This window comes from Amycolatopsis suaedae (genome assembly GCF_004214935.1).
Taxonomy (GTDB): Bacteria; Actinomycetota; Actinomycetes; order Mycobacteriales; family Pseudonocardiaceae; genus Amycolatopsis; species Amycolatopsis suaedae.
The window spans coordinates 1-404813 of sequence record NZ_SFCC01000007.1; the positions used below are offsets into that span (position 1 = coordinate 1).

At 71.6% G+C, this 404813-nt stretch carries 382 protein-coding genes, 2 pseudogenes and 1 riboswitch; of the genes and pseudogenes, 144 read left to right on the forward strand and 240 right to left on the reverse strand.

The window, feature by feature from the left end:
- Positions 1–357: 357 nt before the first annotated feature.
- The 4 genes from tyrS to EWH70_RS14510 are packed head-to-tail and all read right to left on the reverse strand — an operon-like array spanning position 358 to position 3897.
- A complete protein-coding gene (gene tyrS, locus EWH70_RS14495) occupies positions 358–1632 on the reverse strand; it encodes a tyrosine--tRNA ligase (protein ID WP_130475916.1) in 1275 nt (424 codons plus the stop codon).
- A gap of 42 nt (positions 1633–1674) precedes the next feature.
- The gene (locus EWH70_RS14500) at positions 1675–2295 is read right to left on the reverse strand and encodes a DNA-3-methyladenine glycosylase (RefSeq protein ID WP_130475917.1); all 621 of its coding nucleotides are present in this window, start codon (positions 2293–2295) and stop codon (positions 1675–1677) included.
- Positions 2292–2906, reverse strand: a complete 615-nt coding sequence (locus EWH70_RS14505; RefSeq protein WP_338078577.1) for a VOC family protein — start codon at positions 2904–2906, stop codon at positions 2292–2294. The genes EWH70_RS14500 and EWH70_RS14505 overlap by 4 nt, the downstream gene beginning before the upstream one ends.
- Before the next feature lie 13 nt (positions 2907–2919).
- The gene (locus EWH70_RS14510; RefSeq protein WP_130476249.1) at positions 2920–3897 is read right to left on the reverse strand and encodes an MsnO8 family LLM class oxidoreductase; all 978 of its coding nucleotides are present in this window, start codon (positions 3895–3897) and stop codon (positions 2920–2922) included.
- A gap of 80 nt (positions 3898–3977) precedes the next feature.
- Here EWH70_RS14510 and EWH70_RS14515 point away from each other — a divergent pair, with 80 nt between their 5' ends.
- Entirely contained in the window at positions 3978–4685 is a 708-nt protein-coding gene (locus tag EWH70_RS14515; protein WP_130475918.1) for a TetR/AcrR family transcriptional regulator, read from the forward strand.
- On the opposite strand, the gene argH is transcribed toward EWH70_RS14515, so the two are convergent.
- Genes argH through argC form a run of 8 tightly spaced genes read right to left on the reverse strand, consistent with a single transcriptional unit; the run spans position 4654 to position 13007 of the window.
- A complete protein-coding gene (gene argH, locus EWH70_RS14520) occupies positions 4654–6051 on the reverse strand; it encodes an argininosuccinate lyase (RefSeq protein ID WP_205669139.1) in 1398 nt (465 codons plus the stop codon). The genes EWH70_RS14515 and argH overlap by 32 nt on opposite strands.
- 33 nt (positions 6052–6084) lie before the next feature.
- Positions 6085–7287, reverse strand: a complete 1203-nt coding sequence (locus EWH70_RS14525) for an argininosuccinate synthase (RefSeq protein WP_130475920.1) — start codon at positions 7285–7287, stop codon at positions 6085–6087.
- The gene (locus tag EWH70_RS14530) at positions 7280–7801 is read right to left on the reverse strand and encodes an arginine repressor (RefSeq protein ID WP_130475921.1); all 522 of its coding nucleotides are present in this window, start codon (positions 7799–7801) and stop codon (positions 7280–7282) included. Before EWH70_RS14530 ends, EWH70_RS14525 begins: the two co-directional genes overlap by 8 nt.
- Entirely contained in the window at positions 7798–8727 is a 930-nt protein-coding gene (gene argF / locus EWH70_RS14535) for an ornithine carbamoyltransferase (protein ID WP_130475922.1), read from the reverse strand. The genes EWH70_RS14530 and argF overlap by 4 nt, the downstream gene beginning before the upstream one ends.
- Positions 8727–9923, reverse strand: a complete 1197-nt coding sequence (locus EWH70_RS14540; protein ID WP_130475923.1) for an acetylornithine transaminase — start codon at positions 9921–9923, stop codon at positions 8727–8729. The genes argF and EWH70_RS14540 overlap by 1 nt, the downstream gene beginning before the upstream one ends.
- Positions 9920–10840 carry an acetylglutamate kinase gene (gene argB, locus EWH70_RS14545; protein WP_130475924.1) on the reverse strand — a complete coding sequence of 307 codons (921 nt, stop codon included), beginning with the start codon at positions 10838–10840 and terminating at the stop codon, positions 9920–9922. Before argB ends, EWH70_RS14540 begins: the two co-directional genes overlap by 4 nt.
- Positions 10837–11988, reverse strand: a complete 1152-nt coding sequence (gene argJ / locus EWH70_RS14550; protein WP_130475925.1) for a bifunctional glutamate N-acetyltransferase/amino-acid acetyltransferase ArgJ — start codon at positions 11986–11988, stop codon at positions 10837–10839. The genes argB and argJ overlap by 4 nt, the downstream gene beginning before the upstream one ends.
- Positions 11985–13007, reverse strand: a complete 1023-nt coding sequence (gene argC / locus EWH70_RS14555; RefSeq protein WP_130475926.1) for an N-acetyl-gamma-glutamyl-phosphate reductase — start codon at positions 13005–13007, stop codon at positions 11985–11987. The genes argJ and argC overlap by 4 nt, the downstream gene beginning before the upstream one ends.
- 185 nt (positions 13008–13192) lie before the next feature.
- Between argC and EWH70_RS14560 the strand changes: the two genes are divergently transcribed.
- Positions 13193–13816, forward strand: coding sequence for a DUF4240 domain-containing protein (locus EWH70_RS14560; protein ID WP_130475927.1), 624 nt, complete (start codon positions 13193–13195; stop codon positions 13814–13816).
- On the opposite strand, the gene EWH70_RS14565 is transcribed toward EWH70_RS14560, so the two are convergent.
- The 4 genes from EWH70_RS14565 to EWH70_RS14580 are packed head-to-tail and all read right to left on the reverse strand — an operon-like array spanning position 13761 to position 17612.
- On the reverse strand, positions 13761–14600 hold the full coding sequence (locus tag EWH70_RS14565) for an ABC transporter ATP-binding protein (protein ID WP_240686986.1): 840 nt from the start codon (positions 14598–14600) through the stop codon (positions 13761–13763). The genes EWH70_RS14560 and EWH70_RS14565 overlap by 56 nt on opposite strands.
- Positions 14597–15628: a FecCD family ABC transporter permease gene (locus EWH70_RS14570; RefSeq protein WP_240686987.1), complete on the reverse strand. Its 1032-nt coding sequence runs from the start codon at positions 15626–15628 to the stop codon at positions 14597–14599. The genes EWH70_RS14565 and EWH70_RS14570 overlap by 4 nt, the downstream gene beginning before the upstream one ends.
- Before the next feature lie 8 nt (positions 15629–15636).
- Positions 15637–16620, reverse strand: a complete 984-nt coding sequence (locus EWH70_RS14575; RefSeq protein WP_130475929.1) for a FecCD family ABC transporter permease — start codon at positions 16618–16620, stop codon at positions 15637–15639.
- On the reverse strand, positions 16617–17612 hold the full coding sequence (locus tag EWH70_RS14580) for an ABC transporter substrate-binding protein (protein WP_240686988.1): 996 nt from the start codon (positions 17610–17612) through the stop codon (positions 16617–16619). The genes EWH70_RS14575 and EWH70_RS14580 overlap by 4 nt, the downstream gene beginning before the upstream one ends.
- A 104-nt stretch (positions 17613–17716) precedes the next feature.
- On the opposite strand from EWH70_RS14580, the gene EWH70_RS14585 reads away from it, so the two are divergent.
- Positions 17717–18415, forward strand: coding sequence for a DNA alkylation repair protein (locus EWH70_RS14585; RefSeq protein WP_130475930.1), 699 nt, complete (start codon positions 17717–17719; stop codon positions 18413–18415).
- Here EWH70_RS14585 and EWH70_RS14590 read toward each other — a convergent pair.
- From EWH70_RS14590 to infC, 7 genes are all read right to left on the reverse strand, one after another.
- Positions 18381–19697, reverse strand: coding sequence for an MFS transporter (locus EWH70_RS14590; RefSeq protein WP_240686989.1), 1317 nt, complete (start codon positions 19695–19697; stop codon positions 18381–18383). The two genes, EWH70_RS14585 and EWH70_RS14590, sit on opposite strands and share 35 nt — an antisense overlap.
- A gap of 148 nt (positions 19698–19845) precedes the next feature.
- Positions 19846–22356 (reverse strand): phenylalanine--tRNA ligase subunit beta, encoded by a 2511-nt coding sequence (gene pheT, locus EWH70_RS14595; protein ID WP_130475932.1) that lies wholly within the window; start codon positions 22354–22356, stop codon positions 19846–19848.
- Positions 22356–23423 carry a phenylalanine--tRNA ligase subunit alpha gene (gene pheS, locus EWH70_RS14600; RefSeq protein WP_130475933.1) on the reverse strand — a complete coding sequence of 356 codons (1068 nt, stop codon included), beginning with the start codon at positions 23421–23423 and terminating at the stop codon, positions 22356–22358. Before pheS ends, pheT begins: the two co-directional genes overlap by 1 nt.
- Positions 23424–23583: 160 nt before the next feature.
- On the reverse strand, positions 23584–24420 hold the full coding sequence (locus tag EWH70_RS14605; protein WP_205669140.1) for a TrmH family RNA methyltransferase: 837 nt from the start codon (positions 24418–24420) through the stop codon (positions 23584–23586).
- A complete protein-coding gene (gene rplT, locus EWH70_RS14610; protein ID WP_130475934.1) occupies positions 24417–24791 on the reverse strand; it encodes a 50S ribosomal protein L20 in 375 nt (124 codons plus the stop codon). The genes EWH70_RS14605 and rplT overlap by 4 nt, the downstream gene beginning before the upstream one ends.
- 64 nt (positions 24792–24855) lie before the next feature.
- Positions 24856–25050, reverse strand: a complete 195-nt coding sequence (gene rpmI / locus EWH70_RS14615; protein ID WP_130475935.1) for a 50S ribosomal protein L35 — start codon at positions 25048–25050, stop codon at positions 24856–24858.
- 75 nt (positions 25051–25125) lie between these two features.
- Positions 25126–25743, reverse strand: a complete 618-nt coding sequence (gene infC, locus EWH70_RS14620; protein WP_130475936.1) for a translation initiation factor IF-3 — start codon at positions 25741–25743, stop codon at positions 25126–25128.
- A gap of 217 nt (positions 25744–25960) precedes the next feature.
- Here infC and EWH70_RS14625 point away from each other — a divergent pair, with 217 nt between their 5' ends.
- Positions 25961–26320, forward strand: coding sequence for a DUF1844 domain-containing protein (locus tag EWH70_RS14625; RefSeq protein WP_130475937.1), 360 nt, complete (start codon positions 25961–25963; stop codon positions 26318–26320).
- Position 26321: 1 nt separating this feature from the next.
- On the opposite strand, the gene EWH70_RS14630 is transcribed toward EWH70_RS14625, so the two are convergent.
- Positions 26322–27596 (reverse strand): hydroxyacid-oxoacid transhydrogenase, encoded by a 1275-nt coding sequence (locus EWH70_RS14630; RefSeq protein ID WP_130475938.1) that lies wholly within the window; start codon positions 27594–27596, stop codon positions 26322–26324.
- A gap of 80 nt (positions 27597–27676) precedes the next feature.
- Between EWH70_RS14630 and EWH70_RS14635 the strand changes: the two genes are divergently transcribed.
- Positions 27677–28321: a GntR family transcriptional regulator gene (locus EWH70_RS14635; protein ID WP_420809060.1), complete on the forward strand. Its 645-nt coding sequence runs from the start codon at positions 27677–27679 to the stop codon at positions 28319–28321.
- 166 nt (positions 28322–28487) lie between these two features.
- Positions 28488–29483: a 1-aminocyclopropane-1-carboxylate deaminase gene (locus EWH70_RS14640; RefSeq protein WP_130475940.1), complete on the forward strand. Its 996-nt coding sequence runs from the start codon at positions 28488–28490 to the stop codon at positions 29481–29483.
- A gap of 364 nt (positions 29484–29847) precedes the next feature.
- Here the strand turns inward: EWH70_RS14640 and EWH70_RS14645 are convergent, their stop codons facing one another.
- Genes EWH70_RS14645 through EWH70_RS14655 form a run of 3 tightly spaced genes read right to left on the reverse strand, consistent with a single transcriptional unit; the run spans position 29848 to position 31972 of the window.
- Positions 29848–30228 (reverse strand): RidA family protein, encoded by a 381-nt coding sequence (locus EWH70_RS14645; protein ID WP_130475941.1) that lies wholly within the window; start codon positions 30226–30228, stop codon positions 29848–29850.
- 23 nt (positions 30229–30251) lie between these two features.
- Entirely contained in the window at positions 30252–31004 is a 753-nt protein-coding gene (locus EWH70_RS14650) for an IclR family transcriptional regulator (RefSeq protein ID WP_130475942.1), read from the reverse strand.
- Positions 31001–31972, reverse strand: a complete 972-nt coding sequence (locus EWH70_RS14655) for a sugar kinase (protein ID WP_205669146.1) — start codon at positions 31970–31972, stop codon at positions 31001–31003. Before EWH70_RS14655 ends, EWH70_RS14650 begins: the two co-directional genes overlap by 4 nt.
- 118 nt (positions 31973–32090) lie before the next feature.
- On the opposite strand from EWH70_RS14655, the gene EWH70_RS14660 reads away from it, so the two are divergent.
- The 8 genes from EWH70_RS14660 to EWH70_RS14695 all read left to right on the forward strand — a co-directional run bounded on the left by EWH70_RS14660 (position 32091) and on the right by EWH70_RS14695 (position 42330).
- Positions 32091–33407 carry an amino acid deaminase gene (locus EWH70_RS14660; protein ID WP_420809061.1) on the forward strand — a complete coding sequence of 439 codons (1317 nt, stop codon included), beginning with the start codon at positions 32091–32093 and terminating at the stop codon, positions 33405–33407.
- Positions 33408–33415: 8 nt separating this feature from the next.
- Positions 33416–35011, forward strand: coding sequence for an N-acyl-D-amino-acid deacylase family protein (locus tag EWH70_RS14665; RefSeq protein WP_130475945.1), 1596 nt, complete (start codon positions 33416–33418; stop codon positions 35009–35011).
- A complete protein-coding gene (locus EWH70_RS14670; protein WP_130475946.1) occupies positions 35008–36396 on the forward strand; it encodes a GntP family permease in 1389 nt (462 codons plus the stop codon). The genes EWH70_RS14665 and EWH70_RS14670 overlap by 4 nt, the downstream gene beginning before the upstream one ends.
- A 14-nt stretch (positions 36397–36410) precedes the next feature.
- A complete protein-coding gene (locus EWH70_RS14675) occupies positions 36411–37526 on the forward strand; it encodes a lactonase family protein (RefSeq protein WP_130475947.1) in 1116 nt (371 codons plus the stop codon).
- Positions 37527–37750: 224 nt separating this feature from the next.
- The gene (locus EWH70_RS14680) at positions 37751–39046 is read left to right on the forward strand and encodes an extracellular solute-binding protein (RefSeq protein WP_130475948.1); all 1296 of its coding nucleotides are present in this window, start codon (positions 37751–37753) and stop codon (positions 39044–39046) included.
- Positions 39047–39051: 5 nt separating this feature from the next.
- Positions 39052–40008, forward strand: coding sequence for a carbohydrate ABC transporter permease (locus EWH70_RS14685; protein WP_130475949.1), 957 nt, complete (start codon positions 39052–39054; stop codon positions 40006–40008).
- 38 nt (positions 40009–40046) lie between these two features.
- Entirely contained in the window at positions 40047–40916 is an 870-nt protein-coding gene (locus EWH70_RS14690; RefSeq protein ID WP_130476254.1) for a carbohydrate ABC transporter permease, read from the forward strand.
- 4 nt (positions 40917–40920) lie between these two features.
- Positions 40921–42330: a beta-N-acetylhexosaminidase gene (locus tag EWH70_RS14695; protein WP_130475950.1), complete on the forward strand. Its 1410-nt coding sequence runs from the start codon at positions 40921–40923 to the stop codon at positions 42328–42330.
- Here the strand turns inward: EWH70_RS14695 and EWH70_RS14700 are convergent.
- From EWH70_RS14700 to EWH70_RS14720, 5 genes are all read right to left on the reverse strand, one after another.
- Positions 42327–42560, reverse strand: a complete 234-nt coding sequence (locus EWH70_RS14700; RefSeq protein ID WP_130475951.1) for a hypothetical protein — start codon at positions 42558–42560, stop codon at positions 42327–42329. The genes EWH70_RS14695 and EWH70_RS14700 overlap by 4 nt on opposite strands.
- Positions 42561–42570: 10 nt before the next feature.
- Positions 42571–42939 carry a hypothetical protein gene (locus tag EWH70_RS14705; protein WP_130475952.1) on the reverse strand — a complete coding sequence of 123 codons (369 nt, stop codon included), beginning with the start codon at positions 42937–42939 and terminating at the stop codon, positions 42571–42573.
- Between the two features lie 35 nt (positions 42940–42974).
- Positions 42975–43139, reverse strand: a complete 165-nt coding sequence (locus tag EWH70_RS36705; protein ID WP_130476255.1) for a TetR family transcriptional regulator C-terminal domain-containing protein — start codon at positions 43137–43139, stop codon at positions 42975–42977.
- A 184-nt stretch (positions 43140–43323) separates the two neighbouring features.
- The gene (locus tag EWH70_RS14715) at positions 43324–43995 is read right to left on the reverse strand and encodes a response regulator (RefSeq protein ID WP_130475953.1); all 672 of its coding nucleotides are present in this window, start codon (positions 43993–43995) and stop codon (positions 43324–43326) included.
- Complete coding sequence (locus tag EWH70_RS14720; RefSeq protein ID WP_130475954.1) at positions 43992–45602, reverse strand: sensor histidine kinase; 1611 nt, start codon at positions 45600–45602, stop codon at positions 43992–43994. The genes EWH70_RS14715 and EWH70_RS14720 overlap by 4 nt, the downstream gene beginning before the upstream one ends.
- Positions 45603–45769: 167 nt before the next feature.
- On the opposite strand from EWH70_RS14720, the gene EWH70_RS14725 reads away from it, so the two are divergent.
- The gene (locus EWH70_RS14725; protein ID WP_130476256.1) at positions 45770–47080 is read left to right on the forward strand and encodes a cation:dicarboxylate symporter family transporter; all 1311 of its coding nucleotides are present in this window, start codon (positions 45770–45772) and stop codon (positions 47078–47080) included.
- 68 nt (positions 47081–47148) lie between these two features.
- Positions 47149–47481 carry a cupin domain-containing protein gene (locus EWH70_RS14730; protein ID WP_130475955.1) on the forward strand — a complete coding sequence of 111 codons (333 nt, stop codon included), beginning with the start codon at positions 47149–47151 and terminating at the stop codon, positions 47479–47481.
- Between the two features lies 1 nt (position 47482).
- Here EWH70_RS14730 and uvrA read toward each other — a convergent pair whose 3' ends face one another.
- Positions 47483–50338 carry an excinuclease ABC subunit UvrA gene (gene uvrA, locus EWH70_RS14735; RefSeq protein ID WP_130475956.1) on the reverse strand — a complete coding sequence of 952 codons (2856 nt, stop codon included), beginning with the start codon at positions 50336–50338 and terminating at the stop codon, positions 47483–47485.
- 185 nt (positions 50339–50523) lie between these two features.
- On the opposite strand from uvrA, the gene EWH70_RS14740 reads away from it, so the two are divergent.
- Positions 50524–51201 (forward strand): MBL fold metallo-hydrolase, encoded by a 678-nt coding sequence (locus EWH70_RS14740; protein WP_130475957.1) that lies wholly within the window; start codon positions 50524–50526, stop codon positions 51199–51201.
- Between the two features lie 68 nt (positions 51202–51269).
- Here the strand turns inward: EWH70_RS14740 and EWH70_RS14745 are convergent, their stop codons facing one another.
- From EWH70_RS14745 to EWH70_RS14755, 3 genes are read right to left on the reverse strand one after another with little or no spacing between them, the layout of a single operon-like run.
- A complete protein-coding gene (locus EWH70_RS14745; protein ID WP_130475958.1) occupies positions 51270–51686 on the reverse strand; it encodes a type II toxin-antitoxin system VapC family toxin in 417 nt (138 codons plus the stop codon).
- Positions 51679–51954: a type II toxin-antitoxin system Phd/YefM family antitoxin gene (locus EWH70_RS14750; protein WP_130475959.1), complete on the reverse strand. Its 276-nt coding sequence runs from the start codon at positions 51952–51954 to the stop codon at positions 51679–51681. Before EWH70_RS14750 ends, EWH70_RS14745 begins: the two co-directional genes overlap by 8 nt.
- Complete coding sequence (locus EWH70_RS14755) at positions 51932–53308, reverse strand: MFS transporter (RefSeq protein WP_130475960.1); 1377 nt, start codon at positions 53306–53308, stop codon at positions 51932–51934. Before EWH70_RS14755 ends, EWH70_RS14750 begins: the two co-directional genes overlap by 23 nt.
- Positions 53309–53430: 122 nt before the next feature.
- Here EWH70_RS14755 and EWH70_RS14760 point away from each other — a divergent pair, with 122 nt between their 5' ends.
- The 3 genes from EWH70_RS14760 (at position 53431) to EWH70_RS14770 (ending at position 55325) form a co-directional block, all read left to right on the forward strand.
- A complete protein-coding gene (locus EWH70_RS14760; RefSeq protein WP_240686990.1) occupies positions 53431–54207 on the forward strand; it encodes a helix-turn-helix transcriptional regulator in 777 nt (258 codons plus the stop codon).
- Positions 54208–54240: 33 nt separating this feature from the next.
- Positions 54241–54792, forward strand: a complete 552-nt coding sequence (locus EWH70_RS14765; RefSeq protein WP_130475962.1) for a TetR/AcrR family transcriptional regulator — start codon at positions 54241–54243, stop codon at positions 54790–54792.
- Positions 54793–54857: 65 nt separating this feature from the next.
- Positions 54858–55325: a nuclear transport factor 2 family protein gene (locus tag EWH70_RS14770; protein ID WP_130475963.1), complete on the forward strand. Its 468-nt coding sequence runs from the start codon at positions 54858–54860 to the stop codon at positions 55323–55325.
- 19 nt (positions 55326–55344) lie between these two features.
- Here EWH70_RS14770 and EWH70_RS14775 read toward each other — a convergent pair whose 3' ends face one another.
- The 5 genes from EWH70_RS14775 to EWH70_RS14795 are packed head-to-tail and all read right to left on the reverse strand — an operon-like array spanning position 55345 to position 61623.
- The gene (locus EWH70_RS14775) at positions 55345–57072 is read right to left on the reverse strand and encodes an ABC transporter ATP-binding protein (protein ID WP_130475964.1); all 1728 of its coding nucleotides are present in this window, start codon (positions 57070–57072) and stop codon (positions 55345–55347) included.
- Positions 57069–58796 carry an ABC transporter ATP-binding protein gene (locus EWH70_RS14780; RefSeq protein WP_130475965.1) on the reverse strand — a complete coding sequence of 576 codons (1728 nt, stop codon included), beginning with the start codon at positions 58794–58796 and terminating at the stop codon, positions 57069–57071. The genes EWH70_RS14775 and EWH70_RS14780 overlap by 4 nt, the downstream gene beginning before the upstream one ends.
- 20 nt (positions 58797–58816) lie before the next feature.
- Positions 58817–59644, reverse strand: coding sequence for a helix-turn-helix domain-containing protein (locus EWH70_RS14785; RefSeq protein WP_130475966.1), 828 nt, complete (start codon positions 59642–59644; stop codon positions 58817–58819).
- A gap of 15 nt (positions 59645–59659) precedes the next feature.
- A complete protein-coding gene (locus EWH70_RS14790; RefSeq protein ID WP_130475967.1) occupies positions 59660–60094 on the reverse strand; it encodes a VOC family protein in 435 nt (144 codons plus the stop codon).
- Between the two features lie 26 nt (positions 60095–60120).
- Entirely contained in the window at positions 60121–61623 is a 1503-nt protein-coding gene (locus tag EWH70_RS14795) for a PucR family transcriptional regulator (protein ID WP_165436278.1), read from the reverse strand.
- Between the two features lie 100 nt (positions 61624–61723).
- On the opposite strand from EWH70_RS14795, the gene EWH70_RS36175 reads away from it, so the two are divergent.
- The gene (locus tag EWH70_RS36175) at positions 61724–64615 is read left to right on the forward strand and encodes an MFS transporter (protein ID WP_130475969.1); all 2892 of its coding nucleotides are present in this window, start codon (positions 61724–61726) and stop codon (positions 64613–64615) included.
- Between the two features lie 499 nt (positions 64616–65114).
- Here EWH70_RS36175 and ligD read toward each other — a convergent pair whose 3' ends face one another.
- Together ligD and EWH70_RS14810 are read right to left on the reverse strand one after the other, a co-directional pair.
- Positions 65115–66065, reverse strand: coding sequence for a non-homologous end-joining DNA ligase (gene ligD / locus EWH70_RS14805; protein ID WP_130475970.1), 951 nt, complete (start codon positions 66063–66065; stop codon positions 65115–65117).
- A gap of 32 nt (positions 66066–66097) precedes the next feature.
- On the reverse strand, positions 66098–66712 hold the full coding sequence (locus tag EWH70_RS14810; protein WP_165436279.1) for a TMEM175 family protein: 615 nt from the start codon (positions 66710–66712) through the stop codon (positions 66098–66100).
- Between the two features lie 67 nt (positions 66713–66779).
- On the opposite strand from EWH70_RS14810, the gene rnhA reads away from it, so the two are divergent.
- The gene (rnhA, locus tag EWH70_RS14815; RefSeq protein ID WP_165436280.1) at positions 66780–67232 is read left to right on the forward strand and encodes a ribonuclease HI; all 453 of its coding nucleotides are present in this window, start codon (positions 66780–66782) and stop codon (positions 67230–67232) included.
- Here the strand turns inward: rnhA and EWH70_RS14820 are convergent.
- Positions 67150–68589, reverse strand: a complete 1440-nt coding sequence (locus EWH70_RS14820) for an MFS transporter (protein ID WP_130476258.1) — start codon at positions 68587–68589, stop codon at positions 67150–67152. The genes rnhA and EWH70_RS14820 overlap by 83 nt on opposite strands.
- A gap of 114 nt (positions 68590–68703) precedes the next feature.
- Between EWH70_RS14820 and EWH70_RS14825 the strand changes: the two genes are divergently transcribed.
- The 3 genes from EWH70_RS14825 (at position 68704) to EWH70_RS14835 (ending at position 71239) form a co-directional block, all read left to right on the forward strand.
- Positions 68704–69615, forward strand: coding sequence for a LysR family transcriptional regulator (locus EWH70_RS14825; RefSeq protein ID WP_130475972.1), 912 nt, complete (start codon positions 68704–68706; stop codon positions 69613–69615).
- Between the two features lie 75 nt (positions 69616–69690).
- On the forward strand, positions 69691–70569 hold the full coding sequence (locus EWH70_RS14830) for an NAD(P)-dependent oxidoreductase (protein ID WP_240686991.1): 879 nt from the start codon (positions 69691–69693) through the stop codon (positions 70567–70569).
- Positions 70570–70612: 43 nt separating this feature from the next.
- The gene (locus tag EWH70_RS14835) at positions 70613–71239 is read left to right on the forward strand and encodes a histidine phosphatase family protein (protein ID WP_130476259.1); all 627 of its coding nucleotides are present in this window, start codon (positions 70613–70615) and stop codon (positions 71237–71239) included.
- On the opposite strand, the gene EWH70_RS14840 is transcribed toward EWH70_RS14835, so the two are convergent.
- The 3 genes from EWH70_RS14840 to EWH70_RS14850 form a co-directional block, all read right to left on the reverse strand.
- Positions 71211–71969, reverse strand: a complete 759-nt coding sequence (locus EWH70_RS14840) for an ABC transporter permease (RefSeq protein WP_130475974.1) — start codon at positions 71967–71969, stop codon at positions 71211–71213. The genes EWH70_RS14835 and EWH70_RS14840 overlap by 29 nt on opposite strands.
- Positions 71970–72108: 139 nt before the next feature.
- Positions 72109–72612: an MmpS family transport accessory protein gene (locus EWH70_RS14845; protein WP_130475975.1), complete on the reverse strand. Its 504-nt coding sequence runs from the start codon at positions 72610–72612 to the stop codon at positions 72109–72111.
- A 125-nt stretch (positions 72613–72737) separates the two neighbouring features.
- Entirely contained in the window at positions 72738–73661 is a 924-nt protein-coding gene (locus tag EWH70_RS14850) for a threonine ammonia-lyase (protein WP_130475976.1), read from the reverse strand.
- 70 nt (positions 73662–73731) lie between these two features.
- On the opposite strand from EWH70_RS14850, the gene EWH70_RS14855 reads away from it, so the two are divergent.
- Together EWH70_RS14855 and EWH70_RS14860 are read left to right on the forward strand one after the other, a co-directional pair.
- Positions 73732–74193 carry an Lrp/AsnC family transcriptional regulator gene (locus EWH70_RS14855; protein WP_130475977.1) on the forward strand — a complete coding sequence of 154 codons (462 nt, stop codon included), beginning with the start codon at positions 73732–73734 and terminating at the stop codon, positions 74191–74193.
- A 71-nt stretch (positions 74194–74264) separates the two neighbouring features.
- Positions 74265–75071, forward strand: coding sequence for an ArsR/SmtB family transcription factor (locus EWH70_RS14860; protein ID WP_130475978.1), 807 nt, complete (start codon positions 74265–74267; stop codon positions 75069–75071).
- Here EWH70_RS14860 and EWH70_RS14865 read toward each other — a convergent pair.
- The gene (locus EWH70_RS14865) at positions 75068–75991 is read right to left on the reverse strand and encodes a threonine/serine dehydratase family protein (protein WP_130475979.1); all 924 of its coding nucleotides are present in this window, start codon (positions 75989–75991) and stop codon (positions 75068–75070) included. The genes EWH70_RS14860 and EWH70_RS14865 overlap by 4 nt on opposite strands.
- Positions 75992–76186: 195 nt before the next feature.
- Between EWH70_RS14865 and EWH70_RS14870 the strand changes: the two genes are divergently transcribed.
- From EWH70_RS14870 to EWH70_RS14880, 3 genes are all read left to right on the forward strand, one after another.
- Positions 76187–76618, forward strand: a complete 432-nt coding sequence (locus EWH70_RS14870) for a GNAT family N-acetyltransferase (protein ID WP_130475980.1) — start codon at positions 76187–76189, stop codon at positions 76616–76618.
- 164 nt (positions 76619–76782) lie between these two features.
- Complete coding sequence (locus EWH70_RS14875; protein ID WP_130475981.1) at positions 76783–77490, forward strand: helix-turn-helix transcriptional regulator; 708 nt, start codon at positions 76783–76785, stop codon at positions 77488–77490.
- Positions 77487–78371, forward strand: coding sequence for a hypothetical protein (locus EWH70_RS14880; protein WP_130475982.1), 885 nt, complete (start codon positions 77487–77489; stop codon positions 78369–78371). Before EWH70_RS14875 ends, EWH70_RS14880 begins: the two co-directional genes overlap by 4 nt.
- Before the next feature lie 15 nt (positions 78372–78386).
- Here the strand turns inward: EWH70_RS14880 and EWH70_RS14885 are convergent, their stop codons facing one another.
- From EWH70_RS14885 to EWH70_RS36490, 10 genes are all read right to left on the reverse strand, one after another.
- The gene (locus EWH70_RS14885; protein ID WP_240686992.1) at positions 78387–80258 is read right to left on the reverse strand and encodes an alpha/beta hydrolase family protein; all 1872 of its coding nucleotides are present in this window, start codon (positions 80256–80258) and stop codon (positions 78387–78389) included.
- Positions 80259–80286: 28 nt separating this feature from the next.
- Positions 80287–81480 carry a M16 family metallopeptidase gene (locus EWH70_RS14890; protein ID WP_130475984.1) on the reverse strand — a complete coding sequence of 398 codons (1194 nt, stop codon included), beginning with the start codon at positions 81478–81480 and terminating at the stop codon, positions 80287–80289.
- 14 nt (positions 81481–81494) lie between these two features.
- The gene (locus EWH70_RS14895; RefSeq protein ID WP_130475985.1) at positions 81495–82733 is read right to left on the reverse strand and encodes a M16 family metallopeptidase; all 1239 of its coding nucleotides are present in this window, start codon (positions 82731–82733) and stop codon (positions 81495–81497) included.
- The gene (locus EWH70_RS14900; RefSeq protein WP_130475986.1) at positions 82730–83746 is read right to left on the reverse strand and encodes an LLM class flavin-dependent oxidoreductase; all 1017 of its coding nucleotides are present in this window, start codon (positions 83744–83746) and stop codon (positions 82730–82732) included. Before EWH70_RS14900 ends, EWH70_RS14895 begins: the two co-directional genes overlap by 4 nt.
- 7 nt (positions 83747–83753) lie before the next feature.
- On the reverse strand, positions 83754–84518 hold the full coding sequence (locus EWH70_RS14905) for a class I SAM-dependent methyltransferase (RefSeq protein ID WP_130475987.1): 765 nt from the start codon (positions 84516–84518) through the stop codon (positions 83754–83756).
- Entirely contained in the window at positions 84515–85513 is a 999-nt protein-coding gene (locus EWH70_RS14910; RefSeq protein ID WP_130475988.1) for a T3SS effector HopA1 family protein, read from the reverse strand. The genes EWH70_RS14905 and EWH70_RS14910 overlap by 4 nt, the downstream gene beginning before the upstream one ends.
- Positions 85510–86676 carry a class V lanthionine synthetase subunit LxmK gene (lxmK, locus tag EWH70_RS14915; RefSeq protein WP_130475989.1) on the reverse strand — a complete coding sequence of 389 codons (1167 nt, stop codon included), beginning with the start codon at positions 86674–86676 and terminating at the stop codon, positions 85510–85512. Before lxmK ends, EWH70_RS14910 begins: the two co-directional genes overlap by 4 nt.
- On the reverse strand, positions 86673–87578 hold the full coding sequence (locus EWH70_RS14920; protein ID WP_130475990.1) for a protein kinase family protein: 906 nt from the start codon (positions 87576–87578) through the stop codon (positions 86673–86675). Before EWH70_RS14920 ends, lxmK begins: the two co-directional genes overlap by 4 nt.
- Positions 87575–88156 (reverse strand): flavoprotein, encoded by a 582-nt coding sequence (locus tag EWH70_RS14925; protein ID WP_130475991.1) that lies wholly within the window; start codon positions 88154–88156, stop codon positions 87575–87577. Before EWH70_RS14925 ends, EWH70_RS14920 begins: the two co-directional genes overlap by 4 nt.
- Before the next feature lie 150 nt (positions 88157–88306).
- On the reverse strand, positions 88307–88471 hold the full coding sequence (locus tag EWH70_RS36490; RefSeq protein ID WP_165436281.1) for an LxmA leader domain family RiPP: 165 nt from the start codon (positions 88469–88471) through the stop codon (positions 88307–88309).
- A gap of 490 nt (positions 88472–88961) precedes the next feature.
- Here EWH70_RS36490 and EWH70_RS14930 point away from each other — a divergent pair, with 490 nt between their 5' ends.
- Positions 88962–90755, forward strand: coding sequence for an ABC transporter ATP-binding protein (locus tag EWH70_RS14930; RefSeq protein ID WP_240686993.1), 1794 nt, complete (start codon positions 88962–88964; stop codon positions 90753–90755).
- On the opposite strand, the gene EWH70_RS14935 is transcribed toward EWH70_RS14930, so the two are convergent.
- Positions 90752–92251: an FGGY-family carbohydrate kinase gene (locus EWH70_RS14935; protein WP_130475993.1), complete on the reverse strand. Its 1500-nt coding sequence runs from the start codon at positions 92249–92251 to the stop codon at positions 90752–90754. The two genes, EWH70_RS14930 and EWH70_RS14935, sit on opposite strands and share 4 nt — an antisense overlap.
- Positions 92244–93659, reverse strand: coding sequence for an L-fucose/L-arabinose isomerase family protein (locus tag EWH70_RS14940; RefSeq protein ID WP_130475994.1), 1416 nt, complete (start codon positions 93657–93659; stop codon positions 92244–92246). The genes EWH70_RS14935 and EWH70_RS14940 overlap by 8 nt, the downstream gene beginning before the upstream one ends.
- 118 nt (positions 93660–93777) lie before the next feature.
- On the opposite strand from EWH70_RS14940, the gene EWH70_RS14945 reads away from it, so the two are divergent.
- Positions 93778–94764 (forward strand): LacI family DNA-binding transcriptional regulator, encoded by a 987-nt coding sequence (locus EWH70_RS14945; RefSeq protein WP_130476260.1) that lies wholly within the window; start codon positions 93778–93780, stop codon positions 94762–94764.
- 49 nt (positions 94765–94813) lie between these two features.
- Here the strand turns inward: EWH70_RS14945 and EWH70_RS14950 are convergent, their stop codons facing one another.
- From EWH70_RS14950 to EWH70_RS14965, 4 genes are all read right to left on the reverse strand, one after another.
- Positions 94814–95812 (reverse strand): substrate-binding domain-containing protein, encoded by a 999-nt coding sequence (locus tag EWH70_RS14950; RefSeq protein WP_130475995.1) that lies wholly within the window; start codon positions 95810–95812, stop codon positions 94814–94816.
- Between the two features lie 20 nt (positions 95813–95832).
- Complete coding sequence (locus EWH70_RS14955) at positions 95833–96882, reverse strand: ABC transporter permease (protein ID WP_420809062.1); 1050 nt, start codon at positions 96880–96882, stop codon at positions 95833–95835.
- Complete coding sequence (locus tag EWH70_RS14960) at positions 96879–98441, reverse strand: sugar ABC transporter ATP-binding protein (protein ID WP_130475996.1); 1563 nt, start codon at positions 98439–98441, stop codon at positions 96879–96881. Before EWH70_RS14960 ends, EWH70_RS14955 begins: the two co-directional genes overlap by 4 nt.
- Before the next feature lie 93 nt (positions 98442–98534).
- On the reverse strand, positions 98535–99095 hold the full coding sequence (locus tag EWH70_RS14965; RefSeq protein ID WP_130475997.1) for an ASCH domain-containing protein: 561 nt from the start codon (positions 99093–99095) through the stop codon (positions 98535–98537).
- 197 nt (positions 99096–99292) lie between these two features.
- Here EWH70_RS14965 and EWH70_RS14970 point away from each other — a divergent pair, with 197 nt between their 5' ends.
- Together EWH70_RS14970 and EWH70_RS14975 are read left to right on the forward strand one after the other, a co-directional pair.
- The gene (locus EWH70_RS14970; protein ID WP_130475998.1) at positions 99293–99880 is read left to right on the forward strand and encodes a DNA-binding protein; all 588 of its coding nucleotides are present in this window, start codon (positions 99293–99295) and stop codon (positions 99878–99880) included.
- Between the two features lie 40 nt (positions 99881–99920).
- Positions 99921–100577 carry an RES family NAD+ phosphorylase gene (locus EWH70_RS14975; protein ID WP_130475999.1) on the forward strand — a complete coding sequence of 219 codons (657 nt, stop codon included), beginning with the start codon at positions 99921–99923 and terminating at the stop codon, positions 100575–100577.
- A 475-nt stretch (positions 100578–101052) separates the two neighbouring features.
- Here the strand turns inward: EWH70_RS14975 and EWH70_RS14980 are convergent, their stop codons facing one another.
- Genes EWH70_RS14980 through EWH70_RS14990 form a run of 3 tightly spaced genes read right to left on the reverse strand, consistent with a single transcriptional unit; the run spans position 101053 to position 104492 of the window.
- Positions 101053–101397, reverse strand: a complete 345-nt coding sequence (locus EWH70_RS14980) for a hypothetical protein (protein ID WP_130476000.1) — start codon at positions 101395–101397, stop codon at positions 101053–101055.
- A gap of 41 nt (positions 101398–101438) precedes the next feature.
- On the reverse strand, positions 101439–103388 hold the full coding sequence (locus EWH70_RS14985; RefSeq protein ID WP_130476001.1) for a S9 family peptidase: 1950 nt from the start codon (positions 103386–103388) through the stop codon (positions 101439–101441).
- A 30-nt stretch (positions 103389–103418) separates the two neighbouring features.
- The gene (locus EWH70_RS14990; RefSeq protein WP_130476002.1) at positions 103419–104492 is read right to left on the reverse strand and encodes a TerC family protein; all 1074 of its coding nucleotides are present in this window, start codon (positions 104490–104492) and stop codon (positions 103419–103421) included.
- A gap of 308 nt (positions 104493–104800) precedes the next feature.
- Here EWH70_RS14990 and EWH70_RS14995 point away from each other — a divergent pair, with 308 nt between their 5' ends.
- Genes EWH70_RS14995 through EWH70_RS15005 form a run of 3 tightly spaced genes read left to right on the forward strand, consistent with a single transcriptional unit; the run spans position 104801 to position 110109 of the window.
- Complete coding sequence (locus EWH70_RS14995; RefSeq protein ID WP_130476003.1) at positions 104801–107710, forward strand: alpha/beta fold hydrolase; 2910 nt, start codon at positions 104801–104803, stop codon at positions 107708–107710.
- The gene (locus tag EWH70_RS15000; protein ID WP_130476004.1) at positions 107710–108672 is read left to right on the forward strand and encodes an ABC transporter permease; all 963 of its coding nucleotides are present in this window, start codon (positions 107710–107712) and stop codon (positions 108670–108672) included. Before EWH70_RS14995 ends, EWH70_RS15000 begins: the two co-directional genes overlap by 1 nt.
- A 42-nt stretch (positions 108673–108714) precedes the next feature.
- Positions 108715–110109 carry a S28 family serine protease gene (locus tag EWH70_RS15005; protein ID WP_130476005.1) on the forward strand — a complete coding sequence of 465 codons (1395 nt, stop codon included), beginning with the start codon at positions 108715–108717 and terminating at the stop codon, positions 110107–110109.
- 201 nt (positions 110110–110310) lie between these two features.
- On the opposite strand, the gene uvrB is transcribed toward EWH70_RS15005, so the two are convergent.
- Both uvrB and EWH70_RS15015 read right to left on the reverse strand, forming a co-directional pair.
- Positions 110311–112467 (reverse strand): excinuclease ABC subunit UvrB, encoded by a 2157-nt coding sequence (gene uvrB / locus EWH70_RS15010; protein WP_165436282.1) that lies wholly within the window; start codon positions 112465–112467, stop codon positions 110311–110313.
- A gap of 98 nt (positions 112468–112565) precedes the next feature.
- Positions 112566–113783, reverse strand: coding sequence for a DUF5685 family protein (locus EWH70_RS15015; RefSeq protein ID WP_130476007.1), 1218 nt, complete (start codon positions 113781–113783; stop codon positions 112566–112568).
- Between the two features lie 60 nt (positions 113784–113843).
- On the opposite strand from EWH70_RS15015, the gene EWH70_RS15020 reads away from it, so the two are divergent.
- The 6 genes from EWH70_RS15020 (at position 113844) to EWH70_RS15045 (ending at position 119546) form a co-directional block, all read left to right on the forward strand.
- Positions 113844–114362: a ribonuclease FAU-1 family protein gene (locus tag EWH70_RS15020; RefSeq protein ID WP_130476008.1), complete on the forward strand. Its 519-nt coding sequence runs from the start codon at positions 113844–113846 to the stop codon at positions 114360–114362.
- Positions 114363–114491: 129 nt separating this feature from the next.
- On the forward strand, positions 114492–115397 hold the full coding sequence (locus EWH70_RS15025) for an ABC transporter ATP-binding protein (protein ID WP_130476009.1): 906 nt from the start codon (positions 114492–114494) through the stop codon (positions 115395–115397).
- Between the two features lie 18 nt (positions 115398–115415).
- Positions 115416–116159: an ABC transporter permease gene (locus EWH70_RS15030; protein ID WP_240686994.1), complete on the forward strand. Its 744-nt coding sequence runs from the start codon at positions 115416–115418 to the stop codon at positions 116157–116159.
- Entirely contained in the window at positions 116156–117646 is a 1491-nt protein-coding gene (locus EWH70_RS15035; protein ID WP_240687014.1) for a glycosyltransferase family 39 protein, read from the forward strand. The genes EWH70_RS15030 and EWH70_RS15035 overlap by 4 nt, the downstream gene beginning before the upstream one ends.
- Positions 117647–117666: 20 nt before the next feature.
- On the forward strand, positions 117667–118923 hold the full coding sequence (locus EWH70_RS15040) for a sensor histidine kinase (protein WP_240686995.1): 1257 nt from the start codon (positions 117667–117669) through the stop codon (positions 118921–118923).
- Complete coding sequence (locus tag EWH70_RS15045) at positions 118920–119546, forward strand: response regulator (RefSeq protein ID WP_130476010.1); 627 nt, start codon at positions 118920–118922, stop codon at positions 119544–119546. Before EWH70_RS15040 ends, EWH70_RS15045 begins: the two co-directional genes overlap by 4 nt.
- Here the strand turns inward: EWH70_RS15045 and coaE are convergent.
- Positions 119543–120730 carry a dephospho-CoA kinase gene (coaE, locus tag EWH70_RS15050; protein ID WP_130476011.1) on the reverse strand — a complete coding sequence of 396 codons (1188 nt, stop codon included), beginning with the start codon at positions 120728–120730 and terminating at the stop codon, positions 119543–119545. The two genes, EWH70_RS15045 and coaE, sit on opposite strands and share 4 nt — an antisense overlap.
- Before the next feature lie 144 nt (positions 120731–120874).
- Here coaE and EWH70_RS15055 point away from each other — a divergent pair, with 144 nt between their 5' ends.
- Complete coding sequence (locus EWH70_RS15055) at positions 120875–121084, forward strand: hypothetical protein (RefSeq protein ID WP_130476012.1); 210 nt, start codon at positions 120875–120877, stop codon at positions 121082–121084.
- A gap of 553 nt (positions 121085–121637) precedes the next feature.
- Here the strand turns inward: EWH70_RS15055 and rpsA are convergent.
- Entirely contained in the window at positions 121638–123134 is a 1497-nt protein-coding gene (gene rpsA, locus EWH70_RS15060; RefSeq protein WP_130476013.1) for a 30S ribosomal protein S1, read from the reverse strand.
- A gap of 315 nt (positions 123135–123449) precedes the next feature.
- Here rpsA and EWH70_RS15065 point away from each other — a divergent pair, with 315 nt between their 5' ends.
- The 6 genes from EWH70_RS15065 to EWH70_RS15090 all read left to right on the forward strand — a co-directional run bounded on the left by EWH70_RS15065 (position 123450) and on the right by EWH70_RS15090 (position 129201).
- Positions 123450–124292: a class I SAM-dependent methyltransferase gene (locus EWH70_RS15065; protein ID WP_130476014.1), complete on the forward strand. Its 843-nt coding sequence runs from the start codon at positions 123450–123452 to the stop codon at positions 124290–124292.
- The gene (locus EWH70_RS15070) at positions 124289–125146 is read left to right on the forward strand and encodes a GNAT family N-acetyltransferase (RefSeq protein WP_240686996.1); all 858 of its coding nucleotides are present in this window, start codon (positions 124289–124291) and stop codon (positions 125144–125146) included. Before EWH70_RS15065 ends, EWH70_RS15070 begins: the two co-directional genes overlap by 4 nt.
- A complete protein-coding gene (locus EWH70_RS15075; protein WP_130476016.1) occupies positions 125143–126006 on the forward strand; it encodes a GNAT family N-acetyltransferase in 864 nt (287 codons plus the stop codon). The genes EWH70_RS15070 and EWH70_RS15075 overlap by 4 nt, the downstream gene beginning before the upstream one ends.
- Positions 126007–126095: 89 nt before the next feature.
- A complete protein-coding gene (locus EWH70_RS15080) occupies positions 126096–126749 on the forward strand; it encodes a P-loop NTPase family protein (RefSeq protein WP_130476017.1) in 654 nt (217 codons plus the stop codon).
- Positions 126746–128626 (forward strand): YhgE/Pip domain-containing protein, encoded by a 1881-nt coding sequence (locus EWH70_RS15085; protein ID WP_130476018.1) that lies wholly within the window; start codon positions 126746–126748, stop codon positions 128624–128626. Before EWH70_RS15080 ends, EWH70_RS15085 begins: the two co-directional genes overlap by 4 nt.
- Complete coding sequence (locus EWH70_RS15090) at positions 128623–129201, forward strand: TetR/AcrR family transcriptional regulator (protein ID WP_130476019.1); 579 nt, start codon at positions 128623–128625, stop codon at positions 129199–129201. The genes EWH70_RS15085 and EWH70_RS15090 overlap by 4 nt, the downstream gene beginning before the upstream one ends.
- A gap of 32 nt (positions 129202–129233) precedes the next feature.
- Here the strand turns inward: EWH70_RS15090 and EWH70_RS15095 are convergent, their stop codons facing one another.
- The 4 genes from EWH70_RS15095 to polA all read right to left on the reverse strand — a co-directional run bounded on the left by EWH70_RS15095 (position 129234) and on the right by polA (position 134463).
- Complete coding sequence (locus tag EWH70_RS15095) at positions 129234–129743, reverse strand: Rossmann-fold NAD(P)-binding domain-containing protein (RefSeq protein ID WP_130476020.1); 510 nt, start codon at positions 129741–129743, stop codon at positions 129234–129236.
- 69 nt (positions 129744–129812) lie between these two features.
- Positions 129813–130496: an SRPBCC family protein gene (locus tag EWH70_RS15100; protein ID WP_130476021.1), complete on the reverse strand. Its 684-nt coding sequence runs from the start codon at positions 130494–130496 to the stop codon at positions 129813–129815.
- On the reverse strand, positions 130493–131074 hold the full coding sequence (locus EWH70_RS15105; RefSeq protein ID WP_130476022.1) for a winged helix-turn-helix domain-containing protein: 582 nt from the start codon (positions 131072–131074) through the stop codon (positions 130493–130495). Before EWH70_RS15105 ends, EWH70_RS15100 begins: the two co-directional genes overlap by 4 nt.
- Before the next feature lie 671 nt (positions 131075–131745).
- Positions 131746–134463, reverse strand: a complete 2718-nt coding sequence (gene polA, locus EWH70_RS15110; RefSeq protein ID WP_130476023.1) for a DNA polymerase I — start codon at positions 134461–134463, stop codon at positions 131746–131748.
- Between the two features lie 70 nt (positions 134464–134533).
- Between polA and EWH70_RS15115 the strand changes: the two genes are divergently transcribed.
- On the forward strand, positions 134534–134974 hold the full coding sequence (locus tag EWH70_RS15115; RefSeq protein WP_130476024.1) for a PaaI family thioesterase: 441 nt from the start codon (positions 134534–134536) through the stop codon (positions 134972–134974).
- On the opposite strand, the gene EWH70_RS15120 is transcribed toward EWH70_RS15115, so the two are convergent.
- On the reverse strand, positions 134949–135644 hold the full coding sequence (locus EWH70_RS15120; protein ID WP_130476025.1) for an alpha/beta fold hydrolase: 696 nt from the start codon (positions 135642–135644) through the stop codon (positions 134949–134951). The two genes, EWH70_RS15115 and EWH70_RS15120, sit on opposite strands and share 26 nt — an antisense overlap.
- 68 nt (positions 135645–135712) lie before the next feature.
- Between EWH70_RS15120 and EWH70_RS15125 the strand changes: the two genes are divergently transcribed.
- On the forward strand, positions 135713–136321 hold the full coding sequence (locus tag EWH70_RS15125; RefSeq protein WP_240686997.1) for a TetR/AcrR family transcriptional regulator: 609 nt from the start codon (positions 135713–135715) through the stop codon (positions 136319–136321).
- Between the two features lie 61 nt (positions 136322–136382).
- On the opposite strand, the gene EWH70_RS15130 is transcribed toward EWH70_RS15125, so the two are convergent.
- The 6 genes from EWH70_RS15130 to EWH70_RS15155 form a co-directional block, all read right to left on the reverse strand.
- Positions 136383–137096, reverse strand: coding sequence for an ABC transporter ATP-binding protein (locus EWH70_RS15130; RefSeq protein ID WP_130476027.1), 714 nt, complete (start codon positions 137094–137096; stop codon positions 136383–136385).
- The gene (locus tag EWH70_RS15135; protein WP_130476265.1) at positions 137083–137940 is read right to left on the reverse strand and encodes an ABC transporter ATP-binding protein; all 858 of its coding nucleotides are present in this window, start codon (positions 137938–137940) and stop codon (positions 137083–137085) included. Before EWH70_RS15135 ends, EWH70_RS15130 begins: the two co-directional genes overlap by 14 nt.
- A gap of 86 nt (positions 137941–138026) precedes the next feature.
- Positions 138027–139154, reverse strand: a complete 1128-nt coding sequence (locus EWH70_RS15140) for a branched-chain amino acid ABC transporter permease (protein WP_130476028.1) — start codon at positions 139152–139154, stop codon at positions 138027–138029.
- Entirely contained in the window at positions 139151–140146 is a 996-nt protein-coding gene (locus EWH70_RS15145) for a branched-chain amino acid ABC transporter permease (protein ID WP_130476266.1), read from the reverse strand. Before EWH70_RS15145 ends, EWH70_RS15140 begins: the two co-directional genes overlap by 4 nt.
- Positions 140147–140259: 113 nt before the next feature.
- The gene (locus EWH70_RS15150; RefSeq protein ID WP_130476029.1) at positions 140260–141441 is read right to left on the reverse strand and encodes a branched-chain amino acid ABC transporter substrate-binding protein; all 1182 of its coding nucleotides are present in this window, start codon (positions 141439–141441) and stop codon (positions 140260–140262) included.
- Between the two features lie 255 nt (positions 141442–141696).
- A complete protein-coding gene (locus EWH70_RS15155) occupies positions 141697–142308 on the reverse strand; it encodes an ANTAR domain-containing response regulator (RefSeq protein WP_130476030.1) in 612 nt (203 codons plus the stop codon).
- 157 nt (positions 142309–142465) lie between these two features.
- Here EWH70_RS15155 and EWH70_RS15160 point away from each other — a divergent pair, with 157 nt between their 5' ends.
- From EWH70_RS15160 to EWH70_RS15170, 3 genes are all read left to right on the forward strand, one after another.
- Positions 142466–143710, forward strand: coding sequence for an FAD-dependent oxidoreductase (locus EWH70_RS15160; RefSeq protein ID WP_130476031.1), 1245 nt, complete (start codon positions 142466–142468; stop codon positions 143708–143710).
- The gene (locus EWH70_RS15165; RefSeq protein WP_165436283.1) at positions 143703–144143 is read left to right on the forward strand and encodes a MarR family winged helix-turn-helix transcriptional regulator; all 441 of its coding nucleotides are present in this window, start codon (positions 143703–143705) and stop codon (positions 144141–144143) included. The genes EWH70_RS15160 and EWH70_RS15165 overlap by 8 nt, the downstream gene beginning before the upstream one ends.
- Positions 144144–144264: 121 nt before the next feature.
- Positions 144265–145125 carry a hypothetical protein gene (locus EWH70_RS15170; RefSeq protein WP_130476033.1) on the forward strand — a complete coding sequence of 287 codons (861 nt, stop codon included), beginning with the start codon at positions 144265–144267 and terminating at the stop codon, positions 145123–145125.
- Here EWH70_RS15170 and EWH70_RS15175 read toward each other — a convergent pair.
- Genes EWH70_RS15175 through EWH70_RS15185 form a run of 3 tightly spaced genes read right to left on the reverse strand, consistent with a single transcriptional unit; the run spans position 145095 to position 147484 of the window.
- Positions 145095–146039 carry a GlxA family transcriptional regulator gene (locus tag EWH70_RS15175; protein WP_130476034.1) on the reverse strand — a complete coding sequence of 315 codons (945 nt, stop codon included), beginning with the start codon at positions 146037–146039 and terminating at the stop codon, positions 145095–145097. The two genes, EWH70_RS15170 and EWH70_RS15175, sit on opposite strands and share 31 nt — an antisense overlap.
- Positions 146040–146048: 9 nt before the next feature.
- Complete coding sequence (locus tag EWH70_RS15180; protein ID WP_130476035.1) at positions 146049–146318, reverse strand: hypothetical protein; 270 nt, start codon at positions 146316–146318, stop codon at positions 146049–146051.
- The gene (locus tag EWH70_RS15185) at positions 146315–147484 is read right to left on the reverse strand and encodes a low temperature requirement protein A (protein WP_130476036.1); all 1170 of its coding nucleotides are present in this window, start codon (positions 147482–147484) and stop codon (positions 146315–146317) included. Before EWH70_RS15185 ends, EWH70_RS15180 begins: the two co-directional genes overlap by 4 nt.
- Positions 147485–147641: 157 nt before the next feature.
- Here EWH70_RS15185 and EWH70_RS15190 point away from each other — a divergent pair, with 157 nt between their 5' ends.
- Entirely contained in the window at positions 147642–148391 is a 750-nt protein-coding gene (locus EWH70_RS15190; protein WP_130476037.1) for an SDR family oxidoreductase, read from the forward strand.
- A gap of 15 nt (positions 148392–148406) precedes the next feature.
- A complete protein-coding gene (locus EWH70_RS15195; protein ID WP_130476038.1) occupies positions 148407–149312 on the forward strand; it encodes a LysR family transcriptional regulator in 906 nt (301 codons plus the stop codon).
- Here the strand turns inward: EWH70_RS15195 and EWH70_RS15200 are convergent.
- Positions 149255–149848 (reverse strand): TetR/AcrR family transcriptional regulator, encoded by a 594-nt coding sequence (locus EWH70_RS15200; RefSeq protein ID WP_130476039.1) that lies wholly within the window; start codon positions 149846–149848, stop codon positions 149255–149257. The two genes, EWH70_RS15195 and EWH70_RS15200, sit on opposite strands and share 58 nt — an antisense overlap.
- Positions 149849–149930: 82 nt before the next feature.
- Between EWH70_RS15200 and EWH70_RS15205 the strand changes: the two genes are divergently transcribed.
- Entirely contained in the window at positions 149931–150845 is a 915-nt protein-coding gene (locus EWH70_RS15205) for an oxygenase MpaB family protein (RefSeq protein ID WP_130476040.1), read from the forward strand.
- Here EWH70_RS15205 and EWH70_RS15210 read toward each other — a convergent pair.
- Positions 150842–151906 carry an aldo/keto reductase gene (locus tag EWH70_RS15210; protein WP_240686998.1) on the reverse strand — a complete coding sequence of 355 codons (1065 nt, stop codon included), beginning with the start codon at positions 151904–151906 and terminating at the stop codon, positions 150842–150844. The two genes, EWH70_RS15205 and EWH70_RS15210, sit on opposite strands and share 4 nt — an antisense overlap.
- A gap of 110 nt (positions 151907–152016) precedes the next feature.
- On the opposite strand from EWH70_RS15210, the gene EWH70_RS15215 reads away from it, so the two are divergent.
- A complete protein-coding gene (locus EWH70_RS15215) occupies positions 152017–152892 on the forward strand; it encodes a helix-turn-helix domain-containing protein (RefSeq protein WP_130476041.1) in 876 nt (291 codons plus the stop codon).
- On the opposite strand, the gene EWH70_RS15220 is transcribed toward EWH70_RS15215, so the two are convergent.
- The 4 genes from EWH70_RS15220 to EWH70_RS15235 all read right to left on the reverse strand — a co-directional run bounded on the left by EWH70_RS15220 (position 152831) and on the right by EWH70_RS15235 (position 156562).
- Positions 152831–153700, reverse strand: a complete 870-nt coding sequence (locus EWH70_RS15220; RefSeq protein WP_130476042.1) for an alpha/beta fold hydrolase — start codon at positions 153698–153700, stop codon at positions 152831–152833. The genes EWH70_RS15215 and EWH70_RS15220 overlap by 62 nt on opposite strands.
- Positions 153701–154417: 717 nt before the next feature.
- Positions 154418–155059: a DUF998 domain-containing protein gene (locus tag EWH70_RS15225; RefSeq protein ID WP_130476043.1), complete on the reverse strand. Its 642-nt coding sequence runs from the start codon at positions 155057–155059 to the stop codon at positions 154418–154420.
- Positions 155060–155138: 79 nt separating this feature from the next.
- The gene (locus tag EWH70_RS15230; RefSeq protein ID WP_130476044.1) at positions 155139–156170 is read right to left on the reverse strand and encodes a DUF1648 domain-containing protein; all 1032 of its coding nucleotides are present in this window, start codon (positions 156168–156170) and stop codon (positions 155139–155141) included.
- A complete protein-coding gene (locus EWH70_RS15235; protein ID WP_130476045.1) occupies positions 156167–156562 on the reverse strand; it encodes a GntR family transcriptional regulator in 396 nt (131 codons plus the stop codon). The genes EWH70_RS15230 and EWH70_RS15235 overlap by 4 nt, the downstream gene beginning before the upstream one ends.
- Positions 156563–156610: 48 nt before the next feature.
- On the opposite strand from EWH70_RS15235, the gene EWH70_RS15240 reads away from it, so the two are divergent.
- Positions 156611–157321: an ABC transporter ATP-binding protein gene (locus EWH70_RS15240; protein WP_420809063.1), complete on the forward strand. Its 711-nt coding sequence runs from the start codon at positions 156611–156613 to the stop codon at positions 157319–157321.
- A complete protein-coding gene (locus EWH70_RS15245) occupies positions 157318–158091 on the forward strand; it encodes an ABC transporter permease (protein ID WP_130476047.1) in 774 nt (257 codons plus the stop codon). Before EWH70_RS15240 ends, EWH70_RS15245 begins: the two co-directional genes overlap by 4 nt.
- On the opposite strand, the gene EWH70_RS15250 is transcribed toward EWH70_RS15245, so the two are convergent.
- The 4 genes from EWH70_RS15250 to EWH70_RS15265 are packed head-to-tail and all read right to left on the reverse strand — an operon-like array spanning position 158084 to position 162956.
- Positions 158084–158446 (reverse strand): fluoride efflux transporter FluC, encoded by a 363-nt coding sequence (locus tag EWH70_RS15250; protein ID WP_130476048.1) that lies wholly within the window; start codon positions 158444–158446, stop codon positions 158084–158086. The two genes, EWH70_RS15245 and EWH70_RS15250, sit on opposite strands and share 8 nt — an antisense overlap.
- Positions 158443–158823, reverse strand: a complete 381-nt coding sequence (locus EWH70_RS15255) for a FluC/FEX family fluoride channel (protein WP_130476049.1) — start codon at positions 158821–158823, stop codon at positions 158443–158445. Before EWH70_RS15255 ends, EWH70_RS15250 begins: the two co-directional genes overlap by 4 nt.
- Positions 158820–159821 carry a TerC family protein gene (locus EWH70_RS15260; protein WP_130476050.1) on the reverse strand — a complete coding sequence of 334 codons (1002 nt, stop codon included), beginning with the start codon at positions 159819–159821 and terminating at the stop codon, positions 158820–158822. Before EWH70_RS15260 ends, EWH70_RS15255 begins: the two co-directional genes overlap by 4 nt.
- A gap of 9 nt (positions 159822–159830) precedes the next feature.
- Positions 159831–162956: an AfsR/SARP family transcriptional regulator gene (locus tag EWH70_RS15265; protein ID WP_130476051.1), complete on the reverse strand. Its 3126-nt coding sequence runs from the start codon at positions 162954–162956 to the stop codon at positions 159831–159833.
- A gap of 80 nt (positions 162957–163036) precedes the next feature.
- Between EWH70_RS15265 and EWH70_RS15270 the strand changes: the two genes are divergently transcribed.
- Together EWH70_RS15270 and EWH70_RS15275 are read left to right on the forward strand one after the other, a co-directional pair.
- Positions 163037–163633, forward strand: a complete 597-nt coding sequence (locus tag EWH70_RS15270) for an NADPH-dependent FMN reductase (protein WP_130476052.1) — start codon at positions 163037–163039, stop codon at positions 163631–163633.
- Entirely contained in the window at positions 163630–165138 is a 1509-nt protein-coding gene (locus EWH70_RS15275) for an MFS transporter (protein WP_130476053.1), read from the forward strand. Before EWH70_RS15270 ends, EWH70_RS15275 begins: the two co-directional genes overlap by 4 nt.
- Here the strand turns inward: EWH70_RS15275 and EWH70_RS15280 are convergent.
- The gene (locus EWH70_RS15280; RefSeq protein WP_130476054.1) at positions 165119–165535 is read right to left on the reverse strand and encodes an SAM-dependent methyltransferase; all 417 of its coding nucleotides are present in this window, start codon (positions 165533–165535) and stop codon (positions 165119–165121) included. The two genes, EWH70_RS15275 and EWH70_RS15280, sit on opposite strands and share 20 nt — an antisense overlap.
- A 9-nt stretch (positions 165536–165544) precedes the next feature.
- A complete protein-coding gene (locus EWH70_RS15285) occupies positions 165545–166006 on the reverse strand; it encodes a MarR family winged helix-turn-helix transcriptional regulator (protein ID WP_130476055.1) in 462 nt (153 codons plus the stop codon).
- 91 nt (positions 166007–166097) lie between these two features.
- On the opposite strand from EWH70_RS15285, the gene EWH70_RS15290 reads away from it, so the two are divergent.
- The gene (locus EWH70_RS15290) at positions 166098–167312 is read left to right on the forward strand and encodes a glycosyltransferase (protein ID WP_130476056.1); all 1215 of its coding nucleotides are present in this window, start codon (positions 166098–166100) and stop codon (positions 167310–167312) included.
- Here the strand turns inward: EWH70_RS15290 and EWH70_RS15295 are convergent.
- Both EWH70_RS15295 and EWH70_RS15300 read right to left on the reverse strand, forming a co-directional pair.
- Entirely contained in the window at positions 167288–168712 is a 1425-nt protein-coding gene (locus EWH70_RS15295) for a DHA2 family efflux MFS transporter permease subunit (RefSeq protein ID WP_130476057.1), read from the reverse strand. The genes EWH70_RS15290 and EWH70_RS15295 overlap by 25 nt on opposite strands.
- A gap of 243 nt (positions 168713–168955) precedes the next feature.
- Positions 168956–169375 carry a YciI family protein gene (locus tag EWH70_RS15300; protein WP_130476058.1) on the reverse strand — a complete coding sequence of 140 codons (420 nt, stop codon included), beginning with the start codon at positions 169373–169375 and terminating at the stop codon, positions 168956–168958.
- A gap of 202 nt (positions 169376–169577) precedes the next feature.
- Here EWH70_RS15300 and ilvA point away from each other — a divergent pair, with 202 nt between their 5' ends.
- Positions 169578–170810, forward strand: a complete 1233-nt coding sequence (gene ilvA / locus EWH70_RS15305) for a threonine ammonia-lyase IlvA (protein WP_205669132.1) — start codon at positions 169578–169580, stop codon at positions 170808–170810.
- Here ilvA and EWH70_RS15310 read toward each other — a convergent pair.
- Both EWH70_RS15310 and EWH70_RS15315 read right to left on the reverse strand, forming a co-directional pair.
- Positions 170794–171609, reverse strand: coding sequence for an NAD(P)H-binding protein (locus EWH70_RS15310; protein ID WP_130476060.1), 816 nt, complete (start codon positions 171607–171609; stop codon positions 170794–170796). The genes ilvA and EWH70_RS15310 overlap by 17 nt on opposite strands.
- Positions 171610–171622: 13 nt before the next feature.
- Complete coding sequence (locus EWH70_RS15315) at positions 171623–172216, reverse strand: NAD(P)-dependent oxidoreductase (RefSeq protein WP_130476061.1); 594 nt, start codon at positions 172214–172216, stop codon at positions 171623–171625.
- Positions 172217–172317: 101 nt separating this feature from the next.
- Between EWH70_RS15315 and EWH70_RS15320 the strand changes: the two genes are divergently transcribed.
- A complete protein-coding gene (locus EWH70_RS15320; RefSeq protein WP_205669133.1) occupies positions 172318–172722 on the forward strand; it encodes a winged helix-turn-helix transcriptional regulator in 405 nt (134 codons plus the stop codon).
- Between the two features lie 602 nt (positions 172723–173324).
- Here EWH70_RS15320 and dxs read toward each other — a convergent pair.
- On the reverse strand, positions 173325–175247 hold the full coding sequence (dxs, locus tag EWH70_RS15325) for a 1-deoxy-D-xylulose-5-phosphate synthase (RefSeq protein ID WP_130476063.1): 1923 nt from the start codon (positions 175245–175247) through the stop codon (positions 173325–173327).
- Positions 175248–175441: 194 nt separating this feature from the next.
- On the opposite strand from dxs, the gene EWH70_RS15330 reads away from it, so the two are divergent.
- From EWH70_RS15330 to EWH70_RS15340, 3 genes are read left to right on the forward strand one after another with little or no spacing between them, the layout of a single operon-like run.
- The gene (locus EWH70_RS15330; RefSeq protein WP_130476064.1) at positions 175442–176920 is read left to right on the forward strand and encodes an aldehyde dehydrogenase family protein; all 1479 of its coding nucleotides are present in this window, start codon (positions 175442–175444) and stop codon (positions 176918–176920) included.
- Positions 176921–176936: 16 nt separating this feature from the next.
- The gene (locus EWH70_RS15335; protein ID WP_130476065.1) at positions 176937–178448 is read left to right on the forward strand and encodes an APC family permease; all 1512 of its coding nucleotides are present in this window, start codon (positions 176937–176939) and stop codon (positions 178446–178448) included.
- Positions 178445–179992: a GMC family oxidoreductase gene (locus EWH70_RS15340; RefSeq protein ID WP_130476066.1), complete on the forward strand. Its 1548-nt coding sequence runs from the start codon at positions 178445–178447 to the stop codon at positions 179990–179992. The genes EWH70_RS15335 and EWH70_RS15340 overlap by 4 nt, the downstream gene beginning before the upstream one ends.
- 103 nt (positions 179993–180095) lie before the next feature.
- Here EWH70_RS15340 and EWH70_RS15345 read toward each other — a convergent pair whose 3' ends face one another.
- Positions 180096–181292: a class I SAM-dependent RNA methyltransferase gene (locus EWH70_RS15345; protein ID WP_130476067.1), complete on the reverse strand. Its 1197-nt coding sequence runs from the start codon at positions 181290–181292 to the stop codon at positions 180096–180098.
- Positions 181292–183310 (reverse strand): APC family permease, encoded by a 2019-nt coding sequence (locus tag EWH70_RS15350; RefSeq protein WP_130476068.1) that lies wholly within the window; start codon positions 183308–183310, stop codon positions 181292–181294. Before EWH70_RS15350 ends, EWH70_RS15345 begins: the two co-directional genes overlap by 1 nt.
- Positions 183311–183440: 130 nt before the next feature.
- On the opposite strand from EWH70_RS15350, the gene EWH70_RS15355 reads away from it, so the two are divergent.
- From EWH70_RS15355 to EWH70_RS15365, 3 genes are read left to right on the forward strand one after another with little or no spacing between them, the layout of a single operon-like run.
- On the forward strand, positions 183441–184106 hold the full coding sequence (locus EWH70_RS15355) for a potassium channel family protein (protein WP_130476069.1): 666 nt from the start codon (positions 183441–183443) through the stop codon (positions 184104–184106).
- Positions 184106–184762: a potassium channel family protein gene (locus EWH70_RS15360; RefSeq protein ID WP_130476070.1), complete on the forward strand. Its 657-nt coding sequence runs from the start codon at positions 184106–184108 to the stop codon at positions 184760–184762. The genes EWH70_RS15355 and EWH70_RS15360 overlap by 1 nt, the downstream gene beginning before the upstream one ends.
- Before the next feature lie 9 nt (positions 184763–184771).
- Positions 184772–185992 (forward strand): tetratricopeptide repeat protein, encoded by a 1221-nt coding sequence (locus tag EWH70_RS15365; RefSeq protein WP_130476071.1) that lies wholly within the window; start codon positions 184772–184774, stop codon positions 185990–185992.
- 1 nt (position 185993) lies between these two features.
- On the opposite strand, the gene EWH70_RS15370 is transcribed toward EWH70_RS15365, so the two are convergent.
- On the reverse strand, positions 185994–186725 hold the full coding sequence (locus EWH70_RS15370) for a DUF3159 domain-containing protein (RefSeq protein ID WP_240686999.1): 732 nt from the start codon (positions 186723–186725) through the stop codon (positions 185994–185996).
- Between the two features lie 24 nt (positions 186726–186749).
- Positions 186750–187124 (reverse strand): OB-fold nucleic acid binding domain-containing protein, encoded by a 375-nt coding sequence (locus EWH70_RS15375; protein ID WP_130476072.1) that lies wholly within the window; start codon positions 187122–187124, stop codon positions 186750–186752.
- Positions 187125–187227: 103 nt separating this feature from the next.
- On the opposite strand from EWH70_RS15375, the gene EWH70_RS15380 reads away from it, so the two are divergent.
- Positions 187228–187944 carry an alpha/beta fold hydrolase gene (locus EWH70_RS15380; RefSeq protein ID WP_130476073.1) on the forward strand — a complete coding sequence of 239 codons (717 nt, stop codon included), beginning with the start codon at positions 187228–187230 and terminating at the stop codon, positions 187942–187944.
- A 210-nt stretch (positions 187945–188154) separates the two neighbouring features.
- On the opposite strand, the gene EWH70_RS15385 is transcribed toward EWH70_RS15380, so the two are convergent.
- The 3 genes from EWH70_RS15385 to dut are packed head-to-tail and all read right to left on the reverse strand — an operon-like array spanning position 188155 to position 189985.
- Complete coding sequence (locus tag EWH70_RS15385; RefSeq protein WP_130476074.1) at positions 188155–188781, reverse strand: LysE family translocator; 627 nt, start codon at positions 188779–188781, stop codon at positions 188155–188157.
- 59 nt (positions 188782–188840) lie between these two features.
- Positions 188841–189506, reverse strand: coding sequence for a DUF3710 domain-containing protein (locus tag EWH70_RS15390; protein ID WP_130476075.1), 666 nt, complete (start codon positions 189504–189506; stop codon positions 188841–188843).
- Entirely contained in the window at positions 189506–189985 is a 480-nt protein-coding gene (gene dut / locus EWH70_RS15395; RefSeq protein ID WP_130476076.1) for a dUTP diphosphatase, read from the reverse strand. Before dut ends, EWH70_RS15390 begins: the two co-directional genes overlap by 1 nt.
- Positions 189986–190009: 24 nt before the next feature.
- On the opposite strand from dut, the gene EWH70_RS15400 reads away from it, so the two are divergent.
- The gene (locus tag EWH70_RS15400) at positions 190010–190480 is read left to right on the forward strand and encodes a DUF3093 domain-containing protein (protein WP_130476077.1); all 471 of its coding nucleotides are present in this window, start codon (positions 190010–190012) and stop codon (positions 190478–190480) included.
- An 80-nt stretch (positions 190481–190560) separates the two neighbouring features.
- Here EWH70_RS15400 and EWH70_RS15405 read toward each other — a convergent pair whose 3' ends face one another.
- Positions 190561–190869: a DUF4193 domain-containing protein gene (locus tag EWH70_RS15405; RefSeq protein ID WP_130476078.1), complete on the reverse strand. Its 309-nt coding sequence runs from the start codon at positions 190867–190869 to the stop codon at positions 190561–190563.
- Positions 190870–191336: 467 nt separating this feature from the next.
- On the opposite strand from EWH70_RS15405, the gene cei reads away from it, so the two are divergent.
- Positions 191337–192035 carry an envelope integrity protein Cei gene (gene cei, locus EWH70_RS15410; protein WP_165436284.1) on the forward strand — a complete coding sequence of 233 codons (699 nt, stop codon included), beginning with the start codon at positions 191337–191339 and terminating at the stop codon, positions 192033–192035.
- A complete protein-coding gene (locus EWH70_RS15415; protein ID WP_130476079.1) occupies positions 192029–192913 on the forward strand; it encodes a hypothetical protein in 885 nt (294 codons plus the stop codon). The genes cei and EWH70_RS15415 overlap by 7 nt, the downstream gene beginning before the upstream one ends.
- On the opposite strand, the gene EWH70_RS15420 is transcribed toward EWH70_RS15415, so the two are convergent.
- Positions 192885–193682 (reverse strand): inositol monophosphatase family protein, encoded by a 798-nt coding sequence (locus EWH70_RS15420; RefSeq protein WP_420809064.1) that lies wholly within the window; start codon positions 193680–193682, stop codon positions 192885–192887. The genes EWH70_RS15415 and EWH70_RS15420 overlap by 29 nt on opposite strands.
- A 93-nt stretch (positions 193683–193775) precedes the next feature.
- On the opposite strand from EWH70_RS15420, the gene ppgK reads away from it, so the two are divergent.
- The 3 genes from ppgK (at position 193776) to EWH70_RS15435 (ending at position 196868) form a co-directional block, all read left to right on the forward strand.
- Positions 193776–194537 (forward strand): polyphosphate--glucose phosphotransferase, encoded by a 762-nt coding sequence (ppgK, locus tag EWH70_RS15425; RefSeq protein ID WP_130476081.1) that lies wholly within the window; start codon positions 193776–193778, stop codon positions 194535–194537.
- Between the two features lie 336 nt (positions 194538–194873).
- Entirely contained in the window at positions 194874–196313 is a 1440-nt protein-coding gene (locus EWH70_RS15430; RefSeq protein WP_130476082.1) for an RNA polymerase sigma factor, read from the forward strand.
- Between the two features lie 117 nt (positions 196314–196430).
- Positions 196431–196868, forward strand: coding sequence for a nitroreductase/quinone reductase family protein (locus tag EWH70_RS15435; protein ID WP_130476083.1), 438 nt, complete (start codon positions 196431–196433; stop codon positions 196866–196868).
- 1 nt (position 196869) lies between these two features.
- Here EWH70_RS15435 and EWH70_RS15440 read toward each other — a convergent pair whose 3' ends face one another.
- On the reverse strand, positions 196870–197262 hold the full coding sequence (locus EWH70_RS15440; RefSeq protein ID WP_130476270.1) for a hypothetical protein: 393 nt from the start codon (positions 197260–197262) through the stop codon (positions 196870–196872).
- 74 nt (positions 197263–197336) lie between these two features.
- Here EWH70_RS15440 and EWH70_RS15445 point away from each other — a divergent pair, with 74 nt between their 5' ends.
- From EWH70_RS15445 to EWH70_RS15455, 3 genes are read left to right on the forward strand one after another with little or no spacing between them, the layout of a single operon-like run.
- Complete coding sequence (locus EWH70_RS15445) at positions 197337–198539, forward strand: sensor histidine kinase (protein ID WP_130476084.1); 1203 nt, start codon at positions 197337–197339, stop codon at positions 198537–198539.
- Complete coding sequence (locus tag EWH70_RS15450; RefSeq protein ID WP_130476085.1) at positions 198536–199183, forward strand: response regulator; 648 nt, start codon at positions 198536–198538, stop codon at positions 199181–199183. Before EWH70_RS15445 ends, EWH70_RS15450 begins: the two co-directional genes overlap by 4 nt.
- A gap of 9 nt (positions 199184–199192) precedes the next feature.
- A complete protein-coding gene (locus tag EWH70_RS15455) occupies positions 199193–200050 on the forward strand; it encodes an amidohydrolase family protein (RefSeq protein WP_130476086.1) in 858 nt (285 codons plus the stop codon).
- On the opposite strand, the gene EWH70_RS15460 is transcribed toward EWH70_RS15455, so the two are convergent.
- Both EWH70_RS15460 and EWH70_RS15465 read right to left on the reverse strand, forming a co-directional pair.
- Positions 200039–200878, reverse strand: coding sequence for a DUF6885 family protein (locus tag EWH70_RS15460; RefSeq protein WP_240687017.1), 840 nt, complete (start codon positions 200876–200878; stop codon positions 200039–200041). The genes EWH70_RS15455 and EWH70_RS15460 overlap by 12 nt on opposite strands.
- Entirely contained in the window at positions 200875–202230 is a 1356-nt protein-coding gene (locus EWH70_RS15465; RefSeq protein ID WP_130476087.1) for a type I glutamate--ammonia ligase, read from the reverse strand. The genes EWH70_RS15460 and EWH70_RS15465 overlap by 4 nt, the downstream gene beginning before the upstream one ends.
- 353 nt (positions 202231–202583) lie before the next feature.
- Here EWH70_RS15465 and EWH70_RS15470 point away from each other — a divergent pair, with 353 nt between their 5' ends.
- Together EWH70_RS15470 and EWH70_RS15475 are read left to right on the forward strand one after the other, a co-directional pair.
- Positions 202584–202766, forward strand: coding sequence for a DUF7455 domain-containing protein (locus tag EWH70_RS15470; protein WP_130476088.1), 183 nt, complete (start codon positions 202584–202586; stop codon positions 202764–202766).
- 147 nt (positions 202767–202913) lie between these two features.
- A complete protein-coding gene (locus EWH70_RS15475) occupies positions 202914–203210 on the forward strand; it encodes a hypothetical protein (RefSeq protein WP_130476089.1) in 297 nt (98 codons plus the stop codon).
- Between the two features lie 73 nt (positions 203211–203283).
- On the opposite strand, the gene EWH70_RS15480 is transcribed toward EWH70_RS15475, so the two are convergent.
- The 5 genes from EWH70_RS15480 to EWH70_RS15500 all read right to left on the reverse strand — a co-directional run bounded on the left by EWH70_RS15480 (position 203284) and on the right by EWH70_RS15500 (position 210361).
- A complete protein-coding gene (locus EWH70_RS15480) occupies positions 203284–204453 on the reverse strand; it encodes an ROK family transcriptional regulator (RefSeq protein ID WP_165436285.1) in 1170 nt (389 codons plus the stop codon).
- A gap of 25 nt (positions 204454–204478) precedes the next feature.
- Entirely contained in the window at positions 204479–205903 is a 1425-nt protein-coding gene (locus EWH70_RS15485; RefSeq protein WP_130476091.1) for a sugar ABC transporter permease, read from the reverse strand.
- A 181-nt stretch (positions 205904–206084) separates the two neighbouring features.
- Positions 206085–206858: an ATP-binding cassette domain-containing protein gene (locus EWH70_RS15490; RefSeq protein ID WP_130476092.1), complete on the reverse strand. Its 774-nt coding sequence runs from the start codon at positions 206856–206858 to the stop codon at positions 206085–206087.
- Between the two features lie 76 nt (positions 206859–206934).
- On the reverse strand, positions 206935–208068 hold the full coding sequence (locus EWH70_RS15495; RefSeq protein ID WP_130476093.1) for a sugar ABC transporter substrate-binding protein: 1134 nt from the start codon (positions 208066–208068) through the stop codon (positions 206935–206937).
- Between the two features lie 559 nt (positions 208069–208627).
- A complete protein-coding gene (locus EWH70_RS15500) occupies positions 208628–210361 on the reverse strand; it encodes a DEAD/DEAH box helicase (protein ID WP_130476094.1) in 1734 nt (577 codons plus the stop codon).
- A gap of 187 nt (positions 210362–210548) precedes the next feature.
- On the opposite strand from EWH70_RS15500, the gene EWH70_RS15505 reads away from it, so the two are divergent.
- Positions 210549–211664: a YihY/virulence factor BrkB family protein gene (locus EWH70_RS15505; protein WP_130476095.1), complete on the forward strand. Its 1116-nt coding sequence runs from the start codon at positions 210549–210551 to the stop codon at positions 211662–211664.
- Here EWH70_RS15505 and EWH70_RS15510 read toward each other — a convergent pair.
- Positions 211634–211879: a DUF3039 domain-containing protein gene (locus EWH70_RS15510; RefSeq protein ID WP_130476096.1), complete on the reverse strand. Its 246-nt coding sequence runs from the start codon at positions 211877–211879 to the stop codon at positions 211634–211636. The two genes, EWH70_RS15505 and EWH70_RS15510, sit on opposite strands and share 31 nt — an antisense overlap.
- A gap of 58 nt (positions 211880–211937) precedes the next feature.
- Here EWH70_RS15510 and EWH70_RS15515 point away from each other — a divergent pair, with 58 nt between their 5' ends.
- From EWH70_RS15515 to EWH70_RS15530, 4 genes are read left to right on the forward strand one after another with little or no spacing between them, the layout of a single operon-like run.
- Positions 211938–212741, forward strand: coding sequence for a sporulation protein (locus tag EWH70_RS15515; protein WP_130476097.1), 804 nt, complete (start codon positions 211938–211940; stop codon positions 212739–212741).
- 30 nt (positions 212742–212771) lie between these two features.
- On the forward strand, positions 212772–213695 hold the full coding sequence (locus EWH70_RS15520) for a pseudouridine-5'-phosphate glycosidase (protein WP_130476098.1): 924 nt from the start codon (positions 212772–212774) through the stop codon (positions 213693–213695).
- Positions 213692–214564, forward strand: coding sequence for a carbohydrate kinase family protein (locus EWH70_RS15525; protein WP_165436286.1), 873 nt, complete (start codon positions 213692–213694; stop codon positions 214562–214564). Before EWH70_RS15520 ends, EWH70_RS15525 begins: the two co-directional genes overlap by 4 nt.
- A 39-nt stretch (positions 214565–214603) precedes the next feature.
- Positions 214604–215305, forward strand: a complete 702-nt coding sequence (locus EWH70_RS15530) for a nitroreductase family protein (RefSeq protein WP_130476099.1) — start codon at positions 214604–214606, stop codon at positions 215303–215305.
- A 587-nt stretch (positions 215306–215892) separates the two neighbouring features.
- Here the strand turns inward: EWH70_RS15530 and EWH70_RS15535 are convergent.
- Together EWH70_RS15535 and EWH70_RS15540 are read right to left on the reverse strand one after the other, a co-directional pair.
- The gene (locus EWH70_RS15535; protein ID WP_205669135.1) at positions 215893–216228 is read right to left on the reverse strand and encodes a DUF3099 domain-containing protein; all 336 of its coding nucleotides are present in this window, start codon (positions 216226–216228) and stop codon (positions 215893–215895) included.
- A 42-nt stretch (positions 216229–216270) separates the two neighbouring features.
- Positions 216271–217530, reverse strand: coding sequence for an amidohydrolase (locus tag EWH70_RS15540; protein ID WP_130476100.1), 1260 nt, complete (start codon positions 217528–217530; stop codon positions 216271–216273).
- Positions 217531–217587: 57 nt separating this feature from the next.
- Here EWH70_RS15540 and EWH70_RS15545 point away from each other — a divergent pair, with 57 nt between their 5' ends.
- The 4 genes from EWH70_RS15545 (at position 217588) to EWH70_RS15560 (ending at position 222702) form a co-directional block, all read left to right on the forward strand.
- Positions 217588–219066 carry a N5-glutamine methyltransferase family protein gene (locus EWH70_RS15545; RefSeq protein WP_240687000.1) on the forward strand — a complete coding sequence of 493 codons (1479 nt, stop codon included), beginning with the start codon at positions 217588–217590 and terminating at the stop codon, positions 219064–219066.
- Positions 219063–219488, forward strand: coding sequence for a D-aminoacyl-tRNA deacylase (dtd, locus tag EWH70_RS15550; protein WP_130476101.1), 426 nt, complete (start codon positions 219063–219065; stop codon positions 219486–219488). Before EWH70_RS15545 ends, dtd begins: the two co-directional genes overlap by 4 nt.
- Positions 219489–219715: 227 nt before the next feature.
- Positions 219716–220744, forward strand: coding sequence for a sigma-70 family RNA polymerase sigma factor (locus EWH70_RS15555; protein WP_130476102.1), 1029 nt, complete (start codon positions 219716–219718; stop codon positions 220742–220744).
- Positions 220745–221040: 296 nt separating this feature from the next.
- Positions 221041–222702, forward strand: coding sequence for a fumarate hydratase (locus tag EWH70_RS15560; protein WP_130476103.1), 1662 nt, complete (start codon positions 221041–221043; stop codon positions 222700–222702).
- Between the two features lie 6 nt (positions 222703–222708).
- On the opposite strand, the gene EWH70_RS15565 is transcribed toward EWH70_RS15560, so the two are convergent.
- Complete coding sequence (locus EWH70_RS15565) at positions 222709–223389, reverse strand: RraA family protein (protein WP_130476104.1); 681 nt, start codon at positions 223387–223389, stop codon at positions 222709–222711.
- Positions 223386–224270 (reverse strand): bifunctional helix-turn-helix transcriptional regulator/GNAT family N-acetyltransferase, encoded by an 885-nt coding sequence (locus tag EWH70_RS15570; protein WP_130476105.1) that lies wholly within the window; start codon positions 224268–224270, stop codon positions 223386–223388. Before EWH70_RS15570 ends, EWH70_RS15565 begins: the two co-directional genes overlap by 4 nt.
- A 75-nt stretch (positions 224271–224345) precedes the next feature.
- Here EWH70_RS15570 and EWH70_RS15575 point away from each other — a divergent pair, with 75 nt between their 5' ends.
- Positions 224346–224948 carry a PadR family transcriptional regulator gene (locus tag EWH70_RS15575; RefSeq protein ID WP_130476106.1) on the forward strand — a complete coding sequence of 201 codons (603 nt, stop codon included), beginning with the start codon at positions 224346–224348 and terminating at the stop codon, positions 224946–224948.
- Positions 224945–226282: an FAD-dependent oxidoreductase gene (locus EWH70_RS15580; protein ID WP_130476107.1), complete on the forward strand. Its 1338-nt coding sequence runs from the start codon at positions 224945–224947 to the stop codon at positions 226280–226282. Before EWH70_RS15575 ends, EWH70_RS15580 begins: the two co-directional genes overlap by 4 nt.
- On the opposite strand, the gene EWH70_RS15585 is transcribed toward EWH70_RS15580, so the two are convergent.
- Positions 226279–227139, reverse strand: a complete 861-nt coding sequence (locus EWH70_RS15585; protein ID WP_130476108.1) for an NmrA family NAD(P)-binding protein — start codon at positions 227137–227139, stop codon at positions 226279–226281. The genes EWH70_RS15580 and EWH70_RS15585 overlap by 4 nt on opposite strands.
- Positions 227140–227248: 109 nt before the next feature.
- Here EWH70_RS15585 and EWH70_RS15590 point away from each other — a divergent pair, with 109 nt between their 5' ends.
- The gene (locus tag EWH70_RS15590) at positions 227249–227818 is read left to right on the forward strand and encodes a TetR/AcrR family transcriptional regulator (protein ID WP_130476109.1); all 570 of its coding nucleotides are present in this window, start codon (positions 227249–227251) and stop codon (positions 227816–227818) included.
- Here EWH70_RS15590 and EWH70_RS15595 read toward each other — a convergent pair.
- The 6 genes from EWH70_RS15595 to EWH70_RS15620 all read right to left on the reverse strand — a co-directional run bounded on the left by EWH70_RS15595 (position 227815) and on the right by EWH70_RS15620 (position 234360).
- Positions 227815–228252 carry an SRPBCC family protein gene (locus EWH70_RS15595; protein WP_130476110.1) on the reverse strand — a complete coding sequence of 146 codons (438 nt, stop codon included), beginning with the start codon at positions 228250–228252 and terminating at the stop codon, positions 227815–227817. The two genes, EWH70_RS15590 and EWH70_RS15595, sit on opposite strands and share 4 nt — an antisense overlap.
- A 52-nt stretch (positions 228253–228304) precedes the next feature.
- Complete coding sequence (locus tag EWH70_RS15600; protein WP_130476111.1) at positions 228305–228811, reverse strand: hypothetical protein; 507 nt, start codon at positions 228809–228811, stop codon at positions 228305–228307.
- Positions 228812–228853: 42 nt separating this feature from the next.
- On the reverse strand, positions 228854–229957 hold the full coding sequence (locus EWH70_RS15605; protein ID WP_130476112.1) for a TIGR03364 family FAD-dependent oxidoreductase: 1104 nt from the start codon (positions 229955–229957) through the stop codon (positions 228854–228856).
- A 924-nt stretch (positions 229958–230881) separates the two neighbouring features.
- Positions 230882–231634 carry a GntR family transcriptional regulator gene (locus EWH70_RS15610; protein WP_130476113.1) on the reverse strand — a complete coding sequence of 251 codons (753 nt, stop codon included), beginning with the start codon at positions 231632–231634 and terminating at the stop codon, positions 230882–230884.
- Positions 231635–231645: 11 nt separating this feature from the next.
- On the reverse strand, positions 231646–232752 hold the full coding sequence (locus EWH70_RS15615) for an NAD(P)H-dependent flavin oxidoreductase (protein WP_130476114.1): 1107 nt from the start codon (positions 232750–232752) through the stop codon (positions 231646–231648).
- A 3-nt stretch (positions 232753–232755) separates the two neighbouring features.
- Entirely contained in the window at positions 232756–234360 is a 1605-nt protein-coding gene (locus tag EWH70_RS15620) for an acyl-CoA synthetase (protein WP_130476115.1), read from the reverse strand.
- Positions 234361–234420: 60 nt separating this feature from the next.
- On the opposite strand from EWH70_RS15620, the gene EWH70_RS15625 reads away from it, so the two are divergent.
- Positions 234421–235203 carry a crotonase/enoyl-CoA hydratase family protein gene (locus EWH70_RS15625; protein ID WP_130476116.1) on the forward strand — a complete coding sequence of 261 codons (783 nt, stop codon included), beginning with the start codon at positions 234421–234423 and terminating at the stop codon, positions 235201–235203.
- A gap of 161 nt (positions 235204–235364) precedes the next feature.
- Here EWH70_RS15625 and EWH70_RS15630 read toward each other — a convergent pair whose 3' ends face one another.
- A complete protein-coding gene (locus tag EWH70_RS15630; protein ID WP_130476117.1) occupies positions 235365–236909 on the reverse strand; it encodes an acyl-CoA synthetase in 1545 nt (514 codons plus the stop codon).
- Between the two features lie 85 nt (positions 236910–236994).
- Here EWH70_RS15630 and EWH70_RS15635 point away from each other — a divergent pair, with 85 nt between their 5' ends.
- Genes EWH70_RS15635 through EWH70_RS15645 form a run of 3 tightly spaced genes read left to right on the forward strand, consistent with a single transcriptional unit; the run spans position 236995 to position 240210 of the window.
- Positions 236995–237981: a Zn-ribbon domain-containing OB-fold protein gene (locus EWH70_RS15635; RefSeq protein ID WP_130476275.1), complete on the forward strand. Its 987-nt coding sequence runs from the start codon at positions 236995–236997 to the stop codon at positions 237979–237981.
- A 10-nt stretch (positions 237982–237991) separates the two neighbouring features.
- Entirely contained in the window at positions 237992–239047 is a 1056-nt protein-coding gene (locus EWH70_RS15640; protein ID WP_130476118.1) for a thiolase domain-containing protein, read from the forward strand.
- Positions 239047–240210: a thiolase domain-containing protein gene (locus EWH70_RS15645; RefSeq protein WP_130476119.1), complete on the forward strand. Its 1164-nt coding sequence runs from the start codon at positions 239047–239049 to the stop codon at positions 240208–240210. Before EWH70_RS15640 ends, EWH70_RS15645 begins: the two co-directional genes overlap by 1 nt.
- Before the next feature lie 698 nt (positions 240211–240908).
- Here the strand turns inward: EWH70_RS15645 and EWH70_RS15650 are convergent.
- Positions 240909–242138 carry a cytochrome P450 gene (locus EWH70_RS15650; protein ID WP_165436288.1) on the reverse strand — a complete coding sequence of 410 codons (1230 nt, stop codon included), beginning with the start codon at positions 242136–242138 and terminating at the stop codon, positions 240909–240911.
- A gap of 236 nt (positions 242139–242374) precedes the next feature.
- Between EWH70_RS15650 and EWH70_RS15655 the strand changes: the two genes are divergently transcribed.
- On the forward strand, positions 242375–243520 hold the full coding sequence (locus EWH70_RS15655) for a steroid 3-ketoacyl-CoA thiolase (RefSeq protein ID WP_130476121.1): 1146 nt from the start codon (positions 242375–242377) through the stop codon (positions 243518–243520).
- On the opposite strand, the gene EWH70_RS15660 is transcribed toward EWH70_RS15655, so the two are convergent.
- A complete protein-coding gene (locus tag EWH70_RS15660; RefSeq protein WP_130476276.1) occupies positions 243515–244141 on the reverse strand; it encodes a GNAT family N-acetyltransferase in 627 nt (208 codons plus the stop codon). The two genes, EWH70_RS15655 and EWH70_RS15660, sit on opposite strands and share 6 nt — an antisense overlap.
- 34 nt (positions 244142–244175) lie before the next feature.
- Positions 244176–244511: a winged helix-turn-helix transcriptional regulator gene (locus EWH70_RS15665; RefSeq protein ID WP_205669137.1), complete on the reverse strand. Its 336-nt coding sequence runs from the start codon at positions 244509–244511 to the stop codon at positions 244176–244178.
- Positions 244512–244594: 83 nt separating this feature from the next.
- Between EWH70_RS15665 and EWH70_RS15670 the strand changes: the two genes are divergently transcribed.
- Both EWH70_RS15670 and EWH70_RS15675 read left to right on the forward strand, forming a co-directional pair.
- Complete coding sequence (locus tag EWH70_RS15670) at positions 244595–245458, forward strand: NAD(P)-dependent oxidoreductase (protein WP_130476123.1); 864 nt, start codon at positions 244595–244597, stop codon at positions 245456–245458.
- A gap of 47 nt (positions 245459–245505) precedes the next feature.
- Positions 245506–245742 (forward strand): annotated as a pseudogene (locus EWH70_RS15675) (response regulator); the annotation flags it as partial.
- A 168-nt stretch (positions 245743–245910) separates the two neighbouring features.
- Here EWH70_RS15675 and EWH70_RS15680 read toward each other — a convergent pair.
- From EWH70_RS15680 to EWH70_RS15690, 3 genes are read right to left on the reverse strand one after another with little or no spacing between them, the layout of a single operon-like run.
- Positions 245911–246402 carry a pyridoxamine 5'-phosphate oxidase family protein gene (locus EWH70_RS15680; protein ID WP_130476124.1) on the reverse strand — a complete coding sequence of 164 codons (492 nt, stop codon included), beginning with the start codon at positions 246400–246402 and terminating at the stop codon, positions 245911–245913.
- Positions 246403–246433: 31 nt separating this feature from the next.
- Positions 246434–247327, reverse strand: coding sequence for an SDR family oxidoreductase (locus EWH70_RS15685; protein ID WP_130476125.1), 894 nt, complete (start codon positions 247325–247327; stop codon positions 246434–246436).
- Entirely contained in the window at positions 247324–248085 is a 762-nt protein-coding gene (locus tag EWH70_RS15690) for an SDR family oxidoreductase (RefSeq protein WP_130476126.1), read from the reverse strand. Before EWH70_RS15690 ends, EWH70_RS15685 begins: the two co-directional genes overlap by 4 nt.
- 72 nt (positions 248086–248157) lie before the next feature.
- Here EWH70_RS15690 and EWH70_RS15695 point away from each other — a divergent pair, with 72 nt between their 5' ends.
- Genes EWH70_RS15695 through EWH70_RS15715 form a run of 5 tightly spaced genes read left to right on the forward strand, consistent with a single transcriptional unit; the run spans position 248158 to position 252349 of the window.
- Positions 248158–248910 (forward strand): enoyl-CoA hydratase family protein, encoded by a 753-nt coding sequence (locus EWH70_RS15695; RefSeq protein ID WP_130476127.1) that lies wholly within the window; start codon positions 248158–248160, stop codon positions 248908–248910.
- On the forward strand, positions 248900–249763 hold the full coding sequence (locus EWH70_RS15700) for a CoA transferase subunit A (RefSeq protein WP_130476128.1): 864 nt from the start codon (positions 248900–248902) through the stop codon (positions 249761–249763). Before EWH70_RS15695 ends, EWH70_RS15700 begins: the two co-directional genes overlap by 11 nt.
- A complete protein-coding gene (locus EWH70_RS15705; protein WP_130476129.1) occupies positions 249760–250485 on the forward strand; it encodes a CoA-transferase subunit beta in 726 nt (241 codons plus the stop codon). The genes EWH70_RS15700 and EWH70_RS15705 overlap by 4 nt, the downstream gene beginning before the upstream one ends.
- Positions 250482–251540, forward strand: coding sequence for an NAD(P)H-dependent flavin oxidoreductase (locus EWH70_RS15710; RefSeq protein ID WP_130476130.1), 1059 nt, complete (start codon positions 250482–250484; stop codon positions 251538–251540). The genes EWH70_RS15705 and EWH70_RS15710 overlap by 4 nt, the downstream gene beginning before the upstream one ends.
- 8 nt (positions 251541–251548) lie before the next feature.
- Positions 251549–252349, forward strand: coding sequence for an alpha/beta hydrolase (locus tag EWH70_RS15715; RefSeq protein ID WP_130476131.1), 801 nt, complete (start codon positions 251549–251551; stop codon positions 252347–252349).
- 606 nt (positions 252350–252955) lie between these two features.
- Here EWH70_RS15715 and EWH70_RS15720 read toward each other — a convergent pair.
- From EWH70_RS15720 to EWH70_RS15740, 5 genes are read right to left on the reverse strand one after another with little or no spacing between them, the layout of a single operon-like run.
- Positions 252956–253513: a sugar O-acetyltransferase gene (locus EWH70_RS15720; RefSeq protein WP_130476132.1), complete on the reverse strand. Its 558-nt coding sequence runs from the start codon at positions 253511–253513 to the stop codon at positions 252956–252958.
- Between the two features lies 1 nt (position 253514).
- Positions 253515–254669: an acetyl-CoA C-acetyltransferase gene (locus EWH70_RS15725; RefSeq protein WP_130476133.1), complete on the reverse strand. Its 1155-nt coding sequence runs from the start codon at positions 254667–254669 to the stop codon at positions 253515–253517.
- 3 nt (positions 254670–254672) lie between these two features.
- Positions 254673–255308: a TetR/AcrR family transcriptional regulator gene (locus EWH70_RS15730; protein ID WP_130476134.1), complete on the reverse strand. Its 636-nt coding sequence runs from the start codon at positions 255306–255308 to the stop codon at positions 254673–254675.
- Positions 255301–256068 (reverse strand): SDR family oxidoreductase, encoded by a 768-nt coding sequence (locus tag EWH70_RS15735; protein WP_130476135.1) that lies wholly within the window; start codon positions 256066–256068, stop codon positions 255301–255303. Before EWH70_RS15735 ends, EWH70_RS15730 begins: the two co-directional genes overlap by 8 nt.
- Positions 256065–257204, reverse strand: a complete 1140-nt coding sequence (locus EWH70_RS15740) for an acyl-CoA dehydrogenase family protein (RefSeq protein ID WP_130476136.1) — start codon at positions 257202–257204, stop codon at positions 256065–256067. Before EWH70_RS15740 ends, EWH70_RS15735 begins: the two co-directional genes overlap by 4 nt.
- A gap of 70 nt (positions 257205–257274) precedes the next feature.
- Between EWH70_RS15740 and EWH70_RS15745 the strand changes: the two genes are divergently transcribed.
- From EWH70_RS15745 to EWH70_RS15775, 7 genes are all read left to right on the forward strand, one after another.
- Positions 257275–258780: a FadD3 family acyl-CoA ligase gene (locus EWH70_RS15745; protein WP_130476137.1), complete on the forward strand. Its 1506-nt coding sequence runs from the start codon at positions 257275–257277 to the stop codon at positions 258778–258780.
- Positions 258777–259616: an enoyl-CoA hydratase gene (locus EWH70_RS15750; protein ID WP_130476138.1), complete on the forward strand. Its 840-nt coding sequence runs from the start codon at positions 258777–258779 to the stop codon at positions 259614–259616. Before EWH70_RS15745 ends, EWH70_RS15750 begins: the two co-directional genes overlap by 4 nt.
- Positions 259616–260740: an acyl-CoA dehydrogenase family protein gene (locus tag EWH70_RS15755; RefSeq protein WP_130476139.1), complete on the forward strand. Its 1125-nt coding sequence runs from the start codon at positions 259616–259618 to the stop codon at positions 260738–260740. The genes EWH70_RS15750 and EWH70_RS15755 overlap by 1 nt, the downstream gene beginning before the upstream one ends.
- On the forward strand, positions 260737–261570 hold the full coding sequence (locus tag EWH70_RS15760; protein ID WP_130476140.1) for an acyl-CoA dehydrogenase family protein: 834 nt from the start codon (positions 260737–260739) through the stop codon (positions 261568–261570). Before EWH70_RS15755 ends, EWH70_RS15760 begins: the two co-directional genes overlap by 4 nt.
- Positions 261567–262493: an acyl-CoA dehydrogenase family protein gene (locus tag EWH70_RS15765; protein WP_130476141.1), complete on the forward strand. Its 927-nt coding sequence runs from the start codon at positions 261567–261569 to the stop codon at positions 262491–262493. The genes EWH70_RS15760 and EWH70_RS15765 overlap by 4 nt, the downstream gene beginning before the upstream one ends.
- Before the next feature lie 9 nt (positions 262494–262502).
- A complete protein-coding gene (locus EWH70_RS15770) occupies positions 262503–263363 on the forward strand; it encodes an aminoglycoside 6-adenylyltransferase (protein WP_130476142.1) in 861 nt (286 codons plus the stop codon).
- A 343-nt stretch (positions 263364–263706) separates the two neighbouring features.
- On the forward strand, positions 263707–264879 hold the full coding sequence (locus tag EWH70_RS15775) for an MFS transporter (RefSeq protein WP_240687001.1): 1173 nt from the start codon (positions 263707–263709) through the stop codon (positions 264877–264879).
- Here EWH70_RS15775 and hsaB read toward each other — a convergent pair.
- From hsaB to EWH70_RS15800, 5 genes are read right to left on the reverse strand one after another with little or no spacing between them, the layout of a single operon-like run.
- Positions 264821–265357: a 3-hydroxy-9,10-secoandrosta-1,3,5(10)-triene-9,17-dione monooxygenase reductase subunit gene (gene hsaB, locus EWH70_RS15780; RefSeq protein ID WP_240687002.1), complete on the reverse strand. Its 537-nt coding sequence runs from the start codon at positions 265355–265357 to the stop codon at positions 264821–264823. The genes EWH70_RS15775 and hsaB overlap by 59 nt on opposite strands.
- Positions 265354–266256 carry an iron-dependent extradiol dioxygenase HsaC gene (hsaC, locus tag EWH70_RS15785; RefSeq protein ID WP_130476144.1) on the reverse strand — a complete coding sequence of 301 codons (903 nt, stop codon included), beginning with the start codon at positions 266254–266256 and terminating at the stop codon, positions 265354–265356. The genes hsaB and hsaC overlap by 4 nt, the downstream gene beginning before the upstream one ends.
- A 3-nt stretch (positions 266257–266259) precedes the next feature.
- Positions 266260–267093, reverse strand: a complete 834-nt coding sequence (gene hsaD, locus EWH70_RS15790) for a 4,5:9,10-diseco-3-hydroxy-5,9,17-trioxoandrosta-1(10),2-diene-4-oate hydrolase (protein ID WP_130476145.1) — start codon at positions 267091–267093, stop codon at positions 266260–266262.
- Positions 267090–268259 carry a 3-hydroxy-9,10-secoandrosta-1,3,5(10)-triene-9,17-dione monooxygenase oxygenase subunit gene (gene hsaA / locus EWH70_RS15795; protein WP_130476146.1) on the reverse strand — a complete coding sequence of 390 codons (1170 nt, stop codon included), beginning with the start codon at positions 268257–268259 and terminating at the stop codon, positions 267090–267092. Before hsaA ends, hsaD begins: the two co-directional genes overlap by 4 nt.
- 10 nt (positions 268260–268269) lie before the next feature.
- A complete protein-coding gene (locus EWH70_RS15800) occupies positions 268270–269877 on the reverse strand; it encodes an FAD-binding protein (RefSeq protein WP_130476147.1) in 1608 nt (535 codons plus the stop codon).
- Positions 269878–269977: 100 nt separating this feature from the next.
- Between EWH70_RS15800 and kstD the strand changes: the two genes are divergently transcribed.
- From kstD to EWH70_RS15825, 5 genes are read left to right on the forward strand one after another with little or no spacing between them, the layout of a single operon-like run.
- Complete coding sequence (gene kstD / locus EWH70_RS15805; protein ID WP_130476148.1) at positions 269978–271672, forward strand: 3-oxosteroid 1-dehydrogenase; 1695 nt, start codon at positions 269978–269980, stop codon at positions 271670–271672.
- Positions 271669–272811, forward strand: a complete 1143-nt coding sequence (locus EWH70_RS15810) for a 3-ketosteroid-9-alpha-monooxygenase, oxygenase component (RefSeq protein WP_130476149.1) — start codon at positions 271669–271671, stop codon at positions 272809–272811. The genes kstD and EWH70_RS15810 overlap by 4 nt, the downstream gene beginning before the upstream one ends.
- Positions 272808–273050, forward strand: a complete 243-nt coding sequence (locus EWH70_RS15815; protein WP_130476150.1) for a hypothetical protein — start codon at positions 272808–272810, stop codon at positions 273048–273050. Before EWH70_RS15810 ends, EWH70_RS15815 begins: the two co-directional genes overlap by 4 nt.
- Complete coding sequence (locus EWH70_RS15820; RefSeq protein WP_130476278.1) at positions 273043–274053, forward strand: ferredoxin--NADP reductase; 1011 nt, start codon at positions 273043–273045, stop codon at positions 274051–274053. The genes EWH70_RS15815 and EWH70_RS15820 overlap by 8 nt, the downstream gene beginning before the upstream one ends.
- 9 nt (positions 274054–274062) lie before the next feature.
- A complete protein-coding gene (locus EWH70_RS15825) occupies positions 274063–274920 on the forward strand; it encodes a MaoC/PaaZ C-terminal domain-containing protein (protein ID WP_130476151.1) in 858 nt (285 codons plus the stop codon).
- Positions 274921–275640: 720 nt separating this feature from the next.
- Here the strand turns inward: EWH70_RS15825 and EWH70_RS15830 are convergent.
- From EWH70_RS15830 to EWH70_RS15855, 6 genes are read right to left on the reverse strand one after another with little or no spacing between them, the layout of a single operon-like run.
- The gene (locus EWH70_RS15830; RefSeq protein ID WP_130476152.1) at positions 275641–276810 is read right to left on the reverse strand and encodes a lipid-transfer protein; all 1170 of its coding nucleotides are present in this window, start codon (positions 276808–276810) and stop codon (positions 275641–275643) included.
- The gene (locus tag EWH70_RS15835) at positions 276807–277178 is read right to left on the reverse strand and encodes a MaoC family dehydratase (protein ID WP_276320561.1); all 372 of its coding nucleotides are present in this window, start codon (positions 277176–277178) and stop codon (positions 276807–276809) included. The genes EWH70_RS15830 and EWH70_RS15835 overlap by 4 nt, the downstream gene beginning before the upstream one ends.
- On the reverse strand, positions 277175–278098 hold the full coding sequence (locus EWH70_RS15840) for a bifunctional MaoC family dehydratase N-terminal/OB-fold nucleic acid binding domain-containing protein (RefSeq protein WP_130476154.1): 924 nt from the start codon (positions 278096–278098) through the stop codon (positions 277175–277177). Before EWH70_RS15840 ends, EWH70_RS15835 begins: the two co-directional genes overlap by 4 nt.
- Positions 278095–279240, reverse strand: coding sequence for an acyl-CoA dehydrogenase family protein (locus EWH70_RS15845; RefSeq protein WP_130476155.1), 1146 nt, complete (start codon positions 279238–279240; stop codon positions 278095–278097). Before EWH70_RS15845 ends, EWH70_RS15840 begins: the two co-directional genes overlap by 4 nt.
- Position 279241: 1 nt before the next feature.
- Positions 279242–280249, reverse strand: a complete 1008-nt coding sequence (locus EWH70_RS15850) for an acyl-CoA dehydrogenase family protein (protein ID WP_130476156.1) — start codon at positions 280247–280249, stop codon at positions 279242–279244.
- A gap of 44 nt (positions 280250–280293) precedes the next feature.
- Entirely contained in the window at positions 280294–281670 is a 1377-nt protein-coding gene (locus EWH70_RS15855; protein WP_130476157.1) for a WS/DGAT/MGAT family O-acyltransferase, read from the reverse strand.
- A gap of 71 nt (positions 281671–281741) precedes the next feature.
- Here EWH70_RS15855 and EWH70_RS15860 point away from each other — a divergent pair, with 71 nt between their 5' ends.
- Positions 281742–282986, forward strand: a complete 1245-nt coding sequence (locus EWH70_RS15860) for an alpha/beta hydrolase (protein ID WP_130476158.1) — start codon at positions 281742–281744, stop codon at positions 282984–282986.
- Here the strand turns inward: EWH70_RS15860 and EWH70_RS15865 are convergent.
- A complete protein-coding gene (locus EWH70_RS15865; protein ID WP_130476159.1) occupies positions 282943–285066 on the reverse strand; it encodes an acyl-CoA dehydrogenase family protein in 2124 nt (707 codons plus the stop codon). The two genes, EWH70_RS15860 and EWH70_RS15865, sit on opposite strands and share 44 nt — an antisense overlap.
- Before the next feature lie 121 nt (positions 285067–285187).
- On the opposite strand from EWH70_RS15865, the gene kstR reads away from it, so the two are divergent.
- Complete coding sequence (gene kstR / locus EWH70_RS15870; protein ID WP_130476160.1) at positions 285188–285811, forward strand: cholesterol catabolism transcriptional regulator KstR; 624 nt, start codon at positions 285188–285190, stop codon at positions 285809–285811.
- Between the two features lie 20 nt (positions 285812–285831).
- Here the strand turns inward: kstR and EWH70_RS15875 are convergent, their stop codons facing one another.
- The 7 genes from EWH70_RS15875 to EWH70_RS15905 all read right to left on the reverse strand — a co-directional run bounded on the left by EWH70_RS15875 (position 285832) and on the right by EWH70_RS15905 (position 296862).
- On the reverse strand, positions 285832–286821 hold the full coding sequence (locus tag EWH70_RS15875; RefSeq protein WP_130476161.1) for a TIGR03557 family F420-dependent LLM class oxidoreductase: 990 nt from the start codon (positions 286819–286821) through the stop codon (positions 285832–285834).
- Positions 286822–287043: 222 nt separating this feature from the next.
- Positions 287044–287628 carry a DUF4383 domain-containing protein gene (locus tag EWH70_RS15880; RefSeq protein ID WP_130476162.1) on the reverse strand — a complete coding sequence of 195 codons (585 nt, stop codon included), beginning with the start codon at positions 287626–287628 and terminating at the stop codon, positions 287044–287046.
- Between the two features lie 207 nt (positions 287629–287835).
- A complete protein-coding gene (gene icmF / locus EWH70_RS15885) occupies positions 287836–291075 on the reverse strand; it encodes a fused isobutyryl-CoA mutase/GTPase IcmF (protein WP_130476163.1) in 3240 nt (1079 codons plus the stop codon).
- Between the two features lie 809 nt (positions 291076–291884).
- Positions 291885–292499, reverse strand: a complete 615-nt coding sequence (locus tag EWH70_RS15890) for a GTP-binding protein (RefSeq protein ID WP_165436289.1) — start codon at positions 292497–292499, stop codon at positions 291885–291887.
- Positions 292480–293139 carry a DUF742 domain-containing protein gene (locus EWH70_RS15895; protein WP_240687003.1) on the reverse strand — a complete coding sequence of 220 codons (660 nt, stop codon included), beginning with the start codon at positions 293137–293139 and terminating at the stop codon, positions 292480–292482. The genes EWH70_RS15890 and EWH70_RS15895 overlap by 20 nt, the downstream gene beginning before the upstream one ends.
- Positions 293140–293146: 7 nt before the next feature.
- On the reverse strand, positions 293147–293635 hold the full coding sequence (locus EWH70_RS15900; RefSeq protein ID WP_130476165.1) for a roadblock/LC7 domain-containing protein: 489 nt from the start codon (positions 293633–293635) through the stop codon (positions 293147–293149).
- On the reverse strand, positions 293632–296862 hold the full coding sequence (locus tag EWH70_RS15905) for a nitrate- and nitrite sensing domain-containing protein (RefSeq protein WP_130476280.1): 3231 nt from the start codon (positions 296860–296862) through the stop codon (positions 293632–293634). Before EWH70_RS15905 ends, EWH70_RS15900 begins: the two co-directional genes overlap by 4 nt.
- Positions 296863–297696: 834 nt before the next feature.
- Between EWH70_RS15905 and EWH70_RS15910 the strand changes: the two genes are divergently transcribed.
- From EWH70_RS15910 to EWH70_RS15925, 5 genes and pseudogenes are all read left to right on the forward strand, one after another.
- Positions 297697–298122 carry a DUF485 domain-containing protein gene (locus EWH70_RS15910; protein ID WP_130476166.1) on the forward strand — a complete coding sequence of 142 codons (426 nt, stop codon included), beginning with the start codon at positions 297697–297699 and terminating at the stop codon, positions 298120–298122.
- Positions 298115–299677, forward strand: a complete 1563-nt coding sequence (locus EWH70_RS15915; RefSeq protein WP_130476167.1) for a solute symporter family protein — start codon at positions 298115–298117, stop codon at positions 299675–299677. The genes EWH70_RS15910 and EWH70_RS15915 overlap by 8 nt, the downstream gene beginning before the upstream one ends.
- Positions 299678–299698: 21 nt before the next feature.
- Positions 299699–300838: pseudogene (locus EWH70_RS15920) on the forward strand (type III PLP-dependent enzyme); the annotation flags it as partial.
- Between the two features lie 18 nt (positions 300839–300856).
- A complete protein-coding gene (gene speD, locus EWH70_RS36185) occupies positions 300857–301216 on the forward strand; it encodes an adenosylmethionine decarboxylase (protein ID WP_240687018.1) in 360 nt (119 codons plus the stop codon).
- Positions 301213–302058: a spermidine synthase gene (locus EWH70_RS15925; protein ID WP_130476169.1), complete on the forward strand. Its 846-nt coding sequence runs from the start codon at positions 301213–301215 to the stop codon at positions 302056–302058. Before speD ends, EWH70_RS15925 begins: the two co-directional genes overlap by 4 nt.
- Here EWH70_RS15925 and EWH70_RS15930 read toward each other — a convergent pair.
- From EWH70_RS15930 to EWH70_RS15955, 7 genes are all read right to left on the reverse strand, one after another.
- Positions 302050–302397 carry a DUF3817 domain-containing protein gene (locus EWH70_RS15930; RefSeq protein WP_130476170.1) on the reverse strand — a complete coding sequence of 116 codons (348 nt, stop codon included), beginning with the start codon at positions 302395–302397 and terminating at the stop codon, positions 302050–302052. The genes EWH70_RS15925 and EWH70_RS15930 overlap by 9 nt on opposite strands.
- 11 nt (positions 302398–302408) lie before the next feature.
- Positions 302409–302780, reverse strand: a complete 372-nt coding sequence (locus EWH70_RS15935) for a hypothetical protein (protein ID WP_205669138.1) — start codon at positions 302778–302780, stop codon at positions 302409–302411.
- A gap of 187 nt (positions 302781–302967) precedes the next feature.
- Positions 302968–303798, reverse strand: coding sequence for a lytic murein transglycosylase (locus tag EWH70_RS15940; protein ID WP_420809065.1), 831 nt, complete (start codon positions 303796–303798; stop codon positions 302968–302970).
- Positions 303799–304005: 207 nt separating this feature from the next.
- Positions 304006–304497 carry a helix-turn-helix transcriptional regulator gene (locus tag EWH70_RS15945; protein WP_130476172.1) on the reverse strand — a complete coding sequence of 164 codons (492 nt, stop codon included), beginning with the start codon at positions 304495–304497 and terminating at the stop codon, positions 304006–304008.
- Between the two features lie 319 nt (positions 304498–304816).
- Positions 304817–304984 carry a hypothetical protein gene (locus EWH70_RS35480; protein WP_165436291.1) on the reverse strand — a complete coding sequence of 56 codons (168 nt, stop codon included), beginning with the start codon at positions 304982–304984 and terminating at the stop codon, positions 304817–304819.
- A 158-nt stretch (positions 304985–305142) separates the two neighbouring features.
- Positions 305143–306288, reverse strand: coding sequence for a CaiB/BaiF CoA transferase family protein (locus EWH70_RS15950; RefSeq protein ID WP_130476173.1), 1146 nt, complete (start codon positions 306286–306288; stop codon positions 305143–305145).
- A gap of 19 nt (positions 306289–306307) precedes the next feature.
- The gene (locus tag EWH70_RS15955; RefSeq protein WP_130476174.1) at positions 306308–307459 is read right to left on the reverse strand and encodes an acyl-CoA dehydrogenase family protein; all 1152 of its coding nucleotides are present in this window, start codon (positions 307457–307459) and stop codon (positions 306308–306310) included.
- A 97-nt stretch (positions 307460–307556) separates the two neighbouring features.
- Here EWH70_RS15955 and EWH70_RS15960 point away from each other — a divergent pair, with 97 nt between their 5' ends.
- The 3 genes from EWH70_RS15960 (at position 307557) to EWH70_RS15970 (ending at position 310459) form a co-directional block, all read left to right on the forward strand.
- A complete protein-coding gene (locus tag EWH70_RS15960; RefSeq protein ID WP_130476175.1) occupies positions 307557–308168 on the forward strand; it encodes a TetR/AcrR family transcriptional regulator in 612 nt (203 codons plus the stop codon).
- Positions 308169–308182: 14 nt separating this feature from the next.
- Positions 308183–308758 (forward strand): hypothetical protein, encoded by a 576-nt coding sequence (locus EWH70_RS15965; protein WP_130476176.1) that lies wholly within the window; start codon positions 308183–308185, stop codon positions 308756–308758.
- 87 nt (positions 308759–308845) lie between these two features.
- Positions 308846–310459 (forward strand): succinic semialdehyde dehydrogenase, encoded by a 1614-nt coding sequence (locus tag EWH70_RS15970; RefSeq protein WP_130476177.1) that lies wholly within the window; start codon positions 308846–308848, stop codon positions 310457–310459.
- On the opposite strand, the gene EWH70_RS15975 is transcribed toward EWH70_RS15970, so the two are convergent.
- The 8 genes from EWH70_RS15975 to EWH70_RS16005 all read right to left on the reverse strand — a co-directional run bounded on the left by EWH70_RS15975 (position 310456) and on the right by EWH70_RS16005 (position 320745).
- Positions 310456–313461 carry a helix-turn-helix transcriptional regulator gene (locus EWH70_RS15975; protein WP_130476178.1) on the reverse strand — a complete coding sequence of 1002 codons (3006 nt, stop codon included), beginning with the start codon at positions 313459–313461 and terminating at the stop codon, positions 310456–310458. The two genes, EWH70_RS15970 and EWH70_RS15975, sit on opposite strands and share 4 nt — an antisense overlap.
- 33 nt (positions 313462–313494) lie before the next feature.
- Complete coding sequence (locus EWH70_RS35485) at positions 313495–313656, reverse strand: hypothetical protein (protein WP_165436292.1); 162 nt, start codon at positions 313654–313656, stop codon at positions 313495–313497.
- Positions 313657–313811: 155 nt separating this feature from the next.
- Positions 313812–314015, reverse strand: coding sequence for a DUF397 domain-containing protein (locus tag EWH70_RS15980; protein WP_130476179.1), 204 nt, complete (start codon positions 314013–314015; stop codon positions 313812–313814).
- 12 nt (positions 314016–314027) lie between these two features.
- Positions 314028–314891, reverse strand: a complete 864-nt coding sequence (locus tag EWH70_RS15985) for a helix-turn-helix domain-containing protein (protein WP_130476180.1) — start codon at positions 314889–314891, stop codon at positions 314028–314030.
- Between the two features lie 1391 nt (positions 314892–316282).
- Positions 316283–317188 (reverse strand): acyl-CoA thioesterase II, encoded by a 906-nt coding sequence (gene tesB, locus EWH70_RS15990; protein WP_130476181.1) that lies wholly within the window; start codon positions 317186–317188, stop codon positions 316283–316285.
- A gap of 36 nt (positions 317189–317224) precedes the next feature.
- The gene (pyk, locus tag EWH70_RS15995) at positions 317225–318649 is read right to left on the reverse strand and encodes a pyruvate kinase (protein WP_130476182.1); all 1425 of its coding nucleotides are present in this window, start codon (positions 318647–318649) and stop codon (positions 317225–317227) included.
- Between the two features lie 99 nt (positions 318650–318748).
- A complete protein-coding gene (locus EWH70_RS16000) occupies positions 318749–319417 on the reverse strand; it encodes a DUF2461 domain-containing protein (protein WP_130476183.1) in 669 nt (222 codons plus the stop codon).
- A 92-nt stretch (positions 319418–319509) separates the two neighbouring features.
- Positions 319510–320745 carry a glycoside hydrolase family 18 protein gene (locus EWH70_RS16005; protein ID WP_130476184.1) on the reverse strand — a complete coding sequence of 412 codons (1236 nt, stop codon included), beginning with the start codon at positions 320743–320745 and terminating at the stop codon, positions 319510–319512.
- Between the two features lie 177 nt (positions 320746–320922).
- Between EWH70_RS16005 and EWH70_RS16010 the strand changes: the two genes are divergently transcribed.
- Complete coding sequence (locus EWH70_RS16010; RefSeq protein WP_130476185.1) at positions 320923–322362, forward strand: aromatic amino acid ammonia-lyase; 1440 nt, start codon at positions 320923–320925, stop codon at positions 322360–322362.
- A gap of 123 nt (positions 322363–322485) precedes the next feature.
- Here EWH70_RS16010 and EWH70_RS16015 read toward each other — a convergent pair whose 3' ends face one another.
- Positions 322486–323511 carry a 6-phosphofructokinase gene (locus EWH70_RS16015; RefSeq protein ID WP_130476186.1) on the reverse strand — a complete coding sequence of 342 codons (1026 nt, stop codon included), beginning with the start codon at positions 323509–323511 and terminating at the stop codon, positions 322486–322488.
- Between the two features lie 245 nt (positions 323512–323756).
- On the opposite strand from EWH70_RS16015, the gene EWH70_RS16020 reads away from it, so the two are divergent.
- Entirely contained in the window at positions 323757–324845 is a 1089-nt protein-coding gene (locus tag EWH70_RS16020; protein WP_130476187.1) for a 3-deoxy-7-phosphoheptulonate synthase, read from the forward strand.
- On the opposite strand, the gene EWH70_RS16025 is transcribed toward EWH70_RS16020, so the two are convergent.
- Both EWH70_RS16025 and EWH70_RS16030 read right to left on the reverse strand, forming a co-directional pair.
- Positions 324842–325345 carry a polyadenylate-specific 3'-exoribonuclease AS gene (locus EWH70_RS16025; protein WP_130476188.1) on the reverse strand — a complete coding sequence of 168 codons (504 nt, stop codon included), beginning with the start codon at positions 325343–325345 and terminating at the stop codon, positions 324842–324844. The two genes, EWH70_RS16020 and EWH70_RS16025, sit on opposite strands and share 4 nt — an antisense overlap.
- Positions 325346–325387: 42 nt before the next feature.
- Positions 325388–326143, reverse strand: a complete 756-nt coding sequence (locus EWH70_RS16030; RefSeq protein WP_130476189.1) for a lysophospholipid acyltransferase family protein — start codon at positions 326141–326143, stop codon at positions 325388–325390.
- Between the two features lie 218 nt (positions 326144–326361).
- Here EWH70_RS16030 and EWH70_RS16035 point away from each other — a divergent pair, with 218 nt between their 5' ends.
- Genes EWH70_RS16035 through EWH70_RS16045 form a run of 3 tightly spaced genes read left to right on the forward strand, consistent with a single transcriptional unit; the run spans position 326362 to position 328771 of the window.
- A complete protein-coding gene (locus tag EWH70_RS16035; RefSeq protein ID WP_130476190.1) occupies positions 326362–327126 on the forward strand; it encodes an alpha/beta hydrolase in 765 nt (254 codons plus the stop codon).
- Complete coding sequence (locus EWH70_RS16040) at positions 327123–327608, forward strand: hypothetical protein (protein ID WP_130476191.1); 486 nt, start codon at positions 327123–327125, stop codon at positions 327606–327608. Before EWH70_RS16035 ends, EWH70_RS16040 begins: the two co-directional genes overlap by 4 nt.
- A 23-nt stretch (positions 327609–327631) precedes the next feature.
- Entirely contained in the window at positions 327632–328771 is a 1140-nt protein-coding gene (locus EWH70_RS16045; protein ID WP_130476192.1) for a glutamate--cysteine ligase, read from the forward strand.
- A gap of 349 nt (positions 328772–329120) precedes the next feature.
- Here EWH70_RS16045 and EWH70_RS36495 read toward each other — a convergent pair whose 3' ends face one another.
- The 13 genes from EWH70_RS36495 to EWH70_RS16110 are packed head-to-tail and all read right to left on the reverse strand — an operon-like array spanning position 329121 to position 342041.
- Positions 329121–331901 (reverse strand): hypothetical protein, encoded by a 2781-nt coding sequence (locus EWH70_RS36495; RefSeq protein WP_130476193.1) that lies wholly within the window; start codon positions 331899–331901, stop codon positions 329121–329123.
- Positions 331898–333667 (reverse strand): HSP90 family protein, encoded by a 1770-nt coding sequence (locus EWH70_RS16055; RefSeq protein ID WP_130476194.1) that lies wholly within the window; start codon positions 333665–333667, stop codon positions 331898–331900. The genes EWH70_RS36495 and EWH70_RS16055 overlap by 4 nt, the downstream gene beginning before the upstream one ends.
- Before the next feature lie 42 nt (positions 333668–333709).
- Positions 333710–334105, reverse strand: a complete 396-nt coding sequence (locus EWH70_RS16060; RefSeq protein WP_130476195.1) for a PIN domain-containing protein — start codon at positions 334103–334105, stop codon at positions 333710–333712.
- Positions 334102–335034 (reverse strand): ROK family protein, encoded by a 933-nt coding sequence (locus EWH70_RS16065; RefSeq protein WP_130476282.1) that lies wholly within the window; start codon positions 335032–335034, stop codon positions 334102–334104. Before EWH70_RS16065 ends, EWH70_RS16060 begins: the two co-directional genes overlap by 4 nt.
- Positions 335035–335054: 20 nt before the next feature.
- Positions 335055–335468 (reverse strand): hypothetical protein, encoded by a 414-nt coding sequence (locus EWH70_RS16070; protein WP_130476196.1) that lies wholly within the window; start codon positions 335466–335468, stop codon positions 335055–335057.
- Entirely contained in the window at positions 335465–336613 is a 1149-nt protein-coding gene (locus EWH70_RS16075) for an ArsA family ATPase (RefSeq protein WP_130476197.1), read from the reverse strand. The genes EWH70_RS16070 and EWH70_RS16075 overlap by 4 nt, the downstream gene beginning before the upstream one ends.
- Position 336614: 1 nt before the next feature.
- Positions 336615–337052 carry an SRPBCC family protein gene (locus tag EWH70_RS16080; protein ID WP_130476198.1) on the reverse strand — a complete coding sequence of 146 codons (438 nt, stop codon included), beginning with the start codon at positions 337050–337052 and terminating at the stop codon, positions 336615–336617.
- Positions 337053–337072: 20 nt separating this feature from the next.
- Positions 337073–337864: a metallophosphoesterase family protein gene (locus EWH70_RS16085; RefSeq protein ID WP_130476199.1), complete on the reverse strand. Its 792-nt coding sequence runs from the start codon at positions 337862–337864 to the stop codon at positions 337073–337075.
- 27 nt (positions 337865–337891) lie between these two features.
- Positions 337892–338350, reverse strand: coding sequence for a hypothetical protein (locus tag EWH70_RS16090; protein WP_130476200.1), 459 nt, complete (start codon positions 338348–338350; stop codon positions 337892–337894).
- Between the two features lie 54 nt (positions 338351–338404).
- Complete coding sequence (locus EWH70_RS16095) at positions 338405–339967, reverse strand: cation:proton antiporter (RefSeq protein ID WP_130476201.1); 1563 nt, start codon at positions 339965–339967, stop codon at positions 338405–338407.
- A gap of 47 nt (positions 339968–340014) precedes the next feature.
- A complete protein-coding gene (locus tag EWH70_RS16100) occupies positions 340015–341217 on the reverse strand; it encodes an RNA polymerase sigma factor (RefSeq protein ID WP_130476202.1) in 1203 nt (400 codons plus the stop codon).
- Positions 341217–341576 (reverse strand): YciI family protein, encoded by a 360-nt coding sequence (locus EWH70_RS16105; RefSeq protein ID WP_130476203.1) that lies wholly within the window; start codon positions 341574–341576, stop codon positions 341217–341219. The genes EWH70_RS16100 and EWH70_RS16105 overlap by 1 nt, the downstream gene beginning before the upstream one ends.
- 21 nt (positions 341577–341597) lie before the next feature.
- Complete coding sequence (locus tag EWH70_RS16110; RefSeq protein WP_165436293.1) at positions 341598–342041, reverse strand: polyketide cyclase / dehydrase and lipid transport; 444 nt, start codon at positions 342039–342041, stop codon at positions 341598–341600.
- Positions 342042–342164: 123 nt separating this feature from the next.
- Here EWH70_RS16110 and EWH70_RS16115 point away from each other — a divergent pair, with 123 nt between their 5' ends.
- Positions 342165–343961 (forward strand): AMP-dependent synthetase/ligase, encoded by a 1797-nt coding sequence (locus EWH70_RS16115; RefSeq protein ID WP_130476204.1) that lies wholly within the window; start codon positions 342165–342167, stop codon positions 343959–343961.
- 5 nt (positions 343962–343966) lie between these two features.
- Here EWH70_RS16115 and EWH70_RS16120 read toward each other — a convergent pair whose 3' ends face one another.
- Positions 343967–344695, reverse strand: a complete 729-nt coding sequence (locus EWH70_RS16120) for a TetR/AcrR family transcriptional regulator (RefSeq protein WP_240687005.1) — start codon at positions 344693–344695, stop codon at positions 343967–343969.
- A gap of 107 nt (positions 344696–344802) precedes the next feature.
- Here EWH70_RS16120 and EWH70_RS16125 point away from each other — a divergent pair, with 107 nt between their 5' ends.
- Positions 344803–345768: an ATP-binding cassette domain-containing protein gene (locus EWH70_RS16125; RefSeq protein WP_130476205.1), complete on the forward strand. Its 966-nt coding sequence runs from the start codon at positions 344803–344805 to the stop codon at positions 345766–345768.
- On the forward strand, positions 345765–346592 hold the full coding sequence (locus EWH70_RS16130; RefSeq protein ID WP_130476206.1) for an ABC transporter permease: 828 nt from the start codon (positions 345765–345767) through the stop codon (positions 346590–346592). The genes EWH70_RS16125 and EWH70_RS16130 overlap by 4 nt, the downstream gene beginning before the upstream one ends.
- A gap of 55 nt (positions 346593–346647) precedes the next feature.
- Here EWH70_RS16130 and EWH70_RS16135 read toward each other — a convergent pair whose 3' ends face one another.
- Positions 346648–348264 carry a DUF885 domain-containing protein gene (locus EWH70_RS16135; RefSeq protein WP_130476285.1) on the reverse strand — a complete coding sequence of 539 codons (1617 nt, stop codon included), beginning with the start codon at positions 348262–348264 and terminating at the stop codon, positions 346648–346650.
- 175 nt (positions 348265–348439) lie between these two features.
- On the opposite strand from EWH70_RS16135, the gene EWH70_RS16140 reads away from it, so the two are divergent.
- The gene (locus EWH70_RS16140; protein WP_130476207.1) at positions 348440–349459 is read left to right on the forward strand and encodes a DUF4352 domain-containing protein; all 1020 of its coding nucleotides are present in this window, start codon (positions 348440–348442) and stop codon (positions 349457–349459) included.
- A 380-nt stretch (positions 349460–349839) separates the two neighbouring features.
- On the opposite strand, the gene EWH70_RS16145 is transcribed toward EWH70_RS16140, so the two are convergent.
- From EWH70_RS16145 to ileS, 8 genes are all read right to left on the reverse strand, one after another.
- Positions 349840–350763, reverse strand: a complete 924-nt coding sequence (locus tag EWH70_RS16145) for an RluA family pseudouridine synthase (RefSeq protein WP_130476208.1) — start codon at positions 350761–350763, stop codon at positions 349840–349842.
- Entirely contained in the window at positions 350760–351335 is a 576-nt protein-coding gene (gene lspA / locus EWH70_RS16150; RefSeq protein ID WP_130476209.1) for a signal peptidase II, read from the reverse strand. The genes EWH70_RS16145 and lspA overlap by 4 nt, the downstream gene beginning before the upstream one ends.
- A 4-nt stretch (positions 351336–351339) precedes the next feature.
- Positions 351340–352155, reverse strand: coding sequence for a hypothetical protein (locus tag EWH70_RS16155; protein WP_130476210.1), 816 nt, complete (start codon positions 352153–352155; stop codon positions 351340–351342).
- Between the two features lie 28 nt (positions 352156–352183).
- Positions 352184–353557 carry an aminotransferase class V-fold PLP-dependent enzyme gene (locus tag EWH70_RS16160; RefSeq protein ID WP_130476211.1) on the reverse strand — a complete coding sequence of 458 codons (1374 nt, stop codon included), beginning with the start codon at positions 353555–353557 and terminating at the stop codon, positions 352184–352186.
- A 32-nt stretch (positions 353558–353589) separates the two neighbouring features.
- Positions 353590–353704, reverse strand: a riboswitch (SAM riboswitch).
- Positions 353705–353770: 66 nt separating this feature from the next.
- Positions 353771–354457, reverse strand: a complete 687-nt coding sequence (locus EWH70_RS16165) for a M23 family metallopeptidase (RefSeq protein WP_240687006.1) — start codon at positions 354455–354457, stop codon at positions 353771–353773.
- Between the two features lie 131 nt (positions 354458–354588).
- Positions 354589–356067 (reverse strand): potassium/proton antiporter, encoded by a 1479-nt coding sequence (locus EWH70_RS16170; RefSeq protein ID WP_130476212.1) that lies wholly within the window; start codon positions 356065–356067, stop codon positions 354589–354591.
- Positions 356068–356157: 90 nt separating this feature from the next.
- Entirely contained in the window at positions 356158–357747 is a 1590-nt protein-coding gene (locus EWH70_RS16175; protein WP_130476213.1) for a penicillin-binding transpeptidase domain-containing protein, read from the reverse strand.
- Between the two features lie 10 nt (positions 357748–357757).
- Positions 357758–360940, reverse strand: coding sequence for an isoleucine--tRNA ligase (gene ileS, locus EWH70_RS16180; RefSeq protein WP_130476214.1), 3183 nt, complete (start codon positions 360938–360940; stop codon positions 357758–357760).
- A 304-nt stretch (positions 360941–361244) separates the two neighbouring features.
- On the opposite strand from ileS, the gene EWH70_RS16185 reads away from it, so the two are divergent.
- Entirely contained in the window at positions 361245–363062 is a 1818-nt protein-coding gene (locus EWH70_RS16185; RefSeq protein WP_130476287.1) for an FUSC family protein, read from the forward strand.
- A gap of 3 nt (positions 363063–363065) precedes the next feature.
- Here the strand turns inward: EWH70_RS16185 and EWH70_RS16190 are convergent, their stop codons facing one another.
- The 12 genes from EWH70_RS16190 to EWH70_RS16245 all read right to left on the reverse strand — a co-directional run bounded on the left by EWH70_RS16190 (position 363066) and on the right by EWH70_RS16245 (position 374100).
- The gene (locus EWH70_RS16190; RefSeq protein ID WP_130476215.1) at positions 363066–364934 is read right to left on the reverse strand and encodes a fibronectin type III domain-containing protein; all 1869 of its coding nucleotides are present in this window, start codon (positions 364932–364934) and stop codon (positions 363066–363068) included.
- A 54-nt stretch (positions 364935–364988) separates the two neighbouring features.
- Positions 364989–365621, reverse strand: coding sequence for a hypothetical protein (locus EWH70_RS16195; protein WP_130476216.1), 633 nt, complete (start codon positions 365619–365621; stop codon positions 364989–364991).
- A gap of 157 nt (positions 365622–365778) precedes the next feature.
- Entirely contained in the window at positions 365779–366633 is an 855-nt protein-coding gene (gene wag31 / locus EWH70_RS16200; protein WP_130476217.1) for a DivIVA-like cell division protein Wag31, read from the reverse strand.
- Between the two features lie 49 nt (positions 366634–366682).
- The gene (locus tag EWH70_RS16205; RefSeq protein ID WP_130476218.1) at positions 366683–366967 is read right to left on the reverse strand and encodes a YggT family protein; all 285 of its coding nucleotides are present in this window, start codon (positions 366965–366967) and stop codon (positions 366683–366685) included.
- 37 nt (positions 366968–367004) lie between these two features.
- On the reverse strand, positions 367005–367640 hold the full coding sequence (locus EWH70_RS16210) for a cell division protein SepF (RefSeq protein WP_130476219.1): 636 nt from the start codon (positions 367638–367640) through the stop codon (positions 367005–367007).
- 61 nt (positions 367641–367701) lie between these two features.
- On the reverse strand, positions 367702–368436 hold the full coding sequence (locus EWH70_RS16215; RefSeq protein WP_130476220.1) for a YggS family pyridoxal phosphate-dependent enzyme: 735 nt from the start codon (positions 368434–368436) through the stop codon (positions 367702–367704).
- Positions 368433–369137 carry a peptidoglycan editing factor PgeF gene (pgeF, locus tag EWH70_RS16220; protein ID WP_130476221.1) on the reverse strand — a complete coding sequence of 235 codons (705 nt, stop codon included), beginning with the start codon at positions 369135–369137 and terminating at the stop codon, positions 368433–368435. The genes EWH70_RS16215 and pgeF overlap by 4 nt, the downstream gene beginning before the upstream one ends.
- Before the next feature lie 47 nt (positions 369138–369184).
- Positions 369185–370519 carry a cell division protein FtsZ gene (gene ftsZ / locus EWH70_RS16225; RefSeq protein WP_130476222.1) on the reverse strand — a complete coding sequence of 445 codons (1335 nt, stop codon included), beginning with the start codon at positions 370517–370519 and terminating at the stop codon, positions 369185–369187.
- Between the two features lie 210 nt (positions 370520–370729).
- On the reverse strand, positions 370730–371503 hold the full coding sequence (locus EWH70_RS16230; RefSeq protein WP_240687007.1) for an anti-sigma factor: 774 nt from the start codon (positions 371501–371503) through the stop codon (positions 370730–370732).
- Positions 371500–372117 (reverse strand): ECF RNA polymerase sigma factor SigK, encoded by a 618-nt coding sequence (sigK, locus tag EWH70_RS16235; RefSeq protein ID WP_130476223.1) that lies wholly within the window; start codon positions 372115–372117, stop codon positions 371500–371502. The genes EWH70_RS16230 and sigK overlap by 4 nt, the downstream gene beginning before the upstream one ends.
- The gene (locus EWH70_RS16240; protein WP_130476289.1) at positions 372110–372835 is read right to left on the reverse strand and encodes a DUF1365 domain-containing protein; all 726 of its coding nucleotides are present in this window, start codon (positions 372833–372835) and stop codon (positions 372110–372112) included. Before EWH70_RS16240 ends, sigK begins: the two co-directional genes overlap by 8 nt.
- Positions 372829–374100: an NAD(P)/FAD-dependent oxidoreductase gene (locus EWH70_RS16245; protein WP_130476224.1), complete on the reverse strand. Its 1272-nt coding sequence runs from the start codon at positions 374098–374100 to the stop codon at positions 372829–372831. Before EWH70_RS16245 ends, EWH70_RS16240 begins: the two co-directional genes overlap by 7 nt.
- Before the next feature lie 72 nt (positions 374101–374172).
- Here EWH70_RS16245 and EWH70_RS16250 point away from each other — a divergent pair, with 72 nt between their 5' ends.
- Together EWH70_RS16250 and EWH70_RS16255 are read left to right on the forward strand one after the other, a co-directional pair.
- A complete protein-coding gene (locus tag EWH70_RS16250) occupies positions 374173–375378 on the forward strand; it encodes an SAM-dependent methyltransferase (RefSeq protein WP_130476225.1) in 1206 nt (401 codons plus the stop codon).
- On the forward strand, positions 375375–376169 hold the full coding sequence (locus EWH70_RS16255; RefSeq protein WP_165436294.1) for a DUF1295 domain-containing protein: 795 nt from the start codon (positions 375375–375377) through the stop codon (positions 376167–376169). Before EWH70_RS16250 ends, EWH70_RS16255 begins: the two co-directional genes overlap by 4 nt.
- Here the strand turns inward: EWH70_RS16255 and EWH70_RS16260 are convergent.
- From EWH70_RS16260 to EWH70_RS16375, 24 genes are all read right to left on the reverse strand, one after another.
- Complete coding sequence (locus EWH70_RS16260; protein ID WP_130476226.1) at positions 376144–376650, reverse strand: DinB family protein; 507 nt, start codon at positions 376648–376650, stop codon at positions 376144–376146. The two genes, EWH70_RS16255 and EWH70_RS16260, sit on opposite strands and share 26 nt — an antisense overlap.
- A gap of 276 nt (positions 376651–376926) precedes the next feature.
- Entirely contained in the window at positions 376927–377724 is a 798-nt protein-coding gene (locus tag EWH70_RS16265; RefSeq protein WP_130476227.1) for a cell division protein FtsQ/DivIB, read from the reverse strand.
- A gap of 2 nt (positions 377725–377726) precedes the next feature.
- On the reverse strand, positions 377727–379136 hold the full coding sequence (murC, locus tag EWH70_RS16270; RefSeq protein WP_130476228.1) for a UDP-N-acetylmuramate--L-alanine ligase: 1410 nt from the start codon (positions 379134–379136) through the stop codon (positions 377727–377729).
- Positions 379133–380257 (reverse strand): undecaprenyldiphospho-muramoylpentapeptide beta-N-acetylglucosaminyltransferase, encoded by a 1125-nt coding sequence (gene murG / locus EWH70_RS16275; RefSeq protein WP_130476229.1) that lies wholly within the window; start codon positions 380255–380257, stop codon positions 379133–379135. Before murG ends, murC begins: the two co-directional genes overlap by 4 nt.
- The gene (gene ftsW / locus EWH70_RS16280) at positions 380254–381756 is read right to left on the reverse strand and encodes a putative lipid II flippase FtsW (protein ID WP_420809066.1); all 1503 of its coding nucleotides are present in this window, start codon (positions 381754–381756) and stop codon (positions 380254–380256) included. Before ftsW ends, murG begins: the two co-directional genes overlap by 4 nt.
- The gene (gene murD, locus EWH70_RS16285) at positions 381753–383141 is read right to left on the reverse strand and encodes a UDP-N-acetylmuramoyl-L-alanine--D-glutamate ligase (RefSeq protein ID WP_130476230.1); all 1389 of its coding nucleotides are present in this window, start codon (positions 383139–383141) and stop codon (positions 381753–381755) included. The genes ftsW and murD overlap by 4 nt, the downstream gene beginning before the upstream one ends.
- Positions 383142–383145: 4 nt before the next feature.
- Complete coding sequence (gene mraY, locus EWH70_RS16290; protein ID WP_130476231.1) at positions 383146–384228, reverse strand: phospho-N-acetylmuramoyl-pentapeptide-transferase; 1083 nt, start codon at positions 384226–384228, stop codon at positions 383146–383148.
- A complete protein-coding gene (locus EWH70_RS16295) occupies positions 384225–385697 on the reverse strand; it encodes a UDP-N-acetylmuramoyl-tripeptide--D-alanyl-D-alanine ligase (protein ID WP_130476232.1) in 1473 nt (490 codons plus the stop codon). The genes mraY and EWH70_RS16295 overlap by 4 nt, the downstream gene beginning before the upstream one ends.
- Positions 385694–387211, reverse strand: a complete 1518-nt coding sequence (locus EWH70_RS16300) for a UDP-N-acetylmuramoyl-L-alanyl-D-glutamate--2,6-diaminopimelate ligase (RefSeq protein WP_165436296.1) — start codon at positions 387209–387211, stop codon at positions 385694–385696. Before EWH70_RS16300 ends, EWH70_RS16295 begins: the two co-directional genes overlap by 4 nt.
- A gap of 161 nt (positions 387212–387372) precedes the next feature.
- Positions 387373–387897 (reverse strand): hypothetical protein, encoded by a 525-nt coding sequence (locus EWH70_RS16305; RefSeq protein ID WP_240687008.1) that lies wholly within the window; start codon positions 387895–387897, stop codon positions 387373–387375.
- Positions 387894–388391, reverse strand: a complete 498-nt coding sequence (locus EWH70_RS16310) for a hypothetical protein (protein ID WP_240687009.1) — start codon at positions 388389–388391, stop codon at positions 387894–387896. The genes EWH70_RS16305 and EWH70_RS16310 overlap by 4 nt, the downstream gene beginning before the upstream one ends.
- On the reverse strand, positions 388388–389632 hold the full coding sequence (locus tag EWH70_RS16315) for an MCE family protein (protein WP_130476234.1): 1245 nt from the start codon (positions 389630–389632) through the stop codon (positions 388388–388390). Before EWH70_RS16315 ends, EWH70_RS16310 begins: the two co-directional genes overlap by 4 nt.
- On the reverse strand, positions 389632–390774 hold the full coding sequence (locus EWH70_RS16320; RefSeq protein WP_130476294.1) for an MCE family protein: 1143 nt from the start codon (positions 390772–390774) through the stop codon (positions 389632–389634). Before EWH70_RS16320 ends, EWH70_RS16315 begins: the two co-directional genes overlap by 1 nt.
- Positions 390774–391958, reverse strand: coding sequence for an MCE family protein (locus tag EWH70_RS16325; protein ID WP_130476235.1), 1185 nt, complete (start codon positions 391956–391958; stop codon positions 390774–390776). The genes EWH70_RS16320 and EWH70_RS16325 overlap by 1 nt, the downstream gene beginning before the upstream one ends.
- Positions 391958–392977 (reverse strand): MCE family protein, encoded by a 1020-nt coding sequence (locus tag EWH70_RS16330; protein WP_130476236.1) that lies wholly within the window; start codon positions 392975–392977, stop codon positions 391958–391960. The genes EWH70_RS16325 and EWH70_RS16330 overlap by 1 nt, the downstream gene beginning before the upstream one ends.
- A complete protein-coding gene (locus EWH70_RS16335) occupies positions 392974–394017 on the reverse strand; it encodes an MCE family protein (RefSeq protein ID WP_130476237.1) in 1044 nt (347 codons plus the stop codon). The genes EWH70_RS16330 and EWH70_RS16335 overlap by 4 nt, the downstream gene beginning before the upstream one ends.
- A complete protein-coding gene (locus EWH70_RS16340) occupies positions 394014–395321 on the reverse strand; it encodes an MCE family protein (RefSeq protein ID WP_130476238.1) in 1308 nt (435 codons plus the stop codon). The genes EWH70_RS16335 and EWH70_RS16340 overlap by 4 nt, the downstream gene beginning before the upstream one ends.
- Before the next feature lie 328 nt (positions 395322–395649).
- On the reverse strand, positions 395650–396495 hold the full coding sequence (locus tag EWH70_RS16345) for an MlaE family ABC transporter permease (RefSeq protein WP_130476239.1): 846 nt from the start codon (positions 396493–396495) through the stop codon (positions 395650–395652).
- Positions 396495–397289 carry an MlaE family ABC transporter permease gene (locus EWH70_RS16350; protein ID WP_130476240.1) on the reverse strand — a complete coding sequence of 265 codons (795 nt, stop codon included), beginning with the start codon at positions 397287–397289 and terminating at the stop codon, positions 396495–396497. The genes EWH70_RS16345 and EWH70_RS16350 overlap by 1 nt, the downstream gene beginning before the upstream one ends.
- Positions 397290–397311: 22 nt before the next feature.
- On the reverse strand, positions 397312–398070 hold the full coding sequence (locus EWH70_RS16355) for a glucose 1-dehydrogenase (RefSeq protein ID WP_130476241.1): 759 nt from the start codon (positions 398068–398070) through the stop codon (positions 397312–397314).
- Complete coding sequence (locus tag EWH70_RS16360) at positions 398067–399572, reverse strand: aldehyde dehydrogenase family protein (protein ID WP_130476242.1); 1506 nt, start codon at positions 399570–399572, stop codon at positions 398067–398069. The genes EWH70_RS16355 and EWH70_RS16360 overlap by 4 nt, the downstream gene beginning before the upstream one ends.
- Positions 399569–400477, reverse strand: a complete 909-nt coding sequence (locus tag EWH70_RS16365; protein ID WP_130476243.1) for a 3-oxoacyl-ACP reductase — start codon at positions 400475–400477, stop codon at positions 399569–399571. The genes EWH70_RS16360 and EWH70_RS16365 overlap by 4 nt, the downstream gene beginning before the upstream one ends.
- Complete coding sequence (locus EWH70_RS16370; protein ID WP_130476244.1) at positions 400474–401562, reverse strand: Zn-dependent alcohol dehydrogenase; 1089 nt, start codon at positions 401560–401562, stop codon at positions 400474–400476. Before EWH70_RS16370 ends, EWH70_RS16365 begins: the two co-directional genes overlap by 4 nt.
- Before the next feature lie 90 nt (positions 401563–401652).
- Positions 401653–401844, reverse strand: coding sequence for a ferredoxin (locus EWH70_RS16375; RefSeq protein WP_130476245.1), 192 nt, complete (start codon positions 401842–401844; stop codon positions 401653–401655).
- Between the two features lie 104 nt (positions 401845–401948).
- Here EWH70_RS16375 and EWH70_RS16380 point away from each other — a divergent pair, with 104 nt between their 5' ends.
- On the forward strand, positions 401949–403130 hold the full coding sequence (locus EWH70_RS16380; protein WP_130476246.1) for an acyl-CoA dehydrogenase family protein: 1182 nt from the start codon (positions 401949–401951) through the stop codon (positions 403128–403130).
- Positions 403131–403138: 8 nt separating this feature from the next.
- Positions 403139–404221, forward strand: coding sequence for an acyl-CoA dehydrogenase family protein (locus EWH70_RS16385; protein ID WP_130476247.1), 1083 nt, complete (start codon positions 403139–403141; stop codon positions 404219–404221).
- Here EWH70_RS16385 and EWH70_RS16390 read toward each other — a convergent pair.
- A complete protein-coding gene (locus tag EWH70_RS16390; RefSeq protein ID WP_130476248.1) occupies positions 404214–404528 on the reverse strand; it encodes a hypothetical protein in 315 nt (104 codons plus the stop codon). The two genes, EWH70_RS16385 and EWH70_RS16390, sit on opposite strands and share 8 nt — an antisense overlap.
- Positions 404529–404813 lie beyond the last annotated feature (285 nt).

Consider the following 404813-nt stretch of genomic DNA (forward strand, 5'->3'; position numbering starts at 1 on the left):
ACCCCTGACGAGGGGTTTCAACATAAAGCTCTACTGGCTTAGTTCACTAGCACACTGTTGAGTTCTCAAGCAACACGCGCCGACGCCAGCCGGTTAAGGCTCTTGTCGTTGCAGTTTCAGGTCTTCAAGCTTGGAACAGCGTACCCAACGTCGAACCACTCGGATTCAGTGGGGGTGACTTCTGTTCCGTTTGGGACTACCCACTCTACCACAACCGTGGGAGCTTGGTTCGTAGTCCCGGTGGCCGCCCGGTCTCCCTGGCGACGAAGAGAAGATTACACGCCTGGGATACGGCCCGAAACAGGGGGGTCCCTTAACGGCGAACCCGCAGGTCAGCCCCCTGTTTCGGGCCCTCGATCAGTGCAGCACCCGCACACCGGCCAGCGTGCGCTTGCCGCGCCGGACGACCAGCCAGCGCCCGTGCAGGGCGTCGGCCGCGGACGGCCGCCAGTCCTCGTCGGCGATCTTCGTGTTGTTCACGTAGGCGCCGCCCTCCTTCACCGTGCGGCGGGCCGCGCCCTTGCTGTCCACCACGCCTGCCGTCACCAGGAGGTCGACGATCGTCGGCTCCTCGGCGAGCTTCACCTCACCGGTCGGCGCCTCGGCCATCGCCGCGTCGAGCGTGGCGGCGTCGAGATCCGCCAGCTCTCCCCTGCCGAACAGGGCGTGGCTGGCCGCCACGACCTGACGGGTCTGCGCGGCACCGTGCACCAGCGTGGTGAACTCCTCGGCCAGCCGGCGCTGCGCGTTGCGCAGGTGCGGGCGTTGCTCGGTGTCCTCGGCCAGCGCGTCGATCTCCTCGGCGGGCAGGAACGTGAACATCCGCAGGTACCGCACGACGTCCGCGTCACCGGCGTTGACGAAGTACTGGTACCAGGCGTACGGCGAGGTCATCTCCGGATCCAGCCACAGGTTGCCGCCGCCGGTCGACTTGCCGAACTTGCGGCCCTCGGCGTCGGTCACCAGCGGTGCGGTCAGCGCGTGGACGCTCTCCCCGGTGACCCTGCGGATCAGGTCCACGCCGCCGACCAGGTTGCCCCACTGGTCCGAGCCGCCCACCTGCAGCCGGCACCCGTGCTCACGGAACAGGTGCAGGTAGTCCTGCGACTGCAGCAGCAGGTAGCTGAACTCGGTGTAGGACATGCCGTCGGTCTCCAGACGCCTGCGCACCGTCTCCCGGTTCAGCATGGTGTTGACCGGGAAGTGCTTGCCGACGTCGCGGAGGAACTCCAGCACCGACTGCTTGCCGGTCCAGTCGAGGTTGTTGGCGACGAGCGCGCCGGTCGGCGAGTCGTCGAACTCGACGAACCGTTCGAGCTGGCCACGGATGCGATCGGCCCACTCGGCGACAACATCGAGCGAGTTGAGCGTGCGCTCCCCGGTGTCCCGCGGGTCGCCGATCATGCCCGTCGCACCACCGGCCAGGACCACCGGCCGGTGCCCCGCCCGCTGGAACCGCGCCAGCAGCAGCAGCGGAACCAGGTTGCCCGCGTGCAGGCTGGGCGCGGTCGGGTCGAAACCGCAATAGAGGGTGAGCGGGCCGTTGTCCAGTTCGCGCCGCAGCGCGTCGAGGTCGGTGGAATGCGCGATCAGGCCGCGCCAGGACAGCTCGTCAAGGATGTGCTCACTCACCCTTCGATGGTCCCGCACCAGGTCAACCGACTATCCGCCGGGTCACCGTGGGCGGACCCTGCCGCCCCTCCGGTAGGTGGACACCGCTGGCGAGTCGTCCACCCAGAACCGCCACGGGGTGTCCATCGCCGCGGCCACCCCGACCCGCGGGCCGGTACGGATGCGTGCGGGCGGGACCCGCTCGCCGGTGAGCAGGCGTACCGGTGAGGCCGGGTCGAGCAGGTCGACGCCGTTGTGCGCCCGGTCCAGCCCGAGCGCGGAGGTCAGGATCGCGGGCCCCTTCAACGCCGTGACACTGCGGGCCGACGGCCTGCGGGCCCGCACGATGTCCGCGCCGTGGACCACCTCGGCGGCCCGCACCAGCACGGCACCGGGTTCGCCGTCGCCCGCGCACACCACGTTGGCGCAGAAGTGCATGCCGTAGACGAAGTAGACGTACAGGTGCCCGGCGGGTCCCCACATGACGTCGTTGCGCGGGGTACGGCCGCGGTAGCAGTGCGACGCCGGGTCGTCCTTGCCCCGGTAGGCCTCGACCTCGACCAGCCGCACGCGCACGGTCCCCGCCTCACCGGTGGACTCCAGCTCGCAGCCGAGCAGGAACGGGGCAGCCACCACCGGGTCGATCGCCAGTTCGTCGGCGGTGACCAGACGATCGGGCCTCACCGCAGGACTACCCGCCCCGCCGGCGTCGACAGCTCGGCGACCAGCCCGGGCTCCCCCGCCGTGACGGCCAGCTCGGCGCCGACGACCGCGAGCGCCGCGGACACCCCGCCCGGATCGGGATGGGTCGCACGCAGCGACTCCAGCCGGGTGCCGCCGGGCAGGCCGCCGGACGGGTGCGGCGCGTCGCCCCAGTCGATGAGCACCGGCGCCAGGCCGTCCCAATCGGTCACCGGGAAGGCGATCCGCCAGCTGATCAGGACACCGTCCGGTCGCCTGCGGGCCATCCCGAACGGAACGCCGGCGTCGTGGCCGGCGGCGCGGGCCCGCGCGACGGTGGTGTCGATGTCGGTGGTGGCGACCGCCCAGGTCACCAGCGTGGGCACGGTCAGCTCGTCGATCCGGAACGGGCGCGGCCGCGCCGGCGCCGGCTGGTCCGGGTCGGGGCCGACGACCTCCAGGTACGCCGAACCACCGAGCGGGCCGATGAAGTTGCGGGTACCGAGGCCGTCGTGCGGGCCGCCCGGCACCAGGTCCACGCCCCGCTCACGCAGCTCGTCCACGGTGCCTGCGAGGTCCGGGGTGGAGTACACCAGATGGTCGAGCACTGCCACCCCTCCCGCTTGATCACGTCCCGACGAGCGTAACCAACCGCCGGTACGAGTCGAGCAGGGCCTCGCGGTCGTAGCCTGCCGTCGTCACCAGGATCTCGTCGGCCGCGGTGGTGTGGACCAGCTTCTCCACGGCGTCGGCGACCTCGTCGCGGGTACCCGCGATCTGCCCGCGCAGCGCGGATTCCAGGTACTCGCGCTGCCGTTCGGTCTTGGGCAGCGCGCGAACCTCCGCCGGCGGCAGCAACGGCGGGAACTCCCCTCGGGTGCGGGAGTAGGCCGTCGACCACGCCTCGGACAGCAGCAGGTCCCGTGCCTCCTGGGCGGACCCGGCGACGGCGATCGTGGCCGCCACGACGACGTAGGGCCGCGCCGCCCAGTCCGACCGCGTGAACCGGCCGCGGTACCGCTCGACGACCTGCAGCATGCGGTCCTGCCCCGCCACGGCCGCGACCACCAGCGGCAGCCCGTGCTCGGCCGCCAGCTCGGCGCTGCCGTCGCCGGTGGCCAGCAGGAACGGCGGCACGCGCAGCCCCTCGGCGGGCCGGGCGTGCACCGGCTGCTCGCCGGTGAAGTAACCGAGCAGTTCGGTGAGCTGCTCGCCGTAGCGGTCGGCGTCCTCGCGGTCGTGGCCCAGCGCGCGGCGGACCGCGCCGGTGAAGCCGACGGACCGGCCGAGGCCCATGTCGATCCGGCCGGGGTACAGCGACTCCAGCACGCCGAACTGCTCGGCCACCACCAGCGGCTGGTGGTTGGGCAGCATCACGCCGCCGGTGCCGACGCGGATGCGGGAGGTCGCCGCGGCCACCGCGGCGGCGAGCACGGTCGGCGCGGACCCCGCGATGCCGGGAACCGCGTGGTGCTCGGACACCCAGAACCGGTGGTAGCCCAGTTCCTCGATCCGCTGGGCGAACCGGACGGTGTCCCGGAGCGCGTCGGCGTGGGTCTGCCCGCGCCGGACGGGCGAGCGGTGCAGCACGGACAGTCTCGGGATCACGCCGGGTACAACGCCCGCGGCTCCCGGCCCGATTCCCGCGCTATCGTCGTTATCGGAGGGTGGTTACCATCGGAAACGTGAACGAATCCACCCGCGACCGTATCCTCCGGGCCGCCGCGGACCTGCTGACCGAGGGCGGCCCCGAGGCGGTGTCGACCAGGGCCGTCAGCGCGGCCGCCGGTGTGCAGGCCCCGACGCTGTACCGGCTGTTCGGCGACAAGAGCGGCCTGCTCGACGCCGTCGCGTCCTACGGATTCGGCCAGTACCTGGCCCGCAAGCAGCAGCTCGGCGAGACCGGCGACCCGGTCGACGACCTGCGGCGCGGCTGGAACCTGCACATCGAGTTCGGGCAGTCACACCCGGAGTTCTACGCCCTGATGTACGGCGGTGCCCGCACCGGCGCGCCCACCCCGGCCATGCGCGAGTCGATGGCGATCCTGCACCGGATGGTGACCAGGGTCGCGCAGGCGGGCAGGCTGGCCACCACCGTCGGCAGGGGCGCGGACATCGTGCACTCGGCCAGCGTGGGCGTGGTGCTGTCGCAGAACGCGCTGCCGGCCGGTCAGCGGGACCCCGAGCTGCCCGCGCTGGTCAGGGAGATGGTGCTGGCCACCATCACCACCGACGCCGGCCTGCCCGAGTCCGCCGACGTGCCGGCCAGGGCGGTCGCGTTGCGCACCGCGCTGCAGGCCGAGGACGATCCCGGCCTGTCCCCCGGCGAGAACCTGCTGCTGTCCGAGTTGCTGGACCGCCTTACCCGGCGAGCCAGCCCCGGGCGTCGCTGACCCGCCGCTCCAGGCGTTCCCGCTGCTCGGTGACCCGCGCGGGCGCGGTGCCGCCGCGGGCGTCGCGGCAGGCGACCGAACCCGCCACGGTGAGCACCGAACGGACCTCCGGGGTCAGCGCCGGGTTGATGGCCGTCAGCTCCTCGTCGGTCAGCGCGTCCAGCGTCGTGCCCCGGCTCTCGGCGACGCGGACGCACTCCCCCGCCGCCTCGTGCGCGACCCGGAACGGAACGCCCTGCCGGACCAGCCACTCGGCGATGTCGGTAGCCAGGGTGAATCCGGCTGGCGCCAGCTCGGCCAGCCGGCCGGTGTGGAAGGTCAGCGTGGCGATCATGCCCGCGATCGCGGGGAACAGCAGTTCCAGCTGTTCCACCGAGTCGAACACCGGTTCCTTGTCCTCCTGCAGGTCCCGGTTGTACGCCAGTGGCTGTGCCTTCAGCGTGGCCAGCAATCCGGTGAGGTTACCGATGAGCCGTCCGGCCTTGCCCCTGGTCAGTTCGGCGACATCGGGGTTCTTCTTCTGCGGCATGATCGAGCTGCCGGTCGCCCAGGCGTCGTCGAGCGTCACGTAGCCGAACTCGGCGGTGTTCCAGATGATCACCTCTTCGGCGATCCGGGACAGGTTGACCGCCAGCATCGCCACGGCGAACGCGAACTCCGCGGCGAAGTCCCGCGACGCCGTGCCGTCGATGGAGTTGTCCACGCTCGCCGAGAAGCCCAGCTCGGCCGCGACGGCCTCCGGGTCCAGTCCGAGCGAGGACCCGGCCAGCGCGCCGGAGCCGTAGGGCGACTCGTCGGTGCGGGCGTCCCAGTCCCGCAGCCTGCCGACGTCCCGCAGCAGCGACTGCGCGTGGGCCTGCAGGTGGTGCGCCAGCAACACGGGCTGGGCGTGCTGCAGGTGGGTCCGGCCGGGCAGGACCGCCTCGGGATGCCTGCGGGACTGGGCCAGCAGCGCGTCGACGACGTCGAGCGTGCCGGCCACCACCCGGCGGGCGGCGTCCCGCAGCCACATCCGGAACAGGGTGGCCACCTGGTCGTTGCGCGAACGGCCCGCCCGCAGCTTGCCGCCGAGCTCGGTGCCGGCCCGCTCCAGCAGGCCGCGCTCCAGTGCCGTGTGGACGTCCTCGTCGGCCACCGTCGGGGTGAACGCACCGGACGCGACGTCGTCGGCCAGCACGTCCAGCGCCTTCAGCATGGCGTCCAGCTCGGCGTCGGTGAGCAGGCCGGCGGTGCGCAGTACCCGGGCGTGTGCCCGGGATCCCGCGATGTCGTAGGGCGCCAGCCGCCAGTCGAAGTGCGTGGACGCGCTCAGCGCCGCCATCGCCTCCGCCGGCCCGCTGGCGAACCGCCCGCCCCACAGAGCCACTTTCCCGGCCTGCTCACTCACTCGTCGATGCTCCTAGTTCTTCTTCAGGTCCCGCTTGGCGGCGATCTTGCTGGGCAGGCCCCACAGCTGGACGAAGCCCTTGGCCAGCGACTGGTCGAACGTGTCGCCCTCGTCGTAGGTCGCCAGGTTGAAGTCGTACAGCGAGTCCTCGCTGCGCCTGCCGTTGACCACGGCGTTGCCGCCGTGCAGCACCATCCGGATCTCGCCGGACACGTGCTCCTGGGTCTGCGCGATGAACGCGTCCAGCGCGTCCTTCAGCGGGGAGAACCACAGGCCGTCGTAGACCAGCTCGCCCCAGCGCTGCTCCACCTGCCGCTTGAACCGGGCCAGGTCCCGCTCGACCGTGACGTTCTCCAGCTCCTGGTGGGCGGTGATCAGCGCGATCGCGCCGGGGGCCTCGTAGACCTCGCGGCTCTTGATGCCGACCAGCCGGTCCTCGACCATGTCCAGCCTGCCGACGCCGTGCGCCCCGGCCCGCCGGTTGAGCTGCTGGATGGCCTCCAGCACGGTCACCGTCTCACCGTCGATGGCCACCGGCACGCCCTTGTCGAACGTGATGACGACCTCGTCCGGCGCCTGCCAGTTGACCGTGGGGTCCTCGGTGTAGGAGTAGACGTCCTTGGTCGGGGCGTTCCACAGGTCCTCCAGGAACCCGGTCTCCACCGCGCGGCCCCACACGTTCTGGTCGATGGAGAACGGCGACTTCTTGGTGACGTCGATGGGCAGGTTACGGTCCTCGGCCCAGGCGATGGCCTTCTCCCGGGTCCACGCGAAGTCGCGCACCGGCGCGATCACCTTCAGGTCCGGCACCAGCGCGCCGAGGCCGACCTCGAACCGCACCTGGTCGTTGCCCTTGCCGGTGCAGCCGTGTGCGACGGTGGTCGCACCGTGGTACTTGGCGGCCTCGGCCAGGTGCTTGACGATCACCGGGCGGGACAGCGCGGACACCAGCGGGTAGCGGTCCATGTAGAGCGCGTTGGCCTGCAGCGCGGGCAGGCAGTACTGCTCGGCGAACTCGTCGCGCGCGTCGGCGACGACGGCCTCGACGGCGCCGCAGTCCAGTGCGCGCTGCCGGATGGTCTCCAGGTCCTCGCCGCCCTGGCCGAGGTCGACGGCCACGGCCACGACCTCCGCGCCGGTCTCCTCGGCGATCCAGCCGATCCCCACCGAGGTGTCGAGCCCGCCCGAGTACGCGAGCACAACCCGCTCAGTCATCTTCGTTCTCCTTACCTTCAACGTCCACAGTAGACGAGCGGCGAGCCAGCGCCGCGAAGCGTTCCGCCAGGCCCTGTCCGGTCAGCGGCTCCCTGGCGATCACCGCGACCGTGTCGTCGCCGGCGATGGAGCCGACGACCTCCTCCAGCGCCGCCCTGTCGATGGCGCTGGCCAGGAACTGCGCCGCGCCCGGTGGCGTGCGCAGCACCATGAGGTTTCCCGAGGCGTCGACCGAGACCATCAGCTCGGCCAGCAGCCGGGACAGCCGGGACGTGCCGCCCTGGACGCCACGCACCGGGCTGCCGTCCTCGGGGATCACGTACACCGGCGCACCGGAGTCCGCGCCCCGCAGCTTGACCGCGCCGAGCTCGTCGAGGTCCCTGGACAGGGTGGCCTGGGTGACCTCGATCCCTTCGGCGGCCAGCAACTTGGCCAGCTCGGTCTGGCTGCGGATGGCCATGTTGGACACCAGCTCGATGATCCGAGCCTGGCGTCCGGCCCTGCTGGCGGTCATCGTCGCTCCGCCTGGTCGAGCAGCCAGACCAGCAGTGCCTTCTGGGCGTGCAGGCGGTTCTCCGCCTCGTCCCAGACCGCGCTGGCCGGGCCGTCGAGCACCTCGTCGGTGATCTCCCAGCCGCGGTGCGCCGGCAGGCAGTGCAGCACGATCGCCTCCGGCGCGGCGCGTTCCAGCAGCGCCGCGTTGACCTGCAGCTGCCGGAACGGCCCGACCCGGTCCAGGCCGTCGTTCTCCTGGCCCATCGAGGTCCAGGTGTCGGTGACGATCACGTCGGCGCCGTCGACGGCGGCGTGCGGGTCGGTGTGCACGACGGTGCTGCCGCCGGTCTCGGACGCCCGGTGCTTGGCGTCCAGCATGACCTGCTGGTCGGGCTGGAAGCCCTCCGGCGACACCACCCGCACGTGCATACCGGCCGTCGTTCCGCCGAGCAGCAGCGAGTGGGCCATGTTGTTGGCGCCGTCGCCGAGGTAGACCAGGTTCAGCCCGGCGAGCTTGCCCTTGCGTTCCCGGATGGTCTGCAGGTCGGCCAGCACCTGGCAGGGGTGGAACTCGTCGGTCAGCGCGTTGATCACCGGGACCGCGGACGCCGACGCCATCGCGTCCATCCGTTTCTGGGCGAACGTCCGCCACACCACGGCGTCGACGTAGCGGGACAGCACCCGCGAGGTGTCCTCGATGGTCTCCTCGCGGCCCAGCTGCATGGACCGCCCGTCGATGATGATCGGGTGACCGCCGAGCTGGGCGATGCCGACGTCGAACGACAGCCGGGTGCGGGTGGAGTTCTTCTCGAAGATCGCGGCGATCGACTTGCCCTGCAGGGCTTTCGAGCCCAGCGGGTCGGCCTTGAGCCGGTCGGCGAGGTCGAGGATCTCGGCCTGCTCGCCGGGGGTGAGGTCGTCGTCGCGCAGGAAGTGGCGGGGCATCAGGGGTTCTCCGTGGTGTCGAGCGCTCCGGGCAGCGCGGCCAGGAAACCCGCCACCTGCTCGGCGGTCAGGGTCAGCGGGGGCGCCAGCCGCAGCGTGTCCGGCTGGATGGGGTTGACGAGGTAACCGGCGCGCTGCGCGGCCGTGGCCACGGCGGGAGCGACCGGCTCGCGCAGGCCGATGCCGAGCAGCAGTCCCTGGCCGCGGACGCCCGCGACCAGCGGGTGGTCCAGCCGTTCGACGCCGGCGGCGATGTCCTTGCCGAGTGCGGCGACGTGGTCGTTCAGGCCGTCGGCCGCGATCGTGCGGAGCACGGCCAGCCCGGCGGCGCAGCACACCGGGTTGCCGCCGAACGTCGTGCCGTGCTGGCCGGGCCCGAGCAGGTCGCCAGCCGCGCCGACGCCGATGACCGCGCCCAGCGGCAGCCCGCCGCCCAGTCCCTTGGCCAGGGTGATGACGTCCGGGGTGATGCCGGCGTGCTGGTAGCCGAACCAGGTACCGGTGCGGCCGATACCGGTCTGCACCTCGTCGAGCACGAGCAGCGCGCCGGCCGCCTTGGTGACCTCCCGCGCGGCGTGCAGGTAGCCGTCCGGCGCGGGGACCACGCCGCCCTCGCCGAGGACCGGCTCCAGGAACACGGCGGCGGTCTCGCCGTCCACAGCGGACCGCAGCGCGTCGGTGTCGCCGTAGGGCACGTGCGTCACGCCGGGCACCAGCGGTTCGAAGCCCGCCCGCTTGCCGGGCTGGCCGGTCAGCGACAGCGCGCCCATCGTGCGGCCGTGGAACGCCCCCTCGCAGGCGACGATCTTCGTCCGCCCGGTCAGCCTGCTGATCTTCAGCGCCGCCTCGTTGGCCTCGGCACCGGAATTGACGAACAGCACCTTCGCCTCACCGGTGAGGCCCGCGACGTCGAGCAGCGTCTCGGCCAGCTCGACGGTGACCGGGTTGACGAACAGGTTGGAGGTGTGCCCCAGCAGGCCGATCTGCTCGGTGACCGCCGCGACGACGGCAGGGTGGCCGTGACCGAGGGCGTTGACCGCGATGCCGCCGTAGAGGTCGGTGTAGGCGTTGCCGTCGGCGTCCCACACGGTGGCACCCTCGCCACGGACCAGCGTCAGCGCGGGTGTGCCGTAGTTGTCCATCAGGGCGGAGCGCCAGCGTCGCTGGCCGTCCTCATTGGACTGGATGTGCGTCATTCCGGCTCTCCCTCCTGAAGTACCATCGTGCCGATTCCCTTGCTGGTGAACACTTCCAGCAGCACCGAGTGCGCGATCCTGCCGTCGATGACGTGTGCCCTGCGGACCCCGCCACGGATGGCGCGGACACACGCCTCCATCTTCGGGATCATGCCGCTGGCCAGACTGGGCAGCAGCTGCTCGAGCCGGTCCACCCGGATGCGGTCCACCAGCGAGGACCGGTCCGGCCAGTTGGCGTAGAGGCCCTCGACGTCGGTCAGCACCACCAGCTTCTGCGCCCCCAGCGCGGCGGCCAGCGCTCCGGCGGCGGTGTCGGCGTTGACGTTGTGCACTACGCCGTCGACGTCGGGCGCCACCGTGGACACCACCGGGATGCGCCCGGCGTTGACGATGTCGAGCACCGCGTCCGGGTTGACCGAGGCGACCTCGCCGACCAGTCCGATGTCGACCTTCGCACCGTCCACAGTGGCCTGCTTACGTTCCGCGGTGAACAGCCGGGCGTCCTCGCCGGAGATGCCGACGGCGTACGGGCCGTGTGCGTTGATCAGCCCGACCAGCTCACGGCTGACCTGGCCGACCAGCACCATCCGCACGACGTCCATGGTCTCCGGCGTGGTGACCCGCAGGCCGCCCTTGAACTCGCCCTCGATCCCCAGCCGGTTCAGCATGGCGCTGATCTGCGGGCCGCCGCCGTGCACCACGACCGGGCGCAGCCCGGCCAGCCGGAGGAACACCATGTCCTCGGCGAACGCGCGCTTGAGCTCGTCGTCGACCATGGCGTTGCCGCCGTACTTGACCACGACCGTCGCGCCGTGGAACCGCTGCAGCCAGGGCAGTGCCTCGACCAGGACCCCGGCCTTCTCCGCCGCGGTGGCCAGCCGCTCGTCCGCGCTGACCGTCGACTCGGGCGGGGTCACGTCGAGTACGCCGAGTTCTCGTGGACGTAGGCGTTGGTGAGGTCGTTGGTCCAGATGGTCGCCGACTCACCGCCCGCCTTGAGGTCGACGGTGACGCTGACGGCCCGGCCGGTCAGGTCGACCTTCTCCCTCGGCTCGCCGGGTTCGCCGCCGCGGCAGACCCAGACGCCGTTGAACGCGACGTCGAGCTCCCCCGGTTCGAACTCGGCGTTCGTGGTGCCCGCGGAGGCGAGGATGCGGCCCCAGTTGGGGTCCTTGCCGAAGACGGCGCACTTGAACAGGTTGCTGCGGGCGATGGCGCGGCCGACGTCGAGCGCGTCCTGCTCGGACGCGGCGTTGACGACCTCGATGGTGATGTCGTGGTCGGCGCCCTCGGCGTCGCCGAGCAGCTGCTGGGCCAGGTCGTGGCACAGGTCGCGCACCAGCTCGGTGAACGTGGCCTCGTCCGGCGTGACACCGGAGGCGCCGCTGCACATCAGCAGGACGGTGTCGTTGGTGGACATGCAGCCGTCGGAGTCGAGCCGGTCGAACGTGAGCCGGCACGCCTCGCGCAGCGCGCGGTCGGCGGTGTCCGCGTCGACGGCGGCGTCGGTGGTGAGCACGACCAGCATCGTGGCGAGCGCCGGGGCGAGCATGCCCGCGCCCTTGGCCATGCCGCCGAGCGTCCAGCCTTCTCCTGAGCGGACGGCCTGCTTGCTGCGGGTGTCGGTGGTCATGATGGCCTCGGCCGCGGCCGGGCCGCCGTCGGCGGACAGCCACTCGGCGGCGGCGGCGATGCCCGCGCTCAGCTTGTCCGACTCGAGCTGCTCGCCGATCAGGCCGGTGGAGCACACCACGACCTCACCCGCGCCGATCGTGAGCTTGTCCGCGACCAGTTCCGCCGAGGCGTGCGTCGTCTGGAACCCCTGCGGGCCGGTGTAGCAGTTGGCGCCGCCGGAGTTGAGCACGACCGCGCGGGCGCGGCGGCTCCGCATGACCTGTTCGCTCCACAGCACCGGGTTGGCCTTGCAGCGGTTCGTGGTGAACACGGCCGCGGCGACGTCGGACGGCCCGTCGTTGACGACGAGCGCGACGTCCGGCTTGCCGCTGGGCTTGAGCCCGGCGGTCACCCCGGAGGCCCGGAAGCCCTGGGGAGCGGTGACGGTCATGGCGCGACTCCGATCGTGGACAGCCCGGTGGTCTCCGGCAGTCCGAGTGCGAGGTTCATGGACTGCACCGCGGCGCCCGCGGTGCCCTTGGTGAGGTTGTCGATGGCGGCGACCACGACGAGGCGGCCCGCGTCGGCGTCCACCGCGACCTGGAGCTGGACGGCGTTGGAGCCGAGCGTCGCGGCCGTCGCGGGCCAGCTGCCCTCGGGCAGCAGGTGGACGAACGGTTCGCCGGCGTAGGCCTTCTCGTACGCGGCGCGGGCGTCGGCGATCCCGTCGGCCAGCGGGGCGCTGACGGTGGCGAGGATGCCGCGGGGCATCGGGGCCAGCACGGGGGTGAACGACACGGTGACCGGTTCACCGGCGATCGCGCTGAGGTTCTGCGTGAACTCCGGGGTGTGCCGGTGGGCGCCGCCGACACCGTAGGCCATGGCCGAGCCCATCACCTCCGAGCCGAGCAGGTGCGGCTTGAGGCTCTTGCCCGCGCCGGAGGTGCCGGTGACGGCGACGACCGTGACGTCCGGCTCGATCAGCTTCGCCGCCAGCGCGGGCGCGAGCGCGAGCGTGCCGACGGTCGGGAAGCAGCCGGGGACGGCGACACGGGTGGCCCCGCGCAGGGCGTCGCGCGCGCCGGGCAGTTCGGGCAGGCCGTAGGGCCAGGAACCGGCGTGCTCGCCGCCGTACCAGCGGTCCCACGCCGCGGAGTCGGTGAGCCGGTGGTCGGCACCGAGGTCGATGACCAGGGTCCGCGGGTCGAGCTGCGCGGCGAGTTCCGCGGATTTGCCGTGCGGCAGGGCCAGGAAGACGACGTCGTGACCGGCGAGGGTGTCGGCGGTCGTGTCGGCCAGTACCCGGTCGGCCAGGGGTAGCAGGTGGGGCTGGTGCTTGCCCAGCGGCGTACCGGCGTTGCTGGCCGCCGTGAGCGCGCCGATCTCCACGTCGGGATGTGTCAGCAGCAGGCGCAGCAGTTCGCCGCCCGCGTACCCGCTCGCTCCCGCCACCGCGATCCGCACCGTCATGCGAATGATTATGCACGCCCATGCAAATCCAATCAACGCCGGGTGCGACACCTCACCGGCGCACGAACGGGCACCTCGCGCACCCGGCGTCCGCGAACGGCCCATTGTGCCGCTGACCAGGTGAAACACGTCGTGCACCCGCCTATGGTCGGCAGCAGGACACCTCGACGACCCGGGAGGCCCCGATGAAAGACCACGAGTTCTGGCACACGATCTCCGACGCACGGCAGCGCTACCGGCGGCACTCGTCGCGCTGGGACGTGGTGCGAAGACAACTGCCCGGCAGCGCTGTCGAGACGGTGGCGGTGCTCAACTACCTCGGCGAGAGGCTCGACGGCAGGCGGACCACCGAGATCGCCGGGTTCCACCGGGCCCTGACCCGCGTGCACCGCCGGGCGTTCCGCTACGACGTCTGGACGGCGTTCGGGCTGCTGCTCGGCGACGTCGACTGTCACGAGTTCACCGACGCCATCAGCTGGCTGATCCTGCGGGGCAAGCGAACCTTCGCCCACACACTGGTCGACCCCGACCGCCTGGCCGGTCACCAGCTGTGCCGTAAGGACAACCGGCTGGCCGGCGCGCTGAACTTCCTCCCCGCGGCCACGCTCGTTCCCGACACGGTGGGCGAGGACACCGAGTTCCAGGCGGCGATGGCGGCCGATTCGCTCCTGCCGCCGGTGTCGTATCCAGAACCGCCACCGGGCCCTCCGCCGCGGCAGGACGCCTGCGAGCTGTACCGCCGCTTCCCCCGGCTCACCGCGAACGGTCCGCCAGCGCCGCGTCCGGTGGTGGTGACGGCGGTGGTGTGACCTGTGAACCGTCGACCGCGTCGTACACGCAGCAGGGGCGGCCGGTCAGCTCGTCTGTCCACACACGACCGTCCACAGCGAACACTTCACGCAGCAGCGCGGGTGTCACGGTCTCCCCCGGTGGGCCGTCGGCGTACAACGCGCCGCCACGCAGGGCGATCACCCGGTCGGCGTAGCGGGCCGCTTGGGACAGGTCGTGCAGGACCGAGACGACCGTGCGGCCGTGGTCGTCACGCAACCGGCGGACCAGGTCCAGCACTTCCAGCTGGTGATGGACGTCCAGGTAGGTGGTTGGCTCGTCCAGCAGTAGCACTGGTGCGTCCTGGACCAGGGCGAGTGCCAGCCGGGCGCGTTGCCGCTCACCGCCGGAGAGCCGGTCGACCGGGCTGTCGGCGAAGCCGGCGCAGCCGGTCGCGGCGAGGGCGGCGCTCACCCGCGAGTCGTCGCCCCCGCCGAGCATGCCGAGGGGGCCACGCACCGCGTACCGGCCCTGCCGCACCAGCTGCCGCACGGTGAGGCCGGCCACCTCGGGCATCGCCTGCGGCAGTACCGCAACCCGGCGCGCGATGTCACGGCGGGACAGGGAAAGGAGGGAATCACCGCCGATCCGCACGGTGCCGGAGTCGGCACGCAGCAGGCCGGCGAGGACACGTAGCAGCGTGGTCTTGCCGCAGCCGTTGCGGCCGACGAGGGCCACCCACTGCCTTTCCGGCACGGAAAGGGACACCCCGGCCAGGACGGTGCGGTTTCCGTACGACAGCCGCAGGTCACGGGCGTCGATCACGTCGGGCCTCCCCCGGTTGTGACGGCGACCGCGGCCGACCGTCGCTGTGCGATCCGGATCATCACGACGGCCCCGAGCAGCGCGGTGACGGCACCGGCGGGGACACCGGGACGCTGCCCGTCGACGGCGGGCAGCAGGGTCCCGGCCGCCTGGGCGAGGGTGTCGGCGAGCGCGACGGTCGCGGCCCCGGCGAGGCCGGCCACCGGCACGGCCAGCCGGTGGTCACCGCCGGCGATCGTCCGGGCCAGGTGCGGAGCGAGCAGTCCGACGAACACCAGCGCGCCGACACTGGCCACCGCGGCGGCAGTGGCCAGTACGGCGACCGCCAGCACGACCGGACGCCAGACAGGGAGGTGAACACCGAGAGCGAGAGCGTGGTCGTCGTCGACCCGGAGCAGGTCGACGACCGGGGAGATGACGACGGCCGCCGCGGCCGCGGCGAGCGCCACCGGCCAGAGTGCCGTCCAGTGCTCCCAGGTTCGCCCGCTCAGCGAGCCGACGAGCCAACGGGTCATCGACCCGGCGAGCTGGGGCTTGGCGGTCAGCAGGACGAGGGTGATCCCGGCGAGCACCGCCGAGACGAGCACGCCGAGAACGGTGGTCCGCACCGCGTCGCCACCTGCCCGGGCCGCGACGAGCCACAGCACGCCACCACCGGCCGTCCCACCGGCGACAGCGAGCAGCACCAGGGCCACCGGGTCCGACGCCGGGCCGCCGAGCACGGTGGCGACCACGGCGCCCAGCACCGCTCCGGAGCCCACCCCGGTGACCTCCGGTGAGGCCAGCGGGTTGCGCAACGTCGCCTGCAGCAGGCACCCGGCGACGCCGAGGCACGCTCCAGCGAGCAGGCCGACAGCGACCCGGGGCAGCCGCAGGTCGGTGAACACCGCCGCGGTGGTCGCGTCGGCCGTGCCGGTCACGGAGGCCAGCAGGTCGGCCGGCGACAGCGCCGAGCCGGTCAGCGCCTGCGCCCCGGCGAGCACCACGGTGAGCAGACCAAAACAGAGCAGCAGCAGAGGAGGTCTCATGACCGCTTTCATGCCAGGACCGTCCGGCGGCGGGAGGCGGCCAGTGCCGCGCCCGCGGCCACGGCCACCACCGCGGTGAGACCGCCGACGGGCAGTTCGACCGGGTAGAGCAGTGTCCGGGCGAGCGTGTCCGCGGCGAGTACCAGCACCGCGCCGAACGACGCCGACCAGGCCATGCCGAGCCGGAGGTCGCCACGCGGCACGACTGCCTGGGCGAGGTGCGGCGCGAGGAAGCCGACCCACGCCACCGGGCCGCAATGCGCCACGACCACGGCGACGAGCCCGCACGCCACCAGCAACACGGCAGGGCGGGCACGGTCGGCGCGGACGCCGATGCCGAGTGCGGTGTCGTCACCGAGCCGCAGGGCGCCGAGCACCGGGATGGTGAGCACCGCCAGTGGGAACGTCACCAGCAGTCCCACCGCGACGGCGCCCACGCCGGCCCAGCCCGTTCCGGTCAGCGAGCCGAGCAGGTAGCGGACCAGCACCCCCTGGTCGCGGGAGTCGGACATCGCGTGCGCGGCCAGCAGCACCGCCTGCAACGCGGCCGACACGGCTGCGCCGATGAGCAGCGTCGCGGCCGGGCCGACGGCGCGGCGCACGGCGAGCAGCGTCAGCACGCCACCGGCGACCGCGCCTGCCAGGGCGGGGATCGTCGGCGCGCCCGGCACGGTGATGCCGAACACGACGCACACGGTGACGGCCGCCGCCGCGCCGGTGGACACGCCCAGCAGCTCGGGGACCGCGAGCGGGTTACGCAGGCTCTCCCGCAGCAGCAGGCCGGCGACACCGAGGGCGGCACCGGCCGCCAGCGCCAGCACGACACGCGGCGCCCGCGCGTGGGCCACCACGACGTGCTCGATGCCGCCGTCCGCGGTCAGCGCCGGCAGCAGGCGGTTGACGCCCACGAACGGCTCGCCGAACATCAGAGCGGCCACCGCGAGGGCTGCCAGGACGGCCGCCAGGGCGAGCCCGCGGGCCGGAATCCTCATGGCCGGCCGACGGCCGCGAGCGCCTCACCGACGATGGCCCCCAGGCTCCGCGCACCGCGGCCGGTACCCCAGAGCTTGGCGTGCATTTCGTGCACCCGGCCGTCGCGCACAGCCGGGATCTGCGCCCACACCGGGTTGTCCGCGAGTTGCGCGCTGAGCGTGCGGTCGCTCGCGCCGAACAACAGGGAGTACACGAACACCGTGCGCGGTCCGCGGGCGAGCAGTTCCTCCAGGCTGTAGTTGCCCGCGGTCTCCGCATCGGTTCCCTTCGCGGGGAACGGGTAGTCGAAGAGCTGGTCGAGCAGGCCGCCCTTGAGCGAGTTCGCCGTGTCGACGCCGACCGAGTCGGCGCTGCCGTACAGCAGCACGACCGGGTGCGCGGCGTAACCGGCGGCGTGGGACCGGTCGACGGCGTCGGCGAGCGTGGCGCGGAACCGGGTCTCGGCCGCCACCGCCTCGGTGGTGCGACCGGTCAGCGCGCCGAGCGCGCGCAGGTAGCCCACCGATTCCTGCCACGTCACGGGCTCGGTCAGCCACAGCGGCGCGAACCGCTCGATGGCCGGGCGCAACGTCTCGTGCACCCCCTCCAGCCCGATGACCAGGTCGGGATCGAGCACCGCGATGCTCTCGACGTCCTCCGAACCGAAGCTGCCACCCACCACCGGTACCCCGGCGCCGCCCTCGCCCAGCAACGCCGGGTGCCGCAGCAGCGTGGGGTTGCTGGTGCCGGCGGGCACCAGGCCGAGGTCGGCGACGATGTCGTCGCACAACCCGCTCAAGCACACGATCCGCCGCGGCGGCGCCGGCAGGGTCAGCCGGGTGCCGTGCGGGTCGGTCACCGACAGGGCCGGTTGCAGGGGTTGCACGGCCCGGTCGACGACCGGCTTCTCCGCTCCGGCCCCACCCGGTGTCTCCTGTACCGGAGCCGCCGAGCACCCCGTGACCACCAGCAGGGCCAGCACGGCCAGCCCACCCACCGTCCGACGCCGCACGGTGCCTCCCTCGCAGATTCGATAATGACAACCGAATTCATCTTGGCGGAGAACACCACGATCTGGCTACCGGTTTCGTCGGTGGCGGGTCACACAATGGACCGGTGAACTCACTGGTACACGCGGCGCGGGACGGCCTGGCCGGCCTCGCCGACCCCGCCAAGGCGCCGGACATGCAGCGCTACATGAAGTCCGAGATGCCCTTCCGCGGCGTGCCCTCCCCCGCGCGCAAACGGCTGGCGGGGACGTTGTTCGCCGAGCACCCGCTGGACACGGTGGACGACCTGGTGGCCACCACCCGGGCACTGTGGCACGACGCCGGGTACCGGGAAGAGCGCTACCTGGCCATCGACCTCACCGGCTACCGCGCCTACCGGCGCTGGCAGGACCCCGGGCTGCTGCCGCTGTACCGCGAACTGGTGGTGACCGGTGCCTGGTGGGACTACGTCGACGAGGTCGCCATCCGCCGGGTCGGCCCGATCCTGCTCGGCTCCCCCGGCGACGTGACGCCGCTCGTCCGGGCCTGGGCGACCGACGACGACCTGTGGCTGCGGCGGACCGCGGTGATCTGCCAGGTCGGGGCCGGCGCCCGGGTCGACACGGACCTGCTGACCCACGCCGTCGAGGCCAACCTCGGCGACAGGAACTTCTTCCTGCGCAAGGGAATCGGCTGGGCGTTGCGCCAGCACGCCAGGGTCGATCCCGGCTGGGTCCGCCGGTTCGTCGACGACCACCCCGGGCTGTCCCCGCTGTCGGTCCGCGAGGCGCTCAAGCACCTCGCGGGGAACGCGCGAGGACGGTGAGCATCCCGGCGACCGCCACCGCCGCGGTGAGCAGGAACGCGCTCTGGAAGTCCGCCCGCTCCGGCGCCCGGCCGAGCACCACGGTGAGCACGGCCAGCGCGAGCGCACCGGCGAGGTACTGCGACGTGGTCAGCAACGCACCCGCGGTGCCGTGCCGCACGGCGGGTACCGCCCGCGTCCCCAGCGCGAACATGGAGGTGAACACGAGACCGTTGCCGAACCCGCTGAGGACCAGTCCGGGAAGCAGGTGCAGCAGGTACGAGTCGCCGGCCACGGTGAAGGCGAGCAGGGCCAGTCCCGGTGCCGAGATCCCGAAGCCGGTGGCGAGCGTCGCGGCGGCGCCCCACCGGCGTACGGCCGGGCCGCCAGCCGCGCTCCCGGCCGTCACCAGCAGCGCCAGCGGAAGAAAGGCAACGCCCGCCTGGACCGCGGTGTATCCCCACGCGTTCTGCATCAGCAGGGTGACCAGGTAGTACTCCGCTCCGACGCTGGCCATGAAGAAGGCGGTGGCGGCCGCACCGAGGCGGAGTGACGCGGATTGCCTGAGCACCGACTCGATCAGCACCGTCGTACCGCGGCGCTCGTGCGCGGCGAACGCCACCATCAGCACTCCCCCGGCGAGGACACAGCCCACGGCGGGCGCCGAGCCCCATCCCCACTCGCCGCCGAACGTGAGCCCGAGCGCCAGCACCAGCACACCCGCGGTCGCCAGCAGTGAGGCGAACACCGGGAACGGCCGCCGCGCCGGCCGCCCTCGCGGCAGGCCGGTCAGCGCCAGCGCTCCCAGCGCGCATGCCAGCGTGAGCGGAACGTTGAGCAGGAACACCAGTCGCCACGACGTCGCCGCCAGCATCCCGCCGAGGACCGCCCCGGCGGCGAGCCCCACCGCGCCGACCGAACTCCACACCGTCAGGGCGCGGTCGCGGGCGGCTCCCGCCGGAAAGCTCGTCCCGAGCAGGCCGAGCACCGCGGGCTGCAACAGCGCGATGCTGAGCCCCTGCGCCGCCCTCGCCACGATCAGCACACCGGCATCGCCTGCCAGCCCGGCCAGCGCACTGGCGGCTCCGAAGGCGACCATGGCGCAGACGAACTGGCGCCGGTAACCGACGCGGTCGGCCAGCCGGCCGCCCAGGACGAGGAAGCCCGCGAAGAGCACGGCGTAGGCGTTGACGACCCAGGCGACGAGCGCCGGGGACGCGGCGAGGTCCGCGCCGATGCTCGGCAGGGCGAGGTAGACGACCGAGAACTCCAGCGCGGTGGTGAACTGCGCGGCCGACGCCACCGCGAGAGCGATCGCGGAACTTCTCCGACTTCTCCGGGAACCGGCGCTGCCGCCGCTTCCCGGGACCATCAGGGCCTCACACCACCGGGAACGGCGGTGGCACGGGAGGCGATCACCCGGCGAGCCTACCTCCCCGGGCGGGCCGCTGTCAGGATCGCAGGGTCGCGCCGAAGCGTTCGGCGGCCGCCGCGACCGCGGCGTCGCGGGCCTCGGTGGCCTCCTCGACCGTGAGCGTGCGGTCGGGCGCACGCAGCCGCAGCTTGTAGGCCAGCGACCGCTTGCCCTCGCCCAGCTGCTCGCCGGTGAAGTCGTCGAACAACGTGACGTCCTCCAGCAGCGCGCCGCCGCCCTCGACGAGCGCGCCGGCGAGGTCGGCCGCGGGCACCGCCGCGTCGACGACCAGCGCCACGTCGAGCAGCACCGGCGGGTACGGCGAGATGACCGGCGCGGGCCGGTTCACCTCCAGCGGGATGGCGTCCAGGTCCAGCTCCATGGCGACGGTCCGCCGCGGCAGGCCGAGGGCCTCGACGACCTTCGGGTGCAGCTCACCGGCGTGGCCGACCGGCTGATCGCCGACGAGCAGCTGCGCGCACCGGCCGGGGTGCCACGGCATCAGGTCAGCCGCACGCACGGTCAGCGACACACCGGCCGCCGTCGCGACGGTCCGGGCCGCCTGCACGGCGTCGGCCCACGACGCCGCCTCGCCGGTACCCCACCAGCCCGCTCGCGTGCGGTCGCCCGCCAGCACCACGGCCACGTGCAGTGGCTGGGCGGGCACAGCCGCCTCCAGCGCGGCCAGGACGTCGTCGGCAGGCCTGGCTTGTACACCGACCTCCGGCATCTCGGCCGGCTCGGCCTGCGGCAGGACGACCTGCCCGACGTGGAACAGCGCCACGTCCCGGAAACCACGGGAAGTGTTGCGCTGCAACGTTTCCAGCAGACCGGGCAGCAGCGTCGTGGCGAGCTGGTGCTTGTCCGACTCCAGCGGGTTGAGCACGCTGGCCGCGCGGCGGCGGTCGTCGTCGGCCTCCAGGCCGAACGCGTCCCAGACCGACGGCGCGACGAACGGGAACGGCAGCACCTCGACGTAGCCCGCCTCGGCCAGTGCCCGCGCCACGGAACGGCGGCGCCGCTGGGCGTCGGTCAGGCCGCCACCGGCGGGAGCCGACGGCAGCACCGACGGGATACTGTCGTAGCCCTCCAGCCGCAGCACCTCCTCGACGAGGTCGGCGGGCTGGACCAGGTCGCCACGCCAGCTCGGCGGGAGCACGGTGACCGAGGCCGTCCCGTCGTCGCCGGTGCTGACCTGGACCTTGCAGCCGATCTGGGTCAGCCTGCGCACTGTGACGCCCCGGTCGTAGCGCACACCGGCGACCTGGTCGGGCAGGTTGATCGGCATGGTCACCGGCGTGACCGCGGGAACCTGACCCTCGTCGGTACGGCCCGGACGGATGGTGCCGTCGCCGTACTGCCGCAGCAGCCGGGCCGCCATCTCCACCGCCGCCGGGGGCAGCTGCGGGTCGGTGAACCGCTCGAACCGCTTGGCGGCCTCGGAGAACAGCTTGTGCCTGCGCGCCGTCCGGCTGATCGACGGCGGATCCCAGTGGGCCGCCTCGATGAGGACGTCGGTGCTGTCGTCGTTGATCTCCGTGCTGGCCCCGCCCATCGTCCCGGCCAGCGACACCACGCCGGTGTCGTCGGCGATGACGATGTCGTCCGGGTCCAGCTCACGGGACACGTCGTCGAGCGTGGTGAGCTTCTCGCCCGGCCGTGCCCGGCGGACCACCAGGTCGCCGCTCAGCGACGCGGCGTCCCATGCGTGCAGCGGGTGGCCCAGCTCCAGCATCACGTAGTTGGTGACGTCCACCGCGAGCGAGATCGACCGGATCCCGGCCAGCAGCAGCCTGCGGCGGATCCACCACGGCGTCGGCGCCCCGGCGTCCAGGCCGGTGACCCGGCGCAGCACGAACCGGGGGCAGGCCACCGGGTCCTCGATGCGCACCGGCCACACGTCCGACTCCGCCTGCGGGATCTCCAGCGCCGCCGGGTCGCCGAACGGGACATCCAGCGCGTTGGACAGCTCCCTGGCCAGCCCGCGGATCGACAGCGCGTAGCCGCGGTCGGGCGTGGGCGCCAGCTCGATGACGGTGTCCTCCAGGCCCAGCACCTCGGCGGCGTCGTCACCGGGGTCGGCCGTGCCGGGCGGCAGGACGAGGATGCCGGTGTGGTCGTCGCCCAGTCCCAGCTCCTTGGCCGAGCAGATCATGCCGTCGCTGACGTGCCCGTAGGTCTGCCGGGCCGTGATGGCGAACCCGCCGGGCAGCACAGCGCCGGGCAGCGCCACGGCGACCAGGTCGCCCTCGGCGAAGTTGGACGCGCCGCAGATGATGCCGCGGGTCTTGACCGCGGTCGGGTTGTCGGCGGTGGCCGAGGTCAGCTCGCCGACCTCCACCTGACAGAACCGGATCGGCTTCTTGAAGCCGGTGAGCTCCTCGATCTCCACGACCCGGCCCACGACGAGCGGGCCGGTGACCGGCTCGAGCTGGTGGACACCGTCCACCTCGATGCCGATGCGGACGAAGGCCTCGACCAGCTCCTGCGCGCCGACCGCTTCACCGAGACCGAGGTGCTCGGTCAGCCAGCTGACGGGGACTCGCACTACGCCTCCGTTCCGAAGGGCAGGGTGAACCGGACGTCACCCTCCACCATGTCGCGCATGTCGGGAATTCCGTTGCGGAACTGCAGGGTCCGCTCCAGGCCCATGCCGAAGGCAAACCCGGAGTAGATCTCGGGATCGACGCCGCAGGCCCGCAGGACGTTCGGGTTGACCATGCCGCAGCCACCCCACTCGACCCAGCCGGGGCCGCCCTTCTTCTCCGGGAACCACACGTCGACCTCGGCCGACGGCTCGGTGAACGGGAAGAAGTGCGGGCGCAGCCTGGTCTTCGAGCGCTCGCCGAACATCGCCTTGGCGAAGGCGTCCAGCGTGCCCTTCAGGTGAGCCATCGTGATGCCCTTGTCCACCGCGAGGCCTTCCACCTGGTGGAAGACCGGCGTGTGGGTGGCGTCCAGCTCGTCGGTGCGGAACGTCCGGCCCGGGCAGACGACGTAGACCGGCAGGTCACGGTGCAGCAGCGTGCGGGCCTGCACCGGCGAGGTGTGCGTGCGCAGCACCAGGCCGCTGCCCGCGGGCGCGACGTAGAACGTGTCCTGGAGCTGCCGCGCCGGGTGGTCCTTGGCGAAGTTCAGCGCGTCGAAGTTGAACCACTCGGCTTCCAGCTCGGGCCCGTCGGCGACCCGGTAGCCCATGCCCACGAACACGTCGGCGACCTGGTCGGCGATCGTGCTGATCGGGTGCCGCGCGCCCCGCGGGACCCGGTCCCAGGGCAGCGTGACGTCGACCGCCTCGTCGCGCAGCACGCGCTCGTCGCGCTCGGCCTGCAGCACGGCCCTGCGCGAGTCGAACGCCGACTGGATGGCCACCCTGGCCTCGTTGACCCGCTTGCCCGCGTCCGCCTTGTCCTTCTTCGGCAGCGCGCCGATGGCGCGGCGGGCGAGCATCAGGGGCGCGTTGTCGCCCAGGTGCGCCGGCTTGACCGCGGCCAGGGCGTCGAGGTCGGCGGCCGCGGCGAAGGCGGCGTCGGCGTTCTTGACGGCGGCCTGCAGGGCTTCCGGCGCGAGCGCACCCGACTGGCTCGGGTCCTGCGTGTCGTTGGCTTCGGGCATGACTCCTCGGCGTCCACGGGGAGGGTGGGCGGCCGGGTGGCCGACACCAGCGTGTTTTCCAAGGGCCGAGTTTAGGCGACCCACTGATGGTCCCCCTGCTCGGCATCGGTTTTCACCGGCTGTGCGGGATCACCACGCCCGGCATCCCCCGATGGTGGCGTCAGCCGCGATGGGCAGCCAGCGCGCTGGCGTAGAGGCAGACGGCGGCCGCGGTGGCGAGGTTGAGGCTCTCGGCGGCCCCGTAGAGCGGGACGCGGACACCCCGGTCGGCCAGCGCGAGCACGTCGGCGGGCAGGCCGTGTGCCTCGTTGCCGAACAGCCAGGCGGAGGGCTCGTGCAGGTCGGCCGCCGTGTCGAGGGCCGACTCGGCGTAGCCGTCGGCGGCCAGCACCCGCAGGCCCGCGGCACGGCAGGCGGCGATCGCCTCGGCGACGTCGCGGTGCCGGGCGACCGGGAGGTGGAACAGGCTGCCGGTGGAGGCACGCACGCACTTGCCGTTGTGCGGGTCGACGGTGCCGCCCGCGAACACCACGGCGTCCGCACCGGCCGCGTCGGCGACCCGCAGCACGGTGCCGGCGTTGCCCGGGTCGGCCACCCCGGCCAGGACCGCCACCAAGCGCGGGCTGCCCGCCAGCGCGGCGGACAGGCCGACGTCGACCGTGTCGCACACGGCGACCAGGCCCTGCGGGGTGACCGTGTCGGACAGCAGCTGCGCCGCGCGGTCGGTGACGAAGGTGACACGGACGCCGGACCCGGCGGCCCGCGTGAGCAGCTCGGGCTGCCTGCCGGCGGCGGCCTCGGTGACGAACAGCTCGTGCACCGTGCCGTGGGCCAGTGCCTCACGCACCGCCTGGACGCCCTCGGCGAGGAACCGCCCGGCCTCGGCGCGGCCGGCCCTGCTGGTCAGCTTGCGAGCAGCAGCGACCCGGGGGGTCCGGTGGCTCGCGGGAGCCTCCGGTCCTTCCCCGGGCCGGGCGCTGCGGTCGGTCGTGCTCAGGCCGACTTCTTCTCGGTGGTGATGTGCTGCTTGGCCACCTCGACCAGGCCGGTGAACGCGGCGGCGTCGTTGACCGCGAGGTCGGCGAGGATCTTGCGGTCGACCTCGACACCGGCGGCCTTCAGGCCCTGGATGAAGCGGTTGTAGGTCACGCCGTTCGCGCGGGCGGCCGCGTTGATGCGGGTGATCCACAGCTGGCGGAAGTCACCCTTGCGGGCGCGACGGTCCCGGTAGGCGTAGTTGAGGGAGTGAAGGGTCTGCTCCTTGGCCTTGCGGTACAGCCGGGAGCGCTGACCGCGGTAGCCGCTGGCCAGCTCGAGAGTGGAGCGACGCTTCTTCTTGGCGTTGACCGCCCGCTTGACGCGTGCCACGGGTCCATCCTGTCGATCTCGGGGGGCGGATCACGCCCCGGGTGTTCAGTTCACAGTGTTCGAGTCAGCGGCCGAGGAGGCGCTTGACCCGGGCGACGTCGTTCTTGGCCACCTCGGTGGTGCCCTCGAGACGGCGGGTCACCTTGCTGGCCTTCTTCTCCATCAGGTGACGGCGGCCGGCCTTCTGCCGGCGGAGCTTGCCGGTCCCGGTGACGCGGATCCGCTTGGACGTCCCGCTGTGCGTCTTCTGCTTCGGCATGGTTCTTCCTCTTCCGTGCGGCAGCACACCGGGCCGCGAGCGGCGCGGCGTGCTGCTGACTGTGTTGTGCCTGCCTCAGGACTCGGAGCCGTCTTCGGCTTCCTCCCTGGCCTTGGCCTTCGCCTTCGGCTTCAGGTTCTTGTGCGGCGCCAACACCATGATCATGTTGCGACCGTCCTGCTTGGGAGCCGACTCGACGAACCCGAGCTCGGTCACGTCGTCGGCCAGCTTCTGCAGGAGGCGGAACCCGAGTTCAGGCCTCGACTGCTCGCGGCCACGGAACATGATGGTCACCTTGACCTTGTTCCCGGCCGCGAGGAAGCGGGACACGTGGCCCTTCTTCGTCTCGTAGTCGTGCTGGTCGATCTTCGGCCGCAGCTTCTGTTCCTTGATGACCGTCAGCTGCTGGTTCCGCCGCGATTCCCTGGCCTTCTGCGCGCTCTCGTACTTGAACTTGCCGAAGTCCATCAGCCTCGCCACGGGCGGCTTCGCCTGTGGCGCGACCTCGACGAGGTCGAGGTCCGCTTCCTGGGCGAGCCGCAGGGCGTCCTCTATGCGGACGATCCCGACCTGCTCGCCGTTCGGTCCGACGAGGCGGACCTCGGGAACGCGAATGCGCTCGTTGATGCGCGTCTCAGAGCTAATGAGCCCTCCTTGGTCCGAGTTATGTTCTCTTCTCGACCTGGTGCCCACATGCTTCGGGCCCCGGCTCCGGCTGCTGCCGGACGGGGCCCGCTCCGATCGGCGGCACGACGGCCGCCACCGCGCACGGTCACCTCGGGAAACCCGAGGATCGAGTGTGCGAGACCGGACCCGGCCGCCTGGTGTAGCGGCGACGCGGGTGGGAGCGGGGCTCCACTTGCCGCCCCCGGTCGCCCGGGGGCTGGTCGCTCGTGGAAGGGTACCAGACGTGTCGCACAACGCTGCTGAGCAGCCCCAGAATTCCCCGGAGCCGCGCGAGCTCGGCGACATCCCGAGTGTCGAGGTGATCAGCAGGTCCGCGCTGATGCTGATGTCCGCCGCCGCCGAGCGGCTGGGGCTGGCCTCCCCTGATCCGGACACCAGCCCCCAGCGTGACCTGGACGAGGCGCGCAGGCTGATCACCGCCCTCGCCGGCCTGGTCACCGCGTCCGCCGAGTACCTCGGCGCGCACGCCGGCCCGTTGCGGGACGGCCTGCAGTCGCTGCAGAAGGCGTTCCGCGAGTCGTCGGCCGTACCGGACGCCCCGGGTCAGGGGCCCGGCGAGAAGTACACCGGGCCCGTGCACTGACTCACCAGTTCTCGAACGAGTCCAGGAAGATCGCCGCGAGGTCGTCCGCGCCGACCGGGCGGGGCGCGACCGCGAGCAGCCGCTGCTGCTTCATGGCGCCGTCCACCAGCCCGTCGATGTCGGACTTGCCGTAGCCCACCTCGCCGAGGCCGCTGGGGATGCCGATGTCACGCATCAGCGCCGCCAGCACGGACGGAAGCTGCTCGCGCGGGTCGTCGTGCGGTGTCGTGTCGGGCGCGAGCAGCCGCGCGGCGCGCTGGTGCCTGGCCGGGTCGGTGGGGAACGTGAACCGGAACGCGGCCGGCGCGGTCAGCGACACCGACTGTCCGTGTGGCACCAGCGGTGCGTCCGGATAGCCGGAGGGCACGTAGTCACGCACCATCCCGGCGATGGGATAGCCGCAGGCGTGCGGGATGTGCACGCCCGCGTTGCCGAAGCCCATGCCGGCGAACGTTGCGGCCATCATCATGTCGGTGCGTGCGGCGAGGTCGCCGCCGGTCAGCACGGCGCGCCGGAACGCCCCGCCGAGCAGGCTCATCGCCTTCTCCGCCCACAGGTCGGAGATGGGGTTGGACCCGCAGTAGGCCACCCGGGTCTCCGGCGTGTGCCGGGGGAACGCGTCGTAGGGCTTGGCCGTGTAGGACTCCAGCGCGTGACAGAGCACGTCCATGCCGCTGGCAGCCGTGACCTCGGGCGGCAGGCCGAGAGTGAGCAGCGGGTCGACCACCGCCAGCGAGGGCCGTAGCCGCGGGTGGCTGATGCCGGTCTTGACCTTGAGGCTCAGCATGTCCAGCACGCACACCGGCGTGCTCTCCGCGCCGGTGCCCGCCGTGGTCGGCACGGCGACCAGCGGCTTCAACGGCCCGGGCGGGGCCTTGCCCTCGCCGATCGGCTTGTTGAGGTAGTCGTGCAGCTCGCCGGGGTAGGTGGTGAGCAGGTTGATGGCCTTGGCCGTGTCGATCGACGAGCCGCCGCCGACGCCGATGAACCCGTCCCACTCGGACTGCCCGGCGAACTCGACGGCCTCGGCGAAGCTGGTGTCGGTCGGCTCCACGTGCACCCGGTCGTAGATCCCGACGGTGAGCCCCGCCGCGGTCGCCGCGTCCGCGACCCGCTGCGCGATCCCCGCCTCGGCGATGCCCGGATCGGTCACCACCAGCACCCGGTCCGCCCCCAGCTGACCGAGGTCGTGCCCGATCTCGTCGACGGCCCCCGCCCCGAACTTCAGCGGCACGCCGCCCCAGGTGAACACCGTCTCGTTGAGGTACTCCGTCACGCCCAACCTCCCTGTCGTCCGCCCCTCGAACACTGGCACGGGGTGGCCACGGCAGGCAATCGTCGACTAAAATGTTAGATGTGAGTACCTTACGACCGGTCGGCCGGACACTGCTGCGGGACGAGGTGTACGCGCGGCTGCGGACGGCCATCGTCACCGGCGAGCTGGCCGTCGGCCAGGATCTGCGGGATGCCGACCTGGCCGCCGAGCTGGGCCTGTCCCGCGCGCCCGTGCGGCAGGCGCTGACCCGGCTGGCGGCCGAGGGCCTGGTCGACTCGAAGCCGCAGAGCTACACGAGGGTCGCGCCGGTGCGTCCCGGGCAGGTCCGCGACGCACTGCACCTGGTGCGCGCACTGCACGAGTGGGCCGCCCGCGCCGCGTTCGACCGGATGGGCGACGGCGAGCTGTCCCGCATGCAGGAGGCCAACCTCCGGTTCACCGAGGCGGTCGGCAGCGGAGACGTCGACGGCGCCATCGCCGCCGACGACGAGTTCCACGACATCCCGGTCGTGGTCGCGGGCAACCAGGCCGTCCACGAGACGCTCGACCGCTACACCCCGCTGCTGCGCAGGCTGGAGCGGATGCGGTTCAGCGGCCTGCCCGCCCAGCGCTCGGTGCGGCGGCACGCCGAGCTGATCGCGGCCTACCGCACGGCCGACCTGCCCGCCGTCGAACGGATCACCTCGGCGATCTGGACCGAACTGGAAGACCTGTTGGAGGACTAGTGGTTACGACCGGAAGTTCGTTGGGGGTATTCGGTGGAGCCAGGTTTCCGCTGGGGGTGCGGCCGGGAGACCCTCGTACCGGTGTCGTACTCGGGTCTTCCGGCCGTGCGTCCAGCGGGAAGCTGGGCCGCCGAGACCCCCGACAGACTTCCGGTCGTGACCACTAGTGTCTTTGGACGACTTTCCGCGCCACCCGCTGCTGCTGGGGCCGTCGCCGGTGCACCCGCTCGACCGGCTGAGCGATCACCTCGGCGGTGCCCGGATCTGGGCCAAGCGCGAGGATCTCAACTCCGGGCTGGCCTACGGGGGCAACAAGACGCGCAAGCTCGAGTACCTGGTGGCCGACGCGCTGGCCGACGGTGTCGACACGCTGGTGTCGATCGGCGGCGTGCAGTCCAACCACACCAGGCAGGTCGCCGCCGCGGCCGCGCGGACCGGGCTGAAAGCCGTGCTGGTACAGGAAAGCTGGGTCGACTGGCCGGATCCCGGTTACGACCGGGTCGGCAACATCCAGCTGTCCCGGCTGCTGGGTGCCGACGTGCGGCTGGTGGAGTCCGGTTTCGACATCGGCGTGAAGGACAGCTGGCAGCGCGCCGTGGCCGAAGTCGCCGAGGCGGGCGGCAAGCCGTACGCCATCCCGGCGGGCGCGTCGGACCACCGGCTCGGCGGCCTCGGGTTCGCCGGCTGGATCGCCGAGCTGGAACGGCAGGAGGCCGAGCTGGGCGTCTTCTTCGACACCGTGGTCGTGTGCTCGGTGACCGGCAGCACGCAGGCCGGGATGCTGGCCGGCGTCGCCGCGTCCGGCCGGGCGCGGCGGATCGTCGGCATCGACGGCTCCGCCGCGCCGGAGCGGACCCGCGCGCAGGTGGCGCGGATCGCCGCGGCGACGGCGGAGCTGATCGGCGCGGGGCCGGTCGGCGAGGTGATCCTCGACGAACGGTTCGCCGGTGGCGTCTACGGCATTCCCGACGAGCCGTGCCTGGCGGCCATGCGCCTGGCGGCGAGCCTGGAGGGCATGGTGACCGACCCGGTGTACGAGGGGAAGTCGATGGCCGGGCTCATCGAACTGGTGTCCTCGGGCGAGATCGGCCGCGACTCGACGGTCCTGTTCGCACACCTGGGCGGCCAGCCAGCCCTCAGCGCCTACAGCTCGCTGTTCTGAAGCACGTGAAGGCCACCTTCACCACGTGAGACCTCGGCGCGGTCGGCGCTGAGTGGTCTCGTTCGGGGTGACCGCTGATGCCGCTGTGGCGCCCGGTGCGGCTGGGGCGTATGGGTTCGCGTGAAGGCCGAGTTCCTGTCGTCTCCTGTGATGAAGGTGGCCTTCATGTGGTTCGTGGCCCTTGGTGCCGTTGCCTCGGCAGTCGCAGTGGTCACAGCAGGCACAGCAGGCACGGCAGCCCCACCGGTCGCCACGAACGAGACCACCCCATGACCGGTGAAACTCCCCCAATGCCACATTGGGGGAGTTCAAGTACCCCAATGCCACATTGGGGTACTCGCCAAAGCCAACCGCACCGCGCGGGTCAGTCCAGCACCGCGAGGGCGTCGATCTCCACCAGGAGGGGAGCCGGCAGTCCCACGTAGACGGTGGTGCGGGCCGAGTACGGCTCGGTGATGATCTCGTTGTACACCTGGTTGAACTCCGCGAAGTGGTCGGTGTCGGTCAGGTAGGCCCGCACCATCACCAGGTCGTCGAAGCTCGCTCCGGCGGCCTCCAGGATGGACTTGATGTTCGCCATCGTCTGCCGGGTCTGCTCGGCCACGGTCTCCCCCACCACCTCACCGGTGACCGGGTGGAACGCGACCTGGCCGGCCACCTGCAGGATGTTGCCCTTGCGGACAGCCTGCGAGAAGTTGGCCACCGGCTTCGGCGCGTTCTCCGTGCTGATCGCGACCTTACCCATTGCTCATCACCTTTCCGCGTTCGTCAGGCATGCTCGCCTGTTCCTCCACTGTGGACGGAGGCTTGGTCGGCCGCGGCGACGAGGTCGGGCACCAGTGCCAGCAGACCGTCCAGGTCCAGCAGCACCTTGGGCACCGACAGCGACACCGCGGCGAGCACCGTACCGCTCTGGTCCCTGACCGGAGCGGCGATGCAGTGGATGAAGTCCTCGTGCTCGGCGTTGTCCACGGCGTAGCCGCGGGCGGCGACCCGGTCCAGCTCGGCCAGGAACTGTTCGGGGCCGGCGATCGTGTTGTCGGTGAGCCGCACGTAGTCGATGGCGCGGGCCACCTCCTCACGCTGCCCCGGGGGGAACGACGCCACCAGCACCTTGCCGACCGCCGTGCAGTGCAGCGGCGCCCGCTTGCCGACCCGCGAGTACATCCGGACCGAGTGCGTGCCCTCGTACTTGTCGATGTACACCACCTCGCCCTCGGCGTAGGCGGCCAGATGCACGGTGTGCCCGGTGGCGGCGTTGAGCGCGGCCAGCGCCGGCTGCGCGGCACGCCGCACGTCGTAGCCCTCCAGCGCCTGGTTGGCGAGGCTGAACAGGGCGCTGCCGAGCCGGTAGTACCGCGGGCCGTCGCGGCGCACGAAGTTGTGCGACTCCAGGGTGCGCAGCAGCCGCAGCACGGTGGTCTTGTGGACGCCGACCTCCTCGGCCAGCTGGTCGAGGGTCTTGGCCTCCTTCGCCAGCCGCGCCAGCAGGGTCAGCGCCCGGTCCAGGCTCTGGCTCACGCCGGCACCAGCCCGTCCGCGGTGAGCCGGGTGGCGGCCCAGTCGGCGTCGTCGGCACGCAGCAGCCGGGTGACGACGTCCGCCGGCAGCGGCGGTGCGACGTCGTCGTGGGTGAGCAGGGTCGCGGCGGCCTGCAGGTGCCCGGACCGCAGCCGGGTCCGCGGGTCGTCGCCACGCAAGGTCGCCGCGAGGAACCCGGCGGCGAACGCGTCGCCCGCGCCGACCGGCTCCACGACGTCGACGGCGAGCGCGGCGGCCGAGGTCGACGTCCCGTTCTCCAGCAGGGTGGCCCCGTGCTCGGCACGCTTGACCACCACGGCGGGCGGGTTGCCGAGCCGCTCGGCAAGCGCCGCCGGATCGCCGGTCCCCCACAGTGCCTCGGCCTCGTCGGCGCCGACGAGCACGACGTCGGCAAGCCCGGCCAGCTCGGCCAGCACCCTCGGGCCGTCGCCGTCCGGCCACAGTTTCGGCCGCCAGTTGACGTCGAACGACACGATCCGACCGTCCCTCGGCGCCCGCAGCAGCGCGGTCACGAGATCGTGGCAGCTACGCGACAACGCGGGGGTGATCCCGGACAGGTGCACCAGCCGGACGCCGGTCAGGTCCAGGCCGGCGAGCAGGTCCGGGCCCATCGCGGAGGCCGCCGAGCCGGTCCGGTAGTACCGGACGGTGCTGCCGGCCGCGTCGCCCTCCTTGAGGTACAGGCCGGTCTGCCGCTCCGGGTCGACCCGTACCGCGCCGACGTCCACACCCGCCCCGGCCAGCTCGTCGAGCAGCGCCGCGCCGAGCGGGTCGGCACCCACGGCACTCACCCAGCGACTGGGCACACCGAGCGCGACCAGATGACAGGCCACATTGGACTCCGCGCCACCGACCGTCCGGCGCCAGGTACGGACCTGCCGGGCCGGGCCCGGTTCGGCCGGCACGAACAACGCCATCGACTCGCCGACGCACACCGCCTGCGCCACCCCTGGGGTCCTCCCGCCTTCCGCGTCACGCCGTTGACCGGCGACACGCGGGATGCTACACCTACTGCACGCAAAATGCGCAACGGCCGTTGCAAAATACGCAATCAGAGGTGGTCTTGTGGGCGTTCCGGTGACGACTCCCTGCGTGATCGGGCGCGACGCGCTGCTGGCGGCCCGCGACGAGGTGCTGGACTGGCGATTCAAGTCGATCCCGGCCTCCCTGTGGGGCCGCCGGATCGGTGACATCACCGCCGAGGCACCGGCCGACCTGTTCGCCGACGGCTTCCTCGGCCCGCTGGTCGTGCTGGACGGCCCGGCGATGGAGCACAACCTCCGCACGCTCGCCGGCTGGTGCGCCGACCGCGGCGTGCTGCTCGCCCCGCACGGCAAGACCACCATGGCGCCGGAGCTGTTCGCCAGGCAGATCGAGCACGGCTCGTGGGGCATCACCGCGGCCAACGCCGGTCAGCTGCGGGTCTACCGCGCGTTCGGCGTGTCCCGGGTGCTGCTGGCCAACGAACTGCTCGACCCGGCTGCGCTGCGCTGGCTGGGCACGGAACTGGACCTCGATCCCGGTTTCGAGTTCACCTGCTGGGTCGACTCGGTCGCCGGGGTGGCGCTGATGACCGAGGCGCTGGGCCCCCGCGACCGGCCGGTCGACGTGCTGGTGGAGCTGGGCGGCGCGGGCGGCCGGACCGGCGTGCGCGACGTCGGCACCGCGGTGGCTGTCGCCGAGGCCGTCCGGGACAGCCCTGCGCTGCGGCTGGCGGGCGTCGCGGGCTACGAGGGCGCGCTGGCCCACGACTCCGGCCCCGAATCGCTGGCCACCATCGCGTCCTATCTGGACGGTCTGCGGGACCTGACCAGGGACATCGCCGCACGCGGGCTGTTCGGTACCGACCAGGTCATCGTCACCGCGGGCGGCAGCGCCTACTTCGACCAGGTCACCGCCGCGCTCACCGCGGACTGGGGCGAGCTGGCGGTGCTGCCGGTCCTGCGCAGTGGCGCCTACCTGACCCACGACGACGGCTTCTACCGCGGCATCTCGCCGCTGGGCGAGCACCCGCGGGTCGCGGGCGTCCCGCCACTGCGGTCGGCGCTGCGGGCCTGGGCCCAGGTGGTCTCCAAGCCCGAACCGGACCTCGCGCTGCTCACCATGGGCAAGCGCGATGCCTCGTTCGACGAGGGCCTGCCCACGCCCCGCCTGCTCCGCAGGCCCGGCGCCGAACCGGTGGAGCTGACCGGGCACACGGTCACCGCGCTCAACGACCAGCACACGTTCCTCTCGCTCGCGCCCGGGTCGCCGGTCGAGGTCGGCGACTGGATCGGCTTCGGCCTTTCCCACCCCTGCACGGTGTTCGACAAGTGGACCCTGCTGCCCGTCGTGGCGGCCGACGGGCACACGGTCACCGATCTCATCCGCACCTACTTCTAGGACGAGTCATGGAACTGGTCTTCCGCGGCGCCGAGGTCGCCGACGGCACCGGCAGCCCGCTCTACCAGGCCGACGTCGGCATCGACGGCGGCCGGATCGCCGAGATCGCCGACCCGGGCACGCTCACCGCGACCCGCGTCGTCGACGCGGAGAACCTGGTGCTGGCACCGGGTTTCATCGACATGCACTCGCACTCCGACATCCAGGTGCTGGCCAATCCCGACCACCTGGCCAAGGTGTCGCAGGGCGTCACCACCGAGGTGCTCGGTCAGGACGGGCTGTCCTACGCCCCGGTGAACGACGAGACGCTGGCGGCACTGCGTGCTCAGCTGGCCGGCTGGAACGACGACCCGCCGGGGTTCGACTGGAACTGGCGCTCGGTCGGCGAGTACCTGGACCGCCTCGACCGCGGCATCGCCGTCAATGCCGCCTACCTGATCCCGCAGGGTTCGGTGCGGATGCTGGCGGTCGGGTTCGACGACCGGCCGGCCACCGAGTCCGAACTGGACACCATGCGCGAGCTGCTGGTCACCGGCCTGCGTGAGGGTGCGATGGGCATGTCGTCCGGCCTGACCTACACGCCGGGTATGTACGCGAGCACCGAGGAACTGGTCGAGCTGTGCCGGGTGGTCGGCGAGCACGGCGGCTTCTACAGCCCGCATCACCGCAGCTACGGCGCCGGTGCGCTGGAGGCGTTCGCGGAGATGGTCGACGTGTCCAGGCGCTCGGGCTGCCCGCTGCACCTGGCACACGCGACGATGAACTTCTCGGTCAACAAGGGCCGCGCGCCGGAGCTGCTGGCACTGCTGGACGACGCGCTCGACGACGGCTGCGACATCTCCCTGGACACCTACCCCTACCTGCCCGGCGCGACCTACCTGTCGGCGCTGTTGCCGAGCTGGTCGTCCGAGGGCGGACTGGACACCACGCTCGCCCGGCTGTCCGATGTGGACACCCGCGAGCGCATCCGGGCGGAGATCGAGGAGACCGGTTCCGACGGTGCGCACGGCGTGCCGATCGACTGGAACGCCATCGAGATCAACGGCGTGCGCAACAGCGACAACGCCCCTCTGGTCGGCCACACCGTCGCGGAGTCGGCCGAGCGGGCGGGCGTCGCCCCGGCGGAGCTGTACTTCGACGTCCTGGTGTCCGAACGGCTGGGCACGTCGTGCCTGATGCACGTCGGTCACGAGGAGAACGTGCAGGCCATCATGCGGCACCGCACGCACACCGGCGGCAGCGACGGGCTGCTCGTCGGCGACCGCCCCCACCCCCGGGCCTGGGGAACCTTTCCGCGCTACCTCGCCCGCTACGTCCGCGAGCTGGGTGTGCTGGACCTGGCCGACTGCGTGGCGCACCTGACCGGTCGCGCCGCCGCGCGGCTACGGCTGACCGACCGCGGCCTGGTCCGCACCGGCTACGCCGCCGATCTGGTGCTGTTCGACCCGGACACGGTCGCCGACACCGCCACCTTCGACAACCCCCGCCAGCCCGCGGCCGGTCTCCCCCACGTCCTGGTCAACGGCGTCGCCGTGATCGACGACGGCAGGCCGACCGGCGCGCTGCCGGGTCACTCACTGCGCAACAGCGGGAGGACCGCATGATCGACTGGCTACAACACTCGACGCCGGGGCTGCTGCTCCTCGCGGCGGTGTCGATCGCCGTGCTGCTGGTGTCCATCATCAAGCTGAAGATGGAGCCGTTCATCGCGCTCATCGTCGTCGGCCTGCTCACCGCGCTGGCGGCCGGCGTTCCGGTCGGCACGCTGGTCGGCTCGGCACAGAAGGCGTCGGACTCCCTGCTGGAGAAGGGATTCGGCGGCATCCTCGGCCACATCGCCGCCATCATCGGCCTGGGTACGCTGCTCGGCGCGATCCTGGAGAAGTCCGGAGGCGCCAGGGTGCTGACGTCGTCGCTGCTGCGGGCGTTCGGTGAGAAGCGGGCGCCGCTGGCGATGGGTGTCGCCGGCCTGATCTTCGGCATCCCGGTGTTCTTCGACATCGGCATCTTCGTGCTGGCGCCGCTGGTGTACGTGGCGGCCAAGCAGGGCGGCAAGTCGATCCTGCTGTACTGCCTGCCGCTGCTGGGCGGCCTGTCGGTGACCCACGCGTTCCTGCCGCCGCACCCCGGCCCGGTGGCCGCGGCCGGCCTGCTCGGCGTCGACCTCGGCTGGGTCATCCTGATGGGCGCGGTCTGCATGATCCCGGCCTGGCTGGTCGGTGGTGTCTGGTTCGCCGCGTGGATAGGCAAGCGCATCCACATCGACGTGCCCGAGGAGATGCTGGTCGAGAACGGCGGTGACTCCGAACACGAGAACCCGCCGTCGCTGGGGCTGGTCGCGTTCATCATCGCGGTGCCACTGGTGCTGATCCTGCTCGGCACGTTCGGCAGCATCTGGCTGCCCAAGGACTCCACGATCGCCGGCGTGGCCACGTTCGTCGGCACGCCCGCCGTCGCGCTGACCATCGCCGTGCTGCTGGCGTCGTGGCTGCTGGGCACGCGCCGCGGCATGAGCGGCAAGCAGCTGTCCCAGCTGTCCGGCACGGCGCTGCGGCCGGTCGCGATGATCCTGCTGGTGGTCGGTGCCGGTGCGTTCTTCGGCGCGGTGTTGCAGGCCACCGGGATCGGCAAGGCCGTCTCCGGGTCGCTGGACGACGCCGGCCTGCCGGTGATCCTGGCCGCCTACGTGATCAGCTGCGGTATGCGCATCGCGCAGGGCTCGGCCACGGTCGCCATCGTCACCACGAGCGGCATCCTCGCGCCGACGGTCAGCGAACTCGGCTACTCGCAGGTGCAGCTGGCGCTGCTGGTGGTGGCCATCGCCGCCGGGTCGATCATCGCCTCGCACGTCAACGACGGCGGTTTCTGGATCGTCTCGCGGTACTTCGGGATCTCGGTGCAGGACACCCTCAAGACCTGGACGGTGCAGGAGACGATCCTCTCCGTCGTCGGGTTCGCGGTCGCCGCCGGATTGATGGCAGTCGTCTAGAGAAGGAGTTCTCGATGGCAGGTCTTGATCGTCGCAGGTTCCTCGGCGCCGTCGGCGCGGCAGGGCTGGGCGCCGTGCTCACGGCGAAGGGCGCCGGGGCCGGGCTCCGGCAGCAGGTGGTCTACCTCGGTAGCTACTCCACCTGGGGCGAGCCGCCCGGGGCGGGACTGCAGGTGGCCACCCGGTCGGGTCAGGCGCTGCGGGTGGGTGCCACGGTCGCGGACATGGCGGACTCGTCGTGGCTGGCGCTGTCGGCCGACCGCCGCCGGATGTACGTGACCAACGAGCTGGAGGCGGGCCGGGTCACCGCGCTGGACGTCTCCGACGCGGCGAGGCCGCGGATCCTGAATAGCCGCTCCACCGGCGGCGCGCACCCCACGCACCTGACCGTGCACCCGAGCGGGAAGTACCTGCTGTCGGCCAACTACACCGGCGGCAGCGTCGCGGTGAACCCGATCCTGGCCGGCGGGAAGCTCGGTGAGCCGACCGACGTGGTGAAGCATCCGAAACGGGAACGGGACCCGCATGCCCACCAGGTCGTCGTCGACCCGAGCGGGCGCTGGGTGCTGGCCGTCGACCTGGGTGCGGACGCGGTGTTCGTCTACCGGCTGGACCAGGCCACCGGGAAACTGGCGCTGAACCAGCGGCTCGACCTGCCCTCCGGCGCGGGACCGCGGCACCTGGCGTTCCACCCGCGGGGCGGATTCGCCTACGTCCTCGGTGAGCTGCGCGCGGAGATCACCGTCGCCGCGTTCGACGCGGGCCGGGGCAGGCTGACCACGGGACAGGTGATCCCGACCGTCGACCCGTCGGCGCCCGCGCCGCAGTACCCGGCGGAGATCGTTGTGTCGCCGGACGGCCGGTTCGTCTACGCGTCCAACCGGGGCGAGGACACCATCGCCACGTTCACGGTGAACGGGGCGAGTCTGGCCAGGCTGACGCCGAACGTGCCCACCGGGGGCGTGTGGCCGCGCCACTTCACGCTCGACCCGTCGGGCCGCTGGATCTACGTGGCCAACCAGCGTTCCGGCACCGTGTCCTGGCTGCCGCGCGACCCGGCGACCGGCCGGCTCGGCAAGGCCGCGGGCACCACCCCGGTGGGTCACGTGGCGTTCGTCCTGTTCCGCTGATGAAGGCCCGGTCGGGCCGTCGGCGTCTGGACTGACGAGCCCAAAGGCCGCTCCGCGGCCGACGGCGAGGAGGGAAGACGCCGACTGAAGGGCCCGACCGCGCCCGCAGCGAAGCAAGGGCAATACAACACTGGTCTAGACCCCTTGTGTGCGTCCGGCAGCCGCTTTAGGCTGCGTTGCTAATAGCGAAACGAGCATTGCATATCGTGCAACGGAGCCTCGAAATGCGTAGAAGCCGAGTGTTAGCCGCCCTGACCCTCGCAGCCGGCATCGTCCTCGCCGCCGGATGTTCACCCACCCAGTCGGCACCCGCGGGCCAGGGAGGTGACGAGAAGACCGGGCCGCTGCGCGTGTGGCTGTTCGACGAAGCCAACCGCGCGCCCAAGGAAGCCGCCGTGAACGAGGCCATCGCCGAGTTCGAGGCCGCCCACGCCGGGGTCGACGTCGACGTCCAGTGGATCGCCGTGGAGGGCCGCGCGGACAAGTTCGCCGGAGCGTTCAACGATCCCGCCAGCGCCCCCGACGTCGCCGAGTTCGGCAACACCGACGTGGCCAGCTACGTCGAGACCGGCGCGCTCGCCGACCTGACCGGCGACATCCAGTCCTGGAAGGAGGGCGCCGACCTGCTGCCCACCGTCCTGGAGACGGCCAAGGTCGACGGCAAGGTCTACGGCCTGCCCTGGTTCACCGGCATCCGCGCGCTGTACTACCGCACCGACGTGTTCACCGAGCTGGGACTGACCCCGCCGAAGTCGATCACCGAGCTGACCGAGACCGCCCGCCGGATCCGCGCCGCCAAGCCGGACCTGTACGGCATCTCCGTCGGCGGGCAGTACACCTACGCCATGCTGCCGTTCCTGTGGGCACACGGCGGCGAGATCGCCCGTCAGGACGACCAGAAGCGCTGGACGTCCTCGCTGACCACCGCCGAGGCCAAGGCCGGGCTGACCGCGTACACGAACCTGATCAAGGACGACATTTGCCCGCCCGCCCAGTGCGCCAACCTGACCGGCACGCAGAGCGTGCAGGCCTTCGCGGGCGGCAAGGCGGCGATGACCGTCGGCGGCGACTTCAACCGCAAGGCCGTCGAGGGCAGCCTGGCAGGCAAGTACGCCGTCGTCCCGCTGCCCGGCAAGGACCCCGGCTCGGTCGCACCCGCGTTCGCGGGCGGCAACCTGCTCGGCGTGTTCGGCGCGACCAAGCGCAAGAGCCTCGCCGTGGAGTTCACGCAGCTGCTCGGCAGCGCCAAGTACCAGGGCAAGATGTACCAGGGCATGGGCAACCTGCCGACGCTGGGCAGCGTGCAGCAGCAGCTGTCCACTTCGGACCCGTTCCTGAAGCCGTTCGTGGACACCATCAAGGCCGGCACCAAGTTCGTCCCGTCCACCCCGGCCTGGTCCAAGATCGACGCCCAGAAGATCCTGCCGACCGCGCTGCAGCAGATCGTCACCGGTGAGCAGAACGTCGACACCGCGGTCGCCGGGGCGGTGGACCGGATGAACAACACGTTCGGGACCTGACCACAGTGACCACGCAGATCGCACCCGTCACCGCGCCGGCCGCGGAGCCGCCCAGGCGGTCGCGCCGGCGTGGTGACGGCCGTTCGGCGGCCGTCTACCTGGCCCCCGCGGCCGTCCTGCTGCTGGGCGTGCTGGCCTACCCGATGTACCAGCTGGTCCTGATCTCGTTCTACGACTACGGGCAGGCCGAGGCGGCAGGCGTCGCGCCGCTGACGTTCATCGGGTTCGACAACTACGTGCTGCTACTGGAAAGCACGCAGTTCTGGGTGGTGCTGGCGAAGACACTCGGCTTCGCCGCGGTCTGCGTCGCGGGCAGCCTGCTGGTCGGCACCGCGCTGGCGGTGCTGGCCAGCCGGATCCGCGCGGTGCCCCGCATGCTGCTGTTCCTCGCGGCGCTGGGCGCGTGGGCGACGCCGGCCATGGCCGGGTCCTACATCTGGCTGTTCCTGTTCGACACCGACTTCGGCCTGGTCAACGAGGTGCTCGTCGGGCTCGGATTCTCCGCCATGGAGGGCCACTCCTGGACGTTCGACACCTACGGCGCGTTCGGGCTGGTGGCCGCCGAGGTCATCTGGTGCTCGTTCCCGTTCGTCATGATCACCATGTATGCCGGGATCAAGGCCATTCCCACCGAGGTCGTCGAGGCCGCCACCGTCGACGGCGCGAGCTGGCCCAGGGTGGCCTGGTCGGTGATGCTGCCGATCCTGCGGCCGGTGCTGATGATCGCCACCATCCAGTCGATCATCTGGGACTTCAAGGTGTTCACCCAGATCTACGTGATGACCGGCGGCGGTGGCCTCGCCGGACGCAACCTGGTCCTCAACGTGTACGCCTACCAGCAGGCGTTCGCCGGCCAGGAGTACGGCCAGGGCGCCGCCATCGGCGTGGTGATGACGCTGATCCTGCTGTCCATCACGGTGCTGTACGTGCGCTCGCAACGACGCGGAACGGAGCTGGTGTGACCACGCTGACCGCCCCCGCCCCGGAGAAGGCGCCCACGGTGCGGCAGCCGCGCCGCCGGTGGAAACCCAGCAGGCCGGGCAGGCTGATCGCCGAGATCGTCGCCGTGGTCGTCGCCGGTGTCGTGGCGTTCCCGCTGTACTGGATGGTGCTCTCGGCACTCAAGCCGACGCCGGAGATCCAGTCGGCCGACCCGCGGCCGTGGACACTCACGCCGACGTTCGAGCACTTCGAGCGGGTGCTCGGCAGCGCCGGGTTCGCCCGCTACTTCCTCAACAGCGTCATCGTCGCGGTCGTCGTGGTGGCGTTGTCGATGCTGCTGTCGTTCCTCGCGGCGGTGGCACTGACCCGGTTCAACTTCAAGGGCCGCACGGTGCTGCTGGTGATGTTGCTGGTGGCGCAGATGGTGCCGGTGGAGGCGCTGACCATCCCGCTGTTCTTCCTGATGCGATCGGTCGGTGACGTCGCGCCCGCCTTCGGCACCAACGAGCTGGGCTCGCTGATGCTGGTGCACCTGGCGTTCACGCTGCCGTTCGCGATCTGGATGCTGCGCGGGTTCGTCGCCGCCGTGCCGAGGGAACTGGAGGAAGCCGCCACAGTGGACGGAGCCAGCCGGTTCCGCTTCACCTGGCAGATCCTGTTCCCGCTGGTGGCGCCCGGGCTGGTGGCGACCAGCGTGCTGTCGTTCATCCACGCGTGGAACGACTTCCTGTTCGCCAAGACGTTCATCATCTCCAACACCGAGAACCAGACCCTGCCACTGGCGATCCTGGTGTTCTTCAAACCGGAGGAGAACGACTGGGGTGCGATCATGGCCGGGTCGACGCTGATGACCATTCCGGTGCTGGTGTTCTTCGTGTTCGTGCAGCGACGACTGGTGTCCGGGCTCGCCGGCGCCGTGAAGGGCTGAGGTCATGCCGGGATTCGACAGTCTGCTCCCCCGTCCCGTGTCGTGCACGGCCACCGGCGGGCAGTACGCCATGGCGCCGGGCGAGACGCCACGGGTGGAGTTCTCCGCGGACCTGCCGGCGTCCGGCTACCGGCTGGACATCGGCGACGGCGTGCGGATCACCGCCGCCGACGAGGCCGGGGCGTTCCACGCCGCGCAGACACTGCGGCAGCTGCGCGGCCCGCACGCGTTCCGCGCCGCCTCCATCCACAGTGGACCGGACCTGCTGCCGGCCGGCACGGTCACCGACCACCCGAGGTTCGGCTGGCGCGGGTGCCTGCTCGACGTGGCGCGGCACTTCCGCACCAAGGCGGAGGTGCTGCGGTTCGTCGATCTGCTGGCCGCACACAAGCTGAACGTCCTGCACCTGCACCTGACCGACGACCAGGGCTGGCGGGTGGAGATCCCGGCGTTCCCCCGGCTGACCGAGGTCGGGGCGTGGCGGCGGGAGTCGATGGTGGGCAGGCACGACGGCCCCGAACGCGACGGCCGCCCGCACGGCGGGTTCTACACCCGCGACGACCTGCGAGAGATCGTCGCCTACGCCGCGCAGCGGTTCGTCACCGTCGTGCCCGAGATCGACGTGCCCGGGCACGTGCAGGCGGCCATCGCGGCGTATCCCGAACTGGGTGGCGGCGAGCAGGTCGAGGTGTGGACGTCGTGGGGCGTCAACCCGCGGCTGCTCGACCCTTCACCGTCCAGTGCAGACTTCTTCACCGCGGTGCTGGACGAGGTACTGGAGATCTTCCCGTCCGAGGTGATCTGCGTCGGCGGCGACGAGGTGCCCGGCGCGACCGCGGAACACGCCCGGTTCGTCGACCGGATGATCGCCCACCTGACCGCGCGCGGGCGGCGGGCGATGGGCTGGGACGAGATCCTCGACGGCGACCCGGACACCGCGGCGATCATCGGGTCGTGGCGCGGCGAGGAGGCCGGGGTGCGGGCCGCGGCCGCCGGGCACGACGTGGTGATGTGCCCCGAGCAGTCGGTCTACCTGGACCACCGCCAGTCCGACCATCCCGACGAGCCCATCCCGGTGGGGTTCCTGCGCACGCTGGCCGACGTGTACGGCTACGAGCCGCTGCCGCCGGACCTGCCGGAGCCGGCCGTGCCCAGGGTGCTGGGCGCGCAGGCGCAGGTGTGGGCCGAGCACCTGGACACGGTGCGCCGGGTGGACTACGCCGCGTTCCCGCGGCTGTCCGCGTTCGCCGAGGTGGTGTGGAGCCCGGCGGAACCACGTGACTACGGCGAGTTCGAGGAACGGCTGCGCACCCATCACCTGCCCAGGCTGGACGCGCTCGGCGTCGAGTACCGCCCGCTGGACGGGCCGCTGCCCTGGCAGACCCGGCCCGGCGTGCCGGGACGGCCGCGCTAGGGCTTGATCGTCCGCCGGGCGGGGCCGTTGGCGCTGCGCGGGACGATCGGGACGACGCCGATGGCGCTCAGCACGGCCATGAAGCCGTTCTCGATCCGCGTTCCGGTGCTCGGCCAGTAGGCGGGCGTCACGCAGTAGCCCTTGCTGCACTTGATCGGCGGTGGACCGGCGCAGCCCGCGACGAGCAGGACGACCGTGGCGGCGAGTGCGGCCAGGCGGGACTTGGTCACGGCTTCCTCCTCATGCGGCCGCGGCGAGCCGCCGGGCCCCGGACGACACCAGCAACATCACGCCGACGGCCAGCAGAATGGCGATCACGGCCTGGTAGTAGCCGGTGATGATGCTGGTCACCGCGCTCACGATGCCCAGCGACTCAACGGCGATGGCGAGGCCGCGGGCCCACGGCCGTCGGGTCAGGAAGGCGGCGGCGAGCGCGACGAGGGCCGCGAGCAGCGGGTTGACGACGATCACGAACCACACCGAGCCCGGGACCTCCTGGTTGTGGTCGAGGCGGGTGCTGATCGTCAGCAGCTGCACGATCCAGATCCCGAGCGAGGCCGCCGCCTGCGCGAACATGACCACCTGCGCGATCCTGAGCTGCCTTCCCACGGTGGGCTCCTCTCCGCGACGACTCGCGCACGACGCTAGCCGTCCGCGGCGGGAGCCCTCCCCGGTTGACCGCTACCTGCCAGTGCCCGAAGGCTCCGCCGCAGAGCTGCGTGCAGCAACTCCGGTGTCGCCGAGTCCTCCTGCAGTACGGCCCGCATGGTCAGCCCGTCGAGCAACGCGGAGAGCCGGAGCGTTTCGATCTACGGTCCCGCTCAAGGTTTGTGACTGGCGGTCGGGCTCCCGGCGGTGCTACCAAGGGCACTTTGGTTGCGCAACGCGCAACCAAAGTGCCGTTCGTGGCGGTGACGTTGATCCGGTGTTGTCTCGTTCGTGGTTCTGCCTTCCAGCCCACCCCGCCAGGCAGCCAACTATGCCGGGCCGGCCTCACACGCCGCGGTACCAGACCTCGGGGCGGCCGACCTGGCCGTAGCGGGGCTCGCGGCGGGCCAGGCCGGCGTCGGCCAGGTACTCCAGGTACCGCCGCGCCGTCACCCTCGACACCCCCACCGCCGACGCTGCCGCACCGGCGGACAGGCCGTCGGCCGCCTCGGCCAGTGCCGCGGTGACCGCCTCCAGCGTCTGCCCGCTCATGCCCTTCGGCAGCGCCTGGTGGTCGGCACTGCGCAACGCGGCCAGCGCCCGGTCCACATCGGCCTGCCCGCTGGCCTCGCCCTCCTGGCCGAGCTCTTCCCGGAACCGCGCGTACCGGGTCAGCTTGTCGCGTAGCGAGGCGAACGTGAACGGCTTGAGCAGGTACTGCACCACCCCCGCCGACACCGCGGCCTTCACCACGGCGAGGTCCCGCGCCGACGTCACGGCGATGACGTCCACCGTGGCACCGGCCGCCCGCAGCGCCCGGCAGACCGCCAGGCCGTGGGTGTCGGGCAGGTAGAAGTCCAGCAGCACCAGGTCGACCGGCAGCCGCTCGACCGCCCGCAGCGCCTCCGCTCCCGAGTGGACAACCGCCGCGACGGTGAACCCGGCGACCCGCTCGACGTACTGCCGGTGCGCCTCGGCGGCCACCGGGTCGTCCTCCACCACCAGCACGCTGATCACGGCCGTTCCCCCGGGATCGGCAGGTGCACGGTGAACACGGCGCCCGGGCCCGGGTCGACCTCGACCTGCCCGCCGTGCCGCCGCACCGTCTGGCCGACCAGCGCGAGCCCCAGCCCCCTGCCGCCGGACTTGGTCGACCACCCGCGCCGGAACAGCTGCTCCACCTCCTCCGGCCGCACACCGGCCCCGGTGTCGGCCACCCGCACGAGCACCTTCACGTCGTCGGCGCGGACGGTCACCGTCACCCGCGGCCGTCCGTCCGCCGACGCCGCGATTGCGGCGTCCAGCGCGTTGTCGATCAGGTTGCCGACGATCGTCACCAGGTCCCGCGGCTCGATCCACGGCAGCGGTTCGGCCAGCGCCGTGTCGTCGGTGACCACCAGCTCGGCACCGCGCTCGCTGGCCTCGGCCGCCTTGCCCAGCAGCACCGCGGCCAGCACCGGCTCGGACACCGCGGCCACCACCTGGTCGGTGAGCCGCTGCGCCAGCTCCAGCTCGGCCGTGGCGAACGCCAGCGCCTGATCCGTCCGTCCCATCTCGACCAGCGACACCACCGTGTGCAGCCGGTTGGCCGCCTCGTGTGCCTGCGACCGCAGCGACTCGGCGAAGCCGCGCACGGTGTCCAGCTCACCGGTCAGCGTCTGCAGCTCGGTGTGGTCGCGCAGGGTCGCCACCGTACCGACGGCACGCCCCCGCGTCCGGACCGGCTCGGTGCTAACCACCAGCACCCTGGTGTCGGTCACGACGATCTCGTCGGTGCGGGTCTCCTCGCCGCCGAGCAGGCCGGCCAGCGTCGGCGGCAGGCCGAGGTCGGTCACGGCCGTCCCGGCCGGATCGTCCCGCAGGCCGAGCAGGTCGCGGGCGGCGTCGTTGCACAGCGCGACCCGGCCGTCGGTGTCGATCAGCAGCAACCCCTCGCGGACCGCGTGCAGTGCCGCCTCGTGGTAGTCGAACAGGTGGGCCAGCTCGGCCGGGCCCATGCCCCTGGTGTGCCTGCGCAACCGCGCGCTGACCAGCAGGCTGCCCGCGATCCCGACCGCCAGCACCAGCCCGGCCACACCGAACACCGGCACCAGCCGTTCCCGCAGCTCGGCCGACAACGCCCGCACCGTGATGCCCACGCTGACCAGCGCCACCACCTCGCCGGCGGCCCCGCGGATGGGCGCGACGACCCGGACCGACGGCCCCAGCGTGCCGGTGTAGGTCTCGGTGAACAACGCACCGCGCACGGCCGGCTCGATGTTGCCGACGAACGGCTGGCCGATCAGCGACGGGTTCGGGTGGGTGAAGCGGACGCCGTCCACGGTCATGATCGTGATGAAGTCGACGCCGGTGTCCGTGCGCAGACGTTCGGCGTAGGGCTGCAGGTCACGGCTGGGGTCCGGGGTGCCCAGTGCGGCCACGACACCCGGGTTGTCGGCCACCCCGACCGCCACGGTCGTGACCTCCTCCTCGGCACGGGCGTCGGTGACCCTGGCCGAGTCGAAGTACGCCAGCGCGGCCCCCGCGCCGACCAGCACGACGACGAGCACCAGCTGCACCAGCAGCAGCTGGCGGGCCAGGCTCCAGCGGCGTCGACGGCGTTCCGGTGGCGGCACGGCGTCCATATCAGCACACACCGTCCGGCACATCCGCCACGCGGGGCCGGTGCGAACGAAATGAACACAACCGTGACCCCGCTCACGGCGGCACGCATAGTTCCCGGCAACTCCCTGACGGTTTGGAGGCAACGGTGCCCGCACCGACTGCGACACCCGGGCGCAAACGCGACCGGATGCATTACCTGTACCTGGCGGTGATCGCCGCCGTCGTGCTCGGCGTGATCGTCGGCTTCGCCGCGCCCGACGTCGCCAAGGAGCTCAAGCCACTCGGCACCGGGTTCGTCAACCTGATCAAGATGATGATCTCGCCGATCATCTTCTGCACGATCGTGCTCGGCATCGGCTCGGTGGCCAAGGCCGCGAAGGTCGGCAAGGTCGGCCTGCTCGCCCTCGGTTACTTCCTCGGCATGTCGACGCTGGCGCTGGCCATCGGCCTCGTCGTCGGCAACGTGCTGCACCCCGGTGAGGGCCTCAGCCTCGACCCGGCCGCCGCCGGCAAGGCCCAGGAGCAGGCCACCGGCTCGGAGGGCTCGGTCGACTTCCTGCTCGGCATCATCCCGGACACCCTGGTGTCGGCGTTCACTTCCGGGCAGGTGCTGCAGACCCTGCTGGTCGCGCTGCTGGCCGGCTTCGCCCTGCAGAAGCTGGGCAGCAAGGGCGAGCCGATCCGCCGCGGCGTCGAGCACGTCCAGCGCTGGGTGTTCCGCATCCTGGCGATGATCATGTGGGCCGCCCCGGTCGGCGCATTCGGCGCCATCGCCGCGGTCGTCGGCGAGACCGGCTGGGAGGCGCTGCGCAGCCTCGCCGTCATCATGCTCGGCTTCTACGCCACCTGCCTGGTGTTCGTGTTCGTCGTGCTGGGCGCGGTGCTGTGGTTCGGCGCCAGGGTCAACCTGTTCTCGTTGCTGCGTTACCTCGGCAGGGAGTTCCTGCTGATCCTGTCGACGTCGTCGTCGGAGTCGGCACTGCCGCGGCTGATCGCCAAGATGGAACACCTCGGCGTCAGCAAGCCGGTCGTCGGCATCACCGTGCCCACCGGCTACTCGTTCAACCTCGACGGCACCGCCATCTACCTGACCATGGCGACCCTGTTCATCGCCACGGCGCAGGGCCAGCCGCTGCCGGTGGGTGAGCAGATCTCCCTGCTGCTGTTCATGATCATCGCGTCGAAGGGCGCGGCGGGCGTCAGCGGCGCCGGGATCGCCACCCTCGCCGGCGGGCTGCAGGCACACAAGCCGGAACTGGTCGACGGTGTCGGCTTCATCCTCGGCATCGACCGGTTCATGTCCGAGGCGCGGGCGCTGACCAACTTCGCCGGCAACGCCGTCGCCACGGTGCTCATCGGGTCGTGGACCGGTGAGTTCAACCGGGAACAGGCCGGGCGGGTGTTCGCCGGAGCGTCCCCGTTCAACGAGGCCACCCTGCTCGACGAGGCCGAACCAGCGCCGGCCGAGTCGGAGAAGGAGGTGGCGGCGGTCCGCTGACCGTCCCCCTTCGCCGATGCGGTGCGAGCTTCACCCCCTGGCTCGCACCGCATCGGTATGTTTGCCGCATGCTCACCGTCGTACCGCGCACCACGGTCAATCCGGACACCCGCACCGTCCAGTTCCAGGGCAGGGAGTTCGGCACGGAACTGTCGTTCTTCCTGATCGACTGCGAACCCGGCCAGGGCCCCGCCCTGCATCAGCACCCCTACGCGGAGATGTGGGTGACCATGTCGGGCCGCGCGCTCGTCGTCGCCGGCGACGAGGAGCGCGAGGTCGGGCCCGAGGACATGGTGATCGTCGGACCTGGCACCCCGCACCGGTTCGTCGCGCTCGGCCCGGACCGGCTCAACGTCATCTGCCTGCACGACAGCGGCGAGATGATCACCGAGTGGCTCTGAGCTAGCCGACCAGCTCCTTGAGGAACTGGCCGGTGTAGCTCTCCGCCGTCGCGGCGACGTCCTCGGGTGTGCCCTCGGCGATGACCATGCCACCACCGGAGCCGCCCTCCGGGCCCATGTCGATGATCCAGTCCGACGTCTTGATCACGTCGAGGTTGTGCTCGATCACGATCACCGTGTTGCCCTTGTCGACCAGGCCGTGGATGACGCCCAGCAGCTTGCGGATGTCCTCGAAGTGCAGACCCGTGGTCGGCTCGTCGAGGATGTAGACCGTCTTGCCGGTCGACCGCTTCTGCAGCTCGCTGGCCAGCTTCACCCGCTGTGCCTCGCCGCCGGACAGCGTCGGCGCGGGCTGGCCCAGCCGGACGTAGCCGAGGCCGACGTCGACGAGCGTCGCCAGGTGCCGGTGGATCGCCTTGATCGGCTCGAAGAACTCGGCCGCCTCCTCGATCGGCATGTCCAGCACCTCGGACACCGTCTTGCCCTTGTAGTGCACCTCCAGGGTCTCCCGGTTGTACCGGGCGCCCTTGCACACCTCACACGGCACGTAGACGTCCGGCAGGAAGTTCATCTCGATCTTGATCGTGCCGTCGCCCGCACACGCCTCGCAGCGGCCGCCCTTGACGTTGAACGAGAACCGGCCCTGCTGGTAGCCGCGCACCTTGGCCTCGGTGGTGGACGCGAACAGCTTGCGCACGTGGTCCCAGACGCCGGTGTAGGTGGCCGGGTTGGACCGCGGCGTCCGGCCGATCGGCGACTGGTCGACCCGCACCAGCTTGTCGACCTGGTCCAGCCCGCGCACCCGGGTGTGCCTGCCGGGAACCTGCCGCGCTCCGTTGAGCTTGTTCGCCAGCACCGTGGCGAGGATGTCGTTGACCAGCGTGGACTTGCCCGACCCGGACACACCGGTGACCGACACCAGGCACCCGAGCGGGAACGACACGTCGATGCCGCGCAGGTTGTGCTCGCGGGCGCCGACGACGGTGAGCTGCCGCTTCTTCGCCACCGGCCTGCGCACCATCGGCACGGCGATCTCGGTGCGCCCGGACAGGTAGTCGCCGGTGAGCGATCCCTTGGCCTTCAACAGCTTCTTGTACGGACCGCTGTGCACGATCTTGCCGCCGTGCTCGCCCGCGCCCGGGCCGATGTCGACCACCCAGTCGCTGGAGCGGATGGTGTCCTCGTCGTGCTCGACGACGATCAGCGTGTTGCCGAGGTCCCGCAGCCGGGTCAGCGTCTCGATGAGCCGGTGGTTGTCGCGCTGGTGCAGGCCGATCGACGGCTCGTCCAGCACGTACAGCACGCCGACCAGGCCGGAGCCGATCTGCGTGGCCAGCCGGATGCGCTGCGCCTCGCCGCCGGACAGCGTGCCGGAGGCACGGTCCAGCGACAGGTAGTCGAGGCCGACGTCGAGCAGGAACCGCAGCCGGGCCTGGATCTCCTTGAGCACCGCCCCGGCGATCATCGCCTCCCGGGTGCCGAGCACGAGGTCGTCGAGGAAGTCCGACGCCTCGGCCACCGACAGCGCACACACCTCGGCGATCGAGTGCGGGCCGCGGGTGGCGTGCTCAAGGGTGACGGCGAGGATCTCCGGCTTGAGCCGGGTGCCCTGGCAGGCGGGGCAGGGCACCTCCCGCATGTAGCCCTCGTACTTCTCCCGCATGAAGTCCGACTCGGTCTGCTCCTGGCGGCGCTCCAGGAACGGGATGACGCCCTCGAAGTTGGCGTAGTAGGAACGCTGGCGGCCGTAGCGGTTGCGGTAGCGGACGTGCACCTGCTCGGGGACGCCGTGCAGGACGGCCTTCTGCGCCTTGGCCGGCAGCCGGCGCCAGGGCGTGTCCATGCGGAAGCCGACGGTCTCGGCCAGCGCCTCCAGCAGCCGCTGGAAGTACTCCGCGCTCTGCCCGAAGTCCCACGGCGCGATGGCGCCCTCCCCCAGCGACATCTCGTCGTCCGGGACGACCAGCTCCGGGTCGACCTCCTTGCGCACGCCGATACCGGTGCACTCCGGGCAGGCACCGTAGGGCGAGTTGAACGAGAACGAGCGCGGCTCGAAGTCCTCGATGGCCAGCGGGTGGCCGTTGGGGCAGGCCAGGTTCTCGGAGAAGCCGCGCACGCGGTGCGGGTCGTTCTCCGGCAGGTCGACGAAGTCCAGCTCGACCAGCCCGTCGGCCAGCCGCAGCGCGGTCTCGATCGAGTCGGTGAGCCGCTGCTTGGAGCTGGGCTTGACCGACAGCCGGTCGATCACCACCGCGATCTGGTGCTTCTCCTGCTTCTTCAGCTTCGGCGGGTCGGTCAGCGAGTGCACCACGCCGTCGACCATCGCGCGGGCGTAGCCCTGCTGCTGAAGGTTGGCGAACAGGTCGACGTACTCGCCCTTGCGGCCGCGCACCACCGGCGCCAGGACCTGGAAGCGGGTGCCCGTCTCCATGTCGAGTACCTGGTCGACGATCTGCTGCGGCGTCTGCTTGCTGATCGACTCGCCACAGGTCGGGCAGTGCGGCTTGCCCGCGCGGGCGTAGAGGAGGCGGAGGTAGTCGTAGACCTCGGTGATCGTGCCCACCGTCGAGCGCGGGTTGCGCGAGGTGGACTTCTGGTCGATCGACACCGCGGGCGAGAGGCCCTCGATGAAGTCGACGTCCGGCTTGTCCATCTGGCCGAGGAACTGCCGGGCGTAGGCCGACAGCGACTCGACGTAGCGGCGCTGGCCCTCGGCGAAGATCGTGTCGAAGGCGAGGCTGGACTTGCCTGATCCGGACAGGCCGGTGAACACGATCAGGCTGTCCCGTGGCAGGTCGAGGTCCACGCCACGGAGGTTGTGCTCGCGTGCACCGCGAACAACGAGGCGATCAGCCACGCGAGTCCCTTTCTCACTGGTCTGGTGCGTGCTGGCGTTGGGTTCGGGCAGCGCCCAGAGGGCGGCCGCCTAGATGCTAAGTCGGACCACCGACAAAACCGGTCGGGCCGGATTCCGGCTGGTCCGCGAGGGTTCGCGCTCCCGTCGAGGGTACGCGTCGGCATGGTGGCGCTAGGGTGCGGGGCGTGAACGTCGTTGAGGAGTACACCGGTCACGTGGAGCCCGGCGGCGACGCCGCCCGGCGCACCCTGGACGAGCTGACCATCACCAAGATCTCGGTCGGCCCGATGGACAACAACGCTTATCTGCTGGTCTGCCGCGCTCAGAACGAGGCCCTGCTGATCGACGCCGCGGCCGATCCGGAACGCATTTCCGATCTGATCGGGCACGGCCCGGACCGCCCGGCGCTGCGCACCGTGGTGACCACCCACCAGCACCCCGACCACTGGCAGGCGCTGGGCGCCGTCGCCGGGGCCAACGGGTCCAACACCGCCGCCCACCCGCTGGACGCCGACCCGCTGCCGGTCCCGCCGGACTTCCTGGTCGAGCACGGCGACACGCTCACCGTCGGCGACTGCACGCTGGAGGTCATCCACCTGCGCGGGCACACGCCGGGCTCGATCGCCCTGCTCTACCGCGACCCGAAGGGCCACCCGCACCTGTTCACCGGCGACTCGCTGTTCCCCGGCGGCGTGGGAAAGACCACCTCACCGGGTGATTTCACGTCGCTGCTGAACGACGTGGAGTCACGGCTGTTCAACGCGCTGCCGGACGACACGTGGTTCTACCCCGGCCACGGCGACGACTCGACGCTGGGCGCGGAGCGCCCGAAGCTGACCGAGTGGCGCGAGCGCGGCTGGTGATTCGCAGCGGGCCGCTCACATGCTCGTGAAGGCCACCTTCATCACGTCTCACGTAATGAAGGTGGCCTTCACGAGCCTTGGCGGACAGGGATGATCTCCACCATGCCGTCCAGGCCGACGAAGTCCTTGGCGTTCTGGGTGTACAACGGCAGTTCCCGGGACGAGGCGATCGCGGCGATCATCAGGTCGAGCCGGCGGGCCCGCGGGTTCCGCTCCGTGGCCACGGTCATCGCCACCAGCGTGCCGTAGCGCGCCGCGGCCGGACCGTCGAACGGGAGCGGCTCGAAATCGACGATGGCCGCGCCGAGCTGCTCGTTGCGCACGGCTCGCAACGCCGGGTCCGCGGTCATCGCGACGCCCTGGTGCAATTCGGCCATCGTGACCGCCGTGATTTCGGGGATGACGGGCAGATCAGCCGGATCCAGACGGGCGAGATCGATATAAACGCACGTGTCGAGCACTCCGGACTGCCGGCGGTCAGCCACGGGCACGGTCCCAGGGATTGTCGTCACCGATGCGATCTTCGCCGAAGACCTCGTCGTCCTCGCGCCGCAGCTGAGCCGCATCAGCCCGGGGCAGCCGCCGGTGCCGCTCCACCAGCTCCTCGGCAGTCAACCGCCGCTGACGGGACAGGGGACGCAGTTCCGCGACCTCGACGCCGTTACGAGTGACGTGATAGGTCTCGCCGGCTTCCACCGCGTCCATGACGGCTGCCGAGTTGTTCCTGAACTCACGCTGGCTGATCACCTTCACGATCCCCAGCGTAGCCTTGCGTAGCACAGCTGGCTACACCGGCCAGGACCGCGCATATCGCAGCGATGATCAGGAGAGCCGCGATGGCGGCGACGACCAGCAGCAGACCGTCCGCCGAGGTGGACGCCGCGAAGTAGACACTGCCCAGAGCCGCCACCCCGATCACCTCGGCGAGCACGGGGCCGGTGGCGTTCATGGCCGAGATCGCCGAGGCGAACCGAGGCTCCACCGCCGAGGTCACCTGTGCGATCAGCGGGCTGTACCCGGCGGCGTGCCCGGCCCCGGCGAACAGCAGCAACGGCAGGAAGAACCACGGGTGTCCGTCGTGCCTGACGACGAGCACGGCCAGAACGGCACCCGCGGCGAAGACCGGCGGTCCCACGATCGGCATAACCCGCCGCAGCCACCGCGGGCAACGGTTCCAGCTCAGGCTGAGCGCGCCGAAACCGACCGCGTACGGAACGAACGCGAGTCCAGCCTGGAGCGGGCTGTAACCGAGTTCGGACTGCAGATGCAGGGTCAGCGTGAGCACGAAGACGGTGTAGCAACCCATGACGACACAGCAGGCAGCCAAGCCTGACTTCACTCCGGCCGACCTGAGTGCCGCGACGTCGAAAACGGGGTGCCGTGCCGTGGATTCGTATCGGACGAACACCCCCGACAGCACGGCGCCACAGGCGAGCGTGACCCACACCCACGCCGGCCACCCCTGGTTGTGACCGAAGACGAGCGGGAGGGTGAGCGCGGTCATGGCCGCGGTCAGCAGGGCCACCCCAACGAGATCGAGGCGGGCCCGCCGGCCGGTTCGTGACCTCGGCAGGACCCGCCGGCCGATCAGCAGCACGGCCACACCGACCGGGACGTTGATCAGGAAGACCGGCCGCCAGGACAGCCCGAGCAGGTCGACCCCCGCGACCAGTCCTCCGATCACCTGGCCGAGCGCGACCCCGAGGGCGAGGACCATGCTGTAGACACCGATCGCCCTGCGGCGCCCGGCGCCTTCCCAGTGACGATGGATGAGCGAGAACACCTGTGGCATCAGCAACGCGGCCCCGGCCGCCTGCGCGATGCGGGCAAGCACCAGCATCGCCGGGTCGACGGCCAGCCCACACAGCAGCGAGGCCCCGGTGAACCAGCCGAGCCCGATCAGGAACGCGCGCCGGAACCCGATGACATCACCGATGCGCGCGCAGGTGACGAACAGGACGCCGGTGGTCAGCAGATAGCTCGACACGAGCAACTGGATCTCGGCACTGCCGGCGCCCAACCCGGCACGAATCGTCTGGGCGGCGACGGACACGATCGATCCGTCCATCGACACCATCACCTGTCCGGTGAGCAGCACCGCCAGCATCGGCCCACGGCGGGTGCCCGGCACGAGAAGGTTGACCATGCCCGCGAGCCTCGACCACCGAAGGCCGACGGTCTTGAACGAGTTTGCGGGCCGTGTCGGTGCGCGCGGGTAGGTTCCGCCTCGTGCGTGTGACGAGGCGAGTGCTGGCGACTCCCCACTTCGTGGTCCGGGTGGTCGACTGCACGGACGACCACGCTCGCTGGTCCGCTCCGGAAACGACGTCCGGCACCCAGCTCGTACTGGTCCGGCGGGGCCGGTTCCGGGTCGACTCCCGTGGCCGGCGCGTGGTGATCGATCCGACCACCGGTTACCTCCACCCACCCGGACACGAGACCCGCTTCGCCCACCCCGCCGGTGGGGACACGTGCACGTCGATCACCCTGCCCGGCAACACGCTGACCGAAGGCGTCGACGCGGCCCCGGTCCACGTGGACGCGCGGCTCGAACTCGCCCACCGCACGCTCCTGCGCACCGGCGCGGACCCCGGCTTCGCCGGAGCCGAAGCCGTCGTGGGCCTGCTGCGCCTGGCACTTCGCCGCCGTCCCGACGAGACGTCCGCGCCCGGACGGCACGACCTGGCCGACCGGACCAGGGAGGCGTTGCTCGCCGACGAGCCGGCCGGCAGCCTGGTCGCACTGGCGCGCCTGCTGGACGTTTCGCCGTCCCACCTGAGCCGTACGTTCCGGCACCACGTGGGGATGACCGTCAGCCGGTACCGCAACCGCGTACGGATCAGCCGTGCGCTGCAACGGATCGAGGAGGGCGAAACCGACCTCGCCGCCCTGGCGTTCACCCTCGGCTTCAGCGACCAGGCCCACTTCACCCGGACCATGCGGCGCGAACTGGGCCACACTCCCGGGAACGTCCGCGCCCTGCTCGCCGCGAGTACCCTGGACTGAGAACGCCGGTTCTCTGGAGGAGTGCACAGCAGGGTGGACGACACGACCGCGACCACGCAGGTCCTCGACGCGGCCGAGGAACTGTTCTACAGCCGCGGCATCCAGGCGGTCGGCATGGACGACATCCGCACCCGCTCGCAGGTCTCGCTCAAGCGCCTCTACCGGCTGTTCGCCTCGAAGGACGACCTGGTGGCCGCCTACCTCGACCAGCGGGACACCCGCTGGATCGGCCGTCTCGAAGCCCACGTGGCCGCCGTCCGGGAACCGAAGGCGCGCATCCTCGCGGTGTTCGACTGGCTGGCCGAGTGGTTCAGCGAGCCGGACTTCCAGGGTTGCGCGTTCATCAACTCCTTCGGCGAGCTGGGCAGGATCTCGCCCCGCGTCGCCGCCGTGGCACGCGGGCACAAGCGACGCTTCCGGGTGTTCGTCACCGGCCTGACCGAGGCGGCGGGCCTGCCCGCCGAGACTGCGGACCAGCTGGTCCTGCTCGCCGAGGGCGCGATGGTGGTCGCCGGGATGGATCCCGGGCCCGCGCCTGCACACCAGGCACGCCGCGCCGCGGAGATCCTGATCGCCGCACACTGACCCTTGCTCAGGAGAACCTTCGTTCTCTAAGCTGTCGGAGAACGAACGTTCTCCCAGGAGGTCCCGTGTCCGAGCGCCCACCGCTGCCCCCGTTCACCCGCGAGACGGCCATCCAGAAGATCCGGCTCGCCGAGGACGCCTGGAACACGCGTGATCCGGAGAAGGTCTCGCTGGCCTACACGACCGACACGCGCTGGCGTAACCGCGCCGAGTTCGCCGACGGCCGCGACGAGGTCGTGGCGCTGCTGCGTCGCAAGTGGACGGTCGAGCTGGACTACCGGCTGATCAAGGAGCTGTGGACGTTCGGCGACAACCGGATCGCCGTGCGGTTCGCCTACGAGTGCCACGACGACGCGGGCAACTGGACCCGCAACTACGGCAACGAGAACTGGGAGTTCGACGAGCACGGCCTGATGCGCGTCCGGCACGCCTCGATCAACACCCGGCCGATCGCCGAGGCCGAGCGGCTGTACCACTGGCCGCTCGGCCGCCGTCCCGACGACCACCCCGGGCTGTCCGACCTCGGCCTCTGACCCGCGCCGGGACCGGGGCTCAGCCGGGGGTCAGGCGCCAGCCCCGGCCGGACGTGCTCGCGCGCCAGAGCCGCGCGTAGGCACCGTCCGCCTCGAGCAGAGCCCGGTGCGTCCCGGTCTCCACCACCCGGCCGTCGTCGACGACCGCGATCTGGTCGGCCTCGACGACGTTGTTCAGCCGATGCGCGATCAGCAGCACCGTGCTGTGCTGCGCCAGCTCGCGGATCGAACGCCGCAGGTACCGCTCGTTCTCCGGATCGAGCGCGGCGGTGGCCTCGTCCAGCAGCACGATCGGCGCCCGCTTGAGCAGCGCCCGCGCGATCGAGACCCGCTGACGCTCACCACCGGACAGTGCCGTTCCGCCCTCGCCCACCCTGGTCCGCCAGCCCTCCGGCAGGCGCGCGACGATCTCGTCGACGCCGGCCAGCCGCGCGGCCTCGGCCACGTCCTCGTCGCTCGCCTCCGGCCTGCCGAGCCGGATGTTGGCCTCCAGTGTGTCGTCGAACAGGTACACGTCCTGGAACACCATGGCCAGCTGCGCGGTCAGCGCCTCGGTCGTCTGCTCGCGCACGTCGGCGCCACCGACCCGCACCACTCCACTGTGGACATCCCAGAACCGGCTCAGCAGCCGGATGACGGTCGTCTTGCCGGCACCCGACGGCCCGACCAGCGCGGTCACCGAACCCGGCGGCACGTCGAGCGAGAAACCACGCAGGACCGGCGTGTCCGGCCGGTAGCCGAAGACGACGCCGTCCAGCTCGATCCGGCCGGGCGCGGTCAGCGGTGCGGTCCTGTCCGGCTCGGGCATCGCGGGCTCGCGCAGCACGTCGGCGAGCCGGCGCAGGTCGCCACCGGCGATCCGGATCGCACCGGCGTACTCGCTCAGATCGGCCAGCGGGCCGGCGAACCGGAACGCGAGCGCGACCAGCGCGACGGCCACCGCCGGGGCGACGGCGCCGTCGAGGGCCAGCCACACCACCACGAGAATGAGCACGGTCACCGCGAGCTGCACCGCGAGCCCGCTCACGCTCAACCCCACCACGCCCTGCCGCAGCGTGCGGCGCCGGGTTAGCCGCTGCTCCTCGATGGCGTCCTCCAGCGGCCGGTACCCGTGGACGTTGCGGCCGAACGCCCGCAGCACCCGCTGGTTACGCCCGAACTCGATGACCCGGCTGCCCGCCTCGACGTCGGCGGCGTGGTTGCTTGCCTCGCCACGGGACAGGCTCCTGCCCGCGAAGCGGAAAGCCAGTGCCAGCAACGGAACACACAGCGCGGTGGCGAGCCCGAGACGCCAGTCGTGGAAGAACAACGCGACGGTCACGGTGAGCGGCGACGCGACGGCGACGACCAGCGGCGACAGCAGGTGGGCGAAGATCCCGGTGATCATCATCGTGCCGTCGGTGGCCACCCGGGTCAGCCGTCCGGTGCGGTCGGCGTCGAACCAGCCCAGTGGCAGGGTCACCAGGTGATCGCCGAGGCGCTGGTGCAGCGACGACATCGTCTCCAGCGCCGCGGCGGAGCCGCGCATGGTCTGCACGTACCGCACGACAGCGGCGGCCACCGTCGCCACCGCCAGGGTCAGCAGGTGCGGGCCGACCGGCGCACCCGAGGCCAGCGCCTCGACGACCGGCACCAGCAGCGCCGCGGCGACACCGCTGAGCACGCCGTAGGCGACGGTCCACGCGACATAACGGGTCAGCACGTGTGCCCGGGACGGCCCGAGCAGCAACCGCAGATCGGTGATCACGCCGCGACCTCCTCGTGTGCGTTCCACATGCGTGCGTACGGGCCCGGCGCCCCAAGTAGTTCGCCGTGCGTCCCGGTCTCCACGACCCGCCCGCCGTCGAGGACGACGATCCGGTCCGCGCCGGTGATGGTGGACAGCCGGTGCGCGATGACCAGCACCGTGCGCCCGGCGACCAGCCGCGACAGGGCCTCCTGAATGGCGGCCTCCGACTCCGGGTCGGCGAACGCGGTCGCCTCGTCGAGCACCAGGACCGGCGTGTCCGCCAGCAGGGCCCTGGCGATGCTGACCCGCTGCGCCTCACCGCCGGAGAGGCGAGCGTCCTGGCCCACCACCGAGTCGTAGCCACGCGGCAGCGCCGCGATCCGGTCGTGGATCCGAGCCGCACGGCAGGCCCGGACGACCTCGGCGTCGGTCGCCTCCGGGCGGCCGAGCGCGACGTTGTCCCTGATCGACCCGGCAACCAGCTGCACGTCCTGCAGCACGAACCCGACGTGGCGGTACAGCCGCTCCGGGGCGACGTCGCGGACGTCGGCGCCGCCGACGCGGATCGCACCGCTGGTGACGTCGTGGAACCGCAGCAGCAGGGTGGCCAGCGTCGACTTCCCCGAACCCGACGGCCCCACCAGCGCCGTCACCGTTCCCGGCTCGCAGGTGAAGCTCACGCCGTGCAGGACCTCGTGCCCGGCATAGGCGAACCGGACGCCGTCGTACTCGACCCTGCCGCCGGACGGCCGCCGGGGCGACTCCGGGACCGGCAGCGCCGGGACGTCCAGCAGCTCCTGGATCCGCACCGCGGCGGCCGCTGCCGTGCGCTTGTTCAGCGCGCTGAACCCGAGTGGTTCGATGGCCACCGGGATCACGCACCCCAGCAGCACACCGGCCAGCGCCTCGCCGGGACTCACCCAGCCCTGGCCGACGAACCACGCACCGCCGCCCACGGTGACCAGGCCGACCACGGGCGCGGACACCAGCAGTCCGGCGAGTGCCTCGATCCGGTTCATCGGCCGGACCCAGGCGGCGAAGAAGTCCGTGTACTCGGCGGCGGCACCGCGGTAGGCGGCGTGTGCCCTGCGCGCCCGGCCGAACGCCTTCACCACCGCGATTCCCGAGATGAACTCCACCACCGCGCCGCCCAGCCGCGCGTTGCTCTCGTCCATCTTGCGCAGGACCTCGTTGGAGCCGCGCTCCATCCAGGCATACGCCGCCGCGAACAGCGGGATGGTCGCCACGGCGAGCAGGGCCAGCCGCCAGTCCAGGACGAGCAGGTAGGCCAGGGCACCGAGCGGCGTGACGACCGCGGCGGTCGTCTCCACGGCCTGGTGTGCCACCAGCTGGTGCAGTGCGTCGACGTCACCCATCGCGGTTTTGCGCAGGCGTCCCGAGGAGTTGCGGGTGAACCAGCCGAGCGGGACGCGGCCGAGGTGGGCGACCATCCCGCGGCGCAGGTCGGCCTGCAGCCGCACGTCGGCCACGTGCGTGATCGTCAGTGCCACGCTGGTGAACGCCGCGCGCAGCACCAGGCCCGCGACGATCAGCACGGACACCAGGAGTACCCGGCCGGAGTCGACCGGTGTCGCCAGCAACGTGTCGGCCAGCTCGACGAGGCCGGCGAACGGCGCCAGCCCGGCCAGCGCGCCGAGGCCGCTGAGCACACACGCCAGCCGGACCCGCCCGGCGACGGGACGGCGCAGCTCCCGCAGCGCCTTCTTCGGATCGTGAGACATGCCCACGACCCTGCCGGGACTCAGCGCATGGTGTCTTGGACGATTGTTCCCCTCGCCGAACCGCCCTCAAGCCAGTCGCGGTACAGCGCGCCGGGCGTGTATCCGGCCAGTTCCCGCAGGTCCCGGGTGAGATGGGACTGGTCGGCGTAGCCGTAACGCAGGGCGACGTCGGCGGCCGGGATTCCCTCGGTGATGGCCTCGATGGCCGGTGCGAGGCGCACGATCTTCGCCGCCCGCTTCGGCGTCACGCCGATCTGGGCGGTGAACCGCGACCACAGGCGCTTGCGTGTCCAGCCGGTCTCGGCGGCGAGGTCACCGATCCGGCCGCGGCCGCCGGTGGCGACGAGCCCGCGCCAGGCGAAGGCCACCTCCGGGTCGACCGGACGGTTGGTGTCGAGCTTCCCGGCGAGCACCATGCGGAGCCGCCGGAACCGCTCGTCCCAGCGCGGCGCCGCCTCCAGCTCGGCTCGCAGCCGCCTGCCCTCGGCACCCCACAGGTCCTCGAACCCGACGACCGTGCCGGCCAGCTCGGCGCCCGCACCGCCGAGGACGGAATGCGCGGCCAGCGGTGAGAGGTGGATGTCCACACAGGCCACATCCCGGCCGTCCACCCGCACCGAGTTGACGCCCACCCCGCTCGCGATGCCGGCTTCGACCGGGCGCGTCCGGTCGATCCGCAGCTCGCCGTCGAAGACCAGCACGATGGTCACCTTCGGCGAGGGCAGCACCCGCATGTCCAGGCCGCGCCCGGCGCGGTCGCGGTACCCGACCAGCTCGACGCCCTCGTACCCGGGCAGGCCGGACCGGACGATGTCCCAGCCACCGCCCTGTTCAGCCTGCAGCACCATGCTTCGCAGTATCCCTCAGTCGAGGCAGAACTCGTTGCCCTCGACGTCCTGCATCACCAGGCACGACTCGTTGAACTCGTCGGCGACGAGCAGCCGCACGCGCCGCGCACCGAGCGGGATCAGCCGTGCGCACTCGGCCTCGAGCGCGGCGACACGTTCCTCACCCACGAGCCCGGTGCCGACCCGCACGTCCAGGTGCACCCGGTTCTTGACGACCTTGCCCTCGGGTACGCGCTGGAAGTACAGCCGGGGACCCACGCCCTCCGGGTCCGCGCAGGCAAATGCGGCGCCCTGCCGCTCGGGCGGCTGCGCGCGATCGAACTCCTCCCAGCTGGCGAACCCGGTCGGTGGCGGCGGCACGACGTACCCCAGCACCTCGCACCAGAACCGGCCGACGCGCGCGGGTTCCGCGCAGTCGAAAGTGATCTGAACCTGCTTGACCGACCCCATGAACCCCAGCCTAACCGCGGGCGCGACTAAATATCGTCGGCCGACAACGCGAGCCACAGTTCCAGCCGGTCCCGCGGAGAGTCCAGGCTGCGGCCGGCGACCCGTTCGGCCGACCGCAGCCGGGTCCGGATCGTGTTGCGGTGCACGCCGAGTACCGCGGCGGCGGCTTCGACGCTGCCCGCGTCGAGGTAGGCCCGCAGGGTCGCCGCGAGGTCCGCGCCGGTGCGCCGGTCGTGGTCACGCAGGGGGCCGAGCACGGCGGCGCTGAACGGCGCGAGCACGTCGGACGCGCGCAGCAGCCCCCAGGACGACACCGCGTCGGCGTCCACATAGGACTCCCCGGAAGGCAGGACGTCGGCGGCCCGGCGTGCCGCGGCCGCGACCCCGGTCACGTCGCCTGCCACGGCGGCACCGGCCCGTACGGCGGCGCCGGTCAGCTCGGCGGCCCGGTCGCGGACGCGGGCACCGAGCCCCGCCTGCGCGGGCAGGACGGCCACGACACCACCGGGTCGCGGCACCAGCAGGATCCGGTCGGTGTCCACACCGGCGGCGACGTCGGCGAGTGCGTCCAGCAGCACGCCCACGGGCTCGGCCGCCCCGTCCAGCGCGAACACCACCACCTCCAGCGGCTCGGGCGGCAACAGCGCCGCGTCCACCGGCGCACCGTCCAGCAGTGGCGCGAGCAGCCGCGCCCGCTGGGCGTGCAGGGCCGAGCGCAGCGCACGCAGGCCCAGCATGGTCATCGCCAGCAGCACGGCGGCGTGGTTGGCCAGCAACCGCTGGTGGACGGCGTCGCCCGGCGGGCAGGACAGGGCCAGCCAGCCCCTCGGCGGTCCGGCCAGGCCGATGCTGTGCACCAGCAGGTACTTCTCGCCGTCCTCGACGGCGGTGGCGGCCTGCGACCGGCCGCGGATCGACCCGGCCAGCTCCCGGGCCCTGGCGTGCCAGGGCCGCTCCCCCGCCGGGCGCGCCGCGCGGGTGCGGCCGTCCACGTCGAGCAGCAGCGCCTCGCCACCGACACCCCTGGCCAGCTCGGCGAGGATGCCGGCGTCGCCGGACCGCAGCGCGGCGCGGGCGATCGACTCCTGGACGGCGATCGCGTGCCGTTCCGCCCGCAACGCGGCCTCGGAGTGCCAGCGCGCGACGGCCTGGCTGACCGCGATGAACGGCGTCGTGCCCAGGACTGCCACCACCGGAAGGTCCCGCCTGCCCGCCTCGTCGAGCACTTCCGGCGGCAGCGCGTCCAGCACCTCGGCTGCGAAGCCCAGCCCGGCGGCACCGGCCGCGGCCAGCCGCCGGACGTAGGCCCGCCTGCCGCTCTCGTCGTCCGGCAGGCCGAGGCCGATGGTCAGGACCAGCTCACCGCCACGCAGCCAGGGCACCGGATCGGCGACCTCGATGGCGTGTGCCCAGGAGACCTCCCTGCCCAGGCCGGCCTCGCCCGCGAGCAGGCCCAGCTCCAGCCCGTCCATCCGCAGGACGTCGGCGACGGTGAGCGGCATGACGGTCCCCGATCGTGCGAATCGCACAAAACAATCTTCGACGGAGTGCATATCGTACAGCCGTCGACCGGCGGGTTAGCGGTTAGCGTGCCACCGCTGAGATCCCCCGACGCAGTGGGAGCACCCCATGACCGCACCGAGTGCCCGCCGCGCCGCCGCCGCGGCGTTCATCGGCACGACGATCGAGTGGTACGACTTCTACGCCTACTCCACGGCCGCGAGCCTGGTGTTCGGCACGCTGTTCTTCCCGCCGGACACCAGCCCGCTGGTCGGCCTGATGGCCTCGTTCGCCACCTACGCCGTCGGCTTCCTCGCCCGCCCGCTGGGCGGCCTGGTCTTCGGCCACTTCGGTGACCGGGTCGGGCGCAGGGCGGCCCTGGTGACCACGTTGCTGATCATGGGCGTGGCGACGTTCGCCGTCGGCCTGCTGCCCACCTACGCGACCGCGGGCGTCGTCGCCCCGCTGCTGCTGGTGCTGCTGCGGTTCGCGCAGGGACTCGCGGTCGGCGGCGAGTGGGGTGGCGCGGTGCTGATGGCCGTCGAGCACGCGCCGGAGAAGCACAAGACGTTCTACGGCTCGTTCGCCCAGCTCGGCAACCCGGCCGGCGCGCTGCTGGCGTCGGGCCTGTTCGGGCTGCTGTCCGCGCAGGGCGAGGACGCGCTGCGCGAGGGCGCGTGGCGGATCCCGTTCCTGCTGTCGGCCGTGCTGGTGATCGTCGGGCTGGTGATCCGGCTCAAGGTCGAGGAGTCGCCGGTGTTCGAGCGGGTGCGGGAGTCCGGCCCGGCCGAGCTGCCGGTCCGGGCCGCGCTGCGTACGTCGTGGCGGCAGATCCTGCGGGGTATCGGCGCGCTGCCGGTGGCCGTCGGCGGGTACTACATCGTGACGACGTTCCTGCTGGCGTACTCCACGACCGATCTGAAGGTGAGTGAGCAACTGGTGCTCACCGGGCTGACCGTGGCCTCGTTCGTGGAGCTGGTGGCCACGGTCGGGGTGGCCTGGCTGGGCGACCGGCTGGGCAGCCGCCGGGTGGTCATCGCCGGGCTCGCGGGAGTGGCGGTACTGGCCACGCCACAGTTCCTGGTGATGGACAGCGGTTCGACGGCGCTGATCTTCACCGTGCTGGCGGTGATGCGGCTGGTGATGGCCGCGACCTACGGGCCGATCGCGGCGATCCTCGCGCAGCTGTTCCCCGCTCGTGCCCGCTACACCAGCATCTCACTGTCCTATCAGGTCGCCGGCGCCGTCTTCGGCGGGTTCGCGCCGCTGGCCTGCACCGCGCTGCTGGCCGCGTTCGGCTCGGTGGCGCCGGTGATCGTCCTGCTGGTCGTGATGTGCCTGGTCAGCATCGCCTGCCTGCGCGGTGCCCCGCAGGTCCGCGACGACGTCAACGAACAGGAGCTCGCGCCCGTGACTGACGTCCTGATCACCAACGCCCGCGTCCTCACCATGGACGCGGCGCGGCCGGAGGCCGGTGCCGTGCTCGTCCGTGACGGGGTCGTCGCCGCGCTCGGCGACACCGCGACGGCTTCGGCCGGGGCACACCGGATCGACGCCCACGGCGCGACCGTGCTCCCCGGGTTCGTCGACCCGCACAACCACCTGCTGTCGACGGCGGAGTCACTGGCCGCCGAGGACGCGAGCTACCCCACAGTGTCCACTGTGGACGAACTGGTGGACATGGTGGCGACGGCCGCAGCGCGTACCCCGCCGGGACAGTGGATCCGCGCGTTCGGGATGGACGACGCCAAGTACCCCGAGGGCAGGCCCACCCGGCAGCGGCTGGACGAGGCCACCACCGAGCACCCGGTGATCGTCTACCACGTGTCCGGGCACCAGGCCGTGGTGAACTCCGCGGCACTGTCCTGGCGCGGCATCGGCAGCGACGTGACCGACCCCGCGGGCGGCCGGTTCGTCCGCGACGCCGCGGGCAGGCTCACCGGGATGGTGCTCGACTCGGCCATGCAGCTGTTGCTGCCGCTGGCCGTCGAGATCGGCTGTCACGGCCCGAACTTCCACACCGAGCTGCCGTTCGAGCAGCTGTCGGCGTGGCTGCGTGACGCGGGTGAGGCCTACCTGTCGGCCGGCCTGACCACGGTCGCCGATCCGCAGGTGTCGGCACGGGAGATGCGCGTCTACCGCGCCGCGCGAGCGGGCGGCTGGCTGCCGGTGCGTACCGTCGCCATGCCGCTGTCGCACCAGCTGGACGCGCTCACGTCGGCGGGGCTGGCCGGGCCGTTCGGCGACGACTGGCTCAGTCTCGGGGCGATGAAGTTCTACTCCGACGGCACGCTCATCGGCGGGACGGCAGCGTTCAGCGAGCCCTACGGCGAGCACGGCGAGTTCACCGGAAGCCTGTACTGGGCGGCCGATCAGCTGACCGAGCTGGTCGAACGGGCCGCTCGCGCGGGCTGGCGGGTGGCCATCCACACCCAGGGCGACGTGGCGATGGAGAACTCGCTGCGGGCGATCGAGGCGGGCGCGCGGGCGTACGGCGACGACTTCCGGCCCCGCGTCGAACACTGCGGCTACCCGACGCGGCAGCACGTGCGGCGGTTCGCCGGACTGGGCGTGATCCCGGTCAACCAGCCCAACTTCCTGCACGACAGCGGCGGCGACTTCCTGCGCAGGCTCGGCGACCGCGCGCACCGGCTGCAGCCGATCCGGGAGGAACTGGACGCCGGGCTGCGGCCCGTGCTGTCCAGCGACTCGTTCGTCTCGTCGTTCCGGCCGTTGCACACGGTCGCCAACGCGGTGCTCCGCCGGACCCGGGAGGGCGACGACATCGGCGGCGGGCAGGCGATGACGGTTCGCGAGGCGCTGCGGGCACACACCCTCGACGCCGCCTACGCGCTGGGCATGGAGGACCGGATCGGGTCGCTGACGCCGGGCAAGCTCGCCGACGTCGTGGTGCTCGACGCCGACGTCGAAGCGGTGGCCGCCGAGAAGCTCGGCGACGTGGGCGTGGCCGCCACGCTGCTCGGCGGCCGGGTCGTGCACGAACGCCGGCCTCGCGCGTGAGGCGCAGGGCACGTGAAGGCCACCTTCACCACGTGAGACGTCAGGATCCCGGCAAAGTCCGGGGTGCGGCAGGGCGAGGCGGGTGGTTCCGAGCGCAGAATTCGCGGGCCGCAACGCAGAACTCGCGTGCGTGAGCGCAGAACTCACGATGTGAACGCCGGTTCCAGATCGCGAGACGTGGCCCGGCCCAGGCTCGTGAAGGCCACCTTCATAACGTGTGACGTGGTGATGGTGGCCTTCACGTGCTCTGGTGCTTGGTGGGTTGTCTCGTTCGTGGTGGCTGATGGGGTGGTTGTGGTGTTCGAGGCCGGTGGGGCGGGTGCGCCCGGGTGAGGGCGGATGTGGTGGCGTCTGATGCCGTGAAGGGGGCCCTCACGGCAATCGCCCACGACTCCCGACTTCGCCGGAGCCCTGACGTCAGACGTAATGAAGGTGGCCTTCACGTGCTTGGCGCGCCACCGGGAACGTACGACTCGCGCGGGAGAACGTACGACTCGCGTCAGGTGCGGCGGGCCCTGGCCCGGCGCTTGCCCTCGTGCATGGCCGCGACCCTGGCCACCGGGATGGCGTGGCCCTCCTCCAGCAGGTCGGCAGGCAGGCGGCCCGGTTCGGGCAGCTGCGCGGCCCACGGGTCGGCGTCGCCGAGCAGGTCCACCGCCGTCCGCACGGTGAAGTCGGCCGGGGTGACGTTGTCCAGTTCGTCCCACGGCACCGGGAACGACACCGGCGCACCCGGCCGCACCCGCGGGCTGTAGGCCGCGACGACGGTGGCCCAGGCGGCCCTCGTCGAGTCGAGGAAGACCTTGCCCTCGCGGTCCTCGCGGATGTACGCCGTGGTGGCCACGGCCGGGTCGATCCGCTCGGCCCGGGCCGCCAGCGCCCTGGTCGCCGCGGCCACGTCCTCGATCGACTCGCTCGGCACCACCGGCACATAGATGTGCAGGCCCTTGGCCCCGCTGGTCTTCACCGCGCCGGCCAGGCCGGTGTCGGCCAGTGCCTGGCGGACCAGGTGCGCCGCCCGCACGGCCACGCCGAAATCCTGTCCCTCCGGCGGGTCGATGTCGAGGATCAGCACGCCCGGCTTGCCGCCGTCGTCGAGCCGCATCAGTGTCGGGTGGTACTCGACGGCCCGCTGGTTGGCGAACCACAGCAGCGTGCGGCGGTCCTCGCACAGCGCGTATGACACCTCCCGCTGCGATGATTCCGCCCACAGCGGGACGGTGGGCACCCAGTCGGGCGTGTACTTGGGAACGTTTTTCTGCATGAACGGCTTCTGCCCGCGCAGCACCCTGACCACCGACAGCGGCCGCCCGGCCAGCCCGGGCAGGATGCGGTCGCGGACAGCGTCCAGGTACTCGACCAGGTCACGTTTGGACGCCCCGGCACCCGGGAACAGCTCCTGGTCGAGATTGGTCAGCGAGACACCGTCGCGCACCTCGTCGGCAGCCACGGCGACCACCTTTCCCGCCGGCGGCCCGGCGGTCAACTCCTCGGCGCGGTCCTCCGGCGGACCGTGGACACGGCGGGTAGTAGCAGCAAGAGCAGCAGCGAGTAGTAGCGGGCGCCCGGGACCACCACGGTCACCACCAGCGCGATCGCCAGCAGCACGGTGGTGCTGACCGCCTCGGCCACGAGCCGGCCGGTGATCGCGCCGGGCCCGGCGGCGATGTCCGGATTCGCCCGCGCGATCAGCGTCAGCACGCTCAGGCACACGCTGCTGCCCAGCACCACCGCGATGTAGAAGACCGGCGCGAACCGGTCGTCACCACCGAAACTGCCCGCCATCTCGGTGACGAACGGCAGCAGGACGATGGTGAGCAACCACAGCAGGTTCCACAGCACGAGTGGCCGCCGGTAGTCGTCGATCCGCTCGAACAGCTGGTGGTGGGCCCGCCAGAACTGGGCGATGACCGCGAAGCTGAGCAGGAAGACGAAGATCGCGGGCAGGTTCTCGCTGATCACCTCGACCGAGCTGGCGTGGCGGGCGACCGCCTCGGGCACCCCCTCGGCCAGCGGCAGGACCAGCAGCGTGATGGCGATCGCCACGACCGCGTCGCTGAAGAACACCAGTCTCTCGAGTCCCTGCCGCGTGCGCACGCCGCCAATCTAGCCGCGCCAGGACCGGCGCGGAGGCCGCGTCACCACAACGAGGTAGGTTGCCGTGGTGAGCCCCGAGCAGACCGTGGACATCTACACCGACGGCGCGTGCAGCCCCAACCCCGGCCCCGGCGGCTGGGGCGCCGTACTGCGGTACGGCAGGCACGAGAAGGAGCTGTACGGCGGCGAACCGGACACCACGACCAACAACCGGATGGAGCTGACCGCGCCGATCCGCGCGCTGGAGAGCCTGACCCGGCCCGCCGTGGTGCGGATCCACACCGACAGCACCTACGTCAAGAACGGCATCACCCAGTGGCTGCCGAAGTGGAAGAGCAACGGCTGGGTCACCAGCACCCGGCAGCCGGTGAAGAACGCCGACCTGTGGCAGCGGCTGGAGGCCGCCGCCGCGGTCCACGAGGTGCAGTGGCTGTGGGTCAAGGGTCACGCCGGGCATAAGGACAACGAGCGGGCCGACCAGCTCGCGGTGCGAGGTGCGCGTGAGGCCGCCGGCCGCTGACGTCGCCGCGGAGGTCCGGCGCCGGCCGGCGAGCCGCCCACGCCTCCGCGACGACGAGCGCACCGAGGACGAGCACGGTCACGCCGACCACCCGTAGCCCGGTCCGCGTTCCGGAGACGAACGCCGTGGCGACGTCCCGCGTCCCGGCGGACCCGGCGAGCACCGTGCCGATGACGGCCACGCCGAGCGCGCTGCCGAACTCGCGCGTGGTGGCCTGCAGCCCCGCCCCCACCCCCGCCTGTGCCGGTGGCAGCGAACCCGCGATGGCCGCGGACAGTGTCGGAAGCGCCAGCGTCACGCCGATCCCGGTCACCACCAGCCAGGCGGCGTAGCACACGTAGGGGGTGTTGCCGTCGCTTGTGGACAGTCCGAGCAGCCCGCCGCCGACGAACCCGAACGCGGCGGCGACGGTACCGACCACACCGATACGGCGCGACAGGCGGCCCACGTGGCGTGCGCCGACGACGATCGGGACGGTCAGCGGCAGGATCCCGACACCGGTCAGCAGGACGTCGAATCCCATGGCGTACTGCAGGAACGACGCGTTGACGTAGAACAACGCGAACATCCCGAAGAACACCGCGGTCATGCCGATGCTGGCACTGCGCAGGCCGGGTAGCCGGAACAGCCGGGGATCGACCAGCGGGTGCTCGCTGCGCAGCTCGACGACCGTCCACACCGCGAACAACACGGCGGAGCAGCCGAACGCGCCGACGACGGCGGTACTTCCCCAGCCCCGCTCCGGACCTTCGACGATGCCCAGCAGCAGAGCCACCGACGCGCCGACGAGCAGCACGGTCCCCAGCACGTCGACGGGACGGGAATGCCGTCCCGACACCGGCGTCACCCGCGCTGTGAGCACAGCCAGCAGCAACGCGGCAGGCACGGCGGCGGTGAACAACCATCGCCACGACCCGGCCGTCAGGACGGCACCACCGCCCAGATTGCCGACGACGCCGCCGATCCCGGTCATCGACGCCCAGGTCGCGATCGTCGCGCCCGCGCGTTCCGCGGGAACGGCGTGCAGCAGGACCGCCAGCGTGTTGGGCAGCACGGCGGCAGCGCCGATCCCGGTGACCGCCCGGCCGGCGAGCAGGACCGCCACGTTCGGCGCCACGGCCGACAGCGTCGCGCCCGCCGCGAACAGGATCAGGCCGGCGAGGAGAACTCCCTTGCGCCCGAAGCGATCGCCCGCGGCTCCGCCGGGAATCACCAGGCAGGCGAAGAAGATCACGTACGTGTCGACGATCCAGACCAGCGCCGACGGGGACGGCCGCAGCGGGCTCGCCGCCAGCATCGGCACCGCGATGTTGATCGCGGCGACCATCCCGACGACGAGCACGACACAGGAACACATCACCGGCAGCAGTGCGCGCCGGGAGATTTGGGAGGGCATGTCCGCGACGGTAGGTACGCCGCAGCATTCCACGCCACGCAACTTTCACAACTACTGTTTGCGTACCATGCAACCATGGCGGACCAGCTCGACCTGAACCTGCTCCGGGTGTTCGACGCGCTGCTGCGGGAGGGCAGCGTCACGGCGGCGGCCGAGCGCCTGCACCTGTCGATTCCGGCGGCCAGCCGCGCGCTGGGCAGGCTGCGCCGCGCGATGGAGGACCCGATCCTGGTGCGTGCCGGGCGGGGAATGGCTCCGACGCCGTTCGCCCTGCGGATCGCGCCACGGGTGCGGTCGCTGCTCGACGAGGCGTCGGCACTCGTCACCGCCGGCCGCGAACTCGACGTCGCCGCGCTGGACCGCGTCTTCACCATCCGCATCAACGACGGCGTGGCCGCGACACTGGCCACCGCGCTGGTCGAGGCGACCGCCTCGGCCGCGCCGGGTGTGGTGCTGCGGTTCGTCGGAGAGGCCAACGAGAGCGCCGAGGCGCTGCGGGACGGCTCGGTCGACCTGGACATCGGCGCCAACGACATCGGCGCGCCGGACATCCGCACGACCGTGCTGTACGGCGAGCACGTGGTGGGCATCGTCCGCGCGTCCGGCCCGCTGGGCCGCCGCCGCAGGCCGACGCTGGAGCAGCTGTGCCGGTATCCGCACGTCGCGGCCTCTCGCCGCGGCCGGACCCGGGGTCCGCTCGACGACGTCCTCGCCCAAGCGGGCCTCCAGCGCCGGGTGGCCGCGGTCGTCCCCACCTTCGCCGTCGCCGCGTTCGTCGTCGCGTCGAGCGACTACGTCGGCCTGGCGCCCAGCCGGTTCGCCGAGCAACACGGCGCCGCACTCGGGCTGCACCGGTTTCCCATTCCGGCGGCGTTGCCGGACATCGAGATCCGGCTGGCCTGGCACGCGCGGCTCGACGCCGACCCGGCGCAGCGCTGGCTCCGGGACACGATCAGTACGCACTCTTCGGTCAGTACCGCACTTTGAAGTGGGTACTTGTCGCCCCGACAGCACGGATCAAGGATGGAGGCAGACGAACCACCGACGACAGGAGCGAAAACCGTGCAGGACAAGAATCCGGCGACCGTGACCGTGATCGGGCTCGGCGCGATGGGCCGGCCGATCGCCGCCGAACTGGTGAAGGCGGGCCATCCGACCACGGTGTGGAACCGCTCCCCCGGCCGGGCAGGCGACCTGGTGGCGCTCGGCGCGGCCGAGGCGGACAGCCCGGCCGCGGCGGTGGCCGCGAGCGAGGTCGTGCTGGTCGCCGTGCTCGACTACGCCTCGGTGCACGAGGTACTCGACCCGGTCGCCGGGCAGCTGGCAGGCAAGGCGCTGGTCAACCTCACCACCGGCACACCGGAGCAGGCACGCCGGACCGCCGCCTGGGCCGCCGAGCACGGCATCGGCTACCTCGACGGCGCCATGATGGCCGTCCCGGCGATGATCGGCAGGCCGGAGGCCAAGCTGCTGTACAGCGGTTCGACCGAGGTGTTCGACCGGTACCGCCCGGTGCTGGACCTGCTGGCGGAGAGCACCTTCTACGGCCCCGACGCCGGGCTGGCCTCACTGTACGACCTGGCACTGCTGTCCGGGATGTACGCGATGTTCTTCGGTTTCCAGCACGGCGCGGCGATGGTCGCCACGGCGGGTGTCAGCGCGACCGAGTTCGCCGGGATGGCGACGTCGTGGCTGTCCGCGGTGATGGGCGCGATCCACGACGAGGCCGCCGTCATCGACGGCGGGAACTACCGGATCGACGCGCAGGACGCGAACTTCACGAAGTCCGCGCTGGACGTCATCGTGCGGGCGAGCCGGGACGCCGGGATCGGCGTGGACGTCGTCGCGCCGATGCAGGAGCTGCTCGCCCGGCAGATCGCGGCCGGGCACGCCGAGGAAGCCGCCACCCGTACGTACGAGGAGATCCGGCACCCGCGCTGACTACGGTGGCGGGGTGACCGAGTACCGGCAGACCCGTTTCCACATGCCCGAAGGAGCCACCGAGCTCGTGCTGATCCGGCACGGGGAGTCCCGCGCCGCACGCGAGGACTCCCCGTTCCCGCTCGTGGACGGCCACGCCGACCCGGAGCTGGCCGAAGAGGGTCAGCTGCAGGCCAAGCGGATCGCCGACCGCTTCGGCGGGCAGCACTTCGACGCGCTGTACGTCACGCCACTGCGGCGCACCGCGGAGACGGCCGCCCCGCTGGCACAGCGGCTGGGCCTGACCCCGCGGCTGCGTCCGGAGCTGCGGGAGATCCACCTCGGCGACTGGGAGGGCGGGCTGTTCCGCATCCGGACGGCGCAGGGCCACCCGCTGGCCGTGCGGTGCCGCGCCGAGCAGCGCTGGGAGGTGATCCCGGGCGCGGAGTCCAACGACGCGTTCGCCGCCAGGGTGCGCGCGGGCGTCGAGCGGCTGGCCGCCGATCACCCCGGTGAGCGGGTCGCGGTGGTCACCCACGCCGGGGTGATCGCGCAGGTGTTCGCGCTGGCCAGCGGTTCGACGCCGTTCGCGTTCCTCGGCGCCGACAACGGATCGGTCTCCCAGGTCGTCGTCCACGGTCCACAGTGGACGCCGCGGCGGTTCAACGACGTGGCTCACCTGGAGGATTGAGCCTGCCGACCGCGACCAGCTCGACGGTCACCAGCACGGCCAGCGCCTGCGCGGCCAGCAGCCCGATCAGCACGACCAGCTGTGCCACCCCGGCCTGCACCGGGCTGGCGCCGCCGAGCAGCATGCCGACGTACGCGCCGGGCAGCGTGACCAGGCCGACCGTGCGGGTCTGGTCCATGCCGGGGATCAGCGCGTGACCGGCCGACGGCCGGCAGATCTCCAGCGCCGCCGAGCGGGGCAGCAGGCCCAGCGCCAGCGCCGCCTCGTACTCGCCGTGCCGGTTGCGCAGCTCGTCCAGTGCGCGGCGGGCGGCCTGGGACGCCGCGGTCATCGCGCCGCCGATGATGATCCCGGCGATCGGCACCACCGCGATCGGGCGCCACGGCACGGTTCCGGACACCAGCACCGCGGCGAGCACCGGCGCGACGCCGGCGGCGATGGCGGTGGCCGTCCACGGCAGCTCGCGCCAGGACCCGACCCGGCGGGCCGCCGTCGCGGCGGCGACGGTGAACATGAACGTGACGAACAGGCCGGTCCACCAGCCCGACCGCAGGATCGCCGTGATCACCAGCGACACGACGGCCAGCTGGACGACCGCGCGGACGGCGGCCAGCAGCACGTGCCTGCCGTCGCCGAGGCCACCCCGCCAGACCACCACGGCCGCCAGCACGGCCAGCAGCGCCAGCACGACGGCGAGAACCGGCCCGGCGTTGATCGAAGCTCCGCTCACCCCAGTGATCCTGGCAGTATCTTCGGCGCTCTCTCCGTTCGCGCGTCCGGTCGGGTGCGGCGCCAGTCCCGGCCAAAGCACGTGAAGGCCACCTTCATTACGTCTCACGTGGTGAAGGTGGCCTTCACGAGCTTCAGACCTACCCCACGGCGGAGGAGGCCGAGCAGGTCACCAGCTCGCCGGGGGCGGCGGTTCGTTCGGTCACCTGGACGCCGTCCAGCAGGATCCGGCAGGTCAGGCCGGCGGTGCGGCCGCGGGCGGACAGGCTGTAGTAGCCGCCGCCCTCGCCCGCCGCCCGGTCGAGCGTCCGCGACCACGGCGCCTTCACCGCCTGCTCCTGCCGGACGTCACCGGCGTGCCCCACATACGTGAGGTCGGCGGCGGGCCCGCCGGTCAGCTCGTAGGTGACCCGCTGCGCCACGGGCGCCGCCGCCACCGGCACGGCGGCCGGTGGCGGCGGCGCGGGTGGCGGCGGTCCGTCGGCACCCGGCGCGTGCTCCCCCACCGTGACCTGCAGGACGACCGTGCCGGCCGTGACGGCCACGGCGCCCAGCACCACGACGAACCCGACCCGCAGGCGGGCGGCACGAACATCCGGACGCGGCGTGCTGCGGGGAGTCTCCACCGCGGCGGGAGCACTCATCACGAGATCTTCTCTCCGGGCTCGCGCGCCTCCAGCAAGCGCGTTGGCTGGTAGTCGCCCGCACCAGGACCACCGTTACCACACCACGCCCTGAGGTTGAATTTTCACTCTTCCGGGTGCATTAGTCAGCTACGGTCCGCATTGGCGCCGGTGAGGACGGTAGCGATCACCTCGCCGGGCAGGTCGTGCACGGCGACGGCCGCCAGCCCCGCGGCCCCGGCGGGTTCGAGCAGGACGCCCAGCGTGTCGGCGGCCAGCGCCATCGCCGCGCGAATGGCGTCGTTGTCCACGAGCACGACGTCGTCGGCGAGCGCGGTCAGCCGCCGGACGGCCTCCGGGACCGGCCGGGTGATGGCGATCCCGGCGGCGAACGGATCGAACTCCTCGGCCACCACGAGCCTGCCCGCCCGCCAGCTGCGTTCCATGCTCGGCGCGCCGGCCGCGCACACGCCGACGATCCGGATGGACGGGTCGTGGGCCTTGATCCAGCGCGCGACCCCGGAGATCAGTGCCGCGTCGCCGACCGGCAGCACCACCGTGTCGAACCCGCCTCCGGCAAGCAGTTCGACGCCGATACTGCCCGACCCCTCGGCGATCGCCGGCTCCCTGCCGTCGATCACCAGCCGGGTGTCCGGGTTGGCCGCGGCGAACTCCTCGACACGCACCCGCGGGTCGTCCGGCACCCGGTGCACGGTCGCGCCCAGCTGGGTCATCCTGGCGATCTTCACCGCCGCCGTGTCGTCGCGGACGAACACCGTCGCCTGGTGGCCGTATTTCCGCGCGGCGTAGGCGAGCCCCTGCCCGAAGTTGCCGGCCGAGGCACACACCAGCCTGCTGCCGGCGGGAAGGTCACGCGCGTAGAAGTCGGTTCCCCTGCCCTTGAAACTGCGTAACGGGTTCAGCGTCTCCACCTTGGTCAGCACGCTGCGGCCGAGGCGCGCGGCGAGCTGCTCGTCGACGTACTGCGGGGTGCCGCGGAACACCGGGTCGATCACGGTGGCGGCCTCGGCGATGCGGTCCAGATCCAGATCCAGGTCAACGGAAGTCATGCCGCTGACGGTATGCCGGTGACCCCGGGCGCCGATTGAAACTTTTCCCGCCCGCACGCAAGATTCTTGCGTGCTACCACTCGACGAGCTGGACCGAAGGCTGCTGCGCCTGCTGCAGGACGACTCCGGCCGCACCCTGCACGACCTCGGCGAGCGGGTGGGGCTGTCGGCGAGCGCCGTGCAGCGCCGGATCACCCGCTACCGGGCCGACGGTCTGCTGGTCCGGCAGATCGCCGTACTCGACCCCGCCACACTGGGCAGCATGTCGGCGATCGCGCTGGTCGCCCTGGACCGGGAGTCGGCCGACCACCACCGCGAGTTCCGCGAGCGCATGCTGGCCGAGCCCGGCGTGCAGCAGTGCTTCAGCATCGTCGGCCAGTGGGACTACCTGGTCGTCCTGGTGGCGCCGGGCATCCCGGAGTACCGGGCGCTGGCCGAGCGGCTGTTCCTGACCGCGGGCAACATCCGGCGCTACGAGACCCTGCCCACCTACGAGGTGGTGAAACGCGGGCTCGACCTGCCACTCGACTGAGCCAGTTGACATGCAGCCGTCCGGCTGCCTATCGTGGAAATGCAGCCGAACGGCTGCATGTTTGGAGTGAGATGGACGAGGTGTTCAAGGCACTGGCCGACCCCAGCCGCCGCCGGCTGCTGGACAGCCTGAACGCACGCAACGGCCAGAGCCTGCGCGAGCTGTGTTCCGAGCTGGACATGGCCCGCCAGTCGGTCAGCAAGCACCTGGCGGTGCTGATCGACGCCGGCGTCGTCACCACCGTGCGGCGGGGCAGGGAGAAGCTGCACTACCTCAACGCCGAGCCCATCAACGCCATCGCAGACCGCTGGATCCACCGGTACGACCGCGGGCGGGTGCACGCACTCGCCGACCTCAAGACCGCATTGGAGCACCACCCCATGAGCAGTCCCGAGTTCGTCTACACCACCTACATCCGCACCACGCCGGAAACGCTCTGGCGCGCGCTGACCGAACCCGCGTTCACGTTGCGGTACTGGGGTGCCGAGCTGAAGTCCGACTGGCAGCCCGGCTCCCCGCTGCTGTGGCGTACCGGCGCCGACGGCCCGCTGGAGGACCTCGGCCAGGTCGTCCTGGAGGCCGACCCGCCGCGGCGGCTGGCCTACACCTGGCACGGGTTCCAGCCGGACCACGCGGAGTTCTTCGGCTGGTCGCAGGAGAAACTGGCCGAGGCTCAGAAGGAACGCCGGTCGAAGGTCAGCTTCGACATCACCCCGCACGGCGAGAACGCCGTACGGCTGCGGGTCACCCACGACGACTTCGACCCCGGCGGCATGATGTACGAGGCCATCAGCGGGAACCTGCCACCCAGCGGTGGCTGGCCGGAGCTGCTGGCCGACCTGAAGACGCTGCTGGAGACGGATAAAGCGACCGTCTAGGGAGCGTTACCGCCGGAGAGCACCAGGACCGTCGGCCCGCTCTCCGGCGGGCCGACGACCCCGGCACGCAACGCGGCGAGGCCCACCGCCGCGGACGGCTCGACCACGAGCTTGGTGGCGTCGGACAGGTGGCGCCAGGCCGACTCGATGTCCTCCTCCGCCACCTCGACGACGTCGTCGACCAGCCGCTGGACGTGCGCGAGCGGCAGCGCGCTGGTGATCGGCGCGGTCAGCCCGTCGGCCAGCGTCGGCACCCGGCGCAGCGGTACCGGCTCACCGGCCCGCAACGCCAGCGCGACGGCGTTGGACCGGGCAGGCTCGACGCCGACGATCCGCGCCGACGGTGCCAGCTCCCGCACCGCGGCCGCGACCCCGCTGAGCAGCCCGCCACCCCCGACCGGCACGAGCACCAGGCCGGGAGCGGGACCGTCCTCGGCCAGTTCGAGGCCGACCGTGCCCTGACCGGCCATCACCTCGGGCAGGTCGAACGGGTGCACCACCGGGAAGCCATGGCGCTCGGCCAGCTCCGCGCAGGTGCCGAGCAGGTCCTCGGTGCGGGTGATCTCACCGCCGTACCGCCGCACGTTGTCCACCTTGGACGCGGGCGCGTCGGGCGGCATCGCCATCAGCACCCGCACCCCCAGCCGCTTGCCCGCGTAGGACAGCGCGGCGGCGTGGTTACCGGCGGAGAAGCCCACGACGCCTTCCGGCAGGGTGCCCCGCTCCCGCCAGGTGAGCAGCGTGTTCAGCGCGCCGCGGACCTTGAAACTCGCGGTGTGCTGGAGGTTTTCCGGTTTCAGCAGCACCCGGCCGCCGACCTCGGCGGACAGGCGTTCGTTGTCGAGCAGCGGGGTGCGCAGCACCAGCCCGTCGAGGCGGGCGGCGGCCTTGCGGATGTCGTCGAGATCGAGCAGTCGCACCCCGCGACCCTAACCACGGCGATTGTCGGTGGTCCACGCGAGAATAGGTCCGTGTACCGCGAGATCCAGCCACCCGCGGCACGGGCAGGCGTCGTGCGCTGGCGGACACCAGAGCCGGTGCCGCACGTCAGTGAGCCGACAAGGCCGGCTGAGGCCGGTAACGCACGAGCCTGACGGCTGCGGCAGAGTGGCGTCATGGAGATCCGAGCGGCCGAACCCGCCGACGCCACCGCACTGGAACCGCTGTTCACGCAGTGGGGACACCCACTCGAGCCCGGGGACGTGACGGTGCAGGTGCGGCGGTGGCGCGATACTCCGCGCGCGAAACTCCGCGTCGCCGTGATCGACGGCGAGATCGCGGGCATGGCGGCGATCGCCGCGGTTCCGCGACTCGGCGAGGTGGGTTACTCGGCGAAACTGACCGGGCTCGTGGTCGGCGACCGTCACCGCCGCCGCGGCGTGGGGCGCGCACTGCTCGACGACGTGACCGCGCTGGCCGCGAACTGGGGCTGCGACCGGATCGAGCTAACGTCGTCGCGTATCCGCGATGCGGCACACGCCTTCTACGTGGCGCTCGGTTACCGGGAGACGTCGGCCGAGCAGGCGAGGTATGTCCGGGCACTCTGACTCACGACACTAGTGTCCCTAGCCGTCCGAGTCGGCGCCGCGTCGCTCCTCGACGGGGAAGCACACCAGGCCGACGGCAGCCTTGCGGATGTCGTCGAGATCGAGCAGTCGCACTCCGCGACCTGACCACGGCGATTGTCGGTGGTCCACGCGAGAATGGGTCCGTGTACCGCGAGATCCAGCCACCCGCGGCGCTGGCAGGCGTCGTGCGCTGCCTCTGGCAGGCCGATCGACCGGCCGGCAAGCTGATCGTGCCGGACGGCTGCATCGACCTGATCGTCGGGCCGGACCGGGCGTTCGTCGCCGGGCCGGACACCGGGCCGTGGCTCACCAACCGCGGGGGGCCGCTGCACGCCTTCCGGTTCCACCCCGGTGCGGCGCCGCGGGTGCTGGGCGTACCCGCCGACGAGCTGGCCGATCAGCGGATCGACCTCGCCGACCTGTGGGGCCGGGCGGTCGCGGACCGGCTGGTGGAACGGCCCGCGGACGCCGCCGCCGTGGTGGCCCGCCGCGTCCACGGGACCAGGGACCACGCACTCGATCATGTGCTGGCCCGGCTCGACGCCGGGGTCCGGGTCGGCACGGCGGCCGACGAAGCCGGACTGAGCGCGCGGCAGCTGCGCCGCCGGTTCACCGCGGCCGTCGGTTACGGGCCCGCCATCTACCTGCGCGTGGCCCGGCTGCAGCGGGCACTGGAGCTGGCGCCGCATGTCGGCGACCTGGCGCGGCTGGCCGCCGAGGCCGGTTACGCCGACCAGCCGCATCTGAACCGGGACTGCCGGGAGCTGACCGGTCAGACCCCCGCCCGGTTCCTCGGTGACCGTTTCGTCCAAGCCGCCGCGCCACGGGCACGCCTAGCGTTGCCGGCATGAGCACACTCACCGACACCCGGCGGTTCCTGTCCACCCACGCCCGGCTGCTCGAGCGCAGGCTCGCCGGGCTGCTGCTCGACGACGGCGGCCCCGCCGAGGCAGGCGCGGTGCTCGACGTCCTGGCCGGCTACCGCAATCCCGACGGCGGACTGGGCCACGCGCTCGAACCGGACGTCCGGGCCCCGGACAGCCAGCCGCTCGCCGTGGACTTCGCACTGGAGGTGGTGGACCAGATCCTGGACTCCCCCGCCGGCACCGGCGTGCGCGAGCGGGCCCGGGAGTTCGCCGCCGGTCTGGTGCCCTACCTGGAGTCGGTCACGACGGCCGACGGTGGCCTGCCCATCGTGCTGCCGTCCGTCACGCGGTATCCGAGGGCCGATCACTGGGGTGACGGCGTGTTCGGCGCCGGGCTCAACCCCACGGCCGGCATCCTCGCCCGGCTGCGGCGGCTGGAGGTCGGCGGTCCGTGGCTGGAGCGGGCCGGGAAGTTCTGCCGGGCCGAGGCCGACCGGGCACTAGACGGTGAACTGGACGCGCACACGGCGTTGAACGTCCTGCGGTTCCTGGAATCCGACGGCGACACCGCCGGCGTCGAACGGCTGAGTGAGCGGATCGGCGAGCTGACGCTGTTCCACCTCTACCCCGGGCCGGGCTACGGGCTCACCCCGCTGGACTTCGCCCCGCACCCGGACGACCCGCGCCGCCGGCTCTTCCCCGCCGACGCCGTCGACGCGCATCTGGACGTACTGGCCGCGGCCCGGGAGGACGACGGCGGCTGGCCCGTGCCGTGGACACCGCCGGGACCGGCTGCTCTGGCCGAGTGGCGGGGCGTCGTCACGCTGCGCGCCGCCGTGGTGCTGAGGGCCAACGCACGGGGATGAGCCGGCACAGCGGCGTCATTGGCGGCCCGAGCCGCGATCCACGGTGCCGGCTGAACCGAGGTGCCGCACGGCGAAGCCGATCTCGACCGCGCACTGCCGGATCTGCTCCTCCACCTCCAGCGAGCCGTGCCCGGCGTCGAACGTGTACTTCTCGTAGTACCTGTCGTGCTCGGCCATCGCCTCCTCGAAGCGGGCCAGCTGGCCGGGCGGCGTCCGCGGATCGTGATCGCCGCACAGCAACAGCACCGGTGCCACGACCCGAGGTACGTAGGTCAACGGGGACGACCGTACGTAGACCTCGGGTACGTCGTCCGGGCCGCCCCCGAACAACTCGTCGTCGAAGTGCCGCAGCGACGGCAGTTGCTCGCGGTAAGCCGCGACATAGTCCGCGATGGGCGCACCGGCGATCCCGGCCGCCCACCGCCGCGGCTGCCTGCCGACGCCGAGGAGGGCGAGGTACCCGCCCCACGACCACCCCCGCAGCACACAGCGGCGCGGATCGGCGACTCCGTGCGCGACCGCCCAGTCGTGGGCACTGCCGAGGTCGTCCAGCGCGAGACACCCCGGGTCGCCCTTGATCGCCTCGCGCCACGACCGGCCGTATCCGGTGGAACCGCGGTAGTTGGCGTGCACCACGGCGAAACCCGCGTCCAACCAGGTGGCGCGGATCGCGGAGAAGTAGTCCTCGTCGGCCGCGTAGGGTCCACCGTGGACGGAGAACACCGTCGGCCACGGCCCCGGCGAGTCCGGGGTCGCGTAGAGGACGTGCAGACGCCCCGCGGCCGGTCCGTCGACGTCGACGAACGCGTCGAGGACACGCCGCGACGGCGGCGCCGGCTCACCCGGTGCACACAGCAGAACCCGGTCACTGCCGTCGGTTCCGTACCTACGCACCTCGGGTGGATGCGCGGCGTCGCACCAGACGTACTCGATGCTCGCGTCCTGGCGTGCCGCGGCCGCGCCAATCCAGCCGGTGCGCACGGGGATCCGATCGAGGCCGTGCCGCGCCAGGTCATAGCGATACAGGGAGGTGCGGCCCCACTCGGAGCGGCCGAGCAACAGCGCCGACGCTCCTGGGAACCAGCGGGCCCAGGTCTCCCCTGCCAGGTCTGCCTCGACAGAGGTCTCCGAGTCGTCGTCGAGGTTCCAGATGAACGGGACACGGTTGCCATCGCGTTCGTGTGCCATCAGGATCCGGCGGTCGCCGGGCACCGGCGAGAACCCGAACACTTCGAGCCCGTGGTCGGCACCGTCCCACTTCCGCCCGATCTCCCGGCCGTCCCCGAGTGCGAGCACGGAGACCGTGGGCCGCAGCATGCTCGCGCCGGCCGCGTGACTGACCACCGCGAGCTCATCCGCCGGGTCCAGGTCGTGCACCGACGCCGACGTGCTGTCGTGCAGCAAGGCGGAAACCTCGCTCTTGTCCTCGTCGTAATACCACAGGGTGCACCCGTCCGCCGCCATCATGGCGACGACGCCGCGGCTCACGCCCAGCGCCTGACCGAGCGGGAAGCCCTCTGTGGTGATCGGTGTCTCCTCCGGCTCCGGCAGCGGACGTCCCGGCGCGGGGAACCGCACGCGGTGCCACCGCCCCGTCTCCGCCCCGGACGGGTCGGTGAAGTACCAGATCCACCGGCCGTCGGCGCTCAGCGCGCAGACATATGCGCCGTGTCGTGCCGTGGTCACCTCCCAGTGCTCGTCGGTCACCCGGTTCCAGGCGTGTACCTGGAAGGTGCCGGAGCTGTTGGAGACGTACACGTTGTGCTCCGGCCGCTGCCTCGCCGGGATGGGCGGTGTGACGACCGCGGCGGTGAACCGTCTACGCCATGTGGCCTCCCGCGCGGGATCGTCGAAGAGCCGTTCGGGAACGCGGGCATCGTTTGCCACGGAGGAACTCCTGGGTTCGGGACTACTGTCACGTACGCAACGTCCAGGGGCCCGCCCTCGGTGGGTGGGGGTGGGAAGCCGGAGCCGTGAGGATTCCATGGAACAGTTCGGGCCGGAACCACCGCGACAGGGCCTCGCGCACCTGATCCGGTTCGATCGCACGGACGAGTGCGGGGAAGGCAGCCAAGGTGGCGAAGGGCACCCGCAGGGCGGCGTAGCCCGCGACGGCACTGGCGAGGGTGGACTGGCTGGCCGTGGCCAATGCGGGAACCGCGGCCGCGTACCGGCGGGCCGACGCGATCTCGTCGTCGGTGACCTCGCCACGGGCCAGCCGGGTCAGCAGGTCCCCGAGCGCCTCCAGCGCGCGGTGCACGTCCCGGCCCGCCGCCGAGAACTCGATCAGGTGCCAGCTGCCGTACCAGCCGCGCCGAGCCGCCGACTCCGCGGTGTAGACCAGTCCAAGGTCCTGTCGCAGCAGCGAGTGCAGGCGGCTCGCGGGATGCCCGCCCAGCACCACCTCGGCCACGCGTGCCGCCGGGTGGGCGGGGTCGGTCAGCTCGGCAGCGGGTCCGGCGAGGAGGACCGACGAGCGGGTGCCCTCCGGCACCCGCAGCACCAGGACGTCCGGTTCGGACACCGGCGTCAACGGCGGCGCCACCGGGGTACTGCCCGCCTCCGCACGTTCCCAGCGCCCGACAGTGTCCTCGAGCGCAGCGCGAACGGCCCGGTCGACCGGCCCCACCACGACGATCACGGCGTCGTCCGGCACCAGCGACCACGCCCGCGCCGGGCGGGTGCCGTCCGGTACGGCGATCGGATGCGTACCGTAACGGTGTTCGAGCAGGCGCCGTTCCCACACCTCCGGCCCGCCGTCGCTCCCGGCACCGGAACCGGACGGGCCGGCCGTGGCAGCCGGCTCCTTCGCGCTGGCCAGCGCCCGTGCGAGCGCGTCGAGCACGGGCCGCAGCGCGTCGGCGAGCACACTCACCGACACCGTCAGGGCCGACTCGTCGACCGAACACGTCACCAGCGCACCCGCGTCGGCGAAAACGGGAGTGGCGAGCAGACGGCCGGTGTAGGCCGCGATGGCACGTCGTTGTCCGCGGCCGGCACCCGGGGTGCGCACGACCAGCCGCAGGTCCAGCTTCGGCACGACGGTGCGCTCGACGGCGAGCACCGGCAGGCCGTTGGCCAGGGCGAACTCGCGTACCGGCGGGAACATGGGGCAGGTCGTGGTCAGCGGGAACCTCCGGGGTCGACGGGCAGTACGGTCCGGGGCCCGGCCAGCAGCCGCTCCGCGGCCTCACGTGCCGCCTGTGGTGGCAGGCCGGCCAGTTCCGCGGACAGCCCGGTCCAGGACCGGTGGCCGAAGCCGAGCGCCTCAGCGCGGCCGAGGCCGATCGCGTGCCGCAGCGGGTCGTCGACGAGATGGTGCTGCTCCAGCTGGAGCCTGCGGACCGCGCGCATGCGAGCACGGTCGTCGATGCCGTGGCGGCGCACGTGGTCCAGGGTCAGCAGGAGCAGCCCGGCCAGGTCGCCGACGTCCCCACGGGACGCGGTCAGCTCGGCGAGTGCGAGGTCGGCACGCCTGCGCCGCAGCCACCGTCCCCCCGGCCCCACCGACATCGTGGCCCGGGCCAGCTCGGCACGCCCCGCGCTGAGCGCCGGAAAGTGGTGGGTGGACAGCACCCGTGCCAGCAGCACGTGGGCCAGATAGGCGGCCCGGTCCAGTTCCGGGTCCGGCACGGGGAAGCCGACGGCGGCCCGGAGGCGCCCGTCCTCAGCGGGCACGGGATCCGGCGCCGGGCCGTGCGCGCCGGAGGCCGGACCGGCCTCGCTCGCGCCGCAGGGCCGCAGGCCCCCGAAAAACCGCTCCACCAGTGCTACGACATCAGCTGTTCCCGCGTCACCCACTACGGACACCACCAGGTTGTCCGCGCCGTAGTGACGGTCGACGAAGCCGGTGCAGTCGTCACCGCGCAGGGTCATGAGCTGGTCCGGGTCACCGTGCGGGGCCAGGGCCGCGGCGGTGCGGCCCAGGAGCGCCGGGGCGACGGCATACCACGAGGCACCGGACGCGGAAGTGCCGCGTGCCTCGTCGATCTCGGCGAGCACCACCCCCCGCTCGGCCTCCACGGCCGAGTCGGTGACCGCCGTCGGCGCGAACCGCCGGCCTTCGGCCCGCAGGATCGCGGTGGTCTCCCCCGCGGGAACCAGCGAGTGGTAGACGGTGGTGTCGTGACCGGTCGTGGCGTTGCAGAGGCCGCCGACGGCCCGCACCTGTTCGAGGTGACCGGCGGATACGGGGCTCCTGCGGAACATCAGGTGTTCGACGAGATGCGCGAGGCCACTCCCACCACGCGGGTCGGAGCTCGCACCGGCTCCGACCGTCACCGCGATCGCGCACACGGCCGCGTCAGGACGCTGGTCGACGACCACGCGCACCCCGTTGGGCAGCGTGCTCAGTGAAGTCACGTCCGCACGCTCGCGGTCCCAGGGCGGAGCTGGTCCGCCGCCGCGAATACCGCGACCAGGTCGTCGACGGCAGCCCGCAGTCCCTCGGTCACCTGGACGCCAGTGGTCTTGACCACCAGCTCGCCGACACCGCAGGCGTGGTACTCACGCAGCCGGTCGGCGATCTCCTCCGGGCTCCCGTAGAGAAAGATGCCCCGGTCGACCAGCTCGCGGGCGTCGTCGAGTGCGTCCACGCCGGACAGTGTCAGCCCCGATCGTCGCAGCATGTCACGGTAATGCGCCCCCCGTAGATGCAGGCCGGCAGCGGAGTCGGCGAGGACCGCGGGGTCACGGCCGGGGCGGCGTACCGCGACCTGGACGAGTGTGGCCAGCCTCGGGACAGGCCTCCCGGCTTCCCGCGCCCCCTCTCGCAACGCCGGCAGCAGCGTCGCGGTCAGGTAGGCGGGCGAGGTCAGCCAGCTGATGGCGACGTCGGCGACCGACCCCGTCGTACGGGCCATCGACGGCCGGATCACCCCCAGCCCGACCTCCACCTCCGGTCCCGGTTCGAACGCGGGGAGGTCGCGCTGGGTGAAGTACTCACCGTGGAAGGTCACCACGCCGTCGGCCGCGCACAGCCTGCCGACGATCGTGGCGAACTCCGCGGCCGCGGCTTTGGGGCTGCGGTAGGCATCGGCACGCAGCGCCCTGACGAACGCCGGTGTCGCCGGCCCGAAACCGGCGGTGTATCTCCTTCCCGACAGCGCCGCGATCGACCGGGCGGTGAGCGCGGCGTCGTAGGGATGCCGCAGCGGGGTCAACGCCACCCCGCTGGCGTAGGAGATCTCGATGCCCTTGCCGACGAAGTACGCGATCAGCGACTGGGAATCGAGCAATCCGCTGTTGCCGAACCACATCCGCTGTCCCCGGCTGGCCTCGGCCAGCCGGGCGAACGGGATGACGTCACCGGGTACCCGTGCCTGCAGAGGGGTTCCGACGGACAGGGTCATCGGCGCGTAGTTCGGGCTCGTCATCGCGGTGTCAACTCGCTTCGTCGACGAGGACCGTCACGTACATCGGGCTGTCCGCGGTGAGCTGGCCGCGGTCCCACCCACCCCACCTCTCCCGCACGCGCAGCCCGGCCAGCCGCGCCATCAGGTCCAGCTCCGCGGGCCAGACGTAACGCATGAAGCCGGCGGCGACCCGCGGGGTCCCGCCGTCGATCATCGTGTTGAGCAGGAACATCAACTGTCCTTCCGGGACGATCTGTGTCTGTTCCATCAGCACGGCACCCGGGCCGAGCGGATGGGTGACCGTCTCCGTCATGCGCCGGGTGTGATGGCGTCCCGGCTCGAACGTCTCCAGCACGATCCGGCCGCCCGGGGCCAGGTGGCGCCGCATGACCCGCAGGACCTCGATCTGCTCGTCCTGCGTGGGAGCGCAGCACAGCGCGTTGAAGACGCCGGCCACGAGATCGAACCTCCGGTCGAGGTCGAGGCCGCCGAAAGTGGCGTGCACTGTGTCCACAGTGGCCCCGGGATCGTTCGACCTGAGTACGCCCAGCATTTTCGACGAGGAGTCGATGCCGGTGACCCGGACGCCGCGGGCAGCCAGCGGGATGGCGATCCGGCCGGTCCCCACGCCGAACTCCAGTGCCGAACCGCCCTCACCGGCCAGCTCGGCGAGCACGCCGACGCACTGTTCGACCCCGGCCGTGACCGGGTAGAGCTGGTCGTACACCTCGGCGAGCGAGTCACCGTACGCTCCACTCAGCGCCAGGTCGCTCGTCACGGTCTGCTGACTCATCGTTCTCCTCGGGGGTCGGTGCTGTGCGGTCGGCGACCGGCGGCGGTGCCGGTGAGGTTGAAGGCGGGTTCGGCCGGGTCGATGCCCGCCTCCAGCAGATACGTCACGACGACCTCGTCCACCGAGCCACCCTCGGTCGCGTGCTGGAGCAGGGCCGAGGTGACCACGGTGGCCCGGTGCTGGCCGAAGCTCAGGCCACGCATGCCGACCCTGGTGTCGGCGGGGTCGTCCGCGGCCGACACACCGGCGGCCAGCCTGCTGGTGAACAGCGAGCACTGGTCCCCGACACCCGCGGCACCGGCCACCGCGTCGGCGACGGCGGCGGGCACCCCGGCGTCGGCCGCGCCGTGGTAGACCACGACGGCGTCCCGTCGCGGATAGGCCCTCGGGTCCGAGAGGACCTTCGCCCGGTAGCCGATGCCCAGCTCATTGAGAGCACGCACCACGCGGCCCCACACCTCGGGGGCGTGCTCGGGCCCGGTGACGTGGACGAACACCCGGCCGATCGCACCGCCCCGGTCCTCGTGCCCGTGCGGGCCGTCGACCATCAGGAACCCCGGCGACAGCGCGAGCCGAACGGCAGGCAGGTCGAACGTCAACTCGGCTCCCGGCTCCGGTACGGCTCCGTCGCGCACGGTGTGCGCCGGCAGCCGGACACTCACGCCGGAAAGGCGGACGGCGAGTCCGTCGCCAAGTATCGCCAGCACCACGCCCTCCGCCGGCGAGGTGGCATGGGGCACGACGGCAGTCAGGCCTGCCTCCAGCCCCTCGTCGCGCAGGCTGCGCGGGCGCAGGGCCGAACCGTCCGGTGGTGCCGCGCCGGCGTGCAGCTCGGCATAGATCGCGTTGATCAGCTTGGCGCGCAGTTCCCGCACGTTGGCGGCCTCGATCCGCTGACTGCCGACCGAAGCGCCACGCAAAGTGGGGTCCAGGCGGATGTGGTCGAGGATCTCGTGCACCCGGTGGTGTGCAGCTTGCACGGCAGGCGCCCTCATCGCCGCTCCCCCGAGCCGTCCACCGGGCTCAGCCCGAGCAGGCCGGCCGCGTCCGAGGCCCGGAGCATCACCGTGCGCCCGACTCCCGCGGCAGCCCTGTTCAGCGGGGACAGCCTGGACTTCTCTCTGGCCGAGACGTAGAGGCGGTCGAAGAGATGCCAGCCGGCGAAGGCGGTCGCACGGACCGCGTCGTCACCGGAGAACTCGCGGACCTCGCGGTAACCGGCACAGAACTCGCGGACCAGCGGCCGCTGGCGGCGCAGGCCCGCGATGCACCTGTTGACGATGTCGTCGTCGGTGACCTTGCTGCCCATGCCCGTGCCGGTATCGGCGTCGGCGGGTTCGTCGAGCCGGATGGCGGCGGTCATCTGGTAGAGGAACTCACCCACCACGGTGCCGACGTCGCGGGCCGGATCGCCGAGCCGGAACTCCTCCCAGTCGACCAGCGACACCTGACCGTCGGCGCAGACCAGGAGCTGGTCCAGCCGCAGGTCCGCGTGGATCGGTACCGCCGGCGCCCGCTTTTCGCCCTGGCGCAGCCGACGCACCGCGTCGCCGAACTCATGATCGTCCTGCATGATCCGCAACGCCTCGAGCTGGGCCATACTGCTGGTAGCGAAGACGTTCCACGGCAACGCGGTGAGCCAGTCGACCGAAGGAAGCGGGCACGCCGAGCTGTCGACGTTCGCCGGGTCCACGGGCAACTGGTGCAACCGCGCGGTGGCCCGGCCGGCCTGCCGGCTGTGTCGCGGCTCGAACTTCCCGTCTGCCAGCAGTTCCGCACCTGAGCGGGCGCCGGCTACGAGCTCGAAGACGAGTACGCCGCTCGCGGCGTGCCAGCCGAGGCACGCCGGGCTCGGTGGGCCGCCCCCGGCGGCACGGTTGGTCTCGAACGCGATCGACCTGGTGAAGCCGTCGAACGGAGCGCCGGTGTCCCGGGGAATCTTCTTCACGAACACCGGACGGCCGCTCGTGGTCGCTCCGGCCCAGTTGTCGTTGCGGCCGCCGTAGGACTCGAGGCGGTCCGGTTCGAACCGCCCCAGCCCGAGATCCGACAACAGCGTAGTCAGCGCGGGCTCGCCGGCGAGATCACCCGGTTCGAACCGCGAACCGAAGCGCGGCTCCCGCTCGGCGCCGGTAGGCCTGCCGGCGATGACACTCATGAGGATCCGCCTTCCGGATGGTCGGTGACCGCCGCCTCAGCGAGGCGGCGGATGAGCTCGACGTAGCCGGCCAGACTCGGGTGCCAGCCGACGTAGGCTGCGAAGTCGCCGGCGTGGGCGGCGATGCGCAGGACCACCGCCTTCGCCAGCAGCCCGGTGGACAGCCCGGCGGTGCCGTACCGCATGACACCGGACCGCAGTGTCCGCACGGCGTGCCGGCGCACCGGGTCGCGCTCGACGATCTCCAGCTCTGTGAGCTCGCCCAGCAGCCAGCCGAGGTCGAGTTCGGCGGCGGCGCGGTGCAGGACGGGCCGGGCGAGCAGGACAGCGGGCTCGTTCCCCTCGCCCACGACGATATTCGCCAGCGAGAACTCACCGTGCACGCCCACCGGCCGGGCCGGCTCGAGGAGCTGCCGGCACCACCCGCTCAGCTCCTCCATGCCGGTGATTCCCCAGCTACCCGAGGCCGTCTCCCGCAACCGCGCCAGTGCGCTGCCCGGCACCGGCGGTGTGACGAGCCAGTTCAGTAGCCTCAGCGCCCCCGGCGGGGGCAAGCCCGAATCGGCCGGCAACCGGTGCAGGGCAAGGACAGCGGGGACCACCGCGGCGAGCGTGTCGGCGGCCTTCGCGACGCTGTCGTGCTCGCGGTCCAGCAACATCGACGCGAGTGAACTGGCACCGTACGCCGTGTAGACCGCCTCACCGTCCACAATGGCCGGAGCCTGCATCGGCTCGGGCAAGGGGCCGGGCGGGCACCCCTCGAGGTGCCCCTGCTCGCTGGAAAGGCACCACAGGTAACGCCGGGCGCCGGTCCGCACCACCCGCACCTGCCGGGATCCGCTGTCGTGCTCGACCACCCGCTCACCCCGGCGCAGAACCGCACGCAGGGTATCGGTCGTCACGCCGCCCCCTTCCCCGCCCGGAGCGACCGGGCGCGCATCCGCGCCAGCAGGTCGGGCAGCGGGAGCAACGACCCGCTCTCCTCCCGTCCGGTCGTCGTGCTGCGTGCGGTACCCGTGGGGGCCAGGACGACGCGCGGGTCGGCGGTGATCAGGTCGAGGTGACGCTTCATCGCGGTGCTCCCGGCCACGCCCGGGGGCAGCGCCGGTGCTATCCCGATGGTTCCGGTGACGGCCTGCAGCGCCAGCAGCAGCGGCGTGTCGACCACGCCCAGCGCGAACCGGGCGAGAAAGTGTGCCGTGGCCGGGTACACCACGACCGTCTCGCACCACTGGGCCAGTTCCACATGCACGGCCCGGCCCGGAGGCTGCGCGGCCCAGTCGTCGACGATCACCTCGGAGCGGGACAACGCGCTCAGCGCCTCGGCCGCCACGAACCGGTGCGCGCTCTTCGTCAGCACGACGCGCAGTTCCACGTCCGGGCGTAGCTCGCGCAGCCAGTTGAGCCAGAACGGCAGCAGGGCGACGCTCAGTGCGCCGGTGCCGGCGAGCAACAAGCGGCCGGCGTCAAACTCGGGCATGACGCCGCCTTCGACCTTCTGGCCCACCGGGCTCCCTTCTCCCGTCGCGTGCGGTTCTAAGATGTGGGTGACTCGCACCACCGCGCTCCAGACCAGTGCGGTGGTGCGAGTCCTTTCACAGAGCCGAGCTCGGCCCGGCGGGGAACTCGGTCAGCAGGGGCTGGCGATCGTGCGGGCGATCGTCTCCGCGGTCAGGCGGACACAGGGGGCGGACGACGGAGTGAAGCCGGCCTCGTCCATGCCATCGTCGAACAACCCCAGCTCGGCGCTGGTGGTGTAGTTGTCGAAGCCCGCGAACAGGTCCTTCTCGTTCATTTTTCTCCTTCAATGGGTTCTGTCGCCGGAATGTACGCCGTGGAGCACTTCAGGGAAACAACCCCGACCCCCAGTCGCGGCGAATGGCGACAAGCAAAAAGTATCAACGCCAGACGGATCTTGTCAACGCAGATACACAGGTTGCTCTATTCGGAGCAGTCAGTCAATAACTCAATCCCGTGAAAGGTGTTGATCAGTGGCCGACAGGGAGCAGACCGACGAAAGCACGCTTCAAACAGCGCCACTAGCAGGGGATTTATCCGATCGTCCGAGAATATCAACCGATCGAACCGACAGATTGATGGAGAGGCGGAACCGATCAGCGCAACCACATGGGCGCGACTCCGGCAAATCTACTGAAGGCCACCGAGGCGGACACGAACGTATGACAACGACGGCGCCCGAAACATATAATTCCGACTAATTCGCTCACCATCGACGCATTCACACCGGAAAGGTCTCCATGAACCGAACAACGGCTGAAGAAGGTGTGTCCGGAGCCGGGAACCTGGCCACGCTGCTGCGTTATATTCGCCCGCACCGGGCGATGCTGACCATCGTCGGCACGCTGACGTTGTGCTCCAGCGCGGCGAGCCTGGCCCAGCCGATGATCATCGAGGACGTCCTGCTCGCGCTCGGAGCGGACGGCGATCTGACCAACCCGCTCCTGCTGCTCGCCGGACTGCTGGTGGTCTCGGCAGCACTCACCGGGTTGACGGTCTGGCTCACCAGCCGCACGTCCGAACGAGTGGTCCTGCATCTGCGGCGAACCCTGATCCACCGCCTGATCCGGCTCCGTGTGCGGGAGACCGACAACACGCCGGTCGGCGACCTGACCACCCGGGTCACGTCCGACACCACGGTGCTTCAGCAGGCCGCGTCGGCCGGGGTGATCCAGCTCCTGGACGGCGCCGTCACCCTCGTGGCCGCCTGCGTGCTCATGGGGATGCTCGACTGGCGACTCTTCCTGGTGAGCTTCGGCGTCCTGGTGGTCGTGGGGTTGATCGGCGGGATCGTGATGCCCCGGATCAGACGCGCCAGCCAGGCGGTCCAGGAGCAGATCGGCGCTGTCGGCGCCGTACTGGAGCGTGCCCTGAGCGCCACGCGAACGGTCAAAGCGAACGCCGCCGAGCCGGTGGAGACCGCCGCCGCGGACCAGGCGGCGCGCCTGGCGTACCGGGCCGGACTGCGTGGCGCGAAGTACGACGCCGTGATCGGTGTACTCACCGGTACGGCCGTCCAGGTTTCGTTCCTCATCGTCCTCGGCGTCGGCGGCGCCATGGTCGCTGCCGGCAGCCTGCACGTCGCGACTCTCATCGCCTTTCTGCTCTACCTGTTCCGGATGATGGGGCCGGTCGCCGGACTGGTCAGTGGTGTCTCCACGGTCTTCCAGGGATTCGGTGCAGTGTCGAGGATCGAACAGGTGGAGAAGATGGAGATCGAGGACGACGTCGACGTCCGGATACCCGCCCGCCCACGGACCGCACCGACGCTGCGGTTCGACAACGTGCGGTTCGGATACCCGGACCGGAACTTCCGCATCGACGGGGTCACCCTGTCCGCGCGGGCGGGCGAGCGGACAGCCGTCGTCGGCCCCTCCGGTGCGGGCAAGACCACGCTGTTCGCCCTCGCCGAACGTTTCTACCAGCCCGACAGCGGGCGCATCCTGCTCGACGAGGTCGATACGGCCACCTTGACCCGCGCGGAGCTGCGGCGCCGCATCGCCTATGTCGAGCAGGACTCGACGATGCTCTCCGGCAGCATCCACGACAACCTGACCTACGGCGCCACGACCGCGTCAGGCGACGAGATACGCCAGGTTCTGGCCGCGACCGGGCTGACCGGGTTCGTCGACGAACTCCCCGACGGGCTGGCGACCGAGGTGGGCTCGCGCGGGGCCATGCTCTCCGGCGGCCAGCGGCAACGACTGGCGATCGCCAGGGCCCTGCTCAGGCGGCCGGACGTCCTCCTGCTGGACGAGATCACCGCGCAACTGGACGCTCGCAACGAGGAGGCGCTGCGCCAGACCGTGGAGTCCGTGGCCAAGCAGTGCACCGTGCTGCTGATCGCGCACCGGTTGTCCACGGTGGTATCGGCCGACCAGATCGTCGTCATGCAGAACGGCACGGTGCGGGCGACCGGGAACCACAAGCAGCTGCTGGCGACCAGTGACCTGTACCGGGAACTGGCGGCCACGCAGTTGCTCACCCCCAACACCCCGGCTGACGCCGGGATGTCGCCGGCGGGGCCTAGCCTGCACCGGACTTCCAGCGCGGGACACTAGCCGTCCGCGTCGGCGCGGCGCTGCTCCTCGGCCAGGAAGTGCACCAGGTCGGCGGTGGCCGGGTAGAGGGCCCGGTAGTACGGGTAGAAGCGCTCGTACACCGCGGCCCGCTCCGGGTCGGGCGACACCGTCCGCTTCACCGGGTTCCACGCCGTGACGTCCGGTTCCATGCCCACGGCGACCGCCGCGAGCAGCGCGTCGCCGAACGCCGCGCCGACGGTCTCCCTCGGCACCTCCTGCGCGGTCCCGGTGACGTCGCTGACGATCCGCGTCCACAGCCCGCCCCGCACGCCGCCGCCCACGGCGACCAGCCGCCGTCCGCCGCCACCCGCCTCGGCCATCGTCTCCAGGTTGTGCCGCACGCCGTAGGCGATGCCCTCCAGCGCGGCGCGGTAGATCTCGGCGCGGCCGTGTGCCGTCGTCAGCCCGGCGATCACGCCCCGGGCGTCCGGGTCGAACAGCGGCGTGCGCTCACCGGCGAAGTACGGCAGCAACAGCAGGCCACGTCCGCCGGCCGGCGCGCGCCCCGCCGCCTCGACCAGCTCGGCGTACTCGCCGCCGGTCAGCCTGCGCAGCCAGTCGGTGATCGCTCCCGACGTGGCCATGCCCGCGGCCAGCGAGAACGTGCCGGGGTGGGTGCCGCGGGTGGTCCACAGCCCCGGGTGCGGTGTCGGGTCGGCCAGCACCTGGATGAGGAACATCGTTGTGCCGTACATGACCATGGTGTCGCCGGGATCGGTGACGCCGACGCTGGCGGCCTCCGCCCAGGCGTCCACCGTGCCCACGGTGACCGGCAGCCCCCGCGGCAGGCCGGTCTCGGCCGCCGCCGCGGCGGTGACCGTGCCCGCGACCTCCGTCGACCACGCCAGCCTCGGCAGCGTGACGCCGGGCGCGCACAGCGGTGCCCAGTCCGGTGCCCAGCCGGCCGCACGCAGGTCGTACATCGGGTCGCACTGGCTGGCCGAGTGGTGGTCCAGCACGTACTCCCCGGTGAGCCGGTGCACCAGGTAGGAACTGGCCATCAGGAACAGCTCGGTCCGCTCGAACACCTCCGGCTCGTGCCGCGCGAGCCAGCGCCACTTCGGCCCGACGGCCTGCGACGACAGGGGGGTGCCGCCACGCTCCACAATGGACTCGGCGCCCAGTTCCGCGGTCAGCTCCTCGATCTCGGTGCTCGCCCGGGTGTCGACGCCGTACAGGATCGCCGGCCGCAGCGGGCGGCCGTCGGCGTCGGCCGGCAGCAGCACCGGCCCGATGCCGGACACTCCGAGGCCGGCCAGCGGGCGCCCGTCCGCCGCGGCCACCAGCTCCCTGGCCAGCTCCAGGAAGTCCTGCCACCAGACGGTTTCCGCGTCGTGTTCGACCCAGCCGGGATGCGGGTAGGACGTCTCGTGCGGCCGGGTCGCCCGCGCGACGACGGTGCCGGCCGGATCGACCAGCACCCCCTTCGAGCTCGACGTCCCGATGTCGATGCCGAGCAGCAGCGGATCAGCCACGCGACCACTCGTCGAGCCGGATGCCGAGCAGGTCGGCGGCCGCGCGCATCTCGGCACGGCGGTCACCGGGGACGGCGTGGATGTGGTTGGCGCCGAAGTTACGCAGGAACACCTCCGCCGGTGCGTCCAGCCGGGCGAACGCGTGTGGCCACTCCGGCGTCGACTGCCGCATCAGGGCCGTGTTGGTGTCGTCGTCGTAGCTCTCGAACTCGCCGAGCATCAGCTGCATCCGGTAGTCGCCGCCCTGGCGGGTCAGCCGGGCCAGCGTCATCTGCCCCGGCGCGGCGATGTGTTGCACAGAGGCACCACCGGCTGGGAAAAAGAACACTTCCGGGTAGAAATTGACCCGCGCCAGGTTCTCCGCCGGGTCGTCACTGCGCGCGGCGTACCAGGTGGCGTGCTGGCCGGAGTTGCACAGGTCCCAGATGTCGCGGTCGGCGTGGTAGTGCCGGACGTCGGCGAACAGCACCGGGTCGCCGGAGATCTTGTGGAACAGCTGCATGGTCAGCGCGCCGTCCATGTCGGCCTCGGTGGCGGTGACGTGCACCGGCTTCGGGCCGTTCCAGTCGTAGGGGTCGTTGAGGAACGCCTCGGTGACGTCCATCGTGGCGAAGTGCTCGGTCAGCTCCGGCTGGGCCTTGATGCCCGAGAAGTCCAGATTGCGTTCCTCGATGATGTCCCGCACGGCGAGGTAGGAGCGGAGCTGCCGTTCCAGCAGCTCGGGGGTCAGCTTCTTGCCGTCGTAGTGGACGCCGGCGGCGTGGGCCTCGATCCACTCGCGCGCCTTGCGGGCCTCGCCCGCGTCGGCCTTCTCCGCACGCAGGACCAGCTCGTACTGGTCGATCTCCTCGACGTCGACGCCGAACTGCCGCATCCACTGGTCGGTGTTGGCGACGGCGGTGTTCATGCCCATCGGCCTGCCGCCGAACCGGCCGAACGTCGACCCGCGCAGGGCGGCGACCGCGGCCGCGGCACGGGCTTGCGCGCCGATGGCGGCGGCCAGCTCGGCGTCCTCCGGCCCGCCCCACAGGCGCAGGTGCTCGCGGCCGATCTGGTCCAGCGCCCCGCCCGCGGCGAGCATGCCGACCAGGCCGGGTTCGGTCGGGTCGGTGCTGGCGACGAGGACGAGCGGGCTGCGCGTAGCGTCGGCGGCGAGCATGGTGAAGTGCGGGAAACTCCACACCGCGTAGTAGAAGATCGTCAGGTCGACGTCGGCGGCGGCCACCTCCCTGGCCACCGCCGTGGCCAGCCGGTTCGTCGCCGCGATGTCGGATCCGGCCACCACGTCGTGACCCGCCGAGCGCAGGGTGGCCACCAGCGCGTCCTGTTTGGACTGGATGAACGCGGCGTTCCGGGCGTGGACGTGGTCCCGTCCGTCGGAAATGCTGATCACGCCGATGCGGGCCACGAGTCCTCCTGCTGCGCCGGGCGAGTAATCGATTACCGAAAACGCTATTGTGCACTCTCAGCAGTGTCAATAGGCGGTGCGTGGGACCCGTATCCTGCGGGTGGACGAGAGGGCAGGCATGGCGACCATCAGCGACGTGGCGGCACGCGCGGGCGTGTCCACGGCCACCGTGTCCCGCGCGCTCAACGGCAAGTCCACTGTGGACCCGGCACTGGTGGCCAAGGTCCAGCAGGCGGCCGCTGAGCTGGGCTATCAGCCCAACGGGCTGGCCCGCAACCTGCGCAGGCAGGAGACCGCGGTGCTGGCGCTGATCATCTCCGACGTGGAGAACCCGTTCTTCACCTCGATCGCCCGCGGCGTCGAGGACGTCGCGCAGACCTCCGGGTATTCGGTCGTGCTGTGCAACTCCGACGAGAACGCCGACAAGGAGCGCCGCTACCTCGACGTCGCCGTCCAGGAGCGGGTGGCCGGCGTGGTGCTCTCCCCCACCGGCACCGAGACCGACGTCGCGGTGCTCACCGGGCGGGGCACCCCCGTCGTGGCCGTCGACCGGCCGCTGGCCGGGGGCACCGGCGACCAGGTGCTGGTCGACACCCGGCGCGCCGCGCGCGAGGCGACCGGGCACCTGCTCGGCCACGGCTACCGCCGCGTCGCGTGCGTCACCGGCCCGTCCGGCGTGCGCACGGCCGACGACCGGCTCGCCGGGTACCGCGACGCCGTCGTGGGCGTCCACGACGAGGTGGTGCGGCGGGCCGAGTACAAGGCCGCGGGCGCCCGGCGGGCCACGCTGGACCTGCTGGACGCCGACCCCGGGACCGACGCGCTGCTGGTCGCCAACAGCACGATGGCCATCGGTGTGCTGGAGGCGCTGGCCGAGCGCGGGCTGCGGCCCGGCCGCGACGTCGGCGTGGTCGCGTTCGACGACGCGCCGTGGGCCACCCTCATCGACCCGCCGCTGACCGTCGTCGCCCAGCCCGCCTACGAGATCGGCGCCGAGGCGGCCCGCCTGCTGCTGGCCCGCATCGCCGACAACACCCGCGGCCCCACCGCCACCCTCCTCGACGCCCGCCTCATCGAGCGCGGCAGCAGCGTCCAAAGCTCGTGAAGGCCACCTTCACCACGTCTCACGTAATGAAGGTGGCCTTCACGAGCTTCTAACCCTGGTTGAGCCGCGCGTAGACCTGGGCCGCGTTGTCCTTGGTGACCCGCTCGGTCTGCAGGACCTGCTGCTTGGGCACCTGCTGGCACTCCAGCAGGATCTTCTTCGCCGCGTCGATGGCCTCCTTGCCACCCGTCGGATACAGGAACGTCGCCGCGAGCCGGCCTGCCTCGACCGCCTTCAGCCCGCCCGACTCGATGGGCAGGCCGTCGATGCCGACGATCTTCACCCCGGTCCGGCCCGCGTTCTGCGCGGCGATGTAGGCACCCTCGGCCATCGGGTCGTTGTGCGAGTAGATCACCGACACGTCGGGGTTGGCCTTGAGCAGCGCGTCGGCCTGCTGCTGCCCCTTGTCCCGCAGCCAGTCGCCGTCGCCGCTGGCGACCACCTCGATGTTCTTGCCCTGGATGCCCTGCTTGAAGCCCTCGCTGCGCTCCTTCGCGGGCGTCGACCCGGCCAGGCCCCTGATCTCCATCAGCTTCCCGCCGCTGGGCAGCAGCGCCTCGGCGACGTACTGGCCGGCCTGCCTGCCGATGTCGACGTTGTCCGCGCCGATGAACGACGTGTAGGCGTCCCCGTCGACCTTGCGGTCCAGCACCAGCACCGGGATCTTCTGGTCGTACGCCTTCTTCACCACGGCGGTGAGCGGCGTTGCCTCGTTCGGGCTGATGATCAGCAGGTCGATCTGCTGGGTGAGGAAGTTCTCCACCTGCTCGACCTGCTTGGAGTTGTCCTGCTGGGCGTCGGCGAAGTTCACGGTGAACTGCGGCACGGCTGCGGCGGCCTTGGCGATGTCGTCGTCCATCCGCTCCCGGTACGGCTCGGCCTTGTTGGCCTGGCTCATGCCGATGGTGAACTTGCCGTCCTTGTTGCACTCGGGTGCCGCGCCCGGTTGCTGCCCGCCGGGCTGGGAGTTCTCGCTCGTGGTGCCGCAGGCGGTCACCGCCAGCAACGCGCAGGCTGCCAGCGCGGTGACCCTGGACTTCGTTGTCATAGCGCGGTCCTTTCCGAATCTCACGAGCCGGCGGAGGCCGGACGCAGTCGCTGCAGGCCCGCGGCCAGGACGATGACCAGGCCGATCACCAGCAGCTGGATGTTCGAATCGACGTTGTTCAGGGCGAGGATGTTGCGCAGGACGCCGACCAGCAGCGCCCCGGCGACGGTGCCCACCACCGTTCCCCGCCCGCCCATCAGGCTGGTCCCGCCGATCACCACGGCGGCGATGGCGTCCAGCTCGTACATGGCCCCGTCGTTGGGGCCGCCGAAGTTGAGCTGCCCGGCGTGCACGATGCCGGCCAGCGCCGCCAGCAACCCGCAGATGCCGAACACCAGGACCTTCACCCTGGTCACCGGCACACCGGACAGCCGGGCGGCCTTCTCGTTGCCACCGATGGCGTAGATGTGCCGGGAGAACGCGCTGACCCTCAACAGCACGATCGCCAGCCCGGCGACCACCGCGAACACCAGCGCCGGGATCGGCACCACCCCGTTGAACGTCCGCTCGCCGAGCAGCGAGAACGCCACCGGCGCCTGGCCGGGCCCGTCGCCGTAGGTGATCGACACGCCCTGCCCGCCCGACCAGATGCGGGCCAGTCCCCTGGCGATCTGCATGCCTGCCAGCGTCACGATGAACGCCTGGATGCCGAACTTCGCCGACGCCACCCCTTGCAGCAGGCCGAACACCAGGCCGATGGCCAGCACGATCAGCACCGCGAGGAACACCCCGAGGTCGTTCTCCACCAGCAGCACCGCGGCGCCGACACTGGCCAGCCCGAGCACCGAGCCGACCGAGAGGTCGATGCCGCCGATCAGGATGACCAGCGTCATCCCTACGGCCAGGATGCCGATCTCGGAGATCGACCGGACGACGTTGAACAGGTTGTCCGGGTCGATGAACAGCAGGCTGCCGTTCTTGGTCGGCGAGAACACGATCGCCGCGATGACCACCAGCACCAGGCCGAACAAGCTCTGGAACTTGAACACGACCTCGAGCAGGTCCGCTCCGCGTCGGCGTTCCAGCCCGAACGCGGCCGCATCCCCCGCCTTGGTCGCCGGTTCGCTCACGTCGCACTCCCCTCGGCCAGTTCGGTGATCATCGGCCCCTCTCCCATAGCGGCGGCGAGCAGATCCGCCTCGCCGACCTGGCTGGTGTTCAGCTCCCGCACGCTGGCCCCGCCCCGCAGCACGACGACCCGGTCGCACACGCCGACCAGCTCGGCCAGCTCGGAGGACGCCAGCAGCACCCCGACCCCTTGCGCGGCGATCTCGCCGAGCAGCCGGTAGATCTCGGCCTTCGCCCCGACGTCGACACCGCGAGTCGGCTCGTCCAGCAGCAGCAGCGACGGCTCCGCGAGCAGGTTGCGCCCGAGGACGACCTTCTGCTGGTTCCCGCCGGACAGCGAGCCGACCGGGCTGCTCAGCCTGGCCAGTTTCACGCCGAGCCGCTCGACCGTCCGCTGCGCCGCGGCCCGTTCGGCCCGCCGCGGCACCACCCCGAACCGGGCCAGCCTGTCCACAATGGACAGAACGCTGTTGGCCAGCACCGAATGGTCCAGCGCCAGCCCGGCGACCCGGCGGTCCTCTGGCAGGAACGTGATCCCCAGCCGCAGCGCCTGCCGCGGCCCCCTGGGGTGGATGGGCTTGCCGCGCAACGTGACCCGGCCCCGCCAGGGCGCCTTCGTACCGACGCCGTAGAGGGTCTCCAGCAGCTCGGTGCGGCCCGCGCCGAGCAGCCCGCCCAGCCCGACGATCTCCCCGGCGCGCACGGTCAGGTCGATCCCGGCGGGGTCGCGCCTGCCCGGACGGGGCCGGGCGGCGGCGAGCCGGAAGTCCTTCAGCTCCAGCAGTTCCTCGCCGGCCGGCTGGTCGGGTGCCTCCGCCTGGAACATCAGGTGCACCGGCCTGCCGACCATCGCCTCCGACGCCTGCGCGGCCGTCAGCTCGCGGGCGTCGAACTCGGCGACGACCGACCCGTTGCGCAGCACGGTGGCCCGGTCGGCGACGCGGCCGATCTCCTCCATGCGGTGGGAGATGTAGACGATGCCGACGTCGGCCCTGCGCAGCTCCGCGATCACCGCGAACAGCCGCTCCACCTCGGGCGCGGACAGGGCCGACGTCGGCTCGTCCATGACCAGCACGCGCGCGTCCAGCGACAGCGCCTTGGCGATGGTGACCAGCTGCTGCTCACCGGTTCGCAGCTGCTCGACCGGGCGGCGCACGTCGAGTTCGACACCGGTGCGTTCGAGCAGCGCCTTCGCCTCCCGCACCATCCGGCGCCGGTCCACCGTGCCGACGGGCGTTTTCGGCTCCCTGCCGAGGAAGACGTTCTCCGCGACCGACAGCGCCGGGACCAGATCCAGCTCCTGGTGGATCATCGCCACCCCGGCGCGCTGGGCGTCCGCCGGACCGGTGAACCGCACCGGCTCGCCGTCGATGCGGATGTCTCCGCGGTAGCCGCCGACCTCGCCGCAGAGCACCTTCATCAGCGTCGACTTGCCCGCGCCGTTCTCGCCGAGCAGGGCGTGCACCTCGCCGGGTTCGACGGTGAAGTCGACGTCACGGACGGCGTGCACCCCACCGTAGGACTTGCTGACGCCGGACATTCCGACGAGCGGTGCGGCCATGGCGGTCCCTTGCTGCCGACGTTGGCGGGTAATCGATTACCGGCAAGCTAGAGTCACTCGACAGGGGGTGTCAAGGAAAGTGGTCAAGCCGAGTCATCCGACCTCGATTCCAGCCAGGTACGCCGCCCCGCGCGGGGACAGCCGGTACCCGACCGGAAGGCTCTCGGTCAGGCCGAGTTCCTTGAGTTTGCGGACGTCTGCCTTGAAGTCGGGCTTCGGCCTGCCGACGCTCTCCGCGAGATCCGCGGCCCGCACGCCGGGCCGGTCGCGCAGCAGCCGCAGCAGGTCGTGCGCCCACGGCCAGCGGGCCAGCCGCGCCCGCAGCGCGTCGGCCTCGTCCCCGGTGGCGACTGTCTCGCGCAGCGCGACCCGTGGATCCTCCCCACCCGGCCGCAGTGCGATGCGGTAGACCTGCCCCTCGGGCCTGCGGTCGAGAATGCGGCGTAACGCCGGGAGATCCGGGTACCCGGCGCGCATGGCCTCCTCGGCGGGGATGTCCTCGGCGTCCACCGGGTCGACCGACTCGATGGCGAGGACCCCGACGGCTGTGCGCAGAGTGCCCCCGGCACGCACCGTGGGGCGGCGCCACCGGCGGAAGGCCAGCGTCACCTCGCCCTCGACGATGCGATCCAGGACCGGGCGGGGTATCTGCACGTGTTCCAGCCTGTCGCTAGGGGTCCCGGCGAACAAGACCTTGGGCCCTGGACAACCACGGGAATCCGGGGGAAACTGACCTCTGGCTTCTACGCAGAGTGTTTGATTATGTGCACATTGTGTCGATCTTTGGTGAGTTGCCACACAGATGAGACCGGTAATCGCACGAACCCGCACACACAGGTTACTCTAGGCGCATGACTGTCGCACTGGAAACCGTCCTGGCCAAGGCCGGGTTGAAAGTGGACGCGTCCGAGTTCCTCACCCTCGTCGAGGATGCGGCTCGGAAGCTGTCGCCACCCAACCCGGACCCGGCGGACTACTTCACCCCCGACCAGCGGACAGCTCTCATCGACGTCGGGCTCGACCTGTCGCCGCACACGGAAACCGAGCCGGACCAGCGGGCCCGGACGGTCGTCGCGCACGCGGTGCTGGCCGAGTCGTCGCTCACCGTCCTCGACGCGGCGCAGCGACTCGGCGTGGACGACAGCCGCATCCGGCACAAGCTGAAGGAGGGCCGGCTGACCGGCTGGAAGGGCACCGGTGGTGGCTGGCGCCTTCCGGCCTGGCAGTTCACCTCCACCAGCGTGCTGCCGGGTCTGGAGACGGTGCTGCGCGCTGTTCCCGCCGATCAGCCCCCGCTGGTCGTGGCCGCCTTCATGAGCACGCCCCAGTCCGACCTGCTGATCAACGACCGGTGGGCGACCCCGAGGGACTGGCTGCTCGCGGGGGGCGACCCCGACATGGTCGCGCGCCTGATACAAACGCTGGGAGAACCGGCGTAGGGTCGGCGACAACCGCACGAGAAACAGGTATCCGCTACGTATGGCAAGGCTTCCCCTGCCTCCCGCGCGTGCCGTCCTGGTCAGGGAGCTGCGCCGCACAGAGGACATCGTCGCGGTTCACCCTGCCACCCGCCTGGTCAGGATCTTCACCGCGCGCAGCCGGCACCCGCAGCGCTGGAACACCTTCCGCTACACCGGGCCGCTGCCGCACGGCCGATTCGACCCGCAGCGGCCCGCCCGCGGCGGCGCGCCGGTGACCGACCCCGGCAACGGGGTGCTGTACTTCGGCCTGTCCGTGCGCACCAGCATCGCCGAGGTCTACCAGACGACGTCCACCGTCGACCGCAAGACCCGCGGCCCGCAGCTGGTGATCGTCCGGCCGACCCGCACGCTGCGGCTGCTCGACCTGTCCGGGCTGTGGCCGACGCGCGTCGGCGCGTCGCAGGAGATCTCCAGCGGGCCGAAGAAGATCACGCAGGCCTGGGCCAGGGCCATCCGCGCGGCGTTCGGCGACCTCGACGGCCTGTGGTACCGCTCGTCGATGGACGGCGGCGGCCCGGCGCTGGCCCTGTGGGACCCGCCGGCCGGTGAGGCGCTGCCGCTGGCGCCGGACGTCCTGCTACCACTGGACCACCCGGGCCTCGACGTGCCGCTGGGCCGGGTCTGCCAGGAACTGAACTACGACCTGGTCAACTGATCGGGCGCCCCTCGCGACTGGCAAACACGTGAAGGCCACCTTCACCACGTGAGACGTCAGGGGCCCCGGCAAAGTCGTGGGCAGCGACGGCCTGGGTCCGTCGGCAGGGGCGCTGTGGTTGCGTGTCGCGCAAGTATGGTGCCGTTGGTGGCGGCGGGGTGCCGGGGGTGTTGTCTCGTTCGTGGTGGCTGGTGGGGTGGGTGTGCTGGCTGGTGCCGGTGTGACAGGTGTGCCCGCCTGACGGCTTGGCGTCGGGTACGTGAAGGCCACCTTCATCACGTCTGGCGACAGGAACTCGGCCTTCACACGCTCCCAGGCGTTCCGCTGGCATCGCAGGCCACGGCAGCCCCACCAGCCACACCCGTAAAGCAGCGAGGGAGCTTTACTACCCTTCTTCGCCAGTAAAGCTCCCTTGCTCACGCACCCACGCCCAACTTTGCCGGGCCCCTGACGTCTCACGTAGTGAAGGTGGCCTTCACCTGCGCTCGTCGGCGTCGCGGGGCGGGTGCCGGTACAGCCACCCGCCGCCGAGCAGGAGCACCACGCCGCCGCCGAGCAGGATCCCGCCGTTGACCAGCGCCTCCCGTTCCCCCTCCCCGCTTTTCCGGCGCTCCATGATTTCCTCGTAGGTCGCCTCGTGCCCGCTCGGCTCCCAGTAGCAGCTGTCGCCGGGGTACATGGCCTTGCCGTCACACGTCGGCCGCCCGGACGGGGGGTCCGTGGCGAACAACAGCACGAGCAGCCCAAACGGCGTCGCCACGCCCCCGATGACCAGCATCAGCAGGCAGGCGATCATCGCCGCCGCTTTCTTGAAGCCCACGGCACGGACGCTAGAGCCCCGGCCGGGGACCCCTCCCGGACCTAGCTCTTGAGCCTGCGCGACCACCAGTCCAGCACGGCGTCGAAACGCTGCACCCGGTGGCGGGGGCGGCCCGAGCGGCTCAGCTCGTGCCCCTCACCGGGGAACAGCAGCATCTCCGTGTCGACCCCGCCCTTGCGCAGTGCCACGTACAACCGCTGCGCCTGCTCGACCGGGCACCGCCAGTCGTGCTCGGAGTGGACGACGGCGAACGGGATGCCGATGCGGTCGGCGTAGCTGAGCGGGCTGTTCTCCCGCTGCTTCTCGACGTCCGTGCCGACATAACCTTCGACGAACTCCCAGCCGATGTCGGAACTGCCGACGAACGAGTCCCAGGCGTTGACCGCCCGCTCACTCCACGCCGCACGGAAGCGGTGCCCGTGGTGGGCGGCCAGCCAGGTCGTCATCCAGCCGCCGTAGGAACCGCCCATGACGCCGACGCGCTCGCTGTCGGTCTCCGGCAGGGCGAGCCCGGCGTCGAGGAACGCCAGCAGGTCGTCGGCGTCGACCGTGCCGAACCGGCCGATGATCGCTCGCCCGTGGGACTCGCCGTACCCGGCCGAACCACGCGGGTTGGCCAGCAGCACGGCGTATCCGGCGGCCGCGTACACCTGCGCCTCGTCGAACAGGCCCCATTCGTAGGCGGCGAACGGCCCGCCGTGCACGACCAGCAACGTCGGGTGCGGCCCCGGCCCCTCCGGCAGCACGACCCAGCCGTGCACCGGGTAGCCGTCGGGCGCCGTGGCGGTCAGCTCCCTGGGCTCGCGCACCCCGGCTTCCCGCAGCGGCGCGGAGAAACCGGTCAGCGTGACCTGCCTGCCGCCGTCGAGCAGGACGACCTCGCCCGCGTCGACCGGGGTCGACAGCGTCACCACGATCCGGCCGCCGTGGACGGCGAAGCCGCGCACCGACGACCGCTCCCCCACCACCAGCCGGGTGTCCTCCAGCGTGGCCGCCTCGGCGTCCCGCGGCACCGCCCGCAGTTGCGTGGCACCGCGGTGCAGCACCCCGACCAGCACCTCGTCACCGGCGGCGACCGGGGCGCCGACCGCGGACGCGCAGTACACCGTCTCCGCGTCGGTGAGCCGCCGCGGCCGCGCGGGCTCGCCGTCCAGCCGCAGGTCGGCCGCGAACAGCCCGTCGTTACGGATGAAGTCCACCCCGGTGAACTCCCTGCCGACGAACCACACGACGCCGTCGCCGACCGCGGGCCGGGCCGCGTTGCCCGAGGTGAGCACGGCCAGCACCGGCTCGCCGCCACCGGCCGGAACGGCGTACACGTCGCTGTGCAGGGTCTCGACCGCGCCCCAGTCCCGCGGGGCGACGACCAGCACGTGCTCGCCGTCGGGGGTCCACGCGGGATCGGAGACGTCAACGGCCCGGTCGGTCAGTGCCACCGGCGCCTGGGGGTCCTCGGCGACGGCGTCGAGCACGTACAGCCGCTGCGGCCGGTCGGCCAGGAAGCCGAGGTCGTCGACGCGGTAGTCCAGGCGGGTGATCCGCCGGGGCGGCTCGGCGCCAGGTTCGACCGGTTCGCCGTCGCCGGACGGCGTGCCGTAGCGCCCGGGCTCGGGATCCCTGGCGACGAACGCGATCCGGCGGGAATCCGGTGCCCACACCGGGGCACCGGCGCCCAGCGGCAGTTCGGTGACCCTGCGGGACTCACCGCCGTCGGCAGGCATGACGTGCAGCTGGGGCTTGCCCGCCGCACCCGTCTCCTCGGTGGCACGCAGGAACGCGACCCAGCGGCCGTCGGGAGAGATGGCAGGGGCGGTGTCGGCCGGACCGTGGGTCCAGGCCCGGTCACCGCCCCCGCCGAGGTCGATCCGGCGCAACCCGCCGCGATAGCGATCGTTGGCGGGATCGGGCCGGGACACGCCGACCAGCAGCAGGTCGTCGTGCAGGGCGGGAGTGCCGGGGACGGCTAGGAGTTCCAGATCAGTGGGCAGCACGTCCCCGACACTACTACTTCATTAGCAGAACTAACGGTCCTGTTCGCCACCGGAGGACGCGGCCTCGGCCCGCTCGGCCTTGTTCGCGGCCTCCTGCTCCTGAGCCGCCCGCTCCTCGGGCGAGGCGGCGTTGAGGTCCAGCTTCGGACCGCTGGCCGCCTCCGGGTCCTTGCGGGTCTTGAGCAGCGACAGCACCGTGGTCGCGGTCAGGACGGTGACGATCACGCCCAGCGAGACCCAGTTGTTGATGTCCAGCCAGTCCGGCACCAGGTGGTACTCGTGCAACGCGTGGAGGAACAGCTTGGCGCCGATGAAGGCGAGGATGATCGCCAGACCGTAGGACAGGTACACCAGCTTGGTGACCAGGCCGCCGAGCAGGAAGTACAGCTGCCGCAGCCCCATCAGGGCGAAGGCGTTGGCGGTGAACACCAGGAACGCGTCCTGCGTGATACCGAAGATCGCAGGGATCGAGTCCACGGCGAACAGCAGGTCCGCGCTGCCGATGGCCACGATCACCACGAACATCGGGGTGATCCACCGCTTGCCGTCGCGCTTGACGATCGACTTGTGGCCCACGTAGTCGTCGGTCACCGGGAAGATCTTGCGCACCCAGCGGGTGACCGCGTTCTCGTGGTACTCCTCGTGCTCGTCGTTGCCGCGGACCATGCTGATCGCGGTCCAGATGAGGATGGCACCGAACAGGAAGAACACCCAGACGAACTGCGCGATCAGAGCGGCGCCGATGGCGATGAACGCGCCACGCATCACCAGCGCGAGCAGGATGCCGATGAGCAGCACCCGGTGCTGGTGGATGGCCGGCACCTTGAACGACGACATGATCACCATGAAGATGAACAGGTTGTCGACGCTGAGCGAGTACTCGGTGATGTACCCGGTGAAGAACTCGACGCCGGAATCGTGACCGCCGAAGTACCAGACGCCGATACCGAACGCCACGGCGCAGGCGATGTAGAAGGTGACCCAGCGAGCCGCTTCACCGGTGGTGACCTGATGCGGTTTCCGGTCGACGATGACGAGGTCGACAGCGAGGAGGACCAGCAGACCACCGATGGTCGCGATCCATAGCCACAATGGCACGTTCATTCAGTTCCATCCTCCGGTATAGCGGGACACGCAAACCACTACCCGGAGGTCTCTTCCATCGCTCCGGCTGAGCCGATGCGACCGAGGGTGCCGGGCACCACAGGGGGCGGCCGTGTTGACGACACCTTCGCGTAGGAATACTCCCCTCCACGCGCCCATCCATCTTGGCTGTTGAGAGGCCCGTACGCCAGCCAAGGTCATCATCGTCACCGTTTTGCTCGCAGTTATCCACGTCACACTCGGGCAACCTGTCTGGCCTGGGGCTACCCCACAGGGCGTTCTCAGCAAACGTCCCATACGGTCACGGCGTGTCCCGACAACTGCTCCCCCGTGACCGCCGCACGCGGCTGGTCGCCCTGGTGCTCGTCGCCGCGGTCGTGATCGCCGGCGGTGCCGTGTTCTGGCTGAACACCGGCGAGGAACCCTCGCCGGTGCGCACGCAGGATGCCACCGTCTCGGTCCCAGCGGCACCCAACTCACCCGACCAGGTGCAGTTGGACACCACCGTGTTCATTCCTGAGAACACCCCGGCACCGGCCGTGCTCATGCCGCACGGATTCGGGGGCAGCAAGAACAGCGTGGCCAGCGACGCCAGGGAGCTGGCCGAGCGCGGGTTCGTGGTGCTCACCTACTCCGCGCGCGGCTTCGGCCGCAGCACCGGGCAGATCGGGCTGAACGACCCCCGGTTCGAGGTCGCCGACGCCCAGGCCCTGCTCAGCGAGCTGGCCCGCCGCCCCGACGTGCGTACCGACGGGCCGGACGACCCACGCGTCGGCGTCACCGGCGGGTCCTACGGCGGCGCGCTGTCGCTGCTGCTGGCCGGCATCGACAAGCGGGTGGACACGATCGCCCCGGTCATCACCTACAACGATCTCGCGCAGGGCCTGCTGCCCAACTCGGCCGCGCCGACGGTGGCCACCACGGGTACCCCCGCACAGGGCGCATTCGCACCCGATGGAGTGTTCAAGCGGTCCTGGGCGGGCATCTTCTTCTCCGCCGGCATGGGGCCGGCCGGGCTCGGCGGCAGCGGCGACCCCGGCAGGGACGCGCCGGAGGCCGGGCAGGAGGACGACGGCGACAACCTCGGCGGACAGGCCGGAGCCGCGGGCGGCGCGGGTGCCGACGCGGCCGCCGCGCTCGGGTCCGCGCCACCCGCCGGGCCGGGAATGCCCGGTAACGGCGCCGCCAACCCGTGCGGCCGGTTCACCGAGCAGGTCTGCCGCGCCTACCAGGACGTCGCCACCGACGGCCGCGCGTCCCCGGAGACGCTGGCCCTGCTGCGCAGTGTGTCGCCGGTGTCGGTGACCGACCGGATCACCGTGCCGACGATGATCGTGCAGGGCGAGCGGGACACCCTGTTCGGCCTCGACCAGTCCGACGCCACCGCCCGGCAGATCGCCGCGGCCGGCGGCAAGGTCAAGACGGTCTGGTACGCGGGCGGTCACGACGGCGGCAAGCCCGGCCCCCGCCTGCGCGGGCAGATCGCGGACTGGCTGAGCTTCCACCTCACCGGCACCGGAACCGACCCCGGCACCGGCTTCGCCTACGACGTGCAGGGCAACCTGCGGGCCAACGGCACGCCGTCGATCCGCACGGTCGAGGCCCCCAGCTATCCGGGCCTGACCGGCGACCCGGCGCAGCGCACACAGCTTCCGCTGAACGGCGGCGACCAGCAGGTGGTCAACCCGCCGGGCGGCAACCCCGCCGCGGTCAGCGGCATCCCCGGCGCCAACGCACTGGCCGCGGGCTCGTCCCGGCTGGCCGGGCTGTTCACGCTGGACCCACCGGGCCAGTCGGCCCGGTTCACCACGGCACCGGTGGAGTCGCAGGTGCTGGTCACCGGCGGATCCACGGTGCGGCTGCGGGTGTCGGCCCCCGGCGGCACCGGGCCCGAGGGCGCGGTGCTGTTCGCCAAGCTGTACGACGTCAGCCAGGACGGAACCCGCACGCTGCCCGCCAACGCGGTCGCGCCGGTGCGGCTGCCGTCGCTGCCGCCGGACGGCAGCCCGGTCGAGGTCACGGTGACGCTGCCGGGGATCGTCCGCCCCATCGACCCGGGGCACGCCCTGCAGCTCGTGGTGAGCACCACCGACCAGGCCTACGCCGGGACGGTGCAGCCGGCGACCTACCGGATCGCGCTCGCCGACGGCGCCGGGCTCGCGGTGCCGGTCGTGCCGGGGCAGGCGGTCAGCACCGGCTGGCCGTCGGGACAGCTGATCGGCATCGGCGTCACGCTGCTGGTGGCGGTCGCGGTCGCCGTGGTGGCCACCATCCGCCGCAGGCGCAGTGACCAGGTGGACCCGGCGCTGGCCGGGACACCGCTGGTGATCGACAACCTGACCAAGGCCTACCCCGGCGGGGTCACGGCCGTGAAGAACCTGTCGTTCCGCGTCGAACCCGGCCAGGTGCTGGGCCTGCTCGGGCCCAACGGCGCGGGCAAGACGACGACGCTGCGCATGATGATGGGCCTGATCAGCCCCACCGAGGGCGAGATCAGGGTGTTCGGTCACCGCATCCGCCCGGGCGCGCCGGTGCTGTCGCGGGTCGGGTCGTTCGTCGAGGGGTCCGGCTTCCTGCCGCACCTGTCCGGCGAGCAGAACCTGCGGCTGTTCTGGGACGCCACCGGGCGGCCCGCGGACAAGGCACACTTCACCGAGGCGCTGGAGATCGCCGGGCTGGGCGACGCGGTGCGCCGCAAGGTCCGCACCTACAGCCAGGGCATGCGGCAGCGGCTGGCGATCGCGCAGGCGATGCTCGGGCTGCCGGAGCTGCTCGTGCTCGACGAGCCCACCAACGGGCTCGACCCGCCACAGATCCACCAGATGCGTGAGGTGCTGCAGCGCTACGCCGCGACGGGCCGCACGGTGCTGGTCTCCAGTCACCTGCTGGCCGAGGTCGAGCAGACCTGCTCGCACGTCGTGGTCATGCACCGCGGTCAGCTCGTCGCGTCGGGCGAGGTCGGGGAGATCGTCGCCGCGGGCGGCGAGGCGACCTTCCGCGTCGACGAGCCGGAGCAGGCGGCGCAGGCGCTGCGCGCCGCCGACGGGGTGTCCGGTGTGGACATCGAAGGCTCCCTCGTGCACGCCGACCTCAACGGGATGCCGCGTGCGGAGGCGGTAGCCGTGCTGGTCAAGGCGGGCGTCGGGGTTTCGCAGGCCGGCCCGCGCCGGCGGCTGGAGGACGCGTTCCTGCAGCTGGTCGGGGAAGGAACGAACTGATGGGCAGGACCGAGAAGCTGGCACGGGCCAACGCGGCCGTCGACCACGGGGTGCACACCGACCCGGCGGCGCTCGACGAGCTGACCGACGCTGCCACCCACGAGTCGATGGACGTCGGGCCGGACGGTGCGGTCGCCGGGTACAAGGCCGGCCGCACCCTGCGGCTCGGGGTGGAGCTGCGGCGCCAGCTCAAGCGGCGGCGTACCCAGCTCGTGCTCGGGCTGGTGGCGCTGCTGCCGTTCATCCTGGTGATCGCCTTCGAGATCGGCGAGGCCAATCCGAACCGGCGCACCGGCGGGTTCGTCGACCTGGCCACGGCCAGCGCGCCGAACTTCGTGGTGCTGGCGCTGTTCGTGTCCGGGACGTTCCTGCTGCCGATGATCGTGGCGTTGTTCTTCGGCGACACGATCGCCAGCGAGGCGTCCTGGTCGAGCCTGAAGTACCTGCTGGCCACCCCGATCCCCCGGCACCGGGTGCTGCGGCAGAAGGCCATCGCGTCGGCGATCCTGTCGATCATCGCACTGGTGCTGCTGCCGTTGGTGGCACTGGGTGTCGGGGTGATCTGGTACGGCGCGGGAGATGCGATCAGCCCGACCGGGGACGCGGTGGCGTTCTCCGACAGCGTGCTCGCCATCGGGCTGGCCATCGTCTACATCGTCATCCAGCTGGCCTGGGTGGCGGGGCTGGCGATGCTGCTGTCCGTGCTGACCGACGCGCCGCTGGGTGCGGTGGGCGGCGCGGTGCTGGTGGCGATCGTGTCGCAGATCCTCGACCAGATCACCGCGCTGGAGGACCTGCGCGACTACCTGCCGACGCACTTCTCCTACGCGTGGATGGACCTGATCGCCACCGACATCGACTGGACCCGGATGGCGAACGGAGCACTGTCGGCGACGCTGTACGCCACCGTGTTCGCCCTGCTGGCCGCCCGGCGGTTCGCCCGTAAGGACATCACCAGCTGATCGTCGGTTGTGGCGTGCGGTGGGTCCTGTGAGGATTCGTCGGTGGTCAACAGTGTGCTGCGCAGGGCCGGGGTCGTGCTGGGGGCGGCGGTCGCCGCGGTCACGGTGGTGTCGCCGCCCGCGGTGGCCGGTGACGACATCGCCGACGCGCTGCGGCGCGTCCCCGGCCTGACGGTCGTCTCCGAGCAGCCGGGGCCGGAGGGGCACCGGTTCTTCACGCTGACGTTCACCCAGCCCGCCGACCACACCCGGCCCGGCGCGGGGACGTTCCAGCAGCGGCTGACGTTGCTGCACCGGGACGTCTCGGCGCCGACGGTGAGCTACACCAGTGGCTACAACGTCTCGACGGCCCCGTCGCGGTCCGAGCCGACCCAGCTGGTCGGCGGCAACCAGCTGTCGATGGAGTACCGGTACTTCGCGCCGTCCCGGCCGGAGCAGGTGAACTGGCCGCGGCAGCTGACGATCTGGCAGGCCGCGACCGACCAGCACCGCGTCGTGCGGGCGTTCAAGTCGATCTACCGCGGCGCCTGGCTGGCCACCGGCGGCAGCAAGGGCGGCATGACGGCGACGTACTTCCGCCGGTTCTACCCGGACGACGTGGCCGGGACGATCGCCTACGTCGCCCCGAACGACGTGTGGAACAACGTGGACCGCTACAACCGGTTCCTCGACGGCGTCGGCGATCCGGCCTGCCGGGAGAAGCTGCACGCGGTGCGGCGGGCGGCGCTGCAGCGGCGGGACGAGCTGGGGGTGCTGCTGGCCGAGGAGGCCAGGGCGAAGGGCTACACGTTCGAGATCATGGGGTCGGCCGACCGGGCGCTGGAGACCGCCGTGGTCGACTCGTACTTCACGTTCTGGCAGTACTCGACGTCGGCCGACTGCGGGATCGTGCCGCCGCCGGACGCCCCCGCGACCGAGCTGTACGCGTACTTCGACAAGGTGGAGAGCCTGGCGACGTTCGCCGACCAGCAGCTGGAGCAGTACGTGCCGTACTACTACCAGGCCGCGACGCAGATCGGCTGGGCCGAGCCGTACGAGCACGGGCTGCGTGGGCTGCTGCGGTATCCGGGGTCGATGGCGGCGCCGTCGTTCGTGCCCCGCTCGGTGCCGGTGCCGCGGTACGACCATCTGGCCATGCCGGACGTCGACCTGTGGGTGCGGACGCGGGGTGAGCGGCTGATGTTCGTCAACGGGGAGAACGACCCGTGGACGGTGGAGCCGTTCCGGCTCGGGTTCGGTTCGCGGGACTCGTACGTGTACGAGGTGCCGGGCGGCAACCACGGGTCGAAGATCGCGCAGCTGCCCGCCGCCGAGGCGGCCGCCGCCACGGCGACGGTGCGCCGCTGGGCGGGCCTGCCCGCCACCGCCGAGCCAGCGGCGCCGCTGGTGGCCGGCTTCGACGAGGACCCCCTGCGCGCCCGCCGCCTGCACCCCTGACCCCCGCGAGTCCACCGCTCGCACCCCGCGAGTCCACCGTCCCCGCCCCGCGAGTTGACCGTTCCGCGCCCAGGAGTTGACCACTCACGCTCCGGGAGGCGAGCACGCAAGCCCGCAGCTCGCTACGCGAGTGTGCAACTCGCGGGGCCGGAGTGGTGGACTCGCGGGGTGGGAAAGGTGGACTCGCGCCGAGTGGTGGGGCTACTTCACGCCGGCGGCGTCCATGCCGCGCAGCTCCTTCTTCAGCTCCGAGATCTCGTCGCGCAGGCGGGCGGCCAGCTCGAACTGCAGGTCGCGGGCGGCCTGCATCATCTGGTCGGTCATCTGCTGGATGAGGTCGGCCAGCTCCGCCCTCGGCATGCCGGCGACGTCGCGGTCCACCAGCACACCCGAGCTGCGACCGCCGCCGCCCTGCTCCGGCTTCTTGCCCCGCGACACGTTGCGGCCGGACCCGCCGACGGCGACGCCCTCGGTGTCCTCGGCCTCGTCGTACACCCGGTCCAGAATGTCGGCGATCTTCTTCCGCAGCGGCTGCGGGTCCAGACCCCGCTCGGTGTTGTAGGCGATCTGCTTGGCCCGGCGCCGGTTGGTCTCGTCGATGGCGTACCGCATGGAGTCGGTCATCGAGTCGGCGTACATGTGCACCTGGCCGGACACGTTACGGGCCGCGCGGCCGATCGTCTGGATCAGCGACGTCCCGCTACGCAGGAACCCTTCCTTGTCCGCGTCGAGGATGGCCACCAGTGACACCTCGGGCAGGTCGAGACCCTCCCGCAGCAGGTTGATGCCGACCAGCACGTCGAAGTCGCCCGACCGCAACTGGCGCAGCAGCTCGACCCGGCGCAGCGTGTCGACCTCGGAGTGCAGGTACCGGACCCGGATCCCCAGCTCCAGCAGGTAGTCCGTGAGGTCCTCGGCCATCTTCTTGGTCAACGTGGTGACGAGGACGCGCTCGTCCTTGTCGGCGCGTTCCCTGATCTCGTGCATCAGGTCGTCGATCTGGCCCTCGGTGGGCTTGACGATCACCTCGGGGTCGACCAGCCCGGTCGGGCGGATCACCTGCTCGACGAACTCGCCGCCGGTCTGCCCCAGCTCGTACGGCCCCGGCGTCGCGGACAGGTACACCGTCTGGCCGATCCGGTCGGCGAACTCCTCCCAGGTCAGCGGCCGGTTGTCCAGCGCGCTCGGCAGGCGGAAGCCGAACTCGACCAGGCTGCGCTTACGCGACGCGTCGCCCTCGTACATGCCGCCGATCTGCGGCACCGTCACGTGTGACTCGTCGATGACCAGCAGGAAGTCGTCCGGGAAGTAGTCGATCAGGGTGGCGGGCGCCGACCCGGCGCCACGGCCGTCGATGTGCCGCGAGTAGTTCTCGATGCCCGAGCAGAACCCGACCTGACGCATCATCTCGATGTCGTAGCTGGTGCGCATCCGCAGCCGCTGTGCCTCCAGCAGCTTGCCCTGCTTCTCCAGCTCGGTCAGCCGCTCCTCCAGCTCGGCCTCGATGCCGGCGATGGCCTTCTCCATCCGCTCCGGCCCGGCGACGTAGTGGGTGGCCGGGAAGATCCGCACCTCGTCGAGCTCCTGCACGATCTCGCCGGTCAGCGGGTGCAGGTAGTACAGCTTGTCGATCTCGTCGCCGAAGAACTCGACCCGGATGGCCAGCTCCTCGTACGCCGGGATGATCTCCACCGTGTCGCCCCGCACCCGGAACGTGCCGCGGTTGAACGCCAGGTCGTTGCGCGTGTACTGCACGTCGACCAGCGCCCGCAGCAGGGCGTCCCGGTCCACCTCCGTACCCACGGTGAGCTTGGTCGACCGGTCGAGGTAGGACTGCGGCGTGCCCAGGCCGTAGATGCAGGACACGCTGGCCACCACGATCACGTCGCGCCGGGACAGCAGGTTCATCGTGGCCGAGTGCCGCAACCGCTCGACGTCGTCGTTGATCGACGAGTCCTTCTCGATGTAGGTGTCGGTCTGCGCGATGTAGGCCTCGGGCTGGTAGTAGTCGTAGTAGCTGACGAAGTACTCGACCGCGTTGTTCGGGAAGAACTCGCGCAGCTCGTTGGCCAGCTGGGCGGCCAGGGTCTTGTTCGGTGCCATGACCAGCGTGGGCCGCTGCACCTTCTCGATCAGCCACGCCGTGGTCGCCGACTTGCCGGTGCCGGTGGCGCCCAGCAGCACGACGTCCTTCTCGCCTGCGTTGATGCGCTTCTCCAGCTCGGCGATGGCCGCCGGCTGGTCGCCGGAGGGCTGGTAGTCGCTGACCACCCGGAAGACGCCGTCGGCCCTGGGCACGTCGGACACCGGGCGGAAGTCCGACTGGGCGAGGACGGGGTGTTCGGTTGCGAAAGCCACGTCATCCAGGGTAAGCGCACCCACCGACAGTTCGCGACACACACCGGTCGACTGAAGGGCCCGACCGCGTCCGAGCGGAGCGAGGACCGAATCACGGCTCAGCAGTCACAGTTGCAGCAGTCACAGTCACAGTCGCAACTGCTGTGCGGCTTGCCGCTCCACGGGCCCGGCCACGGGTCGCGGCAGCAGATCTGGCAGGTGCAGCACATGTACGCGGCGATGCCGCAGCCCGCGAAGAAGTTCCGCTTACGCGGCGGCACCCGGAACTTCGGCACCCAGCAGCCGCCGCCCTTGCCGTCGTAGGCCCCGCCCTTCCCGCCACCGCCGGGCGGCGCGGGCGGAGGCGGGGGCGGCGGAGTCGGCCCGCCGGGACCGTACGGCGGCGGCTGCGCCGGGTAGGGCGCCTGGTGGTAGGGCCCGGGCATGCCGGGCTGGTGGCCGTACGGGTCGCGCACCCCGATCTCGTGGTGGCCGAAGGTCCGGTGGACGGCCTGGTGCAGCTCGTGCGCCAGCAGCTGGTGGGTCAGCCCGCCGTCGCCCAGCTCCACCTCCGCGAGCGCCAGCCGGACGCCGTGCACCGCGTCGTCGCAGTGGCGGCGGGCCTGCCCAAGGTCGGTGCCGGTGGCCAGCAGCGGGTTCCACGCCCCGGACTCGCGGTCCCGCGTCAGGTCCTCGACGGCGTCGAGCAGGTGCGCGGCCCTGCCGAACAGGCGGCCGGCCTCGGCCAGCGCCGCCGCATTCTCCGGCCGCCCGGCCAGCACGGCGGTGTGCGCGAACGCCGCCGCCGTCGCCTGCTCGGTGGGCTCGGTGGCGAGCAGGACCGGGTCGCCGGTGAGCAGCGCCCGCTCCACCTCGCCCTGCCGGTCGACGGCCTCGGTCAGCACCGTCGTGTCGAACCCGATCCGGCTGCCGGTGGCACCGCCCTGCGTCGCCCACCGGTCGGCCACCCTGCGTGCGGCACCCGCGACGGTGCGCCGGGAGAACATCCCGTCGCCGTCGACGACGTGGTCGCGCACCTTGGCCGCGGCCAGCACCAGCGAGACGGTGGCGGCCAGCTGGGCGCCCGCGCCGCTGGCCACCGACGTCGGCCGCATCGCCCGCAGCGGGCACGGCCCGGCGTCCCGCCTGCCCTGCCCGGCCGGTGCCTGGGCCTCCACCAGCGACGAGATCATCAGGCCGTCGTAGTTGGTCACCACCCTGGCGAGGTGACCGTGCTCGTCACGCAACGTCAGGCACAGCCCGCACAGGTGCGCCAGCCAGTCGGCGTGCAGCCGCGGCGACAGCCGGTGCCGGCACGGCCGCAGGATTCCGAACATCGAGCCCCCTCACCACAGGTGGCCGGAATCCTAACCACCCCGCCCGGGCATGATGTGCGAATGCTGGAACCTCATCCGCCGAAGGTGGAGATCTTCGACGTCGGCGGCGCCACCAACACCGATCCGAAGGGCATCGTCCGCGACGTCGAGGAGTACCGGACCGAACCGTTCGGGCTCTACCTGGCGCGCCCCACCCCCGGCCGCGAGCAGTTCCGCTACCTGGAGTCCTGGCTGCTGCCTGCGCAGGGCCTGCGGATCACCGACTTCTGGTTCAACCCCGGCCACGAACGCGACCAGGACTTCTACCTCGACGTGGTGGGCACCGACGTCGACGGCGACGTCTGGCGCAGCACCGACCTCTACCTCGACATCGTGCTGCGCACCGGCCGCGGCCTGGAGGTACTGGACACCGACGAGCTGCTCGCCGCGGTGAACGCGGGCCTGCTGCCCGCCGACCGGGCGACGGCCGCGCTGGAGACGGCCTACGCCACCGTCGACGCGCTGGCCTCGCACGGCTACGACCTGCACCGCTGGCTGTCCACTCTGGACATCCAGCTCTCCTGGCGCCGCCACGGCTGAGTCCCGCATCCACCGATCGGTGGATGTCCGCCCCGACACGCGTCGGCCCGGTTCTGGCCGCGCCGACGATCCGGACCGGACCCCTTTCCGGCGATTCTCGACAGCACAGGGAATCGAAAGGGGCAGCCCATGCCGGTCGTCGAAGTGCGGAACCTCCGCAAGACCTACGGGAGCAAGGTCGCGGTCGCCGACGTGAGCTTCAGCGTCGAACGCGGCGAGATCTTCGGCATCCTCGGGCCCAACGGCGCGGGCAAGACCACGACGGTCGAATGCCTGGAAGGGCTGCGCACGCCGGACGCGGGCACGCTGTCGGTGCTGGGACTGGACCCCCGGCGCGACACCGCCGAACTGCGTCAGATACTGGGCGTCCAGCTACAGGAGAGCCAGCTGCCGGACCGGCTGAAGGTCCGCGAGGCACTCGACCTGTACGCCTCGTTCTACCGCTCCCCCGCCGACCAGGGCCCGCTGGTGGACCTGCTCGGCCTCACCGACCGGCTGGACACGCCGTACAAGAAGCTCTCCGGCGGGCAGAAGCAGCGGCTGTCGATCGCGCTCGCGCTGATCGGCGGGCCCGAGGTCGCCGTGCTCGACGAGCTGACCACCGGGCTGGACCCGCAGGCCCGCCGCGACACCTGGCAGCTGATCGAGAACGTCCGTGACAGCGGGGTCACCGTCCTGCTGGTCACCCACTTCATGGAGGAGGCCGAGCGGCTGTGTGACCGGATCGCGGTGATCGACGCGGGCTCGGTCGTCGCCGTCGACACCCCCGCCGGGCTGGTGGCCGGCGTCGACGCCGAGCAGCGCATCCGGTTCCGGCCCTCGGCCCCGCTGGACGACGAGCTGCTGGCCGCGCTGCCCGAGGTGCGCTCGGTGCAGCGGCAGGGGCAGTACGTCCAGGTCACCGGGACGGGCAACGTCCTGCACGCCGTCACCGCCCTGCTCGCCCGCCGCCGGATCGTCGCCGAGGAGCTGCGGGTCGAGCAGACCAGCCTCGACGACGCCTTCGTCGCACTCACCGGCCGCAAGCTCGCCTGACCGGAAGGGAACCTCCACATGTCCGTCCTGACCAAGATGACCGGAGTCGAGGCCAAGCTGTTCCTCCGCGACCCGGGTTCGATCCTGATCGTGTTCGGCCTGCCGGCCGGTCTGCTGCTGGTGTTCGGCCTGATCCCCGGTGCCCGGCAGCCCTCGGAGGAGTTCGGCGGGCATGTCCCGCTCGACACGTTCATCGCCCCGTTGTCCATCACCATCCTGCTGGCCATGCTGGGCACCACCGTCCTGCCCTCGGCCCTGGCGACCTACCGGGAGAAGGGCGTGCTGCGGCGGCTGGCCGCGAGTCCCGTGCCGCCGAGCCGGCTGCTGCTCGCCCAGCTGCTGGTGAACCTGGCCGCGGGCCTCGTCGTGCTGGTGCTGATCATCGGCATCGGCGCGCTGGCGCTGGGCATCTCGCTCCCGGCCAACCTCGCCGGGTTCGTGCTGGTGACCGCGCTGGGCACGGCCGGGCTGTTCTCGGTCGGCCTGCTGATCGCCGCGCTCGCGCCGACGGCGCGTGCCGCCACCGGTGTCGGGTCGGCGGTGTTCTTCCCGATGCTGGCGCTGGGCGGGGTGTGGGTCCGTAAGGAGGACCTGCCGGATTTCCTGGTGCCGGTCGCCGACGTCCTGCCGCTGGGTTCCACGCTCAACGCGATGCGGGAGACCTGGACCGGCGCGGCACCGCAGGCGACCCAGCTGGTCGCGCTCGCCGCCGTCACGGTGGTCTGCACGGCGCTGGCGACCCGCTTCTTCCGGTGGGAGTGACCGTGCCGCTCGCACCGTTCGCCCGGGGGCCGGTGCTCACCGTGGCCGGGCTCATCGCCGCCCTGCTGCTGGCCACCAGCGGCCGGTACGGCTACTTCGGCGACGAGCTGTACTTCCTGGCCGCGGGCCGGCATCTGGACTGGGGGTATGCCGACCAGCCGCCGCTGCTGCCGCTGCTGGCCCTGCTGATGGACACGATCGCGCCGGGGTCGGTCGTGGTGCTGCGGCTGCCCGCGATCCTCGCCACGGCCGCCGCGGTGGTGCTGACGGCGCTGATCGCCAGGGAGTTCGGCGGCGGGCGGCGGGCCCAGCTGCTCGCCGCCGGAGCGGTGGCCGTCAGCAGCGGTTTCCTCGGCACCGGCCACTACCTCGCGACGTCCACAATGGACCCGTTCCTGTGGACACTGCTGCTGTGGCTGCTGGTCCGCTGGGTGCGTACCCGGGCCGACGGGCTACTGCTGTGGGCGGGGCTGGTCACCGGTGTCGCGCTGAACGTCAAACTCCTCGCCGGAGGATTCTGGGTGGTCGCCGGGATCTGCCTGCTCGCCGTCGGCCCGAAGGACCTGCTGCGGCGCCCGGCACTGTGGGGCGGCGCGGCGATCGCGGCCGTGCTGGTCGCGCCCACGCTGGTGTGGCAGACGGTGAACGGCTGGCCCCAGCTGGAGATGAGCGCCGCCATCGCCAGCGAGGTCAGTGGCGCCTGGGGCGGGCGGGCGCTGTTCGTACCCGCGGTCCTCGTCGCGGGTGCCGGGCTGATCGTCGGGGCGGTACTGCTGTGTTACGGCCTGTGGCAGCTGCTGCGCTCGCCTGCCCTGCGGCCGTGGCGGTTCCTCGGCTGGACGACGGTCGGCCTGCTGCTGGTGTTCATCGCGGTGAGCGGGCGTTACTACTACCTGGCAGGCATGTTCGGGGTGTGCTGGGCGGCGGCCGCGGTCCGGATCGAGGCCGGGCAGCCGAAGCGCTGGTGGCGCTGGGTGGCGACCTGGCCGGTGTACGCGCTGAGCCTGGTGATCACCGTGCCGGTCACCCTGCCCGTCCTGCCGGAGTCGTGGATCGGCAGGGAGATCCCGCAGCCCGCGTTCGCCGGCGGTGAGATCGGGTGGCCGGAGCTCACCGACTCGATCGCGGCGCAGTACCACCGGCTGCCGCCGGAGCAGCGGGCCCGCACCGCCGTGGTCACCGGGATGTACTGGATGGCGAGCGCGGTCGAGCACTACGGCCCCGAGCGCGGGGTACCGGCGGCCTACAGCGGCAGCCGCGGGTTCTGGACGCTGCACACGCCACCGGAGACCGCCGACACGGTGCTCTACGCCGGCGACGACCCGGCGGCGCTGCACGGCTCGTTCCGGCAGGTACGGCAGGTCGGCGTCGTCGAGACCGGGCACACCGGGACGCTGATCCCGTCCGGCACGCCGATCCTGCTCGCCACCGGCCGGACGGCGCCGTGGTCGGTGCTGTGGCCACGGTTCCGGAACATGGAATGGTGACCGGGCGGGATAATGCGGCGGTGAACCGGTCCGGGAAGGCGCCCTCGTGGGTCCACCAGAACCACGCCTCGGCGGGGTGGGGAACCTGGCCGGACCGGATCGAGGTCGCCGCGCCGTACGTGCTGCTCACCCTCGCCACCGTGTTCGCCTCCCTCGACGGCGAGCCGGCGAGCACCTACTGGCTGGCGGCCCTCGCCGCGGCCTGGGTGGCGCTGACCGACACCCTGGGCCGGGCGCGGTGGCCGGGCGGCAGGCTGCTGCCGCTGGTGTCGTTCGGCGGGATCCTGGTCATCGCCTCGGTGCTGATGACCCACGACATCCTGTTCCTGGTGTTCATGATCATCGGGTTCTTCCACGCCCTGCGGCTGGAACCCCGCTGGCTCCGCCTCGCCGGCCTGGTGATCACGGCGTTCCTGCTGCACGGCCTGGCCAACGGCGGCCTGCCGAAGGCGCTGACCACCATGCCGCACGTGTTCCTGACCGTGGTGCTGGTGCAGTCGCTGACGATCTGGGGCGGCTCGGTCATGGCGGACAAGATCGCCGACCAGAACAACGCACGCAAGCAGGCGCTGGCCGAGCTGAACGCCGCCATGGCGGAGAACGCGGGCCTGCACCGCCAGCTGCTGGTGCAGGCCCGCGAGGCCGGTGTGCTCGACGAGCGGCAGCGGCTGAGCCGGGAGATCCACGACACGCTCGCCCAGGGGTTCGCCGGCATCATCACCCAGCTGCAGGCCGCCGACCAGGCCGACCCGGCCGTGTGGCGGCGGCACGTCGACGCGGCGCTGGCACTGGCCAGGGAGAACCTGACCGAGGCCCGCCGGTCGGTGCACGCGCTGGCCCCGGAGGCACTGGACGCCGCGCAGCTGCCGGACGCGCTGCGTGGCGTGGCCCGCCGCTGGTCCGACCGCACGGGCGTGCCCATCGAGTTCACCACCACCGGCAACAGCAGGCCGGTGCACCCGGAGATCGAGGCGACCCTGCTACGGATCACCCAGGAGGCACTGTCCAATGTGGCGAAACACGCCGGCGCCGGACGCGTCGGCCTCACACTGTCCTACATGGAGGAACAGGTGACCCTGGACGTCCGCGACGACGGCAGCGGCTTCGACACCAGCATGCTGCCACCCGACGGCGGGATGGGCGGGGGCTTCGGCATCGCGGGGATGCGGCACCGGGCGCAGCGCCTGGCCGGGACGCTGACCGTCGAGGCCGAGCCCGGCGGCGGAACGGCCGTCAGCGTCAACCTGCCGGCCATCCCCGTCGGGAGCGCGTTGTGATCACCGTGATCATCGCCGACGACCACCCGGTCGTGCGGGACGGCCTGCGCGGCATGCTGGCCGCGGAGGGCGGGTTCGACGTGCTCGGCGAGGCCGCCGACGGCGCGGAGGCCGTCGCGCTGGCACAGCGGCTGCGGCCCGACGTCGTGCTGATGGACCTGCGCATGCCCGGCACCGACGGGGTGCACGCCATCACCGAGCTGGCCCGGCTGGGCAACGCGGCCCGGGTACTGGTGCTGACCACCTACGACACCGACTCCGACGTGATGCCGGCGATCGAGGCGGGCGCGACCGGCTACCTGCTCAAGGACACCCCGCGCGACGAGCTGTTCCGCGCGGTGCGGGCGGCCGCACGGGGCGAGTCGGTGCTCTCCCCCGCCGTCGCCAGCCGGATCATGGGCCAGCTGCGCGCTCCGGCGCAGGAACCGCTGTCCCAGCGGGAGATCGAGGTGCTCGGCCTGATCGCCAGGGGCTGCACGAACAAGGAGGCCGCGGCGCAGCTGTTCATCAGCGAGGCCACGGTGAAGACCCATCTGCTGCACGCGTACGCGAAGCTGGGTGTGCGGGACCGGGCCGCCGCGGTGGCGGTGGCGTTCGAGCGCGGCCTGCTGGGACGCCGCTAGGGGGACCAGTTCGTGGCCGCGGCCCACCGTTCGGCACGCTCGAAAGCGGCGTTGACCCAGGGCTGCTTGGCCTCGGTGTAGTCCAGCACCGAGCCGTCGGCCTGGTGCTCGTGCGCCAGCGAGCGTTTGACCTCGGCGTAGGCGTCGCGCTCGGCGGGCTGGTCGCGCAGCCAGTCGCGGAACAGCAGCGCCAGCCGCCAGGCCGGGGTCTGCCGGGACCGGACGTGCAGGTTGACCGGGCGGGCCGGGTCGGCGCCGAAGTGGAACCGCTTGAGCCACGGCTCCGCCGAGCCGTCCTGCGGGTCGTCCCACCACTCGCCCTCGGCACGGACGTAACCGGCGTCGGACAGCGCGTCGGAGATCGCGTCGGCGTCGTCCAGGGTGGGCACGAGGATCTGCAGGTCGAGGCAGTCCTTGGCGGGCAGTCCGGGGACGGAGGTGGAGCCGATGTGGTCCAGCCGCAGCGCCCGGTCGCCGGTGACCGGCCGCAGCCGGGCCAGTGCGCGCTCGGCCTGGCGGGGCCAGTCCGGGTTGGGCTCGGCGATGACCGGCGACAGCGGTGCGCGTGCCTTGCGCAGCCGGACGTTCGCCTCGAACCGCACCAGCCGGTCGGCCCACAGGCTGTCCACCTCGGCCAGCACCACGTCGCGGGCGCCGCTGTTGTCCAGCCAGACGTCGGCGACCGCGCGCCGCTGCTCGACGCCGGCCTGGGCGGCGATGCGGGTGCGGGCGTCGGCCTCGCTCATGCCGCGGGAGGAGACGACCCGGCGTACCCGCGTCTCCGGGTCGGCGTCGACGACCACCACCAGGTGGTACATCGGGGCCAGGCCGTTCTCCACCAGCAGCGGGACGTCGTGGACCACGATCGCGTCCGGGGCGGCCTGGGCCATCAGCTCGGCGGTACGGGCGCCGACCCGCGGGTGGATGATGCCGTTGAGCCGCGTGCGGGACTCGTCGTCGGCGAACGCCTTCGCCGCCAGCGCGGGCCGGTCCAGCGTGCCGTCGGCGGCCAGCACGTCCTGTCCGAAGGCGGCGACGACCTCGGCCAGCCCCTCCGTGCCGGGGCCGACGACCTCCCTGGCCAGCAGGTCGGCGTCGATCACCACCGCGCCGTGCTCGGCGAGGCGGGCGGACACTGTCGACTTACCGGCTCCGATGCCCCCGGTCAGGCCCACGCGCAACATGATCCGCATTCAATCAGCAGGGCCACGGGGAGTTGGACACGGCGTCGTTACCCAACTGGTCGAGTGACACGCCGAGCGCCTACCGCGTTCATCCGCACGCATTGCGTACGGTGCCGGTGCGGTGATCGCCCACACGGAGGAACGATGGCAGCCAAGCACGTCGGGAGGCACCGGCTCGGGACCCCGGGCCTGGTGCACTGCGTCCTGTATCGCCCAGTGGCCCAGGCCCTGGAGGAATACCGGCGTAACTGGCTGACCGCGCTGCTCGTCCCCGCCAAGCACAGCCTCGCCGGCCTCCGCCGCCGCGCCATGGCCGCGGCCATGGAACGCGCCTGGGCGCCCGCGACCACCTGACCCTCGCCCCGGCGCGCGGGCTGACGTCCTGTTCAAAGCACGTGAAGGCCACCTTCACCACGTGAGACGTAAGGGTCCCGGCAAAGTCCGGGGTGCGGCTGGGCGAGGTGGGTGGTTCCGAGCGCAGAGTTCGCGGGCCGGAATGCAGAACTCGCGGCCGCGAGCGCAGAACTCACGATGTGGACGCCGGTTGCGGATCGCGAGACGTGGCCCGGCCCAGGCTCGTGAAGGCCACCTTCATTACGTGTGACGTGGTGATGGTGGCCTTCACGTGCTTTGGTGCTTGCTGGGGTTGTCTCGTTCGTGGTGGCTGGTGGGGTGGTTGTGGTGTTCGAGGCTGGTGGGGCCGGTGTGCCCGGGTGAGGGCGGATGTGGTGGCGTCTGATGCCGTGAAGGGGGCCCTCACGGCAACCGCCCACGACTCCCGACTTCGCCGGGCCCTGACGTCAGACGTAGTGAAGGTGGCCTTCACGTGCTTTGGTGCCAGGTCCCGCGAACATGAACGAGCCCCGGTCCCCTCGCGGGGAGCCAGGGCTCGTTCGCGTTCTAGCGCTTACGCACCGCCGGAGAGCTTCTCCCGCAGCGCGGCGAGCTGCTCGTCGCTGGCGAGGGTGCCGCCACCCTGCTGGCCGGCGTCGGCCGAGCCCGACGAGGTGTAGCTCTGGTCGCCGCCGGTCTCGCCGGTGGCGGCCTGCGCGGCAGCCTCGGCGTCGGCCTCGGCGGCCTTCGCCACCTGCTTCATGTGGGCCTCGTAGCGCTGGTGGGCCTCGGCGTACTGCCGCTCCCACTCCTCACGCTGCTTGTCGAAGCCCTCCTGCCACTGGTCGGTGTCCGGGTCGAAGCCCTCGGGGTAGATGTAGTTGCCCTGCTCGTCGTACTCGGCGGCCATGCCGTACTGGGTCGGGTCGAACTCCGTGTCCGGGGTGACGCCCTCGTTGGCCTGCTTGAGCGACAGCGAGATCCGGCGACGCTCCAGGTCGATGTCGATGACCTTGATCATCACGTCGCTGCCGACCTGCACGACCTGCTCCGGGATCTCGACGTGGCGCTCGGCCAGCTCCGAGATGTGCACCAGGCCCTCGATGCCCTCCTCGACGCGGACGAACGCGCCGAACGGGACCAGCTTGGTGACCTTGCCCGGCACGATCTGACCGATCGCGTGGGTGCGGGCGAACTGACGCCACGGGTCTTCCTGGGTGGCCTTGAGCGAGAGGGACACGCGCTCGCGGTCCATCTCGACGCTCAGCACCTCGACGGTGACCTCCTGGCCGACCTCGACGACCTCGCTCGGGTGGTCGATGTGCTTCCAGGACAGCTCCGAGACGTGCACCAGGCCGTCGACGCCGCCGAGGTCGACGAACGCGCCGAAGTTGACGATCGACGAGACGACGCCCTTGCGGACCTGGCCCTTGGCCAGAGCGTTGAGGAACTCGGTGCGGACCTCGGACTGGGTCTGCTCCAGGTAGGCGCGGCGGGACAGGACCACGTTGTTGCGGTTCTTGTCCAGCTCGATGATCTTGGCCTCGAGCTCGCGGCCGACGTAGGGCTGGAGGTCGCGCACGCGGCGCATCTCCACGAGCGAGGCGGGGAGGAAGCCGCGCAGGCCGATGTCGAGGATCAGGCCGCCCTTGACGACCTCGATGACGGTGCCCTTGACGGGCTCGTCCTTCTCCTTGAGCTCCTCGATCGTGCCCCAGGCGCGCTCGTACTGGGCGCGCTTCTTGGACAGGATCAGCCGGCCTTCCTTGTCCTCCTTCTGCAGGACAAGGGCTTCGACCTCGTCGCCGACGGAGACAACCTCGGCCGGGTCGACATCGTGCTTGATGGACAGTTCACGCGAGGGGATGACGCCCTCGGTCTTGTACCCGATGTCGAGCAGCACCTCGTCGCGATCGACCTTGACGATGGTGCCTTCGACGATGTCGCCATCGTTGAAGTACTTGATCGTCTTGTCGATGGCGGCGAGGAAGTCTTCCTCCGACCCGATGTCGTTGATGGCGACCTGCTGCGGGCTGGTCGCGGTCGGGGCGGTGGCGGTGTCGATGGTCATTAGGCGGGTTGCTCCGGTAACGGCTGGGTGTTAGTGGGTGTGCGGTTGACGTTCACGCCGCGGGAAACCGGCAACGACAAAGACCGCAACGAACGTTCCCAGAAGAAACGGCCACGAGCATCACCGCCGACGGTGCGCGACCCTGGTTCCCGGCACACTCGGCCGGGTGGAAGGTAGCGCGAACCCACTGCGCTAGAGGTATCGTACGCGGCCGCCCTCACACGACACAAACAGGGTGCCCTTGGCGATCAACCGCGCCCTACGGACCAGTATCCACCCGGTCCGTCCTGCTCGCCAGCACCTCCGGGAGGCCCCGTGTCCGAACCGACGACCGACCGCCACGAGCGCGCCGAGCAGCGGCTGGGCACCGCGGGCGTGGCCTACCGGCAGGTCACCGCGGTCGAGGCGGAACGGGCCAGCCGGTCGTGGTGGGACGCCGACGCCGACGACTACGTCGGCGAGCACGGCGAGTTCCTCGGCGAGGCCGACTTCGTCTGGTGCCCGGAGGGTCTGCGGGAGGCCGACGCCGGGCTGCTCGGCCCGGTCGACGGTGCGACGGTGGTCGAGGTGGGCTGCGGCTCGGCGCCCTGCTCACGCTGGCTGGCCGCGCAGGGCGCCCGCCCGGTCGGGATCGACCTGTCCGCGGGCATGCTGGCCCACGCCCGCGCCGCGGCGGAGCGCACCGGCGTCGCCGTCCCGCTGCTGCAGGCCAGCGCCGACCGGCTGCCGCTGGCCTGCGGCACGGCCGACATCGCCTGCTCGGCGTTCGGCGCGATCCCGTTCGTCGCCGACGCCGGCGCCGTGTTCGCCGAGGTGCACCGCGTCCTGCGGCCGGGCGGGCGCTGGGTGTTCGCCGTCAACCATCCGCTGCGCTGGATCTTCCCCGACGATCCGGGCCCGCAGGGACTGACCGCCACCCAGCCGTACTTCGACCGCACCCCCTACGTCGAGGTCGACGGCGACGGTGCCGCCACCTACGTCGAGTACCACCGTACACTCGGCGACTACGTGCGGGCGCTGGCCGCCACCGGGTTCACGCTGACCGACCTGGTCGAGCCGGAATGGCCGGAGGGCCACACCAGGGTGTGGGGCCAGTGGAGTCCGCTGCGTGGCCGGCTGTTCCCCGGCACCGCCATCTTCGTCTGCAGGCGATCGTGACCGTCGACCCGCTGCTGCCGCCGCCGGCCGACCCACCGGAGGGCGAACGCGTCCACGCGCGCACCGCCGACGGCAGGCAGGTGACCGGCGTGCTCTACCGCGCGGTGCACGAGCCGGACTCCTGGGGCAGCCTGTGGTCGGGGCTGGAGACCTGGGAGCTCACCCCGCTGCTGGAGCACGCCGACGCCGGCGGCATGGCCGCGTTGCTGGCCGTCGTGCGCTCCCGCGTCGACCGCGCCACGCTGGGCCCGGAGTGGTCCTGCACGGTCTGCTGGCCCAGCCGCGACACGGCGGCGACACGTGCCCTGCTCGACGCCGGTTTCGCCGCGCTGGACGCGCTGGCCGTCCGCACCGCGCCGCCCGAACCGGCCCGGCCACCGCAGGATGGGCTGACCATCCGGCTCGCCGGGCAGGCCGACGCCGTCGAGGTCCTGCGGTTGTGGCTGGAGGAACTGCGCTACTCCGAACCGGTGGGGCTGAACCGGGTGCGCTCGCTGGAGACGATGGTCCGCCTGCTGGAACCGGAAGTGCGGCGCAGCATCGACTTCGACCGCAACTGGCTGGCCGAGGCCGACGGGATCCCGGTCGGCCTGGCCCGCTGCGGCTGGCTGCTGCGGGGCAAGCCCGGCAGGCTGCCGCCGGGCCGGTGGGGACTGATCAACACCCTGTCGGTCACCCGGGACGCCCGTGGCGGTGGGGTGGGCGCGGCGCTGGTGAACCTGGCGCACCGCGAACTGCTCCAGCCCGGCGTGGCGGGCACCTTCCTGCACTACAGCCCGCTCAACCCGCTGTCGTCGGTGTTCTGGCACCGGCAGGGTTACCGTCCACTGTGGACGACCTGGGTGCTGCGATGATCGAGCGGCAGCGGGAACGGTTCGCCGCGCTCGACCCGATGCTGCCCGCACCGCCGCCGCCCCCGGACGGCGACGTGCTCACCGCCGCCACGGCCGACGGCGAGCGCCTGCTGGCCGTGCACCGGACCGTCCGGCACGCCCCCGGCTCCACCGAGCTGCTGTGGTCGCCCGCGGTGCTGCACCAGCTCTACCCCTACCCCGGCGGGGCCGGACTGGACCCGCTGCTGCGGGCGTGGCGCGCCCACCTGCGTGACGAGCGGCCCGACTCCGGGTGCCTGGTCGTCTGGCCCAGCCGGGACGTCGGCGCGGCACGGGACCTGCTGGCACACGGCCTGCTCCCGCTGTCGGTGCTGGCCGTGCGCTCCCCCGCGCCCGGGCAGGGCAGCACGGGGGTGACCGTCCGCCGGGTGGGCCCCGGGGACCGGGACACCGTGGCCGAGCTGGCCACGGCGACGTTCGACTACACCGGCCAGGTGGGCGCGCCCCGCCACCCGGACACGCCCACGCTGGTGCGCTGCTCACTGGACGGCGGCGGGCCGAGGTGGCTGGCCGAGCGGGACGGCCGGGCCGTCGGCCTGGCCGACTGCGCCTGGACCGACGTCCCGGAGGGCTCCGACCTGCTGCCGGTCGGGCGCTGGTTCTACGTCAACACCGTCGGCACGACGCCGGACAGCCGCGGCACCGGCGTCGGGCGGGCGCTCATGGCCGCCGCGCACGACCACGCCGCGGCCGGTGGCGCCACCGGCTGTCACCTCTACTACAACCCGGCGAACCCGCTCGCCCCGGCGTTCTGGCACCGGCAGGGGTATCGTCCACTGTGGACGTTGTGGGAGGTTCGTCCGGCTTCGGCGTTGCGTTAGTCACTCATCCGGGGCGGTCGGCTTGCCCACCAGCAGGTCGGCTCCTACTTTTGAACTGACCAGTCAGTCCAAAGCTAGGAGTTGACCTCGTGCGGGTCCACGCCGACCGCGTGTCACTGGAGGGGCCACACGGCACCCTGCTGCCGCCCACCTCGCTGACCGTGGCGGGTGGTCAGTTCGCCGTCCTGCACGGCCCACCCGGCGTCGGCCTCACCGCGTTCGGCCTGGCTCTGGCTGGGCGGCTGAAGCCGACCACCGGCACGGTCACCGCCACCGATGCCGAGCTGCCCGGCGCGGCAGCCGTCGTCGACGCACCCGGCGTGAGCGAGCCGGACGGCGCGCTGGCCCTGCGGGTGGTCGCCGGCGAGGAACTGGAGCTGGCCGGCCGCCCCAGCGGCACGGCCGACGTCGCGCGCTGGCTGGCCGAGCAGGACGTCTCCCCCTACGCGACGACTCGGTTCGAGAACCTGGACGGGCCGCTGCGCACCCGGCTGCTCACCACGCTGGCCGCCGCCCGGCGCGGCGTCGGGCTGCTGGTGCTGGACACGCCGGACCGGCACACCGCCGACCCGGACGGCTGGATCGCGCTCGCCCGTGAGCACGCCGCGACCGGGCTGGCCGTGGTGGTGCTGACCGCCACCGTGCCGCCGGGATCGCTGCCCATGCCGGTGGCCGAGGTCGGCGCCCTCGAACAACCCGAACCCGAGCAGTGCCAGGAAACGCAGGAAGAGGACGACTCGTGAACAGCCTCCGCATCGCCCGCAACGAGCTGCGCCGGCTCACCGGCGGCACGCTGCCGAAGCTGGCGGTTGCCGCGATCGTGCTGGTGCCGCTGCTGTACGCGTCGTTCTACCTCTACGCCAACTACGACCCGTACGGCAGGCTGAACAAGCTGCCCGCCGCCGTGGTGACCGCCGACGCCGGCGCGCAGGGCCGCAACATCGGCAGGGAGGTCACCGACGAGCTGGTGAAGTCCGGGACGTTCCAGTGGCACGAGGTGTCCGCCGAGGAAGCCGACCAGGGCGTGCGGGACGACCGGTACTCGTTCGCCATCACCATCCCCCGCGACTTCTCCTCGGCGCTGCTGTCGTCCGGCGAGTTCAAGCCACAGCAGGCGACGATCACGCTGACCACCAACGACGCCAACAACTACCTGTCCGGCACGATCGCCAAACAGGTCGCCGAACAGGTCCGCAAGACGATCGCGGAGAAGGTCGGCAGCGAGGCCGCCGACAAGTTCCTGCTCGGCTTCAGCACGATCTACGGCAAGCTCTCGCAGGCCGCGAACGGCGCCGGGCAGCTGGCCTCCGGCTCCGGCGAGCTGCTGAACGGACAACGGCAGCTCGCCGACGGCGCCTCCCGGCTGGCGACCGGCAGCACCGAGCTGTCGGCCGGGTTGAACACGTTGCGCGATTCCACCGCCCAGCTTCCGGCCAAGTCGAAGGAACTGGCCGAGGGCGCCGGGCAGGTCGCCGCTGGCAACGCCCGAGTCGCGCAGGTCGGCTCGACACTCGCCGCAGGATCGGCCGAGCTGCAACGCGAGCTGGACAACGTCGGGCAGCGGCTGGCCCAGCGCCTGCGGGAAGGCGGGCTGAGCGAACCCGAGGTGCAGCACGCGCTGTCGGTGCTGCGGCAGCTGCGGTCCCCGGTGGATCAGGCCAACGCGAAGGTCCAGGAGGCCAACGGGCAGCTGACCGCGCTGGCCGACGGCTCGCGCCGGGTCGCCGAGGGCGCCGCCCAGCTGGCCGGGTCGGCGCCTGCGCTGACCGAGGGCATCGGCAAGGCGGCGACCGGTGCCGGGCAGCTGAAGGACGGCGCCGCCCAGCTCAACACCGGCGAGCAGCAGGCGCTGTCGGGCACCACGCGTCTGCAGGAGGGCGCGACCCAGCTGAAGTCGGGTCTGGACCAGGGACTCACCCAGATCCCCAACCCGGACGACCCGACCCGGACCGCCACGGCCAACACGATCGCCGACCCGGTCGCGGTGAACTCGGTCGGCCAGGCGTCGGCCGGGACCTACGGCGCCGGGCTGGCCCCGTTCTTCATCGCGCTGGCCACCTGGATCGGGGCGTTCGTGTTGTTCCTGCTGCTGCGGCCGCTGTCCACCCGCGCGCTGACCGCGGGCGCGTCACCGGTGCGGGTGGCGATCGGCGGCTGGCTGTCGGCCGCGGTGCTCGGCATCGCCCAGGTCGTGGTGCTGTTCGGCGCGGTGATCTGGCTGGTCGGCATCCCGGTCGCGCAACCGGCGGGCGCGATCGGGTTCGCGGTGCTGGTGTCGCTGGCGTTCACCGCGGTGGTGCACGCGCTCAACGCCCTGTTCGGCGCGGTGGGCAAGTTCCTCGGACTGGTGCTGCTGGTGCTCCAGCTGGTCAGCGCGGGCGGGACGTTCCCGTGGCAGACCATCCCGGACGCGCTGTATCCGCTGCACGTGGTGCTGCCGATGAGTTACGCCATCGACGGGTTCCGGCACCTGCTCTACAGCGGGGCGTCGCTGAAGATCCTCGGTGACATCGGGGTGCTGCTGGCCTACCTGGTGGGCGGGCTGCTCGTCTCCGTGCTGGCCGCCCGTAAGCGTCGCATGTGGACGGTGTCGCAGCTCAAACCGGAGCTGTCGCTGTGACGCCGAGGGCGGCGGCGACCCGGCAGCGGTTGTTCGAGGCGACGCTGAAGCTGGCGAGCGACCGGGGCCTGGTCGGCCTGACGGTCGACGACATCGCCGCCGAGGCAGGCGTGGCCAAGGGCACCGTGTACTACAACTTCGGCAGCAAGAACGGGCTGGTCGACGCCCTGCTGCGGCACGGCGTCGACCAGCTCGCGCAGCGCCTGCGGGCAGCGGCCGCCGACGACGACCCGGTGGACGCGCTGGAGTCCCAGGTGGACACCGCGCTGGAGTTCATCGCGGAGTACCCCGGGTTCTCGCAGATCCTGGTCAGCGAGATGTGGCGGACGCCGGGCCAGTGGCACGAGACGCTGACGCTGCTGCGGGAGCAGATCATCACGATCGTGCGTGAGCAGCTGGAGCGCATCGCGGGCGCGGGCAGGCTCCCCGCGGGCGTCGAGATCCCGACGGCGGCGGCGGGGTTGTTCGGCACCCTGCTGGTCGTGGCGCTGGACTGGCAGGTGTTCGCCAGGCACCGCACGCGCGCCGAGGTCCGCGAATCGGTGATGCTGTTGATTCGCGGCCTGGCGCGCTGAGGCCGTGTCCCGCAGGACACGGCCTCCCGCACTCAGCGAGTGAGGACGGGCCTGCGCTGGCCGATCTGGTGGATCGACGACGGCTTGCCCTCGACCGCTCGGTGTACCGCGGTGAGCATGCCCTCCGCGATCTCGGCGTGCCCGAGCGAGCGGTGCTCGTCGACCTCGGACACGGTGCCGAGCAGCACCTGCTGGGTGGGCCGCCGCGCCAGCAACGGGTCGGGTGGCGGGTCGGTGGCCGGGGTGGTGTTGGCGTCGCGGACCTCCACCACCGGCGCGTCCGGCGCCAGCAGGGGCTCGACCACCTCCATCACCGAACGCCGGTACGAGTCGTGCACCCAGGCCACCAGCAGATCGGCAGGCCCGCCGAGCGCCTGCTCGGCCTTGGCCGCCAGTTCGCGTGGACGTTCCCACTGCGCCTCGACCCAGATGGCACGGCCGGCGCCGTCGTTCTGCTCGTCCGCGAGCGGGCTGTAGCGCCGGCTCGGCAGCACCACCAGCCATCCGTCGCGGGTGAGCGTCTCGGCGACGCCGGCCAACATTCCGGTTCCCCCCAGAATCAGTGCCTTTCTTCGCCGCATGGCCCTCACGTTACCGCGCGGCGCCCGCCATCACCGGGTTTGTGCGTTCTCCGGCGTTCGCACCGACTCCGCCCACGCCGTCCAGCGGCGTTCCAGGTCGGCCGCGGCGGTCGCGTCGAGGCCGTACGCGGTCAGCACGAGCATGCCGGGCTTCTCCGCGACGGCGAGCAGACCGTCGCCGAACTCGTCGACGGTGAGGAACGTCTGGTGGTCGGTCCGGGCGTAGACGGTGCCCCGCACCCGGTCGCCGGTCGGCAGTTCCGCGCTGTAGCGCTCGCCGGTGGCCGGCAGATCGGGCACCAGGGCGTAGAGCGGGCGCGCGGGCAGGTCGGCCAGGAAAACGGTGGTCCGCTCGGCGAGGCCGTGCCGTTCCAGGCCGAACCGCAGCTGGTGCAGGAAGGTGATCCAGCCCTCGGTGATGTCGTCGTAGTAGGCGGCCCACTCCGGGTCGGTGCCGCGCGGGGCGCGGGTGACGCGGACGGTCGTTCCCCGCTCGGTGGGGTGCAGGCTGAACCGGTCGCCCCCGCCCGCGGTGAGCACGTGCGCGTCGGCGTCGGCGGTGACGTCGTCGACGAAGATGGTTCTGATCTCGGCGTCCAGGCCGTCGAAGTGCCAGCCGTGCCAGCGGCGGATCAGGTCGGGGTCGCGCAGAGCCTGCCAGACCTGGTCGGGCGGGGCGGCGATGGTGACCTCGATGCGTGGGGTGTCGGTCATTGCTCGTCTCCTTGTCGTGGGGCCGGGTGTCCTGCTCCGAGCACTCGGTAGGGACGTCCGTCGGGGGTGTCGAACCGGGCGACCACGTCGGCGATCGCGGCGGCGAGTTCGTCGGTGAAGCGGTGCACGTCGCCGGGGGCGCCGAAGCGCACCTCGGTCTCCACGGTGAACGTGAGCAGCCGGGTACCCGCGCGCTCGGCGCCCGCCTGCATGCGGGCGACGTCGCGCACCGCGCCGGAGGCGACGTCGATCAGGTGCTCGGCGGCGTGCCGGTCCCCCGCCGCCTGCGCCGCCCGCCTGCTGCCCAGGACGTCGGGGTCGACGACGAACGCGTCGGCGGTGGCGCGCAGGACCCGCTCGGTGAAGCCGCGGCGCTGCCGCTGCGCGACCAGCTCCACCAGCCCGGCCTCCTCCAGCTGACGCAGGTGGTAGCCGAGCCGCTGGCGGGGCAGCTTCAGTTCGGCGGCCAGCTCGGACGCCGACGCCGGGGTCCGCAGCCGCTCCAGCAGCTGCCGCCGCAGTGGCGACAGCGCGCGGCGCAGCCGATCCGGCTCCGCCACCAGGTCGTGCGAGGTCATACACCAAGCATCCATTAGACAGAAAAACTTGTCAAATTACGGACCGTGACGAGCCTGGTCTCGAGCGTAGAAATCGCGTACCGGAACGCAGAACTCGCGGGCGTGAGTGCAGAACTCACCATGCGAACACGCGAGTCCCACCCTCGTGCACGCGAGTTCCACGTTCCAGCATGCGAACTCCACCCTCCCGCACAACGCCACGGGCTTTGCCGCGGACACGTGGGCGAGTAGCCCGGTGTTCGGCGTGAAGGCCGAGTTTCTGTCGTCTCATGTGATGAAGGTGGCCTTCACGAACATCCCGCCCCGGCGTCGCGGCCTCACCAGTCACATCCGGCCCAACAGACCCAGCCGCCACCACGAAAGAGACCCAGCAAAGTTCCCCAATGTGGCATTGGGGAACTTGAACTCCCCCAATGCCACATTGGGGGCACACAGCACCCGGACTTCGCCGTGAAGGGGGCCCTCACGGCGTCTCATGCCGTGAGGGCCCCCTTCACGGCATGGAGAGACCCTCCGTAGCGCTCCGGCACCGGGCTCACTGGCGCCGCACCGGTCGGGCCGTCGGCGTCTGGACTGACGAGCCCCAAGGCCGCTCCGCGGCCGACGGCGAGGAGGGAAGACGCCGACTCAAGGGCCCGACCGGACGTCCGAGCGGAGCGAGGACAGAAGATTCAGTGCGCAGCTTCGTTCCAGGAACGGCCGAAGCCGACCGAGACCTCCAAGGGCACGGCGAGCTTGTAGGCGGCGCCCATTTCCTGGCGCACCAGCGTTTCCAGCTCCTCGCGCTCGCCGTCGGCGACCTCGAGCACCAGCTCGTCGTGCACCTGCAGCAGCACCCGGCTACGCAGCTTGGCCTCGTTCAGCGCCCGGTGCACACCCAGCATGGCGACCTTGATGATGTCGGCCGCGCTGCCCTGGATGGGAGCGTTGAGCGCCATGCGCTCGGCCATCTCGCGGCGCTGGCGGTTGTCGGAGTTCAGGTCGGGCAGGTACCGGCGACGGCCGAAGATCGTCTGCGTGTAACCGACCTTGGCGGCTTCCCGGACGACGTCACGCAGGTAGTCGCGCACCCCGCCGAAGCCGGCGAAGTACTCGTCCATCAGCTCGCGGGCCTCCTCTGTGGAGATCCGCAGCTGTGCCGACAGCCCGAACGCGGACAGGCCGTAGGCCAGCCCGTAGTTCATCGCCTTGATCTTCGCGCGCTGCTCGCCGGTGACGTCGGAAGGCTCGACGCCGAACACCCGCGCGGCGGTGGCCGCGTGGAAGTCGAACCCGGACTGGAACGACTCGATGAGCGCGGCGTCCTCCGACAGGTGCGCCATGATCCGCATCTCGATCTGGCTGTAGTCGGCGGTCATCAGCTCGGCGTAGCCGTCGCCCACGACGAACGCGTCGCGGATCCGCCTGCCCTCGTCGGTGCGGATCGGGATGTTCTGCAGGTTCGGCTCGGTGGACGAGAGCCTGCCGGTGGCGGCGATCGTCTGGTACAGCGTGGTGTGGATCCGGCCGTCCGGCGCCACCGACTTCAGCAGACCCTCCACAGTGGACTTCAGCCGGGTGGCGTCCCGGTGCGCCAGCAGGTGCTGCAGGAACGGGTGCTCGGTCTTCTCGTAGAGCGTCTGCAGCGCGTCGGCGTCGGTGGTGTAGCCGGTCTTGGTACGCTTGGTCTTCGGCATGCCCAGCTCGTCGAACAGCACCACCTGCAGCTGCTTGGGCGAGCCGAGGTTGACCTGCTTGCCGATCACCCCGTACGCGGCCTCGGCCGCGTCCTTGACGTGGCCGGCGTAGTGCGCCTCCAGCGAGGTCAGCTGGTCCAGGTCGACGGCGACACCGGCGGCCTCCAGCTCGGTGATGACCTCCAGCAGCGGCAGCTCGATCTCCCGCAGCAGCGGCTCGCCGCCGATCTGCTCCAGCTCGGTGGCCAGTGCCGTGGCCAGCTCCGCGACGGCCCGCGCCCGGACCAGCTCGGTGTCGACGATCTTCTGGTCGGCTCCCTCGGCGCCGTCGAGCAGCGACAGCTGGCCGTCGTCGGTGTCGCCGTCGGCTCGCAGCTCGCGGTGCAGGTAGCGCAGCGCCAGGTCGTCCAGCTCGAACGACCGCTGCCCCGGCCGCACCAGGTACGCGGCCAGCTCGGTGTCCATGGCCAGCCCGGCGAACTGCCAGCCGCGCGCCAGCACGGCGTGCAGCGCGACCTTCAGCGCGTGGCCGACCTTGGCGACGGTCGGGTCGGCCAGCCAGGTGGCCAGTGCCCGCTCGTCGGCCTCGTCGAGTGTGGTGACGTCGATGTAGGCACCCTCGCCGTCGGCCGCCGCGAACGCGATCGACTGCACGTCGGAACTCACCGACGCGCCGGTGGTGCGGAACGCCAGGCCGGTGGTGGTGCCGCCGCCGGCGTGCCCGGCCAGCCAGGCACCCAGTTCCCCCGGCGCGAGCGCGCTGCCGCTGACGTCGAACCCGGAGTCGGCCTCCGGCTCGGCCGACTGCAGGGTGGCGAACAGCCGGTCCCGCAGCACGCGGAACTCCAGCTCGTCGAACAGCCGGTGCACCGCCTCGCGGTCCCACGGCCGCAGTTCCAGGTCGCCGGGACCGACGTCCAGCGCCACGTCCCGCACCAGCTCGGTGAGCTGCCGGTTGAGCATGACGGCGTCAAGGTTGGCCCGCAGCGCGTCGCCGACCTTGCCCTTGACCTCGTCCACCCGGTCGACCAGCTCGGCGAGCGTGCCGAACTGCTTGATCCACTTGGCCGCGGTCTTCTCCCCCACCCCGGGGATGCCGGGCAGGTTGTCCGACGAGTCGCCGCGCAGCGCCGCGTAGTCGGGGTACTGCTCGGGCGTGAGGCCGTGCTGCTTCTCGGCGATCATCGCCGGGTCGTAGCGGACCAGGTCGGACACGCCCTTGCGCGGGTACAGCACGGTCACCGAGTCGTTGACCAGCTGCAGCGCGTCACGGTCGCCGGTACAGATGAGGACCTGGTAGCCGAGCTCGCCCGCCTGCGTGGTGAGCGTGGCGATGATGTCGTCGGCCTCGTAGTTCTCCTTGGTCAGCACCGGGATGCCGAGGACGCCCAGCACGTCGTGCACCAGCGCGACCTGGCCCTTGAAGTCGTCGGGCGTGGCCGAGCGGCCCGCCTTGTACTCGGCGTAGGTCTCCGACCGGAACGTCTTGCGGGACAGGTCGAAGGCCACGGCCAGGTGCGTGGGCTGCTCGTCGCGGAGCAGGTTGATGAGCATCGAGGTGAACCCGAACACCGCGTTGGTGACCTGCCCGGTGCTGGTCCGGAAGTTGTCGGCGGGCACGGCGAAGAAGGCGCGGTACGCCATCGAGTGCCCGTCGATCAGCAGCAGGCGGGGTGTGTCGTTGCTTACGGTGGCGTTCTCGCTGGGGCTCACGGGGGCGAGTCTAGGCTGACGCCCCGACACTCTTTCGTGAGCGTTGGTCAGTAGGAAGGGCAGGCCGCCGATGACGTCGTCCGATGACGAATTCGACCACGCGAAGATGATCGCCGCGATCGCCCCGGAGTTCGCCGACCAGCAGCTCAACGACAAGATCGGACTGCACATCGTGTCGGCGAGCACCGAGCGCGTCATCGGCACGATCCCGGTGCGGGGCAACCTGCAGCCCTACGGCCTGCTGCACGGCGGCGCGAACGCGGTGCTGGCGGAGTCGCTCGGCTCGATCGCCGCGGCCATCAACGCCGGGCCGGGCAGGGTGGCGGTCGGGCTGGAACTGTCCTGCACCCATCACCGCGCGGTCCGCGAGGGCACGGTGACCGGCGTGGCCACCCCGGTCCACGTCGGCCGCGGCACGATCACCGTGGAGATCGTGATCACCGACGACAAGGACCGGCGCAGCTGCACCGCCCGCCTCACCTGCGTCACCCTGCAGAAGCCGCCGGGCTGAACGTCCGGCAGATCGTCTCCGCCAGAGCCACCGGCTGGTCGCGGGCGACGAGGTGCCCGGCGCCGGGAACGCGGCTCACCGTGACGTGCGGAGCCAGGCACCGCAGGTCTTCGACGTCCTCGTCGGTCACCGGCGACCCGGCACCGCCGCGGACGAGCAGGATGGGCAGGCCGAGTTCCGCGGTGATCCGCCGCAGCCGGGAAACCTGGGCGAGGATGTCCTCGACGAGTTCGGAGTAGACACCGGACAAGCCCTGCCTGGCGAGGAAGTCGCGGACCCGCGTGGGATCGACGCCGGGTACGACGTCCACCAGCACCAGGCCGGCCACCCTGCTCCGCACCTCCGGATCGGCGAGTGCCCCGATGGCGGCGAGCCCGCCCAGCGAGGCGCCGACGACCACGCAGCCCGCCGGTTCGGCGCGGACCATGGCGGCGACGTCCCCGGCACAGGGCCCGAACCGTCTCGGTGAGCCGTCGCTGTCGCCGTGACCACGCTGGTCGAAGGCCACGCACCGGAACCCCGCCGGGACGAGGACGTCGGTGACCGGCGTCCACACCCGGCGGCGTTCGCCACCGGCGTGCAGCAGCAGAAGCGTCGGCCCGGCGCCGCGTTCCTCGCCTCGCAGCACCGCGCCGGGACGAACGAGCCGGCGCGCCAGAGCATCCACCATGACATCCTCCTACCTTGTTCCGTCAAGGTAAGACGTCTACCTTGGCCCGTCAAGGTATGCTGGCGGCCGTGACACGCTCACGGGTACGCCGCCCGCCCGACGAGGCACGGCGCCTGATCCTGGATGCCGCGGAGAAGCTGCTGGCCGACGGCGGGGTGGCCGCCGTCCAGGTGCGCGCCATCGCCACCCGCGTCGGCATGACCGACGCGGGGGTCAACCACCACTTCGGCAGCCGCGACCGGCTGCTGGAAGCCCTGTTGCGGCACGGCGGCCGGAAGATCCGGGCCGGGGTACGGGAGGTACTCGACTCCTGGCTCGACCGTGGTGCCGACCTCGGCGACCTGGTCGACATGCTGGCAGCGCTCTACCGCCGGGGTTACGGCGAGCTGGCCGCCGCGCTGCACGCGGCGGGCTGGCGCGACGACGGTTCGGGACTGCTCGACCCGGTCGTCGACGCACTCCACGCGCTGCGCCCGGAACCCGGCGCAGTTCCGGTCGACGACACCCGGCTCGCCGTCGCCGCCCTCCACCAGTTCCTCGCCACCGAGCCGCTGTACGGCCCGGCGTTCCGCCGCAGCGCCGGCCTCACCGGCCGGGCGGCCACGGCCCCCACGGCCCAGCTGCGCTGGTGGACCACCCACCTCGCGCGCTCCCTGGGTCTCGGTCAAAGCTCGTGAAGGCCACCTTCACCACGTGAGACGTAATGAAGGTGGCCTTCACGTGCTCTGGACCCGGGCGTCAGCCCACGCCGAGGTAGGCCTCCTTGATGGAGTCGTCGGCGAGCAGGTCCCTGCCGGTGCCGGAGCGGGTGATCTCCCCCGTCTCCAGCACGTAGGCGCGGTGCGCCCGGGACAGCGCCTGCTGCGCGTTCTGCTCCACCAGCAGGACCGTGGTGCCCTGCTCGTTGATCTCCGTGATGATCCGGAAGATCTGCTGGATGAACTGCGGCGCCAGCCCCATCGACGGCTCGTCGAGCAGCAGCAGCTTCGGCTTGGCCATCAGCGCGCGGCCGATCGCCAGCATCTGCTGCTCGCCGCCGGACATCGTCCCGCCGACCTGGTTCTTACGCTCCGCGAGCCGCGGGAACAGCTCGAACACCCGGTCCAGGTCCGGTCCGAGGCTCTTGCGGTCCTTGCGGGCGTAGGCACCCATGTCCAGGTTCTCCAGCACCGTCATGCCGGGGAAGATCCCCCGCCCTTCCGGTGCCTGCGAGATTCCGCGGACGACCCGGAGGTCGGCCCGCAGCTTGGTGATGTCCTCGCCGGCGAACGTGATCGAGCCCGCCGACAGCGGCCGGATACCAGAGATCGCCCGCATGGTGGTCGACTTGCCCGCACCGTTGGCGCCGATGAGCGTGACGATCTCGCCCTCGTTCACCGTGAGGGACAGGTCGTGCACCGCCCTGATTCGTCCATAGTGGACTGAGACGCCGGAAAGCTCAAGCAACGTCATCGTCAGGCACTCCAAGGTAAGCCGCGATCACAGCGGGGTTCTCCCTGATCTCCGCGGGCAGTCCATCAGCGATCTTCTTGCCGAACTCCAGCACGACGATCCGGTCGGTGACGCCCATGACCAGCTTCATGTCGTGTTCGATCAGCAGGACGGTGTAGCCGTCGTCGCGGATCTTGCGGATCAACCCCATGAGTTCTTCCTTCTCCTGGGGGTTGAACCCGGCGGCCGGCTCGTCGAGGCAGAGCAGCTTCGGCTCGGTCGCCAGCGCCCTGGCGATCTCCAGCCTGCGCTGGTAGCCGTAGGGCAGGTTCTTCGCCTTGTCCGCCGCCCGGTCGGCGATGCCGACGAACTCCAGCAGCGCCATCGCCCGGTCGACCGCGTCGCGTTCCTCATGGTGGTGCCGCGGCAACCGCAGCAGCGCACCGATGACGCTGGTCTTGTGCCGGGCGTCGGTGCCCACCACCACGTTCTCCAGCGCGGTCATCTCGCCGAAGAGCCGGATGTTCTGGAACGTCCTGGCGATGCCGAGCTGGGTGATGGCGTGCCGCGACGCCTTGCGCAGCGGGGCGCCTTCCAGCAGCACGTTGCCCGACGACGGCCGGTAGACACCGGTCATCGCGTTGAAGCAGGTGGTCTTGCCGGCACCGTTGGGCCCGATCAGCCCGAGGATCTCGCCGCGGCGGATCTGGAACGACACCGAGTCCAGCGCGACCAGACCACCGAACTGGACCGTCACCGCGTCCAGTTCCAGCAGGGTCTCGCCCATGCCGACGGCGATCTCCCGGTCAGGCGCGACGACCTCGGCGACCTCGGCTTCGTGCTCGGCCCGCTCGGCCGCGGTCATCTGCTCCAGTTCGGCGACCAGACCACCCTCGGCGCGCACCTCCGGGCCGGACTCGGCCGGCGGATCGGCGGGGTTGTTGGGCTGGCTCACTTGACCCCTCCGTTCTTCTCCGTGGCGAGCGCGGTGTCGCTGGAGACCTGTTCACCCCGGCCGAGCAACCGCTGGTACGCCTGCCTGCCGTAGGTGAGCAGCCGCTGCCGCGCACCGAGCAGGCCCTGCGGCCGAAAGATCATCAGGATCACCAGCACCAGACCGAAGATCAGGTACTTCCACTCGGCGATCGCGGTGAACTTCAGCGGGATGTAGGCCACCACCACAGCACCCAGGATGACACCGACCTTGTTGCCGGAGCCACCGAGGATCACCGCGGCGAGGAACAGCATCGACGTGACGACGTCGAACTTCTGGTTGTTCACGAATGCCAGCTGCCCCGCGTAGAGCGCGCCGGACAGACCACCGATCGCCGCACCGATGACGAACGCCCAGATCTTGAACTTGAACGTGTTCACGCCCATGATCTCGGCCGCGTCCTCGTCGTCGCGGATGGCGACCCAGGCGCGGCCGACCCGGCTGCGTTCCAGGTTGCCCACCAGTACCAGGATCACGATGATGATCGTGACGATCAGCCAGTACCACGGTGTGCCGTCGGTGTTGTTGAACAACGGTGTGCCGTCGTCGTTGGTGCCCGGTGGCGCGCCGATCTGCTGGAAGCCCTGGTTCCCGCGCAGCGGGGACAGGTTGTCGGCCAGCAGGCGGACGATCTCACCGAAGCCCAGCGTCACGATCGCCAGGTAGTCACCGCGCAACCTCAGCGTGGGTGTGCCGAGGATGACGCCGAACACCATGGTGATCACCATGGCGATCGGCAGGACCGCCAGGAACGGCAGCTTGGTGAGCGCCGAGTCCGGGCTGGTGAACAACGCGGCGACGTAGGCGCCGACCGCGAAGAACCCGACGTAACCCAGGTCGAGCAGGCCGGCCTGGCCGACCACGACGTTGAGCCCGATCGCGATCAGCGCGTACCGGGCGATCTCGAACATCGCGATCTGGAAGTCGGTGCCGGGTTCGGTGGTGATGATGATCGGGTTGAGCACCGGCAGTGCGTAGATCAGTGCCACCAGGGGGATCAGCACAGCCCACTGCTGTACCCGGCTGAGGTTGTTCCACCATTCACGCAGCGAACGGCGGCCCGTCGTGTGTGCCGTCGTCGTCATACCCGTGCCTTCCCGAGAGATTCGCCGAGGATGCCGGTCGGGCGGAACATCAGGATGGCCACCAGCAGCACGAACGCGACGACGTCACGCCACTCGCCACCGAACAGCGACTGCCCGTAGTTCTCCGCCAGTCCCAGGACGATGCCGCCGAGCAGGGCACCCCGGATGTTGCCGATACCGCCGAGCACGGCGGCGGTGAACGCCTTGATGCCCAGCAGGAACCCGCCCTGGTACCACGCGCCCTGCGGGATCTTCATCATGTAGAACAACGCCGCCGCGCCGGCGAGCAGCCCGCCGATGAGGAACGTCAGCATGATGACGCGTTCCTTGTTCACGCCCATCAGCGTGGCGGTGTCGGCGTCCTGTGCCACGGCACGGATCCCGCGGCCGAGGCGGCTGCGGTTCACGAACATGTCGACGACCAGGTACAGCAGCAGCGAGACGACCACGATCAGGATCGTGATGTTGGTGACGCTGGCGCCGAAGATCTCGAAGACGGTCTCCGGGCGCAGCAGGCGGATGGCCTGCTCGGCGTTGCCGCCACGCCAGAGGAAGATGAGCTGCTGCAGCACGAACGACGCGCCGATCGCGGTGATCAGGAAGACCAGCCGTGGTGCGTTGCGTTTACGTAGTGGTCTGTAGGCCACCCGTTCCAGTACGACCGCTGTTCCGCCGGATATCGCCATCGAGGCGACCAGTGCGAGTATCAGGAACGCGATCAGTTCGAAGATGGGAACATCGGGGGTCGCGCCGGGCCGGAATCCGAGCCCGAAGAAGACGAACCAGGTGGCGTAGGCGCCGTAGATGAAAACCTCGGAATGCGCGAAGTTGATGAGCTTCAGCACGCCGTAGACCAGCGTGTAGCCGAGCGCCACCAGCGCGTAGATGCTGCCTTGGGACAACCCCTCGACGGTGTTGTTCCAGAACTGCTCACCCAGGGTGCCGAGGTCGAACTTGATGTCGCTTTCCTGCGCTAAATACAGCGCAGGCAGTGCATTGTGGATGGACACACTCGTTCTCCATGTGGTTCCGGGGTGTGCCCACGACGGGTTCCGACCGCCGTGCGCACACCCCGGTTTACAAAGTCAACCTGACCGAGAGTTATTTACTTGATCTCAGTGTTACGGACAATCTTTCCGTTCTCGACCTTGTAGGTCCACACGGTGGTCTGGGCCAGCTCGCCCTTGTCGTCCCACTTGAACTTCTTGGTGAGGCCCTGCGCGTCGTAGGTGCGCACGAACTCCAGCATGGCCGCACGGTCACGCTTGCCGCCGTCGATGCCCTTCAGCAGGATCGTGGCGAGGTCGTAGCCCTCCGGCGAGTAGGTGCCGGGGTCCTTGCCGGACAGCTGCTTGTAGGCGCTGGTGAACTCGGTGAACTGGTCGGCCGGAACACACGGGCAGGTGAAGAACGCCTTCGCGGAGGCGTCACCGGCACCCTTGACGAACTCGTCGTCCTTCACGCCGTCCGGCGCGACGAACTGAGCCTCGACACCGGCGTCCATCAGCTGCTGGGCGAACGGAGCGGCCTCGCGGTAGTAGCCGGCGTAGAAGATCGCCTGCGGGGCCTGCGACTTGATGTTGTTGACGACCGCCGAGAACTCGGTCTGCTTGGACTTGACCTTCTCGTTGCAGGTGGCCTTGGCGGCCAGCGCCTGCTTGATCGAGTTGGCCAGGCCGACGCCGTACTCCGAGTCGTCCTCGACGACGCAGACCTTCTCGGCCTTGAGCTGCTCGGTGATGAACTTCGCCGCGGCGGGGCCCTGGGTGTTGTCATTGCCCAGGCCGCGGAAGAAGGTCTTCCAGCCGTTGGTCGACAGCGCCGGGCCGGTGGCCGACGGGGTCAGCTGGACCAGGCCGGCCTGGTTGAAGATGTTGCCGGTCGCCTTCGACTCACCGGAGAACGGCAGGCCGACGACACCGATGATCTCCGGGCTGTTCACGATCTGCGTGACGACACCGGGCGCCCGGTCGGGCGAACCTTCGGTCTCGAACTCACGCAGCTGGACCTGGCAGCCCGGGTTGTTCTGGTTGTGCCGCTGCACGGCCACCTTGACACCGTTGAGGATGTTCTGACCCAGAGCGGCGTTGTCACCGTTGATGGTGCCCGCGTAGGCGAGAGTGGTGGTGGGCGGGCACTGCGCCTTGCCGTCGCCCTTGGGGTCGGCGGCGTCGGCCGCCTGGGCCGGCGCGGAAGCCTGCGGAGCCGAAGGGGCATTCCCGCTGTCGCCGCTGCCGCCGCGCTCCGCACACGCGGTCAGCGCCAGCGCAGCTGTCGCTGCCAGCACGAAAACCCGCGCAAGTCGTGCTCGTGACACTCGTTCCTCCAAATGCCGACAGCCGCCACGACAGCGACCGTCCTGGTCAGGACCTGACTGGGCGCTGAACGTAGCCGTCCTGCGCCGGGTTGCACAGAGTCACATCGGCTCTTGTTTCCACATCGTGACGGTGCATACCACAGATAAATCAGGAACTACACCCGAATGTCGGCGGTAAATGATCGAGCGACGACGTTACGTCACAGTTAACCCGGACGGGGAGGCTCAGCCAATCCCCCGAACGACTGCCTCTGCGACAGCCTTCATGGTCGTGCGACGGTCCATGGCGGTGCGCTGGATCCAGCGGAACGCGTCCGGCTCGGACAGCCCCTGCTCGCTCATCAGCAGGCCCTTGGCGCGATCGATGACCTTGCGGGTCTCCAGCCGTTCGTTGAGCCCGGCGACCTCGGCCTCCAGCGCCTGCAGCTCGGCGAAGCGGCTCACGGCCAGCTCGATGGCCGGCACCAGGTCGCGCTTGGCGAACGGCTTGACCAGGTAGGCCATGGTTCCGGCGTCGCGGGCACGCTCGACCAGGTCACGCTGGCTGAAGGCGGTCAGGATGACGACCGGCGCCACCCGGTCACCGGTGATCTTGGAGGCTGCCTCGATGCCGTCCAGCTTGGGCATCTTCACGTCGAGGATCACCAGGTCGGGCTTCAGCTCGGCGGCGAGCTTGATCGCCTCCTCGCCGTCGCCTGCCTGGCCGACGACCTCGTAGCCCTCCTCGCGCAGCATCTCGACGAGGTCGAGCCGGATCAGCGCCTCGTCCTCGGCGACGAGCACCCTCCGTTGTGGCGCGACCGCGACGTCGCTGGTGTCGGCAGCCGGTTCCGTCACCGGGTCCTCCTGCGTTGTCGAAGGGGCTGGGCATGCGGGTCTCCGCGAACACGAAGCGTACCGGTCCGGACCCCTCCGGCGCAGACACCGAGGGTGAAGGTGACCAGGTCAACACGCCATCCCGGGACTAGTATCAGGTTCCTGATACCGTGGTCGTATGCGAGTACTGGTGATCGGCGCGGGAATCGGCGGGCTCACCCTGGCGCACGCACTGCGGCACGCCGGAATCGACGTCGCGGTGTACGACCGCGACCCCGCCGCCGAGGCGACCGGTGGCTACCGGCTGCGGCTCGACGACCGGGCGTGCGACGTGCTGGCCCGGCACCTCGCCCCCGCCCGCTACCAGGCACTGCTGGCCAGTTCGGCCGGCCCGCGGTCGTACCGGCGGTTCAACGTCACCGACCACCGGCTGCGGCTGCTGTTCGCGGAGCCGCGCGAGCGCGGGTCGGACAACCTGCTCATCGGCCGGATCCCGCTGCGCCGCCTGCTGGCCGGCGGACTCGGCGACGCGGTGCGGTTCGGCACCGAGTTCACCGGGCACACCACCGGCGCCGACGGCGTCACCGCCCATTTCGCGGACGGCACCCGCGCGCGAGGTGACGTGCTCGTCGGCGCCGACGGCGTCGGCTCCCGGGTCGCCGCGGCGCTGGCCAGCAGACCGACGTCGGCCCCGGCCGGGGTGTGCGGTGTCGCCGGGCGTACCCCGCTGACCGGCACCGAGGAGGTACCCGCGCTGCTGGAGACCGGGCCGGCGCTCGCGTTCGGGCCGGGCGGCGTCGGGGTCTTCCTGACCAAGCACGACCCCGCGGCGGGCACGATCGTCGATCCGGCCGCGTGTACCGAGGTCCCGGCGATCGTCGAATCGCCCTGCGTGATCTGGGGCCTGCTGGCTCCAGACGAGGCCTACCCGGAAGGCACCCGTGGCCTCGGCGGAGCGGCGCTGATCGGCGTCGCCGACGGCCTGCTGGACGGCTGGTCCGAAACACTGCGGGCGCTCGTGCGAAGCGCGGACCCGGAATGGGCGGCCTACTTCCGGTTCCACGCCGCCGATCCGGACGGCGACCTCACCCCGTGGCCGGCCGGCCCGGTGACGGCCATCGGCGACGCCGTGCACGCCATGCCGCCCACCGGCGGGCAGGCGGCGATCACCGCGATCCGGGACGCCGACATGCTGGCGGGCGAGCTCGTCCGTGCCGCAGCGGGCGAGTCGACCGCGGCGATGGCCGTGCACCGGTACCAGCAGCGGATGGCCGGCTACGCGGCCGCGGCAGTACGGGAGTCGCTGCAGCCGCTGACCTGGACCCGTCGGCTCGCCGGCCCGGCAGGCACCCGGATCGCCCGTGTCGCGCTGCCCGCGATGGCGGGGCTGCGCCGTGTCCTCGTGGGAGCCCGCGGTGCCTGAACCCCTGTGGCCCGGCGGGGAGCCCGAGCTGCCACTGTGGGAGCTGGTCCAGACCTACCACGTCGTGGCACGCGGGTTCACCGACGTGTTCGCCACGGTCGGCCTCACCCCCACCCAGTTCGGCGTGCTCGCCTCACTCGCTGACGGTGACGACCTCAGCCAGGCCGAACTGGCCAGGGCGATCATGGTGCGCCCGCAGAGCCTGGCCGAGATCACGACGGCGCTGCTGCAGCGCGGCCTCGTGGAACGCGAGGGGCCCGGCGGCCGGGGCAGGCGGACTGGCCTGCGCATCACCCCGGCTGGCCGCGCCCTGCTGAACGAGGTGCTGCCCGCGGTCGGGGCCTTCAACTCCCCGGCGACCACCGGCCTGACCGCGCGGGAGGGCACGGAGCTGATCCGCATGCTGCGCACGCTCCGCTCCCGCCTGAGCTGAAGCCCCAGCGGCAACGGGGTCCGGCTCCCTCTCCGGTATCCCCCCGGTTCCCTCCGCGGTCGGGGCGGGACCGGACCGCGGGCAGAGGTGCTCCCCCGCCCCGCCGGGGGACGGTGAGCGCATGACCACGACCACGAACCGGCGGCCAGTGCCGCTGCTCGCCGTGACCACCGCGCTGGCCGCCCTCGGCGCAGGTGCCGTCGCCACGCTGCTGCCCGGCCTGCCCGCCGACGTCGACTACACCCGGGGCTACGCACCGGGCTGGGTCACCGGGGTGGCCGCCCTGCTCACCGTCGCGGCGGTGGTGAGCGACGCACGCCGCCTGCCCCGGCTCGTGGCGCCGCTCGGCTGGACGGCGGTCGTGTTGCTGCTGTGGTGCTCGGGCGGGGTCGTCCTCGACGGTTTCCGGGCCTTCTTCGCGGTGACCGGCATCCCGGCGGGCACGTTCGCCGTCGTCGACTGGCCGGGCATGGCCGCGCGGGCGCTCAGCCTCGCCGCGGCGGGGGCGACGGCCGCGCTGCTGCTCCCCCGCACGCCGGTGCCCGCCCGGCCGTGGCCGGCCTACCTCGCCTGCGTGCTCAGCTTCCCGTATCCGCTGGTGAAGCTGTACTGGTGGCTGGGCGGCTCGGTGGCCCGCCCCGAGCCCTACGTCGAGGGCTTCCCCGCGGGTGAGCTGGCGATCATGGTGGTGGGCGCGGCCGGGTCGCTCGCGCTGGCGCGGCCGTGGGGCAGGCGGCTGCCCCGGCTGCTCGTCCTGACCGGCGGCTGGACGGCGACCGCGGTGCTGGCGACGATGGGGGCGATGGCCGTGTTCGGCACGGTGTCGCAGGCCCTCGGCTGGATCGACGGCCCGGTCCGGTTCGACGACCCGGCCGGGGTGGTGCTGGTCGGGCTCGTGTACGGCACCTGGCTGGTGTACGGCCTGGCACTGGGCCTGGCGACGCTGCGCTGTCAGCGGGCTCCCCGGAACGCGGTCCGGTAGGCGTGCGGGCTGGTGCCGACCACCCGCTTGAACCGTTCGCGGAACGCCGTCGGCGAGCCGAACCCGACCTCGCCCGCGATCCGGTCCACCGGATACGTGGTGGCCTCCAGCAGCTCCTGCGCCCGCCGGACCCGCGTTCGCAGCAGCCACTGCAGCGGCGTCGTGCCGGTCTGCTCACGGAACCGCCGGTTGAGCGTGCGGGTGCTCATGCCTGCCTTCGCGGCGATGTCGGTCAGCGAGAGGTCGGCCGCGCAGTGATCCTCCACCCAGGCCAGCACCGGCTCCAGCACCGAGCCGGACGGCACCGGCGGCCGGTCGTGGACGATGAACTGGGCCTGGCCACCCTCCCGCTCCAGCGGCATGACCGACCGCCGCGCCGCGTCGGCGGCCACCGCGGAGCCGTGGTCCCGGCGGATCAGGTGCAGGCACAGGTCCAGCCCGGCGGCGGCACCCGCCGACGTCAGGAACTGGCCGTTGTCGACGTAGAGGACCTCCGGGTCGACCTCGATCCGGGGGTACCGCGCGGCCAGCGCGGGCGCGGCGGCCCAGTGGGTGGTCGCCCGCAGGCCGTCGAGCAGCCCGGTCTGCGCGAGGACGAACGCGCCCGAGCAGATCGACGCGATCCGGGTCCCGCCGGCGGCCGCGGCACGCAACGCGTCGAGCACCTCGTCGGCGACCGGCCCGGTCTCACTCAGTCCCGGTAGGACGATCGTGTCTGCCTCGGCAAGCATCTCCAGCCCGTGCGGCGGCCGTACGGTGAACGTCCCGGCGTCGACCTGCGGGGCAGGCCCGCAGACCACGGTGCGGTACGCGGGGCTGCCGTCGGCGAGTTCGGCGCGGCCGAACACCTCCAGCGGTGTGGACAGGTCGAACGGGATCACCCTGTCCAGCGCGAGCACGGCCACCAGGTGCATGCCGGCAGGCTACGCGCGCCGCCTCGCGTACAGCCACGCCGCGAAGGCCACCACGCCCGGTACCGCGAAGATCAACCCCAGAACCGGCAGTTCCTCGGCGACGGTGTAGCCGGCCTCGAACACCCCGACCGCCATGTTGAACAGCGCGATGGCCAGCCACACCAGCAGGAAGTCCTCCGCGGCCCGCTTCAGGCCGATCGCCCGCACCAGTGCCCCGACCGCGAGGAAGACCACGACGAGAACCAGTCCGGCGATGATGATCACGGTCGTGCGGCTCATGAATGTGTCCTCTCGACGGTGTGCCCTTCGGTGGCGACCACGGTGGTGACCACGAGCGCGGCCAGCACCACCGCCACCAGGTGAATGGGAATGGGGGTGAACGACACCGCGACCGCCAGCACGGCCGCGGCGGGGAAGCCGACGGCGAGCGGCCGGCACTCGTCCCGCGGGCCGATCTGCAGCAGCCACACGCTGAGCACGAAGATCGCCACCGGCACGGTGACCGCGAGGCCGACCGCGAACATCGGCAGCGTGGTCTTGTGCAGGTGGTGATCGACCGCCACCTCGATGCCCGAGCCGACGGCCGCGGCCGACGCGAAGATCAGGTAGTGGCCGTAGCCCCACCTGATGGCGGCGGGCAGCGACGTCAGCCGGGCGTGTCCCGGCCGGTCGAAGTACAGCCACCACATGGCGAACACGATCACCAGCCCGCACCCGGCCAGGCCGATCAGCTCGGCCAGCGCCTCGGTCTCGGCGATGCCCTCCTGCACGGCGGCCGTCGCGCCGATCACCGTCTCACCCAGCACGATGATGGTGAACAGGCCGTACCGCTCGGCGATGTGATGCGGATGCCAGGTCGTCCCGGCGGCCCGCTCGGCCCACACCGGCACCGCCAGCTCGACCAGGAACAACACGAGCACACTCGGCACCAGCAGGCTGTCCGGCAGCCACAGCCGGGCGATCCAGAGCACCTGCACCACCGTGATACCCCCGGCGTACCGCAGCGCGGTCACCCGCCGCGCCGGGTCGGACCGCGCGGCCCGCAGCCACTGCGTCACCGCGGCCAGGCGCATCAGCACGTATCCGATCACCACGACCCGGAAGTCGCCGTGGAACGCACCGGGAACGCCTGCCGCGATCACCAGGCCGCCCGCGATCTGCACCAGCACGGCCAGCCGGTAGGGCACGTCGTCGGTGTCGTAGGAGGAGGCGAACCAGGAGAACTGCAGCCACGGCCACCAGATCGCCCAGAACACGAACAGGAACCCGGCCAGGCCCTGCAGGACGTGGTTCTCGCTCAGCGCGTGGTGGAACTCGATCGCCGTGCGGCCGACCGCCACCACGAAGCACAGGTCGTACAACAGCTCCAGGCTGGTCGCGACCCGATGCGGTTCGTCACCCGGCCTCGCCCGCATCGGCCGGTACCACGACCGAATCTGCGTCATTTCCGTTTCTCCCTTCCGGCAGGGAGACGGTAATGCGTCCGCCGCGGGCCCGCCCGCCGTGGAAACGGCGGGTGACCAGCGGCTATCGACGCGGCTTGTGATCCCACCCGAATCTTGTGTTTCCCGGGCAGGCCGGCGCAGACCTAGCGTCGGGGACATGCACACGTTGAAGGACAAGACGGCAGTGGTCGCGGGCGGAGCCAAGAACCTCGGCGGGCTGATCAGCCGGTCGTTCGCCGAGGCGGGCGCCAAGGTGGTGGTGCACTACCACGGCACGGGGACGCGGGAGGCCGCAGAGGAGACCGCGGACGCCGTGCGTGCCGCGGGCGGCAGCGCGGTCACCGTCCAGGGCGACCTGACCAGGGTCGCGGAGATCCGCAGGCTGTTCGACACCGCGGTGGACGAGTTCGGTGGCGTCGACGTCGCCGTCAACACCACCGGCATGGTGCTGCGCAAGCCGATCGTCGACACCACCGAGGACGAGTACGACACCATGTTCGCGGTCAACGCCAAGGCCGCGTACTTCTTCCTCCAGGAGGCGGGCCGCAGGCTCAATGACAACGGCAGCATCATCAGCCTCGGCACCTCGCTGCTGGCCGCCTACACCGACGGCTACTCGACCTACGCGGGCGGCAAGGCGCCGCTGGAGCACTTCACCAGGGCGGCGTCCAAGGAGTTCGCCGGCCGGGGCATCTCCGTCAACACGATCGCGCCCGGCCCGATGGACACGCCGTTCTTCTACCCGCAGGAGACCCCGGAACGGGTGGAGTTCCACCGCTCGCAGGCCATGGGCAACCAGCTCACGCACATCGAGGACATCGTGCCGATCGTGCGGTTCCTGGCCACCGAGGGCTGGTGGATCACCGGGCAGACGCTGTTCGCCAACGGCGGCTACACCACCCGCTGAGGCAGGATCGTCGGCGTGGGACTGGATCTGCGCAAGCTCGACCATCTCGTCGCCGTCGTCGAAGAGGGCAGCTTCACCCGGGCCGCGGCCCGGCTGCACCTGTCGCAGCAGGCACTGAGCACGTCCATCCGCGCGCTGGAACGCGAGGTGGGCGTGCCACTGCTGGACCGGACCTCGGCAGGCGTCACTCCGCTGCCCGCGGGGCGGGCGCTGGTGGAGGACGCCAGGGTGCTGCACGGTGTGGCCCGCGCCGCGGTGCGCCGGGCCCGCCGCATCGGCCGCGGCGAGACCGAGGTGCTGCGGATCGGACACACCCCGGCGGTCACCGGCCCGGAGGTCATGGCACTGGCCCAGGCGGTGCCCGGCCTGCACACGGAGGTCCACCAGCGCTACCCCGGCCAGCTCACCGCCGAACTGCTCGGCGGTGAGCTGGACGTCGGGCTGTGCCGGGGAATCCAGCCGCCACACGGGCTGTCCCGGACCACGCTCGGCCACAGCAGGCTGTCGGTCGCGGTCGCCGCCGGGCACCGCCTGGCCGGGCGGACGCACGTCACGCTGGCGGACCTCGCCGGTGAACACCTCGTCGTGTGGGGCTCCGAGGATTCGGGCTACACGCAGTTCCTGCTCGGGCTGTGCCGCGACGCCGGGTTCGAGCCCCGCCACAGCCGCAACCCGATCCAGGGCACACCGCCGGTGACGGCGGTCGTCGGCACCGGCCACGTGGCGTTCGTGACCGATCCGCCCGGCAGCGCGCTGGACGGCCGGGTCCAGGTGCTGGAGCTGCGCCCCGCCCAGCACGCACCGGTGCATGCGCTGTGGTCGGCCAACCACACCGGCGCGATGCGCGACGCGTTCCTGTCCGGTCAGCCGGCCAGCCCGGCGGCGGCCCGCAGTGACGCGACGAACCGTTCCGGCCGGTAGCGGCCGGGGTCGGTGAGGACCAGCCGCGCGGCCATCTCGAACAGGGTGACGGCGGTGTGCGCGGCGATCTCCGGGTCGACGCCGGTGCCGCCGAACAGCCCGCGTGCCATGTCCCGGGCGCGGTCCAGTGCCTGGGCGCGGGCCGACTCCCTGGCGGCGTGGAACTCCGGCGGCATGTCGGCCATCGGCATCACGACGCAGTACCAGCGGTCGGGGGCCTCCTGGACGATCCGCAGGAAGTCGGCGAGCAGGTCGGCCGGATCGCCGAGCCCGCGGTCGGGCAGCACGTCGGCGAGCTGCTCGACGGCGGCTTCCTGCTCGCGGCGCAGCAACGCCGTGAGCAGTTCGTTCCGGCTGCGGAAGTGGCCGTAGACCACGGGTTTCGTGACGCCCGCGTGCTCGGCGACCGCGTCCATGGTCGCGGCGCCGTGACCTTGGGTGACGACCAGGCGCAGCGCGGCGTCGAGCAGCTGGGTGCGCCGCTGCTCGGCCGGCACCCGCGCGGCGTAGGGCCTGCGCTTCCTCGCGGTCGTCACGTTTCCCTCCACGGAATTGACGCTGGACAAAACTACTCTAGCGTAGGATATTACTACTGAAGGGTAGTTTTAAGGAGGCGACGTGGAACCACGACCGTGGCAGGACTACGGGTTCTTCGGCCCGGACTCCCCGGCCTGGCGAGTCTGGACGAGCCCGACCGCGCTGCTCGGCTTCCAGCGATCCGTTGTGCTGGAACACTTCGACCCGTTCCTGACCGCCGCCGTCGCGGACACCGCAGGCATCTACCGCGACCCGCTCGGCCGGCTGGACCGCACGCTGGCGTACTTCCTCACGGTCGCGGTCGCCGACGCCCGTGCCGCGGTCGAGGCGTCGGAACTGCTGCTGCGGGTACACGCCGAGGTCACCGGCATCGAGCCGATCACCGGCAGGCGGTACAGCGCCAACAACCCGGACTCGCAGCTGTGGATCCACGTGACCGGCTGGCACTCGGTGCTCAAGTGCTACGAGACCTACGGGCCCGGCCCACTGTCCGAACAGGACGAACGACGGTACTGGGCCGAGTGCGTCACCGCCGCCGAACTGCAGACCTGCCGCACCGCCGACGTCCCGCGCTCGCGGGACGAGGTGCGGGCCTACTACGCCGACGTGCGGCCGCGGCTGTGCAGTTCCGAACGTGCCCACCGGGGCATGCACTACCTGCTGCGCACCCGGGGCGGGCGGGGCAGGCGGCGGATCAGCGCCGTCAGCAGGCTGATGGCACCCGCGACCATCGCCACCCTGCCCCGCTGGATGCGCATCCTGGGCGGGTTCGACCAGCCGGCGCTGCTGGACCGGCTGGTCGTTCCGGCGGGCAGGCTCGCCGTCCGTGGCCTCACCCGCGGCGACGGCAGCGCCTACCTCGGCCTGCTCGGCGACGCCGTCCCGGCCACCCGCCGGGTGGCCGAGCAGCACCAGCGGCGCGGCCTGCCGCCGCACCCGGAGACGGTCACCCCCGCCGCGGCGAAGCGGCTGTACGGCCGCGCGCCGGCCGCCTAGGCCGTCACGCCCGCGATCTTCGCGTCGCCGAAGATGACGCTGCGGGGCATCGGCTTGCGGAGGAACTCGTGCGGGAAGCCGAGTTCCACGGCGCTGGCCTTCTCCAGGTCGGCCAGCTGGCCGTCGGTGAACCGCACGTCCAGCGCGCCCAGGTTGTCCTCCAGCTGCGCCGCCGTGCGCGCGCCGACGATCGGCGCGGTCACCGCCGGGTTGCGCAACGTCCACGCCACCGCGGCCTGTGCCGGGGTGACACCGAGCTGACCGGCCACATCGGACACGACGTCGGCGATCGCCAGCCCGCGCTCGGTGAGCGAGCCGTTGGCCACGGCGACGTCCTTGCGGGTGCCCTGGGGCGTGGTGCCGCCCTCGTGACCGAGGTCGGCGCGGCTGTACTTCCCGGTCAGCACACCGCTGCCCAGCGGCGACCAGGGGATCACGCCGAGGCCCATGTCGGCGGCCATCGGGATGAGTTCACGCTCGACGGTGCGCTCGATCAGGCTGTACTCGATCTGCAGCGCCACCAGCGGCGCCCAGCCCCGCAGGCCGGCGATCGCCTGCATGCGGGCGACCTGCCAGGCGGGCGTGTCGGAGATGCCGGCGTAGAGCACCTTGCCCGCGCGGACCAGGTCGTCCAGTGCCCGCAGCACCTCCTCGACCGGCGTGGTGCCGTCCCAGGCGTGCAGGTAGAGCAGGTCGATGTAGTCGCTGCGCAGCCTGCGCAGGCTCTCCTCCACCGAGACGACCATGCTCTTGCGGTGGTTCCCGCCCGAGTTCGGGTCGTCCGGCCGCGCGGTCATCGTGTACTTGGTGGCGAGTACCAGCCGGTCCCTGCGGCCGTCGGCGAACTCGCCGACGAGCTTCTCCGAGGTCCCGTTGGTGTAGTTGTTGGCGGTGTCGACGAAGTTGCCGCCTCGGTCGACGTAGGTGTCGAAGATGCGGCGGGCCTCGTCGCGGTCGGCGCCCCAGCCCCAGTCCCCGCCGAAGGTCATCGCACCGAGCGCCAGTGGCGACACCCGCAGGCCGGAACGGCCGAGCAGGCGGTAGGTGTCCAGCGAAGTCACAACGTCTCCTTGCTTGGTCGGATATCGCAAGGCTGGCCGGATCGGCGGGGCGCGTTCAGGGAAGACGTTTCCTAGGACTGCCGGTCCCAGGCGGCCGTAGGATCGAGGCGATGAGCACAACCGTGGACAGCGCCCAGGAGCTGGCAGCGTTCCTGCGCACGCGCAGGCAGCGGCTGGCGCCCGGCGAGGTCGGGCTGCCCGAGCACCGGCGTGCCCGCCGCACGCCCGGGCTGCGCCGCGAGGAGGTCGCCAAGCTGGCCGGGGTCAGCGTCGACTACGTGGTGCGGCTGGAGCAGGGCCGCGGCCTGCGGCCGTCGCCGGAGGTGCTGGACGCGCTGGCCGGCGCGCTGCGGCTGAGCGACGACGAGCGGCTGTACCTGTTCGACCTGGTGCGGCAGCGGCCCGCGTACCGGCCGCGCAAGGCGGACGAGGCGGGCCCGCTGGCCCAGCTGGTGCACGACCTGTCGCCGCTGCCCGCGATGGTGATGAACCACCGGCAGGACATCCTGGCCTGGAACCGCGAGATGACCGGGCTGATGCTGGACTTCGGGGAGCTGCCGGAGAGCCAGCGCAACGGCATGTGGCTGTGCATGCTGCACCCGCGGTTTCGGGAGTTCTATCTCGACCGTGAGCTGATGATCCGCGAGGGCATCGCCGACCTGCGGGCGACGTGGGCGGCGCATCCCGACGACACCGCGCTGGCCGAGCTGGTCGAGGAGCTGCGCGGCGGCAGCCCCGAGTTCGACCGGCTGTGGGCGCAGCGCGACGTGCAGGTGCGGGCCCGCGGCGACAAACGGCTTCTGCACCCGGTCGCGGGCGAGCTGACCGTCCGGTTCGAGGTGCTGGCGTCCCTGCAGGACCCGGACCAGCGGCTGATCATCTACCGGGCCGCGGACCCGGCGTCCCAGGTCGCGCTGGACGCGATCAGGAACCGAACCAGTCCAGCACCTGCCGGGCAACCTCGTCCGGCCGGTCCAGCTGCATGAAGTGACCCGCGCCGGGAATCACCCGCACCGCGGACCCGGTGGCGAGACCGGCCTCGGCGCCGGTGAAGAACTCCGGCGGGATGCACCCGTCGTCGGCACCAGCGAGGACGAGCAGCGGAATGCTCGCCGGAGCCTCGGACCGGGTGGCGTGGTGGGCCAGCGCCGGGTCGTGCAGGCCGCGGTCGAAGTTGGCCCGGTAGATCCGCAACGCGTTGCGCAGCAGCGCCGGGTCGCCGTAGAGCGCGTGCACCCGGTCGCGGTGCTCACCGGGGTCCAGGCCCGGCGACCAGGTGTCCCACAGGAAGTCGACGAGGCCGCGGTCGGCTTCGAGCACCGCCTCGGCGATGTCGGGCACCTGGAACAGCCAGAGGTAGAAGAACCGGCGCTGCTGCGCGGGATCACGCAACGCCGCGGGCAGCGTCGCGGGTGGCGGCACCGCCATGGTCACCGCGCGCCGGACCCGTTCCGGCCACACCGCCGCGACCCTGCCGACCATGCCCGCCCCGATGTCGTGCCCGATCATGTCGACGCCCGCGTCCGGGGACAGCGCCCGCGCGACGGCTTCCGCGTCGGCGGCGAGGGTGAGCCCGTCGCCGTGCGGCAGCCGGTCCGCGGTGGCCGGGTGGTGCCCGCGCAGGAACGGCGCGACGACGCGGCGCCCGGCGGCGACCAGCCGCTCGGCCAGCGGCCCGAAGGTCGCCGGATGGTCCGGAAAGCCGTGCCAGCACACGACGACGGGACCGTCGCCCGCGGCCAGCGCGGGGAAGGCGAGCCGGTCGGTCTCGATGACGATCTCCTCGAACCTCATGGCCGGAACCTATCGCCCGGCGAGCCGGTCCGGCACCCCTTCGGTGACGGGCTCGCACAGGCACGTGAAGGCCACCTTCACCACGTGAGACGTCAGGGCCCGGCGAAGTCCGGTGACCGTGGTTACGGCGCTGCTGCGAGGGGCACCTTGGTTGCGAGATTCGCAAGGATGGTGCCGTTGGTTGCGGGTGCGGGGTCTCGTTCGTGGTGATCAGCGGTGCCGTTGTGGCGGCTGGGGCGGACCCTCACGGCGTCTCGTGCCAGGGTCCCGGCAAGGTCGGGTCGCGGGCAGGCGAGTGGCTGGTCTCAAGCGTAGAACTCATGTACCGGAACGTAGAACTCGCGTGCTGGAATGCAGAACTCGCGTGCGTGAGCGCAGAACTCACCATGTGGACCGGATTCTCCCCCGGTGCCGGTCGGCCGCGTGAACGGGCAGTTCGCGCGAGTCCTCCGTTCCCGACCCGCGAGTCGACCGTTCCGGACCCGCGAGTTGCACGTTCCCGCCTGCCTGGTCCCACTGTCCGGCGCGCCAGTCCAGATCGCGAGACCAGTCCTGTCCTCGGGTGGCCGAACGGGCCGCTCGCGCGGCCCTGCCGGGCCGGAACGCGAGTCTCGTCTTCCGGAACGCGAATGACGCGCTCCGGACCACCCGACTTGCCGGGGCCCTGACGTCTCACGTAATGAAGGTGGCCTTCACGAGCCTTCGCCCGCCAGCCGGTCACCGGTCCCGCAGCAGCACCGCGCCCTTGACCCACCACGCGACACCGAACGCCAGGATCGCCGCGGATTCCAGCCACAGCACCGGTTTCATAGCGTCCAGCACGTCGTCGAACAGGACGTTCTGGAACACGATGAGCAGCAGGCACACCATCATCGCCACGCCGCAGGCGCGGTAGACCCGGTTGCGCCGCAGCTTCTGCGGCGAGGGCGCGGTGCCGTCGGACTTGGTGAACAGGAACAGGCAGAACACCGCCAGCATCACGAAGAACACCGCGGCGAACGCCAGATGCACCAGGCCGATCAGCCGCTCGGTGCCGTCGGTGGAGCCGGACGGGGTGGTGGGGAACAACGCGAGACCGATGGCGGCGACGGCTGCGACGTTGCCGCAGATGTCGTCGGTCCTGTCGTATCCCCGGTAGGAGAACAGGAACGTGCCGACCGCGCACATGCTGCCGACAAACACGCCGCCCATCACGCTGTGGTGGTAGCCGCTGATCGAGTTCAGCAACGGGCCGCCCTGCAGCAGCAGCTTGCCGACGATCAGCACCGCGGGCAGCGCCAGGCCGATCACGCCGATGGCGCGGCGCAGGAACAGGTAGGACCGCACCAGATTGTGCTGGTCAGAGGTCACCGGCTGCATCACTTCAGTGAAACAGCCCGGCGGTGACCACGGAACAACATGAACACGAATCGTGTCCGAACAATGACCCTGAGTGCGATCAGAACAGGTTGTGGCGTTCCGGAAGGTCGACGGCTCCGGTGAGGGCGAGCACCGCGACGACCGCGATCACCGCCAGCAGGACCCAGGCGACGGGATGGCCGAGGTTGAGCGTCCAGTAGACGCCGACCCTGCGGTGCACCAGCAGCGCCGGGTCCCGCCGGTTGAGGTAGACCATGCCGGCGAGCAGCCAGTGCCGGTCGTCGTCACGCTGCACCACGCCGCTGTCCTCGTCGTCCTCCCCCGGTTCGGCGGGCAGCCGGTGACCGGCCTGGCCGACCCGGCGCTCCCACACCAGGAACACCACCGCCAGCGCGGCCAGGGGCAGCACCGCGGCCACCGTGCGCGGCCAGCCGGCGGGCAGCAGCGCGGCCACCAGCGTCAGGTTGACCGCCGTCGCCAGCAGCAGCACGAGCCGGGCCACGCCACGCAGGTACACGCGGTACCGCCGGGCCGAACCACGCGGCCGCGCGGCGTCGAGGTCGGGACGGGCACGCACCAGCAGCAGGCTCAGCACCGCCGCCACCACGACCGTCCCAGCCTGGTAGAGCACCGTCCCGGCCGGGCCGCCCGCCACAGCCGTCCCGACGGCCACCAGCACACCCGGCACGAGCCATGGCCACGGCACCCGGACGGGCTCGGCGCGGAACGACGTGTCGACGGTGACGCCCTGCCGGTGCTCCCCCGCCCAGCCGCCGTCGCGCTTGGCCGCCAGCACCCGCCGGTAGGCGCGGTAGTACAGCGTGAGCCCGGCGAACAGCACCACGGCGAGCGCGCCGGCGACCACCGCGGCGTTCGCGGTCACCAGCACCAGCGGCACCGACACCACCGCGGTCAGCACACCCACCGCGACGGCCGCCCTGGTGAACGACCTGCGCGCGGCGACGACCGCCGGATCGGCCACGCGGGCGGCGGCGACCCGCACCCCGAACGGCAGAGTCGGCCGCACCATCGCCGCGGTGGCCACCCACGTGGCCGTGCCGAGGACGACGGCCGCCAGGTCGGCGAGGACCAGTCCCAGTACCGGATTCACAACGACTCCCCTTTCCCGAATGCCGCCAGCAGCTCGTCACACCGGGCCCGCACGTCGGCGGCGGTGAGACCGTGAACCGTCGCCTCGGCGAGCAGGATCCGCATCCGCCGCTGCCACTCGGCGACGAACGCCGGGTCCGGCTCACCGGAACCGGCGTCCCTGCGGATCACCGCCCCGCTCTTGCGGTTGATCCGGATGACGCCCTGCTGCCGCAGCAGGTCGTAGGCCTTGTTGACGGTGTGGAAGTTGATCCCGAAGTCGGCGGCGAGCTGCCGGGTGGACGGCAGCGCGTCGCCCTCGCGGGCCTCCCCGCGCGCGATCGCCTCCAGCACCTGATCACGGATCTGCTGGTAGATCGGCACCTCGCTGTCGAGGTCGACGGTCAGGTTCACACAGCCAGTCTATCTGCTATACAACTAATAGAACAGATGGAGGTTATCGTGAACCACCCCATACAGGCACGGAGCCTGACCAAGCGCTTCGGCGACGTGCTCGCCGTGGACGACCTGACCTTCGACGTGCCGGAAGCCACCGTCACCGGGTTCCTCGGCCCCAACGGCGCGGGCAAGACGACCACCATGCGGATGCTGCTCGGCCTGGTCACCCCCACCGCGGGGAGCGCGACGATCACCGGCCGCCGCTACGCGGACCTGGACCGGCCGGCCGACGTCGTCGGCGCGGTGCTGGACCGCGCGGGCTTCCACCCCGCCCGTTCCGCCCGCGATCACCTGAGGGTGTACGCGGCCATGGGCGGCTATCCCGCGTCCCGGGTGGACGAGGTGCTCGGCCTGGTCGCCGCCACCGGCTTCGCGGACCGGCCGGCCGGGACGCTGTCGACCGGCATGCGGCAGCGGCTGCACCTGGCCACCGCGCTGCTCGGCAGACCACGGATCCTGCTGCTCGACGAGCCGGCCAACGGCCTCGACCCGGCGGGAATCGCGTGGCTGCGCGGATTCCTGAGCGATCTGGCCCGCGACGGCCGGACGGTGCTGGTGTCCAGTCACGCCCTCGCCGAGGCCGAACGGCTGGTCGACCACGTGGTCGTCGTCAGCGCGGGCAGGCTCGTCGCCGCCGGGCCGCTCGCCACCGTTGTGCCCGCCGGTTCCAGCCTCGAGCAGACGTTCCTGACCCTCACCGGAGGCGTTCGATGATCACCGCCGAGATCCGCAGGCTGCGCACCACCCGGCTGTGGTGGTGGGTACTGGCCGCCGCCGGGACCGGGCTGTTCGTCACGGCACTGGCCGCCGTCGGCCCGGAGAACTTCGACCCACCGCTTCCCGGGCTGGATTCCGAGCAGGGCACACGGGTACTGCTCGGAATCCTCGGGTTCACCGCCGGGCTCCCGGCACTGCTCGGGTCGACGACGCTCACCTCGGAGTACCGGCACGGCACCATCACCACGACCTATCTGTACCAGCCCCGGCGCGGGCGGGTGCTGCTCGCCAAGCTGACCGCGGGCGCGTCCTTCGGCCTGGCCTACGGCCTGCTGGCGACCGCCGTCGCGGGAGCCGGGTTGTACGCCGTCGCGGGCGGGAAACTGGGCCTTCCACCGTCCACAGTGGCCGAACTGCTGCTGCGCATCACCGTAGGGATGGCCTGCTACACGGCGCTCGGCGTGGCCGTGGGCGCGTTGCTGCGCGGCCAGGTGGCGACGCTCGCCACGCTGGGTGCCTACCTGTACGTCGTCGAGCCCGCACTGCTGGTCCTGCCCGGGGCCGGGCAGGCGTACCCGTACCTGCCCGGCGGTGCCACCTCGGCGCTGACCGGGTTCGGCTTCCTCACCGAGCAGGCCGCCGCCCAGACCGGGACCACCGCCGCCACCCTGCTTCCCGCCGTGGGCGGGGCGGCCGTCCTGCTCGGCTACCTTGCCGTGGCCGCCGTGCTCGCCGCGCTGGTGACCCTGCGGCGCGACGTCACCTGACGGCGGCGGCGAACAGGAACCCCAGTGCGGCCGCGCCGACGCCGGCCAGGACCGAGACGGCCACGTTCGCGGCGGCACGACCTGCCGCGCCGCCGCGGGCGAGGGCGACGGTCTCGTGACCGAACGTCGAGTAGGTGGTCAGGGCGCCGCAGAACCCGGTGCCCGCCAGCGCGGTCACCGCGGGGTCCGCCGGGAGCCCGGCGATCAGGCCAAGCAGGAAGCTGCCCACGACGTTGACCGCCAGCGTCCCCCACGGGAACGCAGGGCCGAGGCGGGCCCGCAGCACGCGGTCGGTGAGGTAGCGCAGCGGCGCGCCGACCGCGGCGCCGCCGGCGACCAGCAGCACGGTCGTCACCGGCCCGCCAGCTTCCTGGTCGCCGCGCCGCCCGCCCACACCGCGAGCACGGCGGCGACGACCGTGCCCGCCAGGTACGCCAGTGCCGTCACCGGCGCGCCGGCCCGCGCCGTGGCCACCACGTCGACGGCGTAGGCGGAGAACGTCGTGTAGCCGCCGAGCACTCCGGTCCCGAGGAACGGCCGCAGGAACCGGCCGCCCGCGAACACCATGAGCCCGCCGATGAGCAGGCACCCCGACACGTTGGTCACCAGCGTGCCCCAGGGGAATCCGCCCGGCCGGTACGGCCACGCGGCCGCGAGGCCGTACCGCGCCAGTGCGCCGCACACGCCGCCGGCCGAGACGACGGCGACGACCGGCCAGTCCTGCCGGGTCACCGCTCCGGCGTGTCCTTGCGGTGGCCACGCAGCGAACCCGGGTGTGCCTTGGCCGACGGGTCGCGCCTGGTCTTGACCAGGCTGGCCACCGTGACCACGGCGAGCACACCGATGATCACCCCGAGGCTGACCGGCGTGGGGATCTCCGGCACGCGCGGGTCGATGTCGACGTGGGCCCAGTGCAGCATCAGTTTGACGCCGATGAACGCCAGGATCAGCGCGAGCCCGGTGGACAGGTACACCAGCCGGTCCAGCAGGCCCTTCACCAGGAAGAACAGCGCCCGCAGGCCGAGCAGCGCGAACGCGTTGGCGGTGAACACGATGTAGGGCTCCTCGGTGACGCCGAAGACCGCCGGGATCGAGTCCAGCGCGAACAGCAGGTCGACCCCGCCGATGGCGACCAGCACCACGAACAGCGGCGTGACGACGCGGCGGCCGTCCACCCGTGCCACGAGCTTCCCGCCGACGTACTGGTCGGTGGTGGGCAGCACCCGCCGCGCCGCCCGGACCACGACGTTGTTCTCCACCTCGGGGTCCTCGTTGCGGTGGCGGAACAGCTGGATCGCCGTGAACACCAGCAGCAGGCCGAACAGCAGGAACATGAACGAGAACAACGTCAGCAGCGTGGCGCCGACCGCGATGAAGATCGCCCGCATGATCAGCGCGAGCACGATCCCGAACGTCAGCACCTTGTGCTGGTGTTCCTCGGGCACCACGAACGTCGTCATGATGATCACGAAGACGAACAGGTTGTCGACCGAGAGGCTCTTCTCGACGATGTAGCCCGCGAAGTACTCGGTGCCGAACTCGCCGCCGTACTGGAGCATGAACCACACGCCGAACGCGACGGCCACGACGATGTAGAACACCGACCACGCGGTCGCCTCGCCGAATCCGACCCGGTGCGGCCGCACCGCGGCCAGGATCAGGTCCACCGCCAGCAGGGCGATCACGAGACCGACCGTCACCACCCAGGTGAGCACGCTGATGTCGAGCATGGCTCCACCCTACGGAGGCCGGGCGGCTACGCCATCCGGGCCACCGGATGCGGCGACCAGCTCCGCCACCTCGGCGCGGGCGCCCTCCGCGAACGCGGCCACGAAGTGCTCCTCACCGAGCGCGGCACGGGTCCGCTCGCCGATGCGCTCGACGTCGAGGCGTTCCCCGGCAGGCAGCGGCGCGCCGACGCCGCGGCGCAGGGCGTCGGCCGCGCCCAGCAGGCGGGCGGCCCGCTCGGCCGAGCCCAGCGCCGACCACGCACCGGCCAGCCCCTCCAGCGCCAGCGCCACCGTGCGCGGGCCGCCGCCGCTCGCCAGCGCGGTCTCGTACCCGGCGCGGTGCAGCTCCAGCGCCCGCTCGCCGTCGCCACGCAGCTCGGCGATGAACCCGAGTTCGGCCAGCGGCGTCAGCGCGGTGAACGCCGCGTCGCCTGCCAGCCACGGAACGAGCAGCTTCTCGGCGGCGTCCAGGTCGCCGCGGCGCCGCTCGACGAGCGCCAGCCCGAACTCCGCGTAGCCGACCAGCGTCGTGTTGCCCTGCTCCTGCGCCATCCGGCGGGCCCGCAGGTGCAGCCGCTCGGCGCCGTCGAAGTCGCCGGTGAGCATGGTGACCCGGCCAAGCCCGGACAGCTTCCCGGCGATCTCCGGCCACAGGGCGAGGTCCTCCGCGATCCGCAGGGCCGTCGCGTGCCACTGGACGGCCCGCTCGTAGTCGCCGGTCACCTCGGCGACACCGGCCAGGGTGTCCAGCGTCTGCAGCCTGCCCCACCGGTCGCCCAGCTCGACGAACAGTTCCTCGGCACGCCGGGCACCACGCCTGGCTTCGGCGAGGTCGTCCCGCACGGCGGCGTAGGACGCCTCGGTCGCCAGCACGGCAGCGCATCCCCAGGCGTCACCGCTCTCCCGGAACGCCCGCAGCGCGGTACGCAACCTGCCCGTCGCCTGCCGGATGTCGCCGAAACCCCACTGGGTGAACGCGAGAAACCACCGGGCCCGCGCCTGCCGGACGGTTTCACCGTCCAAAGCGGACAGATCGTCGTCGACGCCCGGCACGTCCTCCCCACGGGACCACCGGATGAGCCCGGCCCGCCAGATGCGCACCGCCGCCCGCGACGCCGCGTCGCCGCCCGGCAGGGCCAGCACGGTGTCCGCCGCGGCGATCGCCTCCTCCGGCCTGCCCCGCAGGAACCAGTACCAGGCCAGGGCGTCCACCAGGCGAAGTCCGTCGTCCGCATCCTCCACAGTGGACAGTGCGGCCCGCAGGTTGGCCGACTCGGCGTCCAGCCGCTCCAGCCAGAACCGCTGTTCGCGGCAGCGCAGCTGGGGTTCGGCCAGCTCCGCCAGCTCCAGGTAATGGGCCAGATGCGCGCGCCGCACGGCGTCCCGCTCGCCGGACTCGGCCAGCCGCTCCCCCGCGTAGGCCGCGACCGACTCCAGCATCCGGTACCGGCCGGACGCCGTACGGATCACCAGCGACCGGTCGACCAGCCTGGTCAGCGCGTCCAGCACGTCGGCGTCGGCACCGGCACACACGGCCTCGGCCGCGTCCAGCGAGCAGTCCCCGGCGAAGACGGCCAGCCGCCGCAGCACCGCGCGTTCGTCGCCGGTGAGCAGCTCCCAGCTCCAGTCGATCATCGCCCGCAACGTCCGCTGCCGGGACGGGGCGTCCCTGCGCCGCCCGGCCAGCACGGCGAACCGGTCGTCCAGCCGCTGGGCGAGCCCGGCGGTGCCGAGTCCGCGGACGCGGGCGGCGGCCAGTTCCAGCGCCAGCGGGATTCCGTCCAGCCGGTCGCAGATGGCCCGCGCGGTCGGCTCGTCGAGGACGAACCCGGGGTCGGCGGCGGCCGCGCGGGTGGCGAACAGGTGCAGCGCCGCGTCCGGCGACAGCGGCTCCACCGCGTGCAGCGCCTCGCCGCCGACGTCGAGTGGTTCCCTGCTGGTGGCCAGCACCCGCAGCCCGGGAGCGGCGGCCAGCAGGCGGGCGACCACCGTCGCGGCCGCGGCGATCACGTGTTCGCAGTTGTCCAGCACCAGCACACCGCGAACCGTCCGCACGGCGACGGCGAGCTGGTCGAGCAGTTCCTGCGCCTGGCCGGGGGTTCCGGTCGTCGCGGCACTGCGCATGTCGAACGCCCGGCAGACGGCCTCGGCGACGGCCACCCCGCCGGCGTCCGGCGGCAGTGCGTCCAGCTCGACGAACCGTACGCCCTCCAGCTCGTGTGCCACGGCCAGCGCCAGCCGCGTCTTGCCCACCCCGCCGATGCCGACGAGGGTGACCAGCCTGCCGCACTCCAGCAGCTCGTGGATCCGCCGGGTGTCGGCGTCCCGCCCGACCAGTTCGGTGGCCGGCACCGGCAGCGGACGCCGCGCGGGTGGCCGCGCCTCGGCGGGACGCAGGGTGTGCCGCAGTACCGCGCCGTGCAGTTCGACGAGTTCCGGGCCGGGGTCGGTGCCCAGCTCGTCCCGCAACCGGGTCCGCAGCTCGTCGAACACGGCCAGCGCCTCGTTCGGCCGCCCGGCCAGGTACAGCGCACGCATCTGGGCGGCCCGCAGGCGTTCCCGCAGCGGGTGCTCGGCGGCCACCTGCGTCAGCTCCGCGGCGAGCAGCACGTGCTCGCCGAGGTCCAGCAGTGCCTCGGCACGTTCCTCGACGGCGAGCAGCCACTGGTCGCGCAGCCCGGCGGCGACCGGCTGCACGGCGAGCGAGTCGGCGACCTCGGCGAAGGCCGGGCCCCGCCACAGCTCCAGGGCGTCGTCGAGAAGCGCGGCACGGGCAGCGGCGTCGGGTTCGGCCCGTGCCCGGTCCAGCAATGCGGCGAACCGGCCCGAGTCGACCGCGGTGGCCGGCACGGCGAGCCGGTACCCGGGCGGGTCGGAGACGACCAGCTCGCGGCCGCCCGGCTCGGCGTCGTCGAGCACGCGGCGCAGCTGGGACACCTTCGCCTGCAACGCGGCCCTCGGGTCGGCGGGGGCCCGGTCGCCCCACAGCCGGTCGATCAGCTGATCGGCGGACACGATCCGGCCCACGTCCAGCAGCAGGTGCGCGAGCAGCGCGCGGACCTTCAGCTCGGGAACCCGCACCGGTTCGCCGCGGTCGGTCAGCACCTGAACGGCACCCAGCACCCCGAATCGCACGACCCGAAGCTACCCGAAGCGAACCCGAACCGGATCCGAAGTGGCCGGTCGCAGGGTGGGGTCAGAGGAAAGGAGACGCCATGAACGAGGACCCGCTGCGGCTCGTGGTGATCATCGGCAGCACCCGTGCCGGCCGGTTCTGCCCCACCGTCGCCGAATGGTTCGCCGGGCAGGCCAGGGCCCGCACCGACTTCAAGACCGACGTGATCGACCTCGCCGAGGCCTGGCTGCCCGACGTGCTGCCCGCCGACGACGCCGGCGAGCAGCCCGGCCCGGTGCGGGAACTGTCGCCGTGGCTGGCCGAGGCGGACGCGTTCGTCGTGGTCACCCCGGAGTACAACCACAGCTTCCCAGCCGCGCTGAAGAACGCGATCGACTGGTTCTACGACGAGTGGCAGGCCAAGCCCGTCGGGTACGTCAGCTACGGCGGCATCGCGGGCGGGCTGCGCGCGGTGGAGCATCTGCGGGGTGTGTTCAACGAGCTGCACGCCGTCTCGGTGCGGACCAGCGTGACGTTCCCGAACTTCCACGAGCGGTTCGGCGAGGACGGCCGGCCCAAGGATCGCGAACGCTACGAACGGTCCGCCACCGGCCTGCTCGACGAGCTGTCCTGGTGGGGCGACGCACTGCGCAGGCAGCGGGCGCGGCGGCCGTACCGGGCGGGAGCGGACGAATGACGGAGACGGTCCCGCGCGCGGGCGCCCGTGAATGGTGCGGCCTGGCGCTGCTGACCCTGCCGCTGCTGGTGCTGGCCTTCGACGTCAGCGTGCTGTACCTGGCCGCGCCGCAGCTCGCCGCCGACCTGGCGCCCAGCGCCACGCAGCAGCTGTGGATCCTGGACATCTACGGGTTCCTGATCGCCGGGTTCCTGCTCACCATGGGCTCGCTCGGCGACCGGATCGGACGGCGCAGGCTGCTGCTCATCGGCGGCGGGGCGTTCGCGGCCGCGTCGGTGCTGGCGGCGTTCGCGCCGACCGCGGAGCTGCTCATCGCCGCGCGTGCGGTGCTCGGGGTCGCCGGTGCCACGCTGATGCCGTCCACGCTCGCGTTGATCAGCACCATGTTCCGCGACCCGCGGCAGCGCTCGTTCGCCATCGCGGTGTGGATGACGACGTTCTCCGCCGGTGTCGCGGTCGGGCCGGTCATCGGCGGCCTGGTGCTGCAGCACTTCTGGTGGGGCGCGGTGTTCCTGCTCGGCGTCCCGGTGATGCTGCTGCTGATCGCGCTGGGCCCGGTACTGCTGCCCGAGCACGTCGAACCCGGGGCTCGCGGCAAGATCGACCTGGTCAGCGTCGCGCTGTCGCTGGCGACGATGCTGTCGCTGGTCTACGGCATCAAGGAGACCGTGGCGCACAGCCCCGGGGTCCTGCCCACAGTGGCGGTCGTCGCCGGGCTGGGTCTCGGGGTGGTGTTCGTGCGGCGGCAGCGGCGGATGAGCGACCCGATGCTGGACATCTCGCTGTTCACCCGCAGGCCGTTCGTGTCGGCCGTGTCGCTGATGTTGCTCGGGACGGTGGCCGTCAACGGCCTGTTCTACCTCGTGCCGCAGTATCTGCAGCTGATCAGGGGCTCGACGGCGCTGGAGGCCGGGCTGTGGATGGTGCCGATCGCCGTGGTCTCGGTGTTCGCGTCGCTGCTGGCGCCGAAGCTGGCCCGGCTGCTCGGACCTCGCCTGTTCCTCAGCGCGAGCGGGCTGCTGGCCGTCGCCGCCTGCGTGGCGGTGGCCACGACCGACCTGACCACGGCACTGCCGGTCGTGCTCGCACTGGTCGGCGCCGCGGTGTTCGGGGTCGCCCCGGTCGGGGTGCTGGGTACCGATCTGGTGGTCAGCTCGGTGCCCTCCGCGCGGGCAGGCTCGGCGTCGGCGGTGTCGGAGACGGCGGGCGAGCTGGGCGTCGGGGTCGGCGTCGCCACCGTCGGCAGCCTGGTCACCGCGGTGTACGCCGCCGGGCTGGCCGACCGCATGCCCGCCGGGGTGCCCGCGGAGGCCGCGTCCGCGGCGGGCGAGGGGGTCGCGGCCGCGATGTCGGCGGCGGGCACGCTGCCGCCGGGGACGGCCGGTCAGCTGGTGGAGGCGGCCAAGGGCGCGTTCACCGACGGGTTCGCGGCCGCCGGGCTGTTCAGCGCGGGGGTGGCGGCGGTGATCGTCGTGCTGGTGCTGGTCACCGCTCGGGGACGGTGACCTCGCGCCCGTCGACGAACAGCCGTCCACCGGGGGCCATGGCCGCGGCGATGCGGGCCATGGCCTTCCGGCCCGCATCGGGGTGCCGTCCGTCGAGGGCGCCGACCCGGGCGGCGAACACGATGTCGAACGGCTCCTCGCCGGGCTCCAGCCGGAAGTCCTCGGCGCTGGACTGCCGCACGCTCAGCCGTCCGGCCGCGATCTCGGCCGCGCACGCCCGCCGTGCCTGCGCGACCGCGGTCGCGGAGCGGTCGATCGCCAGGATGTGCCCGTCCACCAGCCGGGCGGCGACCGCCCGCGCCGCGGCACCCGGGCCGCAGCCGATCTCCAGGACACGCGAACGCGGCGTCAGCGGCAGCGCGTCCACGACCGCCGCCAGCCGGGGCGAGAGCGACATCGTCGCAGCCTACGCCGGGGCCGCACGCAGGCGGGCGAGTTCGGCCGCGGTGTTGCCACGGAGGCGCTCGACGAAACGCAGCACCACCGCCAGCTCGTCGCCGGTGAAGTCGGCGAGGTCGTCGAGGGTGCAGGCGGCCAGCCCGGCGTAGAAGGCCTGGACTCGGGCCAGCCCGCCGGCGGTGGGCTCGACCAGCGACTGCCGCCGGTCGCCGGGGTCGCGGACCCGCCGGACACAGCCTGCCGCCTCCAGCCGGTCGATCATGCGGGTCACCGATCCCGACGTCAGCCCGACGCGCCCGGCCAGCACGGCCGCGGTGGCCGGGCCGTGCCGGTTGAGCGCGTGCAGGCAGTCCATGTCGCTGAGCGTGACCCCCATCCGCTTGGCGACCTCGGCGTTGAGCTGGGTGGTGTCGTGTCCCCAGTCCGGCAGTGCGGCCAGCACCCGCTCGGCCTCCTCACGAGCACCCATCGTCCTCCTCCGTTCGCTTGCCTCGCACACGCTACCCACGTAACCTGCGTCGCGCAATTACTGCGTGACGCAGCTATTTTGAGGAGAGCTAATGCGTGTCCTGCTGTCGACGATCGGCTCCCGCGGCGAACTCCAGCCCGTGGCCGCGCTGGCCTCCCGGCTGCGGGCGCTCGGCCACGACGTGCTGGTGTGTGCTCCGCCCAACTTCCGCGCCTGGCTGGCCGGCATGGGCATCCCCGCGATACCGCTCGGGCCGTCGATCCGGCCGGCGCCGGGCACCCCGCCCCGGTGGGATCTGTCCACACCGGACGGGCGGCGGCACGCCGCCGAGGACGCCGTCGCCACCCAGTTCGCCACGCTGCCCGGCGCCGCCGAGGACCGCGACATCCTGCTCGGCTGCGGACTCGTCCAGGTCGCGGCTCACTCGGTGGCCGAACTGCTGGGTATCGGCTACGTCCACGCGGAGTTCTGCCCGGCCAGCCTGCCCTCGCCACACCACCCGCCGGCGCCGTGGCCGGGCTGGCCACGGGACGAGACCGGAACCAACGCGCGACGGTGGGCGGCGGACGCCCAGCGATGGAACGACGTCTGGGGCCCGGCACTCAACGACCACCGCGCCAGCCTCGGCCTGCCCGCCGTCGACGATGTGCGCGGCCACGTGCTCACCGGCCGGCCCTGGCTGGCCGCCGATCCCACGCTGAGCCCGTGGCCCGGCGACACTCCGGTGTTCCAGACCGGCGCGTGGACCCTGCCCGACGACCGCCCGCTACCGGCCGGCCTGGCCACCTTCCTCGACGCCGGGGACCCACCCGTCTACTTCGGACTGGGCAGTTACGCGGGTCCGGGCGGCGAGGTCAGCAGGGCGATGGTCACCGCGGCACGCGCGCTGGGCCGCCGGTCGGTCATCTCCAGTGGCTGGGCCGAACTGCCGCTGCCAGACGACGGGGACGACTGCTTCCTCGTCGGCGAGGCCAACCACCAGGCGCTGTTTCGCCGGGTCGCCGCCGTCGTGCACCACGGCGGCGCGGGCACCACCACCACGGCGGCCCGCGCGGGGGCCACTCAGGTCGTGATTCCCCAGCAGTACGACCAGTTCTACTGGGCCGAGCGGGTGAACCAGCTCGGGATCGGGGCCGCGCACCGGCCGGGCACGCCCACCGCGGAATCCCTGACCGACACGCTCACGTTCGCGCTGGAACCGGACGTGGCCGGACGCGCGCGTGCCGTCGCCACCGCGATGGGTGACGACGGCACGCGGACGGCGGCCTCAGGCCTGCTGGATCACTTCACCTCGGCGGGCCGCTGACGGCCCTGGATGAACAGGGTGCTGGCGAACGCCGCGACACCGATGCAGCCGGCGACGACGAACGCGAACCGCAGCCCGTCGGCGTCCGGGGCCGCGGCGTGGCCCGCACCCGCGGCGGCGATGGTGACGAACAACGCCGTGCCGAGCGCACCGGTGACCTGCTGCAGGGTTCCCAGGATGGCGCTGCCGTGCGAGTACAGCCGCTCCGGCAGCCCACCCAGCGCCGAGGTCATCAGCGGGGTCATCATCAGGCCGAGCCCGATCATGAACAGGACGTGGTAGGCGATGACCACGACCAGCGGCGTGCCCGGCCCGAGGGTCGCGAACAGCCACAGCCCGGTCGCCATCGCCGCCGCGCCCGGGATCACCAGGGTGCGGGCACCGAGGCGGTCGTACAACGCGCCGACGGGACGGCCCAGCAGCCCGAGCACCAGACCGCCGGGCAGCACCACCAGGCCGCTGACGAACGTGCTGGTCTGCAGCACGGTCTGCAGGTACAGCGGCAGCATGACCGCGCCCACCCCGATCAGGCACATGAACAGCAGGCCGGACAGCACCAGCGACACGACGAAGCTGCGGTAGGTGAACGGGCGCAGGTCGAGCAGTGCCCCGTCCCGGCGCTGCAGCCGCAGCTGCCGGGTGATGAACACCGCCAGCGCGACGACACCGGCCGTGATCGGCACCCACGGCGCCACCGGTCCCTGCACCTCACCGCTGATCGACAGCCCGTAGAGCAGGCCACCGAACCCGATCGCCGACAGCACGACGGACACCAGGTCCAGCGGCACCTGCCGGGTCTCGCTGTCCAGGCGCAGCAACCGGAGCCCGGTCACCAGCGCGCCGACGGCCAGCGGCAGCACGAGCCAGAACATCCAGCGCCAGTCCAGCGACGACAGCACCGCGCCGCCGATGGTCGGCCCGACGGCGGGGGCCACGGCGATGACGATGGTGATGGTTCCCATCGTGGCGCCCCGCTTCTCCTCCGGCACCAGCCGCATCACCGTGGTCATCACCAGCGGCAGCATGACCGCCGTACCGCAGGCCTGGACGACCCGGCCCGCCATCAGCAGCCCGAAGCCGGGCGCGACCGCGCCCATCAGCGTGCCCGCGCTGAACGCCACCAGCGACGCGACGAACACCTGACGCGGCGTGAAGCGTTCGAGCAGGAACCCGGTGGTCGGGATCACGACCGCCATGGTCAGCAGGAACCCGCTGGTCAGCCACTGCACGGTGGTGGTGGGAACGGCGAGGTCGATCGACAGGTCGCGCAGGGCGACGCTGAGGATCGTCTCGTTGAGGATCATCACGAACGCGGAGAGGACCAGCACGCCGATCACCAGGGTGGGGCGTGTGGTCCCGCGACTCTCGTCCGCGGGCGTGACTGTCTGTGTCTCGGTCATCAAACTGAAGCTCCTGGTCTGCCTGCACACCCGCCGGGGAGAGTGGCGCGGCATGTTCTGAGTCCTCCGCCGCTCCCCCGAAGCGACTGGTCCGGTCGCGGCTCGTGACGTGGAAGGTCGCGCCGCTGTGACCAGTCTGTCAGCCGGGTCCGACAATTGCTTCCGGATTTCGCCGTGAGCAGGACTTCTGCCGGGCGCGGGAGAGCACCGTCACACCGACGGCGCCCTCCCGCACCCCGTGGCTCACAGCTGGCCGGTGGACTCGCGCCAGGCACGCTCCTTCTGGACCCACTCGTTGTCCTGAGGAAACTCGTCGATCGTGGTCACCCTGCGGATCTCGGTCTTGAAACCGGGCCCGGACATCGGCATCCGCCGCGCCCACTCGACGGCCTCCTCCTTGGAGGTCACATTCAGGATGTAGAAGCCGCCGAACAGCTCCTTGGTCTCGCCGTACGGGCCGTCGGTCACGATCGGCGTCTCCGACGAGTGATCCACCACGACGCCCTCCGACGCGTCGGCCAGCCCCTCGGCGGCCACCAGCACGCCTGCCCGGATCAGCTCCTCGTTGTACTTGCCGACGGTCTCCAGCATCGTGTCGAAGTCGATCTCGCCCATGGTCTGGAAGGCCTCGTCGGTGGCCCGGAAGATCAGCATGTACTTCATGGTCGTCTCCTTCAGTGGTCCGGGGCCCCGCTCCGGGGCCCTCCAACGCGCCTAGGTCGAACGGCCACCACCGCGGATCGACACGACTTCCAAACTTTTTTCGCGACCCGCCCGTCCGGCCCGCGAACGCGGGGTGGACCATGGCCCTGACCACGACGAACAGGAGGTCGGCACCGTGTCGGCAAGTTCAGATTCCGCCCGTGTGCGTGCCCGCGACGTCGAGGCCGCGGCCGGGCGAATCGCCGGCGCGCTGTCCCCGACCCCGCTGCACCGCAGCGAGCGGCTGTCCCAGCGGCACGGCCTCGACGTGTGGCTCAAGCGGGAGGACCTCACCCCCGTCCGGTCCTACAAGGTGCGGGGCGCGCTCAACTTCGTCAGCCAGCTCTCCCCTGCCCAGCGCGAACGGGGGCTGGTGTGCGCCAGCGCGGGCAACCACGCGCAGGGCGTGGCGTTCGCCTGCGCCACGCTGGGCGTGCGGGCGCGGGTGTACCTGCCGCGGACCACACCCCGGCAGAAGCGGGAGCGGGTCGCCGGTCTCGGCGGCAGCCAGGTCGAGGTGATCATGCACGGCGACACCTACGACGACGCGGCGACCGCGGCGCGGGAGCACGCCGCGGCCACCGGGACCACGCTGATCCCGGCGTTCGACGACCCGCGCACCATCGCCGGGCAGGGCACCGTGGTCCGCGAGGTCGTCGAGCAGCTCGGCCGCCTGCCGGACGCCCTCGTCGTCCCGGTCGGGGGTGGCGGCCTGCTGGCCGGGACGCTCACCTGGCTCGGCGAGTCCGGCACCACGGTGATCGGCGCCGAACCGCTGGGCGCGGCCAGCATGACGCTGGCACTCGAGCACGGCACGCCCGTCCCGGTCGACGACCTCGACCCGTTCGTGGACGGCGCCGCCGTGCGTCAGGTCGGCGTGCACACGCACGCGATCGTGGCCGGGCACCGGCCCCGGCTGGTCACCGTTCCGGAGGGCCGGATCTGCGTCGAGATGCTCGACCTCTACCAGTCCGACGGCATCATCAGCGAGCCTGCCGGCGCGCTCGCCCCGGCCGCGCTGGGCCCCGAGCTGGAGCTGGAGCCCGGCGCGACCGTCGTGTGCCTGCTCTCCGGCGGGAACAACGACGTCAGCCGGTACGCCGAGATCGTCGAGCGGGCACTGGTGTTCGAGGGCCGCAAGCACTACTTCCTGGTGGAGTTCCCGCAGGAGCCGGGAGCACTGCGGCAGTTCCTCGACGACGTGCTGGGCCCGGACGACGACATCACCCGGTTCGAGTACGTCAAGCGCAACAACCGGGAGACCGGTCCCGCGCTGGTCGGCATCGAACTGGGTGCCCCGGAGAACCTGGAGTCCATGCTCAAGCGCATGGAGGCCACGCCGCACCGGATCGAGCCGGTGTCGCCGGACAGCCCGCTGTTCACGTTCCTGGTGTGAACTCCGCCGTGTGCCGGGACACCCACTCGGCGAATGTCGTCGCCGGCCGCCCGGTGATCCGCTCGACGGAGCCGGTAGGAGCGTCCGGCCGCTCGGTGTAGCTCTCCAGGACGTTGTCGACGTACCACTCGGCCGTCTCACCCATCTCCGGCGCGAGCGCCTCGATGGTCTCCGCCCTGGACGCCTGGACGAAGTCGAGGTCGCGGCCGAGCGCGTTGCCGATCTGCTCCAGCAGTTCGGCCCTGGTCAGGATCTGCGGCCCGGCCAGGGAGTACGACTTCCCGGCGTGCCCATCGCCCAGCAGGGCGGTGGCGGCCACCGCGGCGATGTCGTCCATCGCGATCGGTGCGCTCGCCGCCGCCGGGTAGGGCTCGCGCACGCCCCCGGTCCTGCGGATCTGGCCGGCCCACATGAAGGTGTTCTCCATGAAGTCGCCCGGCCACAGGTGCGTCCACTCCATCCCGCTGGCCTCGACCGCGTCGTTGACGCTGCCCCACCAGCTCTCCGGCTCGCCGGACAGGTCGACGACGTACCGCACCCCGGCGTCGCGGGCGATCGCCAGCACGCCGGTGACCGTGTCCGGGGTCGGGGCGAGGTACAGCCGGTCCACACCGGCCATCGCGGCCGGCAGCGTCTCGAGCCGCCGCAGGTAGCCGCGCGCGACGTCGACGCCGGCGGGCAGCGCCGCCCTGGCCGGGTCGGTGGTCAGCGCGCGGACGTCGGTCGCACCACCGGCCAGCAGCTGGTCGACGACCTTGCGGCCGATGTTGGCGGTGGCTCCGGTGACCAGGATCGTCATGTCGCCCATCCTGTCAGCTGGCGAGCGTGAACCGGCTGCGCACGTGTGCCGGCTTCTCGATCTCGTCGAGCAGGGCGACCGCGAAGTCCTCGGCGGACACGGAGTCGCCCGCGGGCGAGTCGGTGCCCAGTGTGTACCGGCCGGTGCGCTCGCCGGGCTGGATCAGCGGAGCCGGGGACACGAAGGTCCAGTCGACCTCGTCGCCGAGCCCGCGGACGTAGTCGAGCGCTTCCGCGGCGACGAGTGCCTCCGCCTTGTACTCCTCGGGGAAGTCCGGGAGGTCGACCAGGCGCGTGCCGCCGACCAGCAGCGACCCGGCCCCGCCGATGACGAGCAGCCGGGCGTCGCCGAGTGTCTCGGCCAGGGTGCGCAGCTGGGTCAGGTAGTCCCGCCGCGGCGCCCCGGTGCGGCTCGGCCCGATCGCCGACACGACCACGTCGACCTCCCCGGCGACCTGCTTGGCGAACCCGGCGTCACCCGCGTCGCCGCGCCGGATGCCGTCGCCGCCGGAGCGGCTGATGCCAGTGACCTCGTGGCCGCGTGCCTTCGCCTCGGCCACCACCCTGCTGCCGATCATGCCGGTTGCTCCGTAGACCGCGATCCTCATGTCTCGTGTTCCCTTCTCGTCGAGGTGAACGCGAAGGTATCCATTGGTAACCGAGTACTTCAACGTGCTATAAGTACCTCATGGTTACTATGGCGCCGAGAATGCTCGACCGGCTCCGCGGCAAGCGCGGGCAGGCCGCCGAGGGCGACCTGTTCAACCCGGACTGCCCGACCCGGCTCGTGCTCGACCAGATCGGCGACAAGTGGACGGTGCTGGTCGTGCTGCTGCTCAGCGACGGCACGATGCGCTTCAGCGAGCTGCGTGCGCGGATCGGCAGCGTCGCGCCCAAGGTGCTCACCCAGACACTGCGGCGGATGGAACGCAACGGCCTGATCACCCGCGAGGTGTTCGCCGAGGTCCCGCCCAGGGTCGACTACACGCTCACCGAACTGGGCCACTCCCTGATCGACCCGATCGCCATCATCAGCGACTGGGCCGAGACCCACATCCACCGCATCGTCACGGCACAGCGTTCCTACGACGCGACTCAGGACGGGGGCGCCTGACCGTCAAGGCACGTGAAGGCCCCCTTCACCACGTCAGGGCCCCGGCAAAGTCGGGCTCTGTGCGTTCGAACGCAGAACTCGCGGACCGGAGCGCAGAACTCGCGTGCGCGAACGCAGAACTCATGATGTGGACCGGGTTCTCACCTTGTGCGGGTCACCCGTGTGAACGGCCCCGTTCGCGCGAGTCGTACGTTCTGGGCGCGAATCGTCCGTTCCGGACCCGCGAGTTGTCCGTTCCCGCCCGCCTGCTCCCACCGTTCGGCATGGCAGTTCCAGATAGCGAGACGCCAGCCAGGCTCAAAGCACGTGAAGGCCACCTTCACCACGTCAGACGTAATGAAGGTGGCCTTCACGTGCCTGTGCCTGACGCGCGATGGTCTCGTCCTGGTGACTGCGGGGACGGGTGTGGTGCCCGGTGCTGATGTGACCGGTGAGGACGGAGTGGGTAGGCGTCCGAGGCCGTGAACGCCCTCCATGGCAGGGCGGTGGTCTCGTCGGCACCGCCAACGAGACCACCGCCCTACCTGGACTTGCCGGGGCCCTGACGTCACACGTAATGAAGGTGGCCTTCACGTGCTTTGAGCGGAACGGAACAGCCAGGCTCAGGTGCCGGAGCGCAGGACGCGGGGTCCGGAGGGCTGGGTGCGGGGCCCGAGCTTGGCGGCCCACTCGGTGATCTGCCTGGACACGTCCTGCGCGGTCAGGCCGATCCCGGCCAGCACCTCGTCCCGGGTGCCGTGCTGGTGGAACTCCTGCGGCACCGCCAGGTCACGCACCGGCACCGCGCAGTCGGCGTCGCGGAACGTGGCCGCCAGCGCCGAGCCGAACCCGCCGTGCCTGCCGCTGTCCTCCACGGTCACCACGAGCCGGTGCGACTCGGCCAGCGCCACCAGGTCGGCCGGCACCGGCAGCACCCACCTCGGGTCCACCACGGTGACGCCGATGCCCTGGTCGGCCAGCCGGTCGGCGGCGGCGAGCCCCAGCCGCGCGAACGCGCCGACGGCCACCAGCAGCACGTCGGTGTCCGATCCCTGGGCCGGCCTGCGCAGCACGTCGACCGTGCCGATCCGGTCCAGCGCGGGCACCGACTCGACCACGCCGCCACGGGAGAACCGCAGTGCGCTCGGCCCGTCGGCGATGTCGACGGCCTCCCTGAGTTCCTCGCGCAGCGTGACCGCGTCCCGGGGCGCCGCGACCCGCATGCCGGGGACCATGCCCAGCAGCGACAGGTCCCACATGCCGTGGTGGCTGGCGCCGTCCGGCCCGGTGATCCCGGCCCGGTCCAGCACGAACGTCACGGCCTGCCGGTGCAGTGCCACGTCCATCAGCACCTGGTCGAACGCCCGGTTGAGGAACGTCGAGTAGATGGCCACCACCGGGTGCTTGCCCGCCATCGCCAGCCCGGCGGCCGAGGTCACCGCGTGCTGCTCGGCGATCCCGACGTCGAACCAGCGCTCGGGGAAGTTGTCGGCGAACTTGTGCAGGCCGGTCGAGCGCAGCATCGCCGCGGTGACCGCCACGACGTCCGGCCGCTCGGTGCCGATCTTGACCAGTTCCTCGGCGAACACGCCGGTCCAGCTCGGCCCCTTCACCGGCGGCAGCCCGGTCTCCGGGTCCAGCGGGTCGGTCTGGTGCATCTGGTCGTTCACCTCGTTGACCGCGGGCTCGTGACCGTGCCCCTTCTCGGTCACGGCGTGCACGATCACCGAGCCGCCGAACTCCTTCGCGCTGTGCAGCGCGCGCTCCAGCGCGGCCAGGTCGTGGCCGTCGACCGGGCCGACGTACTTCAGCCCCAGGTCGGCGAACATCCGCTGCGGCGCGATGGCGTCCTTGATGCCCGCCTTGGCGGCGTGCAGCAGGGCGTAGATCGGCTTGCCGACCACGGGCGTGGCACGCAGCAGGTCCCGGCCCGCGTCCAGCACCTTCTCGTAGCCGGGCCGCAGCCGCAGCGACGCCAGGTGATCGGCCAGCCCGCCGATGGTCGGCGAGTAGGACCGGCCGTTGTCGTTGACGACGATCACCACCGGCCGGTGCGCGGCCGCGGCGATGTTGTTCAGCGCCTCCCAGCACATCCCGCCGGTCAGCGCGCCGTCGCCGACGACGGCCACCGCGTGACGTCCGCCACCGTCCAGCTCGAACGCCTTCGCCATACCGTCCACATAGGACAGAGCGGCGGACGCGTGGCTGTTCTCGACGTGGTCGTGCTCACTCTCCTCACGCGACGGATAGCCGGTGAGGCCGCCGAGCTGGCGCAGCCCGTCGAACCCGCCGTGGCGGCCGGTGACGATCTTGTGGACGTAGGCCTGGTGCCCGACGTCCCAGACGATCGCGTCGCGTGGCGAGTCGAACACCCGGTGCAGTGCCAGCGTCAGCTCCACCACGCCGAGGTTGGGCCCCAGGTGGCCGCCGGCCCGGCAGACCTTCTCGACGAGGAACTCACGGATCTCGGCAGCCAGGGTCTCCAGCTCACCGTGCTCCATTCGCTTCAGGTCCTCCGGTCCGTTCACGGAGTCCAGCAACGTCACGCTCCACCTCGCCAGTCGCTCGGGCACGTCTTCGTTCCGACCAGTCTACGGAGGCGTTCGGGACGCGAATCCCCCGCGCGGTCGGCAGTGGCCACACACACGGTGAGCCGGGCCACGTTCGTCGGCTGGCATGGCCCCCCGAACGGCGTAGGATCCCCACTCGCACGAGTGCCGCGGCATATGAGAGAGGGCAGATGGCGGACTTCTTCATCGGTGGTCAGTGGGTCGCGGCGGCACAGGGCGGTACGAGAGAGATCCGCTGCCCGGCGAACGGCTCCCTCGTGGCGGAGGTCTCGGAGGGAACCAGGGAGGACACCGAGGCCGCCATCGCCGCGGCGCGCGACGCGTTCGACAACGGCCCGTGGCCGTCCACCCCGATCTGGGAACGCGGGGACGTGCTGCTCCGCGTCGCCGACCTGCTGGTGCGGGACAAGGCGATCTTCGCGCGGGCCGAGTCGCTGGACACCGGCAAACGGCTGGTGGAAAGCGAGTACGACCTCGACGACATCGCCCGCTGCTTCCGCTACTTCGGCAAGCTGGCCGGCCAGGACAGCGGCCGCGTCGTCGACACCGGCATTCCCGGCGCGATCAGCAGGATCGTGTACGAGCCGGTCGGCGTCTGCGGGCTGATCACGCCGTGGAACTACCCGCTGCTGCAGACGGCGTGGAAGGTCGCCCCCGCGCTGGCGGCTGGCAACACGTTCGTCCTCAAGCCCAGCGAGCTGACCCCGCACACGTCCATCCTGCTGATGCGCGTGCTGATGGAGGCGGGCGTTCCGGACGGCGTGGCCAACCTCGTCCTCGGCGCGGGCCCGGAAGCAGGCGCGCCGCTGTCCGATCACCCCGACGTCGACCTGGTGTCGTTCACCGGCGGGCTGGCCACCGGGCGGATCATCGCCGCGTCGGCCGCCGCCACGGTGAAGAAGGTGGCACTGGAGCTGGGCGGCAAGAATCCCAACGTGGTGTTCGCCGACGCCGACTTCGAGACCGCCGTCGACTACGCCCTGACCGCGGTGTTCCTGCACTCTGGGCAGGTCTGCTCGGCAGGTGCCCGGCTCATCGTGCAGAAGGAACTGCACGACCGCTTCGTCGACGAGCTGGTCCGCCGGGCCGAGCGCATCCGGCTGGGCGGTCCGTTCGACCCCGACGCCGAGACCGGCCCGCTGATCTCCGCCGCGCACCTGGAGAAGGTGGAGAAGTACGTCGCCGACTCGCTGGCCGAGGGCGCGGTGCTGCGCACCGGCGGCAGGCGCCCGGAGGGCGAGGCCTACGCCGGTGGCCACTACTACCTGCCGACCATCCTGGACAACGTCACCCGCGGCGGCGTCGCGGTGACCGAGGAGTCGTTCGGCCCGGTGCTGACCGTCGAGACGTTCACCGACGAGGACGAGGCCGTCGCCATCGCCAACGACACCGTCTACGGCCTGGCCGGCGGCGTGTTCACCAGCGACGGCGCGAAGGCGCAGCGGGTGGCGCACCGGCTGCGGCACGGCACGATCTGGATCAACGACTACCACCCCTACCTGCCGCAGGCCGAGTGGGGCGGGATGAAGCAGTCCGGCTTCGGCAGGGAACTGGGCCCGACGGGCCTCGCCGAATACCAGGAGGCCAAGCACATCTACCAGAACATCGATCCCGGACCGCAGTACTGGTTCTCCCACTCCGACAGCTGACCAAGGGACGGTGCACGTGACGCAGACCGACGACGGGCTCGCCGGGTTCGGTTACAAGCAGGAGCTGGAACGCACACTCGGCAACTTCCACACCTTCGCCGCCGGGATCAGCTACATCTCGATCCTCACCGGCACCTTCCAGCTGTTCTACTTCGGCTTCAGCCTCGGCGGGCCCGCCTACTGGTGGTCCTGGCCGATGGTGTTCGTCGGCCAGCTGATGGTGGCGCTGTCGTTCGCCGAGCTGGCTGCCCACTACCCGGTCGCCGGGTCGATCTACAACTGGTCGAAGCGGCTGGGCAACCCGCACGTCGCGTGGCTGGCCGGGTGGATGATGCTGACGGCGTCGATCGTGACGATCGCGTCCGTCGCGCTGGCCTACCAGATCACGCTGCCGAAGATCTCGGACTTCTTCCAGTTCGTCGAGCACCCCGCCGTCAACGCGGTGATTCTCGGCACCGCGTTGATCGTGTTCACCACGGCCGTCAACGCCTGGGGCGTCAAGCTGATGGCGCGGATCAACAGCGCGGGCGTGTTCATCGAGCTGATCGCGGCGGTACTGCTGATCGTGCTGCTCGCGGTCAACATCGTCCGCGGCCCGCAGGTGGTCCTGGAGACGCAGGACACCGGTGCCGGGCACTCGACCGGTTACCTGGGCGCGTTCCTGGTCGCCGCGCTGGCCTCGACCTACGTCATGTACGGCTTCGACACGGCCAGCTCGCTCGGCGAGGAGTCGCACGACCCGCGGCGCAACGCCCCGCGCGCCATCCTGCGTGCGCTGATCGCGTCGTTCGTGCTCGGCGGGCTGATCCTGCTGTTCGCGCTGATGGCCGTCGGTGACATCAACAACCCGGAGATCGCCACCGGCGGACTGCAGTTCATCGTGCTCGACGCACTGGGCACCACGGTCGGGACCGTGTTCCTGTGGACGGTCGTCATCGCGGTGACCGTGTGCAACCTGGCCGTGCAGTCGGCCGCGATCCGGATGATGTTCGCCATGGCGCGGGACAACAACCTGCCCGCCGGCAAGCGCCTGGCCAAGGTGGACCCGAAGCACAAGACCCCGGTGATCCCGGCGCTGGTGACCGGTGTGCTGGCGGTGGTCATCCTGGTGGTCAACATCAACCAGCCGCAGATCTTCACGGTGATCACCAGCATCGGCATCATCATGATCTACCTGGCCTACCTGCTGGTCACCGTGCCGATGCTGGTCAAGCGGCTGCGCGGGCAGTGGCCGCCGCCGAAGCAGCCGGGCCAGAAGTACTTCTCGCTGGGAAAGTTCGGGCTGCCGGTCAACATCATCGGCGTGCTGTGGGGCGGCGCGATGGTGGTCAACCTCGCCTGGCCGCGGCGTGAGGTCTACAACGCGACCGAGCCGTACCACTGGTACCTGGAGTGGGGCGCGGTGCTGTTCGTCGGCGCCGTCGCCGTGATCGGGTTCGGCTACTACTGGTTCATCCAGCGGCACAAGACCGGCACGCTGGCCGACCACGCACTGGAAGTGCCACAGACCAAGGAGGAGACGCAGTGACCCAGGAATTCGACTACGTCGTCGTCGGTGGCGGTACGGCCGGATCGGTCGTCGCGGCGAGACTGTCGGAGAACCCGGATGTCACCGTGTGCCTCCTGGAAGCCGGTCCGTCCGATGTGGACGATCCGGCAATCCTGGAGCTGAACCGGTGGATGGCGCTGCTGGAGTCCGGCTACGACTGGGACTACCTGGTGGAGCCGCAGGAGTCCGGCAACTCGTTCCTGCGCCACGCCAGGGCCAAGGTGCTCGGCGGCTGCTCGTCGCACAACTCGTGCATCGCGTTCTGGGCACCGGCCGAGGACCTCGACGAGTGGGCGGCGATGGGCCTGCCCGGCTGGTCCGCGGCCGACGTCTTCCCGCTCTACCAGCGGCTGGAGACCAACGACGGCGAAGGTGACCACCACGGCCGGTCCGGCCCGGTGACCATCCGCTCGGTGCCGCCCCGCGACCCGGCGGGCGTCGCGCTGCTGGAGGCGTGTGAGCAGGCCGGCATTCCCCGCGTGCAGTTCAACTCCGGCAAGACCGTCACCCACGGGGCAAACTGGTTCCAGATCAACGCGCGTGAGGACGGCGTGCGGTCGTCGGCCTCGGTGTCCTACCTGCACCCGATCATGGGCAGCAGGCCCAACCTGGAGATCCGTACCGGCGTGCGGGCCAAGCGCATGACGTTCGAAGGAACGCGGTGCACCGGCGTCGAGGTGCAGACCGAGGATCTGTTGCACAGCACGCAGATCCGCGCCCGGCGGGAGGTCGTGCTCAGCGCGGGTGCGATCGACTCGCCGAAGCTGCTGATGCTGTCCGGCATCGGCCCGGCCGAGCACCTGCGCGAGGTGGGCGTCGACGTGCTGGTCGACTCCCCCGGCGTCGGCGCCAACCTCCAGGATCACCCGGAGGGCCTCATCCAGTGGGAAGCGGCCAAGCCGATGGTGACCGACTCGACGCAGTGGTGGGAGATCGGCATCTTCACCACCACCGAGGAGGGCCTGGACCGGCCGGACCTGATGTTCCACTACGGCTCGGTGCCGTTCGACCTGAACACGCTGCGGCACGGCTACCCGACGACCGAGAACGGCTTCTGCCTGACCCCCAACGTCACGCGGAGCCGGTCGACCGGCACGGTCCGGCTGCGGACCAGGGACTTCCGGGACAAGCCCAAGGTCGACCCGCGGTACTTCACCGACCCGCACGACATGCGCGTGATGACCTACGGCATCCGGCTGGCCCGCGAGATCGTCGCCCAGGAGGCGATGAAGGAGTGGGCCGGTGCGGAACTGGCGCCCGGCCCGGACGCGCGCAGCGACGACGAGATCGCCGACTACCTGCGCAAGACGCACAACACGGTGTACCACCCGTCGTGCACCGTGCGGATGGGCGCGGACGGCGACCCGATGGCGCCGCTGGACGCCCGGCTGCGCGTGCGGGGCGTGCAGGGGCTGCGGGTGGCCGACGGGTCGGCCATGCCGTTCCTGGTGGCGGTCAACCCGTGCATCACCACGATGGCCATCGGCGAGAAGTGCGCCGACATGCTGGCCGAGGACGCCTGAGCGCCCGTTCCCGGACTCCCCCAATGTGGCATTGGGGAACTTGAAGTACCCCAATGCCACATTGGGGTACTTCAAGTAGCCAAAAGCCGCATTGGCGGGGCGCTCAGCGGGTGAGCAGGGCGAGGCACTCCACGTGGTGCGTCATCGGGAAGGCGTCGAACGCCCGCAGGTTCGCCAGGTGGTAGCCGTGCCCGGCGAACGTGGCCAGGTCGCGCGCCAGCGCGGCCGGATCGCACGCCACGTACACCACGCGCTCCGGCTCCCCCGCCGCGACGGCGTCGACCACCGGCCGGCCCGCCCCCTTGCGGGGCGGGTCGAGCACCACCACGTCGGGGCGCTCGCCGACGTCACGCAGCACCTGCTCCACCCGGCCGGTCCGCCAGCGCACCTGCGGCAGGTCCGCCAGGTTGGCCCGCCCGTCGGACACCGCCCGCCTGCCGGACTCCACCGCCAGCACGCTGCCCCCGGCGCCGACCTGACCGGCCAGCACCGACGCGAACAGCCCGGCCCCGGCGTAGAGGTCCCACACGGTGCCGCCGGCCGGGGCGTCGGCCCACTCGCCGACGACCGCCGCGAACGTGCCGGCCGCGGCCGGGTGCACCTGCCAGAACCCATGCGCGGCAAGCCGCCAGTCCCGCCCGGCAGCGTGCTGCACGGCCACGCCACCGGAATGCTGCCTGCTCTTGCCCTTGCCCCGCTCGGTCCACAGTTCCCGCAGGTGGACGCGGCCGTCGCCGTCGCTGGTCACCTCCAGTTCGGCGCCGGGCCGCCACCGCCTGGCGACGGCGTCGTCGAGCGCCCCCGGCACGGCGATCGGGCAGTCGTCCACCGGGATCACCCGGTGACTGCGGTGCGCGCGGAACCCGGCCCGGCCGTCGCGCCCGGCGACCAGCCGCACCCGGCTGCGCCAGTCCAGCATCCCGCCGGGCAGCGCCTCCACCACCACGTCCCGTTCCAGCCCGGCCAGCCGGACCAGCTGCTCGGCCACCACCCGGGCCTTGAGCTCCCGCTGGAACTCCGGCGCCGCGTGCTGCCAGTCGCAACCACCGCACAGCCCGGGCGCGGCCAGCGGGCAGGGCGGGGTCACCCGGTGCGGCGCCGCGTCCAGCACCTCGACGGCGTCCGCACGGCAGAACGCGCCGCCCCTGTCCTCGGTCACCCTCGCGGTCACCGTCTCACCGGGCAGCGCGTGCCGGACGAACACCACCCGGCCGTCCACACGGGACACACAGTGGCCGCCGTGCGCGACCGCGCCGACCTCCAGCCGCAGCTCCCGGCCGGTCCAGTCCACATCGGACATCAGCGGTCCCGCCCGCCCGGGGTGCCGCCGTACAGGCCACGCCGCAGGTCCTGCGGTGTCGGCCGGGCGCCGTCGGAGCGGCCGGCCGCCTTCTTCGACGACTTCAGCTGCCACGGGACGCTGGTCACCATCACACCCGGCTGGAACAGCAGCCTTCCCTTGAGCCGCAACGCACTCTGGTTGTGCAGTACCTGCTCCCACCAGTGCCCGACGACGTACTCGGGAATGAACACGGTGACGACGTTGCGCGGGTTGTCGCCACGCACCCGCTTGACGTAGTCCAGTACCGGCCGGGTGATCTCCCGGTACGGCGACTCGACGACCTTGAGCGGCACCCGGAATCCCTGCTTCTCCCACTCCACGACCAGCCTGCGGGTGTCGGCGTCGTCGACGTTGACCGTCACGGCCTCCAGCACGTCCGGCCGGGTCGCCTTGGCGTAGGCCAGCGCCCGCAACGTCGGCCGGTGCAGCTGCGACACCAGCACGATCGCGTGGTTGCGTGACGGCAGCACCGGCGGCTTGCTGTCCTCACGGCGCAGTTCCTCGGCCACCCGGTCGTAGTGCTTCCGGATCGCCGTCATCAACAGGAAGATCGCCACCATCGCGGCGATGGCGATCCACGCACCCGCGGCGAACTTGGTGATCAGCACGATGATCAGCACGCTGCCGGTCATCGCCAGGCCGAACCCGTTGATCGCCTGCGACTGCCGCATCCGCCGCCGCTCGGCCTCGTCCGTTGTGGACGCCAGATGACGGTTCCAGTGCCGCAGCATGCCGAGCTGGCTGAGCGTGAACGACACGAACACGCCCACCGTGTACAGCGGGATCAGCCGGGTCACCTCGGCGTCGAACGCCACCACCAGGACGATGGCGAACCCGGCGAGGAACAGGATGCCGTTGGAGAACGCCAGCCGGTCGCCCCGGGTGTGCAGCTGCCGCGGCAGGTGCCGGTCCTGGGCCAGGATCGAGCCGAGCACCGGGAAGCCGTTGAACGCGGTGTTGGCGGCCAGCACCAGGATCAGCGCGGTCACGATGGTGACGAAGAAGAACCCGGCCGGGAACCCGTCGAAGATCGTCTCGGCAAGCTGGACGATCAGCGTGTCCTGGGTGTACCCGGGCGGCGCGCCGACCAGCTGGGTGGCCGGGTTCTCCGCGATCACCACGCCGGTCTCCCTGGCGAGCACGATCATGCCCATGAACATGCTGACCGCGATCAGCCCGAGCAGCAGCAGCGTCGTCGCGGCGTTGCGGGACTTCGGCTTGCGGAACGCGGGCACGCCGTTGCTGATGGCCTCCACACCGGTCAGCGCCGCGCAGCCCTGGGTGAACGCCCGCAGCACCAGGAACATCAGCGCGACCCCGGCCAGCTGCTCGTGCTCCTGGGCCAGCTGGATGCCCGCGCTGTCGGCCCGCAGGTCCTCACCAGCGATCAGCGTCCGGTACAGACCGTAACCGATCATGGACAGCACGCCGAACATGAACGCGTAGGTCGGGATGGCGAACGCCGTCCCGGACTCCCGCAGGCCACGCAGGTTGATCGCGGACAGCAGCAGGATGGCGCCGACGGCGAACAAGGTCTTGTGCTCGGCGACGAACGGCACCAGCGCGCCGATGTTGGCCGCGGCCGCCGAGATCGACACCGCCACGGTCAGCACGTAGTCGACCAGCAGCGCGCTGGCCACGGTCAGGCCGGCCTTGGGGCCCAGGTTGACGGTGGCGACCTCGTAGTCGCCGCCCCCGCTGGGGTAGGCGTGCACGTTCTGCCGGTAGCTGGCGACCACGGCCAGCATCACCACGACCACCGCCAGGCCGATCCAGGGCGACATGGTGAACGACGCCAGCCCGGCCACGCTGAGGGTCAGGAAGATCTCCTCCGGCGCGTACGCCACACTCGACAGGGCGTCGGAGGCGAACACCGGCAGGGCGATCCGTTTGGGGAGCAGCGTGTGGGCCAGCCGGTCACTGCGAAACGGCCGCCCCAGGAGCAGCCGCTTGACCGCGGTCGCGAACTTGGACACGGCGCAGAGCGTAACCACTTGCCCGATGACCCCGCGAAACGGTGAGGTGCGGCTACCGGCGCCCGTGCCGTTGGCGGTAGCGTGCGGCATCGGAAGTGAGTCGCCGCGACACACAGAGGAGGCAGCAGGCGTGCACGTGGTGATCATGGGATGCGGCCGGGTCGGCTCGTCCCTGGCCGCGGCGCTGGAGCGACTCGGGCACGAGGTGGCCGTGATCGACAAGAACCAGCAGGCGTTTCGCCGGCTCAGCAGCGACTTCCACGGCCAGCAGGTCGTCGGCCTCGGGTTCGACCGCAGAGTCCTCGAGGAGGCGGGCATCGAGCGGGCCGGCGCGTTCGCGGCGGTGTCCAGCGGCGACAACTCCAACATCATCTCCGCCCGCGTGGCGCGGGAGACGTTCGGCGTCGAGCACGTCGTGGCCCGGATCTACGACCACAAGCGGGCCGCCGTCTACGAGCGCCTCGGCATCCCCACCGTGGCCACCGTGCCGTGGACGACCGACCGGTTCCTGCGGACCCTGCTGCCCGACGGCGTCGCCTCGGCGTGGCGCGACCCGTCCGGCACGGTGGCCCTGCTGCAGCTGCCGGTGCACGAGGGCTGGATCGGCCGCAGCGTGCGCGACCTCCAGGACGCCACCGGCGCCAGGGTCGCGTTCATCATGCGGTTCGGCACCGGCGTGCTGCCCAAGTCGAAGTCGGTGCTGCAGTCCGGCGACGTGGTCTACGTCGCCGCGGTGTCCGGCACGGTCAGCGACGTGACCAGCGTGGCGGCCCGCGCACCCGAGGAGGACGACTGATGCGGGTAGCCATCGCCGGGGCCGGCGCCGTCGGCACGTCCATCGCCGCCGAGCTGATCGACGCCTCCCACCAGGTCATGCTGATCGAGCGGGAGGCCGACCACTTCGTGCCGGAGAGCGTCGAGCAGGCCGACTGGGTGCTCGGCGACGCCTGCGAGGTGTCCACGCTGGAGGAGTCCGGCATCCAGCTCTGCGACGTCGTGATCGCGGCCACCGGGGACGACAAGGTCAACCTGGTGGTGTCGCTGCTGGCCAAGACCGAGTTCGCCGTCCGCAGGGTGGTCGCCAGGGTCAACAATCCGGCCAACGAGTGGCTGTTCACCGAGGCGTGGGGCGTCGACGTCGCCGTGTCGACACCGCGGATGCTCGCCGCGATGGTCGAGGAGGCCGTCAGCGTCGGCGACCTGGTGCGGCTGATGACGTTCCGCCGCAGCCAGGCCAACCTGGTGGAGATCACGCTGCCCGACGAGACGCCGCTGGCCGGACGGCCGGTGCGCGATCTCGCGCTGCCGAAGGACGCGGCGCTGGTGACCATCCTGCGTGGCGAGCGGGTCATCGTCCCGCAACCGGAGGACCCGCTGGAGCCCGGCGACGAGCTGCTGTTCGTCTCCCCGTCCGACGTGGAACCGGAGATCCGCGCGGCGCTCGGGTACTGAGGGCAGCCGATGCCCTCGCCCGCGCGCTACCGGATCGACCCGGAGACGCTGCGCGAGGTACTGGACAACCCTGCCGACGTGACCGGCTGGCTGGACGCCGCCCTCGCCACGGCGGGACCGGACACCGGCCACGCCGAGCACACCGAGCTGGGCGTCGCGGCCCGGCAGCTCGGCAGGCTGGAGCTGGCGGAGAAGGAGCTGGGCCAGGCCGTCGAACTGGCAGCCGATCCGGCGCAGCGGGTGCTGGCGCTGGCCCGGCAGGCTCACGTCTACCAGTGGCAGGGCCGGTTCGCGCTGGCCGAGTCGCAGTCGCGCCGCTGCCTGCGCGACGCCCATCTCGCCGGCGACGAGGCACACGTCGTCTACCTGCACGCCGGGCTGTGTGCCTACGACGCCGGGGACTGGGAGCTGGCTGCGCAGCGGTTCGGGACGGCGGTGCGGCTGGGGCAGTACAGCGGCGACGCCGAGGCGATCGCGCAGGCCCGCACGGCACTGGACGCGGCCGAGACCGCGGTGTTCGTCCAGCGGATCACCCCGCACGTCCAGCGGCTGGTCACCGCCGTGCACGAGGTGACGGCCCGCGAGGTGGCACCTGAGGTGTTCACCGCGCTGGGCACGCCGCCGCACGCCGGGACGTTCGCCGAGCTGGGCCTGCTCGGCGTGATCGGCCCGGTGGCCATCCAGGTGGTGCGTGGCCTGCACCGCTACGTCGACGACCTCGACGAGCGCCTCGACGACCTGGTCGCGGCGGGCTGGCTGCTGCGGACACCGCACACGATGGTGGTCAGCGGCAAGGGCCGGGCGCTGCTGCGGCAGCTGGCGGCGGCCCAGTCACACACGGCCGACCGGCTGTGGGGACGGCCCGGCGAGCTGAAGGTGCTGCTCGACGAGGTCGTCGCGGGCGCGGTCGGGACGTCCGGCGGTCCGGCGTTCGACGTCCTCGCGCCGCTGACGCTGGAACCCGAGGGCGCGGGCGCGGTGTTCCACCGGCTCAACGCGCTGCGCTACCACCGGATCGACGCGCACGCGCATGCCTGGCTGTCGGAGGGGCTGACCGCAAGGCAGGTGCGCGAGCTGCCCGCGGGCTCGGCGGCGCGGCAGCGGATCGAGACGGTCACGGACCGGATCGCCGCCAGGGCGTACCGCCCGCTCTCGCCGGCTCGCCGGTCCCAGCTCCTGGCCGGGCTGACCGGCCTGGCCACCTATCCCGCGCGGCACCGCGCTTCGTGACTCAGGCTTCCTGGGGCGGGGTCTGGGCGTACTTGCGGCGCAGCCGGGCCTCGATGTCGGCGTCGGTCTCGACGGGCTCTGCCTCGGCCTCCAGGGCCTTGAGCCGCTTGTCCGAGCGGCGCACGGCCCAGACGACCACCAGCAGCGCCAAGCCGTACAGCGGGTACCCCATGGCGATCTTGGCGAAGGCCAGCCAGCCGGTGTAGTCCTCCTCGTACAGCCAGCCCTGGACGACGACCCTGGCGGCGAACACGGCGGCCAGCGCGAGCGTGGCGACGTCGAAGCCGCGACGGGACACCTTGTCCTTGCGCCAGGCCATGCCCTTGCCGTTGAGGAAGTTCCACACCACGCCCGCCAGCGGCCAGCGGAACACCACCGACCCCACGCACACCGCGAGCAGGCCGGCGTTGAGCAGGATGCCCGCGAGGAAGAAGCCCTTGGCCGAGCCGGTGCGGTAGGCGATGAACGCCGCGATCGCGATGCCGAAGAAGCCGGAGATGGCGGGCTGCAGCGGCTCCTTGCGGACGATCCGGATGATCGTGATCAGCACCGCGCTGCCCACCGCCGACCAGATGCCGGGCATCAGCCCGAACAACGCGTTGGCCAGCACGAACACCACGACCGGCACCGACGAGTAGATGAGACCCGACACGCCGCCCATCTGTTCCAGCAACGTGGGCTGCGGCTCGTTCTCCGGCTTGGTTTCGTCGTCGGTGCGGGCGGGTTCGCTCACGTGGCTGTCGCAATCAGTCGCGGGTCAGGTGGTCTGCAGCTCGTAATAGGGGTTGTAGAGCACCTTGCGGCCGTCCCGGTCGGCCATCCGGCCCCGAGCCTTGACGGTGCGGCCGGGTTCGATTCCGGGGATCCGGCGGCGCCCGAGCCAGACTAGCGTCACGCCCTCCGTACCGTCGAACAGCTCGGCCTCCAGCGTGGCGGCGTCACTCGTCGGGCACAACTCCACGCTGCGCAGGCGACCCAGGACGGTCACCTCCTCGCCGGAACGGCAGTCGCACGCCCGCCGTGCGCCGCCCGCCTCGGACTTCTCGGACAGATCGTCGGCGTCGAGTTCCTCGACGTCGCTGGTCAGCTTGCGTACCAACCGGCTGAAGTAGCCGCCGTCTTTGGCGGACATAGCGCAGCTCCTGTGCTCCGGGGCCCCCGACTCGAACGGCCCGTGCACTGTCCAGCGTAACCGGATCGGGGCACCGAAACCGCCTTTCCGCCAGGATCTACGCATGACCTTCGCTACGCCCGCGGTGCTGCTTCCCGGCACCGGCTCCGACGAGGTGTTCGTACGGAACGTGTTCGCCGGGCCACTCTCCGCGTCCGGGCTGGAACTGGTGGCCCCGCGTCCGCCCGCCGGCGCCCGGCTCGTCGACGGCTACCTGGAGTTTCTCGACACGCTGGACGGCCCGGTGGTCGTGGGCGGGGTCTCGTTCGGCGCCCATCTGGCGGCGAGCTGGGCGGTCCGCAACCCGGACCGGTGCGCGGGGCTGCTCGTCGCGCTGCCCGCCGCCGTCGGCCCGATGACCGGCGCGCCGGCGCGGGCGGCGGCCCGGCTCACGGCGGACCGGGTGGACCGCGACGGGCTGGAGGCCGCGCTGGCGGCCTCGGTCGACGGCGTCCGCCCCTGGCTCGCGGCGGAGCTGACCAGGGCCTGGCGCCGGCACGGCGACGGACTGGCGGCGGCGCTGCGGGTGGCCGTCGACTTCCCGGCGCCGTCGGCGGCGGAGCTGCGGGCGCTGCGGGTTCCGGCGGGCGTCGCCGCGTGCTCGGACGACCCGGTCCACCCCGCCACGGTGGCCCGCCGCTGGGCGGCGACGCTGCCGGCCGGGCGGCTGCGGACCACCACCCTGGCCGCGATGGGCGACACGCCGGAGGCCCTCGGCGCGGTGGCCGTCCGGGCGTTCCTGGACGCCTCAGGGCACGTGAAGGCCACCTTCACCACGTGAGACGTCAGGGCCCCGGCAAAGTCCAGGGTGCCGCAGGGCGAGGTGGGTGGTCCCGAGAGCAGAACTCGCGGGCCGGAACGCAGAACTCGCGACGTGGACACCGGTTCTCCCGTGGCGCCTGAGGTCAAGCTCGTGAAGGCCACCTTCATTACGTGTGACGTGGTGAAGGTGGCCTTCACGTGCTTTCGGGCCTGGCGGAGTAGGCGCGCGTCAGTCGGCCACCGCAACGAAGCCGCCGAGGCCGATCATCGTGGCGCCGCTGGCCACCCGCTGCCGGACCCGCCACCGCGGGTTGGCCAGCAGACGGGCACCGAGGTGACCCGCCGACATGGCCACCACCAGGTCCGCCACCAGCGCCATGGCCAGCGCGATCAACCCGAGCAGGATGAACACCAGCGGCGCGGGGGCCGTCTCCGGGTGCACGAAGTGCGGCAGCAGCGCCATGAAGTACAGCGCGGTCTTCGGGTTGAGCACCTCGGTGAGGATGCCCTGGATCAGCGGCGAGCTGGCGAACCGCCTGCCGGGTGAGTCGTGTGCGGGCTCGTCGGCGTTGCGCCGCAGGATGGCGTGCAGCCCGAGACCGACCAGGTACACCGCACCGGCGATCTTGACCACCGTGAACGCCACGGTGGACGTCGCCAGCAGCGCCGACAGGCCGAGTGCCGCGGCCACCACGTGGACCGCGGCGCCGATGCTGTTGCCGACGGTCGACCGGATGCCCTCGCTCCGCCCGCCACGCAGGCTGCGGGCCAGCACGTAGAGCATTCCGGGACCGGGGGTGACGGCGAAGATCGCGGCCGTTCCGAGGAACAGCAACCACTCAGCGGAAGTCGGCATCAGGCGAGACTAATACTTGCTCGCCCGTACCAGAACCACGTTTCCCGGATACCGGGACGCTACTGGCCCTGCTGCTCCGCGATGTGCTGCGCGACGGCGTCGGGCAGCGTGATCGGCAGCGGCGTGCGCACCGGCATCGGCGCGTCGCCCCGGTTCACGATCGTGCCCCGCACCAGCTCCCGCAACGCGTCCGGCGCCTGCGCGGCGGCCGACTGCGGACCGGCGATGACACCACGCAGCATCCAGCGCGGGCCGTCGACGCCGACGAACCGCAGCGCGACCTCACCGACGATGGCCGACAGTTCCCTGCCCCACTCGCCGCCGCCTGCCGTCACCCGGGCGCCGTCGGCCTTCAGCTGCTCGTTCAGCTCGTCGCACACCTCGTCCCACAGCCCGCCGGACTTCGGCGCGGCGTAGGCGCTGATCGTCACCTGGCCGAACTGCGTGACGACGTGCACGGCACGGACACCCCCGCTCTCGGCGTCCATCTCGACCTGTACCTGCGCGCCCTCCGGAACGGGCACCCGCACCGAGCCGAGGTCGATGCGCGGGATGCCGTCCTCCACGGCGTCGGCCACGTCGAACGGGCCGGTCGTAACGACGGACTCCGACTCCGAATCCTCCAGCTCGGCGTGATCGACCACCGAGGGCAGATGATCCGGCCGGGCATGCCGCCCGTAGGCCCGTTGTGCCTTGGCCCGCCGCTTACGTCCGAAAATCGCCACTACCTCTCCGTTCCACTTCCACTCGTGCCCAACACAGCATGCCCGCCGGTCGAGCCGTACCCGCCGGCGCCGCGCTCGGACTCGGCGAGTTCGTCGACCTCGACGAACTCGGCACGCTCCACCCGCTGTACCACGAGCTGGGCGATGCGGTCGCCCCTGGCGAGCACGATCGCTTCCCTCGGGTCGTGATTGACCAGGCATACCCGGATCTCGCCGCGGTAGCCAGAGTCGATCGTTCCCGGTGTGTTCACCACCGACAGCCCCACCCGCGCCGCCAGCCCCGAGCGGGGATGGACAAACCCGGCATAACCGTCGGGAAGCGCGATCGCGACACCGGTGCCGACCACGGCCCGCTCCCCCGGCTGCAGCACCAGGTCGGAGGTGGTCACCAGGTCGGCGCCGGCATCACCGGCCCTGGCGTAACCGGGCACCGGGACGTCGGGGTCGATCCGGGAAAGGAGTACCTGCACGCTGGACACGGACCGCGAGATTACCCTGGACCCGTGAGTGACACCGCAAGCGCGCCCACGACGACCCGGCATTCCGAACGGCTCTACGTGCCGTGGTGGGGCTGGCCACTGCCGCTGATCGGCGGCGCGCTGCTGGCGGCCGAGATCCACATGGGCTACCCCGGTCTGCGTGGCGTCCTGCCCTACGTGGTGCTGCTGCCGCTGGTCGTGCTCGTGCTGCTGGTCCTCGGCAGGGCCAAGGTCCGGGTGACCGGCACCGAGCTGGAGGTCGGCGACGCCCGGCTGCCGCTGCGGTTCGCCGGCGAGGTCGAGGTCATCGACAAGGAACGCAAGCGCAAGGCACTCGGTCCGGAGTCCGACCCGGCCGGGTTCGTCCTGCACCGCGGCTGGGTCGGTCCCATGGTCAAAGTCTGGCTGACCGACCCGGACGACCCGACGCCGTACTGGATCTTCAGCACCCGCAAACCCGAGAAGGTGGCCGCGCTGCTGCGCGAGCACGCATGAGAAACGGCCCGCCGCCCGGCGGGCCGTTTCGTCCGTCACACCCCGTGAAGTCCCCGTGCCCCAGAAAGCCTGGAAAACGCTCAGGCGCAGTCCCGGCAGATCAGCTGGTTGCCGTTCTGCTCGGCCAGCCTGCTCCTGTGGTGCACGAGGAAGCACACCGAACAGGTGAACTCGTCAGCCTGCTTCGGAACGACCTTCACGGTCAGGTCCTCACCCGACAGCCCGGACAGGTCCGCCCCCGGCAGCTCGAAATTCTCGGCCGTGGCGTCCTCGTCGACGTCAACGACGCCGGACTGGGTTTCGTTGCGCCGCGCCTTCAGCTCCTCCAACGAGTCTTCGGCCAGCTCGTCGGCTTCGCTGCGGCGCGGAGCGTCGTAGTCGGTCGCCATTGTCCCTCACCCCTGCGATCAGCTTCGATGTCAGATGGCCCGGAACCCGGAACGGGTCCCGAGTCCGTCGTGCCGCTGGATAACGTTCCAGCGCCCCTGTTTGTGCCCGGCGGCGGCAGTGAGGCAGGTCTCTTTTTCAGCACTGCCTCCCCGGCCGGAGCCCGCAGAGGGTAGCTCATGGCATACCCGTCCCCGAAACACGTCACCCATCCCCCGCCCGACGTCACCCAGGGGGAGGAATGACCTGGGGTGACGTACTAGGCTCCCCCCGTAGTGGTGCAACGTTGATCGGCTCCCGGGCGTAATAGGTAGCGAGTCGTGTCACCGCGACACCCGTCGCGAGGTGCCCTCGACATCAGCGTGGCCGCGTGGTAACGCCTAGGCTGATCAACGGCAGCGCGATACGCGAGGGGCGACGAGGACGGTAGTGCCCGCTGGGCACACGAACGCTGGAAGGAACGGATCAGGTGTCGTCGGGGAGCCGCAGCGGCAGGTCCGCCAACCCGTACGGGCGAGCACGCCCGTACCGCAAACGCAAGCCGCTGCCCGCGCTGATCTTCATCGCGGTGCTCGGTTTCGGTGCCGTCTCCGTGTGGATGTACGCCCTGCTCAGCCGTACCGACGTCGACGACAAGATCCGCTGCGAACCCGCCGCGGTCGCCCCACCGGGGGTCACCCACACGCCGGTGGCGCACGACGGGCTGGACAGCGTCGCGCCGATGCCGCCGGACAAGATCCAGGTGCGGGTGCTCAACGCCAGCAAGAACCGCGGCCAGGGCGCCATCGTCACCGCCGGCCTGAAGGACATGGGCTTCACCAAGGCACTCGACCCCGCCAACGACCCGGCCTACGAGGGCAGGGAGGCCAACTGCCGGGGCCAGATCCGGTTCGGCGAGAACGGGATGGCGGCCGCTCGCACGCTCAGTCTCGCCGATCCGTGCGTCGAGCTGATCAAGGACAACCGCGAGGACGGCACCGTCGACCTGGCGATCGGCTCGGCGTTCCGCGACCCCAGGCCGACCAAGGAGGGCCGCCAGGTCCTCCAGCAGCTCGCCGAGTGGTCGCGCCAGCATCCCGACACCGCGGGCGGCGAGCAGGCCACCGGGCAGCGGCCAGCCACCATCGACCAGACGCTGCTGGCCTCGGCACGCGACATCGAGTGCTGAACCGCGGCGGCCGGGACATCTCGCCCCTGGCCGCCGCCCGGGTCGCCGCCCTCGCTCCGGACGCCGCGGGGCGGCACCGGCTGACCGCGGCCTTCTACGCGGCCGCTGTTCCCCGGCGCACGCGGTTCGGCGACGCCGAGCTGACGTTCCTGCACTGGGCGTCCGAGCGCGGCGTGCTCTCGCCGGTGACCGGCAGCCCGTGGTGGCGCGCGGTGAACGACCGGCTGCTGCGGGACCGCGTCGAGGCAGGCCTGCTGGCCGGTGGCGAGCGTGGCTCGCCGTCGTCGTACCCGGTCGAGCTGTGGGTGCGGTTCCTGCGCGAGCCGAGCCCGCGGACCTGGTTCCGGGCTCACAACGCCGGGGTGGTCGCCGGGTACCTGTCCCACTCCGGCCTGGCCGCCCGCGAGCCCCCGGCGGAGCGGTTCCTGCTCAACCTGGTCCTGATGCGGTTGCTGTTCGCCCACGCGCTGTGCGTCGACCGCCGGGTCGCGCTGGGTGGCCTGGCGGGCCTCGGACGGCTGGCCGACGTGTCCCGCCGCGGGTCGGTCCGGCTGTACCTGGGGCTGCGCACGGCCTACCCGCGGACCTACCCGCCACCCGGCCTGGCGCCCGACGCCGTGCTCGGCAGCGGGCTGGTCCGGGTGGTGGACTACGGCGTGATCGGCTCGCGCCTGCCCGCGCTGTACGGCCTGGCGGCCGAGGAACTGGGCGAGCCCGCCGTGTCCGGCCTGCTGGCAGGCGACCTGCCCGCCTACCGCTGGCCGGACGAGTACACGGCGCCGTGGCTGGCCGGACGGTCCCGCGCGATGGCGCGGCTGGCGGCGCTGGCCACCCGGCCGGTCAGACCGGTCAGACCCCGCCCATCCCCGCCTCGATGAGCGCGGCACGCAGCGGTGCGGCGATCGACGGAGCCGCCGCCAGCGTGCAGTCGTGGCCCAGTTCCGGATCCTCGCCGGGCAACCGGACGACCGCGCCTGCCTCGGCGGCGATCAGCGCGCCTGCCGCCCAGTCCCAGCGGGCGAGGCCGTGCTCGGCGTAGGCGTCCAGCCAGCCGGCGGCCACGGCACACAGGTCCAGGGACGCGGCGCCGCCCCTGCGGATGTCGCGCACCCGGCCGAGCAGTGCCGCGGCGACGGCCGCCTGCCGGGTCCGGCGGGTGGCGTCGTAGGCGAACCCGGTGCCGACCATGGTCAGCTCCAGCCGTTCCGGGGAAGAGACCGCCAGCCGCCTGCCGTCCAGCCACGCCCCCTCGCCGCGGGTGGCCGTCCAGCGGCGGCCGCTGACCGGCTCCACCACCGCGCCGCCGACCGAGACGCCGTCGACCTGTGCCGCCAGCGACACGGCGAACCACGGGTAGCCGTAGAGGAAGTTGACCGTGCCGTCGATCGGGTCGATCACCCAGGTGACCTGCCCCGGCTCGGCGGCACCCCCGGCGCCCTCCTCCTCGCCCAGCACCGGCTCGCCGGGCCGCAGCTCGGCCAGCCGGGTCCGCACGAATCGTTCCGTCTGCCGGTCGACTGCGGTCACCACATCGGTTTCACTGGACTTCGTGTCCACCGAGACCGCCTGCCCGGCCAGCATCTTCGCCCGCTCCGCGGCGACCAGCTCGGCGGCCTCGACGGCGACCTGTTCCGCGACCGATGTCACAGTTTGCTCGAGAGCACCCACCACACCATCAGACCACAGCCCGTTAAAGTCTCTCGACCGGCTTTCTGAATCGAGTAGGAAGGGATCACGCCAATGACGGCGACCCGAGGTTTCGGTATCGACATCGGCGGCAGCGGTATCAAGGGCGCTCTTGTCGACCTGGAGAAGGGCCAGCTCATTGGCGACCGGCTCCGGATCGACACTCCCCGGCCGGCGACACCGGACGCCGTCGCGGACGTGGTGGCCGAGATCGTCACGCACTTCGGCTGGGACGGCCCGGTCGGCATCACCCTTCCCGCGGTGATCAAGAAGGGCGTGTCGCACACGGCCGCGAACATCGACCCGAGCTGGATCGGGACCGACGCCGACGCGTTGTTCGCCAAGCGGCTGGGCCGCTCCGAGGACGACATCGCGATGCTCAACGACGCCGACGCCGCCGGCATGGCCGAGATGCGCTTCGGCGACCCGGCCGCGCGCAAGGGCCTGACCGCACTGCTGACGTTCGGCACCGGCATCGGCAGCGCGGTGTTCCTCGACGGCAAGCTCGTGCCGAACACCGAGTTCGGCCATCTGGAGGTCGACGGGCACGACGCGGAGAAGAAGGCGGCCGCGTCGGTGAAGGACAACGAGGGGCTCTCGTATCCGGAGTGGGCCAAGCGCGTCAACCGTTATCTGACCGTGCTGGAGAACCTGATCTGGCCGGATCTGTTCATCGTCGGCGGCGGGGTCAGCAAGAAGTCGGAGAAGTGGGTGCCGCTGCTCGACATCCGGACGAACGTGCTGGTGGCGTCGCTGCAGAACAACGCGGGCATCGTCGGCGCGGCCGCGGCGGCGGTCGAGGGGATCGAACACTAGTGTCCCGAGCCAGAAGTTCGCTGTGTAAGTCGACGGGCCCAGCTTCCCGCTAGCGGCGTTGCCGGCCCGCCCGAGTACGGTCCAGTACGAGGGCGAACCGGCGCCTTGCCAGCGGAAACCTGGGCTCGCCGACTTACGCACCGCCCTCTGGCTCGGGACACTGGGACGTGCCGAAGGTGATCGCTTCGCGACGCATCCGGTGAACGTCGTTACAATGGAACACGGCCCACGGCTGCGGAGGGCAAAACCGCAGGCCGGAGGGTGATCCCCGAACTTGAGGCAGCCGAGGCGCCAGTGTCTCGGCTCGCCATGATCGACCGCTGTGAAAGGGCGTACGTGGCAGCCGCAAAAACCGCAACCCGAGGCGGGACCAAGACCAGCGCCGCCAAGACCTCGACGGCGAAGGACGAGGAGCCGGGCACCACAGCCGACGACTCCACAGGCGCGACGGGCGAGGCCACCAAGCCGAAGGCGACACGTAAGCCGGGCACGAAGGCCGCGGGCGCGAAGAAGGCGCCGGCCAAGACCACGCGTACCCGCAAGACGACCGCCGCCAAGACGACCTCGAAGTCCGACGAGCCGGACGCCGACGGCCCCGGCGCCGGCGAGGAGATCGACGAGGCGGCACTCGACGCCGACCTTGCCGACCTGGAAGCCGTCGAGGTCGACGTCGTCGACGCCACGGTGACCGAGGAAGGCGAGGAGGACGCCGAGGACGACTCCGACGACACGCCGGCCGCCCGTACGGAGAAGTCCAGCTCGAAGTCGTCGGGCAAGTCCAACGACCCGGACTTCGTCTGGGACGAGGAGGAGTCGGAGGTCCTGCGGCAGGCCCGCAAGGACGCCGAGCTCACCGCCTCGGCCGACTCGGTGCGTGCCTACCTCAAGCAGATCGGCAAGGTCGCGCTGCTCAACGCCGAGGAAGAGGTGGAGCTGGCCAAGCGGATCGAGGCCGGGCTCTACGCCGCCGAGCGCGTGCGCACCGCCGAGGAGGAGGGCGAGAAGCTCACCACCCAGATGCGGCGCGATCTCAAGTGGATCGTCCGCGACGGCGAGCGCGCCAAGTACCACCTGCTCGAGGCGAACCTGCGGCTCGTGGTGTCGCTGGCCAAGCGCTACACCGGCCGCGGCATGGCGTTCCTGGACCTGATCCAGGAGGGCAACCTGGGTCTGATCCGCGCGGTCGAGAAGTTCGACTACACCAAGGGCTTCAAGTTCTCCACCTACGCCACCTGGTGGATCCGGCAGGCCATCACCCGCGCCATGGCCGACCAGGCCCGCACCATCCGTATCCCGGTGCACATGGTCGAGGTGATCAACAAGCTCGGCCGCATACAGCGTGAGCTGCTGCAGGACCTCGGCCGCGAGCCGACTCCGGAAGAGCTGGCCAAGGAGATGGACATCTCCCCGGAGAAGGTGCTGGAGATCCAGCAGTACGCCAGGGAACCCATCTCGCTGGACCAGACCATCGGCGACGAGGGCGACTCGCAGCTCGGTGACTTCATCGAGGACAGCGAAGCTGTCGTGGCGGTCGACGCGGTGTCGTTCACGCTGCTGCAGGACCAGCTGCAGTCGGTGCTGCAGACGCTGTCCGAGCGCGAGGCCGGCGTCGTCCGGCTACGGTTCGGCCTCACCGACGGCCAGCCGCGCACCCTGGACGAGATCGGCCAAGTGTACGGCGTGACCCGCGAGCGCATCCGGCAGATCGAATCGAAGACGATGTCGAAGCTGCGCCACCCGTCGCGTTCCCAGGTGCTGCGCGACTACCTGGACTGACCGGCGCCAACGGCCCAAAGCACGTGAAGGCCACCTTCATTACGTGAGACGTGGTGAAGGTGGCCTTCACGTGCTTGAGGCTGCGGCACCAGGCGGACACGGCATAGGCTCAGCGGTATGCCACACGACATCGCTCTGAAGCTGATGAACGGGGTCCACCGGGTACTGCTCAAGGTCACCGGCGAACGCGTGGGCTGGCACGTGTCGAACATGCCGGTGCTGGAGCTGACCACCGTCGGCCGCAAGTCCGGTCAGCGCCGCGCGGTCATGCTGACCACGCCGCTGCACGAGAACGGCAGGATCGTGGTCGTCGCCTCCCGCGGCGGTGACGACCACCATCCCGCGTGGTTTCTGAACCTGCGGGACAACCCCGACGTCGAGGTGGCACTGCAGGGCGCGCCCGCCCGGCCGATGCGCGCCCGGGTCGCCACCGCCGAGGAACGCGCCGAGCTGTGGCCGCGGATCATCGCCGACCACAGCAACTACGCGTCCTACCAGAAGAAGACGTCCCGGGAGATTCCCCTGGTCGTCCTGGAAGCACCCGAGCAGGCCTGACCTACAGGACCAGGCCCGCGCCGCGCAGCGCCTCCTCGACGCGGAGGCGTTCGATGTCGCGGTCCATGCCCTCGGGCACCTCGGCGAGCCGGTGCTCGACGCCGACGGCCGTGCAGGCCCGCACCAGCAACGCGTCGTAGGCCTGCCTGGCTCCCAGCCTCCTGGCCGCAGGAGTGCCGGGACCGTACTGCGCCAGCAACCGGCGGACCCGCCGCAGATCCGCCGCCACCACCTGGATCGGCGGGCCGTCCGCCACCGTGGGCCTGCGCCGCTGCCGCCACCGGCGGACCAGCGCGCAGCCACGCAGCACCAGCCAGAAGGCCAGGCTGGGCGACAGTACGACGACCGCGTACAGCAGCAGGTTGGTGAGCGGGAAACCGGTCACCCAGGCCATCATAAGCCCAGCTCGCGGCATCGTCATCAGTTCGAAGGACCCGGTGGCGGCCGGTGGTGTGCTGAGATGATCGCGTGCCGAAGCTCGACCCCGCCGCGCCGCTGAGCTGGTTTCTCCGCCTGCCGCAGCTCCGCCAGGACATCGTCATCGCACTGGGGTTCTTCGGGGCGGGCGCGATCCTCTACGCCACCGACGTCTACCCGGTGTTCAACACCGACGTCGCCCACCCGCTGTGGGCGCGCTTCCTCGTGCTGGGCACGCTGTGCCTGCTCACCCTGCTGCGCAGGCACACCCCGGTGCTCAGCCTGCTGCTCAGCGCCATCCCGGTGACCGTCGACGCGGTGCTGGGCACGTCGGCACCGGTGCTCATCGTGGCGTCGGACTTCCTCTACGCCGCCACGCTCTACGGTTCCCGGCGCACCAGCAGGGTGATGATCGGCGTCGCCGCGTTCGGCACCATCGCCGCCGCGACCGCCGCGCTCATCGTGGCACCGGACTGGCGTGCCGCCGTGCTGGCCACCTTCGTCTCCATCCCGTTCATCATCACGCCGGTGTGGTGGGCGACCAACGTCCGCCAGCACCGGATGATCGCCGAGGCCGAGCGGGCCAACGCCGTCCAGCTGGCGAGGATCGCCGAACTGGACCGCCGGGCCGCCGTCGCGGGCGAGCGGGCGCGGATGGCCCGCGACCTGCACGACGTCATCGCCGGTCACCTCTCCGCCATCGCCATCCAGTCGGAGGCGGCCCTGTCCATCGCCGCGAGTGCCAAGCCGGAGACCGTCCGCGCGGTGCTGGAGTCGGTGCGGTCCAACAGCGTCGACGCGCTGGCCGAGATGCGGGCCATGATCGGCCTGCTGCGTGCCGACGACACCACCGACGAGGCGACCGCACCCGCCCGGCTCACCGAACTGTCCAAACTGGTCGAATCCGCGCGGGCCAGCGGGATGACGGTCGAGGTCCGCGCCGACGACGCCGCCGAACTGCCTGCCGCGGTCGACCTGACCGCCTACCGCATCGCGCAGGAAGCCCTCACCAACGCCGTGAAGCACGCCCCCGGCAGGTCGGCCACCGTGTCGATCCGCCGGGACGAGGCGGTGCTCACCGTCGAGGTCACCAACGAGCTGCCCGCCGGCCGGGCGGCGGGCAGCGGCCTCGGGCACGGTCTGCTGAACATGCGCGAGCGCGCGCAGGCCATCGGCGGTACGTTCACCGCCGGTCCCGCCGACTCGGTGTGGCGGGTGCTGGCCAGGCTTCCGATGGGAGAACCCGCGACATGACGATCCGAGTACTCGTCGCCGACGACCACGGCGCGATCCGCGCCGGGCTGGTGATGATTCTCGACAACGCCGAGGGCATCGAGGTGATCGGCGAGGCCGCCGACGGCGCCACGGCGATCCGGCAGGCTCGTGCGCTCAAGCCGGATGTCACCCTGATGGACGTACGCATGCCCGGCATGGACGGCATCGCGGCCACCCGCGAGCTGACCGGCGCCGGGCTCGGTCAGGTGCTGGTGCTGACCACGTTCGATCTCGACGAGTACGTCTACGCGGCGCTGCGGGCCGGTGCCGCCGGGTTCCTGCTGAAGTCGGTGGAGGCGGCGAAACTGGTCGAGGCGGTCCGGCTGGTGGCCGCGGGTGAGGGCGTGCTGGCACCGCAGATCACCAGGAAGCTGATCTCCGCGTTCGCCAGCGCGCCGGAGCGGGAGACTACCCGGCCGGCCGGTCTCGACGAGTTGACCGGCCGCGAACGCGAGGTGCTGGCCTGCATCGGGCAGGGGCTGTCCAACGCGCAGATCGCCACCCGGCTGTTCATCGGCGAGACCACGGTGAAGACCCACGTGTCGCGGGTGCTGACCAAACTCGATCTCCGATCCCGGGTACAGGCCGCGATTCTGGCCCAGGAGGCCGGGTTGACCGGGTAGCGTGATCGCATGGCGGCGCCCGTTCCCCGGCTGGACACCCATCAGCACCTCTGGAGCCTCGACCGCATCGAGCGGGGCGACTATCCGTGGATGCCGGACGACGGCCCGCTGCGCGAGGAGTACCTGCCCGGACGGCTGCGCCCGGAACTCGAGCGGACCGGCGTCGGGGCGACGATCGTGGTGCAGGCCGCGCCGAGTGTCCAGGAGACGCGGTACCTGCTGGAGCTGGCGCGGGACACCGACTTCCTCGTCGGCGTCACCGGCTGGGCCGCGCTGGACGACCGCGGGGCGCCGGACGTGCTGGCCGGCCTGGCCGCCGACCCGCTGCTGCTGGCGATCCGGCCGATGATCCAGGACCTGCCCGACCCCGAGTGGATCACCACGCCCACGGTCCGTACCGCGCTGCGCGCCATGGCCGAGCTGGGCCTGCGGTTCGAGGCGCTGACCCTGCCCCACCAGCTGCCTGCCGCCTACCGGGCACTGGCCGAGGTCCCCGAGCTGCCGGTGGTGATCAACCACCTGTCCAAGCCCGGCTACGACTGGGGAACCGACGGCGACTGGCGGGAGTGGCTGGCCCGCTTCGCGCGGCGGCCCGGCACCGTGTGCAAGCTCTCCGGCATGGTCACCGAAGTCGGTCCACAGTGGACACCCTCGAGGTTCGTGCCGTACACCGAGTTCGTGTTCGAGGAGTTCGGGCCCGACCGGGTGCTGTTCGGCAGCGACTGGCCGGTGTGCCGCCTGGCTGCCGAGTACGCCGACGTGGTCAAGCTCGCCGGAACCCTGCTGCACCGCATCGGCCTCACCGAGACCGACGGTTTCTGGCACGGCAACGGTGAACGGTTCTACGGCGTGTCGCTACCCGGCTGACTCCGGCGCCGGGCTGCCGTTGTCCCACAACCGCTGCCGCAGCCCCGCGACGGTCACCGCGCGGCGCGCGGCGGCCGCGTCGCCGTCCGCGACGACGGCCAGCACACCGCCGGGCGTCATGCCGTCGCGGTTCAGTGCCGCGGCGACGCGTTCGACGGTCTGCCAGTGCAGGCCGTTGTCCCCCAGTGAAGGATAGGTGTCCATTACGGACACGACGGCGCCGCCGGACCCGGTCACGAGCCCGGTGAGCAACACGAAGTGCCCGACCCGCCAGCGCGAGGACCACAGGGGCGGCAGCCCGCCGTCGAGGTAGTCCCACAGCGCCCGTTCCGGGGTGTCGTGCGCGCCGAACTCGGCGGTGGCGACGTTCGCGATCACCGCGACACCGTCGAGCCTGCCGAGTCCGGTGAGCAGCCGCTGTACGGCGTCCGGCGTCCAGTCGCCGCTCGCGGGTACGGCGGCCAGTGCCCCACCGGACAGGCGCTCGACGGCCAGCGCGACACCCGCGGCAGAGGTACCGGACGCGTCGGGGTCGGCCGAGGCGGGCAGCCGGACGCGGAAGTCGGCGCGCCCCCGCTCCCCCTCGGGCCAGCTGGGCGGCCCGCCCTCGTGGTCGACGCTGCCGGCCGCGAGCGCGACCTCGTCCTGGTCCGCCACCGCGAACCCGGCGGCACGCAGGGCGGCGAGCGCGGTGAACGGCCCGCACAGCCCGTTCTTCTGCGGCAGCTCGGCGCGGGCGGCGGCGATCAGCCCGGCGGCTCCGGGCAGCCAGGTGGCGACGTCGGCCAGCCGCGGTGCCTCGTCCGCGCGTACCCCGGTTGCGATCAGTACCTCCACAGGTGGGCTGCGACGATCTCGTCGACGGTCTTGCCCTGTGCCCAGGCCAGGTCGGACGCACGGGCGGCCTGGAACGCACCGAGCAGCTCTGCCCCCAACGTACCGCTGACGCGTGCCGAGGCGGCCAGCGCGGCCGCCTGCTCGGCCGGACCGGTCGGCAGACGTTCGATGCCGTGGGACTTGCGGCGGCGGGCGGTCCAGGTGCCCGGGTCGGCGTCGACCGGGTTCGGCGGGACCAGCTGGTCGTCCACCCCGGCCAGACCGCAGGTCAGGACGGCCGCGAGCGCGAGGTAGGGGTTGGCCGACGCGTCGGACGGCTTGAGTTCGACGTTCGCGTGCTCGGCGCCGAGGTAGGGCGTGCCGGGGACGTACCGCAGCGGCGCCTCCCGGTTCTGCACGCCCCAGAAGGCGTAGGCGCTGGCGAAGTAGCCGGGCCGCAGCCGCAGGGTGGACGGCACGCTCGGGGCGGTGACGGCGGTCAGCGCGGGCAGGTCACGCAGCAGGCCGGCCAGGTAGGCGGCCCCGGCGGGGCCCGGCCCGTCGCTGCCGGCGAGCAGGTTGTGGCCGTCCCGCCACAGCGAGGTATGCAGGTGCCAGCCGTTGCCCGCCGCGTTCGCGTCGACCAGCGGGGCGAAGCTCACCCGCAGGCCGCAGGCGTGTGCGGCGGCGTGGATGGTCTGCCTGGCCAGCAGCTGGTCGTCGGCCGCGGCCACCGGGTCGGTGGCGGACAGGCTCAGCTCCAGCTGCGCGAGGCCGTACTCGGCGTGCAGCTGGCCGACCCGCAGGCCGTTGCCCGCCAGGTCGTGCAGCAGCGCGGCGACGAAGTCGTCCAGCGGGATCAGGGCGTGCGGGCTGTAGGCGGGGCCGGGGTGACCGGGGGCGGACGCCACGTCCGGGCTGCCGGCCGGCGCGACGGCGAACTCCAGCTCGTAGCCCGCCCGCAGGTGGTAGCCGCGGCGGGCGGCGGCCGTCACGGCGCCGGTCAGCAGGGTGCGCTGGCAGTACGGCCACGGGCCGCCGTCCTCGCCGCGCACGATCGTTCCCGGCGCCCAGGCGAGCGCGGGCTGGCCGGCGAGCCTGCGCAGGCGGTCGATGTCCGGGACGACCCGTACGTCGCCGGAGGGCGTCGACAGGCCCTCGTGGGCGTAGCTGATGGCGTCGTGGGTGTCGAACACCGCGAACAGTGTGGTGACGCCCACACCGCGGGCCGCGGCGTCGGCCAGCCCGGTGATCGGCACGATCCGCGACCGCGGGATGCCGTTGTTGTCCGCCCAGGCGATCTGGACGCCGGTCACACCGGCGGCCGCGAGGTCTTTCGCGGCCGCCGAAGCCGCCTTCGTCATCGGACCATCGTGGCAGCCCGTGCGTGTCGACCGTCACCTCCACGGCCCCGCGAGCCGAATTGTGACCATTTCGCTGAGAACGAACAAAGCGGTCGGCTCGGCCATTCTCTTGCCGCCATCGCAGGGCTGTGACCTGCGGTTTCACCACCAATGTCGCACTGGGTGCGCGGTGGAGGTGTTCGGCTACGGCATCCGGGGTATTTCCGTGACACACGCAATCCGCGCACGTGGGAACACTTGCGGCACGCCATGCGTCTGCAAGAGTGGAGGCAGCGAACGAAGGCACCAGCCGGACCTCGCTGCTGGATCGATGGCACTGGCGCTGCCCGTGCCGGGACGGAGGGAGAACTCCCATGACTTCGCCGACGCTCACCCGCCCCGAACTGACCGCTGCGGACCGCTGCGACAGGTGCGGGGCCGCGGCCCAGGTACGCGCGATCCTCCGCACCGGTGGCGAGCTCCTGTTCTGCGGGCACCACGCCCGCGCGCACGAGAGCAAGCTGAAGGAACTGGACGCGGAGATCGACCGCAACTGACCCACCCACCGTCCACCACACGAGCGGGAGTCCCCAGCAGGGGCTCCCGCTCGTTTCGTTTCCGAGCCTGACCAGGCTGTTGCAAGAGTTACGCAAGCCCTGCCGCCTAGCTTGGCCCTATCGGCAAGTTTTCGGACAGGAGTGTTGATGCGTCGAAAGTTCGCTGTCGTGGCCGCCACCGTCGCGGTGGGAATGCTCGCGACGGGCATGGGAAGCAGCGCCCACGCCGAGGAGCCGGCCCAGGCCCAGAACATCCCGTGCGGCTCCCTCGGCGGCTTCCCGCCGACCTGGTACCAGTACTGGAACAACTGCGGTCCCGGTTCCGACCTGATCGAGATCGACTGGAAGTTCGCCGACAACGAACAGCGTTGTGTGCCCGTCGGGCTGACCGGCATCGGCTTCGGCGGCCTGATCAACGGAGCCCGCTACCTGCGCGAGTGCTGACCGCTCTACCGCCGGCTGCTCGTGAAGGCCACCTTCATCACGTGAGACGTGGTGAAGGTGGCCTTCACGGCTTCTACACCGTGTCCAGGACGCCTTCGAAGGCGACCTCGGCGGCGCCGAGGAGCTTCACGTCGGCGCCCAGCGCCGAGGTGGCGATCCGGGTGCCGCCCACGGCCCGCGACACCATACTGCGGCGGTGCACCTGCTCGGTGACGTGGTCGATGACCACCTCGGGCAGCGCCGTGAACAGCTCGCCGAGGATCACCAGCTGCGGCCCGAGCAGGTTGACGACGTTGACCAGGCCGAGGGTCAGCCACTCGGCGAACTCGCCCAGCCGCTCCATCGCGGCGGCCGGGTCGCGGCCCAGCTCCCGCAGTTCCACGATCACGGCACCCCGCGGCGTCACCTCGGGCAGGCCCAGCGCGCGGCGCAGGCCCGCCTCGCCGACCTCGGTCTCCCAGCAGCCGCGGCTGCCGCAGTAGCAGTCGCGGCCCTGGGGATTCACCACCATGTGCCCGATCTCGCCGACGTAGCCGGTCGCGCCCCGCAGCGACGAGCCGTCGGCGATGACGCCGCCGCCGACGCCGACGTCGGCCGAGATGTACACCGCGTCCGACGCGCCCTTGGCCACGCCGCGCAGATGCTCGGCGACGGCGCCCAGCTCGGCGTCGTTGCCGACCAGCACCGGGATCCGCAGCACCGAGCGCAGCCGCTCGCCCAGCGCGACGTCGGTCCACCGCAGGTTGGGCGCCTGGTGCACGAGCCCGTCCGAGCGCCGGACGACACCGGGCACCGACACGCCCACCCCGACCGCCTTCACGTCGAGGTCGGCGGCGAGCATGCCGGCCGACTCGATGACGTGGGTGATCACCTCGTCGGGCTCGCTGGACCGGCCACGCAGGTTCCAGCTGTTGCGGCCGAGGATCTGGCCGCCGAGCCCGACGAGGGCGATCGCCACGTGTTCGACCTGGACGTCGACGGCCAGCACCACCGCGGCCTGCGGCTGCGGCAGCACCAGCAGCGAAGGACGACCCGCGCCCCGGCCGGGCCGGGGCACGCGTTCCTCCACCACCCCGGCCTCGGCGAGGCTGTCCACCAGCGTCTTGATGGTGCTGCGGTTGAGGCCGAGCTCCGTTGCCAGCGCCGCGCGCGTGCACGGGCCGCCCACGTGGAGCAGCCGCAGCAAGGTCGTGCGGTTGTGCCGGCGCACCTCGTCGGGTCGGGCAACGGGTGTGCTGGTCACGGGCAGTATCGTCCCATGACGCCGGTCAGCGCGGTGCGACCGCCGCGCGGCGGCGGGACAGGGCATCCACCGTCGCGGCCAGCAGCAGCACCAGACCGGTGACGATGGACACCACGGCGGCGGGCTGCTTGAGCAGGCCGAGACCGTTGGACACCACGGCAAGCACCGCACCACCGATCACCGCGTCGACCACCCGGCCCTTGCCACCGAACAGCGACGTCCCGCCGATGACCGCGGCGCCGACCGCGAACAGCAGCGTGTTCAGGCCACCGGCCTGCGGGTCGACCGAACCGACCTTCGACGAGTAGACGATCGCGCCGATGGCCGCCACCGACGAGCAGATGACGAACGCGCTGGCGCGGATCTTGGTGACGTTGACCCCGGCCCGCCGCGCGGCCTCCCGGTTGCCGCCGACGGCGTAGATGTGCCTGCCGTAGCGGGTGCGGTTGAGCACGTAGGTCCCGATGGCCAGCAGCGCGAGCACGATCGGCACGACGTAGGGCACGCCGGAGATGACGATGGTCGGCGTGGGTGCGCGGTTCAGCGTGAGCAGGTAGGTCACCACGGCGCCGAGCACGGCCAGCGTGCCGACCTTGAACAGCACCAGCGGGGTCGGCTGGGTGACCAGTCCGCGGCGGAGCCGGGAGAAGTGCCTGCCCAGCGTCACCGCGGCGAACCCGCCGGCGGCGACGACGAACAGCAGCCAGCTGCCGGTCGTGGACAGGTTGCCGTTGGCGACCTTGTCCAGCACCGGCGACGAGCTGATGCCGAGCACCCCGCCGTCGCCGATGTACTGCAGGATGACGCCCTGCCAGGCCAGGAACAGCGCCAGGGTCACCACGAACGACGGCATGCCGATCTTGGAGACCAGGAAGCCGGTGATGCAGCCGATGGCGGTGCCGACGCAGACGGCCAGCAGCATCTCGATCCACGGGTTGGCCGGGACACCCGACAGCGCGATCACGATCGCGCCGACCGACATCACCGCGCCCGCCCAGATCCGCAGCAGCAACGCGAGCAGCGCGCCGAGGGCCAGCACGCCGAGCGTGATGTAGAAGACGCCGGTGCCCATGCCGCCGAGCAGGTTGCCGTTGCCGACGAAGTGCAGCGCCATCACCGCCGCGCAGACGCCGGACGCGGTGCCCGCGGACAGGTCGATCTCGCCGAGCAGCAGGACGAACACGATGCCCATCGCGATGATGGTCTGGCCCGCGCCCTGGGCGAGCAGGTTGGCGATGTTGTTCAGGGACAGGAAGACGTCGGACAGGCCGGCGAACACGGCGACGAGGACGACGAGCCCGAGCAACGCGGGCAGCGACCCTAGCTGGCCGGAGCGCAGCCGGACGAAGTAGTCCTTCACCGCCTCCGAGGTGGACATCGACGTGGTGTCGATGCCGAAGTCGGCGATGGCGGCGCCACCGGGCGCGGGTTTGGTGGGTGTTTCGGTCATGGGGTCTGCGTTCCTTGGTGGTTGCGATCGGAGGTTCGTGGGGGGTATTCGGTGGAACCAGGTTTCTGCTGGGAGTGCGGCCGGGAGACCCTCGTACCGGTGTCGTACTCGGGTCTTCCGGCCGTGCGCCCAGCGGGAAGCTGGGCCGCCGAGACCCCCGACAGACTTCCGATCGTGATCACTAAATGACGGCGGCTTCGGGACGGGCCAGGCCGAGGTCGCCGGACCGTCCCGCGGTGATCAGCTCGACGACCTGTCCGTGGGTGACGTGCTTGGTGTGCACCTCGGCGACCATGCGGCCCAGGTACAGCACGGCGATGCGGTCGGCGACCTCGAAGACGTCGGCCATGTTGTGGCTGATCAGCACCACGCCGAGGCCCTGCTCGGCAAGCCTGCGGACCAGGTCGAGCACCTGCCGGGTCTGCGCGACGCCGAGCGCCGCGGTCGGCTCGTCGAGCAGCACGACCTTGCTGTCCCACAACACCGACTTGGCGATGGCCACTGTCTGCCGCTGGCCGCCGGACAGCGCCGAGACCGGCGTGCGGACCGACTTGACCGTGCGCACCGAGAGCGAGGCCAGGGTGTCGCGGGCGGCCTGCTCCATGCTGGCCTCGTCGAGCAGCCAGGAGCCGCCACGCTCGCGGCCGAGGAACATGTTCTGCACGATGTCCAGGTTGTCGGCCAGCGCGAGGTCCTGGTAGACGACCTCGATGCCGAGCCCGGCCGCGTCCTTGGGCCCGCGGATGTGCACCTCCTCGCCGCCGAACGTGACCCGGCCCGAATCGGTCGGGTGGATCCCGGCGATGCACTTGACCAGTGTCGACTTGCCGGCGCCGTTGTCGCCGACCAGTGCGGTGACCTCACCGGCCCGCACGGCGAAGTCCACGTCGTGCAGGACGTGGACGGCGCCGAAGCTCTTGTTCACCTTGTGGAGTTCGAGGATCGGATCACTCATGGGTTCTCCGTGCTGTGGAGCGGGACGGGGCGCGGGTCTCGGGGGATGCCGCGCCCCGTCCCGGGGTTCGGGATGGTTACTGGATCTTCAGCTCGGAGCACACCGGCTGCAGGTCGCCCGCGCAGATCTCGGTCGCCTTGATGTAGCCCTCGTCGACGACCTTCTTGACCTCAGCCTTGGTGATCAGCTGCGGCTCCAGCAGCACGGACTTGACGTCACGGTTGCCCTTCGGGTCCTTGCTGACGCCGGTGGCCAGCGCGTCGGCCGCGGCCTTGTCACCCTTGGCCAGCGCGGCGGCCAGCTTCGCGGCGGCCTCGGCCTCCTGGATGATCGGCTTGAAGACGGTCATGTACTGGTCGCCGCGCAGGATGGCCTTGAGGCCGTCGGCGGTGGCGTCCTGGCCGGTCACCGGGACCTTGCCGTTGAGGCCGTTCTTCTTCAGCACGGTGATGATCGCGCCGGCGAGGCCGTCGTTGGCGGCGACGACACCGTCGACCTTGCCGCCGTTGCCGGTGAGGATCTGCTCGAAGGTCTGGCCGCCCTTCTGGTTGTCCCACTCGTCGATGGCCTGCTTCTGGACCAGCTTCAGCTCACCGCTGGCGTACTTGGGCGCGAGGACCTTCTGCTGGCCCTCGTAGAACAGGGTGGCGTTGTTGTCGGTCGGGGCGCCCTCGATCTCGATGACCTGCGCGCCCGGCTTGTCCTTCAGCGCCTGGGCGAGGCCGGTGCCCTGCAGTTCGCCGACCTTCACGTTGTCGAAGGAGACGTAGTAGTCCGAGCTGCCGCCGAGGTTGAGGCGGTCGTAGTCGATGGTGGGGATACCGGCGTTGCGGGCCTTGGTGGCGACCTGGTTGCCGACCTCGCTGTTGATGGCGGCGATGATCAGGACCTTGACGCCCTGCGCGATCATGCCGTCGGCCAGGGTGCTGAACTTCTGCACGTCACCCTGGGCGTTCTGCACGTCCGGCTCGAAGCCCTGGTCGCGCAGCGCCTTCTCCAGCATGGGCTTGTCGAAGCCCTCCCAGCGGGCGGAGGTCTTGGTCTCCGGCAGCACCACGCCGACCTTGCCCAGCGAGCCGGGGGCCGGGGCCGCCGAGTTGGCCTCCGGCTGGCTCGCGGGCTGCTGCTGGGCGGTGTTGGCCCCGCAGGCCGTCAGCGTGAGCGTGACGCTCGCCGCCGCGGCGAAGAGGGCAAGTGTCCTTCTACGCATCGTCGTCCTTCCGGATCCTGCGGTCGAGGCTGGCCGGGGACTGCGCTGCGCCTCGTCACGCAAATGTTGTGGGCGACAACATATGTCGCCTCGCCCACGATCGGAAGAGCGCTGAATCGATTAAGCGGACATCGCAGACTACGGTTTGGCAACGGCCCGCCCCGGCGTCAGGGCTCGTGAAGGGAGCCCTCACGGCATCAGACGCCTGGGCACCGGCAAAGTCCGGTCGCGGGCAGACGAGGTGGCTGGTCTCGAGCGTGGAACTCGCGTGCCGCAACGTAGAACTCGCGTGCCGGAACGCAGAACTCGCGTGCGTGAGCGCAGAACTCACCATGTGGACCCGGCTCTCACTCCGTGCCGGTCGCCCGCGCGTGAACGGGCCGTTCGCGCGAGTCCTCCGTTCCCGACCCGCGAGTCCCACCGTCGTGCACGCGAGTCCCACGCTCCAGCACGCGAACTCCACGCTCCCGCACCACCACGACTCCCGACTTTGCCGGGGCCTCACGGCATCGGACGCGGCGCCAACGGGCCACTCACCACGACGTTGAGGCGGACGCGGCTACCAGGAACGGAGAGTGACGACTCGCTCTTCGAGCTGCTCCAGGGTGGCCATCGCGGTGGGCGGGCCGCCGCAGGCCTTGCGCAGCTCGTTGTGGATGGCGCCGTGCGGCTTGCCGGTGCGGTGGTGGTACATGCCGACCAGCGCGTTCAGCTCCTTGCGCAACGCGGCCTGCCGCTCGGACACCGACCGCGGCTTGACCTCGACCGGCGCCTCCTGCGCGGGCTTGCGCTTCTTCGCGTCGGCGAGCTGCTCCTCCTGCCGCTTGCGCAGCAGCGCCCGCACCTGATCGGGCTCCAGCAGGCCGGGCAGGCCGAGGTACTCCTGCTCCTCCTCGCTACCGGAGAACACCGCCGTGCCGAACGAGTTGCCGTCGTAGATCACCTGGTCCAGCTCGGCCGAAGCACCCAGCGACGTGAACGCCTTCTCCTCCTCGCCGGGCTCGTCCTCGGTGCGGTTGGCCTGGACCAGCAGCTCGTCGTCCCAGCCGTCCTTCTCCCGGTGCGGCTTGCCCAGCACGTGGTCGCGCTCGGCCTCCAGCTCGCTGGCCAGTTCCAGCAGCACCGGGACGCTGGGCAGGAACACGCTGGCCGTCTCCCCCTTGCGCCGCGCCCGCACGAACCGGCCGATGGCCTGCGCGAAGAACAGCGGGGTGGACGCGCTGGTGGCGTACACGCCGACCGCCAGCCGGGGGACGTCGACGCCCTCGGACACCATGCGGACCGCGACCAGCCAGCGCTCGGTCGACTCGGCGAACTCGCCGATCCGGGCGGACGCCTTCGGATCGTCGGACAGCACCACCGCCGGGGCCTCGCCGGAGATCCGCTGCAGCAGCTTGGCGTACGCCCGCGCCGAATCCTGGTCCGTCGCGATGACCAGGCCACCGGCGTCCGGGATGCCGCCGAGTCGCAGCTGGGTGAGCCGGGTGTCGGCGGCCTGCAGGACAGCGGGGATCCACTCGCCGCCGGGATCCAGCGCCGTCCGCCAGGCCCTGGCGTTCTGCTCGGCGGTCAGCGGCTCACCCAGCCGGGCGGTGAACTCCTCCCCCGCGCTGGTGCGCCAGGACGCCTCGCCGGAGTAGGCCAGGAACACCACCGGCCGGACGACGCCGTCGGCCAGCGCGTCGGCGTAGCCGTAGGTGTGGTCGGCCTTGCTGCGCAGCGCCCCGGAGCCGTCCGGCTCGTAGCTGACGAACGGGATCGGCGAGTCGTCGCTGCGGAACGGCGTACCGGTCAGGGCCAGCCTGCGCACCGCGGGGGTGAACGCCTCGCGGATGGCGTCGCCCCAGGACTTCGCGTCGCCGCCGTGGTGGATCTCGTCAAGGATCACCAGCGTCTTGCGGTTCTCCGTGCGCACCCGGTGCAGTGTCGGGTGGGCGGCGACCTGGGCATACGTCAGCGCGACGCCCTGGTAGTCACTGGAGGTGACGCCGGTGGTGTTGCGGAAGTTCGAGTCGATGGCGATACCGGCCGCGGCGGCCGAGGCCGCCCACTGGTGCTTGAGGTGCTCGGTCGGCGTGACGATCGTGACGGCCTGGATCGTGCGGTCCGACAGCAGCTCGGCCGCGATCCGCAGGCCGAACACGGTCTTGCCCGCACCGGGCGTCGCCACGGCCAGGAAGTCCTGCGGCTTGCTGGTCAGGTACCTGGTCAGCGCACGCCGCTGCCAGGCCCGCAGCGGCCTGGCCGTGGAGTCTTGCTGCGCCGGCGGCGCACCGAGCACGCTCTCAGGCACTGTGCCGTCCCCACTCCCCTCGAACTACATGCGAAGGCCCCCACGAAGGTGCCGGCAACATCGCCGGGCCGGTGAGGGCGCTCGGCCGAGTTTACCGCCCGGCACCGACAACGCTCGCCGACGGCACGCCGTCGCGGGGGATGTGACGAGCCAAACGCAGCGTGATGGACCATGCTGGAACCACACGATGAGCACATCCGAAGGCACAACCGACTCCACTGGGGCGGACAACGAGCGCGCGGCCGAGCGGGCCGGGCGCAAGGGTCCCCTGCGCCTGCTCAAACGCACCCTGAACAAGGCGTGGGACGGCAACATCTTCTCCGAGTCGGCCGAGGCCGCGTTCTGGCAGACGCTGTCGCTGCCGCCGCTGCTGCTCGGGCTGCTCGGGTCGCTGGGCTTCATCGGCGACTGGTTCGGCCAGGGCGTCGTCGACGCCGTCCACGACAAGATCATCGCGTTCTGCCGGACGATCTTCAGCGAGGACGTGGTCACCCGGATCATCTCGCCGACCGTCGACGACATCCTGCACATCGGCAAGGGCGAGATCGTGTCGGTCGGCTTCCTGATCTCGCTGTGGGCCGGCTCGTCGGCCATGTCGTCGTTCGTCGACGCGATCACGGTCGCGCACGGTCAGTACGGCGTGCGCAACGAGGTGTGGCAGCGGATCTTCGCGTTGCTGCTGTACCTGGTGATGCTGGTCTTCCTGGTGATCGGGCTGCCGGTGATCGCGGTCGGGCCGGACTTCCTACCCCGGTTCTTCCCGGCGTCCTGGCAACCGACGGTGGCCGAGTGGGTCGGGTCGCTGTACTACCCGGTGCTGGGCGGGCTGCTCGTACTGGCACTGGCCACGCTGTACAAGCTGGCGCTGCCGCGCAAGCTGCCCTGGCACCGCGGGCTGCCGGGCGCGATCCTGGCGATGGCGATCTTCCTGCTGTCCAGTGTGGGCCTGCGGATCTACATCGGCTGGATCACCACCACCGGCTACACCTACGGCGCGCTGGCCACCCCGATCGCGTTCCTGCTGTTCACGTTCTTCATCGGGCTGGCCGTGGTCGGCGGGGCGTACTTCAACAGCGCGATCCAGGAGCTGTGGCCGGCCAAGCCGACCCGGCGGCAGCGCCGCCGGTGGCGCAGGCTGGAGATGGAACGGGTCAACGAGCGCATCCGCGACGACGAGGGCAAGAAGCTCTGGGAGCGGACCACGCTGCCGTTGCGCAAGCACCGCTCACCCGAGCCGCCGCCGGAGTCGGCGAACGGCTCGGTGGACGAACCTCAGTCCTTACCGGGGCGCAAGCCCTCGTAGATCTTCTTGCAGTCGGGGCACACCGGCGAGCCCGGCTTGGGCGAGCGGGTCACCGGGAAGACCTCGCCACACAGCGCCACCACGTGCGTGCCCATGACCGCGCTCTCGGCGATCCGGTCCTTGCGCACGTAGTGGAAGACCTTGGGTTCGTCGCTGTCGGTGCTGTCCGTGCCCTCGGGACGGGTGTCGACATCGGGAAGCGTCTGCGTACTCACCCCACCATGATGCCCCAAAAGCCCCACCGGCCCGACGCGGACCTGCAAGGATCAGCCCATGTTCCAGAAGGTGCTCGCCAGCTTCGGCTCCGGTGGCGCGCGGCTCGACGCCCGCCTGCTGGATCGTTCCGTGTCCCCCGGCCGCCCGTTGCGCGGCGAGGTCCTGCTGCTCGGCGGCGAGGTCGACCAGGAGGTCAAGGCCGTCGGCGTGACGCTGCTCGCCCGGGTGGAGACCCCTGGCGACCGGCCCGAGTACAGCGACCTGTCGTTCGGCGACCAGCAGATCGCGTCGAACGAGCGCATCCAGCCCGGCCAGCAGGTGCGGCTGCCGTTCGAGATCCAGCTCCCCTGGGAGACGCCGATCAGCAGCGTGTACGGCAAGCCGCTGTCCGGCATCGCCGTCGGCGTGCAGACCACGCTGGACCTGGGCGGCACCGTGGCCGACCCGACCGACGTCGACGCCGCCGCCGTCGAGCCGCTGCCCGCGCAGAAGCGCATCCTCGACGCGATGAGCCGCTGCGGGTTCACCTTCACCGGCGCGGCGCTGGAGTCTGGCCGGATCAACGGCGTCACCCAGCAGCTGCCGTTCTACCAGGAGATCCGCTTCGCCCCGCCGCAGCGGTTCGCGCCGGTGTTCACCAGCGTCGCGGTCACCTTCCTGTCCGGCTCCGCGCAGACGGCCGTGGTGCTGGAGGTGCACAAGCGGGTCCGGGTGAGCAAGTCCGGCGGGTTCGGCGGGCGTGGCCAGGACTTCCTCGGCTCGTTCACCGTCGACCACGCCGCCGTCGACCGGATCGAGTGGGAGAAGCAGCTGCCCGCGTGGCTGCACGAGGTCGCCAAGAGCCGGGGGATCTTCGACTGACCGCACCCGGATGGGTCATGATGTCCCCTCGTGACCAGCGAACATCTCACCCTGTCCGAGGAAGTCGCCGACGCGCTCGCCGCCGGCCGCCCCGTGGTGGCCCTGGAGAGCACGCTGCTGGCCCATGGGCTGCCGCCGGGCCGCAACCTGGAGGTCGGGCGGCGGCTGGAGCGGGTGGTCCGCGACGGCGGTGCCGTACCGGCGACCGTCGCCGTCCTGGACGGGCGTGCACTGGTGGGCCTGACGCCCGACCAGCTGGAACGGGTCTGCGACGCCGGGCTGGCGAAGCTGTCGCTGCGTGATCTGGGCCCGGCCGTCGGCCTGGGCGGCTCGGGGGCGACGACCGTGGCCAGCACCGCGGCGCTGGCCGACGCCGCGGGCGTACGGGTGTTCGCCACCGGCGGTCTCGGCGGGGTGCACCACCCGCTGCCCGGCGAGACGGTGACCTGGGACGTCTCCGCCGACCTCGGCGTACTCGCCAAGGTCGCCACGCTGGTCGTCTGCTCCGGCGTCAAGTCCATTTTGGACATACCGGCGACGCTGGAGGTGCTGGAGACCAACTCGGTCGCGGTACTCGGCTACCGCACCGACGACTTCCCCGCCTTCTACCGCCGCTCGTCCGGCCTGCCGGTGTCGCGGCGCGTCGACGACCCGAAGCAGGCCGCCGCGGCCTACGCCGCCCACCGCGCACTGGCGGGTTCGGGCGCGCTGCTGGCCAACCCCGTCCCGGAAGCCCACGAGCTGGACGCCGAGCTGCACGACCGCCTGCTCGCCGAGGGGCTGGAGCTGCTGCGGACGCGTGGCGTCCAGGGATCGGACGTCACGCCGGTGCTGCTGGAGCACTTCCACACCGCCAGCGGCGGGGTGAGCCTGGACGCCAACGAGGAGCTGGTCGTGGCCAACGCCGCGCTCGGCACCGAGGTCGCTGCGTCGCTCTCGGAGCTCGCGCGATGAGCATCGTGGTGGTCGGCGATGCCGGCCTGGACGTGGTGGCCCGGCACGACGGCCCGATCGTGCACGGCGGCGACGTCCGCAGCGCCGTCCGGCTGGCGGGTGGCGGCGCCGGTGCCAACACCGCGCTGTGGCTGCGGGCCGCGGGCGCGGACACGACGCTGATCGCGCGGATCGGCGACGACGACGGCGGCAGGCTGATCCGCGGCAAGCTCGACGAGGCCGGCGTGCGCTGCGCGCTCACCGTCGACCCGGAGGCGCCGACCTGCTGCGTCGTGGTGCTCGTCGACGGCGACGGCCAGCGCAGCATGCTGCCCGACCGGGGCGCCAACGCCCGGTTCAGCCCGGACGACGTCGACCCGGCGGCGCTGGCCGGTGCCGCGCACCTGCACCTGTCCGGCTACGTGCTGCTCGACGCCTCGTCGCGGCCTGCCGGTCTGGCAGCGCTGGCCGCCGCGAAGCGGGCCGGGCTGACGACGTCGGTCGACCCGCAGGCGGCCGCGCTGATCACCGATCCCACGGCATTCCTCGGCGACGTCGCCGGTGTCGACCTCCTGCTGCCCAACACGGCCGAACTGGTGGCGCTCACCGGGTCCGACGATCCGGCGTCGGCGAAGCAGCTGCTGGGCACGGTCGGGGCCGTCGCCGTCACCTGCGGTCTCGACGGTGCCTGCTGGGTGGACGCCGACGGCGTCGTGTCGGTGCCCGCCGCGCCTGCCGAGGTCGTGGACACCACCGGCGCCGGTGACGCCTTCGACGCGGGCGTGCTGGCCGCGTGGCTCGCTGGCGAGTCCACTGTGGACTCACTGCGGGCCGGTGTCCGGCTGGCCGCCCGCGCGGTCGGCCAGGTGTGCGCGCAGCCGGTGTTCTGAGGTCTGGACGGTGCCGCGCGGACGCGGCACGGTGTGGGGATGGAAACCCAGCGATCCTGGACCCCGATCTCCGGTACCGACCACCACCCCGTGCCTTACCGCCCCGCCCGGATGGCGCCCGCGGAGTCCGTGGCCGCCGCGGCCCGCCTGCGGGACCGGATGACGCAACGCCGCACCGTCCGCGCCTTCGCGCCCGATCCGGTCGACGAACAGGTCGTGCTCGACGCGATCGCGGTCGCGTCGACGGCGCCGTCCGGGGCACACCAGCAGCCGTGGACGTTCGTGCTGGTCACCGATCCCGCCGTGCGGGCCCGGATCCGGGAGGCCGCCGAGGAGGAGGAACGGCGCTCCTACGCGGGCAGGCTCGGCGAGGAGTGGCTCGCCGCGCTGCGCCCGCTGGGCACCGACGAGCACAAGCCGCACCTGACCGACGCGCCGTACCTGATCGTCGTGTTCGCCCAGCGCTACTTCCTCGACGAGGCGACCGGCGAGAAGCACAAGCACTACTACGTCGACGAATCGGTCGGCATCGCTGTCGGCATGCTGCTCACCGCGCTGCACCTGTCCGGGCTGGCCGCGCTGACCCACACGCCCAGCCCGATGCGCTTCCTGTCCGAGATCCTCGGCAGGCCACGCAACGAGAAGGCGTTCGCCGTCATCCCGGTCGGCTACCCGGCCTCCGACGCGACCGTGCCCGACCTGGTGCGCAAGAACCTGGACCAGGTGCTGGTACGCGTCTGAGGCCAATGCCCCCAAGCACGTGAAGGCCACCATCACCACGTCACACGTCAGGGCCCGGCAAAGTCGGGAGTCGTGGGCGATTGCCGTGAGGGCCCCCTTCACGGCATCAGACGCCACCACATCCGCCCTCACCCCGGCACACCCGCCCCACCAGCCTCCAACACCACAACCACCCCACCAGCCACCACGAACGAGACAACCCGCCAAGCACCAGGGCACGTGAAGGCCACCTTCACCACGTCACACGTAATGAAGGTGGCCTTCACGAGCTTGACCCGGGGCCGGTGTCTCGCGATCCGGAACCGGCGTGCCGGACAGTGCAACCAGCCGGGCGGGAACGGACAACTCGCGGGTCCGGAACGGACAACTCGCACGAACGGACCGTTCACGCGGGTGACCGGCACTACGTGAGAACCCGGTCCACATCGTGAGTTCTGCGCTCAAGCACGCGAGTTCTGCGTTCCGGAACGCGAGTTCTGCGCTCGGGACCACCCACCTCGCCCTGCCCGCACCCGACTTTGCCGGGCCCCTGACGCCTCACGTGGTGAAGGTGGCCTTCACGTGCTTTGGCTGCGAAGATCCACGACTCAGCCGTCGATGACGCGGTGCTCGCGGGCCTCGATGGCGCGCGCCTCCTGCTGGTAGCGGCTGACCTTCTCGGCCTTGCGTGGCGGCCGGTCGTTGGCGATCAGCACGGCCATCCACGGCAGCGGCACGGACAGCAGCACGAACGCCAGCGCCAGCCACCAGGTGTGGTAGAAGACGCCGGCCAGCACCAGGCAGGGGATGCGCATCCCCATCATCAACATGTACTTGCGCTTGCGCGCGGCGAACTGATCCTCGTAGGAGGGTGCGGCCTCGGTGATGAGCACCGGGTCGGGCCCTTCCACCGGCGCGTGCCGGGAAACCCGCGGTTCGGACACCGGTACCTCCTCCGTCACCGTCCATCGTCCCACTCGGCGCGGCTACCCGGAAGCGGGGGCCGTCAACCAGTTCAGGGCGCCGACGACCAGGGTTTCGACGCCGACCCGCAGGGTCGGGTGGAGCACCGGTGCGAACAGCGGCGAGTGGTTGGACGGGATGTCCGATTCGAACCTGCCCTGCGCCATGGCGGTCATGACCTTCTCCGGATCCATCCCGCCGACCAGCCAGAACACCGACGGCACCCCGGCGGCGGTCCCGAACTCGCCGAAGTCCTCACTGCCGGTGACCAGCGGCGCGTCCAGCACCGACCCGTCCGGGAAGTGCGCCCGGAACGCGGCCGTGAGCGACTCGGTGGCGTGCTCGTCGTTGCTGGTCACCGGAAAGGTGGCGATCTCGGTGATCTCGGGCTCGGCGGGCGCGCCTGCCGCCTGCGCCTCGCCCCGCACGATCCGGCCGATGGCGGCGAGCACCCGGTCCCGCACCGTGGCGTCGAACGTGCGGACGTTGACCTCCAGCACCGCCCGGTCGGCAATGACGTTGTGCGTGGTGCCCGCGTGCAACGATCCGACGGTCACGACGGCCTGTTCGGTGGCGGCCAGTTCCCGCGACACGATCGTCTGCAACCGCAGCACCACCGACGCCGCCAGCACCACCGGGTCGACGGTGGTTTCCGGGCGCGAGCCGTGCCCGCCGCGGCCGTGCAGGGTGATGCGCAGCGAGTCGGTGGCCGCCATCAGCACGCCGGGCCGGGTCAGCACCCAGCCCGCCGGGCCGGGTGCGATGTGCTGGCCCAGCACCACATCGGGCCTGCCCGCGATGTCGAACAGGCCGTCGCGGACCATGCCGGCCGCGCCGTCGCCGACCTCCTCCCCCGGCTGGAACACCACGAGCAGCGTGCCTGACCAGTGCTCCCGCCCGCGCGCCAGCAGCGCGGCCGCGCCGGACAGCCAGGTGGCGTGCATGTCGTGCCCGCAGGCGTGCATGACGGGTACCTCGTTGCCGTCGGCGTCCAGGCCGGTGTCGGTGCTGGCGTAGTCCAGCCCGGTCCGCTCGCGGACCGGCAGCGCGTCGATGTCGGCCCGCAGCATGACGGCCGGCCCGTCGCCGTTGCGCAGGACGCCGACGACGCCGGTCTGCCCGACGCCGCGGTGGACGGTGAATCCGGCGGCCTCCAGCCGGCTGGCCAGCACGCCGGCGGTGCGGTGCTCGGCGAAGGCCAGTTCGGGATGGCGGTGCAGGTCGGTGTAGAGGCTTTCCAGGTCGGGCAGTGCGGCGTCGAGGCCGGACAGGACGGTGCTCACCGCGTCATCTGACCACGAAACGGCCGGTTGATCATCCCGGCTCTAGAGTTACCGCTCGTGAACGCCGACTTCTGTGATCGCCTCCGGGACGCCCTGCTCCGCACCGGCTACGACGCCGACGGCGTGGTCGGCGTACTGGGCGGTGCCGCGCACGCCGCGCTGGGCCGGGGTGAGCCGGAACTGGCCGCGCGGGCCAGCGCCGACGCCGGTGACCTGGGCGTGCTGATCCGGCTGTTCCTGCTGGGCTCTGCCGAGCCGAGGGAGCGGGTACGGGCGGCGCTGGCGCCGCTGGACGTCGACGACGCGCTCGCGGCCGGGCTACTCCGCCCCGCGGACGACGGTGTGCGGGCCGGACTGGACCTGCGGCCGCACGGTGACGACGACGGCTCCTGGTGGGTGCTGGCCGACCTGGACTCCGACCAGCTCGGCGGCCCGGTGCCCGCCGACCACGTGCTGGGCGTCGGGCACGCCTCGCTCAGCCTCATCCGGGCCACCAGCAGGCGGCCGGTGGGCAGCCTGCTGGACCTGGGCACCGGCAACGGCGTGCAGGCGCTGCACGCGAGCAGGCACGCGGACCGGATCACCGCGACCGACGTCTCGGCACGGGCGCTGGACCTGGCCGGGGCGACGTTCCGGCTCAACGGACTGGATGTCGAGCTGCTGCGGGGCGAGTGGTTCGCGCCGGTCGCGCGGCGCCGGTTCGACCAGATCGTCTGCAATCCCCCGTTCGTGGTGGGGCCACCGAGGGTGGACTACGTCTACCGCGACTCCGGCCTGGCCGGTGACGACGCGAGCGCGCTGGTGGTGCGTCAGCTGCCCGCGTTCCTCACCGAGGGTGGTGTCGGGCAGCTGCTGGCCTCGTGGCTGCACGTCGACGGCGAGGACTGGGCCGATCGGGTGACGCGGTGGCTGCCCGCGGAGACCGACGCCTGGTTCGTCCAGCGCGACGTCGCCGATCCGGGCCTCTACGTCGGCACCTGGCTGCGGGACGCCGGCCTCGACCCGCGGTCGGCGGAGGGCCGGGCCAAAGCATCGGCGTGGCTGGACTGGTTCGCCGAGAACCGGGTGGCCGGCGTCGGATTCGGGTTCGTGACGCTGCGGCGCCGGTCCGGCGTCACGCCGACGATCGTCTGCGAGGACCTGCGGCAGGCCTTCGACGACCCGCTCGGCCCCGAGGCCGCCGGCTGGCTGGATCGGGTGGACTGGTTGCGGGACAACGGTTCCCGGCTGCTGGAGACCGTTTTCACGGTGCCGGACACGGTGGTGCTGGAACGCGTCGACTCGCCGTCCGACGACGGCTGGAGCACCACCGTGCGGCGGCTGCACCGCGTCGACGGGCCGGGCTGGCAGCACGAGCTGGACGAGCTGGCCACCGCGCTGCTGGCCGGGTGCCGGGGCCACCTGCCGCTGGAGGACCTGCTGGGGCTGCTGGCCGCCGGGCACGGCCAGCCGGAGGGCGCGCTCACCGAGGCCGCGCTGCCGGTCGTCCGCGAGTTAGTGCGGCACGGCATGCTCACGCCGGTGGAGCAGGCGTGAGGGCGGTCGCCGCGCGGGTGACCGAGGCCAGGGTCACCGTGGGCGGCGAGGTCGTCGGCGCGATCGGCGAGCCGGGACTGCTGGTGCTGGTGGGCGTGGCCGCCGAGGACACGGCCGAGCAGGCCCGCACGATGGCCCGCAAGTTGCACGAGCTGCGGGTGCTGCGGGACGAGCGGTCCTGCGCCGACGCCGGTGCGCCGCTGCTGCTGGTGAGCCAGTTCACGCTGTACGGCGACACCCGCAAGGGGCGCCGGCCGTCCTGGACGAAGGCCGCGAAAGGCGAGGTGGCGGAGGTGTTGTTCGACACAGTCGTCGCCGAACTACGGGCCCGCGGCGCCCGGGTGGAGACCGGCCGGTTCGGTGCGATGATGGCCGTACACAGCGTGAACGACGGCCCGTTCACCGTTCTCGTCGAGGTTTAGACCACCAGGCGGTGCGCCTCTCAGGAAAAGCTCAGGTTTGGTCGAGCAACCACCCAGGTATCAATTCCGTCATCTTGGTTGACGGCTCGGGAACGATTCGCAAGACCGGGGCGTTGAACCGAATGTCCGGCCAGCCAGCCGGACTCGCGGGCAGGGTTCCACAGGCCCCGACCGCGAAGCACAGCGTGCGCGTACCGCCACCACGCGCCCGTGACCGGGGAGGCAGTATGTCCGTCCAGACGCTAGACCGAGAGGCGCGAGGCATCCGCCAGCGCAGAATTCCCAAGCAACAGACCGAGGAGCCGACGCCGGTTACTCCCGAGAGTACCGATCTCGACGCCCAGAGCCCAGCGGCCGATCTGGTCCGCGTCTACCTCAATGGTATCGGTAAAACCGCACTGCTGACGGCGGCCGACGAGGTGGAGATCGCGAAGCGCATCGAAGCCGGTGTGTTCGCCCAGCACATGCTGGACTCCGAGCCGGACCTGTCCGAGCAGCGCCGGGTCGAGCTGAAGGCGCTGGTACGCGACGGCCACGCCGCGAAGAACCACCTGCTGGAGGCGAACCTGCGGCTCGTGGTGTCGCTGGCCAAGCGCTACACCGGCCGGGGCATGCCGCTGCTCGACCTGATCCAGGAGGGGAACCTGGGTCTGATCCGCGCGGTGGAGAAGTTCGACTACTCCAAGGGGTTCAAGTTCTCCACCTACGCCACGTGGTGGATCCGGCAGGCCATCACGAGGGGCATGGCCGACCAGGGGCGCACCATCCGGCTTCCGGTGCACCTGGTGGAGCAGGTCAACAAGCTCGCCAGGATCAAGCGTGACCTGCACCAGCAGCTCGGCCGCGAGGCCACCAACGAGGAGCTGGCCGCCGAGTCCGGCATCGCCGAGCACAAGGTCGCCGACCTGCTCGACCACGCCCGCGACCCGGTGAGCCTCGACATGCCGGTCGGCACCGAGGAAGACGCACCGCTGGGCGACTTCATCGAGGACTCCGAGGCCACCGACGCCGAGAGCGCGGTGATCTCCGGGCTGCTGCAGGACGACCTGCGGCGAGTGCTGGCCACGCTGGACGACCGCGAGCAGCACGTCATCCGGCTGCGGTACGGCCTCGACGACGGCCAGCCGCGCACGCTGGACCAGATCGGCAAGCACTTCGGCCTGTCCAGGGAACGGGTGCGGCAGATCGAGCGTGAGGTCATGGCGAAGCTGCGCCAGGGCGAGCGCGCCGACCGGCTGCGTGCCTACGCCAGCTAGTTCCCGCACGGCCCCCGGCACACAGCGCATGAAGGCCACCTTCCTCCCGTCTGATGGGATGAAGGTGGCCTTCATGCGTCTTTCGCCCGTTGGCCGGGTTGACTTATGACCTGCGTCACGAGACGGTCGGAAGGTCGGCGGCGATCATGCCGCGCACACGGTTTTCGCGGCCAGGTTCTCGCCTGGACCGCCTCCCCCGGAAGGTCGGGTCCGTCGGGGTGGGCCCGGCCTTCCGTTATGTCCGGGGTAGGTTCGTCGGACCGAACCAAGACATGCGTGCAAGGGAGCCCGCAGCCGTGCCCACCACCACGTTCCAGCACACCGAGGTCCTGCCGCTCGGACCGGACAACCGCACCGAGTACCGCCTGGTCAGCCAGGACGGCGTCGAGGTCGTCGAAGCGGGCGGCCAGAAGTTCCTGCGGGTCGACCCCGCCGCGCTGACGCTGCTGGCCCGTACCGCGATCACCGACATCCAGCACCTGCTGCGCACCAGCCACCTCGCCCAGCTGCGGGCGATCGTCGACGACCCGGAGGCCAGCGGCAACGACCGGTTCGTCGCCATGGACCTGCTGCGCAACGCGGCCATCTCGGCGGGCGGGGTGCTGCCGATGTGCCAGGACACCGGGACGGCCATCGTCATCGGCAAGCGGACCGAGCGGGTGCTGACCGGCGGCAACGACGAGGAAGCGCTCTCCCGCGGCGTGTTCGACGCCTACCAGGAGCTGAACCTGCGGTACTCGCAGATGGCGCCGGTGAACTTCTGGGAGGAACGCAACACCGGCACCAACCTGCCCGCCCAGGTCGAGCTTTACCACAAGGACGGCGCGGGTGACCCGTCCTACGAGTTCCTGTTCATGGCCAAGGGCGGCGGCAGCGCGAACAAGACGTTCCTGTACCAGGAGACCAAGGCCGTCCTGAACCCGAAGCGGCTGGCCCGGTTCCTCGACGAGAAGCTGCGCAGCCTGGGCACCGCGGCGTGCCCGCCGTACCACCTGGCGATCGTCGTCGGCGGCATGTCGGCGGAGTTCAACCTCAAGGTCGCCAAGCTCGCGTCCGCCCGTTACCTCGACGACCTGCCGACGCAGGGATCCGAGCTGGGGCACGGTTTCCGCGACACCGACCTCGAGGCGCAGGTGCTGGAGATGACCCGGCAGTTCGGCATCGGGGCGCAGTTCGGCGGCAAGTACTTCTGCCACGACGTGCGGGTCATCCGGCTGCCGCGGCACGGTGCGTCCTGCCCGGTCGGCGTCGCGGTGTCGTGCTCGGCCGACCGGCAGGCCAAGGCGAAGATCACCGCCGACGGCGTGTTCCTGGAGCAGCTCGAGCGCGACCCGGCGCGGTTCCTGCCCGACGTGACCGAGGACGACCTGTCCGAGGAGGTCGTCGCCGTCGACCTGAACCGGCCGATGGAAGAGATCCGCGCCCAGTTGTCCCAGCTGCCGGTGAAGACCCGCCTGTCGCTGACCGGCCCGCTGGTGGTGGCCCGCGACATCGCCCACGCGAAGATCGCCGAGCGGCTCGACGCCGGCGAGCCGATGCCGAAGTACCTGCGCGACCACCCGGTCTACTACGCCGGCCCGGCCAAGACGCCGGAGGGTTACGCGTCCGGCTCGTTCGGCCCGACCACGGCCGGGCGGATGGACTCCTACGTCGAGCAGTTCCAGGCGGCGGGCGGTTCGCTGGTGATGCTGGCGAAGGGCAACCGGTCGAAGAAGGTCACGGCGGCCTGTGCCGAGCACGGCGGGTTCTACCTCGGGTCGATCGGCGGTCCGGCGGCGCGGCTGGCGCAGGACTGCATCAAGAAGGTCGAGGTGCTGGAGTACCCGGAGCTCGGCATGGAGGCGGTGTGGAAGATCGAGGTCGAGGACTTCCCCGCGTTCATCGTCATCGACGACAAGGGCAACGACTTCTTCGCCGCCACCAGCGAACCGGTGCTGCAGATCAGCTTCCGGTCCTGACACCGCTCATTCCTCGATGGCGCCGCCGACGGCACGCAGGTGCTCGCGGAACGTGAGCTCCGGCGTGTCGCGGCGGCGGGCCAGGAAGTCGCCGAACCGCACCTGCGACCGCAGCGTCTCGCCGGACCGGATGCGGTCGGCCTGGCGGCGCTCGGTGTCCCGGATCGTCCGCGCCAGGCCGGTCAGCTCGTCCACCCGGTCCAGCGGGAGGAACACCGCGCCGTCGTCGTCGGCGAACACCAGGTCGTCCTTGCCGACCTCCCACTGCCCCACCGTCGCCGACTCGACGGCGTCGCCCGCCCGGGGGTCGAGCCGCAGCGGTCCGGTCGGCAGCGCGCCGAGGCTGAACACCGGCAGGCCGATGGCGCGGATGTCGGCGGTGTCGCGGTGCAGGCCCCAGATCACGATTCCGCCGAGCCCCGCCGCCCGCGCCTCCAGCACGACGAGGTCGCCCACGCACGCCTCGTCGGCGCGGCCGCCGTTGTCGACCACCAGCACGTCGCCTTCCCGCGCGCCGGCGAACGCCTCCAGGAACACGTCGACACTGCCCGCGTGCCGCGCCGGGCAGACCCGGCCGGCCACTCGCATGCCGGGTGTCACCGGCGGCAGCGAGACGCACCGCACCGGCACCCCGGCCCGGATGCAGGCGTCGGTCCGGTGGGCGGTGGTCAGGTCGTCGAAGCTCATGGCAGTCCCTTCTCGAACCAGTGGTGGGCGTAGGTCTCGTCGTTGAACGCGTCCACCTCGCGGAAACCGGCGCCCCGGTACAGCGCGATCGCCTCGGTCAGCGCCCGGTTCGTCTCCAGCCGCAGCGTGTGCACGCCGTGCGCGCGGGCGTGCCGCTCCAGTTCGGTCAGCAGCCGCCTGCCCAGGCACAATCCGCGCACCGACGGCGCCACCCACATGCGTTTGACCTCCGCGATCCCGTCCGCACGCAGCTTGAGCGCACCGCAGCCGACCGGGTCGTCGTGCAACGCGGCGACCAGCAGCAGCCCGGCGGGCGGGCGCAGCTCGTCGTCGGCGGCGGGCAGGCTGCGCTCCGGGTCGAAGCCGCCGTCGAACCGCCCGGCCAGCTCCGCGACGTAGGCCGCGACGCACCGGCGTGCCCCCGGCTCGGCCGGGTCGCGGACGGTCACGTCGACCATGGACGCCACCAGCAGGCGTTCCACCTGCGCCATCGCCGACGTGAGCCGCTCGCGCTGGTCGTCGTCGAGCGGGCGCAGGATCGACGTGGCCAGTTCGTCGGAGAGCCGGTCCAGCTCGGCACGCTCGGCCAGCCCGGCCGCGGTGAGCCGGACGGTCCGCACCCTCCCGTCTGCGCCGTCCTGCCCGACCTCGACCAGGCCGTCGGCCCGCAGCGCGGTCAGCAGGCGGCTCAGGTAGCCGGAGTCCAGGTCCAGCCGGGTCCGCAGATCCCGCAGCTCGCAGGTGTCCCCCGCGATCTCCCACAGCAGCCGGGCCTGGCCGAGCGGCCGGCCACGGGACAGGTAGGCGTCGTCGAGGGCGCCGATCCGCTGGGTGACCGTGCGGTTGAACCGCCGCACCCGCTCCACCAGCACACGATCCATCCTCTGACCTTAGTCAGAGAAACTCGCCAGGGATATTAGTTGCAAAGACACTAGTGTCTTGGACACTATGGAGTCATGAAACGCTCCGTCGTCGCCGTCGCGGTACTGGCCCTGCTCGCCGAGAAGCCCATGCACCCCTACGAGATGCAGCGGCTGATCCGCGAACGCGGCAAGGAACGGGTCATCAACGTCACCTGGCGCACGAGCCTCTACAAGACGATCGACCGGCTGGCCGACGCGGGACTGGTCGCCACCGTCGGCACCGAGCGGGCGGGCGGCCGCCCGGAACGCACCGTCTACGAGATCACCGACGACGGCCGCGAGACCGTCCGGACCTGGCTACGCGGCATGCTCACCGCTCCCCGGGAGGACTTCCCGGAGTTCACCGCGGCGATCGCCTACCTGCCGCTGCTGGACGCCGGCGAGGTCCGGAGCTGCCTGGCCGGCCGGCTGGCCGCGCTGGAACGGGACCTCGCCGACATCCACGAGTCGAAGGCGGCCGGCGCACGGCTGGGACTGCCCCGGCTGGTGCTGCTGGAGGAGGAACTGCGCGAGGCGACGGTGCGGGCACACATCGACTGGATCACCGGCGTGGTCGCCGACCTCGACGCCGGCAGGCTGCGCTGGACCGCCGAGGAACTGGCCGCGTTCAGCGCCGAACTGGAGCGGGAGAGATGAGCTTTCACGTACTGATCATCGGAGCGGGCACCGGCGGGATGGCGCTGGCCCACTCGCTGAAGAAGCAGGGCGTCAGCGTCGCCGTCTACGAACGCGACCGCACCAGGGCGGACTTCCTGCAGGGTTTCCGCGTCGGCATCAACCCCGAGGGCACCAGGGCGCTGAAGGCGTGCCTGCCCGCCGACCTCTTCGAGCTGTTCGTGGCCACCTGCGCGGCGCCGATGCAGCGCGCCAACCTCTACACGGAACGCCTGAGCGAGCTGGTGTCGCTGGAAATGCCACTGGACCGCGGGACGCTGGACAGCGAGAAGTCGGTCAGCCGGGTCACGCTGAAGCAGGTGCTGCGCACCGACGTCGACGACATCCTGCACTTCGGCAAATTCTTCAGCCACTACAGCCACACCGGCGACGGCCGGGTCGTCGCGCACTTCGAGGACGGCACGAGCGCGACCGGGGACGTCCTGGTCGCCGCCGACGGGACGCGCTCGCGGGTGCGCGCCCAGTACCTGCCGCACGCGGAGCTGGACGACGCCGAGATGGTCAGCGCCGCGGGGAAGGTCCCGCTCGACGACCGGGTCAGACGGTTGCTGCCGCCGAACATGCTGCGGGGCATGTCGCTGATCTTCGCTCCGCGCGGCAGGTTCTTCATCTCGCACGTGATGGAGTTCCCGTGGGACGGCGAGCTGAACCTGAAGAACGGCATCGGCGACCGCGACGCCGACCTCATCGCCGCCTGGCCGGGACTGCGGTTCGACAACACCCGCGACCACGTCATCTGGGGCGTGGCCGTTCCACCGCGGCTGGCGCCGGCCGGTCTGTCCGATGTGGAGGGTGCGGAGGTGATCGAGGTCGCCAAGGCGATGTCGCCGGGGTGGTCGGACACGCTGCACCGGCTGTTCGACCTGAGCGACCCGACGACCTGCGGGGTCTCCACCCGGCAGTCCACGTCCAGGCCGATCCCGCAGTGGGACACCACCAACGTCACGCTCATCGGCGACGCCATCCACACCATGACCCCCGGGCGCGGCGTCGGCGCCAACACCGCACTGAAGGACGCGCGACTGCTCGGCGACCGCCTCGGCGCGGCGCATCGCGGCGAAGTGCCGGTGCTGACGGCCATCCGCGAGTACGAGACGCGGATGATCGACTACGGGTTCACCGCGGTCAGGGAGTCGCTCAAGGCCTACGGCAAGGACAATCCGCTCAACGGACCGGTGCTCGGCAGGGCCATGCTCGGGGCGATGCGGGGTGGTGCCCGCACGTTGAAGGCGCTGCCCCCACTGCGGAGGGCCGTGGTCAACCGGATGCTGCGCGACCGCGGCGCCCGCGACTAGGCCGTCGTGCCAATGCCGGCCGCGAGCCGGTCGGTGACGGTGCGAGGCTCCCGGCCGAGGAGTTCGGCCAGCAGGGGGTCGGTCCCGGCGAAGTAGCCGGCACGGGCGGCCTGGTTCCAGGTCAGCATGAGCCGGGCCGGCTGCTCCGGGACGCCGTTCGCGATCTGTTCGGCAACCCACTGCTCGTCGTCCACGACGACGCGGGTGACGGTGCGACCGATGAGGCCGGAGGCGATCCTGGCGAGATCGTCGAGAGTGACGGCGGCCGAAGCGGTGAGGGTGACGGGGCCGTCGAAGGAGCGGGCACCGGCGAGGATGGCCGCGGTGGCCTCGGCCACGTCGGCACGGTCGGTGTACGGGACGGGGCCGTCCAGCGGCCCGGCGATCCCGCCGGTCCGCTGCCACGGGCCGAGCACCAGGTCGAGTGAGCCGTAAGCGGCGTTGCGCAACGCGGTCCAGGCGACGCCGGAGTCGCCGAGCATCGCCTCGGTCGCGAGGTGGGTTTCCGACGGCCGGTACGGGTTGCCGGGGACGGCGCCTTGCTGGCTGGTGTAGAGGATCCGCCGGACACCGGCCTCAACCGCCGCGTCGATGGCGCCCCGGTGCAGGGCGACCAGGTCGGCGGCCGGGTCGTTGCCGGACACCAGGAGGACCTGCTCGGCACCGGCGAAGGAGTCACGCAGGGCGGCCGGATCCTCGTAGGAACCCTGCCGCACGCGCACGCCGCGGTCGGCGAAGTGCCGCGCCTTGGCGGTGTCGCGGACGCTGACGCCGAGCTGGTCCGCGGGTACGCGCTTGAGCAGGTGCTCGACGGTGGCGCCGCCCAGCCCACCGGTGGCGCCGGTGACAACGATCATCTTCGCGACCTCTTCCATAAGTTGACCACCATGGTCAGTTTCACTCGCCGCCGAGCGTAGGTAAACTGACCAAGGGAGTCAAATTACGACCGAGAGATGGTGAGGCGTGGTGCCGTCGGAATCCCGGCTGCGTGCCGATGCCCGGCGCAATTCCGAGCAGATCCGCTCTGCCGCGATCGGCGCTTTCCAGGGACAGGGCCTGACGGTCCCGCTGGAGGAGGTCGCCAAGGCGGCGGGCGTCAGCAAGGCCACGATCTTCAACCGGTTCGGCGGCCGGATCGGACTCATCGAGGCCGTCATCGAAGAGGTCGTCGCGACGGAGCTGTTCGCCGTCATCGACCGCATGCGGGCCATCGACGACATCGACGAGCGGATCGACTACTACCTCACCGCGCTGCGCGATCTCCAGTACCGCCAGCCCGCCGTCAACGACGTCCTGCTGCAGACGTATCCGCACTCGCGGCAGCTGATGAAGATCTGCCGGGCCGGGAGTGAGGCCAACGACGAACTCGTCGCGGCGGCGCGGGCCTCCGGCGCGCTGCGGCCGGAGTTCACGGCGGGCGACCTGCACGCACTCGTCGTCGACAACGCCCTCGCGCTCAAGTACGGCGAACGGCCTGCCCGGGAGGCCTATGACCGCCGCACCACGTACCTCCTGGACGGACTTCGCGCGCGCTAGCCGCGGAACATCTCGTCCAAGCGAGCCAGGGACTTCTCGATCGCGGCGCGGTTGCGGCGGGGGAACGGGCTCAGCGAGATCAGCACCGGGACCCGTGCGGTGGACCAGTCGAACGTCTCGGTGACCCGGGTGTGCCCGTCGTCCACGGGCTCCAGCTGCCAGCGCCAGCGGTGACCGTTGAAGTGCCGCCAGGCGATCAGCCGGTCCTGCTCGAACTCCACCACCGTGTTGAGGATCTTGTAGGACGCGCCCATCCGCATGTCCATCCCGAACTTCGCGCCCATCGTCAGGCGTTCGGGGCCGCCGGGCTGCGCGGCACGCACGGTGCCCGAGCCGTCCAGCAGCGGATGCTTGGCCGGGTCGGTGAGCAGTTCGAAGATCGTGTCCGGCGTGGTGGCGATCGTCCTGGACAGCGACACCTGGCGTGATCCCATGGTGATCAGCGTAAGGGCGGCGTGACCCGTGTGGTCACGCCGCCGACGGAAATCACTGCTTACGCTTCTCCGACTGCAGGACGATCTCGCGGTCCCCGAGCGGCTGCTGCAGCTGCACGGACAGCTTCGGGTAGCGGATGTCCATCGTGCAGGCGACGCCGCCGCTGGGCTCGGTCTCGACGAGCTTGATCACCACTCGCTCGGCGCTCTGCTCGACGACCTCGGCGCTGGCCCTGCCGCAACCGCCCTCCTCCGCGACGACCTGCAGCGTGGCGGGCTGGCCGGTGGTGCTCACCTCGACCGGGTACCCCTCGGGCAGTGCCTCGGAGTCGATCCGGTCGCCCGGTACCGCGGTGCCGCCCGCGGGCGGCGCGGGTTTCTGGCCGTCCGATGTGCCCGGCGGAGCGGGCGGTGCCGGGGGTGCGGGCACTCCCGGTTCGGCCGGCGCACTGGCGCCCGGCGGGTCGATCGGCTGCTGGCTTCCCACTTCTGGGTTAGCGCAGGCCGCCCCGGCGAACAGGGCGACCCCGGCGCCAACCACGATCGCTGTGTACCTCATGTCCCAAAGGACGGAACGTGGGCGGCGCGGGGTTGCATTCGATCACAGACCGGCTTCGTCGGCGGTCCGCTCGGCGATCGCCGGCGAGCACGTCATGCCCCGCCCGCCGGGGCCGGTGACCAGCCACGCGTTGTCCGCCAGCCGCGCCCTGTGCACCACGCTCCCGCCGTCGGCCTGGGCATAGACGCCGGCCCAGCGGCGGACGATCCGCGGCAACGGCCTGCCCAGCAGTGCCGCGGCGACCGTGCGCAGGTGGTCGTAGGGCTCCTCCTCGACGTCGAAGCCGAACGGTTCGTCGTAGGCGTGCGTGTCGCCGACGGTCAGGCCGCCGTCGCGGCGCTGCACCATCAGCAACTGCATGGCGTGCCGCGCGGCGACCTCCGGCTGCGGCTGCGTGGCGTTCATCGCGTCCAGCGCGGGACCGCGGTAGGCCGGGTAGTAGCGGAGGCTGTCGCCGTCGGCGACCGACGTCGGCAGCGGCTCGCCGAGCGGTTCGGTCTGCGCCATCTGCAGCCGGACCCGGCGCACCGGCAGATTCTCGGTCAGCTCCCCGACCAGACCGCCGAGCCAGGCTCCGGTGCAGAACAGCACCAGGTCGGCGTCGTGACTCTCGCCCCGGTCGTCGACGACGCCCTGGGCGGTCAGCGATCGGACCTCCCGGCCCGGCAGCCAGCGGTACCGGCCCTTGGCGGCAAGCCGCTCCCGCAGGGCGGGCTGGGCCGTGCGTGGCTCGACCGCCGCGTCCAGCCCGCAGTGCAACGCGCCGAGGAACTCGCCACGCAGCGCGGGGTTGCGTTCGCGGACGGCAGCCGCGTCGAGCAGGGTCAGGTTCCGCCCGCCGTCGGCGGTCTGCTCGGCGACGGCCCACTCGGCCTCGGTGCGCAGCACGGTGAGCGAGCCGTTGGCGCGGAAGCCCAGGCCGGGCACCTCGTCGGCGATCGACTCCCACAGCTCGCGGGCCCGCAGCGCGGTCTCCAGCTCGGGGCCGTCGGCGCGGCCGCCGACCCAGATCAGGCCGAAGTTGCGTACGGAGGCACCCCGCGCCTCGGGCTCGCGCTCCAGTTGAACGACGTCGTGGCCGCGCTGCACGGCCGTCCAGGCGTGCATGGTGCCGAGCACCCCGCCGCCGACGATGAGGATCCGCATACCGCACACGCTCTCCGCCACCGGCCAACGCGGCGCCAGCGCGCGTTGAACTCCCCGTGAACCGGCCCGGAACATTGGACCGGACGAGTTACCGGTTTGTTATGTACCAAGCCACGTGAAGGCCACCTTCACCACATGAAACGTCAGGGTCTGGCGAAGTCCGGGTACGGCAGGGCAAGGTCGGCGGCTCGAGCGCAGAACTCGCGGTCCGGAACGCAGAACTCGCGTGCGTGAGCGCAGAACTCACGATGTGGACGCCGGTTCTCACGTGGCGCCGGTCGCCCGCGTGAACGACCCGTACGCGCGAGTCGTACGTTCTCACGCGCGAGCCGTACGTTCCGGGGCGCGAGTCGTCCGTTCTCACGCGCGAGTTGTCCGTTCCGGACCCGCGAGTTGCACGTTCCCGCCCGCCTGGTCCCACTGTCCGGCACGTCGGTTCCAGATCACGAGACAACAGGCCTGGGTAAAGCACGTGAAGGCCACCTTCACCACGTCTCACCTCAGGGTCCCGGCGAAGTCGGGCGCCGGGCGTGAGCAAGGGAGCTTTACTGGCGAAGAAGGGTAGTAAAGCTCCCTTGCTGTCTTACGGGTGTGGCTGGTGGGGCTGCCGTGGCCCGCGATGCCAGCGGGACGCCTGGGATCGCGTGAAGGCCGAGTTCCTGTCGCCAGACGTGATGAAGGTGGCCTTCACGTACCCGTCACGCGGGCACACCTGCCACACCGGCACCAGCCAGCACACCCACCCCACCAGCCACCACGAACGAGACAACACCCCGCCGCCACCAACGGCACCATACTTGCGCAAGACGCAACCACAGCGCCCCTGCCCACGGCCCCAGGCCGTCGCCGCCCACGACCATGCCGAGGCCCTGACGTCTCACGTGGTGAAGGTGGCCCTCACGTGCTTGTACGGGGGCCGGAGGGTCAGCCAAGCTGCGTCTCGAACGCCAGCCGGTCACCGCGGAACAGGGACCGCACCCGCTCGAACGGCGCGCCGTCCAGCGTCCACGACACCCGGTGCAGCAACAGCATCGGCAACGCCGGGTTGGTGCCGATCAGCAACGCCTCCCTCGGCGTGGCCAACACCGTCTCCACCCGCTCCCGCGCCCCGGCGAACTCCACGCCGAGCCGCTCGGTGAGGCAGGCGTAGAGCGACTCCGCCGGATCGAACACGTCGAGCAGCGTGGGAAACCGGGCGGCGACCAGGTAGGTCGACTCCAGCCCCACCCGCTCACCGTCGGCCAGCAGGACGCGTTCGATGTGCACCACCTGCTCCCCCGGCTCCAGCCGCAGGTCGGCGGCGACCTCGCCGGCGGCCGCCAGCCGTTCCATGCTGATCAGCGTGCGCCCGGGCCGCACACCCTGGTCGCGCAGCCCCTCGGTGTAGCTCACCAGTGCCAGCGGCTGCACCAGTTTCGGCCCCGCGACATAGGTTCCGCTGCCCTGCCTGCGGATGAGCCTGCCCTCCAGCACCAGCTCGCTCACCGCCTGCCGGACGGTGGCCCGCGACACCGCGAACCGTTCACCCAGTTCACGTTCGGTGGGCAGGGCGGCGCCCTCGCCCAGCTCGCCGATCAGCTCCAGCAGGCCGACCTTGACCGCGTAGTACCGCGGAACACGGCCGTGCTCGGGGACCCCGTTGCGGACCGGCCCGCCCGCGGCGTGCTCGTCTGTCACACCGGCGGAGCCTAACGCAGCGTCCCCAGACGGTCCACAGTGGACGCGAAGTCGGCCACCAGCTCGCCCATGATGTCGGCGACCGGCCGTACCCTGTCCATCCGGCCGACGATCTGCCCGACCGGCATGGACACCACCGACGGGTCGCCCGCGGCGGAAATCCGCTGGTGCGCCTCGGCGACCAGCAGATTCTGCAGCGGCATGGGCAGCGGCGCGGGCGCGTCCGGTGCCGACCACGCCTCGGTCCAGCGGGTCCGCAGCAGCCGGGCCGGCTTGCCGGTGTAAATGCGGGTGCGCACGGTGTCGGCCGACCGCGCGGCCACCAGCGCGTCCTGCATCGCGCTCGCCTCAGCCATGCCGCGCCGGTACTCCTCGGTGGCCAGCCAGAACGACCCCATCCACACACCGGACGCGCCCAGCGCGAGCGCGGCGGCCGCCTGCCTGCCCGAGCCGATCCCGCCCGCCGCGAGCACCGGGGCACGCTCGCCCACGGCGTCGACGATCTCCGGCAGCAGCACCATCGACGCGATCTCGCCGGTGTGCCCGCCGGCCTCGTAACCCTGCGACACCACCAGGTCCACACCGTTGTCGACATGCCGCATGGCATGGTCGACCCGGCCGGCCAGCGCGGCGACCGGGACGTCGTGCGCGTGTGCCCGCTCGATGACGTCGACCGGCGGTGAGCCCAGTGCGTTGGCGATCAACGCGATCCGGTGGTTCAGCGCGACGTCCACATGGGACCGTGCCACCGAATGCAGCCAGCCGAGCACACCGCCACGTTCGGCGGCGCCGTCGGGCAGTTCGGGTACCCCCAGCTCGGCAAGGGTCCGCTCGACGAACGCCCGGTGCTCCGCCGGGATCAGCTCACCGAGGTCGCCCGCCGAGCCCTCGGCCGGCACGGCCGCCGGCATCACGACGTCGACGCCGTACGGCCTGCCGCCCGTGTTGTCGTCCATCCAGTCCAGCACCCGGTCCAGTTCCTCCGGGTCGTTGAACCGCACGCAGCCCAGCACGCCGAGCCCGCCGGCGCGGCTGATCGCGGCGGCGACGTGCTCGGACGGCGTGAAGCCGAAGACGGGGTACTCGATGCCGAGCCGGTCACACAACGTCGTTCGCATGGCTCACACCCGCCGCGCGTGCTCGGCGGCGTACTTCTGCGCCCAGGTGTAGTCCGGTTTCCCGCTCGGGGTCCTGCCGACTTGCTCGGCCACCCAGATGCTGCGGGGCACCTTGTAGCCGGCCAGCTGGGTGCGCACGTGGGCCTCCAGCGCCGCCAGGTCCAGCTCGCGCCCGTCGCGTGCCTGGACGACCGCGGCCACCCGCTGTCCCAGCCGCTCGTCGGGTACGCCGATGACCAGCGCGTCGAAGACGTCCGGGTGCGCCTTGAGCGCGCCCTCGACCTCCTCGGGGAAGACCTTCTCGCCGCCGGTGTTGACGCACTGCGACCCGCGGCCCAGCAGCGTCACCGTGCCGTCGTCCTCGTAGCGGGCGTAGTCGCCGGGGATGACGTAGCGTTCCCCGCCGATCTCGACGAAGATCGTCTTCGACTTGTCCGGGTCCTTGTAGTAGCCGAGCGGGACGTGTGCACGCCGGGCGAGCCTGCCGGTGGCGCCCGGAACGGCCTCGACGACGTTGTCCTCGTCGTCGAGCAGGACCGCCTGCGCGCCCATCGACACCCGCGGCCCGGCCGTGTGGTCGGCGTCCTTGCCGACCACACCGATGCCGGTGAAGCCGCTCTCCGAGGAGCCGATCGCGTCGGTGAGCACCACGTTCGGCAGCTCGCCGAGGAAGTCCTGCTTGACGCTGTGCGAGAACAGCGCCGCGTGGCTGGACACCGCTACCAGTGACGACGCGTCGTAGTCGCCGCCGCGGTAGGCCTCGATCAGCGGGCGGGCCATGGCGTCGCCGACGATCGTCATCACCTGGACCCCGTGGCGCTGCACGGCTTTCCAGATCTCGTCCGGGTCGAACTGCGGCACCAGCACCACCGTGCTGCCGCCGAACATCGCGCCGAACGCCGCCCACTGCGCGGCGCCGTGGATCAGCGGGGCCACCGGCAGCCGCACCAGCGCGCCGTCCTTGCCGCGCTGGGCCAGCGTCCACTCGTCGGGGATGTACTCGCCGGTGACGAAGTCGATCCCGCCGCCGAGCGCGCGCCAGACGTCCTCGTGGCGCCACAGCACGCCCTTGGGGTAACCGGTGGTGCCGCCGGTGTAGAGGATGTAGAGGTCGTCGCCGCTGCGCTCACCGAAGTCGCGGTCCGGCGAGCCCTCCGCCATGGCCGTCTCGTAGTCGATGCCGCCGTAGCGGGTGTAGTCGGCGTCGCTGCCGTCCTCGACGGCGATAACGTGTTTCAGTTTTTCGACATCCGGGAGTACCTCGGCAACGAGGTCCGCGTACCGGCGCTCGTGCACCAGCGCGACCAGGTCGGAGTTGTCGAACAGGTACCGCAACTCGGCGGCGACGTAACGGTAGTTGACGTTGATCGCGATGGCCCGCAGCTTGTATGCGGCGTACATCGTTTCCAGCGCCTCGATGGAGTTCCGGGAGTAGACGCCGATGTGGGCGCCGGCGCCCACGCCGTGGGCCGCGAGGTGATGGGCCATGCGATTGGCCCTCGCGTCCAGCTCGGCGTAGGTGACCTGCCGATCACCGCAGGCGACCGCGATGCGGTCGGGCACGGCGTCGACGGCGTGCTCGAAGAGATCCGCGATGTTGAGAGCCACCCCATGAAACTAGAACATGTTATCGTTCGGGGCAATGGGCAGCGGACGGAGGGACCACGGATGGCGGACGCGCTGATCGACCGGGACGGCCCGGTGCTGATCGTGACCATGAACCGGCCGGAGGCACGCAACGCCATCACCGGCGAGATGATGGCGATCATGACCGAGGCGTGGGACCAGGTGGACCGCGACCGCGACATCCGCTGCTGCGTGCTGACCGGCGCGGGGGGTGCGTTCTGCGCGGGCGCCGACCTGAAGTCCATGGCCCGCAACTCCCCCGGCGACGCCTACGAACGCGGATCCTGGGACCCCAGCCGCATCGACGGCCTGCTCAAGGGACGCAGGCTGACCAAGCCGCTGATCGCGGCCGTCGAAGGGGTCGCGATCGCGGGCGGGACCGAGATCCTGCAGGCGACCGACATCCGGGTGGCAGGCGAGAGCGCCCGGTTCGGCGTCTCCGAGGCCCGCTGGGGCCTGTTCCCGATGGGCGGATCGGCCGTGCGGCTGCCCCGGCAGATCCCCTACACGGTGGCCGCCGACCTGCTGCTGACCGGACGGCACATCACCGCGGCCGAGGCCCGCGACGCCGGGTTGATCGGTCACGTCGTGCCCGACGGCACCGCGCTGGAGCGGGCGATGGAACTGGCCGGCCTGGTGGCCGCCAACGGCCCGCTGGCCGTGGCGGCGATCCTGCGCACCATCCGGGAGACCGAGGGCCTGCCGGAGAACGAGGCGTTCGCCATCGAGGCCAAGCTGGGCGCCGCCGTGTTCACCAGCGACGACGCCAAGGAGGGCCCGAAAGCCTTCGCCGAGAAGCGCAAGCCCGACTTCCAGGGTCGCTAGGCCGTGTTTCATAAGTCTGTTCGATGGGCTTCGTGATCCAGGTGGTTCCTGGCGGTGCGGGCGGATCGCCCTCGTACTGGGCCGTACTCGGGCGCATCCGCCCGTGCCGTCCAGGGGCCGCCTGGGCGCGAAGACCGCGAACGTGACTTGTGAAACACGGCCTAGGCCCAGTACGGGTCGCGCAGCTTTCGCTTGTACAGCTTGCCGTTCGGGTCGCGGGGCAGCTCGTCGGCGAAGTCCACGCTGCGCGGCAGCTTGAACTTCGCCAGCCGGGTCGCGGCGTAGTCCAGCAGCTCGCGGGCCAGCTCGCCGGACGGCTCCACGCCCGCGGCGGGCTGCACGACGGCCTTCACCTGCTCGCCCCAGTCCTCGTGCGGCACGCCGAACACGGCCACGTCGAGCACCTTCGGATGCAGCACCAGCTCGTTCTCGATCTCGGCCGGGTAGATGTTGACCCCGCCGGAGATGATCATGTCGCTCTTGCGGTCGTGCAGGAACAGGTAGCCGTCGGAGTCGATGTGCCCGACGTCGCCGAGCGTGAACAGATCACCGACCCGTGCCTTCTCGGTCTTGGCCTTGTCCCGGTGGTACTCGAACGTCGACGTCCCCATCCGCAGGTACACGGTCCCGACCTCGCCCGGCGGCAGTTCCTCGCCGTCGTCGTCGAGCACCTTGACCGTCGAACCCGGCCACGGCCTGCCGACCGAACCCGGCTTGCGCAGCCACTCCTCGCCACTGATCGCCGTCCCACCGCCCTCGGTCGCGGCGTAGTACTCGGTCACCACCGGGCCCCACCACTCCAGCATGCGCCGCTTGACCTCCGGCGGGCACGGCGCCGCGCCGTGGATCATCGCGCGCAGCGACGAGGTGTCGTAGCCCGCGCGGACGTCGTCGGGCAACGCCAGCAACCTGCGGAACTGGGTGGGCACGACGTGGCTGTGCGTCACCCGGTACCGCTCGATCAGCCGCAGCATCTCCTCGGCGTCCCACCGGTCCATCAGCACCGCCGGATGCCCCAGCTGCAGCGAGATCGCCACGAAGTTGAGCACCGCCGTGTGGTACAGCGGCGAACCACACAGGTGCACGTGGCCGTCGAACGGCTCCAGCCCGAAGATGCCGAAGAACCAGGTGGTCTGCGGCGTGACCGCGTCCGGGTCGGCGCCGGTCAGCGGTCGGCGCACGCCCTTCGGCCTGCCCGTCGTGCCCGACGTGTACAGCATCGGCGACCCGGCCGTCCGCGGCCCGGGCCTGCCCTCGCCCTCCCCCGCGCCCAGTTCCTCGATCCGGCGGAAGCCCGGCACGTCACCGACGGCGAACCGCGTGTGCGCGCCGATTCCGGCCTCGTCGGCCGCCGCCACCGCGACGTCGGCGAACCGCTCGTGGGCGAGGAACGCCTTGGCCTCGCTGTCGGCGAGAATGTAGGCCACCTCGGGCGCGACCAGGTGCCAGTTGACCACCACGACGTAGAGCCCGGTCTGGATGGCGGCGAAGTAGGCGGCGACCAGCTCGACGCCGTTGGGCTGCAACACGACGACCGAGTCGCCGGTGTTCAGCCCGAGCGCCCGCAGGCCACGGGCGTACCGGTTGGCCTTGGCGGTCAGTTCGCCGTAGGTCACCTCCGTCCCGTCCGGATCGACCAGCGCGAGCAGCTCAGGCCGCTCGGCGGCGATGTTCCACAGTCCGATCGTCGTCACAGGTGCGGCCATACCCTCGAATCTAGAACGTGTTCCACTTACTGGCAACAGCTACCTTGCCGCCGATTCGAGAACGTGTTTCACTTCGAACGTGACGATCACCGAACCACCGCTGTCAGCTCCGCTGGACGTGGGATTCGACTACACCCGCTCGGTCGGGCCGGTGCTCGGCCGGTTCGTCAACGCCCTGCGGGAACGCCGCGTCCTCGGCGTCCGCGGCTCCGACGGCCGGGTGCACGTCCCGCCGCCGGAGTACGACCCGGTCACCGCCGCGCCGCTGTCGGACTTCGTCGAGGTCGCCACGACCGGCACGGTCGTGTCCTGGTCGTGGGTGAACGACCCACTCGACGGGCAGCCGCTGACCCGCCCGTTCGCCTGGGCGCTGGTCCGCCTGGACGGCGCCGACACCCCGCTGCTGCACGCCGTCGACGTCGCCGAGCCCGCGGACATGCGCACCGGGATGCGCGTGCGGGTGCGCTGGGCCGCCGAACCCGTCGGGCACATCCGCGACATCGTCTGCTTCGAACCGGAGTCCCCCGCCGCGGACTACGAACCCGCGCAGGCACCGGCGGCGCCGCCGGTCGCCGAGCGCGCCGAGGGCGCGCCGGTCGAGATCGTCATCACGCCGGTCCACCTCAGCTACCGGCACTCCGCCTCCCCCGAGGAGAGCAGCTACCTGCGCGCACTGGAGCAGGGCAGGCTCATCGGCCAGCGCTGCCCCGCGTGCCACAAGGTCTACGTGCCGCCCCGCGGCGCCTGCCCCACCGACGGCGTGCCCACGACCGAGGAGGTTGAACTGCCCGACACCGGCATCGTCACCACCTTCTGCGTGGTCAACGTGCCGTTCCTGGGCCAGCGAATCAAACCGCCCTACGTCGCCGCATACATCCTGCTCGACGGCGCCGACATCCCGTTCCTGCACCTGGTCCTGGGCTGCCCCGCCGACCAGGTGCGGATGGGCATGCGGGTGCGCGCGCAGTGGAAACCCCGCGACCAGTGGTGGACGACGCTGGAGAACATCGACCACTTCGCGCCCACCGGCGAGCCCGACGCCGAGTACGAGACGTTCGCACACCACCTGTGAGAGGCCGAGCATGACCGAGGTCGCCGTCGTCGGATTCGCCCAGGCACCCAACGTGCGCGAGACACCGGGTACCACCAACGGCGTGGAGATGCTGGTACCCATCCTCGCCGAAGCGTACGAGCAAACCGGACTGTCCAAAAGCGACATCGGATTCTGGTGCTCTGGCTCGTCGGACTACCTGGCCGGGCGGGCGTTCTCGTTCATCGCCGCGGTCGACGCGATCGGCGCGTTCCCGCCGATCCACGAGTCGCACGTCGAGATGGACGCCGCGTGGGCGCTGTACGAGGCGTGGCTGAAGATCCGCATGGGAGAGGTCGACACCGCGCTGGTGTACGGCTTCGGCAAGTCCTCCGCGGGTCAGCTGCGCCGGGTGCTCGCGCTGCAGCTGGACCCCTACGTCGTCGCGCCGCTGTGGCCGGACTCGGTGAGCATCGCCGGCATCCAGGCCCGGCTCGGACTGGACGCCGGGCTGTGGACGGAGAAGGACCTCGCCGAGGTCGCCGCCCGCAGCCGCGCCGACGCGCAGGCCAACCCGTTCGCCCAGCGCCGCGGCGCGGCAGGCGTCGCCGAGCTGCTGGCGGAGCCGGTCGTCGCCGACCCGTTGCGGGCACACGACATCGCGCCGGTCACCGACGGCGCCGCCGTCGTCGTGCTGGCGTCGCTGGAACGGGCCCGCGACATCGTCGAACGGCCCGCCGTCATCACCGGGATCGAGCACCGGGTCGAGTCGCCGGTGCTCGGGGCCCGCGACCTGACCCGCTCGCCGTCGACCGAGGCCGCGGGCGCCGCCCTCGGCGCGTCGGACGTGGAGATCGCCGAGCTGCACGCGCCGTTCACCCACCAGGAACTGATCCTGCGCGAGGCACTGGGCCTGGACGGGTCGGTGCGGATCAGCCCGTCCGGCGGTGCGCTGACGGCCAACCCGATGTTCTCCGCCGGGCTTGCCCGCATCGGCGAGGCGGCCCGGCAGATCCTCACCGGCAACGCCACCCGCACCCTGGGCCACGCCACCAGCGGGCCAGCGCTGCAGCAGAACCTGGTCGCCGTGCTGGAAAGGGCAGCCTGATGGCGAAGAAGCTGACCGCGGTGCTCGGCACCGGCCAGACCCACCACAAGGCCAAGCGGACCGACGTGTCCATGCCCGGCCTGATCCGCGAGGCCGTCGACAGGGCGCTCGCCGACGCCGAGACCGACTGGTCCCAGATCGACGCCGTCGTGCTCGGCAAGGCACCGGACCTGTTCGAGGGCGTGATGATGCCCGAACTGTTCCTCGCCGACGCGCTCGGCGCCACCGGCAAACCGCTGCTGCGCGTGCACACGGCCGGCTCGGTCGGCGGGTCCACGGCACTGGTCGCGGCCAGCCTGATCCAGGCCGGTGTGCACCGGCGCGTGCTGACCGTCGCCTACGAGAAGCAGTCCGAGTCCAACGCCATGTGGGGCCTGTCCATCCTGCCGCCGTTCCAGATGCCGGTCGGCGCCGGTGCCGGCGGGTACTTCGCCCCCCATGTGCGGTCCTACATCCGCCGTTCCGGCGCGCCGGAACACGTCGGCGCGATCGTCGCGGCCAAGGACCGCCGCAACGGCGCTCGCAACCCGCACGCGCACCTGCGCCAGCCCGACATCACCGTCGAATCGGTGCGGACCTCGCAGATGCTGTGGGACCCGATCCGGTACGACGAGACCTGCCCGTCCTCCGACGGCGCGTGCGCCATGGTGCTCGGCGACGAAGCCGCGGGCGACGCCGTACCCGGTGGCGCGGCGTGGATCCACGCCACCGCCATGCGCACCGAGCCGACCACGTTCGCCGGGCGCGACCAGGTCAACCCCCGCGCCGGCCGCGAGGCCGCCGCCGAGCTGTGGCGGCAGGCCGGTGTGGACGATCCACTGTCCGCTGTGGACGCAGCGGAGATCTACGTGCCGTTCTCCTGGTTCGAGCCGATGTGGCTGGAAAACCTCGGCTTCGCCGCCGAGGGCGAGGGCTGGAAGCTCACCGAATCCGGCGAGACCGGCCCGGACGGGCGGCTGCCGGTCAACCCGTCCGGCGGCGTGTTGTCCTCCAACCCGATCGGCGCGTCCGGCATGCTGCGCTTCGCCGAGGCGGCCCGGCAGGTGATGGGCCGCGCGGGCGACCACCAGGTCGACGGCGCCCGCCTGGCCATGGGCCACGCCTACGGCGGCGGCTCCCAGTACTTCTCCATGTGGCTGGTCGGCGCGCGCAAGCCCGCCTGACCCGGGGCCCGGTCGCGTCCCGAAGCACGTGAAGGCCACCTTCATTACGTCTCACGTCAGGGCCCCGGCGAAGTCGGATGGTCCGGAACGCGTCATTCGCGTTCCGGAAAGCGAGACTCGCGTTCCTGAGCACGAGACTCGCGGCGAGTGGTCGGTTGGCGCGGGTGCGCCGTTCACGGGCTGGGACGCCGGGTCCGGATGGTGAGTGTCGTGTTCGGGAACGCGAATGACGTGTTCAGGAACGCGAAACACGCGCTCCGGCCCGGCAGGGCCGCGCGAACGGCCCGTTCGGCCAGGCGCGTACGGATTCGTTCCGTGATCTGGAACCGGCGTGCCGGACAGTGGGACCAGGTGGGCGTGAACGTACAACTCGCGCGTCAGAACCTACGACTCGCGCCCCAGAACGTACGACTCGCGCGAAAGGACCGTTCGCGCGGGCGACCGGCACGAGGTGAGAACCCGGTCCACATCGTGAGTTCTGCGCTCACGCACGCGAGTTCTGCTTTCCGGCACACGAGTTCTGCACTCGAGCCCACCCAACTCGCCCTGCCGCACCCTGGACCTTGCCGGGGCCGTGGCGTCTCACGTGATGAAGGTGGCCTTCACGTGCTCCGGCCGGGAACCCGCCACACACGAACGTCCCCTTCGGACCCGCCGGGCGGGCGAAAGGGACGTTCGTGGAAGCTGGATCCCCCGTGTCAGCCAGTATAGGAGACGGGGTAGTGCTTGATTCCGTTGAGCCAGCCGGAACGGAGACGCTCGGGCGGGCCCGCCTCGCGGATGCCGGGCATCTGGTCGGCGATGGCGTTGAAGATCAGGTCGATCTCCAGGCGGGCCAGGTTGGCACCAATGCAGTAGTGCGAACCGGTGCCGCCGAAGCCGACGTGCGGGTTGGGGTCGCGCAGGACGTCGAACCGGCCCGGATCGTCGAACACCTCCGGGTCGAAGTTCGCGGAACTGTAGAACATGCCCACCCGGTCACCCTTGCGGATCGTCTGGCCGCCCAGCTCGGTGTCCGCCGTCGCGGTGCGCTGGAAGACCACCACCGGCGTCGCCCAGCGGACGATCTCGTCCGGCGCCGTCTTCGGCCGCTGCTGCTTGTACAGTTCCCACTGCTCCGGATGATCCAGCAGCGCCTTCATCCCGTGCGTGATGGCGTTACGGGTGGTCTCGTTACCCGCCACCGCCAGCAGAATCACGAAGAAGCCGAACTCGTCCGACGCCAGCGCCTCACCGTCCACATCAGCCTGAATCAGCTTGGTGACGATGTCGTCCATCGGGCACTTGCGCCGCTCCTCGGCCATGTTCCACGCGTAGCCGACCAGCTCCGCCGACGCCGCGATCGGCTCGACCTCGTACTCAGGGTCGTCGTAGGCCACCATCTGGTTGGACCAGTCGAACAACTTCAGCCGGTCCTCCTGCGGCACACCCAGCAGCTCCGCGATCGCCTGCAGCGGCAGCTCACACGCTACATCCGTCACGAAATCGCCGTGCCCCTTGGCCTTCGCCGCGTGCACGATCCGGTCGGCCCGGTCCCGCAACGCGTCCTCCAGCCGCGCGATCGCCCTCGGCGTGAAACCCTTCGACACGATCCGCCGCAGCTTGGTGTGCTGCGGCGCGTCCATGTTCAGCAGCACCAGCCGGTTGGCCTCCAGCTGGTCCTCGGTCATCGACTCGTCGAACCGGATGATCGCCGTCTTCTCCCGCGAGGAGAACAACTCGCTGTCCCGCGACACCGCCTTGACGTCCTCGTGCCGCGTCACCACCCAGAACCCGTCGTCGCGGAACCCCGCCACGTTGTGCGGCTGCGGATTCCACCACACCGGCGCCGTGCGGCGCAGCTCGGCGAACTCCGCCATCGGCAGCCGCTGGGCATAGACGTCCGGGTCGGTGAAGTCGAACCCGGTGGGGATCAGCGGAGTGGCCACGGCTACCTCCGTCGTCGTGGAACACGTTCTACGAATGGATTGAAGCATACGGTGTTTACTAAAAGAAGAGTTTGAGTGAAACCCGTTTACTTCATCGATTAGGATCTTGTAACTCCTGGTAGAGCGCCCGCAACCGCATGACACCTCGAATGGCGGTTGACCAGGCTGCACCTTGCTCAAATCGAGAACGTGTTCTACTTTCTGAGTAGCCGCTTACCCGAGCCCAGGAGGACGCCGTGGGAGACCCCGTTGTCGTCGAGGCCGTCCGCACGCCGATCGGCAGGCGCAGGGGATGGCTGTCCGGCCTGCACGCCGCCGAACTGCTCGGCGCCGCCCAGGCCGCCCTGCTCGAACGAGCAGGCCTGGACCCGGCCGAGGTGGAACAGGTTATCGGCGGCTGCGTGACCCAGGCGGGCGAGCAGTCCGGCAACGTCACCCGGACCGCCTGGCTGCACGCCGGCCTGCCGCAGACCACCGGCGCCACGACCGTCGACGCCCAGTGCGGCTCGGCACAGCAGTCCACCCACCTGATCGCCGGCCTCATCGCCGCGGGCGCCATCGACGTCGGGATCGCCTGCGGGGTCGAGGCCATGAGCCGCGTGCCGCTCGGCGCCAACCGCGGCACCGACGCCGGTACCCCCAAACCCGACACCTGGTCGATCGACCTGCCCAACCAGTACCAAGCCGCCGAACGCATCGCCCGCAGGCGCGGGCTCGACCGCGGCACCGTGGACGCCTTCGGCGTCGCCTCCCAGGCCAAGGCCGCGGCGGCCTGGGAACAGGGCCGGTTCGACCGCGAGGTCGTCCCGGTCAAGGCACCCCGGCCCGAGGGCGGGACCGACCTGATCAGCAGGGACCAGGGCCTGCGCGAGACCACCGCCGACGGCCTGGCCGCACTCAAGCCCGTACTCGACGGCGGCGTGCACACCGCGGGAACGTCCTCGCAGATCTCCGACGGCGCGTCGGCCGTCCTGCTCATGGACGCCAGCCGCGCCAGGGCACTCGGGCTGCGACCGCGTGCCCGCATCCGCGCCCAGGTCCTCGTCGGCGCCGAGCCCTACTACCACCTCGACGGCCCGGTGCAGGCCACCGAACGCGTGCTCGCCAAGGCGGGCATGACGATCACCGACCCGGACCTGTTCGAGGTCAACGAGGCGTTCGCCTCCGTCGTGCTCTCCTGGCAGCAGGTGCACCAGCCCGACCCGGACCGGGTCAACGTCAACGGCGGCGCCATCGCACTCGGTCACCCGGTGGGCAGCACCGGAACCCGGCTGCTCACCACCGCACTGCACGAACTGGAACGACGCGACGCGGCCACCGCACTGGTCACCATGTGCGCGGGCGGCGCACTGTCCACCGCGACAGTGCTGGAACGGCTATAACGCGTCGGCCAGCCGGTGCCGGCCACCCCGCGGCCGCCAGTGCCTGCCCCGGCGGGGCAGATCGGGCCCGCCCGGCGCGATGAAGTCCGGGTGCAGCCCGGCGAACTCCACCGCGGTGATCCCCATCCGCACGACATAGCGGATCTCGCCCCGCCGCATCTCCACGTCGCGCAGCCGGCCCTCCTCGCGGAAACCCAGCGTCCCGTGCAACGCCAGCGACGCGACGTTGCCGCCGTAGACGCTGACCTCGCACTTGCGGTACCCCCGCCCGAACATGTACGCGAGCAGAACCGTGATGGCGTCCGAGGCGTAACCGCAGCGCCGATGCGGCTCCCCGATCCCGATGCCGTAGCTGAACCAGCCGGAACGCGAGTCGACCGGACCGGCCGAGATCGACCCGACCACCATCCCGCCCCGCAACGTCTCGATGGCGAACCGCAGATCACCGTCGCCCCGGTGCGCCGCCCAGTGCCGGTACCCCGCCGCCCCGGCGGAACCGGCCAGATCCCGGTCGAACCCGGCCAGCGTCCTGCGATCCACGGCCTCGATCTCGCGCAGCCTGACCTTGCGCCCCACCGGGTAGGGCGAAGCCGGAGCAGCGGACCGCCACGTCTGCAGCATCATCGGCGACGACAATAGCGTTGCCCCGGAAGCGCTACGCGGCGCCCACCGGTGTGCCGAGCAGATGCTCCCGCCCCCACGCCCCCAGCGGCTCCAGTGCCTGGTTGAGCGACCGGCCCAGCGGCGTCAGCGAGTACTCCACCCGCGGTGGTACCTCGTCGTAGGCCGCACGATGCACCAGGCCGTCCGCCTCCAGCTCCCGCAGGTGCGACGCGAGCACCTTCTCGGTGATGCCCGGCAACGCACGCCGCAGCTCACCGAAGCGCACCGGCCCCGTACCCAGCACCCACAACAACGACACCTTCCACTTGCCGTCGATCAGTTCCAGCGCCGCGTCCGTCCCGCACTCGTCCGCCCCAGGCCTGCCCACCGCCACCGCCCTTTCCCCGCCGAAAGCACCCACTCCGAAGTGCGTACTTGTCCATCTCCACCAGCGGCGCGAGCCTAACCGGCATGACCGACACTTCCCCGCTGACGCTGCTCGGCCTCGGCGCCATGGGCAGCGCGCTCGCCTCCGCGTGGCTCACCGCCGGCCACGACCTCACCGTCTGGAACCGCACCCCCGGACGCACCGCGCCACACGCCGCCCGCGGCGCCGTCGTCGCCACCGACGTGGCCGACGCGGTCGCCGCCAACGGTCTCGTCGTCGCCTGCCTGCTCGACGACCGGTCCGTTCGCGCCACTCTCGACGGCGTGGACCTCACCGGCAAGGACCTGGTCAACCTCACCACCAGCAGTCCCGGCGAGGCACGGGCACTCGCCGAATGGGCCACCGCACGCGGCGCGCGCTTCCTCGACGGCGGGATCATGGCCGTACCGCCGATGATCGGCACACCCGGCGCGTACGTGTTCTACAGTGGCTCCGCCGAGGCGTTCGACGCCCACCGCGACACCCTGGCCGTCCCCGCCGCGACCAACTACGTCGGCGAGGACCCCGGATTCGCCGCACTGCACGACGTCGCACTGCTCAGCGCGATGACCGGCATGTTCGCCGGAGTGACGCACGCGTTCGCGCTGGTGCGCAAGGAGAACATTCCCCCACGCGACCTGGCCGGCCTGCTCTCCGGCTACCTCACCGCCATGACGGGCTACGCGCACGGCATCGCAGAGCACCTGGCCACCGGCGACTACACCGCCGGGGTCACGTCGAACCTGGCCATGATGACGCAGGGCAACGCCACCCTGCTGCGCACCGCCGAGGAACAGGGAGTCAGCCCCGAACTGCTCACCCCGTTCATGCGGCTCATGCGGCAACGCCTCGACGACGGCCACGGCGACGAGGGCACCACCGGCGTGGTGGACCTGCTGCTGCGCTGACCGGCAACTCTTACCCGGCTCTCACCACGATCGGCGAGGATCGGTGCATGACGAGCACCGTGCTGCTGGCCGACGACGACCGGGCCATCCGGGAATCGCTGGCACGGGCACTGGAACTCGAGGGCTACCGGGTGGTCACGGTCGCGGACGGCGGCGTCTGCCGGGTGCTGCGCGCCGAGGACAACCGGATCCCGGTCCTCATGCTGACCGCCCGCACCCGGACACCCGACCGGGTCGCCGGCCTCGACGCCGGTGCCGACGACTACCTGGTCAAGCCGTTCGAACGCAGGCAGCGCCGGACGGAGGTCGCCGCATGAACCGGGCACGTGTCGTGGCGATCGCCGTCGCGGTCGCATGCGCACTGGCCGCACTGATCCCCGCGGCCATCGAACTCGACCGGCAGGGCTGGGCCGAATGGACGAGCAACAGCACGTTCGGGAAAACCGCTGACCTCAGCGGTAGCCGACCCGCACCACCGGACCGTTGTCCGGCCGCTCCAGCCGCACCGGCTCCTGCCCCGGCCGCCACCGGCGAATGACCAGGGCGTTGCCCTCCACCGACGTCAGCACCACCTCGGTCAGGTCCAGCCGGAACAGGTGACTCGGCATGTCGTGGCCCTGAAGCCGGCGGACCTCCTCCGGATCGGTCACCTCCACCGCCACCCCGGCCAGCTTCGCGTCACCGCCGTCCTCGCCGGTCACGTCGGACGGATGCGCGTGAATCGCACACCGCCCGTCCCGGCGCAGGTCACGCGCCTTCACCGCGTCCAGCATCGACCCGACGAACAGATCCGGCCCGCGGAAATCGACCTCGCTGCCGCTCACCCGCGGGCTGCCGTCCGCGCGCAACGTCGCCAGCACGTGCGTCTCCGCCGCCGTGAACCGCGCCTTCACCACCGCCGCCAATCCGGCGGCCTCCTCCTCGAATGCCTGCCAGCTCACCATCCGGTCAGCATCGCACCCGACACCGACAGTCTCACGTTCCGTAGACGGGCTCCGGATCCGGCGCCTCCGCCAGCAACTCCGCCACCACCGGGCCCAGCTCCTCCGGCTCCCAGCGGGCACCCTTGTCCCGCACCGGGCCGTGCCGCCAGCCGCGCGCCAGCGACACCCGGCCGCCGTCGACCTCGAACACCCGCCCGGTCACCCCGGCGGACTCCTCGCCACCCAGCCACACCACCAGCGGCGACACGTTCTCCGGCGCCATCGCGTCGAACCCCGCACCGGGCGCGGACATCGTCTCCGCGAACGTCGCCTCGGTCATCCGGGTCCGCGCCGCCGGCGCGATCGCGTTCACCGTCACCCCGTAACGAGCCAGCTCCGCCGCCGCCACCACGGTCAGCCCGGCGATGCCCGCCTTGGCCGCCGAGTAGTTGCCCTGCCCCACGCTGCCCAGCAGGCCCGCGCCGGAACTGGTGTTGATCACCCGCGCCGCACGCGGCCTGCCCGCCTTGTGCTCGGCCCGCCAGTAGGCCGCGGCATGCCGCAACGGCGCGAAGTGCCCCTTCAGATGCACCCGCACCACGTCGTCCCACTCCTGCTCGGACAGGTTCACCAGCATCCGGTCCCGCAGGAACCCCGCGTTGTTGACGAGCACGTCCAGCCCGCCGAACTCCCGGACCGCCGTGTCCACCAGGTTCCGCGCACCCGCCCAGTCCGCCACGTCGTCGCCGTTGGCCACCGCCTGCCCGCCCGCCGCCTCGATCTCGGCCACCACGTCCGCCGCCGGCCCCGTCGAGCGGCCACTGCCGTCCAGGCCGGTACCGATGTCGTTGACCACCACCCGCGCACCCCGCGCGGCGAACGCCAGCGCGTGCGCCCGGCCCAGCCCCCGCCCGGCGCCGGTCACCACGACCACCCTGCCGCTCACCGGTTCACCCCCGCGGCGGCCAGGAACGCCGGCACCTCACCGCCGCCGTGCACGGCCAGCGTCGCACCGCTGACGTAGGAAGCCAGCGGGGAAGCCAGGAACACCGCACAGGCACCGACCTCCTCCGGTTCGGCCAACCGTCCCAACGGGACGGTCCGGCCCACCTCGGCCACACCCGCGGCGTCGCCGTAGTGCAGCTCCGAACGCTCCGTCCGCACCATCCCCACCGCCAGCGCGTTCACCCGCACCCTCGGCGCCCACTCCACGGCCAGCGACGCCGTCAGGCTGTTCAACCCCGCCTTCGCCGCACCGTAGGACGCCGTCCCCGGCGAGGGCCGCACCCCGCTGACACTGCTGACGTTCACGATCGCACCACCCGAATCCTGTTGCTGCATCACGGAGTTCGCCCACCGGGCCACGGTCAGCGGCGCCAGCATGTTCAACGCCACGACCCGATCGTGAAACCGCGGCGACGCCGTCGCGGCATCCGCGAACGGCGCGCCACCCGCGTTGTTCACCAGGACGTCCAGCCCGCCGTGCCGCTGCGCGACCGTCCCGACCAGCCGCTCCACCTGATCCGGCTCACGCACGTCGCAGGCGTGGAACTCCACATCGCCCGGTGACTCCGGAGGCGTGCGCCCGCAGGTCACCACCGTGGCACCGGCCAGGGTGAACGCCGAGGCGATCCCGGCACCCACCCCCCGGGTTCCGCCGGTCACGAGCACGACGGCGCCGTCGAGCCGCAGTTGCAGAGTCATCCGCAGACCTCCCGGGACCGCTGTCCGCCTGCTAACCTACCAAGCAAGTGCTAGGTTTGGCGAGAGGCGGACATGCCCATCATCACCGACCGACCCCAGCCCGGCGTCACCACCGTGACCGTGGACGAACCGCCGGTGAACGCCCTGACAGCACAGGGCTGGCTGGATCTCGCGGACGCCGTCACGACAGCCGGAACCGACCCGTCGTGTCACGTCGTCGTGCTGCGCGCGGAAGGCCGAGGGTTCAACGCCGGGGTCGATCTGAAGGAGATCCAGCGCGACAGCGGCTACGGCGCGCTGATCGGCGCCAACCACGGTTGCGCCGTCGCGTTCGCCGCCGTCTACGACTGCCCGGTGCCGGTGATCGCCGCCGTGCACGGCTTCTGCCTCGGCGGAGGAGTCGGGCTGGTCGGCAACGCCGACGTGGTCGTCGCCAGCGACGACGCCACGTTCGGCCTGCCCGAGGTCGACCGCGGCGCGCTCGGCGCGGCCACCCACCTGGCGCGGCTGGTCCCGCAGCACCTGATGCGCGCGCTGTACTACACGGCCAGCACCGTCGACGCCCACCAGCTGCACCACCACGGCTCGGTCTACGCCGTCGTGCCCCGCGCCGAGCTGGACGCGACGGCGCTCGAGGTCGCGGAACGGATCGCGGCCAAGGACACCAGGGTGATCCGCGCGGCCAAGCAGGCCATCAACGGCATCGACCCGCAGCCGGTGCACCGCAGCTACCGCTTCGAGCAGGGGTTCACGTTCGAGCTCAACCTGGCCGGCGTCGCCGACGGCGCACGGCAGCGATTCCTGGACGGTGAGAATGCCCGATAAGCGCATGACCCTGGACGAGGCCGTCGCCGAACTCCGCGACGGCATGACGATCGGCATCGGCGGCTGGGGCTCGCGGCGCAAACCCATGGCGCTCGTGCGGGCCATCCTGCGGTCCCGGCTGACCGACCTGACCGTCGTGTCCTACGGCGGGCCCGACGTCGGCCTGCTGCTGTCCGCGGGCCGGATCCGGCACCTGGTGTTCGGGTTCGTCACCCTCGACACCGTCGCCTACGACCCGTGGTTCGGCCGGGCACGCCAGTCCGGCGCCATCACCGTCACCGAGTACGACGAGGGCGTGCTCGGCACCGCGCTGTCGGCAGCGGCGCAACGGCTGCCGTTCCTGCCCACCCGCGCCGGGCTGGGCTCCGACGTCATGACGCTCAACCCCGGGCTGCGTACCGTCGTGTCCCCCTACGCCGACGGCGAGGAACTGCTCGCCGTCCCCGCACTGCGGCTGGACGCCGCGCTGCTGCACCTCAACCGAGCCGACGCCCGCGGCAACGCCCAGTACCTCGGCCCGGACCCCTACTTCGACCAGCTGTTCGCGCTCGCGGCGAACCGTTGCTACGTCTCGGCCGAGCAGATCGTCGGCACCACCGAGCTGACCGAAGGCGGCCCCCTGCAGAGCCTGCTGCTGCACCGCGGGCTCGTGCACGGCGTGGTCGAGGCTCCCCGGGGCGCGCACTTCACCACCGCCGTCCCGGACTACGACCGCGACGAACGCTTCCAACGGCACTACGCCGCCTGCGCCAAGGACCCCGAGCGCTGGCCGGAGTTCGCCGACCGGTTCCTCTCCGGCGGCGAAGCCGACTATCTGTCCGAAGTGGACAAATTCGAGGAGGAGGCGGCGTGAGCGAAGCCAGCCGTGCCGAGGTCGCCGCCGTGGCCTGCGCCGAACTGTTCCGCGGCGACGGCGAGATCCTGGTCAGCCCCATGGGCCTGCTGCCGTCGCTGGGCGCCCGGCTGGCGCGGCTGACGTTCGAGCCGGACCTGCTGCTGTCCGACGGGCAGGCCTGCCTGGTGACCGGCGACGCCGTCGTCGAGGGCTGGCTGCCGTTCCGCACCGTCCTGGACACCGTCGTGCCGCACGGCAGGCGGCACGTCGTGATGGGCGCCAACCAGCTCGACCGTCACGGCAACCAGAACATCTCCGCCATCGGCGAGCACGCCCGGCCGACCCGGCAACTGCTCGGGGTGCGCGGCGGACCGGGCAACACCGTCAACCACCGCACCAGCTACTGGGTCCCCCGGCACAGCACCCGCGTGTTCGTCGACCACGTCGACGTCGTCTCCGGTGTCGGCTTCGCCCGCGCCGCCGCGGCCGGGCAACGGTTCCACGACGTCCACCGGGTGGTCACCAACCTCGCGGTACTGGACTTCGGCGGCCCCGGCCACGCCCCGCGGCTGGTGTCGGTCCATCCCGGCGTGACCGTCGACGAGGTGCGTGCCGCCACCGGATTCGAACTGGACACCACCGACGTCGCCGAGACCCGGGCACCGACCGGCGAGGAACTGCGCCTGCTGCGGACGGTGCTGGATCCGAAGTCGCTGCGGGACAAGGAGGTCCCGGGATGAGGACCGCGCTGACCGAGCTGGCCGGCATCCGCCATCCGGTCGTGCAGACCGGGATGGGCTGGGTCGCCGGGCCACGGCTGGTCGCCGCGACCGCCGAAGCCGGCGGCCTGGGCATCCTCGCCTCGGCCACGATGACGTTCGACGAACTGGCCGCCGCCATCACCGAGACCAAGGCCCGCACCGGCGAACCGTTCGGCGTCAACCTGCGGGCCGACGCCGCCGACGCACCACGCCGCGTCGACCTGCTCATCGAACACGGCGTGCGGGTGGCCTCGTTCGCGCTGGCACCCCGGCCGGAACTGATCCAACGGCTGCGCGAGGCCGGCACGGTCGTGATCCCGTCGGTCGGCGCGGCACGGCACGCGGTGAAGGTCGCCGGCTGGGGCGCCGACGCGGTCATCGTCCAGGGCGGGGAGGGCGGCGGGCACACCGGCGGCGTGGCGACCACCCTGCTGCTGCCGTCCGTGCTCGACGCCGTGGACATCCCGGTGATCGCCGCCGGCGGGTTCTTCGACGGCCGCGGCCTGGCCGCGGCACTGTCCTACGGCGCGGCCGGGGTCGCCATGGGCACCCGGTTCCTGCTCACCAGGGAAAGCACCGTCCCCGACGCCGTCAAGCGGCTCTACCTCGATCATGGGCTCGACGGCACGGTGGTGACCAGGAAGGTCGACGGCCTGCCACACCGAGTCCTGCGGACCGAGCTGGTCGACACCCTCGAACAGGCCGGCCGGGTCCGCGCGCTGCTGGCCGCCGTCCGCAACGCCGCCCGGTTCCGGAAGCTGACCGGGCTGTCCTGGTCCGCGCTGGTCCGCGAGGGACTGGCGATGCGTGGCGAACGCACCTGGGCGCAGCTGGTGATGGCGGCGAACACGCCGATGCTGCTGCGGGCCGGGCTCGTCGACGGTGACACCGGCGCCGGGGTTCTGGCGTCCGGGCAGGTCGTCGGGCTGCTCGACGACCTGCCCACCGTCGCCGAGCTGGTGGAACGGATCGTGGGCGATGCCACGGAAATCCTGCGCAGGCTGGGTGCCGGAGCCGCCTCGCCCTGTGCTTGACTGCCCCCATGCAGCAGGACGGCATGTGTCTGGTCGACCACGGCGAGTTGCACGTCCGGCGGGCCGGTTCCGGCCCCGCGCTGCTGCTCGTCGCGGGCGGCCTGGGCGGGGCGTCCAGCTACCGGGCACTGAGCGCGCGGCTGGCCGACGAGTACACCGTGCTGACCTACGACCGCCGCGCCCACTTCGCCAGCACCGACCGGACGACCGGCCCGCTGACCGTCGCCACCCAGGCCGACGACGCCCGTGCGGTCATCGAGCACTTCGGCTTCGACCAGGCGCTGGTGTTCGGCACCAGCGCCGGCGCGCTGATCGGCCTGGACCTGGCGGCCCGGCACCCCGGCGTCGTCACCGGGCTGATCGCCCACGAACCACCCGCCGTCACCCTCCTGCCCGACGCCGACGAATGGCTGGACTTCGCCGACTACCAGGTCGAGCGGGCGGCCTCCGGTGACGTGTTCGGGGCGTTCACCGGCTTCGTCCAGTCGCTGGCCGGCGCCGGACTGCCCGACCTGCGGGCCGTCCGGCTGCCCAACCAGCGCGAGTGGGAAGTCCTGTTCGCCAGGGAGATCCGGGAGTTCTACGGCTACGAGCCGGACCTGCCCGCGCTGCGCAAGTCCGGCGTCGAGATCACCCCGGCCGCGGGTGAGGGCAGCCGCGGCTACTACCACTACCGCCCCGCCAGGGCGCTGGCCGTCGAGCTGGGCATGCCGTTCGTCGAGGTACCCGGCGCCCACCTGGCGCCCCAGCGCAACGCGCCCCGCTTCGCCGAGACCCTGAAGTCCCTGCTCGCCGAGCTGACCCCCTGACCGCCGGTCACCACGAACGAGGCCGCCCCGCCACCGGCCAAGGCCCCCAATGCCACATTGGGGGAGTTCAAGTACCCCAATGCCACATTGGGGACACGTGGCGTCGGGCGCCCGCGTGAGCGGCCCGTTCGCGCGAGTCGTCCGTTCCGGACCCGCGAGTTGTCCGTTCCCGCCAACCGGATCCCACTGACCGGCACTCCGGTTCCAGATCGTGAGATAGTGGGTCACGCGAAGCTCGTGAAGGCCACCATCACCACGTCACACGTAATGAAGGTGGCCTTCACGAGCTTGACCTCAGGCCCACGTCTCGCGATCCGGAACCGGCGCGCCGGACAGTGGAACCAGCCGGGCGGGAACGGACAACTCGCGGGTCCGGAACGGACGACTCGCGCGAGCGGGCCGGTCACACGGGCGACCAGCGCCACGGGAGCACCGGCGTCCACATCGTGAGTTCTGCGCTCACGCACGCAAGTTCTGCGTTCAGGAATGCGAGTTCTGCGGTCGGGACCACCGCCCACCCCGCTGGACACCGACTTTGCCGGGACCCTGACGTGTCACGTGGTGAAGGTGGCCTTCACGTGCTTTGACGACCAGCGGACTCGCGGCTCAGAGCTGACGGATCACGCGGGCCGGGTTGCCGACGGCCAGGACCTTCGACGGCAGGTCGCGGGTGACCACGCTGCCCGCGCCGACGACCGTGTCCTCGCCGATCGTCACACCGGCGCAGACGGTGACCCCGCCGCCGAACCACACGTTGTTCCCGATCGTGATCGGCGCCGCGCTCTCCCACCGCTGCCGCCGCGCCTCGTGGTCCTCGATGGGATGCAACGCCGTCAGCAACTGCACCCGCGGCCCGATCGACACGTCGTCACCAATGGTGATCTTCGCGCAGTCCAGCAGGATCGCGTCGTAGTTGAGGAAGCTGTTCGAGCCGATCTCGATGAGATAGCCGTAGTCGCACTGGAACCTCGGCATGATCCACGAACCCTCGCCCAGCTTGCCCAGCAGCGACCGCAGCAGCGTGTCACGCAGGCCGGTCTCCTCGGCGGACGTGGCGTTGAACCGGTCGATCAGCCCCTGCGCCCGGCGGCGCTCGGCGACCAGATCCGGATCGCTGTCCTTGTACAGCTCGCCCCGCAGCATGCGGTCCTTGTGCTCACCCATGTCACGACACTAGCTCGATGATCGTGACATTCGCCGTCCCGCCGCCCTCGCACATGGTGAGCAAACCGAACCGGCCCCGCCGCCGTTCCAGCTCGTGCAACAGCGTGGCCAGCAGCTTCGTCCCGGTGGCGCCGATGGGATGGCCCAGCGCGATACCGCCGCCGTTGACGTTGACCCGCTCCGGATCGGCCCCCGTCTCCTCCAGCCAGGCCAGGACCACGCTGGCGAACGCCTCGTTGACCTCGAACAGGTCGATGTCGGCCGCCCGCAACCCGGTGCGCCGCAACGCCCGCGACGTCGCCGGGATCGGCCCGGTCAGCATCCACACCGGGTCGGCACCGTGCACGCCGAGATGATGGATCCGGGCCCGCGGCGTGATCCCGTGCTCGGTGACGAACTCCTCCGACGCCACCAGCGCCGCACTCGCACCGTCGGAGATCTGACTGGCCACCGCCGCCGACAGCCGCGACCCCTCGCTCAACGCGGGCAGCGCCGCCATCTTCTCCAGGCTGGTGTCCGGCCGCGGCCCCTCGTCCCTGGTCAGACCCGCCACCGGCACCAGCTCGGCGTCGAACCGCCCCTCCCCGGCGGCGGCCACCGCCCGGCGGTGGCTGGACAACGCGAACTCCTCCATCGCCGCACGGGAGATGTCCCAGTGCTCGGCGATCATGTCCGCACTGCGGAACTGCGACACCGCCACGTCGCCGTACCGCTCACGCCACCCCGCCGATCCGCCGAACGGATCGTCGAAGCCGTACTCCCGTCCCGCCAGCATCGCCGCGCTGATCGGGATGGCGCTCATGTTCTGCACACCGCCGGCCAGCACCAGGTCCATCGTGCCGGACATGACGGCCTGCGCGGCGAAGTGCACCGCCTGCTGACTCGACCCGCACTGCCGGTCCACGGTCACCCCCGGCACGTGGTGCGGATACCCCGCGGCCAGCCACGCCGTGCGGGCGATGTTGCCCGCCTGCGGGCCCAGGGTGTCCACACAGCCGAAGATCACATCGTCGACCAGCGCCGGATCCAGGTCGTTGCGTTCCACGACCGCCCTGATCACCGCGGCACCCAGGTCCGCGGGATGCGTGCCCGCCAGCGCCCCGCCCCGCCGTCCCACCGGGGTCCGCACCGCGTCGATCAGGTAAGCCGTGCCCATCCGCTACCTCCGTTTCACCGGCCGCCGCCTGCTGGCGATGCCGTCGAGCAGGATCCCCAGGTACTGCTGTGCCACCGCCTCGGCCGACAACGCGCCACGCGGGTTGTACCAGCGCACCGCCACCCACACCGTGTCGCGGATGAACCGGTAGACCAGCTCCACGTCCAGGTCCGCGCGGAACGTCCCGTCCGCCACCCCGCCGGTGAGGATGTCGTTCCACAGCTTGCGGAACTCGGTGTTGCGCTCGTCCAGGTAGGAGAACCGGGGCAGCTTGGCCAAGTGCCCGGCCTCGTTCTGGTAGATCGCCACCTCGGCCGGGCGGCGGTGGATGGTGTCGAACGACGCCGTCACCACCGCCTCCAGCGTCTTGCGCGGCCCCAGGTCGGCGGCCACGATCTCGGCGTAGCGGCCGAACAGCTCGTCCAGGAACCCGGTCAGGATCTCGTCGGCCATCGACTCCTTCGAGTCGAAGTGGTGGTAGAGACTGCCGGACAGGATGCCCGCCTCGTCGGCGATGTCGCGCACGGTGGTCGAGACGAACCCGCGCTCGGCGAACAGCCGCGCGGCGATGGCGAGCAGCTCGGCACGCCGTCCGGTGGCGGGGGTGGGCTTGGCGTTCACGTCGGCTACCTCACGCATGCTGGCTGGACACGGACACGACCTCGCCGGTCAGGTAGGAGGCGTGGTCGCTGGCGAGGAACACGATGACATTCGCGACCTCCCACGGTTGCGCCGCCCTGCCCGCGACCGACGTCCGGGCCAGGTCCTCCAGCAGCTCCTCACTGGTGACCTTCGCCAGGAACGGATGGGTGGCCAGACTCGGCGCGACCGCGTTGACCCGGATGCCGTGCCGCGCGACGTCCACGGCGGCGCAGCGGGTCAGCGCCATCACCCCGGCCTTGGCCGCCGCGTAGTGGGCCTGCTCGGCCTGCGCCCGCCAGCCCACCACCGACGCGTTGTTGACCACCGCTCCCCCGCCACCCTGCTCGATCATCCGCCGCAGCACGGCGCGGGTGACCCGGAACGTCCCGGTCAGCGTCACGTCGACGACCCGGGACCACTCCTCGTCCGTCATGTCCACAATGGACCTGCTGCCGCCGAGACCCGCGTTGTTGACCAGCACGTCGATCCGGCCGAACCGCTCCACCGCACCCTCGACCAAGGCCGTCACGTCGTCCTCGGCGGTCACGTCGCAGGGCACCGCGTGCACCTCGCCGAGTTCCGCGGCCACCTCGGCCAGCCGCCGCTCGTGCCGGTCGCTGACGACCACCCGTGCGCCCTCCTCCACGCAGCGCCGGGCCACGGCCGAACCGATACCCGTACCGGCCGCCGCGGTCACCACGACCACCTTGTCGCGCAACAGATCGCGGCCGGCCGGATACGACGGAAGCGGGATCACGGGCGGTACCCCCTCGGCAGGCCGAGCACCCGCTCGGCGATGATGTTGCGCTGGATCTCGTTGGAGCCGCCGTAGATGGTGTCGGCGCGGCTGAACAGGAACAGCCGCTGCCACTCGTCCGCGTCCCCGCCTGCCGGCAGCGACGACGGCCCGCACACGGCCATGGCCAGCTCACCGAGGTCGCGGTGCCAGTTGGCCCACACCAGCTTCGACACCTCCGCCACGCCCGGCGCGGTGTCGCCCAGCGTGCGCACGGCGTGTGCCCGCATGACTTCCAGGCCCATCCACGCCCTGGCCAGCCGGTCGGCGATCACCGGGTCGTCGATGCTGCCGTTGGACCTGGCCAGCTCGGTGAGCGCGGTCAGCTCCCTGCGGAACCCGACCTGCTGCCCGAGCGTGGCGACGCCACGTTCGAACCCGAGCGTGGCCATGGCCACCGCCCAGCCCTCGCCCGGTTCGCCGACGACGAGATCGGCCGCGGTGCGGGCGCCGTCGAAGAACACCTCGTTGAACTCGCTGGTGCCGGTCAGCTGCCGGATCGGCCGGACCTCGACACCCGGCTGACGCATCGGCACCAGCAGGTAGGACAGCCCGCGGTGCCGCTTCGAACCCGGCTCGGTGCGGGCCAGCACGAAACACCAGTCGGCGACGGTGGCCAGCGACGTCCACACCTTCTGCCCGCGCAGCACCCACTCGTCGCCGTCCAGCGTGGCGGCGGTGGCGACGGCGGCCAGGTCGGAACCGGCGTCCGGCTCGGAGTAGCCCTGGCACCACAGCTCGTCGACCGCGACGATCCGCGGCAGGAAGCGGCGCCGCTGCGCGTCGGTGCCCAGCGCGATCAACGTCGGCCCGAGCAGCTCCTGCCCGACGTGACTGACCCGGGCAGGCGCGTTCGCCCTGGCGTACTCCTCGTGGAAGATCACCTGCTGCTCCAGCGTCAGGCCACGGCCACCGTGCTCGGCAGGCCAGCCGACACACGACCAGCCCGCCGCCGCCAGATGCCGGTCCCACGCCAGGCGCTCCTCGAACGCCTCGTGCTCCCTGCCGGGCCCGCCCAGGCCACGCAGCCCCGCGAACTCACCGGCCAGGTTGCCAGCCAGCCATTCCCGGATCTCACTGCGAAACTCGGCGTCCACCCCGGCTCCTCTGGTCAACGGCAGCGCTGATGCGTAGAGTACCCTACCAAGCACTTGCTAGGGAGCTGTCGTGGAAACGATTCCCGCCGCACTCGCCGACGCGGCGCAGCGGTTCGCCGGCACCGAGGCCGTCGTGGACGGGCCCGTCCGGCTGACCTACGCCGAGCTGGCGGCCCGGGTACGGACGTGCGCGCGGTTCTACGCCGCCGCCGGCGTCCGGCCGGGCGACCGGATCGTGCTGTGCTCGCCGAACACCCACCACTGGATCGTCGCCGCGCTCGCGGTGTCCTGGGCCGGTGCCACGCTGGTGCCGGTCAGCACCCGGTTCACCGGCCCGGAGATGCTCGACATCGTCGAACGCACCCGGCCCGCCGTGCTCGTCGTCGCCGGCCCCTTCCTCGGCGTCGACCGGCTGGCCGCGCTGCGCGAGGCAGGCGCCACGGACCTGCCGCCCGTGCTGCGCATCCCGGTGGAGGGCGAGCCGGAGCCGGAGCCGGGCGTCACCGAATGGGCCGACCTGGCCGGTAGCGAAGCCGAGGCCACCGTGGGACCGGAGGACGTCGCCGACATCCTGTTCACCTCGGGCACCACCGGCCGCAGCAAGGGCGCGATGAGCAGCCACGCCGCGACGCTCGGCGTGGCCCGCGCCTGGGCCGAACTGGGCGGGCTCGCCCACGGTGACCGCTACCTGGTGGTCAACCCGTTCTTCCACAGCTTCGGCTACAAGGCAGGCATCCTGGCCGCGCTGACCGCAGGCGTCACACTGATCCCGCAGCTCACCTTCGACCCGGCGGCCACACTGCGCCTGATCGAACGGGAACGCGTGACCGTGCTGCCCGGCGCGCCGACGATCTACCAGGTACTGCTCGATCACCCGGACCGGCCGGGCACGGACCTGTCCAGCCTGCGGCTGGCCGTCACCGGTGCGGCGACCGTGCCGGTGACGCTGGTCGAGCGCATGCGCTCGGAGCTGGGCTTCGACACCGTGCTGACCGCCTACGGGCTCACCGAGGCCGTCGTGGCCACCATGTGCCGTCCCGGCGATCCGCCGGAGACCGTGGCCACCACGTCCGGCCGTGCCGCGGCCGGGTTCGAGGTGCGGGTCGCGGCCGACGGCGAGATCCTGCTGCGCGGGCCCAATCTGATGCTGGGCTACCTCGACGACCCGGCGGCGACCGCCGAGGCGATCGACGCGGGCGGCTGGCTGCACACCGGCGACGCGGGCAGGCTCGACGAGCACGGCAACCTGACGATCACCGACCGCATCAAGGACATGTACGTCAGCGGCGGGTTCAACGTCTACCCGGCCGAGGTCGAGCAGGCCCTCGCCCGCCTCGACGGAGTCGTGGAGTCCGCGGTCGTCGGCGTCCCGGATGAGCGGCTCGGCGAGATCGGCCGGGTATATGTCGTTATACGCGACGGTGTCACGGTGTCCACTTCGGACGTGATCGGGCACTGCAAACGCTTGCTGGCCAACTACAAGGTGCCGCGGCAGGTCGAGTTCGTCGACAGTCTGCCGCGCAACGCGTCGGGCAAGGTGCTCAAACGCGAGCTGCGGAAAGGGGACGGCGGATGACGGTGCGCTACGAACGGCGGGGACCGGTGGCGCTGGTGACCATGGACCGGCCCGAGTACCGCAACGCGCAGAACTCCGCGATGACCTACGCGCTGGACGACGCGTTCACCGGCGCGGTCGACGACCCCGGCGTCAAGGTGATCGTGCTGGCCGGAGCAGGCGACCATTTCAGCGCCGGGCACGACATCGGCTCGCCGGGACGCGACGTCGACACCTCGTTCGACCGCAGGGCGGTGATGTGGTGGGACCACGCCGACCGCGACGGCGGCGACCGCCGGTTCGCCCGCGAGTCCGAGGTGTACCTGGGGATGTGCCGACGCTGGCGGGAGATTCCCAAGCCGGTGATCGCCAGCGTGCAGGGGGCCTGCGTGGCAGGCGGGCTGATGCTGGCCTGGACGTGTGACCTGATCGTCGCGGCCGACGACGCGTTCTTCGCCGATCCGGTGGTACGCATGGGGATTCCGGGCGTCGAGTACTTCGCCCACCCGTGGATGCTCGGCCCCCGCGCCGCCAAGGAGGTGCTGTTCACCGGCAAGCGGTTCTCCGCCGAGCAGGCGCTGGCGTGGGGCATGGTGAACCGCGTGGTGCCGCGGGCCGAGCTGGAAACCGCCACCCTGGAGCTGGCCGGGACGATCGCCGAGATGCCCTCGTTCGGGCTGGCGCTGGCGAAGAAGGCGGTCAATCAGGCCGAGGACCTGATGGGCATGCGGTCCGGAATGGACTCCGTGTTCGGCCTGCACCACTTCGCCCACGCGCACAACTCCGAGGTCTCCGGCGGCGATTCGCTGGGCGGGCAGGACGCCCGCAGCATGCGTGACGCCGGCAGGAGGGGCTGATGGACCTCGACCTGGACGCCGCGACGCTGGCGTTCCGCGACGAGGTGCGGGAGTGGCTGGCCACGCACGTGCCCACGCGGCCGCTGCCGTCGTTCGACACCGCCGAGGGCTTCGCCGCGCACCGCGAGTGGGAGTCGACGCTGGCGTCGGCCCGGCTGTCGGCCGTGACCTGGCCGGAGGTCTACGGCGGGCGGGACGCGTCGCTGGTGGCGTGGCTGGTGTTCGAGGAGGAGTACTACGCCGCGCGCGCACCGGGACGGGTCAACCAGAACGGCATCGCCATGCTCGGCCCGACACTGTTCGCGCACGGCACCGGCGAGCAACGCGAGCGAATCCTGCCGCCGATGACCGCCGGTGCGCAGATCTGGGCACAGGCCTGGTCCGAGCCCGACGCGGGCAGCGACATCGCCGCCCTGCGCAGCCGCGCCCGCCGCGTCGACGGCGGCTGGTCGGTGTCCGGGCAGAAGACCTGGAGTTCCCGCGCCGCGTTCGCCGACCGCGCGTTCGGCCTGTTCCGCACCGATCCGGAGGCCCGGCGGCACCGCGGCCTGTCCTACCTGATGGTCGACCTGCGCGCACCCGGCGTCACCGTGCGGCCCATCCCCCAGCTCGACGGCGAGACCGGGTTCGCCGAGATCTTCTTCGACGAGGTGTTCGTACCCGACGCCGACGTCATCGGCGAGCCGGGCGACGGCTGGCGGGTGGCGATGACCACGGCCAACAACGAGCGCGGCATGTCGCTGCGCAGCCCCGGGAGGTTCCTGGCGACCGCGAGGCGGCTGACCGAGCTGTGGCGGTCGAGTCCCCGCCGGGACGACACGGCGCTGGCGCAGCGGGTCGCCGACGCCTGGATCGGCGCGCGGGCCTACCAGCTGCACACCTACGCCACAGCCAGCAGGCTGGCGGCCGGTGGGACGCTGGGCCCGGAGTCCAGCGTCGGCAAGCTGCACTGGTCACGGCTGGACCTGCAGATGCACGAGACGGCGCTGGATCTGCTGGGCCCCGAGCCGTCGGCGGAGTGGACCGACGGCTGGCTGTTCGCGCTCGCCGGCCCCATCTACGGCGGCACCGACCAGATCCAGCGCAACACGGTCGCCGAACGGCTGCTGGGGCTGCCACGATGAGGTTCCTGCCGGAAGCAGAGCACGAGGCGTTCGCCGCCAGCCTGGACGCCTATCTATCCGATGTGGACGGTGAAGTGTGGCCTGGGCTGGTGAAACTGGGCCTGGTCGAGCTGGACGACGATCCGGTGGCGCTGGTCATGGCGTTCGAGCGGCTGGGTTTCCACGCGGTGCCGGGGCCGCTGGTGGACTCCGCCGCCGTGGCGCCCGCGTTGCGGCCGGGGGTCGCGCTGACCTCGGTCGCCGTGCCGTCGCTGGTCCCCTACGCGCTGGACGCCGACGTCGCCGAGGTGCGGCTGCTGGTGAGCCCGGACGGGCTGCGGACGTTCACCCCGGGCCGCCGCCTGCCGTCGGTGGATCCGTCGCGGTCACTGTTCGAGGTGATCCCGGGTGAGCCGGTGGCCGGGGAGCCGGACGTGCCGCGGGCGGTCGAGCTGGGGACGCTGGCCACGGCCGCGCAGCTGCTCGGGGCCGGGCAGTGGTTGCTGGAGACGTCGGTGTCCTATGCGCGGCAACGTGAGCAGTACGGCAGGCCGATCGGGCAGAACCAGGCGGTCAAGCATCTGCTCGCCGACGTGGCGACCGCGGTGGAGCTGGCCCGGCCGCTGCTGTGGGCCGCGGCGCTGACACTGGCGCCCCGCGACGTGTCGGCGGCGAAGGTGGCCTGCGCGGACGCGGCCTACCTCGCGGCGAGGACGGGGCTGCAGGTACACGGCGCCATCGGCTACACGGCCGAGCACCCGCTGGGGTCGCGGCTGACGAAGGTCCGGGCGCTGCTGACGTCCTGGGGCGATCAGGCGTTCCACCGGGCGCGGGTGCTGGAGACGTTGTGAGCGAGCTGGACGACCTGCGTGACACGGTGCGGGCCGTGCTGGCCAAGCACGACCAGCCGTGGGGACCGCTGTGTGAGCAGGTCGGTGTGGCCGGGCTGGGCGTGCCGGAGGAGTACGGCGGCGCGGGCGCCGGCCTGGCAGCCTGGCAGGTCGTCGCCGAGGAGACGGGCCGGGTGCTGTCGCCGGTGCCGTTCCTGGGCTCGGCGGTGCTGGCGGTCACGGCGGCGTCGGCCTGCGGCGCCGGTGAGGTGCTGTCGCAGTTGGCCGAGGGTACCGTCGGCTGTCTGGCGCAGGGTGGACTGCGGGCGTCGGGGTCCACTGTGGACGGTACGGCCACCCTGGTGCTGGACGGGGACACGGCCGAGATCGTGCTGGCCGCCGCCCGCGACGAGCACGGGGTGGGCCTGTACGAGGTCGACCCCGGCGTCCAGCGGCAGCACACGCCGGCCCTGGACGAGACCCGCGGCCTGGCGACGATCGAGTTCGCCGCGGCACCCGCCCGGCGGCTCGGCGACTTCGCCGCGGACACGGTACGCGACACCGCGTGCGCGGTGCTGGCCGCCGAACAGGCCGGATCCGCGGCCCGGGCGCTGGAGATCACCGTCGAGTACACCAAGCAGCGCACGCAGTTCGGCAGGCCGATCGGGTCGTTCCAGGCGCTGGCGCACCGGATGGCCGACCTGTACGTCCTGGTGGAGACCGCGCGCTCGATGGCTTACGCGGCAACCGAACCGGCGCTCGCGGCCGCCGCGAAGGCGTACTGCTCCGAGGCGTTCGCCACGGTCGCGGCGGAGATGATCCAGCTGCACGGCGGGATCGCCATCACCTGGGACCACGTGGCGCACCGCTACCTCAAGCGTGCCTACGTGGGGCTGGAACTGTTCGGGCCGCCGCGCGAACACCTGCGGCGGCTGCTCGGCTAGCGTGGTGATGTGGAAGATCCAGAACAGCTGCTGGCGGACATCCTCGACTGGGCCAAGACCGACGACCGGATCGTGGCCGTCGTGCAGACGGGCTCTCGGGCCCGCCGGGACGGCCGGGTCGACGCCTACTCCGACCTCGACATCGAGCTGATCGGGCCGGGCTGGCGCGAACTGGCGGCCGACCGGGAGTGGAGTGACCGGTTCGGCACCGAACTGGTGTCGGTGTCCACCGACCCGGAGCCCGAGCCCGAGGACGACGACTGGGCGTCGCGCCTGGTCGTCTACGCCGGCGGGCGCAAGGTGGACTTCACCCTGGCCGGGCCCGAACGCCTGAGCAGGCTGGCGGAGGGACTGGACGACCTCTACCAGCGCGGCTACGTCGTCCACCTGGACAAGGCCGGTGTCACGGCCGGGCTCGCGGCGCCCACCGGGGCGGCTCCGGTCCCGGCGCGGCCGACCCGCGAGGAGTTCGACGAGGCGCTGGACGAGTTCTGGTTCGAGGCCACGCAGATTCCGGTGTACCTGGCCCGCGGCGACCTGTGGGTGGTGAAGTTCCGGGACAACACCATGAAGGAGTTCCTGCTGCGGATGCTCCAGTGGTACGCCGCCACCGGCCCGTCGGGGCCGCCGGACGTCTGGCACATCGGCCACCACATGGACGAGTGGCTGCCGACGGAACTGTACGACCGGGTGCGGGCGTCGTTCGGGCACTTCGACGCGGCCGACAGCCTGCGCGCACTGCGGGTGACGACGGCGCTGTTCCGGGACGTCTCGGCCGAGGTCGCGGCCCGCTGCGGCTTCCCACCCCGCGCCGACCTGCCGGACAAGGTGGCCGCCCACATCGACGCCCTGGCCCGCTCCTTGCCGTGAAGGGGCCTCACGGCGTCTCATGCCCGGGCCCTGGTGAAGTCCGGGCGATCGGGCGTCCGGCGGTGCTACCAAAGGCACTTTGGTTGCGCGTTGCGCAACCAAAGTGCCGTTCGTAGCAGTGACGTTGACCCGATGTGGTCTCGTTCGGGGTGGCCGGTGGGGCTGCCGGGCGTGCTGGGTCCGCTGAGGCTGCCGCGCGGCGACACCTCCTGACTTCTGTCTTCCAGCCCACCCGCCAGGCAGCCGACTATGCCGTGAAAGCCCCCTTCACGGCATCGAGATCACGCGCCGACGCCCTCGCGGTAGCCTCTGGCTGACCCGATCGGCCTACCTGAAAGGCACCGTGGTGCAACGGAAACTGGCCATCACCGCCGCAGGCCTTTCGCTGGTCGCCGTGTGCTACGGGCTGGCCCGGTTCGCCTACGGACTGTTCGTGCCCGCGTTGCGCGAGGAGTTCCATCTCGACGGCGCGACCGCCGGGGTGATCGCCTCGGCCAGCTATGCCGGGTACTGCGTGGCCATCGTGGTGGCGTCGCTGGCCACCCAGCGCTGGGGCGCCCGGCCGGTCGCCGTCGCCGCGGGCATCGCCGCGACGGCCGGGACCGCGCTCATCGCCTCGGCGCCGACGGCCGCGCTGCTCGCCGTCGGGGTGGTCGTCGGCGGCTCCAGCACCGGCCTCGCCTCTCCCCCGCTGGCCGACGCCGTCGCCAAGTGGGTCCCCGCGCACCGGGCCGACCGGATCCAGGCCGTGGTGAACTCCGGCACCGGCGCCGGGGTGCTGGTCTCCGGGCCGGTCGCGCTGCTGGCCGACGACAGCTGGCGAGCCGCCTGGTGGGCGTTCGCCGCCATCGCCGCCGCCGTGACCGTCTGGATCGCGTTCGCCGTACCCGGCGGGCCCGCCGCCGTCACCCCCGGCTCGCGCACCCGGGTCCTGCCGCCCGGCGCCCCCCGGCTGCTGATCGCCGCGACCGCGCTCGGGGTGTCGAGCGCGGCGGTGTGGACGTTCGGCAGGGACGTGCTGGTCACCGAGGGCGGGGCCAGCGCGCTGACCTCGACGCTGGTGTGGATCGTGCTCGGCGCGGCAGGCATCCTCGGCGGGCTGGCCGGCGACCTCGCCACGAAACTGGGCACCGGACGGGCCTGGACGGCGACCATGGTCGCGCTCGGCGCGGCCACCGCCACGCTCGCGCTGGCCGCGGACCACGTCGTGGTGACCGTGCCGGCCGGCGCGGTGTTCGGCGCGTCCTACATCGCGCTCACCGGGCTGGCGCTGCTGTGGGCCACCCGCGTCTACGCCGAGCGGCCCGCGTTCGGTGTCGGCGCCGCGTTCCTGCTGGTCGCCGTCGGCCAGGCGGCGGGCGCGCCGCTGATCGGGCTGCTGTCGGACACCTACGGCCCGGTGACCGCCTTCCTCGTCGCCACCGCGGTCGCCCTGGCCGGCGGCCTGGTGCGACCGGCTAGAACCAGTCGTCCGGACGCGGCCACGACGGCAGACCCGGCCCCGCGTCCTGGGTGACGGTGTAGCGGCCGCGGTGGAACAGCAGCGGCCGGTCCGCCGACACCCCGCCCAGCGCTGTCACCCTGCCGATCACCACGTGGTGGTCACCGCCGGGGTGCACGGCCTCGACGGTGCAGTCCACCCAGGTCAGCGCCCCGTCCAGCAGCGGAGCGCCGGACGGTGCCGGCGTCCAGTCCACGGCGGCGAACTTGTCCGGCCCCGGCGCGCCGAACACGGCGCTGACCTCCTGCTGCCGCCCGGCCAGCAGGTTGACCGCGAACGCGCCGACCCGCTCGATCACCGGCCAGGTCCGGGACCGCCGCGCCGGGCAGAACAACACCAGCGGCGGATCCAGCGACAACGCGGCGAACGACTGGCAGGCGAATCCTGCCGGCTGCTCCCCGTCGTGTGCCGTCACCACGGCCACCCCCGTGCAGAAGTGGCCCAGCACCGCCCGGAAGCGGTCCGAGTCCACGGCCACCGGCACGACGCTCACTGCCGCGCACCCACCGAGAAGTCGTGGCCCCACAACGACACCGCGGTGCTCTCCCGCGCGATCCAGTTCTCGTCGTCGACCTGCCTGCCCTCACAGCCGAACTCGACGTCGAACCCGCCCGGCGTCTTCATGTAGAACGACAGCATCAGGTCGTTGACATGCCTGCCCAGCGTCGCCGACATCGGCACCTTGCGCCGCAGCGCGCGGTCCAGGCACAGCCCGACGTCGTCGGTCTCGCCCACCTCGACCATCAGGTGCACGATCCCGCTCGGCGTCGGCATCGGCAGGAACGCCAGGCTGTGGTGACGCGGGTTGCAGCCGAAGAACCGCAGCCACGCCGGCTCGCCGTCGGCGGGCCTGCCGACCATCTGCGGCGGCAGCCGCATCGAGTCCCGCAGCCGGAACCCCAGCACGTCCCGGTAGAACCGCAGCGACGCGGCATCGTCGTGAGTAGACAGTACGACGTGCCCGAGGCCCTGCTCGCCGGTGACGAACGTGTGCCCGTACGGGCTGACCACCCTGCGGTGCTGCAACGCGACACCGTGGAACACCTCCTGGGTGTTGCCGGACGGGTCGTCGAACTCGATCAGCCCGGTCACCGCACGGTCGGCCAGTTGCTCGGCGGTGCCCTCCTTGAACGGCACGCCCGCCGCCTGCAGCCGTTCCCGCACCTCGTCCAGCTCGGCCTCGTTGGCGGCCTCCCAGCCGGTGCGCGACAACCGGTCCTGCTCCCCCGGCTCGATCACCAGCCGCGCCGGGAAGTCGTCCATCCGCAGGTACAGCGCGTCGTCACGCAGTCCCTTGCCCTCGACCATGCCGAGGACCTTCAGCCCGAACACCCGCCAGGCGTCCACATCGGTCGCCTCGATCCGCAGGTAGCCCAGCGATCGGATACCCATGTCTCACCCCCGCAGGAAGTCGATGGCCAGCCGGTTGAACTCGTCGAACTTCTCCAGCTGCGCCCAGTGCCCACAGCCACCGAAGACGTGCAACCGCGCGCGTGGAATGCTCTTCAACGCCAGCAAGGCGCCGTCGAGCGGGTTGACCCGGTCCTCGCGGCCCCAGATCAGCAGTACCCGCTGCCGCAGCCGGTACGCCTCCCGCCACAGCATGCCCTGCTCGTAGCTGTCCGGCCGGGCGAACGACGCCCCCATGGCCCGCATGGCCGCCAGCGACTCGGGTGTGCTCGCCACGGCCAGCCGCTCGTCGATCAGCTCGTCGGTGACCAGCGACTGGTCGTGCACCATGATCCGCAGGAACGCCGCCATCCGCTCGCGGGTGGGGTCCTTGGCGAACGCCGACAGCGCCCGCACTCCCTCGGTCGGATCAGGGGCGAACAGGTTGAGGCTCACCCCGCCCGGTCCCATCAGTACCAGGCGGCCCGCGCGGTCGCGGTGGTCCAGCGCCAGCCGGACCGCCGCGCCACCGCCGAGCGAGTTGCCGACCAGGTGGGCCTTCTCGATGCCGAGCGCGTCCATCAGGCCGACGACGGCGTTCGCGCTGTGGGTGAAGTACTGCGGGTGCTCAGTGGGCTTGTCCGACCTGCCGAATCCGGGCTGGTCGACGGCGATGGTGCGGAACGCCTTGCCGAACACCGGCAGGTTGCGGCCGAAGTTGCTGTGCGCGGACGCCCCGGGACCGCCGCCGTGCAACAGGATCACGGTCTCGTCGTGCTCGGTTCCGGTCTCGTGGTAGTGCAGCCGCAACCCGGCCGCCGTCGTGACGAACTCGCTCATACCAGTCCACTTTCGACGGTCTGGCCGAACTCGCCCGCGCCGAACATCAGGTGGGCCCGCTCGGGATCGTTGGCCGCGTGCACCCGCCCGGCGTGCACGTCGCGCCAGAACCGCTGGATCGGTGTCCCCGCCCGCAGTGCCTTGCCGCCGGAGTTCTCGAACAGCCGGTCCACGGCGGCGATCGCCCGCTCGGTGCCGCGCACCTGGTCGCGGCGGACCCGCAGCCGGGTGGCGAACGGCAGCTTCTCGCCCGCGCACGCGAGCTGGTACAGCTCGTCGATGTTGTGGGTCAGCTGCAGCCACGCGGCGTCGATCTCGCTGGCCGCCTCGGCGATGCGTACCTTGGCGAACGGGTCCTCGTTGGCCTTCTCACCGGCGTAGGAGGCGCGGACCCGCTGGCGCTGGTACTCGACGTGCGCGTCGTAGGCGCCCTGTGCCATGCCGATGATCGGCGCGGTGATCGTGCTCGGGTGCACCGACCCGTAGGGCAGCCGGTACAGCGGGCCGGGGTTGACCTTCTGGCCCGGCGTCACGCACTTCGCGGTCGCGGTGAAGCTCAGCGCCCGGTGGGCGGGCACGAACACGTCCTCGACGACGATGTCGTTGCTGCCGGTGCCACGCAGCCCGACGGTGTCCCAGACGTCGACGATCGTGTAGTCGGCGATCGGCAGCAGGTAGGTGCAGAAGTCCACCGGCCTGCCGTCGGCGTCGAACGCCGGGCCGCCCAGCAGCACCCAGGTGCAGTGGTCGCAGCCGGAGGAGAAGCTCCACCTGCCGGACAGCCGGTAACCGCCGTCGACGACCGTCGCCTTGCCCATCGGCGCGTAGGACGACGAGACCAGGGTGTCGACGTCGTCGCCCCAGACCTCCTCCTGCGCCTTGGCGTCGAACAACGCGACGTGCCACGGGTGCACCCCGAGGATGGACGCCACCCAGCCGGTCGATCCGCAGGCCCCGGCGATCAGCTTGACCGCGGTGTAGAACGTCACCGGGTCGGCCTCGTCGCCGCCGTAGGGCTTCGGCTGCAGCAGCCGGAAGAAGCCCGTCTCGCTCAGTGCCTTGATCGACTCGTCCGGTATCCGCCGCAGGTCCTCGGTCTCCTGCGCCCGGTCCCGCAGCGTCGGCAGCAGCTGCCGCACCCGGGCGATGACACCGTGTTCACTCATGAACACGAGACTAGAACACGTTCTCGTTTTTGTCGAGTTCGCCCAGCGCAAGCGCGCTGTTTTCCCCTGCCCTGCGGCCGGAGAACACGCAGTCGGCCAGCGACAGCCCGCTGACGTAGGAACGAGAACAGATTCCCACCGCGGCCCGTCCGGCCGCGTAGAGACCGGGCACCAGACCACCACCGGCGGCCCGCACCTGGCCGGTGTCCTCGTCGACGGCCAGCCCCCCGAGGGTGAGCATCGGGCACGGGTAGCCGATGCTGGGCTTGATCGACAGGTCGATCAGCGCGTACGGCGGATTCTCCAGTGCCCGGACGAACTCGGCCGGCTTGCCGGCCGGGTCCGGCTCCCCCGCCGCGGCCGCCGCGTTGTGCGCGGCGACGGTGGCGCCCAGGCCGTCCGGGTCGACGCCGGCCTTCGTGGCCACCTCGGCCAGCGTGGCACCGGTGGCCCGGCCGCGCAGCAGGTAGCCGGCCTGCAGCCGCTGGAACCACTGGGTGTGCCCGCGTTCGTGATGCCGTGCCCGCGCCAGCGTCGCACTGTCCACCAGCAGCCACCCCCGCCCGCCGTGCCGGGTGACCATGGCCTCGCCGATGGCGGCGCCGTAACGGGACTCGTCGATGATCCGCCGCCCGTCCGCGTCGACGAGGACACCGCCGAGGAACGCGGCGGGCGGCGTCAGGAACCGCCACGCCGACACCCGGCCCAGCTCACCGGTGGCGGCGCCGACCTGCGCACCCATCCGGATGGCAGTGCCGTCGTCGGCGATCGTGCCCAGTGGCAGCCCGCCGCGGTAGGCGGGCGCGTGCTGCCGCATCAGCTCGCGGTCGGCGACGAACCCGCCGGTGGCGAGCACGACACCGCGCCGGGCGGTGATCTCGATCCGCTTGCCGTAACGGCGTTCCAGCGACTCGACCCGGCGGCGCAGCGTCTTGCGCAGGGCCGGAACGTAGAGGCCCGGCTTGGCCGCGTAGCGGGCGTAGTACCGGTGCGCGGCCCGCACCGGCGCGGGCGCTCCGGCCAGCGTGCTGGCCACCACGCCGGTCACCGCACCGTCCGGGCCGGTCAGCAGGCCGGTCAGCCGGGTGGCGGGCATGACCCTCGCCCGCGCGCGGACGGCCGCGGCCAGCGCGGCGAACAGGACCTTGCCCGACGTGCCGCGGCCGTGGGCGCGGTGCCCGCGGGGCGCGGGCGGCGCCGCGTCGCGGAACCCGCCGGACGCCTCGCTGCCCGAGTAGTACAGGTAGTGCCGGTTGCCGGGGTAGGACGTCTTCTCCGGACACAGGCTGGCCTCGAACGGCACGCCGTGGCCACGCAGCCAGTCCAGCATCCCGGCGCTGCCCTCGCAGAACCGGCGCAGCGTGGCGTCGGCGACCACGTCACCGACCTCCATGCGCAGGTAGGCCAGCATCGCCTCCGGCGTGTCGCCGATGCCGCAGGCCCGCTGCTCGGCGGTTCCGCCACCGGCGTAGACGACACCGCCGCTCACCGCGGTGGCGCCGCCACCGGCGAACCGGTCCAGTACCAGCACGTCGGCACCGGCGTCGGCGGCCTCGATCGCCGCACACGCGCCCGCGGCGCCGAACCCGACCACAATGACGTCCGCCCGCAGTTCCACACCCCGACTCTAGAACTGAAACACGTTCTCGTCTATGGTGACGAGCACGGCCAGGAACTGCACTCCAGCTTTCTGGAACACGTTTCACGTCGGAGGTGGGATGTCCGCGGAGTTCGACGTCGTCGTGGTCGGTAGCGGCGCCGCGGGAATGGCCGCCGCCCTGACCGCCGCGCGTAAGGGTCTGTCCGCCGTCGTCGTGGAGAAGGCAGCCCGCTTCGGTGGATCCACCGCCCGGTCGGGGGGCGGGGTGTGGATCCCGAACAACCACGCGCTACGGGCGGCGGGCGTTGCCGACACCACCGAGGACGCCGAGCGCTACCTCGCCTCGATCGTCGGCGACGTCGTACCCGAGGTACTCCGGTCGACGTTCGTCCGGCGCGGCCCGGAGGCCTTCGCGTTCGTCTGCGCGCACGCACCGCTGAAGTTCATGTGGGTGCCGGGCTACCCCGACTACCACCCCGAGGCACCGGGCGGCAGACCCAAGGGCCGCTCGGTCGAGCCGCGCCCGATGGACGGGCGGATACTCGGCGAGCACCTGGCCGAGCTGGAACCGCCGTACAGCGCGGCGCCGATGGGCGTCGCCATCACCCAGGCCGACTACCGCTGGCTCAGCCTGCTCGCCCGGCATCCCCGCGGTGCCGCGCGACTGCTGCGGGTGGGCGGCCGCTGGCTGCGGGCACGGCTGACCGGCGGGCGGCCGCTGTCGATGGGCCAGGCACTGGCGGCCGGTCTGCGAGCGGGACTGTCGCAGGCAGGCGTGCCGGTCTGGCTGAACACGCCGATGCGTGAGCTGACCACCGCCGACGGCAGAATCACCGGCGTCGTCGTCGAGCGGGATGGCCGCACCGAGACGGTCACCGCCCGGCGGGGCGTCGTGCTGGCCAGCGGCGGATTCGAACGCAACGCCGAGATGCGCGAGCGGTACCAGCGCCAGCCCATCGGCACCGAATGGACCGTCGGCGCTGCCGCCAACACCGGTGACGGCATCCAGGCGGGCCTCGCGCTCGGCGCCGCCGTCGACCTGATGGACGACGCCTGGTGGGGACCGTCGTTCCCGCTCACCGGCGGGCCGTGGTTCGCGCTCGCCGAACGGTCCCGGCCCGGTTCGCTGCTGGTCAACGGCGAGGGCAGGCGGTTCGTCAACGAGTCGGCGCCCTACGTCGAGGCGGTGCACGCCATGTACGGCCCCGGCGACGGGCCGGGCGTGAACATCCCGACCTGGCTGGTGTTCGACCAGCGTTACCGCAACCGGTACATGTTCACCGGCATCGGACCGCGGCAGCCGCTGCCCCGGCGGTGGTTCGACGCCGGGATCGCGGCGAAGTCGGGCACTCTGGCCGGCCTGGCCGCGAAGACCGGGCTGCCCGCCGAGGCCCTGGAGGCGACCGTCGCCCGGTTCAACGGCTTCGCCAAGGCGGGCGAGGACACCGACTTCGGCCGCGGCCGCAGCGCCTACGACCACTACTACGGCGACCCGCGCAGCAAACCCAACCCCAGCCTCGGCCCGCTGGAGGTGCCGCCGTTCTACGCCGTCCGGGTGGTTCCGGGCGACCTCGGCACCAAGGGCGGTCTGCGCACCGACGAGCACGCCAGGGTGCTGCGCCCCGACGGAACGGTGCTGGACGGCCTGTACGCGGCCGGCAACGCCGGCGCCGCCGTGATGGGCCACACCTACGCCGGGCCCGGCGCGACCATCGGGCCCGCGATGGTCTTCGGCTACCTTGCGGCGCTGCACCTTGCCACCAACAATCGATCAAGCGTCGCCGAGCAGCGCACAACGGGAGGTACGCGATGAGCGAGTCCACCCCGGCCGTCCGCACCATCGACGTGGGCGCGCCGCCGAGCCGGTACGCCCGCGGCTGGCACTGCCTGGGACTGGCCGACAGCTTCAAGGACGGCAAACCCCACGCTGTCAACGCGTTCGGCACGAAGCTGGTGGTGTTCCACACCGAGTCCGACGACAAGCTCAACGTGCTGGACGGATACTGCAGGCACATGGGCGGCGACCTCACCCAGGGCAGCATCAAGGGCGACGAGGTGGCCTGCCCGTTCCACGACTGGCGGTGGGGCGGCAACGGCCGTTGCAAGTCGATCCCGTACGCCAAGCGGGTTCCGCTGCGGGCGCGCACCCGGGCGTGGACGACGCTGGAGGAGAACAAGCAACTGTTCGTCTGGAACGACCCGGAGGGCAACCCGCCGCCGGAGGACGTCCGCATCCCGCGCATCGAGGGCATCTTCACCGGCGAGTGGAGCAACTGGACGTGGGACTCGGTGCTGATCGAAGGGTCCAACTGCCGCGAGATCGTCGACAACATGGTCGACATGGCCCACTTCTTCTACATCCACTACGCGTTTCCGACCTACTTCAAGAACGTGTTCGAGGGCCACATCGCCACCCAGTACCTCAACACCAAGGGCCGCCCCGACGTCGGCATGGCGTCCAACTACGGCGGCGAGGAGAACCTGCTGCGCTCGGAGGCGTCCTACTTCGGGCCGTCCTACATGATCAACAAGCTGCTCAACACCTACAAGGGTTTCGAGATCGAGAACGTGCTGATCAACTGTCACTACCCGGTGACGCCGACGTCGTTCGTGCTGCAGTGGGGCGTGAGCGTCAAGAAGCTGCCCGGGGTGAACGACGAGCAGGCGGACAAGATCGCGGGCAAGTTCGCCAAGAGCATCGGTGTCGGGTTCCTGCAGGACGTGGAGATCTGGCGGAACAAGACCCGCATCGACAACCCGCTGCTGTGCGAGGAGGACGGCCCGGTCTACCAGCTGCGGCGCTGGTACGAGCAGTTCTACGTCGACGTCGCCGACGTCGAGCCGGACATGACGCGGCGGTTCGAGTTCGAAGTGGACACCACGCGGGCCAACGAGGTGTGGGCGGCGGAGGTGGCCGAGAACCTGGAACGCCAGAAGGCAGCCGGGGTATGACCACCGACGAGCGCACCGAGTTCCTCTCCGGCGGGCTGCGCCCGCTGGCCTGCGACGCGTGCGGCACGAAGGTGCTGGTGAAGAAGAACAGCCCGCAGCACACCAGCATCCAGTGGACCACCACCAGCGCGAGCTGCCCGGTGCTGGCTGGGTCCGACTCCCCCGCGCTGCTGGACACCTGCGAGCGGCTGTCCGCCACGATCGCGCGGGCCGCGCTGGCCGGTGAGCTGGGTGGTTGAGTCCTACCGGCTGCGGGTGGCCGACGTCGTGGCGGAGACCGCCGACGCGCGGTCGATCGTGTTCGAGTCGGCCCCCGAGCGGTTCGACTACCGGCCGGGCCAGTTCCTCACCCTGCGCATTCCCAGTGACCGGTGTGGGTCGGTGGCGCGCTGCTACTCGCTGTCCAGCTCGCCGCACACCGGCGACCGGCTGCAGGTGACGGTCAAGCGCACCGACGGCGGTTACGCCTCGCACTGGATCTGCGACAACGTCCGCCCCGGCGACGAGATCGAGGTGCTGCCGCCGTCGGGCGTGTTCACCCCGGCCTCGCTGGACGGCGACCTGCTGCTGTTCGCCGCCGGCAGCGGGATCACGCCGGTGCTGTCGATCGTGAAGTCGGTACTGGCCAAGGGCGAGGGCAAACTGGCGCTGGTGTACGCCAACCGTGACGAGCGGTCGGTGATCTTCGCTGGCGAGCTGCGGGAACTGGCGTCGGCCCATCCGGAACGGCTGGTCGTCACGCACTGGCTGGAGAGCGTGCAGGGACTGCCGTCGACGGAGACGCTGCGTGCGCTGGCGGCGCCCTACCCCGGGCGGGAGGCGTTCGTCTGCGGGCCGCGGCCGTTCATGACGGCGGCGACGGCGGCGCTGCGCGACCTCGGCGTGCCCCGCGTGCACCGGGAGAAGTTCGTGTCGCTGGGCGGTAATCCGTTCACCGAGACGGCCGCCGTCGTGGAGTCCGGTGAGGCGCCGGCGAGCGTCCGGGTGTCGCTGGACGGGCAGGAGCGGACGCTGGCCTGGCCGCGGCAGCAGAAGCTGCTGGACCTGTTGCTGGAGCAGGGGCTGGACGCGCCGTCGTCGTGCCGGGCCGGGCAGTGCAGCGCGTGTGCCTGCCGGGTGACCTCCGGTGAGGTGCGGATGCTGAACAACGAGATACTGGAGCCGGAGGACCTCGAGGACGGCATCGTGCTGGCGTGTCAGTCGCTGCCGGTGTCGGACGAGGTCGAGGTGACCTACGAGTAGGAGGACGGCGTGCCCATCGACCCCGAGGTGGCCATCGGCGCCGACGCAGGCGAGGTGCGGTTCGCCTGGACGCCCGCCGACGTCCAGCTCTACCACCTGGCCGTGGGCGCCGGCGCGGACCCGGTCGACCCGAGGGAGCTGCGTTACACCTACGAGCGGGACCTGCAGGTGCTGCCCACGTTCGCCACGGTCGCCGCCAACCTGCGCACGTTCGAGCCGCCCGCGGTGTCGTACCCGGGAATCGAGATCGACCTGGCGAAGGTCGTGCACGGCACCCAGGCGGTGACGGTGCACCGGCCGATCCCGACGTCGGGCGAGGCGGTCGCGCGGACCCGGGTGGTGGACGTGCTGGACAAGGGCAAGGCCGCGGTGGTGATCAGCGAGACGGTGGCCACCGGCGCTGATGGTCCACTGTGGACGCTGACGTCGAGCATCTTCGCCCGCGGCGAGGGCGGGTTCGGTGGCCGTCGTGGCGAGTCCGAGCGGGTACCACCGCCGGACCGTGAGCCGGACCTGGTGCTGGACACGCCGACGCTGCCGCAGCAGGCGCTGCTGTACCGGCTGTGCGGCGACCGCAACCCGCTGCACGTCGACCCGGACTTCGCCCGGACGGCCGGGTTCGAGACGCCGATCCTGCACGGGCTGTGCACCTACGGGATGGTGGCCAAGGCCGTCACCGACGCCGTCCTCGACGGCGACACGGCCAAGGTGGGCTCATGGTCGGCCCGCTTCGCGGGCATCGTCCTGCCCGGCGAACCGCTGCGCACCCACGTCTGGCACGAGGACGGCCGCTACGTCGTGCACACCACCGCCCCCGCCCGCGAGGACGCCCTCGTCCTCTCCGACGCCGTCCTCACCCCCGCCTGACCCGCGAGTCGTAGCTTCTCGCACGCGAGTCGTACGTTCTCGCGCGCGAGTCGTAACTTCTGACGCGCGAGTTGTACGTTCCGCGCGGGCCACAAAGCTCGTGAAGGCCACCTTCATCACATGAGACGACAGGGCCTCGGCCAAGTCGGGTCGCGGTGGCTGGTCTCGAGCGTGGAACTCGTGTACCGGAACGTAGAACTCGCGTGCCGGAATGCAGAACTCGCGTGCGTGAGCGCAGAACTCACGATGTGGACCGGGTTCTCACGTGGTGCCGGTCGCTCACGCGACCGGGCCGTCGCGCGAGTCCTCCTTTCCCGACCCGCGAGTCGACCGTTCCGGACCCGCGAGTTGCACGTTCCCGCCCTCCTGGTCCCACTGCCCGGCACGCCGGGTCCAGGTCGCGAGACCAGCCCTGTCCTCGCCCGGCCGAACGGACCCGCTCGCGCGGTCCTGCCGGGCCGGAACGCGAGTTTCGCGTTCCCGAACACGTCATTCGCGTTCCCGAACACGACACTCACCATCCGGACCCCGCGTCCCAGCCCGTGAACCCACCCGCGCCACCGGACCACACGCCGCGAGTCTCGTGCTCAGGAACGCGAGTCTCGCCTTCCGGAACGCGAATGACGCGCTCCGGACCACCCGACCTTGCCGGGGCCCTGACGTCTCACGTAATGAAGGTGGCCTTCACGAGCTTGGGACCCGCCGCGCGCCGTCGGGTGGTCAGGCGGGGGTCAGGACCAGGCCGCTGGTGGGGACGCCGGTGCCGGCGGTGACCAGGACCGCCGACGCGCCGGGCACCTGGTTCACCGCGGTGCCGCGGATCTGCCGCACACCCTCGGCGATGCCGTTCATGCCGTGGATGTACGCCTCGCCGAGCTGACCGCCGTGCGGGTTCAGCGGCAGCGTCCCGTCCAGCTCCAGCGCACCCGAGGCGACGAAGTCCTTCGCCTCCCCACGCCCGCAGAACCCCAGCTCCTCCAGCTGCATCAGCACGTACGGCGTGAAGTGGTCGTAGAGCACCGCGACGTCCACATCGGACGGACCGAGACCCGCCTGCGCCCACAGCTGCGTCGCCACCACGCCCATCTCCGGCAGCGCCGCGAGGTCGTCGCGGTAGTAGCTGGTCATGACGTACTGGTCGCTCCCGCTGCCCTGCGCCGCGGCCGCTACCACCGCGGGCGGATGCGCCAGGTCCCTCGCCCGCTCGGCGCTGGTGATCACCAGCGCCACCCCGCCATCGCTCTCCTGACAGCAGTCCAGCAGGTGCAACGGCTCGGCGACCCAGCGCGACGCCTGGTGATCGGCGAGCGTGATCGGCTTGCCGTGGAACCAGGCGTTCGGGTTCGTCGCCGCGTGCTTGCGGTCCAGCACCGCCACCCTGCCGAAGTCCTCGCTGGTCGCGCCGTAAGCGTGCAGGTACCGCCGCGCCACCATGGCCACCGTCGCCGCGGGGGTGGCGATCCCCATCGGGTAATGGAAGCTGTTGTCCACACCGGACGAGTTCACCTGCTGCGCCGCCGCGGCCTGCACCTGGCCGAACCGCTGCCCGGACCGCTCGTTGAACGCCCGGTACGCCACCACAATATCGGCCACACCGGTGGCGACGGCCATCGCCGCCTGCTGCACCGTCGCCGCCGCCGCGCCGCCGCCGTAGTGCACCCGGGAGAAGAAACTCAGCTCGCCGATCCCCAGCTCCCTGGCCACGGCGATCTCGCTGTTGCCGTCCATCGTGAACGACACCAGCCCGTCCACATCGGACAGTGAAAGCCCCGCGTCGAGCACGGCCGACCGCACCGCCTCGCAGGCCAGCCGCAGCTCGCTGCGCCCGGAGTCCTTGGAGAACTCCGTCGCCCCGATCCCGGCGATCGCCGCCGCGCCACCCAGCTTCACGGCACCTCCACGACGACGGTTCCGGTGATGTGCTCCCCCAGCGAACAGGTGCCGGTCACCGCCACCGTCGCCACCGCGCCGTCCCGCGCCGTGACGCGGCCGGTCAGCACGAGCGTGTCGTAGGCGTAACACGGCACCCCGAGGCGGATCTTGATCGACCGCACCAGCGCGTCCGGCCCAGCCCAGTCGGTGACGAACCGCTGCACCAGCCCGGTGTCGGTGAGGATGTTGAGGAAGATGTCCTTCGAACCCCGCTCCACGGCCGCGTCCCGGTCGTGATGGACGTCCTGGAAGTCCCTCGTGGCGACGGCCGTGCTGACGACCAGCGTCGGCGTCACCTCGATCCGCAGCGGCGGCAGCTCGGTCACGGCGCCACCGTCCAGGCCGGCAGGGTCAGCTCGTCGTCCACCCGCAGGAACACCGCCTCGACGGCGAGTCCGATGTGGACCTCGTCCGGCAGGACGTCCACCAGCTCGCCGAGCACCCGGACCCCCTCCTCCAGCTCGACCAGCGCCACCACGAACGGCAGCGTCTTGCCGGGCACCGCCGGGTGGTGGTGCACGACGTAGCTGTACACCGTGCCCTTCCCGCTGGCGACGATCCAGTCCGGCCGCGCCGAGAGGTCACCGTCCGGCGGCATCGGCCCGGGCGGGTGCCGCAGCACGTCACCCCATCGCTGGATCCGCAGCTCACCGAGCCGCGTACCCTCCCAGAAGAACGCCGTGTCCGCACTGATCACCGGCCGCAGCACACCCGCCGAACCCACGTCGCGGACCGGCCCGGCACCCGGCGGCCGGAACTTCAGCACCCGGAACAGCATGTCCGCCACCAGCTCGTCGCCGACGTACCAGTTGGTGCGGGTGGTGACGAACCAGCCCTCACCCAGCGCGGTCCGCTTCGGGCCGACAACGCTCTCCAGCCGCGTCGTCGCGCTGACGTGCTCGCCGTGCCGCAGGTAGCGGTGGTAGGTCTGCTCGGAGTTGGTCGCCACCACCGAGGTGAACCCGGCCTCGTCGAGGACCGACACCATCACCCCCAGCGGGTCCTCCGGGCCACGGCTGCCGTGCAGGCCGCGCATGGTCCACACCTGGACCATCGCCGGGGGCGCCACCGGTCCACCGTGGACGGACGCCGCCGCGGCGTCCGGGTCGGTGTAGACCGGGTTGGCGTCGCCGATGGCCTCGACCCAGTTGTTGATCATGGCCTGGTTGACCGGGTCCCGCGCGGGCTCCGCCGGCGACTCACCCTGCTCGACGAGCCGGGCCGCGGTCTCGGTGATGGCATTCATCGCGGCACCCTCGGCAGCCCCAGGCCCGCCGTCGCGATCAGCTCTCGCTGCACCTCGTTGACCCCTCCGCCGAACGTGAGCACCAGGTTGCGCTTGGCCAGGACGTCCAGCCACTCGGCCAGCACAGCCGTCTCCGGCTCCGCCGTGTCGCCGTGCCTGCCCACCAGCTCGGTCAGCTGCCGGGCGGCCCGCTGGATGCGCTCGGAGCCGAACACCTTGGTCGCCGACGCATCCGCGACCGCCACCCCACCGGACGCGGCGACCTGCCAGTTGAGCAGCTCGTTGATCCGCACGACGGCCCGCGTCTCGGCCAGCGCGGCCCGCACGTCCGGCAGGCCGAGCCGGTCGCGTGCCGCCGCCCAGTCCCTGACCCGGTCGTACAACGCGGCGATCCGGCCGGCCGGCCCGAGCATGACCCGCTCGTGGTTGAGCTGGGTGGTGATCAGCTTCCAGCCCTCGTTCTCCTTGCCCACCAGCCGGTTCACCGGCACCCGCACGCCGGAGTAGTAGGTGGCGTTGACGTGGTGCGCGCCGTCGCAGGTGATGATCGGCGTCCACGAGTAGCCCGGGTCGTCGGTGTCGACGATGAGGATCGAGATCCCGCGGTGCTTGGGCGCGTCCGGATCGGTGCGCACGGCCAGCCAGATGTGGTCCGCGTCGTGCCCGCCGGTGGTGAAGATCTTCTGCCCGTTGACGACGTAGTGGTCGCCGTCGCGGACGGCGCTGGTGCGCAGCGACGCCAGGTCGGTGCCGGCGTCCGGCTCGGTGTACCCGATGGCGAAGTGCACCTCACCGGCGAGGATCCGCGGCAGGAACTCCGCCTTCTGCTCCGGCGTTCCGTACGCCTGCAACGTCGGGCCGACGGTCTGCAGCGTCACCGCGGGCAGCGGAACGTCGGCACGCGCCGCCTCGTCGACGAACAGGTGCTGCTCGACGTCGCCGAACCCGCGCCCGCCGTACTCGACCGGCCAGCCGACACCCAGCCAGCCGTCGCGGCCGAGCCTGCGCACGACGTCGCGGTACACCGTCCCGTGCCGCTCACGCAGCAGCAGGTGCCGTTCCTCCGCGGTCATCAGGCCGGCGAAGTACTCCCGCAGTTCGGCCCGCAGCCGCCGCTGGTCCGGGGTCAGCTCGATGTGCATCTCAGACCTCCACCCGGGCCAGCCGCTCGGTCTGGCCGCCGGTGAACCGGACGAGGTCGGCCACCAGCGAGGAGTACCGGTGCAGCGGGTAGTCCGCGTCGACGCCCAGTCCGCCGTGCAGGTGATGGCAGGTCGCCATGGCCAGTGGCGCCTGGTCGGCGAACCAGTACGCCGCTATGTCCACATCGGACTGATCACCGGTCCACCCGGCCGTCAGCGTGGCGAGGTGGACGGTGCGGGCGGCGATGTAGACGTCGGCGACCTGGCCCGCGACGGCCTGGAACGCCGCCAGCGGACGGCCGAACTGGTGCCGGGACGCCAGGTGTGCCGTGGTCAGGTCCAGCGCACCGGCCAGTGCGCCGTCGCCGACGGCCAGTGCGCCCAGCGTGGCGAACCGGTACACCGCGGCGACGTCCGGGCCGAGCCGCTGGGCCGGTGTGCCGTCGAAACGCACCGTGTACTCCGGCGTCGCCCCCGCGGCGTGGCTCGCCGCCGCGTCCACCGGGCCGTCGACGACGAACACCGCGGGCTCGCCGTCCTCGGCCGTCGCGGTCACCACGGTCCTCGCCGCCTCGGCGGCGTACGGGACGCCGGTCTTGGTGCCGCTCAGCGTCCAGCCGCGGTCGGACCTGGCGGACACGGCAGGCCGCGCGGGGAACGGGCGCGACGGCTCGTGCAGTGCCGCGGTCAGCAGTTCGTCACCGGTGGCGGCACCGGGCAGCCACGCCGCCCGCTGCTCGGCCGTCGCCAGCTCGGCCAGCGGCAGCACTCCCAGCGCCAGCGTGGCCAGCGCCGGAACCGGTGCGGCGGCCCGCCCCACCTCGGTGAGCAGCGCGCACACCCCGCCGGTGCCGAGTCCGTCGCCGTCCAGGTCCTCGGGCAGGGCGACGGCCAGCAGCCCGGCCTTCGCCAGCGCCGGCCAGGCCTGCCCGGTGCCGGCCTCGCCGCGCAGCACCTCAGCGGCGAGGCCGGCCACCGCCTGCACGCTGTCGTCGGGCCTGAAGTCCACGCTCACTCCCACAGGTATTGAAACCTGTTCTAGTTTTAGCGGATTCAGCGAGCGTCGGCAAGTTCCCTCAAGGCACGGGGAATTCCGTCCGCGAGCGACCACAGGTCAGGAACGAGTTCTCGTGCGGCGATGAGACCGACGTGGACGCGGCCGTCGTAGGACAGCACGGTCAGGTTCAGCGCCGCGCCGTGGAACACCGGGCCGAACGGGTACAGCCCGGTGATCCGGGACCCGAGCAGGTACAGCGGCATCGGCGGGCCGGCCACGTTGGACACCACGAGGTTGTGCACCACCGGGTGCCGGTCGGCCAGCCGCAGTGCCGAGTAGGCACGCACGGCCAGCCCGAACACGATCGGCCCGGAGAACTGCGCCCAGTCGGCGAGCATGTCGGCGTGGATGCTGTGGTGGTGCTCCTTGGCCAGCCGGGTGCCCTCGGCCAGCGCGAACACGCGTGCGGCCGGGTCGGGCAGGTGGGTGGGCAGCGCGGCGAAGAACGCCGACACCTTGTTGGAACCGTCGGCGCGCTCGGTGCGGCCGTGCACCGACACCGGCACGGTCGCCACCAGCGGCTCGTCCGGCAGCTCGGCCCGCGCCAGCAGGAACTCCCGCAGCGCACCGGCGCAGACGGCCAGCACGACGTCGTTCACCGTGACGTCGAACGCGTTCTTGACGGCCTTGATCTCGTCCAGCCCGACACTGGCCCAGGCGACGCTGCGGTGGCCGGTGATCGTGCCGTTGAGCGAGGTCCTCGGCGCCGTGAACGGCACCGGCATCCCCTGCCCGCGCAGTGCCCTGCCGACCCAGCGCGGCGCCATGGCCACCAGCTCCGGCAGCAGCCTGGCGACGTCGAGCGGCTGCCGGACCAGCGCCACCGCGCTCCCGGCCAGCAGGCGCAACGGGTTCGGCGGTGGTGGCAGCGCGCCGGGTGGCTCGGGCGGCTGCGCGTCCGGCTCGGTGGACGCCAGCGCGGCGACCAGGTTCGCCCCGCCGACCCCGTCCGCGTTGGCGTGGTGGGTCTTGACCAGCACCGCGACGGTGCCGCCGGTCTCCGGGTCCAGTCCGGAGATGACGTACATCTCCCACAGCGGCTTACGCCGGTCCAGTGGCTGCGCGGCCAGGTGGGCACACAGCTCGGCCAGCTCCCGCCGTCCGCCCGGCGCCGGTACGGCGATGTGGTGCAGGTGGTGGTCGAGGTCGAAGTCCTCGTCGTCCACCCAGAGCGGGTGGGTGAAGTTGAGCGGCGGGTTGTACAGCCTGCGGCGGAACGCCGGGGTCACCGTCACCCGGCCGGCCAGCCGCCGCGCGAACCGGGCGAAGGAGAAGCCGGTGCCGTCCAGCATGGCCACACCGCAGATGTTCAGCGGCTGCGCCGAGGTCTCCAGGTACAAAAAACTCGCGTCGAGTCCACTCAGCCGCTGCATGAACAGCAGCGTAAGCGCCCGGACGGTGCCTGTCCCGTGCCCGGCGGCCGGGCGCGACCTATCCTCGGCTCATGCGGCCAGGCTTCCCCGTGCGGCGTGCGCTGACGCTCGCGCTCGCCGCCAACGCGTTGCGCCCGATGCGGGCGAGGTCCACCGCGATCCCCGCGTTCTTCGCGGGCTGGCTCACCGCCGAGCTGGCACCCCAGCTGCTGGCGGTGACCGCGGCCGACGTCGCCGCCCACACCGCCCGCCACGGCCTGCGCAGGCCCTCCGACCGGGTGGGACTGGCGCTGGCCGGGCTGTCCGCGGCCGGGCTGGGGGCGTTGATCACCGGCGCCCGGCGGGCCGACCGGGAGATGACCGACGCGCTGACCGAGGCACTCGGGCAGGACTACGCCGACCGGCTGGAACCCGCCGAGCCCTCGGCCTTCCTGCGGCAGCTGGCGTGGCCGTTCCGGATGAGCGACCCGCGGGTCAGGCGGGACCGCGACATCGCCTACGCACCCGGCGGGCGGCGGTTCCTGCTCGACGTCTACCGGCCGGTCGAGCCGGTGTCCGGCGCGCCGGTGCTGCTGCAGATCCACGGCGGCGCGTGGGTGATCGGCAACAAGGACCAGCAGGGCATCCCGCTGATGCTGCACATGGCCCGCCGGGGCTGGGTGTGCGTGGCCGTCAACTACCCGCTCTCCCCCGCGTCGGCCTGGCCGGAGCACGTCGTCGGCGTCAAGCGGGCGATGGCCTGGGTCCGCGAGAACATCGCCGACTACGGCGGCGATCCGTCGTTCGTGGCCGCCACCGGCGGGTCCGCGGGCGGTCACCTCGCGGCGCTGCTCGCGCTGACCGCGGGCGACGACCGGTTCCAGCCGGGCTTCACCGGCGCCGACACCAGCGTCCAGGCCTGCGTCCCGCACTACGGCGTGTACGACTTCGCCGCCACCAGCGGCTCACGGGCCAGCGCGGCGCGGCTGCGGCTGCTGTCGCGGCGGGTCGTCGGCAAGGACCCGGTGCGGTTCCTCGACGACTACGTCGCCTCGTCGCCACTGGACCGGATCACCGACGCGGCGCCGCCGTTCCTGGTGATCCACGGCGCGCACGACACGATCGTGCCGGTGCGCGAGGCGCGGCTGTTCACCGAGCGGCTGCGCGAGGTCTCGGCCAACCCGGTGGCCTACGCGGAGATCTCCGGCGCGCAGCACGCCTTCGACGTGTTCCCGTCGATCCGCAGTGCCCACGTGGTGCGCGGGGTGCGGCAGTTCCTGGAGTGGACCTACCTCAACCGCGAGGTAACCCGAGAATCCGCTCCGCCGCGACGTTGAGCAGCACCTGCGTGGTGCCGCCCGCGATGCTCAGGCAGCGGGTGAGCAGCAGTTCGTGCTGCAGGTCCGCTGCCGACTCGCCGACACCGTCGGGGCCGCACAGCTCCAGCGCCGTCTCGGCGAGGTCCTGCCGGTGCCGTACGCCGACCAGCTTGCGCACGCTCGACTCGGCGCCGGGCTGCTGACCGGCCAGCCGCCGCAGGGCCGTCCGCAGGTCCAGCAGCGTGCCCGCGGCCCCCTCGGCGACCAGTGCGCCCACCCGGTCGAGCACCAGCGGATCGCCGTCGAGTCCGGCCGCCCGCACGGCGTCGAGCAGCGCCTGCACGCCCTCACCGACCGACGAGCCGCCGCCCATCGCCACGCGCTCGTTGGCCAGCGTCGTGCGGGCCAGCGCCCAGCCGCCGTTCACCTCGCCGACCACCAGGTCGTCGGGCACGAACACCCGGTCGAGGAAGACCTCGTTGAACCGCGCGACGCCGGTGATCTCCCGCAGCGGGCGGACGGTGATGCCCGGCGAGCCCATGTCGACGAGGAAGTAGGTGATGCCGCGGTGCTTGGGCGCGTCCGGATCGGTGCGGGCCAGGCAGATCGCCCAGTCGGCCTCGGTGGCCAGCGACGTCCACACCTTCTGCCCGGACAGCAGCCAGCCACCGTCGCCGCGGACCGCCTCGGTACGCAACGCGGCGAGGTCGGAACCGGCTTCCGGTTCGCTGAACAGCTGGCACCAGGTGATCTCGCCACGCAGCGTCGGGCCCACGAACCGGTCCCGCTGGGCCTCGGTGCCGTGCCCGAGGATGGTGGGCACCGCCCAGCCGCCGATCACCAGGTCGGGGCGGCTGATCCCGGCGCGGCCGAGTTCGGCGTCGATGGCCAGCTGCAGTTCCGGTGAGGCGTCCAGCCCGTGCGGGCTCGGCCAGTGCGGGGCGAGGTAGCCGGACTCGGCCAGCAGGGCGCGCCGCCGCTCCGGCGGCGCCTCGGCGATCCGGTCCACGGTCGCCCGCACGGCGGGGTCGGGCTCGACCCGCACACCCAGCTCCCTGCGCACCCCGGCAAGCGCCAGCTCGGCCGTCCGGCGCCGCCAGCGTGCACTACCGCCGGCCAGCTGCCGGACGGCCAGTGCCCGGCGCAGGTAGAGGTGGGCGTCGTGTTCCCAGGTGAACCCGATGCCGCCGAGCACCTGGACGCAGTCCTTGGCGTTGCCGACCGCGGCGTCCAGCGCGGTCGCGGCGGCGGTCGCTGCGGCCAGCTCGGCCGGCCCGGGATCGCCGTCGGCGGCCCTGGCGGCGTCCCAGGCCACCGCCGCGGCGACCTCGGCCCGGCAGAGCATCTCCGCGCACAGGTGCTTGACCGCCTGGAACGAGCCGATCGGCCTGCCGAACTGCTCGCGGACCCGCGCGTACTCGGTCGCCGTGCGCAGGCACCAGTCCGCGACGCCGGCCGCCTCGGCCGCGGCCAGCGCCGTGGCCGCCGTCCGGACGTGGCCTTCGCCGACGCCGGTCAGCCGGTGCACCGCCGTCACGCCGGTGAGCGTGACGTGGGCCAGCGCGCGGGAGAAGTCGAGCGAACGGACCGTTCGCACGTCCAGGCCGGCGGTTCCGGGCGGGACGACCCACCAGCCGTCGCCGACCGGGAGGATCAGGTGAGTGCGGTCGTCGACGTCGGCGACCGGCCCCAGGTCGGCGGTCAGCGGGTCGGCGGTCAGCGGACTTCGCGGCAGCACGACGGTGACCCGCGCCGTGCCGTCGGCCAGGCCGGTGACCAGCTCCTTCACCGTGGAATTCTCCGCGCAGCCGCCCAGCAGCCAGCCCGCCAGCACGGCCGACGCGACCGGGCCGGGGGCCAGCTCGGCGGCCGCCCGCTCGACCCCGGCGGCGGCGTCGGCCAGCGACGCGCCCGCGCCGCCGAGCCGCTCCGGGACGGCGACGGTGAATAGGCCGATCGTGGCCAGGCCCGGCAGCAGCGCGGCGGCGTCCCCGCCGTCCTCCAGCGCGCGGACCAGCTCGACGGGATGCTCCCGCGCGGCCCACGCCCGGATCGAGTCGGCCAGTGCTCGCTGCTCGTCGGTGATCGCGATCGGCATGCGGCCGATTGTAGAACGTGTTTCAGTTTTGTGCGACGATCTACCCAGCAGGCGATATGCGCGAGAGGTTGGGTATTCTACGGACGAAACTGGAACAAGTTCCGGATCAGGGGGTTACACCATGCCGGGAAAGGCGAAGGTCGCCGGCGGCAACGGCCTCGGCCGTCTGGGGGGCGATGAGCTGGGCTCGGCCGCCCAGCGCGACCGCCGCAAGCGGATCATCGACGCCACGCTGGCGCTGGCGTCCAAGGGCGGCTACGACGCCGTGCAGATGCGAGCGGTCGCCGAGAAGGCCGACGTCGCGCTCGGCACGCTGTACCGGTACTTCCCCTCCAAGATCCACCTGCTGGTGTCCGGTCTGGCCAGGGAGTTCGAGCGGGCACAGGACAAGCTGGAACGCGGCACCATCCCCGGCGACACGGCGGCCGAGCGGCTGATGTTCGTGCTGGGCCGCAACACCCGGCTCATGCAGCGCGACCCGCACCTGACCGAGGCCATGGTGCGGGCGTTCATGTTCGCCGACACCACGGCCGCCGCCGAGGTGGAGCACGTCGGCAGGCTGATGGAGAACATGTTCGCCAAGGCCATGGGCATCGACGAGCCGTCCGAGTCCGACCGCGACGTCTTCCACGTGATCGCCGACGTGTGGATGGCCAACCTGGTCGCCTGGGTCACCCGCCGCGCCTCCGCCGCCGACGTGGCCAACCGCCTGGAGCTGTCCGTCCACCTGCTGCTGGACAAGTAACCAGGCGGCTGGCCCGGCGCTCAGGCGGTGAGCTTCGGCAGCACGTCGCGGCCGAAGGTCTCGACCCACTCCTTCTGGTTGCGGCCGACGTTGTGCAGGTAGATGCGATTGAAGCCGGCGTCGATGAACTTCTGCAGCGCCGCCCGGTGCACGTCCGGGTCGGCCGAGATGACCATCCGGCCCTCGAAGTCCTCCGGCCGCACCAGCTTCGCCATCTGCTCGAAGTCGAACGGCGAGCGGACGTCGGCCTTCGGGAACTTCATCCCGCCGTTGGGCCATTGCTCCATCGCGTTGCGCAGCGCTTCCTCGTCGGTCTGCGCCCAGGACAGGTGGACTTGCAGCAGCTTCGGCATGCTGTCCGGGTCCTTGCCTGCCTTGCGGGCACCCTTACCGAAGTTGTCGAGGATGCCGGCCAGCTTCTCCAGCGACGCCCCCGGCGTGATGATGCCGTCGGCCAGCTCGCCGGTCTTGCGCGAGGTGTACGGCCCGGCCGAGGCGATGTAGATGGGCGGCGGGGTGTCCGGCAGGGTCCACAGCCGCGTGGTGTGCAGCTTGAAGAACTCGCCGCTGTGCTTGACGTCGTTGCCGGTGAACAGCTTCTTGATGATCTCCAGCGCCTCGAGCATGCGCCGGACACGCTCCGGCGCCTCCGGCCAGTAACCGCCGATGATGTGCTCGTTCAGCGCCTCACCGGAGCCGATGCCCAGCCACGTACGGCCGGGGTAGGTCGCCTCCAGCGTGGCCGCGGCCTGCGCGACCATCGACGGGTGGAGCCGGAACGACGGGCAGGTGACGCCGGGGCCGAGGTCACCGGTGGTGTTCTCGGCCAGCGACGCCAGCACACTCCAGACGAACGAGGCCTCGCCCTGCGCCGGAACCCAGGGCTGGAAGTGGTCAGCGGCCATCTGACCGGAGAATCCGTGCTGTTCGGCCAGGGCGGCGATCTCGATGCTCTCCCTCGGGGAGAACTGCTCCAGCGCCGCGGCTATCCCGATTTGTACTTCACTCACAAGCCTGACAACCCTTCTCGCCGGTGAACCATTCCCAACCTACCGCGCTCCGGCGAGCGGCACCTATGGCGATATGTCCACCGTGGAGGGTCCGCCCCGCACCGGTCGGGCCGTCGGCGTCTGGACTGACGAGCCCAAAGGCCGCCCAGCGGCCGACGGCGAGGAGGGAAGACGCCGACCGAAGGGCCCGACCGCGCCCGCGGCGAAGCCAGGGCAGAAGACTCAGTGCGGGCGGAGGTGCCAGCGGCCCTTGCGCTGCGGGCGGGCCTGCTCGTCCGCCGTGTCCGCGGCTGGGACCGGCTCGGTCACCGTGTCGGCCCTGGCCGGCGACTCGGCGACGCCGGTGTCCGCCTCGGGCACCTGGGCGACCTTGCGGGCAGGCATCACGGCGATCAGCAGGCCGACCAGCGCGCTGACGCCGTGCAGCCAGTTGTCCGCCGTGTTCAGGTTCAGCGGGTTACCCAGGCCGGACACCGGGTTCATGGAGAACACCCCGGCGATGGCCAGGCCCCACAGGAACACCGCGCCGTAGGCGATGAGCAGCAGCCACCCGAACGTGCGGGCGGTCCCCGATCGGGTGGCCATCAGGACGCCGAGCAGGCCGATGACCAGGTGGACCAGGTTGTGCAGCGGGTTGATGGCGAAGCCGAGCAGCGTGGCGTGATCGTGGTCGGCGAACCCGACGAAACCGGTCCGCACCAGTCCGATGATTCCGAACACCAGGAACACCAAGCCGACCAGCCCGGCCAGGACCTGGGCGGGCTGGAGTCCGGCAACACCGATTCGAGCGTGTCGTGAACGAGCCATGACCTTCTCCCGTCACCGAGCGCGCCCGGCTGGCACGCACGCGTGGCGGTGAATTACCCGAACCTTAGATACCGCAAACCGGTCGGGCCGGCGGCGTCTGGACTGACGAGCCCAAAGCTCGCGCAGCGAGCGACGGCGAGGAGGGAAGACGCCGACTGAAGGGCCCGACCGCGCCCGCAGCGAAGCAAGGGCAGACAACACCGCGCGTCACACGTTACGGCGATACTGGCCGCCGACCTCGAAGAACGCCTCGGTGATCTGGCCGAGCGAGCACACCCTCGCCGCGTCCATCAGCACGCCGAACAGGTTCTCGTCACCCCGCGTGGCCGCCTCCCGCAGCGTCTTCAGCGCCTGCTGCGCCTCCGCGCGGTGCCGCTCGTGGAAGTCGGCCAGCCGGTCCAGCTGCGACTGCTTCTCCTCCTCGGTCGCCCTGGCCAGCTCGACCTCGACCTCGTCGTCCTCGGGGTTGGGGTTGCGGAACGTGTTGACGCCGATGATCGGCAGCGTGCCCTCGTGCTTGAGCCGCTCGTAGCGCATCGACTCGTCCTGGATCCGGCCACGCTGGTAGCCGGTCTCCATGGCGCCGAGCACGCCGCCGCGCTCGGAGATCCGGTCGAACTCGGCCAGCACGGCCTCCTCGACCAGGTCGGTCAGCTCGTCGACGATGAACGAGCCCTGCAACGGGTTCTCGTTCTTGGACAGGCCCCACTCCCGGTTGATGATCATCTGGATGGCCATCGCCCGGCGGACGGAGTTCTGGCTGGGCGTGGTGATGGCCTCGTCGTAGGCGTTGGTGTGCAACGAGTTCGCGTTGTCGTACAGCGCGCACAGCGCCTGCAGCGTGGTGCGGATGTCGTTGAAGCTCATCTCCTGCGCGTGCAGCGAACGGCCGGAGGTCTGCACGTGGTACTTGAGCTTCTGCGACCGCTCGTTCGCGCCGTAACGGTCCCGCATGGCCACCGCCCAGATGCGGCGGGCGACCCGGCCCAGCACCGTGTACTCGGCGTCCATCCCGTTGGAGAAGAAGAACGACAGGTTGGGCGCGAAGTCGTCGATGTCCATCCCTCGCGCGAGGTAGGACTCGACGTAGGTGAACCCGTTGGCGAGCGTGAACGCCAGCTGCGAGATGGGGTTCGCCCCCGCCTCGGCGATGTGGTAGCCGGAGATCGACACCGAGTAGAAGTTGCGTACCCCGTGCTGGATGAACCACTCCTGGATGTCGGCCATCATCCGCAGGCTGAACTCGGTGGAGAAGATGCAGGTGTTCTGCCCCTGGTCCTCCTTGAGGATGTCGGCCTGCACGGTGCCGCGTACGTTGCGCAGCGCCCACTCGCGCAGTTCGGCGTGTTCCTCGGCCGACGGCTCGCGGCCGTGCTCGGCGACGAACGCCTCGACCCGCTGGTCGATGGCGGTGTTGAGGAAGAACGCCAGGATCGTCGGCGCAGGGCCGTTGATCGTCATCGACACCGACGTCGTCGGGGCGGTGAGGTCGAATCCGTCGTAGAGGACCTTCATGTCCTCCAGCGTCGCGATGGACACACCGGAGGTGCCGACCTTGCCGTAGATGTCCGGGCGGGTCGCCGGGTCGTGGCCGTACAGCGTCACCGAGTCGAACGCCGTGGACAGGCGCTTGGCCTCCGAGTCGGCCGACAGGTACTTGAACCGGCGGTTGGTGCGGAAGGCGTCGCCCTCGCCCGCGAACATCCGTGCCGGGTCTTCGCCTTCCCGCTTGAACGGGAACACCCCGGCGGTGAACGGGAAGTAGCCCGGCAGGTTCTCCCTGCGCAGGAACGACAGCAGCTCGCCGGGGTCGGTGTAGCGAGGCAGCGCCACCCGCGGGATCCGGCTGTCCGACAGCGTGTCGCGCCACAGCTGCGTGCGTAGTTCGCGGTCGCGCACGCGGACGACGAGTTCCTCACCGCGGTAGGACTCGGCCAGCTCGCGGTAACCGTCCAGCAGGCGGTCCGTCGCACTGTCCACATCGGATTCGGCGGCGGACACCAGGCGTTCTATGGCGGCCACGTCGGCGTCCTCGCCCGCCAGTGCCTCCCTGGCCACCCGCAGCTGCTCACGCCTGCGCAGCGCGGCGACCTGCTTGACCGTCAGGTCGTGGTAGTCACGCACCGTGTCGGCGATGTCGGCGAGGTAACGCACCCGCGACGGCGGGATGATCGTGGAGGCGTCGGTGGACACCTTGCCCGTCACCGCGGGCAGCAGGCCGGCGGACACGGACAGGCCACGCTCGGCCAGCAGGTCACGCAGGTGCTGGTAGAGCGCGGTGACACCGTCGTCGTTGAACTTGGCGGCGCTGGTGCCGTACACCGGCATGTCCTCGGGGTCGGCGCCGAACGCCTCCCGGTTGCGGATGAGCTGGCGGGCCACGTCGCGGCGGGCGTCCTCGGCGCCGCGGCGCTCGAACTTGTTGATCGCCACCGTGTCGGCGAAGTCGAGCATGTCGATCTTCTCCAGCTGCGACGCGGCGCCGAACTCCGGCGTCATCACGTACAGCGAGGTGTCGACGTGGTCGACGATCCCGGCGTCGCCCTGGCCGATGCCCGGCGTCTCGACGATCACCAGGTCGTAGCCCGCGGCCTTGCAGGCCAGTACGGCCTCGTCGAGCCCGGCGGGGATCTCCCCGCTGGTGGTCCGGGTGGCCAGCGAGCGGAAGAAGACCGGGCTGCCGTCGAGGCAGTTCATCCGGATGCGGTCGCCCAGCAGCGCGCCGCCGCCGCGCCGCCGCGACGGGTCGACGGCCAGCACCGCGATGCGCAGCTTGTCCTCCTGGTCCAGCCGGAAGCGGCGGACCAGCTCGTCGGTCAGCGACGACTTGCCCGAGCCACCCGTTCCGGTGATGCCGAGGACCGGTACCTGCCGCTTGTTCGCGGTCTCGGTGATGGCCGACAGCCAGCCGTCCGGCAGGTTCTCGGCCTGGAGCTGGGTGATGACCCTGGCCAGCGTCGGGACGTCGCCGGCCATCAGGTCGTCCAGCGAGGCGGGCGGGACGGCCGCGAGGTCGGTGTCGCACTCGCGGATCATCAGGTTGATCATGCCGGGAAGGCCCATGGTCTGGCCGTCGTCCGGCGAGAAGATGCGTGCGACGCCGCGCGAGTGCAGCAGCTCGATCTCCTCGCGGACGATCACGCCGCCGCCCCCGCCGTAGACGCGGATGTGGCCGGCGCCGCGCTCGGCCAGCAGCTCCACCAGGTAGCTGAAGTACTCGACGTGCCCGCCCTGGTAGGCGCTGACGGCGATGCCCTGAACGTCCTCGGCGATGGCCGCCGTGGCGACCTCGTCGACCGACCGGTTGTGCCCGAGGTGCACCACCTCGGCCCCCTGCGACTGCAGGATCCTGCGCATGATGTTGATCGACGCGTCGTGCCCGTCGAACAGGCTGGACGCGGTCACGAACCGGACGGGGTTCGCCGGGATGTGCAGCTCGGCGCTCATCCTTCCAAAATACTTGGAAGCCCGACTATTTCAAACCCAACGTTCTGTGGCCCCGGTAACTACGCCCGGACACACATGACGGCCACCTTCACCAGGTCCGACACAGGACCCCGGCGAAGTCGGGCGTCGGCGTGAGCAGGGGAGCTTTACTGGCGAAGAAGGGTAGTAGAGCTCCCTCGCTGCCTTACGGGTGTGACTGGTGGGACTGCCGTGGCCTGCGATGCCAGCGGGACACCTGGGATCGCGTGAAAGCCGAGTTCCTCTCGCCAGACGTGATGAAGGTGGCCTTCACGTACCCGACGCGAACCCGTCACACGGGCACACCTGTCACACCGGCACCAGCCAGCACACCCACCCCACCAGCCACCACGAACGAGACAACACCCCCGGCACCCCGCCGCCACCAACGGCACCATACTTGCGCGACACGCAACCACAGCGCCCCTGCCGACGCCCCAGGCCGTCGCTGCCCACGACTTTGCCGGGACCTGAGGTCCGACACGTGAGCAGGCCGCTCGGCGGGACCGCGCAGGTCGGCATCTCGCCATCTGGACCGGGCGTGCCGTTCAGTGGGACCAGGTGGACGGGAACGTACAACTCGCGCGTCAGAACGTACGACTCGCGCGCAAGGGGTCGCTCACTCAGGGATGCCGGGCGGCGCGGCCTCACCAGTCACATCCGACCCAACCGCCACCACGAAAGAGACCCAGCAAACTCCCCCAATGTGGCATTGGGGAACTTCAAGTACCCCAATGCCACATTGGGAGCACACAGCACCCAGACTTTCGCCGCGGGGCGCCGGGCGAGGGTCAGACGCCCGCCTTCACGCCGCGGCGGGCGATCCACTGGCGCATCGCGTACTCGACCATCGTGATCAGCGTCTGCTTCGTCGACTCGCGATCCCGCGCGTCGCAGCGCACGATCGGGATGCTCGGGTCGATCGACAGCGCCTCCCGCACGTCCTCGGTCTCGTGCTGCTGGACGCCGTCGAAGCAGTTGAGGCCGACGATGTAGGGCAGGCCCCTGTCCTCGAAGAAGTCGACCGGGGCGAACGAGTCGGCGAGGCGGCGGGTGTCGGCCAGCACGACCGCGCCGATGGCGCCACGCACCAGGTCGTCCCACATGAACCAGAACCGCTGCTGGCCCGGCGTGCCGAACAGGTACAGGATCAGGTCGTCGTCGAGCGACACCCTGCCGAAGTCCATCGCGACGGTCGTCGTCGACTTGTTCGGCGTGGCCTCGAGGTCGTCGATGCCCGCACTGGCGTCGGTCATCATCGCCTCGGTGGTCAGCGGGACGATCTCCGACACCGACCCGACGAAGGTCGTCTTGCCCGCTCCGAACCCGCCGGCCACCACGATCTTGGCCGACGTCATCGTGGGCGGCGCGGTCTCCCGCTGTGTCCTAAAGCCGTCGGAGTCCACTCAACACCCTTTCCATCAACATCAGATGCGCCTCGGCGTTGTCGTCACCGGAAATGGTCCTGTGCACGGTGACCAGACCGGCGTCCGCGGCATCACTGATCAGAACTCTCGCCACACCGAGCGGCACCCGCAGCACCGAAACGATTTCGGCCACGGAGCGAGGGGTTCGGCATTCTTCCACGATCGAGCCGAACTCGATCTGCTCCCGCACGGCTTCGCCGACGTCGCCTTCCTTGCTGGAGATCAACGTCTCCAGCTCCAGCGCGTAGCTGGCCTTCGTCCGCCCGCCGGTGATCGCATATGGACGGACGATCGACGTCTCCTCCAGCGGCGGCTCGGCCGCTGGCGGCTGTGGCGCACCCGCACCGGCGTCGAACAGCGGGTTCGCCGGAGCCGGCACGGGCGGGGAAACGGGGAACGGGGTGACGATCTCCGCCACCGGTGACGGGGGCGGGGTCATCGGACGACCCCGCCGATCGGCTTGTCCAGACGTTTCCGCGAAGTCAGCATGAGCATCTGCGTCCCTGTCCTTCTTGCGTTTACGACGTCCACGACCGGAATCCAGGGTCAGTCCGTTGAGGACGTCGGCGAAGGTGCCGTCGTCCCCGGTGCCCCCTGGTCGTTCCGGTCCCGTGCTCATCGGTCAATCATCCCACTGGTTCACCAATGAGGGACCCCCCAGCACCCTGCAGCTGGGCCCGCAGCTCGGGCGTGAGGATCTGGCCGACGCGGTCGACCAGCAGGGTCATCTCGTAGGCGACCTGGCCGATGTCGCAGTTCGGCGCGGCCAGCACGGCGAGGCATGAGCCGTCGCTGATCGACATCAGCACCATGATGCCCAGCTCCATCTCGACGACGGTCTCCTTGACCGCACCGGCCTCGAAGCACCGCGCCGCACCCTGGGTCAGGCTGACCAGGCCGGACGCGACGGCGGCCAGCTGATCGGCCCGGTCCAGCGGGAGCCGGTTGGACGCGGTCAGCAGCAGACCGTCCGCGGACACCACGACGGCATGGGCGACGCCGGGCACCCGCTCGGCGAACTCGTTGACCAGCCAACCGAACTGGTTCTGCGGGGGTTGTGCATCCGCGCCCCGCACCGGGGACCACCCCCTGCGCGGCGAACCTGACGAGGTCATTCACCCTCCACTGTCTGTCGGACGTCTTCCGTCGCCTTGCCGGTACGGTGCCGGCCACGGCGGACGCCCTGCTGGAAACTACTCAACCGGCCCCGCACATCCTCCGCGTCGCGCTCGGTACGCGACACGGCGGGAGTACCGGCCGGGACCGAGCCCGCGGCGCTGCCCGGCATCAACCGCTCACCACGCCGGCGCCTGGGCAGGCCCGACGCGGTGAAGCTGGACGGCACCGCCTGGCTCTTGGCCGCGACCGCCTGGGCGGTCTGCCAGTTCTCGTCGTCGGCGAAGCTCCACTCGGCGGTCTGCTCCAGTGCCGTCTCCGGCTGCGGGGGCACGCTCGGCTCGGACGGCTTCTCCGGAGCCTCCGCCGGGGGTTCCGGGGTCTCGGTGGCGCGCTTGGCCTCCTGCCGCGCCCTGGTGACGCCCTGCTGGAAGCTGCTGAGCCTGCCCCGCACCACGGCCGGGTCGCGGACCGGGAGGTCCACCTTGCCGGTGGCCGCCTCGACCGGCTCGGCCGTGCCGGGCAGCAGCCGTTCGCCCTTGCGGCGCCTTGGCAGGCCCGCCGGGGTGAGGTTGGCCGGCTCGGCCAGCGACTTCGCCGACACCTCCCGCACCGTGCGCCAGTTGACGTCGGCGGGGAAACTCCACTCGGCCGCGGTGGGTTCCGGGGTCTCGTCCTGCGCCTCGGCGGTCTCCGGTTCCTCGGCGGGCTCGGCCTTCTCCTTCTCGACGTCCGCCGTCTCGGCCTCGGGCTTCTCGGATTTCTCCGGCTTCTCGGGCTTCTCGGATTTCTCCGGCTTCTCCGGCGGCGCGGGCTTCGCCGCCTCCGGGTCACCGGCGCGGAACCACGCGGAGATCGTCGCGTCGAAGATCGGCGTCGTCTCCGGGTAGGCGGAGTCGGGGTCGGGCGGGGTGCGGGTCTCGGTGTTCCACCACTCGCCCAGCACCGACCCGTTGGCCGACGCGAACAGCTCCTTGCCGCTGGGCAGCTCTTCCGAAGACTCCGGCGACTCCGGAGTCTCCTCCGGCGGCGTGGAGATCTCGTCGGTGAGCGGGCTGAACAACGCCGTCCCGGACACCTCGACCGCGGTCGGCGGCGGCGCCTGTGGCGGCTTCGGGGGCTTGGGCGCGGAGTCGGTGCTCTCCCGCTGCGGCGGGACGGGCGTCGTCAGGACACCGGGATGCGACACCCCGGTGGCGCCGTTGACCCGGGGCCGCTTGGGCAGCTCCCCCGGCTTCGCGGGCTGCGGCTGCGGGCGCCCGGCCGGCGCGTGGACGTCCATCACCAGCTCGGCAGGCACGGTGACCGTGGCCCGCACACCGACGATGTCCTTGCCGCCGTGCAGGGTCACGCCGATGCCGTGCCTGCTGGCCAGCCTGCCGACCACGAACAGGCCCATCCGCCGCGACGTCGCCAGGTCCACCGACGCCGCCTCGGTCAGCCGGACGTTGGCCTCGGCGACCTCGGCCGAGTTCATGCCGATGCCCTTGTCGAGGATGTCCACCGACAGCACCTTGTTCTCGGCCAGGCTGGTGACCACGGTGACCATCGTCTCCGGGGCGGAGAACGCGGTCGCGTTGTCCAGCAGCTCGGCGATCAGCCGCATCAGGTCACCGGCGGCGTGGCCGACGATCTTCGCCTGCGGCGGCGGCTGCACGGTGACCCGCTGGTACTGCTCGATCTCCGACACGGCCGCCCGCAGCACGTCCGCCGTGGTGACCGGCCTGCCGGACCGGCGCGCCGGGTCGGCACCGGACAGCACCATGAGGTTCTCGTTGTTGCGGCGCATCCGGGTGGCCAGGTGGTCCAGCTGGAATAGCGTCGCCAGCTGGTCGGCGTCCTCCTCGTCGCGCTCCAGGCGTTCGATGAGCTGCAGCTGCCGCTGCACCAGGCTCTGGCTGCGCCGGGACAGGTTGACGAACACGCTGCTGTACCCGGTTCGCATGGCCGCCTGCTCGACGGCCAGCCGCAGCGCCTGACTGTGCACGGCGTCGAACGCCCTGGCCACCTCGCCGACCTCGTCGGACGACGCCACCGGGACCGGCTGCGCGTCGGTGCTCTGCGGACGGCCCTCCTGGATGTTCTGCACGGCGGCGGGAAGCTGGCGGTTGGCGACGTCGAGCGCGCTGGCCCGCAGCACCCGCAGCGACCGCAGCAGCTGGCGGGTGATCAGGAAGACCACCGCCGCCGCGACGACAAGGGCACCGAACAGCAGCACGGCGAGCACTCCGGCGACCGTGCTGGCCTCGTCGAACAGTTCCGACGAGACAGCCTTGAGTCGTTCACCCATCCGGGCACTGACTTCACCGATCCGGGTGGCCACCGCGGCCGAGGCGTCGGTCCACTGCTGCGCCGACAGCTGCCGCAGCGCCGCCTCGGGGGTGGCGCCCGTGTCGCCCAGCACCGACTCCACCATCGTGCGCCTGGCGTCCAGGTTGGGGCCGACGACACCGGCGTCGAAGTCCTGCCGCTGCGACTGCGTGGCCGCGGCCCGGAAGTCGGCGAGCCGGTCGTCCAGCCTGACCTCGGTGGTGCGCAGCGTGTTCAGCTGCGCGGGCGTGAGCGTTCCCTTGGCGATCCCGGACCCGACCAGTGCCTGGGCCGAGGACACTTCCTCCTTGGCGACCTGCAGGTCGTGCTGGGCGTTGGGGGTGCCGCCGATCGCGTCGTCCCGCAGCCCGGACACGGCGGCGGTGTCCACCTTGAGCACGCTGTCGACGACGGTCGAGTACTCGGTGATGACCTGCTCGGCGTCGAGCTGGCCTGCGTCGAGCTGCTGCCGCACCACGGCCAGCCGGTCCAGCTGCTCGCCTGCCTCGCGGGCGGGGCTGCCCACGCCGGCGTCCAGTTCGGACGCCCGCTCGGCGGTCTGCCGGAACGGGCCGACGGCGGCGTCCACGGCGGTGCGGTCGGCGGCCAGCTCGGGCGAGTTCTGCACGGTGCCCTGCAGCAGCAGCTCGGCGGTGCGGGTGCGTTCCCGCTGCAGTGCGTCCACAGTGGTCCGGACCTCGCCCATCAGCGACGCGAGCCGGTCCATCCGCTGGTAGCTGCCCGAACGGTCGATCTGGGTGCCGATGGTGGCGACACCGAGGATGAGCGCGATCAGGATCGGCACCAGCGTCACCGCGCCGAGCTTGACCGGCAGGCTCCAGTCACGCCATTGGGTGATCCTGCGCCATCTCGGCGGCCGTTTGGGCGGCCGGCCGAGCAGCTTTCCGACGGGCACCTGGCCCTCTCCAACGGTCACGCGAGTGACTCCCTGTCCACCGTGTCCGAGCCGTATCCGGTGCCCGGCTGCCGACGTCCGCCCCCGCGGGGCTGCTGGCGATCCGCATCATGCGAACTGCACGAACATCGAGACAAGAGGGCACCCAATCGATCTTTAAAGTCAACGTGGCCCGAGAATCGTACACCAATCGTGTGATTGTCTAATTCGTTCAGCAAAGGGGCCATGACCTGGTCCTTCTCACCATTTCCGACACCGGCGCGCTCACTTTCGAGACACGATGGGGTCAGGCCCATGACGCCGGTTACAAAAACTTTCGAGCTACCCGGTGGGAGGATCACCCGAACAGCCCAGCAGCGTGCATCTGCACGTGCAGAACGTCTACTGCGTGTACATCTCAGCATGATCATCGCCCGGATTTATTGCCCGATGATGTGGTCTTTCGACTGGTAGTCGGCAGTGAGAAAGATCCACTGAAGACCCTCGCACCCTGGCAGACACCCACAGCGACGGGGTTCATCCCGCCGGGTGCGAGCCTGCCGTCCCGGGCCGCCGACACCGCTTCGTCGTCGGCTACCCAGTGTCACATTCGGGGCGGCAGCGGAGGGTCGGAGTGGACCCGGTTGCCGCCTTTACTTGATCGAAAACAACGGTGCGTCACAACAATACTCGGCATTTCGGGTTAGCCGCCGTCGGCATACCGGTCACTTTTTCCGGTCGAACTCGGTGTGGCTACCATGTGCGCCTCAACGAGTTCGACCGGCACGCCGGAGACCCCGCCGAACAACACTCCCCGGTGCCGACTCGGTGAAATTCGGACATCCCGGAGGACGGATGCAGAACGTCACTCGCAACGCGCTGGAGGACACCGGCCAGATCCCGGCGTTGTTCGCCGACGGCGGTGCCGCGGCCCGGCCGAGGACGGCGGGCCCTCCGCCCGGCGGGTCCGAGCCGGACTACGTGGCCATCCAGAACAGCCAGGAGTTCGCCACCCTGCGGCGGCGGCTGCGGGGCTTCGTGTTCCCGGTGAGCCTGCTGTTCTTCGCCTGGTACCTGACCTACGTGCTGCTGGCCGCCTACGCCCACGACTTCATGAGCACCAGGGTGTTCGGCTCGGTCAACGTGGCGATCCTGCTCGGGATCGCCCAGTTCGCCAGCACCGTCCTGATCATGGTCGCGTACCTGCGCTACGCCCGGCGCCGCATCGACCCGCAGGTCGCCGAGATCCGCTCGCACGTGGGGATGGACCGCGATGAGTGACCCCGTACTGAACATCGCGGTCTTCGCCCTGTTCGTGGTGATCACGCTGTACGTGGTCTACCGCGCCAGCAGCCGCAACTCGACCACCGCCGACTACTACGCCGCGGGCGGCCGGTTCACCGGGCGCCAGAACGGGATCGCGCTGTCCGGCGACTTCCTGTCCGCGGCCTCGTTCCTCGGCATCGCCGGGGCCATCGCCGTCCACGGCTACGACGGGTTCCTCTACTCGATCGGCTTCCTGGTCGCCTGGCTGGTCGACCTGCTGCTGATCGCCGAGCTGCTGCGCAACACCGGCCGGTTCACCATGGGCGACGTCCTGAGCTTCCGGATGCGGCAGCGCCCGGTGCGGGCCGCGGCGGCGACGTCGACGCTGGTGATCTCGTTCTTCTACATGCTGGCGCAGATGGCCGGAGCCGGTGGACTGGTCGCGTTGCTGCTCGACGTGCACGGCGGATTCGCCCAGGCCGTGGTGATCGGCGTCGTCGGCGTGGTGATGGTGCTCTACGTGCTGGTCGGCGGTATGAAGGGCACCACGTGGGTGCAGATCATCAAAGCCACCATCCTGATCCTGTGCGTCGTGCTGATGACCGTGTTCCTGCTCGGCAAGTTCGGCTTCAGCCTCAGCAACCTGCTGTCCGCGGCGGCGGACAACAGCCCGCTCGGCGACCGGCTGCTGGAGCCGGGCAGCCTCTACGGCGGGAGCGAGGTCAGCAAGCTCGACTTCGTGTCGCTCTCGGTGGCGCTGATCCTCGGGGCCGCCGCGCTGCCGCACGTGCTGATGCGCTTCTACACCGTGCCCAACTCGCGGGAGGCCCGCCGCTCGGTCGTCTGGGCCACCGGGTGCATGCTGGTGTTCTACCTGTGCACGCTGGTGATCGGCTTCGGCGCGGCCGCCATGGTCGGTCCGGACGCGATCACCGCGGCGCCCGGCGGGGAGAACTCGGCGGCGCCGTTGCTCGCCCTGAACATCGGCGGCACCCTGCTGCTCGGCGTCGTGTCGGCGGTGGCGTTCGCCACGATCCTCGCCGTCGTCGCCGGCCTCACGATCACCGCGTCGGCCTCGTTCGCACACGACGTGTACGCCAACATCGTCAAGCGCGGCAAGGTGCGGGCCGCCCAGGAGGTGCGGGTGGCCAGGCTGACCGCCGTGGTCATCGGCGTGCTGGCCATCTTCGGCGGCATCCTCGCCGCCGGGCAGAACATCGCGTTCCTGGTGGCGCTGGCGTTCGCGGTGGCCGCGTCGGCGAACCTGTCGACCCTGCTGTACTCGCTGTTCTGGAAGCGGTTCAACACCATGGGCACGCTGTGCGGCATTTACGGCGGGCTGATCGCCTGCGTGGTGCTGGTGGTGTTCTCGCCCGTGGTGTCCGGGTCACCGGACTCGATCTTCCCCGGCGTGGACTTCCACTGGTTCCCGCTGCGCAACCCCGGGCTGGTGTCCATCCCGTTCTCGTTCCTCTGCGGTTTCGTCGGCACCCTGCTCGCCCGCGACAAGGCCGACCCGCGCAAGCAGGCCGAGATGGAGGTGCGCTCCCTCACCGGCATCGGGGCGTGAGCACCACCTACCCTCTACCGGGTGACCGCCGTAGTTGATCGCCTGCGCCGTTACCTCGACGAGCAGGCTCCGCCGACCCCCTGCCTGGTGCTCGACGTCGACGCGGTCGTCGCCGCCTACCGTGACCTGGCCGCGGCGTTCCCCGGCACCCGGGTGTACTACGCGGTCAAGGCCAACCCGGAGCCGCCCGTCGTGGAAGCGCTGGCTGCCGCGGGAGCGTGGTTCGACGTGGCGAGCGTCGCCGAAGCCGAACTGTGCCTCGGCCTCGGCGCGCCGGCGGCACGGCTGTCCTACGGCAACACGATCAAGAAGGCCGCCGACATCGCCAGGGCCCACGAGCTGGGGGTGCGGGAGTTCGTCTCCGACGCCGAGGACGACCTGGCCGTGCTCGCCGAGCTGGCGCCGGGATCGAGCGTCTCGGTGCGGATCCTGACCGACGCGCCCGCGTCGGTGACGCCGTTCGGCCGCAAGTTCGGCTGCGACCCCGACCTGGCCATCGAGCTGCTCGCCCGCGCGGACGAGCTGGGGCTGGACGCGGCCGGCGTCGCGTTCCACCCCGGCTCGCAGCAGCTCGACCCGCTGGCCTGGGACACCGGAATCGCCGCGGCGGCCAAGGTGTTCGACGCGCTGGCCGCCCGCGGGGTCCACCCACGCAGGCTCAACCTCGGCGGCGGCTTCGCCCTCGGCTACACCGGCACCGCGCCGGCCGCCGCCGAGTACGCCGCGGCCATCGGCGCCGCGCTGCGCGCGCACTTCCCCGCCGGCGTACCGGAGCTGGCGATCGAGCCGGGCCGCGCGATCGTCGCCGGAGCCGGGCTGATCCGGACCGAGGTGGTCGGGGTCTCCCGCCGGTCGGCCACCGACGAGCACCGCTGGGTGTACCTCGACGTCGGCCGCTACAACGGGCTGGCCGAGACCGAGAACGAGGCCATCGCGTACCGGATCGAGCCGGCCGGCGAGCACCCGCCCGCCGACGGCCCGGTGATCCTGGCCGGGCCGACCTGCGACGGTGACGACGTGCTGTACCAGCGCACCCCGTACCGCCTGCCGCTGTCGCTACGCCGTGGCGACCGGCTCGACATCCTCGACACCGGCGCCTACACGGCGAGCTACTCGTCGGTGGCGTTCAACGGCATCGAGCCGCTGCGGACCTACTGCGTCGGTGGCGCGACCCCGGCGGTGGCGCCTGCCAGTTTCGCGGGCAGGCACGTGCTCGCCGAGTTCGGCGCGGTCGACCCCGTGGTGCTGGACGACCCGGCGGCGCTGCGGACGGCACTGCGTTCGGCGCTGACCGAGGCCGGAGCCACGGTGCGGGACCTGCTCACCCACCGGTTCCAGCCGCAGGGCGTGACCGTGCTGGCGATGCTGGCCGAGTCGCACGCGTCCGTGCACTCCTATCCCGAGCTGGGCACGGCGTTCGTCGACGTGTTCACCTGCGGCGAGGCCGCCGATCCGGAGCGGGCCGTTCGGCTGCTAGCGTCCGCACTGGACGCCGGTGAGGTCAACCTGTCCACGGTGCGCAGGGGCGGGGTCCGGTGAGGGAGGTCATCGAGCCGCTCGGGCCGGGGCTGCGGCGGGTGTGGGACGTCTCGGAGGTGCTGTTCGAGCAGCGCACACCGTTCCAGGACGTGCTGATCGGGCGCACCGCACACGGCGTCACGTTGTTCTGCGACCACGAGCGGCAGAGCGCGGAGGCCAGCCAGCTCGTCTACCACGAGGCGCTGCTGGTGCCCGCGCTGCTGCTGGCACGGCGGGTCGAGCGGGTGCTGGTGATCGGGTCGAGCGAGGGCGTGGTCAGTCAGCTGGCGGTGGCCGCCGGTGCCCGGGTGGTCGACCACGTCGACATCGACACGGCGACCGTGCGGGCCTGCGCGGCCCACCTGCCCTACGGCTACACCGCGGACGAACTGGCCAGGGCCGAGGCGGGCGACGGCCCGGTGCGGGTCCACTACCGCGACGGCTGGGAGTTCCTGCGCGAGACGGCGGGTGGCTACGACGTCGTCGTGATCGACCTGCCGGACGAGAACGCCGACCCGGCCGCGCAGCACAACCGGCTCTACGGCACGGAGTTCCTCCGGCTGTGTGCCGGGGTGCTCGCCGAGGGTGGCGTGGTGGTGTGCCAGGCGGGATGTCCGACGTTGTGGCGCAACGAGACCCTGGTCGGGTTGTGGCGCCGCTACACCGAGGTGTTCGGCACCGTCAGCTACTACGGCAGCGACGAGCACGAGTGGGCGTTCCTCTGCGGCACCCGGGAGCGGCGCTCCGATCCGGTGGCGGACATGGTGGCCCGCCTGGACTCCCTCCCCTACCGGCCGTCCACTGTAGACGCCCAGGCACTTCGCGGGCGGACCGTGCCGCCGTCCGCGCTGCGCCTAGACTGACTGTCCATTCTGGACGCGCTTGGTCACCATCCGCTCCACGACGAACGACACCAGCGGGACGCAGCCGGCCAGCAGGACACCGATGGTGCCCTTGATCGACCAGCGGGCCTTCAGCGCGAGGTCGATGGTGATGACCATGTAGATCATGTAGATGACGCCGTGGATCGGCGAGAACACCGCCGACGGGCCGGGGTTGTCGCCGAGGAGGCGGATCGCCATCACGACGACGAGGCCCAGCAGGCCGACGCCCGTGGTGTAGGCCGCCACCCGGAACCGGCCGAGTGCGCCGCGGATGCGGGCGGCCCGGTCGTCGGTGGCGGTCTGCTCCTGTGTGCTCACGTCGGGTCCTCTCAGCGGTTGCCCTGCTGGTCGCGGGCATGCAGTTCGGCCAGGTACCGGTTGTACGCGGCCAGCTCGTCGTCCTCGTCGTCAGGTGCCGCCGGGGCCGGCCGGGGCGCGGGGACCTCGGGCGGCGCGCTCGGCGGCTCGTCGGCCGCGGCCTCGGGCTGACGGCGGCGCAGCTGGCGGATGCGCCAGAAGACGAACGCCGGGAACAGGCCGAACAGGGGCCACTGCAGCACGTAACCGAGGTTCTGGAAGGTGCCGTTGGCCGAGGAGAACCGCTCCCACTGCCACCAGGCAAGGCCGACGCAGACCGCGAGGCTCAGCAGGCACACCGCGGCGATGCCGAGCCGGCGCACGACGGTATTACTGCCTGCCATGCCCCCGAAAGTAGCACTCGCCCCGACGTGACCGGCGACGCAGTGTCTTTTGCCCTCGCTTCGCTCGGGCGCGGCCGGGCCCCCTTGGTCGGCGTCTTCCCTCCTCGCCGTCGCTCGCGGAGCGAGCTTTGGGCTCGTCAGTCCAGACGCCGACGGGCCCGACCGTGTGCGGGGTGGCTCCGAAGACTCAGCCAGACACCTTCACACTCTGGGCGCCCTTGGCGTAGGTGTCGGCGAGGCCGAAGACCTTCTGGGCGTACTCCACCGAGTTGTTGTACGACATGATCCCGGCCCACCAGCCTTGCGCGCTGGCCATGTCGCGCTGGCCGACGCAGAGATACCGTGCCGCGGCCAGCGCCGCGTCGTCGATCTGCTGCGGGTCGCCCACGCCGTCACCGTCGCCGTCGGAGTTGTATCGCGCCCAGGTGCTGGGGATGAACTGCATCGGCCCGACGGCCCGGTCGTGGGTGGAGTCGCCGTCGAACCGCCCGCGGTCGGTGTCGCCGATGGCCCGCACGCCGGGTGAGCCGTCCAGCGGCACGCCGATGATCGGCTTCGACGGCCGTCCGTCGGCACCCAGTACGGCGCCGCCGTACTGGCCGTGGTTGGACTCGATGCGCCCGATGCCGGCCAGCGTCGCCCAGGACAGCCTGCACTTCGGGCTGGCCGAGCGCATGGCCAGCTCGGCGTGGCCGTAGGCACGCAGTGCCCGCACCGGGACGCCGACGACCGGCGCCGCCTTCGTGGCCCACGTCGTCAGGGCGTCCTGCCCGGTCCGCGGCGTGTCCGCCCCCGGTCCGCCCGCGCCGCCGACGGTGATGTTGACCGGAACCGCCGTCCCCGGTTCGACCGGCGCCGCGAGCACCTCCAGCGCCGGGATCTCGGTGGTGACCGGCGCGGATCGCGGCCGCGCCACCTCGGACACCGTCCACACGCCGCCAGCGGCCAGGGCGAGCACCCCCACGACGACCGTCAGCCTGCCGGCGACCTCTCTGCCGTGCACCCGTACCGTCCTCACCCGCCGATCGCTGCCCCGTACCCTCCGGTAACGACGGCGGCACGCCACCGTTACGCCGAGCAGGCTATTGCACCGCACCCCGCGCGGTCAGCGGGCGCGCCGGTTTCTCACTCCTTGAAGCACGTGAAGGCCACCTTCACCACGTCAGACGTAATGAAGGTGGCCTTCACGAGCTTCGACCGGAAGCCGACCGGGCCTGCCGGCGCCCTAGCTGGCCGCGTCGCGGCGCTGCCGCGCCAGCCTGGCCACGCACCACGCGGGCGCGCTGCCCCGGCGCAGGTGCTGCAGCACCGTCATCGGGCCGAGCCTGCGGCTCAGGTCCTCCGGGCTCAGGCCCGCGGCCCGGTAGTCGAGCGCACGCTGGTCCAGCGGGCTCAGCCCGGCGTCCCACCACCGCTCGGCCTCGGCGACGCCGCCGACCATCTGCCACCAGCTCGCGGCTGCCGCGAGCAGGTCCACGGGTACGTCGGGAAGCCTGCGGCGCATGGCTTCCAGGTAACCCGGGTCGGCCGCGTCGACCACGGCCCACGCGGGCGAACCGCCACCGCTACCCCGCTGACCCGGGATGCCCGGTGGTGCTGTCGGTGTCTCCGCGAGCCACGCCGCGGCGATCCGGTTGGCCTCCTGCTCCTCGGCGCTCTGCTCGCGCTCGGCCGACCACTGTTGAATCAACGCGTCCACCTGGGGATCCCCGGTCATCCCTGCCTCCTCGACCACGCGCTGGGGGTAGATCTGCTCCGTCGCTGGAACGGCACCAGAAGGTTGTGCGAACCATCGACCGACGAACCGTGCCGGATCGCTCGATCACGCAATGTGAGCACCGTAGGGCCGGTACCCCGCGCTTCGCCAGCCCCCGGACGAAATGAATCGGTCTACCTGCGGCTTAATCCCGGTAATCCACCCGGATGGTCGATTGGCGGACCCACATCGTGAGAGCAGTCACTGTGGGTAGTTTTCCCGGCAAACGCGCACGGTAATCGCCGGCGCCGCGTGCGGCGCCGGCGAGAGGACTCTGGGGTCAGGAGAACAGACTGCGTACGAACGTGACGATGGCTTCCGCGCCGTCCCGGAGCCAGCCCAGCGCGGTGTGCACCGCGTTCGCGGACTGCTCGGGCCGGGAGATCAGGAAGAACAGGATGAGCACGACGACGCCGATGATGAGGATCTTCTTCAGAGCCGGCGGCATGTTTCTATCCGATCACACTCGCGGAGATCGCGCGAGCCCCCTCGCGCGACCGGGGTGGTCCTTCCCCCACGACCCATATTGCCCTGCCACGAACGGTTCAGGTCGAAATTCACGCGTCTGCGTGTCGTTCTTCACCCTCCGTGAGCGCATCCTCGTGATCAACTCACCGTCCCGGCCGCACGCAATTCCTCGATAGCGGCGGTCTCCAGCCCCAGTTCCGTCAACACCTCGGTCGTGTCCGATCCCTTCGGGTGCGGTGGCGACGGGGTGCTCGGCGGGGTCCGGTCGAACCGCGGTGCCGGGGCGGGCTGCACCACCCCGCCGATGTCGACGAACGTCTCCCGCGCCGCGTTGTGCGGGTGCCGCGCGGCCTCCCACGGCGAGAGCACCGGCGTCAGGCAGGCGTCGGTGCCCTCCGCCCTGGCGACCAGCTCGTCGCGGGTGTGCTTGCCGATCGCCGCGGTGAGGATCTCCCGCAGCCTCGGCCACTGCGACTTGTCGACGTGGACGGGCAGGTCCTCGTCCTCCAGTCCCAGCACCCGCACCAGGTCCGCCCAGAACCGGGCCTCGATGGCGCCGACCGCGACGTACTTGCCGTCGGCGGTCTCGTAGGTGTCGTAGAACGGCGCCGCGCCGTCGAGCAGGTTGTCCCCCCGCTCCTCGGTCCAGACGCCGGAGGCCCGCAACCCGTGCAGCTGCGCGGTAAGCATCGCCGCACCGTCGACCATCGACGCGTCGACGACCTGGCCACGGCCGGAGGAACCCCGCTCGTAGAGCGCGGCGAGCACCCCCATGGCCAGCAGCAGGCCGCCGCCGGCGAAGTCACCGATGAAGTTCACCGGCGGCGGCGGGCGCTCGCCCGCCCTGCCGATCGGCTCCAGTGCACCGGCCAGGCCGATGTAGTTGATGTCGTGCCCCGCCGACGGCGCCAGCGGGCCGTCCTGGCCCCAGCCCGTCATCCGGCCGTACACCACGCGGGGATTGCGGGCGTGCACCTGCTCGGGTCCGAGCCCCATCCGCTCGGCGACGCCCGGCCGGAAGCCCTCGACGAACACGTCGGCGCCCTCGACCAGCCGCAGCACCAGCTCGACGCCCCTCGGGTCCTTGGTGTTGACCCCGATCGTCCGCCTGCCCCGCATCAGCGGGTCCTTTTCGAACCCGAGGACGTCGGTACCGGGCTTGGCCCTGTCCACCCGGATCACGTCGGCACCCAGGTCGGCGAGCACGGTGCAGGCGTACGGCGCGGGCGCCAACCCCGCCATCTCCACCACGGTCAGCCCGCTCAGCGGTCCGGCCTTCGTCATTGCTGTCCTTCCCGGAGTCTCAGAGCGTGCGGGAGATGATTTCCTTCATGATCTCGCTGGTACCGCCGAAGATCCGGGAGATCCGGATGTCGGCCCATGCCCGCGCGATCGGGTACTCGGTCATGTAGCCGTAGCCGCCGAACAGCTGCAGGCAGTCGTCGACCACCTTGTTGACCCGCTCGGTGGTCCACAGTTTCGCCATGGCCGCGCCCTGCACGTCCAGCTCGCCCTTGAGGTGACGCTCGATGCACTGGTCGAGGAAGGCCCGCGCCACCGCCGCCTCGGTCGCGGCCTCGGCGAGGGTGAACTTCGTGTTCTGGAAGCCGAAGACCGGCCTGCCGAACGCGGTGCGGTCCTTGGTGTAGGCGATGGTCTGGTCGATGGCCGCCTCCATGCCGGCGACCGCGGTGACGGCGATGATCAGCCGTTCCTGCGGCAGCTGCTGCATGAGCTGGATGAAGCCCTGCCCCTCGGCGTCACCGAGCAGGTTCTCGGCGGGCACGCGGACGTCGTCGAAGAACAGCTCGGCGGTGTCCTGGCCCTTCAGCCCGACCTTGTCCAGCACGCGACCGCGGCGGAAGCCGGGCGTGCTGGTCTCCACAGCGATCAGCGAGACACCCTGCGCGCCCTCGTCCGGGTTGGTCTTCACGGCGACCACCACGAGGTCGGCGTGCGCGCCGTTGGTGATGAACGTCTTGGCGCCGTTGATGACGTAGGAGTCGCCGTCACGGACCGCGCGGGTCTTGATGTTCTGCAGGTCCGAACCGGTGCCGGGTTCGGTCATCGCCACCGCGCCGACGAACTCGCCGCTGGCGAACTTCGGCAGCCACTCCCGCTTGCGTTCCTCGTTCGCGTAGGCCAGCAGGTAGTGGGCGACGATGCCGTTGTGCACGGACACACCCCACGCGCCGTCGCCACTGCGGGCCTGCTCCTCGTACAGCACGGCCTCGTGGGCGAACGTGCCGCCGCCACCGCCGTACTCCTCGGGGATGGACAGGGCCAGCATCCCGACCTCACCGGCCTTCGTCCACAGCTCCCTGTCCACCTGCTTGGCCTGGATCCACCGCTCCTGGTTGGGCGTGAGCTCCTTCTGGCAGAAGGTGCGGGCCAGGTCCCTGAACTCCTCCAGGTCGTCGTCGCTCCATGAGCTCCTGCGGATCTGCAGCGGCACTGCCCGACCTCCCGGTTCGCGCGGACTGGAAAACATTCCGGACGGAATGTAAGTTCTGCTTGGAATGTACATCCGGACCTACTGCGGGGTAAAGCCTGTGCCGAGGACAACTCATCGCACTCAGGCGCAACGCCGCGCCCAGACCCGGACGGCCCTGCTCGACGCCACCATCGACTGCCTGGTCGAGCTGGGCTACGCCCGCACGTCGGTCCAGGAGATCTGCGCCCGCGCCGGCGTGTCGAAGGGGGCGGTGCAGCACCACTTCTCGGCCAAGGCGGAACTCATGGCCGCCGCGGTGGAGCACCTGACCCGCCGCATGGCCGACCGGGTGCTGGCCTCGGCGGGCGACCTGCCGCGGGGCGCCGCGGGCGTTCCCGCCGCCATCGACCTGCTGTGGGAGGGCTACTCCGGCACGCTGGCGACGGCGGCCACCGAGCTGTGGGTCGCGGCACGCACGGATCCCGAGCTGCGCGCGGCGATCCGCCCGGTCGACCGCGCGCTCGGCCGCGCCACCCTGGAGCAGCTCAGCGCGCTCACCCCGGAACTGCCGAAGGCCAGGGCCGAGTCGATGTTCTGGCTGACCGTCAACTTCGCCAGGGGTCTCGCGCTCGACGCCGAGCTGGGCGGCGACCCCCGGCGGCGGGCCCAGCTGCTGGCCGAGTGGAAACGTATCGCCGTCCAGGAGTACACCGCCGCGGTGTCCATCTAGGGCACGATGGGGGTGTGCACGACACACCACCGGCCAACCGGGCGCGGATGCTGGCCGCCGCGCTGGCGGCCGTCGCGGCCGGGCTGCTGATCTTCGGCACCTTCCTGTCGCACACCGACTTCAGAGCATCGGTGGGGTCCGAGAACGAGATGCGGTCGGTGACGTCGTGGACGACGACGAGCGTTCCCGCCGACACCGAGCCCCTCGGCTCGCAGGCCGCCCAGTTCGGCCTCCCGCTCACCGTGGTCGGGGCACTGCTGCTGGTGGGCGCACTGGCCGGAGCGCTCGCCGCCAGCCCGCTGGCGGGACGGGGCGTGCTCGCCGTGGCCCGCACCACGATCGTCGCCGGGGCGGCCGCCGCCGGTGCCGCGGTGTGGATGCTCGCCCAGGCGGTCTCCAGCCAGGTCAGTTTCTACGAAGCCCTGGAACAAGTGGCGGACGCCGACTTCGAGGCCGCGGCCGGGCCTGGCCTGTGGGTTCCGGTGGGCGCGGTGGCCGTCGCCGCGGTGGCGGCGGTGCTGACGTTCCTGCCGGACCGGACGAGGCGGCCACGTCCCGAGGTCAGCATCGTGGCGCTACCCCCAGAATAACTGAAATCCATTCACGTTTCCCCCATTCGAGCGTACCGCCGGTATGGTGTACCCGTCGGTAACTAGAGCCCGCACCTGGAGGACTCCATGACCAGCACCGCATCGGAAGCCACCGGAGAGGACACCCCTTCGCCTGGCACGATCGGCGGCGTGGTCGGGGCACCGCCTGCCTGGCGGGCCGCACAGCTGGCCCGCCGCGTCACCGGCGGCCGCGACTCCGCCCCGGTCACCGTGCACGCCCCGTTCACCGGCGTGGCGACCGCGACCCTGCCGCAGGCCACCGATGCCGACGCCCGTGCCGCGTTCGACCGGGCCCGCGAGGCACAGCAGGCCTGGGCCGCCCGGCCGGCCGCCGAACGCCAGCGCATCGTGCTGCGCCTGCACGACCTGGTGCTGGAGCGGCAGAAGGAGGCACTGGACCTGGTCCAGCTCGAAGCGGGCAAGGCCAGGCTGGACGCGTTCGACGAGGTCGCCTCGGTGGCGCTGGTCGCGGCGTACTACGGCAAGCACAGCGCCCGCATTCTCGCGCCGCGCCGGGCCGCCGGGGTCATCCCGCTGCTGACCAGGGCGGGCGAGCTGCGGCACCCGAGGGGCGTCGTCGGGATCATCTCGCCGTGGAACTACCCGCTGGCGCTCACCGCGATGGACGTGCTGCCCGCACTGGCCGCCGGCAACGCCGTGGTGCAGAAGCCGGACAACCAGACCGCGCTGGCCGCGCTGTGGCTGCACGAACTCGCCGAGCAGGCGGGGCTGCCCGCCGGTGTTTGGCAGATCGTGCTCGGCCGCGGCTCGGAGATCGGCGACGCGCTGGTCGAGGAGTCCGACTACCTGTGCTTCACCGGGTCGACGCCCACCGGCAAGCAGCTCGCCCAGCGGGTCGCGGGCAGGCTCACCGGGTACTCGCTGGAACTCGGCGGCAAGAACCCGATGATCGTCCTGCCGGACGCGCCGGTCGCCAAGGCGGCCGAGGGAGCCGTCGCGGCATGCTTCTCCTCCGCCGGTCAGCTGTGTGTCTCGGTGGAGCGGATCTACGTTCACGAGAACATCCGGGAGGAGTTCACCCGCGCGTTCGTCGCCCGGACCGAGGCACTGCGGCTGGGCGCACGGCTGGACTACGGCGCCGACATGGGCTCGCTCACCTCCGCCGCGCAACTGGAGTCGGTCTCGGCCCACGTCGAGGACGCCCGCGCCGCCGGAGCCACCGTCCTCACCGGCGGCCAGCCGGCCCCCGAGGCGGGCCCGCTGTTCTACGAGCCGACCATCCTGACCGACGTGCCCGAGTCGGCGCGGCTGTTCGCCGAGGAGACGTTCGGCCCCGTCGTGTCGATCTACGGTTACACGCAGGTCGACGACGCGGTCCGGCGGGCCAACGACACCTCGTTCGGGCTCAACGCCAGCGTCTGGTGCCGGGACACCCGCATCGGGCGGGCGGTGGCGGCCAGGGTGAAGGCGGGCACGGTCAACGTCAACGAGGGCTTCGCGGCCACGTTCGGCACGGTCGGCCTGCCGATGGGCGGGATGAAGGAATCCGGCATGGGCAGGCGCAACGGCGCCGAGGGCCTGCTGAAGTACACCGAGGCCCAGGCGATCGCGGTGCAGCGCGGGCTGCGGCTGCGGCCGTTCCGCGGGCTGCCGCCCCGGCTGTGGACCAAGGGCATGACCGCGAGCATGCGGGCACTGCGCCGCCTGCCGCGCCGCTAACGCGTCAGCAGTCCCCGGTCGTAGGCGATGGCGACGGCCTCGGCGCGCCGGCTCGCGCCGAGCTTCGCCATCGCCCGCGACAGGTGCACGCTCACCGTCTTCTCGCTGATGAACAGCTCCGCGCCGACCTGGCGGTTGGTGCGGCCCTGCGCCACCCGCTCCAGCACCGCCCGCTCCCGGTCGGTCAGCGGGTCGACCACGTCACGCTTGACCGTCGCGACCCCCGGCAGCGCCACCTTCGCCCGGCCGGCCAGCTCCCGCACGGCCTCGGCCAGCGGCCGGGCGCCGAGCTTGGTCGCCAGCTCGTGGACGTCGGCCAGCTCCGCGGCCGCAGCCTCGGCGTCATCGGCCGCCAGCAGCGCCTCGGCGTAACGCCAGCGGCACACCGCCTGCTCGTACCGGGCGCCGTAGCCGAACTCCGCGACGGCGGTCTTCCACAACTCCGGGTCCGGCGTCCCACCCAGCCTGCTCGCCTCGGCCCTGGCCCTGGCCAGCCACGCCCGCCCCTCGGGGCCCAGCGTCCCGCTGCGTGGCTTGCCGACCCGGGCCGCGTGCTCGACGCGTTCCCGCAGCGCCTCACCCGCCCGCACCGCCTCCGCGGCGGCGTCGCCCGCACCGCGCAGCCGGGCCTCCTCCGCCTGACCGGCACGGCCGGCGATGGCGTGTGCGGTGATCCGCAGGGTGGCCAGCCGCATGACGTCGTCGTACTCCTCGAGCCAGCCGAGGGTCTCCTCGGTCCGCCGCACGGCCTCCGCCCAGTCGCGGCGCCAGCACGCCAGCTCGACGGCGATCGCCCCGGCCGCCACCGCGATGGCCGCGTCGGAGCGCCACAGCGGGCGCAGCCCGGTGAGCAGGCGGTCGACCTCGGCGAAGTCGCCGCGGGCCAGCGCGATGTACACCCAGGACGCGATCGCCCGGGACGCAGCGGAGCTGGACACCCCCAGGTGCGGACGTTTCCCCGCCTCCCAGGCGGGCCAGTCGCCGGTGAGGTAACGCAGGTACAGCCTGCGAGCCCGGGCCTCGATGCCGTAACCGCTCCACACCAGGCCGTTGGCCGCGGCGGCGTCGACGCACTCGGTGTACGCGCGCAGGGCGGCGGGCAGGTCGGCCTCGTCGTCGTAGCTCAGCGCCAGGAAGTACAGCGCACGCAGCTCGACGTTGACCGATCCGGCCTGCTGCGCCTTGCGCCGCGCCTCGCGCAGCCGCTCCCGCGCCGTTTCCCGGTCGCCCTCGAACTCGGCGAGGATGCCCAGCGTGATGAGCCCGTCGGCTTCCGCGCCCAGCGTGTCGGACGCACGGGCGTCGGCGACCGCCTGGCGGGCCGACTCCAGCGACTCGGCGCTACGGTGCAGCCCGCGCATGATCCGCGCGCGGGTTCCCAGCACCCAGGCCCTGGTCCTGGACGCGGGCAGGTGCTCGACCAGTTCCCACGCCCGGCCGATCGAGGCAACCGACTCGTCCCAGGTGCTGTCCATCGCCATCTGCGACTCGGCGAGCCTGCGCCAGATGGTGGCCGCCCGCTCGGCCGGCACCGTGTCGTCGAGCGCCTGCGTGGCCGAGCGGGCGTAGGCGACCGCGCGTTCCGGCTCGCCCGACGCGCCCGCGAAGTAGGCCGCGTGGTGCAGCAGTTTCAGCTCGTCGACGCCCTCCGGGCGCTCACCGGGCGGCACGGCGTCCCAAATGGACAGTGCTTTCTCGGTGTGCCCCAGCGCCGCGTCCGGGGCGCCGAGCTTCTCGGCCTCGGTGGCGGCCCGCAGGCTGGCGGCCAGCGCGGTGGGCAGGTCGTTGCTCTCCAGACTGTGATGGGCCAGCAGCGCGTCGCGGCCCCTGCCGCCGGGCTGGGTGAGCAGCCGCGCCGCGTAGGCCGCATGCAGCCGGGTGCGTTCGCCGGGCAGCAGGTCGCCGTGCACGGCCTCCTTGAGCAGCGCGTGCCGGAACGCGTAGTGCGTGCGCTCCACCACGAGGACGTGGTGCTGCACCGCCTCCCGCAGCGCCTCGTCCAGGCGGGTCTCGTCGAGCCCGGCGACGTCGGTGAGCAGGGCGTGCCCGACACCGCCGTCGGCCACCGACGCCACGCGCAGCACCCGCTGGGTGTCCGGCCCCAGCCGTTCCAGCCTGGCCAGCAGCACCTCGGCCAGCCCGGCAGGCAGCTCGGCGCCCGCCCGGCCGTCGCCGCACTCGGCCACCGAGGCCAGCAGTTCCTCGACGAAGAACGGGTTGCCCTCGGAGCGTTCGATGACGTCGGCGACCGTCGCCGGGGCGAGCTTGCCCTCGGCCAGCGCCTCGACGAACGCGCGGGCCTCGTCCTCGCCGAAGGGCGGCAGGTCCATCCGCTCGACGCTGGCCACCCGCACCAGGTCGGCGAGCAGCGCGCGCAGCGGGTGCCTGCGGTGGACGTCCTCTTCGCGGTAGCTGGCCACGATCAGCAGCCGCTGCGCCCGCAGCCGGGACACCAGGAAGGACAGCAGGCCACGGGTCGAGCCGTCGGCCCAGTGCAGATCTTCCAGCACCAGCACGACGGGCTGGGTCTCGGACAGTTCGGCCAGCAGTCCCAGCACGGCGTCGAACAGCTGCAGTTGACCGAGGTCGTGCTGGGTGCGGACGCCCGGCAGCCCGTCGCGTTCGGACGCCGTCCCGCTCAGCTGATCGGCGTCGGCGGTGAACACCGCCCCCAGCTGCGGCAGCAGCCTGCCCAGTGCCGGCCGGGCCCGGACGGCCTCGACGGCGGCCAGCGGCGTGAGCGCCTCGGCGAACGGCAGGTACGGCAGACCGCCGTCGCGCAGGTCGAGACAGCGGCCGGTGAGCACCAGCGCGCCGGTGGCCGTGGCGTGCTCGGCCAGTTCGGCCAGCAGCCGGGTCTTGCCGACGCCCGCGTCGCCGGCCAGCAGCACCGCCCGGGCCTCGTTGCGCTCGGCGCGAGCGAGCGCCGCTCGCAGGCCGCGCAGCTGTTCGACGCGGCCTACGAGCGGGATTCCTGATCCGAGTCGGGGCACGATCAGCATTCTGGCCCACCCCACTGACAACGGTGTAGCCGATTACCGGTCGTGCTCTCCCCTGCGCTGCCGCGGGATCTGCGGAGCCCGGGCGGGTTGCCTGCGGGTACGCAGCGGCAGCGTCAGGCGCCGGGCCTTACGCAGCTCGTCGTGCCGGTAGGCGACCTCGGCGAGCACCGCGTCGTACATCCAGTCCCTTGCCATGATTCCTCTTTCCGATCCATCCATCCCTGCCGAGACTTCAGGTTCGTCCTGAGGTCACCCCTGAGGCATCGGGTGATCACGCAGCCCTGGACGTGAAAGACCCCTTACCCCCTCGGTGACGGCCGAGTGCGGGGGTAAGGGGTCCGTGAGTGGTGCTACTGGCGCAGGCTGCCGGAGCGAACCGCGTCCAGCAGCCCCAGCCATCCCGACGGGCTGAACGTCAGCGAGCCGCCTTCGATGTCCTTGGAGTCGCGGACGGCGGCGCCGTCGCCGGTGAAGGCGACCTCGACGCAGTCGTTGCCACCGCCGCTGTAGCTGCTCTTGCGCCAGACGAGCTGACCCTTGTCGGCCTCGGACATGACTCCCTCTCCTTAACTTTCCAGCGTGCCACCCAGCTGTTCGACGCGTTCGCCGATCAGCTGCACCGAATCGTCCGGCCGCAGCGCGGCGGCCCGCAAATGGTCGAACATCATGGTGTATCGCCGCACGTCATCGGGCAGCTCCAGGTAGACCCCGCTGGACGTGCTGTCCACATAGACGACATCCGGATCTGCCTGCTCCGGAAAACCGAGAATCAGAAACGGACCTTCCATTCCCGGATGGGCTCCGGCACCGAATGGCACGACCTGGATCGTCACATGCGGCATCGTCGCCACGTCGAGCAACCGGGAAAGCTGTTCTGTCATGACCTCGGTGCCGCCGACCATGCGATGCAGCACCGCCTCGTCGATGACCGCCCAGTACTGCGGTGGCGCCGGGTCGGTGAGCAGTTCCTGGCGCGCCATCCGGGCGGCCACCCTGCGTTTGATCTCCACCTCGTCGGCGTCCGGGCGCATCGCCCTGATCACCGTGCGGGCGTACCGCTCGGTCTGCAGCAGGCCCGGCACCAGCAGTGCCTGGAACGCGCACAGCGAGCTGGCGTCGGCCTCCAGGCCGACGAAGGTGCCGGTGAACACCTCGTTGTAGGCATGCCACCAGCCGCGGGTGCGGGCTTCCCTGGCGAGCTGCACGAGCGCCTCGCGCTGGTCCCCGGACAGCCCATAGAGCTCCAGCATGTCCCGGACGTCGCGGGGGTTGACGCCGACGTGGCCGGTCTCGATTCGGCTGATCTTCGAGGCCGAACATTCCAGCTTCTCGCCGACCTCGTCGATGGTGAGCCCGGCGCTTTCTCGCAACCTGCGAAGTTCACCCGCCAGCCTGCGACGCCGGACAGTGGGCCCACGCCCTCGGGTCATGGCCACCTCCGTTTTGCCCGGCATTCGTGACGGCCCCCGACGTCATATCTAACCAGCGAATACCAAGGTTGGTGACGTATTCACCGCCACGTGGGTGAAAAATTCGTCCGACTTTCTGTCTGCAATTTGCAGAAGGCCAGAAATAGGCGTCGCGCGTGCCGTCTCCGGCGCCCATCGCTGTCACCCTCTGGTGTCACACCCGTCCCTCCTACCCGCCGGTAACGCGAGCAAGGGAGCTTTACTACCCTAAGACGCCAGTAAAGCTCCCTTCATACCGTTCCCGGCCAGCCGCGTTTGGCTACGGTGCGTGGCGAGTAAGCCTTATGGGTGAAGTGGGCCGCGGGAGGGCGCCGCGAAGCACGTGAAGGCCACCTTGAGTACGTCAGAGGTCAGGACCCCGGCAAAGTCCGGGTACGGCAGGGCAAGGTCGGCGGCTCGAGCGCAGAACTCGCGGTCCGGAACGCAGAACTCGCGTGCGTGAGCGCAGAACTCACGATGTGGACGCCGGTTCTCACGTGGCGCCGGTCGCCCGCGTGACCGGCCCGTACGCGCGAGTCGTACGTTCTCACGCGCGAGCCGTACGTTCCGGGGCGCGAGTCGTCCGTTCCGGACCCGCGAGTTGCACGTTCCCGCCCGCCTGGTCCCACTGTCCGGCACGTCGGTTCCAGATCAGGAGACAACAGGCCTGGGTAAAGCACGTGAAGGCCACCTTCACCACATCTCACCTCAGGGTCCCGGCAAAGTCGGGCGCCGGGCGTGAGCAAGGGAGCTTTACTAGCGAAGAAGGGTAGTAAAGCTCCCTCGCTGCCTTACGGGTGTGGCTGGTGGGGCTGCCGTGGCCTGCGATGCCAGCGGGACAGCTGAGATCGCGTGAAGGCCGAGTTCCTCTCGTCAGACGTGATGAAGGTGGCCTTCACCTACCTGACGCGAACCCGCCAGGCGGGCACACCTGCCACACCGGCACCAGCCAGCACACCCACCCCACCAGCCACCACGAACGAGACAACACCCCGCCGCCACCAACGGCACCATACTTGCGCAAGACGCAACCACAGCGCCCCTGCCCACGGCCCCAGGCCGACGCTGCCCACGACTTCGCCGGGCCCCTGAGGTGAGACGTAGTAAAGGTGGCCTTCACGTGCTTTGGTGCCAGGCGGGAACGTACAACTCGCGCGCCAGAACCTACGACTCGCGCGCCAGAACCTACGACTCGCGCGTCAGAACGTACGACTCGCGCGAACGGACCAGTCACGCGGGCGACCGGCACCAGGTGAGAACCCGGTCCGCATCATGAGTTCCGCGCTCGAGACCGCCCACCTCGCCCTGTCACAGTCCGACTGTGCCGGGGGCACCGGCACCAGATGCCGTGAGAGCGGCCTTCACGGCACGGGCTACAGGACCCGCAGCAGGCCCTCCTGGACGACCGTGGCGATGAGCGTGCCGTCCTCGGCGAAGAACCGGCCGGTCGCCAGGCCGCGGGCGCCGGACGCCGACGGCGTCTCGGTGTCGTAGAGGAACCACTCGTCGGCACGGAACGGCCGGTGGAACCACAGCGCGTGGTCCAGGCTGGCGCCCAGCACGCGGTCGGTGTCCCAGTAGACCCCGTGCCGCGCCAGCGGCGAGTCGAGCAGGGTCATGTCGGACGCGTAGGTCAGGACGCAGACGTGCAGCAGCGGCTCGTCGGGCAGCGTGCCGTCGGCACGCATCCACACCTGGTTGCGAGCGGGCCGTTCGCCGGTCTCCCGCGTCACCCAGGGCGGGTCGTTGACGTAGCGCAGGTCGATGGGCCGCGGCCGGCTGCGCAGGCCGAGCACGTCCGGGTACCCTCTGGCGCGCTCGGGCAGCGTCGGCAGCGTCTCCGGACGCGGCACGTCGGGCATCGGGTCGGCGTGCTCGATGCCGTGCTCGGCCTTCTGGAACGACGCCGACAGCGAGAAGATCGCCTTGCCGTGCTGGACGGCGACCACGCGACGGGTGGTGAACGAGCGGCCGTCGCGGATTCGGTCGACCTCGTAGACGATCGGCACCGACGGGTCGCCGCCGCGGATGAAGTACGCGTGCAGCGAGTGCACCGCCCGCTCGGCCGGGACGGTGCGGCCGGCGGCGACCAGAGCCTGCCCGGCGACCTGCCCGCCGAACACCCGCACCGGCGAGTGCGACGGGCTCACCCCGCGGAAGATGTTCTCCTCGATCCGCTCCAGGTCGAGCAGCCCGACGAGCCGGTCCAGCACCTCCTGGCCACCTCCCGGCTCGCCGGAGTCCAGCTCAGTCGCGGCGGCACGGGCTACCTCTGTCATGCCGAGAAGCCTAGGCGAAAGCAGCAGCCACGCCGGTCAGGCGTGGTCGTCCTCACCGAGCCGGTGCACCCGGATGAGGTTGGTGGAGCCGACGGTGCCCGGCGGCGAGCCCGCCACGATCACCACCAGGTCGCCCGGCTGGTAGCGGCCCATCTCCAGCATCGCGTGGTCTACCTGCTGGATCATCGCGTCCGTCGAGCCGACGAACGGCACGATGCGGGTGTCGGTGCCCCAGGTCATCGCCAGCTGGCTGCGCACGCTCTCCTCCGGCGTGAACGCCAGCAGCGGCAGCCGGGTGTGCAGCCGCGCCAGCCTGCGCACGGTGTCACCGGACTGCGTGAACGCCACCAGCGCCTTGGCGTTGAGCCGCTCGCCGATGTCGCGGGCGGCGTAGGAGATCACGCCCCGCTTGGTCCTGGGCACGTGCGACAGCGGCGGCACCGACGGCGAGTCGGTCTCGACGGCCTGCACGATCCGGCTCATCGTCTCGACGGTCTCGACCGGGTACCGGCCGACACTGGTCTCCCCGGACAGCATCACCGCGTCGGCGCCGTCGAGCACCGCGTTGGCGACGTCGGACGCCTCGGCGCGGGTGGGCCGGGAGTTGTTGATCATGGAGTCCAGCATCTGGGTGGCCACGATCACCGGCTTGGCGTTCTCCCGCGCGATCTGGATCGCCCGCTTCTGCACCAGCGGAACCTGCTCCAGCGGCAGCTCCACGCCCAGGTCGCCGCGGGCGACCATGATGCCGTCGAACGCCAGCACGATCGCCTCGAGGTTGTAGACGGCCTCCGGCTTCTCCAGCTTGGCGACCACCGGGACCCTGCCCTTGCCGACCCGGTCCATGACCTGGTGCACCAGGTCGATGTCGGCGGGCGAGCGCACGAACGACAGCGCGACGAAGTCGACGCCGAGTTCCATGGCGAACTCGAGGTCCTCGATGTCCTTGTCGGTCAGCGCGGGCACCGAGACGTCCATGCCGGGCAGCGACACGCCCTTGTTGTTGCTGACCGGGCCGCCCTCGGTGACCTCGCAGACGACGTCGGGGCCGTCGACATGCTTGACGACCAGCCCGACCTTGCCGTCGTCGACCAGCAGCCGGTCGCCCGGCTTGGCGTCCTTGGCCAGGCCCTTGTACGTGGTGGAGACCCGGTCGTGGGTGCCTGCCACGTCCTCGACGGTGATCCGCACCTCGTCGCCGGTACGCCACTCGACCGGCCCGCCGGCGAACGTGCCGAGGCGGATCTTCGGCCCCTGCAGGTCGCCGAGGATGCCGACCGCGCGGCCGGTCTCGGCAGCGGCGGCCCGGATCAGGTCGTAGACCTGCTTGTGGTCGCTCTGGCTACCGTGGCTGAAGTTCATCCGCGCGACGTCCATTCCGGCGTCGACGAGGTCACGGACCTTCTCCGCCGTGGCGGTCGCGGGGCCCAGGGTGCAAACGATCTTCGCGCGTCGGCTCACGTCCCCAGAGCGTAGACCCTTCCGGCGCACAAGTCTTTACCGATCCCGGAACCGATCCCGAAATTCGCCTGAATCGGACAGCCGTACTGCTTGCGCAGGTCAGCGCCGCGGCAGGTCGCTCGACCCTACGTGGTCGCGCGCCCACTCGTTGAAGTCACGCAGCTGGCGCCAGGCCTTGCGCACCCGGGTCAGGCACGCCCGCTCGTGCAGCGTGTCATCCGGCGGCCAGACGCGCACGGCGTAGAGCGAGCGATGCTTGAGCAGTTCCAGCCGCGGGTGATCCTCGGCGAATCCCCGCGGGCGGGTCCGCAGCCGGTCGCCCTTGATCTCCCAGCCCGCCCGGCGCAGCTTCGCGACGATCTTCTCCAGCTCGGCGCCGTGCACCTCGGTGTCCACCGCGGTGCGGAACCTGGCCACCTGATCACTGGCCAGGTGGAAGCAGCCGCCGCCGACCCGCAGCCCGTCCGGGCCGACCTCGACGTAGTAGGCGCCGCCGCCCCTGCCCTGCTCGATCACACCGCCACAGTGGGTCTTGTAGGGCGTCTTGTCCTTGGCGAACCGCACGTCGCGGTAGGGCCGGAACACCTTGCCCTCGCCGAAACCGGCGGCGAACTCGCTGTTCAGCTCGGCGAGCAGCGCCTCCATCGGCGCCCGCACGTCGGCACGGTAGATGTGGACGTTGTCGTCCCAGTACGCCTTGGAGTTGTCGGCGATCAGGCCGTCGTAGAACTCGACGGCGTACTCGCCGAACCCCTCGAACTTCGCCACTTCTCGTCCTCCCGGGTCGCCGGCACGGTACCCGGCGGCACCGACAGCGAAGTGGCCCGCTCCCCAGGGAGCGGGCCACCGGGGCGCCGACGTCAGCCGTTGGCGATCGCCGTGATCAGCTCGCCGTTGGACGTGTCACCCGACAGCTCCCAGAAGAAGGTGCCGCCGAGGCCCTGCGTACGGGCGTAGCCGACCTTCCCTCGGATGGTCGCCGGGGTGTCGTAGCTCCACCACTGGTTGCCGCAGTGGGCGTACGCCGTGCCCGCGATCGTGCCGTTGGCCGGGCACTTGGACTTGAGCACCTTGTAGTCCTCGATGCCCTGCTCGTAGGTGCCCGGTGCCGGGCCGGTCGCCGTGCCACCGGGCGCCGCCTGCGTGACGCCGGTCCAGCCGCGGCCGTAGAACCCGAGACCCAGCAGCAGCTTGCTCGCCGGGACCCCCTTGCCCTTGAGCTTCTGGATCACCGCGTCCGAGTTGAAGCCCTGGGCCGGGATGCCGTTGTAGGAGGTCAGCGGGGAGTGCGGTGCCGTCGGACCCTGCGCCGCCCAGGCGCCGAAGTAGTCGTAGGTCATGACGTTGTACCAGTCGAAGTGCCGCGCCGCGCCGGCGTAGTCGGCGGCGTCGAGCTTGCCGCCGGAGGAGCCGTCACCGGTGATCGCGGCGGTGACCAGCTCCGAGCCGAACCGGTTACGCAGTGCCGACGCGAGGTTGGTCAGCGCGTTCGGGCCGCTGGTGTCGCAGGTCAGGCCACAGGCGTTGGGGTACTCCCAGTCGATGTCGATGCCGTCGAAGACACCGTTCCACCGCGGGTCGTGCAGCAGGTTGTAGCAGGAGTTGGCGAACGCGGTCGGGTTCTGGGCCGCCTGCCCGAAGCCGCCGGACCAGGTCCAGCCACCGAACGAGAACAGGATCTTGATGTTCGGGTACATCTTCTTCAGCCGCTTGAGCTGGCCGAAGTTGCCCCGCAGCGCGCCGGGGTCCCAGGTGTCGGCGACGCCGTCGACGCTCTCCCCCGCGTTGTAGAACCGGTCGTAGTCGGCGTAGGTGTCGCCCAGCACGCACTGCCCGTTGACCACGTTGCCGAACGCGTAGTTGATGTGCGTCAGCTTCGCGGCCGAGCCGCTGGTGTGGATGTTCTTCACGTGATAGTTGCGCTGGTAGATGCCCCACTGGGCGAAGTACCCGAGCGTCTTCCCGTGCGCCTGCGCGGACGGGGCCGGGGCCGCCCCAGAACCGGCCGATGCCGGGGTCGCCACGGTGACGGCCAGCAGAGCCGCCGCTACCGTGCCGACCAGCGCGATCAGTCTCCGTCTTCCGGACGTGAACATGAGGCCTCCGTAGAGCCTGGCGGCGCATCGTCGCGCCGCATCCCCACACGCTAAATGGACTAGACCATTGACTCAATGGTTCAGACCACCGATCACCGGTTCGTCCTACTACCTCCGGCCTGCCGGCTACCGAGCGCAGCGGCGCATAGTGATCACCGGCGAGAGGAGGAACCCAGAGTGATCCGGGTGGACGGACGTACCCTGCGTTGCGCCGACGTGGCCGACGCCGCGGCCGCGCAGGGACCGCTGGTGCTGGACGTGTCGATCAGCGCTCTGCGGGCCGCACGCAAGGCGTGGGAGCTGGCCGAGGAGCTCAGCGCACGCCGGATCGTCTACGGGCGGACCACCGGCGTCGGAGCCAACAAGGACGACGCCGTGCCGGCCGGCGACACCGCACACGGCCTGCGCCTGCTGCGCAGCCACGCCGGTGGCAGTGGCGAGCCGATGCCGCCCGGCCACGTCCGCGCCATGATGCTGATCCGGCTCAACCAGCTGGTCGCCGGCCGTTCGGGCATCCACCCCGACCTGATCGCCGCGCTGGCCGACGCCCTGCGCACCGGCTCGCTGCCGCTGGTGCACCGGCTCGGTGCCATCGGCACCGGCGACCTCGCGCCGCTGGCCGAGACCGCCCTCGCGCTGGCGGGCGAGCGCGCGTGGCTGCGCGGCGGCATCCCGCCGGTGCCGGTGCAGGCGGGCGACGCGCTGGCGTTCATGAGCAGCAACGCCGCCACGCTGGCCGAGGCGTCGCTGGCCGCGCTGGAACTGGACACGCTGACCAGGGCCAGCCACGCCGTCGTCGCGCTCACCTACATCGCGCTGGACGGCAACCCGGAGGCCTACGCCACGCCGGTGCACGAGGCCCGCCCGCACCCCGGGCAGATCGCCTGCGCCGCCGAGATCCGCAGGCTGCTGGGCATGGAAGGCACACCGGCGCCCGGCAGGCGCATCCAGGACCCGTTCGGCCTGCGGGCGTTCCCGCAGGTCCAGGGACCGGCGCTGGACGCCGTACACTACCTGCGGGACGTGCTGGCCGTCGAGATCAACGCGGGCACGGAGAACCCGATGATCTCCACCGTGCACGGCGACGCCTACCACCACGCGCATTTCCACACCGCGTACGTGTCCACGGCGCTCGACCAGGCGCGGGCGACCGTCCACCAGGTCGCCGAGCTGTCCGCGGCCCGGCTGGGCGACCTGGTCGAGCCGGAGTTCACCGGGCTGCGGCCGTTCCTCGCGGCGGGGCCGGCGGGCAGTTCCGGGGTGATGATCCTGGAGTACGTCGCCCACGACGCGCTCGCCGAGCTGCGGCAGGCGGCGCTGCCGATGACGCTGGGCACCGCCGTGGTGTCACGTGGCCTGGAGGACCACGCCAGCTTCTCCACCCAGGCGGCGCGGGCGGCCACCGCGGCGTGCGCGGCCTACCGTCAGCTGCTGGCGTGTGAGCTGGTGGCCGCCGTGCGGGCGCTGCGGATGCGGCAGGCCGAGCTGGTCGACCTGCCAGCCCGCGACGCGTTCGAGCGGGCGGGCGCCGTGCTCGAGCCGAGCACCGACGACCGCCCACTCACCGAGGACATCGCCGCCGCGGCGGCGGTCCTCGACGATCTGGCCCGCATCTGACTCCCGACCCGGGCGGCCCGGCGGCGTCTGGACTGAGGAGCCCAAAGGCCGCTCGCGGCCGACGGCGACGAGGGAAGACGCCGCCTCAAGGGGCCGCCCGCGGGCGAGCGGAGCGAGCCCCAATTAACCGAAGAAGACCTCGGCTTCCTCGTAACGGGAGGCCGGGACGGTCTTCAGCTCGGCGGTGGCCTCGGCGAGCTTGACCCGCACGATGTCGGTGCCACGCAGCGCCACCATCACGCCGAAGTCGCCGTCGGCGACCGCGTCGACGGCGTTGAGGCCGAAGCGGGTGGCCAGCACCCGGTCGTAGGCCGTCGGGGTGCCGCCACGCTGGGTGTGGCCGAGCACGACCGCACGCGACTCCTTGCCGGTGCGAGCCGCGATCTCGTCGGCCAGCCAGGTGCCGATGCCGCCGAGCCGGACGTGCCCGAACGCGTCCTTCTCGCCGCTCTGCAGCACCTCGGCACCGCCCTCGGGCAGCGCGCCCTCGGCGACGACGATGATCGGGGCGTACTGGCGCTCGAACCGCCGCTCCACCCAGCTGACGACCTTGTCCACGGAGAACGGCCGCTCCGGCACCAGGATCACGTTGGCCCCGCCGGCCAGGCCCGAGTGCAGTGCGATCCAGCCCGCGTGCCGGCCCATCACCTCGACGACCAGCGCGCGGTGGTGCGACTCGGCCGTCGTGCGCAGCCGGTCGATCGACTCGGTGGCGATGTGCACCGCGGTGTCGAAGCCGAACGTGTAGTCGGTGGCACCGAGGTCGTTGTCGATGGTCTTGGGAACACCGACGACGCCGACGCCGTCGTCGGTCAGCTTCTTGGCCACGCCGAGGGTGTCCTCGCCGCCGATGGCGATGAGCGCGTCGACGCCCTGCTCGGCCAGCACAGACTTGATCTTGTCGACGCCGCCGTCGACCTTGTACGGGTTGGTCCGCGACGAACCGAGGATCGTGCCGCCGCGGGTGAGGATCTCCTCGACGTCGTCGAGGCCGAGCGGCTTGGACTCGCCGGTCAGCGGGCCCTGCCAGCCGCTGCGGAATCCGAGGATCTCCCAGCCGTGGACCTCGATGCCCTTGCGGACCACGGCACGGATGACCGCGTTCAGGCCCGGGCAGTCACCGCCACCGGTCAGCACACCGACTCGCATCAGAACAAACCTCCGCATGCAGTTCGTCTCGTCGGCGCCAGCGTAGCGGGACTCACCTTGATCGGTTGAGAGACGGGGGTGCTATCCTCTGCGGCGTGCAGCGCTATTTCTGGTTTAGCAGGCCGGCCCCGGGTGGGTCAGCCGGCGACGCCGCGCGCTGACCTTCCACCCTCGAGCCGGACCCACAAGCCGGCTCGACGGTTCTCCCGACGGGTTCGGCTTGGCCGAAAGGACACCTACCCGTCATGACGATCACCGCGGGCGCAGCGGCCCCCGCCCTCGCCCAGTCACTGGACAACCAGCGCACCACCAGCATCAGCCCGCTGATCCCGCCGTCGCTGCTGCGTGCCGAGTACCCGGTCGACGAGGCCGTCGCGAAGACCGTGCGAACGGGCCGTTCGGACACCGTGCGCATCCTCGACGGCCACGACGACCGGCTGCTGGTCGTCGTCGGCCCGTGCTCCGTGCACGACCCGGCCGCCGCGCTGGACTACGCGGCACGTCTCGCCGAGCGGGCCGAGGCATTGCGCGACCGGCTGCACGTCGTGATGCGGGTGTACTTCGAGAAGCCGCGCACCACGCTGGGCTGGAAGGGCCTGATCAACGACCCGGACCTGGACGGCAGCTACGCCGTCAACAAGGGCCTGCGGCTGGCCAGGCAGCTGCTGCTCGACGTGTCGGCGCTCGGCCTGCCGGTGGGCTGCGAGTTCCTCGACCCGATCACCCCGCAGTTCATCGCCGACATCGTCACCTGGGGCTCGATCGGCGCCCGCACCGCGGCCAGCCAGGTGCACCGGCAGCTGTGCAGTGCGCTGTCGATGCCGGTCGGCATCAAGAACTCCACCGACGGTGACGTTCAGGTCGCCGTCGACGCCACCCGCGCGGCCGGTGCGGGTCACGTGTTCGCCGGGATCAACGCCGACGGCCTCGCCGCGCTGCTGACGACCTCGGGCAACCCGGACTGCCACGTCATCCTGCGGGGCGGGGCGTCCGGCCCCAACCACGACCCGGCCACCGTCGCCGACACGCTCGGCAGGCTGTCCGCGGCCGGCCTGCCGCGGCGGCTGATCGTCGACGCCAGCCACGGCAACTCCGGCAAGGACCACGTCCGTCAGGCGGGTGTGGTCGAGGAGCTGGCCGAGCGGATCGGCGCGGGCGAGACCGGAATCGCCGGCGTGATGATGGAGAGCTTCCTCGCCGGCGGCAGGCAGGAACTGCGCCTGGGGCATCGGGACGAGCTGACCTACGGCCAGAGCATCACCGACGCCTGCATGGACTGGAACACCACCGACCGCCTGCTGGAGCGGCTCGCGGAGGCCGTCGCCAGCCGCTAGGACCCGGTGAAGCCGCGGCGCTTGCGCGCGTCCTCGATGATGCGCCAGCGCACCAGGTTGTGCCGGGCGTCGGCGAGGGCGTCGTGGGCATCGGTGGGCGGCGTGGGCAGCTTCGGCTTGCCCACGTCCTCCCACCGTTGCCGCAGGTCACGGGTGAACCGCGGGAGCTGGCGCGGCAGTGCGGGCATCGGGCCCCACAGCTGCGCCAGCGCGACGTGGTCGTAGGCGGCGAACCAGGCCCACAGCTCGATCCCGCCGGGCGGCTTGCCGAAGAACTCCAGCAGGTCGGCACGGATCCGCTCGCGGCTGCGCCAGGCCGGGTCGGCGGGCGAGGGCAGTTTCGGCAGGACGTTCTCCCGCACCCACGGTCCGGCTCTGTCCGGGTCGAAGTCGGTCGACACCGCGTAGAACTCGCGGCCGTTCGCGTCCACGACACCGATCGACACCAGGTCGATGGTCACGCCGTCCTCGATGAACTCGGTGTCGTAGAAAAATCGCACCGCGCAACCCTAGTCACCCGGCCGGGGCAGTCCCGACGAAGGTCAGGAAGCCTTGGTCTCCGGGACCCGGTCGGCCGCCGCGGCCTGCCTCGGCACCCGGGGCGACACGCCGGCGGCGTCGGCCGCGGCCAGCTCCTTGGCCTTGGCGGCGTACATGTCGACGTATTCCTGCCCGGACAGCTCCATCAGCGCGTACATGATCTCGTCGGTGATGGACCGCTCGACGAACCGGTCACCGGACAGCCCCTGGTAGCGGGAGAAGTCCAGCGGCTTGCCGAACCGCACCTCCAGCCGCCGCGGGCGCCACATCTTGGAGCCGATCGGGTTGACCTTGTCGGTGCCGATGGTGATGACCGGGACGACCGGGACGTTCGCCTCCAGCACGATCCGGGCCACGCCGGTCTTGCCCTTGTACAGCCTGCCGTCCGGCGAGCGGGTGCCCTCCGGGTAGATGCCGAGCAGATGGCCCTCCCGCAGCAGGCGGATCGCCGTGTCCAGCGCGGCCTGCGCGGCCGAGCCGCTGGTGCGGTCGATGGGGATCTGCCCGACGCCGGTGAAGAACCACTTCTTCAGCAGCCCCTTGAAGCCCTTCTCGGTGAAGTACTCCTGCTTCGCGGGGAAGCGGACCATGCGCGGCACGTGCAGCGGCATGAAGAACGAGTCGGCGACGGCGAGGTGGTTGCCGGCGAGGATGGCGCCCCCCTCACGGGGGATGTTCTCCACCCCGGTGACCTTGGTCGGCCACAGCAGGCGCAGCAGCGGTCCCAGCAGGACGTACTTCATGAGCCAGTACAGCACCTTGGACTTGGCCTCCTCGCGCCCGACACCCGATCAACAAGACTACGAACCCCGTCTACCACGCACAACGTCTGGAACCCGGTTGCGCCGCGGGGGCGATCGATCTCACATCGTGCACCACCTGCCCGGCGGGCGAACCGACACCACCACAACGCCTCCGGACATGCGACCATGGAACCCTGACGAGGTTGAGAGTTCCCGGAGAAAGGCACCGCCCCATGCCCGTGCTCGCCGGCGCCCAGCCGTTTGCGCACACCGGCTCGTCCGGGGTCGGCGTCCTGCTCTGCCACGGGTTCACCGGCAGCCCCGCCAGCATGCGGCCGTGGGGCGAGCATCTGGCCGGTGAGGACTTCACCGTGTCGATCCCGCTGCTGCCCGGGCACGGCACCACCTGGCAGGAGATGAACCGTACCGGCTGGCAGGACTGGTACGGCTGCGTCAGGGGCGAACTGCTCGGCCTGCTGGAGCGCTGCGAGTCGGTGTTCGTGTTCGGCCTGTCCATGGGCGGCACGCTGACCCTGCGGCTGGCGCAGGAGTTCGGCGACCGAATCGACGGGATCGCCCTCGTCAACGCCTCCGTCCTGACGCTGCGCAAGGACGCGAAGCTGCTGCCGCTGCTGGCCAGGCTCGTGCCGTCGGTGAAGGGCGTGTCCGGCGACATCGCCAAGCCGGGCGTCGTCGAGCCCGCCTACACCCGCACCCCGGTGCGTGCGGCGGCCAGCCTGGCGAAGCTCTGGGCGCTGGTGCGAGCCGACCTGCACCGGGTGACCCAGCCGCTACTTCTGCTGCACTCGGTCGTTGACCACGTGGTGGAACCGGTGAACTCGCGGATCATCGCGGAGGGGGTCCGCAGCGTGAACCTCACCGAGGTCGTACTGGAGAACAGTTTCCATGTCGCCACGCTGGACAACGACGCGCCGCTGATCTTCGACCGCAGCGTGGAGTTCGTCCGCTCGATCCGGAGGGCTGGTGAGCCGGTATGAGCCGCGGCAACGGTGCCGGCGGGCCCGAGGACATCGACGCGACGTTCGCGGAGATCGTCGCCGACCTGCGCAGGGAGGGCGTCGGAACGGCACCGGAGAAGTCCCTGCCGGACGACCCGGTCGAGACGGCGCCGGTGACCTCGTCGGCGACGGGTGGCTGGCGCGGCAGCGACAGCGACTGGAGCGCCACGATGTTCGGCGACGACCCGGCCGAACCGGGCAAGCCGGACGACCCCGACGACCACTACGTGCCCCCCGAGCCGCCGCCGCTGCCCAGGCCGCGCAAGGGCGCGTTCGTCGTGCTGCTGTTCCTCGTCCTCGGCCTGTTGCTGCTGATCGCGCCCAGCGTGATCGGCCTGGCCGCCGCCATCGCCACCCCGCTCGGGCTGCTGGCGCTGGCCGCCGGTATCGCGTTGTTGCTGCTGCGGGTGAAGCAGGGCCCGCCGGACGGCGCCGACCCCGACAACGGCGCCCAGGTCTGAGACGGCCCTGGCCCGAGGCCATCATGCGGATCGACTTCAGCCCGTCCCGGCGCTCCACCGTCGGCGCCGAGTGGGAGCTGGCGCTGGTCGATCGCCGCAGCGGTGAGCTGACGTCGGTGGCGCAGCAGGTGCTCGACGCGGTGCGGCCGCCCGGGAAGCTCGAGCATCCGCGGATCAAGCAGGAGCTGCTGCTCAACACCGTCGAGATCATCACCGGCGTGTGCTCGACCGTCGCCGAGATCGGCGAGGACCTGGCGGGTTCGCTCGCCGAGGTCAGGGAGGTGACCGACCCGCTCGGCGTCGAGCTGTTCTCCGCGGGCACGCACCCGTTCTCCACCTGGTACCAGCAGAAGGTCACCGACAAGGAGCGCTACGCCAAGCTGATCGACCGTACCCAGTGGTGGGGCAGGCAGATGCTGATCTACGGGGTGCACGTCCACGTCGGCATCGACCACCGCGACAAGGTGCTGCCGATCCTGGACGCACTGCTGCACTTCGCGCCGCACCTGCAGGCGTTGTCGGCGTCCTCGCCGTACTGGGGCGGGGAGGCGACCGGGTACGCGTCCAACCGGGCGCTGATGTTCCAGCAGCTGCCGACGGCCGGGCTGCCGTTCCAGTTCTCCGACTGGTCGGAGCTGGAGTCCTATGTCGACGACATGTTCGTCACCGGCGTCATCGACCACTTCTCCGAGATCCGCTGGGACATCCGGCCGGCTCCGCACTTCGGGACGATCGAGATGCGGGTCTGCGACGGGCTGCCCACGCTGGAGGAGGTCATGGCCATCGCGGCGCTGACCCAGTGCCTGGTCGACGACTTCAGCGCGCGGCTGGACGAGGGCGAGACGCTGCCGACCATGCCGCCGTGGCACGTCCAGGAGAACAAGTGGCGGGCCGCCCGGTACGGGATGGACGCGATCATCATCCTCGACGCGGCGGGCAACGAGCGGCTGGTGACCGAGGACCTGGACGACCTGCTGGAGCGGCTGGAACCGGTGGCCAAGCAGCTGGACTGCGCCCGGGAGCTGCGCGGCGTCGAGACGATCATGCGCTACGGCGCGAGCTACCAGCGCCAGCGTGCCGTGGCGCGGGAGCACAACGGCAGCCTGAAGGCGGTCGTGGCCTCCCTGATCGCCGAGATGCGCGACGGAATCCCGAAGGACTGACGCCGCCCCCGCGTGCCGCCGCACCGCCCGTGCCGTGCACGGCGTCTCATGCCGTGAAGGGGGCCTTCACGGCACGAGACGCCGTGAGGGCGGCCTTCACGGCATAGTCCGGCGCTGGGGTGTGTTCGGTGTGAAGGCCGAGCTTCTGTCGTCTCATGTGATGAAGGTGGCCTTCACGAACACCCCGCCCCGGCGTCGCGGCCTCACCAGTCACACCCGGCCCAGCAGACACAGCCGTCACCACGAAAGAGACCCAGCAAACTCCCCCAATGTGGCATTGGGGAACTTGAACTCCCCCAATGCCACATTGGGGGCGGACAGCACCCGGAGCGACCCTCACGACATGCGGTCAGCGCAGGGTGGCGAGGTACTCCTCCACCCGGGGGCGCTGGGGCGAGTCGTCCGGCAGGGAGGCCAGGGCCGCCGCCACGATCGGCTCCGCCTCGGCCGGGCGGCCCTGGTCGGCGAGCAGGCGGCCGCGCAGGACCTCGGCCGCCGCCACCCGCTCGACGTCCTCCAGCACCCGGAACCCGTCCGCCGCCGCGGCCGCCCGCTCGGTGGCGGGCCCCAGCTCGGCGACGTCGTCGACGGCCGACAGGACACGTGCCGCGTCGTAGTCCAGCATCGCCCGCAGCCAGCGGTGCGGCGGCTCGTCACCGGCCGCGTGCTCGGCGGCCAGCCGGTCTGCCTCGGCCAACGCGGCCCGCGCCTGCTCACGCTCGCCCGCCCAGTGCCAGGACAACGCTGCCTGCCGGGTGTGGTCCAGTTCGGCGAGCCGGTCGTCGTCCTCGCGCAGTGCCCCCGCCGCGGCCAGGTGCCGCTGGGCGGCGGCCGCGTCCCGGTCGAGCCGGTCCAGGATGCTCGCGGCCAGTCCGTGCATCTGTGCCAGACCGGCGGAGTTGCCGTTGTCGGCACACCGCTGGGCCAGCTCGTCCAGCAGCTTCAGCGCCGGCTCGAACTGCTCCAGCATCCGGTAGGCGCCGACCAGCCGGAACCGCGCGGTGTCCGCGGTCTCCGGGTCCATCACCAGGTCCAGTGCTTCCTCGGCGGCGTCGGCGGCCTCCTCGGCCAGTCCCAGCATCAACGCCGCTCCGGCGAGATCGACCTGGATATGGGCGGTGATGACCCGCTCCCCCAGCGCGGTGAACCCCGCGACGGCCGCGACCAGGTGCTGGTGGGCCTGCTCCGGCCGCTCCAGCTCCATCGCCACCCGGCCCGCCATGTGCTCGGCGGCCGCCCTCGGCCCCGGCTCGGCCACCCCGGTGGCCGCGACGAACCGCGGATAGGCGGCCTCCAGCTCGCCGAACCCGGCGTGCAGGCTGCCCAGCAGCTGATAGGTGGCGTACCGGACGCGACCGGCACCGAGCCGTTCGTACGCCTCCGCCGCGCGAGCCGCGTGCGGCAGCGCCAGCCGGCGTCGCTCGTCCTCGGTGTCCCCCAGGAGCTGCGCCGCGGCGAACGAGATGCTCGCGGCCAGCGTCTCGGCGTCGGCGACGTCATCGACCAGCCCGTCGACCTCGAGCACCTCGGCGATCGCCTCGTCCCCCCGGCCGGCGTCGCTGAGCGCCCAGGCCCGCCGCAGCCGCGCCCGCAGCAGCATGGCGGTCCCACCGGCCAGCCGGGTCAGCTCGGCGATGGCGGCATCCAGCTCGGCCAGCCCCTCGTCGACCCGCTCGGTGCGGCACATCAGCAGCCCGATCCGCGACCGCGTGGCCGCGACCCTGGCCTCGTCGCCCAGCTCGGCGTACAGCCCGGCGGCCCGTCGCCACGCCTGTTCGGCGGCCTCCGGATCGGCTTCGGCCAGCTGGGTCCCCCTGCCGATCTCCCGCCGGGCGGCCAGGCGCGGGTCCGGCTCGGGGCACAGTTCGTCGAAACGCTGCCAGGCCGCCGCGGCGGCCTCGTCGTCGAACAGGGCGGCATGCCGCTCGGCGACGTCGGCCAGGTCCTCGGGCCGGTCGGGCAGGTTCACCGGTTCCGGCCGCGGAGCCTGCTCGGTCGCCAGCCGGGCCGCCTCCCGTGCCGGACCGGACAGCGGCAGGTGATCCAGCAGTGGCTCGGCCTCCAGCGTGGCCCGGATGGTGTCGCCCTGCCGGGACGTGCCGTTGCGGGCGTCGAACCGCGCCGCCAGCGCGAGCGCGCGCTCGCTCAGCTCGGCGTGCAGCGCGGCGACCGTCGGCTCGCCCGCCGGGCGGTCACCGTGAGCCGGCCGGAACACCGTGACGTCGGCATGCCCAGCCTCGGCGACGAGCCGCAGGACGAACGCCGCGGTGGCGCAGAACCACATGTCCGCGTTCGGGGTGGGGGCCTCGTCGAGCCAGCCCAGGTGCCGCCCGACCAGCTCCAGGCCCCGCGCGGAGTTGCCGGACAGCCCGCAGAACCGCAGGTGCGAGGCCACCGCCCCGAGCTTGGCGCGGTCGTGCTGGATCGCGCGGTACGCCCGCCGGTGCGCCTCGGCAGCCTCGGTGTGCCTGCCGGTGTGCAGGTACGGCAACAGCAGGTCGGTCAGGATGCCGTGCGGCTGCTCGCGGCAGGTGAACTCCCCGCCGAGCACGGGCAACGCGACGGCGACGGCGTCCTCGTGGCGGCCGAGCCAGTCCAGGTGGCTGACCTTCTCCCCCGGCTCGCAGCCGACGCAGTCGGACATCTCCCCGCGCGGCGCGGCACACCACAGCCGGTACTGCTCGGCGGCCTCCTCGCGGTCGCCGACGTGCCTGGCCACCAGCTCCCGGTACTGGTGCACCGGGTTCATCGTGTGCCCGGCCTTGCGGTAACGCTGTTCCATCTGGTCGAGCACGCCCCGGATCTGCTCCAGCGACACCTCGGGGAACGAGATCATCTTCCCGACCATGCCCTTGAAATCCCAGAGCAGGTGGTAGTCGTAACGCGGGTCGGCCTCGCCGCGGTCGTGCGCGGCCAGGCACCACGCGAACGGGACGAACGCCTTGGCCGGCTCACCGCCGTAGGTGTAGGCCTCGATGCTGTACAGCCGGGCGGCGTACCGCAGTTCGGCCAGGTTGTGGGCGTCGGCGTGCCGCACGACCTCCTCCACCAGCGCGGTCCGCGCGGCGCCGAACGGCAGCTGCTGGGCGCGCTCCAGCCTGCCCCACAGCTCGTCCTCGGTCTGGGTCACGGGGCCTCCTCGGCGGGGACGGCCTGGTCGAGCAGGCCGAGGAACGATCGGTTGAGCAGCGCGGCGTCCGCGGGCCGGATCGGGTGGTACCCCAGCAGCAGGGCCTGCCCGTAGAGCGCCTCGACGGCGAGCGCGACCAGATCCGGCTCGCCGAGCGCGGCGACGCGGCGCACCAGCGCACTGTTGTGGTTGAGCACCAGCTGCGGCCGGTTCTGCTCGGGCTTCTCGAACGCCCCCAGCACACCGGCCCACAGGTCGTCGACACTGTCCCTTGTGGACCGCAGCTCGGCCTGGAACGCCGCGGCGCGGTCGAGCAGGTACAGCACCGGAAGCGTCGCCGGCTCGAACGCGCGCAGCACCACCTCGCAGCCCATCCGGTCCATCGCCCGCTGCGCGGCGGTCAGGAACGGCCGCAGCGCCAGCTCGGTCCCGGGGTTCACCGGGGCCAGGCGGGTCATCACGTCGGAGGGCTCCAGCCTGCTCACCACCAGATCCTGGTCGAGGACCGGCAGCCTGCTGATGATCTCCGAGTCGTAGGTGTAGCCGCCGTTGACCACGGCCATCCCCTGCGCCCCGGCGACCGCCGCGAGCTGACGGAAGTCGTCGGTGGTGGCGGTGAACCGCACCTCGCCGTGGCGGGCGCGGAAGTCGGCGAGCGTCATCCGGCCGACGTTGGTCTCCATCGGCAGCCACTGGTCCACCAGGCCGAGCATCTCGTCGTCGTGCAGCGCCAGCGCCTTCACGCCGAGGTGGTGGACGTCGAGGAACCGCGCCAGCCGGGCGGGGTCGGTGCGGGCCAGCCCGACCAGCCAGCCACGCAGCTGCGCACCCAGCGCCTCCCGGGTGCTCTCCAGCAGGCCGTCGTCGTAGAGCGCCTCGCGGCTGGCGGTGGGCCGCAGCTCGGCCGCGTCGACGACGCACCGGGCGAAGAACGCCCACCCCGGCAGCAGGCCGGTGGCGCTCTCGGTGAGCAGCATCTGCTTGAGGTACACCCGGTGCCCCGCCCGCTCGGCGGGGTTGGCCGGTACCGGCAGCACGTAGGCGACGCCGGTCAGGCCCGCTTCGGGCACGGCGAGGTCGATGACGTCGAACGGGGTGAACCCGAGTACGTCCTGCGCGTAGCCGACCAGGTCGGCCTTGCGGGTGCCGGCGGGGCGGTCGTCCCGGCGCCACGGCGTGCCCTCGCCCGCCACCGGCTGCCCGCACGCGACGACGCCGAACGGCAGCATCGAGCCGTAGAGCCGGGCCAGCTCGACGACCGTGGGCTCGGCGAACCACTGCTCCGAACCGGGCCGCGCGGTGAGCGTGACCGTGGTGCCCACCTCGTCGCGGCTGCCCGGCGCGATCCGGTAGGTGCCGTCGGCGCGGCCCCGCCACTCGACGGCCTCCGCGCCGGATGCCCTGGTCACGACGACCACCTCGTCGGCGACCAGGAACGCCGACAGCAGGCCGATGCCGAACTGGCCGAGGAACTCGTGCCTGGCGAACCCGAGGTCGTCCCGCTTGGAGCTGCGGCCGATGGTGGCGAGCAGCTCGTGGACCTGCGCCTCGGTCAGCCCGACGCCGGTGTCGGTGACGGTCAGGGTGGTGCCGTCCACGGTGATCTCGATCCGCGCGGGCGGGTCGGTCTCGGCGGCCCGGCGCGCGGTGACCGCGTCGACGGCGTTCTGCAGCAGCTCACGCAGGTACACGCGCGGGCTGGAGTAGAGGTGGTGGCTGAGCAGGTCGACCACACCTCGCAGGTCGACCTGGAACGTGTGGTTCACGATGTCCCCCAAACGAGTGGCAGGCAGAACATTAGCCGGTCGTCACAACAGGTCGAGCAGGGTGCGTGGGCCCACCACCGCGGCCCCCGCCGCGGTGACCCGCGACCGCAGCTCACGGTCGGCGGTGACCACCACGGTGTGCTCGTCCGGCCGCGCCGCCTCGGCGAGCCGGACGATCGTGGTGTCACCATCGTGCTCCGCGGTCACCACCTCGACACCACCGGCGGACCGGACACCGCCCGCCGCACCCTCGACCACCAGCCGCACCACCGGCATCTGCCTGCCGGGCAGTCCGAATGCCGCCCCGTCGACGCCGCCAGCCACCAGCGCCGCGAGCCGGTCCCGCAGCCGGGTGGCCGCTCCGGCGCGGTCGCGCCACCAGCCGTCCGGCCGCGAACCCACCACGTTCGCGGCGTCGACGAGCAGCACCAGCGTCACCGGGCGGCGGCTTCCCTCGCCAGGGTGGCCGCGCCGACGATCGCCGCGTCGTCGCCGAGCTGCGCGGTCCGGATGCGGGCCAGCGGGCGGTGCCGGGACCCGGTGATGGCGGCCGCGTAGTGCTCGCGGGCCTCGTCCAGGAACAGCGGCGACGACTCCGACACCCCGCCGGCCACGACCATCACCTCGGGGTCGAAGACGTCGGCGACCAGCGCCAGCCCCTCGCCCAGCCAGCGGGACAGCTCGGTCATGGCCAGCTGCGCGATCGGGTCACCGTCGCGGGCGGCCCCGGCGACCCTGCGCCCGGTGACCGAGCCGGGGTCCCCCGCCGCCTCCCTGGCCAGCACTGTCGAGCGTCCCGGGTGCTTGGCCAGCAACTCGATGGCGGTCGCGGCCAGTGCCGTGCCGCTGCAGTAGCGCTCCCAGCAGCCGTACTTGCCGCACGGGCACGGCCGCCCGCCCCGCACCACGGTCAGGTGCCCCAGCTCGGGGGCGACGCCGTGCGCGCCGCGGTAGATCTCGCCGTCCAGCAGCAGCCCCGCACCGATCCCGGTGCCGACGGCGACGAGCGCCGCCACCTTCGCCCCGCGGGCGGCACCGAACCGGTGCTCGGCCAGCGTCGCGGCGTTGGCGTCGTGCTCCAGTGTCACCGGCAGCCCGACCCGCTTGGCGATGCGCTCGGCCACCGGGGCGGCCCGCCACGCCAGGTGCGGCGCGAACATCACCGTGCGCCGGTCGGTGCCGACGAAGCCCGCGACGGCCAGCCCGGCCGCGGCGACGTCGTGCCGGTTCCGCAGTTCCTCCACCACGCCGGAGATGGCGTCCTCCAGCGCGCCTTCGTCGCTGGGAGTGCCCACCCTCGTGGTGTCCAGCAGGGCACCCTGCTCGTCCACGACGCCCGCGCGCACGCTGGTGCCGCCGACGTCCACGCCGATCGCCAACAAGTTCTTTACGGCCTTTCCTCACGACGCCGCACCGGGATGCGCTGTACCCGTTCCGACCGCGCCGGCTCACGCGGCGCGGGCGCACCGGCCGGGGTGAAGCCCGGCATGTGCATGCCCTCCTCCGGTGCCCACCGGTCGGCCAGTACCGCCCGCAGCAGTGCGACCAGCTGCGCGGCCTGTTCCAGCACCCTGGCAACCAGTTCCGGCCGCTCGCCGCGGACGACGGCGACCACCGCGCACAGCGGGCACCAGCCGCAGGCCGGGCCGTGCTGGGTCTCCGGGGGCTCGGCGCGGTCCTGGCCGTGACCGGCCGCGACCAGGCTCTCCAGCCAGGGCGCCGCGCGCTCCACCACCATCTCGACCAGCAGCCGGATCTCCTCGGTCAGGCTGGTCACGTCGTACTCGTCGCGCTCGGTCATCGGCCCTTCCGATCGGGGTCGTGGGCGAGGCTGACCACCAGACCGTCCGCATCGGACTCGGCGCCGGTGATCCGGTAGGGCCGCAACAGTTCCGGCAGTGCGATCAGCCTGCGGAACCCGTCCACGGTGACAGCGAGATCGTCGTCCACCCTCGCCAGGTCCACAGTGGACTCACGGCCGAGCGGGACGGCGACGCGCAGCTCGAAACCATCCTCTACTTCGGACACTTTCAGCAGCGGTGCGGCCTCGTTGCCCCTGCCCGCGAGGGGATCGGAGTCCCCGTACAGATCCTGTGCGATGTCGCGCAGCGCGGCCAGCCCCACCGGCTCGGCGGCCCGGTGCTCGACCAGCGTCGGCCGCAGCCCGGCGGCGACCAGCTCGCCGACCACCCTGTCCTGCTGGCCGCGCCGGGTCCGCAGCCAGTTCGCCGCCGCGCCCCGCCAGATCCCGGGTGCCGGGACCAGCCGGTTGACGACGACACCGTCGACCCGGATGCCCCGCAGGGCCAGCGCGGTCAGCGTGCGCCGGGTCTCGGCGACCACCACCCGCTCGGGCGTGAGCACCAGCCGTACGGTCGTGACCGCCGGGTCGGTCAGCAGCGTCCGCAGCGACTCCACGTGCGCGGTCAGCCTGCGCACCGGCCCGGACATGCCGCTCCAGCGCCGCGACGGCCGGGCGAACAGCCTGGCCAGGTAGCCCGAGACGGCCTCGGGCAGCGACAGCAGCCGCAGCGTCTCCGCCGTCGGCCCGCAGTCGACGATCACGGTCTCCCACGGTCCGGACTCGGCCAGCCTGCGGACCTCGGTCAGCGCCAGCAGCTCGTCCACACCGGGCAGGACGGTCAGCTCCTCGGCGTCGAGGGCGTCGATGCCCGCGCCGGCCAGGACCGCCCGCAGCTCGGACCGCAGGCTCTGCCAGGAGTCGTCGACCAGGCCACGGGAGTCGACCTGCGCCACGTGCAGCCTGGTGTCCACTTCGGAGGGCTCGCTGCCCACCTCGGCGCCGAAGGCGTCGCCGAGCGAGTGCGCCGGGTCGGTCGAGACCACCAGCGTCTTGGCACCCCTGCCGGCGACCGACGCCGCCGTGGCGGCGGCCAGCGTCGTCTTCCCGACGCCGCCCTTGCCGGTGAACAGCAGGATGCGCAAGTCAGCCCTCCGCCCGGCGCTTGAGCTCCTTGAGTGCGGTATCCATGATCATCTTCTCGGCCTTGCGGCGCAGCAGGCCGATCATCGGCAGCGCCAGCTCCACCGACAGCGTGTAGGTGACCTTCGTCCGGTCCGCGCCCAGCGGTTCGAGTAGGTAGCGGCCGCGCTGGGCCTTCTGCATCTGCCCCTTCACCAGGTGCCAGCTGACCGAGAGGCCGTCGGCCGCCCAGTCGTACTCCAGGGTGTAGACGTCCTTGACCGGCCCCGCGTCCAGGGTGAGCTTGACCTGCTTGGCCCGGTCGCCCTCGGTGGCGAGCACCTCGGTCTCCCGGACCGCCTTGGCCCATTCCGGGTAGGCGGGGAAGTCGGCGATCACCGCCATGATGCGTTCCGGCGACGCGTCGACCTCGATGGACTGCGTGGACTGCTCCTCCGGCATGGCGGCAAGGCTACCGCCTGCTACCAGCGCAGGACGTAGGGGCGAGTGGTCTGTTTGAAGTGACCGACGTTACGGCACTCGGTGCGGCCGAGCCGGGTGCGCGGAGCAAGCGGCTGGTGCACGTGCCCGAACAGCGACCAGCGCGGCTGTTCCTCGGCGATCAGCTCCCGCAGCGACACCGAGCCCAGCTCGGCGCGGCGGGCCACCACGTCGTAGGTCAGCTCCGGCACGGCAGGCGGGATGTGGCTGCACAGGACGTCGATGTCGGTGAGCTTGGCCACGGCGGCGGCGAAGTCGTCGCGGGACCGCAGGTAGGGCCGCCACACCGGGCTGCGCCGCGGGGCGGTGACGCCCGGCGGCAGCAGGGCACCGCCGACGAAGCCGAACCGCAGCCCACCGATCTCGGTGGCCTCACCGTCCAGGATCTGGACGCCGGCACCGGCGTACTCCGGCCACAGGTCGGGCGTGTCGACGTTGCCGGGCGTGGCGTAGGTGGGCGCGGTCATCGCGGCGAACAGCGTCGCGTACTGCTCCCGGATGGCCTCGTCGACGGCGGCGGCCGGGTCGGCGAGGCTGGCCCACAACGACCGCGAGTAGGCGACCGTCTCGTCCCGGGTGCCCTCCCTGCGCAGCCGGGCGAACTCCCCGACCGCCTCGGCACCGAACAGCGCGCCGAGGATGCCGTTGCCGTGCTCGGCGTAGTCGACGAAGTCCAGCAGGTCGCCCAGCACGATCAACGCGTCGGCGCCCTCCCCCGCCCTGGCCAGCGCCTCGGCGTTGCCGTGCACGTCGGAGACGACATGAACCCGCATGCCACGAAATCTACGCGACAATGCCGGTCAGTCGGCGAGGCAGGTGAGCGGCGGGAGGGCGGCCTCGGGGGCCTCGTCGAGTTCGACGTGCCACAGCAGCAGATGGGTGATCGCGGCGACGACCTCGGCCGGGCCCGCACCCGCCGCGATCGCGATCTGGATGTCCCGGCCGGACCCGTCGCCGCCAAGCTCGGCGAGCAGCGCCCGGAGCGCGGCGAGGGCGGCGCGGGGCAGCCGGTCGACCTCCACCCGGCTCGCGGACTCGTCGGTCACGTCGACAGTGAACACCCCGGCGCCGGCGGGGCACCGGGGCCGCACGAGCGAAGCGCAGCCGGTGACCAGCTCGGCGAGGACCGCGGCGTGGACCTGCGGCACGTCGGACCGGGCCAGCACCTCCAGGGCGTCGGCCACGTCGTCGTGGCGCCCGGACCTCGCTCCGTCGACCAGCTCCGCCGCGAACTGCCGGACCGCGTGTTTCTCGCTCATGCCCACGGGCTACCCGCGGGCGGGCCGCCAAATCGTTCCGCGGACCGGCGACGGTCAGCGCATCGCCGCGGCCTCCTCGTAGTCGAGGCGGTCCAGCTCACGGCGGACGGTCTCGTCGTCGAGGCTGCCGTCGTCCCGGGCCGCTGCCAGCGCCCGCCGCTGCGCCGCGAGCAGGGTCCGGCGCACGGACACCGACGCCTCGCGGAGGCTGCGCACCCTGCTGTCCATGTCGTCGTCGACGGCCCTGCGCGCCTTGGCCGCGGCGAGGTAGCGCTGCTTGATCAGCTCCACCACCTCGGGACTGACCCCGGGCGGCGGCTGCCGGTAGAGACCGGCCATCTCCCGGCGGACGGCGTCCATCGCCACCTCCCGGGCGCGGTGGCCCTCGGCCTCCTCCTCGGCCTGCTCGCCGGGCGCGGAGATGTCCAGCTTCCGGATCAGCCAGGGCAGGGTCGGCCCCTGGATCAGCAGGGTGCCGACGGCGACCACGAAAGCCAGCGCCTGGATGGTCTCCCGCCCCGGCACCGACTCGGGCACACCGGCGGCGGCCCCGAGGGTCACCACGCCGCGCATCCCCATCCAGGACACGACCACGAGCTGCCTGGCCGACGGCATCGGCGTACGGCTACGCGGGAACAGCCGGTGCGTCAGCCACCTCCAGCCGTACACCACGAACATCCACAGTGGACGGACGAGCAGCACCACCAGCAGCACGGCGACGGCCGACAACGCGAAGCCCGGCCAGCTGCCCGCGGGCAGGTCGGCGAACACGAACCGGCACTGCAGGCCCATGTAGGCGAACACGAACGCCTCCAGCAGCACGTCGAGCGTCGCCCACACCTGACGTGCCTGCAGCCGGGTGGCGAACCCGGCCTCGGTGTTCTTGTGCCCGAGCACGAATCCGGCCATGACCACGGCGAGCACACCCGACGCGTGCAGCTCCTCGGCCAGCAGGTAGGCCCCGAACGGGACCACCAGGCCGAGCGCGGTCTCCAGCCCGCTGTCGTCCAGCCGCATGCGGATCCAGTGGACGGCGGCGCCGAGCACGAACCCGACCACGCAGCCGACGACGGTGCCGTAGGCGAACAGCAGCACCGGGTTGTCGAACAACGCGTGGTCCCCGGTGGCGGCCGCGACGGTGAGGGTGAAGATCGTCAGCGCCGCGGCGTCGTTGACCAGGCTCTCGCCGGTGAGGACGGCCATCAGCCGCTTCGGCAGCCCCAGCCGCCTGCCCACCGCCAGCCCGGCCACGGCGTCCGGCGGCGCCACGACCGCGCCGAGCACGAGCGCGGGCACCAGCGTGAGGCTGGGCACGACCCACCAGGCGACCACGCCGGTGGCCAGTGTGGACACCGCGACCAGCAGCACGCCCAGTCCGAGGATCGGCCGCAGGTTGCGGGTGAACGTCGGGAAGGAGAAGTTCAGCGCCGCAGAGTAGAGCAGCGGCGGCAGCACGACGCCGAGGATCAGCTCGGGGTCCAGCTCGAACCGGGGCAGCCCAGGGATGAACGACGCCGCGGCCGCGAGCACGACCACGACGAGCGAGGGCTGCATGCCCTTCCGGTGCGCCAGCGCCGTCACCGCGATCGCACCCACCACCACGAGCAGAAGCTGCACCGCCGTCACCTCACCCCGCGCAGCCGGACGTCACGGAGAATGATCGCTCAGCGCGCGTCGAGGCGCTCGCGCAACGCCGACAGCCGCCCGCGGAGCAGCTCGCGTTCGGCGCCGTTGGCCGACAGCGCCAGCGCCCGTTCGGCCGCGGCCGCCGCCTCGGCGTCGCGGCCCAGCTCCTCCAGCAGCTCCGAGCGCAGCGCGTGCAGGAACCGGTAGTCGCCGAGCCGGTCACCGAGTTCGTCGGTCTCCCGCAGCGCCGCGGCGGCGCCGTGGACGAACCTCGTCGCGACGGCCCGGCCGAGCAGCACCACCGGTGAGGGTGAGCGGTCGAACAGCAGCTCGTAGAGCACCCTGATCTGCCGCCAGTCGGTGTCGGCGAAGTCGCCCGCCTCGGCGTGCAGCGCGGCGATGCTCGCCTGGATCTGGTACGGCCCCGGCCTGCGGGCCGACAACGCGCGGTTCAGCCTGGCGACGGCCCGGCCGGCCAGCTCGCCGTCCCACCGGGCGCGGTCCTGGTCGGCGAGCCGGACCAGGGTTCCCGTCTCGTCGAAGCGGGCGGCCGCGCGCGACCGGTGCAGCTCCATCAGCGCCACCAGTCCGGCCACCTCGGGTTCGGTGGGCATGAGCAGCTCCAGCCCGCGGCCCAGGCGCAGCGCCTCGTCCGCCAGGTCCGGCCGGTCGCCGGTGTCCCGGCTGGCCAGGTACCCCTCGTTGAACACGAGGTAGACCACGGCGAGCACGGCGTCCAGCCGCCCGCCCAGCTCGTCCGGCTCCGGCAGCACGAACCGGACCCCCGCCTCACGCAGCCGCCGCTTGGCCCGGGTCACCCGCGCGGCCACGGTCGGCGTGGGCAGCAGGAACGCGGCCGCGACCTGCTCGGTGGTGAGCCCGCAGACCGACCGCAGGGTCAGCGCCACCTGATGCTCGACGGCCAGTACCGGGTGACAGCAGGCGAACACCAGCGCGAGCCGGTCGTCGGCGGGCCCGGGGCCGGCAGGGACCCGGGCCAGCAGGGCGAGCTTCTCGTCGCCGGTCCTCGCCCGGCGCAGCCGGTCGACGGCCTTGCGCCACGCCGCCGTCGCCAGCCAGCCCGCCGGGTTCGGCGGCGGCCGGTCCGGCCAGTGCTCGATCGCCTCGACCAGGGCGTCCTGCAGTGCGTCCTCGGCGAGTTCCAGGTCGCCGAGCCGGCGGGCCAGCGTCGCCAGGAGGCCGGAGCCGGCCTCCCGCCACACCCGCCCGACGTCGCCCACTACTCGGCCCGCACGGGCCTGACCTCCACCGTCGCGATCCCGTTCACCACGCCCGGCCAGGTCGCGGCGATCGTGGTCGCCTCGTCGATGTCGGCCGCCTCCAGCAGGATGACGCCACCGACGACCTCCTTCAGCTCCACGTACGGCCCGTCGGACACGGCGAGCCCGCCGTCGCCGCCGAGGCGGACGGTCTTCGCGGTACGGGGATGTTCCAGTTCGGCACCGCCCTCGGCGAGCTTGCCGGCCGCACCCCACTTGGCGAACCAGGCACCGAGTTCCTCGCCGTCGCGGGGCCCCACCTCGGCGACCCGCTTCTCCCAGGCGCTCATGTCACCGCACACCAACATCGCGTACCGCATGTCCGGACTCCTTCCGTTCACCTACTTCACGAACGGTGGCGGCAGGTTTTCGACAACCGGGGCGACGCCGGGTGCGCGGCCGTCCTCGAGCTGGAGCTTCAGGCCCAGCGCGATGGCCTTGGCGGCCCGCGCCCTGCGGTCGGCCTCGCGGCGCAGCTGGGCCGGCCGCAGCCGGAGCGGGTTGCCCAGCGGGTCCACCGGCGTCGCGCGCAGGAAGTAGTGCAGCAGCGTGCCGTCGAGTACCTCTTCCAGCCAGATCTCCATGGTGCCGGTCAGCGCGCCCCGCACGGTCCAGCGCAGCCCCCGGTCCCCGCGGTCGGTGTAGACCCGCAGCACGAGGTCGGGCCAGTAGTGTGTCCACGATCCGGGAGCGGCGAAGACGGCGGCCACCGTGCTCGGCGGAACCGCGAGGAACGTCTCGTCGACGATGTCGATCGCGGGCGGCACCTGGTTGGATTCGGACACGGCATGCAGAATGTCATGACCTCGCCACCGGTCGGGCAACCACCATGGCCAAGGTGAGCCCAGCACGCTAAGTTAACCGGCGAGTAACACCAATGCCGGTGTTGGACACGGAGGTTTGTTGCCGTGCGCGAATACAGCGCCCCCGCTGGCCCGAAGGTCGACCAGGACGAGAACCTGGCCGATGTCGTCTGGGCGAACGCCGAGCGCTTCGGCGACGTGATCAGCTTCCGTCGGCAGGTCGACGGGTCGTGGCTGGACGTCACCGCACGGGAGTTCGCCGCCCAGGTGCTCGCCGTGGCGAAGGGCCTCGTTGCCGCGGGCATCGAGGCGGGCGACCGGGTCGGGCTGATGTCGAAGACCCGCTACGAGTGGACGCTGTTCGACTTCGCCATCTGGGCAGCGGGCGGCGTCACCGTCCCGATCTATGAGACGTCGGCCGCCGAGCAGGTGCACTGGATCCTGTCCGACTCGTCCGCCAAGGCGGTCATCGTCGAGACCGCCGAGCACGCCGCCACGCTGGGCGGGGTCCGCGGGCGGCTGGGTGAGCTGGCTCACGCCTGGCAGATCGAGGGCGACTCCCCCGCGGTGGAGACGCTCACCGCGCTGGGCAAGGACCTGTCCGACGACGACCTGCACAACCGCCGCCGTTCGGTCCCGGCCGACGCGCTGGCGACGATCGTGTACACCTCGGGCACCACCGGGCGTCCCAAGGGCGTCGAGCTGACCCACCGCAACCTGCTGGCCGAGATCCGGGCCGACATCGCCGCCTTCCCGCAGCTGATGGAACAGGGCAACTCGCTGCTGGTCTTCCTGCCGCTGGCGCACGTGCTGGCCAGGGCCATCGCGGTCACCGCGCTCAGCGCGCGGGTGACGCTGGGGCACACGGCCGACGTCAAGAACCTGGTCGCCGACCTCGGCACGTTCCGGCCGACGTTCGTGGTCGCGGTGCCCAGGGTGTTCGAGAAGGTCTACAACAGCGCGAAGCAGAAGGCCCACGGCGACGGCAAGGGCAAGATCTTCGACGCCGCCGAGGCGACCGCCGTCGCCTACAGCGAGGCCCGCGACGGCAGCGGGCCGGGGCTGGGGCTGAAGGTCAAGCACGCGGTGTTCGACAAGCTGGTGTACAGCAAGCTGCGGGCCGCGCTGGGCAGCCGGTGCGTGGCGGCGGTGTCCGGCGGCGCCCCGCTGGGTGCCCGGCTGGCGCACTTCTTCCGCGGCATCGGCGTGCCCGTGTTCGAGGGTTACGGGCTGACCGAGACCTCGGCCGCGGCCAACGTCAACACCCAGTCGGCGTTCAAGGTCGGCACGGTCGGGCGGCCGGTGGCCGGGACGTCGGTACGCATCGCCTCGGACGGTGAGGTGCTGGTGTCCGGCGACGTGGTGTTCCGCGGCTACTGGAACAACGCCGACGCCACCGCGGAGTCCCTGCGCGACGGCTGGTTCCACACCGGCGACCTCGGCGAGCTCGACGACGAGGGCTTCCTGCGGATCACCGGCAGGAAGAAGGAGATCATCGTCACGGCGGGCGGCAAGAACGTCGCGCCCGCGGGCCTGGAGGACACGCTGCGGGCGAACCCGCTGATCAGCCAGGCGATGGTCGTCGGCGACCAGCGGCCGTTCATCAGCGCGCTGGTCACCATCGACGAGGAGTTCTTCCCGGCCTGGAAGTCGCAGAACGGCAAGCCGGAGGACGCGAGCGTCGCCGACCTCGCCGGCGACTCCGACCTGCGGGCGGCGATCCAGGCGGCGATCGACGAGGCGAACGGCATGGTGTCGCACGCCGAGCAGATCAAGAAGTTCACCATCCTGCCCAAGGACTTCACCGAGGCGGGCGGCGAGATCACGCCGAGTCTGAAGCTCAAGCGCAACGTGGTGACGAAGAACTACGCCACCGACATCGAGACGCTCTACACCGCCTGACGCCGTCAGCCGGCGCGCGGCGGCAGGTTGGCCTCGATGCCGTCGAGGAGCAGCGTGATGCCGTGCTCGAACCGTTCGTCGGCGTCGCGGAAGCGGGCTTCGGACACGATGCGGGCGAACATCGGGTACTTGCCGGTGCCGAGCACGTGCTCGACGTAGGCACCCATCGCCGTCTGCAGTTCCTCGTGGGTCATGCCGCTCTGCTCCAGCATCTCGCGCTGGGCCAGCTCGGAGCGGACGAAGCCGTCCGCCCACGACATGACGATCCCGAACGTCTCCATCATCTCGTCGGTCGTCATGCCCAGACCGTCGACAATGGACATCGCGTACTCCATGCCGCGCAGGGTGTTCGGCCCGAGCGCCATGCCCTTCGCCATCAGCCGGGGTAGCCAGGTGTGCGTCAGCACCAGCGTCCGGTGGTCACGGATGCAGGCGGCGAGGTCGGTCCGCCAGTCGCCGGTCTTGTCCGGCAGGGCGTCCTCACCCATCACGTAGTCGATCATGAGCTCGTGCAGCTCGTCCTTGTTGTGGACGTACCGGTACAGGGTCATCGCGCCGGTGCCCAGCTCGGTGGCGACGCGGCGCATCGACACCGCCTCGATGCCCTCCTTGTCGGCGATGGCGACGGCAGCCGCGGCGATCCGTTCGCGGCTGTAGGTCGGCGCGGGCCCGCGCGCCGGGCGCTCCGGCCGCATCCAGATGTCCCACGGTCCGCCCGTGTTCTCGGCTGCCAAGCCGTGTCCTCCATCACTCGTGAAACCCAGTTGCGTACGTCGTACTCGGTTGTTTAGTCTAGCATTGCGTACGACGTACTCAGTCTACGTTACGAAGGGAGGCGGAGATGGGGACTCCACAGACAGAACCAATCGTGACAGCGCGGGGGTTGCGCAAGCGGTTCGGCACCACCCAGGCCCTCGACGGCCTGGACCTGAGCATCCCGGCGGGCACCGTGTACGGCCTGCTCGGGCCGAACGGGGCGGGCAAGAGCACCGCGGTCCGGGTACTGGCGACGCTGACCCGGCCCGACGAGGGCTCGGCCGTGGTGGCCGGCCACGACGTGGTCCGGCATGCCGACGAGGTGCGCAGGAAGATCGGCCTCGCGGGCCAGCACGCCGCGCTGGACCAGGAGCTGACCGGCAGGGAGAACCTGCGCATCTTCGGCAAGCTGTTCCACCTGAGCGGCAGGCAGGCCAGGGCGAGGGCGGACGAGCTGCTGGAGCGGTTCGACCTCGCCGACGCGGGCGACCGGCAGGTGAAGACCTACTCGGGCGGTATGCGCAGGCGGCTGGACCTGATCTCCAGCCTGATCATCTCGCCGACGGTGCTGTTCCTGGACGAGCCGACGACCGGCCTGGACCCGCGCAGCCGCACGGAGATCTGGGAAACCGTGCGCAGGCTGGTGGCCGACGGCACCACGGTGCTGCTCACGACGCAGTACCTGGACGAGGCCGACCAGCTGGCGGACAACATCGCCGTGATCGACCACGGCAAGGTCATCGCCGAGGGCAGCCCGGCCGAGCTGAAGTCGCGTATCGGCGGCCGGATCGACGTGGTGGTCGGCCCGGAAACCGACCTGGGCAAGGCGGCCGTGGAACTGGCCGCCGTCACCGGGACGGAGCCGGACACCGATCCCGACGAGCGCAGGCTGTCGGCGCCGACCGGGGACGAGGCGGTCAGCCTCGCCGCCGTGCTGCGGCGGATGGACCAGGCGGGTGTCGATGTCGAGGACATCGGCAAACGGACGCCCACGCTCGACGAGGTCTTCCTCGAGCTGACCCGCAAGCCCGCGAAGGAGGTGCGCCGATGACCGCCCCGGTCGAGGTGAGGCAGCCGTCGAAGCTGCGTTACGTGCTCGGCGACGGCATGACCGTGCTGCAGCGCAACCTGCTCAAGCTCAAGCACAGCCCGGGGCAGATCGTGGCCTCGCTGGCGTTCCCGCTGATCTCGGTGGTGCTGTTCGGCTACGTGTTCGGCAGCGCCATCCCGATCGGGGACGGCGCGAACTACCGCGAGTACCTGATGCCGGGCCTGTTCGCCATGAGCGCGGTGTTCACCCTGATGGGCTCGCTCACCGTGGTGGCGAAGGACAACGGGCTCGGCGTGATGGACCGGTTCCGGTCCATGCCGATGGCCCGCTCGGCCGTCCCGTTCGGACAGACGGCGGCCGACCTGCTGACCGGTATCGCGAACATCATCGTGATGGCGCTGGTCGGCCTGCTGTTCGGGTGGACCACCCACAACGGGATCGGCCAGACACTGGCCGGCTTCGGTGTGCTGCTGCTGTTCCAGTTCGCGGTGTCGTGGGCGGGCGTCTACCTCGGCGCGCTGTTCAAGAACGAGGAGACCGCGGCGCGGATCGGCCCGGTGCTGATGCCGGTCACGATGATCTCCAACGTGTTCGTGCCCACCACCGGCATGCCGGACTGGCTGGCCACGGTGGCCGACTGGAACCCGGTCAGTGCGGTGACCGCCGCACTGCGGGTGCTGTGGGGTAACCCGGGCGTGCCCACCGGCGCGGACGTCCCGTGGCCGCTGGCACACCCGGTCACCACCACGGTGGGCTGGTCGATCCTGCTGCTGGTGATCTTCGTTCCGCTGGCGGTACGCAAGTTCCGCACCGCCGGCCTGTAGATCCCGGGGGACGCAGCCGGTGCCGGGGCCGTCGGGGGCCCGGCACCGGCTGTCGCTATTTCGTCCCGGCCGCCCAGGCGGTGACCACGTCGTCCAGCACGGACAGCGGTAGCGCTCCGCTGCCGAGGACGAGGTCGTGGAACGCCTTGAGATCGAACCGGTCGCCCATCGCCCGCTCGGCCGCGGCGCGGACACGCTGGATCTCCAGCCTGCCGACCATGTAGGCCAGCGCCTGTCCCGGGTAGGCGATGTAGCGGTCGACCTCGTTGCGGATGTCCACTTCGGACATCGGGGTGTTCTCCATGAGGAAGTCCACCGCCTGCTGCCGGGTCCATCCCTTGGCGTGCAGGCCCGTGTCGACGACCAGCCTGCCTGCCCGCATCGAGTCCATCGACAGCATGCCCAGCAGCGCCACGTCGTCGGAGTACAGCCCCATCTCGTGTGCCAGCCGCTCGGAGTAGAGGCCCCAGCCCTCGATGTAGGCGTTGAAGTCGCCGATCTGCCGGAGCAGCGGCAGGTGGGTCAGCCCCTGCGCGATGCTGATCTGGAAGTGGTGGCCGGGAACGGCCTCGTGGAAGGCCGTCGCCTCGGCGGGGTGCCGCAACCGCTCGGTCGCACGGTAGGTGTTGGCGAAGTACGTCCCCGGCCTGCTGCCGTCGGCGGTCGGGCGGATGTAGTAGGCCAGCGGTGCCCCGGGCTCGTCGGCAGGCGGTACCGCCTCGACCACGCACGCCTGGGTGGGCACCCGGCCGAACCACCGTGGCGCGACCGCTTCCGCGCGCGCGACCGCCTTGCGGGCGCTGTCCAGCATCTCCTCCGGGCTCTCCCAGCGCAGGGCCGGGTCGTTGCGCAGCCGCTCGAAGATCTCGGCGAGGTCGGCCGTGCCGAACACCCGGGAGCCGATCTCGGCGTACTCCTCCCCCAGCTTCGCGATCAGGTCCAGCCCGGTCGCGTGCAGGTCGTCCGGCGTGCGGTCGGTGCTGGTGTGCTTGCGGGCCAGCAACGCGTAGATCCGCTCACCGCCGGGCAGCCAGCACACGCCGGGCTTCTCGGCGGGCCTGCCGTGCGGGGCGATCTCGGTGGCCAGCGCGTCCCGGTAGGCGGCGAATGCGGGCCGCACGACGTCGGCCAGCAGCCGCTCCCGCTCGGCGGCGAACGCCTGGCTCGGCGCCGGCTGACGCAGCAGCGGATCCGTCTCGGGCGCGCCGAGGTAGCGGTCCAGGTGCGCGACCGCCGCGTCGACCAGCGGGCGCACCGGCGTGCGACCGCCGGCCACGCCCGCCCGGTGCCGGGCGAGTGCCTGCTCCAGGTACGCCGGAATGGCGGCGAGCCGGTCCAGGTGCACCCGGCCCGCTGCCTCGTCGGGTACGGGAAGCATCGGCAGGGCCGTCAGCAGGCCGGCCGCGGGGCCGATGAACAGGTCGGTCACCGTGAACTCGGCCATCAGGCTGTCGATCTGGTCGGTACCCGCCTCGGCGAGGCTGAGCAGGACGGCGCGCGTGGTGCGGTCCTCGGCGTCCAGGCCTTCCGGGTCGATCGCCCTCGCCCGGGCGGCCAGCTCGGTCAGCCGCTCCCGGTGCCTGCGCTCGCCCTCGGCCGACACGTCGGCGAGCCCACCGCGGGTCAGGTCCAGCCCCAGCAGTGCCGGCAGGATCGGCTCGGCCTCGAACATCAGCTCGACGAACTCGTCGGCAAGAGCGGTGACGGTCACTCGGTCCTCCCCTTCGTTGGATGACCCCGCCGAGGATAGGACGTGACCGGCCGGTCTGTCCGCCGGAAAACGGCCGGACACGTGGTCCAGCGAGCCGTTCCCACGGCCGCGACGGCGAGGCGGTAGCGTGCCAGCCGTGGCCGTGACCGATCCCGCTGACGCTCGCCTGCTCGCCGCCCTGGCCGAGATGGGCAAAGCCGCGGTGCACGAGCTGGCCGCGCAGGTGGGCATGGACCCCAGGGAGGTCGCATACCGCCTGGTGGCACTGTCCGGCAGCGGCCTCCCGCTGCTGGTCGGTGTCGAGAGCGACCCCAACGGCCTGCGTGCCGCCCTCGGCGGGCCACCACCCCGGCCCGGCCCGCCGGGTCCGCCGGGCCCGCCGCCGAACCTGGTCGCCGGCGGCCCGTCGGGACCGCACCAGGTCAACACCGGCCCGCCCCGGCCGGGTCCGCCGCCACCGCCCCCACCACCGCAGCAGCCTCCCCGCGGGCCCGTGCACGGCACCCCCAGCGGGGTCTACTCGGTGCAGGGCACGCCGTCCGGCCGCTACCCCGGCCCGCCGCCACAGCAGCCGCCGATGCCGCCCCGGCCCGCTCCGCAGCCGCCGGCGGCCCAGCAACCCGTCGCGTTGGACCCTGTGGTCAGCACCTGGGGTCCGCCGCAGGTGTCATCGTGGGCCAGGGGCGACCAGCCGTCGCGCCCGCCCAGCGGGTCGGCACCCCTGCCACAGGGCAAGCGGACCGGGTCGACCGGCGACGTGCTGGACACCATCGGCCTGGAGGGCGAGCAACTGAGCATCCAGCTGCTGGAGGTCCAGGACCCGGCTGATTTCCTGTTCAGCGCGGCCGGTTATTCACTCGCCGAGGGCGAACGGTCGGTCGTGGTGCACACCGAGATCACCAACAAGGGCCAGATCCCATTCCTTTCGCTGCCGGACAACTATCTGGAACTGGTGACCGACGACGGCAAGGCCGTCGCCAAGGCACCGGTCTCACTGACCTCGCGCCCGCCACACCGCATCGGGGTGCAGCCGGGTGAGACGGCGGGCGGGCACACCGTGTACGTCCTGCCGGACGCTACCCGGGTGGTCTCCGTCCGCTGGAACGCGCGCCCGGAGGCCGACGAGCGCTCGCTGACCTGGTCCATCGAGGACTGACACCAGCCGCGTCTCTTCCACCGCCTACCCGCGTCGGCCCACGTCGAGCCCCGGTCGTTGTGTCCACTGTGGTCTTCATCTGTCTTCTCCTCCCCGTTCGCCCGCGCCGCCGGTGGGGGCGCGGCTGGTTGAAGTACAGCGCGTGCCCCGGCCGTCCGGCATCCGACTAAAGGCGAGAAATGGTGTCGCGAAAGTGGCAGAAATCCCGGGCCGGAAATCGACGAAATGCGGATGGCACGCCCCGGCCCGGTCCGTAGCGTCATCGGTGTTCGCAGCGGACAACGCGTTGATTGACAACTACAGAGTGAGCGACAGCCGGGCCGCGCTCGCGCTCTCCCCACTCCGGGTCTCGGGGGTTTCCGGAGCGGGGAGAGCGCGGGTCACTCGGCTCGTAACAGCTCCAGGGCGTGTGCCAGGTCGTCGGGATAGTCGGCGGAGAACTCCACCCAGCGGCCGTCGGCCGGGTGCGCGAAGCCCAGTGTGTGGGCGTGCAGCCACTGCCTGGTGAGCCCCAGCTTGCGTGCCAGCACCGGATCGGCGCCGTAGGTGAGGTCGCCGACGCACGGGTGCCGCATCGCCGAGAAGTGCACCCGGATCTGGTGCGTGCGCCCGGTCTCCAGCTTGATCTGCGCCAGCGAGGCCGCGCGGAACGCCTCCACCACCTCGTAGTGCGTGACGCTCGGCCTGCCGGTGGCGACGACGGCGAACTTGTAGTCGTGCCGGGGATGCCGGTCGATCGGGGCGTCGATCGTGCCGCGCATCGGGTCCGGATGGCCCTGGACGACGGCGTGGTAGCCCTTGTCCACCGTGCGTTCCTTGAACGCCCGCTTCAGCACCGTGTAGGCGTGCTCGCTCTTGGCGACCACCATCACCCCGGTGGTCCCCGCGTCGAGGCGGTGCACCACACCCTGCCGCTCGGCCGCACCCGAGGTGGACACCCGCACCCCGGCGGCGGCGAGCCCGCCGACCACGGTCGGCCCGGTCCAGCCCGGGCTCGGGTGGACGGCGACCCCGACGGGCTTGGAGAGCACCACGATGTCGTCGTCGGAGTGCAGGATCCGCATGCCCTCCACGGCGACCGGCTCGACCCGCTGCTCCCCGCCCGGCTCCGGGAGCGTCACCTCGAGCAGCCCGCCCGCGCTGAGCCGGTCGGACTTGCCAGCGGGCCTGCCGTCCAAGAGCACGTCGCCCGCGGCGGCCAGCTCGGCGACCGCCGTACGGGACAGGCCGAGCAGCTTCGCCAGGCCGGCGTCGACCCGCATCCCGTCCAGCCCGTCGGGGACGGGGAGCATGCGCGCGCTCATGCGGTCGCCTTCTTCCTCGGTGCCCTGGTCGTCCGCCCGTCGTACTCCTTGCCGAGCAGGGTCAGGACGACGACCAGCACGCCACCCACGCAGATCGCGGAGTCGGCGACGTTGAACACCGGCCACACCTCACCGTCGGGCGAGAACAACGACACGAAGTCGACCACGTGACCCCGCAGCGGACCGGGCGCACGGAAGATCCGGTCGACCAGGTTGCCCAGCGCCCCCGCCAGCACCAGGCCGAGGCCGACGGCCCAGCCTGCCGAGCGCAGCCGCCTGGCGAACCACACCAGCACCACCACGACGGCGGCCGCGATCAGGGCGAGTACCCAGGTCATCCCCGTGGCGATCGAGAACGCGGCACCGGGATTGCGAACCAGCTGCAGGTAGGCGAGCCCGCCGAGCACCGGTATCGGTTCGCTGCCCTCCAGGGTCGCGGTCACGATGATCTTGGTGATCAAGTCGAGGACGAACGCCGCCGCCGCGACCACCGCGAGGACGCCCACCCGCCGTCTCGGCAGGGCCTGCGCCACGCTCTCGCCGTCGGACGGGGCCCCTCGCTCGCTGCTCACCCCGTCATTGTCCCCCGGCCGGTAGACCGGACGCGGCCGGTCCCCTGGTCACGAGCGCGGCGAGCGCTCCGGCCAGCAGAACGGCCGCCGCCGCTACGACGGCGAACCGGCCGTCCAGCGCCACCGCGGCGGTGGCGAAGGCCGGGGCGATCAGGGCGAGCAGCACGCTGCGCTCGAACCACGCCAGCACGGCCAGCGCCCCGGCTGGCAGCAGCACCACACTCTCCGACGTCGACAGAACCGACAGGGTCAGTCCCACGACGAGCACGACGGCGACGAGGCAACACCACCCGGCCACCCGGCGCGCCGTTCCCGCCGAGAAATAGGTGGCCGCCGCGGTTACCAGTGCCAGCCCTGTCAGTGGCAGGACTCCGTTCACCAGCACGGCGCCCGTGAGCGAACCGCTGACACTCCCGCCGAGCGCGACCAGGACGATCGCCGGAACGCAGGCCGCGAGCACCGCCACCAGCCGGCCGGGCCGGACCGCCTCACCGGCCCGGCGGCGCCCCACGGCGTACCAGGCCAGCGACGCGACGAGGACCAGCGCGAGCCCGGTCGCCGCCCAGCCGGGGACGTTCCAGGACAGCGGATCGCCGGGCCCGTACCGGGCGAAATCCGGTAGCTGATCGAACTCGGTGAACACCGCGACGCTGTACAACGCGCCGGGGTTGAGCATCGGTTCCCCGCGATTCTGCGGGACGTAGGCGAACCAGCCGTGGTCGGCCGCCGGTACCGCCAGCAGCGTGCCGAGCAGCAGGAAACCCAGCAGGGCCAACGGGAACCAGTAGTCATGTCGCGTACCGGACACCGGCTCGCGCACGTGAGTCACCCCCAGCGAACGGAAGGCGTCATCCTCCCGCAGGAACGTCGAGGGCCGCAAGGAAATCGGGCAGCCGCCGGGAGTCGGCAGTGGGCTCCCACCGCCCGTCACGCTTGACGTAGTCCGCACGGGCGCCGCGGGCCACGATTTGCCGCAGCGCCAGCACGAGCCGGTCGACGTGCTCGGCGGTGTTGCCCAGCCCGAGACTGACCCGCACCGCCTGGGTCCCGCTGCCACCCGCCACGCCGACCAGCCGTGCGGTGGCCACGTGGGCGCAGAAGGCGCCGTCGCGCACACCGATGCCGTACTCGGCCGACAGGACGGCAGCCAGCCAGCCCGGTTCGAAGCCGTCCACGGTGAACGCGACCGTGCCGACGCGGTCGGCATCGGTGTCGAACAGTCGCAGCTGCGCCAGACCGGGGACGCCGTCGAGGCCGGTGACGAGACGGTCGAGCAACTCGGTCTCGTGCCTGCGGATGTCGTCCCAGCGTGCCGACAGCGTCGCGCAGGCAACGCCGAGCGCGTAGGCCCCGACGGTGTTGGGCGATCCTGCCTCGTGCCGCTGCGGCCCGGTGTTCCAGGCGACGCCCAGCTCGTCACCGCGCCGGACGACAGCCCTGGTCGCACCGCCTCCGGCGAGATAGGGAACGCCGCCGTTGAGCCAGTCTCCGCGGCCGACGAGTGCCCCAGCACCGTAGGGCGCGTACAGCTTGTGGCCGGACAGAGCGACGTAGTCGACGTCCAGCTCACGCAGCGACACCGGTCGGTGCGGGGCGAGCTGGGCGGCGTCGAGTGCCACCCGGGCACCGTGCCGGCGGGCGACGGCGGCGATCTCGGCGACCGGCAGCACCTCGCCGGTCACGTTGGACGCGCCGGTCACCACGACGAGCCGGGGCCCCTCCGGACAGTCCGCGAGCGCACTGTCCACAGCGGACACCGCGGCCAGCCGGGTGCGCGGGGTGGCGATACGCCGGACGTTGGGCCCGCGCCAGGGCAGCAGGGCGGCGTGGTGCTCCGTATCGAACAGCACCACCGACGTGCGGGGCGGGAGGCTGCGGGCGAGCAGGTTCAGCGCGTCGGTGGTGTTGCGGGTGAACACGACGGCATCCGCGGGGCGGGCGTCGACGAACCGGGCGACGGCCTCGCGTGCCCGTTCGTAGACGGCGGTGCTGACCTTGGAGCAGTACCCGGCCCCGCGATGGACGCTGGCGTAGTACGGCAGGAACTCCTCGACGGCTTCGCGCACGCGGGCCAGGCTCGGTGCGCTGGCGGCGTGGTCGAGATTGGCGTAGCCGACCCGCTCGCCGGTGACCAACGGGACGGGCTGGCCCGCACCGACGACGGCGGGCACGGTGGAGTCCGCGACGCGGCGCGGGGTGATGGTGTCGAGCGTGATCGTCATACCGGCTCCTCGGCGGTCCTGGGACCCGCGAGGGTCCGCGCTTGCCCGCCGCACCTCGCGGCGGACCAGGTCCTCACCCGGGGCACCCCACCGCGGAAGGAGGGTTGCCGGCCAGCGAGCCGGGGCTTGGCGCTGGCACTCATGACCTTGTCCCGCACCGTAACCGATCACCTGTGGGCAGCGCCAGCGGCTGCCCACAGGCTGGGACGGGGCCTAGCCCTCGTACCGGAAGCGGCCGGGCAGCTCGACCGTCTTGCCGGTGCTCACCTCGGTCGCCGTGCCCGCGTACTGCTCGCTGCCCTCGGTGAACCGCCAGCCACCGAACGTCTTGCCGGTCACCGCCTCGCCGACGGCGTCCGCCACCTCCGTGGCCAGGCGGTCGTAGGACACCCCGTCCCAGTTGCCCGCGGCGATCGGGTCGGCCGAGCGGGCAGCCGCCGCGCCCAGCGTCCAGAGCGTGAAGTGGACGTGCGCACCACTGCTGCTGCCGCCGCAGGGCAGGGCGTTGCCGATGTTGCCGAGCGGTGTGCCCGGCTCGACACGCTGTCCGTCGGTGACGGTGATGTTCTCCATGTGGTAGTACCCGGTGCGCCAGCCACCTTCGTGGTCGATCGTCACCCAGTCACCCGCCGAGCAGCGCTGGATGGAGACCGTGCCGGCCAGCGGCGCACGAACCAGCTCGTCGCGCGGGTTGAGGTCGATGGCGTTCTTCACACCTGACCGTCCGTTGTCGGAGTGGATTCCGGCCGAGCCGACCACCTGTCCGGCGGCGAACGGCAGGCTGAACTGCGGGAAGGCGGCCGCCTGGGCGGTCGGGGCAACCAGCATCCCGCCGGCGAGCACAGCGGCAGCGGCCAGCGTGCGGCCCGAGCGGGCCTGGAAAACGGCAGGCAGTGTCACAGCAGGTGTCTCCTCTGCGGCAGAACTCCCCCAAAAGGACTAACTCGATCGAGCGGACTGTAAGCCATTCGGTCTCATTAGTGAATACTTCTGGTAAGAAAACCGCAAACAACCTGCTCCACCGGTGGAAATCAGGCGCCGGATTCGCCCTTCCACCTGGCCAGCCGCCCGGCCCGGTCCACGGCACGCAGCCGCCGCTCGGTCGCGGCCCGCACGTGCTGCGTAGCGACCACCAGCAGCTGGTCGTGTTCCTGCAGCCGGCTGGTCGGCTGCGGGGTGAAGCCCTTGCCGCCACGGACGACGAGGCTGACCGAGGCACCCGCGGGAAGCCGCAGCTCGGACAGGTAGACGCCGTGCATCCGGGACCCGGCCTGGATCCGCACCTGCAGCAGCTCGGCCCCCAGTTCGTCCAGGGGTGCCGAGTCGACCTGGATCTCCTTGGGCTCGTCGCCCTTGGCGAGCCCGAGCCACCGGGCCAGCGGGGACAGGGTCGTGCCCTGCACCAGCGTGAGCACGATGACCAGGACGAACACGGCATCGACGAGCTGTTCGGCACCGGGCACGCCCTGTGCCAGCGGGATCATGGCGAGCACAATCGGCACGGCACCGCGCAGCCCGGCCCAGGACAGGAACACCCGTTCTCGCCAGGGCACCCGGAACGGCAGCAGGGACACCAGCACCGACACCGGCCGGGCGACGAGCAGCACGACCGCACCGGCGATCAGTCCGGGGATGACGGCATCGAGCAGCCGCCCGGGCGAGGCGAACAGGCCGAGCAGTACGAACAGGCCGATCTGCGCCAGCCAGCCGAGCCCCTCGGCGAACGACAGCGTGTCCGACCGGTGCGGCAGCCGCGAGTTACCCAGCACCACGCCCGCGACGTAGGTGGCCAGCAGCCCGGACGCATGCACCAGCTGGCCCGACGAGTAGGCGACCACGCAGACGGCGACGGTGGCGAGCGGGTACAGGCCGGTCGCGGGAAGCGCCGCCCGCCGCAGCGCCGCGGCCCCCAGCCAGCCGAGCACCACGCCGATGACCAGGCCGGCGCCGAGTTCGTAGATCACCAGCAGCGGCAACGTCCAGTCCACTGTGGTGCCGGTGGCGAGCACGACGACGGCGATGTAGGCCGGCGCGTCGTTGATGCCGGACTCCAGTTCCAGCGTCCCAACCAGCCTCCGGCCGATGCCCGCACTACGCAGCACGGAGAACACCGCGGCCGCGTCGGTGGAGGCGAGCACCGCTCCCCACAGCAGCGCCAGCCGCCAGTCGAAGTCGAGCAGCCAGCGCAGCGCGGCGGCGGTGACTGCGACGCTGACCACGACGGCCACTGTGGACAGTGCGATTCCCGGCCAGAGCGCCGGCTTCACAGCCTGCCAGCGCGTGGTCAGCCCGCCCTCGGTGAGGATCATCACCAGCGCGGCGAGCCCGAGGGCCTGGGTGAGGTCGGCGTTCTCGAACTGGATTCCCAGTCCGGATTCGCCCAGCAGGACCCCGATCCCGAGATACAGCAGCAGCGACGGCAGTCCCACCCGCACGGAAAGGCGGACCGCGAGTACCGCGGCGAGCAGGACGGCCGCACCTGCACCGAGCACGACCGGGAGTTCGCCCACACCGTCCTCCCCTCGTCAGCTCGATTTTAGTCGAGCCGGACGGCGGTCGGCGCACCGGTATGTACCGCGATGTCCACTTCGGACGGCAGCTCAGCCGCCGGCGAGGAACTTCCCCGCCACGGCGAGCGCGGGCGCCGACGCGTTCCCGCCCTCCACCAGCACGGCGAACGCCACGTCACCGCGGTAGCCGGCGAACCAGCCGTTGGCCTTCGCCGCGTCACCGACCTCGGCGGTGCCGGTCTTGCCGTGGACGGCACCGTTGGAACCCAACGACTTCGCGGTACCGGCGGTGACAACTTCACGCATCATCGCCCGAAGTGGACCGAGAACGGACGGCGCCGGCGGCTGGTAGCCGGTGTTGACGGTCGTCTGTGCGCTGCGCCACAGCTTCGGGGTGACGGCCTTGCCACTGGCCACTGTGGCCACCATCACCGCGAGCCCCAGCGGGCTGGCCAGCACCCGGCCCTGGCCGATCGAGGCCTCCACCGCCTCCGCCTGCCCCCGCGGCTGCTCGACCGTGCCGAGTTCGGTGTCGACGCCGGGAACGGAGAAGTCGGCGCCGAGGCCGAGCTTGTTCGCGGCCTCGACGAGAGCGTCCGGCGGCAAGCCCGCGGCGACGGAGGCGAAGGTGGTGTTGCACGAGTGCGCGAACGCGGTGTGCAGCGGCGACGGCGGCAGGGAGAACCGGCCGTCGTTGGGCAGCGTCCGCTGGCCGATCCGGATCTCGCTCGGGCACTGCAGCACGGCGTCGGCACTGATGCCGTTGCTCAGCGCGGCGGTGGCCGTGGCGATCTTGAACACCGAGCCGGGAGCGTAGAGCCCGGTGAACGCCTTCGGCTCGATCCCGGCCGCGTTGTTCTGCGCCACGGCCAGCAGCTCACCGGTGGAGGGCTGCAGCGCCACCAGCACGGCGGAGCGCTCGACCGAATCCACGGCGGCCTGCGCCTTGGCCTGGATCGCCGCGCCGATGGTCGAGGCGGGCGCCGCCTCCGCCGACGGATCGGCACCGAACACGGTCTCCACCACCGTGCCGCCGCTGTCGACGACCGCGATCCCCCAGCGCTGACCACCCTGGTCCTGGACGGTCCTCGCCAGGCTGTTGGTCAGTAACGTGGGCGCCTTGTTCCCGGCGGGCAGCAGGCTGGTGCCCTGCCAGACCAGCAACGGCGCGCCGTCCCGGTCGACGGCGGCGGGCTGACCGTCGGTCCCGCGGACGACCAGCCGCCTGCCCTCGTCGAGTTTCGGGTGGATCAGCGCGGGCTTCCACCGCACCAGCCAGCCGTCACCGGAGCGGACCAGCTCGATTTCGTTGTCGTAGGTCCACGTCCGCTGCCGCGCCAGTGTCCAGCCCACCGTGAACCGGCCGGTGACCCGGTCGGCACCGGAACCCACCTGGTTCAGTCCGGCCGTCACCGCCGTGGCACCGAGCTCGGTCCGGGTCGCCGCCAGCGCGGCAGCGGCCGCCGTGGGGTTGTCGGTGAGGCTGCCGGCCAGCGTGGTGTCCCCGCCGGCGAACGCCGACAGGAAGCGGGTGGCGACGTCACCGGCCGACGGCTGCGCGGCGCCGTCGGCGGCCGGTGGGCCGGACTCGCCCCGCAGGATCACCACGGCCGCCACGACGATCGCCACCACCAGGACGGCCGCTCCCGTCAGGACACCACGTCTCCAGCCAGGACTCACGCCGGAGACGTTACCCCGCCTTCGTCACGGACACGGTGACCTTGTCGCCGTCGCCGACCGAGCCGGTGAAGCCGTCCGGCACCTCGCCGTAGGACACCGCCGTGGCGAGGGTCTCGCCCGCCACGAACGACTCGTGGGCACGCACCGCCTCGACCACCTCGGCAGGCGCGTCCACGGTCACCGTGATCCGGTCGGCCACCTCCAGGCCGGCGTCGCGGCGAGCCTGCTGCACGACCCGCACCAGGTCACGGGCCAGGCCCTCGGCGGCCAGCTCGGCCGTCACCTCGGTGTCCAGCAGGACCAGGCCGGCCCCGCCGGGCAACTCGGCGGCCGCGCCGCCTCCGGCGGCGACGAGCTTGCGCTCGAACTCACCGTCGAGCAGCTCGATCCCGGCGGCCACGACCGCACCACCCTCGGCGGTGGACCAGTCGCCCGCCTTGACCGCCTTGATCACCTTCTGGACGTCCTTGCCCAGCCGCGGGCCGGCGGCACGCGCGTTGACCACGACCTCGAAGCTGCCGTGTGCCGCGACGTCGCCGGTCAGCTCCACCGACTTGACGTTGACCTCGTCCCGGATGATGTCGGTGAACCGCCGCAGCGTCTCCACACCGCCCTCGGCGGACAGGGCCACCAGCAGCCGGTTCAGCGGCAGCCGCACCCGCAGCTTGTTCGACTTGCGCAGCGACAGCGCCGCCGAGCACACCTGCCGCACCTGGTCCATCGCGTGGACCAGTGCCGCGTCGGCAGGCAGTTCACTCACACCCGGCCAGTCGGTCAGGTGGACCGACCGCTCGCCGGTCAGCCCCCGCCACACCGCCTCCGTCGTCAGCGGCAGCAGCGGCGCGAGGACCCGGCAGGTCACCTCGAGCACCGTGTGCAGGGTGTCGATGGCGTCCCGGTCACCCGACCAGAAGCGGTCCCGGGACCGGCGGACGTACCAGTTGGTCAGCACCTCCAGGAACTCCCGCACCGTCGCGCAGGCCCCGGCGACGTCGTAGGCGTCCAGTGCGCTGCCCACATCGGTCACCAGCTCGTGGGTCTTGGCCAGCACGTAGCGGTCGAGGACGTGCTCGGAGTCGGTACGCCAGGTACCCGTCACCCCCTCGGCGCCCGCGTACAGCGCGAGGAAGTAGTACGAGTTCCACAGCGGCAGCACCGCCTGGCGCACGGCGTCCCGGATCCCGCGGTCGGTGACGATCAGGTTCCCGCCGCGCAGGATGGGGCTCGCCATGAGGTACCAGCGCATGGCGTCCGAGCCGTCACGGTCGAACACCTCGTTGACGTCCGGGTAGTTGCGCAGCGACTTGGACATCTTCTGCCCGTCCGAGCCGAGCACGATGCCGTGCGAGACGCAGTGGGTGAACGCCGGCCGGTCGAACAGGGCGGTGGCGAGCACGTGCAGCAGGTAGAACCAGCCGCGGGTCTGCCCGATGTACTCCACGATGAAGTCGCTCGGGTAGTGGTGCTCGAACCATTCCGCGTTCTCGAACGGGTAGTGCACCTGGGCGTAGGGCATCGACCCGGAGTCGAACCAGACGTCGAGCACCTCGGGGATCCTGCGCATCATCGACCGGCCGGTCGGGTCGTCCGGGTTGGGCCGGACCAGCTCGTCGATGTATGGCCGGTGCAGGTTGTCCAGCCGGACGCCGAAGTCGCGCTCCAGCTCGTCCAGCGAGCCGTAGACGTCGGTGCGCGGGTAGTTCGGGTCGTCGGACTGCCACACCGGGATCGGCGTGCCCCAGTACCGGTTGCGGGAGATCGACCAGTCCCTGGCGTTGGCCAGCCACTTGCCGAACTGCCCGTCCTTGACGTGCTCGGGGTACCAGGTGATCTGCTGGTTCAGCTCGACCATGCGGTCCTTGAACTCGGTGACCGCGACGAACCAGGACGACACCGCCCGGTAGATCAGCGGGTTGCGGCAGCGCCAGCAGTGCGGGTACGGGTGCTCGTAGGTCTCGTGCCGCAGCAGCACGGCGCCCTGCCTGCCTGCCGAACCGGTGCCGTTCTTGAGGTCGCGGATGATGTTCGGGTTGGCGTCGAACACCTGCTGCCCGGCGTAGTCGGGCACTTCCGCGGTGAACCGGCCCTTGGCGTCCACCGGCGTGACCGGCGTGATCCCGGCGGCGTCGGTGACGGCCTTGTCCTCCTCACCGTAGGCGGGCGCGATGTGCACGACACCGGTGCCGTCCTCGGTGGTGACGTAGTCGGCGGACAGCACCCGGTGCGCGTTCTCGTGACCGGCGAAGTAGGGGAACGGCGGGGCATAGCGGGTGCCCAGCAGGTCGGTGCCGGTGTAGGTGGCCAGCACCTCCGGCTCCTCCCCCAGCTCCTTGGCGTAGGCGGCGAGGCGGGCCTGCGCGAGCACGAACCGGCCGCGTTCGGTGGCCACGTGGACGTACTCGACCTCGGGGTGCACGGCGGTGGCGAGGTTGGCAGGCAGCGTCCACGGCGTCGTGGTCCAGATCAGCAGGTGGGCGCCGTCGAGGTCGGAGTCGTTGCCCTCCAGGCGGAAGCCGACGGTGACGGCCGGGTCCTGCCTGCTGACGTAGACGTCGTCGTCCATCCGCAGCTCGTGGTTGGACAGCGGCGTCTCGTCCCGCCAGCAGTAGGGCAGCACCCGGTAGCCCTCGTACACCAGGCCCTTGTCCCAGAGCTGCTTGAACGCCCAGATCACCGACTCCATGTAGGTGACGTCGAGGGTCTTGTAGTCGTTGTCGAAGTCGACCCAGCGGGCCTGGCGGGTGACGTACTCGCGCCACTCGTTGGTGTAGCGCAGCACCGACTCCCGGCAGGCGTCGTTGTACGCGGCGATACCCATCTCGTCGATCTGGGACTTGTCGGTGATGCCGAGCTGCCGCTCGGCCTCCAGCTCGGCGGGCAGGCCGTGGGTGTCCCAGCCGAACCGGCGCTCCACCCGCCTGCCGCGCATGGTCTGGTAGCGCGGGACGAGGTCCTTGACGTAGCCGGTGAGCAGGTGGCCGTAGTGCGGCAGGCCGTTTGCGAAGGGCGGGCCGTCGTAGAAGACGTACTCGTTGGCGCCGTTCGTCCCGGCCTCGCGGTTGTCGATGGTGGCCTGGAACGTGCGGTCGGACTCCCAGTAGGCCAGCACGTCCCGCTCCACGGCCGGGAACGACGGCTGGGACGGGACCGAACCGGCCGTCCCCGCAGACGGGAACGCTGCCTTGGGGTACATCGGGTGCTCCTCGCGGTGTCGTCGCTCGTCTGCCGACGGGGACGAAGACACGGCCATGCGGCCGCGTTTCCGCGGTACCACCCCGCTTGCCCGCTGACGCGGGCCGCTTCGTTGGACGGCTGTGACGGGCCGCACCCGTCCGGTTCTACTGAGGACCCTCGGGGTCCCGTTCTTCCGGAGGCTCCCCGGTGATGGCCGGATCGACGCCGTGTACACCCAGGGTAAACCCCCGCCGCAAACCGTTTCCCACGGAGCCCCCCCGTTCCCGGTTAGAGTCGGCAGCCATGACGATCATGGACGCGCCGTGAAGGCATTCGCGCTGCCGGTGATCATCCTGGTCGTCGTCGGCGGCGTGACCGGCCTGGGGTTCGTTGCCGGACTGGGCGGGACGGCGATCCTGGCCGGGCTGACCGCCCTGTTCTGCCTCATCGCCGCGTTCGGCGGCACCCTCCGCGGCGACCTGCGGCTGCTCGCCGGTTTCGCCCCGGCACTGGTGCTGGGCGCCGGGGTCCCCCGGCTGCTCGGCGAGGTCTCCCACTGGCTGGCCATCGCCGTGCTGGTGCTCGTCGTGTTCGCGGCCGGGCTGGTGCCGGCGCTCGGGCAGCGTTACGTCACCGTCGGGCTTGGCCTCGGTCTCGCCTCGGCGTTCGGCTACGGCTTCCAGCTGACCGGCTCGGCGAGCCCGCCGCAGGTGCTGGGCGCGCCGGCACTGGCGGTGGCGGTCGCCGTCGTGATCCGGGTCCTGGCCGGCCTACGGGACCCGGCGGGTCCGGCCAGGAAGGCGCTGGCGGACGCGCTGACCGGCGAGGCGGGCGCGGCCGACCGGGCCGCCCGGCTGTGGCTGACCGAACGGCCTCGCCGGTGGAGCGCACGGGTCCTCGGCGAGACGCTGCGGTACCGCGCGGCACGCGACGTCCTGGACGACCGCAGGCACAGCTTCGGCGACGCGGCCGGTTCCGTCGAGCGGTCCCTCGCCGCCGCCGACGAGGAGGCCGCCCGGATCGCCGAGCTGGTACGCGCGAGGTCGGCACCGGCGGACACGCAGGAGCCGGCCCGGCCGGGCGTCCCCGGCGGCCTGCCCGGAGCCAGCGGTCGCTGGCTGGACACCGTGTGGTCGTCACTGGACGCCGTCCGCACCGCCGCGACCGAGCGCGACGAGTCCACAGTGGACCTGCCGAAGTCGTTGCGGCGCCGGGTACTCGCCGGAGAGCTACGGGGCGCGCTGTCCTGGCGGTCGGCCCAGCTGCGGCACGCCGTGCGGGTGGCGCTCGGCATGGCGATCGCGCTGAGCGTCGCCACCTTGCGGCCGGGTGACCCGCTGACCGTCTCGTTCCTGATGACCACGTTCGCCATCATGCAGCCGGAATGGCGCGACAGCCTCAGCAAGGCGTGGCAGCGGGTCGCGGGCTCGCTGGGCGGCGCCGTCGTCCTCGCGCTGGTGATCTGGCTGGCCCCGCCCGCGGCGCTGCTGGTGATCGGCGTGGCCGCGCTGCTGGTCGGCATCCCGATGATGACCAGCAAACCGATGGTGTTCAACGGGTGCGTGGTCCTGATGAGCGTCGGGGTCAACGCCACCAACCGGCACCTTGACCCGGCGCCGGTGCTCGTCGAGTACCTGCTGCTGATCGCCCTGGCCGTGGTGATCGGGCTGCTGTTCGGGTTCGCGGCCGTGCCCGGGGTACGCAAACCGGGTGCGGCGGAACGGTTCACCTCCGCCGTCGACGCCACCCGCACGCTCTACGACACGCTCGCCGGCGTCCTGCGGGGCGAGACGTCCCGCCCGGCGGCGGCGCCCGCCTTCCGGCACGCGGCCCGTGCCCAGCAGGATCTGCTGGCCGACGAGCCCGGTGGCACACCGCCGTCCGGCACCGAGCGGGAGAAGGCCGAGCAGGCGGCCGACGCCCTGCGCGGGCTGTACACCAGCGCGATCGCGGCCGCCCTGCCCGGATCCCGCAACGCCGCACTGGCCGGCGCCGTCGCCGGCGTGGCCGCCGCGCTGCCGCCGGCCGAGCCGGACGTGGACCGGCTCGCGGCGCACCGGGACGAACTGGACGGCGAGCAACGCCTGCTGCTGGACACCATGCAGGCGGATCTCGTGGTGCTGCACCGCACCGCGCCGTAGGTGCTACGAACTCTCCGGGATCGTCGGGTCGTCGACCTCGGGGCCGACGCCGGCCGCGCTGACCGCCCGGATGTAGAACCGGTACTGGGTGCCGATCTCCAGCCCGCGCACCCGGTACTGGCGCGCCGACGCACCCACGGTCGCCGAGCCCGAGCCCTCGCCGGGTTTGCCGTCCACGTTCCAGCGGATGCGGTACCCGGTGATCGGCGACCCGTTGGCGGTAGCCGGTTTCCAGGTCAGCAGCGCGGTCGCGTTGCCGTCCGGTTCGGCACCGAAGCCGACCGGCGCACTCGGTGGGTCCTGCGACCGCGGCGTCACCGCGGCGGCCGTCGAGCCCTGGCCCCGGCCGGCGGAGTTCTGCGCGGTGACGGTGACCGTGTAGGCCGAGCCGTTGGTGAGGCCGGTGAGCGTGGTGCTGCGGGCGCCGGCACCCAGCGGGCGGCTACCGCTGCCCGCACTGGACGTCCACGACACGTGGTACGCGGTGACCGCGCCGCCGTTGGGACTGGCAGCACCCCAGTTGACGGTGATCCGGGCATCGCCGGCGGTGGCCCGCACCCCGGGAGGCGCGCCCGGCGGGCTCGCCGGGACGGCCACCCGCTCCGCAGGCGGTGTCTGCCGTGGCTTGGCCGGTGTGCGCGGGCGTTCCTGCTGCCGGGGCGCGTCGGCCTGCGGTGGCGGGCCCGCGGAAGGCGCCGTCTGCGGCGGAGCGGCGGGTGGCGCGGCGGGCGGAGCGGCCGGAGGCGGTGGCGCCGGACGGCCCTGACCGGTGACGTCGACCGGGGTGACCTGGCCCTCGCGGTCGACCACCAGGACATGCCCGCCGTCCGCGGAATCCACGTAGACCCGGGAGTCCTCGCCCCGCGACAGCCGGCTCGGGCCCGGCGGGACCGGCGTGCTCTCGCGCAACCGGCCACCGCCGTCGTAGGTGTGCACCGTGGACTTCGCGCGGTCCACCACCACGGCCGTACGCCCCGAGGAAGCCACGTCGGCGTACTCACCGGGCGGCAGGTTCACCACCACGGGCTCGGCCGCCGGACGGCTCCGGTCCAGGCCCGCGGTGTCCACCAGGTACATGCGGTGCGCGGCGGGATCCAGCACGGCCACCCGGCCGTCGATGTCGGTGGCGGCCAGCCGGGCCGTGGGCGGCACGTCGACCCCCAGCCCGGTGCCCTCCCCCAGGCCACCCGCGCCGACCGGGTACATCATGTCCGCCATCGTGTCGACGAACACCGGCCGGTCCCCGACCACCGTCAGCCCACCGGGGTGCCGCGACGGCGCCGCGGCGGGACAGGTCAGCTTGTCCGCGCCGGGCCGCAGCTCGCACAGCAGCCCGGTGTCGATCTGGTGCAGCCACAGCGAACCGGCGCTGGTGACGACCGGCTGGCCGAGCTTGCCCCCCGCGGCCAGGGTCAACGGCGGATCGCCGGGACGCACGACCTGACCGGCCTCCCGGTACACCAGGTAGGGGCCGCCGCGGGCCTCCAGCGCCACCGGCATCTCGTTGACGGCCGCGCCGGTGGAGCCCTCCACCGTCAGCGTGGACTTGCCGAACTCGGACACCCGCGACGGGCCCACGACGTAGGCCTTGGTCTCACCCTGCGCCACGATGCTGCCCGGCTCGGCATCCACGTCGGCCTTGGCGTCGACGTTGCCGCTGCCGTCGATATGGAACGCCGCACGCAGCACGTGGTTGTAGACCCAGTGCCCCGCCTGGGCGAGGTTCAGCCCCGGCCCCGGTGTCGCCGCACCGGTGACGGCCAACGCGACCAGCGCGACACATCCCAGTACCGCGATCCCGGCGGGCACACGGCGCCGCCACCGTCGCCGCGCGTCCCGCGCGTCGGAGGTCCCCACGTCCTTCCCCGGCATGGACGTAGCCTACGCCCCGAGGTCCACGCGAGGTACACGCTCGCGCGCGGGCGGCTACTTGCCGGCTTTGCGCTTGCGGCCGCTCTTGTCGCGGTGGCGCGTGGCCAGGGTCGCGTCGGGACCACAGCGCGCACACGGGGTGAAGCCGAGATCACGAGCCTCGGCCACGGCGATCGGGATCGTGTCGCGGTCGGCGAGCCAGGCACAGCCGGCGAGGTGGTAGCGCGGGTACTCGTCGACGACCAGCACCTCGACGTCCAGCTCGGAGATCACCAGCAGGTCGGAGGCGTCGGTGTCCTCCTCACCGGGGTCGCCCTCGTCGGCGGGCGGTTCGGCCTTCTCGCCGGCGTCGTCCCCGTCGAGTTCGCCCGAGGCCGGCAGCAGCGTGGTCTGTGACTCGCCGGGCTTGTCCTCGTCCTCGACGGGAAGCTCACCCTCGACCCGCCCGGCGGTGTCCTCGGCTGCCTCGTCCGCCGAGTCGTCCTCGACGGCCTTCTCGGCCTTCTCGGGCTCCTCGGCCGCCGCCGCCCGGCGCTTGCGCCTGCGGTAGTTCTCGACCAGGAGCGCGACGCCCGCGACAACGGAAAGACCGATGGAGATCCACGCCCACAACGAGTTGGCGGTGATCAGCGCCGTAACCAGCAACCCGAGGGCAACCAGCAGCAGGAGGAGAACGATGTAAAGCACGCTGAATTACAACACGTACACGCAGAGACAGCATCTCCGACCCGCCGGGCGCGGCAAAGCCACCTTCACCCCGCTGGAGGAGGTGAAGGTGGCTGCTGCGCTTGGTGACCTTCGGGGAAGAAGCGTTACCGCGTCGAGTTCGGAGAGTGTGTGCGGATCAGCCCGCTTCGGCCCGGGGGCCGAACGAGTAACCCTGGCCGCTGCCCGCGCCTGACTGCCCGGAGCCGGACGAGGCCGACGCCGGCGCCGCCGATCCGCGGTCGTCCAGTTCGCGCAGCTGCGACTCGAGGAATCCACGCAGCCTCGTGCGGTACTCCCGCTCGATGGTGCGCAGCTCGTCGATCCGCTTGTTCAGCGTGTTCTTCTCCGCGTTGAGGCCGTTCATGGTCTCGGTGTACTTGCGCTGCGACTCGCGTTCCATGGTGGTCGCCTTGTCGCGCGCCTGCCGCTCCAGGGTCTCCACCCTGGTCCGGGCGTCGTTCAGCATGGTCTCGGCGCGGGTCCGCGCCTCGTTGACCATCGAGTCGGACTTGGCCCGGGCCTCGGACAGCAGCTGCTCCGACTTCGTCCGCGCCTCGGCGAGCATGCCGTCGGACTCGGTCTTGGCCTCGGCGGTGAGCCGGTCGGCCATCTCCTGGGCCAGGCCGAGCACCTTCGCGGCCTGCACGTTGGGCTCGCCACTGTCGCCCATCATGCCGTGGGCCTGGGTCTGCTCCATCGGGCTCGGCGGCGGCACCGGGGCGAGCCTGCGAGGTTCCTCACGCACCGGGGCCGGAGGAGCCATGGAACCGGCGTTGGCCTTCGCCGTCTCCAGTTCGCCACGGGTCGATTCCAGCTCGGCATCGAGCTGCTCGACCTGCTGACGCAGTTCGTTATTGTCCTCGATCAGGCGGGCCAGTTCGGTCTCGACCAGGTCGAGGAACGCGTCCACCTCGTCCTCGTTGTAGCCCCGTTTGCCTATCGGCGGCTTGCTGAACGCGACGTTATGCACGTCAGCGGGGGTCAACGACATCAGATCACCTCACGCACTCCACGGACTGCAGGTCACCCGGGTTCCCCGATCACCCGGGATACGCCAGTTGCATCAGTATGAACACAACCAACAGCAGCACCATAATCGATAAGTCCAGTCCGACGCCGCCAATCCGCACCATCGGGATGATCCGCCGGACCAGTCGGACCGGTGGGTCCGTAACTGTGTAGATGGTCTCCAGCGTCACCGCAACCCCTCCGGCGGGACGCCACTCACGCGCGAAGGTACGGACGAGCTCCACCACGACCCTCGCGGTCAGCAACAGCCAGAAGGCGAAAAGCACGTAGTAGAGGACGATCAGGACGGCTTGCACAGCACCACTCTGCCACAACACCGGCGCCGGCACGTCGTCAGTGACGCAGGAAGAGGCCGCCTTCGGCGATCCTCCGGCGGTCCTCGGCGGTCACGTCGACATCCGGCGGTGAGAGAAGGAACACCTTGTTGGTGACCTTGTCCATCGACCCCCGCAGCGCGAACGCCAGCCCGGCCGCGAAGTCGACGAGCCGCTTGGCGTCGGCATTCTCCATCTCGGTGAGGTTGATGATCACCGGGATGCCCTCCCGGTAGTGCTCACCGATCGCCCGCGCCTCCAGGTAGGACGTGGGGTGCAGGGTGGTGATCCGGCTCAGCGCGTCGCGGGAGTTCAGCCGCGCCTGCTCGGGCACGGGACGCAGGCGCGCCACCGGCTCGGGCTGCCGGTCCACGGCGAGCGCGCCCTGGACGGCGGGCACCGGACGGTCCCTGCCGCGCACCGGCTCGTCGTCGAAGTCGTCGCCCGCGTGGTAACGGCCACGCCCCCGCCCGCGGGCGGGCGGCTCGTCGTAGTCGTCCTCGTAGTAGTCGTCGTCACGAACGTCACGGTCGTAACGACCACGGCGGTAGTCGTCGGACTCGTACCGGTCGTAAGCGTCGTAGGCTTCGCCGTCGTAACCGTCGTCGGCCGGGACCATTCCGAAGTACGCCTTGAGTTTCTGCAGCGCGCTCATCTGGTGGTGCCCTCCCTGCCTCGTCCACAGCACTCACGCCAGTGCCCCGCCGGGTGATTCTCTAGGGCGAGGCTAGACCGCGCCGTCCGAGCAACGCGGTTCCGACACGCACACACGTCGAGCCGTGAGCGATCGCCTGCTCCAGATCACCACTCATTCCCGCGGACAGTTCTACCGCGCCGGGATGATCTTTGCGCAGGTTTTCCGATGCCTCCGCCAGTCGCTGGAATGCCGCGCCGGGCTCGGCGTCCAGTGGCGCGACCGCCATCAGACCCCGGAGCCGCAGGTCACCCGATCGAGCGATGTGGTCGGCGAGCTCCCCCAACTGGGTGAGCGGGCATCCGCCGCGGGCCGGATCGGCGTCCAGGCTCACCTGCACGAGGACGTCCAGCGGTCCGACGCGCTCCCCCGCGTCGACGGCGGTACGCGTGGCGCGGGCGAGCGCGTCGGCGAGGCGCACCGAGTCGACGGACTGGACCTCGTCGGCCCAGCGGACGACCGAGCGGGCCTTGTTGCGCTGCAGCCTGCCCACCATGTGCCAGCGCACGCCGGAGTCCGGCCGCAGCCCGGCGAGTTCGGCGTGCTTGGCCGACGCCTCCTGGTCCCGGTTCTCGGCGAGGTCGGTCATGCCGAGGTCGGTGAGCAACGCGGCGTCGGAGGCGGGGAAGGTCTTGGTGACGGCCAGCAGCCGCACCTCGGCCGGGGCGCGCCCGGCCGCCACGCAGGCGGCGTCCACCCGCGCCCGGACCTCGGCCAGCGCCGCCCGGAGTTCCTCGCGGCGGTCCTGCTCGGTCATGCCTCCACCCAGGTGATCGCGGCCAGCCGGCCGGTGGTTCCGTCCCGCCGGTAGCTGAACAGCGTGGCGTCCTCGGCCGTGCAGCGCGGGTCCACGCCGATCCTGCCGACACCGGCGTCGGCGAGCTGCCGCCACAGGCCGGCCCGCAGGTCGATGCCCGGCGTACCGGCGCGGCTGCGGCAGGCACTGCCGGGCAGGTGCTTCTCGACGTCGTCGGCCATGGCGGCCGGCACCTCGTAGCACTCGCCGCAGATGGCGGGGCCGAGCAGCGCCTCGACGCGGTCCGGCTCGGCCCCGTTGGCCTTCATCGCCTCCAGCGCCGCGGGGACGACGCCCACCCGGGCGCCGACCCGGCCGGCGTGCACGGCGGCCACGACACCGGCGTGCGGGTCACCGAGCAGGACGGGAACACAATCGGCGACGAGCGCCACCAGTGCGATCCCGGGCCGGGCGGTGACCAGTGCGTCGGTGGCCTCGGCGGGCTCGCCGCCGGGCTCGTCGACCACGGTCACCGTGCGCCCGTGGACCTGCTCCATCCACGCCAGACTGCCGGGCTCCAGGCCCAGTTCGCTCGCCAGCCGCTCCCGGTTGGCGGCGACGGCCTCCGGGGCGTCACCGACGTGGTCACCGAGGTTGAAGCTGTCGTACGGCGGCGCGGATGCCCCGCCCGCCCGAGTCGTGACCACGCGACGAATGCGCAAAGCCGTCCCTCCACATGCACCTGTAGGGCCGACCTTATCGGCACGCGTCAGCGGCGCATGAAGGGCGGGACGTCGACCTCGTCGTCGCTCGGGTCGTCGGTCACCGGCACGGCGCGGCCGGGCAGGTTGCCCTGGTTACCCGGCGAGGACGCGGTGGTGCGCGGCGTCGGGTACCCGCCGCGGGACGCGCCCGGCTGCGGCAGGCCGCCGGAGATCGACCCGGTGCTGCTGCTGAAGCCGGCGCCGGAGGAACCCGAGCCCGGCGTGGCGGGCGGACGCTGCGGCGCGGCGGCGGTCGACGCACCCGGCACCCCGGGCACCGGCGTCCGCGTGGACGGCGCGGCAGGCGCGCCGCCGCCCACTTGACCGGCCTGCGCGGACGCGGTCGTCGACGAACGGCCGATGGCCTGCGTGTCCAGCTTCTTGTGGGTGGGCGCGCCCGCGTCGAACCCGGCCGCGATCACGGTGACCCTGACCTCGTCGCCGAGGGAGTCATCGATGATCGTGCCGAAGATGATGTTCGCCTCGGGGTGCGCCGACTCCTGGACCAGCGACGCGGCCTCGTTGATCTCGAACAGGCCCAGGTCGGACCCGCCGGCGATGGACAGCAGCGCGCCGTGCGCACCGTCCATCGAGGCCTCCAGCAGCGGAGAGTTGATGGCCTTCTCCGCGGCCTGCACGGCGCGACCCTCGCCACGCGCCGAGCCGATGCCCATCAACGCGCTGCCCGCACCGGACATGACGCTCTTGACGTCGGCGAAGTCCAGGTTGATCAGGCCGGGCGTGGTGATCAGGTCGGTGATGCCCTGGACACCCGACAGGAGCACCTCGTCGGCCGACCGGAAGGCGTCCATCAGCGAGACGCCGATGTCGCCCAGCTGCAGGAGCCGGTCGTTGGGGATGACGATCAGGGTGTCGCACTCGTTACGCAGGGACTGGATGCCCTCCTCGGCCTGCCTGCCCCGCCGCTTGCCCTCGAAGGTGAACGGCCGGGTGACCACGCCGATGGTGAGCGCGCCCAGCTTGCGGGCGATCTGCGCGACGACCGGGGCACCACCGGTACCCGTGCCGCCGCCCTCGCCCGCGGTGACGAAGACCATGTCGGCGCCCTTGAGCACCTCCTCGATCTCGTCGCGGTGGTCCTCGGCGGCCTTCTGGCCGACCTCCGGCGCCGCCCCGGCGCCCAGACCCCTGGTCAGCTCGCGGCCGATGTCCAGCTTGACGTCCGCGTCGGACATCAGCAGTGCCTGCGCGTCGGTGTTCACCGCGATGAACTCGACACCCTTGAGGCCGACCTCGATCATGCGGTTCACGGCGTTCACTCCGCCGCCGCCGATTCCGACGACCTTGATCACCGCGAGGTAGTTGTGCGGGGGCGTCATCGGGCCGCCTTCCTGATCGTGCGTTGTTCCGTGTTGCCTGCCGGGCGCCGACCCAACTCTGAAAACCCTCGATGTCTACTTCAGGCTTAGAGTTATGTCAACTACCGACCTTGTGCAGGAAGGTAAGGTTCGCCAACGCGCGAATCCAGCAGCCACGCCGCGCGCGTCGCAATCTTCTTTGCCCCGCAACCGGTTCGCGTGTGGTCACCGTCAAGTCCGCATGGGGACCACGAGGATCGGCTGGGTGGTGGGCCGCGGCGACCCTCCCCTGGGCTCCACGGTGAGGCCCAGTTTGGCGACGCCTGCCAGGCCCTGAGCGGTGACCACCGAGCCCGGCGCACTGCCCCCGGTAACCAGCCCGATGGACCGCGGATCCGACCCGTCGGCCGGCATCAGCCACACCTGGTAGTCCCGGTCGGCGGCGCGTTCGGGCAGGCCGTGGGCCAGGAAGGCCACTCTGTCCAGGCTCGGCGACATCAGCACCGTGCCCGACCCGCCGGTCGCCGACACCGCGTGCACGGTCCGCACGTCGGGCGCGGCCAGCAACTGCCCCATCGGGGCGTAGCGCTGCCTGGCGTCGGCCAGCTGACGCTGGGCGGCGTCCAGGTCGCCCTGGCGGTCCAATGCGATCCCGCCGAAGATCCCGGCGGCGGCCAGCCCGGCGACGGCCGCGGCGGCGCTGACCCACACGGCCCACCGCGGGGCTCCGGCGCGCCGCCGGACCCGGTCGGCAGCCGCGATCGGCGGGACCTGGCGGGTGTCGCCGATCTCGGCGAGCACCCGGTCCCGCAGCGCGGGCGGCGGTTCCTCGGCGACGGCCGAGCCCAGCCGCGCCGCGGTGGCGGTCAGCTCGCGGACCTCCTGCGCGCAGGAGGGACATTCGGCCAGATGCCGCTCGAACTGGGCACGTTCGTGCTCGGTCAGCGCGTCCAGCGCGTAGGCACCGGTCAGCGCGTGCAGATCCGGTGGTGTCGGCTCGTTCACGCGGTCACCCCCAGACAGTCCCGCAGCCTGATCAGCCCGTCCCGCAGCCGGGTCTTCACCGTCCCATGTGGCGTGTCGAGCACCTCGGCGACCTCGCGGTAGGTGTAGCCCTGGTAGTAGGCGAGCACCACCGACTCGCGCTGCAGTTCGGTCAGCGTGCCGAGGCAGCGGCGCACCTGCTGGCGCTCCAGCTTCGTCGCGGCCGATTCGGCCACCTCGTCGAACGGCCGCGTCCTGCTGGCCTCGAACGTCGCCCTGGCCTCGCGTTCGGTCGACGCGCGGGCCGAGCGCACCCGGTCGACGGCCCGGCGGTGCGCGACGGTCAGCGCCCAGTTCATCGCGTTGCCCCGCTCCGGGCTGAACCGCGCAGCGGTGCGCCACAGCTCCACCAGCACCTCCTGCGCGACCTCCTCGGACTGCGCGCGGTCCCGCACGATGCGCCGCACCAGCCCGAACACCGGACCGGCCAGCAGGTCGTAGAGCTGCTCGAACGCCCGCTCGTCACCCCTGGCGACGCGGACGAGCAGTTCCTCGGCGGTCGCGGCCTCCGCCGGGACCGGCCGCGGCTTGCCTGCCCTCTCAGCCCTCTCAGCCCTCTCGGCCCTGTCAGCCATGCAGGCCTCCCGCCCTCGCGGCCAGCACCGGCCGGGGCGCGCGGCGCAGCCACAGCGCCACCCCGTGCCGGCGGATGAGCAGTGACACCCGGTGTGGCACCAGCGGGCCGGTCAGCACCATACGCAGCACGCGCACCAGGGTGACCCGGCGGCGCACCCCGCGCAGCGTGGCGGCCAGTGTGGTCACCCCGCCCTGGCGCAGGCCGACCGACAGCGACAGCAGCGCGTCGGGCACCGGCAGCCGCATCCGGTAGCCGCCGCCGTCGGCCTGGAACGGCGACACGGAGAACTCCTTCGGCGTGCCGGCCCGCCCTTCCTCGGGGAACAGCAGGTAGGCGTGCCTGCCGCGGTAGGTGTTGTGCACCTCGGCGACCACGCACGCCGGTTCGCCGCCGGGCCGGTGACACCAGTAGACGGTGAGCGGGTCGAACACGTGCCCGAGCAGCCGCGCGGACGCCAGCATCAGCACCCGGCCGCCGGCCAGGTCGACGCCACGTTCGGCCAGCCACCCGTCGAGTTTGTGCCGGATGGTGCCGGGCTCTCCCGCGCGGAAGTGGTCCCTGGCGTCGAACCGGGCGAACGGCTGCAGCCAGCGGGGCAGCGGAGCCGGGTCGTCGAGGTCGACGCACCACAGCGCCAGCCGGTGGGTGAACGTCAGCGGCGGGTCGATCGGGCGCCGGTGGGCCACGGTCGCCTCGTACAGCACGGCACTCACCAGCCCACCCCCAGCGCGGCCGCGGCCCGGACGCCGGACGAGCAGCCGTCCTCGTGGAACCCCCAGCCGTGGTAGGCGCCCGCGTAGGCCAGCCGGGGGCCGTTCAGGCCGGGCAGCCGCCGCTGCGCGGCGACCGACTCCTCGGTGTAGACCGGGTGGTCGTAACGCATGCGGGCGATCACCCGGTCCGCGGGCGGCGGGGCGGCCGGGTTCAGCGTCACGACGTAACGGGTCGGCTCGGCCAGGCCCATCAGCCGGTTCAGGTCGTAGCTGACCCGCACGGCAGGCCCGTCGGCGCCGCAGTGCGGAGCGACGTAGTTCCACGCCGCGCCTGCCGCCGGTACCGCCGGCAGGACACGATCATCGGTGTGCAGCCAGGTGTCGTTGGCGGAGTAACGGAACGCGCCGAGCACCTCGCATTCGGCGCCGGTCGGGTTGCTCAGCAACCGCAGTGCCTGATCGGCGTGGGTGGCGACGACCACCCGGTCCACCCGGTACGGGGTGTCGCCGTCGTCGCGGACCTCCAGCCCCTCGGCCAGGCGGGTGACCGCGCGCACCGGGGTCGACACGTGCACGGCGGTGAGCTGCTTGGCCGCCCGCTCCACGTACTCGCGCGACCCGCCGACCACCGTGCGCCAGCGCGGCGACCCGCCGACCGACAGCATCCCGTGGTTGCGCAGGAACTCGAACAGGTACCGGGCCGGGTAGCGCAGGGTGTCGGTCCGGTCCGCCGACCACACCGTGGACACCAGCGGCAGGACGAAGTGGTCGGCGAAGTAGCGGCTGTACCCGCCGATGGCCAGGAACGCCCCCAGCGGCACGTCGGCGGTGGCACCGGCGTGGGTGAGCAGCGCGCGGGCATGCCGGTGGAACCGCTTCACCTCGGCCAGCATCCGCAGGTACCGGCCGCGCACCAGGTTCGTGGCGGCGGGGAACAGACCGCGGACGCCCTTCGCCCCGGCGTAGAGCAGGCCGCAGCCGTCGCAGCGGATGCTCATCGACATCTCGGTGCCGCGGGTACGCACGCCCAGCTCACCGAACAGCCGCAGCAGTGTCGGGTAGGTGCGCTCGTTGTGCACCAGGAACCCCGTGTCGACGCCGACCGTGCCACCCGACGCGCTGGGCACGTCGTGGGTGTGGGCGTGCCCGCCGAGGCGGTCCTCGGCCTCGAACAGCAGGACGTCGTAGCGGCGCTGCAGCAGATAGGCCGCGGTCAGGCCGGCCACCCCGGCACCGATCACGGCGACTCGTTCTCCAGTGGTCTCCACGTGGGGCATTCGGTGCCGCCCCGGCCGTGGATTGGTGCCAATCCACCCGCGCCGGGGCTCCGAATACCGGGCATGCCTACGACCGCCGAACGCATTGCCGGATTCCTCACCGACCTGCTCGACGCTCCCCCACCCGTCGGCATCCGCGCCTGGGACGACTCGGTGGCGGGCCCGCCGGGCCCGACCGTTGTGGTTACCAGGCGGGCGCTGCGCCGGCTGCTCTACGCGCCGGGCGAACTGGGGCTGGCGCGGGCGTACGTGACGGGCGACCTGGACGTCGAGGGCGACCTGACCGACGGCCTGCGCCGGGTCTGGGCTCTGGCCCGCTCGGCCGGAGTGCCCCGGCTGGGGCCACGGGAGTGGGCGCGGGCGACCGGGCTGGCGGTGCGGCTGGGTGTGGTGGGACCGCCGCCACGGGCACCCGAGGAGGAGGCGCGGCTGTCCGGCAGGCTGCACAGCCGGGGCCGGGACTCTTCGGCGATCTCGCACCACTACGACCTCGGCAACGCCTTCTACCAGCTGCTGCTGGACGAGTCGATGGCGTACTCCTGCGCCTACTGGACGGGCGACGTCGACCTGGAACGGGCACAGCACGACAAGCTGGAGCTGATCTGCCGCGACCTGCGACTGCGGCCGGGGATGCGGCTGCTCGACGTCGGCTGCGGCTGGGGATCGCTGCTGGTGCACGCGGCCAAGCACCACGGCGTGCACGCCGCGGGCGTGACGCTGTCGGCCGAGCAGGCCCAGCACGTGCGCTCCCGGGTGTCCACTCTGGACCTCGACGACCGGGTGGGGGTACGCAGGCAGGACTACCGCGAGCTGGCCGGCGAGCCGTTCGACGCGGTGGCCTCGATCGAGATGGGCGAGCACGTCGGCGAGGCCAACTACCCGGTCTACGCCGCGACACTGCGGCGGATGCTCGCGCCCGGCGGCAGGCTGGTGCTGCAGCAGATGTCGCGGGGCGCGGTCGCGCCGGGCGGCGGGGCGTTCATCGAGCGCTACATCGCGCCCGACATGACCATGCGCCCGCTGTCGGCCACACTCGGGCACCTGGAGCGGGCCGGGTTCGAGATCCGCGAGGTGCGGGCGCTGCGGGAGCACTACGTGCGAACCGTTCGCGCGTGGGCCGAGACGCTGGAGCGGCGCTGGGACGACGCGGTCGGGCTGATCGGCGAACGCGGCGCCAGGGTGTGGCGGCTCTACCTGGCGGGCGGTGCGCTGGCGTTCGAGGAGGGCCGGATGGGCGTGGACCAGATCGTGGCGGAGGTGCGGGCGTGAGCTGGACGGACCTGGGTGCGGGCGCCGCCGTCGCCGGCGGGGCGAGCCTGCTCGGGGTGCTGGTGACGTTCGCCGTCGCACTGGCCCGGCGCCGCTACGACACCATCGACACCTTCTGGGGACCGGGTTTCGCACTGGTCGCCGTCGCGGGCGCGGTGGTGGCCGACGGCGATCCCTCGGTGCGCTGGACGGTCACCGTGCTGACCGTGGTGTGGGGTGTGCGGCTGGGCGTCCACCTGCATCTGCGCAACCAGGGACGGCCGGAGGACCCGCGGTACGCGCGGATGGTCGAGCGGTCGGCCAACCCGGCGCCGCGGATGTTCGTGCGGGTGTACCTGTTCCAGGGCCTGGTGCTGTGGTTCGTCTCGCTGCCGGTGGTGGCCGCGCAGTACGGCACCGGCCTCGGCGTACTGGGCTGGGCCGGGATCGCGGTGTGGCTGGTGGGGTTCGTGTTCGAGACCGTCGGCGACGAGCAGCTGCGCCGGTTCCGGGCCGACCCGGCCAACCGCGGCAAGGTGCTCGCCACCGGGCTGTGGCGCTACACCAGGCACCCCAACTACTTCGGTGACGCGTGCGTCTGGTGGGGCCTGTACCTGCTGGCCTGCTCGACGTGGATCGGCGCGGCGACGGTGCTGTCGCCGGTGGTGATGACCGCGACGCTGGCCCGCGGCACCGGCAAGCCGATGCTGGAGAAGGACCTGATGCGGTCCAAGCCCGCCTACGCCGACTACGTCGAGCGGACCAGCGGCTTCTTGCCGTTGCCTCCTACTCGCCGGTCAGCCCGTCGGTGAGTTCACGGAGCAAGTCGAGGTGCCCGGCGTGCCGGGCCGTCTCCTCGATCATGTGGATGAGCACCCAGCGCAGGGTGACCCGGGTGTCGCGCCAGGGCACGGTGTGGTCGAGGTCCAGTCCCGCCACCACCTCGCGGGACCGGGCGCACTGCGTGCGGTAGGCGGCCAGCAGCTCGTCCAGTGGCCGCCGCATGCCGTCGCGGAAGTCGGCGTCGCGGTCGGCGGCCAGTTCCTCGGCGAGCGGGTCCGGCCGGCCCGCGATCCTGACCTCGAACCAGTAGCTCTCGACCCACACCAGGTGCCCGAGCAGCCCGGCGACGGTGGTCAGCTCACTGGGGACGAGGCTGCGGCGGGCCTGCTCGTCGGTGAGACCTGCGCATTTCCATTCCACTGTGGCGCGCAGGAAGTCGAGGAACCCGGCGAGCTGCTCGAATTCGGAACCGGTGGGTGCGGGTTCGGGGCGTTCGGGTGCGACGGTCACCGCGGAAGTCTTGCAGAGGCCGGATTCGTGCAATTGCCGGACAAATGATGGCCAACCGGTTGATGCATTCGCACCAGATTGCGTCCATCCTTTGAGGTGCTCTGGTGTTCCGGCTCGATAACCCCCCGAGCCGGGCACCTGCCACCGCCTCTACCTCGGCGCGGTGGTGGGAGCGGTCGGGGCGGTCACCGGCGACGCCGGCAGACCGTGCCGCGTGTCGCCAGTCCCCACACCCGCTCTGGCCGCTCCCGGGCTCCTCGCCGCTCCGTTCGGGGCTCAGGAGATCGTGGGCAGCTCGGGGCTGGAGACGTCGTAGGTCTGGCCGGGCTGGGTCATCAGGGCGGCCAGCACCTTGGCCTTGCGCTCGCTCTGCTGGGCGTCGCCCCAGCGGATCAGCTTGCCGTCGCCCAGGCGCAGCTCGACGCTGCCCGGCGACTTGGCCTCGACGACCACCACCTGCTTACGCAGCGCCTCCGGCAGCCTGCCGAAGACGTCGGTCACGGCGCGGGTCGCCGGATCGTCCGGCCCCACCTTCGCCAGCTTCAGCTCGGGCAGGCCCTCCGGTTTCGCCTGCACCTGCTTGAACACCGTCCCGGTCACGTCGACCAGGTGGATCTCCTTGCCGGTGTCGTAGAACCCCATCGGCGTGCGCTCGGTGATCGCGATCTCGATGGTGGACGGCCACGACCGCGACACGTCCGCGGTGGCCACGCCGGGCAGGGCCAGCACCCGGTCCCGGATCTCGTCGGTGTCCAGCCGCAGCATCGCCCGCCTGTCCGGCACCTGCGCGGCCGCCCGCACCTGGTCCGGGGTCACCGTGACGGTGCCGCTGACCTCCACCGTGCGCACCCCGAGCAGCGAGGTGAACAGCAGCAGGTACACCAGTCCGGTGGCGGCCAGCACGCTCAGCACCGCCACCCAGCGGCGGCGCAGCGCGCGACGCCGCGACGGGCGGGTGCCGGTGCGCTGGCGGGCGCTGTCGGGGCGCCGGCCGCGCCGGGTCGTGCCCGTCCGCCCCGACCTGCCCGGCCGCGTCCGCGACCGTTCGCGCCGCCGCTCCCGGACCGTCGCCATGCCTAGCTCTGCTCCGCGCGCCGGTCCAGCTCGGCGAGGATCTCCGGCCCGAGCCCGGTGACGTCGCCCGCGCCCATGGTGACCAGCAGGTCACCCGGCTCGACCAGACCGGCCGCCAGCGGCACGACGCTGTCGAACGCGGGCTCGTAGTGCACGTTCGCCCCGGTGACGGCGTCGGCGATCAACGCGCCGCTGACCCCCGGCTCCGGCTCCTCGCGGGCGCCGAACACGTCGAGCACGACGACCTCGTCGGCGAGACCGAGTGCCTCGGCGAACTCCGCGGCGAACGCCTTGGTGCGCGAGTACAGGTGCGGCTGGAACACCACCACGACCCGGCCGCCGCCCGCGGCGTGGCGCACGGCCCGCAGCTGTGCGGCGACCTCGGTCGGATGGTGGGCGTAGTCGTCGTAGACCCGGACGTCGCCCGCGCGGCCCTTGAACTCGAACCGGCGCCGGACACCGCCGAAGGCAGCCAGTCCCTCGGCAAGCCCGTCGACCGGCGCACCCAGCTCGACACCGGCCAGCAGCGCGGCGACGGCGTTGAGCGCCATGTGCTCGCCCGGCACGGCCACCCGCACGTCGAGTTCCTCGCCGCGCAACGCGACCCGGACCAGGCCGCCGTTCTCGTCCGGCTTGTAGTCCAGCACCCGCGCATCGGCCGCATCGGTGGCGGCACGGCCGTACCGCAGCACCCGGACGCCGTCGGCCTCGGCTCGCGCGGCCAGTTCGGCGGCCGGTGCGTCGTCGGCGCAGGCGATCAGCACGCCGTCCGGCTCGATCCGTCGGACGAAGTCGGTGAACACCGCCGTGTAGGCCTCGGCGGTGCCGTGGTGGTCGAGATGATCGGGTTCGACGTTGGTGACCACGGCGACCGACGGCGAGTAGGTCAGGAACGACCCGTCGCTCTCGTCGGCCTCGGCGACGAAGACGCCGCCGCTGCCGTGGTGGGCGTTGGCACCGGACTCGTTGAGGTCACCACCGATGGCGAAGGACGGGTCCAGGCGGCAGTGCTGCAGCGCGACGGTGAGCATCGACGTCGTCGACGTCTTGCCGTGCGTCCCGGCGATGCAGGCCACCCGGTGTCCCCGCATCAGCGCGGCCAGCGCCTGGGCGCGGTGCAGCACCGGGATGCCGCGCTCGCGTGCCGCGGCCAGTTCCGGGTTGGACTCCTTGATGGCGGTGGACACCACGACCGCCGACGGCCCGCCGTCGAACGCGTCCAGGTTCTCCGCCTTCTGCCCGATCTCGATCCGCGCGCCCTGCGCCCGCAGCGTCAGGAACGCCCGGGAGTCCTTGGCGTCCGAACCGGACACCTCACCGCCACGCGCCAGCAGGATCCGAGCGATGCCGCTCATCCCGGCCCCGCCGATTCCGATCAGGTGTGCCCTGCGCAGTTCCTCAGGAACGGTCATTTCCCCGCCGCCTCCAGCACCATCCGGGCCAGCACCTCGTCGGCCTCCCGGTGACCCATTCCGACGGCGGCCGCACTCATCTTCGCGACCCGGTCGGCGTCACCCACCAGCGGCACCACCAGATCGGCGACCGTGGCTCTGGTCAGGTCCGCGTCGTTCACCAGCAGCGCGGCACCGGCGTCGACGGCGGGCTTGGCGTTGAGCGCCTGCTCGCCGTTGCCGATCGGCAGCGGCACGAACACCGCGGGCAGGCCGACAGCCGACACCTCGGCCGCGGTCATCGCCCCCGACCGGCAGAGCACGACGTCGGCGGCGGCGTAGGCCAGGTCCATCCGCTCCAGGTAGGGCACCGGCACGTAGGCGGGTGCGTCCGGGAACTCCTGCACCACCAGGGTGTTCTTGGGGCCGTGCGCGTGCAGGACGCCGATGCCGGCGTCGGCCAGCTCCTTGGCCGCGCCGGACACCGCCTCGTTGATCGAGCGGGCGCCCTGCGAACCACCGAACACCAGCAGCGTCGGCGCGTCCGGGTCCAGGCCGAAGTGCCTGCGGGCCTCGGCTCGCAACGCGGGCCGGTCCAGCGTGGTGATCGACCGCCGCAGCGGGATGCCCACCACCTCGGCGCCGGGCAGCGGCGTGCCGGGCACGGCGACGGCCACCCTCGCGGCGAACCGCGCGCCGACCTTGTTGGCCAGCCCGGCGGTCTTGTTGGCCTCGTGCACCACGATCGGCACCCGGCCGCGAGCGGCGAGGTAGGCGGGCAGCGCGACGTAGCCACCGAAGCCGACGACGACGTCCGCGCCGACGCGGGTCAGTACCTCACGGGTGCGCTTGACCGACTCACGAATCTTCAGCGGAAGGCGCAGCAGCTCCGGTGTGGGCTTGCGGGGCAGCGGTACCGGCGGGATCAGCTCCAGCGGGTAGCCGCGCTCGGGAACGAGCGTGGTCTCCAGCCCGCGGGCGGTGCCGAGTGCGACGATCTTCGCGTCCGGGCGGATCCTGCGCACGGCGTCGGCCAGCGCGAGCGCGGGCTCGATGTGCCCAGCCGTCCCACCTCCGGCAACCACCACGGTCGGCGCCGCGCCGGCCGCGGCTCGCTCCGTCCCAGCAACCGGATCTGTCACCGATGTCCTCTCCGTTTCGACGTTCTGCCACCCGAACGCCCCGCCCGCTGCGGGGGCACCCTGCGGCGTTCCGGGTTGACCCTGCGGCGCTCCTGCCGCTGTTCGACCGTCCGCACCCTGCGGCCGGTCGGCCTGCCGCTCTTCGACCCGCTCCGGCCGGCCGGCGTGCCGCGCCGCTTCGTGGGCGGGCGGTACGGGTCGGGCGCGGGCAGGCGCAGCAGGCGTCCGAATTTACCGGGCCCCTGGGTACGCAGTGCGGCCACGGCCTCCGGTTCGTGCCGGGCACAGTTGGCCAGGATGCCCAGCAGCAACATCGTCACGATGAGCGACGTGCCGCCGTAGGAGATCAGCGGCAGCGTCACACCGGTGACCGGCAGCAGGCCGACCACGTAGCCGATGTTGATGCCTGCCTGCGCGACCACCCACACGGTGAGGGTGCCCGCGACGATCCGGATCCACGGGTCGAGGTTACGCGTGGCGATGCGGGTGCCGACGACGGCGAGCAGCCCGAACAGGCCGATCACGACGCCGCAGCCGACGAATCCGAGTTCCTCGCCGATCAGGGCGAAGATGAAGTCGTGCTCGACGTTGGGCAGGTAACGCCACTTGGACTGGCCCTGGACCAGCCCCTTGCCGAGGAAACCGCCCTCGGCGATGGCGTAGAGCGCCTGCTGCGCCTGCATGCCCTTGCCCAGCGGGTCGGCGGAGGGGTTGAAGAACGCCGTCACGCGGTCGAGCCGGTAGCTGGCGGCGAAGGCCAGCACCACCGCGCCGACCAGCGCCCCGGCGAAGATCACGGCGAACAGCCGTTTCGGCGCGCCGGCGAACCACAGCAGGGCGAGCAGCACGACGCCGAGCGTGATCGTGCCGCCGAGGTCGGGCTGGGCCATGACCAGCGCGAACATCAGCAACGCCACCGGCACCACGGGCACCAGCAGATGCCGCCACTGGTGCAGCAGGTTGTACTTGGTGACCAGGATGTGCGCGCCCCACAGCGCCAGCGCCACCTTGGCCAGCTCCACCGGCTGCAGCGAGAACCCGGCGACCACGAACCAGCCCTGCGAACCGTTGATCTTCGTGCCCAGCGGGGTGAGCACCATGACCAGCAGGCCCAGGCACACCACCATGGCCGTGGACGACAGCGCCCTGATCCGCTTGAGCGGCAGCCGCAGGCCGATCAGGAACACGATCGCGCCCAGCGCCACGAACACCAGGTGCTTCTGGAACTGGGCGTAGACCGAGGAGCCGGTCGCCGGGTCGTAGGACGACGGCGACGACGCCGACAGCACCATCACGATGCCGATGACCGTGAGCGTGCCGGTGACGGCCAGCACCAGGTGGAACGACGCGAGCGGCCGGGACAGCCAGGCGGTCAGCGCGAACTGGGCGCCGAAGCGGGCCTCCTGCTTACGCTCGCGCCGCGGCCGTTCGGCGCGCTGCGGCAGCTTGTCCCGCCACGTGCCCGCACCCCGGCGGCCACGCTCCTCCACCGCGGTCACGACCGGGCCTTGCGCTCGAGGTCGTGGACCGCGGCGGTGAACGCATCCCCCCTGTGGCCGTAGTCGCGGAACATGTCGAGCGAGGCAGCGGCAGGCGCGAGCACCACCGCGTCACCCGGGCGCGCCAGGTCGCTGGCCATTCCCACTGCCGTAGTCATGGGCTCATCGTCACCCGAAAGGACCTGCTTCACCGGGACATCCGGCGCGTGTCGCGCAACAGCGGCGGCGATCACGGGTGAATCCACCCCGAGGAGCACGACGCCCCGCAGCCTGCCCGCGACGCGGGCGACCAGGTCGTCGACGGCGGCGCCCTTGAGCACACCGCCCGCGATCCACACCACGCTCTCGTGCGCCAGCACCGAGCCGGCGGCGGCGTGCGGGTTGGTGGCCTTGGAGTCGTTGACGTAACGCACGCCGCCGACGTCGGCGACCGGCACGGCCCGGTGCGCGCCGGGCGTGAAGGACCGCAGGCCCGCGCCGACGGCCTCGGCGGGCACGCCGTACGCCCTGGCCAGGGCAGCCGCGGCCAGCGCGTTGCCGACGTTGTGCGGGCCCGCCGGGCGCACATCGGACAGCGTGCCCAGCTCGTCGGCGCTGCGGGCCGGGTCGGCGACGAACGCGCGGTCGACCAGCAGGTCCTCCACGACGCCCAGCTCGCCGGGCCGGGGCGTGTCGAACCCGAACGCGACGCGGTGCGCACCGGCCGGGGCGTGCCCGTCGGCCAGCCGGGTGGACCACTCGTCGGTGAGGTTGTGCACGACGACGGCCGACCGGTCGTGGATCGTGCCCTTGGCCTCGGCGTAGCCCGCCATGCCGCCGTGCCAGTCCAGGTGATCCTCGGCGAGGTTGAGCACCACCGACGCGGCCGGCGCGAGCGTCGAGGACCAGTGCAGCTGGAAGCTGGACAGCTCGACGGCCAGTGCCCGATGCCCGCCACGCACCGCGTCGAGCACCGCGTGGCCGACGTTTCCGCAGGCCACCGCGTCGACACCGGCCGCCTTCAGTATCGACTCCAGCATGCCGACCGTGGTGGTCTTGCCGTTGGTGCCGGTGACCGCGAGCCAGGCCGGCGGGTCGTCGAGCGACTGCCCGATCCGCCAGGCCAGCTCGACGTCACCGATCACCTCGACCCCGGCCTCGGCCGCGGCGGTGAGCAGTGGTGCGGTGGGCCGCCAGCCGGGACTGGTGACGACCAGGTCGGTGCCTTCGGGCGGGACGTCGAGGCCGGGTTCCAGCGTGGCGCCCAGCCCGTCCAGCTCGGCCAGGCGTCCGGCGTTGCCGTCGGTGACGGCGACCCGCGCGCCCAGTCCGGCCAGGGCGGTCACCACCGACCGGCCGGTGACCCCCGCCCCCGCGACCAGCACGCGGCGTCCGGCGAGGTCCATCGGGTCAGCCTCCGCCGCCGGTCAGCTGCTCGCTGTAGAACAGGCCGAGGCCGAACATGCAGCAGATCGCCGAGAGCAGCCAGAACCGGATGATCACCGTGGTTTCCGCCCACCCGGCGAGTTCGAAGTGGTGATGGAACGGCGCCATCCGGAACAGCCGTCGCCGCGTCGTCCGGAACACCGCGATCTGCAGCACCACCGAGATCATCTCGACCATGAACAGGCCGCCGATGACGATGGCGAGCAGCTCGGTGCGGGTGGTCATGGACAGGCCGGCGACCAGGCCGCCGAGCGCGAGCGAGCCGGTGTCGCCCATGAAGATCTTCGCCGGTGCGGCGTTCCACCAGAGGAACCCGACACAGGCACCGGCCGCCGCGGCGGCGACCACCGCCAGGTCCAGCGGGTCGCGGACGTTGTAGCAGGCGGCGGTGGGCGACAGGTCGCAGGACAGGCGGGCCTGCCAGAACGAGATGACCACGTAGGTGGCCAGCACCATGGCCGACGCGCCACCGGCCAGACCGTCGAGGCCGTCGGTGAAGTTGACGGCGTTGGACCAGCCGGAGATCACGACGAGCGTGAAGATCACGAAGATCGGGATGGGCAGGACGATCAGCTCGACGTCGCGCACGTAGGACAGGTTCTGCGACGCCGGGGTCAGCCCGTTCTCGTCGGCGAACTGCAGCGCCAGCACGGCGAACGCGATACCGACGATCACCTGGCCGACGGTCTTCGCGGTCTTGTTCAGGCCGAGGTTGCGCTGCTTGCGGATCTTGATGAAGTCGTCGAGGAAACCGACGATGCCCAGGCCGACGCCGAGGAACAGCACCAGCAGGGCCGACGCCGAGGGCCCCTCGCCATTGCCGCGCATCCAGTCGACGAGGTGCGCGACGAAGTAGCCGACCACCATCGAGATGACGATGCCGACGCCACCCATGGTCGGCGTGCCGCGCTTGGACTTGTGCCCCTGCGGACCTTCCTCGCGGATCTCCTGGCCGAAGCCCTGCCGGGAGAACACCCGGATCAGGTAGGGGGTGAACAGGATGGAGACCAGCAGGCCCACCGAGGCCGCGATCAGGATGCTGATCACGCGTCACCACCGAGCAGCGCGTCGGCGACCCGCCAGAGCTGGTGGGAGTTCCCCGCCTTGACCAGTACCACGTCACCTGGTTTCAGCTCGGCACGCAGCAGTGTCACCGCCGCGTCGACATCGGGCACCAGGACCGACTCCTCTCCCCATGAACCTTCCAGGCTCGCGCCCTGATGCATCGGCCTGGCCGCCTCGCCGACCACGACGAGGCGGTTGACATCCAACCGCACGGCCAGCCGGCCGAGTTCGTCGTGTACCCGTACGTGCTCGTCGCCGAGTTCGTTCAGCGGCCCGAGCACCGCCCACGACCGCCGTGGCGGCGTGGTCGCCCTGCTCATGGTCGCCAGCGTCTTGAGTGCCTCCCGCACGGCCTCCGGGCTGGCGTTGTAGGCGTCGTTGACGACGGTGACGCCGTCGGCGCGGGTGGTGACCTCCATCCGCTTGCCGGACACCGCCTTCGCGCGGCCGAGCGCGTCGGCGACCTCGGCGACGGTGGCACCGGCGGCCAGTGCGACGGCGGCGGCGGCCAGTGCGTTGGACACCTGGTGCGCGCCGTGCAGGCCGAGCGCGACGTCGGCCTCTCCGTCCGCGGTGACCAGCCGGAACCGGGGCCGGGCCTGCTCGTCGAGGTGGACGTCGGTGGCCCGCACGTCGGCGGTCTCGGCGACGCCGAAGAAGACGACCCTGGCCCTGGTGCGGCTCGCCATGGCGGCGACCAGCGGGTCGTCGGCGTTGAGTACGGCGACACCGCCGTCGGCGGCGGACGGCAGCGCCTCGACCAGTTCGCCCTTGGCCTGCGCGATGTTGGCCTGCGAGCCGAACTCGGCGACGTGCTGGGTGCCGACGTTGAGCACCGCGCCGATGCGGGGCGGGGCGACCCGGCACAGCGCGGCGACGTGCCCGATGCCGCGGGCGGACAGCTCCAGCACGAGGTGGCTGGTCTGCTCGTCGGCACGCAACACGGTCCACGGGTGGCCGACCTCGTTGTTGAACGAGCCGGGCGGGGCGACGGTGGCGCCGCGCGCGGAGAGCAGGGCTGCCATGAGGTCCTTGGTGGAGGTCTTGCCGGACGAGCCGGTGACGCCGACGGTGAGCAGGCCCTTCTCGGTGAGCCGGTCGGCGACCGCCCTGGCCAGCTTCGCCAGCGCGGCCAGCACGGCGGCGCCACTGCCGTCGGTGTCGGCGGCCAGCGCGTAGACCCCGGACGGCCCGCCGGTGACCGGCGGCACGACCACGGCCGGCGCGTCGACCTCGCGGGCGGCGAGCACGCCGACGGCGCCCGCCTCGACGGCCCTGGCTGCGAAGTCGTGGCCGTCGACCCGTTCGCCGGGCAGGGCGAGGAACAGCCCGCCGTCGGTCAGCTTGCGGGAGTCGAACTCGACGGTGCCGGTGACCACCGGGGTGCCGTCGGTGTTGTGCAGCCTGCCGCCGGTGATCTCGGCGATCTCGGCCAGGCTCAGTGCGATCACGTGCTCACCTCACGGATGGCGGCTTCCAGCTCGTCACGGTCGGAGAACGGGTGGACCACGCCGGCGACCTCCTGGCCGGTCTCGTGGCCCTTGCCGGCGACCAGCACGACGTCGCCGGGCCCGGCCAGCTCGACGGCCTTGCGGATGGCCTCCCTGCGGTCGCCGATCTCGATGACGTCCCCGGCCTGCCCGCCCGCGCCGCGTGCTCCGGCCAGCATGGCGGCGCGGATGGCCTCGGGGTCCTCCGAGCGCGGGTTGTCGTCGGTGACGATGAGGACCTCGCTGCGCTTGGCGGCGGCCTCCCCCATCAGCGGCCGTTTGCCGGTGTCGCGGTCGCCGCCGCAGCCGAGGACGGTGATGACCCTGCCCTCCGCGCGGGCCCGCAGGGCATCCAGCGCCTGCGCGACGGCCGCGGGTTTGTGGGCGTAGTCGACGACGGCGGTGAACGACTGGCCGAGGTAGACCCGCTCCATCCGGCCGGGCACCTCGACCTCGGCCAGGCCGCGGACGATCGCGTCCAGCGGCACGCCGGTGACGTCCAGGACTGCCGTGGCGAGCAGGGCGTTGGCCACGTTGAACTCACCGGGCAGCGGCAGGGTGGCCCGCGCGGTGACGCCGTCCGGGCCGGTGATGGTGAACGCCTGCTCGCCGGTGGGCAGCGTGGCCAGGTCCGAGGCCCGCCAGCTGGCGTCGGTGCCGGGCTCGGTGGAGACGGTGATCGTGCTCGGGGTGACCAGCGCCTGGCCCCACGCGCTGTCGATCACGACGGCCTCGGCGGTGGAGCGGCCATCGAACAGCATCGACTTCGCGGAGAAGTAGTCCTCCATGTCGCGGTGGAAGTCCAGGTGGTCCTGCGAGAGGTTGGTGAACGCGCCGACCGCGAAGCGGGTGCCGTTGGCCCTGCCCAGTGCCAGCGCGTGGCTGGAGACCTCCATCGGCACGTGGGTGACGCCGCGCTCGACCATCACCGCGAACAACGCCTGCAGGTCGGGTGCCTCCGGCGTGGTGAACGCGCTGGCCAGCCGCTCGCCCGCGATGCGGGTCTCGACGGTGCCGATCAGGCCGGTGGTGTGGCCGGCGGCCCGCAGGCCGGCGTCGATCAGGTAGGCCGTGGTGGTCTTGCCGGAGGTGCCGGTCACGCCGAGGACGGCCAGGCTCAGCGACGGCTCGCCGTAGATCCAGGCGGCGACCGCGCCGAGCACCTGCCGGGGCTCGGGGTGCACCAGGATCGGGACGCCGGAGTCGCGCACGGCCGGGCGCTGCGCGCCCTCCTCGTCGGTCAGCACGGCGGCGGCGCCCGCGGTGAGGGCGTCGTCGACGAAGTCGGCGCCGTGGGCGCGGGCGCCGGGCAGCGCGGCGAACAGGTCGCCGGGCACCACGTGGTGTGCCCGCAGCGACGCGCCGGTCACCGTGGTGTGGGCGCCGGCGGGGTCGAGCAGCCGTATGTCCGACCTGGCGATCAGCGTCGCCAGCGGGACCGGCTCGGTCAGTTCCGGCCGGGGCGGCGCGGCCACGGCCTTGACCGGGCTGTCCGGAACCTGCCGCTCGACGGTGCCAGGCCCATCGTTGTTGACAGACACACGCGGGAGGCTACCGGCGTGGCGGGACACGGCCCGCAGCCGGTGCCGGTCCCCGCTCCCCCGGCGCCGGTGCTATGGCTGAGCACCACGCACCGTCAGAGAGCGACCAGGTCGGCGATCTTCCAGACGCCGTCCACCTTGCGGGCGCCGACGTCGAGGTGCGCCGGCGCGGACTGGGGCGGCGAGCCGTCCGGCCGCAGCGTCTGCTGGTCGAGGAACACCAGCAGACGCGCCTGGTCGCCGGACAGCGTGCGCACACCGGCGGCCCGCACGGTGGTGGTGCGCACCAGCCGCTCCTGCTCGGCCTGCGCGCGGGCGGCGGCGAAGCCGCGCCGGTACTGCTCCACCGCGCCGTCGACGAGCACGTCGCGGGCCGCCCGCTCGGTGCGGGCCAGGTTGGCGTGGTCGTAGGAGAACACCGCCTTGACTCCCGCCGTCACCTGCTCGGTCACCACGCGGGTCGCCTCGGCGTCGGCGAGCGCGCGGTTGCCGGTGTCGCCGGCGAGCCTGTCCGCCTCCAGCCACATCCACACCGCGGCCCCGGCGGCGACCAGCGTCACCGCCGCCAGCACGGCCAGCGTCGTCGCCAGCCTGCGCACCCGGAGCGAGTCGTCCATCATCCGGCCGACTGAACGGCGCTCACCTTCCATCCGCTCTCGGTCCGGTTCAGCTGGACGTCCAGCCTGCTGCGGGTGTCGGCGGGCGGCGCGCCGCGGGTGCTCAGCCGCACGTCGACGACGGCGAGCAGCCGCGCCGTGCCCGCGCCGGGGTCCAGCTCGGCGACCGCGGTCCGGTTGACCGTCGCGGTCGCCACGGTCGCGGTGTCGGTGGCGCGCCGCTGGTGCAGTTCCCGGTCGCCGGACAGGTCCTTGGCCAGCTGCCCGGTGGTGACCTCCAGCCACCGGGCGACGTCGGCCTGGGCCCGCCGGTGGTCCATGGTGTTGAGCACGGCGAGCCCCTCGGTCGCGGCGGCGACGACGGCGTCGCGCTCGCGCGCCACCGTCAGCTCGGCGTCGTCGCTCGCGCTCCACCACGACCAGCCCGTCCAGGCCGCCGCGGCGACGGCCAGCGCGGCGAGCACGGCCAGCACCAGCCGGGCCCGTTCCAGGCTCACTTCGGTACCCCGAGCAGGCCGCCGACGCCGTCCGGCGCACCACCGGAGGTCAGGCCGAGCAGGCCGGGTAGTTCGGACCCGCCCTGCTGTTCCCGCGGGGCGGGGGCTTGCGGGCGGGGCGCGACGTCGACCGGCTTGCCCGCGTACGGCGCGTTCTGCGCGCCCCGGACACCGGTCGGGCTGCCCGGCGGCTCGGCGCAGTACGCCTGCGTGTTCGGCGGTGCCTCACGGGTGTCGTTCGCCGGCCGCTGCCGGGTGCCCTCGTAGCCCTTGGTGCAGGAGAACGGGTCGAACAGGTTCAGCACGAACCCGAGGTGCCCCTCGCCGTTGGAGGTCACCGACCGGCTGAACGACGAGATCACCGGGTAGGCCACCAGCAGCTGCTCGATCGAGTCGACCCGCGAGGTGGTGATCCGCGCGGTGGTGAGCAGGTTGGCGAACACCACGCCGAGGTCCGTTCCAGACGTCGCCAGCAGGTCGCTGACCTGCCTGCTCAGCACCGGCGCCTCGTCGATCACCGTGCGCAGCTGCGGATCGGACGTCTTCAGCTGGCCGGCCACCCGGCGCAGCCCGGCCGCCAGCGTGGTGAGGTTCTCCGACTGCCTGCGCTGGGTGTCCAGCACGACGCGGCCCTGTGCCAGCAGGTCGCGGGTCTGCGGGAGGTTCTCGGTGGCCGCCGCCGTGAACGAACTCGCCGTGTCCAGCAGCGCGCCCAGCTCGGGCCCGACACCGGCGAACGCCCGATAGGTCTCGTCCACCACGATCCGCAGCGACGCTGGGTCCACAGTGGACACAAGTCGGTCCACATTGGTCAGCACGGTGTCCGGGGAGAGCGGGATCGCGGTCCGGTCACGGGGGATCACCGAGCCGTCGGCGAGGTACGGCCCGTTCTCGTGCGACGGCTGCAGGTCGACGTACTGCTCGCCGACGGCCGACCGGTTGGCCACCACGGCGCGGGTGTCGGCGGGGATGTCCGGGCCGCCGGAGTCGACGTCGAGCAGCACGTCCACCCCGGCGTCGGCAAGGCGCAGCTCGCTGACCCGGCCGACGGTCACCCCGCGGTAGGTTACCTCGGCGCCGGTGAAGATGCCGCCGGAGTCGGCCAGCCGCACGGTGACCACGTAGCCGCGGGTGCCGAGCAGCCGGTCCAGCCCGGCGTAGCTGCCGCCGACGTAGCCGACCGAGAGCAGGGCGATCAGCAGGAACGCCAGCAGTTTGGCGCGGTGCCGCCGGGTGATCATCAGCGCACCCCCAGCAGCGAGCCGAGCAGCCCGCCCAGGCCCGGGGCGGGGGCCTGCGACGGCGCCGGGATCGACGGCAGCGGCAACTGCACCGGCGGGGTCTGGCCCACACCCGGGATGGGCAGCTGGATGGGTGGCTGCGACGAGTCGGCGAAGTTTCGCACCAGCGTGTCCAGGTTGAGGTCGACGCGGGCCCGCACGTTGGCGAAGTCGCCGCGGATCACCGCGCCCGCCGCGTCGGGGAACGGGTAGGTGGGCAGGATCTTCAACGCGGTCGGCAGGTTCTGCCCCGCCTCGGCCAGCTTCTCCAGGGTCGGCTGCAGCGCCCGCAGGTTGGCCACCAGGTCCTCCCGGCTGCGCCGCACGGTGTCGTTGGCCGTGCCGGACAGCGTGTTCAGTGCCTGCAGCATGCCGACCAGCTGGTCGCGTTGCTCGCTGAGCACCCGCAGGCCGGGTTCGAGGCCGTCCAGTGCCGTGGTGAGGTTGCCGGTCTGCGCGACCAGCGTGCTGGACAGCCGGTTCAGCCCGTCGATGGCGCGGACGATCTCGCCCTTCTGCCCGGCCAGCTCGGTCGCCAGCGTGTCCACATGGGACAGCAGGGCGCGGATCTGCGGCTCGTTGCCTGCCAGCGCCGCGTTGAGCTCCCTGGTGATCGTGTGCAACTGCTCGATACCGCCACCGTTGAGCAGCAACGACAGCGCGCCGAGCACCTCCTCCACCTCGGGGTTGCGGTTGGTGCGTTCCAGCGGGATGACCGCCCCCTCGGCGAGCCTGCCCTGCGGGTCGCGGGCCGGGGTCCGCAGCTCGACGAACTTCTCCCCCAGCAGGCTGGACTGCCGTAGCTGGGCGGCCGCGTTGCCGGGCAGCACCACGTCGCCGTTGACCGCCATCGACACGATCGCCGACCGGGTGTCCGGTGCCAGTTCGATCCGCTCGACGCGCCCGACCGGCACGTCGTTGACCTTGACCGCGGCCTGCGGGACCAGGTCGAGCACGTCGGCGAACCGCGCGGTGAGCCGGAACGGGTGCTCACCGAGGTCGGCGCCGCCGGGCAGTGGCGTGTTGTACAGCCCCGAGAACCCGGCATCGCCACAGCCCGCCGCCAGTGCCACCACCAGCAGCGCCGCCACGGCCCGCCGGATCACCGGATCCCCCCGAAGCCGTTGGACAGCACGTCGGCCAGCGGCAACGGCAGGGGCGGTAGCTCGCCGCGCTGGGCCGACGCGAGGATCTGTGACAGCGGAGGGATCTTGAGGGTGCCGTCGATGAGCGGGGCGAGGTCGGCACACAGCTTGCCGAGCGTGTCCGGAACCTGTTCCGGGGTGCCGGCGCTGATCAGCCTGCACACGGTGGTCATCAGCGGGTGGGTCAGCTCGTTGGCGTTGTACCGCACCGCGATGCTGCCGGAGGCGGCGTCGTAGGTGTTGATGAAGTTGGTCATGCCGGTGGGGGCGACGTCGAGGATCTCCGCCAGCGCCGCCCGCTGGTCCACCAGCACGCCGGTGATCCCGGTCAGTTTGTCCACGTTGGACTCGACGGCCGTCCGGTTGTCGGCGACGAACCGCTGCACCTCGCCCAGTGCGCCGGACAACGCGGTCAGTGCCGCGCCCACCTCTTCGGACTCACTCGCCAGGAACCCGGTGACGTCGGCCAGCCGGGCGTAGAACTGGTTCAGCTGAGCGTCCGATTCGGACAGTGTGCGGGTGAACACCTGCAGGTTGCGGACGGTCTCGAACAGGTCGCCCTGCGAGCCGTTGAGCGTGCGGGACAGCTCGCCCAGCCTGCGAACGGTCTCGTTCATCGAGCCGCCGTTGCCGTTCAGGTTGGCCGCCGCTGTGTCCAGCACGCCGGACAGGGCACCGTCCTTGTTCGCCCCGTCCGGGCCGAGGCCGGTGGCCAGCTCGTTGAGGCTGCCGTACAGCTCGTCCAGCTCGGCGGGGGTGGCGGTGCGGTCCTGGGCGATCACCGTGCCCGGCTCGGCCTTGGGGCCGTTCTCGTAGGCCGGGGTGAGCTGCACGTAGCGGTCGCTGACCAGGCTCGGCGCCATTACGACCGCGCCGACGTCGGCGGGCAGGTCGACGCCGTCCTCGACCCGCATGTCCACGGCCACCGCCTGCCCGCGCGGGGTGACGCCGGTGACCTCGCCGACCGCCACCCCCAGTACCCGCACCGACGAACCGGCGTAGAGACCGACGGCCTTGTCGAACATGGCGGTGAGCCGGTTACCGCCGGGGTCACGCACCACCCACCACAGCGTCGCGGCGAACAGCAGCCCGGCGACGCAGGCCAGCGCCACCCAGTTCTGCACCTTGCTCGCCCGGACCATCAGCGGCCTCCCTGGTTCGGGCCCGCGATGGGCGGGGTGCAGCCCTCCGGATTGATCGTCGCGCCCGCGACGGTGATCACCGGCGGCAGCAGGCCGCAGATGTAGCCCTCGAACCAGCGGCCGTTGCCGGTGGCGTTGGCGCCGATGCGGGTGAACGGCGCGAGCAGTTCCAGGCTGCGCCGCAGGTTCTCCTGGTTGCGTTGCAGGATCCCGGTGACCGTGCCGAGCTTTTCCAGCGCAGGGCGTAGCTGGTCGCGGTTGTCGGCGACCAGCCCGGTCAGCTGTTCCGACAGCTGCTGCGCGCCACGCAGCAGGGTGGAGATGGCTTCCTTACGGCTGGACAGCTCGGCCAGCAGCAGGTTGCCGTCGCCGATGATGCGGCGCAGCTGGGTGTCCCGCTGCGCCAGCGTCCGGCTCACCGCGCCGGTGTTGGCCAGCAGCTTCGCCAGTTCGGTGTCGCGTGTGGACACCGTGCGGGACAGGGCGGACAGGCCGTCCAGCGCCTCCCGCAGGTGCGGTGGTGTGTTGCGCAGGCTGTCCTGCAGCACGGTGAAGCTCTGCGCGAGCTGGGTGGTGTCGATCTCGCCGACCGTGGTGGACAGCCGGTCGAACGCGTCCTGCAACTGGAACGGCGTCGTGGTGCGGTCCAGGCCGATCACCTGGTTCGGGTCCTGCGAGTCCTGCCCGCGCGGGCGCAGGGCGAGGAACTTCTCCCCCAGCAGCGTCTTGATCTCGATGGCGGCGGTCGACGCGTCGCCGACCCGGGTGCCCGCGACCTCGAACTCGACGCGGACCTTGCGGCCCTCCAGCTCCACCGAGGTGACCGTCCCGACCTTCACCCCGGCCACCTGCACCTCGTTGTCCGGCGCGAGGCCGGCGGCCTCGGCGAAGTAGGCGGCGTAGGTGACGTCGGTGTCCAGCAGCGGCAGGTCGTCCGAGGAGTAGGTGAGCACGGCGATCAACGCGATCAGCGCCAGGGTGACCGCGCCGATCTTCGCGTGGTTGCGTTCCTTTCTCATGTCGGCTGGCACCTCTCCGGCATCTGCGTGGTGGGGATGGGCAGGAACGGGATCGTGACGTTGAGCGAGGAGATGCCGATCGTCCCGGACAGCCCGCACAGGTAATAGTTGAACCAGCTGCCGTAGCTCAGCGTCCGGGTGAACTTGGCCAGGTTGCCCGGCATCACCCGCAGCAGGTGTTCCAGCAGTTCCTCCGAGTCGGCGAGGTTTCCCGACAGGTGGCCCAGCGCGGCGATGTCGTTCTTCAACGCGGGCCGGGCCTCGCCGAGCAGGCTGGCGGTGGTGTCGCTCAGCTCGCCCAGCGCGGCCACCGCCTCGCCGATCGGCTTGCGCTGCTCGGATAGGCCGGTGACCAGTTGCTGGGTGGTGTCGACGAGCCTGCCCAGGTTCGGGCCGCGCTGGTTGACGGTGTCCAGCACGGTGTTGAGGTTGCCGATGACCTGGCCGATGACCTGGTCGCGCTCGGCGATGGTGGACGTCACCGACGCGGTGTGCGCCAGCAGGCTCTCGATCGTGGCGCCCTCGCCCTGGAAGACCTGGATGATCTCCTGGGAGAGCTGGTTGACCTGCTGCGGATCCAGTGCCTGGAACAGCGGCTTGAACCCGTTGAACAACACGGTCAGGTTCAGCGCCGGCGAGGTCCGCTCCAGCGGGATCTCGCCGTCCCTCGCAAGGGTGCCGCCACCGTCCACAGTGGTCTTCAGGGAGAGGTAGCGCTGGCCGATCAGGTTGCGGTACTTGATGGTCGCGGTGACGCCGGCGGGCAGGGTGTAGGCCGACTCGACGGTGAACCGGACCCGGGCGTGGTTCGACTCGGCGGACTCGGCGACGGTGATCTCCTCGACCTGCCCGACCTTGACCCCGGCGATGCGGACGTCGTCGCCGGTCTTCAGGCCGGACGCGTCGGTGAACCTCGCGGTGTAGCCGGCGGTGGCGCCGAAGTCGGTGTTGGCGATGGTCGCGCCCAGCACGGCGGTGAGCAGAACGGTGACCACGGCGAAGATCCCGACCTTGATCAGCGGTGCCGTCACGGACCTCATTCGACGGTCACCTCCGCCCCCCGGTACAGCGGCCCGACCAGCAGCGAGCCCCAGCCCGGCGCGTCCTCCGGCGCGACACCGAGCGCGGGCGCGGTGAGCAGGGCGATCAGCTCCTGCTCGGCCGGTGACCCGGCGACCGCGCCGCTGCCGGCGGGGAATCCGCTCGGCGAGCGCGGTGGCGGCGGGTGCCTGGAGCCGTCCCGGATCGGCCCGCCCGGCGGGTACTGCGGCCACCGGCCCGGCGGCGGCACCTCGGGGTAACACCGCGGGCCGCGTTTGTCGTCGTAGCGTGGCTCGTCGACCCCGGGCAGGTACTTGCCCCGGCTGGCGGTGATGCGGATCGTCACGTGGTTCATCTCGTCGGTGCCTTTGCCGAACGCCTCCTCCGCGCGCGGGACCGACTCGGCGAGCTGACGTAGCAGGCAGGGGTACTCCGGCGCGTACTTGGCCAGGACGTCCAGCGTCGGGCGCATCGCGGAGGTCAGGTTGATGATGTTGTCCTTGTTGGCCCGCAGGAAGCCCTCCAGGTCGACGGCGGCGCCGGTGACGCTGGCGTAGAGGTCGGTCAGGCCCTGCCGTTTCTCGACGACCGTGCGGCTGGTCGTGGTCAGGTCGGCCAGCGCCTCCAGGAAGTCCGGCGCGGCGCGATCGTAGACGTCCGCGACGTCGGCGAGGCCGGTGATGTCGGCCTTGAGGTCGGGCAGGCTCGGGTTCAGCTTGCCCAGGTAGTCCGACAGCCGCACCAGCGTGTCACCGAGCCGTTCGCCGCGGCCCTCCAGCGCGGTGGACACCGCGGTCAGCGTGCTGGCCAGCTTCTGCGGCTGGACCGCCTGCAGCAGCGGCAGGACGTCGGACAGGACCTGTTCCAGCTCGATCGCGGTGCTGCTGCGGTCCTGGCCGATCACGTCGCCCTCGCGGATGCGTTGCGGCGTGGGCTGTTCCGGCGGCTGCAGGGCCACATACCGTTCGCCGAACAGGGTCTTCGGCAGCAGCCGGGCCGACACGGTGGCCGGAATGGCGCCGGTCCTGTCCGGGTCCAGCGCCAGGTCGAGGACCGCGCCGTCGCCGGTGGTGCCGATGGCGCGGACCTCCCCGACCACCATGCCGCGGATCTTGACGTCGGCACCCGGCCGTAGCTGGTTGCCGACGTGGTCGGTCTCCAGCCGCACCATGGTGACCGGTGTGAACTCCTTGCGGTAGATGGCGACCGTGGTGGTCACGAACGCCACGGCGACGGCCACCAGCACCAGCCCCAGCAGCTGGTGCCAGAGCCTGCGGTACAGCCGCCTGCGCCCCGGGTTCACGACTCGGCTCCCGTCATCCGGAGATCCGCACGGTCCTGCCCCGCGAGTCCACCGCTCGCACCCCGCGAGTTGGCCACTCGCACCGCGGCGCCCGGTCCGCACAATGCCGTGAAGGGGGCCTTCACGGCGTCTGGTGCCGTGAGGGCCCCCTTCACGGCATCCACGCCACTGCGGCAGTCACACCAGTCACACGTGTCACAGCGATCGGAGCAACCCACGTGCGCAAGCAGTCGTCGATGCGGAATTTGGATACTTGAAGTCCCCCAATGCCACATTGGGGTACTTGAACTCCCCCAATGTGGCATTGGGGTACTTCCGCGGGCGGCCGTCATCCGGAGATCCGCACGGTCGTCGTGGCGCCCCAGATGGCCAGCGAGAGGAAGAAGTCCAGCACCGCGATCAGCACGATGGCCGAGCGCACCGCGCGGCCGACGGCCACGCCCACCCCGGCAGGCCCGCCGCGCGCGGTGTAGCCGTAGTAGCAGTGCGCCATGATCACCACCACGCTGAAGATCAGCACCTTGAGAAACGACCACAGCACGTCCTCCGGGGGCAGGAACAGCGTGAAGTAGTGGTCGTACGTGCCCGCGGACTGGCCGTAGAACCACACGGTGATCTGCCGCGAGGCCAGGTACGACGACAGCAGGCCCAGCGCGTACAGCGGGATCACCGCGGCGACGCCCGCGATGACCCGGGTGGTCACCAGGTACGGGATGCTGGGCACGCCCATGACCTCGAGCGCGTCGATCTCCTCGGAGATCCGCATGGCGCCCAGCTGCGCGGTGAACCCGCAGCCCACCGTCGCCGACAACGCCAGCCCCGCCGACAGCGGTGCCACCTCGCGGGTGTTGAAGTACGCCGAGATGAACCCGGTCAGCGCCGCGGTGCCCAGCTGGTTGAGCGCCGAGTAACCCTGCAGCCCGACGACCAGACCGGTGAACAACGTCATCCCGATCATCACGCCGACCGTGCCGCCGATGACCGCCAGTGCGCCGGTGCCGAAGCTGACCTCGGTGAGCAGCCGCAACGTCTCCCGGGTGTAGCGGCGCAGCGTGCGCGGGACCCAGGCCAGCACGCGCACGGCGAACGACAGCTGCGCGCCGAAGCCCTCCAGGAACGCGCCCGGGCGCGCGATCAGCTCCAGGGTGCGGTCGGGGACGCGGGGTTCTGCCATTACAACGCCTTCGGCGGCACGACCTGCAGGTAGATCGCGGTCAGCACCACGTTGATGGCGAACAACAGCAGGAACGTGATCACGACGGCCTGGTTGACGGCGTCACCGACCCCCTTCGGCCCTGCCGACGGGTTGAGCCCGCGGAAGGCCGCCACCACACCGGCGACGAACCCGTACAGGAACGCCTTGATCTCGCTGATCCACAGGTCCGGCAGCTGTGCCAGCGCGTTGAAGCTGGCCAGGTACGCGCCGGGCGTCCCGCCCTGCATGACGACGTTGAAGAAGTACCCGCCGAGCACGCCGACGACGCTGACCAGGCCGTTGAGCAGCACCGACACGACGATGGCCGCGAGCACCCTCGGCACGATCAGGCGCTGCACGGGGTTGACCCCGAGCACCTCCATAGCGTCGATCTCCTCGCGGATCTTGCGGGCGCCGATGTCCGCGCACACCGCGCTGCCGCCCGCGCCGGCCACCAGCAGCGCCGTGATCAGCGGGCTGGCCTGTTGCACGATGGCCAGTGCGCTCGCGGCACCGGTGAACGACTGCGCGCCGATCTGCTGGGTCAGCGACCCCAGCTGCAGTGCGATGACCGCGCCGAACGGGATGGCGACCAGCGCCGTCGGCAGGATGGTGACGCTGGCGAAGAACCAGCACTGCTGGATCCACTCGCGGAGCTGGAACGGGCGGCGCGGGATGGCCCGCAGGACGTCCCACGCCAGCGCGGCCAGCCTGCCCACCTGCACGAGCGCGGCGGTGCCGGGGATCGCCCTTGATCCCCCGTGTTCGGCCATGACACCTCCGTGCCCTCGGTGCTCAGATCTTCAGCGCGTGGGTCGCCGTTGCCCCACCGTCCGCGACGAACTCCCCTCCGGTGCAGTACGAGCTGTCGTCGCTGGCCAGGAACGCCACCACCGCGGCGATCTCCTCCGGCTGCCCGAGCCGCTTCAGCGCGACCCTGCGGGTGAGCCGGGACATGTCGACCTCCGCGCCCCCCATGGCGTCGGACACCATGTCGGTGTCGATCATGCCGGGGTGAACGGAGTTCACGCGAATCCCTTTCTCACCGAGCTCCAGCGCGGCCACCTTCGTCATCCCGCGGATGGCGAACTTACTCGCCGTGTAGGCCACCAGGAAGGGCATCCCCGCCAGTCCCTCCACTGAGGACACGTTGACGATCGACCCGCCGCCCGCAGCGGACATCGGTTCAACGACCGAACGCATGCCGAGAAACGCACCGAACTGGTTGACCCGCACGACCCGCTCGTAGTCGGCCAGCGTGGTGCTGCCCAGCGCGGAGAAGTGCAGGATGCCCGCGTTGTTGACCAGCACGTTCAGCGAACCGAACACCTCGACCGCGTGTGCCACGGCTGCCGACCAGTCGTCCTCGTCGGTCACGTCGAGGTGGCGGAACACGGCGGCGTCGCCGAGTTCGTCGGCCAGCTGCTTGCCGCCGTCGTCGGCGATGTCGGCGATCATCACCCGGGCACCCTCGGCGACCATCCGCCGGGCCGCGGCGGCACCCTGCCCGCGTGCCGCGCCGGTGACGAGCGCGGTCTTCCCGGCGAGCCTCACATCATCTCCTCGGTCAACGGCATCAGCACGGACTTCAGCTCGGTGTACGCCTCGTACGCGGACTGGCCGCCCTCCCGGCCGAGCCCGGACTCCTTGAACCCGCCGAACGGCAGGTGCGGCTCCACCTGGAACCCGTTGATACCGATCGTGCCCACCCGGAGGCGACGCGACACGCGGAAGGCACGCTGGACATCAGCCGTGAAGACGCCGGCACCGAGCCCGTACTCCGTGTCGTTGGCCAGTTCGACCGCCTCGTCCTCGTCACCGAACGGGACGACGGCCAGCACCGGGCCGAAGATCTCCTCGCGGGCGATGGTGGCGGAGTTGTCGACGTCGGCGAAGATCGTCGGCGCGACGAAGTTGCCGTTCGCCAGGTCGCCGCCGAGCCGTTCGCCGCCGGTGACCAGCCGCGCGCCCTCCTGCTTGCCCTTCTCGATGTAGCCGAGCACCCGCTCCAGCTGCCTGCCGTTGATCAGCGGGCTGGAGATGACCGACGGCTCGAACGGGTCGCCGTAGGTGACCGCGGCGGCCATGCCCTGCGCGGCGCCGAGGAACTCGTCGTAGACGTCGCGGTGCACCAGAGCGCGGGTGTTGGCCACGCAGGCCTGCCCGGACAGCCCCATGGTGACCGCGCCGACGACGGTCGCGGCGGCGATCGCCACGTTCGGCGCGTCGGCGAAGACCAGCGCCGGGCTCTTGCCGCCGAGTTCCAGCGACACGCGCTTCAGCGTGCCCGCCGACGCCTCGACGATGCGCTTGCCGACCGTCCGGCTGCCGGTGAAGCTGACCTTGTCCACGCCGGGGTGGGTGATCATGGCCTCGCCGACCGGGTCGCCCGGCCCGGTGACGACGTTGAGCACGCCGGGCGGCAGGCCCGCCTCGGTGAGCAGCCGCACCATCCGCAGCACGGCGAACGTCGCGTACTCCGACGGCTTGAGCACCACCGTGCAGCCCGCCGCCAGCGCGGGCGCGACCTTCTGCGCGAACAGCAGGAACGGGGCGTTCCAGGGCAGGATCGCCGCGACGACACCGACCGGTTCGCGGAACGTCATGGCCAGGTGGTCGCCGCCCTGGTACGGCGGCAGCGTCTGCCCGCCGACCTTGTCGACCCAGCCGGCGTGGTGGGTGAACACGTCGGCGGCGGCCTCCACCGAGGTCGCGTAGATTCCGCCGAACGACAGCGGCACCGAGTTGTCCAGTGCCTGCAGGCCGCGCAGTTCGTCGGCGTGCTCACGCAGCAGCGCGGCGAACCGCAGCAGGACGTCGATGCGGGTGCGGGCCCTGCTGGTGGCCCAGCCGTCGAACGCGGCCCGCGCCGCGGCGACCGCGTCGTCGACGTCGGCCGCGGTGCCGGAGACGAATCCGCCCACCTCCTCGCCGGTCGCCGGGTGCTGGTGGGTCCAGGTCTGCCCGCCCCTGCCGTCGGTCCACTGCCCGTCGATGAACAGCTGCCCGGCCTTGAGGCCGAGGGACTCGCGGTGCGGCTGCACGGTCAACGTCATCGGGTGTGCTCCTTGGTCGGTTCCAGGGCCATCAGCTCGTCGGCGGCGAACATGCGGGCGGGGTCGCGGGCGGCGAAGTAGCCGCCGAGCCGGGTTTCCAGCTCCTCGTGTGTCCACAGTGGTCCGGCGGTGTCGAAGCGCTGCTCCACCGACGGCGGGCGGAGCAGGGCGACCATGCCGCCGTGGACGACGAACACCTGGCCGCTGATCCGCTCGGCGGCCGGGGAGGCGAGGTAGGCGACCAGGGGTGCGACGTGGTCGACCGACAGCGGATCGGCCGCGCCGTCGGGCGCGTCGCCGAACACGCCGGCGGTCATCGCGGTGCGGGCGCGGGGGCAGATGGCGTTGGCACGGACGCCGTAGCGGGCCAGTCCCCTGGCGGCGGACACGGTCAGCGCGACGATCCCCGCCTTGGCGGCGGCGTAGTTGGCCTGGCCCGGCGGGCCGAGCAGGAACGCCTCCGACGCGGTGTTGACCACGCTGCCGTAGACCGGTTCACCGGTCTCCTTGGCCCGCGCCCGCCAGTGCGTGGCGGCGTCGCGGGTGAGCAGGAAGTGCCCGCGCAGGTGGACCCGCACGACGGTGTCCCACTCGTCGTCGGACATGCCGGTCAGCATGCGGTCCCGCAGCACGCCCGCGTTGTTGACCACGACGTCCAGGCCGCCGAAGTGCTCGACGGCAGCGGTCAGCAGGGCCCGCGGGACGGCGGCGTCGGACACGTCACCGGGCACGGCCAGTGCCTTGCCGCCCGCCGCCTCGATCTCGGCCGCCACCTCGTGCGCGGCGTCATCGAGGTCGTTGACGACCACGGCGGCACCGGCACCGGCCAGCGCGAGCGCCTCGGCGCGGCCGAGGCCGGCACCGGCGCCGGTGACGACCGCGGTCCTGCCCTCCAGCGCGTTCACCCCAGCGTCACCACCTGGCGGATCAGGTCGCTGTGGCCTTCCCTCAGCACGCCGAGGCCGTCGTTGATGTCGTCGAAGGTGAGCCTGCGCGAGATCATCCCGTCGAGGTCGAGCAGGCCGGCGCGCCAGAAGTCGAGCATGCGCTGGGTGTCCCGGGCGACGTTGACCCCGCCGTAGAAGGAGCCGAGCAGCCGCTTGTCGTGCAGGAACAGTTCCTGCGCGGAGAACTGGACCATCGCGTCGCCCCGGCCGGCGCCGACGATCACGGTCGCCCCGCCGCGGCGGGTGTGGTCCCACGCCGAGCGGATGGTCGCCGGGTTGCCGACGACGTCGAAGACGTAGTCGAAGCCCTCGGCGGCGGTCACCTCCTGTTTCAGCGCCTCGACACCGTCGGGTGTGGTGGCGTGGGTGGCGCCGAAGCGGGTGGCGATCGGGTGCTTGGCCTCGACCGGGTCGACGGCCGCGATCACCGTGGCACCGGCGATCCGCGCGCCCTGGATGGCCGAGATCCCCACGCCTCCGCAGCCGATGATCAGCACCCGCGAGCCGGGCTCGACGGCCGCCGTGTTGAGCACCGCACCGGCACCGGTCAGCACACCGCAGGCGACCAGCGCGGCCGTCTCGAACGGCACCGCCGGGTCGATCTTGATCGCACCGGCCGCGGGCACCACCACCTCGTCGGCGAACGTGCCCAGCCCGGCGTAGCCGAACAGCGGCGTGTCGCCGAGGCGGAAGCGCGGCGAGGTGAACGCGGCGATGGCGTGCACCGGGCACAGGTGGGTCTGGCCACGCAGGCAGCTCGGGCAGGTGCCGCAGGGCGGGACGAACGAGACGGTCACGTGGTCGCCCGGCGCGAGGTGCTCCACGCCGCTGCCGACCTCGAGCACCTCACCGGCGCCCTCGTGACCGACCACGCCGGGCGCCAGCGCGGGCAGCGTGCCGTCCATGGCCGACAGGTCGCTGTGGCAGATCCCGCAGGCCCGCACCCCGATGCGCACCTCGTGCGGGCCCGGCGCGACGGTGCTGACGTCGTCCCTGAGTTCGAGCTTGTCGTCGCCGATCGCGTTCAGTACGGCCGCTCTCACGTCGCGTGCTCCCTCGCTCGCCGCCGGCCGCCGCTGGCCGGGCACTCAGAGCACAGACTAGAATCTGTTCTCGTTTACATCAAGAGTGCACTACTGCCGCAAGAGCAGGGCGTTCTTGGGACAAGCCGCGATCGCGTTGGAAACTCGTTCTAGTTCCTCACGCGGTGGATGCGGCTGGCGAATCCGCAGCTCCTCGTCCTCGTCGAGCTCGAACACGGCCGGCGCCATCGCCACGCACAGCTCGTTGGCCTCGCACAGGGAGCGGTCGACGCTGATCTCCACGCTTCCTCCGTTCGACGATCGGTGCTACAACTAGAACAGGTTCTACACTACGCGGGTGGCGCCTCGGCGACCACAACGAGCGGGTCTGACGGAGGTGACGGCCGGTGCGGATCGGCTACACGCGCGAGCAGGAGGAACTACGCGACGAGCTGCGTTCCTACTTCGCCGGGCTGATGACCGCCGAGCGCAGGGCCGGGCTGGCCGGGCCGGGCGGCGAGTACGGCGATGGCGTGGCGTACAAGGAGATCGTGCGGCAGCTGGGCCGGGACGGCTGGCTCGCCATCGGCTGGCCGACCGAGTACGGCGGGCAGCAGCGGTCCATGGTGGACCAGCTGATCTTCACCGACGAGGCGGCCCGCGCCGGGGTGCCGATCCCGTTCCTGACGATCAACACCATCGGCCCGACCATCATGCGCTTCGGCACCCCGGAACAGAAGGCGTTCTACCTGCCCCGCATCGCGGCGGGCGAGCTGCACTTCTCGATCGGCTACTCGGAGCCGGAAGCCGGAACCGACCTGGCGTCACTGCGCACCCGTGCCGTGCGTGACGGTGACGGCTACGTCGTCACCGGGCAGAAGATGTGGACCAGCCTGATCGAGTACGCCGACTACGTGTGGCTGGCCGTGCGCACCGACCCGGACGCCCGCAAGCACAAGGGGATCAGCATCCTGGTCGTGCCCACCGACGCGCCGGGGTTCTCCTGGACGAAGGTGCGCACGGTGGCCGGGCCGGGCACCAGCGCCACGTTCTACGACGGTGTGCGGGTCGGCCTGGACGCGCGGATCGCCGAGGAGAACGCCGGCTGGCCGCTGATCACCAACCAGCTCAACCACGAGCGGGTCGCGCTCACCTCGGCCGCGCCGGTGCGGGCGGCGCTGCGGGAGGTCACCGAGTGGGCCGCGCGGACGAAGCAACCCGACGGCAGCCGGGTCATCGACGCGGAGTGGGTCCGTACCCATCTGGCCAGGGTCCACGCCGGCGCGGACTACCTGAAGCTGCGCAACTGGAAGATCGCGTGGGCGGCGGCCGAGAACGAGCTGGGCCCCGGCGAGGCGTCGGCGACCAAGGTGTACGGCACCGAGTTCGCGCTGGAGGCCTACCGGCTGCTGATGGAGGTCCTCGGCGCCGCGGCCGTCGTCCGGGAGGGCTCGCCGGGCGCGGTACTGCGCGGCAAGGTCGAGCGGCTGCACCGGTCGTCGCTGATCCTCACCTTCGGCGGCGGCACCAACGAGATGCAGCGCGACCTCGTCGCGGCCACCACACTCGGACTTCCGGTCACGCGTTAGGACAGGGTATGGACTTCTCGCACACCGAGGCACAGCAGGCACTGTCCGGGCTCGCCCGCCGGATCCTGCGAGAACGCTGTGATCCGCGGTCTTGGGACGAGCCCGGTTCCGGCGGGTTCGACCGTGCACTGTGGACGGAGCTGGCCCGCGCCGGGGTCGTCGACGCGGCGCTGCCGAGCACGGCGGGCGGCGGCGGTTTCGGCCTGCTGGAACAGTGCGCCGTGCTCGTGGAGATCGGCCGTACGGTGGCGCCGGTGCCCTACCTGGCCACCGTGACGGCCGCTGCCGCCGTGGCCGAGTTCGGGGACGCGCGGCAGGTCGAGCGCGAGGTGGTCCCGGTCGCCAGGGGCGAGCGCGTCCTCACCTCGGCGCTGGCCGACGCGGGCGCGCCCTGCGGGTTCACCGCGCAGCGGACCGAGGACGGCTGGCTGGTCAGCGGCACGCAGAGCACCGTGCCGTACGCGGCGTTCGCCGACGCCGTGCTGGTGCCCGCGGTCGCGGCCGACTCGACCGTGCTGCTGATCGTCGGCACCGGCGCCGACGGCGTGACCGTCGAGCCGCAGCGCACCGTCGACCGCGGCGACGCCGGGCTGGTGCGGCTGACCGACGTCGCGGTACCGGACACGGCCGTGCTGGGCTCGCCGGACGCGGCGGCGTGGCTGCGGGCGCGGGTCACCGTGGCCTGGTGTGCCCTGCAGCTGGGCGTGCTGGACGAGGCGCTGACCCGGACCGCGGAGTACGCCAAGGAACGCAAGCAGTTCGACCACGCCATCGCCGGTTTCCAGGCGGTGCGTCAGCGCCTCGCCGACGGGCATCTGGACGTCGAGGCGGTCCGCCTGACGCTGTGGCAGGCCGCCAGCAGGCTGGCCGACGGCCTGCCCGCCGAGCGCGACGTCGCGACGGCGAAGTTCTGGGCGGCCGAGGCCGGGCACCGGGTGGCGCACACCGCGGTGCACATCCACGGCGGAGTCGGGATCGACACCGACCACCCGCTGCACCGCTACTTCGTGGCGGCGAAGCGGGCGGAGTTCGCCCTCGGCGGCGCCACCGCGCAGCTGCGCACGCTGGGCGGCCTGCTCGCCCCTACCTGACGGTGTCGCCGGACTTGCGGCCGGACCGGCTCATGCTCACCAGCCCGGCGATCCCGACACCGGCGCCCGCGACGACGAGCACCACGCCGGCGATCCGGAAGATCTTGGGCGAGGAGTTGTAGTCGGCGACTTCCCGCATGCTCTCGCTCGACACCGGGCAGCCCTTCTCCTGGTCGTAGAACCCGGAGGTCGGCCCGCCCGGCGTAGCGCATTCGGTGTCGGGACCGCCCGGCTGCAACAGGAACGAGGCAATGCCCAGCACGAGCAGCGCGGCGGCGACGAAGAACAGTTTCCGGTGAGTTGGCACCGGCCCTGTATAACCGGATCACGCGGCGGCGGTGTCGGTCGAACGCCCCACACCGCCGCCGTCACTCCCTCCGGCGCCGGCTGGCTGCCACCACGAACGAGACAACACACCAAACACCAGAGCACGTGAAGGCCACCATCACCACGTCACACGTCAGGGCCCCGGCAAAGTCGAGTCGCGGGCAGGCGAGTGGCTGGTCTCGAGCGTGGAACTCGCGTCAGTGTCAGGGTGGGTGTGCCGCTGTTGCGGTGGTGGGGATCCTGGCGGGGTGGTGGTCTGGCTCGA

Excerpts from the sequence above, each read along its gene's own strand:
- EWH70_RS14525 (WP_130475920.1), bottom strand. The coding sequence starts at position 7,287 with ATGACTGAGCGGGTTGTGCTCGCGTACTCGGGCGGGCTCGACACCTCG.
- EWH70_RS14530 (WP_130475921.1), bottom strand. The coding sequence starts at position 7,801 with ATGACCGCCAGCAGGGCCGGACGCCAGGCTCGGATCATCGAGCTGGTG.
- argF (WP_130475922.1), bottom strand. The coding sequence starts at position 8,727 with ATGCCCCGCCACTTCCTGCGCGACGACGACCTCACCCCCGGCGAGCAG.
- EWH70_RS14540 (WP_130475923.1), bottom strand. The coding sequence starts at position 9,923 with ATGACGCACATCCAGTCCAATGAGGACGGCCAGCGACGCTGGCGCTCC.
- argJ (WP_130475925.1), bottom strand. The coding sequence starts at position 11,988 with ATGACCGTCACCGCTCCCCAGGGCTTCCGGGCCTCCGGGGTGACCGCC.
- argC (WP_130475926.1), bottom strand. The coding sequence starts at position 13,007 with ATGACGGTGCGGATCGCGGTGGCGGGAGCGAGCGGGTACGCGGGCGGC.
- EWH70_RS14560 (WP_130475927.1), top strand. The coding sequence starts at position 13,193 with ATGAAAGACCACGAGTTCTGGCACACGATCTCCGACGCACGGCAGCGC.
- EWH70_RS14570 (WP_240686987.1), bottom strand. The coding sequence starts at position 15,628 with ATGAGACCTCCTCTGCTGCTGCTCTGTTTTGGTCTGCTCACCGTGGTG.
- EWH70_RS14575 (WP_130475929.1), bottom strand. The coding sequence starts at position 16,620 with ATGAGGATTCCGGCCCGCGGGCTCGCCCTGGCGGCCGTCCTGGCAGCC.
- pheS (WP_130475933.1), bottom strand. The coding sequence starts at position 23,423 with ATGCCCGAAGCCAACGACACGCAGGACCCGAGCCAGTCGGGTGCGCTC.
- rpmI (WP_130475935.1), bottom strand. The coding sequence starts at position 25,050 with ATGCCGAAGCAGAAGACGCACAGCGGGACGTCCAAGCGGATCCGCGTC.
- EWH70_RS14645 (WP_130475941.1), bottom strand. The coding sequence starts at position 30,228 with ATGGGTAAGGTCGCGATCAGCACGGAGAACGCGCCGAAGCCGGTGGCC.
- EWH70_RS14665 (WP_130475945.1), top strand. The coding sequence starts at position 33,416 with ATGGAACTGGTCTTCCGCGGCGCCGAGGTCGCCGACGGCACCGGCAGC.
- EWH70_RS14670 (WP_130475946.1), top strand. The coding sequence starts at position 35,008 with ATGATCGACTGGCTACAACACTCGACGCCGGGGCTGCTGCTCCTCGCG.
- EWH70_RS14675 (WP_130475947.1), top strand. The coding sequence starts at position 36,411 with ATGGCAGGTCTTGATCGTCGCAGGTTCCTCGGCGCCGTCGGCGCGGCA.
- EWH70_RS14680 (WP_130475948.1), top strand. The coding sequence starts at position 37,751 with ATGCGTAGAAGCCGAGTGTTAGCCGCCCTGACCCTCGCAGCCGGCATC.
- EWH70_RS14695 (WP_130475950.1), top strand. The coding sequence starts at position 40,921 with ATGCCGGGATTCGACAGTCTGCTCCCCCGTCCCGTGTCGTGCACGGCC.
- EWH70_RS14720 (WP_130475954.1), bottom strand. The coding sequence starts at position 45,602 with ATGGACGCCGTGCCGCCACCGGAACGCCGTCGACGCCGCTGGAGCCTG.
- EWH70_RS14725 (WP_130476256.1), top strand. The coding sequence starts at position 45,770 with ATGCATTACCTGTACCTGGCGGTGATCGCCGCCGTCGTGCTCGGCGTG.
- EWH70_RS14730 (WP_130475955.1), top strand. The coding sequence starts at position 47,149 with ATGCTCACCGTCGTACCGCGCACCACGGTCAATCCGGACACCCGCACC.
- EWH70_RS14755 (WP_130475960.1), bottom strand. The coding sequence starts at position 53,308 with ATGCTGGCGGTGCTGCTCACCGGACAGGTGATGGTGTCGATGGACGGA.
- EWH70_RS14780 (WP_130475965.1), bottom strand. The coding sequence starts at position 58,796 with ATGTCTCACGATCCGAAGAAGGCGCTGCGGGAGCTGCGCCGTCCCGTC.
- EWH70_RS14785 (WP_130475966.1), bottom strand. The coding sequence starts at position 59,644 with ATGGTGCTGCAGGCTGAACAGGGCGGTGGCTGGGACATCGTCCGGTCC.
- EWH70_RS14790 (WP_130475967.1), bottom strand. The coding sequence starts at position 60,094 with ATGGGGTCGGTCAAGCAGGTTCAGATCACTTTCGACTGCGCGGAACCC.
- EWH70_RS36175 (WP_130475969.1), top strand. The coding sequence starts at position 61,724 with ATGACCGCACCGAGTGCCCGCCGCGCCGCCGCCGCGGCGTTCATCGGC.
- EWH70_RS14820 (WP_130476258.1), bottom strand. The coding sequence starts at position 68,589 with ATGTGTTCCTGTGTCGTGCTCGTCGTCGGGATGGTCGCCGCGATCAAC.
- EWH70_RS14825 (WP_130475972.1), top strand. The coding sequence starts at position 68,704 with ATGGCGGACCAGCTCGACCTGAACCTGCTCCGGGTGTTCGACGCGCTG.
- EWH70_RS14835 (WP_130476259.1), top strand. The coding sequence starts at position 70,613 with ATGCCCGAAGGAGCCACCGAGCTCGTGCTGATCCGGCACGGGGAGTCC.
- EWH70_RS14845 (WP_130475975.1), bottom strand. The coding sequence starts at position 72,612 with ATGAGTGCTCCCGCCGCGGTGGAGACTCCCCGCAGCACGCCGCGTCCG.
- EWH70_RS14850 (WP_130475976.1), bottom strand. The coding sequence starts at position 73,661 with ATGACTTCCGTTGACCTGGATCTGGATCTGGACCGCATCGCCGAGGCC.
- EWH70_RS14860 (WP_130475978.1), top strand. The coding sequence starts at position 74,265 with ATGGACGAGGTGTTCAAGGCACTGGCCGACCCCAGCCGCCGCCGGCTG.
- EWH70_RS14870 (WP_130475980.1), top strand. The coding sequence starts at position 76,187 with ATGGAGATCCGAGCGGCCGAACCCGCCGACGCCACCGCACTGGAACCG.
- EWH70_RS14880 (WP_130475982.1), top strand. The coding sequence starts at position 77,487 with ATGAGCACACTCACCGACACCCGGCGGTTCCTGTCCACCCACGCCCGG.
- EWH70_RS14890 (WP_130475984.1), bottom strand. The coding sequence starts at position 81,480 with ATGTTCCCGCCGGTACGCGAGTTCGCCCTGGCCAACGGCCTGCCGGTG.
- EWH70_RS14900 (WP_130475986.1), bottom strand. The coding sequence starts at position 83,746 with ATGACGAGCCCGAACTACGCGCCGATGACCCTGTCCGTCGGAACCCCT.
- EWH70_RS14905 (WP_130475987.1), bottom strand. The coding sequence starts at position 84,518 with ATGAGTCAGCAGACCGTGACGAGCGACCTGGCGCTGAGTGGAGCGTAC.
- EWH70_RS14910 (WP_130475988.1), bottom strand. The coding sequence starts at position 85,513 with ATGAGGGCGCCTGCCGTGCAAGCTGCACACCACCGGGTGCACGAGATC.
- lxmK (WP_130475989.1), bottom strand. The coding sequence starts at position 86,676 with ATGAGTGTCATCGCCGGCAGGCCTACCGGCGCCGAGCGGGAGCCGCGC.
- EWH70_RS14925 (WP_130475991.1), bottom strand. The coding sequence starts at position 88,156 with ATGCCCGAGTTTGACGCCGGCCGCTTGTTGCTCGCCGGCACCGGCGCA.
- EWH70_RS36490 (WP_165436281.1), bottom strand. The coding sequence starts at position 88,471 with ATGAACGAGAAGGACCTGTTCGCGGGCTTCGACAACTACACCACCAGC.
- EWH70_RS14945 (WP_130476260.1), top strand. The coding sequence starts at position 93,778 with ATGGCGACCATCAGCGACGTGGCGGCACGCGCGGGCGTGTCCACGGCC.
- EWH70_RS14950 (WP_130475995.1), bottom strand. The coding sequence starts at position 95,812 with ATGACAACGAAGTCCAGGGTCACCGCGCTGGCAGCCTGCGCGTTGCTG.
- EWH70_RS14960 (WP_130475996.1), bottom strand. The coding sequence starts at position 98,441 with ATGGCCGCACCGCTCGTCGGAATGTCCGGCGTCAGCAAGTCCTACGGT.
- EWH70_RS14970 (WP_130475998.1), top strand. The coding sequence starts at position 99,293 with ATGACTGTCGCACTGGAAACCGTCCTGGCCAAGGCCGGGTTGAAAGTG.
- EWH70_RS14975 (WP_130475999.1), top strand. The coding sequence starts at position 99,921 with ATGGCAAGGCTTCCCCTGCCTCCCGCGCGTGCCGTCCTGGTCAGGGAG.
- EWH70_RS14990 (WP_130476002.1), bottom strand. The coding sequence starts at position 104,492 with ATGAACGTGCCATTGTGGCTATGGATCGCGACCATCGGTGGTCTGCTG.
- EWH70_RS15000 (WP_130476004.1), top strand. The coding sequence starts at position 107,710 with ATGGGCAGGACCGAGAAGCTGGCACGGGCCAACGCGGCCGTCGACCAC.
- EWH70_RS15015 (WP_130476007.1), bottom strand. The coding sequence starts at position 113,783 with ATGTTCGGAATCCTGCGGCCGTGCCGGCACCGGCTGTCGCCGCGGCTG.
- EWH70_RS15020 (WP_130476008.1), top strand. The coding sequence starts at position 113,844 with ATGCTGGAACCTCATCCGCCGAAGGTGGAGATCTTCGACGTCGGCGGC.
- EWH70_RS15025 (WP_130476009.1), top strand. The coding sequence starts at position 114,492 with ATGCCGGTCGTCGAAGTGCGGAACCTCCGCAAGACCTACGGGAGCAAG.
- EWH70_RS15030 (WP_240686994.1), top strand. The coding sequence starts at position 115,416 with ATGTCCGTCCTGACCAAGATGACCGGAGTCGAGGCCAAGCTGTTCCTC.
- coaE (WP_130476011.1), bottom strand. The coding sequence starts at position 120,730 with ATGTTGCGCGTGGGCCTGACCGGGGGCATCGGAGCCGGTAAGTCGACA.
- EWH70_RS15055 (WP_130476012.1), top strand. The coding sequence starts at position 120,875 with ATGGCAGCCAAGCACGTCGGGAGGCACCGGCTCGGGACCCCGGGCCTG.
- rpsA (WP_130476013.1), bottom strand. The coding sequence starts at position 123,134 with ATGACCATCGACACCGCCACCGCCCCGACCGCGACCAGCCCGCAGCAG.
- EWH70_RS15075 (WP_130476016.1), top strand. The coding sequence starts at position 125,143 with ATGATCGAGCGGCAGCGGGAACGGTTCGCCGCGCTCGACCCGATGCTG.
- EWH70_RS15095 (WP_130476020.1), bottom strand. The coding sequence starts at position 129,743 with ATGTTGGCCGGCGTCGCCGAGACGCTCACCCGCGACGGATGGCTGGTG.
- EWH70_RS15100 (WP_130476021.1), bottom strand. The coding sequence starts at position 130,496 with ATGACCGACACCCCACGCATCGAGGTCACCATCGCCGCCCCGCCCGAC.
- EWH70_RS15105 (WP_130476022.1), bottom strand. The coding sequence starts at position 131,074 with ATGACCTCGCACGACCTGGTGGCGGAGCCGGATCGGCTGCGCCGCGCG.
- EWH70_RS15115 (WP_130476024.1), top strand. The coding sequence starts at position 134,534 with ATGACGTCGTCCGATGACGAATTCGACCACGCGAAGATGATCGCCGCG.
- EWH70_RS15120 (WP_130476025.1), bottom strand. The coding sequence starts at position 135,644 with ATGGTGGATGCTCTGGCGCGCCGGCTCGTTCGTCCCGGCGCGGTGCTG.
- EWH70_RS15130 (WP_130476027.1), bottom strand. The coding sequence starts at position 137,096 with ATGACGTTGCTTGAGCTTTCCGGCGTCTCAGTCCACTATGGACGAATC.
- EWH70_RS15135 (WP_130476265.1), bottom strand. The coding sequence starts at position 137,940 with ATGACCGCGGCCGAGCGGGCCGAGCACGAAGCCGAGGTCGCCGAGGTC.
- EWH70_RS15140 (WP_130476028.1), bottom strand. The coding sequence starts at position 139,154 with ATGACGACGACGGCACACACGACGGGCCGCCGTTCGCTGCGTGAATGG.
- EWH70_RS15160 (WP_130476031.1), top strand. The coding sequence starts at position 142,466 with ATGCGAGTACTGGTGATCGGCGCGGGAATCGGCGGGCTCACCCTGGCG.
- EWH70_RS15170 (WP_130476033.1), top strand. The coding sequence starts at position 144,265 with ATGACCACGACCACGAACCGGCGGCCAGTGCCGCTGCTCGCCGTGACC.
- EWH70_RS15175 (WP_130476034.1), bottom strand. The coding sequence starts at position 146,039 with ATGCACCTGGTGGCCGTGCTCGCGCTGGACAGGGTGATCCCGTTCGAC.
- EWH70_RS15180 (WP_130476035.1), bottom strand. The coding sequence starts at position 146,318 with ATGAGCCGCACGACCGTGATCATCATCGCCGGACTGGTTCTCGTCGTG.
- EWH70_RS15185 (WP_130476036.1), bottom strand. The coding sequence starts at position 147,484 with ATGACGCAGATTCGGTCGTGGTACCGGCCGATGCGGGCGAGGCCGGGT.
- EWH70_RS15190 (WP_130476037.1), top strand. The coding sequence starts at position 147,642 with ATGCACACGTTGAAGGACAAGACGGCAGTGGTCGCGGGCGGAGCCAAG.
- EWH70_RS15215 (WP_130476041.1), top strand. The coding sequence starts at position 152,017 with ATGAGCACAACCGTGGACAGCGCCCAGGAGCTGGCAGCGTTCCTGCGC.
- EWH70_RS15220 (WP_130476042.1), bottom strand. The coding sequence starts at position 153,700 with ATGAGGTTCGAGGAGATCGTCATCGAGACCGACCGGCTCGCCTTCCCC.
- EWH70_RS15225 (WP_130476043.1), bottom strand. The coding sequence starts at position 155,059 with ATGCAGCCGGTGACCTCTGACCAGCACAATCTGGTGCGGTCCTACCTG.
- EWH70_RS15245 (WP_130476047.1), top strand. The coding sequence starts at position 157,318 with ATGATCACCGCCGAGATCCGCAGGCTGCGCACCACCCGGCTGTGGTGG.
- EWH70_RS15260 (WP_130476050.1), bottom strand. The coding sequence starts at position 159,821 with ATGCTCGACATCAGCGTGCTCACCTGGGTGGTGACGGTCGGTCTCGTG.
- EWH70_RS15270 (WP_130476052.1), top strand. The coding sequence starts at position 163,037 with ATGAACGAGGACCCGCTGCGGCTCGTGGTGATCATCGGCAGCACCCGT.
- EWH70_RS15275 (WP_130476053.1), top strand. The coding sequence starts at position 163,630 with ATGACGGAGACGGTCCCGCGCGCGGGCGCCCGTGAATGGTGCGGCCTG.
- EWH70_RS15280 (WP_130476054.1), bottom strand. The coding sequence starts at position 165,535 with ATGTCGCTCTCGCCCCGGCTGGCGGCGGTCGTGGACGCGCTGCCGCTG.
- EWH70_RS15285 (WP_130476055.1), bottom strand. The coding sequence starts at position 166,006 with ATGGGTGCTCGTGAGGAGGCCGAGCGGGTGCTGGCCGCACTGCCGGAC.
- EWH70_RS15290 (WP_130476056.1), top strand. The coding sequence starts at position 166,098 with ATGCGTGTCCTGCTGTCGACGATCGGCTCCCGCGGCGAACTCCAGCCC.
- EWH70_RS15295 (WP_130476057.1), bottom strand. The coding sequence starts at position 168,712 with ATGACCGAGACACAGACAGTCACGCCCGCGGACGAGAGTCGCGGGACC.
- EWH70_RS15300 (WP_130476058.1), bottom strand. The coding sequence starts at position 169,375 with ATGAAGTACATGCTGATCTTCCGGGCCACCGACGAGGCCTTCCAGACC.
- EWH70_RS15310 (WP_130476060.1), bottom strand. The coding sequence starts at position 171,609 with ATGACGATCCTGGTCACCGGAGCCACCGCCAACATCGGCCGCAAGGTC.
- EWH70_RS15315 (WP_130476061.1), bottom strand. The coding sequence starts at position 172,216 with ATGAGGATCGCGGTCTACGGAGCAACCGGCATGATCGGCAGCAGGGTG.
- EWH70_RS15320 (WP_205669133.1), top strand. The coding sequence starts at position 172,318 with ATGCTCGACCGGCTCCGCGGCAAGCGCGGGCAGGCCGCCGAGGGCGAC.
- EWH70_RS15330 (WP_130476064.1), top strand. The coding sequence starts at position 175,442 with ATGGCGGACTTCTTCATCGGTGGTCAGTGGGTCGCGGCGGCACAGGGC.
- EWH70_RS15345 (WP_130476067.1), bottom strand. The coding sequence starts at position 181,292 with ATGTCCGATGTGGACTGGACCGGCCGGGAGCTGCGGCTGGAGGTCGGC.
- EWH70_RS15360 (WP_130476070.1), top strand. The coding sequence starts at position 184,106 with ATGCGGGTAGCCATCGCCGGGGCCGGCGCCGTCGGCACGTCCATCGCC.
- EWH70_RS15365 (WP_130476071.1), top strand. The coding sequence starts at position 184,772 with ATGCCCTCGCCCGCGCGCTACCGGATCGACCCGGAGACGCTGCGCGAG.
- EWH70_RS15375 (WP_130476072.1), bottom strand. The coding sequence starts at position 187,124 with ATGTCCGCCAAAGACGGCGGCTACTTCAGCCGGTTGGTACGCAAGCTG.
- EWH70_RS15380 (WP_130476073.1), top strand. The coding sequence starts at position 187,228 with ATGACCTTCGCTACGCCCGCGGTGCTGCTTCCCGGCACCGGCTCCGAC.
- EWH70_RS15385 (WP_130476074.1), bottom strand. The coding sequence starts at position 188,781 with ATGCCGACTTCCGCTGAGTGGTTGCTGTTCCTCGGAACGGCCGCGATC.
- EWH70_RS15405 (WP_130476078.1), bottom strand. The coding sequence starts at position 190,869 with ATGGCGACCGACTACGACGCTCCGCGCCGCAGCGAAGCCGACGAGCTG.
- ppgK (WP_130476081.1), top strand. The coding sequence starts at position 193,776 with ATGACGGCGACCCGAGGTTTCGGTATCGACATCGGCGGCAGCGGTATC.
- EWH70_RS15435 (WP_130476083.1), top strand. The coding sequence starts at position 196,431 with ATGCCACACGACATCGCTCTGAAGCTGATGAACGGGGTCCACCGGGTA.
- EWH70_RS15440 (WP_130476270.1), bottom strand. The coding sequence starts at position 197,262 with ATGGCCTGGGTGACCGGTTTCCCGCTCACCAACCTGCTGCTGTACGCG.
- EWH70_RS15450 (WP_130476085.1), top strand. The coding sequence starts at position 198,536 with ATGACGATCCGAGTACTCGTCGCCGACGACCACGGCGCGATCCGCGCC.
- EWH70_RS15455 (WP_130476086.1), top strand. The coding sequence starts at position 199,193 with ATGGCGGCGCCCGTTCCCCGGCTGGACACCCATCAGCACCTCTGGAGC.
- EWH70_RS15465 (WP_130476087.1), bottom strand. The coding sequence starts at position 202,230 with ATGACGAAGGCGGCTTCGGCGGCCGCGAAAGACCTCGCGGCCGCCGGT.
- EWH70_RS15470 (WP_130476088.1), top strand. The coding sequence starts at position 202,584 with ATGACTTCGCCGACGCTCACCCGCCCCGAACTGACCGCTGCGGACCGC.
- EWH70_RS15475 (WP_130476089.1), top strand. The coding sequence starts at position 202,914 with ATGCGTCGAAAGTTCGCTGTCGTGGCCGCCACCGTCGCGGTGGGAATG.
- EWH70_RS15485 (WP_130476091.1), bottom strand. The coding sequence starts at position 205,903 with ATGACCGAAACACCCACCAAACCCGCGCCCGGTGGCGCCGCCATCGCC.
- EWH70_RS15490 (WP_130476092.1), bottom strand. The coding sequence starts at position 206,858 with ATGAGTGATCCGATCCTCGAACTCCACAAGGTGAACAAGAGCTTCGGC.
- EWH70_RS15495 (WP_130476093.1), bottom strand. The coding sequence starts at position 208,068 with ATGCGTAGAAGGACACTTGCCCTCTTCGCCGCGGCGGCGAGCGTCACG.
- EWH70_RS15505 (WP_130476095.1), top strand. The coding sequence starts at position 210,549 with ATGAGCACATCCGAAGGCACAACCGACTCCACTGGGGCGGACAACGAG.
- EWH70_RS15515 (WP_130476097.1), top strand. The coding sequence starts at position 211,938 with ATGTTCCAGAAGGTGCTCGCCAGCTTCGGCTCCGGTGGCGCGCGGCTC.
- EWH70_RS15525 (WP_165436286.1), top strand. The coding sequence starts at position 213,692 with ATGAGCATCGTGGTGGTCGGCGATGCCGGCCTGGACGTGGTGGCCCGG.
- EWH70_RS15530 (WP_130476099.1), top strand. The coding sequence starts at position 214,604 with ATGGAAACCCAGCGATCCTGGACCCCGATCTCCGGTACCGACCACCAC.
- EWH70_RS15555 (WP_130476102.1), top strand. The coding sequence starts at position 219,716 with ATGTCCGTCCAGACGCTAGACCGAGAGGCGCGAGGCATCCGCCAGCGC.
- EWH70_RS15565 (WP_130476104.1), bottom strand. The coding sequence starts at position 223,389 with ATGAGCTTCGACGACCTGACCACCGCCCACCGGACCGACGCCTGCATC.
- EWH70_RS15570 (WP_130476105.1), bottom strand. The coding sequence starts at position 224,270 with ATGGATCGTGTGCTGGTGGAGCGGGTGCGGCGGTTCAACCGCACGGTC.
- EWH70_RS15575 (WP_130476106.1), top strand. The coding sequence starts at position 224,346 with ATGAAACGCTCCGTCGTCGCCGTCGCGGTACTGGCCCTGCTCGCCGAG.
- EWH70_RS15580 (WP_130476107.1), top strand. The coding sequence starts at position 224,945 with ATGAGCTTTCACGTACTGATCATCGGAGCGGGCACCGGCGGGATGGCG.
- EWH70_RS15585 (WP_130476108.1), bottom strand. The coding sequence starts at position 227,139 with ATGATCGTTGTCACCGGCGCCACCGGTGGGCTGGGCGGCGCCACCGTC.
- EWH70_RS15595 (WP_130476110.1), bottom strand. The coding sequence starts at position 228,252 with ATGGGATCACGCCAGGTGTCGCTGTCCAGGACGATCGCCACCACGCCG.
- EWH70_RS15600 (WP_130476111.1), bottom strand. The coding sequence starts at position 228,811 with ATGAGGTACACAGCGATCGTGGTTGGCGCCGGGGTCGCCCTGTTCGCC.
- EWH70_RS15605 (WP_130476112.1), bottom strand. The coding sequence starts at position 229,957 with ATGCGGATCCTCATCGTCGGCGGCGGGGTGCTCGGCACCATGCACGCC.
- EWH70_RS15615 (WP_130476114.1), bottom strand. The coding sequence starts at position 232,752 with ATGCGAACGACGTTGTGTGACCGGCTCGGCATCGAGTACCCCGTCTTC.
- EWH70_RS15625 (WP_130476116.1), top strand. The coding sequence starts at position 234,421 with ATGGCGGACGCGCTGATCGACCGGGACGGCCCGGTGCTGATCGTGACC.
- EWH70_RS15630 (WP_130476117.1), bottom strand. The coding sequence starts at position 236,909 with ATGGCCGCACCTGTGACGACGATCGGACTGTGGAACATCGCCGCCGAG.
- EWH70_RS15640 (WP_130476118.1), top strand. The coding sequence starts at position 237,992 with ATGACCGAGGTCGCCGTCGTCGGATTCGCCCAGGCACCCAACGTGCGC.
- EWH70_RS15645 (WP_130476119.1), top strand. The coding sequence starts at position 239,047 with ATGGCGAAGAAGCTGACCGCGGTGCTCGGCACCGGCCAGACCCACCAC.
- EWH70_RS15660 (WP_130476276.1), bottom strand. The coding sequence starts at position 244,141 with ATGCTGCAGACGTGGCGGTCCGCTGCTCCGGCTTCGCCCTACCCGGTG.
- EWH70_RS15670 (WP_130476123.1), top strand. The coding sequence starts at position 244,595 with ATGACCGACACTTCCCCGCTGACGCTGCTCGGCCTCGGCGCCATGGGC.
- EWH70_RS15680 (WP_130476124.1), bottom strand. The coding sequence starts at position 246,402 with ATGGTGAGCTGGCAGGCATTCGAGGAGGAGGCCGCCGGATTGGCGGCG.
- EWH70_RS15690 (WP_130476126.1), bottom strand. The coding sequence starts at position 248,085 with ATGACTCTGCAACTGCGGCTCGACGGCGCCGTCGTGCTCGTGACCGGC.
- EWH70_RS15695 (WP_130476127.1), top strand. The coding sequence starts at position 248,158 with ATGCCCATCATCACCGACCGACCCCAGCCCGGCGTCACCACCGTGACC.
- EWH70_RS15700 (WP_130476128.1), top strand. The coding sequence starts at position 248,900 with ATGCCCGATAAGCGCATGACCCTGGACGAGGCCGTCGCCGAACTCCGC.
- EWH70_RS15710 (WP_130476130.1), top strand. The coding sequence starts at position 250,482 with ATGAGGACCGCGCTGACCGAGCTGGCCGGCATCCGCCATCCGGTCGTG.
- EWH70_RS15715 (WP_130476131.1), top strand. The coding sequence starts at position 251,549 with ATGCAGCAGGACGGCATGTGTCTGGTCGACCACGGCGAGTTGCACGTC.
- EWH70_RS15720 (WP_130476132.1), bottom strand. The coding sequence starts at position 253,513 with ATGGGTGAGCACAAGGACCGCATGCTGCGGGGCGAGCTGTACAAGGAC.
- EWH70_RS15725 (WP_130476133.1), bottom strand. The coding sequence starts at position 254,669 with ATGGGCACGGCTTACCTGATCGACGCGGTGCGGACCCCGGTGGGACGG.
- EWH70_RS15730 (WP_130476134.1), bottom strand. The coding sequence starts at position 255,308 with ATGCGTGAGGTAGCCGACGTGAACGCCAAGCCCACCCCCGCCACCGGA.
- EWH70_RS15750 (WP_130476138.1), top strand. The coding sequence starts at position 258,777 with ATGACGGTGCGCTACGAACGGCGGGGACCGGTGGCGCTGGTGACCATG.
- EWH70_RS15755 (WP_130476139.1), top strand. The coding sequence starts at position 259,616 with ATGGACCTCGACCTGGACGCCGCGACGCTGGCGTTCCGCGACGAGGTG.
- EWH70_RS15760 (WP_130476140.1), top strand. The coding sequence starts at position 260,737 with ATGAGGTTCCTGCCGGAAGCAGAGCACGAGGCGTTCGCCGCCAGCCTG.
- hsaC (WP_130476144.1), bottom strand. The coding sequence starts at position 266,256 with ATGGGTATCCGATCGCTGGGCTACCTGCGGATCGAGGCGACCGATGTG.
- hsaD (WP_130476145.1), bottom strand. The coding sequence starts at position 267,093 with ATGAGCGAGTTCGTCACGACGGCGGCCGGGTTGCGGCTGCACTACCAC.
- hsaA (WP_130476146.1), bottom strand. The coding sequence starts at position 268,259 with ATGAGTGAACACGGTGTCATCGCCCGGGTGCGGCAGCTGCTGCCGACG.
- kstD (WP_130476148.1), top strand. The coding sequence starts at position 269,978 with ATGTCCGCGGAGTTCGACGTCGTCGTGGTCGGTAGCGGCGCCGCGGGA.
- EWH70_RS15810 (WP_130476149.1), top strand. The coding sequence starts at position 271,669 with ATGAGCGAGTCCACCCCGGCCGTCCGCACCATCGACGTGGGCGCGCCG.
- EWH70_RS15815 (WP_130476150.1), top strand. The coding sequence starts at position 272,808 with ATGACCACCGACGAGCGCACCGAGTTCCTCTCCGGCGGGCTGCGCCCG.
- EWH70_RS15840 (WP_130476154.1), bottom strand. The coding sequence starts at position 278,098 with ATGAATGCCATCACCGAGACCGCGGCCCGGCTCGTCGAGCAGGGTGAG.
- EWH70_RS15845 (WP_130476155.1), bottom strand. The coding sequence starts at position 279,240 with ATGCACATCGAGCTGACCCCGGACCAGCGGCGGCTGCGGGCCGAACTG.
- EWH70_RS15855 (WP_130476157.1), bottom strand. The coding sequence starts at position 281,670 with ATGCAGCGGCTGAGTGGACTCGACGCGAGTTTTTTGTACCTGGAGACC.
- EWH70_RS15860 (WP_130476158.1), top strand. The coding sequence starts at position 281,742 with ATGCGGCCAGGCTTCCCCGTGCGGCGTGCGCTGACGCTCGCGCTCGCC.
- EWH70_RS15865 (WP_130476159.1), bottom strand. The coding sequence starts at position 285,066 with ATGCCGATCGCGATCACCGACGAGCAGCGAGCACTGGCCGACTCGATC.
- kstR (WP_130476160.1), top strand. The coding sequence starts at position 285,188 with ATGCCGGGAAAGGCGAAGGTCGCCGGCGGCAACGGCCTCGGCCGTCTG.
- EWH70_RS15880 (WP_130476162.1), bottom strand. The coding sequence starts at position 287,628 with ATGGCTCGTTCACGACACGCTCGAATCGGTGTTGCCGGACTCCAGCCC.
- icmF (WP_130476163.1), bottom strand. The coding sequence starts at position 291,075 with ATGAGCGCCGAGCTGCACATCCCGGCGAACCCCGTCCGGTTCGTGACC.
- EWH70_RS15895 (WP_240687003.1), bottom strand. The coding sequence starts at position 293,139 with ATGAGCACGGGACCGGAACGACCAGGGGGCACCGGGGACGACGGCACC.
- EWH70_RS15900 (WP_130476165.1), bottom strand. The coding sequence starts at position 293,635 with ATGACCTCGTCAGGTTCGCCGCGCAGGGGGTGGTCCCCGGTGCGGGGC.
- EWH70_RS15910 (WP_130476166.1), top strand. The coding sequence starts at position 297,697 with ATGCAGAACGTCACTCGCAACGCGCTGGAGGACACCGGCCAGATCCCG.
- EWH70_RS15915 (WP_130476167.1), top strand. The coding sequence starts at position 298,115 with ATGAGTGACCCCGTACTGAACATCGCGGTCTTCGCCCTGTTCGTGGTG.
- EWH70_RS15935 (WP_205669138.1), bottom strand. The coding sequence starts at position 302,780 with ATGGCAGGCAGTAATACCGTCGTGCGCCGGCTCGGCATCGCCGCGGTG.
- EWH70_RS15945 (WP_130476172.1), bottom strand. The coding sequence starts at position 304,497 with ATGACCGGGGATCCCCAGGTGGACGCGTTGATTCAACAGTGGTCGGCC.
- EWH70_RS35480 (WP_165436291.1), bottom strand. The coding sequence starts at position 304,984 with ATGCCGCCGGCTCTGAAGAAGATCCTCATCATCGGCGTCGTCGTGCTC.
- EWH70_RS15950 (WP_130476173.1), bottom strand. The coding sequence starts at position 306,288 with ATGACGAAGGCCGGACCGCTGAGCGGGCTGACCGTGGTGGAGATGGCG.
- EWH70_RS15970 (WP_130476177.1), top strand. The coding sequence starts at position 308,846 with ATGACCAGCACCGCATCGGAAGCCACCGGAGAGGACACCCCTTCGCCT.
- EWH70_RS15975 (WP_130476178.1), bottom strand. The coding sequence starts at position 313,461 with ATGCTGATCGTGCCCCGACTCGGATCAGGAATCCCGCTCGTAGGCCGC.
- EWH70_RS35485 (WP_165436292.1), bottom strand. The coding sequence starts at position 313,656 with ATGGCAAGGGACTGGATGTACGACGCGGTGCTCGCCGAGGTCGCCTAC.
- EWH70_RS15980 (WP_130476179.1), bottom strand. The coding sequence starts at position 314,015 with ATGTCCGAGGCCGACAAGGGTCAGCTCGTCTGGCGCAAGAGCAGCTAC.
- EWH70_RS15985 (WP_130476180.1), bottom strand. The coding sequence starts at position 314,891 with ATGACCCGAGGGCGTGGGCCCACTGTCCGGCGTCGCAGGCTGGCGGGT.
- tesB (WP_130476181.1), bottom strand. The coding sequence starts at position 317,188 with ATGACAGAGGTAGCCCGTGCCGCCGCGACTGAGCTGGACTCCGGCGAG.
- EWH70_RS16005 (WP_130476184.1), bottom strand. The coding sequence starts at position 320,745 with ATGTTCACGTCCGGAAGACGGAGACTGATCGCGCTGGTCGGCACGGTA.
- EWH70_RS16015 (WP_130476186.1), bottom strand. The coding sequence starts at position 323,511 with ATGCGAGTCGGTGTGCTGACCGGTGGCGGTGACTGCCCGGGCCTGAAC.
- EWH70_RS16020 (WP_130476187.1), top strand. The coding sequence starts at position 323,757 with ATGACGATCACCGCGGGCGCAGCGGCCCCCGCCCTCGCCCAGTCACTG.
- EWH70_RS16035 (WP_130476190.1), top strand. The coding sequence starts at position 326,362 with ATGCCCGTGCTCGCCGGCGCCCAGCCGTTTGCGCACACCGGCTCGTCC.
- EWH70_RS16040 (WP_130476191.1), top strand. The coding sequence starts at position 327,123 with ATGAGCCGCGGCAACGGTGCCGGCGGGCCCGAGGACATCGACGCGACG.
- EWH70_RS16045 (WP_130476192.1), top strand. The coding sequence starts at position 327,632 with ATGCGGATCGACTTCAGCCCGTCCCGGCGCTCCACCGTCGGCGCCGAG.
- EWH70_RS16070 (WP_130476196.1), bottom strand. The coding sequence starts at position 335,468 with ATGACCGAGCGCGACGAGTACGACGTGACCAGCCTGACCGAGGAGATC.
- EWH70_RS16080 (WP_130476198.1), bottom strand. The coding sequence starts at position 337,052 with ATGCCGGAGGAGCAGTCCACGCAGTCCATCGAGGTCGACGCGTCGCCG.
- EWH70_RS16085 (WP_130476199.1), bottom strand. The coding sequence starts at position 337,864 with ATGCGGGTTCATGTCGTCTCCGACGTGCACGGCAACGCCGAGGCGCTG.
- EWH70_RS16090 (WP_130476200.1), bottom strand. The coding sequence starts at position 338,350 with ATGAGCGAGAAACACGCGGTCCGGCAGTTCGCGGCGGAGCTGGTCGAC.
- EWH70_RS16105 (WP_130476203.1), bottom strand. The coding sequence starts at position 341,576 with ATGCGGTACGCGATGTTGGTGTGCGGTGACATGAGCGCCTGGGAGAAG.
- EWH70_RS16125 (WP_130476205.1), top strand. The coding sequence starts at position 344,803 with ATGGGGACTCCACAGACAGAACCAATCGTGACAGCGCGGGGGTTGCGC.
- EWH70_RS16130 (WP_130476206.1), top strand. The coding sequence starts at position 345,765 with ATGACCGCCCCGGTCGAGGTGAGGCAGCCGTCGAAGCTGCGTTACGTG.
- EWH70_RS16135 (WP_130476285.1), bottom strand. The coding sequence starts at position 348,264 with ATGTTCGAGGCCGAGCCGATCCTGCCGGCACTGCTGGGGCTGGACCTG.
- EWH70_RS16145 (WP_130476208.1), bottom strand. The coding sequence starts at position 350,763 with ATGAGCGCGCGCATGCTCCCCGTCCCCGACGGGCTGGACGGGATGCGG.
- EWH70_RS16160 (WP_130476211.1), bottom strand. The coding sequence starts at position 353,557 with ATGACGATCACGCTCGACACCATCACCCCGCGCCGCGTCGCGGACTCC.
- ileS (WP_130476214.1), bottom strand. The coding sequence starts at position 360,940 with ATGTACCCCAAGGCAGCGTTCCCGTCTGCGGGGACGGCCGGTTCGGTC.
- EWH70_RS16190 (WP_130476215.1), bottom strand. The coding sequence starts at position 364,934 with ATGCCGGGGAAGGACGTGGGGACCTCCGACGCGCGGGACGCGCGGCGA.
- wag31 (WP_130476217.1), bottom strand. The coding sequence starts at position 366,633 with ATGTCGTTGACCCCCGCTGACGTGCATAACGTCGCGTTCAGCAAGCCG.
- EWH70_RS16210 (WP_130476219.1), bottom strand. The coding sequence starts at position 367,640 with ATGAGCGCGCTGCAGAAACTCAAGGCGTACTTCGGAATGGTCCCGGCC.
- EWH70_RS16215 (WP_130476220.1), bottom strand. The coding sequence starts at position 368,436 with ATGACCGAGCAGGACCGCCGCGAGGAACTCCGGGCGGCGCTGGCCGAG.
- ftsZ (WP_130476222.1), bottom strand. The coding sequence starts at position 370,519 with ATGACGCCCCCGCACAACTACCTCGCGGTGATCAAGGTCGTCGGAATC.
- sigK (WP_130476223.1), bottom strand. The coding sequence starts at position 372,117 with ATGGCTGACAGGGCCGAGAGGGCTGAGAGGGCTGAGAGGGCAGGCAAG.
- EWH70_RS16250 (WP_130476225.1), top strand. The coding sequence starts at position 374,173 with ATGCCTACGACCGCCGAACGCATTGCCGGATTCCTCACCGACCTGCTC.
- EWH70_RS16265 (WP_130476227.1), bottom strand. The coding sequence starts at position 377,724 with ATGGCGACGGTCCGGGAGCGGCGGCGCGAACGGTCGCGGACGCGGCCG.
- murC (WP_130476228.1), bottom strand. The coding sequence starts at position 379,136 with ATGACCGTTCCTGAGGAACTGCGCAGGGCACACCTGATCGGAATCGGC.
- murD (WP_130476230.1), bottom strand. The coding sequence starts at position 383,141 with ATGGACCTCGCCGGACGCCGCGTGCTGGTCGCGGGGGCGGGGGTCACC.
- EWH70_RS16305 (WP_240687008.1), bottom strand. The coding sequence starts at position 387,897 with ATGATGGACGACTCGCTCCGGGTGCGCAGGCTGGCGACGACGCTGGCC.
- EWH70_RS16315 (WP_130476234.1), bottom strand. The coding sequence starts at position 389,632 with ATGATCACCCGGCGGCACCGCGCCAAACTGCTGGCGTTCCTGCTGATC.
- EWH70_RS16325 (WP_130476235.1), bottom strand. The coding sequence starts at position 391,958 with ATGGTCCGGGCGAGCAAGGTGCAGAACTGGGTGGCGCTGGCCTGCGTC.
- EWH70_RS16330 (WP_130476236.1), bottom strand. The coding sequence starts at position 392,977 with ATGAGAAAGGAACGCAACCACGCGAAGATCGGCGCGGTCACCCTGGCG.
- EWH70_RS16335 (WP_130476237.1), bottom strand. The coding sequence starts at position 394,017 with ATGAGGTCCGTGACGGCACCGCTGATCAAGGTCGGGATCTTCGCCGTG.
- EWH70_RS16345 (WP_130476239.1), bottom strand. The coding sequence starts at position 396,495 with ATGGCAGAACCCCGCGTCCCCGACCGCACCCTGGAGCTGATCGCGCGC.
- EWH70_RS16350 (WP_130476240.1), bottom strand. The coding sequence starts at position 397,289 with ATGGCCGAACACGGGGGATCAAGGGCGATCCCCGGCACCGCCGCGCTC.
- EWH70_RS16360 (WP_130476242.1), bottom strand. The coding sequence starts at position 399,572 with ATGACGTTGACCGTGCAGCCGCACCGCGAGTCCCTCGGCCTCAAGGCC.
- EWH70_RS16385 (WP_130476247.1), top strand. The coding sequence starts at position 403,139 with ATGGACTTCTCGCACACCGAGGCACAGCAGGCACTGTCCGGGCTCGCC.